A 461,373-nucleotide genomic window follows, 5' to 3' on the forward strand; every position below is an offset into this window, starting at 1 on the left:
GGCCTATCGTGCCTACGTTTACGTGGGGCTTATTCCGTTGAAAGGTCTCTTTTGCCATGATTAAGCTAGTTTGTTAAGTATTGTTTTAAAATGTCCTAAAATTTATGCCCTGAGCCGATAGTCGGAATTGAACCGACGACCCCTTCCTTACCATGGAAGTGCTCTACCCCTGAGCTATATCGGCGTGGTTGAGCGAGCGACCGGAATCGAACCGGCAACATTCACCTTGGAAGGGTGACGCTCTACCAATTGAGCTACGCTCGCTTACACGTGGGGGGAGCAGGATTCGAACCTGCGAAGTCTTACGACAACAGATTTACAGTCTGCCCCAGTTGGCCGCTTTGGTATCCCCCCAGGTCAATATGTCAAAATCGCTGTGAGCCAGTGACCGGATTCGAACCGATGACCGACGGTTTACAAAACCGTTGCTCTACCAACTGAGCTACACTGGCTTTTCGCGAAAGACTTAAAAATTAAGCATGATTGAATTGATTGTCAATACAGTTTGTCAAAAACTTTTAACTCTTGTCGTAGTCGCTTCTCTTCTTTTTATAGTAGAACTCAAAATAAACTTTAACAGAAACTACAACAACAATTAATAGTAAAATTATCTTGCCATAGTTGGATAAATAATCACCAATTATTTTCCAATTATCCCTGATAAACCACCCCATTCCTATTAGCAGAGCGTTCCAAAGCATGGAGCTCAATAAGGAATTAACTATCGTTCTTACCAAATGCAGGCGAGACATTCCCGCTGTAAGAGATATCACAGATCTGGTACCGGCTAAAAATCTATTCGCAAGAATGACTCCCTGTCCCCACCTACCCATCCACTTCTTCCCTCTTTTAAAATACTTATAATCGATAAACCTGAGCAGCAAATGATCTTCTCTGTTCTCCTCTATTTGAACTCCCCACTTATACCCAAGCCAATACATAGTCATAAAACCAAAAACAGATGCAATCACAGTAAAGCTCCAAAGAGGAACAATTGAAATTACACTTTCCGCCGCCAGATAACCGCCAAATGCTACGATCACGTCACCCGGCATGGGTGGTATCAAATTTTCGATATAGGCAATCCCAAACAGGATCAAATAAATGCCTGAAGGCGGAACCATACTGATCCACTCCACTACACTTTGTATGATCTGGTCTGCCATTCTTTATTAATCTCTAATTAACAAGATTACACATTGCGCAATCATTCCTTCTTCTCGACCAACAAAACCCATCTTTTCTGAAGTAGTCGCTTTCACTGAAATATCTTCAGGTGCCGAATCCAATATTTCAGAAATCCTATGCCTCATACTTTTTATGTATGGATTGAGTTTTGGCCTTTCCGTGATCACCGTTGCATCCAGGTTCCCAACGGAGTATCCTTTCCCTGAAACCATTTCATAACAATACCTCAGTAATTCACTGCTGTCTGCATTTTTGAATTCTGGGTCGTTATCAGGAAAATGAGATCCGATATCCCCCAAGGCCAAAGCTCCTAATAAAGCATCCGTGATTGCATGGAGTAGAACATCTGCATCTGAATGGCCATCAAGACCTTTCTCAAAGGGAATTTCGATCCCTCCCAGTATCAACTTCCTACCTGCTTCAAAACGATGAACATCATAACCATACCCGATCCGAATCTTATTCATGATGTTTCCTCTATTAGCTGTTCAGCTATTTTTAGATCGATGGGATACGTGATCTTAAAATTATTAACTCCCCCCTCAATCACTCTTACTTTTATTCCGGTATTCTCGACCAGAGAACTGTCATCTGTCCCGGCAAATCCTGCTTTGATCGCTTTTTCATAAGCCTTGATCAAGACTTCAGTCTTAAAGACCTGAGGAGTTTGGATCTGCCAAAGAACAGAGCGATCCAGCGTTGACTCAACAAAAAACTCTGTATTGACTTTTTTTATGGTATCACTGACGGGTATCCCAAGAATAGCAGCGCCGGTTTCATTCGCAGACTTAATGCACTTCATGATTTTTTCAGGTTTAACAAAAGGCCTAACAGCGTCATGAACTGCAATTAGTTCAGCCTTCTCATCTACGTGCTTTAGCGCATTGTATATCGAATACTGCCTTTCACTGCCTCCTTCAACCACTGAAACTTGCAAAGCGGATCGTGAGTAGCCTGATACCAGTTTATTTACCAAGGGTATATATTGAGCGGAGGCAACTACAATTATCTGTCTTAACCCTTGAATGTTTATGAATTTGTCAATCGTGCGTTGCAAGATTGCCCTTCCCTTTATCTCTATAAATGGTTTGGGAATATCCCTCCCCATACGCACACCCGACCCTGCTGCCGGTATTATTAGCGACAGCGTAGTCATTTACAGGATCAACATTGCGTCACCGAACGCAAACATCCGGTAATTTTCTTTTTTAGCCTCTTCATAAGCTTCCATCAGAAAGTCGTAACCAGCAAAAGCAGCTGCAAGCATCAATCGGGTAGATTCAGGCTGGTGAAAATTAATGATCAAACCTTCTGTAATCTTAAAGTTGTAAGGAGGATAAATGAATTTATCTGTCCACCCGGTTCCCGGCTTAGACATTCCGCTCGCCATTACACTCGTCTCAATAGTTCGTGTTGGACTAGAACCGATCGCAATTACACGATTTTTTTTCTTTTTGAGTGTTTCATTGATCTTGTCTGACGTTTCTTTAGAAATAAAGTAATTATCAGAATCCATTCGGTGCTTGGTCAGATCTTCAACCTCAACATTTCTGAAGATTCCCCATCCGATATGAAGCGTAGTCGGCAGAAATTCTACCCCTTTATTTTTGATCTTCTCTACCAATTCAGGAGTAAAATGCATTGCTGCAGCAGGAGCTGCGACAGCACCACGCTCTGTAGCAAATATAGTTTGATATCTTTCTTTGTCCGCCTCAACCGGCTCTCTTTCTATATAAGGAGGCAGTGGCATTTTGCCAAGCTCATCAAGCCTGTCATATAAGTCTTGATTTGGACCTTCGTATAAAAAACGAATAGTTCTTCCGCGCGATGTGGTATTATCCACCACCTCTGCCATCAGTTCCTCGTCTTCATCGCCAAAGTACAGTTTATTACCGATACGTATTTTACGCGCCGGCTCAACCAATACATCCCAAAGCATATTCTCAGGCATCAGCTCCCTAAGAAGAAACACTTCGATATCCGCTTCGGTCTTTTCTTTCTTTCCCTCCAACCTGGCCGGAAAGACCTTGGTGTTATTATACACCATTACATCACCTTCATTGATGTATTTATGGATTTCCGAAAATGTTGTGTGTTCAATTGTTTTTTCCTCTCTATTCAGAACCATCAGCCTTGCTGAATCTCTTTTCTCAAGGGGTTCTTCAGGAATATTAAAGTCGTCAGTCTCAAATTTAAAATCGGTGAGCTTCATCTAGATTTTTATCTGTTTTCGGTACTGTTGCAAAGTTGGATAAGATATGCTTTTTTTAGTGGGATTTCAATCTATCCGGTTTTATCGGGATGTTTATTATTAGAACCCAATTCGTTATACTTAAACAAGAAAAGATTTGCTCTAACGTTGATCAATAAAATTGTGAGCACTATGAAGAAATTATTTTTTGCGACTTTTATTATAGGAGTACTATTAAGCACCCAGTTGTCAGCCCAATTGCGTCAGGATCTTTCAATGTCTTATGAATATTCGGGACCTATCATTAACTCTAATGCACCCACTGTTCAGACATGGCTGAATGATTTTTTCCAAAACAAAGTATCCATGAGTCACTCGTACTCAATGAATTTTGGCTCAGTTGGGGGTAGCTATCAAAATGTGAATTCTTACACCAATACAGTTAATATTATGTTCTCAGATAACCTGACAGGGCGTGTGGATGTTTCATTTCTTCACTCTCCGTTTGGCGGATCTGACTTTGTGAATACCAATAATAATTTAAATGGAGAGATCCTTATCCGAAATGCTGAGCTGAATTATAAGATCAGCGATAACGCACACATAAGATTACAGTACCAACAATTACCACAAGGGTATGGCTACTATAATAGCGGATATGGAATGTTTAACAGAGGTTTTGGCATGCATGGCTATGACCGTTATAACCCTTGGTACTAGTACTGTTCTAATTAATGGCAGAAACAGACGACAAGCAATCATCCGGTACCAACGAACTTTATCTTAATGCTGCAATAGGATTCTTGAGTGTCCTGTTGCTGGTGTTGGCTATTTCACTGTTTACCCGGATCATTTACCCTAGAATATTTAACGAGAGGTCTGAAACACAGGCTAAACTCATCAGTAATATCATTCAAATTGAAGTTTTGAATGGATGTGGAGTCCCCGGCATTGCTAACGCCTACACCGGATTATTACGCTCAAATGGTTTCGATGTAGTTGAAACTGGAAATTTTGAGAGCTTTGATCTGCAAGAAACCATTGTGATCTCACGAAGTGGGGTAATGGATAATGCCTATCGGGTAGCAAATGCATTGGGCATTTCAGAAGAAAATGTAATAAGAGAGTCATCTCCGGATTTCTATTTGGATGTAAGTGTTGTTATAGGCCACGATTACGAAAAATTAAATACAGACTAATTCCATATGACAGATATCAAGCAACAAAGTAAACAACAATTTGAAAACGCCTACTCTGACGAGGTTCCTGATTCACAGGAAATGGTGGAGGTAATTACAGAAGCTTTACTAAGCCGGAAGGGTAAAGACATTACCCTGCTGGACGTTTCTGAACTGACCACTCTGACCGATTATTTTGTAGTATGCCACGGTACATCAGATGTTCAAATCAAAGCTTTGGCTGATGCCGTTGAAGAAGATATGCTTGAAAAGATAGGTGAAAAAGCCTGGAAGAAAGAAGGCCTTCAGGGGCGCTCATGGGTTATATTGGATTTTGTCAATATTGTGGTGCACATAATGAGTAAAGAGAAAAGAGATTTTTACGGCATTGAACGTATGTGGAACGATGCGAAGGTCACACATATTAAGAACGAAGATCAATAATTATATTTGAATAAGAAGAAACCAAAAATATTGATCACCGAACCCATTCCTGAAACAGTTATCAAACACTTACGGGAGTTTGGAGATGTTACAGTTGGTGAAAAAGGTTTATTTCAGTCTGAGGAAAACCTGTTAGAAGAGATAGAAAAATTTGACGCGTTGTTGTGCATGTTGTCAGTACCGGTTTCTGAAAGCGTGCTTAAAAAAGGCACGAACCTGAAGGTCGTTGCAAATTTTGCCGTGGGATATGATAATATTGATATTACGGCAGCTCATTCACTCGGAATAAAAGTTGCCAACACTCCTGATGTACTTACTGAGGCATGCGGTGACTATGCCATGGGCCTATTACTTGCGCTTTCCAGAAAGCTTAAAGAGGCTGAAAAATATCTCAGAAATGGAAATTTTGATGGGTGGGAACCTCTCGGCTTTTTGGGAATGGAACTTCGTGACAGAAACCTTGGGATTATCGGAATGGGAAGGATCGGCCAGGCTTTCGCTAATCGTGCAAAGGCGTTTGGGATGAATATTCTCTATCACAATCGCAGCCGGTTGGATCTCAACACAGAAAGTAGATTGGATGCCAAATATATTAAAGACCCCATAAAGCTGGCAGAACAAAGTGATGTATTAAGTCTAAACTGTCCACTTACAGAAAGCACTTTTCATCTGGTTGATACTGACTTTCTCAAGCATATGCCAGAACATGCCTTGCTCATCAATATTTCACGCGGGGCAGTGATCGATGAAGCCGCCTTAGCAGAGGCTCTGCATGACAATGTCATCGCCGGTGCTGCTCTCGATGTCTTTGAAAAAGAACCGGGAGTTCACCCAAGACTATTGTCAGCTCCCAACACTATGTTACTTCCTCATATTGCCAGCGCTACACATCGCACGCGTGAAGACATTGGAATGCTAGCTGCAGAGGCCATCATTTCTGTTTTAAATGGCAAAGATGATAATGAGATCCCAAACTTGATTACACCTTAATTTACGCTCATATTATTTTATGGGCATATCACGACTCACATATATTCCGGGGCGAAAAATAAAGATCCTCGCTTTTCTTCTGATCTTTACATCTATCGCATATGGCATATTCGAACTCCGGGTCCGTCCAGATAATTTTACCGAACTTGAAGCCAGTTTAACCAAGCACTCTGTCAGTGAAGCTGTAAACAACTTCAACTCATACCAGCGCACTTTTAGATCCGAAAATCAACAACTGACGCAGAAACTGGTCAATTCACTAGGTACTTCTGAATTTCCGTTATTTTTTACTGAACTGGAAAAAGACCGGCAATTTTGGGGTTTATCTGTATTCCGGGATACCTCACTAATTGCATGGACTGAGTTTGGTATAGAAAAGTTCCCTGCTTTGATAGGTAACCTGCAGAATTTCCCCCATATGCGTATTGGTAGAGATAACAATGTAACCTACCTGGAGTACATAAACAGGTTACCGATCGCGGAGCAGGATTCAATTGTCCGCTATTACCAGGTTAGCCGAAGTAAGATTCAGCAGTCGAACTTATTATCTATTGGAAACAGTACTGAGCTTGACCCATCAAAACTCTTTCAACCGGAAAACGACTATCCGGTGCGATTTAGTTTTTTTGAATCCCCTCCTGCAAATATCACCTTTAGCGAACCACTACATCTATCTGGCACAGATTCTGTTGGCTTAGCTTATACCCTACCCTCAGACGGCCAAACATTTATCTCATCCCAAAAACAGCTTCACTTTCTTTATCGGGTAGGATTCTGGGCGGTCATCATGCTTTTTACGACCCTATTGCTGATCGCCATTTCTGAAAATTTGCGCTTTTGGAGCTCATTCTTCTTGAAGTTGCTTGCCGTACTCATTGCATGGGTATTTTTTGTAAACATAGTAGTTAATACCGACTGGCTGGAATTACTTGGTTTGCAAACTGAGGTATCAAATGGAAACCTGCACCTCCTATTCACATATTGTCTGCACTCAATTTTTGTGCTTTTACTAACAGTAGTTACTTTTAAAGCACTTGCTATCGGCTCAATTGAAATTCAGCTCTCTTCCTCATTCATTCAAATAGCCACGGGCATTTTTTCAGGCCTTTTGAGTTCTCTTCTTTTGTTTTTTATCTACAACGAAGCTTATCAGACCATCCTGAATACTGCTATTCCTGTACTTGATCTTGAGGTGCTGCCCGAACTCCCTACCCTTGTTTTTTATATATCTACCGGAATTCTATCTATCTCCTCCATCATTATGATCGGGTTGATTGGTTGGTTTGTGGTCAGGTTAGATGATAAAAAAATGGTCTCAGTCTTGCTATCATTGGCAATAGGGTACGTTTCCGGAGCATATATCCTATTCTATTCCAACTTTTTCAGCTTACATATCAATGCACTCATCGTCATTTCCTGTTTTGTATTTGGAACAGTTCTCACATTTCTTTTCCAATCTTCTAAAGATCCCCTTCTATTATTAAAAACCTCTCAATTAAGGTTGTTTTTACTTATCAGTTTTATAGCAGTCGGAGTCAGCTACATTGCCATTTACCGGGGTTACTCTGAAAGACTACAGGGCGAAATGGAAACGGCTGCGGAACAATTTACTACTGAAGAAGCCACCGAAGCAGAACGAATTGCGCGCTCACTTTTGATAGATCTCCAACAACAACTGACCATACTTGATGCCGAAGACCTAAAATCAAACAGACCATTGGTCGATAACATATTCCGACAGACAACTGAAAGACTGATTCAAGATGATTGGGAAACATTTTCTATTTCTGCTCAACTCATAAATAGCACCGGTGAGATCATCAGTGATTATTCTTCGGACCTGAATTCACCGGCCTGGACCCGTGCTTTTAATATGTTTTCTCTCGTAATTCCTTTTGAAGCTGAACAAATTCGATTTGAGAACCTAAGGCCCATTATCAGGGAAACTCCACTTAATGAAGTGGCCTCTTTATATTCTTCCTTCCGAAGAGCCTGGATACCTATTTATGATATTGACAGCACAGAGACACGCATTGGATGGATCCTGTGCTCAGTCTATCGTGAGCGCCCTCAGTTTGAGAAACCATTGAGAGCTGTCATGGCCATGCAGAACAATGAACAATGGAGTTCATCAATCAGTGTCACAGAATATCTTAATGGCGTTAGCGCACGTAAGAATATTGTTGGACCTCCCCTCGATTTACCCGGTTATTTAAGCCTTCCTCAAGAACTCAGTGAAAAAGTACGACAGGAAAAAATAATTTACAGAGATCAGGTATTGGCAGGACAAACCATACAGGAATATTTCATAGCTACCACAGATGAACAGATCATAAGGGCTGCCACTAAAAAAGCTGGTTTCAATAACCACTTCTTTTCGATCCTTAGGTTCTATTTTGTGGTTTTAGTGGGGGGCGCATTAATCCTCGGCATTGCTTACTGGAAAAGTGATATGATATTCATTTCACCGAATAAACGATTCAGGGATCGCCTGATCGATCGGTTTATATTGGCCTCCCTGGCATGCTTACTGGCCCTTATCATTACAACCTACTATACAGTTAAGAATCAGAATCAAAATTCAGTCCAGAATGAGCTTCTGCAAAAGATCGACAACCTTACAGAGGCCATTACCAATAGCGATCTGGATGATAACAATTCAGATATTCCGTTATATTCTCTCGCTTCTACCCTTGATGCGGATGCTTCTCTATACAGAAATCACGTTGTTGATATTTCAACGACCGGTCAGATCTACAATCAACATTTACTACCCAATCTATTGCCTTGGGATGTCTATTATTCTATTTATAACAGAGGAAACAGTCAGGTCACACGTCGACTAACACTTGGTAATCAGGAATTACTGATTGGCTATCAACCATGGCTTGATGAAAACGGTGAAATAGCCGGCGTGGTCTCTATCCCAACATTTCTGGAAGCCCCTGTATTCAACGAACAACTGTTGACAACCACAAGTTATTTGATCGGGCTATTCGTTCTTATTTTCAGTTTCTTTATCCTTGGAGCATCATTGATCTCTACTCAATTAACATCTCCATTAGAAGCTCTTAGAAAAGGGCTTAAAAAGATCTCAGGCGGGGATCTTGAAACAACACTGCCGGTTAAAAGCCAAGACGAGATCGGATCCCTGATAAACGCCTATAATATAATGGTGTACCGTCTCAAGGATCTGCAATCAGATCTTGCAGAAGCAGAACGCGAAGCCGCATGGAAAGAAATGGCACAACAGGTGGCACATGAGATCAAGAATCCTCTAACACCAATGAAACTCAATCTTCAGCATCTGGAGCGACAGATCAGTCAGTCAGAAGGGGACCTTTCTGAACTTAAACCAAAGATCCGATCGCTTACAAAAAATATCATCGAACAAATTGAATCTCTTAACAAGATCGCCTCTGATTTTTCAAAATTCGCGAAACCAGTAGAACAGGAATTTAATCCCGTCGAAATAAACGAACTTGTTTCACAAATAGGTGATCTTTACGGAACCGAGAGAGATATGCACCTGCAAATACTACTTACCGAGCAAGAATTATGGGTTGATGGAGTTAAAGAGGAACTCCGAAGAGTGTTGATCAATCTGGTAAAAAATGCTCGTGAAGCGATGCCTAAGGGAGGAAGAATTCAGCTTAGCACCTTTTATGACCAAAAACAGGGCCTGGTCACTATTTCGGTTACGGATTCCGGCGAAGGAATTAGCGAGGAAAGCCGCGATAAGATCTTTGTTCCAAATTTTTCCACCAAATCCAGTGGAACCGGACTGGGTCTCGCCATAGCTAAAAAGATAATAACCGAACACGGCGGACAGATAACCTTCCAAAGTACCATAAGTGAAGGAAGTACCTTTTCCATCATATTACCAATTTTAAAATCCAATAAACGGTAATTACTATACTTTTTTGATCTCATTAGTGCGTACATTTGCAGCCTTCCGTTATGAGACACTCCAAAAAAGATATAAAGAAAGAAGGGCAAAAACTCCTTCAGATCGGCAGTCCTATTATCGCTACTCAGCTGATCAGCATGGGCCTTAACTTCACAGATACCGTTATGGCAGGGAATCTCTCTGCACTTGATCTTGCGGCTGTAGCCATCGGAAATGCGATTTTTATGCCTATTGCCATTTTTTGTATGGCTACGCTCATCGCTATTAACCCGGTGGTTTCGCAATTTTTAGGTGCCAGAAAATTTGAAGAGATCGGCAAAAGTGCGAGACAGTTGTTATGGTTGATCCTGTTACTTTCGATCCCTGCATTTTTTCTACTCAGGAATATTGAAATAATTATGCATTGGCTCAACGTCACACCTGAGATCATTCCTATTGCCGGCAGTTATTTGAAAGCTATTTCGTGGGGAACCTTACCATTATTGGTTTACTCAGGAATCAGGTATTTCAGTGAAGGTCTTTCAGTTACTAAACCCGCTATGTATATAGCTATTGGGGCCCTTCTCGTTAATATTGGAGCCAATTATGTACTAATGTACGGCAAACTTGGTTTTCCAGAACTTGGAGCTGTTGGTACAGGTTATGCAACTTCGATTGTCTGTTTATTTGAAGCTGTGGTCTTTGTTGCCTTTACGGCATCGTTTAAACCTTTTAAGCGGTTCAATATATTTGCACGTACCAAGGGACCGGAATGGAAATATATCCGTGAATTGATAAGGATCGGGATCCCCAACGGAGTAAGTTCTTCTATGGAAATACTGCTATTTGCTGCAGTCAGCTTGCTTATGGGTTCATTGAGTATAAAAGCCGCCGCAGCCCACCAGATCGCGATCAATGTAGCTTCAGCCATGTTCATGATTCCTTTAGGCCTGTCAATGGCAATATCTCAGCGCGTTGGTTTCTCCCTTGGGCAAGGGTCTGTAGAAAAAGCCCGATTCAGGGGCTTTGTTGGTATTGGCATATGCGCTGGCGTTATGACACTGACCGCTATCTTACTCTTTCTTGCCCCTGACCTGATCATCAGTATTTACACCAAAGATCCTGAAGTGGCAACGGTGGCCGTTTCCCTGCTTTTCATGGCAGCTGTCTTTCAGATCTCAGATGGTTTGCAGGTAGGTGGATTTGGAGCACTAAGGGGACTCAAAGACACCAGAATTCCTATGGTGGTGAATTTCATATCATACTGGCTGATCGGTTTCCCGGTCGGATATTATCTCGGGATCATTAGAAATATTGGCCCGGAAGGACTCTGGATCGGCTTAATAAGTGGTTTGACTGTTGCCGCCGTTCTTCACAATTACCGTTTCAACAAATTAACTAAAGGAAACCTCAGAGATCTGGGATCATTTTAGAGCCGCCCTATTGAATGAACTTGGCTTTGTAAAGGTTTTTTGAGTAAACTAATATAATTTTATTCTGATCAATGGCCATTTTCGTTCATGACATAGCAACCTCGGTGCCATCATTCTCTAGTGACCAACAGCACATACGGGAAGTAATGAAAAAGCATGTAGGCTCCAATCGAAAGACCCAGGCTATTATTCACCGGGTCTACTCTCAATCGGGAATAAAAAAAAGGCATTCAGTTGTTAAAGATTTTGTGCCTGGAGACCACGGAGAACTTTTTTTTAATGGATCTGTAAAGAATGAACCCGGCACCGCAGCCCGAAATGAGGTGTATGCCAGAGAGTCCAAAAAACTTTTTGTGGATGTGGCCCGAAAACTACTTGCGGATAACCAGCATATCTCTTCTAATGATATCACGCATGTCATCACAGTTTCCTGTACCGGTTTCTATGCACCCGGGCCTGATTACGAGATCGTCAAAATGCTGAAGTTGAAGCCTTCTACTCAGCGTTTTCATGTTGGGTTTATGGGTTGTTTTGGCGCATTCCCAGCTATGAAAATGGCCAAATCTTTTTGTGAGTCTGATCCAAATGCTAATGTATTGTTGGTCAGTGCTGAACTTTGCACGCTTCACTTTCAGATGAAAAATGATACAGACAGCCTAATCTCAGGCAGCGTTTTTGCAGATGGTGCAGCGGGTATGCTCATTTCTTCCACTGAACCCAAGAAAAGAGCATTCGAAATGCAGGGGTTTGCCTCTGCGCTCGCTACCGAAGGTGAACAGGATATGGCATGGACCGTTGGAGACACAGGCTTTGATATGGTCTTATCCAAATATGTTCCGGAAATCATAAAAAGTAATTTAAGTGCAGCACTCAGTCCTATTTACAAACAATATCCCGTTAATAAGGATGAGGTAGACATTTGGGCCATTCACCCCGGGGGGCGATCGATCTTAGACAAAATTCAGGAAAACCTTCAATTGAGTGAAAAACAGATAGAATCATCTCGCAAGATCTTAGCTGATTATGGAAATATGAGCAGTGCCACCGTACTATTTGTTTTAAAGGATATACTGGACAGTGAACTTAATAACAGTAATAAGATAATCTCCATGGCTTTTGGTCCCGGCCTGACTATTGAAAGCGGTTTCTTTACAGTTTACCATCCTGATCATTAAACTATGTTTCTAGCTAATAGAGAACCGGGGTTAGTCGAAGAAATGGATAAGGAGAATTGTAACATTCTCAAACTCCACCATACCTACCGGCAGTTTCATTATGTTAACAGGCTGGTCTCAAAATGGAGGATGCTTTATATAAACGAGATCAGACCAATTTTGGAATCCCAAGATGAGTCAAGCTTACTCGATATTGGTTTTGGCGGTGGAGATATTACAAGGAGTATTGAACGGTGGGCCCGCAAAGATGGCCATAGCATCAAAATAACTGCAGTAGATCCCGATGAGAGAGCTTTCACCTATTGCCAGGAAAATTACCCTAATTCTGAGACAGAATGGCTACAATGCACTTCAACTGATCTTCTTGCAGACGGTCTTACATACGATATAGTGATATCAAATCATGTCCTTCATCATTTACCTGATAAAGAGATCCTGAAGCTTCTGCAAGAAACTGAACAACTTTGCAGAAGAAAAGCCATTTTCAATGATATTGAGAGAAGTACTATTGGCTATTTTTTATTCAGTGTGTTTTCAAGACTTTTTTTTCGGAATTCTTTTATCACAAAAGATGGTCTAACTTCAATTCGACGAAGTTTTAAAAAACAAGAACTCAAAGAACTTATACCTCAGACCTGGAAAGTAAAAAGAGCTTTCCCATTCAGACTTTTTCTTACTCATGAAAAATGATCAGCCTGACATACCGGTCGTCATTATCGGTGGCGGACCTATTGGTTTGTTTCTTGCCATTTCCTTGATAAAAAAAGGTATTAAATGCCTGGTACTTGAAAAAAGAAAAGATCCTGTTCCTGATTCGAGATCATTAGGAATACACCCTGTATCTCTAGAACTTTTTGATAAGGTGAATATCACTGAGACATTCCTTGAAGAAGGGTTAAAGATCAGAAAAGGTTTTGCCCTAAGCTCAGATCAGGTATTAGGTGAGATCGTTTTTGATGATTGTCCTAAACCGCATAATTATATTTTAGCCTGCCCTCAGTTTACGACGGAAAAAATATTAAGAAATGAATTGAACAAACTGGATCAAAAAGCCCTTATTACGCAGGCTGAATTCATAGATCTCAAACAGCATGAAGATCATATCAAAATTAAATACAATGATCTGCAAGGAAATAACAAAACCATCACTACAGATTACCTGGTCGGGTGCGATGGGAAAAACAGCCTTGTTCGCCAGCGATCCTCTATTCATTATTCAGGAAAGCGCTACGATGATACTTATGTAATGGGTGATTTTGAGGACAACACAGATTTCGGTACCGATGCTGCAGTTTATTTGCTCCCCGAAGGTTTGATCGAGTCCTTTCCTCTCCCAAATGGAATGAGACGCTGGGTGGTTAAGACAAATGAATATATCGAAAAACCCGACACTCAGATCATCGTGAGCTTGGTAAAAAAGCGTATTGATCACGACTTAAAAGGCATAACCAGTGTTATGATCAGTAGTTTTGGTGTACAGCACTTCATCGCAGAAACTTTTGTAAAGAATCGCGTCATTCTTGCTGGTGATGCAGCTCATATAGTCAGCCCGGTTGGAGGCCAAGGCATGAACCTCGGTTGGCTGGATACCTGGAAGATTTCAGAAGCGCTTTCCGGCAGGAATATAGGTCTAGGTTTAAAGAAGTATTCAGACAAGCAGAGAAAGATAACACGGAAGGTTGCAAAACGAGCAGAATTAAACATGATGCTTGGTCGAAAAACAAGGATCCCGTTATGCAGAGATCTCATTATTAGAACACTGCTAAAGGAGCCGCTTAGTAAAAAAGTCGCTCAACTTTTTACCATGCGCGGACTTGATAAATGGTGGATCTGAAGCCTACCTTAGAAAGGAGATCATGGTTTTACTTCCCGCTCCTGTGGACGAGTGTTCGATCTTACCATCCAGTTTGTTTATCAAAGATTTAACTATGAACCGGCTGTTGGGGTTTCCGTTTTTCAATCCAGCAACTTCTTCATCCTCTGAACCTGTTGTTTCTATCGTTATCTTAACTTCAGCACTTTCAGATTCTTCAAGCTTAACATTAACCTCTGTCACTGTTTCATCTTCCATCAATCGAGATAACTCGTGCAGAAGCAGCTCATTTACACTGAGTCCACACAGAATCGATCGGTTAAGATCTAATATGGTTGGGATCAGGTTGGAATTTACAGCTATTCTCTTATCAAAATCATTGAAGGTATTCTCAGCATTTTTAATAATGTCCCTTATGTACTCGTCCAATTCAATATGATCTTCACCCTTTCCCTCTGATTGTGCGGAATGAGCCTTTGCCAGCGTTCGGATGCGACTATTTGTAAAGGTTAGCAGGTAACGCGCTTTTTCATCTTTAACATCATCTATATCAAACTCTATCAATCCACTGATGACAGACAAGCTATTCTTTAATCTGTGATGGAGCTCAGAGATATACTCTTTCTTTTGCCCCAACTGCTGCACCTGTGCTTCATATACTTTTGAACGCTCAATAGCTGAAGAGACCTGTAAGGCAAGTGAATCAAAGGTGTAAAGGTCACTTTCATCAAAAGAGAGATTGTCTACTTTGTTTATAGCTTCCAAAATCCCAAAGACTTTACCATTTGCATCCCAGAGTGGGACACAAATAATATTTCGTGTTTTAAAGGCCGGACTCAGTTCTTTCCAGAAGATCTCATTATGGTCCACATCGTTGGAGATGTATGGCTCATTATTATTCAGAACCCAACCGGCAATGCCCTTATTTTTGGGAATGGTAGCACCTTTAATTTCATCTTTGACAGGCCCTGTTGCCATGCTGACTTTAAGCATCTGCCGGTCTTTATCAAGCAGCATCAGTGAACTCGCTTCTGAGTTCAATGCAATTTTGACAGCTTCAAGACATTTCAATAGAACCTCGTTCAGATCCAATGTCCTGTTTAAACTTTCTATAACTTTTGAAAGAGCATCGTTACCCGCTGCCAATCGATCTTCTCTAATACCTTTTGTTTCCACGTTTCAACCTATTTAGTTCCCGATTCTAAATATTCTGAACCAATATATTGATTATTCTCTACAAAATTCGATGAGTACTTTATAATAAAAAAGGCACAGCCTTATAGAGACTGTGCCTTTAATAACTTCTTATGCAGATTAAGATCTAGCTCTCGCCTTTACTTTCCTTAAGATAATCCAGCAATACTGTGTGCAGAATTCCACCATTTCGGTAGTAATCTACTTCAACCGGGGTATCAATTCGGCAATCGGTCATAAACTCGATCACTTCTCCGTTTTCTTTTGTAGCTGTAACTTTGATCTCGTCTTGAGCCTGCACTGAATCATCAACATGTATGTCGAAGGTTTCTGATCCATCAAGGCCAAGATCATCAGCGGTTTCACCTTCTTTGAACTGCAATGGAAGAACTCCCATTTGTATCAGGTTTGAACGGTGAATTCGCTCGTAAGACGTTGCAATAACTGCTTCCACTCCTAATAAGGCTGTACCTTTGGCAGCCCAGTCACGGGATGAACCGGTTCCGTATTGCGTTCCGGCCAATGCAACAAGTGGCGTTCCTGATTCTTTGTATTTAAGAGAGGCATCATAAATAGTTGTGATCTCATCATCAGGGAAATATTTAGTGTAACCACCTTCTTTGCCCGGAGCCAACTGATTCTTAAACCTCACGTTTGCAAATGTACCCCGAGTCATTACACGGTCGTTACCGCGGCGTGAACCGTATGAGTTGAAATCAGCTTTCTCAACTCCATGCTCTTTAAGGTATTCACCAGCCGGAGAATCTTCTGCGATATTACCCGCAGGTGAGATGTGGTCTGTGGTGATAGAATCACCTACCTTTACAAGAGCTCTTGCTCCTTTAATAGGCTTGATAGGTTCAGGTTCTTCACTCATTCCCATAAAGAATGGAGGCTCCTGAATGTATGTTGAATCTTCGCTCCAATCGAACTGGTCGCCACCGGATACCGGTATTTCCTCCCAGGTTGGAGATTCAAAGATATCACCATACATCTTCTCGAAAAGCTCAGGGCGAATTGCAGCATCAAGATGCTCTGCAATTTCTGCCGTTGTTGGCCAAATGTCCTTCAGATATACATCGTTACCATCTTTATCTTGACCAAGTGGCTCCTCAGCAAGGTCAATATCAACGCTTCCGGCCAATGCATACGCAACAACCAGCGGTGGTGATGCCAGGTAGTTTGCTTTCACCCAAGGGTGAATTCGGCCTTCAAAGTTTCTATTACCGGAAAGAACACCGGCAGCGATAAGGTCGCCTTCTTTGATGGCACGCTCTACTTCTTCCGGTAATGGTCCTGAATTACCGATGCATGTCGTACATCCATAGCCAACCAGGTTGAATCCTAGCTTATCCATGTATTCAGTCAGACCGGCTTCTTTCAAATATTCTGTCACAACCCGTGAACCCGGTGCAAGAGAAGTTTTGACGTAGGCCGGAACTTTAAGCCCCTTTTCCACGGCTTTCTTCGCAACAATACCAGCTCCCAGCATTACGCTTGGGTTAGAAGTGTTGGTACATGAGGTGATTGCAGCAATAACCACATCACCGTGCTTCATTTCAATTTCCTGACCGTTTTTATAAATACCTTTGTTGGCCAGTTTTTCCTTAGCCAGGTTGAAACCCATGGTAGGATTATCGCTAGTTAGGGAGTTTTCAAAAGCTTTCTTCATATTGCTCAACTTGATGCGATCATGAGGAAGTTTTGGTCCTGCCAGTGATGTTTCAACGGTGCTCAGGTCCAACTCAAGCGTGGAAGAGAATTCAGGATCTGGAGTATCATCTGTTCTGAATAATCCCTGCTCCTTGGTATAAGCTTCCACGAGCTTAACGAGTTCTTCGGAACGACCGGTTCTTCTCATATAACGAAGTGCTTCTTCATCAACCGGGAAGAAACCCATGGTTGCCCCATATTCAGGAGACATATTCGCGATAGTTGCACGGTCTGGCAAACTCATATTACTGAGTCCGTCACCATAAAATTCTACAAACTTACCGACTACCCCATGCTGGCGAAGCATTTGAGTCACAGTCAGTGTTAGGTCGGTCGCGGTGATACCTTCTCGAAGTTTTCCGGTCAGTTTCATACCAACCACTTCAGGTACCAGCATTGAAATCGGTTGACCAAGCATGGCCGCTTCCGCTTCAATTCCGCCAACACCCCATCCGAGTATTCCAAGCCCGTTGATCATAGTTGTGTGCGAGTCAGTTCCAACCAAGGTATCAGGATAAGCTGTAGTTGTTCCGTCTTCTTCCTCTCTTGTAAACACCCCACGACCTAAATATTCAAGGTTTACCTGATGAACAATACCACGACCCGGAGGTACAACACGGAAATTATCAAAAGCCTCTTTGCCCCATTTAAGAAATTCGTACCGTTCACGGTTACGCTCCATTTCCTTTTCCACATTAAACTCAAGAGCATAATCCTGTCCGAACATATCTACCTGTACTGAGTGGTCAATAACCAGATCTACAGGAACCTGTGGGTTAATATCGGTGGCCTTACCACCCATGCGTTCCATGGCAGAGCGAAGTGCTGCCAGATCTACAACGGCAGGCACACCTGTGAAATCCTGTAATACTACCCTTGAAGGCTTGAAAGGAATCTCACCTTGAGGATCCTTTGCATTATAGTTAGCAATAGATTTTATGTCTTTCTCGGTTACCGTATATCCGTCAAATTCTCTTAGAACAGCCTCTAGTAATATCTTTATGGAAAAAGGAAGTTTGGCAACGTTATCATAACCCTGCTCTTTAAGTTTTTGCAGGCTGTACAAAAACGCCTTTCCTGAACCTGTTTCGAATTCAACTCTGGTATTTTTCAGTTTGTCGCTCATTTTATGATCTGTTTACATTTACTTTAATATGCAAGCTAAAGGTACAATTTTTTTTACGTATTGTCTTTAACTAGTCTCTATTTACAATATCAATTTACGTGATATATCAGCTAATCAATTTCTTTGGCAATTGACCTCATCTGCTTTTTCTCGTATACGGCTCTTTTAAATTATTCTGCTTTCTTATATTGAAATCATCAAGAATAAATTCTATCTTGTTCGACTTTCCAATAAGACAAAATAAACGAGTTTAATCGTGGACACATTAAGTTTTAAGACATATTCAGCGAAACCCAAAGACATTGAGAAAAAATGGGTTCTTTTTGACGCTGAAGACCAGCCCTTAGGGAGACTGAGTAGCGAGGTCGCAAAAATTTTGAGAGGTAAGAACAAGCCAACTTTTACTCCGCATATGGATACCGGCGACAATGTGATCGTCATCAATGCGGAAAAAGTAAAATTGACCGGCAAAAAAATGACGGATAAAACGTATTTCCGTCACACTTTTTACCCAGGCGGTGAGCGTTATACTACAGCAGCTGAAATGCTCGAGAAGGATCCAACTTCTCTGGTAACTACTGCTGTCAAGGGAATGCTTCCTAAAACAAAATTAGGAAATAAAATCGCTACCAACCTGAGAGTTTATGCAGGTCCGGTACATCCGCATACTGCACAAGAACCAGAAATCATCGAGCTTTAATCCATCCAGAATTAATTAAATGGCACAAGCGAATTACATAGGACGACGCAAGACCGCAACAGCCCGCTTATACATACAACCAGGCAAAGGCGACATCTTGGTCAACCACAAACCAATTGAAGAATATTTTCCAGTAAAAGCACGTCGCAATATCGCACTTATGCCTATCACTGTTACTGAAACAGATGGCAAATACGATATTAAGATCACAGTTCGTGGCGGCGGAAGCACCGGTCAGGCCGGAGCTATATCACACGCCCTTGCACGTGCTCTTGATGGAGAAAACGAAGAATTACACAGTATCCTTAAAGGACACGGACTTCTTACTCGTGATGACAGAATGGTAGAACGTAAAAAATACGGTCAGCCTAAAGCTCGTAAGAAATTCCAGTTCTCTAAAAGATAATTCCGATATTCGTTATCTGGAGATGGTTTTTTGGTCTACAAATAACCATCCACTCTTTAACCTATATCTACACTATAACTCAATCACACATATGTGGTGACTCGGCGTATGGTGTTCTGGGCCTAATTGACTCAGGATTTACGCTCGGGGAGGACCCACATAGAGGATTAACCTAAACACATATATTTATATTATGCCAAAAGCTGCATCTATACAAGACCTGCTTAAGTCAGGCGCACACTTCGGTCACCTTACCCGCCGATGGAATCCTAAAATGAAAGACTTCATCTTTATGGAGCGCAACGGGATTCACATCATCGACCTGAAAAAAACCCGTAATTACATGCAAGAAGCCCTCGATGAGGTTCAAAAACTTGCAAGGGCCGGTAAGACCATCCTATTTGTAGGAACCAAGAAGCAATCTACCGAGATCATTACAACTGAAGCGCTCAGATGTGGAATGCCACATATTACTCACCGCTGGATGGGTGGAATGCTTACTAACTTCAGTACCGTTCGCAAGAGTATTTCCCGTATGGAGGAAATTGAAAAGATGAAAACTGACGGTACTTTCGAAGAACTGACCAAAAAAGAAGGTTTGATGCTTCAAAGGGAACAGGACAAGTTGAATGATGCCCTGGGTGGTATCAAAAATATGGGTCGCCTGCCGGGTGCCATTTTTGTTGTAGATATTATAAAAGAGCACCTTGCCGTAAATGAAGCCATCAAGCTTCATATTCCAATTATTGCCATGGTTGATACTAACAGTGACCCTGACGTCCCTGATTACATCATACCTTGTAATGATGACTCTGCAAGAACTATTCAACTTGTAACTACTCAGATAGCTGATGCCATCATTGAAGGTAATGCTGAAAGAGAAGCACAACAGGAAGAAGATGTAATGGAAAAAGCAGCCGCTGACGCTAAAGATGAAAGTGACGATGTTGATGTGAAGGATGCTGCTAAAGGAACCAAATTACGTTCTCGCCGCAAATCCAAAGGCGATAATAAAAAAGAAAAAGCTGATAATGCAGACGCCAAGGCAGATGCAGACAGCAATGACGAAGAAGAATAATTTTAACTTATAAATACTATTCAAAAAATGAGTATTTCTGCTGCTGACGTAAAGAGACTTAGAGACATGACCGGGGCGGGCATGATGGATTGTAAAAAAGCCCTCGCCGAAGCAGATGGTGATTTCGACCAGGCGGTTGAATATCTGCGCAAAAAAGGACAGCAAGTTTCCGAAAAGAGAGCTGACCGCGAAGCTAATCAGGGCTTAATCCTTAGCCGTATCAGTGATGACCAAAAAAAAGCTGCACTTATTGAGATCAATTGTGAGACCGATTTTGTAGCAAGGAATGAAGAGTTTCAGGATGATGCTGAAACGTTCCTGAATGCTGCTTTCGAAAACAATATCGATGATGCTGAAGCTCTGCTTAATGTAGAGGTTGATGGATTGACCATCGAAAAGCATCTCGAAGAGATGGTTGGAAAGATCGGTGAGAAGATCGAGATCAACAATGTTGTTCTCATGACAACCGATGGTACTCTCATTTCCTATATCCACCCTGGTAATCAGTTAGGTGTTCTGGTTGAATTTGACGGTGACCTTACCGACGATGATATCGGTAAAGATGTTGCTATGCAGGTTGCGGCTATGAAACCTCTATCTGTTACCCGCGACGGTGTTGATTCTACTCTGGTTGAAAAAGAACTTGAGATCGCCAAAGATCAGTTATTGAATGAAGGTAAGCCTGAACACATTGCTGAGCAAGCTGCCAAAGGCAAACTGCGTCGCTTTTACGAAGAACGAGTATTGCTTGAACAAAAATTCGTAAAGGATAACAGCGTTTCTGTAAAAGAATACCTTGAACAGAACGATGCCCCTCTCGTTAAAGCTTTTCATCGACTTCAACTTGGCGAAAACGCTTAATTAATTTTTTTTACCTTAAGGCTGTCAGAAATGACAGCCTTTTTTTTGTCTGATAATTTTAAATTCGAGAATAACGTGGGAAATAAATACAACCGAGTACTTCTTAAGCTCAGTGGCGAAGCTCTTTTAGGTGAACAAGGCCATGGCATCGATGCTGATATCTTAAGTGCGTATGCCAAAGAAATACAGTCTATTCAGGAAGCCGGTGTTCAGGTTTCTGTTGTAATTGGAGGTGGAAATATCTTCCGGGGTGTTAAGGGAGCAACTCAGGGTATGGACCGTGTTCAAGGCGATTATATGGGAATGTTAGCAACCATGATCAATAGTATGGCTCTGCAGGACGCTTTGGAGCAGATCGGTGTACAGACACGTCTCATGAGTGCTATACGGATGGAGGCTATAGCTGAACCATATATCCGCCGGAGAGCCGTTCGCCATCTTGAGAAGGGGCGTGTGGTCATTTTTGGAGCCGGAACCGGTAATCCATACTTCACTACTGATACGGCAGGCTCACTGCGAGCCATTGAGATCGAGGCCGACGTGATCCTTAAAGGTACCCGAGTAGAGGGGATCTTTGATTCCGATCCTGAAAAAAATGGCGACGCCACCAAATTTGATCAAATAACCGGTGATGAAGTCCTCAAACGGCGCTTATCCGTAATGGACCTTACCGCATTTACTCTCTGCCGAGAAAACAAAACTCCTATTATCGTCTTCAACATGAATAAAAGCGGCAACCTGAAGAAGATCGTTGTTGACGGAGAAGACGTAGGTACCACAGTCCATTGGGACTAAAATTAGCCAAGCAGATAGCAATATATGATCTGAGACACCAGCTTAACCGTTCGGTCATCGATATCATAGGTTGGGTTGGTTTCCGTAACCTCTAGTATTCTCATATTCTCTTTCTGACGGGCCATATAAACCATATCAATGACTTCCCTTCCGGTTAACCCTATTGGTGATGATGCACTCACACCTGGTGCATCAGCAGCCTGAATCACATCCATATCCAGACCAAAAAAGAAGGATTTATCCCCAATATCTTCAATGACCTTTTTGAATGAAGTTGCCACCCCTTCCTTCAATATATCCGGCAGGAAAAAAGTATGTGTGCCCTGATTTTCCGCCTCTTTGAGATATTCTTTTGAGTTATTTTCTTTCCGGATACCAAATTCATAAAAATTTTCAGGCTTCAAATAGTTTCCTTCCACAAGCTTGCGGTAGGGGCTCCCACTAGTCATTTCACCCGCTATTCTCATATCAAGATGAGCGTCGACATTAACTACCGAAATTTCATTTACGGTATTTGAGAGAGCTCGCACATCTGCAAAAGAAATATCGTTTCCACCACCCAATACGATCACATTTTTACCATCATTCAAGAATATCTCGACAGACTTAGTGAGCGCATCATGAATCCTATTTAAAGCGTCAGAAGACTCCTTTTCATTCAAAATATCTTCTTCTGCCAAATTATTAAAAATGTCGGTTTTTATGTTTCCAGCATCATAGATTTTAATACCCGAATCTTCAGGCATCTGCAGTTTATACAAATGTTCCCTAATCTTATCAGGAGCCTCTGCTGCCCCAATCCTGCCGTTATTTCTTTGCACACCTTCATGCTGTGGGCAACCGATCAAAACATGATCAGCTCTGAAATAATCTTCATCTTTAAAGCCGATCTCGTTTATCAGCCAGTGGTCATACTCATCATGTGAGCGAATGCCTTTTAATTTTTCTATGACCGGTTGAAGATGTTCTTTTATGCTCTCAATTCCCATTCGACTTTTCCTTTTTTGATAACTGTATGTACGTGATTTTCCCCGAAAAAATATGCGAGGTTCTTAAAATTATCGGTATCCAATAATAATATGTCTGCTTGAAAACCTGGGCTGATACACCCCAATTTATTCTTCTCTAACGCTTTTGCTCCGTTTTGAGTTGCACAACAAAGTGCTTCTTCAACAGACATCCCCATCTTGGTACAAGCCATACTCATGAGCAACTGCATAGAAATGGTCATGGATGAACCGGGATTAAAATCTGTGGCTAATGCTACCAAAGCGCCGGCATCCAATAATTTACGTGCCGGGGAATACGGTATGTTCAGAAAATACGAAACGCCGGGAAGCACAGTAGCAATGGTTTCTGATGCTGCAAGTCTCTCTACATCTTCATCGCTCAACACTTCAAGATGATCCACTGAAACTGCCCCAAGCTGTACAGCCATTTCCACTCCACCAATATCATTAAACTGATTGGTGTGAAGCCTTGGTTTGAGTCCGTATTCAAAACCCTTTTCCAGCACATTTCTGGATTCATCAACGGTAAAATATCCCTTTTCACAAAACACATCACAGTAATCTGCCATTTCTGCGATCTCAGGAATCATATCTAGAATTTCTTTTAAGTATTCCTCTTTAGCGGAATTTTTAGGAACAGCGTGAGCTCCCAAGAAAGTTGCTGCAAGTTCAATAGGTTGTTCACATTTCAATTCATTCACTACCTCAAGCATCTTTCTTTCAGTTTCACGATCAAGACCATATCCGCTCTTGATCTCCATGGTAGTAATGCCTTGCTTCAATGCTTTCTGCAATCGAATGCGAGCCAGGTTTTTTAATTCCTCCTTGGAGGCTTTCCGCGTAGCTTCTACCGTTGAAACGATTCCACCACCCTGCTCTGCAATTTCTTCATAACTTATCCCTGCGGAACGCATGGCAAATTCATCGGCACGATTGCCACTAAATACGAGATGGCTATGCGAGTCAACAAATCCCGGAATCGCGGCTTTGCCTTCGGCATCCAAAATATCCGGGTGACCATCAACCTTTTCCAAAACATCAGAGAGTAAACCCACAGCTTTAATGACACCGTCAACAATGTACACTGCTGCACTCTTATGAACAGTAAGTTCCCTGAGTTCTTTACCCCTGTAAACACCAGGTTTAGGTGTGGCAATTTGTGATATGTTTTGAATGAGAAGGTTTGACATGATTCTTACATTTTATGTTACTTTCCTGTAGGGTCCTATTGCTATAAGTTTAAACATGCAATTATTTCATTTTAGAAACGGTAGGTTCAGCTGATGATCTTTCGCATAATCTATCGCAATACCATAACCTGCATCGGCGTGACGCATCACACCGGACGCCGGATCATTCCAAAGCACGCGTTCTAGTCGCCTATCGGCATCTTCAGTTCCATCACAAACTATCACTAATCCTGCATGTTGAGAGAAACCCATACCCACTCCACCTCCATGATGGAATGAAACCCAAGTAGCCCCGGAAGAAGTATTCAACAATGCATTCAGGATAGGCCAGTCTGATACTGCATCTGAACCATCCTTCATACCCTCGGTTTCGCGATTAGGACTTGCCACAGAACCGGAATCCAAATGATCGCGACCTATTACGACAGGGGCTTTCAGTTCACCGCTTCGTACCATTTTGTTGAAGGCCAGCCCAAGCCTGTGTCGCTGACCCAATCCTACCCAACAAATACGTGACGGTAATCCCTGAAAATTAATTTGTTCTTTAGCCATATCCAGCCAGTTGTGAAGATGCGGATCATCGGGAATAAGTTCTTTTACCTTTTCATCTGTTTTGTAGATATCCTCCGGATCACCTGATAGTGCCACCCAGCGAAAGGGACCTATTCCCTTACAAAAGAGCGGGCGAATGTACTCAGGCACAAAGCCAGGAATATTGAACGCATCCTTAACACCGTTATCAAAAGCTTCCTGACGGATATTATTTCCATAATCAAAAACCGGTAATCCTTTTTCCTGAAATTCCAGCATTGCTTTAACTTGTATAGCAATGGATTTGCGAGCATTATCCATCACTTCTTTGGGATGAGTTTTTTGTTTCTCCTCCCATTCCTCTACTGACATTCCAAGCGGCAGATAACCATTGAGGGGGTCATGCGCACTTGTTTGATCCGTAACTGCATCCGGCAGGATATTTCTTTCCAGTAATTTTGGATAGATATCTGCGGCGTTTCCATGCAGACCAACTGTTACGGGGGTTTTATTTTTAACCGATTTTTGAATGATATCCAGGGCTCCTCCCAACGAAGTTGCCTTTTTATCTAAGTAGCCTGTTCTCAAACGAAAATCGATGCGGGATTCACGGCATTCTACGGCCAACATACTTGCACCGGCCATTTTCGAGGCAAGAGGCTGAGCGCCACCCATTCCTCCCAGCCCCGCTGTAAGTACCCATTTCCCGGATAGATCTCCACCAAAATACTTCTTCGACATAGATACAAAGGTCTCGTAGGTCCCTTGAACAATACCCTGACTTCCAATGTAGATCCACGACCCTGCTGTCATTTGCCCGTACATCATCAAACCTTTTTTATCAAGCTCATTAAAATGATCCCAGTTTGCCCATTTGGGAACAAGGTTGGAATTGGCGATCAGTACACGGGGAGCATCTTTATGTGTTTTGAAGATCCCAACCGGTTTGCCTGATTGCACAAGTAGGGTCTCTTCATCATTCATGGATTTCAGTGACTCAAGAATACCGTCAAAACTCTCCCAGTTCCTGGCAGCTTTTCCTATGCCCCCGTACACAACGAGTTCTTCAGGATTCTCCGCTACATCAGGATCCAGGTTGTTTTGTATCATCCTGAACGGAGCTTCAGTAAGCCAGCTATTACAATTTAATTCTTTGCCTGTCGGTGCTTTGATCGTTCTTGACATACTTGGATTTTTTATTCCTGTAACTTTCTCTACTGCAGGAATATACACTAAGAGAAACGAAAGCTCATCCCAAAATTCATCCAAACTTTATCAATATAACTAGAGTATTTGGTGTGAACCGACTCGATGACCAGTTTTAGCTGACTTAAGTTTATCATTGGGAGAGCGTATCGGCCTTATGAAAAACAAAATAGAGAAGAAACTCAGTCCCGTAAATTTTAAGACCTGGATTAAATTATGAATGGAATAGGGTTGTATCGAAACTATATTATTCAATGCGCTAAGTAATTGTTTATTATTTTTATATCCTAATTATAAATGGCAAATAAATTAAAATATAGCCTTCCAGATCTCAGCAAACATCCAGCTGATAAGGATAAGTACGCCGGTCAGGATCAAAACCAAGAAAATAAGGAAACCCCACATTATTACAGAACTTTGTGATTCAGTTTGAGAGGGACTAGCCTCCAGTTTTTCCAATAACCGAGCATTGCGAATATTGGCCTTCCATGCAATATCAAACATATCTCCTAATACGGGAACGACCCCGATAATGAGATCGATAAATATATTCATGAACATTCTGAACAACACACCTGGTGTTGCGCCTATTTTGGTAGCGTAGTACATCAAGTAGATCGATAATATGGCACTAAACCAATCGCCTAATCCGGTAAAAAGGCCAATAATAGGATCTATGCCGAACTTAATACGGGTTCCCGGCAAAGTAAACTTACTGTCTAGCAGCTCGGCAAATTTTTTGGGATTAGAGTGATATTTTCCTGAACCTGTCATCATTTGTTTAATGATGTTTCCGAATTAAGTCCAACATAGTTTATGGGCATCTTATAGCCTCCTTTATTTCGTGTCAAAAGAGGATAGACTCTATTCTTGTTTCAGTCAGTATCTGGTTATGATCAAAAAGACAATTCAGCATTATGTGTGATTTACCGCGCCCATGCCACCAACGAAAAGCTCCAGGTTTAAGTTGTCAGTTCCTAGAAAAAAGCATTATTACACTTCTCTTTTGGCTGTAATCACCTAAGTTATTCAGCTATTTACTTTCATTGAATTCAGTAAATGACTGATCTTGGTAGGCTCCGGTTCCAACAAATCTTAGAATGGTTGAATATATATCCTCAGGCAGGAAGCCGGGTTGCCCTGCTATGATGTCCTCATTTGCTTCAAAAAATATAAAAGTGGGAGTACTATATGCTCCCAATTTTTGGGCAAAATCTCGATGACTGAGTTTAGTACCGGCAAAGGTTAAATATTCATCTTCTACATCAAGGTCTAACCAAACAGGATAAAAATATTCCGAAGTAAGCTCCTGAATACTTTCCTCTGCAAACACCTCATTTTCCATTTTCTTACAATAGCCGCACCATCTGGCGTTTACATACACAAGGATCTTTTTGTTATCCTCCTTTGCTTTTTCCTTTGCCTCATCGAAGGCTACCCAATCAAACATTTCCCGCGCGGACATATCCTCACTTTGTGAATTATCAGTTTGGGCTTGAGCAAATGAGCTAAATGCAGCAATTAAAAACACCGCTACAAATAAATTTTTAATATGAGCCATAATTATACTTTGTCGCTTTAATCTTTTAATACGGTTCTGTTAATCTAACGCTTGTTCAATGTCGGCTATTATATCATCGGAATGCTCCAATCCTACACTCAGTCGGATTAAGTTATCTGGTGAAGGTGAATCAGCACCTTCAGATGACTTCCTGTGCTCCCAGATACTTTCAATTCCACCGAGACTTGTTGCTGCAATGATCATCTTTGATCTTCCTACGATCTCTATGGCCTCTTTAGCACCACCATCAATTATAAAAGAGATCATCCCGCCAAAATCATCCATTTGAGACTTTGCAATTTCGTGACCTTTGTGTGTTTCAAGTCCCGGATAATAGACATCCTCTACATTGGAATGCTTACTCAAATAATCAGCTACTTTTCTGGCATTATCATTATGTGCTCTCATCCTATAAGGAAACGAGCGAATACTTCGGCTTAGCAACCATGCATCGCGAGGTGAAGGAACCGCGCCCTGAACGCGCTGGATCAATCTAATTTTTTCAAATAAAGACTCATCATCTGTGATAACGGCTCCACCCAAAATATCACTGTGGCCACCCAAATATTTCGTAGTTGAGTGAATTGATATATCAGCGCCTAACTCCAAAGGACGCATATTATACGGGGTCGGCCAGGTATTATCGACTGCTACAACCGCTCCTTTCGAACTTGCCAGCTTACTTACAGCTCTTACATCTGTAATCAGCAACCTTGGATTAGAAGGTGTTTCCAGCCATACTAACTGCGTATTTTCTTTGAGTGAATTCTTTACGGCATCAAGGTCTGTCATATCTACGAACTCAACATCCAATCCCCATTTTTCACCGAACTCCCACATCAATTTACGAGTACCGAAATAGACATCCTGGGCGATCATTACGTGAGCACCTGATTTCACAGTTTGAAACACTGAAGATATTGCAGCCATCCCTGATGCAAAAACAGCACAATGCTCGCCGCCTTCTAATTGGCCGATCACATTTTCCAGTTGATGCCTGTTTGGATTGGATAACCTTATATACTTATCATCGCCCTCATGATGACCACCATTGCGATGCTCATAAATAGTAGAAACTTCAATGCCGGGTACAACGGTATCATTCTCTTTTTCGTGAGCTTTCATGCTTCCATGAATGGCGATAGTTTCTATATTTTTCATATTCAGGCTAATCTAATTTTGATTCAGTTAAAAATAAACAAATTAGTACACATACACTTTCATTTGTTACAACAAGTGAAAGGTCAATTCTTCTATTGTACTCAAGGTAAATTCAATTATATTAGATGAATTAACTTAAATTAGTTAATAATACTTAAGCGTAGTTTGCAGCCTAACCTATCAGGACTCTGTGACTAAAATTTGGGAAAAATATAAATTAAGGGTACGAAGCAATATAATTGGCAATACTTCCAAAATGGATGGTATTGAATATTGGAGGAATAAGCTATTTGCATCTATTCTCATCTATCTATTCCCATTTGGATTATTGACACTTATCACTTCAGCAGTTGTGGTGTACTTTCTGGGAATAAAAGGACTTTCTATTTCATATGCTTTATTTGGGCTCGCTATATCCCTTATTACGCTATATTCCAGAATTAGTACCAATGTTAGAAAGTTTCTGTTTCTGACCCTACTTTATTCTGTTTCTTTCATACTGATCTTTTATATGGGCCATCATGGGGCCGGGCTCACTTACCTTTTTGGCATTACAGTATTTTCTCTGTTGATCCTTCCGACCTACGCCGGTGTTCTCACAATTTTCATTAATATTATCATATGTTTGCTGCAAGCCTTTTTTATCTACGAAGGCATGGTTGACTATCCTCTCAGAGAAAATTATCAGGTTGCTTCATGGTTATCTATTTCAGCCAATTCCATTTTGCTAAGTACTGTTGCAGTGATCTTCATGCCTATGCTTTTCAAAGGGCTTCAAGAGACTATCGAATCACAGTACAGGCTTAAACGAAATTTAGTCACACATAAAATTGAACTTGAAACATCTCTGAGTGAAAAGGAAACCCTTCTTGCTGAAATTCACCACAGAGTAAAGAACAACCTTGCTGTTGTATCAGGCATGCTTCAAATACAAGCTTTTAAGGAATCTGATGAAGAGTTTCAAAAGAAACTTATGGACAGTACCATGCGCATTAAATCTATGGCTAATATTCATGAACAGCTTTATCAGTCTCAAAGTTTTTCCAATATGGATTTTGATGTTGGTTTAAAAAACCTGGTACAGACTATTATTGCTACCATGAGTGACGGGAAATCGATTCAAACATCTTTTGATCTCGAACCCGTAAAACTCAATATCAATCAAGCTGTACCCTGCAGTTTGATAGTCAATGAAGTGATCACCAATTCTCTTAAACATGCTTTTAATGAACAAAAAAACGGACTCATTTCAGTTTATCTCGGAAAAAACGGAGAAGTACTTCATCTTGAGATTACAGACAACGGTACAGGCTTCAAGAAGAATATTGACTCACTGGAAAGTACTTCACTCGGTCTAGAGCTCATCAGTACACTTGCCCGGCAGCTTGATGCAGAATATCAGTATCGATCCCTGGAAAATAAACCCGGAGCCTATTTTAATACTGAATTCAAGATATCTGATTCATCCGGAAGCAGTGGGAGTTGATCAGACTATAGCTCTTCCCTTATGGCCTTGATCCGTTTCAGTACGGGGGGGTGCGAATAGTTTAGCCACACGTAAAACCAGTGAGGAGTTAGGTTAGACAAGTTGTCCTTTGATAATTTTTTCAGGGTTGAAATCATATTCTCCGGTTTACCTGTAGTATTTGCCGCAAAATAATCGGCCTCAAATTCATGTTGTCTGGACAGTATTTGCATAAAAACGGACAGTATCATATCAATTGGTGCGTACAGCATTCCAAAGAAAATCAGTCCTGCATATACCGACATTTCTTCCATATAAAAAGCTTCAAATAAACCTTCGGCATTCAAAAATATCGATAACAGATAGAACATCACTCCCGTTTGAAGGATACTTGTTGCCATTCCCTTGACGATATGCTTTTTCTTATAGTGGCCGATCTCATGAGCCAGTACAGCTACAAGTTCATCATTTGTGTGTTTTTCTATAAGCGTATCATACAGCGCTACCCGTTTATTCTTTCCAAACCCCGTAAAGAAAGCATTAGATTTACTGGAGCGCTTTGAACCATCTATGACAAACAAACCTTGTAACGGGAAGTCAACCTTTTCTGTATAGTTTTCTATAGCTGTTCTGAGTTCCCCTTCTTCAAGCGGGGAAAATTCATTGAATAGAGGCATGATCCATGTTGGTGCAATATACTGCATGATTAGTGTAAAGGCTGTTACAGCTCCCCAGGCATATAACCAAGCCAGATCTCCAGCGTACATAAAAAACCATAAAATTCCGGCAAGCAACGGAGTTCCGATCAGTAAACTTAATCCAAGGCCTTTTACCAGATCCAATACAAAGGTCTTTGGCGTGGTCTTGTTGAAACCAAATTTTTCTTCGATCACAAACGTAGAGTAAATACTAAACGGAAGATTAATGATCATTTTAGCAACGATCAAAATTCCAATATATAATAACCCGGTTACTAACTCTCCATAGCCCCAAGCCCTCACAACCTGGTCCAACCAGTTAAATCCACCTGAAAACCAAAAACCCAGTACCAGTAACAGGTCAAAACCTCCGGTGATGAATCCAAACTTGGTTCGTACTTTCGTGTACTCCTGAGATCTGGCATAGGTATCCTCATCATACACTCCCTCAAATTCATCCGGCAGTTCTTTGGAAAGTGATTTCAGGTTTAAATAGTTGGATGTAATATCCAAAATGAAATCAATGGCGATGGTAACAAGTATGATGATGGCGTAGATGTTCATGTATAGATCACTAAAAATTTGTGTTCGCGACAAAGGTACGAATAAAGCTGTGAAAATTGGCTTGGCTAAATTTATTAGGGCCATAAATAAAACAAATTAGTTTAATGTTAAACTAATTAAGTTAATTCGTATATTTGTAGTAGAAATTAAATCAAAATAAGATCATGAATCATCATAAAGGAATACATCACATAACCGTTTTGGCGGGTGAGGCACAGACAAACGTAGAATTTTACACAAATAAACTCGGCATGCGGTTAGTTAAGAAATCCGTCAATCAGGATGATCCCGGCACCTACCATCTTTTCTACGGAAATCAGGCGGCTGAACCGGGATCCAGTCTGACCTTTTTTCCCTGGCCTATGGCTCAAAAGGGTAAAGCCGGGGTTGGAGAGGTTGTCAATGTCGGGCTTCAGGTTCCCAAAGGTTCTGAGAATTACTGGAAAGACAGGTTGGATGAATATAATATTGCATTTGAAACCGTGGAAGTATTTGGTCGTGAAGCTCTCCGCTTTGATGATCCCGATGGATTAGAACTGGATATTGTATTTGAAGGTGAAGCGAAACCAAAAATAGAAAATATAGACTATATCGTTCCTGCTGAACACACCGTTCAGGGATTTTGGGGGGCACGCATGCTACTTACAGAAAAACAGCATACTGAAATGCTTCTTGGGGAGCTATTTGATTTTGAGAAAGTTACTGAAGAAGGCAACCAAACCCTGTATCAAACAGATGCTCCCATTGGCCGTAACATTATAATCGAAAAAGCGGATAACGCAGAAAACGGAAAAAATGGTCGCGGTATCGTGCATCATATTGCTTTCAGGGCAGAGAATCAGGACGAATTGGATGCACTACAACAAAAGGTTGGTAAAAAAGGACTGAATCCTACCCAGATCATCGATCGCCACTGGTTTAAATCCGTTTATTATCGCATACCGGCCGGAGTTCTTTTTGAGATGGCATCCGATGACCCCGGTTACACCGTAGATGAGGAATTTGAGCATCTCGGAGAAAAATTGATCTTGCCGCCATGGCTGGAATCCAAACGGGATAGAATTGAGCAGATGCTTCCGGATATTGAAGCCGCCTCAGCATCTTAATTATACCGTAGGGACGTATGGCGATACTCCTCTACGATTCATATAAATTGACAAAATCTAATTCTACATATTTATGAGTTTATTCCGAGTAGACAAAACCACTAATTTTGAAGGCCCCCATCAGTCAACACCTATATTGAAAGGCGGATCAGAATCGTCTGAAGCAGAAGTTGCTATGATCCTCATTCATGGTCGTGGAGCTACAGCCGACAGCATTCTTACCCTAGCTGATGAACTTGATATTGACAAAAAATTAACGCTTCGGGCCCCGCAGGCTTCTCAAAATACCTGGTATCCATACTCATTCATGGCACCGTCCGATAATAACGAACCCAATCTATCCTCTGCCCTGCAAAAGATCTTTGACATCATTCAGGAATTGAAAACAGATGGATTTTCAGAGGAAAACATTTACCTGACCGGATTTTCACAAGGAGCCTGTCTGATCTCTGAATTCGTAGCACGACATCCAAAAAAATATGGTGGACTCATCGCACTCAGTGGCGGTCTCATTGGAACTGGTGATTCGGTAAACCAACAGGATTATGAGGGTGATCTTGAAGGTACGCCCGTTTTCATGGGTTGCAGTGATGTTGATCCGCATATTCCAAAAGAACGGGTAGACGAATCTGAGTCAGTACTAAATATGCTGAATGCAAATGTCACCAAAAAGTTTTATCCGGGTATGGGACATACTGTAAACCAAGATGAGATAGACCACATAAATCAGATGATCAATAAATAATTATAGGTTTGAGCCAAGGCATTATCCAACAGTGTTTCAAGAATTCTGTTTAATAATCGATTCCGATTCGGTCCTTGAGCTTATTCTTGAGAGCCTCTTCGAGCTTTTTCTTCTTTTCCTCTAATTCTTTCTGCTTCTTCTCTACTTTATCAAGTTGTTCCTGAATCCTAGTCTGCATCTCATTATAACGATCCATGATCTCTGCTTCTTTTTCACTCTTGAAAGCAGCCAGTTCTTCTTTTTTACCGGCAACCTGTTGCTTAACTTCGGCTTCTATTTTGCGTTTTGCTTCAGCCACTTTTTCGCTTACGGTTTGTCTCAATGCATTCATAAACAAGTCATCCACATTGGAACGAAGCCGGACACGAAGAGGTCCGTCGACATTATCTATTAATGCAGAAATATCTATTTGATCAGTATTTCCAATAGCGCTTCTGATCAATGACTCTAACTGATTCTTAGGCTCTCCAACAGATGCAAAATCAAAGCTAATATCATTGGCAATGTAATCAATACGGCTATCTATTCTTTGGCCTGTCAGATTCAGCGCAACATTTACGTCCCCCTTTCCGGATTTCAATTCATAGGGCAAGAGGTCAGAACCGGATAATTTTGCATTCGCAAGTGTAAAGCCCGAATAATTGAACTCAAAACTCTCACGCGGTCTTTCTTCCAGATAATTGAATTCCCCGGTCAAGCTTAGGTTGACCTGATTTTCATCTACCCCCCCGATATTAAACTCGATAGGCTCGCCCGCTTTCTTCTGATCACTGCTGATATTTGTAACCTGCCCACTGATAGCAACGTCTGAAAGTGTTCTACCTGATAGTTCAACATTCTTAAACCAAAGACCCGGCAGATCGTATTTATCTGAGAATTGATAATTAACTCCTTCATATCGCGGAATCCTTTCTGTCCCATCATCGCCCATAAAACGGCTTCCATATTCCCTGGCAATAGCTACATATTCCAGATATACAGCATAGTCACCAAGCAAATTTTCACCAAATAAGGCCGTTCCAATATTTTGAACATCAAGATCAGGTAACTTAGCCATATTTACAGCGCGCTGATAATCATCCTGTATCCAGTTGTCGACTTGCGATATCTCATCCCTGCTTGTTCCGTAATCGTTCTCAAAATTCTGTTTGAGTGTTTGGGCACGATTCCTGAGTGAATCGACTTGGTTTTTCAGCTTCTTAACCTGTTCGATCATAGCAACTACTTTTTGGGGATCCTTAAACTCCTGAACCTTAATACTATCTACCCTCTTATTTATTTGGGCGATCTCTTGATTAATATTTGTGTTATTGAAGGTGCTATCCCATTTAGTATAGGTTTTCCTGATCCCATTTCTGAGTGAATCTATCTTATCATCCGTTCGGATATCAATGCGTGCCATCAGGCTGTCCACATTCAGGTCATCTCGTATATCAGTAAATTTCACCTCCGCATTCTTCCTGGCCTGACTGGTTACTTGATCCACAACTGAGTATATAAAGCCGGGCTCCTGATCCTTTTCTTCCTCAGGAATTTCAAAATATCCATCCGTTTCACGCTCGGTGGCTAGCTGAAATCCGGTTAACTTTACGTTATTAACAACTACTTTGTTCGCTAAAATAAGCGGCCAGAACTGCATACTGAATTCCGTCTCACCGGTTTCAAATGTATTTTCCATAGTGCTGTTCTTGTTAGCAACCTGAAGACGATCCCACTTCAGTTTCAAATTCAGTAAACTAAACTCAAAGCCATCGAATTCTACCTTAGCTTCATTAAGAACACTTGCTTCATATTCAATGTTACTTTCTATCCAGTCATCGGTTACGAAATATGCAGTCGCAAATCCTAACCCGATCAATACTAATACTGTAATTACGCCTCCCAATCTCATCCTATTATCCTCTCACCCGGTTTACAGTTTTATAAATTGAATACAGATTTGTTGACTTAAAAGCCTGAACAATCTTTAGCTTTTGAACCTTTGCATGGATCTTCTCACGATACTGTAATACTAAAATCCGGAATAAAGGAAATGCAGGAATCGATAATATCACAGCTGTAACAAAACTACCGATCACTACGGTATTATAGAACTTGGTTAGTGCCCACCATTCATTATTATACATGTTGGTGTAAGTTTCCTGCAGGCCCTCAAGCTCCAGCAGCCAGATTCCGAAATTATGAAATAATGGATCAGCCAAATAAGCCACTCCGCTGAATATCATAAACGATAGCAATGCCATACCGATATTGACCCGAAGCACCATTATTAAAACTACAATAAATAGATTATGAAATGACATGATCGGAGTCAGCCCGATTATCATCCCCAATATCATTCCGCCGGCAATTTGCGAGGGTGAGGCTTCGGAAGCCAAGGCTTTAAGAAGCTTTGCAAAATATTTCAAAATCAGGAACATAGTACCCTTAATGAGTTAGCTTTAACTTTTTACTAAAATAACCAAAATGCTTCAAACTTCTTATTTTCTGTTTGGTCAGTGACTTAAAATTGAAACTCTTGGGAAGATAACCGATTTGGTTATATTCAATTCACAATCGATAGTTTAAAACCTATGTTTCAATTACAAGAATATTTACTTTTAGGTGTATTGTTTATTTGTCTGGCAATACTTTCAGCATGTGAGTCCTCATCGACGGATGGTGCCCCTGATTCTTTTGCAGACAACCCCACTACCCAAGCTGAGGCTCCATATCCCTGTGAAGATGGTCAGGCTTTAAATTACGACTGTGGGAATGTTGATCTTTTTGCTCACCTAAACATTTATGAATTGAGTGGTATTCAAAATGGAGTATATCTTAATGACATCTGGGGCTGGACAGATCCCAAATCTGAAAAAGAGTATGCATTGGTTGGGCTGACAAACGGTGTTTCATTTGTGGATATCAGTGACCCGGATGAACCGGTTGTTGTGGCTCGGCTTCCGGAATCTGACCTAAGAAATAAATATAAATCCATTTTACCTGCCGAATATCCTGCATGTAATCTTGGAATTGGTGCTACGCAACGATCAAAAGCTTTGGGTCAAGGTTCATCATGGAGAGATATCAAGGTTTATGACGATCACGCCTTTGTTGTCAGTGATGCACAGCCACACGGAATGCAGGTACTGGATCTTACCAAGCTCAGAGATTATAGCGGTGAAGTTTTGAATCTGGAACACGATTTTCTTTACGAACGTCTTTCATCAGCCCATAATATTGTGATCAATGAAGAAACCGGATATGCCTATGCTACCGGTGTAACTCAAGCAGAAATTTGCGGTAGCAGGGATGAATCCGGCTTACATATGATCGATATTCGGGAACCGAAAAACCCCACCTTTGCCGGTTGTTACGTTGAACCTACCACCAGCTACGCCATTGCCCCGGGCTACGTTCACGATGCGCAATGCATCATCTACGACGGGCCGGATAATGAACACACCGGAAAGGAAATCTGCTTTAACTCAGCAGAAGGTAATGTGCTGATCGCAGATGTTACCGACAAGAATAATCCCAGGACCATCAGTATGAAAAGTCAGGCAAATATGCAGTATTCCCATCAGGGTTGGCTGACGGAGGACCAGGCTTATTTTTTGATGAACGACGAGCTTGATGAGCGTAACCTAATGAGAAACACTAAAACCTACATTTGGGATGTACGTGACCTGGATGACCCTCTCTTTATCGGCTATTATGAGCATCAGACCTTTTCTATTGATCATAACCTATATGTAAAGGGAGAGCATGTGTATCAGGCGAATTACAACGCCGGACTACAGATAATGAATATATCAAACATAGCCAATGGAGAACTGGAACGTACGGCTTATTTTGACACACAGCCTGGATCAGATGCCTCATTATTTGAGGGCACCTGGAGTAACTATCCGTATTTTAAAAGCGGCATGGTAGTGCTCAGTGATATTGAAAACGGTCTATTCATTGTAAGGCCCAGACTGTAGAAACCTTTCAAAGCTTAACCATATATTTAAATTTGTGGGCTCTAACATTTCCCAAACATTAAGAAGTGCTCCTGACAGCCTGATTTCTTTGAGGTACCACTATATTTGCTTACCTTTTGCACGATTTTAAAACGGTATCATAACACCGAATCAGTTAGTAAAAAAGCTAAACTTTATGGATCTATTTGACAAGCTAGAGAACCGCCCAAGCCCACTTGGACCATTCACTTCCGAAGGCTACGGATATTACACTTTTCCCAAACTTGAAGGGCCACTAGGTCCTGAAATGGAATTCAACGGTAAAGATATGGTCGTTTGGAGTATCAACGACTATCTAGGCATTGGTAGTAATGAAGATATCAAGAAAACGGATATTGAGGCTACCGAAAAATACAGCTTGAGTGCACCAATGGGTGCGCGGTTAATGACCGGAAACTCTACTGAGCACGAATTGCTTGAAGAAGAACTGGCAGCTTTTGTCCATAAAGAAAAAGCACAGCTATTGAACTTCGGTTATCAGGGAATCATGAGTGCTATCCATGCCCTAGTTGATCGTAACGACATTCTGATCTACGATGAATTAAGTCATGCCTGTATTGTAGACGGTAAACAGCTGTCTATGGCTGACAAGTTCGTATTTAAACATAACGATCTCGAAAGCTTCAAGAAGCAGCTTTTTCGTGCTAAAAAGAAAATGAAAGAAAACACGTCTATCCTTGTAGTCACTGAGGGAGTTTTCGGTATGACGGGTGATCTAGGTATACTAAAAGAGATCATCGAACTCAAAAAGGAAGTTCCATTTCGCTTATTGGTTGATGATGCACATGGCATTGGTACAATGGGTAAAGATGGATCCGGTACCGGGACACATCTTGGAATTCAGGATGAGATTGATGTTTATTTTGGTACTTTTGCAAAATCTTTTGCATTGATCGGTGCTTTCATCGCTTCCGAGCCAAGAGTGATCGAATTTTTGAAGGCGAATTCCAGAAGTCAGGTTTTTGCAAAATCTCTGCCATTACCGATTGTTGTTACCGCTCGTAAACGTTTGCAGATGATCAAAGACAATCCACAGTGGAGAGAAACACTTTGGAACAATACTTTAAAACTACGAGAAGGCCTGCGCGAGATCGGCTACACGGTACTTCCATCTGAAAGTCCGGTGACACCGGTTCTAACCAAGGGTAGTACTGATCTTTGTCAGGATATTATGCGGAAACTGCGTGAGGAACACGGCGTATTTGTAAGTGGTGTTGCCTACCCTGTTGTACCGAGAGGTACGGTGTTGATCCGCCTTATCCCAACCGCCGCTCATAATGATGCTCATATTGAACAAACCCTGAAAGCATTCGAAGCCATCAAAGACTACGTATTTGAAGCGGCTGAAAAACTAAGTGCTTAAAATTTAGAGCACATTCTGATCAGGTTTCTGTCAAAAGGATAAAAGAAAAAAATGAGCCCGTTCAGTGAAAACTGAACGGGCTTTTTGTTTAAGATCTCAATACCCTTACCTGCTCGAATGCAAAGGTTTTTACGTCCATCTCTGAGTCCAATGCAATCAACTCTCCTTTGTTATTTGCTCCCAAAAATTTGAACTTACCGGAAAGAATCTCATCATTAACTTTCAATTTCACCCAATCACCATAGCCTGAAAGTGACTTGTTTACTTTTTTAAGTAAATCCGGATCCTGTTGACTCCAAAGCCTGTATTTGTACTCAATATCCTGAACAAGATGAGCTAACAATTCCTCTCGATCCATCTTATGTTTAGACTCGATGCTGAGGGAAGTAGCATCTTTAGAGACTGAATTTGAGAACTCTTGTTGATTTACGTTCAGCCCAATACCTGCAATAACCCTATCCAATTTATTTCCAATAAAAACTGTTTCAGTAAGTATGCCACAGAGTTTTTTTCCATTCACCAAAACATCATTAGGCCATTTGATCTTTGGTTTAAGATCTGTGAGGTTTTCTATTGTGTCTTTAACAGCCAATGCACAGGTTAAAGTAAGCAAGTTAAGCCTATCTGGGTTAGATGGTTGAAACAGTAGGCTAAAGGTAAGATTCTGTCCCGGTTCTACGACCCACTTATGTTCATGCTGTCCCCTTCCTTTGGTTTGAAAATCGGTTATTACCAAATTACCGTGGAGTGAGCCTTCTCCTTTCAATTTTTTTGCAGAAGTATTTGTAGATGGAAGTTCCTCAAAAAAATAAAGGCTACGCCCCAACCAGGAGGTAGCCAATTTATTTTCAAATTTTTCTGTATCAAACACAATGACTTAGAAAGTTTGGTTCAGGTTTACTCAAACAAAGTAAAATAAAACCGGCAATCTTCCCTACATACTTCTGTATTAATCTCCGATCTTTACGACTGAATCTTCCGTGCCAAATTCATTTGGCACATACTCATCAGCCGTATCATCGTTTTCCCAGCGTTCTCCGTCTATCAGATACTTAAATCTGTATTCGGTTTGAGGTTTCAGGCGAAGCGTGGTTGTCCACTTACCATTCTTCTTTACAAGCTTCTCTGATTCAGTATCCCAGTCGTTAAAGCTGCCTGCAACAACTACCTTTTTTTCTGCCCAGTCTTCAGGTACAGATAAGGTTACTTTGCAAACGGTTCGTTTTGGGGTGAATTCTTTTGAAATCATAATACTAGATTTTCTTCAATGAGTGAGTGAGTGAGCACCTAAAATACCTATATTAATTAACTAGCACAATGATAATACATAAAATTAAACCGCCCCAAAGAGTATTTAAATAATATTATTAAATATATATTTAGATATTAGTAATTATTTAATAATTGGAAGCGATTCCTGCTATAAATATTACGCTTATTTTTCAGTGAACTGCTAATAAAATAAAACCTATAATACTCTTCATTTGTGGCAGTATTTCTGACAAGAATAAAAAATGGCAGGATATTTGATAGATAAGAACTAAACAGTTGAACGGCCTTGTTTATAAGGTTAACTTTCAGAGTTAAGCAATTAATTAGCAGATCATCAATCCCCTATTATGTTAGATAAAATCGGTAAAGTAATTACCAAGATATTTGGTTCTAAGAGCGAAAAGGATATTAAGAAAATTCAGCCCGTCTTAGAGCAAATCAAATCTTATGAAGATCAGGTAAAACAATTATCGGATGATGAGTTAAAAAGTAAAACTGATGAATTCAAGCAAAGGATCAAAGATGCTACATCCGACACCGTAGCAGAAATTCAGGAGATCAAATCGCAGCTTGATGATCTTGAGAACCTTTCCCCAAATGAACACAGGGAAATGGCGGAATATCTGGATGAGCTCGAGGCAAAAGAGCTGGATATTATTGAAGATGTATTGGAGGAGATACTACCCGAAGCATTTGCCGTATTAAAAGATACCTGCCGCCGGTTCGTTGGTAAATCCTGGAAAGTTGGCGGTAATGAAACCACCTGGGAAATGGTACCCTATGACGTTCAGCTTATCGGTGCTATTGTATTGCATCAGGGGCGAATTGCTGAAATGAAGACCGGTGAGGGTAAGACCCTTGTTGCTATTTTTCCTGCTTATTTAAATGCATTGGCCGGTAAAGGTGTGCACATTGTTACAGTAAACAACTACCTGGCTATGCGTGATGCTGAATGGAATGAACCGATATTTAACTTCCATGGACTCGAGGTTGATTGTATTGACAAATATCAGCCCAGCTCTGATCAGCGTAGAGAAGCTTACAAAGTCGACATTACCTATGGCACCAATAATGAATTCGGTTTTGATTACCTGCGTGACAACATGGTCGTTGAACAAGATCAGTTGGTTCAGCGTGAGCATCATTACACCATTATTGATGAGGTCGATTCCATCTTGATCGATGAAGCCAGAACACCACTGATTATTTCAGGTCCGGTCCCTCAGGGTAACCAGTCTGACAAATATGTTGAAATGAAACCACGTGTTGAATCACTGGTTCTGGCTCAGAAGAAACTGGTTGCCAACCTGGTAAAAGAGGGAAAGGAATTATTGGAACAGGGTGATGAGGAAAAAGCCGGGCTGGCTTTATTCCGGGCCGTCCGCGGATTTCCCAAGAATTCCCAACTTCGAAAAATGCAACAGGACCCAAAGATCCAGAAGCTTATCCAAAGAACAGAATCTTTTTATCTGCAGGATAATGCCAAGAACATGCCCGTAGTTGATGAGTACCTGTATTACGCAGTAGATCCGAAAATGAATTCTATTGAAATGACCGAGCAGGGTCGTGAATTCATTACTAAAAAAGGCGAGGATGAAGATTTCTTCATCATTCCCGATCTGGGAGAGGAAACGGCTGTTATCGAAAAAGAGATCGATAAGCTGAAAGAAGAAAAGCTTCAAGAGGTTAGAGATAACGATGAGTTCAGTGAAGAATATAAACAGAAGAAGATAGAAGAAGTTGAGCAGGAGATACGCCAGGAGCGTGAACGCCGGTTCAACGAGCTTCATCGCAAGTTTGCTGAGAAGGGCGATCGTATTCATACTGTCAATCAGCTGCTGAAAGCTTACACCAATTTTGAGCGTGAAGAGGAATACATTGTTCAGGATGGTAAGGTTCAGATCGTAGATGAACATACCGGACGTGTACTTTCCGGGCGTCGTTATTCAGATGGATTGCATCAGGCAATTGAAGCTAAAGAACAAGTTAAAGTTGAGGCTTCAACCCAGACCTATGCTACTATAACTCTTCAGAACTACTTCAGAATGTATCATAAGCTAGCCGGTATGACGGGTACAGCTGAAACTGAAGAAGGTGAATTTAACGAGATATACGAACTTGACGTAGTAGTGATCCCTACCAATAAGCCTATTGCCAGGGATGACAAGGAAGATCTTGTCTTTAAGACCAAACGAGAAAAATTCAACGCCTCAATTCAAAGGATCGAGGAATACCACAAAAAAGGTCAACCAGTATTGGTTGGTACCACAAGCGTAGATGTTTCTGAAACTATGAGCCGAATGCTTAAACGTGCCGGCATTCCCCATAACGTTCTAAATGCCAAACAGCATGCTCGTGAAAGTGAGATCGTGAAACAAGCCGGTGAGATCGGTGCCGTAACGGTTGCTACCAACATGGCCGGCCGTGGTACTGACATTAAACTGGCCAAAGGTGTGAAGGAATTGGGAGGGTTAGCCATTCTTGGTACAGAACGTCATGAATCACGCCGGATTGATCTTCAGTTACGTGGTCGTGCCGGTCGTCAGGGAGATCCGGGTGAAACGCAATTCTACGTATCTCTAGAAGATGACCTCATGGCAATGTTTATGTCAGACCGGGTTGCCAACGTCATGGATAAGCTCAGCTTTGAAGAGGGCGAGGTTATTACCCATCCATGGATCACCAAGTCCCTTGAGCGTGCCCAGTCCAAGGTAGAGCAAAATAACTTTAGCATCAGGAAGAGGCAGCTGGAATATGATGATGTTCTGAACAACCAGCGTAATGTGATCTACGCACGAAGAAAACATGCTCTTTCCGGTGATCAGTTGCGTACCGATATCCTTGATATGCTTGACGACCTGATCGAAAATATGGTGTATGATCACGTGGCTTCAGGCGATTACGATGGTCTGCATGAAAAAACACTTCGCCACCTGGCCGTTGATGTTGATTATGACCGAGAAGCATGGGCCAAGATGAATGAGGATGAACTTAAAGATCATGTTGTTCAGAAAGCCCTCGAAAATTACCGTAAAAAGGAGGAGCGTATTGCTAAACCTTTATATGAGGTAATGAAACGCATCAACGAGGCAAACCCTGATAATAGGCCTGACAAAGTTCAGGTAGTGTTCACAGATGGCATCCGCCGGATGCGTATTGTAGTTGATGTTGAAAACGCTCTCAAAAACGAAGGACGCGAAGTAGCTCGTTCACTTGAGAAAAGTGCTATTCTTTCCATTATCGATCAGAAATGGATGGAGCACCTTCGTGAATTGGATTCTGTAAAAGAAGGTATCGGGCTTCGTTCGTTTGCACAGAAAGACCCCCTGCTCGAATACAAGCGTGAGGCTTTTGATATGTTCAAGATGCTTTTGGATGAAATAAATAAAGAGGCTATTTCAGTTATCTGGAAATCTGTTCCTGAAGTTCAGGCTGAAGACAAAAGTCTACAACAGGCTCAAAAACAGAAATCCCGGTACGACACCTCTGCTATGGAAACACAACACTCCGATTCTACCGGCATGGGCCTCAAAGCTCCAGCGCAGCAATCAGGAGGAGGCCAGCAGCCACAGGGTGGTAATGCCAAACGACAGCCTGTTGAAGTTGAAGAAGAACCGGGCCGTAATGACTACGTGACTGTTCAAAACATCAACTCAAATGAAACCAAAAAAGTGAAGTGGAAATACGCCAAACGTATGGTGGATGAAGAAGGCTGGGTAGTTGTTGAAAAATAAAACAACTTCCCCCTTTAGGAACCACTGATCAGGCAATTTCCAGGTGCTATGTCCCTAAAGATTTTTTCACTATGTTTGGTGCAAATTAAATTCATGGATACGTGGAAATTTTAGGAATAGACATTGGAAGTTATGGTATAAAAGGCGCGATCGTCGATACTGAAAAAGGTGAGATCGTATCTAAAAAGAGAACGACTGATAAAATTGAGGATACCCGTCCTCACAAGCTGATCTCAAAACTGCATAAGGTAGTCAAGAAATTTGACTGGGATGGCCCAATTGGTTGCGCCTTCCCAGCTGCCACAAGTAAAGGTATTGTCCTATCTACCACGCGAATGGATCAGGGTTGGGTAGATGCTGATGCGGACCATCTTTTTTCCGAGATTACCGGTTGCAACGTAAGTGTTATTAACGATACTGATGCAACCGGCCTGGCTGAAATGAAATTCGGAGTAGGAAAAGGTCAGCGGGGTACTATAATCGTACTGACTGTTGGTACCGGAATTGGATCTTCAATTTTTGTGGATGGCATTCTTGTTCCAAACACTGAACTAGGTCAGATCGAAATCAAGGGGATCAGCATTGAGGAACGGGCTTCAAACAAAGTTAGAAAAGAAGAAGGTATCCGAAAGAAAACCTGGGGAAAACGTCTTCAATTGGTTCTGGAACATTACGAGCACCTGTTTCATCCCGATCTTTTTATTCTTGGCGGTCAACTTAGTAAGAAGGCAGACAAGACTTTTCCATACATCAAGATCAAGACGAAATTCAAAGGAGCAAGCCTGCTTAATAACGCCAGCATTGTCGGAGCAGCTTACTACGCCGCTTCAGTGCAGATCCAGAATAAAGAGTTTTACCGCTGATCACTGGTTTGAGTGGAGAGCGATCCTGTTCCCCTCACTATCGATGATAACTGCCATATAGCCGTTATCCTCGGTGATCAATCTTTTAGGTGTCGAGATCTTTCCACCTGCTTTCTCAACCTTATCTAAAACTTCGCCTAAATCTGGATTTGCATTCAAATAAAGCAACGACCCAAATTTCTCACTTGGCCTATATAATTTTTCTTTTTGGATCAAGGCGCCGCCAACCGTACCACTTTCTGCCGGAAAAAGTGCCATTTGTAATCCATCTCCTATATCCAGATCAAACATTTCAAAGCCAAAGATCGTCTCATAAAATAACTTTGCACGGTCAATATCAATTGCCGGTATTTCGAACCAGTTTATTGCATTTTTCATTAATCAGTTTTTTAGTGTAAAATTTTTTAAAGCATGTTTGAATCAGACGCGCAGTTTACCCAAGAGCAGGTTAAGCTCCTCAGCTTCATCTTCTAAGAGATTTTCAAACCTTTCATCGAGTTCCTCCATCCTATCCTCTATCTGAGCAAGTAACCGAAGCCCCTCGTACTTTATAAACACCTGAACCAATCTCCCATCTTCAGGGTCCTTTCTTTTTCTAACCAGGTCTTTCTCTATAAGTCTGTCCACTAAGCGGGAAGTGTCTGATTTTTTGTCAACCATCAGTTTCTGAATCTCTTTGGTAGACAGAGGCTCATTATTTGCGGCCTTTAAGACCTGAAGTATTGATAACTGCTGACGGGTCACATCAAATTCATTGAGGAAATCCCTGACCTGATTTCGAAGCCATACTTCAGTCTCCCTGATATTATCTCGCAAACTCTGCCAGACAGATAAATCCGTAGCCTGATGGGAATTCGTACTCATAACATACCTTATTTTCAGATGATATTATTTTCGCCAAATATAATGTACAAACATCAATGTTCAAACTGATATAGTAAAATGTCCTTTAAATTGACGACAAGGTGTAATAGACCTTTAGAGTTAGTCATTTTATGATCCTTCTCAGGCAGAGGAATATCTTTTAAGTGATTCTTTTGTTCAAAAAAAGTTTACCACTTTTCGATAAAAATAAATACCCTTTTCAGTTTATTCAGCCTACGCATTTTACACATCGGGTAGTATGTGGCATATATTCTAAGCGGCCAAAAGGAATTTCATCTCCGCACTTAGTACACATACCAAAATTATCATCCTTTGAGTTTTCAAGAGCTTTCTCCAGTTTATTTAACTGTTTTTCTTTATCTCTCAGTGCCGATTCGTTAATGGATTTATTATTTATAGCATCCATTCTTGAAATGCGCCCTATGGATGCATCCAAAGGTATAGGTTTTACAAGCTCTTTAAGTTCTATAATTTCCTCTTTTGTTTCCTCAATACGGGAAGCAATGATCTCAACCAACTTTTTCTTCTCTTTCTTATTCATGGCAAAAGGTAACGATGAGCTGATTTACTGCCAAATAGTTAATTATTAACAAAAAAACGGTCAACTAGCTGTCTTGCTGAAGAGTTGCTCAATTTGTCCCTCAAGTTTTTTAGCCTGGGCAGAGGTTTTATGAGGATTCCAATTATCATCAAACGATGACTTAAATAGTAACTCTTTCAGGTAAGCTGCTGTTCGGATAAACCGTATATAATAACCTGTATAGATAACCATTCCGGGAAGATAGGCCAGGTATTGGAGTTTTTGCTTCCAATCCCTCGATAATATCAATACTACCAAATATTGCAGAAACTTTGAGGTACTGTACAGCATCAACCCTGCAACAAGTACATAAAAGATCTCCTGGTTAAAGTTCACTATGATATCGATCATGTACACATACCAGAAAAAATTCAATATAAAATTGAAGAAGATATTGTCAGCAACTGTAAGGAAGTTTCTGATATTGAACGTATCAAATGCCTTAAACAAATTATTATGCTTTCTAAGTCTAAACCGGACCAAAGACCGACTCCACCTTGTACGCTGTTTGGCCAAGCTGATAAAGTCTTCGGGTACAGTCGTGTAGATGGTAGCTTTTGGCTCAAAATGAACTTTATAACCTAGCTTTCTGATCTTGATGGTTATATCGCCATCCAATCCGGGACCTATATCCCAACCGTAAACTTTATCTAAAGCCTCCTTCCTGAAAGCACCAAATGCCCCGGATACAATCCTCAAAATACCAAGAGAAGAGGTTACCATTCGACCTACCATGATAAAGATATTATACTCTATTTGCTGAAATGTGGTACACAGATTAACATCCGGATTGCGAACTTCCAGGTTACCACCCACTGCTCCGACCTTGGAATCCATATAAAAAGGGATCATGATCTCCTCAATAGCATCGTATTGCAGGCTACTATCTGCATCAAGATGTACGACGAATTCACCGGTTGCGTAACGAAATGCTGTGTTTGCTGCAGAGGCTTTTCCCCCGCGTTCAAAATGAGAAATGAATTTATCTATTCGCCCATGTTTTTCAAGATGCCTCCCGATAAGTGTTGATTGATCATCAGAGCCATCATCTACAATAATGATCTCAAAATTTCTATAAGTTTGTTCTTCGAGGGATTCTACCAATCGCTCAAAGTTTTCGCCTTCATTCTTTCCGGGCACAATGACTGAAATAAAAGGTTTGGCTGATAGAAATTCTTCACGTGCCTCCTGATAATCCCTCTCTGCAAAATTACCTTTCACCCAATACACAATAAGCATGGCAAAATCCATCAAAATGAACCGTGGAAATTCAAACAGAAAAAAGAACCAGAAGACTCGGAAAAATCCACTGAGTCCCTCCATACTCCAAAATGTAACAAAATCGACCATATTGGTTATTCCGGATCGTTAAATGAAGACATTAGTTGTCTTAGATGAAATTGCGGTTCTTTATCTTCTTCAATCAGCATCAGCGCTTCTTCAAAAGAGACTTCAAAACCATCAAAATTATCTTTTATTAGCTCTTTCAATCTGGCCTTGTATTTACTCACCAGGTTTTGGGATTCCTCCAGACCTTTTTCAGTAAACAGGAATAATGTTGTGATACGATCTTTAAAGATAACTGCATCTGAAGAGTGTAGCTCATTGTTTAAGAGCTCAAATAATTCGATGATCAGGTCTTTTTGTCCGTCCTCCCCAATTCCCTGATACAGATCTGTCAGGTTCGACATTTGCAGGGCTGCAACGGTGCTATCAAAATTAGCAACCCTCTTACGACCGATCTCATTTTTTAGCAATCTGATAAAATACTCATCATTGATGATGTCGCTCAATTCATCAAAGCCTTTCAGGTTTATGTTATATTTGCCTGTTGCAGCATCCCTGCCAAGTTTGGTCAGTTTATATCTTTTGATCTTTCTTTTTACCAACCTTTCTACCCGAGTATCCGATCCGCAATCATGACATTTTGCTTTAATGTGGGGGTCCTGAAATTCATGGTCACATTGATAACAGGTATACATCACTGAAGGTTTGTCATAATCAACCCCAATGTGCTTCAAGATGCGTTTACATTTCGGACACTCCATGATCTCTGAAGATTCAGATTTAACGAAATCTGAAACAGGACCTACATACGCACATGGGAAGTGATGCACCAGATCCTCGATCTGAAGATGCGAAGACTGACATTTCGGACACGATTCCCGAAAGTGAAGCAGGCTGTTATAACAGTTATTACAAGAATATATATAATCAACGAAATCACCGTTTACTAAACCTTCTTTTTCAGCAGACTCCAGGATATCCAGTGCTGTATGCTCATTTTCGTAATCCAGATTAATGGTCAAAAGAGGATATGTATACCCTAATTTTGCAGTTCGGCTGGGAATAGGAACTATATCTTTATTACGACTATAGGCAAGTTGAAGAGCTTTACGTAACAATATATTTTCAGTTGAGGTTGCCTGACCTTCACTTCTTAAACGTTCTATAGCCCGTGTAACGGATTTTCTGAAACGAATGGCTGAAAAAGGTTTAAGCAGATAATCGGTAATCCCGTACTCAAAGGCCTGGAGGGCATAATCCTCGTCACCGGTCATCAAGATGATCTGAAGATTTTCCTTGATCTCTATTTCGTCCAAAAATTCAAAACCGCTCATATCCGGCATATGAATATCTAAAAAAAGCATATCGATATCATAGCGGTTATACATCTCAATGGCTTCGGATCCGTTACTTGCCAACCCAACCGGATTAAGTCTGCGATCGGCTTTTTGTACCATATGATAAGCCACTTTCTGGAAAGCGGCATCGTCTTCAACTATCAAACAATTTATTTTCTTCATAGATCATTCTGCCTGTATATGCTATGCTCTTCTTAGATTCTTTTTTGAATGATGTCGGTTGTCTCAGCAATCGCATTCAAGTTATTCAGCCGTTCCAGTGTGCCATCTACCATTTCTGACAGGTCCTCGTTATGAGCTCCATAACTTTTATATAAAAAGAGTGGAGTCAGATACACTTGCTCTTCATCATGGGAGCGAATAGTCTTGATTAACTCCAGGGTAAATGTATGCCGGGTATACTCAATAATGAGTCCGGAATAATCTTTGATCAGTTCCAGCCGGACAGGCTCCTGATCACTGATCTTTAGAAATTTAAGATCGCCAACTTCAAAAACCCGTTTATCTTCTAATCCTTCGTTGTCTTCGTCTATAAAATAATCATCTATTGCCATCAGAATATTGCTTTTTTTACAGTTACACCCATTTTGTTGTATGATTTCCACCGATCGAGCTCAAGTGGATCCTCCGGTTTCAATTCAGCTACAATTTGAACACTGAACTCAAGCTCACTTTGACTGCCCGTTGGCCTGTCAATAAGGGCCTCCGCTGCATAGATATCTGTGATCACTCCTTTGCTTTTATCACCATTATCGAATGTGACGTTCATCTCGTCGCCAATGCTTAGGTATCTGCCACTCTTCTGCTGAAATATAGCTTTGATCCTTAACTGCGACTGCTCTGATAGTATGGAAAGGACACGTTCAGATTTTAATCCGATCTCCGACGGACTTTTTAAAACCGTAGTAACAATTCCGGGAACCGGTGCCGTGTAAATATGTTGCATACTTTCAGCACCTATCGAAATTTCTGACCCGTCATCACCATATGGGCTGGCTATCATAGTCTGCAATCTTCCTCTTCTGTTCTCAAGCTGATCAATTTGCTCATTAATCAGAGACAGATCTCCTTTTTCATTCATGATCTTGTCTTCAACTGACTTCATCTCGGAAACTGTGGAAACGCCCAACCTTACTTCACGTTTGATCTGAGATAATCTGCCAGCAAAATATTCCAGTTGCTGAAGAGACCTTTCAGCTTCAATATTTTTAATACGCAACTCACTTTGAACGTCTTCCAATTCTTTAGACGCATCAGTCAATCTCTTTCTCAGAGTCTCGAGACTATCCATGGATTGCTGCCATTCTATAAAAGTAAACCGAAACAGCGTATCAGATTTTTGGACGGTATCACCCGGTTCCACATAAAATTGTTGAAATCGTATATCACTTGGAGAAACCACTTGAAGTTCGTTCGTCACAACTCTGCCATCACCAATAACAAAGAAATTTCTATTGATAAGGTAATAACTGATAAATATCAAAATCACCGAAAGTAGTGTAAGGTAAATGACACGATCCCAGTTTGTTTTCTGTGTTGTTTCCTTTTCCCGGGTCCCCCTGATCGTCGATTTATTGCTATTGAATTGTCCGCTCTGCATTTTACTCTATCTAGTCTAATTATCTTTTAATTGCTTCCATGATTCATAATCATGTATAAAAAAGTCGCCGGCGCCAAAACCCTCTTTAATATCTTCCATAAGTTTCTCCATTGCAGAAACTGATTCAAAGTCGCCTGTTCTCAATGCAAGGGCTGTTCCAAGTGGCGCCTCCATAATTGCCTTACCATATCTTTGGCTGTAGTCCTTGAAGTCATTACTGCCATAGGTCATCAGTACAAGCTTATCGACCTGACTTTCCAGTTCGTTGTAAATTGATCTGTAATCGGCAGTTATAGAAATACTTAGTTTAAGCCCCTTCTGCCCGCTCCACTCACGCACCTGAGTGATCATATCCAAAAATGCCTGAAGATATTCCTCTGAATTTTCTTCCCAATCATCCAGAGTATGAGGTTCTACATCCAAATGAATACCCGTGGCCCCAATAGAATCTGCAACAACAATGTGCTCACTCAGTTTTTGATATCTGTCCTTAAAGATCAGATTCGGATCTCCAATCGTGAGATGGACTTCTAAGTTTTTTGATCCTGTCTTGATTATATCCTGAATTGGTCCCAATTCTTCTTTTCCCGGCCCTGCAGATACATATATCGTTTTAATGCCTTCATTCTCCAACACCCTCATCAAAGTTTCAGAAGATGTGTTTTGAAAAATATCAGACCACATGTAAAACCCATAGTCAGGACTACTCATGTAAAGAGAGTTATTTATTTCGAACGGCACCAGGTAAGTTGAAAGTGAATGATCAGGTATCAAAGATTGAATCTCAAAAAAACGTAAATATAATTCTTCTTTCACATCGAGGATTTGAATAGACAGGCTGTATAGTTCTGAGATAGCTGTAAGCAGCTCACTGGGACTATATAAATCAGAACCGATAGTCTTCTTGACCTGTTGCATTCTGATCTTATCCTGCTGCAACACTACATTTTGATGTACTTTGATATAGTTTTGAAGTGCTGCCTGATAAGCCCGATATCTTTCAAATAACCGGTTACTGATATCATTTTTTTCCTCTTCAAAGGCAAGTTTTTGGATTTTTATTTTTTGCTCATGAACACTTCTCTTAGCACTATTATTCAAGGGTATTGGAAGTGAAAGAGAAACACCTGCTGAAAAGAATTCCCTGCTACTGCTACTTTGAAAGTTACTCTGTGGGTTAGTACCTCCATATAGGTTATATCTCAGGTATGTTGATAATGATAATTCATTATAGAACTTATAATCCGTTCCTTGATTCAAAGAGGATAGCTCTTCATAAAACTTCAATCCCTCACTTCCCAACCTGTCCAGATCGATATTATAAACCGGATAGTCCTGAGATGTCAGGCCCGACTGTTCAGAATGGCCAATATATCTATTGACTCTTTTATAGTGTGAGATGGAGGATTCTGCTTTTACAAGTTTTGAGGTAATATCCAGCACCCTATCCAAGGTTACATAATTCTGTTCATAAAGAAAGGTTAAGGCATATTTTTGCTCTCCAAGAATATTGAGATATTTTTGGAGCTGATCTATTCTGAAACGATTAAAACCAGCTCTTAGCTGGTCAATTTTTGAATCAATAACATTCTGATGTGAAACTGCCAGAGCTCTTTTCTGTTCAATCTTGATCTCATTCTCAAGCTGGCCGATGGTACTCTTGTTATCGAAGAGACCGTTTTTTAATACATTCCACTCTACTCCAACCTGAGCTCTTCTTTGGTAAAAGATACCTTCAGCACCAAACACTCCCTGATCTAGATTTTGTAATAACCCCGCCTCCAGATCAACTCCATAATCCGAATACAGAACACCTTGCCTGCTTTTAAGCAAATCAATTTCAGCTTTTGACAGATCAGAATAGCTAAAAGACGAGTCATATAAAAAAGATGGAGTATCAGAAGATATTGAACTTTCAAATTCAGGGATCTCCATCAAATATAACATAGCCACAGAGTCGAGCCTTGCTGATAAACTATCAAGGTCTTCAATGTTCTGAGCTTTTACGGTATTACCCGCAATACCCGTCCCCAATACAAAAATAAATACTGCAAGCACTATTTTGCCCACAGTTTTTTCGTGTGAAACCAATTTTACCCTAACTATATTCACATTTACCTTAGCTGAAAAGCCTGATTATCATTTGTGACCCAGTAATTAATCAGTCTTTTAATAAAATGAATATATCTTTCTTAAGAATCAGATTTAATTAGATTTTTTTATGGCTTATCTGAAGCGTCATTATAAAGCAACAATGAGTTGCCATGTCTCACTTTTAACAATGTCACGCGTTGCATAAATAGCATCAAACATTTCATTAATATTAGTTCCGGGCATCACACTTTTAATGAGTTCGTTAGTAAAACCAAACTCGATATGGTTCATTTCTGTAAAATGATCTGCAGTGGCAAAATTATATGTATAATTCAGACCTCCGGGTTGCAACAAAGAGTATGTTCGCCAACTATGCATTTTACCCTCTTCGATCCTAGCTTCATGAATCGGCCGTGCCATGTCATTTTCCAGAGTCAAATACTCTGCTTCTTTACCTGGATTCACCATCATGTAATTCATGAGTACAAATTCACTTAGCTTTTTGTCTTTTCCATTATAAATTCCCGCCTCTGTTTTCCAAAGTTCCGAAAATTGATGGGTCATCAGTTTTTGAGTTCTCTTCAATAACCCTTTATGATTTTCCATAACCTGTTTTCCCAAGGCATCACTGACCTGAACCAATGTGTTTGGATCCTTATAGGTAGTAATGATCACATAGTTATACTCACCACCCTGGCCACCCGGATATATGACTCTGTAAAAATACCACCCTATCATTTTTTCAGAAGAGTGCTCCCGGGCATAAATTTCTTTCCACTCATCTTCGATCAACTTTTCGAATTCGGTATAATCTTCAGATTCAACCTTCAGATAATCGATGTTGAGATAAGTATTTTCTTCAGTTTGTGCAAATACAGTTATATTCAGGCACAGACATACCGTTATGATCAGTTTTACCGCATTCTTCATTTGTCCCTCCCAAAAAAATTGAATGTTTACAAATGTAAAAGTAACACATTCCGGCAGAAATACAAGTATTTCAGGTATTCATCCTGATATAATTCTGAAAAAGGCTTTATTTCACTTAATTATTCAACCCTTGCAAGCTTCTTCTTCTATCAGGGGTACGCTCTAGTTGTTTTTCATAGGCCTCATTCGCTTCAATAATTTTACCTACCTCAGATAAAACCTCACCCAACAATTCATAGGAAGGTTTTACTATCACCGGCGGGCCAAAATCGATGGGTAAATCAGCTTCAACTTCCGCTGTTTTTCTCAGCAGTGACAATCCTTCACTCAGCTTTCCCTCTTCCATCAATAGCAGTGCTTTGATCTGATCGGTTTGTATATTTCTCTCAACAGACCGCGGTGTTTGGGTCAAATTATCTAAAGCCTTTTTTGCCAGTGAGACTTTTCCTTGCTTTAAAGCAGCCAATGCGGAAGTATAGTAATAATTAACGGCTCCGCGAGTATTTGGATCAAATTTACCTGACCAAACTTCTGCGGCTTTCCAGTTTTCAGAATCTACAACATAATGACCTCTCATCACGGCAAAATGCCAAAGTTCGCTATTATTTGGTTTTCCCATAATACGTTCGTGGCATGCGTCTAACACCTCCTCAGCAGATTTTATATCTCCCTGCTGCAAATAACCATATTCCAGCCACCACGGATAGTGCCCACAAACAGTAGGTTGCTCATTCAATTCTTTCTGCCGATCAGTTTGAACGTCACGGGCTACGATATTTGCATCAATAACTCCATCCCACATGCCAAGGGCCAAAAAGATATGCGATGTCATATGCTGAGCATGAGCTGCTGAAGGAGCGATCTCTGAATACGCTTTGGCCATTGGCAAGCCAAGTGGAGCATGGACAGGGTCATCAAAAGAATGGATCAGGTAATGTGCAGCGCCGGGGTGTTCCGGATTTTCATTCCAAACATCAAACAATTCTGCTGCAGCTCGCATATAAATTGCATATTCACGTCCTTCATGAGCTGACCCTAGTATTGACAAACCATAAAAAGCCGTGATCTCATGATCATTAGGGTACTTTTCATGGAGACCTTTCATTGTTTCCATATAAAGTATGTCCCTTTCTTCTTTTGTGAGTCCCTTAGAATCAGCCGTATTTCCGTAAAGCACCTCAAGCGACATCAAAATATCTTTCTCCCTTTGAGTACATGCTTTAGATTGACGCTCTTTAACTGTTGCACCCAGTTCGTTTAGGACATCCATCGCTGCTTCTTTATCCTGTTGAAACCAAAGTGGGTGGTTATGGCTTTTCGCTTCCCCATAGTATGCCATGGCAAAATCAGGATCGATTTCTCTTGCTCGCTTAAAGGCCCTGGCCGCATCTGCATACTCAAAGTTATGAAGGAATTTCAGACCCTCCACAAAATCAGCCTGTGCAACAGCGGCCCCCGAATTCGAAAAATCGATCTTGCCCAGTAAGTTATCCTGAGCTTGCACTTCAATGACCGCAAAGGTCATTAAAATCGTCAAAAACAAAATTGATGGCAGATTTCTCATAATATTAAACCTAATTAAAATTATTCTCTTTATATCTATTTTTAGTCATAGTTGATTTAAAGATCGATCCTAATAACGCTGTACCTTGATAACTTCCATCATCTCTCCCTTGATCATTACGTGACTAAGGCTTCGCATATTAGTAATATCTTCAGATGGATCACTTTCCAGCAGGATCAAATCGGCCAGTTTATCACGCTCTAAAGTACCAAAATCATTTTGACGATTCATAGTCATCGCTCCATTTTTAGTAGCCATCACTATTAGGTCTTTAGGTGATATTCCTGCCTGCTGCATCATTTCCATCTCGTCGTATATGGATATGCCATGCAAGGTACCCGGATTACCCGCATCCGTTCCAACTACGATAGGCACGCCTGCTTCGTATAGTGTTTTCAGATTTTGCAACATGATATCTGTGGTCATATCTGTTTCAGGATCAAAATTCTGCAGGCGTTCTTTGAACTGATCACTCAATCTAGGGTGATCTTTGAATTGAGCTGCAGATGTGATCAGCTCCCGTGTTCTTTGGTCAACACAACCGTTGGGATCATTAATCGGAATAGGAGCGATATCTGCAGCCGCTCGGTAAGCCACAGTGTAACCGGCACCTACAATCAAGGTTGGATTATATATGGTTCCCTTTTCTTTCATCATTTCAACAAATTCGTCATCAATAAGTTGATCTGATACACTGTGAACAAGCAGCTTTGCTCCACTCTCCACAGCTGCTTTTGCCTGATCCAATGAGGTTGCATGCACGATCATCTGATTATCATGTTTTTCGATTTCATTAGCCGCGGCTTTCACACGATCCATATAATCCTCATCATCAGCACGCAGCATCCAGAATTTCACACCCGTACTGCCCAAAGCTGACATATACTGAACCATTTTCACTCCCGTTTCCTCAGAATCGAGTTGAACCAATACTCTGTCTGACGGCAGATCGAAGGGTGCCCCGGGAACGGGTGTCAATAGTGGTCCTGCTGCAGCAACATGTGGAGCCCTGGAATTCTCTTCGGCTTGCTCTTGCAATGCAACCGACCAACTCATTCCACCCACATCATACACACCGGTAATACCTGAACATAGATAGGTATCGTAGTAACGTTCCGGGTTTTGCTCTTGGTAAGCAGCTATTTCAGGGAATGGATAAGTGTCATTCAGATCCATGGCATCGGGGCGACTGTCAAAAAAACCGGTCTGGAAGAAATGCATATGGGCATCGATCAATCCCGGTGTTATAAATTTACCGGAGGCATCGATCACTTCGGTTCCCATTGGGATAGAACAATCACCCGCCTCTCCTATGCAATCGATCCTGTCATTTCGGATCAATACCTCACTGTTTTTGATCGGTTCACCCCCATTTCCGTCAAAAACAGTAGCTCCTTTTAAAACTGTATATTCAGTTTCATTTTGATTGGCTGAACAAGATATCAGAAGTGTTACAATTATAACAGAAAAGGAAAGGTTATGAGATAGCATTATGAAACAGATTTATTTAAGATATATATGAATAAAACTATTATCGCGTTCATATCAAACTTTGGAAGAAGACGTTATTAAAGAATTGGACTCGTATTCATACAATCTTCAGACTAATTGTTTAGATGATACTATGCTATGACTTTATTTATTTGAAAATTAAAAATACCCTTTAGGAGGTATAACTATGCAAATATCACATAAAAGATCCGCAATACTGACTATGATCCTTTCTTTGGGGCTCATGTTTTCAGTTATTGCACAAAACGGCCTTACGCCTGATGATATAGCCAAGATCAAGAATATAGGCTCTGTCTATATATCAGAGGATGGTAAAACTGCCGCCTATACATTGATGGTACCGGCCGATCCCATGAAAGAAAACAAACCTGCCAGTTCTCATCTTTATTTATTGGATATTGAATCTGAAGAAACACATCCATTTGTTACCGGTCGTAGCGTAAGCGGTGTTGCTTTCAGGCCAAATTACAACAGCATAACATTTCTGGATCGACAGGAAGGCGATGACACCCGTTCCATTTATGAGATCTCTTTGAACGGAGGTGAAGCCCAGAAACTCTATTCCTTTAAAACTAACATCTCAGGATACGAATGGGCCTCTGACGGCGAGCACATCATTTTCCGTGCGTCACAACCTAAGGAATCCTCAAAGTCTCCGCTCCCCTATTCTCCTGAGATCTACGAGGAAAACCTGACTGAAAGCTGGGCGTACATTCAAAATATTGCAATGCCAGGTCACATGCCGCACCGAATAGACATTAAGGGTCATGTTGCTTCAGCAACCTGGAGTCCGGATCAAACCAAGTTCGCTATTGCCGTCTCACCATCACCATTAGTGGATGATTTTTACATGGCTCAAAAAGTGTATGTAGTTGGTCACGAGACCCAAGAAATCATTTCTGAATTGGACCATGAAGGAAAATTAGGGGCAATAAAGTGGAGCCCAGATGGTAGCAAGATCGCAATGATCGCCGGGGCTAACATCAACGATCCTATCGACGGAAGACTAAAGATAGCTAATCCAGAAACCGGGAGAACTCGCATACTAAAAGAAAATTTTAAGGGTATGTTCGATCAGGTTGAATGGGCTGATAATAACACCCTGCATTACCTTGTAAGTAAAGGTGTATGGTCAGAATTTGGATCGATCAAAAGTAATGACAGTCAAATGGAAGTGATCATTCCAACAGGTGGGCCTATTTTGAAGGCATTTGCTTCCGCTTCAAACGGTACTCATGTTTTTGATGTAAGCACACCGGAACATCCGGATGAGCTTTATCTGATGAAGAAGGGAGAAAGTTCTCCAAAACGCATCACTAACATTAATCCATGGCTCACCGACAAGGAACTCGGTAAGCAGAAAGTTGTGAAATTTACCACCAAAGACGGCATGGAAATCGAAGGTTTACTTATCTATCCTTTAAATTATCAGGAAGGAAACCGATATCCTACCGTGACTGTGGTACATGGCGGACCTGAAGCACATTATGATAATGCATGGCTGACATCCTATTCCAGCACAGGGCAGCTGGGTGCAGCTGATGGATTTGCCGTGTTCTATCCAAACTATCGCGGAAGCACGGGCAGAGGCCTTGAATTTGCCATGAGCAGTCAGGGTGATCTTGCCGGGGCTGAGTTCGATGACATTGTGGTAGGTGTTGACTATCTGATCGAGCAAGGTATCACCGACAAGAATAAAGTAGGTGTAACCGGAGGCTCTTATGGTGGCTATGCCACAGCCTGGTTGAGCACTAAATACAGCGATCGTTTTGCAGCCGGCGTAATGTTTGTTGGTATAAGCAACAACCTATCAAAATGGGGAACCTCCGACATTCCTGAAGAACTTTATCATGTACATGCTCGAAAACGCATTTGGGATGATTATCAGGGATATCTTGAGCGTAGTCCTATCTATCATGTTGAAAACGCCGAAACTCCTCTGTTAATCATGCACGGTAAAGAGGATACACGGGTTGACCCGGGTCAATCTTATGAACTCTATCGGCACATCAAAACACGTACCGATACACCGGTTCGGTTGGTTTTATATCCCGGTGAAGGACACGGAAACCGAAACGCAACTGCACAATATGATTACAGCCTGCGCATGATGCGATGGTTTAATCAATACCTTAAAGGAGCCGATCAACAACGCCCGGATTCTGAACTTAAAATTGAAAACCTTTCTATTGATAACTGATATAAGATCAATGATCTGAATTAGCAAAGCCTGACCTCATTATAACGGGTCAGGCTTTTTTATGCTTAAGTTTTTTTCAGATGTGTGTAAATTTTACTTCAAATATTTACGAAATAATAGAATCCCATGACACAGGCGGCAATCACCTTTAATCCGGTAGCAGCCATAAAACCTGCAAAAGACCATAATGCTGATCTAAGTGCACGATCTGATTTTTGTCCGGCTATAAGTTCACCTACAAATGCCCCTGCCAGTGGACCTACCACAAATCCGATCGGTGGGAAGAACAGCCCGACAAGAAGCCCAATAACACTTCCGCTTATGCCATAGGGTGTTCCACCCGATCTTTTGGTTGCCCATGCCGGAAGTACGTTATCGAGCACAAAGCCGAAAACAATTACAACAATCAACCAACCGATCATGAAAGAAAGAGAAAAAGGACTGTGCAATAACTGAAGTATTAGTAAACCAACATAACTGAAAGGCAATCCCGGTGCCACCGGCAAAAAAGCACCAATTAATCCCACAAGGATAAAAACACTTCCTAATATGATCCAGAATAATTCCATGATCCTTACACGTTAGACTCATTATTATTGTTTCAAAGTAGGTGATTTAACTTTGAATTTCTTAATTGAGATCAATCCAAATACCGGCCCGGCCATTAGGATCAAAAATACCAAGGGCTCAAGATTTTCAACCCACATGATCGTCAAGACCTGAATACTGATAATAGTGATTGCAAAGCCTATACTATTAACCAGTGTCAATCCGGTAGCTACATAAGACCGGTCGGCCGATTTTGCTATCAGGGTTGAAAACTGTGGCGAATCTGAGACTACGCTTACTCCCCACACCACCAAGATCAGCAAAAAGAACCATGAAGGAAGGTCAAAAATAAACGGCGAGATCAAACAACAAATGCCAGATATCAGTAATGATACTGAAGCCACATGCTTACTCCCTTTTCTGAGTGAAATGTATCCGCCAATTATACAACTTACACTGCCGGCAGCTATGATCACAAAAGACCAGATCGGGATGTTTAGCTCCCCTGCCGACCCGGAGTTATAGTAGGCGAGCATCACGGGCACAAATGCCCAAAAAGTATACAACTCCCACATGTGACCAAAATACCCAAAAGCCGCCGACCGAAAATTTTTGTCTTTAAAAAGTTTGAACATAACCAAGGGTTTGAAATGCCCCTTGCTACCTCCGTAAGGTCCGTCTTTTACCGTCAGTAGCAGTAATAATCCGCCTGATGCACTTAATACTGAAGTGCTTATCATAACAAATCTCCAGGGAAGATCACCTCCGGAAAATTTCAAGAAATGAGGAAAGGCTGTTCCTAACACGAGGGCACCAACCAAGTAACCAAGGGCCTTCCCCAGGCCTTCTTTGTGCCAATCGGAAGCTATCTTCATTCCAACCGGATAGATCCCAGCCAAAAAGAATCCCGTCAGAAAACGTGCTGCTAACAAGGATGTATAACCTGATGCAAAGATCACAGTAAGATTGAACAAAGCTCCAAGTACAGAACAGGTAAAAAACACTTTGACCGGGGAGTATCTGTCTGCCACATTCAATGCAGCAAAAACAAGCGTTCCGATGATAAAACCGGCCTGAACTGCCATCGTAATATGACCTATGGCAGACAGATCCAAAGATAGTTCAAGTATCAGTTCCGGAATAACTGCATTTCCGGCAAACCATAACGAGGTCCCAGCAAATTGCGAAAAAACAATCATTGGTAAAATAAAGCGGGGATTATTCAGGCTCATCCGTCCGGTTATTTTAGATCCAGTCCACTCATCAGTGATTCATCACTTAACAGCTGTACAGCCTGATTGATCTCATCTCTAAAGAAATGATCTTCATCTGCATGCGCTATTTGTTCACGGATATAGGTATGGGCTTTTTCAATACCTTCACCCGGCTTCATTGGTTTCCTGAAATCCAATGCCTGTGCAGCTGTAAATAACTCAATTGCCAATACTTGCTTCACATTTTTATAAACGTTTAATAATTTTAGAGCTCCAATACTTCCCATACTCACGTGATCTTCCTGCCCCAGACTCGTTGGAATCGAATCTACAGACGCTGGGTGGCATAGTACTTTATTTTCTGATACCAATGCAGCCGCCGTATACTGCGGGATCATAAATCCGGAATTGATGCCAGTCTCCTCCATCAGTAATTCAGGAAGACCATCATGTCCCTCTAGCAGCAGATACGTTCTTCTTTCAGAAATACTTGCCAGTTCTGCTAGAGCAATGGCCGCAAAATCGAGTACCATCGCAAGGGGTTGCCCATGAAAGTTTCCACCTGATATGATATCTCCATTCTGAAAAACCAGCGGGTTATCCGTAACAGAATTAATTTCTGTTTCCACGATATTTACGCAATGATCAATAGAATCCCGACTGGCTCCATGAACCTGTGGTATACACCTGAGGGAGTAAGGGTCCTGAACCTTACCACAATTTCTATGTGACTCAAGGATCTCACTTTTTTCCAGCAGACGACGAATATTGGCAGCCACTGTTTGTTGCCCTTTATGAGGGCGGATATCATGAATGCGTTTATCAAATGGTTTGATACTGCCTTGCAAAGCTTCCAGACTCATCGCTCCCAACAGATCAGCAACTTTCAACAAATGAAGCGTCTTTTCTAAAACATACGCACCATATGAACTCATAAGTTGCGTACCATTGATCAGAGAAAGTCCGTCTTTAGCCTGAAGATCAATAGGTTTTATGTTATGCTTTTCAAGAATTTTATCAGCCGGTATCGGTTCGGTTCCTTTCTTATTCCAGAACGAACCGAATCCTAGTAATGGTAAGGACATATGTGCAAGCGGAGCCAAATCACCCGAGGCACCCACACTGCCTTTTTCAGGAACTACAGGGATTAAATCATGGTCAATGAAATAGATAAGACGCTCAAAGGTATCCATAGAAATACCGGAATAACCGATTCCCAGTGCATGGATCTTTAGCATCAGCATAAGCCTTGAGATCTCTTTTGGTATGAGGTCCCCGGTTCCAACTGAGTGAGAAAGGATCAGGTTTCTTTGCAGTTGCTTAAGTTGATCACCACTGATTCTTTTGTTTGCCAGAATTCCGAAACCGGTGTTTATCCCATAGAATGCCTCGTCCTTCTTTAAAGCCTCCTCTACTACCTTTCGCGAGCGCAAAATACTGCTTGTATCTTTTTTAAGACTATGGATCGACTTATGAAGATCGCTGTAAAGTGAACTAATTCTGATATTTACCATAAGATCTTTTTTTAAATTTCGCCTTTCAAGGTCGTCAGAACCTTCATGGAATTCAATCCCTTCTTGCAACCTACTGCCCGTTTAAGTATCATCGATGCATTCTTAACTTTCTAAATCATAACCAACACTTAGACATTATGGCAAACGGGAATCCCGCTACCGCAAATGACTTTTTCGGTCATCCGCGCGGACTTTCGACCTTATTTTTTACCGAATTATGGGAGCGATTCAGTTACTATGGAATGCGCGCTCTCCTTGTACTTTTTATGACAGCTGAAGCTCTCGGGGATAATCCCGGACTTGGTTTCAGTGTTGGTGAAGCTACAGCTATTTATGGTATTTACACCTTTTTTGTTTATGTGTTATCACTTCCCGGTGGCTGGGTTGCCGATAATATCTGGGGTCAGAAAAAAGCTGTTTTTGTAGGTGGTTGTATCATTGCTGCCGGCCACTTCAGCATGGCCATCCCCACCACAACTTTCTTTTTCATCGGTCTTGCCCTTATTGTAATAGGAACCGGCTTACTTAAGCCTAATGTAAGCTCCATGGTAGGAGACATTTATCCTGAAGGCGGGGCGCGGCGGGATGCGGGGTTCTCAATCTTCTATATGGGTATTAACCTGGGTGCAATTCTTGGGCCACTTCTTTGCGGTTTGCTTGGTGAGGGTTATAACTGGCATTACGGATTCTCTCTTGCCGGTTTTGGTATGGTACTTGGATTGATCTCCTATAAAGTTGGGGATAAATATCTGCAAGGAGCTGGAGAACTGGACGAAAACTTTACAAAAGAACAAGTTAACCGAAAGAGTAAGATCTTTTATACCGTTTCCTCCATATTTATCGCTGTTGTAGTTATCTTTGGATTTCTTCAAAGTTCAGGCGCAATTGATGTAGCACTTAGTGCCCTTGCTCAAAATCTTGGAATTGTAGCCGTAATTATCACCCTCATCTTTTTTGGATACATTATATTCTTTGGAGGCCATAATACTGAAGAGAAAAAACGACTTGGTGTTATTTTCTGGCTTTTCATTCTTGCAGCTCTTTTCTGGAGTGGTTTTGAACAAGCCGGGTCATCACTGAACCTCTTTGCATCTGATCTAACAGAAAGAGCCGTTGGCCCAAATACATTCCTGGGCGGTTACGGTGCCTTTCTCATAACTTTTATTCTAGCACTCCCTATTGGTTACTATGTGCTGAAAGCTTTTCGGCGAGATGACCTATGGGGAATGGCTAAATTCGCATTGATCGTTTCTGCTGTTGGATTACTTGGATTCCTGTATTGGGTTTTCACCCAAGTCGGCAATGGTTGGATCATTCCTGCAAGTACTCTTCAGCTGATCAACCCAACCTTTATTGTTATCTTTGCGCCGATCTTTGGGTTCATGTGGACATGGCTGGCTTCCCGAAATGCGAATCCTTCAATTCCTGTTAAATTTGGATTGGGTCTCTTTGGACTGGCTGCAGGATTTTTTGTGCTTTCATGGGGGGCAGCTAATGCTTCAGCAACAAGTCTTGTTTCGCCTGCATGGCTGATCGTGACTTACTTTCTGCATACAGCCGGCGAGTTATGCCTGTCTCCGGTAGGACTTTCCTCTATGACAAAGCTTGCACCGAAAAACAGGGTAAGTCAGATGATGGGTATTTGGTTCGTAGCTGCTGCTTTGGGTAACCTTATGGCGGGCCTTATGGCCGGCCAACTCGAGAGCCTTGCGCCTGCAGGACTCTTTCAAATGGTCGCCATTATTGTGGGTGGTGGCGGTGTTGTTGCTATACTCGCTGCACCCGGAGTTAAAAAACTAATGGGTGACATTGAGTAAACCCAACTAAAAGTGTGCCAGTAAAAGCTCCCTCTTCTAAAATGAGGGAGCTTTTATTTTATGCGGACGTCTTGGCTTTAATCCAGAAAGAACTCTTTAAGGCGCTCTACATTTACTTTTGAACCAATGTAGATCGGAGTGCATTCATGAATAGAATTCGGTTCAATTTCCATAATGCGTTTTTCGCCATCCGTCGATAACCCACCGGCTTGTTCAATAATAAAACTCAACGGATTGCATTCATACATCAATCTAAGTTTACCGTTGGGATACCTGCTGCTATCAGGATACATGAATATTCCCCCTTGTAGTAAAGTTCTATGAACATCCGCTGCCATACACCCGATGTAACGAGCTTTATAGGGTCGGTTAGTTTCCGGGTCGTAAGCCTGGCAATACTTCACGTACTTTTTTAAGGCTTCATCCCAATAAATATAACTACCCTCATCAGTACTGTAAATATTTCCTTCCTGTGGTATCTGAACTTCCTTTTCCGAAAGAATAAACTCACCAATACTTGGATCTAACGTGAAGAGCTGAACACCCATCCCTGTGGTATAAGCCATTATTGTACTAGAACCATAGAGAACATACCCTGCCGCGATCTGTTTTGTACCGGGTTGAAGGGCATCAGCCTCAGTTAAATGCTTTTTATTTTCCGGACGCATATAGATGGAGAATATACTACCTATGGTTGCACTGATATCTATATTAGATGAACCGTCAAGCGGATCCATATACACGATATATTTGCCTGATTCATCGCTTAAACGAACTACTCCTTCATTTTCTTCCGATATTACCATACACGTAATATTTGCTCTTCCCAGGGCTGATTGAAGCTGTTCATTAGCGAACAGATCCAGCTTTTTAACAGATTCTCCGTGGACATTGGAGGCGCCATCCAATCCAAGAATATTTGTGATGCCAGCTTTATTCACTTCCCGGGAAATGATCTTTGCAGCAAGTGCAATATCCCTTAAGAGCTGTGACAGATCCCCTTTAGCTCCGGGAAATTTATTTTGAGCATGAATAATGTATTCTTCAAGTGTTGTCAGTTTATTCATATTTGATCCTGAACCGGAGTCTTAGTTTGAGTTTATAGTAATTTAAAAATTGAGTTGCATACCTATAATCATTGCCTGGTAATTGTTTTGACTATCAGATGAAAAATCTTGAATCTCTCCCAGGAGGGTTAAATTATTGGTGACCTTATACCTTGTAAACATCATCAGTAACTTGTTTGTGATATCAGGTGAACCACCCAATACAGTAGTGACAGCATCTTGTGATCCTTCTCCATAACTAAGGCCTAAGGTCAGATCTTTTAAGGCATAAGTTGCCTCACCATACCATTGACTGGCTTCTACTTCTGCCTGATCTAATCCTGTTCCTGTCAAACTGATCCCGATCAATCCATCTGCTCCCACACCCTGAGTCTCAGAATAAGCACCGGTAAATCGCAAGCCGGCAGCAGTTAGCCTTGCACCCAGATCCCAGCCAGAAATGTCATAGTTATAATCTGCACTTACTACTTCAACATCCTGCACCATACCTCCTAACCAAAGATCTATCTTTCCTGAATTCAGGTCCAAGTTATAATTAGCCTGAGCTTCCAATCGGGGTGTCGCAGTCTGAATCTGCTGACTTGGCGCTCCACTTGGTTTTTCGGGATTGATCAAACCGGCTTTTAAACTAAAACCTCTAAGATCGGGGGTTGTATAGGTAACTCTAGGGTTGAAATTTGCATAGGTATACCCACTGCCTATTCTACCCAATGTTGCATTTGCACCATCAGGACCAACAAATCTTCCAACACCCATACCGCTTCCGGCATCAGCAATTGAACTACTGTTAAAGATTCCAAAACCTTTACCAATATTTATTATACCAAAATTTCCTGAGATCTGAATATCCGCAACACGTCCTTCAAACAAACCCTCGTTTTGAATGCTAGGTCCCTGAAGGTGATGGTTGATCTGAAATATCCCTTTTACGTTGAGCCCATTCATTTCCGGTGCTTCAACTGTAAAGGTGATATTTGCCGGGTTAAACCCTGACATGACTCTTGTTGCAAACTGATCTGAACCGTCAGAGTTAAAGTCCTGATGTTCTGAAGCAACTATGAATACAGGCAGTTGTCCCGTTACAGTTAATACCCAGTCATTCTCACTATCGTACTGAATAGCCTGTGCCTTCGATGTCTGAGTTGACAAAACTGTCAGACTTAATAGGCCAAAAGTGATTGCTAATGTTCTAAATAATTTTCCTGGTGAATTCATTTTTTATATCCTCTGTATGTAAAATTTAAGCTGCTTATCTATATCTATGGTCATCAAATCAGCATGAAAACCAGTGCTGCAAGTACAGCTCCTACAGTTGGTGCTGCGATAGGCACCCATGAGTACGACCAGTCATTATTTCCTTTATTAGGAATTGGGAGAACAGCATGAGCCAATCTTGGCCCAAGATCACGAGCAGGGTTTATGGCATACCCCGTAGGTCCACCCAAGGCAAGGCCGATACCAAATACTAATAATCCAACAGGCAGAGCTGCCAAAGCACCAAGACCAAATCCAACTTGCTCACCATCTATAGTTATTGATTCCAACATGTTCCCATTAGCATCAATAAAACCCGGAGCTGTCAAATAGAAGATGCCGAATATCAAAATAAAGGTGCCAATCGTTTCAGTCATAAAGTTTGCTCCATAATTACGGATCTCCGGTGCTGTAGAAAAAACGGCTAAAATAGTACCGGCGTCCTCCGTTGCATCGAAATGTTTTTTGTATGCCAGCCAAGTCAGGAAGCCACCAAAAAAACCACCGGCGACCTGAGCCAATATGTACGGAGCCACCATAGCCCAATCGAATAGTCCGGCAGTAGCCAGTCCAATAGTAACGGCAGGGTTTATGTGAGCCCCACTAAACTGCCCCATTGAAAACACAGCTATAAATACACCCATACCCCATCCCCAGGTAATAACGATCCATCCACTTCCATTTCCTTTTGTTTTACTTAGAATTACGTTTGCAACCACACCGCAACCAAATAGTAGTAGGATCGCGGTTCCAATAAATTCTGCTAAAATCGGACTCATTTTATTGTCTCCGTTTTTAAGTTTTTGATATTCATTACTTATAGTATAGTTAGTACTTCTCTACGTGCACTTGATTTTTTACTTACCGGTTTGACCATAGTGCGATTACGGTAAGCGTTTTATACTATTTTGATGTTTGTTTACCTGTCGTCTGCCCAGGTTATAGCAGCATTTACAGCTCGCTGCCATCCTTTAGTGATCTCTTTCACTTTGGCAGGATCCATTTTTTGCTCGAACTTTTTATCTACCTGCCACATCTTCCTGATCTCTTCGATATCGTCCCAGAATCCTACGGCAAGTCCGGCCAGATAAGCTGCTCCAAGGGCTGTTGTTTCCGTTATCACGGGTCGAATAACGGGCACATCCTCAACCAGATCACTTTGAAACTGCATCAAAGTGTTGTTTACGGTTGCACCACCATCTACGCGAAGCTCTTTCACATCAATTCCGGCATCTGCTCTCATGGCATTTAACAGATCGAGTACCTGATAGGCTATAGAATCCTGAGCCGCTCTTGCTAAATGTGCCCGGTTAGTTCCCCTTGTAATTCCGACCATGATCCCACGAGCATGCTGCTTCCAGTGAGGAGCACCAAGGCCTGCAAAAGCCGGCACCAGATAAACTCCATCAGAATCTTCAACTTTGTTGGCAAAGTATTCGATATCCTGTGATTCCTGTATGATGCTCATTTCATCCCGCAACCATTGTACTACGGCTCCACCTATAAAGACCGAGCCTTCCAACGCATACTGTGTTTTTCCATTGATCTTCCATGCTACAGTTGTCAGTAGGTTATTTTGAGATTTGATCGGTTCGTCTCCCACATTCATCAGCATAAAACAACCGGTTCCATAAGTATTTTTGACCATGCCCGGTTCTGTACACATTTGTCCAAACAAAGCAGCCTGCTGATCACCTGCAATTCCCGCGATCGGAACTTTGCTTGCGAATAGCGTGGTCTTTGTTCGCCCGTATTCTTCGCTTGACTGACGAACTTCAGGCATCATATTTTCAGGAATATCCATCAGATCCAGCAAGTCATTATCCCACTCCATAGTATTTATATTGAAGAGCATGGTTCGTGAAGCATTAGTTACATCCGTAATATGAAGTTCACCCTGAGTAAAATTCCAGATCAACCATGAGTCGATGGTTCCAAAAGCCAACTCACCCTTCTCTGCTTTCTCGCGGGCGCCCTCAACATTATCCAGGATCCATTTAACTTTCGTCCCTGAGAAATAAGAATCGATTACCAGCCCGGTTTTATCCTGTATCGTATCAGCATGCCCCGCTTCTTTCAAATTGTCACAGTAATCCGAAGTTCGTCTGTCCTGCCATACAATGGCATTATATATCGGCTTACCGGACTCACGATCCCAAACCACCGTAGTTTCGCGCTGATTGGTTATTCCTATACCTGAAAGCGCTTTTCCGTTAATACCAGCAGAAGCAACTGCCTCGGCTGCAACACCCGCCTGTGAAGACCAGATCTCCTGGGCATCGTGCTCTACCCAACCCGGCTTTGGATAAATTTGTCTGAATTCCTTTTGAGCTACCGACACGATCTCGCCTTTCTTATTGAAAAGCATAGCCCGAGAGCTTGTTGTACCCTGATCTAATGCTAGTATGAATTTTTCCATAGTGACTGTTGGTTCGTTTTAGTTTTTATTTACTAATTCCTTTGGTTTATACTCTTCCAACAAATACCTGTTGGCAAGGTTCGTAAACTCCTGGACCTGAGTCTTAACCCAGTCTTCATCGTAGCCCAATTCTCCGGCCATTAATTCAGCCACTTCAGGAGCCATATCAATTGCTACCCTGGCATCCAGGAACAACATTCGAATGCGGCGAGCCAGAAAATCCTCTACAGTACGGGCCATTTCATTTCTTGCTGCCCATATAACTTCAGCTTTAATATGTTCATAATCTGCGTGTAGTTTTTCGTTTAGAAATGGATACTCTTCCGTTATACCTTTTACCTCATTACGATCTGAACCATAAAAATATAATGGATCATCATAATCTGTGTTTGATTCGTATCCATGAATTTTCAAGTCTTCACTGGTCGATACCGTTTTACCAATTTTGGAAACAGATTCGGCTTTATCTACAGTATCTTCCCCCATTTTTCTGAAGGTCGTCCATTTACCACCGGTGATGGTTATCAGCCCGGAATCTGACACAATCAGTTTATGACTTCTTGAAATTTCCTTGGTTTTGGTATCTCCCTCTTTAGGTGCAGCGAGGGGACGTAAACCCGCAAATACACTTTTCACATCCTTTCGTGTTGGTTCTTTTTCCAGATATTTTTGTGCTGTCTTCAGAATAAACTCTATTTCCTCCTCCATTGCAACAGGTTCCAGACTGTGTTCATCGAGAGGTGTATCCGTTGTGCCCACAACCACTTTGTTGTGCCATGGTACAGCAAACAGTACCCGGCCATCATCAGTTTTTGGTATCATAATGGCATCCTCACCGGGAAGAAACTCCTTGTCCAGAACTAAGTGCACACCTTGACTCGGTCGCACCATTTCTTTATGCTCATCCTTATCCATTTTCATAATGTCATCTATAAAAACACCCGTGGCATTGATCACTGACTTAGCTTTTAAAGCATATGTTTTACCGGATTCCATATCTTTCATATTCGCCCCGGCTATTTTATTTGAATCTTTGATCAAGCCGGTCACCTCAGCATAATTAAGAGCAACACCTCCATTTTCAACTATGGTTTGAACCAGATTAATGGATAATCTGGAATCATCGAACTGACCATCGTGATAGATAACGCCACCTCGTAATCCCTCTTGTCTTATAGTCGGCAACCTGCGTACAGCTTCTTTCTTTGAAATAGGTTTTGATCGCCCCAAACTTAACTTACCGGATAACAGATCATACAGAGTCAGGCCAATGGTATAATAATATTTAGTCCACCACTTATACCCCGGGATGACAAACGTTTCATTCTGAACAAGATGCGGCGCATTCTTCTTTAAAAGTCCACGCTCTCGAAGTGCTTCTCTAACTAAAGCAACGTCACCCTGCGCCAGATACCTAACACCTCCATGTACTAGTTTGGTGCTGCGACTTGATGTACCTTTTGAAAAATCAGATTGCTCCAGCAATAAAGTTTCATATCCCCGGCTTACAGCATCTAAGGCAACTCCAAGGCCCGTAGCTCCACCCCCAATAATGATCAAGTCCCACTCTTTTGACAGGTTTTCATCTATTCTTTGAACTAATTTTTGGCGTTTCATAATAAATCTATACTTTCATTTTATTCTTTTATTAAAGTAAACAAAACATATCGAAACTCAAATAATTTTTTTCATGTAGCCTTACTGTTTAAATAATGCCTTTAAAAGCACTATTTTTAATCTAAATGTATTTGTTTAAATAATATTTAATTTTTTAATATTTCTTTTACTTTCGTTTAAAAGTCTATTTGTTCTAATAAAAGCACGATAGTATCTTTGAAATAAATCAAAATATATTATTATGACTGTAACGGAAAGGCACGAAATAATACTTAATGAACTGAAAGATAAAGGAAAGGTCAATGTTCAAGACTTGAGCAACACCCTGGATGTCTCAGAAGTAACCATCAGGAAAGACTTGCGGGTACTTGAGGAAAAAGGGCTCTTGTTTAGAACTCATGGAGGCGCAACTCAAACCAATCCATACACAAGCGACCGTCCGGTTTCTGAAAAGGAAAAGATCCAGGCCGGTGAAAAAAATGCCATTGCTAAAGAGGCCGTGAAACTAATCGGGGGTAATGATTCGATCATTCTCGCTTCGGGTACAACTATTTTAGCCGTCGCCAGACGTATTCAGACGGATCGCAGGTTGAATGTAATTACCTCTGCCCTTAATGTATCATTGGAATTGTCACAGCATGAAAATGTTGAAATTCTACAACTTGGCGGGCAACTTCGGCCCAGCTCAACATCTGTAGTTGGCTCCTATGCTGAACAGTTTCTGGAGGGAATTACATGTGGCATTTTATTTCTTGGCGTGGATGGCATAGACCTTGATCACGGCCTCACTACATCTAACCTTATGGAAGCCAGCTTAAATCAAAAATTCATAGAGGTTGCGCAATATACTGTAGTTGTTGCTGATCACACTAAATTTGGTAAACGTGGATTTAGCCGGATCTGTGGACTAGAGAAAATACAGCATATTATTACTGATAGTGGCACATCTTCTGATACAATAGAGAAACTGGATGAAGCCGGGATTCAGGTTACTGTTTCATCAATATAGAAAAGGGCAGCTACTAACTGCCCTTAAAATTATTATAAGTTTTTTAACTGATGGGTTAGAATCCTTTAGCGATTCCCGCACCTAAAAATGTGACCTCATTTTCAGTATCGTATCCAATATTAGCATCAAGCTGAATATCATTGCTCAAACCAAAGGTAAAACCGCCCTCAATCCAATGCTGCTCAAAATTACCATAATAATTCCCTGCATAACCGAAATATCCACCCACGTTATCTGAAATAGCAAAACCGGGCGTCACTGTAAATAACCAGCTGTCGTCAACATTGCCAACATTGAAGCTGTACCCAAGATTTGATGATAAACTTATGCTTTCATTTAAGGCATAGTCGGCAAGCAAACCTATAGATGGAACTGTTTCATCGCCGGTGAACTCATCTGAGCCTACAGGCAGACTAAACTCTGCCAACGCAGATACACTTGGTTTCCCATCACCTGACACCAGATTATACTTCAGTCCAATACCAATATCCTGAAAGCCTGAATAGGATGTAGAACCTCCCAATAATTCAGTATCTACAGATGTATAGGAATTCAATAAAGCCCTGAGTTCAAGTTTTTCGCTCAGGCCGTATCTCAGTACCAGCTGGCCTATATCGTATTGCTCATTAAATTCAGTTTTACTGAATTGAAATCCTGCTTCAAGCCCAAGCATACCTTCTGGGGTAATGAATGAACCGTTTCCAATGCCCGGTCGGTCAGGTGAGTAATTTTGTGCCTGCACCATTTGGACTCCAAACAAAAATAAAACTGTAACAGATAATATCTTTTTCATAAGGTTGTAGTAATTAGAATGATTGATAACTAAATGTGAATGTTCGCAACATCATTTCGCAATGATATTAACATATTTAGCCTTACGGATTTCATGGCAATCTGATTATCTTTATTCATGACTGAGATTACACAAAAAAAACCGATCGCCGCTATTGCAACTCCAATTGGTGAAGGGGGCATTGCCGTTATCCGCGTTTCAGGGCAAGGTGCCATATCTACCATTGATCGGGCTTTTAAAGGGAAAGACCTAACGAAACAGAACTCGCATACCGTTCATTTTGGCAAGATCATGAACAAAGATGACTTTCCGGTGGATGAAGTGCTTATTACATTATTTCATTCTCCCAGATCTTACACCGGTGAGGAAACCGTTGAAATATCTTGTCATGGCGGGGTTTTGGTCACACAATCTGTTCTTGAAACTATATTGACTCTGGGAGTCCGCTCTGCGGAACCGGGTGAATTCACCCAGCGAGCTTTTCTGAATGGCAAACTTGATCTCGATCAAGCCGAAGCGGTTGCAGACCTGATCCATGCCAAGAGCTCAAAAGCTGTTGATGCCGCCCATCAACAGCTTGAAGGCCGACTCGGTGCACATATTAAAAATTTCAGGCAGCAGATCATTGATGCCACCGCTATGGTTGAACTGGAGCTGGATTTTATTGAAGAAGACGTGGAATTTGCCAACAAAGAGCAACTGCAGAAACTGTTGGAAGAGCTTGATAATGAGATCACTGAACTTCTCGAAACTTATGAAACCGGCCGGTTAGTCAAAGATGGTGTTAAGACCGTACTCATCGGGCGACCCAATGCCGGGAAATCCACCTTGTTAAATACTTTGGTGGGCAGTGACCGCGCCATCGTAACGGAAATAGCCGGAACCACTCGAGACACCATCGATGCCGACTGGAGCTACGATGGGCTGTTATTCAAGCTGATCGATACAGCAGGTCTTCGTGAAACGGAAGATGTGATCGAAGCCGAAGGCGTTAAGCGATCTCAGAAAGCCTTTGAACAAGCCGACCTTGTGATCTATCTCAAAGATCTCTCCAATCCATTCATGGATATAGAGCGAAAAGAGATCGCTGATTTTCAATCAAGAGCTGAAGACACACCGTTCATACTGATCGGTACCAAAGCGGATATTGAAATACAGGAAGAATGGCGAACCGAGTTTGACCTAAAAATTTCAGCTTTGGAGGGAGAGAAGATCAAAGACCTGAAACAGTTACTTAAAGATCGCGCTTTGGAGAATAAGCATTATGACGCTTCCAGTTTGTTAGTCACTTCCACTCGCCATCGCGACGCCCTTCAAAAAACTAAAGAGCATGTTCAAAGTGCCTTGCGTGCACTTTCGCAAAATTTGACAGGAGATTTTCTATCGATCGACCTAAGAGCAGCTCTCAAAGAACTTGGGATCATCACCGGAGAGATCACTAATGAAGATGTTTTAGACTCAATCTTTTCCCGTTTTTGTATTGGCAAATAAAAAAGCCCGCAGGATTTAGACCATGCGAGCTCTCACTAACCATAACTCACTATCTTAATACGAAAGCTGAAGGGTTATTAGCTCACCTAGCAGTCTATCATTCGGTCATGAGACTAATTTTATGAGTCTAAACGGATCTTACCTTCTTAGTCTATCTCACCAAGATGACGATTTTTATTTTTTTAAAGTCACTGATCGACCCTCAATGAAGTTCTGCATTTGGCCTACATAAGACCCGCCTGTCAAACCTTTCACCCGCTACAATTTTTTCTTCAGAATTCTGAAGTTCTCCTTTCTAAATCGCTTATTCGTACCTAAGCGATTCAACCGGATCTACCTTTGCTGCTTTAATGGCGGGAAATATCCCGGCTAAAAGTCCGATGAGACCCAGAACTCCTACCGTTACAACAACTGCAAGCTGAGAGATCTCAGGATTACCCAGAAAATCAGCAGCTCCTCCTTCCAGATCCATAGACTGCACTCCGAAAACTATAGCTGATGAAATAGCGATACCAAGTCCCCCTCCTAAAAATGAAATGAACAGAGACTCAAAAATAAATTGAATAATAATATGAACCTTTCTGGCACCTACAGCGAGCTTTATTCCAATTTCCCGGGTTCGCTCCTTCACCACTACGAACATGATATTTGCCACACCCACCCCGGCGATCATCAATGTAAAGAAACCGACTGTAAACAAGAATATCTCCAACCCTGTAGCCACTTTCTGATTCATTTCCTCCATCTCAATGAAATCCCACATTGGCATGGCCTGTTCATCAGCCGGATCGAAGTTATACTTAGAAGCCATGATATTTGTGATCCCTGCCTTGATACTTTCCTGAAGGGCTGGATCCTGAGGACGGATCAACATAGATCCCACGTTTCTATTTCCGTACATATTCCTGAATGTGGTGTAAGGGATAATGGCGCGATCAGCATCGGGACCATTATTCATAGAGGTCTGCATTTTGGGTTTCATTACTCCAACCACGGTAAAAGGTGTGTTGTCTAGCATTACCTTCTGCCCAATCGGATTGTCATCACCGAAAAGACGTACGGCGATCTCATCTCCCAGGAAAAGCACCCTGCGCATCTCATCCACATCACGCTCATTGATGAACCGACCACCCGCTGCAGGATACATGGTTCTCATGATCTCAAAGTCGGGGTTTACTCCTTCCATGAATGTATTTGTGGTTACATTTTCTGTTTTCAGCTGTGCTCCCCAACGACCATACTGTGGACTCGAATACTGAATTCCCGGAACGGCATCCTGCAACAGATCAACATCCGCTTCGGTGAAAGAAATGCGACGACCAATTCCCAGTCCTTCATAATTCATGCTGGTTTGTCCACCATAAACAACGATAACCTGATTTCCGGCTCCAAGCATCCCTTCCATCAAGCTGGTTCCCAGCCCACGGCCAAATGCCAGCAAGAGAACTACAGATAGAGTTCCCCACGCAATAGCCGTCAGTGTCAGAAAAGAACGGAGTTTTTGCTTGCCCAGGTCAGAAAAGAATTCAGTGAATAAGGTGCGCCACATATCAGTTTACATTACAGGTTTAAATTATTGTCTCAGGCATTCAACTACATCCAGTCTTGATGCTCGCCAGGCCGGTAACAGTCCGGAGGCAAATCCCACAAATCCCAGTACAGCAAAAGCGATCAGTCCCACCTCGGGTGAGAAGTACGGGGTTCCCACAAATTCCTTGATCGGAATATCCTGCATGGCCTCAACCAAAAGCCACCCAATAAGATAGCCGGCTGAAGCTCCTATACCCACTATCATAAAAGTCTCCATAAAGAATTGAGTCATGATATGATGTCTTCTTGCCCCGGAAGCCCTTCGGATACCGATCTCTTTCATGCGCTCCTGTACTACCACAAACATGATGTTTGCCACACCGATGCCACCCACTGCCAGGGTAAAGAATCCTATCAGGCCCAGAAATCCATTAATACCTAAGAACATGATGTTGATGAATGACCAAAACTCATTGGTATCCCAGATCCCTATCGCGTCTTTGTCTGCCGGATCAAAGCGGTGTTTTCGCCCCATCACCATATAGACCTGATCCTGAATAGCAGGAGCAAGCGCCGGATCTGCCGGTGTGTATAATATGTTGTTTATGATCTCAGTGCCCATCATGACAGAAAAAGTGGATGCCGGAATAAATGATCGGTCTCTGTCCTGCTGTGAATAGGAAGAATTCTGGATCTTTTCCTGAAGTACGCCTATGACTGTAAAAGGAGTGTTGGATACCATCACCTGTTTCCCAACCGGATCCTCCTCGCCGAATAGATTTTCAGCCAGCCGATTTCCCAGAAAGATCACCCTGCGGCGGTCATCCATATCTCGTTGGTTCAGCCATCGGCCTCCTGGTACTTCAAACGTATTTCTCAATTCCTGATATACCGGATAGACGCCTCCGACTGAAGAAGTTCTGCGCTTATCACCATTAGAAATTTCAAGGCTTCTCATGTATTCCGGCGTTGCGACATCGATACCAACAATTTCGTCTTTAAGTAGTTTTGCATCCTGTTCACGATACCGGATAGGGCGGCCAATTCCGTAGCCTTCGTAAGGCTTGGTCGTTTGTCCACCAAACATGATCGCAATCTGGTCTCCCATACCCCGCATATTCAATACGGTCTGATCACGGAATCCCATTCCAAAAGCCAGCAACAGAATTAGCGTAGCGGTTCCCCACATGATACCGAAAATGGTAAGGAAGCTGCGCAAGCGCTGCTGGTTGAGGTTTTGGAATAGTTCTTTAAATAAAGCCGGGAGTAACATATTGATCTACATTAAATGATTTATCTTACAGTGAGGGTTTTAACCGGACGTTCCAATACTTTATCGCCCTCTCTTAAACCTTCGAGTACGGCTACGGTGATGGCGTCACTCATACCAATTTGGATCTCTTTTTCCTCACGGCTGCCCGGCTCTGAACCCGGCAGATCCACATAAGCTTTACCATCTCTCATCTCAACAACACGTTCCGGAATGGTCAGTGTATTTTCCAGTTTTTTGATTATGATATCGGCATTAGCAGAGTATCCGGCCCTCAAAACGGCTCCGTTTGAATTTGTTATTCTTATCTCAACCGGAAATACGGTTGCATTATCCTGCTCTTGTGCCTTCAAAGAAATATGTGATACCTCTCCACGAATGGTATCACTTGGCAAGGCACCGATCTTGATCTCAACAGGCATACCGATCTCTACTTTACCGATATCGATCTCATCTACCGTTCCTTTGAACAACAGGTTTTCCATTTCAGCAATGGTCATAAGAGGTGTACCTGCCTGATAGGATGTCAAAGGAACCACAGGTTCTCCCACGTCTACCAGTTCCTCAAGGATATACCCATCAATAGGTGCTCGAATAACGGATTCAATGAGAACATCGCCCATTTTGATACGGCCGGATTCGAGTAGCTGCAATCGCTCGTTTGCGATCTGCTTTCTCACCATAACATCACTGTGTCTTTCTTTTAATTGATCGTATTCCTGCTGAGCCACAAGCTTGCGCTCAAGCAACTGACTCATTCTATCTAACTCTTTTCGTAAATTCTCTTCCTCGATCTCGATTCGCTCCAGGCTTCTTTTCGCTTCTGCTAATTCAAGTGGAGTGGGGTCCGGACTCACTTCGATCAGCGGGTCCCCTTTTCGAACATAATCGCCGGCTTCAGCATATAGCTTACTTACAACCCCTGATAATTTTGACTTGACCGCTATCTCATTTTCAGGTTCAATAGTTCCAACTGCCAGAGCCTTTTCAACTATGGTCCCTATCTCTGCCGTTACATGTGGTTCTTCCTGAGAATTAGCCTCTTCCGCATTATTACTGTAGCTGTAGTAGAAGCCTCCGCCACCTAATACGATAACCACTAAGGTTACTACCCAGATCCATGTTTTTCTTTTTTGCTTTGCCATGATGATTTTAATGAAATTGAATTGGTTTTGACTGTCTCTACGATTCCATCTTTGTAATGTTTCTATATTTTTTCTAAACCTTCCTATGAATATTTCTCATCAGGATTGGAAACAGCTATTATTGTGCGCCGAACCGCATAAAAAATCCTTAAATATTTCATTGGCCTGAACTAACATTTTCAATATTATGAACTCATAAGCATGCCATGTTTGTTACCTTTCTAAATATCCATTAAATATTAATTTCTGATCTTGAGTGACTACAACACATTTATAAAAGAACTTGCAAAAGCACACAGAGATGTGTCTACCTGCCCTCCTCCCGAAATGGTGATCTCCTTTTTTGAGCACTTACTAAGCATGCTGTTTCCTGAGTTTACACATGAACGTAAGACCAATGAAAATTCTGTAAGGGAATCACTTGATGTCTGTAAATTGGAACTCCGAACTATTCTGGATCAAAATAAGGAGTGCGTTAAAAGTGGCCGAAGCGGACTAGAAGATGCTTTTTTCGACAAACTTCCCTTCATCCGCAAAGCGCTGATCGAAGATGTGGAAGCGATCTATGCCGGTGACCCTGCTGCTAAAAGCAAAGGCGAGATCATTCGAACCTATCCTGGATTCTATGCCATTGCTGCACACCGAATAGCCCATGAATTACTGCAGCTTGGTGTAAACCTCATACCAAGGATCATTTCAGAATTTGCACACCGGCAAACTGGTATTGATATTCACCCGGGGGCTGAGATCGGAGACCATTTTTGTATAGATCACGGTACCGGCGTGGTGATCGGTGAGACCACAAAGATCGGTTCAAACGTCAAGATCTATCAGGGTGTGACTCTTGGCGGGCTAAGCGTCAGAAAAGAGGACGCTAAAATAAAACGCCACCCAACCATTCAAGATAACGTAGTGATCTATTCCGGTGCCACGATCCTTGGGGGCGATACCGTGGTTGGTTCTGGCAGTATCATCGGTGGTAATGTGTGGCTGACCAAAAACGTGCCTGCTAATTCCAAGATCTATTACAAAGCCAAAATGTCGAATACCGAAGGTGAAACGGATACGATAACGTATAAGTAGATTATTTCAACCAGAATAATCGATCTCATAGACTTCCAAAGAATGCCTGCCATCTTCGCGAGCAACCTTAAATAGAACTTCATTATTTCTAATATCCATCAACCTATACTCATCATTACTTTGAGGAAGGGTAACTGTTGTTATAAATTTTCCCTCAATTGAATAAATATCAATTTCTTCTGCTTCCCCATAGACCTTACTGCGGTGAGCCCAAATAAAATTCTTATCATCTATTTCAATATTCTGAAAAACCGGTTTTTCATCATTAGAATTTGAAAGCATCGAAGCAGCCTGACTTGATATCCTTTTAGCATTTTCAATTCTTATTTCGTTTTCTTTTTGGGTACGCACAACAGGATCGAAAGGGTTTCCAAATTGTACCAGTTTGTTATCTTTTACATTAAATTTATACAAATGATAATCGGGTGATTTACCAACTGTAATTATTTCTCCTTCCTCTGAAATATCCCAAGTTCCCCAGCCAGAAATAAACTCATACATCTCATTATCTGAATTTTCATTAATTGAAAAATATAATTCAGCATCTTCAAGCCGGGTATCAATTTTGTGTATTCTGATTTTATCAAGCCCGGTTGAAGGATCAGGACTCATAGTCCAATAAAACAAGTCAGTTGCATTTCTTTGAAAACTCCGTGTATGAGCATAGAGCAATGCATTGTGGGGAGTGGAAAGTTCACTAATCAAATTATAAGTTTTATTCCATATAGCAATCTTCGCATTCCCAAGATCAGTAACAATAATATCTCCGGTATTATTTGATGCAATGGACATTGGCACCATTAACTCGCCGGGCCCTCTTCCTTCATTCCCTAATTTTTGGATAAATTTTCCATCATTATTATAGACAAAAATTGATTTTTCTGATGAAGGCAGCAGTATTACCCTACAGTCATTTGTAAAAACTGCGTCACGAATATTACCGAAAAAAATATCCCCCTCTTCACTTTCTTCAATTGAATAAGAATAGATCAACCTAATATTCGTGTCCTCTAACGGCGGCGTAAAAGACAAGAAAAATGATATTATAAAAAAGTAAATCATAGTCTTTCTGTTATCACAGTATTGCCTGATAATTGGCTTTATTAAACGCTATCAAATTACCTCTTCATAAAACACATGAGTAAAAGCGACTCTTTTTACATTCAAATTGGTTATCAGATTATAACAAAATATTTTAAGTGCCACTAAAGTACGAAAAGACAAACCATGAAAATCGAAGAACTCATCGGCAACACTCCCCTTATTGAATTGCAAAAAATCCCAACCAACAAGAATGTAACGATCTATTGTAAGCTTGAGGGACAAAATCCCGGCGGTAGTGTTAAAGACAGGGCGGCATTAGGGATGATCAACGGAGCGCTGGATCGTGGTGATATTAAACCCGGCGATACTTTGGTTGAAGCCACAAGTGGCAACACTGGTATAGCCCTGGCCATGATCGCTTCGATGAAAGGATTGAAGATCAAATTACTGATGCCGGAAAGTGCCACCGAAGAGCGGGTAAAATCCATGAAAGCTTTTGGAGCTGAAGTCATCCTCACACCTGCTGATAAAACAATTGAATATTCCCGGGAACTGGCACAAAAAATGGCTGACGATGAAGGTTTTTTTCAGTTGAATCAATTTGGCAATCCTGATAATTACAAAATGCACGAACGCACTACCGGGCCTGAAATATGGGAAGATACAGACGGTAATATCAGCCATTTCGTTTCTGCGATGGGCACCACCGGAACCATCATGGGTGTATCCCGTTTCCTGAAATCTCAAGATCCGGATGTGCAGATCGTAGGCACTCAACCGACCGAGGGTTCTTCCATTCCCGGCATCCGAAGATGGTCACCTGAGTACTTGCCTGAAATATTTGAGGCTGACCGAGTTGACAGGATTGTGGATGTGAGTCAGGATGAGGCCACTGAAATGGCACGACGTATGGCGAAAGAGGAAGGTATCTTTGCGGGAATGAGCAGTGGAGGAGCCTTGACAGCCGCCCTTAAAATTGCTGAGGAAATCGATGAGGGTATCATCGTTTGCATCACCTGCGATCGTGGTGACCGTTACCTGAGTTCACCTTTGTTTGGTACATAAAAAAAGCCTCATCAACTTAATGATGAGGCTCTAAATACTTTTTAGAAAGGTGTGTATTAGTTTCCGCCCTCTTCTGAAGTTCCGTCTTGGTCATCGCTTTGAGTCTGAGGAATAGCAGGCGAGGTTTCTGATGGTGACTCAATTGGAGCATTCATTCCCGGTGCCCCTTCCTGCAGAATACTTCGGTTGACCTCACCTCTGTCGATGGCGAAATTTGCCAATACGCACAAGGTCAAGAAGATACCTGCAAGTATGGAAGTTGCTTTTGAAAGCAGATCCGCAGTTCTTCGCGCACCGAGTCCGCCACCGCCTCCGATAGCTCCGGCTCCACCCATTCCGGAAATTCCTTGACCCTGCCCCGGTTGTAACAAAACAACCACGATCAGCAGAAAACAAATGACAGCAATGACACCAACAATTATATTATAAAGCATGTAATTAGATTCTTATCTTTTTTGGAGGGTGCAAAGATACCCATTTTTGCATACTATCCCAAGCATAGGAGTATCAAAATATACAATTAACGAATGAAAGAGTTCATAAACAGTATAAAAGAATTCATTGCTAATTCACCGAGCCTCACAATTCAGATAGCGGAGACTCTCGGAATCATCATTTTTTTATGGCTTATCCGGTTTTTCGTTGTCCGCATTCTACAAAAAAACGTAGAAGACAGGAAGACAGTTTATAAATGGAAAAAAAATACCAACTATCTTGTTTTCCTGATCGGTGCCATAATACTTGCACAAGTTTGGTTTTCAGCATTAGGACAACTGGGAACATTCCTTGGACTGCTTTCTGCCGGTATTGCTATTGCCCTGAAAGATCCTGTTACCGATCTGGCCGGTTGGCTTTTTCTGATCTGGCGAAAGCCATTTGACGTTGGAGACCGTATTCAGGTTGGCAACTCTAAAGGGGACGTTATTGATATCCGCGTCTTTAAATTCACAATTCTCGAGATCGGAAACTGGGTGGACGCAGACCAAAGTACAGGTCGTGTGATCCATATCCCTAATCACAAAATATTTACCGATGATATTGCTAACTACACCAGTGACTTTGAATGGGTGTGGAATGAAATGGGTGTATTGGTAACTTTTGAAAGTGACTGGAAAAAGGCCAAGACCATACTTCAGGAAATTTCAGATGACGTCTGCCAGGAATTTGTCAATCAAGCACATAAAGAGGTGAAAAAAGCCGAAAAATCCTACCTTATCCAGTACCGCTACCTTACTCCAATTGTGTACACAAGCGTTAAAGACAGTGGCATTAATCTTACCATTCGCTACCTATCCAACCCAAGAACCAGACGAGGTGTATCACAACTTCTTTGGGAGTCCATCCTGAACAGGTTTGAAGAACATGATGATATTGATTTCGCCTATCCAACCATACGTTACTACAATAACCCCACCGAAGGTAAAGCCGGCACAATTCCGGACGGTAATTAGAAACTATAGATATAGACTCACCACTTTCTAATTGTCTTCATCTGCTCCATCATAGTTACGGAGTTTGGGAATAGGCTGAATGAGTTCTTTAGAATTATTGGACGGGTCATTAACTAATTCTGGAACCCTGAATACTGTCATATGAGGAAGCAGGTCATCTGCATTGATACCTCTATCAACTAATGACTTTCCATTACCGCCTAACCATGCTTCATATTGATCACGTTTTAGGATCACCGGCATTCTATCGTCCAAAGGCTCAACTAATGCATTGGCCGGCATAGTTAGTATGGCAAAGGTTTCAACCGTTCTCCCGTTCTTATCCTCAAATGTTGAGCAGAGTCCTGCAAAACCGGTCACATCTTCAGAAATAACTCTCAAATAAAAGGGCAATGGATCTTCCACTGTTTCCTTCCACTTATAAAATCCGGATGCTGGAATTATACACGTTTGTGTTTTTAGTTTTCCAGCCCATTCTTGCGACCCTTTTATCTCCTCGACCGTAAGCTCCTCCCGTGCTTCATCAGTAAGTTTTTCTCTGTAACCCCACTCTAAAGTATCAATATATCTTTGTCCATCTTTTATAAGAATAACAGGCATAACGGATCCGGGAATTACATTATAATTTGGCTCGAAAATGACCTCCGATCTCGATCCTACTCCAAATGCTTCTTCAATTTCCTCTTTTTGTGCATCTAAGACATATCTTTCCATAAAGCTTAAACCCATTTTTTATATTGGCTTTCAGGTAATAAACGAAAAATCTCCCAAGTATTGCCCAACAATTTCCATTCTTCTCATATCCTGCTGATATTGCCTCTTTGTAATTTCTATATTTGCTGATATTTGAATTTCAAGCATTGTCTATGAAAAATATATTTTTTAGTGTTGAAGAGCAACGAATGCGCTCGCTGTTCAGGATCATTCTCTTTTTGTTTTTGTTTAGCTTTGGCGTGGCTCTTCCTTCGATTATTCCTTTCACAGCCTTACAGTACGTGAGTATTTCCCTCTTTACCCTTGTATTGTACTACGTCATGTTCAGATTCGTAGATCAGCGATCCTGGGTTCACTCCGGATTGGTTATTAGTAAAGCATGGCTTAAAGAGTTACTTGCTGGCATTGTGATCGCCGCCCTTGTGATGGGTGTCATTTTCCTATTCATCTGGCAAACCGACGGGTTAGAGATCAATGGTTTTGGGTGGGAAAGAAATGGTCAGAAATACTGGCTTATTCCAATTTCAGTTTTCTTTGTCCAAATGGCATCCGTTGGATTTTACGAAGAATTGTTGTCACGCGGATATCTCATTCCCAATATCAAAGAAGGCTTGTCGATCGGAAATATATCTCCATTCAAGGCAACTTTGATCAGTGTTTTTGTCAGCTCTGCCTTGTTTGGAATTGCTCACGCGGCCAACCCTGATGCTTCATATACAGCTGTCTTTAATATTCTTTTAGCCGGTATCATGCTTGCGATCCCTTACATCATCACGGGGAGATTAGCATTATCCATCGGTCTTCACTTTTCCTGGAATTTTTTTCAGGGAGGTGTCTATGGATTTAGGGTGAGCGGCATGGAGATCCGAAATTCAGTTATTCAGATTCAACAAAAAGGGCCGGATTGGTGGACAGGCGGTGCCTTTGGACCAGAGGCCGGACTAGCTGGCTTACTCGGCATCATAGCCATAATCCTTCTCACATTTGTCTATTTACGCCACTCAGGAGTCGACCTAAATCCCGTTAGGCTATTTAAAATTCATTACGCAGACTATAGAAATTCGGATAATAAATAACATAACCTGAGCTTCCACAACTTTTTTTGTATATTGAAAGATCTTCATCTTTTGAAGATAAGATCTTTGAAAATTGAACTATAACGCCAAAACGAAAGAGGTGTAAACATTGTCTTTTGAAGAATTTGGCTTAAGCCCCAACTTAATGAGCGGGCTGGCCGACCTACGAATTGAAAAACCTACACCTCTCCAGAATGAAGTTATTCCATCGGTATTGCAAGGCAACCATATGCTTGTACAAACTGAAACCGATGATGATGGAGTATTTTTGATACCTGCTTTGCAGAAATTGACTACCTATGGAGAGGTTAGTGGCACTAAAGTTTTAATATTAACACCATCTATTGAGCGAGCTAAAGCATTGGATGAAACGGTTTGGGCCATGGGTTACCATGCTCAGATCAGCAGTGCTTCACTTTCTATGAAAGGAAACCGAGAGGAACAAGAGCAAGCTATAAAAGATGGTGCCCCGGTTGTGATCGCAAATCCGGGACGTTTGATTGAAATACTGGAAAAAAACAAGCTCAAGCTATCCCACGTGGACCTTGTCGTCATTGATCAGGCTCATGGCATGGAAAACTATAACCTGGTGAAGCGGGTAAAGGATATCATGCAGTTAGTTGAGAATGATCCTCAGGTCCTGATTTTTTCTGAATCAAATAATAAAGCTACTCAAGATTTATCCTCAGCTTTACTTAAAGATCCTAATTTAATCGGATTTGATGGAGAAAAGGCATCAAAGGATTCAAGTGAGCAGAAAGGTGAGTCCAAATCCGATGCTCAACAGGAACAAACTGAAAGCGCGGAGGACAAGGATACCGGAGAAGACTTTATCCTGGATCAGGAAAAAGTAAACCGTAAACTTGAAGCGGCAAGCGTGAGTGTTGTTCTTAATCCTGAAGAAATTGATGAATCTTCAAATGGCGAAAGCTCAGATACAGAAGAGGAAGATCCCACTGTTCCAGAAGACCTGACTCAGGCTTACATTTATGTTCCTCCAAGAGCTAAGATATCGACATTACTTGCTCATCTTGAAAAAACACTCACCGATAAGATCGTTGTATTTGCTGCATCAAAACGAACAACTGATCGCCTTTTCAGGATCATCCGTAAAAAGGGTTGGGGAGTTGTAAGCATTAATGAAGGCTTGAAGCAAGAATATTATGATGAACGCTTCGGTAAGTTTGTATCCGGCGATATGAAGATCCTTCTGGTAGGCGGCTTATCAGCTACCGAGATAGAGCTGAATGAAGTGAAGCAGGTTATCAATTATGACGTTCCAAGTGAAGTAGAAGAGTATAAATACCGTGCTGAACTTGTCGGCAGTGGTAAAGCAGCTCGCATGGTCTCATTGGTATCCAAGATGGACAAAGAAGATATTGATGAGATCGTGAAAAAAGTAGGCTATGCCCCTACTGAGATCCCACTTCCTGAGGAAGTTAAAGAGAAGAAAGGGCGTTCTAAAAAGCAGTCAGGTTCAAATAAGGACAAAAAGAAAAAAAATAATAAACAGGAACGGAAACGAAGAAAACCAAAAAAAGAAAAGAAAACCAACAGCCTGCCAAGACCTTCCTATGAGGGTCTTTCCGGAGGAAAAGAAGGGAAAGGCAAACGACCTGAACCAAGTTCCGGAGAGGGAGCCTTTGGGTGGATCAAAAAGTTATTTAACTGATTTTTTTATTTTTCTTCACATTTTTAAAGAGGCGCATCATTTAGATGCGTCTTTTTTTATGCTCTTTAACACCAATTTTTTGGCATTACCTGCCTGATTTCCTACCATTCTTTTTCATTTTTATATTTAAAAATAACCTCTATGACTGATGATTTTGCCGGCACCAAAAAAAAATGGAAAGACCCTGATACACGCAGAAGAATTGGTATTGGCCTGATCTTGTCTTTAATTATTGCTGGAATATATGCAGGCGTCAATGAGGTATTTCCGGAACAAAACGGCCATTATGGTTTATGGTCTATTATGCCTCCGCTTGTTGCGATCGTTTTGGCGTTTTACACCCGTGAGGTTGTAAGTGCTTTATTTATTGGCATTTGTCTAGGCGGTGTCATATCTGGAAAGATCAATATCGTTCAGGAGTTTCTGATACCTTCAGTTGGAACCGAAAGTTTTGCCTTGATCATTATTGTTTATTTATGGGCATTAGGAGGATTGATCGGTATCTGGACACGAACCGGGGGAGCAGAACGATTTGCAGGCTGGGCAAGCAAAAAAATGGTCCGCGGACCAAAAACAGCTAAATTCTTCACCTGGTTAATGGGGTTAATATTTCATCAGGGAGGTACTATCAGCACAGTACTGACAGGTGCAACTGTAAGACCAGTCGCTGATAAGTATAAAGTCTCGCACGAGGAGCTTGCCTATATGGTTGACTCAACTGCCTCACCAGCAGCAACCATTATCCCATTTAACGTATGGCCTTTTTATGTAGGTAGTTTAGTGATTGGAACACTGCCATTTCTTGAAACTCCACAACAAAGCGTAGCTTTTTTTATATCCGCTCTTCCCTATAATTTTTATGCGATTTTCGCCATCCTACTGACTTTATTTTTCGCTTGGGACAAACTCCCTTTTGTTCCCGGAAAAAAAATGCGCGCAGCTATTAAAAGAGCCCGTTTAGGAAATGGCCTTGATCGTGAAGGAGCAAACCCTATGGCTGCTGATGAATTGACTCAAAGTAAAGTACCTATAGGCTATAACCCGGGACTTATCGATTTCTTTGGACCTATAGGTACACTCTTGGGAGTTGCGATTCTACCTTACTTAATTACAAGGTTTTTCATGGGAATGGGTGAAAACGCCATCCTTCCTATAGCTGAGGCATTTATATTGGCTGTATTGGCAGGATTTGGCATTGCACTGGCTAAAGGTATGCAGCTTCAAGAAGTAATTGATGGTTTTATAGATGGTTGTAAAGGCGTAACTATAGGCGCTGTAATATTAGCCTTGGCCGTTACTCTAAAAGAAGTAGCTGATGCTGTTGGCACGGCCCCATATGTGGTAGAACTAGTCGGCAATGTTATACCTGCCTTTTTACTTCCGGGCTTACTCATGATATTATGCATGCTTATAGCATTTTCAACCGGCACTTCCTGGGGCACATACGCCGTTGTTTTCCCTGTTGCCATACCCCTGGCCTGGGCAGTTGTACCTGACCCATTTTTTCTGACTCTATGCTTTTCAGCTGTAATAGGTGGGGCTGTTTTCGGTGATCAATGTTCACCAATTTCAGATACAACTATTCTATCTTCACTTTCAACAGGCTGTGATCTTATGGATCACGTTCAAACTCAGTTCCCGTTAGCCATTCTAGCAGGAACACTGGCGGTACTCTCTTATGCAGCAATGGTGTTAGTCTTTGTGTAGTAATGGTTTAAAATATTTCAAACTCAAGACTGTAATATCAATCCACAAGAATGAGCGCTTCCTGTGGCTCGATCAAATATCGGGCACCATCTTCAGTGATCACCGCCATTTCTTCAACTGAGATCGTTTTGAAAGTGCTGTCACTTAAAGCCCAGCTGTGGAATCCGTCAAAGGCAAATACCATACCCGGTTTCAGGATCTTTTGAGCTGCAGGACGAACAGATGGGGCTTGTGAACCCCCAAGGTTTGGCCCGGTATCATGGGCAACATAACCTACCGGGTGACCTGTACTCCACATAACATATTCCGAGTTATTTTTCTCCATTACTTCACGTTGTGCAGCGTCTACTTCCACACCTTTTACACCGGGCTTCATAGCATTAAAAGCTGCTCTGTTTCCTTCTTTTGCTGATTCCCAGTAGAACTGTATATCTTCAGGTGCCTGAGTTTCGCCCTCCTTCAATACATAGGCAAACCGCTGAATATCACTGACCCACCTATCATATAGTTTAATACCGAAATCAGTTTGAATGACATCACCCGGCATAATGACCTTGTCGGTGGAATGGGAGTGACCTCTATCCGGACCCGAATTTACATTTGGGTTCTGACTTGGATTCCAGGCATCCTTTACCCCAAATTGATCCATTCTTTTCTTTAAAAATGCAGCCACTTCTGCATCCGTAGTTTCTCCGGGAATGATCATCTCATAAGCCTCTATCTCCCACTCAGCTGTCAGCTCTGCAGCTTTCGTCATGATCTCGACTTCTTCATCAAGTTTAACAGATAACCATTCGTAGATAAGTTCTTCAGACGAAACAAGTCTTTTTGAAAGATTTGGGCCAAGTTTATCTTCAAGCTCTACTCTTTGCGTATAACTTAATCCATCAGCCTGCGCGTTATTTTCGGAGGAGTTAACAGCTATAGTATCAAAGTTTCTGCTCCGGATAAATGTTGCTGCCTCATCGACAGCTGATTTACTCCGCTCAACAGGCCTGACCTCGTCATGGATATTGAGTTCATCAAGTGCCGTTGCTTCTCCTACGGGAGAATAAACCAGGGAATGAAAACCACCTTCGTCTTTATAAAACAAAAATACTGCTGTCCCTCCTGCGTTTTCTCCGCCAATGTGGTCTGCGATGGGATCGTTATCATTTTCTCTGCAGATCACGAGCCATAGATCAACGCCTGCAGCATCCATAGCCTGAGGCAGTAATGTCGAAATTCGTTCTTTTCTTATTTCCGGCCAGGGAGATTCACGCATTTCAACAGTTTCAACATTTTCAGGGACACAGGCTGTCAAGATTAATAAGAATGATAGTAAGTATTTCAGCATAAGATCAAAGATTGATTGATTTTGTTGTTTGAAGCTACATTATCTGATCCACATCTGCCAACCTCAGGTTAACCTGAACTATAGAACTTCACTTATGTATTTACCGATTGGGAAGGGTTCTGGTGGAGCCGTTTTTTTTAGATAAAGCGGATGATGTGGATGCCCTGCCTTTGAAATTCGCCCCCTTTTAAAATAGGTGCAGTTATTGTCATTTAACACCCTATAGATGTCACTCAAACATCTTGATAAATACGGTCTTTTTTCAATCAGGGTGCCCCAAGCACACCAGATGTCTGCTGAAATTCCCTTTGTCAATTCTGCTATCACCTCAACATTCTTCTTGTGGATCTTCAATTGAAAATGCTTGTGCATTTTATCGGGATCGGTCGCTCTCTGTGGATATAAATTGAACATCAGCCACCCATCGTAACCATGATCTCTGGCAAACCTGGCAACTGATGCCACTGTGGGGTCAAGGTCGTTTGGCTTTGCCGTACTTGGATTGACCCCGAAACATACCAACGGGTTGTCACCTATCTGCCCCAGAGAATATCTAGTCAAAGGTTCGTCATGGTGATATATCCACTCTCTATTTTCAAACATATTAACTTGTTGATTAAAATTCAGCTTCAAAGATACATGCTTTTATTACACTCTTAAACCCGATCTGCTTGTCATCACTTATCCCATCTATTCTTGATTGATCGTTCTAAATTCACATTTTTTTCATACTTTTTTATATGGATAAATTACTACCCGAAAAAATCAGGGAACACCTTAACGATGTCCTTTCCAAACACTTTTCGGATGATGATCTTTTCATCATGGGTGTAAGCGGAGGGCCTGATTCAATGGCACTACTTTATCTGATGTATTTACTTCAACGCAAGGTCTTCGTAGTTCACGTTAACTACGGCAAACGAGATGAATCATCAGACAAGGATCAGGAGTTGGTTGAGCAAATGGCCTTTTCATGGGGCTTCGAAATCTGTTCCATTTCACTTGATCCTTCCGGGGCAGAAAACCAAAATTTTCAAAACTGGGCCCGTGGTCAACGCTATCAATTTTTTCGCGATTTTAAAGAAAACTACAATGGCGCAGCTATCATTACCGCTCATCACAAAGATGATCAGGTTGAAACTATTTTTCAAAAGATCATGCGCGGCAGTGCACCAACTTCCTGGCAAGGTATGGATATATGGGATGGAGAGATACTTAGACCTTTATTACCATTTGATAAAGGCCAGATCCTGAATTTTTGCGAATCTGAGGCCGTACCTTATCGTGTGGATGCAAGTAACGAAGAATCTGATTACGCACGGAACTTTATCAGAAATGAATTGTCAGTTAAAATGGATTCACTGTTCCCGGGTTGGCAACAAAATTTGCTTGATCTGAACACATTCGGGGCCACTTATTCATCAGCCATCGAAGAGGTCTTAAATAGCATTTCAGATAATCGAACCATCCGATTGAACGAACTGACTGAACTCGACTCTAAATTAAAAACAGCTGTTTTAAAGCGTTTCCTTGATGACCATGGCCTTGAAGGTCTATATTCTAAAAAACAACTGTATGCACTCTCGAATATAGCATCAGTGCAAACCGGAAAAAGTATTCAGATCGGAGAGTATAAACTGACTCGCGATCGTAACCTTCTGCGTCTTCATATCAAAAATGAACGTGATTCCATTGAGTCTCAATTCATTACACAGGATGAGGCGGATTCAGGTTTTGAAGCGTCATATTTTACCCTCCGTTTATCTGACCAAAAACCGAGTGCTCCAAACCTTCGAATGGATGCTTCCAAACTCAAATGGCCACTCATAATGAGAACATGGAAGCACGGTGACACCATAAAACCACTGGGTTTGCAGGGCACACAAAAAGTCTCTGACCACCTGACCAATCGCAAAATCCCTACTATTTCCCGTGAAAAAGCTTTGGTATTGTGCGGTTCAGGTGGTACTATTTACGCCATTATTTATCCTGATAATACCGATATTGGAGAACGAGGCGCGATCTCTGATACCGTTAAGTGCGACAATAACACCGAATCTTATTTGACCATTAATTTTTAGACACTATGAGTTCCAAGTTTTACCAACCTGATACCGTAAAGTGTAATGACGAAACGTTCAAGATCTACATCACAAAAGAGCAGATCGATGAACGAATAAATCAGCTGGGAAATAAGATGGATAAAGATTTTGCAGACAAAAAGCCGATCTTTATTGGCATTTTGAATGGGGCTTTCATCTTTTTAGCCGACCTTATGCGTCACGTCAGCATTCCTTGTGAAGTTGATTTCATGAAATTAAGTAGCTATGGTGATGAAAAAGTGTCTTCAGGTGAGGTAACAGAACTCAAACATATTGATGCAAAGATCGAAGGTCGTCATGTTATACTTGTTGAGGATATTGTGGATACCGGTTTATCCATGAATTATATGCTTAAGCGAATCAAAGAATATAAACCGGAATCTGTATCGGTATGCACTCTTTTGCATAAAAAAGAAGCCACAAAACATGATGTTCAATTAGATTATGTTGGCTTTGAGATTCCAAATGCTTTTGTTCTGGGTTATGGACTGGATTTCGCTCAGGAAGGTCGAAACCTATCCCAAATTTATGTGATAGATGATAATGAATGAGATGTTGTCAAGGCTAGAATCTTTTTTTAGATCACTGAGAACTTGCTCAAGAAACACCTCAGAAAAGGTTGCTATTAGTACCTAAAGCTCGCTATATTTGTTGCCCTTCTGAAAACGGAGAGATGGCTGAGTGGCTGAAAGCGCTCCCCTGCTAAGGGAGTATACCTCTAACGAGGTATCGAGGGTTCGAATCCCTCTCTCTCCGCATTTTTGATCTACTTCTGTTCCATCACAAAAATACCGTTCCATTCTACCGGTGGTGGAATTTCCCTCATCATTTCGCAACGTTCGATAAATACTCTTGATGGATTATTTTCGTGTATCTCCAATTCCAGTGATCTTCTAAAATGCGATTGCGCTGTTGTCCAGTCTCTGCTGTAATATGCTATAAGTGCTTCCTCAAATATTTGATTCCTCTTTAGCAACGAGCCGGAAACATACTGCTTCAAACCTGTCAGCTCATAAACCTTTACGGGTTGACTTCTTCCTTTGACCACGATCTTATCCAGTTTTCTGAAAACCAGTTCATCACTTGAAGATTCAGCCTCATTTTTCGTGGATTCTGTTACCATGATATCCACTCCATAGAACTGAGCAGCACTTTCACATCTTGCAGCCAGATTTACGTTATCTCCCATCATGGTATAGTTAAAGCGCTTTGAAGAACCCATATTCCCGGTTATTACAAGTCCCGTGTTTATCCCTATCCTTTGCCTCATGTTCACTATCAATTCAGGCCATCCGTCTCTTTCCCATTTTTCAGATAGTTTCATCAGTTCATACTGCATTAAACAAGCCGTTTTACATGCCTTGAATGCATGATCTTTGATCTCAACCGGAGCCCCAAAGAATGAAACTATGGCGTCACCAATATACTTATCAAGCGTGCCTCCCTGATCGTTGATGATCCCCGTCATAGCATCCAGATACTCGTTGATGAGTTTTACAAGCTGATGTGGTTTCAGCTGCTCCGAAAAAGTTGAAAATGAAACAATGTCACTGAAAAATGCCGTGATATATTCTTCATTCCCACCTAGTTTGGGTTCGTTCCCAGACTTGATCATCTGATCCACAAGTTCGGGAGAAACATAGGAAGAAAACATGCTTTTTATCCTTCGCTTTTCCTTTTGCTCCATATAGTATTCATAACTAACCATGCCACTTTGGGTCACAAATAAAGCAAGGAGAGGCCCCGTGACCATCATAATGACATTCAGTGAGACAAACGCCCAATAGGTAATACCAAAAAAAGCACCTGCAAGAAACAGGGCGATCAAAGAGCCCATAAATGCATTTATGTAGCGGTTCACAAATGCCAGAACCAAACAAAAGAAAACCATGATGAGCAGGGTATACCAATTATTGAAATGGGACAGATAATTGCTATCCAATATGGTTTGAACCGCATTGGCATGTATCTGATAACCAGGTCGCTCGTTGTTGCCTTCATTAGCATATGGCGTAGCGTAGAAATCTTTTAACAAAGGCATGGTCGCACCAATCAATACGACCTTATCCTTGAACGTACCACGATTCAGGTGACCGATCTCGGGGTCATCAAAACTATTTACCTGAGCACCAAGCTGAGATTCAAATACTGTGGTATAGGAAGAATCATCAATAATCTCTTCATAAGAAACCTCAGAGAAGGTCCCCTCCGGCCCGTAATAATTGATCAAAAAAGAATTAGCCCTGTTTTTGGGTATTTCATAAGAACCAAGGGTAAAATAAGGCGCTTCATTTTCCGTATTGATGTCATCTATTTCCTTATATGATATGCCCTTAAATATCCTGATAATCTCCACCCCAAGTCTGTAATAACTTTCACCCCGGTGTACATTACCGAAATTGTAAGTTCTAACAGCACCGTCCAGATCCGGAGAAACTCCCACCAAGCCGGGTTTGTTGGGATTTGCATTTAATAAAACCGCGTTTGGGAAAAGGGAAGAATTCAATTTAGACACTGTGGTTTGGTTTGTCTGAAACTCTCCTCCCAATATCACATTCCCATGCTTTTTTAGCGACTCTGCAAATAGAGAATCGTTAATTGGATCCGAGTTATCAAAAATGACATCAAAAGCAATTACCTTGGCTCCGGCCCGATTCAAATTGTCTACCAGTCTTGCATGTAAATTAGTTGGCCAGGGATATTTGAATTGGATTTCTTCATCCGCCTGCTGACTAATCGCCACCAAAACGATCGGAGAGTCTGAAACATCCAACTCTCCCCTCATCTCAAATAGCAGGTCATCGTGCCTAAGTTCGAGGTTCTGCACCGGCTTAAAGAAGATCAGTAAAACAGATACTACAAACGCGGCCAAGGCTATCGTAATAACCTGAATATGCTTTTTCTGTTTTTTATTGGTGGTATTCATGATTTAGAATCTAAAAAGATATCTGAGTTGTACGATCCGATCGTTAGCGCGACTACCACCACTCACATTAGTAAAATTAGCATCAAAAAGAAGGGCATGATATTGATCAAAGTCATAACGTGCTCCAAGTTGCAACACATAAGTTTGAAACTTATCAGAATCTGTGAAAGACCCAAATTCATAATAATCGTCTTTAGGATCCTCTGCTGTTCCATTTTCGTTTATTTCCAATATTTTGGAATTCACCTTGTTATTAGTAAATGCCAATCTGCCATTCAGTGATAGTCTATCTTCCAAGATCCTATAATTACCGCCGGCATATAAACCTGTTATCCAGATCTCATTTTGTCCGCTTCCCGAGGTGGTATAGTTATAGGTAAGGCCCAGCCTGCTTTCCAGTGGAAGCTCATAAAATCTTGAGTTAAGGTTCATTGAAAGCGAGGAGCTTTTTACATCTCCGAAAGCAAAAACATCATCAGAGGTTCTTAAAGAATTAAAATTCAATGATGCATCATTTCTTGCATCCATGAAATAAAATTGCTGAGTTACTCCTGAGGTAAAATTAAATGTTCTGTTCTGTCTGGGTGTTGGGGTAATGGTGGTCACTACAGAATCCTGACCATTTATCGTTTTAATTTCCTGCCTGATGTTCAATGCCGCAGAATTCAGCAGGTCTGATGACAAGAGGTAATTTTGACGATCAACTCCATTATTTCTGGTTCTGTATCGAAGGCCCATATTAATTCGGGGAAGCGAGCGATCAACCGGATACCAGCTGGCATTTGTTCTGTAGGTAATGGTCTTTGTAGTCGCCTCCCTGGTATTTGTCACATTATCTTTCAGATGTTCAAAGCCCAGTGTCAGATATAGCTGGTTAGAAAACAAATTGAGCCGATCGCTCGCCGTAAATCCCGCCACGTCCCTCCTAATTGTTGAATTTGCCAGCGAGTTAAAATTTGGACCGATCCATCGATACTGTAATCTGGCATTATTGCTCTGATTCCGATACGACAACTCATGATTTGTAGCAAAAATACTGCTCGGTAAAAACAGCTCACCGATCAGATCGCCATTTTCGTTTTCATTAAACCTAAGTGGCAATGCACTCATATTCTCATTCACAATGATAAGCCATGAGAGCCGGTCCAGAAAGTCAGCCGCATTATTGGTTATATCGAAACCAAGGTCATCAGCTCGCTCCCGCGTAAGCTGGCCACCATACACATTGTTATTAAGGGCACTTAAAGCAGCATCAGATTCTAAACGAAGAGTGTTATCCATAAAACCGATTTTCAGATCCGTTCCCAAAACCACATTCTCTTTAGGTTTAATGCTTCCGCCTTCTACGGCTAGTCTCGAAGGATCACTTTGGAGATTATCACGATCCTGTTGCGTCAGACTTGAATTCAGTTCCAATCCTGAATTGACGACATCCAGAAAATTCCTGGCATTAAGTATGGAAGTCGTATCATCATGAATCTTCATGGCATGTAACCCAATCTGCCAATTTCTGTCATCGCCTACACTAATTCTTCCTCCAACTAATTTTCGTTTAAAAGTTCCTCTCCCTTCATCCTGATACGTGAGCAGGTAGTTTTTACTTACAACATCACCGGTACTGTTCACTATGTCACGTACCGCGAGGCTGTCGTATTGATTAGTGATCTTCCTATCCAAATTTCCATACATAAATTGAATAGTAAGTTTATCGTCAAGTGTGTTAATGTTCGTATTTAAACCCTGAATTCTTCTCCCCCGGATAGAAAAATCACTCATTGTCGGATACACATGCCCAACCTCTAACATAAACCAGTCGCTGTACATCAGATCAATTCCATATCTGTTTTGAGGTTGCAATCTATCCGATTCTTGTGAGGTCAGATATCCATTTAAAGAATATTTCCACAGCCCATACTTTCCTGAAACTCTTGTTCTACCGGTGTAAGCATTATTGACATTACCGGATATGACCTGGTTTCTCCCCGTTAATTCGGCCGATATTTGTGGAATATTATTTTCCCCAAAGCCGGAAAATGACGCTGCACCGGGTTCAACCACAGTAAACTGCCACCGGGCAACTGAATATTCCTCTGCAGAAGTTTCATAGACAAGCTCAATGGTGTAAAAACCGGATCCTAATTCTTGGGGTTTGTAGGAGATATAATAATCGCTTAAGTCAGCATCTTCACTTATATCAATGTTGTTAAGGTAAAGCTTGAATTGTCCCGGCTCGATAGCATTTATATCATAAAATAAGGCAATGGCGATAAGTACGTCATCCTTTGTTACGCCGTTACCCGGCAGAGGCGAAAGAATAGTGTAATCGATGCCATCCATTTCAGGCTTATCACTTTGACCTCGTGATCCTTCAACGATCTCAACACGGACCGGATTCTCAGATGGCAGTGTAGCCGGAAAATATATCGACTCTCCCGAGAATAGCTCTACTTCCAGATAATACTCTACTATACTGGCATTCGGGTTATCCAGTGAGAAATCCGCTACCAGATCATTATCCCGAAAATTAACTTCCATTTGACTGTAACTGAAATCGCCTCCATACCGGTAGAAAAGACGGGCCTGCTGAATATCCGACTCCAGAAGTCCCGGTACTGAAAATTCAAGCTGAGTAATGCTGTTTCGTTCAATGGCCACCGGTGGCTGATGCTGAATGTTGTATTGAGCCAATACAGAGTCTGACCAAAAAAACAGCATCAATAACACTCCAATAGATTTGAACAGTACCCGCATCCTTTTTATGTGTTAATGATGAGTTTTGTAATGATCATAATCGGTTCCATTTAGTTTTGGCCCTCTTCGTACACATTGACCCTTATCTCTCTAAGCTGACCGTTTTGATCCCTGAACTTCAGGATAATTTCTTTCGGGATCAGATCTGTGGCCATTTCATCGTAGCCCGTATTCAAATTTCTAAGCTGAGCCTGACTCAACATACCCGAATCGATATTATTGCCGTCCTCATCTACCTGCGCATACATTTCTTCAAACAAGGAGATCGTTTGTCCGGAGTTCAATGCAGTAACATCAACTTGCCCCTCTTCAACCCAAACATATCCATCTGATTTAGAACCGAAATCTGTTCCTTTTACAGAGGCCAGCGTCCTGGAGGTGTATACTTCAAATTCGTTGGATCCCTGAGGCTGAACCTGTAAAAAGAGTTCCCCGCGCTGAAGGTTGATCATGGTGTTGCTCACTTTACTCGAAAGCTCAACGTCACCATTTATGATGAGTAAGGAATTGGGTTTTACCTTCGCAATACTTTTATCCATAAAATATACTAATGCAAATCCCTCGGAATCAGTAAATAAACTATCTCCGGAGTAAAGCCTTTCTCCAATATCTTCAGAGAGGTTCAATTCTTTATACTTATTTTTATCAAGATTTGTAACCGTAACATCCGGTTTGAACCGTCTGACAATTCCAATTTCTCGCTCAACCTGAAAAGCTTTGACGTCCATACAGGTTATTGCAAGAATGAGTACAATAGGTATGATTATTCGAATAATTTTCATTTCGGGGCTTTTATATCCCGGATCAATTTGACCCTAAGATCAGTTTCTTATCTCTTATTAATTGCAGGATATCTTCAAGCTTAACAGTTGCCGCCGGGCCTGTGAATTCCTGACCCTCATACTCAATTCCTGTTAATTCAAATCCCTCTGATTGCAGTTGACGGTAGGCATTCTCTCCGATCAGAGCGATCAGGGCATCTTCTGCTTCACTCGTAATTGGGGGCGCATTCACATTTTCGACTGAACCTCCAAGGGTGAAGCTCCATATCTCTGATGAAACGCGTTCTGTATCACCGCTGCGTTGCAAAGAGGTCTGAACCTGCCAATAGTAAGTTTTACCGGGCTGCAAAGGCTGGGCACCTGAGGATGGAAATTGATACGTACTTTGAGTCACCAATACATCCAGGTTTTCGTATTCAAGCAACGAACCACCCTCATTCATGGGCATTGTACTAAAGGCACTTTCAATCAATGACTCCGGACTATCCTGCCGATTCTGTTCTACCACCACCAACCGGTAACTGATATTATTTTCACCTTCCCAGCTGAATTGTGGATAAGGATTTGAGATCTCTGATCTGCTTCCAACTTGTCCGCCCGGTGATTTTAGATATATTTCACTCTCCTCAAATGTTCTTGCCGCTGAACCACCAAATTCTACAACGTCGCGGGCCAGATCTTCGCGACCAAAAGCATCAGAAACTTTAAATATCACGACCTCCACAGAATATATATCACGCGGAAGGGTAGTAGAACCGGATAACCTATCAAACAAATTTTCACCCTCAGGGGTCAATCCCCCGGAAAAATCTATTCTTTGATCGATTCCCGGAATCCTTTTCCTTGCAATATCATTGTTAGTAATATATAGGGATTGATAAGGTTCCAATGATATAGGAAGGTCAGATAATGATCGTAATTCAACTAGTGTTCCGGATCTGGTTCCTCTTATCTTAATTTCTAAAAACAAATCATTGATAGGCTCAGGATCAAGGTTTTCTATGAAACCGGTAATTAAAACAGGTCCACTCCCCTCGTTATCAATTCCCAGATCTGTAAAACTGACGAGCTGTGTGTTATCAAGTAAAGAGGTTGCTTCCAACTGCAGAGAAATATTCTGAGCAACAGATTTTCTTATGGGAACAATAGCCATTATGATCAGTAAGACAATTGAGACGTTACATTTACACGATCCCATATTCATTTTGACTCCCGTAATTGTTTGACGTCTACATTTTAAAGTAATAGAAATTCACAAACAAGTTTTGCAACTAATTACTAACTATAGCTCATGATTGGTAAAACGACTATTGTAAGCATAAAAAAAGCCTTCCCCAATATTGAGAAAGGCTTGGTGGAGCTACGGGGATTCGAACCCCGGACCTCTTCGCTGCCAGCGAAGCGCTCTAGCCAACTGAGCTATAGCCCCATAAACGAGGACGGCTAAAATAGATATTTTGAACATAAATAACACAATGAATTTATTTATTGTAAATTAAAGTAATACTACATTATAATTCAGTGTATTTTGGACTTGTAAGTCCTTAAAAAACTCTTTTTAATTCACTACTAAACCGCTATTTTAGCATCAAACATTTAAATTTAATTTTAAACCGTAATCCAAGAAGATGACAAATCTAAAATCTATCCTACACATTTCGTTTGTCGCCGTTGCATTTGTCTTTATGACAAGCTGTTCCGGAACAGATGAATTATTAGCACCATCTGAGCGTACGCTTGAATATCTTCAATCCTTAGATGAAGAAACTCTTAGAACATTAGACACTGATTCTGATGGCCTTAATGACTATATGGAATTATATGAGTATGAAACTGATCCACTGAATGCTGACACTGACGGTGATGGCCTTACTGATGGTGACGAAGTAAACTCTTATGATACTGACCCGCTAAACGCTGATACAGATGGCGACGGTCTTTCTGACGGTGATGAGGTAAACTCATATAACACAGATCCTAACAGCACTGATTCAGATAACGACGGTCTTTCTGACGGTGATGAAGTAAATGAGTACAACACTGATCCTAATAATTCTGATTCAGACAACGATGGTCTTAATGATTATGATGAAATCATGACTCACGACACGAATCCAAATAATGCGGATTCTGATGGTGACGGTTTCACTGACATGCAAGAAATTGACATGGGAACTAATCCAACTGACGGAACTGACCCAATGTATCTTGATTCTAACGCTCTCGATACTATTAACTTTGACTTTGACCGCTCCAATATCCGCAGCGATGCTGAAGCCATCCTCATGGAAAATGTTGAAGTGTTGAAAGATGCTCCTGCTTTCCGTGTACGTGTAGACGCATACACTGATCACGTAGGTGGCGATCAGTATAACTTACGCCTGAGTCTTCGCCGTGCAAGCTCTGTAGTAGATTTCTACACAGAAAATGGTATTTCTGAAAGCAGAATTGAATCACGCGGTTTGGGTAAAGCCCCGGTTGAGTGTCTTGATGAAACAGAAGAAATCGGTTGCGAAAGAAACCGACGTGCAGAGTCACACCCTATCAGTACTCTTAAGTACGAAAGAAATAACTAAGACCTTGTAGTTCAGACTACAACTTAGTAAACGATTTAAAGCCTGCAGTTTTTACTGCAGGCTTTTTTTATGTAAGAAATTTAGCTTTCCTTCCTTAAAAGAATCTTGCCACACTGATCCCTAAGAAGAAACCGGGATCATCTATTCGGTAAGCCAGGTCTGCTCTGAGAAGGTTAAAGATATTACTTAACGAGATGCCCGCCTCCATATGCCAGTCCTGCGTAAGAACCGGTGGAGATCCATATCTGTTATGAAATTCATTCACCTGACGATCCGTAACCCAGGTCTTACCCACCCCACCAAAAGCTATCACACTTAATCCGGTCTTTGGGGCACTGCGCCAACCAAGCATTTCGAGGGGCACACTCTTAAAATTATGCTCGGCATTCAAAGCCACATAGCTCGCACCTTCATAGGGAATATACCGCTTGGTCTTGAAGGCACCGAAAGGCGTAAAGACGCCCTGAGCCACATCCAGTACTTCGTTTTTTTGAACGGGAAGTTCTCCGATATAAGTACCGGCGTTCAGTCTCATTTCAAGCCGGTTAGGGAAGAACCGACGCTGATAAAATGTCTCAATACTTCGGTAGAGGTCTACCTTGAATTTTGTGTAATCCCAGCTGCTTCCCAGTAATTCTGCTGAATGCTCCACACTTAATTCAAAATCATTTGCCCCGATAGCACCAAAGGCTTTTTTATCACTCCCTTCATTCCACGTCAATTTAAATGCACTCAGCTGACCTTCATCCACATAGCTGTTTGGGCGCTGGATCTCACTTCGTCCAAGGATGTCATAATTCGTACTGTAATCGATACTTTCGTGATCTTCGTACTGATATGACAGGCGAATGGATCCCGGAAATTTCATCATCAGATAAGCTCCGCCAATAGAAAAGCTCTCATTGCGGTAGTAATCGAAGTAATCCGGATAACCGAACAGGGGTGTGAATGAGGTTAGTGTAGGGGTGAACATATCAGAATTATACCGGGTATCATTGAATACTTTATATTCAGAAGCCAGAACGAACCTTCGCGTATGTTTCAATGGCCACCAGCTCATTTTCACCCCATACGAAAAGGCTTCTTCGCCGGAACCGTATCCGGTACTGTACCCCCCGAAAACAGTTGAACCCAGCCTGTTATCAACATAACGCCGCTCGTGTTTTAAACCTGCATACAATGCCTCCACGCGATTGAAGCGAGCCTGTGGAGTTATATTCCTGGACAGTTTAGACAAAACAGAACTCTGTGAGCCACCGCTTTGTCCGCCCCCACCGGTACTGGCCGAAACAGTGGTTCCGTCTGACCCTGATTCTTCTTCCCAGTCTATGAACCGCGTGAAGAAACCGGTGGGCCTAAAGGCTTTCTCGAGCGTGGCGGTGCTGTCAATGGATTCATAAGCTACTTCTTCCTGTTCATCCAGCGGGATCACATCCACCTGGCGGAAGAATATGGAGTCTTCCATCGCCACTGAAGCGGAATCAACGCTAAGCATCTCATTTTTTTGGAACAGAGTGTCGGGCAATTCGATATTGACCTTATAGTCATTCAGTTTAGCAACCTGCCTGAAACCGATGGGCGGGAATCTTAGTCCTACCACCCCCACTTCCACCAGCCCGTCTATTCTCACGTCAACCGGCAGCCAGAAATCGCCCCCGAAGTTGCTGAATTGCTGCGAATAGGACAGGTCAAAATCCTGCACCGGTGGCGGAAAGACCACCACGGCATTCGGTTTGAGGTCCACTTCCAGAAGGGCATACTCTTCGCCCAGCACAAAGATGGTTCCCTCAAACAAAGGCTGGAATTGTCGCTTAGAGCCAACCGAAATCTCATACACCACCTGCCCGTCTATGGACTGCATATCTTCCAGGGTGAAATCGTAATAGGAAAGAGCTTCCGGATGGGTGACACCCACCACATTAAAACCAGCAATATCCAGATTGTCGTCGTAGAAGTTCGGCAGGTAACTGACCCCCGCAAAATTCGAGGCCTCATCCATATTGGCCGTCTGTCGCTTCGATTTCAGTATCTCCCTCGAACCCTTTTCCTTATCCCAGTATGCGATCGATACGCTTTCTGAAATGGAAATGATGGACGTGTCATTCTTTAATTGCTGCCGCGTATAGGCCTCAGCCTGATAGGTATTGAGATCCGCCCGCCAGATCTTCTTTCGCTCGATCACTTCCCGCATAATGGCAATGGCCGGATCCCCACCGCTGACCGTGATCTCCCCCATATCGGCAATGGATGGGCGGAGCAGAAAATCAACCGGCTCATCTGCATTGGTTACCACTACCTCCTGACTTTCAAACCCAATGAAACGCGCAATAAGGGTAACCGGAAGCTCGCTTACGATAAGGCTGAATTCCCCATCCTGATTTGAAATGGTTCCCTTATAGGTATCCTTGATCACGATATGAGCTGCCGGCAGGGGCTCTCCGGTCTCGGCATCGGCAATGCGACCTTCGATCCTGTGTTGTGCAATCAGCGACGCAAAACCAAAGAGAATTGCCGCAATAGTAATAATGAAAGCCTTGATCTTCATATCTACAGGTTTTTGGACAGATGAATATGCCCCTTCTACTATATAAGAGGTGAATAGTTACGCTAAGCTACGTATCTTTTTTATATTCGTTCAACCATTTGACCCGACCCTGTAGTTCAATTGGTTATAATACTTATTTATATAAATAAAGTATTAACAATTACTTACATAGCTTTATGTATGATTATGAATTCGATTATAAATCCGATTCAATCATCAATTCATCAGGGTCATGATTATAAATTTTGTTCTTCCAATTTCCACTTAAACTTTAAGAAAGTAATATATGAGTTCAAGAAAAACACGAAGAAGAAACAAAGAGATATTAGACCGACAACCTACTGTCACACTTAAAGAATTAATGGATAGAGGTGAGGTAACAGTGGATGATTTTGAAGAACTAAATTTAGTTGGTGGTTTGACGGGAAGAAGGAATAACCCCTGGTGGAAAAGAATGGATGAATTAAGTAAAAAACCTGAAAGATAGAAACTTATAACCCTATATCATCATATAGATTTAGTACTCAAGTCTTCTATTGAGTCCATTAAATACGTCTTTATGAGAATAGATAAATATACTAGTATCAGGTAGAATATTCTTTAATCTCTTGTACTCTTCTTCAATATTCTTGTTTTCATAATAGTAGGTGTAATGTATAGTTTCAAAATTACTTTTTATGACATCAATAATATGTTCATCATACTCATGTAAACTATATCCATAAATAAATAAATCAGAACTTGAGTCTTCTCTCAAACTTTCCAGTACAAAACTCAAATAAGGTGATTGACTTATTTTGTCTAATTTATATTCACTTCCTCCCTCTGATATAATATGTGGAAATTCTTTTGACTTAAATTTTCTTTGTAGGATTTTTTTTAGATAATCTTTTTTACTTCTACTTTTTACTTTATAAACCTGTTCTCCTGATTGATATATATGTAAACATCCGTGTAAATATAAGAGGGTTTTTCTCCCATCAACAATATGATTCCTATCGAAGTAAAGTTTTCCATCATAACTTTTATTAAACCCATCAGAATATTTTTCAAATCCAATAAGAGAAATCAGGTAGTAGACAGATAAATCGTAATTTGTAGTATATATACTTCCAAACATATCTAACTCATCTCTAACTCCTGTCTTATAATCCAAATGGGAAAGAGGTACTGAATAATCAAGAATAACATTACAGAACAACTCTTTTAGTTCATATTCGATTTCTATCAACTCTTTATTATCAAAACCCAATACTTTATTCAGACCCTTTTCACTATTTAATCCATGAAGTATTTCTTCAATGTTTTCTGTCTCAATCTCTTGAATATATTTTTCCAATTTAGAACTTGATTTCTTACTGATTTCACTCAATATAGTTCTGTAGTCAAACCTTTCATTTACTCCGATACTGAAACCATTACCTAAAAGTATTGGTGTTCCCTTTAGTCTTTTAGAATCATATTCTACAAATTCATTTCTCATCATATCTGGTTCTCTTTATTTGAGACTCCGTTCATCTTACCTGAATTCTTATCATGAATCTCAATTGATTCATCTTCAGATATCTCTTTTAATTCATTATATTTTAATGACATATTGGGTTATTTTGAATTAAAGTTGAATTCAGTATAACCCCATCAAACCCCGATTATCAATACCGATATTTTTTGATAATTTTCTGTAAAATTTTTGAGACGATTTAATACCACATATGAGTTGTGTAAATTACATTACCATCTTCATCAAACTCTTCTAATTTATATTTTTCACTGTCATAAGTTCTTTGTTTCCATAATGTTCCGTCAGGTTTATACTCAGTCCAAACATTAAAAAAATCTCCCTTCTTGAACTGTCCCTCTAACTTAACATTACCGTTCTCATAGTATCTTTTATAAAAACCATCATAAATATCATCAGTCAGATTAATTTCTATTTTAATATCACCGTTTGGGTAGAAGATACTCCATAAACCATTTTTACTACCATCATTAAAACTTCCTTTTAATTGAGGTGTTTCAGATAATGGAAAGTATTTTATTAATTCTCCGTCTTTAACCCCGTTCTTGTATTCTAATTCTAAACTTTTTTTACCAACAGATTTTACTACCCACCTACCATCTCTTTCTCCATTTTTATAAAAACCTGACACAGAACTTATATCATCTTCAAAAAGAAAAAAATTTCCATCTTCGAATAAGTTATGACTACTAAGTTTCTTGAAACTAACACTATAAAAAGTCCCAACACTTGTTGAGATTAAATCAAATAATTCACTTCCCTCACCCTCACTATTATACAGACTAATATCAACAACAAATCTTCCATTAAACGAACCCTCCCTAAAATCAACAGTTAATATCGTGTCTTGACTTGAAGTTAGTTCCACATATCTACTATCGTATAATCCATCAGAGAATCTTACATCAACATTCACAACACCGTTTTGATGGTACTTTTTGTAAGTCCCATCCCTTGTTCCTCCCTTGTACATTATCTCCGACTCAATACTACCGTCTCTATAAAAAGATTTCCAAACTCCTTCTTCCATACCATCAAGATAACTACCAACACTAAGTATTTGTCCATTATCATAATATGTTTTCCACTCACCTATCTTGAAACCATCCTCAAATTCCCCTTCCTTTTTTAATTGTGTATTCAAGTGAAACTCCTGGTAAAGACCATCTCTGAACCCATTTTCATACTCAACTTTTAAAGTCAAAACATTATTTGTGGAGTCTACTTCTGTTCCAGTAAAAGGAGTATTACTGTTTACTTGATAAGTAGTATCATTTCTTTCAACAAGTCTGTCAGACTTAACTACAAAATCTGAATCAGATGTATTGAAACATGAGTTTAGAATCAGACTGAAACAAATAACCGAAGTGAGGAATAAGAATTTTCTATAATACATCAGTATCAACTTAGTAAATGAATAATGACAATAACTTAGTTATGTTTGTTTAAAATAAAACATTGAACCATCTATTATGAAGAATAAGACTGACAATATTGAACCTTTTAAACATATTGTTGAGATTTTTGAAAAATTTGAAATTGATTTATCTAATTACCTCAGTCTTGTTGAAAAAGAAGATTGGACATTTATTATACAACTACATTCTTATTTAGAAGAATTTTGTAGAATCTCAATAGTTAACCTATTAAACAAATCGACCCGTATTATACTAACTGAAGAGTATACCGAGTTAGATTTTTCAAAATTTGTTAATACTTTAAGTATGGGAGACAAAAACATTGGGTACATATCTTTCCTTACAGATACTAATCTTCTACCATCAAGTTTTAAAAGGTTTCTAAAGGAATTAACTCAATTACGAAACAAGTTTGTTCACGACCATAACTATCTGAACTTTTCAATTAAAGATTATTATCAGGAATTAGATTCTAATCAAAAAAAGAATTTCCACTACTTGATTCAAATACAGAAAGTTGACCCTAAGTCAACTTTACTTGGAGATTCAAAAATCTATAAAGACAAAATTTTAAGTACCTCTTTTCAATTAATTTCAGAATTGAGTCATTTCATCGGATATGTAGATGATAGTTCAGATTTTATAAATGAGTCAATGTTTAAATTCGTAAATACAAATCATCCTGATGATAAAATCTAATCTTACTCTTTTAGACTATACTCCAATCAGTAAAATAGTCACCCCTCTCAGTTGTGTTTAAACTGGTGTTTTATTACTATAATAGGGTTAAAATTAGCCCACCCTTAAATAGTAAATAATATGAAAGTATTTTATTCAAGAGTTTCGACTCAGGAACAAAACGAGTCAAGACAGTTAAAAAACCTTGATTCCTTTGACTATGTATTCACGGATAAGTGTAGTGGTTCCATCCCTCTTTGGGAAAGACCTAAAGGGTCACAGATAAAAGAACTGATAGACCAAGAAAAACTATCACAATTAGAAGTACACTCTATCGACCGTCTGGGGAGGGACACAATTTCAGTTCTTAACGTTTGGAAAGAATTGACTGAAATGGGTATTCGGGTAGTATGTAGAAATCCTAACTTTCAGAACCTGAATGACCAGGGTGAAACTGACATGTTCTCTGAACTGATGATTTCAATCCTCTCCACCATGTCAGACTTTGAAAGAAAGATGATTAGAGAAAGACAACGAGAAGGAATTGAAAGACGGAAGTTAGAAGGTGGTTACAGGGGACGGAAAGTAGGTACAACAGAGAGTAGAGAGAGGTTTTTAAATAAACCTAAGACCAAAATGATTATCAAGGACTTGGATAACGGTTATACAACTCAGGAAATTTCTAAAAGATGTAGATGTAGTTATTCTACAATTGATAAGGTCAGGAAAACATTAAATGAAGAGTACTTTACAGAAGTGAATTAATTCTCACCTTTCTTTCAATACATAATCAGTCAGTACTGACGTATTAGAACGGTCTTGATTTCGAATACTTCAACCAAGTTTATTCATGATTAAAATTAAATCACCATTCAAATTTAATACTCTGAAGTACTTTCCCATCTCTTTTAAGATCTATACCCTCTCTTCTATAGTAAAGTTTACCCCCGAGAATTAAATCTTCATTAAATACAGATTTATTTATAGTATCTACCACTTCATTAGTTAAATGTAGATAATATTGAAAACCCCGAAATACAAAAAGACCACCTACAATGTTACCTCCTACTACTCGAGGTTGAAAAACGACAAAATTTTTAGTTTGTATATTGTGATTTGACTCGACCATATATATACCCATTGGATAGGTGAAAAATCCTTCGTACAAATAATCAATTAGTGTTTCTGATGGTTTACCATTAGTATCAGAATCAATACCGATTGGATATTCTTTCTGTGTACAAATGTTAATCAACAACTTCAACAACAGTTTTTCTAATAGATTCCCATCAAGTTTATATTCCTTATACGGGATTCTCTTTTTTTCAACTGTTCTAATTGATTTAGTTCTCTTATTGAATTTATCAATCGTTTCAACATAATCTTTACCAAAATTATCTAATGGTGAAAGACTTGAATTGTGGTGTTCACAGAGATTATTATTTACAAGACTTTTTCGTCCAACTGATTTTTCTTCTTTACACCAAAAGAACCCTTTTACAGTAATTTTTCCTGATGGTATAATTACATTTGGAATAACATGTTCTCCTGATATTTGTTTAACACAGTCACCTCTCGAAGAGAATAAACATTTTGGATTATTCATATAACACCAACCTTTTCATTTAACAATATCTGAATAGTATCCAAACTAATCTAAATTGGAGTCCATAAAACTAGTATATATATACCATTGTCTAAAATATCAGAATGTTTTCTATAAATTATGATGATCTATATTTTAATTTTTGTTAGAAACATTATGAAGAAATCGATTTTTAGTCATGAATTCGAATAACCCAATTTCCAATTGTGTTTACTTTGATATGAAATGTCCCCGTCTTATAAATATTATTTGTCCCTCTGTTTTCATCAGAATTTATGATTACCTCAACAAGGTCCCCGTTCTTATCAATCAAATAACCAGAGATTAATTGTCCATCATTTGTCCACGATATTCTCCAAGGACTTTTAACTGTAAATCTCTCCGTATTATTGATACCCGAACCACTAAAATAATAGTTGGACTCTTCACGACTTTGACTATAATTATCTAAGTTATTTTTCGAGTCCTCTACTATAAAGTCATCTGTAAATTTTGAATCTGTGAATACCTTATTAAAAGTATCGTAATATGTAACTGAATCTACCTCGATATAGGAACCATTTTCAAACCTATCCAAATAGTATTCTTGGTTCTTACTTTTGTTTAATCCAACTAGAACAAACCTAATTGGACCCTCATTCGAAATATATATTGGTAGGAAACTTGTACACTCTTTGTATTTTGTGAACTCATCAACTTGATTATATACAGTTTTAGTCAATCTGGAATAAATTGATTTCCTGGTCAAATAAAAATATTCTTCTTTAGATTCATCCAGTATACAGACCATATTAATTTTTTCAGGATAGAACAGTTTGTCGGTAGATTCTTCTGATAAAAGTAAACTAGTAGTTTCAACATAACTGTCATTATGTTCTTCGTAGGATATTGAATAGTATATCTCATCTTTGATTCTAATTTTACTCAAAAATAAACCCCCATCTGTTTCTTTAAGATAACTCACATATCCTTCTTTACCTTTCCATTTCTTATTACCATCTAAATAATCCCAAAGAGTAAACTCAGTCAATTTCTTTTGACCAACTATTGTTGGTTCGTGGTACACTTTTTCTACTTCTGTTGTATCAATATTACTAGTGTTTATACCATTTTTTCTTTCTTGAGAAAAAGATCCTTGGATTACCAAAAGTGTAAAAACAATAATTAGATGTATTCGTAATAACATATAATTCATACAAATGTAGATTAATTAAAGACAGGGAATTTTTATAATCATTAGTCTATGGTATCTAAAAAAGATTGAATGGTCTTCGGTTTTCTAATATGATTAAAATATCTCTGAACCGTATTCTCAAATTTCATTACAGACCAGAGAAATGAGAACAGAATTTTTTTATAAAGTATAATATCATCACCATCGAAATTTGTATCTGGATGAAATAATTTGAGATGTTTCCTAAGATTATTAAAATGACCTCTTAGTTTATCATCGTATTTTATATCTCTAACAATTTTACGATATCCATTCTTGTTAGTACTTGAATGAGATATTCTATTTCTAATTTTATTTAAATCCTTTCCACACTCCCAAATTTCAGTTGGAATAGTCTTTGAATTAATACATAACTCCAACATTATAGACAATGAGAGATTTTCATTCAATCCGGGAAGTATAACTTTCAAGAATTCATACACTACTATTTCAACAAAAATATTTTCCTTCAAGACTACGAATCTTAAATCTTCTCTTTTATCACTTTCTAGTTGTATCAAATCATGAATAAAGTGTTCAAATATATGTAACAACATGTCATTTTCACTCTGACTATCCATCACACTATTAAATATTACATTGTCTCTGGACTGAAATGTCGTTATCGGTTTATCCTTGTAAAACATATTTACTTATTATGAATCTATTTTTAGTCTTCTTTCTTTCAGAATATAAAATTACATGAGAAAAGTTTATCCATTTTTATAAATAATGTGATGAACTGTATTATTTCACCTTTGTTTTAAATATCCACTCATTTATTGTGTTTAAGTAAGGTTTAAAAGTGAGGGGGTTCCCCTCAAATCTTGTTAGATAATCCAACACCAACCAGATAGATTTTGTGAGTTGGGGAGATTACTTTTGTTTTGATTAATCCAGTACTCGGAAGACGTTTATAAACCCATTCTTATCAGACACAGATTTTACCACATCACTTATTACTGTAATGGGACCGACTCGTTTTCCTTCACTTGAATCCAACAACCATGAGGTCAAAACTTTTTCAGGTTTCGTAAGTGGGATTTCATCTCCACTCCAATCCATCTCACAATCGTCTCTGATATCTAATCCGTAAATCAAACTTTTGTAACTCTCTACATCCCAAAGTTGGATAAGTACATTCGATGTTCTTTTCTTTGGTTTTTTTGAAGAAACCACTTTAACAGTGTGTGGGTCATCGAAAATTGAAAGTCGGATTCTTTTATTACAAGACATTGAATCATAGGTCGTATCGAGAATTGGTTCCGTCACCAATTTCAGGTCAATATTGGAAGGTGTCATTGTTTTGAATGTCTGTTCCCATTCATGTTTAACCATTTCTTCAACCCGATTAAAATATTCTTTGATTTCGTCTTTACCTGTTATCATCATTGGTTTTGTATTCACTGTTAGTTACTTGTTTTATTGGTTAATTAATATTAGTTCTTGAAATATTGAGTCATCATTTGAGAGATCGAATCATCCATTCCATTGAAGTAGGTATTCAATTTTGTTTTGACAACTGGTAGTGATTGAACATCTTTTTTCAACGATTTTGGTAGTTCATACTCCCAAAACATGAATCTTAAACTTTTGAATCTTCTTCGGAAAATCCCCTTGTCTTCATAGTAGAAGTCGTTTTTACCAACACGGGTGATAATGACATCATATATCATGTTGTTATTTTTAAATTTCACAAAGAGTTGATTACCCTCTTTGTTCTTTTTAAGTACTTTTGGAGTACTGAATTTTATGGTTGTTATCATTGTCTTTGTTTTCATTATTTGTTCTTTTTTGAATTAGTAATTGAGTTAAATTTTGAGTGACTAATCATCCGAGTCACAACATTTTTATGATAAACTTTCAATTGTGGTGGGTTTATCTATTTTCTATGAAAAACCCACCAGAATCACATTAATCGGTAATTACAAGAAAGATCACCGATTCATTATTCTTAGTTAGTTGTTTCAGTTTCTTCTCGAAATCACGTTCCATTTTTCGTCGTTGTTGTCGTGTTATTATTTGTTTCATATTGAATACTCCATTTAGTGTTTATTGATTTGTTATTTGAAGTGACAAACCATCCCAGTCACAACACTTATATGATAAACCATCAATTATGGTAGGTTGGAACCTTTTGAAGTAATGACCTACAACCCCTCCACTCAAAAAGTTTGATTTCCTAACACTTAGGTTGTTTACCCATTTAGTAGTGTGGTACACATCAATTTTTCTATTCATGGTTATTTCTCAAAGTTGATAACAAGTGATTAGTGACTTATTTACAGAAACGATGACCATATTCAGTCGTTCTGAAATGATGAGTTCTGTATCAGAGGATCTGTACTTCTTTTTCAGAAATGGATAATGATCTAAGAATTCAGAAGTGTTATTCACTATTTCGAACTCCTTTAAATCCATCAGTAAAGTTTCAATTGAATACCCGAATCGTTCTTTAAGTCGTTTAACAAAGTGATCTTTTATCATTTTTCTCTTATTAGGGTTAATTGTCATCATCAACACCCATAAAGTATTCTATCAAATATGGTGGGTCGGAACTGTTTCGATTGGTGACCAACAAACTCAGAGAATAATCCTTATAGGGTCAGAAAGTCATTGTACTCTAAATGAAAGGTTTCAAATGTGGTGGGTCGATTAGTTGGAAAGGATGAGACTACTAATCAAATTCAGTGATTTATGAAGTGAACTATTGATTTGAAAATGATTGTCTGATGGGTTACACTTCTCAAAACAAAAAATCATTAGTCACAGACGAAAAAATGGGGAAAAAGAAAAAGGATTATATCAGTCGAGATGAGGAACTGTTTTTTGATTTCTTACCTGAAAAGGTTTATCGATCTTTATCAAAAGATGAATATCGAAACTACATGGAATACCGGAGATACCATCGAACTGTTTATAGATGTAAACAGAGGATAAAGGAATATGAAGACGAGATTAAAAAACTGGAAAAAAAGATTGAAAAAGAGAAGGAGAGATTAAAAGGAAATCAACAAGAGGATGGTTTCGAACTCAAAATGAAAAAGTATTATGAACAAATTTCACATGTAGATAAGAAATTTCAATTTAAACTAAGTTGGGACATAAGAGATAGGAGTTCAAAGACTCAAAAAATTAAATCTGGTCAACAACATCGACCAAGTTTTGAACGATTATCTTACACCTACGACGGGAAACCAATTGAAAAGAATATTAAATGGTATCTGAAGGTCAAAAGTGTAATCGATACATTCCGAAAAACCTTTTATTTACAGGATGAGGAATCATGTAGACAATTTTTAAGTGAAGTTTATAAGGAAGACTGGAGTGATGACCCTATTGATTTTGTAAAAGATGAAATGAAAGTCCTTATTACTCAATACACTCGTTATAAGGTCTGTGATTCAAATTGGGAAACGTTTAAATCTGAAACCCATAACTTAGATTCAATTCGAGATTGGATGTCCTTTTGTGAGGAAAACGGGATTGACCGATACGAATGGGGAAGAGACTAAATAATATTCTATCCCAAATCTGACCTCAAACTATCTTTCTTTTTCAAGAATTTAGGAAGTTCTATCTTTTTCTTTTTATCTGAATTTGAATCATCCTCTCTGTCATTCATTTCCTCCGGAATGGGGTTCTCCTTAAACCACTGTTCTTCAAACTCAGGAAACCTCATTCCATGTTGGTCAAAGAATTGATTCCACTCGTCAATAAGTTCAATGTCAGATAATGAGGAGTCCAATACTTTAACAACTGTTAAGGACATATAATCCTCACTAACTTTGAGTAACTGTTCCCTTTCTCGTTTCTTCAATTTCCCATTTGATTGGATATAGAAGTTCAATCCCTTCACTTTTCCTCTTTTACTTCCCTTCATATATTTCCGTTTGGATTTTTCTTTCTTTAACGGATTTGAGTTTGAAATATGAATGTGGTGATCGGGATTCTTCAATCTTTTTCTGACCAACTTCAACATCTTCATCCTATCCTCTACCTCAGAAAACAATCTCATTATTTCATCGGAAACTCGTAATTCATTTAATTCCTGATACGGAATAGAATAGAACTTGGAAATATCTTTAAGAAGTTTCTCAGTAGGTACTCGATCTCCTTTCTCTACTTTACTTAAATAGTCAATGGACACCCCACACTTTTCAGACACTTCTTTAAGTGTTTTTCCCCAATTATTTCTGATTTCCCGTAGGTGTTTTCCTATATGTTTCATAAATAAGGATATGAAATATATTCTACAAAATTAGTAGAATACTTTGGAAACATTTGTTGACAGTATTAATTATCGTTTCATTTCTAATATTAAAATCTTATAATATTCCTGTAAATAAAAAAATATAAAAGAGTTACCATCAAGAAATCTCCTTATTTAACTAAAATGTGAGGGATAATGTTTTATGGGGATTATCAAACAATGTTAGAAAACTAAATCTGATTGATGATTTAAGAAGTAGAAGAAATAACCAGTGGAGGAAAAAATATTCTAATACTCAAATAGATTTTCCGATACTTAGAATTCTATAGATAAATAGTTTCGGGATGTTTAAAATAGACCTAAGTCAAATTGAAAATATCTCAGACAATAATAAAAACACATTAAATAATAATTCGTTATGAAAACAATTCTTTCCACCACAATTGTATTTTTGTTGATCTCAGTTTTAACATCCTGTAACCAAAAAGAACAAACAAACTATTATTATTCTGAAGATATGAACAAGAATGGTGAAGTTTTTACTCTTTATGGAGAACCAATAAATGGAACCGTCGTATTTGAAGATGAGAGGTATGTACTATCCTCTGGAGACAATGAAGTGGTTGGTTTCACGATGGAGTTTGAGAAGGGAGAAATTGTTTCAATCACTGACTTTTATGAGGATAGTGATATTGACTCCATAACTGTAGAGGGAAGAAAAGTCGGTAAATATCGAAACCCAGAATTTACTATAAACTTTAATAACTCAGAATATAATCAATACTACAAATCGGGGGAACTTAAACAAGAAGGTAAAATAAATATTGAATTATACACCACTCGTGGTGTAATTGAGGATGTTGGTGAAGTTAAAGGATATACGAAAAGTGGGGAAACTGATTATATTTTCAATGTCTCTGATGAAAATGTTAAATACGAATATTTCATAGAAGACTCTCTTATCAGTTACCACAAAGAGGTCATGTATAATGTAGGTTTAGAGTTTTCTACAAGATTGGAGGCCTATTTGATCAAACCAGAATTTTTGAGAAACGATTTTGATTTCGGAACTATCTATCGTAATGAACGGTACGTTGATGAATACACACTTTCAAGACCTACAGGGGTCATCAAATTATCAGGTAGTCCAAATCCCAATGACAATGACCCATTGATATTAACAGGTTATCCAACCATGGAGTATAACACCCAAAACATGGATGACATTGAAAAAAGATTAAATCAAAGTATTACCACTCTTAAATTGACAATAAAACCAAATGATATAATCTGGGAAGAGTAGAAGATTTAATTAGTTATAATACTCTCTCCGTTGAGTAAAATTCAACATAACTTACAAAATGAAGTTTATATTCTACACTTTTATAATTCCTTTGATATGTACTTCTAGTTGTTCTTTATTATCTGATAACTCTGATGAAAACTATATTGACTACGGTGAAAATATAAGTATTGTTTTCGATGAGATGTAAGGGGTCTGTTCAAACCAAGTAAATACGGAAGAAATAACTTCAAATATAATCATACGATTACTGTATTAGATATCTCATTATTCAAAATCATTCAAATATGAATAAACAAACAATTATACTTACATCAATAGTTTTATTTACAATTTTTTCTTGTACAAAAAAACAAGAACCAGAACTAGAACCAGCGAGATTACAACTACATACAAATGGTGTAACAATAACTTGTTCAGAATCCAGTATAGGTAGTAAGGGAATGTTGGATGGAGTTGAATATGAAGTTGTAGATAGAGAACTACTTGATAAAAGGATTCAACAGGATTCTGATTTAACTAAGTTATGTGTGTCATTAGTTACAGACATGAATAATTTATTTAAAAATAAAATAAGATTTCAACAATTAATAGGAAATTGGGATGTCAGTAATGTGACTACTATGAATGGAATGTTCCAGGGGAGTTCTTTCAATAGACCAATTAATAACTGGGACGTGAGTAATGTTACAGACATGGGTAGTATATTCAGAAAAAGTATGTTCAACCAACCCCTTGGAAATTGGGACGTCAGTAATGTTACTAATATGAGTTGGATGTTTTATTTCAGTAGATTCAATCAACCTATTGAAGATTGGGATGTTAGTAATGTAACTACTATGAATCAGATGTTTTCCGATAGTGAATTCAATCATCCCATTAACAACTGGAATGTCAGTAAAGTAATTGATATGTCGGGTATGTTATATGACAATAATGTATTCAACCAACCTATTGGAGATTGGGATGTTAGTAGTGTTATTGATATGAGTCAAATGTTTGAACGTTCTTCATATAATATGAACATTGAGGACTGGGATGTCGGTAACGTGACAAATATGAATCAGATGTTTTCCGATAGTGAATTTAATCAACCTATTGGGGACTGGGATGTCAGTAATGTGACCACTATGAATCAAATGTTTTCCGATAGTGAATTTAATCAACCTATTGGGGACTGGGATGTCAGTAATGTGACCACTATGAAAGAGATGTTTTCTTATAGTGAATTCAACCAACCTATTGGAGATTGGGATGTTAGTAGTGTTATTGATATGAGTCAAATGTTTGAACGTTCTTCATATAATATGAACATTGGGGACTGGGATGTCAGTAATGTGACTACTATGAATCAGATGTTTTACGATAGTGAATTTAATCAACCCATCGGGGACTGGAATGTTAGTAGTGTTACTGATATGAGTCAGATGTTTTACGATAATAAGATATTTAATCAACCTATCGGTGATTGGAATGTTAGTAACGTTACTGATATGAGGGAAATGTTCAATAATAGTAAACCTATTATGGACATTAACATTGAATTCAACCAACCTATTGGGGATTGGGATGTTAGTAGTGTTACTGATATGAGTAAAATGTTTAGAAATAGTAAATTCAATCAACCTATTGGGGATTGGGATGTCAGTAATGTGAATAATATGGAAAGTATGTTTCTTTACACTGAATTCAATCAACCTATTGGAAATTGGGATGTCAGTAATGTGAATAATATGGATAAGATGTTTTCCAATAGTGAATTTAATCAACCCATTGGTAATTGGAATGTCGGTAATGTGACCACTATGAATCAGATGTTTTCCGATAGTGAATTTAATCAACCCATTGGTAATTGGAATGTCGGTAATGTGACCACTATGAATCAGATGTTTTCCGATAGTGAATTTAATCAACCCATTGGTAATTGGAATGTCGGTAATGTGACCACTATGAATCAGATGTTTTCCGATAGTGAATTTAATCAACCTATTGGGGACTGGGATGTCAGTAATGTGACTACTATGAAAGAGATGTTTTCTTATAGTGAATTTAATCAACCTATTGGAGATTGGGATGTCAGTAATGTGACCACTATGAAAGAGATGTTTTACGGTAATAAGGTATTCAATCAACCTATTGGGGATTGGGATGTCAGTAATGTGACTGATATGGAGAGAATGTTTAGAGAATCTATTTTCGACCAAGATATATCGGATTGGTGTACAACAGGTTTACATAGACAACCCAATACCTTTTCAAATAATCCAAGGGGAGGTGGAGTTACTTTAAAGGGGTACGTTCCATTAAGAAATGAATTTAAACCAACGTGGTTTACTTGTCCATCATAAAATTAAATTCTTAATCTTCTGTACAGTTGAAGTAGAAAACTAAACACTTTAGAAATATCCCCGATAGTAAGACTTTACCCCAAGTAGTCTTTTATCTTCTTGGAGGTAGGTTTTTCCATGAATTTTTTATCGGATTATGTAGAACCCTTGGTTCTCCCCAACTTTCCCACATTCTTGACTTACATCATTCTTCCATAATGAGTTTTCTCTCGTATTTTTTCAAGTTCTATTTCATAGAAATGTAGAAATCGGATTAAATTACTTATCAGATGTAGTAGAGAGATCATTTTCGTATTTTAAATAGTTGTCTGACACCACAAATCTATTCCAAGAATCACAACTATAATGATCATGAACAGACACAACCAATTAGTCCCGTATTCAACTCACCACCCTAACGGTTCTCTCCAAACGATGGGAAGTTTGTTAAAGGGTAAAAGACACGGAATTTGGAACCACTTTTATCCTAACGGATATTTTCAAAAACACGAACACTACAAGATGGGTAAATTAGATGGAACGGTTAGAAAGTATGATTTGGAATTTCGTGTTGTTTCTTCTGTTAAATACATAGATGGAGACCGAGTATAGGGTATTATTTCGGTTCCTGACTTTCATATTTCAACCCAGATTGACGATCACAGTCCTCTTGAGTAACTAACCACCTCTGACTTATTCAATCTCTTACATTGGAAAACTTATAGACGATATTTGTATCCATTGTCTTCCTTTTCAAACTCAATCCACATTCTTCGTTCTTTCTCCTGTTTTATGATGTCTGACAGATGTTGAAGAATTACTTTTCTGAGTGAGAATAAATTGTCAATCTCACGGATGTTTATTTTTTCAATATCATTGAGTTTTTTCTCTATGTGGGAATCAATTTTCCCCAACCATTTTTGAAGTTGTTCCTTTTCTTTATTCATTGTGATGAGTGAGTTTGGTAGAATCAAAGTTGAGTGAAAAATGGACTTTGATATCTGAATGTGTCCGATCCAGAGTTTAGGTTTTCAAAAGTTGTTAGTTACACGAAACCTAAACCCCTTTTATAAATTCTCTCAGTGTAATTATTCTCTATTTTGACCCTTTAGTCTGTGAATATTTCTTTTATGAGTATTCTTCTACGGTTTCATTGTTAAACACCTTATTCAGGTATTGTTTTATATCACTGGTTTTGAAGTAATTTTTATTTCTGAATTTAGTTGGGTTCAACCGTCCTTTTCTTACCCATCTATAGAGAGTATTCTCTGATATGTTGAGGGTTTTCATCAACTCTTTTACCGTCAGGTATTCCCTTTCTTCCAGTAATTCATTTTCAATTATTTCATTCATGATCTTCTTTATTTATTAGTTGTTTGATATGTGACACTCTTTGGTCTTTTGTTGAAAGACGATTCAGGTAACCCCGTTGAGGTTCAATCAGGTCATATTTCTCAAGAAACCTCTTTACAAATTCTTCGGGGTTTCTGTTACAGTAATCAATTACCTCTTGTCTGTTGTTTAACTCACTGTTTTTCATATATTTGATTTAATTATTTAAGGTATTTACTGGTCATTCTTTTCCTTTATAAAGAGATCGTAATCAATATCCTTATTTATAAACTTGGTGAGGTAAATACCTACTGATTGATTATCTAAGACCGGTTCGGTGTGAATGTTGTCTTTCACCCCAAGAGTCTTCCTTAAAAAGGTTTCTGTTTCAGGTTGGTAGTATGTATAAGTATGTGGGTGTGAAAATTATCGAAAACTCTTTGAAGAACTCCTCAAATCCACAAAGACAATAACACGAGTGATAAGTTCAGTAGAGGTACAACGACCTGATGAATCTCCGTTTCTGAAAAGAGTAAAACATGAAATAAAGAGGGTATTTCGTGGAGTATATCGGTCATTCAGGAAGACTCGAATATGGATTGATACCATTCATTCTTTACCGAAGAAAATGGTTCAGAACTAACTAATTCAAACTTTTTTCAACTTTTTTATTCGTTTTCTCTCTCAAGTACATACTTATAGATGTATCGGTGATACTAAACTTCATATCCCTCGAAAAACTGATGTGGGAATGTTGGAACAGGTAAAGAGATGTAATGACCTACATCAAGTGAGATTGAATAAACTTTAGTACTCGTTTTTTCTTTTTCTGTCTTTCTTCTGGGGACTTGTTTCCATCTTTTTCGTTTTTTCAACAGATACAAACTCAACTACTGTACTGTGTATCTATATATGAATACTTCAAAAGACCTTAATTTATTTGATACAGTAAAGATTATTTATCCTTTTCCATTTTAAGATTATACACTTCACTTATTCGGTTCTTAATTGAAAGTTTTTCACTGTTTGAAATACTTATCTCATTACTTGTATGGATATAATAATTTTCCATGGTTTGAACGGAATTTCTTGTTATCTGAGACAAATCAAATGGTGAGACACCTTTAGTATGTAGATTAAAGTTTATCATCATGTCTCTCAGGTCATGTGTTCTTTCTACATCTGTATGTTTCAACTCAAGTTCATCCAACACATATTTGTCAAAGTTCTTTCTTAAAGTTCCCATATCAAAAGGAAATAACCTGTCTTCATCAGAATACAAATACATAATTACATCTATAATATTTGTTTTATAGGTAGGTTTTTTGTGGTGTTCTTTAAGGAATATTTTCTCCTGTTTTAGTTGGTCTGATTTAGTCCAAGAAAACACATTATAGTCCACACCTACTCTCCCAAATTTTCTCTTCCAATAAATAACAAAGGTATATATGTGTTTATTCGGTGAAATGTATGAATACCCACTTTTCTTTTTCCCATGTATCCTCTCCATACTCTTTTTATTTGAGTAACAATAAACTAATTCACCTATTCTAAACCCATAAAGTATTTGAAGAAGTGAAGTAAAATAAACAGAGGTATATTTTTCAGGTCTAACTTCTGGGTTCTTGATATATTCCAACCAAACATTTCGAACTTTTTCAGATAGTTTTTCTACCCATTCTATGTAATTCTCTACAGTGTAGAAATCAGGGATTGACTTTTCTTTTCGTCTAACAGAAAATAGGTTCTTTCTAAAGTTTGGTGAAATGGGATGATATTTTATCACTCTATTCCCTCTACTTGGTTCTACTAATTCATCCAAAAACTGTTGAATATGTATAAGAATAACCCTTATAGAATTATCAGATAACCCCTTTTCACCATTACTTTTTTCGTAATCGTAGATGAGATAACTAACAAAGTCTTCAAAATAATTTCTAAAACTTTCCCTTTGAACTCCTCTTAATGAAATGGGTTTTTCAACCACATAGTCTCGGAGTTTTCTTACATGTGAAATGATATCCTGAGTTGTTTTTTTAGTCCGTTCTGTACCCCGTACATTCTCCTCACCTTCCTTTTCTAATCTTTCAATGTAATCATCAATAACATTGAGAAAAGTCTGGTTCCTTTTTGTTTTTGAGATTCCTTTGAGTTTATCCTTTAAGATCTTAACACTATTCTGAAACGAATTCTCCTCATCTCCTTTATCATTAACAGAACATAAATGAATCAGTCTGTTTGTACCCTTTGATTTGTTATAATACCAGTAGTGATATACTTTTCCACCCTGTGTGTTTTTTTGAATAGTGAAGGAACCATTTGGAATTGTACCGTCACTTTGAAGGTACTTTACAATGTCCTTAGAGTAACCGAAGTCTTTCTTTTTCATAATCTCAGATTTTCATTGATATAGTATAACAAAAATCCGTAATATGATTATGAAACGATTATGAAATTTATACTTAAGTTTAATAGATATTGTTTTTATTAAACTTATACATGACCCTGTAGTTCAATTGGATAGAATAGGGACCTCCTAAGTCCTAGATCTGGGTTCGATTCCCGGCGGGGTCACTTTTACTATTAGACCAACAGCTTTTCTATTTCATCTACTTCCAGTTCCTCAAAGTCATCAATCACTAAGTGACAATTACTTAACTCGTTATGGGTATGGGTGGTGGCAACACCCACTACTTTGGCGCCGGCATTTAGGCCGGATTGTACTCCGGAGATCGAATCCTCAAACACGATGCAGTTTTTCAGATCTGCACTGACAGCTTTTCCTGCTTTCAGGTAAGGCTCCGGGTCGGGTTTGCTTTTTGTAACGTGCGAGGAATTGAGAACCTGGTCAAAACAATCCGTGATATTCAATCCTTCTAAAATATGAACGGCATTATCAGCCGGAGCTGAAGTAGCCACCACCAATTTGATTTCGTATTCTTTTAAGGCATTCAAAAAATCGACAAACCCGGAAACCAGATGCTCTTGAGGATCAAAAGCATCCCTAAACATTTGCTCTTTTTCTTCAGCAAGTTCTACAATTCTATGCTCAGAAATTTCACCGAACACAGCCGGAATCCAATCCTGATTGGTTCGCCCGTATACTTTTTTGTAGTTCCTCGTCTGAAACTTCCAAGCCGTACTTTTGGCAAAATTCGTTTATTATTCTTTTATGGGTGGGATTACTGTGCACAATAACCCCGTCCATGTCAAAGATTGCCGCTTCGATCTTCTGCATTTTAATTGTTGAAATTAGTGAGTGAGCATTTTTAAATAAGGTTCCCAAAATAATATATCGCTTATCCTACAGAGTTAAGCTAACATATCCATTTCAGGAGTGTGCCACACCTTCGCTCTTTTCCAAGATATTAGATCACTCATGTGAAATTTGCAATTTATTCTCCTACTTCAAAACCTAACATCATTCCTGCATCTAAATGTTCACCAATATGACAATGCATCATCCACTTTCCAGGGTTGGACATCTCGATCAGCAGGTCTACGGTAGAACCCACCGGTATGATGGAGGTGTCTTTCCAGACCATGTTGGGATTTTCCACTCCGTCAATATTCAGTACCAGGTGGCGCTGCCCATGAATGTGGAAGGGGTGATTCATGGGGTGAAAGGTGTCCGGGTTGTTGAAGATCCTGAGTTTGATAATATCCCCTTTCTTGAAATCCCAGTAGATATCCATGTTCTTTTTGCCGGTGGCCGGGTCGTGCAGGATCCACTCCACCTGCTTCCCCGTTGAGAGCCAGTTCATCATGGGCATGGTATCATTCCATTCCAGGTGAGGCACATAGGCCGTATCCAGCTCCATGGACTGCATGATCGGGATCGGTAAATTCTGCACCGCAACCGTCAGTTCCAGTTCCTTATCTACCGGCTTATCAAAATAGCTTTCAAATTCAGCAATATCGGTTTTCACATCTTCATTCACCCGCAGGGTATTGAAGGCTTCCGTGTAGGACTCTTCCACTTCATTCTCAGACACTGTCACCATCCCCAAGGTATCCTGATGCGGATAGAATTCTCCCCGAAAATGATTGATGGCCTGTATTGAATTCAGGATCGGATAGGTGCCCGGCTCCTCATACAGAACCTCTACAATGTACCGCTCCGCCACCGCGATCGGGACGTTTTCCGTATAAACCTCTTCTTCAAATTTACTGATGTCGGAGCCAACCACCTTAACCTTGGCCCCTTCAAATACCATGTTGAATGTTCGCGTGTTCGCTACATTGGTGATATAAAAACGCAGCACTTCATTCTTGTCAACGCTTAGTTCGTAATCGGTTTTCCCGTTCACCAGCATCACGTTTCCGAACCGCCCCATCAGGGCGTGGCTCGGGCTCGACTTCCCCCAGGGGATCAGGCCCTGATCGTCGATCAGGATATCATCCAGGATCACCATTTCTTCGCGGTTCACAGGACTGTAATAATCCTCTTCGGGCGGTTCAACCAGCATATTCCCATACAGCCCCAAGTCCTGCTGAATATATTCCAGCACGTGGGGATGATACCAGTATACGCCGGCATCCCTGAAAAACAATTCGTAGGTAAAGGATTCACCGACCTGCACCGGATCCTGCGAAAACATGGTTCCGTCAAAACGATAATCGTGTCGCAACCCATGCCAGTGAACCGTGGTCGGAAGTTCGATCTGATTGTTGAATTCAACCACAACCGTACTGTTCTGAGGAGCTTTCAGCAGTGGCCCCGGGTACTGTCCGTTATAACCGTACATCACATAGTCTGTACCTTCCAGGTTGCGGCGGACAATGGAAGCCTGCAGGGCCACGGTATCCCCGTCGGCCAGTTCCAGTATCTCACGGGGCTTTGCGTAGGGTATATCTTCTTTATCCAGTCCCATGCCTGCAAGAAACGGCTCCACCGGCGGTAATTCATTATGCATTCCGGGTAACATGGGCATCTCCATGTTCATGGGAGGCATTCTCCATACCGTTTTGGAAGAATCCATGTTCATGCCCTGCCCGGCCATATTATGATGTTCGTGCTGGGCTATTGATGGAAGGGAAATTCCTGATGTGATCAGGAGAAACAAAAAGAACTTAGGGTACAGCTTTAACATTAATAATATCCGTATTTAGCGCAGGGTTCCTGGGCAAAGGGTCCGTGGCCGGCCATGGTATGCATGAGCCCGCTTCTGGATAATCCGCGAAAAGCAATAGATCCGGACCACATGGTTGTGTTAGGAGAGGGAGCTTCTTCTTCGTGGGTGATAACCACAATATATTTATTCCAATCGACCGTACCTGAAGTTTCAAGATCCTCATCAAGCGTTCCTATCAACCTGACCTTATCCAGAGACGGCGTGGTCACCCAGGCTACAAATACACCCTCTTTAGGTTTGTTGACTCTATTGATCTGGATATCCAAGCGGTGACGGTAGGATCCGTCTTTAGCAATGGAAATACCAAAAGGGTTGGGTGAAAACTTCATCACCGCTTTACCCTTGGCCTGTCCGGTTCCGGGTATATTCTTGGTGGTCACCAGGTCGATGGCATAGTATTCAGAATCGGTTTCCAAACAGTGAATAGGAGGATCTGATTCGGCCTTTAGTTCCATACTAAAAGCCGAGCAGATCAGAAATATCGATATTATCAGATGTCTTGCTCTTGTCATATCTAAAAATAGTCAGCTTGCGATAAAAAATTTAGTTTGCCTGAGGTCCTTCATCCCAGTTTTGCGCACTGGAGATATTCGGAAGCCCCCAGCCGCGGCCATTCCAACCCTGGAAATCTTCCAGTCGAAAGGCCCAGAATCCGGTTCCCATATCACTTACCACGATCAGGCCGTCTTCATTCCTTACATCCACGCCAAAGGCTCCATTACAAGTACTATCGCCACACATACCTGACTGATGTTTACCCAAAAAGGTGTCATAATAGGCTACCGTCTTTGGCTCATCCGGGCTGAACAGGTCTACCACCAAAAGTCCATCCTCATATCCTGATACAAACAGGTATGGCCATCTTACTTCGTGATTATGCACCAGGTTCTCGTAGTCAAAGTTCCATGAACTGATCGGCTCTCGAATATTTTGTACTTCGCCATCCAGGGCAGGTTTCAGGTCAAAGATACGCAGGGGAGCATGCATGTATTCCGTCTCACCAACAATGTAACGGCCATCCGGGGATGGAGTTACCGTGTGCCCCCAAACTACTCCACTGACTCCGGTTACGGATGCGACCAGATTCACTGAATCCATTTCGGTCACATCAAATACAAAATATCCGCCGGCTCCACCGCCATAAAAACGGTCCTGCTGGCTATCGGGATGGTAACCCACGTAAAAATCATGGTATCCCAGAGAAGCTCCGGCCATGCGGGCAGGTGTATCAGGATTAGGAACGGTTCCTGCAAGGATGTCTTCCTCACCTTCTACAAATTTACCCAGGTCATACACATAGGCATCATCCCCTGAAGTTGTGGCAAACAGCAGAGGGCGTCCGTCCGAATGTTTGTACATGAAAATATTATGGAATCCTCCGGGGTGCTCAGCATTGCGCACATAGCCAACTGTTTTAACCTTACTCACGTCCGGCAATCCGGTTACATCAACTACAACTGCGCCGGCATCGGGATTTGGTCCACCCTGGAAAAACTGCAGCGACTGCACCACATAGTATCGGTCGTTATGCTTAAAATACTTGGGATCCATACCGCCAAGCCCCACATGAAGCTCTTCGTTTGGCATCCTCCAGCGGTAGATCACTTCTGCTTTTTCGGGATCCGAAAGGTCTATGATATCAAATCCTTTTTCTGCCTGCATCCTGCCTACATAGGCATAGGGTCGGCTCATTTCCTGTTCAACCACAATATCTGTAACACTTAAAGGAGCGCCTAAGGGAACATGTGATAGGACCTCTAGGTTATCGCTTCGCTTTGGCAGCTCATCATTTTGCTGAGCCATCGCCGTGAATCCGCCCACGTTTAGAAAAAGAATAATCAGAAAAGTAAATGACTTGTACATATATCCGTTTTTAGCATTAATAAGAAAGCGCTAATTACGAAATACCTGACGAAAATGGAAATAGCTTCACAAATATTATCATCTTAATGGGGCGGAGGAACTTATCTAACCCTCTCTTTGCCTCTCAGAACTGCGCCAAGAATGGCTGTAAATAACGCAGCTCCTATAATTGACCAGACTACCGGGAATGGACTCCCGCTTACTTCAATGGTCCATAGTTCAGGAAGGCCTAACTCACTGGCAATCCATTTTCCTATAATAGCACCAATAAAACCAACGCCGGCAGAAATAAGACATCCTCCAAAACTGTGCCCGCTAATGCTTTGCCCGATCCCGCCACAAATGGCAGCGATCAGTAAAAGTAAAAGAAATCCAAAAAACGACATTTCGTTATCCTCTTTAGTTAGGTTAAGCCTTTTGTTCTAGTACTACGGCAGGCTCTAAAGGTTTCACGACTACATGATCGTCCACGTCAAATAAAAGCCTGTTATCTGTGTGAACAATATATTTATCTCCCTTAAACAAGACATGATAAGTGATATCATGCCCCCTGAACTCACGCCCCACAATGATCCCGCTTTCATTACCATTCGCATCGCAACGTTCTATAGTGAGGTGCTCAGGACGAATAGAACAAAGAATCAAGCCTTCAGCCTCTTTGTTGATCTTAACCGGGCCAAGCCTTGTCTCAACATTATCACTGCCATCAGCATGGGCCCGAAATAGATTGGTCCGCCCTAAGAACTGTGCTACAAATTGAGTTTTGGGATGATAGTATACTTCTTCAGGCGTTCCGATCTGCTCGATCTGCCCGTTATTCATCACTGCTATTCTGTCTGCGAATGATAATGCCTCTTCCTGATCGTGTGTAACAAGAATTGCACTCATACCGGATTTCTTAAGGATAGCGCGAACTTCCTTCCTGGTTGAATCTCTCAGCATGGCATCCAGCCCCGAAAAGGGCTCATCCATTAAAACCAACCGAGGTTTTGGAGCGATGGCACGGGCTAATGCCACCCTTTGTTGCTGTCCTCCGGATAGTTCATCCGGCATCCGGTGCTTATATTTTTCCATACCGGTTCGGCACAGGACTTCTTCCGCCAAAACAGGTCTCTTTTTCTTCTCTACTTCCCTCAAACCAAAAGCTACATTCTCAAGAGCATTCATGTGAGGGAAAAGGGCATAATCCTGAAACACGAATCCCACTTCTCTTTTTTGAGGAGTAGAGTGTACAGATGGACTTTCAACCAGCTCATCTTCAATAAATACCTCACCTTCATCACATTGCTCAAAGCCGGCGATAAGACGAAGAGTTGTAGTTTTTCCACATCCGCTTGGTCCCAACAGCGCAAAAATTTCATCTTTTCCAACGTCAAAGCCAACATTATTAACAACAGGCCCACTTTGGTCAAAAGCTTTCGTAAGTCCGGTGATGTGTAGAAGAGGTTTTTCCATATATGTACTGAACCAATAAACTTAGATTTAGATTCAGTCTACATAAGATAAGGACTATTCCAATACTTCTGAAAAATTGATGCGTGAATATTTGTGAAACAGATATGTATGATGTAAGTTTAAATTATTGAGGGTTTATCACGTATATCAAAAACAAACTAATACACTTACATATGAAAAATCTAAGCATCTACACATTAGTGTTCGCTTTTGCTTTAATCAGTATACAAGGTTGCGGGCCAAGCGAGGAAGAGAGACGTGCTGCTGAACAGGCTCGCCTTGATTCACTCCGGCAGGTAGAGCAACAACGTATTGAACAACTTATGCAAGCTCGTGAAGACAGCCTTGCCCGTGTTGCTGAGCAGCAAGCTATGGAAGAGGAAGAAGAAGAAGAAAAAAGTGGTAATTTTGCTGAAAACGGAAATTATGCCGTTCAGGTAGGAGCTTTCCGTTCTGAAACTCAAGCCAACTCATACAGAGATAAGCTAAGAGAGAGGAATTACCCAAACGTTTATACAGTGAAAGTTGGAGATGAAAAAACCGGAGATATTTGGTTCAGGTTACGGGTCGGCTTTTTTGCCAACGAAGCTGATGCTGAAGCTTTTGGCGCAAAGCTTGGACAAGAACTAAACACCGGCTATTGGGTTTCGAAGGTAGAAAGGCAGTCTAATTAGTAGTTGCTTCTCTCCCAAGCATTTGCTTAATTACAGATGCGCTCAAGTAGCGTCTCTCTTGATGAATAGTCAGGGCATTGCATATGATTAATGCAATGCCCTATTTTTTTGCATCTTTTTTTCAGCCTTTTCGTAATCCAATAGGTAAAAACTTTTCTAATTCTGTGGTTTACGTTATTATGCACCTTCAACATGATCTAAAAACTTCAATATCAGCGAAATGAAAAATTTCAGTATCGCTACACGGCAAAATCAAAACGTAAGTATACTGGATATCAGTGGCGAATTGGATGCACATACGGCCTCTCAATTGGAAAATGAGCTCAAATCCCTCATTGATAACGAAAATTATTCTATTGTAGTTAACTGCTCCGGATTAGATTACATAGCCAGCGCAGGTTTAGGCGTGTTTATGGCCTACATTGAAGACGTCAGAAGTTTAGGTGGTGATATTAAACTCACCGATATGAATGATCGTGTATATAATGTATTTGATCTGCTTGGATTCCCAACCTTATATGATATTCTGGACAGCGAACAAGAAGCCTTGGAAAGCTTCAATAATTAAATCAAAGCAGACGTGGCAGGAACCAGACAAATACATACTCTATCTGTTGAGGCTTCTACAGAGCATTTGGCAGAAGTGCGTGATTTTGTTGCATCACATGCTGAAAATATTGGGCTCAAACAAGAAACGATATCTGAGATCCGACTTGCTGTTGATGAAGCCTACACTAATATCATCAAACATGCCTACCAGAATAATGCCTCAGAAAGAGTAAATATTGAGATCGGTTCCGACAATGACCAGCTGTGGATCACCCTAATAGATAGTGGTAAAAGCTTTGACCCTGAATCTTACAGTGAACCTGACCTCATGAAACGTATTAAAGAAAAAAAACGGGGAGGCATGGGCGTGTATCTTATTAGAAAAGTAATGGATCAGGTTCAATATAACCGTAAAGGTGAAAACAACGAAATACGAATGGTCAAAAATATTTGACGCCTCGTGGAAAACAATAATAACTCTTTAGAAAACGAAGAACGACAAAGCAGATTTGCTTTACGGACCCTTCTTGAAACCAGTAAAATGCTGGTTGAATCGCAAGATCCTGATTTTGTACTAAACAATTTACTTCTGATCACCATGGGTAAATTATTGGTAACCAAAGGCATCATCTTGATCCAGAATGGGGGCGAAAGCAGTTATCGGGTTAGCAAGATAAAAGGACAAAATACATTACAAGAGGAAGACCTGATATCCCTGCCGGTTGACGAACACATCCTGAAAAAGTCTGTGATAAAAGGTGCAGATCACCCCAAACTGGTCGATAAACTGAACCTTTCTGAAGAAGCTATTCTTTTCAACCTCAGAACCACTAATCATCATCTCGGATTCCTTTGTCTGGGCAGCAAAGGCAACAAGCAAGCTCTTGCTTCTTCTGAGTTAGAATTCATTGAAAGCCTTACCATCATATCATCAGTTGCAATTGCAAACTCACGGATGTTTCAGGAACTGCGACTCATTAACAGAAAATTAGACCGTAAAGTCCACGACCTTCACACGCTGCTTGAGTTGAGCAAAGATTTTAATCTCATGGTGGATCAGGATGATATTGCCCGAACCTTCAAATTTGCCATGCTTGGGCAAATGCTCATTCGTACATTCTTCTTCGCACTGGAAATGGATGGAGAAAAATCACTTATTTCGAGCAGTGGTCTGAAAGTGAGACCTTCGCAGGAAGAATTAAAAAGACTGTATGAACTTGAAGACATCTTTTACTGTGAAAATGACCATGACTGCCCTTTTTTGGATAAGAACGACATTAAGCTTGTCATTGCTCTAAGGTTCCAGAATGAAAAGATCGGTGTAGTAGGAGTTGGAGCCCCGGCTAATAAGGATGAGTACGGCAAGGAAGAAGTAGATTTTTTACAGTCGCTGGGGAACCTTGCCCTTCTTGCTATTCAAAAAACCATGTTGCTTGAAGAGCGTATTGAAAACAAGCGCATGGAAGAGGAGCTAGAGTTGGCCAGAACCATCCAGCGAGGTCTTTTTCCTTCGCCTGTACCCCATATAGAGGGATTTGACCTTAAGGCCACAAATATTTCATCGCATCAGGTTGGGGGCGATTACTTTGATATTGTTGAAACACCTGACGGTGGACATATACTGGCAATCGCTGATGTAACCGGAAAGGGTGTACCTGCTTCACTTCTTATGGCCAACCTTCAGTCTATGTTACACGCACTGGCTCCAATCGACATCACTCTTTCGAAGGCCACCGACAGTATTAATAATATTATCCATCATAATACTCCCTCAGATAAGTTTATTACCTTTTTCTGGGGAAAGATATCAAAGTGCGGTACTCACTTTGAATATGTAAATGCCGGTCATAATAACCCCTTATTATATAGAGAAGGCGAGGAGCAACCGATTGAACTGGATAAAGGAGGAGTCATCTTAGGTGCGATGGAATCCCTAATGCCTTACGAGTCTGATACCATTGAACTGAAAAAAAACGATGTATTGGTACTTTACACAGATGGTGTTACTGAATCCATGAATCCTGAAAAAACTGAAGAGTATGGTGAGAGGCGGTTGGAAGCTTGTATCAAAAAGCATTTAAATAACGACTCACAATCCATCATGAATGCCGTGATCAGAGATATAAAAGCATTTTCAAATGATACTCAGTATGATGATATCACTATGTTGGTCATCAAGGTTGATTAAGGCTTTGTAGGCCAAAACCCCCTGTATTTACGGTTCTTTTTGTATCGTTATAGGCCAATATGGTCTGATAGGTACTATATCTATTCATGATCTCGTTAACATATCTGACTGTCTCAATTCCCCTGGTAAAACCGTAGCGGGCATTTTGGTAGTATTTACGCTGCATTAGTTTCAATAAAGACTCTGAGACGTGCTCCCATTGATTTGGATTTTTGTTTTGATCGATAGTGAGCCTGCGGGCATCTGCAACATGCCCCATGCCTGCGTTATACGTAGCAAGAGCAAAAGACCACTGATTTGTTGAGTCCATGTAAGAGTAATGCCTTAAGTGCTCAGAAAGTATCTTCGCTCCCTCTCTGATGTTAACCTCAGGTATGTACAAAGAGTCAGAAGAGATCTCAGAAAAACGTGGCAAGACCTGCATAATACCTACTGCGCCTGCCCAACTTACAGAGGATGGGTTGAACCGTGATTCCTGAGCTGCAATAGCCGTCATCATCACCCAATCCAGTTCAAATTCTTCAGCTACCTGTCGGATCATTTCATCATAAGGGGAGATCGTACCTGCCTGGCCACCTTGCTGATAATTAGGGCTAAAGTAATCGGCTATCTGATTTCCTGATTCAAAATATTTTTTGCGGAGAATATTCAGGAAAGCTGATCTTTTAGGAACGCCGTTTTCATCAAACCTGAAATGCTTATATAAAAATCGATTTAAATGATGCTCAAGATCAGGTGCATTCTGGCGGATTGCCCAGGCAATGGTATCACTTTCGGCAATAAGCGGGCCTTTTATAAGTCCATTCATATATCTTGAAGCCGCATCAAACATATTATTATCAGCTACAGTGGCGTCATATTTACCATCTGCCACCTGAAATAATACGGATTCAGTATCCATGTCATCCGGTATCACATTAATATTGATCGGGAAACCTTCATTTTTCAATTCCTGCAATCTTACATAATAAGAACTGTTTCTCCTGACACTGATGGCTACCCCCTCCAGCTCACTTATGCTTTCCGGGTAAAAGCCCAGGTCTTCAGAGACCACGACCAGTTGATCAACTAAATTATAAGGACGTGTGAAATTTACTACCTTTTTTCTTTCAGGTGTGATCGTATAATTAGCTGCAATAATATCACCTTCACCGCTATTCAAAAGATCATAAGGGCTTTCTTCAGGCCCTATGATCACAACCTCTAAGGCCAGGTCATTCTCTTTAGTAAATTCTTTAAGCAATTCGTACTCAAACCCAACCTGGATACCCTTATACAAGAAGTAAGAATTAGAACTGTAACTAGTGATCATTCTCAAAACCCCATTTTGCTTTATCTCAGCAAAATCTTTCTCAACGGGCTCATTGACCGTTACAGGTAATGAATGATCTATTTCACTATCAGTTTCAGTTTCACTACTACAACCTGCAAGCAATGCAACCCCTATTCCAGTGAGTAGAACATATTTTTGAACTCCCGCAATGTGATCATTATTAAAAAGCATATGTTGGCTTTGTTCTAATTTCTCTCAACCTAGCTTGAACGCATATTTTTAATGCTATTGTGCATTATACAGGTAATATTTCAAAATTCCTCAATTCTTAGTGAGGTCTAATATATACGAACTAAACAACGAAACATGACAAAAAAAGGTTCACGACATGTAATAAAACACTGCATGGCATAACTTTATTACAAGTTAACGTTTTAGAGCAGGAAGCAGTTGCACTAGAAACAAACTCTGGAGTTAAATGATCAGTTATCTAATGACCTCTGTATCTTTGGCTTTTTTCGCCAAGTCAGGGTTACCCCGATCAATATTATAGTGATTGCAAATACTGAAAGAATAGCAGGCAACTCAGCCAATATAAAAAACGCAAGGATGGTGGCGAAAATTGGCTCAGTCAGGATCAAAGTAGACAGTAAAGTAGGAGATACAAACTTGACAGCATAATTAAGTGAACCGTGACCCAGCAGCTGGGGGCCAACTGCAAGTGCAAGGCCTATCCAAATAACCCTTGCATCCACTTCGGTTGGAATACCTTCTACAATTAAAAATATCACCAAACATGTCCCGGCTGCATAACCGTAAACAGGAAAAACATAGCCCAGCCACGAACGGTTCTGTCTGATCTTTCTGCCGATCAAAAAATATACAGCAAATATAGCCGCAGCAAAAAAGGCCATGGCATTTCCCAATACAGGATTTGCAAAGGTCGTATCAGCATTATAATCAGAAACACCCAACAGAACAGAACCTCCGAAGGCAATAAAAACTCCTACCCAAACAGTAGGCGCAAAATTCATTTTATATAAAACACGCTCTGCAACGATCAGCATGATGGGGTGAATAGTTACCAATACTGAAGCTGATGCAACAGAGGTAAAATACAATGAGCTGGTCCAAAGCGTAAAGTGCAGTCCCAGCGCAACACCTGCCATTGCCATAAGCCTACTTTCATTTCCCGCAGCTTTCAAATCATATTTCTTGCTTTTCTTTTGATACCAATATGCCGGTACCAACATTAGAAAAGCACCAACCGTACGGATAGTTACCAACAGCAGTGCAGAATAGTCGGTAGCAAATTTTACCAAAACCGGTGCAACGCCAAAAGTGGTCAGCCCTATGCCAAGAAATGCATATACCTTAAGTTTAGAATATGGCTGATCCAAAGATACTCCTATCGAATTCTATTCATTGAGCGTACAAGTTCTTCATCCTTCCGTATGTTTCTAATCGCAAGTATTTGAAAGAGCAACCCAAGAAAGATCAAGCCGGAACCAAGAGCTTCATCCCACATGTAGGTTCCAAAACCTCCAAGAGAGAGCAGAACACCTACGCCAAAACCAAGGGCTATAACCTGTAAAAGTGCGGATATTTTTATCCATGAGATCTGTGAGGGTCTGTTATTGTACAGAAAAATACTGTAAATGTTCAAAATGATTGGTAAAACAAGAGCAATGGCCAACCCATAACCAATCCAGGTTTGGGGATCACTCATAGCCTTATCATATACGGGTGTAAAATAAACAATGAAATTTAGAATGGCTGCTAATGCCAGAAAAACTGTTTGAATTCGCTGTATCACTGAGTAAGTTTTTGTTTAATATTTTTCTTAAAGATAAAAGTTTTAGGCATTAAAAAAGCCAATCCGCTATGCTTCTTTGGAACAGATGTTAATAGATTCTAAAACAGACCCACTCATACTAAACAGTCAGGGTTTATATTTCGGTTTAAAGAGGTTTTCACCGTACCTTTTCATCTTTCAACATTAAAGCATTAGCAGTTTAATTTTGAACCGACCATATCTAATTGACCTAAGCCTCATCTTAGTAGCCATCATATGGGCACTGAATTTCAGTATTGTTAAAGTATCACTGAGTGAGATCGATCCTTACAGTTTTAACGTTCTCCGTTTCATATTTGCCACCTCATTACTCTCGTATTTCGCACGCAAAAAAGGATACTCCCTAAAAGTCAAAAGAGAGCACTTCTGGAAATTAGTTGGTATTGGTATAATAGGTAACCTGTTTTATCAGCTTTTTTTTATCATAGGCATCAATTATACATATGCTGCCAACGCAGCGGTTATGCTTGGCACCATACCCATCTGGGTTGCTCTGCTCTCTCAGTTTTTTACAGATGAAAAACTTACAATTTTTAAGGCGCTTGGGGTATTATTTGCCTTTGCTGGAGTTGCATTGATCATAGTTGGCGGACAAGATAATATTTCATTTGAATCCGAAACGTTTTTAGGGAATGTGATCACTCTGACAGCTGCTTTTTGCTGGGGTATTTACACTATCCTTTCCAGAAAATACTTAAGAGTTTACAGTGCACTACAGTACTCAGCCTTCATGTCTATGATAGGGTTAATTAGTTTAACTGTGATCGGGCTTCCTTTCCTGATTAAATTGAATTGGAGTGGAATCTCATTGATCGGCTTTGGAGGTATTCTTTACAGCGGTGCTTTGTCTATTGGAATTGCATACATTATTTGGAATAATGGAGTGAAAAAGATCGGAGCTGTACGTACTGCAGCATATCAGAATTTGGTGCCGGTATTGGGTTTAATATTTGGACTCGTACTATTAGGTGAAGAACTTACAGTTCTTCAATATATTGGAGCATCATCGGTTATTGCAGGTATCATTCTAGCTCGAAAGAAAACAAAAGCAGAGCAAGCTAAACTTTCATACAATTCATAAACATGGGTTAATTTTACCCGGTTTAGATTTACTGATAGATAGTGACAATATCCTCTTTATATGCATCTCAATATTCTAAATTCCACAACCTGAAATAACCTGCTCACTTATTTCAGACTCTGGTGCCCCCACTCAGTAAATACAAAATGGCCATTCTCACTGCCACGCCATTGGTTACCTGATCCAGGATCACGGCTCTGTCACTGTCAGCCACCTCACTTTCCATTTCCACGCCTCTGTTGATGGGCCCCGGGTGCATAATCTTGAAATTTGGATATTTATCCAGGTGATGATATTTAATTCCAAATCGTTCATGATATTCTCGAAGAGATGGAAATAGTTCTGTGGCACCTTCCTGCCTCTCAAGTTGTATTCTTAGTGCCATTGCAATATCACACCAGCCCAGAGTTTCTTCCAGATCGTAAGACACTTCAACACCCATATCCTCCACATAAATAGGCATCAATGTTTTTGGACCGCAAAGTACAACATCAGCTCCCAATTTTTTCAGACCGATGATATTTGAACGCACTACCCGGCTATGTGAAATATCTCCTATGATAGCGATCTTCTTACCCGTCAAATTCGGATGGATGGTCTGCATGGTGAACATATCCAGTAAAGCCTGAGTTGGATGTTCATGAGCACCATCTCCTGCATTCAGAATGGCGGCATCCACACATTGCGTTAAAAAGTGAGGTACCCCGGGGCTTTCGTGCCGAACAACAACCATGTCAATTTTCATCGAGCTTATATTCCGGATCGTATCCTTCAGTGATTCGCCTTTTTTGGTACTTGATGAACTGGTTGAAAAGTTAACGACGTCGGCTCCCATACGCTTTTGGGCCAACTCAAAAGAAAGCCGGGTACGCGTACTGTTTTCGTAAAACAGGTTCACAATGGTTTTATCTCTTAGAGTAGGAACTTTTGGAACCGGCCTGTCGAGTATCTCTCTGAAATATTTAGCCTGCTCCAATACAAACTTAATATCTTCTTTTGAGTAGTCTGTGAGTCCCAACAAATGTTTTTGATTGAACTGATATCCCTCGGGAGATTTACTCATCTACTTCCTCCTCCATTTCCACAAGGTAGACTGCATCCTCGCCATCAATTTCTTTTACTTTCACCCGAACTTCTTCATCCTCATAAGTTGGTAAATAGATTCCCATATAATCAGCAGCTATTGGCAGCTCACGGTGGCCTCTGTCGACCATACAACAGAATTTTATACTTCTTGGCCGGCCATAGGCCATGATCGCATCCATCGCAGAACGTACAGTTCGGCCTGTGTAAAGAACATCATCCACCAAAACTACATCACGATCAAACAGATCGAATGGGATCTCCGTTACCTGTACCTCTGGCATTTTAAGTTTTGAACGATAATCGTCCCGATAAAAGGTCACATCCAGTACTCCAAAATCTATTTCGGTGCTGAAGTTTTTTTTGATCTCGTCAACAATCCGTTTACCCATATGAACTCCACGGGTTTGCATGCCTATAACAGCAAGTTGGGAAAAATCATCATAAGGTTCCAGGAATTGATGGGCAAACCGCTGATAGGTGCGGTCTAATTCCTTTGGAGTCATGATCCGGGCTTCTTTCAAGCTAGATTACCTCTTTGTTTTGATGGGTTATAAAGTTAGTGTTTGTAAGAATTAATGCCAAAGGTAAAACCTTGTGGTAAAAATAATTTACGTATTACATACACTACTGTTTTGTGATATGTAAAGAATCATGCACTTCCTTTCTTTTAGCTCGTAATCTCGGTATTATTGCTTCTGAAAAATCGCTTTTAATACTTAAAATTGTATCCATGAAAATTCACGAGTATCAAGCCAAAGAAATTCTTGAGAAATACAATGTAGCTGTGCCTGCCGGTATTGCTACTACTACTGTTGAGGAGACCGTTGAAGCCGCTAAAAAATTGAAGGAGAAGGGATCTTCACTATTTGTAGTGAAAGCTCAGATCCATGCCGGTGGACGTGGCAAAGGCCGCACCAAAAAGAATAATGAAAAAGGTGTAATCCTTTGCAAATCCATCGATGAGGTAAAAGAAGCCGCAGAAAATCTCTTAGGTGATGTGCTCGTAACCGTTCAAACCGGAGAAGAAGGGCAGCTGGTACAGCGTCTGTATGTAACTGACGGAGTCGACATTGAGTCTGAATTCTATCTTGGTATTCTGCTTGACCGTGCGGTAAGCAAGAACGTGATCATGGCCTCAACAGAAGGTGGTGTTGAGATCGAAAAAGTTGCCGAAGAAACTCCTGAAAAAATCGTAAAAGAGTGGGTTGAACCGGGAATGGATCTTCAGCCAAATCAGGCTCGCCGAATCGCATTTGCACTGGGCCTTGAAGGAGAAGCTCTTAAAAACGGCATCAAGATCATACAAGCACTTTACAATGCATATGAGGAAACGGACTCAAATATGTTTGAGATCAATCCATTGATCACCACTCCTGATAACAAAGTGTATGCCCTGGATGCAAAAGTAACTTTTGACGACAACGCACTGTATCGTCATAAAGATCTTGCTGAACTCAAGGATGAATCAGAAGAAAATCCACTCGAGCTTGAAGCTCAAAAATATAACCTCAACTACATTAAGCTGGATGGTAACGTAGGTTGTATGGTGAATGGTGCTGGACTTGCAATGGCAACCATGGACATCATTAAACTATCCGGAGGTGAGCCTGCTAACTTCCTTGATGTTGGTGGTGGAGCAAATGTTGACACTGTGAAGAATGGATTCCGCATCATCCTCGAAGACAAGAATGTACAGGCAATTCTTATCAATATCTTTGGTGGTATTGTACGTTGCGACCGTGTTGCTAATGGGGTGATCGAAGCTGTTAAAGACCCGGAGATCGCTGAAAAAGTGAAAGACGTACCGATCATTGTACGCCTTCAGGGAACCAATGCTAAGGAAGCTAAAGAGATCATTGATAACAGTGACCTGAATGTTATCTCTGCTGTACTGCTTAAAGAAGCTGCTGAAGAAGTATCTAAAGTACTTGCTTAAGTAGCGTCTTAAAATTCTTACATAACACTAAAGCCCGCTCAAACTGAGCGGGCTTTTTTTTAAAGTGCATCATAAAAATTTGTTCAGACTTTGGGCCCCATTCTCTCGCGAACCTTTTCGTAAAAATTCTCATACTGCTTTACTACTTCTTGCTGATTAAAGGTGGCAGCATGTTTACGCGCATTTTTAGACATCCGTTCATGCAGATCAGGATCACTTAGGATATTAACCCCGTAATCAGCCATACACTTAACATCATCCAAGTCACAAAGATATCCTGTTTCACCGTGCACGTTAACCTCCGGCAGTCCACCAATATTTGAACTAATAACAGGCACGCTGCAGCTCATAGCTTCTAAAGCAGCTAATCCGAAGGTCTCAGAACCCGATGGTATCAAAAACAGATCAGCAATTGATAGCACCTCTTCAACCTTATCCAGTTTACCCAGAAAACGAACATGATCGCAGATACCCAGATCCCGACACTGTTGTTCAGCTTTTTGGCGATCCGGGCCATCACCTACCAATAATAACTTAGATTCAATTCCCGATTCCAGAATTCTGGCAAAAACGGTAACCACTTCCGGCACGCGTTTTACTTTTCGAAAATTGGATACGTGAACCACCACTTTTTCGTCGTTGGGACAAATAGCTTTTTTGAAATGACTTTTGTTTGATTTTTGAAATCTGTCCAGATCAATAAAGTTTGGGATCACTTCAATATCCTGCTCGATCTCGAAATGTTCATAGGTTTCCCGTTTCAGATATTCAGAAACAGCAGTTACACCATCACTTTTATCTATAGAAAATTCTACTACGTGTTTATAACTTGGATCCCGGCCAACCAAAGTAATATCAGTTCCGTGAAGCGTAGTGATAATTGGTACTGTCACCCCTCTTTCATGCATAATTTGTTTTGCAAGGTAAGCACTGGTTGCATGAGGCAGCGCATAATGAACATGTAAAAGGTCCAAGTCCTCATATTCGATCAGGTTTACCATTTGAGAGGCAAGTGCCAGAGCATAAGGCGGATAATCGAAAAGAGGGTAGGAATTGATAGAAACTTCATGATAGGTGATACCGGTTTCAAGCGTATCAAGTCGGGCAGGACGGGAATAGCTCATCATATGAATATTATGACCGTGTTTCGCCAGGTTTTTTGCCAGTTCTGTTGCAACCACCCCGCTTCCGCCGAAGGTAGGATAACATGCTATACCTATGTTCATATAATCTCTGCTGATATTTATGTTCAATTCAATTTAAAATACTTAAAGGTACTAATCTGATAAACATTCAAACACAAGGTTTATCAGATAGGTTTCCCTGCTTACCATCTGTACAGTACACGTAAAATTGTGCTATACATTTTCTTATCCACACTGTCTATTTGTATATTACATGCTTATAAAATGTAATTAATTTATCCTTCAAAATATGGCAGGACATTCGAAGTGGGCGAACATTCGCCACAAAAAAGCTAAAGAAGATGCTAAACGATCCAAGATCTTCACCAAACACATTAAGGAAATAACGGTTGCAGCCCGAGAAGGCGGTGGAGATCCCGATGGAAACCCGCGTTTATCCTTGGCCATCGAAAACGCAAAAGCTGATAATGTCCCAAAGGATAATATTGAACGTGCCATTAAGAGAGGAACCGGTGAGGATTCTGACGGTGCAGCTTATGAAGAAGCAACTTTTGAAGGATACGGCCCCGGAGGTATTGCCTATTTTATTGAAGTGACTACAGACAATAATAATAGAACCGTTAGCGACATCCGCCATATTTTTACAAAGCACGGGGGTAATATGGGAACCTCCGGTTCCGTTGGCTATATGTTCGAGCAAAAGGGAATGATTCAAGTGCCGGCAGATGGACTCGATGATGAAGATTTTATGTTGCAAGCCATTGATGCCGGAGCCATAGATGTAGATACCGAAGACGAAGTATTTATTGTATATACAAGCAGAGAACAATTATTTGATGTGAGGAACCGCCTTGAAGAATTAGGCTTTAAGATCGAATCTGCGACCCTGATCCGGGAAGCCGTTACTCAAACTAAGGTGGATGAAAGCACGGCAGAATCGAATCTGAAGATGATGGAAAAGTTTGAAGAAAATGATGACGTGAATAACGTATTCACAAACATGCTGATGGATGATGAAACCATCGCCATCGCTGAAAATCTTTGATATTTTGAAGCGAAACCTTATATACATTGCATTGCTATTGATTCTCTCGGCCTTCACAAACGATGAAGCCCGACAGGCAAATTCTGCCTTTGATAAGGGAAATTATGAGGAGGCAGAGGAACTGTACAAAGCCGCAATTGAGGTTTCACCGGATAATTATAAGCTGTACTTCAACCTCGGAAACGCACAGGCAAAACAAGGTAAGGTAGAAGAGGCCATTGAATCCTTCATGGAATTCCGTTCCCTTGCAGAAAGTCCTCAGGATAAATCAATGGCTGAGTATAATATCGGAACCCTATTGGCTGAAGATCAAAAGTGGAAACCGGCAGCCACTCACTTCAAGAATGCTCTAAAACTAAATTCTTCGGATCTTGATGCAAAACATAATTATGAAAGAGCTCTCGCTGAGATGCAAAACGAAGAAGATGAAGGTGGCGATGAACAAAATCAGGAAAAACAGCAACCACCTGAACCAAGTGAGTATGCCATCGCTATGAAAAAGCAGGCTGAAAAACTCGTTGCCGAACAACGCTATCAGGATGCATACAACCTCATGCAAAGGGCCCTTGAAGCAGACGATACAGTCAGGGCCTTCAATGACTTTATCGAACGCATCAGAAATGTATCAGAAATTAACTCAAACTGACCTATGAAACGTATACTACTGATATCATTACTGAGTTTATTGACCGTTCCGCTTTTGGCTCAAACTGCAGACCAATACTTCCATAACGGTGCTCAATTCTTTATCAACGCAGATCTTCAAACCTCCCTTAATTACGTTGAGGAAGGATTGATGAACTATCCAAACGACCGGAAGCTAAATGCCCTGTACGAAAAACTGAAAGAAGAGCAAGAAAAACAGCAGCAACAGCAGCAACAAGAACAGCAGAAAAATCAGCAGGAGCAAGAGCAGGATCAGCAACAAGATCAGCAGCAACAAGAGGATCAGGAACAACAGGAAAGTGAAGGGGAAGAGCAGGGCGAGCAACAGCCTCAAGAAATTAACCCGGAAGACCTTCAATCCCAACAGATAAGTAAGGAAGAGGCTGAAAAGATCCTGAGAGCTTTGGCTCAAAAGGAGAAAGAACTTTTAAAGGAATTCAAAAAGAAAAAATCTACAGGATCGGCCAAGCATGAAAAGGATTGGTAGACTGAAACATTTCTTTTTCTTACTGCTTTTATTTAGTGGATTTTCATGCCTCTCCTTAGCACAGGGGATTCAGGTTAATGCTGAACTCTCAGAAACAAATATCTTTAAGGGAGAGCAGGTCAAACTGGAAGTCAATATCAGCGGAAATGCCATGGGCTCAGTTCAACAGCCGCAACTTCCTGAGATCAATGGCCTGAGATGGTTGCAAGGCAGTACTTCACGCGGCACCCAATACACCATCATAAATGGAAAACCGTCTGTAACTTATACTTTTGGCTATGTGTTGATCGCGCAAACGCCCGGCAAGTACACTTTGCCTTCAATCACTATTACTGTTGAGAATGAAACTTACCAAACGAATCCAATCCCCTTTTCAGTTTTAGATCCGGCCTCACTTGAATCCGGTGATACAGAAAGAGCTCCCGATATTTACGTAAGGATTGAGCCTGATACCGATAACCCTGTAGTTGGCCAACAGGTTATTGCTGATATAGTTCTTTATTTTAAAAATGGTGTGGAAGTCTCTTCTTATCAACCCACCCCGGGATGGAAAGCAGAGGGATTTTGGAAAGAGGAACTTAACTATCCACAACGTGCACAAACCACATCAACCATTGTGAATAATGTCCGGTATCAGAAAGCAAGGCTTATCCAATACGCCCTTTTTCCTACCAAATCCGGTGAACTTACTCTCAGTCCTTTTGAAATTACCGTTTCCGTTCGTTCAAGACGCAGCTCCGCTGATCCATTTGGATTTGGGCTGAATCAAGAACGAATGACACTGCAATCTCCACCTGTAACCCTTGATGTTGAAAGTCTTCCTGAATTAAATAACGCAGAGTTCATTGGAGCAGTAGGGAGTTTCGATATAACACGCTCTATCTCAAATACAGATGCTCTTGTAGGTGAAAGTATTGAGATCAACACTCAGATCTCTGGTGAAGGGAATATTCCTTTGATCAATAAACCTAATTATGACCTTCCTGAGAATCTGGAGAAATATAATCCTGAAGAAACATCAAATATTGAACGCAATAATAGAGAAATAACAGGGAGCAGAAATTTCAGAGATATTGTGATACCCCGAAACGAAGGAGAGTATTCTATTCCGGCTAAACGGATAGCTTACTATGATCCCGATGGATCTGATTTTGTAATTGTGACCCTGCCTGAATTAACCTTCAGTGTGGAGCGTGACCCTGATGCCCCCCTGCTAACTGAAAAAGACCTTCGATTCAACGTAAAACCAATTACGGGATTGGCAAACTGGAAGAGCCCGGCAGTTAAGCCATTATATGAAAGAACATTAGTCTGGATCATGATCTTTCTACCCATTATGCTGACCATAGGAGCCTATATTTTCAAGAAATATAATGACCGGATGCAAACCGATTCAGCCTTTGCCCGATCCCGCAAGGCATCAGATAAAGCCCAAAAAACCCTTGAAGAAGCAGAAAGAACAACCGATATCAAAACCGGTTATCACCTTATTGAAAAGGCTCTCACACAATACATAACTGATAAACTAAACCTGCCACCGGCAGGCTTATCACATTCTAAACTCGTTGAAGCTGTAGATCAGTTTTCAGACAATACGCTGACTCAAGAGCTTCGCAAGATTCTGAATAAATGTGAAACTATAGCCTATGCACCCAACGCAACCAGAGAGACCTTAGCTTCTGATATTGAAAAAACACGTGAGATCATCAAAAAAGTAGGTAAGTTATCATGATGTTGAGAATTCTGCTTCTATTAATTCCTTTGGCAGTTTTCAGTCAGGATGCCGTTGCACAGCAAGGCGCTTTTGATAAGGCGAATAATCTCCTGGAAAATGGAAGCCCAATGAAAGCAATGAGTGCTTACAGAAGTATTAAAAGCAGCGGCGACGTTTCTGGAGCACTTTATTTGAACATGGGTATAACGGCCATGCAGCTTGATTCTCTGGGTCTTTCGAAATATTACTTTCTTAAAGCCACAGAATTTTCAACCACACGTAAAAAGGCAATTGAAGCACTGGATTATGTGAATTCTCAGTTCAGCCGGCAATCTGCCATCTTACCTAAACTGCCATGGGATCGTGCCATTGATTGGATCAACAATGAGTTGACCGCTTTTGGACTATTTTTGATCGGATTTCTATTCACTTTAGCCGGACTGACACTTTTATATCTTGGCTGGCTAAACAAGATCTCGCTCAGTAAAACTTTCTCAATTCAACTTACCCTGATCCTGATTGGATCTTCCCTGGCTTTGTTGGCTTTTTATGCCGATTACGTTAATCAGCGATATGATGGGGCTGTTTTGATCTCATCATCTCAACGAGTTTTAGAGACTCCCGATGAAGATAGCCCTTTGGTAAGTATTGCTTACGAAGGCTATGACCTGACTGTAGATCATTGGGAAAGTGAAAGTGTTGAAGGATGGACCTACGTGCGTTTAGGAAATGGACAGTATGGCTGGACCAAACCTGACGGTATTAAAGTATTATAGACTGACTTATCCTCAGTACTAATCCCGATTATTCTTTATTTTCGGGCAAATAACCTGCAAAAATCATTAATACGTATCAAGACCATGAGCAAAACTCAAGATTACATTGATCAGCACATCGATCGTTTTTTAACTGAATTATTCGAACTGTTGCGCATACCAAGCATAAGCACTGATTCTGATAAAAAAGGAGAGGTCGAAAAAGCAGCCCACTACCTTATCAATCAGCTGGAGGATCTTGAGCTAGATACGGTCAAAAAGTTCGAGACTGCCGGCAATCCTATAGTTTATGCTGAGTACTGCCCGCACGAAGATAAGCCTACAGTCCTCATCTATGGTCACTATGATGTTCAACCTTCCGACCCTGATGAATTATGGAACTCCCCAGCCTTTGAGCCTACTGTACGTGATGGAAACATCTATGCCCGCGGATCGAGTGACGACAAGGGTCAATCATACACTCACATCAAAGCCGTCGAGGCTTTCAGAAAGTCAGGTACTGAATTACCGGTCAATGTGAAGTTCATTCTGGAAGGTGAAGAAGAGATCGGTTCACCCAGCCTTATCCCATTCATTGAAGAACATAAAGACCTGCTTTCATGCGATATGGTTCTGATTTCAGATACGGCCATGTTTGCCGAAGACCAGCCCTCTATTACATATGGCTTGAGAGGCCTTGCATATATGGAGGTGGAAGTAGTTGGACCTAACCGTGACCTGCATTCCGGTGTGTATGGCGGTGCCGTTGAAAATCCTGTAAATGTTTTATGTGAAATCATAGCCAAGCTTAAAGACGAAAATGGTGTGATACAAATACCGGGCTTCTATGATAAGGTAATTGCCCTGACTAAAGCCGATCGCGATGCATACAAACAACTTCCTTTTGATGAAGAGGAATACAAGAAATCTCTGGATATTAAAGCTGTACACGGTGAGAAAGGATACAGCATATTGGAAAGAGCTTCTGCCCGTCCTACGCTGGATGTAAATGGAATCTGGGGCGGTTATACGAAAGAAGGTGCAAAAACGGTACTGCCATCTAAGGCAAATGCCAAGATCAGCATGAGACTGGTACCTGACCAAGATCCCAAAGATATCGCTGAGATTTTTACTAAACATATTCAATCTCTGGCACCGGATACAGTAACGGTTAAAGTATCTGAACACCATGGCGGTCAGCCATCAGTTACTGATCTCGACTTTTATGGGCTGAAAGCAGGTGCACAAGCTTTTGAAGACATATACAATAAAGAAGTACTTTTCTCCCGCGAAGGTGGTTCTATACCTATCGTATCTGATTTTAAGAGAGTTCTTGGCGTCGAGTCCATTTTGATGGGCTTCGGTCTGACAAGTGATGCTATTCACTCACCGAATGAGAAGTTTGCGATCAAAGATTTTCACAGAGGCATTAAAACCTCTGCAAGATTCCTTGAAATACTTCCCGAATACGCTGAATAAGAATTTGATCGGTTAGTTAGTTCTCATCGTTTATGACGATGGGACTATCGGCCTGGAAATCATAAAGGGTAAGGCGTCTTAAGTTGTAATAGCCCGTCCAGTAATTTCGGAGTGCCTGTATATAACTACGTCGGGCACTGTCTTTTTCATTCTGAGCTATGAACAGGTTCGTCACATCAATTTTACCGATGAGGTAACGGTTCTTGGCCACATCGTATCTTCTTTCTGCGATCTCATCCGACTGTTTTGCCAATTCTACCTGATTTTGAAGTTGTGAAAACTCCCTCACTGTACTTCTCACATTTAGATCGAACTGGAGCTTTTGATAAGTGATCGTATTTGCCGTTGCGGCCTGCTGATTCCTTGCTGCCTGAATTTCAGCGGTATTCTTTCCCCAATTAAATATAGGAACCTGAAATCCTACAGAGAAAAATTGCCTGTTTTGTGGGTCCTCATATAATCGATCAAAGTCCTCGGAAGTTTGATTCAATCCGTAACTGGCTTGTATGGTGGCTGAAAATCCCGCAGCCTTTTTAGCCTGATCATAAGCCTGATTAGCTTGAATTTCACTCAGTTGAAACTCAAGGGCCGTGCTGTTGTTTTTCTGAGCCAAGCCTAGAGCTTTATCCACATCAATATTCAATTCGGGTGCTTCTTCCGGAGCCAAAACTTCTATGTCTACACCATCGGGAATACCCAATAGAGCTTTAAAATTTTCTTCCGCGCGTTGAAAGTTCAGTGTAGCAGTGGTCAGCGAGGTTTCTGCATTACGCAACTGCAATTCACTTTGCAAGAGGTCATTTTCCGCGATACTACCCACCTGATAACGACCCTGTGATATGTTGTAGATCGAATCATTCACGGTGACATTAAAGTCAGCTACCTCCACATTGATCTTAGCCAGCAGAAAGTCAAAGAAACTCTGGGCAGTGGTGAATGCCAGATCTTCCATATCTTCCACATATTGCTTTTGAGCGATCTCATATCTTAATGGTTCCGTGCGGTTTCTCCATTTCAAGCTATTGAACTGAAATAATGGTTGGCGATAGGTGGCCACCAAGGGAGTGCTCTGCCACAGATACGTATTCTCTCCCTCAAAGATACCAAGCCGGGTTATTCCACTCGATAATGATAAATTACCTCCTGTAGGCATAATACTTTGTTGAATGCTAAGATCAACCGATGCCTCAGACTGCGTTCTGGATGAAAATATGAGCGATCCATTGTCCTGAATATTGGAAAAGATCGATTTATTATAGTTTGGTGCATCACCGCTTAAACTAAGACTTGGCAACAGATCTGCCCTGAATGAGCGGTACCTCCATTTGGATGAGATCAGTTCGAAATTTGCTGCTCTGGCAAGGGGACTCGAGTCTTTGGCGATCTCGATACTTTCTTCAAGTGTTAGAGTTCTCTGTGTCTGAGCCTGAAGACTTGTAGGCAATACAAGTGATCCGACTAAAGCAATAATAAGAAATAAGATTTTATTCATGGCGCAAAGCGTGTACAGGATCATGCATAGCAGCTCGTTTGGCGGGATAGTAACCAAATACCACTCCGATCAAAACGGCCACTCCAAATGATATGAATATTGAAATTGGCGTAACGATAGTTGCAATATCAGCGGTTGCCTCAATCACATAACTGAAAGCTAACCCCAGCACTATCCCCAGAAACCCTCCGGTTATACTGATGGTGAGAGCTTCGGTCAGAAACTGTAGTTCTATATCTTTTTTCTGTGCTCCGACAGCCATTCTCACCCCGATCTCCCGGAACCGTTCCACCACAGAAGCCAACATAATATTCATGATACCAATACCACCCACTATCAATGAAATCGAGGCAATAGTAGATAGAACAATATTGAAAATACGTTTGGTTTGTTGTTCCTGCTGCAGAAGCTGCTCCGGCACTATGATCTCGAAATCGACCACATTGTTATGCCTTCTCTTCAGCATTCTGGATAGGATCTCGGCAATAGTGCCGCTGAATTTTGTATCTGATACTTTTACGATGAGCCGGTCAAGTTGATTGTAGTTTCCATCGCCGGCATCGCCTGAAGAGCTGCTTCCGGATGAAAAGATCATCATTCCTCCGCCCATAACCACCGTTGAACTACCATTTTGTTGCAGATCATTGGAAGTCACCACTGCCCGGTTTCTGAAACGCAAAAGTACAGTTGTTACCGGAGCGTATATATCCAGGTTAAAATTTCGAATCCCCAGGTTTTCAATATTTTCAGTTGAAACTTCCTTTTTCTCAAGTACTCCCACTACTGTCAGCCACAAGTGACCAACTTTTATCTTCTCCCCAATTGGATCTTCACCCGCAAAAAATCGGGTTTTTACATCATAACCGATCACACAAACAGGATCTGCCTGGTTGATCTGTATCTCACTGAAGTTATTCCCTTCTACTATGTTGAAATTACTGATATCGAAATAATCTGTATTCACTCCAACAAGTTTACCGGTTCTCATTCGCGCTTCACGAATAAAGTTAGTTTCGTAGACGATCTCAGGACTTAACTTTTCTACTTCAGGAATAAGCTTTCTGATGCTTGTGAGATCTTCCATAGTTAATCCCGGTGAGAACTTTTGGCTTTGCTGCTGTTGCTCACCATCGCCCACTGTTCCTTGCCTCTGCTCAACAACAGGCTGAACGATCACATTGTTGGTTCCAAGTAACTGCATTTGAGTCAGAACTTCCTGCTGTGCACCATTACCAATTGCCAGCATTGCTATCACAGAAGACACGCCAAAAATAATACCAAGTGACGTCAGAAACGATCTTAGTTTATTTCGCTGAATAGCCTCAAGAGCAATGTCAAAGTTATAGAGTATTTTCTGGAACAAAACTAGTCCTTAATTTGATGTGATTGCTTCTTCCAGGTAGATCCTGTCAACACCTGCTGTATCATCAGGCACTGATAGATAGATCACATCATCCAGAGATAAGCCGCGATGAACAACCACCTCGTTCTCATTCATGAGACCCAGATGCACTTGTTGCATAACTGTTGAAAGACCCGCCTGCCTGAATACAAAACTTGTAGAATCCTCAACATGGATAGTTTCTAATGGCACAAACATGACATCATCAAGTTCGTCAACGATGATTCGATTACTTGTGGTCATTGCCGGCCTTAGTGTAGAATCCGATTTATTTATCTCTATCACGACCTCGTAGACCTTTGAATTTGAGCCTGACCTTTGTTCGCCAATATTGGCAACACTTGTTACATTTCCGGTCAATGTTTTATTCTGTATCGCGTCAAGACCAATAACCACATTTTGTCCTGAAGATACTTTCTGAACATCTACCTCATTGACATAAGTAACCGACTCCATTACTGAAAAATCAGGTAATTCTGCCACAGTAGGGTTCCAGGCACTTATTTCACTACCTTCAGACACTTTTGAATTATTGTTCATTCTTCGGTAAATAATCATACCGTTTGCCGGTGCGCGAACCGTAAACTCCTGCATCAAATCGCGGATCTTATCCACTTCATTTTGTTCCTCCTGCAGATCAGCTTCAACCTCACTCATTTGTGCTTCGGCCTGCTTTACCTTGGTCACATAATTCTTTTTTTCCTGCTCAAGCTGTCGGCGTGCTTTATCCAGATCAATTTCTGCCTGCCTTTGTACTGCTGGAGATTCATATTTTGACTGATCAAGAACAATTTGTCGTTCTTCAACTGCATACTCAAGGTTGATCAGATTATCACGAGCTTGAGAAAGAGTAAGTGTACTATCCAAAGAAACCTGAGTAACCTGAGATTGAGCCTGCTGCAATTCCAGCATAGCATCCTGAAGTCGTCCTGTTATTTCTGAGCGATCAAGCTCTGCAACAAAGTCACCTTTTTCGACAATGGTCCCTTCAGGTATTAATCTCTGTATGGTTAGATTGAATAATCGTACATCACGCCCACCTTGTGGACCCCGTATTTCTACTGAATTTTTTGCTCTTAATTCACCTGTGGTGGTTACATCAACAACAAATTCACCATTTTTTGGTGTAGCAGTTAACATAACCGAATCGTCTGTATCACCCCCAAGCATCATCCAGCTGATGAGTATGAGTGCAATTGCACTTATTGGTATCCAGTATTTTTTCTTCATGTGATGCATTCTGATTTAATAATCCGGAACCTAAAGGATTCCAATTCAAATAAATATACTATAAAATTAGTTTTAAAAACTCAGGTTATCTGAATCATGAATTAGATACCATGTTCCCATAAAACTTGCATCCGCAGTTATAAAAAATTGAAAAACAGAATATGAAGTGCTGTTCCTAAAAACAGATCTGCAACCAATATATTACGGATAATAAGAAAAGTCGTCCGTTATTCTACCAATGTATTGTCGACCATACCGGTTTCAAGGTCATAGGATGTGCCGTGAGTGGTATTCTCCAAAATTTCTTTAGGATCATTGTTTTCATCAACAATCACAACCTTTGGTTTATGCTCTTTAGCTTCTTCCGGAGTCATTTCTGCATAGCTAATCACAATGATACGATCTCCAACATGAGTCAATCGTGCTGCAGCGCCATTTAAGCAACAAACACGACTCCCCCTTTCACCGGGAATAGTATAGGTTTCAAGTCTGGCACCATTGGTAATATTCAATACCTGAACTTTTTCGTAGGGCAATAGATTAGCTGCATCCAACAGATCCTGATCTATTGTAATACTGCCTTCATACATAAGGTTAGCTTCAGTAACTGCCATCTGGTGCAGTTTAGATTTGAACATCGTGATTTTCATTATACTATATCAGAGATCTAAAATTATGTTGTCGATGAGTCGCGTTTTACCCAAATAAGCTGCGCCGGCCAATATGTATGTTTTGCCTTTTTCCAGTTTACCGACCGGCTTCATGGTTTCATAGGAAAACATATTAAGATAATCATTTTCGAAGCCTTTCGCTTTAAGTTCCTTCTGCTGTTTATTCAACATTGCTTTTGGCTCCAGCAATCCATTCCGGATCTTTTCCTCAACCCTTTTAAGTGCCGAATAAAGGTAGGGGGCAACTATTCGCTGTTCCCGGTTCAGATAAGCATTTCGGCTGCTTAATGCTAAACCATCTTCGGCTCTTTCAGTAGGAGCCGTAACAATCTTTACAGCATGATTAAATTCTTCGACCATCTGCCTGATGATCTGAACCTGCTGAATATCTTTTTGACCAAATACTGCAAAATCAGGTTCAACAATGTTAAAGAGCTTATTTACAACCAGAACAATACCCTCAAAAAAACCCGGCCTGCTGCCCCCGTCCATATATTCATTGAGTTCATGAACCTGTATGGAAAGGAATTTTTTACCTGAGCCATACATGATCTCATCATTAGGAGTGAAAACAATGGTCACATCTTCATTTTCGCAAGATCGAATATCATTTTCCAGCTGTCGTGGATAGTCTTCAAAATCTTCGTTAGGTCCAAACTGCTCAGGGTTTACATAAATGGAAACTACCACCTCATCTGCATGTGCTTTAGCGGATCGAATGAGTGAAAGGTGCCCTTTATGTAATGCGCCCATGGTTGGAACAAATGCAACGGTTTTACCTTCCTTTTTCAGGTGACGTACCTGTTTCCTGATTTCTTCGATGGTCTTACACTGTATCATACAATTAAAATGAGTGATATAAGCTATAATTGAGGGCGGTTAAAGTAAGAATTTATTTACTGAAGTAAAGATGCCGAGAGTGCGCACTCTCTGGCAACCAAAAAAAGCGCCCCTTTCAGAGCGCTTTTTAAAGAATCATATTGCGATTTACTTATCAGACTGAACGATTTCTATCGAAATTCTCCAGGATCTCTTTGATCCTGTTCAGGAAGGCACCACCATGGGCACCGTCAATAATTCGATGATCATAACTCATAGATAAAAACATCATCTGTCGGATCGCGATCACATCTCCGTCTTCAGTTTCCATCACAACCGGACGCTTTTCTATGGCACCGGTTCCAATTATAGCAACCTGAGGCTGGTTTATGATCGGTGTTCCCATCAGATTTCCGACACTTCCATAATTTGTCATGGTAACAGTACCTCCTACCAGATCATCGGGACTCAACTGTTTACTTCTTGCTTTATGAGCTACCTCATTCACTGAGTTGGCAAGCCCGACCAGATTCTTCTCCTGAGCTTTCTTGATAACAGGAACGATTAGGCCGCCTTCACCGCCTTCACCCAATGCAACGGCAAGACCGAAATTGATATCTTTTTTCACATGGATCTCATCACCAACAACAGAGCTGTTGATCAGAGGGTATTCCAGCATGGCTTTGATTATAGCTTCAACAAACAATGGTGTAAATGTCAGGCGCGTACCGGTTTTCTCCTGGAATTCAGCTTTATTAGCATTTCTCCACTTCACCATATCGGTCACGTCCACCTCTGCAAAAGTAGTGACGTGAGCAGAGGTCTGCTTAGACTTGACCATGTGTTCAGCGATCATCTTACGCATACGATCCATCTTGATGACCTCCACATCACCCGATGGTGAATGCTTAACATCAAGTTTACCTGCAGATATCGATTTACTGGAATCGGATGAAGACTTGGACTTAGATGTTGGTTTGCTTAACCCACCACCCGATGAGGCTTTCTGTTTCTGTGGTTCAGGGGCAGAGACCTTGCCTGCTTTCTTATCTTCTACATAGGAGAGAATATCCTGTTTGGAAACACGTCCATTTTGACCGGATCCCTCAATATTTTCAAGTTCTTCCTGACTGATTCCTTCTTCCTTAGCAATAGAACGAACCAATGGAGAATAAAACCTTCCGTCACTGCCCATTCTTTGTGGTTCTGAACCGCCGGAACTTCCGTTTTCAGATGTTTCTGCCGGCTCACTTTGTTTTTCAGCAGATGAAGTCTCTTCTTTTTGGTCTTTCTTTGGAGCAGAAGAACCTCCGGCTGAGGCAGCCGCACCTTCACCCGTCGCAATCACCGCAATTGTCTGGCCTACTTCGATAGTGTCATTTTCTTCAGCGAGGATCTCAACCAAAGTACCTGATGCAGGTGACGGTACCTCACTGTCAACTTTATCAGTAGATATTTCAAGGAGGGTTTCGTCTTCCTCAACTTCATCGCCCACCTCTTTATTCCACCCAATCACGGTAGCTTCAACAACAGACTCACCCATTTGGGGCATTTGAACTTCTATCCGTTCACCTTCATCATCACCTGTTGCCGCGGGAGTGGATTCTTGTTCACCAGGCTCATTACCCTCTTCGGTTTCTTCTTCCTGTGATTCAGACTCTTCCTCCTGAACTTCTGCTTCTCCTGAATCAGATTCAGCTTCATCAGATGAATTACCGGAAGACACATCGCCGGCAGCATCAGCATCCGTTTCAATAATGGCAATAGCATTCCCAACTTCAACAACATCACCTTCCTCAGCCAGGATCTCTACGAGCACTCCGGCTTCCGGTGATGGGACTTCGGTATCAACCTTATCAGTAGCAACCTCCAGCAGCGTCTCATCTACTTCTACAGTGTCACCAACCTGCTTGGTCCACTCGATTACGGTGCCTTCCATTACTGATTCGCCCATTTGGGGCATTACCACTTCTACCTTCGCCATAAAATTGTTTTGTTTTGCTGCCTGTAAGGCGGTTTGGGGGATTTTTAAACGGACCCTAAAGTTCAGGATTATTCCAATTAGTTCAAAATTAGTATCGTACTTTAAAAAAGCGGAAAAGCGCTTTTTTCAACCTTTTGCCTTTTTAAGCTTCAAAACATGCAGCATTACAAGATGAGACCGTATTTCTTAAAACAATGTTGTCTTAACCTTCTCCAAATTCGGCATTCTTGGGGGTTTGTCCTCACTTCTGATTTTATTAACTTCGTGTTTTAGTCAAACACTATTTAAAATAGCCCTGGCATTATGATACCGCAAGAATTACAAGAAATTATTGACGAAGCTGAAATGCATATGGAAGAAGCCACCGGCTTTTTCAAAAAAGAACTTTCTCATGTCCGGGCCGGAAAGGCCAGCCCAGCTCTGCTTGAAGGCATCAAGGTTGACTACTACGGCTCAAAAACACCCCTTCAGCAACTTGCTAGCGTTGGCGCACCTGAACCCAGATTACTGGTAGTTCAGCCATACGATCGTTCTGCAATGGAAGATATTGAAAAAGCGATCATGTCGGCCGGCCTTGGTTTGAACCCAAGTAATGACGGAGACCGTATCCTGATCCCTCTGCCTGTTTTAACAGAAGAGCGTCGCAAGGAGCTTGTAAAACACTCCAAGGACATCGCTGAGCAGGCCCGTATAAGTATTCGTAACTCACGCCGAAATGCTAATGATGCCGTAAAAAAAACGGTAGAAAGTGAGTCCCTTTCCGAAGATTCCAAATATGAGGCTGAAGACGAGATCCAAAAACTGACCGATAGCTATATCGCTAAGGTGGAAGAGATGCTCGAGAAAAAAGAAAAAGAAATTATGACGGTATAGGTGTTTCAGTACATAGGTGTTACAGTGTTAAGGTGCAATATACTTTACACCTTAACACTGTAACACAGTAACACTTAATGCACCGTAACACCATTCAATGTATATATCCGAATTAGAATTACAGGGTTTTAAGAGCTTTGCTCATAAGACCAAGGTTAAGTTTGACAGTGGTATCACTTCGATCGTGGGGCCGAACGGGTGTGGTAAATCTAATATCGTAGATGCCCTTCGGTGGGTTTTGGGTGAGCAAAGACCCTCTCTTCTTCGTTCTTCAGCAATGGCTAATGTGATCTTTAATGGAACAGCTAAGAAGAAAGCACTTGGAATGGCTGAGGTATCCCTCACTTTTGTAAATGACAAAGGCATTCTTCCCATAGAATACAGTGAGGTTACTATTTCAAGGAGACTGTACAGGTCCGGTGACAGTGAGTACCTGATCAACGGAACAAGCTGTCGCCTAAAGGATATTATGGAGCTATTTATGGATACCGGTATGGGATCGGATGCCTACTCCGTAATTGAGCTCAAAATGGTTGAGGAGATCCTGAATGATAAGAACAACGATCGCCGGCGTTTATTTGAAGAAGCGGCAGGAGTTACCAAATACAAAGATCAGCGCAAAAAGACACTTCGCAAACTCGAATCTACCCGTAAGGACCTTCAGCGCGTTGATGACCTTTTAGTTGAGCTGAGAAAGAAAGCCCGTTCGCTCGAAATACAAGCTGAAAAAGCTGAAAAAGCCAAGATCTATAAAGACGAACTTGAGCAGCTTGATAAAGCCCTGACGCTCCATGATTTCAACAAGATAAAGGAAGAGCTGGAGCCACTGAAGGAACGAATCGCCAATGCCGATAAAGAAAAACGTGAGATCGCCAAGGCGATCGAAGAGCTCGAGGCCAATGATGAAAAAGCCCGGGCCCAACTGATCGAAAAAGAACGACAGCAGGCTGAAGCTCAGCGCAGGGTGAGTCAGCTACACAACGCATTGCGCGAGGCTGATACCAATCTCCGGATCACCCGTGAAAAGATCGAGAATGAAAAGAAAGTTATCACCGAATATGCCAAAGACATTGAAAGCGGGAAGAACGATCTTCAGGAACTAAACGACCTTTTGGAATCAAGTCGAAATAAGCTTGAAAGCTTTGACGATGAAATGGAGAGGTCGAGCAAGGCTCTCGAAGATTCCAAGAAGAAATATGGCCAGATCCAGCAGCAATACAACCGTGAACGCAGTGACCTATACGAGATCGAAGTTCAACTGAGTGCCACCAACAACGAATTGAATCAGCTGCAAACCAAGCGCATAAAAATTGAGAGTCGCCTTGAAAACACTGAAGGTGATCTTCAACGCATTGATGACGAGATTACGGATCTGAATGACGAGATAGAGAATATGACCGGCGAGCAGGGTCTCATCGAAAAGAAACTGGATAAACTGGTTGGTGATCGTGACGAACTGGAAGTTGAGCTTGAAACTGCCCGCGAAAAACGAGAACAGTTTGCAGACAAACAAAATGAGATCAAGGATGAACTGAGAACCCTTCAGAGTAAAAAGGAGTCTTTGGGATCAGAGATCCGTCTCATGAACGACCTAGCCAGCTCCAATGAAGCTTTTCCGGGAAGCGTTAAATACCTGATCGAAAATCATCGATTCGATTTCAAGGATATGACAACCGTCTCTGAGGTCTTTGATACCGATCAAAAGCATGCCGTGGCTTTAGAAGCTGTTTTGGGAGATGTTCTAAACTTCGTGGTTGTAAAAACACTCGACGAAGCACAACGCGCGGCTAAGATCCTAAAAGAAAATAAAAAAGGGCGAGCTACTTTCATTCCCCTTGACCAACTGGCTGCAACCTATCCGGTTAAAGACGGCAGCCTGTTCGATGAAGTAAAAACCAAGCGGGAATATTCTGCCCTAAAGCAGTTATTACTTGGAAATGTGATGGTGTTCGATTCAGTGGAAGAAGCATACAAAGGTACACGATCTGAAAAGGATGTGATCGGTGTTACCTTTGAAGGCGAAGTGGTAACAAATAATAAATTCTTCCAAAGCGGCAGTAAAAAGAAAAACGCCGGTATCCGGGTTGGGCTCAAAGACAAGATCGAGAAGCTAGAGAAAGAAGAGGTAAAAACGTCCAAAGAGATCGTTAAACTGGAAGCCTATCTTCAGCAGATCGTTGAAAAGTATGAAAAACTTGATATTGGCAAGCTCAGCCAGATGCTCAAGGAAAAAGAACAGGAAGTTCGCCGGCTGGAACAACAGCAGCAAAGCCTGAGCTCGAAAGTATCAGTTTACCAAAAGAATATCGGTGAACTGGTCAACCGAAAGGATCATCTCAAAAGCAGTGAGGGATCGGCACAAGAGGAACTCAACTCGATTCAACCCAAGCAAAAGGAATTACAACAAAAAATGCTGGAGCTGGATGAAAAACAGCAGGAGAAAAAAGACCTTCTTGAAACGCTTGAGGATGAGAGATCAATTGCACAAAGTCGTTATAACGACACTCAGCTCAAGCATCAGGACCTGAAGAATAAGGTTGACAACCTTGAAAGGGATGTTCAACGGGCAGAGACCGGTATTCAGAATGTGAGGAAACGTATAGAGAACCGAACTCAACTGACCGAAGAAAGCAAAGCCCGTATTGATACGTTGACGGGTCGCACCAAAGAACTTCAGGAAACCATTACCACCAACAGTGAGTCCAAAAAAGAGGCTGATGCTGCTTTGGAAAAAGCAGAGGAAGCCGCTGCCAAACAGCGCGGCAAGATCAACGAGATCGAAAAAGAGCTGAAAGAAGTGCGCCGCCGTAAAGAGGTCAACATGGAGTTGGTTCACCATTTGGATATGGCCCGCGAAAAGATGGAAATGCAGTCACAGACGCTCTCTGATCATATCTGGGAAACCTACGGTATACTGATGAAACAGGTGACTCAGGAACTTCCGGAAGACAAAACGCCTGAAGCTGCAAAGGAACGTATCAGCTGGTTAAAGCAAAAAATTAACGGTATCGGTGAAGTTAATCCGCTGGCCATTGAAGAATATAAGGAAGAAAAAGAGCGACTCGATTTTTATGAGGAGCAGATCATGGATCTTGAGGAAGCCGAAGAACAGCTTCTTGAAACTATTGATGAGATCAACGAAACTGCCACCGAGCGTTTCAACGATACCTTTGAAAAAATTCGCGTCAACTTTCAGAAAGTATTCAAAACACTGTTCGAAGCCGATGACTACTGCGACCTAATTATTGAACAAGATGTCGAAGACCCACTGGAAGCACGCATTGAGATCAAGGCTCAGCCAAGAGGTAAACGTCCATCCGGTATTTCACAGCTTTCCGGTGGCGAAAAAACACTGACGGCCATTGCACTTCTATTTGCCATCTACCTTGTGAAACCATCTCCTTTCTGTGTATTGGATGAGGTAGATGCTCCGCTTGATGATGCCAACATCGAGCGCTTTGCCAAGATGATCAAGAATTTCAGTGAAGAGACTCAATTCATCATCATTACTCATAATAAACAGACCATGAGTAAAGCTGAGATGATGTATGGTGTTACCATGCCTGAAACCGGTATCTCCCGCCTGGTGGGAGTGAAGCTCGATGAAGTGGAAGACGTTTTATAGAATATTGAATATCGAACAGACGAATGATTAATAACGAAGGGTATTCCCCCAAGCTTTTTCTTCGAATCACAAGGAGTTTGTTACCTCCTCGCTCCTGACGCTCTGTGTCGGAGCGGCATAGTTTACATAACATTCTCTCATCTGTAATTATCTTCCCTGCCAAACGCCGCCGATCCCAAAATTTAGATATCAAATTAAATATATATTAGCCTGCTTTAATATAGTTTTATACTATATCAATATATTATTACTTGCTATTAGTTACACATTGTGAAATAGATTTGGTCAAGGCACCCATTCCGCCGTATATTGAAAGCAGTTACAAAAAAACAAGCCCACGGCACTCAATCGGCGGGCTATTTTTATACCCTTTTCTCAACGTCACTTATCTTTTCCAACTACTGACTCAATTGTTATTTTCTGGTAATATTTATTTCATTGTTGAACTTGTTTGAGACCGTTTTATATTGGCTGCACAAAATTTAATCAACCCGCTGCATTCAATGAAGCATCTATTTATTTTCTCTTTCTTACCGATCCTGTTACTCGCTGCTTGTGAGACAAAAAAAGAAGAAACCCGATTTGAGGGTTTACCCAATCACGCCCAAACCATTTCACTCACAGGTGATACTCTTTATACTAGCATTGACTCTCTGCCGGCAGCCTTATCAAGCAGAATAGATTCTCTGAGCGCATTAGCACTGCAGCAGAACCGACCGGTTGACAGTTATATTTGGGAGGCACGAAAAACGGCTTACACCGGTGATTACAGAACTGCTGTGGTTCAGCTTTCATCGGCAATTATTGAATTCCCTGAAGAGCCACGCCTTTACCGGCATCGTGGACACCGATATATCACCCTCAGAGAGTTTGATCTGGCTATAGAGGATTTCAAACGTGCTGCAGAATTATTTCAGGGAAATGAAGACATAGTGGAGCAAGATGGCCTCCCCAATACAGAAAACATTCCTTTAAGCTCTCTTCAGACAAACACCTGGTACCACCTGGGATTGGCTCACTACCTGAAAGGAGAATATAACCTTGCCAGTGAAGCATATAAGAAAGGATTACAGCTAACGACGAACAACGATATGAAAGTAGCTTTCCTCTACTGGCAATATATGGCATTACGGAAGGCAGGTCATGATGTTAAAGCCGGCAAAATCCTGGAACAGGTTTCTGAGGACATGACAATGATCGAAAATACAAGCTACTACGAACTGCTGATGGTCTTCAAAGGTGTGTTTACTGAAAATCAGATACTGGAAAGGGAAAATTCTGAACTTGATAATTCAACTCTTGGATACGGATTGGGCTTCTGGCACGATATCAATGGTCGTCATGAGCGAGCAAATGAGATCTGGCAGCAAGTCTATGATTCTGATAACTGGGCGGCTTTCGGATACATCGCCAGTGAAGCTGAGTTGGCTGAATAGTGCAACGGTGTTTAAGTGTTAATGTGTTACCGATGCTGAGCCTGTCATTTATTCTTTCAGCTTGTTTAAGCAGTGAATCTTCTGCATCTAAGTCACAGTTTGATTTTCCCGAGAGATGTGAAGAACCATAAACACCCCCAAGGTTACAAATATGAGAGAAGCTATGAATGCTCAACATGAATATCCGGCAGATCTACGAAGTAGCAGTATTGAAGGTAGAGTCACTCTTAAATTGCTTATCAGTGATACCGAAGCTGTTGAAACTTTATCCGTAGAACAGTCTCCACATCATGAGCTGACAAAAGCCACCCAAAATGGAGCGTATAATTTAGTTATTGAATCCGGAATATGTTCAGGTGCTCCTACAGAAATGACTATAGATTTTTCCCTGAACTATTTTATTGATGTCTCTTATTAATTCTTTTCAAAGAATATGGTGTTACAGTGCGAAGTTGTTACGGTGTTATAGGTTGATACCAACTATAATACCGTAACACTTAAATACTCTCGCACCTAAACACCATCAATTCCCTACAAAGAACAGAGCGTTTCCGAACAGTAATTTACCATTGTGCCAGAATCCACGGAAGAGGGGATTATCAACCATATAAACAACCTCACCTGCGCCCATATTTTGAACACCAAAGGTTAGGGTGTGTTCCAGCTCTTTTTGGGCATCAACTCCGGTAAAACCGCTACGATGGGCACCTGGTTTAGCCGCTCCCACATTCCATCCATTGTCAAGGTATTCGTAAGCATCAGTACCCCGTTTTAGGGATAGGTAGGTCTCATCGTATCCAAAGGCCAGTGGATGAGTAGTATCCATTGAGATCTCATAAATACTCCCCGGGTTGGAATCGGAAGCACGTTCACGCTCCGCATTACCATAAACCCTCAATTTATCCTTTGGATCTGTATCATCTTCCCCTTCACTATCCATTGTTTTACGCTTCAGGGCAAAGCCTTCCTTTCCGGCCAACACACTGTTGGCACCATCCATCGCAATCAGTGTTCCGCCATTCCTTACCCATTCCCGGATCATAGACAGGTTGGCATCATTTGTTACGCTACCGTACATCGTTGGCATTACGATCACTTGATAATCACTCCAGTCAACCGAACCAATATCATCGGTATTGATCATGGTAACCGGATAATCGATTTGTTGATCAAAGAAATTCCAGATGTGGCCTACCATATTACCACTCGTGCCTTCTCCTGAGATAAGTGCCACTTTAGGGGTTTCGATAAGACGTACTGAAGAGGAACCAAAGTCTTTACCGGAATCCACAAAACCCGTTTCAACCGGCGTTACAATTCGGTTCAATAAAGCTGCTTCGTCCTTAACTATCTCATCAAACCGATCTCCTAAATTCTCATTCCCATTTCTGGTAATGATCAGGGTACCCGGTTTGTAACTATTCCCATTCAGGATAAAGGCTTCTTCAGCATAACGGACTGTCACACCCTTCTTAAGGATCTGTGACAGATATTTCATGTCATCCAGGGAATTCCATTTGGCAAGATAGGCATATGGCTTTTCGATTGTTGGTGTCAGTTCCTCTTCGACCGTTGACTGAACAGGCTCTGTATCGATCCTGCCCGTCACGGCATAACCGTCAAGTCCGTAGGCATAATGAGCTTCCCATGCCGTAATATCATACGTTAGTGAATCGACCAGTTCAGGGTTTGGCTCAAACAATGCCCGAACCAGAGTACCTTTTGGCTGATAGGTACTGATCACGTAATCCCCTTCTTCCACAGAAACCCTCCCGGCTTCGCCGGTGGAGAAATCATATCCATTGGCATTGGATGATCTGGAGGCCATCCCCAACTCGATCTTTTGCTTCATCAGATACTGAAGTAACATAGATACTTTATCAGGGTTACTGCTTTTCTTAACCACAAAAGTTTTGTATTGGCCTGATCCATTCTCGATAGTGTTATCGAAGTAGGTTTTGAATTCATTGATCACGCGCTCATGATTCTGTGAAGTGATCTCTACGGTAGAAATACCACTGGTGTGATGATGTAGCAATCGGTCTTTCAGCGTTAAAATATCACCTTCAGGCTTATAAACACCCAATCCGGCAAAACCGCCACCGGCCTGCTCATAGGTCATGCCTATAGCCCCATTGAAAGTGGGCCATGTGTCTCCATAGCTAGGATAGAAAAGGTCAAATGACTCCTTAGTAAAGTATAACCAACCTTCTTTATCAAAATATTTGGTGTGATTCTTACCGATCATGGTCTGATACTCTCGCTGCCAGTCAGTGATAGCATTATGAAACGGCTCGGCAGCCGGTGCAAAATAATACGGAGAACGATAGCTTTGCTCATGGAAATCAACGTGTACATGAGGCATCCACTCATGATATGCTATAATTCGCTGGCGACTCTCTACCTGTGTCTGCCATGCCCAGTCACGGTTCAGGTCGAAGTGATAATGGTTTGTACGTCCACCCGGCCATGGCTCATGGTGTTCTCGGGCATCGTGATCCGGATTGAATTCCTCTCCAACCACGGTTCTGTACCAGTTCACATACCGGTCACGACCGTCAGGATTGATCATAGGATCCATGATCACCACTGTGTTATTAAGCCAGTCGGTTCTCTGCGTTACTAATTCATGAATGGACTTCATGGCTGCCTCACTGGAAGAGGTCTCATTCCCATGCACATTGTAACTCAACCAGACAATGGCCTTTTGATTGGCTGTGGGCTCACCCTCAACCAGTCCGGTCAGCTTCAGGTTATTTTGCCTGATCTCTTCAATATTATTCTGATTTTCCCGGGAGGTCACCACAACATAAACCAGCTCCCGTCCCTCGTTGGTCTTTCCATATTGAGTCAGGGTCACTAAAGGAGATTCATCAGCCATGTGCTGAAAATATCCCAGTACCTTATAGTGGGGAGTCCATTGATCTCCAAGCTCATATCCCAGATATTCAGCCGGGGATTGGATTTGAGCCCATCCCGGAATGTTCAGGAATAAGCCTAAGAGTAAAGTCAGTAATATGCTACGTTTCATTATTCTGCCGATTTATTTAATTCAGATTCGATTTCTTCAACCACATCATCAACAATGGAATTGGGGATAGGGATAGTAAGGTTGTAATGGGCAATTTTCCACCCATTTTCATTTTTTACCAAAACCCCGGTTCCCCGGCTCGGTCCAAGGTTAGGTGTATCCAGTTCTTCATCAAACCAAGCCACCTTCCCATTATCTGAGAAATAGATCTTTCGAAAGGTCGGAGTGAAAGTCCATGCCACCCCATCATCCTCAAAATACGGTTTTGACCAAGGCTTGAATTCGGCAACAGTCCACCGCTCGGTGGCATCTGTTCCCATAAAGATGGAAGAATCGTTTTCAAAATGGTTGAAATAACGTTCAAAATCACCATTCGCTGCAGCCTCATGCCAGTCATCAAGTAAGGCATCAACCTCATCCCGTGATGGTGGCAACTGAGTTTCTTTGGGTTGGCAAGCCACCAAAAACATAACTGGGATCAATAGAAGTAACAGCAAGGATCGCATAAATATTGGGTTGGATTCAGAGTTAGCCTATGGTAGCCAATACATAAGGATTGGGCAAGGAGTTTTTCTTGGAATTGCAGCCCCAATTTATGATCAATAGAAAAACTGGAATGGATATCTTTATACAAAACTATCTACTACAACAAGTAATTTATTTGCTTAAGCAGAGTTTCAGTCAGCCAAAACCTCCGCAAAATTAGAAGAGCATTAATAAAAGTTTCCCATTTCTCATTGGATTAAAACCTTAATCCTCTCATTTATGATCTGTATATACGCTTCCTTTTTATAGTCATTCAAAAAACTGATCTCTATCAATTTTTCCCACTCAGGTAGTGCTGTTCTTACTTCTTCTTCAATATTTGAAAGTACCTTTTTATTTAATCCCATTATCTCCATTCCTAAATATTCGAAGAACACAGACCCTGTAAAGTTAGTTTTCTTGTCTTTTAAAGGAAGTGCCATTTCTTCTGTAGGACTGAATAAGATGATCGAAGTATTCAGAAGATCATATGCAGGTGATAATTCAATCTTTTGGTCTCTATGAACAAGTGAAAAATTCTTAAGGTGCATATCCTCATTCCCGGTAAGCCAACTGAACAAAATTCTCTTGAATAGCTTCATTTTTTCAACCATGGGGAAACTGCAGTATTTATCTATCAGTAAGACTATTTTTTCTATAGAGTAATTATACTTGGTATCACGACTCATTCCGGCTACCTGTGCAAAATCTTCCACATGAATTTTTCCGGACCTTCCTTTTCGGTCAAATCGCTTTATCAAATATAAGAGTGATTCATCTTTCGCATACGTTAAACCATGCAACGGAACCTCTATCCCAGCTAATTTCGCCATCCGCATGGTCAGGTCTTCATTTTCAGGGACCTGGTCGTAATTTGGTAATGGCGGTTTCAGAATAAAGCTCCCGTGCCTATCAACAATTTTAAAGGTGCTATCCTTTATGCTTAACTGTGCACTTAGTTTTGGCTGAACCCCGGCTATAGACATTTTTGTCATGCGCTTTTGCGCTTCCCGAATTTGTTCCTTTTGATCGAAGGGTAAAGGATGCAATTTCTTCAGTGCAGGGTTTAATTTATTCAGCCCAGTTTTACTATAGATTCCCTCCGAAATGGATTCATATGTAATAGGACAGCGCTTCACTCCTGCACCTCCCTTACTGTCACTGCACCCACCATGTCTTCACCCACCGCCATTAATTGAGAAAATAGGTCATTACGATCTATTTTTTTGATTCTCAATAGGGCTTCCAGATTTGCGCCCTCTGGAAGTAATCCTTCAAAAAAGGGAGGAAATGCAACATACTTAAATTCGCTGCCTCTTACCGGCATTGTTACTGAAATGGGTGCATCTTCGTAGTCTGTATTGTAAATAAACCGATAGCTTTTATTCAGTTCCTCTTCAACCAGAAGTCCGGCTAGGTTTTTATCCATGAATACGTCAGCTTTTCGCATGGACTACCTCCTTTTTACAGGGTTCCATCATAGGGCTTTCTAATTCGATTGATATATTCAAAACCTTACATATTTTTTGTAGCGTCTCATATTGAACCGTTTCTTTTCCGTGTTCAATATCAAATACAGCCGTTTTACCTACTCCTGCCAGATCGGCCAATTGAACCTGAGTCAGGTTACTTTTTTTTCGATGACATTTTATGATCAAACCAATTTCTTCCATAATGCTTTTATTTACTGTTATAACAGTTTATTTAAATGTTATCTAGTAATTATTGCTAGTACTCTAAGAGAAATTACAAGTTTTACTGCTACAGCGGTAATAATAATTATTCTTACTAAGATCCGAATTTTGATAAATATATAAAAGCTATAATAACTGCTGTAGCCATATTTTACTCTTATCCAAGATACTTAAAACTTTCTGTAAAATGAACAAGCACATTTACGCTCTCACTTCATAAGAGAATACACCCCAGTTTAATTGAGCACAAAAGCTATTCTCAACTATGTAGAATGATCCAATTTTAAACCTGTAAAAACTCCCTACTTTTGTTTATGCTTCAATCGTACATCAATCAACCCAATTTCAGCTTTGATCATCAGCAGTAACAGCGCCAGTCAGATCATCCCCATCAAACGCATTGCCGCCATCGACATTGGCACCAACTCCTTTCATGCTATCATTGTCGATGTTTATTCAGATGGTAGCTTTCGCACGCTCGACAAGCTCAAAGAGATGGTTGAAATGGCCAAGGGCGGCATGGGAAAGCGACTTTCCGAGGGGGCCTTCAAACGTGGACTATCTGCCCTGAAGAATATCAAACGGCTGGCAGACAGTTATGAATGTGAAAAGATCCTGGCCTATGCCACCAGTGCCATCCGGGAAGCAGAGAACGGCGGCGAGTTCATCCAGAAAAGTATAGATGAGGTTGGTATTAAAATGCTGGCTATTCCCGGTCGTGTGGAAGCGGAACTCATAGGACTTGCAGTGCGTCATGGTATGAAGCTTACCGAAAAACCTGCCCTGGTAGCAGATGTGGGCGGTGGCAGTGTCGAATTCATCATCGGTAATGACAGTGAATTCTTTTACCTGGCCAGCAAAAAAATCGGGGTTTCCCGCATGACTGAGATCTTTAAACCCTCCGATCCTATCACTGAAGATGACATCCAAAAGCTTCAGGCACATTATGAGGAAGAACTCCGGGATGTGGCTCAGGCTTTTGCCCAGCACAGAACGGATACCATCATCGGTTCGTCCGGAACCATGGAGAACATCGCCCAGATGATAGCCGCCCGAAAGAACATCCCAACGGATGTTACCTTAAATGAACTTGAATTTTCAGCTGAGGAATTCAAGGAATTCTATGACTATTTCACCAAGCTGAACCGAAAGGAGCGCAAAAAAGTAACCGGCCTTGAAACCAAAAGGGTTGGATTCATCAATACCGGTGTGGTGCTGGTTGATTATCTGATACGAAAATTTGGGATCCGAAAGATCCGCATTTCTTCTCAGGCACTTCGTGAGGGGATAGTGATCCGATACCTGAAAAAAGAAATGATCGGATTGCCATGGACCGGAGAGATGTCGGATCCACGCCGGCGAAGCGTCTTTGAACTGCTTCGCAAAACAGACTGGCACGAAAATCACTCCCGCCACGTAGCCAACATGGCCCTGACCATCTTTGATGCCCTGGATGATGAATTAGAGCTGAATGAAACGGATCGTGAGCTGCTTGAATACGCGGCTTATTTGCATGATATCGGGTATTACATCTCTCATTCCAAACATCATAAACACGCCCTGTATATTATCCGACATGCAGATCTGAAGGGATTTAAAGAAGAGGAGATCGAGATCATAGCCAATGTGGCCCGTTATCACAGGCGTTCTACGCCAAAGAAACGACATGGTGAGTACTGGAAACTGAAGCCGGCCATTCGAAAGCGCATCAAAAAACTGTCCGGTATCTTGCGTATTGCGGATGGACTGGATCGCAGTCACTATCAGAACGTGAAGGACCTTCAGGTTTACTCCGGTGATAAGGAGATCAAGATCAATATCCGGACTGAGGGCGAACCCTATCTTGAGATCTGGGGAGCCGAACGAAAATCTGACCTATTTAAACAGATGACCGGCAAGAAGCTTAAGATTGAGCGGATTATTGAGGCCGGGATAGGCTGATAGATTATGTGGTGGTCGATTAGTTGGTTTTTGGATCCTTGGTGACCTTTTACCCACCCCTCAATCCCCGCCCGAGCGGTGAGGCTCTTTGGCTGGTTTTTATACTGAATATTAGATTGTAGCCATTGGTGAGATCCTCTTAGAAACTCTTAAAATAACCATAGCGTCTTCCTCTCCCGGGAGAGGAAACAAAGGTGAGGGTGAGGAGTTGCCAAGGTCCAGTAGTTATTCAGTACTTCCCAAACAAAAAAAGCTCCTACGCAGAGCGTCAGGAGCGAGATTAATGGAATTCATTCCTTACAAACTTTTTTGAGGCAGAGCCTCTTAACGGCATTGAACAGCGGAGCTACTCAATGAAATCTAACTACCACAGACTACTATCAACTCCCCTTGCTTAGACGCTATGCGTCGGAGCATGTAGTTATCAGAGTAAGATAAGGAGTCAGCGGCTCAGTGAGCCGCTGTACTTTATTTTAATCACCAAAAGAGCCGGCAGGACCGGGAAATACGACCGGGCTTTCGAAGCCGTCTTTGGAGACACTGGCTACACCAAAGTAGTAGTTGTCGATCACAACATTCTTCAATGTGTGCTCAGTTACATCTGCAGGTACAAGTACACTTTTCTCCCATTGGTTGGAATCGGTCAGTCGCCAATAGATCTTATAACCGGCCAATTGTGGATTCTCATCCGGATCAAGTGCTTTCCAGCTTAGAGTGGCACTTGGTCGAACCGCGCCGGAAATTTGTACTTCAGCCGGTGGGCTCGGAGCCCACGACATACCAGCCATAACCACGGCGTTCAAGCCTGTTAGTTTTGCAGCGTAATCAAATTCAACTTCGCTGAGAACATCTCCGTACTCTATACTATCTTCGGTTCTGATATCCTGATGCTGGCGCACATAATCTTCATTGGTTTCCATGATACGCACACCCGGAAAACCGGCATCATTGAATGGCCGGTGGTGCCCACCTCGGCCAAAACGATCCAAGCGATAGATCATCATCACATCAAGATTTCTGATATAAAGATCAGCCATTTTGTCGACATAGCGAGCCAGATTACGGGATGGTGAATCTACTTCTCCACCGGTAAAGCGGCGAATACGAGCTTCACGTTCGGTCTCAACAGCACGGGTTCCTTCTGAAAATACGCGGGCCGTAGTGTTATCAATCACTCCGTTTATACCCTGAATATTACCGATCATATCATTATTCAACACTCCTTTTATATCCCAGCCCTGCTCTTTAGCATATTCAGCCAGAATCTCTCCTCCAAACAATCCCTGCTCTTCACCGGAAAGTTGAGCATACATGATAGAACCTTGAAAATCATATTGACTTAACACACGAGCCGCTTCCAAGACACCCGCCACGCCAGAGGCATTATCGTTGGCTCCGGGAGAAATGGATTTAGCATCCATTACATCGCTTACACGGGAATCAATATCACCGCTCATTACCACAAATCGATTCGGATCAGCTGTACCCCGTTGAATAGCTACCACATTTACCACTTGCACCGGTTCAGGAATACGACTTCCTTCTTCCCCACCTACATAATCACTTACGTAAAATACCTCGAGGCATCCTCCACAATTCTCCGAAATACGTTCAAATTCAGCTTTTAGCCAGCGGCGGGCAGCGCCGATACCTTCTGTTTCAGACGTTGTATCTGACAGTGTATGACGGGTACCAAAACCAACAAGTTTGGTAATATCAGCTTCAATACGTTCTGCTGACGGAGCCGCTCCGATATCCCGCAAAACTTCTGTCTGCAAGGTCTGAGCCAAGACTCCACTCAATGCAAACAGAACGGTTGCCAGGCTTAAAATAATAGTTTTAAATATTTTCATAGGATCATTTATTATTCGAGTTGTTATGTAAATTTCTTTCTTTTTTCAGGTATTCCTGAATGTTTTTTTGAAACTGAACCTGAGCTTTCAGACCGGCTCGGTGACCGAACAAAGCTCCCAATCCGCAAGCCACGATCACCACAAACATGAACGTCATTTGTGCCTCTCCTAGACCTGCATCATAGATCTGAACCCAAACCAGTGGCGGGATAGCGACAAGCAGACCAAAGATATATGGAACCGGGCTTGCGCCCTGAAGTCTCCGCATAAAACGGCGGCCGGTAACAAACACAATGTTCATGTATACCAAGCCAAAGCCAAAGAGAAATAAGGTTCCTACATATGATGGATCCGTTATTTTGACTAAAAACTCAGATGATAACAATGTAAATGCTGCAGACAGCATAAAAACACCTGAAGCATAAAAAGCGAACCGTGGGATATTATCCAAAATTATATAGTGGGATTAAGATTTAAGAATTAAGTTCTCACGTTCAGTCGCGAACGAAAAATACAACAATCAACGCTTTTGAGATGGTTAAAAGGTGCAATAGAATTTATCAGGTATTTCTGTCACAATTATTGGGATAGCCAATCCTGAGGGTTTACAAACTGATTACCATCCCTGACCGCAAAGAAAAGTACTTCACCTAGTTCGGATTCCGCTGTGCCTGAATTTCCGATCTTATCACCGCGGTCAAGAACTGAGCCAACCTGTACATTGATACTTGAAAGATTCCCATAAGCCGTGTAATAGGAACCATGCTTTACAAAAACTACGTCTCCATATCCACGAAGTGGCAAGATCTCAAATACGTATCCAGGCGAAACAGTTAAAACGGGGGCAGCCGATTCAGTTACAATATCAAGACCCGGGTGTTCAGTATTCGTTCCATATAATGGATTCCGTACTCTGCCAAACTTCTTAGCCACGGTTTTACTGTTTACGGGCCATGGCAATAAACCTTTTGACTGCACAAATTCATTTTCATAGGTCAGTAGAATTTCATCACTCACAAAGTTTTCACGCACCACTGAGTTGGAATATTTTTCGACTTCGGCAGCCCTGCGATCGGCGTCTGCAATGTTCCTAGCTTGTTCCAGTCTACGTAACCGTTCATTTTCCTGACGTCTCAATTCTTCTTCCGCACCTATCAGATTGGTAAAGGTATTCTCTAAATTCTCTTTCTGTTCACGGGTCTTTCTGAGTTCGGCCAGCCAGCTGCTGCGTTCCTGTTTGATCTCTTCAACCGTTTGTTCCTGTTGCCGGCGCTGAACTCCCAATTCTTCTTTTTCTTGCCTTATCTCTTCTATCACCTGCCTGTTGCGTTCATAACTGTCCTGAAGATCAGCTTTCACCTGATCCAGTTCTTCCTTGGCATTACGGATTATTTCGGCCTGTTTAGTCTTTTGTTCATCAAATCTACGCAGGTAATTTGAGCGCACAACCATTTGATTGATCGATTCTGAAGTCAGTAACAACTCGAGGTTTCCGGCGCGCCCTTTTTTATAGGCATACATAATGATCTTCTGATAATTATCCATAAGCTGTTCGAGCTCTGCCTCCCGTACATCCAACTCATTTTCGGTAAGGTTTATCTCAGCCTCAATTTGTGATTGCTCATTCTGCAGGCTTTGTATCTTATCATCCTGAAGAGCAATAAGGTTGTTAAGTGATTGAAACTGTTCGTAGGACCGGTCAAATTTTTCTTCCGCCTGATTAACCCTATCCTGATAGTTCTTGATCCGTGCTTCCAGAACATTGATCTCTGCCCTGGTATTTTCCTGACGCTTCAAAAGCTCTTCCCGCCTTTCCTGATAGGTTTGTGCAAACAGATCACCTGTTGAAACCAAAAGAACAAGGAAACAACAAATGTATTTAACTGTACCGTACGATCTCATAGTCTTTGGATCTTTATGTTATCTGGTATATCTATTTCTAAGTTGATCCGGTCGGGATTTGTTTCCAGTGAGCGCACTAAAAAAACCACCCTGGAGTGTTCATCCGCACTGAATATCGTAATTTTTCTTGGCAATACATATCCATTCAATTCACTATAGCTTTCATAGAAAATCCTGGAATATGGTGAATTTTGCCTGATGGTTTGTTCTACACTTTGTACACGGCCATTATCGCCATCAATTATCACTCGTAATCCATTATTCATTAACAGCCTGAAAGAGGATTCGTTTTCCTGCAGTACGTTTACCTTTCCCGCATCTACCTTAAAATTGATAAGATCCAACATGTTGATAGATGTCAATTCATTCAGACTCGTCAACCTTCCATCATAAATGGATATCTTTTGAGCCTCTTTTTCGAGCCGATTATAGATGAGGATAGAGTCTTGCTCCACCAACATCTGCCCGCCTTCAATACCAATCCTGTTTTGGATGGTGAGCAGGCTACGGTTCTCATTGGTTGCAAAATCGATCGTCACCCTATCGCTGTTGCCCGGCTCGCTTATAATGGCACGCCCCTTTCCGGATAGAGTAACAAGTTCACCGGAATAATCAGGGATCATCGATACTATTTTATCAACTGGGACCTCACTTGGCCGGAAATTACCTTCCACGGTCAATTCAGAGGTACTGCTGCAGGCGCTGAACATAAATAGCATTCCCAATAATAAATAATGGGGTTGTTGCAAAGGAAGTCTCAAATCTATCCGTTTAATTTATCTTTTAAATGAATTCGTTCGGGGTCGTTTTCTAACGCCTGTTGCCACCACTTTCTTGCCTCCTCCATATTGCCCAGCTTTTCATACACGTCGCCAAGGTGTTCATAAACTTCAGCACTTGCGCCTCCAGTATCAATAGATGCTTTGATGTATCTCCGTGCCCGTTCGTAATCTTCCAGTTTAAAGTATACCCAACCCACTGTATCAAGATAAGCTGCATTGTCAGGTCCCACTTCAACAGCTTTTAATGCGAGCTCTTTAGCCTTTTCCAGATTCTCTCCCCTTACCGATAAATTATAGGCGTAATTGTTCATGGCATTGTCGTTCTCAGCATCATACCTTAGTGCCAGCTCATAGGCCTCATCTGACTGTTCATGCTTCCCAAGGTTTCCCCGAACGTCACCAAGTGTACTGTATATGATCGATTTAAAAGGCCTGCGTGCAGGAGCCCGTGCCGCATTTTCAAGCCACTCTTCAGCGCTTTCATTTTGATCTGAAAGCATATAAGCACTTCCCACAAAGAACTGTATAAAGGCATCTTCAGGAACCGATTCATGCGCCTGCCTACCGATTTCAATTACTCTTTCATATTCCTGTTGGCCCAAAAGTAACTGTAACCGTTGTCTCCAGGCGATCTCATCTTCAGGCAAAAGCTTATTGGCTTTTTCAAGCAGCTCAAGCGCACGTTCGGGTTGATCCATCTGGGCATAGAATTCTCCTGACAAACTAAAAGCAGGTCCATAATCCTGATCGGTACCGGTGAAAGCATCCAGCACCCCCTCTGTTTCAATGCGCAGCTGCACGTTTTGGGGATTTTGTTGGGCCCTTGAATACAGAAATCGGGCAATATTCATTTTCTGTTCGGGCTGAATTAGAGGATCAGATACAAAGTTTGAAAGCAGGGTTCCTGCACTGTCCCACTTTTGTTCATCCAGATACAGACTTGCCAAGTTAATAAGCGACTGCGGGTCGCGTGCATTTCGTTCCAATGCATTACTGAGAACCTCTTTAGCTTCATTTTCATTGCCGTAATTGGCATAATACTGACCGAGCATATTTAGCATTTCAAGATTGTCAGGATCGAGTTCACGGATCTCTTCGAGCTGGGCAATAGCGGAGTCAGGGGCCGCAAGTGCTTCATAATTTCTGAATTTCATTAGTAATACTGAGATATCACCACCCCTTAGTTTCAAAATGTCATCCAGGATCTGATTGGAGCGAACGAATTCGCCGTAATCTTTATAGGTATCTGCCAACATGAACAGGGCATCGAAGTCCTCCGGATACATATCAAGCAGTGTATTCAGTTCCCTGAGGGTAGCATCATTTTGACCGGCACTGCGATAGATCTGTGCCAGCTTAAGGCGATACCATTTATTTTGAGGATCACCGTCAACCGCCATTTTTCCATATAAAGCGGCACTGGGCAGATTATCAAGCCTGAAATAGACATCCGCCAGCGCATAATCGACACCTGTTGATTCACTCAGATAATTTTTTGCTTCCAATATGAGCTCTTCGGCTTTTTCGTATTCTTCATTTTCGAAAGCCTCCAAACCCTGTATATACATTGATTTTCCGCTGAGTTCATCTTCAGTCTGAATCTGAGCCAATGCCGAACTGCCTGTTGTTAATAGAACTCCAAAAAGTAAACCTATCAAATATTTCATAACAGTCATATTAACGTCAAGTATAACAGGAAAGTGCGATTTTTGCTTGTAATTTGACGGATTCCGGAGAAATGATTATTTGTACGGATAATTTATAAACGAAATTACTGCTAATGAATCAAGAACTCTACTTCATTGCACTCATTCCACCGGATTCCCTGAGGGAACAGATACAGCAAATTAAACTGGAGGTGGCTGAAAAGTTTCAAAGCTCTCACTCGCTTAATGCCCCGCCTCACATCACTCTGATCAGTCCCTTTCGTGTAAGTGATGAGCATACATCAAGACTCCATTCAATCCTGGAAGTGTATGCTCAGGGACACAGGCCATTTAAAATTCAACTAAAAGATTTTGCGACCTTTCCGCCAAGAGTGATCTTCATAGATGTGAAAATATCTGAAGCGCTACAGCAATTTCAGCAAAATCTTGAGAAAATGATCCGTGCTGAAGATGCTTTTGGTTATAACTATCAGAAGCGTCCCTATCATCCCCATATTACACTGGCCTTTAAGGACCTCTCAAAAGAAAACTTCTATAAAGCCTGGGATGAATTTAAAGACCGAAACATGGCAAAGACTTTTTTAGCTGATCACATTTATCTGCTAAAGCATAATGGTGAGCTCTGGGAGATTTTCAGGACTTATCCACTAAATAAGTTATGATAGAAACAGGCTTAATTTAAAACTAAACCGGAATGCGCCATAGTACTTTAATGTTAAAGGATCGAAATATAAATCCAATCAATCCTTAGAATGCAACAATGACGAAGTCACTTAAATTGTTTAAAGAAATAGAATTGGGTCCATTATCATTACGAAACCGCGTGGTTATGGCGCCCATGACGCGCAGCCGCGCCACTGCTGAACACGTCCCAACTGACATGATGGCAACGTATTATGAACAACGCTCGGGTGCCGGACTCATTATTACAGAAGGTGTTGCTCCCTCTCCCAATGGTGTCGGATACCCTAGAATTCCGGGAATTTATAATAACGAGCAACGTGATGCCTGGAAACCTATTACTGAAAAAATTCATAAAAACGCCGGCAAGATATTTATGCAGCTGATGCACACCGGACGTATATCTCACAAATTAAATATGCCTGATGGCGCAAAAATTATCGCACCCAGTCCTGTCCCATTCACAGACGAAAAGATGTACACCGATCAGGAAGGGCCACAGGATTATCCGGTTCCCGAGAAAATGACCGAAACTGAAATTCAGTCTACCATTCAGGAATTTGTGGATGCATCCAAACGCGCTATACAAGCAGGATTTGACGGGGTTGAAGTACACGGAGCAAACGGATACCTGATCGAGCAGTTCTTAGCTCCAAATACCAATACAAGAGACGACAAATACGGTGGCTCCATTGAAAACCGAAACCGTTTTGCCATTGAAGTTTCAAAGGCTGTCGCCGATGCCATAGGCAATGAAAAGACCGGGATCAGACTTTCTCCTTATGGTGTATTCAGTGGCATTGAGATTCACGACGAGATCGACAAGCAGTACACCGAACTTACCGACGCCCTTAACGATCTGGGACTGCTATACATCCATATTGTTGATCACTCTGCCATGGGAACACCTGAAGTACCGGCTTCCATTAAAGAAACCATAAAAGATCATTTCAAAGATGGTGCGATAATTCTTTCCGGTGGGTACAATAATGCTGAAGAAGCCAATGATGATCTTGAAAACGACAGAGGAGATCTTATAGCATTTGGCCGGCCTTTCATTTCAAATCCGGATTTAGTGTATCGATTGAAAAATGATATTTCTCTGGCCGAACCGGATCAAGACACCTTCTATACCCCGGGTGCAGAAGGTTATGTTGATTACCCGAAAGCAGATGAAAAGTAGCTTTTAAATAGTGCGTAATAATAGCCTGCTAACCCAAATTCGATAAATATATGACAAAGACTACAAGGGTCACATATAAAAAGGAATTAAAAATCTGTTCGCGAATTATCTGACATCTGCAGCAATGAATATTTTTGATCCAAAACAGGTTAAGAAGTCGGCTCAAAGTATCCTTCAATATTTTCACGCAGTTTCTGGGCCAGTTCCTTACGATCTGCTGACTGTTCGGTTCTTGACCCGAATTTGATCTTACAATAGATCTTATGGGTTTGGGAAAGTTTGACCAGATGCTCCAGGAAACCATGGCGGGCACCGAAAAAGCAGATACTGTCCCGTGCGGGTTTATCATCTTCTGATGTGGCATACGAGATAGACGCTGTGTGCACCGGAATTCTCTCATCAGCGGGAAATTGTAGCAGTGAGGCATGGAAAGGAAGGATCTGTTCACCACCTGAGGAGGTAGCCTCCGGGAAAAAGATCAATCCCTGATACTCATTCATGGATCTCGACAACTCCTCATTCACCCGCTTTACGTCCGTCTTACGCTTACGGTCCACAAATATCACCCCGACAGCATGAACCATATAACCTATGACCGGCCAGTATCTTACAGCTTTTTTAGCCACAAATGTACATCGGAGACTCAGATAGAGCGGAACGATATCCAGATAACTCAGGTGATTGGAAACAAGAAAAAAGGGAGGCTGTGGTGGTTTTCCTTCGATCTCAACTTCCATATTGAATATAAAAGCAACGCCATTAGCCCAGATCCGCATAAAATTATTTCGCCAGGGCTCATATCTCTTACCCAATACTTTAGGACCCAACAAACCAACCCAATAGATACCAAATGCGGATAGGGTAAAAACCGCCAGAACCAAAAGCCTGAAATATCCGCGGATCTTACTCATAATTGTTTCAACTGTTTGTTATCCGAAAAACATCTTTCGGGTTCTGTCAGATATATTTTCGATATCAAGAAATACCATCACATAAAACAGCTCAAGGTCTTTTTTATAAGCGGGCTTACTGATGATCTTACACCCAACACTTAGATAATTTTGAAGGAGTCCGGGTACCTCAAAATCTTTTTTACGCTCTACATCAAAATCAGATTCTTCCAAATCATAAGGTTTAGCGCCGCTTATCTGATATTTCGAATGAATGTAATTACGAGCTTTTAACTCCTTGTAAATGGCAATGCCTTCCTCAGCCGATTCAGCCGGAATACCCAAACTACCTAGCAAGTACCTCTGATCAAAAGCCTGTAAGTATCCGGCAAATCCTTTCCAAAGCAAAAAGAGCACGCGCCCGCTACGGTGCTCTTCCTCAATACAGGCCCGGCCGACCTCAAAACTCTTTTTCAAAACTTCGTCGGGTAACTCCTTTAGGTTGAACAAACTTTCTGAATAGAAGCCCTCACCGGCAGCCGCCTGTGCATAAGTCTGAAGACGGTAGGTACCAACTACCTTACCTGTTTCATTCTCCTTCACAATGAGATGGTGGCACTGCTCATCATAATTATCTTCATCTATGGTTTTTGACGAATCGAATTCTCTTTCAAGCTCTTTATAAAAGACCTCGTATCTGAGTTTTAAAGCCTGTTCAATCTCTGTGTCTGTAGATGCTATACTGACCGTATAACGGTGATTTGAAATATCAGGTAGGATCTTCTCTTTAGCTTTCAACTTTGTGCTTTAGTTTTATTTATCAATTTTTTCAATACTTAGCCAACAACTTTACGGATTTAAAACATTCCGTTGCAGAGGGATCGAAAGGAAGCGAATGATTTATTCTATCACATTGTAATACTGCATAAGTCCTTTAGATCCAACTCTGAAAATATCACTAAATCCCGCCTTCAATTCAATAAATATCTATGAAGCTGTTTTGTGGTCAAAACCTGTAATAATCTGTACATTAAGCCTCTTTGATTTTCATGAGAATCTTTAATTGTCGAACTATCTGAATTTGTCTTCACAAGCTGAGTCTGAATCAAAACCCCTCCTGCGCGATGTAAATCTATACATCATATTCGGGATAACCTTGACCGCAGTGATGGGCGTTTCATCCATTGCACCGGCTTTTCCTACTATTGCAGATTCTCTTGATGTTTCAACAGAACGCATCGGGCTTCTTATCACCTTTTTTACTATTCCGGGCATTATCATTACTCCGGTGCTCGGGTTACTGGCCGACAGGTTTGGACGGAAGGTGGTATTAGTGCCATCTCTCTTATTATTTGGAGCAGCAGGAACCGCTTGTGCGTATGCTACCTCATTCGATCAGATGCTTTTATTCAGAGCTTTACAGGGAATGGGCAGCGCTTCTCTTGGTGCATTGAACCTAACCTTGATCGGTGACCTTTATTCCGGAAATCAGCGGGCTACAGCCATGGGTTATAATGGTAGTGTACTCAGTATAGGCACGGCATTCTATCCAGCAGTGGGAGGTGCCTTGGCCATCCTTGGTTGGTACTATCCATTTTATCTTAGTCTTTTAGCCATTCCGGTTGGCATTTTTGTGCTGATTAAACTTGAAAAGACAGGTTCTAGCGGTGGACTCAATATGTCAGAGATCTTTTCGAACGTGGCTTCCTCACTGATATCCAAAAAGGTGGTGCCTCTGTTTGTCGGCATCTTTCTAACCTTCATCATGCTTTATGGAGGTTACATTACTTTTTTCACCATACTCTTAGATGAGCGCTTCGATCAAAATTCCTTTTGGATCGGCATCATTCTGTCCGGCTCTTCGTTTATGACCGCTTATGCATCCTCTCAATTGGGTAAACTTACCGAACGTTTTTCTGAGGTCAACCTGATCCGAACGGCCGCTTTACTATATCTGGCTATTTTTCTGATCATCCCCCATGTCACTAACATCTGGTGGTTCATCATTCCGGTTGTCATCTTTGGAGCCGCACAGGGTATAAATATACCAAGTATTCTAAACCTGCTAACCGGTTACGCTGACAAGGAATATCGTGCAGCCTTTCTTTCAGTTAATTGGGTGGTGATGCGTACAGGTCAGGCTCTTGGTCCTTATCTGCTTGGCTTGGTCTATGCCGGAATCAGCCTCAATGCTACTTTTTATGCTGCAGCTATTGCAGCCGGACTGTTCGTTATCTCTTCGTTCTTCTTCATGAAGAGAGACTGGTACATTGCGGCGGATGTAAAAAGGATCGAAGATCTGTAAAGCCAATGCCCCCTTTTAAGTTTTAGGCATCACTGCAAAAGAGTACACTAAACCCTAGCTTCGAACTCATTCTTCCCCACACTTGTTTTTACAGAAAATAAATCACATAAATTTAAAACATCGAACTATGAGTGAACAAATGAAAGCCGTCTTTATTGAGGATTACGGTGACCTAACCAATATAAAAACCGGTCAACTGGATAAACCTGAAGCCGGTGAAGGAGAAGTTTTAATCCGTGTAAAAGCAGCCGGAGTCAATCCTGTTGATGCTGCTGTAGTAAGGGGTATGCTTAAAGATGCTATTCCCGGTGATTTTCCACTCATTCCGGGTTGGGATGTAGCGGGTGTTGTTGAAGAAACCGGCCACTCGGTCAGCCGTTTTAGTACTGGAGATGAAGTTTATGCCTATGCAAGACGCCCCAAAATTCAACACGGAACTTTCGCAGAATATGTCAGCTTACCGGAATCTTACCTTGCCGAACGACCAACCAATATTTCTATGGACGAAGCCGGCGGAATCCCGTTAGTGGGATTAACAGCCTATCAGGCCATTTTTGATTTTGGTGATCTCAAAAGGGGGGAGACCCTATTAATTTTAGGTGCTTCAGGTGGAGTGGGCACTTTGGCTATTCAATTAGCAAAATCTGTTGGAGCAAATGTTATTGGAGTGGCGAGTGAAGCCAATCATGAATACATGAAAGAACTCGGGGCTGAAATCACAATTGATTACAAAAAAAATCACGTAGGTAAGGCAGTTGAAAAAGCCCAACCGGAAGGCGTTGATCTTATATTTCATTGTTCACGTGGAGATTCTTTTACAGAAGTCATGGAAAAGGATGTTTTAAAAGAAGGTGGGAAAGTTGTCTCTATAACCAAAAGTAAACCTGATATCAGCGATGATATTGAATTCAAATATGTATTTGTAGAACCGAATGCAGAACAACTTGAACATATTGCCGGACTTGCCGACAACGGTAAAATCAAAGTACCGGTCTCCAACACCTATTCACTGGAGGAAGCCGGTCAAGCATTGCAGGAAATTGAAAAACTGCATACCAGAGGAAAACTGGTTATTACTCCGTAGTAGACAAACTGTAAAGTTTCAGAGCCGATTTAATTTAGATTGGCTCTTTTTAATTTGGTTATCTGACAGTTTAACCTTTTAGATTTGTATACTCTTTTTTGAGGATCTTAGCTGAATTGAGAAGCTTGCTCTTTTCAATAGTAGTCAGCTCTGTTCCAATGATCGAGGCCACTCCATGTTGCGAAAGAAGACACGGTGTTGCCAAGCACACATCATCAATATCATATTCTCCCTCTAAGTGATAGGAGACGGTCAGCACCCTGCGCTGATCTTTTAAAATAGCTTCCACGATCTGCACTAAAGCAAGGCCTACACCAAAGTTGGTTGCCCCCTTATAATCGATCACGTGATAAGCTGAGTCTCTCACATCCTGCTCAATATCATGTTTTTTCTGAGGCCAGTCTTCTATTCCCAGCTGATCGCTGTATTCATCGAGTTGCACCCCGGAAATGTTGGCCATGGACCAGGCGGCAAACTCACTGTCGCCATGTTCACCCAATATATAGGCATGTATGCTTCCCACATATACATCAAAGAATTCACTGAGCAGATACTTGAAGCGTGAACTGTCGAGCACCGTACCGGATCCGATCACGCGATTTCGATCCCATCCTGATCGCTCAAGCGCGATCTTGGTGAGAATGTCCACGGGATTTGTAACCACAACTATCACAGCCTCAGAACCCTGCGCTGTGATCTGATCCACAATACCTTCGATGATGGATCCGTTCTTTTTCAGCAAGTCGAGCCTCGTTTCACCTTTCTTTTGTGCCGCCCCTGCCGTGATCACAATAACATCTGCATCCCGGTAATCTTGCTCTGAACCGACATATATCTCGCTGGTTGGATAAAATGGCAGTCCATGTGCCAGATCCAAAACCTGCCCTTTACAGAGCTCTTCATTTACATCGATAAGGCAGACCTCGTCAGCTGCACCATTTTGTGCCATGGCATAGGCAAAAGTGGCCCCAACAGCGCCGGCTCCAACAATAGCCACTTTTCTAGAACGCCAGGATGAAGGGTTTTTAGAATGAGGTGTTTGTGACTTTAAGGTATTATCCATAATGAGTTTTTTATACTATATGTGTGAGTGAGTGTATCATCGTAACCCGAAGTCTGCTCAATGCGTTTCAGATCCCTAAAAGGAAGCATTAAGATCGCCTTGAAACAGTATGTTTTGTAAAAGGCATCATCGGATCGTATAATCCAATTCATACTTAATAAAATTCAACCACTGATGAAACGCCTTCATACCCTATTTGCTCCATTCCTATTCACACTGCTTCTTATACCGTCAGAAACTATACTCGCACAGATCGACCGCGAATCCGGTAATCTGATCTCTACCCGTTCTGAGGTTATCGCTCAGCGCGGCATGGTGGCCACAAGTCAGCCTTTGGCTACACAGGTTGGCCTGGATATCCTCAGAAATGGAGGTAATGCCATTGATGCAGCTATTGGCGCCAACGCCGCCATGGGACTTATGGAGCCCACCGGTAACGGCATCGGTGGCGACCTGTTTGCCATTATCTGGCATGCCGAAAGTGGTCAACTTTATGCGCTGAATGCAAGTGGGCGCTCTCCACGCGGACTTTCATACGACCGCCTGATGCAGATCCTTAAAGAAAAAGGAGAAGACGATATTCCTGCTTACGACCTGCTTTCAGTTTCCGTACCCGGAGCCGTTGATGGATGGTTCGAAATGCATGATCGATTTGGATCGACTGACATGAATGCTATTTTATCTGAACCGATCTTTTATGCTGAAAATGGCTTCCCGGTCAGTGAGGCGATCTCAGCCTCATGGAGACGCAGTGTCCCCTTCCTGAAACAACAACCCGGTGCTTTTGAGGAAACCTTTACCATCGACGGCGAAGGACCTGAAAAAGGCGAGGTTTTTCGCAATCCCGATCTTGGCAACACCTTCCGTTTGCTTGCTGAACAAGGCCGGGATGCCTTTTACCGTGGAGAGATCGCCAGAAAGATCGATGCATGGATGAAAGAAAATAACGGGTACCTTCGATATGAGGATTTTGACAAACACCACTCAGAGTGGGTTAAACCACAAACCGTGAACTATCGGGGCTATGATGTGTATCAAGTGGGTGGAAACGTGCAGGGGACTGCTGTCCTTCAGATGCTCAACATTCTGGAAGGATTCGACCTGACCGAAACAGGATTTGGAACTGTAAAAACCCTTCATTTAATGATCGAAGCCAAAAAGCTGGCTTTTGAAGATCGCGCCAAACATTACGCCGACCCTGCTTTTCATGATGTTCCCTACGACAAATTGCTATCCAAAGAATATGCCGCTGAGCGACGTAAACTGATCGGTGATCGTGCCCGCCGTGATCTCACCACAGGGGTTGAGGTACTGGAAGATGGCGATACGATCTACCTTACAACGGCTGATGAGGAAGGCAATATGGTCTCACTCATTCAGAGTAATTTCCGTGGCATGGGAACAGGTTTTGTGGTTCCCGGAACCGGATTCAGCTTTCAGAACCGTGGTGAACTTTTTTCCCTCGATCCAAATCACCCCAATGTCTATGCTCCGGGCAAGCGACCGTTTCACACCATCATTCCCGGATTTTTGATGAAGAATGGCAAACCCATCATGGCATTTGGCAATATGGGGGGCGGTTATCAACCGATCGGACATGTCAGCATTCTAACGAACGTGATCGATTTTGGGATGAATATTCAGCAGGCTGGAGACGCCTTCCGATGGGAACACTCTGGGTCGACACAGCCTACTGACGAGCTCTCGGATAAATTGACCAATTCAGGTCAAGTGAGCATTGAATCCGGGGTGGATTTTAATGTGGTTCAGGCTCTTCGACAGATGGGGCATAACGTACAGATCGGAGACAGCTTCTTTGGCCGCTTCCAGGCTATCATGCGCGACCATGAAAATGGAGTGTATTTTGGGGCCTCGGAGTCGAGGGTGGATGGTCAAGCTGCGGGCTACTAGTTCTGTTTTAATTATTGAGTGGCAGGCTGGTGCACACAATCCTTCCTAACCAAGACGTTGGGAAGGCAATTAAATAATAACTTCTGAATAAGACATTCCGGACCTATCTTAAGATCAATGCTTACTCACCTGCCGCATTACATTATCAGCGGTGATGGCATAAAATGGTGTAATTGGGTACCCACTCTTTCGAAGCACCCGGGCCGTCCATTTGTTTGACGTTCTTGGAAAAAAATACAGTTCCTTTGCCTTAAAGAAGGCACTGTTCCTGTACAATCCAGGCTCGGCATATTCCAGCTTTCCCTCCCCGTCCCTTTGAAAACGCTCTGATATATAGGTGATCATCTCTTCCATACCATCTTCGCTAAGATGTAACTCTACAACATCAGTTCCTGAAAAATAGATTTCTACATCATCATCAAAGCCAACCACGTGAAGTACGCTTCCTGTTGGCCAAAAAGCCGCTCTGAGTAGCAATCCAATGCCCGTCCGTTTAGCCGGATAGTACTTGGCATCTCCCCAACCCATCATTAGGAACCTTGATCCCGGCATTTCTTTATGATGCGGTAGCTTTTTTCTTAAATATTCGCCCTCAAAAGCAATAGCAGTATGCCAGCCAAGATTCACCACATGCACCTGAACCGGACGTTGCTCTTTATTTTCGGGGTAGAGTTCGGAAACCGGACCCAAACAGCTCGTTACAAAAAAAGAAAGTAACAATATGAAAAGATAGTAGATACGGTTCATAAGATCTAAATATAGATGCTTAAACCTACTTGAGACCAAAAGAAGGCTATTTTTTCTTATTGGGAGATACTTTAGACGCACGCTCAAGATCTTCAACCCGGCGAATCAATTTATCCAATCTTTTATTTGTACCCATGATCAGGAATGGGACCAAGATCCACAGTATTCCAAGAACAAAAAGAAATACCATTAAAATTAACCCAAGTGTGCCTGCAAACACATTCATAGCTCTTTGTTTTATTATAAGTGATTTACCAAATGCAATAAAACACTTCTTTCATTAATCTGCAGGTAAATTAACAAATACTTCTATACTCGTCACGAAGCTCCGGCTACGTGATAGAGCCCGAAGCTTAACTATAAGTTTTTAGCACAAGGGAGTTGCTTTGGCCAGAACCTATTCTCATTCCTAATAGGCAAGATTCTAAAGCGGTACTCTAAGGAAAGGTGGCCTTACCCTGACACAAAGGGTTTGTGCTCAAAAACAAAAAGCCCTGCACTTCATGATAGATGTGCAGGGCTTGAAATGTTAACAAAAACAGAAAAGGTTATTCTTCCTCAGGTGGATTACCCAGTTCGATCTTTTTCTCAATATAACCGCCACGGGTCGATAGGATCTTAACAGTGCCCCTCGCGCCTTCAATGCCGTTCAGCTCAACCTCGAAATATACTTCCTGAGATTCTCCGGCATCCGTATATCCGGCCCGGATCGTCTTATCGTATAACTCAGGAGTGATGATCTTGAGTTTGGCATCTTCATGGCCCTTGGTAAGCTCAGAATCAAAGTCTAGCTGAACCCGATCTTCCCGGACAATTTTAACCAGCTGTGCCTGCTCTAAGGCGACCGGCAATTCTCCGGTGTTCGTCCAGCTAACGGATATTTTATAGGTATTCTCCTCAGTTTGCTCAATGTTTACATCATCAAGGGTAAGTTGTGGAAGTTCCTTTGCCATCATTAAATTGAATAAGGCTTGTTTTTCGGCCCATCGTTCAAGCTGCCATGGTGGCCCATTCTGGCTGAAGAATTTGGGGTGAAACCCACCGATCTCAACTTCACCAAGTTCAGGATGCTCAAATTTGGTCCATGCCTTAAAGCCTCGGCCTTCATTTTCACGAAGATCCCATTGCAAAGCATCATAATCGTCATAAATTCCATCTTTGTTATAATCTTCCATCGCACCGTTATTCCATAGCTCATCGCCATACCAGATGGAGCCAAAATAGAAATATCCAAAATCAGGCCCGTGGCCAAACAGTGGGCTTGGCCTTGAAGGATCTCCAGTTACTCTGTTGGTCGGATAGCGGGTCATATAGGTCTCGTAGACATCCCCGGCCCACGGGTATTCTGTGATCTCAAGACCAAGGCTGTCGTACTTTTCATAAAGGGCAAGATCCTGAGGGTACATTCGCTCTTCACTCTTTGAAGTGGATGGCGGACGTAAATGCATAGGAACACGCGTGTCCATTGAGTTTACGACGGATATATTCGGATGGGTCAGCATCCACATGACCACAGATTTTGATTCAGGCTCACTTAGCGGGTAATCTCCCGCTCCATATTGAGTATAACCCCGGCCGGTAAGTTCACGCCCCACATCCGGCCTCCAGTTTTCAGCATAGTTACGATGAAGGTCTAGTCCGCCAATGCCGTCTTCGTTGTAGTCTCCATCTACGTCATTATCAATGCCTTCAGAATAGACAAACCAATCACCTTTTCCTGCCAGCACTCGTTTCATCAGTCGACCTTCCGGGTCTCTGGGGTCAATGATATAATTAGCTTCATCCATTTCATCAGGATCGGCTTTTTTTCGCATGGAATAAATGATGCCGTCACCATCCAGATCTTCAGCAGAATCTTCATCCAGGAGACCATCTCTGTCATTATCATGTGGCCGAACAGAGCTTCGGTTTGCCTGAGCTGTATGAAGGTAAAGATTTGAGCCGTCCGGATTATTTTGCGGACGGAGATAAATGGCTTTGGTATCTATCAATTCAGTTATCTCAGGATCTTTTCCGTAATTTTCAAGCAGGTGTTCAGTAAGCCATAAAATAGATTCACTGCTGGTGATCTCGCCACTATGCCGCCCACCTTCAAAATAAGCAGCGGGTTTATCAGTGTGTTTTCCTGTTTCCTTATTGGTGATCGTCATCTGGAGAATGGCTCGTCCCTCAAAACTTTTAGCAACCTCGTATAAGTCTACTATATCAGGATATTGTTCAGCCCAACGCTGATACCATTCATACATTACATTCACCGTGTGGTACGTATTAAATGTCAGTTCCTCTCCTGCTTCATATTCAACTTCCGGAAACCGATGCTGTTCAAAAAAACTGATCCCATGCCGTTCACCGCCAACGGTGTACATGGTAGTATCCGATTCCGGCCAATTCGGTTTATTTAACGGAGTAAAATTTTGTGCAAAAGCCTGGCCGAACATAATAACGGCTAAAAGCAATGATAGCCCAATTCTTTTCATATCAAATAAGGTTAGTTAACGTTCAGTAATTACATGCAATGTAATGGATTAGATACAAAAATTTTGAACATTGTGATGGAGTGTAAGATCTGAGATGAACCTTCGCATAAAGATCAAACAGAGATCTTGATAAACATCCCGAAGCGGGACACGGATAACGGAATATTTTTTAACCTATGTATAGAACTTTTACTAATGACTATCGCGTTAATAGATTACAGGTGAGTTTGAACATACATTTATGTGTCCTTACTGCGGGGTTCAGATCAACATGATCTTGGAACAGTTCTACCCCGAACAGGAATACATTGAGGATTGTGAGGTTTGTTGCAATCCCATTAAAATTTATTACAAATTTCAAGGTGAACAACTGCTTCAATTTCAAGCAACAACTATAGGACAATAAATGTCAGTCATTAAGCACCACATGGATCTTAAAAACGCCTGGGAACTGGTTTTTGATCAACTAGAACAAGCTTCAAAAAAACCGGATCACGCTTTTCGTTACTTAACGATGGCTACCCTTAGTAAAGAGAAAGCGCCTGCACAACGGATGGTAGTACTGCGAGAATTCAGTAAAGATGACGTTCTTATCACTGTTTTTACTGATGCCCGGTCCAAAAAGGTTGAGGAGATCAAGAATAATGATTCTGTAAGTCTTCTCTTTTACGATCCTGAAGAAAAACTTCAGGTTAGCATTAAAGGAAAAGCTTCCCTTCTAACAGAGAACCATAAAAAAATGAAGTATTGGAATGAATCCGGTTCACATGGAGCTTATTCCTATACAGCCCATAGAAGTCCTGGAGAAGTAATCCAAGATCCCGCCGAAGCCTACGATTGGGATCTGGAAAGTGCCGAAAATTTTTGTGTGATAACCATCAAAGCTAAAAGCATGAAGTTTCTTCAATTGAATGGCCATCGTCATTTACGGGCTTTTCAACGTTTCTCGGATGGATCCCGGAAAAGAAACTGGATCGCTCCCTGAGCACATTCAAAAAAACAAAAAGCCTGATGGAATAACCATCAGGCTTTTAATAATGACATCTAAGGATTTCAGATTACTGCAGATGTGCCGGTGGTGATGTTGCTTCTACTGCTGAGAATGTTTCCAAAATTTTGTAGGTGTGTGCCGTGTCTTTTGGAACCAAATAGGAATCTCCCTCCTTCAACTCAATCACATCATCGTTAAGATGTAATTCTGCATGGCCTTTCAATACATAGCCGACTGTTTCGTAAGGACTGCTGTGTGTTTCTTTGTCAGCACCCGGCTTTTCATTTTTCCATATTCTCAATCCTACGTCTTCACCTGTTGCCAGGATTTCCTTCACGTCGTCACCTTCAGATAATTTCGCTTTATTTGAATTGCTCATAATTCGTCCACTAGTTTTGTTTTAAATATTCAAAGATATAACAGAAACGAGGGCGCGGGCATTTCATTAGGCCCTGCGCCTGCTATTGTATTTTTATTATTCATTGGAAACTTTTAAAGTACAGTCCGATACTTTCAAAATAACTTCAATACTGCATTTGGTATACTTAAATAAACCCCGTGATTCACCTTTAGAATCATATTCAGGATAAACCAAAGTATGCGCTCGTTTGTTTTCTTTTCATCATGACACACAAATTATCTTATAGAGCATATAAACAATCACCAGAAGGTGGCATGAGATTTGTTTGTGATATATAAAAATTGAAAAGGTGTAGTTTCTTTTTGCTAATTAATTATAGGGGGTCCCTACCCAAATAATTTTGCCAATTATATTATCCTCTAATTCCTCTAAAGGAATAAGCATGGGTTTGTATTTACTATTGATCGTGGAGAGCTGAATTTTATTATTGGGAGCTTTCTGAACCATTTTCATACGTATAACATCAGTAAACTTAATTAAATAAATACCATCTAAGTTTATATTTTTTTGCTCTCTATCGATAATAGTTATGCTTCCTGGTTTAATATCAGGATACATTGCATCGCATTGTACTTTTATAACAATTAAATTATCGAACGATTCGATATTTACAAATTTAAAAATGTCAAGGCATATCGTAATTTCTTCTTTACTCGAACGCCAATCAGAAATACTCAGGGATCCTTCACCGCTAATATTGTCTTCATACATCTTATAAAAAGGAAGCTTAATAGTACTGTCTGTAGAAGGAAAAGCAGCATTATTAAGAACCGGCCCGCTATCCTTGAGCAGCCAATTTGGGTTAACTCTTTTATCATAATTAATAATTTGAACCAGAAAATCCCACCCCGGAACTGATTTACCTGCGCGGTACCTATAATACGAGGCTAAACTACAGCCACATATTTTCGCCATTTCAGAAGGATCAAGATCTAAAACTTCCTCAAGGAGCTTGAGCTTATTAGAGATAGACTGTGTTAAATATTGTAATTCTAACATTCTCAAATTTGAGATTTAAGGCATCCTTTGTTTCTTAGCTTATCAACAAGCATCAATCTATAAAAAAATACACACAAAAAAGCCAATCAAAGAGGGAAGCGAATTTTATGAAACAAGTTATACAAAGTGAATTCGGAAAGCCGGATAGCTTTGAAAATATTGTTCGCCTCGCTTCTTACATCTGTGGCACATGGGCAGCGATGATTAACTGCCTTGATAATAAATACCAATGGACACTATTTAATGTCGGCTGGGAAAATACGCAGATCCCCAAAGCCGACACTATTTGTCAGCTTACCACAAAGGATGGTGAACTCCTATATATTCCGAATACGGAGAGCGATGAAAGAGTCCGGCACATTGAAGCCGTGCGAGAAGATCCAAATATTAAATTTTATGCTGGGGTGGGTTTTAAAGTTACAGAGGATTTGAAAGGAACCTTATGCGTGATCGATGATAAGGCCGGGGAACTAACCAATATGCAAAAAGAGGCACTAAGAACTCTTGCCTCTGAGGTAGAAGCACGGCTAGATTTAATTTCTCAAAAGCAACGGATTCAAAAGAAAAATGAGGAACTTGAGAAGAAAAGACGGTTTTTAAAGAACTCCCTCGATATCCTGATGATAGTGGATCCAGACTCTCTGGTTATCGAAGAAGTGCATACAGAAATAGACACAAAATTTGGCTACACCTCAAAAAATCTGGAAGGAAATCGGCTTACGCAATACCTTGGCTCATCAAATTCATCAGATTACGTTGATCGTCTTAAGCAATGGAAGAATGAAAATAATAAAGGCGTGTTTAATTTTGAGGTAAATTTTTTAGCAAAATCAGACGATAATATTTGCCTGATGCTAAATACCTCATTGACGGAAGACAAGCTCTACATCACAGGAAAAGACATTACGCGACGCAAAGCGACCGAAAATCTACTTTTGAAGGAGAAAAGCCTCAGTGATGGCATTATCGAGAACCTCCCCGGAATTTTTTGCCTTATCAATAAAGATGGGATAGTGGAAAGGCTGAATAAAAACTTGGAAGCTATCACGGAATACGGCCCGGAAGAAATAGATAACCAGCATTTTTTTAAATTCCTGCCACCGGATAAAGCCGAAAGTGCTTTACTGAAACTCAATGAAATTTTTGACAAACAGTCTGCCCAGGCTGAGTTAACAATTTTAACCAAAACCGGCAAACAAATTCCTTTTCTGTTTACCGGTTTTCGCCAGAATATTGAGGATGAACAATTTGCGGTGCTTATAGGCATAGATATATCAGAAGAGAAAAAAGCAATACGTGAAAATGAAGCTAAAGAAAAAAGCCTTCAAAAAGCCTATCAGCGTCTTAAAAATGCCCAACATGTAGCAAAAATAGGCAGTTGGGAATGGGACCTGCAACACGATGAACTCTACTGGTCGGATGAAACCTTTGAAATCCTTCAGTATGATAAAATAGAGCACACTGCCTCTCTTGAACTTCTGTTCGATCGCTTACCCTCACACGCAAAAGAACGAATGGAAATGGTTTTAGAAAGGGCATCAAGTGGTGCTGATTTTAAAGACTTTGAGCACGATGTGATCCTGCCGGGTGGTAAACGCATACACGTATATGAAAGGGGAGAGGTAATAACTAGCCAGGAAGGAAAAGTTTTAACCATAATCGGTTCTATACAAGATATAACGGAGCAAAAAAACATAGAATTAGAGCTTAAAAAGGCTCTTGAGGAAAGAGAAGTCATGATGATGGAAATTCATCACCGGGTAAAAAATAACTTAGCCGTGGTATCAGGATTATTACAGCTGGAATCCGGCTTTGAGGATGATATTACCGCTAATACGTCACTTTTAAAAAGCATGGGACGTATCAAATCAATGGCGGCTATTCATGAACACCTTTATAAATCGAAGAGTTTTTCTAGCATTTCTTTTGACACCTACATCAATGAGCTGATTGAGATTCTCCAAAACCTGTACCAAGATAAGTCGGATAACATACAAGTGCATATCCACTCCGATGCAATGGACCTTAATATCAATCAGGCTATACCCTGTGCATTAATTTTGAGTGAACTCATTTCGAATTCATACCAACATGCTTTTAATGATAAAAAGCATGGGCTGATCGATATAAATATGAGCTTACAGGGAGAGGATGTGCATATCATATATTTTGACGACGGTGTTGGAATTGATAAAAATATAGATCCTGAAAAAGCACCCACTCTCGGTTTTACTCTTGTGGAAATACTTAGTCAACAGTTACAAGCAGATTATAAAATTACCAGCGAGCAAGGCATGAAAGCACATTTGCAATTTAAAAGAGAACTAAATATAAGAGGCCCAAACGGAAATACGTTTGCCCAAACATGATCAGGGAGTTCGTATTACGGATTTTATATAGATACTTTCAATTCATTACTGAGATTTTTGCAGAGGTGAGAACTACAGAGGAGTATTCGGACATAGAATTGTAATAACCCACAAACTTGTTGGTCTCTTTTGCCTCATATGAGTCAAGATTTTGGGCCCACCGATAAGCAATAGGCTGATAATACAGTTCTGCATTGACCTGAAGTGGTCCGGTCACATCCTGTAACTTTACTCGATATCGAACGCGGTCACCGCCACCCGTGAAATCATTATCATTATCTGCAGAACCTTTAACGGCAATATCCTGCTCTGCTGTGACTTTATCGAAACCTTTAGGTAAAATTCGATTGTCCTTAATGTATCGAATTGCGGTAAGGAGTCCGGTCGTTACGCGATCCTGAGGATCCACAAGTATTGCTTCGTAGATCTGCACCTGATCTTCCTCGGTGATTTCACTGTAATGCTGTTCATACTGATTACCGGTGAGATCGTTATCATTTCCTGCAATTGAGCCATTAGGCATTACTTTACCCGATTCAAAAATAACATTATCATCCTCATCTGTCACTGAGAAATGGACCCACACGCGTCTGGACGGATAAGCAGTTGGAAGTTTATGCCCGGCAAGGTTTTCAATGTTCACATCAGCAATCAGTTCATTCCCAACTACTTCTGAATTGGTAATGGATATATAAGCTGATTTGGTTTGCAGGTGCTTGATGGTTCGATTGACAGCAGCGTCCATTTCTTGAGGCAAAGCCTGCACTCCCAATTCATCCCGATAGCGATTTAGCATTCTTTGCATGAAGAAATTACCGCCTCTGAAAGAGTGCTTTGAAACATCCTCACGAGGTTGCCCCCAAACAGAAGATATTGGCGTGTCTTCTTCTACTACCGGCATGTGGCAGGATTGGCAACTTTGATCATTGACAAAACTGCTATGTTTCCATTCAAGGTAGGGCACCTGCTCGGGGAGTTCGCCAATCACTTCTCCATCAGGTCCCAGAGTATGGGTATAAAGCGTATGGCAGGTTGCACAAAGCTCTGATTCTATAAGGTGTTTTGATTCCGCCTGCACGAAACCTGATGAAGAGTGCATTATATTTGATCGACCCTGATCTACGGAATATGGACCATAGATTTCACGCTGACCCATTGGTTTTTCGGTATCAATAAGAAACCCACCAACAAAGCTTTCACGCTCCCCAAAATTATCACTTTTAATCTGATGACATGTAGTACAGGATACTCCATCCATTGCCAGCTTGCTGTGTTCAGTTACGGTTTGGCTTCCCGGAAGATTGGCAAATACCTGCGTCATTTGCCCCTGAGTTTCCGCCTGATAATGAGCCATCGGCATATGGCAGGTAGAGCACTCATCTTCGATGGCAGTCTGAGATTCAGGATGGTCCATTACTTCTCTTCGAACGGCTGCATGCCAGTAGGGATCACGAGCTGAGTTGGCCATCATACTGGTACGCCAGTCAACACCAAAAGAGATATCCTCACCCGATGATGTAACTAAATTATTGTGACAGTTCATGCAATTATCTGCTGTCGAGAAAAGCATCTTTTCTGCCGTGTCAAGATCCATACCATGAATTTGAGGTACAGGATCCGGGTTTAAAGCCCGATAATTATTTATACCGATGCTTAAGGCAATCGTCAAAATTGGAAGTGAAATAATGATTATCAGGTTTTTAAACATCGCTTTCTCTCATTAATTAAACTATTTACTATACCAATTTGCATCTAATCTGCTCTACCACCCTTCAAAAAAACCACCATCAAACCAATCCCACAATATATAGACCATAAACTGAGAATCTCTGCCGGCATCATCTACCGGTATTCGGTAGCCAACATTAAGCATGATATGCTGGCGTTTGTTAAGAGTGACCTGCATCTGAGGCACAATATCCCAATGAACCTCAGTTCCGGATTCCAACTCTTTTGATCCAAGCATTTCCACCATGGGTGACCATGTTCGGCCCCAGGGGTTTGGGTTAAAGCTCTTACCTAGTGCGGCTCGCCAAAATGCTTCATCTTCTGCTTTATCCTTTAGCATCGGATATTCCAAACCTGTCTGAACGTGAATGAACCCGCCTGCCGGTAGTAATTGTCCGAAGGAAGCAAATGGCTCTAAAACCGTTGTACCCTTGCCAAAACCGGTAGCCGTATCGCCTGTCGGCAGTATCACTTCACCGGTTAAACTGAAAATTGTTCCGCTTTCATAATTGTGATAGACAACACGTTTCACGCCAACTGCCAGATCGCCCATATGTCCACCACTCCAATCACCACCCGGCATTTGGCTGTACCCAAACGGAAATACGATTTCTATCTGATTCCTAATACCAAAGCGTTGCTCATAAACAATTTCATTTGTCACTGCTCCTTCATTTTCCACATCAATAAAAGACGAAAACACAGCCTCATCTTCAGGGTACGCTTTTTCAGTGACCAAAGCTCTTGGCAGATTCAGTTCCCCCCGTGGCCAATTATCGTTCGTGCAAAATGTGCGGACGTAATTCATAACCCTTTGAAGTTCTTCGACGGAAAGAGCCTCACCAAATGCTGGCATCTCTGTGGAGAATCCTCTTGTGGGGCCGCCCTGATGTGCAACAGCAATCCAATCACCATCAGGTTCTCTACTCGCAAAATCACAATCCGTAAAATCAGCCGGAGGTGTTTGCAAACCAAGTTGCTTGACTGATCCTCCTTTTCCATCGGTTCCATGACAATTTGCACAAGCTTGCATATAAATTTCTTTACCTGAAAGCTTAGAATCTGTATAGGTTGTATCAATGGAATAAAACCCTTCGTCCGTAAGGCTGCTATATTTGTCAGAATCGTTAAGCGCTGTAAAAGCAAAAAACACAAACGTAGAAACAAGAATTACCAATACATTTTGTGGTTTCTTGTGAGGATAGCTTTTCTCCATGGCTTTTCTCTCTAATAATTAATCTGCTTTCATGCTTAAACGTAATACAATATCTGTTTAGATTAATTTTAAATATGCTTTCAGCGAAAATTGCCTCACACACAAAACAAATGAAATTCAAATTTTACATGAAGGTTATAATGCGCTCAAACAAAAGATCGGACGTGCCCTCCATGCTACCCAAGAGGAAAAGATCTAACTGGAGAGTAATGATAAGCTCAAACCGGTTGCACTTAAAAGCATACGTATGGATATGAGAGACCTAAGTGAATAATAACTCAGTTCAATTATTACACTACACCCTTTTTCGGTCTTTAAAAATTTAAGTTAAGCCATTAATTCACCTTGACCACCTGCTACATTCAGCATTTTTTATAGAAATAGAGGGGCGCCAAAGCAACTTCAAGGTCTAGATTTCTTTAAAAAACAAATATATCGATATCGAAATACTATATTATCCTGGTTTTAGATCAATAACGCCGGTGATCAAACGTGGCCAAAAAGTTGATAAATCATAACGTACTTACGAACGAGCAATTTGAGCGGATCACGAAGAAAATTAGATAATACACAATTCAGGTTTGTATCTAACCGGCTTTATGTCTTTTCTATCGAATTTATCCTAATTTTATTCATTCACCTGCTTCATAAGCTCTTCAATAGCCTTTTCGAGCTGCTGATCTCTGCCTGCTGAAATTATTTCCGGCTGATTTTTCACCTTGATATCCGGCTCGGTTTGGTTATTCTCCATCCATTCACCGGCTTTATTCTTTGCGCTGACCGGAACCACTCCCCAATAACCGCCATTGGGAAGTCCTTCCCAGCCTGCAAAGCTACAGGTTCCCGGCACAGGCATACCTACCGTGAGTCCCAGTTCCATATCCTTATATCCCTGAGCATAGCAATGTCCGTCTGAATAGTTCGATTCATTGAACATGGTCAGAGTCGGCTTTGTCCATCTGGAAGTAGGTTCTCCACCTACCGCTTTTCTGGCTGTAGCATAGGTTATGAACTCTTCCCCTGAAAAGAACATAACAAGATCGGCCACCAGGTCACCGCCGCCGTTAAAGCGGGTATCCACGATAATAGCCTCGGTATCGTAATATTTTCCCAACATATCTTTATAGATATCACGATAAGGCCCATCGCTCATGCCCGGGATATGCACATAACCTAGTTTCCCATTCGACATTTTTCTCACTTCTTCAGCATTGATCTTCACAAAGCGATCATAGAGCAGGTTCTGCTCTTCACGTAAACTGATAGGCTTGATCCTTACCTGTCTGGACTTCTTATCAGTTTCGTCGGTAATTTCCAACAAGGTAAACTGACCTGCCTTACGATTCAGATAAGTTGCTACATCCCGGTCCGGGCTGATCGTCTCTCCGTCAATACTCTGAATGATCATTCCTGATTCTACGTCAAGACCGGCTTTATCCAGAGGACCACCTTCGAGGACTTCCCCGATCTTGATACCGTTACCCTCATGTTCATAATCCATGAATATCCCTAAAGAAGCCGTAGCATCAGCATTATCAATACTGCTGCTGTAACCTGCACCAGCATGAGAAACATTCAACTCACCAAGCAACTCGGAAACCATTTCAGCGAATTCGTAAGCATTACCTATATAGGGAACATATTTTTGATATTCTTCGTACAGCATATCCCAGTCATTGCCATGGAAAGTGGGTTCATAAAAGACATTTTTTGTACGTATGTAGATATGATCCAGCATTTTTTGTCTTTCATCTCCCGCATCAAGATCCATTTCACCGGCAATCTCGATGCCTTTCGAAGCATTTCCTGAAAGATCAAGCTTGGAAATTCGACCCCGACTCAACAGATAGAGGTTTTCCATATCCTTATCCCAGGTAAGACTGCCTCCACCGGTATTCAGCTTAATAGCCATTTTCGTTTCCCTGGTCCTCAGGTCGGTTTCCCATAAATTATAATTATCCTCGAAACGGGCCAGGTAATAGAGTTTATCTCCTTCTTTGGATAATGTGGCATCCGACATAAAGCTGGAATGTATCGTCAGCTTTTTTGTCCAGTCTTTCATCCGGTCAAAATCGATGTTCATGTTCTTGACCTCTTCTTCCTCTTTTTTCTCCTCATCATCATTTTCGTCGTCACCACCTTCTGCCTTATTGACCTTTTCAATTTCCTGCATGAGTTTATAGTCTTCCTCACTCATGTTGAATTTATCCCAGGACTCCTGGTCAAAGAACATGGTATACACATCACTTTGGAAACTGCCACTGGTAGCATAACTTTTTAGTCCATCTTGATTGCTAAACCAGATCATTTGTTTACCATCGTTTATCCACTTTGGTGAATAATCGTAATAACCACTTTCAGTCAGGTTATAGCGGTCTTCTCCGTCCGCTGACAGAAGTAACACTTCACTGTTATTCAGCAATTTACTCCAGCCTACCAAAAGCCATTTGCTGTCCGGACTCCAGCGAAAATACTTGTCTCCGTCCCTCATATGGAACAATTCTTCCGGCGTCATAAGGTCGGTAGTGTTTCCGGATTTCAGATCTTTTACCTTCAGGGTTCTTCTGCCGGCTACATAGGCAATTTTACTTCCGTCGGGTGAAAATCTTGGCAGATAATTACCTTCTTCAGTTTCTATTAAGGCCGTTTCCTTTAACAAACTTGAAGCAAAAAAGAAGGGTTCTTCCTCACTTCTTACGATCTCGGTCTGGTAAATACTCCATTTCCCATCCCGCTCTGAAGCATACACTACTTTATCTCCCTTCGGGGTAAAAGTGACGTGCGCCTCAGTTTCAGGAGTGTCAGTGATCCGTTTGGTCATGCCACCGTCAACGGATGTCACAAAAACCTCACCGCGAGCGATAAAAGCGATCTCCTTTCCGTCAGGCGATACCGCCATTTCTTCTACTCCCCCGTTTATGGTAATGAATTTATCCTCATTGACCGTAGACTGAGTCCGGACTGTGACCGGTACTTTAACCGGTTCACTGCCTTCCTTCATTGTATAGAGTTCACCGTCATACCCGAAGGCAAGGGTACCATTACCCATGCTCAAAAAACGAACCGGATGAAGTTCAAAACCGGTAAGTTGTTCTACTACTCCATCTATTTTCAGATCTTTCTTAAATACATTAAAACTTCCTGTTCGCTCACTTAAAAAATACATGGCCTGTTCATCCTGGGTAAATACGGGCTGACGATCTTCTCCTTCAAAGGATGTTATCATGATATGCTCACCTGAGGCAGGGTCATATTTCCATATATCACGGGTTATTGATGACGTGTGATGTTTTCTCCACTCGTTCTCACCGCCTTTTTTATCATGATAGAGCATGATGCTTCCATCTGAGCTTAACTGCACGTATTCAGCAGGCACAGTAAAGATCTGATCAACCTGACCGCCTTTTACAGGAACGCTGTATAATTCAGGCTGGGAACCGGTTGGATATTGTCTGTGACTGGCAAGATCCTGACGTACGGCTCCGAACAATATAGCTGTATCATCACGGCTAAAGCTATAAGGTTTTTCGTCATTCGAATGAAAGGTCAACCGAGTAGCTTCACCGCCCTTTGCATCCATCACATAGATATCAAAGTTACCGTAACGATCGGAAGCAAAAGCCAGTCTGGATCCATCTTTGCTCCATACCGGCATATAATCATGAGCTTCGTGAAAAGTTAACTGTGTTGCATTTCCTCCTTCAGCCGCAACTGAATAGAGGTCTCCTTTATATGTAAACGCAATTGTGGTTCCATCCGGAGATATACTTGGATATCGTAACCACTGTGGATTTACCTGGGCAAAAACAGCGGTACTAAAGAGAGCTATAAAAAATACAGTTAGTGACCTTTTCATGATAAAGTGATGTAGTTATTGTGGTATAAGAACTAGGATTTCAACTAATTTACATCTTTTCCCTGTAAAGGATTGTTTAATTTAAGATATGATAATGTCGTCATTTACATGAATGCTGAAACCTAAAAATGTAGCTGAGTACCGCAAGCAACTGCTTGATACCAAAATGGAATCAGCAGACATTTTCGCTTGTTGAATAATTTAAGTACCAATCAAAACAAACTTAATTGCAGTTATGGACAAAAAAGTTACGTTTATCGGGTTAGGGATCATGGGAAGCCGTATGGCAAAGAATCTTCAAAAGAATAATGTGAACCTGACAATTTATAATCGAACCAGCTCTGCCATGGACCCTTTGATTGAAGCCGGAGCCAATGGCGCAAGATCTCTTGAAGATGCGGTTGAACAATCTGATATTGTATTCACCATGGTTTCAGACCCCGCTGCGATTGAACAAGTAGCTTTTGGAGAAAACGGGTTTCTATCCTCCATGAAGGAGCAAGCTCTGTGGGTTGATTGTACAACTGTAAACCCTTCTTTTTCTCTAAAAGAAGCGGATGAAGCTGAAAAATATAACCTACGATTCATGGACGCTCCCGTTGCAGGAAGCAAAGGTCCGGCAGAAAATGGAGAACTGACCTTCTTGATAGGTGGAGATCCATCTGACGTGAAAGAAACGCGACCACTGATCGAGCATATGGGCACAAAAGTCGTTCATGTCGGAGAAACGGGAAAAGGGACTGCCATGAAGATGCTTGTAAATTCTTTATTAGCCGTTGCAATGGTTTCTTTTTCTGAGACCGTTCTTTTGGGGAAGAAAATGGGACTTTCAAAAGATTTCTTATTGGATACCCTTCCTGATCTTCCTGTATCAGCCCCTTTTCTAAAGGCCAAAGCTAAAATGATCAAAAATGGTGATCAGGAAACACAATTCCCTCTTGAGCTGATGCATAAAGACTTGCACCTGGCTTCTCTTTCAGCATATGAACAAGATCACCCATTATTCCTCAACAATATTACCAAGGAATTGTTCGGACAAGCAAAAAGTGATGAACGGGGCCGGGAGGATTTCTCCGGCATCTTTGATTTCTTGGATAACAACTAGCTTTAACGTATTCAGCACACCAATTAATGCTCAAGTATACTGCCCACTATTCATAAACGATTGTCTGTTTTTTTATACTGAACGTTTAACTTTTCCAGCAGTCATTTCTCCATTCATAGATCATTACGGGACAGAGAGCCTGTTCATCAGCTGGCTCATGATTCTGGAATTGATAAGACTTTGATACAATTGCATAACTGAATCTGCATAGAATACTGATCGTGAAAAAAATGAGTGAAGACCCAACTATTTATTACGATCAGAAACGATACGTCCATCTATAATAATATAATCTTACTCTTTTCAGGTAATTCCTGATAAGAAAACAGCCTGCAAAATTGCAGACTGTTTGATCTTAGATTAACATTATTGATTACTGTGCAGTATAACCACCATCAATAACCAGTGCACTTCCAGTAACAAACTTTGATTCATCGGAAGCCAAGTAAAGAATTCCGTTGGCGATATCTTCCGGTTCCCCTACATGGCCAATCGGATGTGCCGCTGCAAGTTCTTCGCGAAATTCTTCGACTGTTACTCCTTCCTTTTCTTCAGCAACTCTTTCCACCAATGAAGTCCAAATAAAACCGGGATGTACTGAGTTTACGCGGATCTTATCCTTAGCATAAAATAACGCATCGTTTTTAGTCATTAAATGGACGGCTCCCTTGGATGCATGATAAGGCGGCAGATCAGCTGCGCCTACTAATCCATAGATAGACGATAAATTTATGATACTTCCGCTGCCAGCCTTTTTCATCGCCGGAATGGCATACTTGGTGCATAGAAAAACACCATTGACATTTACATCTATAACTTCTTGCCATTCCTCCATAGTGACTTCATGGGTTGGCTTATCCACACCTTCCACCCCGGCATTGTTAACCAGGCCATCAATAGAACCAAATTTATCTTCAATAGCTGCAAAGGTATTTTTAACCTCTTCTTCATTTGTAGTATCCATATGCCAATATTTTGCTGTACCGCCATTGTTTGTAATTTCCTCGACGGCTTCCTGACCTGCATCATCCTGAATATCCGTTATAGCAACTTTAGCGCCTTCAGAAGCTAAAACCTGCGATGTTTTCTTACCGATTCCTGACGCTGCTCCTGTGACAATTATAACTTTATTCTCTACTCGTTTCATAACAACTCCTCCATTTATTTTAGGCTAAATGATCAATAGACCATTAAACCTAAATAGGTTAACAATTATACCTTCACTATTTCTTATAACATATTCACTATTGCCTTAATTCGTTTAATAGGCTTGCATAAAGGCCTTTTTAAATAATCGATATAAAACTCCTGGGAAGACCATCTTATACTGTTTAAGTCGGTGATCTTCGATTACAACCCGCACTTTTATCCTTAGAAATCATAATTGGTACAAATTTGGCTGCCTAAAAATCAAACACACCCCTTAAAGCCGTTCTAGGCTATAAAACCAGGCCACTTAATATCGGTTTGTGAATTTTATTCACTCAGGCTTTTATTATACTAAAAAACCGCTTCAGCTCATTTGAAACGGTTTTTTATCTAACGTGTTTATCTCTTTTAATCTACTGTACTCAAAAAGATAGGATTGAATATCAGTTTATAGGTGCCGTGGGGTTGCCCTCTGAATTGTGGACGGAAACCATAAAGAACTACATTTCCTTCACCGTATTTCACATCCATCAAAGCTGCCTTTCCACTCAGGTATTCTTTTTCTCCCAGCGCCCAGCCGCTCATAAGCAAGTCATCTTCAGCATATCGCACTACAATATCGATCGGCAGAGCCGGGGCTTCTTTGATGTCTTCTGTTCCACCCTCTCCTTCACGGTCAATCCTAATAATTTCAAATGCCCGGCTTTGAGAGAATGAGGTTGCCACTTCAGACTGTACCCCATTGGCTATCGGTTTATCATTTGAAACATGCGCCCTGATAAGTGAACCGGGAATAAAGAATGTTGTACTTGAAAGATTGGCTACAACGTTTTTCACGGGCAAACCAAACTGATTGATCACAAAATCACTGGCAGAATCAAAAGCGAGTAAAGTCCCACCATTTTTCACGTATTTCTGAAGTCTCAATGCACCTTCCAGACCCATACCACCTGTATACTCTTCAGGCATTGTTCCCTCCAAATGTCCATTTAGAATTCTGCTGGGGCTTTGATCTGGAATAATGATTGAGTGATATTGTGAAAGATCCCTCTCCACTAAATCACTATCATGAAGTGTGTCGACATCAAATTCATATTTCTCCAATACCCATCGAGTCCAGCCTTCGTCCATATTTGCCACCCAGGATTTATAAAGCCCAACTTTTGGCCGTTTCACCTCATATAAATCCACATTGGGTTCGGATGAAATACCGGTGAATTCAAGCCCGTACATTCTTGCCATATTCTTAATGGCTTCTTCTGTATTATTCTGATTTTCAATAATGATGGATCCGGCTTCAAATTGATTGTCCCTGCTGCCGAATCCTGATTGAGCGCGATAAACTTTCTCACCAGCTCCCAAAAGCCTGTTCATGGCCTTCACCCCAGCATTTGGTTTGGGCGAAAGCACAAACCCGTAGCCTGCATTGCCATCAATTTCTCCTGCTTCCGGCTCCACAAAATCGTTAACAGCTCTCTCCCTAAATTCAAAAGATTCATTGATGCGATCCACTTCCACTCCCATCTGCATGGGTAATGTCCAACCGGCTAAATCGTAAGGAGGATCTGGCGGACCACCTGGATACTGAAGCCTGGTAGGATAATTTTGAGGCTCCATCATGTCCATCACAAATGGACGGTATGCTTGAGCTGCTTTTATCACAAAAGAACCTGCAGGATATTGTTTTTCACCGGCTGTGAACGATCTCTCTGCCTGGTGGATTTCAACGCCACCTTGTTTTAAAATATTTATCAATTCAATGGCCTCACCATTATCCCATTGGTCTTTCGGGATAATATATGCAAAAGGATCTCCTGACTCTCCTGCTTCAATAGCATCACGACCCATCTTATATATATTATGTAGAAACTGACTCTTGCGTTCTGCTGCCAAATCCAGCACCGCCATTGAGCCTGTTAACATATAATCAACCGCATCGCGGAAATGAGACGCTCCTCCTTTCCAGGGATCAGGATAGAAAATATCTGTACCGTCAGTAGGAATACCGCTGCCTATAGTTTCAGGCATAGTTTCAGGATCGTAAAATCGTGGTGTTGGCGTAGCATGAGCCGTTTCCGTTAGTAAGCCAATCTGATTATGGTAGTACGGAGTCGTGCGTCCTCCACCGTTCCAAAACATGGTATAGCTGTTATCAGATACTACACCTGGTTTGCCTTCAAGAGCAAATCTCTGTGCCATAGCAGCGCCCACCTGATTGACTCCCGTAGTTATACCCGGATGAATATTGGGGTTTACAGGGTCTGAAAATGGTGGTAAAAAGATGCGTGCCCAAGAAGGTGCTGTTTGATGATGGTTGTAAACAATTTGAGGATACCACTCATTGTATAGCATCTCATTCACATGATAGGTCTCAGGCATATTATTCATAAACCAATCACGGTTGTTGTCATGTCCTACATAATGATGATATAACCATGGCGGGCCGGTAGTCTCAAAAGGAGTACCCAGATTACTATTATACCAGCTTCCTACAATGTCCAAACCGTCAGGGTTCATGACTGGCATCAGTAAAGTAATGACATTTTCTCGGATATTTTGCATCTCGGGTGATTCTTCAGTAGCAATTCGGTATGCTAATTCAGAAGTCATTTGCCCGTGTGCAAGTTCAGTGGCATGCATTCCTCCATCAATCCAAACAATGGCCTTACCATCTTCTGCTATTTGAAGAGCCTCTTTGTTATCTATTCTGGCTCGGGAAAGTTTTTTACTGATTTCCCGGTATTTTTCCATGTTCTCAAGGTTTTCCCTGCTTGAGATAAACAACAGGAGCATTGGCCGTCCCAATACGGATTCACCGATGGTGATTTTCTTCACACGGTCACTGGCCTTATCTAATTGATCATAGTATTCCAGCATTTGGTCATAATCCGCCAATTTATAATCGGCGCCGACCTCAAACCCAAATACATCTGAAGGCTGAGGAATGTGCTGTGCGGTTATTTGAATAGAACACACCACCATAATTATAAAAACCAATGAAAACGGTTTGCCTACAATTGGTAAAATTTTATCTGACATTACTGACTCTTTTGAAATGTTTGAAAGTATATAAATTATAAGGGATATAGTTGATCAAGTAAAAGTTAATACCCTCTTACCTCGCCATCATGTCTCGGATCAGCTACACCAATCAACTTTCCATTTTCTTTAGATACAAGATATAATCTTGCATATCCTTGAGATAAGGATTGAATATCATAACCCATTTCTCTAACCTCATCAAGAATATTTAGATCAAACCCTTTCTCAATTTGCACCTCAGTGCTTTCCCTATCAGGAAATATCCTGGGCATTTTAATAGCATCAAGTGGATCCAGATTGTATTCAAGTATATAAATAATGTTTTGTAAAACAGCTGTTGGTATTCTGCCTCCACCGGGAGCCCCTATTACCAATCTTACCTCATCATTTTTATTTAGGATTATGGTAGGTGAAATAGTTGAAGATCGAATACGATAAGCATGATCCGATTCCCAATCTTCCTCAGTTTCATGATAAGAGAAATTATATCCAGAGTTATTTAACATAAACCCGTTTACCCAAGCACCGGATCCAAACACATGGCTTAATGTTGTAGAAAGAGAGACTGCATTTCCGCTTGCATCCACCACTGATATATGTGTGGTTTCACCTTGCCCTTCAGTTTCATCATAGTCCCTATCTAAATCATTTGATACCACATAGCCAAAGTCATTACTTTCTGTACTAATCATTGTTGAGTTACTGGCAAACTTAATGGTACTGCAGCCAGTCTCACTGTCATTCGCAAATATTTGAGGCGGATCTCCGTGAGTAACCTCTTCAGCCGCCATACCGGTTCCTACCAGTTTCTTTCTCTGGTCAGTGTACTCATCTGAGATCAGTCCCAGAATTGGTATTTCTTCCCAGTTAGGGTCACTTACATACTCAACCCTATCTGCAATACTTGTTCTCATAGCAGAGCTCAAGATATCGAAAGCTTTTGGCGAAACTGTAGGTAAACCTATCTCATTTAGCTCATAATCTTCTAGAATATTGAGTGCCTGAACAATATAAAGACCGGTTTGAGGTAATGGAGCAGACAATACTTTATAATCATGATAGCCACCGCATAAAGCAGGTTTATCCCATTGCGGTTCATACTCACTAAAATCAACCTCAGAGACTGGATTTCCATGAGCATTTAATAATGAAATTATATCCTTAACATTGTCACCTTCATAAAAAGCAGAGGATCCACTCTGAGAAATATTTTGCAGGGTTTGAGCTAATTCGGGTTGCTTTAAAATCTGTCCTACAGCCAACGGCTTATCATTAGGAAAAAATGTCTTTGATGCTCCCTCAAACCGTTTTAGCTTCTCTTCATTTTCAAGAATGAATTGGGCCAGTGTTAGATATATCGGGAAACCTTCCTTTGCATATTTTATAGCCGGAGCCATTACCTGTTCACGACTCATAGTTCCATGTTTTTCTAATGCCTGTAATAGACCATCTACGCTTCCCGGAATACCAACTGAAAGCAGATTGGATTCTTCCTCATCAATCTCATCATAATTAATGTCTTTATAGGTTTCAGCTCGTTTTGCTGTATAGAAATCTACATAATCGGTTTCTTTTTTTTGTTGATTCCAAATCAACATGCTGCCCCCGCCGCCAATACCGGACATATTTGGTTCTACGACATTAAGGGCAAAGGCTGTGGCTACTGCAGCGTCAACGGCATTACCGCCCTCTTTTAACATCTTCAAACCGGCTTCACTGGCTAATGGATGAGCTGAACTGACCATTGCGTTATCTGCAACCAACCTTTTTCCCCGATCGGCTTTTCCCGTCGGTGTAATTGCATCCGAATTGGTATTACAGGCCGTAATTAAAATTAAAGCAGCCAAGGACAGCCATAAATAGATTTTACTGGTAATAATATGATCTCGTCTTTTCATGAAATCGGGGATAGTGATTAGTTTTTTAAATAGAAAACCCCAAAAGAAGCATAACTAAACTACTTTGCCTGCTTGCCTTTTGGGGTTGTAATTTTACCGGATTAGAGATTTGGATTCATTTCCAATTCACTTTGACCTATTGGAACACATTTATCTCTTCCATCAAGAAAAGTATTGTTGGCTGCACCGGTTTCATCATTCCATCTTCTTAAGTCGAAAAATCTACGGCCTTCAAGCCACATATCTTTTCCGCGCTCATCTTGGAGATGTCCCCAGGCCTCTGCTATATCGTTTGCAGTTAAAGCACCCAAGCCATGGTAATTTCTTCCTTGGTTGATGTAGCCCATAGCTGTATTGAAATCTTGATTTTCTCTTAATTCCATCTCAGCTCTTATAAGTAGCATTTCCGTTCCCTTCGATAGAGCAATATTATCAGCATCACTCTCATATTTCAATTGGGTAATCCATGGCGTAGTACCGTTTGCGGCAGTTGCAGTATCATTACTAGCATCATAGATTACTTGTTGAGGTAACCTCGGGTCATTTAACCCTTCCCACTGTGTCCCAAAAACACTGTATTCTCCTCTATTGATTGTATTGGGAGGCCAGTCATTATTTTCTCTTCCACTATTTGTAGAATAAATAGCTTCAAATCTATATTCGACAGGTACATCTTCAGCATCAGCTGCTGCACCTACCCAATCTCCTAAAGCTGCCCGAGCGGAAGCCCGACCTGCAATAGCAGCATTTAACAGGTTTTGGTCATTCAAGTTTGTTGCAATTGTAATAGCATCCGTGAAGTAACTTTCAGCTCTTTCAAAATGAACCGTGTAATCCTCACGGGGACCACCATCGATAACAGCGAAGCAAACATTTTCCCCTAGCATTCTGTTTGAATACCCGGCGTAAAGATGTGCTTTGGCAACATACTCATTTGAATCAAATTCGTTACCAAGTGTCTCTCTAATTCTTTCAATACCATTTTCAGCAACCCATCTTGCCCGTTGAGCATCTTCCCACCACGGGTTTATATCTTCACTGTATATAGAACCGGTACTAAAAATTGTTGGTGCTGAAAAGGTACCACTATGTGTTAATTCATCTGCCCACACACTTCCCCATCTCGTTGTCGTACGATAGGCAAAGGATAAGTCGGCAGACATCCCAACTACTAAGCCGGGAACAGCACTTGGAGTGTTTAGTGCACTTTCGGCAATAGGACCCGGATTTTCGACATCGCAACTGTATATAAATATTAGAATTGTAAATATTGAAAGTAGCTTCTTCATAATCATTGGCTCTTTTGAATGTTTAATTTTCTTTTCAATTTTCATGATTAAAATGAAAAGTTTAGGGTTGCCAAGAATGACCTATAAGTAGGCATCGCGTAATAATCTCTTCTTGCCAAAAGATTACGGTAATCATCTAATTCAGGATCGGTTCCAGAATAGTCTGTGATAGTTAAGAGGTTACGGGCAGCTAAACGAATTGTAGCATTTTTAACCCCACCAACCATCCAGGTTTCAGGAAGATTATATGACACTGAAACATGTCTTAATTTGAAAAAGTCAGTTGACTCAATCCAGTGATCATATCTTGGTGAGACGCTTCCTGAGTTAAGCGCACATTTTGCTCTTTGGCTTGCAGTAAGGGTATTAACATCTTGGTTTTGCAAGTCATAACACGGCGGCCACACACCTCTTCTTACATTTTGATAGGCAGTAGCATTAACCATGTATCCACCATACTTGAATTCACCCAGTGCATCAATTACTACACCATCCAGTAATCTTAATGTGGTACCTAACGTAAATGATTTGTTAGGATAGGAAGGACCATAGTATTGATCTTCTGCATATTCTGGATCAGCAATCTCATCAGGATTCGTAATTTTCGCTCCAAATACAGAGGGTACAGGATAGCCTTCCTTGATTTCCGTTCTTGCAAAATATGCAACGGTAATTGATTCAGTATTTCCCAAATCAACAGCCTCATTTTTCTCCTTAGAGAATCCCGCATTGATATCCCAAGCAAGGTTTGAGTTGTTAACTACATTCAGGTTTAATTCCATTTCAACACCTGAGTTTTTGATTTCTCCAATGTTTTGAACCTGTGAGGAAATAAATCCTTGTGATGCAACAGCCGGTACGGGAATTAAAGCATCAGAAGTAGTTTGATTGTAATAAGTAAAATCAGTTGAAACCCTTCCGTCTAAGAAACTGGCCATGAATCCCGTTTCAAATTCAGTACTAGTCTCGGGACCTAAGTCAGGATTACCAATTTGATTTGGCGTAAACCCGGGTTGTCCATTTTCTCCGGCAATAGGTCGCCATGTTCTAACAGCATCAAAAGCTCCTGGAGCCTGTCCGGATTGACCTACAGCTGCCCTTAGTCGTAATGTATTCCACCAATCAGTTGGCCAGAAATCATAATCTGAAACGACATAAGACAAACTTACTTTAGGGTAAACTTGTAAGCCATAATCATCACCAAAGGCCGAGTGACCATCCACTCTAACACCCCCTGTTAAAAATAGTTGGTCATTTAGGTCAAACGCAGCTTGGGTAAATACACCACCAGTAGCAACAGTAATTCTAGTATCGCCGCTTATATTTGTCCTTGCTCCTGAAATAAGAGTCGGTTCCTGTGGTCCGGAAAAGCCTTCTGAAAATAGATCTGTAGTTTCAGTTTTTTCATTAAATAGTTGTCCACCCCAATTCAGTTTAAGTCCCACACTTTGACTTAATTGTTTATCCAGAGTACCAAGATATTCAAGAGATAGTACAGACTTATTCCAATCGGTTATACTTTGTTGTCCTTGTGGTGTTCTGGAATATCCAAAGTATTGGGTGGATTCCAGCTCAGAAGTATTGTAATCATAGCCAACAGTTAACCTATTACTCAGTCCCTCGCCTTTTGTTGACTCAAGTACCAAACTATTGATATAATGTTCTCTGAAGCTGTTATTATCACTTTCTAAAATTTCACCATTATTAACACATATCACACTTGGGTCATCACAACCTGAAGCTCCTGAAAAGTTTCCTCCAGGTCCACGTGTAACATTAAGTACAAAACCATCACCGTTGTTACCCGAAGGTATCCAATCGGTATTATTTCGATTATAAAAAGAATTGTATGTGATGGTAACGTCTTCCAGTGGAGTGAACCTGAAGTTTCCTCTAAAACCCACTCCTTGAGTTCCACCACCACCATTTATTACACCTTCTTCATCTTCAAACTGACCTGAGATATAGTAAGTGAAATTTTCAACACCACTTGAAACGTTCAGACCATATCTTTGAACCATACCATTCTGTAACCAAGAACCACTACTAGGACAACTTGCATCCTCAAATCGGGTCCCATCATAAGTCTGTAAATTTTCGCCTCTACATTCACCTACAAACAAACCTGCCGGATTATCATCTTCAGGACCAAAGTGCCCCATGTTGTTAATTCCAGTAGTCACTGAAGCATTCCAATCTGTTTTTCCTGATTGGCCTTGCCTTGTGGTAATTCTAATTACCCCTCCTGAGGCTTCTGTACCATATAACGTTGTGGCTGCAGCACCCTTCACTATATCAATACTAACTATATCATTGGGGTTAATATCATTAAGTGGAGATGCTGATTGACGTGAAGCCTGATGTGTTGGCGTGTCGTCACTACTTATTCGAATTCCATCCACATAAATGATTGGATTATTATTTTGAGATATACTGTTGTTACCCCTCAAGCGAATTGTTCCACCTGCACCGGGATTACCTGAATTTGCTAATACTGTAACGCCAGGCACACTACCAGTTAAAATATCTTGAGCATTATTCACTGAAGCAGATTCAAAATCACTAGAGTTTAAACGAGATAGACTTGTCCCAATTTCTCTTGCTCTTGTTTCGCCTGTAGCTGTAATCACTATATCATCCAGGCCAATAGCTTCTCTTCTAAGCTCAAAATTAATCTCAACTCTTTCATCTGAGCCAACTGTTACTTCTTGAATAACATTTCGATAACCAATAAAGCGTGCAATAAGATTATACGTGCCAGCCTCTAAACCTGTAATTTCGTACTCTCCATTTGTATCAACTGAGGCTCCTTTTGTCGTACCCTCAATAAAAACGTTTGCACCAACCAGTGGCTCACCATCACGAGCATCTATTACAGATCCGTGTATTGTGGCATTTTGGAGGTCATCTTCAAATTCGTTAGCCGTTAAATCCGCCGAAAAAAGACCAAGAAAAACAAACATGACAACACATGTTGTCCTTAATTTTGGTGTACTGAAATCTGATAACATTTTCAATATCCGTGGTTTCATATTATATGGTATTAAGTTTTGGTTTACACAATTATATGACCTGAGAAGTAAGTGATAATCTACGTTTGACAAATACTGTGCCAAGACACAAAGAGTCCGTTTAAAGGCATTTACATAGCAACCAATTAAAATGCACTGTGTCATTACATCTCATTTTGTAATGATTTATTACAGTATACTTTGGTTCTTGTATACAAATAGCTTTATATACTCTATTAAAATATATATCTACTTTTTGGCATCATTTCTGCAGATTTATTATTGGTTGTAGAATTTAATCACAGGTTATATGTCTCTTTCTTTTAACAAAAACCCCAGATTATTGCTGGTTGGCGCTTTCGTGATATTATTCATGATTGTTTTGAGCTTTTATTTATACCAAGGTGTGTTAAGATCTGCTGATGATATCATCGAAGACAATAAAAATATCACTCAAACTGCGGTTAGAAAATTAACTCAACAGACCACTAGCGATATTGAGCCTGTATGGAATACTTATTTAGCAGGAATAAATAAGATTACGAAACAGGAGGAGCGTATCGTTGATTCTCTTTTATCTGTTTCTGTACAGCAAATACTTTCCAATTTTCACAGATTAGAAGGAGGATTTTACTTCTACGAGTTAGATGAATTTATTGGCTACAGCTTTCCAACCATTGAAGATCCAAAGCCGGCTTTTGGCCCTCCTCCGCGATCTTATAACATAATAAGAGAGCAGGCAAGAAAAACAATTCAGGAAGACTCACTAATCACGCAATTACACCAGTTTGACCCCGCAATTTTTCCGCTGTCAACTCAACCTATTTATATAAATGGAGAATTAGTAGCTGCCGCATGGGCACGTACGCACATAGAACGCAAGTTATCTACCTCCCAAAGCATTCAGAGTGGTACATTTTTTCTTACGGTAGGGGCAATCCTGTTGGGCTTATTTATCACTGTTTTAATTGTATGGACGCTCCGAACCCGTATTAAAGATATCAAAGAGGGTTTATCAAAAATGAAATACGATTCCGATTATCGATTAAAAGAATACAGAGGAGCATTTGGAGTAATAAGTAAGGCAATTAATGAGATGACTGATACCCAGCAAAAAGAACAAGAAAGAGCAAAAGCACTTCAAGCTGAACTTTATCAAAAAGATAAAATGGCAACCCTTGGCAATCTAATTGCTGGTACAGCCCATGAAATAAACACTCCTATTTCAATTATTAAAACTAGGGTACAGATATGGGAGAGGGCGCTCAGAAAATCCAAAGATGATAACAAAAATAGTTCAATTATAACTTCCCAATCACTTAACATAATTCATAATGAGGTTGATCGAGTTTCTTCTCTAATAAAGAGGCTTCTATTCTTTTCTAAACCTTTAAAGAATCAAAAGACCTATATCAACATGCATGAGTTGTTATCACGCAACATAGAACGGTTATCTGAGGCCTTTCCTAAATACAATCTACAAATACACACAGATTTTGACACCAAGATTCCAAAAATATTTGTCGATGAAGAGGCTATTGATCATGTAGTCATAAATATTTTAAAAAATTCAATAGAGGCCTCACCTAAAGACTGCAAAATTATTATAACCACTAAATTATTAAAAGACAGGAATAAAATTGAAATCATTGTTAGGGATTTCGGAGTGGGTATTAGTAATGATATAAAACCCAGAATATTTGAACCGTTCTTTTCAAAAAAAGAACATGGAACTGGTTTAGGGCTTTCGATTTGTAATGAAATAGTAAATGCTCATGACGGACGCATTGAATTCATTAATCCAATTACAGAAGAAATTAATCAATCTTCTTGGGATCAAGCTAACACTATCGACATTTCACTCGGTGCAATAACAAAAATTACGCTGCCAATTAATTGAATTATAACTCGGACATGAAATCAGACTTAATATTAATTGCAGACGACGAACCCTCCATGAGATTGAATCTCGTTGAGTTACTCGAAACTGAAGGTTACTCAGTTATACTTGCATCGAATGGTGAAGAGGCTATTGAAAAAACCAGACAACATAGCCCTATGGTAGTTTTAATGGATATTAAAATGCCGCAAATGACTGGTATACAAGCTCTAAAATCCCTAAAGCAAATCGATAATAGAATACCTGTAATAGTATTTACAGCCTATGGAACTAACGAAAAACCAATTGAAGCCATTAAAGCAGGTGCTTTTGATTATTTGGACAAACCTTTTGATATAGATGAGTTTCTTAAAGTCATTGATTCGGCAATAAACCAGCATAAAAAAGTATTAAGATTAGAAAAAAATTCTAACGACGATGATAATAGCAGACTGGTTTCGGTAGAACAACATATAGTTGGTACCAGTAAAAAAATGCGCGATGTACTCAAATTAGTCGGTAAAATTGCTTCTAAAGATACTACCGTATTAATAGAAGGTGAGAGTGGATCAGGAAAAGAGGTCATTGCTGATGCAATCCACAGGCATTCGCATAAGGCAAACGGTCCGTTTATTAAAGTTAATTGCGGGGCACTTCCCGAATCGCTCCTTGAAAGTGAATTATTTGGTCATGAAGCGGGCGCTTTTACAGATGCAAATAAGCAAAGACGAGGTAGATTCGAATTAGCTGATGGGGGAACCATTTTTCTTGATGAGGTCAACACACTTGCTCCATCTACACAGGTCAAATTACTTAGAGTACTTCAGCATTTCACTTTTGAAAGAGTTGGCAGTGAAAAAACAATTAAAACGGATGCCAGAATTATTGCTGCAACCAATAAAGACCTCAAAAAAGAAGTCAAGAATGGTAACTTTCGGGAGGATCTTTATTATAGGCTGAACGTTTTCAATATATCTATCCCCCCGCTAAGAGAACGTATTCAAGACATTGATCCTTTAACAAAATATTTTCTCAGGAAGTATGCTCCAAATACCAACCTACTAATTTCCCCTGAGGCTCTAACATATTTAAAGTCATATCATTGGCCTGGAAATGTTCGTGAGCTCGAAAATATAATAGAGCGTGCAACAATTTTAATGAATGGAAAAGTACTCGAGAAGAAAGACCTCTCTATCTCTTTAAAGTCAGATTTATCCAACATTTATGACTCATTCACCGATGAGGGCAGTATACCAATGCAAAAAATTCTAGAGTCGGTGGAAAAAGATTTGATACAGAAAGGCTTACAACGAACAAATTGGAATAAAACCAAAGCCGCAAATTTATTGGGTATAAACAGAAGGTTGTTATATTCTAAAATAGATCAATATGACCTTAAAGAATAATAAAATCATAAAGTAGATTGCACATTGTCAAATGGATAAGAGGGAATTTTGCTACAAACGCCTCATGTAATGAGGTAACCACTGCATTTGCTTAAAATCAGTTTAACAACAATCGTAAGAGCAAATATCTAAGCCAGTCATAAAGAAATCCAAATGCGAATTTACTCTACTAGTTTTCCCGGGGTTATTGCCTTACCATTTTTTTTAAAAAGATAGCAAAGATTTTTAATACATAATGAAGTCATTAAATGGACATTTTTGAAAAGAAAAGATTAAAAGCTCTACAAAATTATAATATTCTTGATACAGAAGCTGAGAAAGCATTTGATAACCTCACCAAACTGGCGGCTCAGGTTTGCGGGACTTCTGTTGGTCAAATAAATTTTATAACTAATAACAGGCAATGGGCCAAGGCTACTACAGGCTGGGGGGCTACGGAATTGCCTCGAGAAGTCGGATTCTGTACACATGCTATACAAAATGCAGATCAATCCATGGTTGTTGAGGATACCCTTCTGGATGAACGATTTGTTGACAATCCTTTGGTTACAGGTGAGCCTCCCCTTCGATTTTATGCCGGTATCCCAATAAAAAGTGAAGATAATTATCCGTTGGGTGCCTTGTGTGTATGATTCTGACCCTAAAACCCTTACCGATCAGCAATTGGAATCACTTCAAATTTTAGCAAATGAAGTAGAAACTCATTTACGACTTCGGGTCAATCAAGACCAGCTAAAAGAACAGTTGCTTCAGGAAAATAAATTCAATCAAAAGGTTATCAATTCTCTTCCGGTCAACTTTTTTATGTACAATAAGAAGGGAGAGCTCATCCGCTGGAATGATAATATTAAAAGAACTACCGGTTATTCAGATAAGGAAATAAAGCAAATGCAACCCGAAGATTATTTTGAAAATGAAGACCGGGAAACGGTTGTAAATAATATTGAACACGTTTTTGAAGGGGGAGAAGCAATGTTTGAAGCAAACGTTATAGTTAAAGATGGGCCTCCCGCCCCTTTCATATTCAGCATATCCAGTTTTGAAATGGATAACGAGACATACATGATCGGAACCGGGCAAGATATATCGGAGCAGAAAGAGACGCAGTATAAATTGGCTCGCTCTTCAAAGGAAAAAGACGTTTTACTTGCAGAAATACATCACCGTGTAAAAAATAATTTGGCCGTTATATCAGGCATCATGCAGCTTGAGACGCTTCAGGACGGAGTTACAGACAGTGAAAAAGCGTTAATGAATACAATACTGCGCATCCGTACAATGGCTCGGGTTCACGAGGTCATGTACGAAAAAGAAGATCTAACCCATGTTGCTTTAGAGGAAGTGATCAATACCATCGTTGAAAATATTAAAACTACATACAGACGTACAGACAATATTACCTTATCCAGTAAGGTCAAAGACATTATTTTGAATGTTAATCAGGCCATTCCGTTAGGGCTGATAATCAATGAATTGCTTAAAAATGCCTGGAAGCATGCCTACCCAGACGGCGTGAAAGGGATAATAGACTTGGAACTGAATGAGTATGACGGGGATGTTGTACTGCGAATTGCCGACAAAGGGCAAGGATTGTCCGAAGATATTGGGCCTAATTTAAAAGGCTCTATAGGTCTTACATTTGTTGAAAATTTTGCTTCCCAGTTGAATGCTGAGCTTGATATTAATCGAGAATCAGGCACGGAATATAACATCCGATTTAAGAAGAGGGACGTAAAGGGATCTAGTAGTGCACTAAACATTCAGTATAACTAGGGACACTCAATCCAGCCAAAATTTTGCCGTTGTAACAGTGAGTATATCTTCAGGCAGTTGAAACAAGTTGTAACAATTAAAAAGAGACCAGGGATGTCGATGTTAAAGGAGATGAATGACCTCATATTACTAATAACTTAATGTCGGGGAAAGTAAGAATACTCTGGCATCATCAGATTAACTTCTGTTTTGGCGGCGTTGAGCAGGTATTGGTTTTCTAAACGGCACACTACATGGACAATATTGCATACAGTCGGTAAGAATGGACAGATTAGATACGCTAAGATATTCCCCTGGCTGAGCCTTTAGTAGTGCGGCGCAAATGCTAATATTTGCCATACTTTATATCAAGATCATTTTGTTATGTTAAGCAATCAAAATTTAAACCCGTTTAATGATGTCTGAAGAAGATCAGAAAAGTGAAATATCGATTACTCAAGTGATGGGTGGAATGAAAGAGACTCAAGAGACAGGTGAGTACCCTGATTATTATAATGTCAGATCAAGAAAATATAAGAAAACGTGGAGGGTCAATAGTCTTCCTGCTGAATTAAAGTATAAGGGTGAGGTTGTCTATACTATAAACCGTGATGAAATGGTGTTTGATGAAAAGGGAAAGCACAGGCAGGATATACTCGTAGGAATAGAAATGAGAGATTAAGAATGGATTAGCCTTAGTTACTCACTTATACTAACTGAGTTATGATCTTATTCTAGATACACGGTAATTACCCTTTTAACTGGTCCAGTTTTTGGGGAAGCCGACACAATGAGTATCTACTTTTAACTAAATCGGCGTAAATATTATGATCTAAATATATGCAATATGGAGTTTGATTCCGAAGTTATGCAAAATGGCGATCACTGAAATCACATCATTTTCAGCTTGAATTCTCATGGGCCATATTCTGTTATAATTCTTGAACTCAGATCAAGATCAAAAATAAATTCAGATATGGAGACTAAAGAAATTGCTCAATTGCTGGTAGAGAGAACAGAAATTAAAAGTGAGGAACGCGCAAAAGAGATCATCATAGCTTTCCTGAAAACACTTGGGGAGAGGGTCTCAAAGACAGAACAGGAAAATTTCGCAGATCAGCTTCCCACCGACTTAGCCGATCTGGTATTGGCAGATACCTCTACCGAACGATATACTTTGGATGCATTCTACAAGCGATTTGGGTCGCGATGCGATCTAAAAGTTGACGACTCCATAAAGTATACTCAGGAGTGCGGACAAATTGCAAAGGAATTTATTTCGGTAGGTAAGATCGCAGATATTCTCAAAGAACTTCCCAACGAGTATGAAGAGATCTTCGCTTGATCAAAGAAAACAACACCGGCTAGTTTTGCTACATACCTGATGTTTTACATCCATCAAATCATTGCTTTGTCAGAAATGTGAGTGCGAGTTCCCACCAATCGGCTTCGGAATCATAATTCATGGTATTATGACCGCTGTTAGGTTGGGAATATATCTTTTTTGGGCCCTGATAAGATTCAAATAATTCTTTTGTGAGACGCGGAGGTACAATGCGATCTTGTTCTCCATATAGGAATGCGACAGGCCCGGTGTAGCCTTCCAACATTTCAATATTCTCATAATTTTCCCTTAGCAAAAGTCTTATAGGCAGATACCAGTAATGCTCCCGGACCATATCAGCCATAGATGTAAAGGCGCTTACAAGAAGCATTCCATCTACCTTTTCCGGATACTTTTGCGACAGATAACAAGCCACTCCATTTCCAATCGATTCTCCAAAGACAAATATATTCTGATGGTCCAAGTCCACTAAATCACTAAAAGCCCTGGCCCCTGATTCTTTAATATTTTGTTCTGATGGGCTTCCGGGCCTAGAACCGTATCCCGGATATTCAAACAGGTAGAGTTGCCACGGGCTTCCTGTTTCCTGAGACAGTAAGCCATCAGCTATGTAATCGCGATGCAGTGCGTACCCTGCATTACCATGGAATACGAGCACGGCATTGGTTTCAGCATTCGGTTTAGGAGCAGGGGATTTCCAGCCCATCAGCTCTCCCTCAGAATTTCGCCATGGTTCTAAATTTTTAGACTGGGCGGATTTGATCAGTTTTTCTTCGCTATCCCGGGCCGGAAAATAAATTAGCTGTCGTTGAAAGAGACTTACTATAAGCACGATTACAACATAGGCTAACAATATATATCCTAAAATTTTAAGTGCGGTCCACATCATGCAAAAGAAAGATTGTCTAAAGGGTAATTTAAAAAGACTGGCGTCTTCATTGCTTATATGTTTAAACAAAGGCATCCATTCCCGTTAAACGCCCAATCGGTGTTCAGCGGGTTTAAACTCCGTTTCAATTAATATACTGGAATGATATCCACCGGCATCAAATTTAAGTGAATGAACCAAAGACAACAAAAATAATTAGTATATGGATCTCGAGATAGAAGCCCGTACAGTATTAGGTACCGGCGGCAGCAAAGGTATCAGATATGGAATTGCAGAAGCATTGGCCCAAGAGGTCATTTGTGCAGGGAATGAGGAAGAGCTTGAAGAAGCGGCCGCTCAACAGCGCAACCATGGTTCCAGTGTAATGGGGTGGTTGCTGATCTTATGAAATCCGGCGACATTTATAAGCTTGTAAAGGAGGCTGGGCAAAGGTACAAGACATCAGCAAAGAACAAGTAATTGCTGACTTCTTATCAAACCATTGTCCGCACATCGAGCTCAATCGACCCAGTACAATTAAAGAGGCTGGAGCGGTAGCCGCTTTCCTCGCGTCCCGAAAACCATCTTTTGTCAGCGGATCGAGCTACCGTATTAATGATGGGTTCGTAGCAGCAGTGTAACCTGAATTTTAGAAATGAGATGACTTATGAAAGAATGCAGTACCTATTTATTTGAAGATGACGGCTCTATTCCCAATAATCCCAATTTACCATTATTGGTTTATCTTGATGCTCTAGACCCGGGCCAGAGGGGAGCTGAAACTTGCAAACACTTGCTCGAAGACAATGGATGGCGAAATGCATGGGTTAACGGCATATATTCATACCATCACTATCACAGCACAACGCATGAGGTTTTGGCGGTTATCAGTGGATCGGCGAAGGTCAAAATGGGCGGCGATAAGGGAGAAGAAATCTCGATATCTGAGGGCGATGTCATTGTGATTCCCGCCGGTGTAGGACATTGCCGGCTTAGCAGTTCCGATGACTTTCAAGTGGTTGGCGCTTATCCCGGGGGACGAAGTTATGATCTGTGTACAGGCAAGAAGAGTGAACGCCCGCAGGTCTTGGAAAATATCAAAAATGTACCGCTCCCGGAACAGGATCCTGTCACAGGCGAGAAGGAACCTCTGTACAAATACTGGGAGAACTAAGCTATTGATGTAAGGATGAAGATCGCCGGGTATCATTTATTCTCAGTGCCGGCAACCCGGAATTCCGGGACTCCAAAATACTTGCAGGATATTCTCTCCCAAATGAATTTCATCCTGCTTTTATTAATTCGTTATGTACAGGGTAATGAATAATCCGCCTGTGGGTTTGTAAGACAGAAATTGATTGATAGTTCAAAAAAAGATACTCATATTATAATATAGTCTAAGTGTATATTAAGCTTTTGACATTGAGATAGAGGAATACATTAGTATGTAAGAGAGAACCTTTAAACTCTGTCCGGCGGTAGAAATAACCAATGTGAATGATCGTGAATCTGTCTGCAGGTGGGTTTAACTGCTTTTGGCTATGATAAAAACTCTTCTCATCTAGAGAAGAAATAAGTAAAAAGAGAGAATGAGAATATGAAAAATATTCAAGTCATGTTACCTACACTTCGTGACAGAGAGGGGTTAAAGTCCATTGATAATGATTACCAGATCCATTGGATGGAGGACAAAGATTTTAACTATCCTTATCCAGGCGCCGCATTTGACTTAGTAAAATATACAGAACAGTGTTCTCTGTATATAGAGGAAAATCATATTGACGGAATTGTCTATACCCACGATCTAGCTAATCTCGTGGCCGGTGTCCTCTGCGATCGTCACGATATTCCAGGCCCGTCTCTTGAATCCATGTTTTTAACCAATCATAAATATTATTCCCGCCGCAAAGAGCCTTCCTCTATCTGTTCGGATTACATTGATTTAGATACGGGAGAATGGGGCGAGCTTGAACCTTTCTATCCCTGCTACATCAAACCGCCCACATTAACAATGACTCTACATCAGTATAGAGTTGATTCTCAGGAGGAGATGGACAGCATAGTTAAAAAATTAAGAGTGGAGCTACCGCCCCTGCTGCAGCTTTATACCAGGTTTTTTGAAAGGTATGTTGACTTGGACAAGTATCCTTTGGCCACTAAAAATATCATGGTGGTAGAAGAATTAGTTGAGGATGCTGAGCAACACTGTATTGAAGGATGGTTCGACAGCCTGGGCAATCCCCATTTCTGGGCGGAATCTGATGAAATTTATTATCCGGGAGACAGAAATTCCATTGATGTTTATGCAACACCTTCTTTACTGCCGCCGGATGTTCTGGATAATATTAAAGAGTATGCCCTGCAGCGGGTTAAAAATCACAAGATCAATCGGGGATTTTGGAATGTGGAGATATGGCGCAAGGGTGACTGGATCACTGCGACAGAAGTTAATGGCCGCTCTGCTTCAGTGTGGGAAGATCTTTACAAGGGAACCTATAACATCTCTTTGTATAAGGCTATGGCCTATTTATCGTGTGGAGAAGATGAAAACTGCCTACAGGAATCATTTAAAAAAAATGACGGATCCAGGGTCGGCGGACAATTTCACGTCGTTACCTATGGAGAAGGTAAATCGGAGGAACTATTAAACCTGAGCCACGAAATAGAAGCCGCAGATATAGAGATTATGACTCCGGCAGGCTCAGAAATTGCTCAATCCAGAACCAGCGGAACATGGCTGGCCCGATTCAATTTATTTGGTGATTCATTCGCCGAGATCTATCAAAGAGCAGAAAAAATCAGGGAAAAGCTCCTGTTGCAGCCGGAAAAATCGCCCAACACCAACCATATAAAACAACCCCCTTCCTAACGGCCCTTGAAATAAGCGATAAAGGAATCAGGACTGAAGTCGGGCAAAAAAACACATCCGCTTCCGCAGGCAATTGTTTTTAATTCGATTTCCAGTTATAGAAGGTGGCCAGACTAATTCCGTGTTCGCGAGCCAAGTCGGCTACTTTGCGTCCCTGCTCATGCTGGGAAAGAATAGAGATGATTTGAGATTCGATAAATCGAGATTTTTTCATAGCTCAATGCATTATGCGTGATTTCCGAATTGGGGTATTGTTCCTCGAAGATTTTATGTATCTCTTTTTAGTAGTTCTTCCAATTTATAGTTTTTTGCAATATAACGACCCAGCGTTTATACGGCGCGGGGATTATGATTTCTTAGAAGTAGCGAAATTAATTCCTTACAAACAAGATTCCATCGCACCTCGCCTGCGTCCGATTCAAAACGCTTGGTGTGAATGCATTCGGTTCGGAGTTTGATAATATTTCTACAAAATATACCCCATCCTGAACCGGCAATTTGTTTAATATTAAATATTCAAAGGCTAGAGCTTTTTTCCATTACAAAATTTGCTACCCTTGATCATGAAAAAAAAGCGAAAAAAATTTAAAGGGTCTCCAAAAAGGTATCATCCCAATGGCATTACAATTTTGTATGAAGACTATGACATCATCGTCATCGAAAAAATACATGGCTTGTTAACGGTCCCTAATGACAAAGAGAGGGATAATACCGTTGAATATTTGCTTGGCAACTATGTCCGAAAAGGAAATCCTAAATCCAGAAAAAGAGTCTTTATTGTACATCGGTTAGACAAAGACACCTCAGGAATTTTAATCCTTGCTAAAAGCGAGCAGTCGAGAAAATACCTTCAGAATAATTGGAAGAAAGCGACCAAAATTTATTACACGGTTATAAATGGTCAACTTAGAAATAAGGAGGGGATACTAAGCTCCTACCTTGCTCAGAATTCGATTTACCGAGTATATTCCGTGGGAGAAGATTCAGAAGACGGTAAACTTTCGAAAACAGAATACAAGGTCCTAAAGGAATCAGATGATTACAGTTTGATAGAGGTTAACCTTTTAACCGGTCGTAAAAACCAGATTCGTGTCCATTTTGCAGAAACCGGGCACCCTGTTGTGGGCGATAAAATGTATGGGAGAAAAGAAAAGGGGATTAAGCGACTTTGTCTTCATGCCGCTAAACTTTCAATAAATCACCCGGTTACCAAAGAACGAATGACTTTCGAAACCAATATTCCTGAATATTTCACTTCTTTGATTAGTTAAGGAGTGATGACTTTAAGAACAATAACGACCCCGCGTTTAAACTGCGCGGCGATTACAATGAAGGTAGTTATTATGAAAGAATTTGTGTTTTAATGGCCTAGAGTGGCTCACTCCAACTGAAAACTTTACCACCCATAAAAGTTATAGAACCTCCATTCGTGTACCTCCAAATTGATATTGATCCATCTTCGATATGCTGTGGTGGCCCCAGCAATTCCTTAACTTTTTCTTGCGACATGCCTTCCCGTAGCTGCCAACATATGCTCTCCAGCAGGCGCTTTTTGATCTCCTGAATCCTGTAAGCTGTTTGCCGGTCATTGCGGTAGTTGAACAAAAGGCTGAGCAGGTTATTATCTATCTGCAAAGCTCCTTTCTTCAATAGATTGATATTCTCATGTAGAGTTAGAAGACTAAGACCGGGGACCCGCCATTGTACTGTGCAACAGTCATAGCACCACCCTATCTCCGGTCTGACTTTATACGTTAACCCGTCCAGGACATACCAGGTATGTGGGGCCTGTCTTTGTGGTGTAGCTGAGAATGAACACTTTGAGCACTCTATTAAGTAATCAGGTAAAGACATAGGAGCTATGATTTAATTACTAGATCCCCTCTAAGAATGGGTTTTATTTAATGTAAGGAGATAGAGTGCCAGGGGTTGTCATACTCTTGAAACTATTTTATAGAAGCTTTAAGTGAAGTGAGTTTCAGCTGCAAAAATGGGTCTTGGTGAATACCCAAGACCCTGTTTATTACTGTTTAATATTATCTACTCTATCGTTCTCAAGGAAGTCATACAAAGCCTGTGTCGGGTAGAGTATCTTTCGACCATGTTGAACGTAATCGATTTGATCGCTATCACGCATATTTTAGATAGTCCTGCCACTCCATCCTGTTAACTCCATAACGCCCTGTTTTATTAAATAAGGAGGTGTGGTTACTCTTGATATAGTTCGTTCTATATCTTTCATTGCTGCCATGATACCTTCATAAACAGCTTGGGTTATTACTTGGCTGATGTGCTCTTCTAAATTAATCATGGGTCTCCATTTTAGTTAAGGTGAAACGGAGTCTACAGGTAATTTACCCTTAGCTCAAAATGGAAGGATATGAACTTCAATTTATCTTGACACTTCATATTTCAGTACCCAAATCGTACCCAAATATCATATTTAGGGAATGAAAAGCCTATAATAAAAAAGCCCTGAGCCGCTATAAATATATGCGAGTCAAGGCTTTACTTGAGTGTGGGACCGGGCGGATTTGAACCGCCGACACACGGATTTTCAGTCCGTTGCTCTACCGACTGAGCTACAGTCCCTTAAACAAGGACGGCAAAGATAATGGGTTTACAAACCTTAAACAATATTTTCTTATCTGAATTCAAAATTCATTGAAGATCTTTATCAGGAACACTTGAGTCAATTTAAGATCGTTAACCGGCAACTTAAGGAATATGAATATCTTTTAACCTTAACTGTAGTGTTCGCCGTCCATTCCAATTGTTTTCTTCCAACACGTAAGCAATGTCAAAAGGATCGCCGGTTCGCACCGAAGGCAGATACTCATGCATATTAAACCCGATGGTATCAAAGGAGCCGGACTGCCCCTGCTTGATCTTCATTTTCAAGTGACCGTTTCCAACTATGGTCGGTTCACCCACAACGGTAACACCTTTACTTACAAATATCGGACGAATATTTCCGGGACCGAAGGGTTCAAACTGACTCAGCAATTTCCAGAATTTCATGTCTACTTCTGCAAGATCAAGATCGGCATCTATGGTCAATTCGGGTTCAAAGGAGTTATCAGACAAGTCGCTGAAGGCCAGTTCATTCATCCGTCTCCTGAACTCGGTAAGGTTGTTTTCAGATAGTGTCAGTCCTGCAGCAAACTCATGCCCGCCAAACTGCTCCAACAGATCATCACATTTCTTAATTGCGTTGTAAATATTGAAGCCTTTGATGCTTCGGGCTGAGCCCTTGATCTTGCCATCTACATTACTGAGCATAATGGCCGGCCGATGATATAGATCCACTAATCGCGAGGCGACAATACCGATGACACCGAGATGCCAGTCTTCAGCATAAAGTACGATCGTCGATATCTCCTCCATATTAAAATCCTGATCGATCTGCTTCATGGCTTCCTTCATAGTTTTGGAGTCCGTATCGCGGCGCCTCATGTTAATGGACTCCAGCTCATGAGCATGAGCCTTTGCTTCGGCCATTGTCTCTGAGATCATAAGTTTTACAGCCGTACTGGCATCTCCCATTCTTCCTGCAGCATTGATACGCGGCCCGATAGAGAACACGATCTTCGAGGTATTCACCTCCTCTTTTTTCACTTTGATAAGATCCAGCAAAGCCTGAATACCTACACGCGGCCTCTTGCGGATCATGCTCAACCCGGCTTTCATAAGTACGCGGTTCTCGTCTATAATGGGGACGATATCAGAAGCAATGGAAATAGCCACCAGATCCAGGAACTGATAAGAAACCGACTTTGGCAATCCCAGTTTCTTTATGGTTGCCTGAATAAGCTTGAACCCTACTCCCGCTCCTGATAAACCATCAAAAGGATACTCACAATCGGGTCGCTTGGGATCAAGAACGGCCACAGCATCAGGGATGCCATTTCCTACAGTATGATGATCACAAATAATCAGATCGATGCCCTTTTCTTTAGCTTCCTTGGCTTCCTCTATAGCTGTGATGCCACAATCAACAGAGACGATGAGTGAGGCATTGATCTCCTCTGCATACCTTATCCCATCCGGATTAATGCCGTAGCCCTCCTTGAAGCGATGAGGAATATAGTAATCAGCATCCACACCGAATTCCTTCAAAAAAGTATAGACACATGACGTAGCCGTAGTTCCATCTACATCGTAATCTCCATAAACGAGTACCTTTTCAGTTCGGCGAATGGCCAAGGCCAGCCGTTCTGCTCCGTTTTCCATATCCTTCATTAAAAAAGGATCGTGGAGGTTCTCTATCTTAGGTCTGAAAAAGTATTTTGCATCATCGTAAGTTTTTATGCCGCGTATAGCCAGTAAACGGGCTATTTTGGCCGGAATTCCAAGTTGCTCCCCTAATTCGGAGGCAGACTTTTCCTGTTCCGGCTGCGCGAACGTCCAGCGGAATGACATGATTATTTTTTGCTTTATTTTTATTCATAGAGGCTGATCGGCTGTCAGACCGGTACGCCAACGCCTTTCGCGTTTTCATTAATTATATAAAATACCATTTACACAGAGAAAATCAGCATCATTCTGAGCTTTATTTTCAAAACCACTCTGAATAGGCCTCTGTTTGCAATGAGAACTCTCACTTACATCTTTTAGTATGAAATGAGCCCTTTCAGATTGAGAATCACTAAATAAATGCGGACCTTTGGAAGCGTTTCCTTTGAATTGGAACGCTTAAATATCTTCAGTTTAACAACAGACCAAAAGACCTTGAATTACTCTAGCTCAAAATTTCCGATCTTTGACGAACTTTCCAATAACGAACACGAACAAGTCGTCATTTGTTCAGATCCGGATACCGGCCTGAGAGCCATTATTGCTATTCACAACACCACCTTAGGCCCTGCACTTGGCGGAACACGCATGTGGAATTATGAATCGGAAGAAGCTGCCTTGCGTGACGTTCTTCGTCTTTCCCGCGGAATGACTTACAAATCAGCCATTTCAGGACTCAATCTTGGCGGAGGTAAGGCTATCATCATCGGCGACGCTCGTACAGATAAAACAGAAGCCTTGTTTCGTGCTTTTGGTCGCTTTGTTGACGGCCTTGGCGGGCGCTACATCACCGCAGAAGATGTCGGGATGACCGAAAAGGAAATGGAATGGATCTATTCCGAGACTAAGTATGTGACCGGGATTCCCAAGGCTTTGGGCGGAAGTGGCAACCCTTCTCCTGTTACAGCTTACGGCGTATATATGGGTGCTAAAGCATGTGCCAAGAAGGCTTATGGAAATGACTCATTGGAAGGCAAGAAGATCGCTCTGCAGGGCGCCGGTAATGTGGCTTCATATTTTGCACGTCATGCATCCAAAGAAGGTGCTAAACTTTATATCAGTGATATCTATGAAGACAAAGCAAAAGCCTTGGCTGAAGAAGTCGGTGCTGAGCTTGTAGACCCCGATGATATTTATGGATTGGATGTGAATATCTTTACACCATGCGCTTTAGGCGGGATCATCAATGATGACACCATGAAGCAATTCAAATGTGATATCATTGCCGGTGGAGCCAATAATGTGCTGGAAGAAGAAGACAAACACGGACAAATGCTACTCGACAAAGGCATCATCTACGCACCTGATTACGTCATCAATGCCGGTGGCATCATCAACATTGCCAGTGAACTTGAAGGGTACAATGAAGATCGTGCCCTTCAGAATGCCGGTGATATTTATAACACCATTAGCGATATACTTGATTACTCTGAGGAACATAGTATACCGGCTCACAAAGCTTCCAATGCGTTGGCTGAAAAGCGTATTGAAACTGTGGGTAAGATCAAGAATAAGTATTCTTCCAATGCAGATATCTCAGGTCGACTCGGTAGCGTATACAAACGATTCATCGACTAATCATCCAATACAATATATTTAATACTTGAAAAGACACTTTATAAACCGAAGTGTCTTTTTTTATTGGGTGAAATTTAACTTCTGAAAAACCAATACTAAGTCAAACAGGAATAGACCATTCTTATGCGTTAGATAGAGTAATACATTCACTTTTTAATATAGATTCGCCTTAAATAGCGGTATTTTGCGCATTAACTAGACAAAAAATCTGAATACCGCATTCTTTGAGTTACCTTACCTTTGTTCTGAAAGAGAGAAAAGTCCTTAGCTTTGGACTTTCGTTTACCTTTTTTTCGAGTTTTGGTCAGACTTTTCTGATCTCACTATTCGTACCCTTTTTTCTGGCCGATTTTGATCTGTCCAACGCAGCCTTTGGTTCTATCTATTCTGCAGCAACGCTGGCAAGTGCTGCTATCCTTCCCTACCTAGGTAAATGGATAGACGTATTGCCCATTGGCAGATACAGTTTATATGTGGCTAGCGGATTATTGATAGCCGCTTTAACAATGGCATTTTCCTGGCATATCGGTTTTTTGTTCGCCGGTATTTTAATGCTTCGTTTGTCCGGACAGGGACTCAGCGGTCATACTGCCGAAACCGCCATGGCCCGATATTTTACATTACAGCGCGGGAAGGCACTGAGCATTTCCAGCCTGGGATATCCTATCGGCGAAGGCATCCTACCTGTAGGTATTGCCGCTCTCCTTGCTATCACCAGCTGGCGTACAACCTGGGGTATCATCGCAGCCATTATTGCCCTGATCTTTATCCCGTTCATCCTCTATGTGTTGAACAAATCTGATATTGAACAATCTAATCAAAGAGTTAAAAAGGCTGAAGATGACTCAAACGACTCTGGTTCCTACTTTCAGATTGTTAATGATCGCCAATTTTGGCTCATTATACCCGCTATACTGATTCCACCTTTCTGGGCAACCGCTTTGTTTCTGTATCAGGTTTCCATTGCTGAACAACTTGGATGGACTGCAGCTATCATTGCCTCTGCCTTCATCTTTTTTGCCGTAGCTCGAATTATAAGCTCTCTTGGCATTGGTCCTGTAATTGACAAACTGAGTGCTACAGTAATATTCCCTTTTTATATTATTCCAATGGGATTTGGCTTGGTAGTTGCCTTCTATCATCCAGGTATCTGGTCTGCTTTTTTATACATGGCTTTGATGGGAATGACACTTGGCTTTGGCAGCACAACAAAATCGGCCTTATATGCTGAACTGTATGGAGAAGAAATGATCGGAACCGTTCGCTCCCTGTTTGCCTCCATCATGGTGTTCAGCACGGCTCTGAGTCCTTTTTTAATGGGATGGATGCTGGATAATAACATAGCAATCGAAAGTATCTTACTAATAGCAACTACAACCGTTATTTTCGGAGTAATTCTGGCTTACATTGGTTTGAAGGATACTGAGCCTCAAATGTAGCCTTGACCCATAAAATGTAAACTGTTGCATAAATTTTATCAATAGGACCCTTTCCAATAAAATCTAATTTTCTGCGTATCTTTATTACTTATTAATCTTATAAAAAAAGATCCTGTTAGCACTCCTATGAATATTGAAGAATATAATTTCAAAGACCGTCTCATCAAGGGGATTACCACTGATGGTCACTTTAAAATTTCTGTTGTCAAAACCACTGAGGTCGTAAAAACCGCAAAAAGTAATCACTCACTTTCACTGCTTAATACCGTTGTGCTTGGTAAGGCCATGACTGCAACTATGCTGTTGGCCTCTGAATTGAAAGGTGAAGAACGTATTCAACTGCGAATGGATGGTGACGGCCCTATCGGATTCCTGGTAGCTGAAGCTAATCAGGTAGGAGAGATCCGTGGATACGTAGGCAATCCTGCAGCTGAGTTGGATTATACCAACCCTGAAGTCCAGATCGGAGATGGCATCGGACTCGGGATCCTGACCTTTTCCAAGGTCTTATATAATGAAGCTGAACCAAGAACCAGCAGTATAGAGATCGTAAATGGTGATATCACCAGTGATATAGCTCACTATCTGGCTCAATCCGAACAGATCCCATCCGCTTTACTGTTGGATGTCGGAATTGATGAGGAAGGTGAAGTAACCCATGCCGGAGGACTCATGATACAGCGCATGCCCGGGGCACCGGACGGTCAGATCGATATGTTGCAGGAACGTCTCGGATCATTCCCTGCCATTGACGAGCTTTTATCTGATGGACAGTATATCGATGAGATAATGGCTAAGGCTGTTTCACCACTGAAAGTAAAAGAGCTTAACCGACAACCTGTCGATTTCTTCTGCCGTTGCTCACGCAAGCGATTCAAGAACGCATTGTCTTTACTCAGCCTCGATGATCTTAAAGATATGGAAGGCGAGGGGCAGGAGGTAGTATGCCAGTATTGTAACACCAAGGAAACCATCAGTAAGGAAGAAGTAGAACAGATCGTATTGGAAGCGCAAGCCAAAATGAACTGATCCGTCCGCTTGTAAATGAAATCACCTAACTCCTTGTTGACTCTTGCATAACCAACCAAAAAGGAATGAGTAAGAACGTAATTATTATAGGCGGCGGATTTGCCGGTATTTCAACAGCACAAAAACTGGCATCCACTGATGTCGATATCACCATCATTGATAAGACCAATCATCACTTGTTTCAGCCTTTGCTTTACCAGGTTGCTGCGGCAGCTCTTTCCCCCGGGGATATAGCCATGCCGATCCGCGCAATATTCAGTAAACAAAAAAATGTAGAAGTTGTTCTTGGTAAAGTCACGGGTATCGACAATGAAAAAAGTACTGTTCACCTGGAAAATGGTACAACCCATTCCTTTGACTATCTTGTTTTAGCACCGGGAGCCCAATATAATTACTTTGGTAATGAAGACTGGAAGAAACACGCACCGGGATTAAAATCAATTTCTGATGCTTTAGATATCAGGGAACGCATCCTTTTTTCTCTTGAAAAAGCTGAACAGATCGATGATCCGGAGAAACGGAAACCATATCTGACCTATGTGATCATAGGTGGCGGCCCTACCGGTGTTGAGATGGCCGGCTCTATAGCTGAGATCGCCAAACGAAGTATGATGCAGGATTTCAGAAACATCAAACCGGATGAGACCAAGATCTATCTGATTGAAGCTATGGATGGGATCTTAAATGCATTTGAAGATCCACTTTCCAAAAAAGGGCAGAAAACCCTGGAGGATATGGGCGTTGAAGTCCTACTTGAAACGCCGGTAAAAGACATCAAGAAAAACGGAGTAGAGGTAGAAGGTCGCTTTATTGAAACTCCCAATATCGTATGGGGAGCCGGCGTTATAGCTTCTCCTTTGATCAAAGAACTTGAGGTAGAAACCGATCGAATTGGACGTGCTATCGTTAAACCGGACCTTTCGATCAAAGGACACTCTAATATTTTTGTTGCCGGCGATGCCGCCCACGTAAAGGATGAGAGCGGCGACCCCCTTCCGGGACTTGCCCCGGTTGCACTTCAACAGGGGAAATTTTTAGGTAACCTGATCAAGGATGATCTAAAGAATAAAGTCCGCAAGGAATTTGAGTACGTTGACAAAGGAACCATGGCAACGATTGGACGCGCCAAAGCTGTCGCTGATATCCGGGGCTTTAAGTTCAGCGGTTTCTTTGCCTGGCTGTTATGGGGATTGATCCACATCTTCTTCCTTATCGGTTTCCGCAACCGGTTCAGGGTATTTGCTGAATGGGTATGGCACTACCTAACCTTTAAGCGCGGTGTTAGGTTGATAGCTAAAAAAGACGAAGATTCTTGACCAAAAAAAGATCATTTTCTCATTTTACTTGTCTTAAATAGGTATTAGTTTCTCCCTGTTTCATAAATATATAAACTTACCCTATGGCAGATTTAAAGCGTGAACTTGGTTTTTGGGATGCCCTGACTATTGGTGCCGGAACTATGATCGGTGCAGGGATATTTTTATTAGCCGGTGTGGCTCTGGAAATGTCAGGCCCGGCCGCTATTTTTGCTTACCTCATTGCCGGTGTTGTTTGTATGATCACCGCTTCAAGCGCTGCTGAATTGGCTACCGGCATGCCTACTTCCGGAGGTGACTACTTTTTTGTTTCCCGCTCGTTAGGACCTGCAATGGGTGCCATATCAGGCGTTGGGATCTGGCTTAGTTTAACTTTTGCCATCGCTTTTTATCTTTTCGGGTTGGGTGAATACCTGTCTCAGTTCCTACCCATAACTGCATTTTGGGGTGCCGTAATAGGTGGCGTACTTCTAACTATTTTGAACGTTATCGGTGCCAAAGAGTCTGGCCGAACTCAAGTGGTGGTGGTTCTTATTCTCTTTGTCATATTAGGCACATTCAGCGTAATGGGAGTGTTTCATATTGATGCTTCCAATTACGACCCATTTATGCCATTTGGATTTGATTCCATATCAGCAACTACGGCTCTCGTTTTTGTATCCTTTCTTGGTTTTGTAAAGATCGCTGCCGTTGCTGAAGAGATCAAAAATCCATCAAAAAACCTGCCGCGAGCACTTATTGGTTCTGTAGCATTAGTTACTGTTCTTTATGTGATCATTGTTTTGGTGATCGGCGGCATGTTCAAACAATCTACCATTGCCGATGTACGAGACCCATTGACTACAGCAGCACGTACCATCCTTGGCAGCCCCGGAGCTGTAGCTGTGATCATCGCAGGACTGTTAGCAACCCTTTCTTCAGCAAATGCCAGTATCATGGCTTCGTCCAGGATCAATCTTGCTATGGCAAGAGATCGCATGGTTCCCAATTGGCTTGCGGAGATCCATATGAAATTACTTACTCCATACCGTGCCATCATTCTTACAGGGGTGCTTGCCCTCTTATTCTTACTGCTTGAAAGCCTTGAAGATCTTGCAAAAATTGCCAGTGTGCTTCAGCTTTACAGTTATGCTGCCCTAAATATCGGCTGCGTTGTGTTAAGAGTTTCCCATCCTGATTGGTATAAACCAACTTACAGAACACCCGGTACCCCGTGGTTACAAATTCTTGCTGCCATAGGTTGCCTCTCTATTATAATTTACTCAGGTACTTTTGCACAAATTGCCGTTGTAGTGCTCATTATTGGAAGCTTATTATGGTATTTGGCTTGGGGACGATCACGTGTAGAAATTGAACATGCACTACCGGAACTCAAAGAAAATTGGCAAGAACTCGGTTTCAGCATGTTTACAGCACCCGTTGAACTTCATGAATCTGAATTTGAAGAATGGACTCCTGCTATCCGTGCCCTGAACGTGAATGAAGGACGGAATGTGATAGCCGCTTTAGCCAATCCGGAACATGAGAAAGCTCTGCTTACCATTTCTCAACTCATTGCTACCGGCAAAGAGGAAGGCGGTCATGTTACCGGTTTGAATATGCTGAAAGTTCCGTTTCAAACTCCTGTTTCTACCGTAAACCGAATGCTTGAAGAACAAAAGCCGGTACGTGAGAGTATCGAAGAGATCAGCCAAAAATCACTGACTGAAACTGTAGATGAAAAAGATAGTGAAACGCTGGCCTCCACTACTTTTGAATCGGCTTCTGCAGCTGCTCATGATATCTTCAAAGGGTTGATATCGGAAACAGAAGAACGAAAAGCAGACATGCTGGTTATGGGTTGGCAAGGAGGCTTTAGCTTAGGCCGGATCTATAACACCCCGGTACAAAGGATCATCAAGGATTTAAAATCAGATCTGTCTGTTTTGAAAGATCGTGAGCTGGATGTGATAAAATCTGTGGCAGTTCCATGGGGCGGAGGATTACACGCACGGCTAGGGATGGAGATCGGGCTCCGAATTGCCAACGCTGTTGGAGCTAAATTAAGAGTTATTAGATTGGTTAAACCGGGTACCAACATTAAAAATGAGGAAGAAGAACTCCGTCAGCGCATAAAACCTTTGGCCGGTGACTTTGATATGCTGGATATTATAGTTAAAGAATCCACCGATATAACAGGAGGTATCCTTGATGAACTTGAAGAGCATGAGGATGATCTGCTTATCATAGGGGCTTCACATGAGTGGGGCATCCGAAACGTACTATTTGGCACCATCCCCGACATCATTGCTGATCGTGCCCCTTGCTCTGTGTTAATGGTTCGCAGGTATGTGACGGAAGACTGGAAGTTGAAGGCTGTTGAAGGAGTCAAGAGAGTTAAAGAACAGTTGGGAATGACTTCTTCTCCGGAAAATAATTAGATAAATTTTCAGATACCAACCTTAGGAATAATCTTCTTCTATCAGTGATTTCCATCTCAGAAGTTTATTCGGGTATAAGAGGAGAAAAAGAAGTACAGCTTTTAGAAGATCTTCTAGCAATTTTTGAGCTTATTCCAGTGAATAAATCTATAGCTGTTGAAGCAGGATTTCTCAGGAACAAATTCAGAGCAAGTTATGGAATTGAAACTCCAGATGCCTTGATCGCTACAACGGCAAACTACCTCAAAGTTCCGGTAGCCTCTCTCGACAAAAAGTATTTCTCTGTCTTGACCGATGATTTGGTTGTACCCTACTGATCTCACACAAATATTAGATCAGCGAAGATCTGTGTCATCCGTGCTCCATTCATAAAAATAAAAAATTTGGCGATCATTCTTATAAGCAAAATAAGATTCCCGCCTTCGCGGGAATGACATGCAGTAGGTTATAAGCTTATTTTACAAAGAAGTTTTTCCTCGTCACAACACCCCGCCATCCCCATAAAGACGGGGATCCTATTCTTTTTAGTGATCAAATAGCGAAGGAAGTCCCACACCCACAATTTTCAGTGGCATTCGGGTTGTCGAAGGTGAATCCGCGTGCATCAAGGCCATCCGGGTAATCGATGTGCATCCCTTCCAGGTACATCAGATGCTTTGGAGCAACAATGATCTCAACGCCATGACTTTCGAAGACCTTGTCTTCATCCGTGCGGTGATCAAGTCCCAGTTTGTAGCTTAACCCGGAACAACCACCACCATCTACAGCAACCCTAAGATATAAATTTGATTCGAGACCTTCCTCTTGCTTGATCTTCTCGATCTGCCGTGCAGCTCTTTCAGTCAAAACAACAGGTGCTCCTGTTAGTTCATCCTTTTGAAAGGGATCGATCCCGGAAGATGCAGTTCCGGTTTCTTCTTCCTCATCAACATCGATAAGGGAAGAGATCACATCATCTAAATTATCTTCTTGTATACTCATAGGACCTACACTGTTTAGAGTGAGTCAAAATTACGAAGTTCTGTGGGAAAAAGTATAATGCGTCACCCCATCCTTTTCAAACAGATCAAGAATCCCGGCACTCACCAAATTTACTAATATCTTGGCTGCTCGGTAGGTGGTAACACTTATCAGTAACGAAAACCTCTCAACGGTGATGTCTCCATATTCATTCAAAAAGCGAAACAATTGCTGTTCCCTTTCTCCATATTCAAAAGTAACACCCTCTGATGATGCATTTTGCTTCAGTACTTCCACGTACTCATCACTGGCAACCACACTTTCGTGATCTAACCTAACATAAACCTGCCGATATTTCTTACCTTTAACATATATTGGTTTTACAGTGGCTTCAGGCACTTTCACTAACAACACATCCCGTTCACCAATATCAACCAACTCGATCTTGATATCCACCTCAGGAATGCATTCCTCTACAGCGGCTTGATTTAACCAGAACTCCTCTTCATGGTAACTTTCAACGCCAATGATCTCACCATTATCTTCAACTCCGATCAAAATGGTTCCACCTTTTGTATTGGCTAACGCGGCAATCTCCCTTGCTATCTTTTCCGGTGAAGCCACACTATGCTTGAACTCCAGGAAACTGCTTTCACCTGTCTGCACAAGATTCTTTAGGTCACCCCGGGTAAGTTTCGAAACCTCCACAGAATTGGAGTACTGCATGTAAAATTCAAATTCGTCTTCCATAACTTATGGGTTGCGAGTTACAAGGTTCATGTTGCGGTTTTTTCCAACAATCCGAAACAGGTAACCCTTACATCACAATTTCGTCTTTCGGATCTCGAGTCATCAATTTGTATAACGCGTCTCTCGGATCCATATTTTCGAATAAAACACTGTGAACAGCCTGGGTTATGGGCATCTCGATATCGTTTTTCTCAGCCCAATCACGAACCGATTTCGTGGTCTTGACACCCTCAGCTACCATATTCATACTGTTTATGATATCATCCAGTTTTTCGCCCTGTCCGATCCTGTAACCGACCGATCTGTTTCTACTGTGAGAACTTGTACATGTTACTATCAGATCACCCATGCCGGTCAGGCCGGAAAATGTATCCGAGTGAGCACCTAACATTTGTCCCATTCGTTTCATTTCGTGGAGTCCGCGCGTTATAAGAGCGGCTTTGGCATTATCACCCAACTCGGCACCATCTACGATACCCGCAGCAATAGCCATTATATTCTTTACTGATCCTCCTATTTCCACCCCTATCACATCATTATTGACGTAAACCCTAAACATGGGGGTGAGAAAGGTCTCCTGAATGATCTTAGCGGTACGGGTTGAGTAAGCAGCGGCCACAACCGTAGTCGGTTTTAATTTACCTACTTCTTCAGCATGACTCGGCCCATACAGTACTCCGATATTGTCTTCAAAGGTTGTGCCTTCCATGACCTCTATCAACACCTGAGACATGGTATTGAAGGTATCATTTTCGATACCTTTGGCTACAGTGACTAAAATTTCATGTCCATTAAGGCAGGGTTTAATTTTTTCAGCTACCTCTCTCAGTGCGTGAGAAGGTGTAGCAAAAACCACCATATCCTGCGATCTTATACACTTGTCAATATCATTGTAGGCAATAATGGATTCCGGGAGTTCAATATCATTTAAATAGGAAGGATTAATATGATCTTCATTGATGCGGTTTGCGATTTCCGCCTCTCGGGCCCAGATCTGAACCTTATTTCCGGCCTGATCAAGAACCATAGCCAAAGCAGTTCCAAAACTCCCGGCTCCAATAACTGTTACATTCTTATTGCTCATACTTTTGCTTTCTTAAGGTCCTTTTCCTCAGATTCCTCTTCCTTCTCTTCCTTACTTCCGTAAATATTGACCCGATTTTCATTTCCGGCCAATAATCTCCGAATGTTGGCCTTATGCTTATAAATGATGCCCGCTGCAATTAAGATCGCAAAAATAATGATACTCCCGTCCACATTTATTCCCAAACCGAAGCGCATGACCAATAAACTGATCGGGTAGATAAAACTAGCCGTCATGGAAGCCAAAGATACATAGCGTGTTGTAAGTACAATTACTACAAAGATCACCGATGAGATGCCGATCGAGATCGGCTCAATGCCGTATAGCATACCGCAGGCAGTAGCAGCTCCCTTACCTCCTTTAAAATTGGCAAAGATCGGAAACATATGTCCCACCACTGCCATCAGACCACAAGTGATCTTCAAAAATGCATCGGCTTCCCATCCGGGAGGGGCAATAGGTCCGTTACCGATCTCAAAAGCATACATAGCTACCCAATAGGAGGCAACAAATCCCTTCATGAAATCAAGTACTAAAACACTTAAGCCTGATTTCCATCCTAAATTCCGAAAAGCGTTGGTCGTACCCAGATTACCGCTTCCAAATTTCCGGATATCCATTTTGTGGAAGATTTGCCCCACCCAAAGTGACGAAGGTATAGACCCCAGAACGTAACTGATAGCCAATACTATAAATAATGCAATCATGTGCCTTGTCTTTTTTGGAAATTAAGATTTTTGGGGCATTAAGTAGTAGTTAATACCTCTTCGGTTTAACTACTAACCAATCAGGGACAATTAACTAAACATGTCGCTCTGCGTGGTAGGATGAACGTACAAGCGGCCCACTTTCTACATGTTCAATACCAAGCTTCTCACCAATTTCTTTGTATTCGGCAAATTGATCGGGGTGGACCCAATCAAGAACAGGGTGATGCATTTTGGTTGGCTGCATGTACTGACCTATGGTTAACACATCAACTCCATGATCCACACAATCCTGCATCAGCTCGATCACTTCTTCCCGTTCTTCTCCCAAACCTACCATAATACCGGTCTTTGTTCTAATACCTGCATTTTTTGTTCGCTGAAGAAGTTCAAGTGAACGTTCGTAGCGGGCCTGAGGACGAACTCTGCGATATTTACTTGGAACGGTTTCAAGGTTGTGACTTAATACATCAGGTGGCGTATCAAAAACGACCTGCAAGGCAGCATCCCATTCCCCGCGAAAATCAGGGATCAAGGATTCAATGGTCACTCCGGGGATAGCCTTTCTGATTTCTTCGTGGCAGGCAGCAAAGATCGGAGCACCACCGTCTTTTCGCTCATCACGGTTTACGGATGTAAGCACCACGTGTTTCAATTTCATTTTGGCGGCAGCTTCAGCTACTCGTTTTGGCTCTTCCCAATCCAGGTCAGCAGGAGGCCTTCCCGTTTTGATGGCACAAAACGCACATGAACGGGTACAAACATCACCGAGTATCATAAAAGTGGCGGTTCCTGCCCCCCAGCATTCACCCATGTTCGGGCAGCGGGCCTCCGAACAAACTGTATTCAGGTTATTATCACGAAGGGTCTGTGAAACCTCTTTGAATTTTTCTCCGGATGGAAGTTTTACCCGTAACCAGTCCGGCCGGCGGTTTTCGGTCTTATTTTCTACTACCTGTAGTTCTTTTATCATGGTACTTCTTTAGTGATTTTTGCCAATCAATAAGATCGACTCAAGTGTTGTCATCCTGAGTGTTTAAAAGTATAAATAGGCCTCTCATGTACATCGCAAAATATCTCAAAGTGTAAACTGTTCAGAATCAGACCTTGATACCCTTCGCGTTAGACACAGATTTTATGTATTCTATTCAAGCGTTCAAAGTGACAACTTATTTTCTTTATCTTTTATCATATAAAGTTACGAAATTATCTGCTCCACTTCCTGTAATGAACCTTTGTTTGATATCGTTACTTCAAAGACCTCCTCAAAATGCCCAACGATATTCTCTTTAACCTCTTCGATATCAATTTCTTTCCCAAGAATTTTCTGTAAACTTGTTACGGCTTTATCATCTATACCACAGGGAACAATATTGTTAAAATATCTCAAGTCGGTGTTTACGTTGAGTGCAAAACCATGCATTGTCACCCACCGTGAACACCTGATGCCCATGGCACAGATCTTTTCGTTTTCTACCCATACTCCGGTTTGTCCATCAACTCTGTGAGCCGTAATACCGTAGCCATCGCAAACTCTGATCATGACCTCCTCAAGATATCGCAGATACCTGTGAACATCCGTAAAGTGGCGATCCAGGTCCAGGATAGGGTATCCCACTATTTGGCCGGGGCCATGATAGGTAATATCACCACCGCGATCGATCTTTAAAAACTCGGCCTCAAGCTTCTGAAGTTCCATCAGGGATCGAAGCATATTTTCTTCACTGCCGCTTTTGCCCAACGTATAAATATGGGGGTGCTCCACAAAAAACAGAAGATCATCCAGGCGTTTTCCTTTAAAGTCGCCTTTCTGCTCCGCTCGCTTTTCATCGATCAGTCGCTGCTGCACAGACTTCTGCAGTTCCCATATCGGCTGATATGCGGCATGGCCCAGATCGTACAGTTCGATTGTTTTTTGAGGCATTATATTTCAAAATGTCGCATGTCACCGTAGGGGCAATTCATGAATTGCCCCTACGGTGAGAAATATGTCAGGAAAATTTAAAAACAAACCAAAGACAAAAATGGCTCCCGAGGGAGCCAAATTCATTCAACGTTCGATGTTGGATATTCCTTGATCGAAGTTCTACTTCTTAGGCTTTGAGCCTAAATGAACACCTTCACCATATGCTTCGGCTACGGCTTCCATCACCGCTTCTGACATCGTTGGGTGTGGGTGAACAGCGTTGATGATCTCATGCCCGGTAGTCTCCAGATCACGTGCCACAACAGCTTCAGCGATCAATTCTGTAACACCGAATCCGATCATATGGCATCCTAACCATTCGCCATATTTATCATCAAAAACAACTTTCACGAAACCTTCTTCGTGACCCAGTCCGGTTGCCTTACCGGAAGCTGAGAACGGAAATTTCCCAACTTTGATGTCGTAGCCTTCTTCCTTGGCTTGTTCTTCTGTTAAACCAACGGAAGCCACTTGTGGCTCACAATAAGTACAGCCCGGGATATTATCATAGTTTACAGGCTGAGGGTTTTCATCGGCCAATAATTCAGCAAGTACAATACCTTCATGTGACGCTTTATGAGCAAGCCAGGGTGCACCGATTATATCACCGATGGCATAAATACCATCTATATTGGTTTTATAGGTTTTCTTATCAACAACGATGGCTCCTTTTTCAGTTTCAACGCCTGCTTTATCGAGGCCCAGCCCTTCAATGTTTCCTGTCACTCCAACGGCAGAAAGTACCACATCGGCTTCGATCTTCTCTTCACCTTTTTTGGTCTTAACCGTTACTTCAACGCCTTTACCTTTTTTCTTCACCTCTTCAACGGTGCTTTTAGTCATTACGTTGATGCCTTTTTTCTTGTAGATCTTGCCGAGTTCTTTTCCAATATCTTTGTCTTCAACCGGCACGAGGCTGTCTTGCAGCTCAACCAAAGTAACTTCAGTTCCAATGGTGTTATAGAAATAGGCAAACTCAACACCGATAGCGCCGGCTCCTACGATCACCATTTTCTTAGGCTGCTTTTCCAGCTGCATGGCTTTTTCGGAATCGATGACCATCTCGCCGTCGATCTTCAGGCTTGGGAGTTCACGCGGACGTGCCCCTGTAGCTACTATAAAATGTTTGGCTTTGATGCTTTCCTGTTCTTTGCCTTTGTCGTCGTTTACAGCCAGTTCGGACTTAGATTTAAAAACACCGGTTCCCATGAACACTTCTATCTTGTTCGCTTTCATCAGGAACTGAACACCTTTACTCATTTTATCGGCAACGCCACGGCTTCGTTTTACCATGCCGTCAAAATCTACTGAGTAATCCTTCACCTTAACTCCGTAATCAGAAGCATGTTCGATCGACTCATATACTTCTGCCGAACGCAACAGGGCTTTGGTTGGAATACAGCCGATATTCAAACAAACTCCGCCAAGATGTCTTTTTTCTACAATTGCGGTTTTAAAGCCAAGCTGAGAAGCGCGAATGGCGGCTACATATCCGCCGGGGCCTGACCCGATTACACATACATCAAATTCTTTTGCCATGGTACTTTTCGATAATAGTTTTGAAGTTCATCGCTGTGCAAAACTCAATTCACTGCAGCGTACTTTTAAAAGCCCTAAAAGGTAAGAGTTTTTAGGTTGAACTTCGAATATTGAACAAGGAATATTGATTTTTGAAATTTTGGCTATCTGAGACTTGATTCGCTCCGATGAAGTGAGTGCGGAGATCAATTTCGAGATCGTATATATTTTATCGAGGACCTGGTGACTTTTACCCACCCCTCAATGCCCGCCCGAGCGGGGAAGCTCTTTGGTTGGTTTCTGTGTTGAATTGGAGATGATAGCCATTGGCAATATTCTCTAAGCCCTCTCAAATATTACTACAACGTCTTCCTCTCCCGGGAGAGGAAACAAAGGTGAGGGTCATTTTATACCGGGCTTAGCAGCCTCCCTCAAAAATTCACAATCTTTAATTCTCTATTGACTACAGTTTTGTTATAATGTAATAAGCTTTAGAGAGAACCATATCTATCTCACACTATGACGAAATTGACTACAATTCTGCTTCTATTTTTTTCATTATTGATTTCCGGAAATGCTATTGCTAACCATTCGGATCCCGGCGACATGGAAAAGAATATTGAGGAGTTGGCAAGGTACTTTGAAGGGAAGGGTTACGATTTCAATGATATGCTGGAAGATCCAAGGTATGAACCGGTTGAGAATATCACCCTTAAATTTACCCGGGCTGCAGAACGGGTCATCGAGGACTTTAGCGAGTACCAAAAAGTGCTGAATTACGATCACAAAAAAACCCTTATTCGTGACTTCATGAAACAGTACGCTTCAGATCTGGACTCGGCTGAAAAGGAATACGGTATTCCTAAGAATGTGATAGCAGGAATATTAGGGATTGAGTCTGAGTTCGGTAAATACGGCGGAACTTATAATCCTTTCAATGTTTATGTATCGATGTATGCCGAAGGTCACCGTGCTGAATTTGCCAAAGCCCAACTGGAAGAACTGCTCATTTTTGTCAAAAAGAATGAACTTGATGTATTTGAACTGAGGTCAAGTTATGCGGGTGCTATGTCATATGCCCAATTCATCCCCTATTCCCTTAACCGCTGGTGGGTGGGTAAGGATCTCTATCACATGCCTAACAACATCAATTCAGTAGCCAAGTATCTTTCTCACTTTAAAGAGATCACAGGGACTGTTGAGGGGGCCATCTATCGCTATAATCCAAGTGACTTGTACACACAGGCCGTGTTGTCTCTGGCTAATGAGGTAGCTGAGGTTGTGGAAGAGGCGAAGTGATTTTTTAGCTTTCAGGCATCAGCTCTCAGTTATTTTTCAAAGCACTGTAAGCTGAAGCCTGACTGCTGATAGCTTCTTCTACTCCAAATACTTCGCCAGGGTCTCCATTAAATTACCGGCTGATAGAGCCATTCCGTACTCTACAATTTCGCCATCAGGATTCACCAGATAATAGGTGGGATAGGAGTTCACGAAATATAACTCCTGTATCTCGCTGTCCTCTTCGTAGATCTCGGGAATTTGCGGCCATTTAATATCTTCACGTTCTACGAAATCTTCGAATCTCTGCAGACTCGGTTCATTAGCGATCCCCACTATCTCAAAATTCTCTCCGCTATAAGTAGCATATGCTTCTTTTATAACCGGAAGAGCCTCAATGCATGGACCACACCACGTTCCCCAAAAATCGATCATTACATATTTCCCTCTTAAATCGGATAGGCTTATTTCTTCCCCGTTCAAAGTTTCGGCCGTGAAATTCGGAGCTTCCGTTCCGGGTCGCAGTGCCACTTTCGGGTCTACTTTTTCTTCCGATTGTACAATGGTTATCGAGCTTCCATCCGCTGCCATCTCAGAGATCTTCCAGCTTTCTCCGGCTATGTTATACGGTTCCGTAACAGGATAGGCTTCAAAACCATCTTCCATGATATCGAATTTTCCATCTTCATCAAGATCAATATAGAAATAGGTGTACGGCTCGATGCGATAAGGCGGAGCACTTTCTTTGATGAGGGCCACATCAAATGTCTGATCATTCACGGTCCAGGTGCCCATGCGCAAGTGATCAAAATAAAGCTGCAGGCTTTCTGAGGGCTTGGTATCCGAAAGATAGAGCAAGCTGGCCGGACCTTGATGGTTTACAATATCCTTCCCGTTAAAATATTCCATTTGTGCGATTACATTTGCCTCCATCACCTCAAACACATTATCCTGAAACTCAACGGTGTTTGGTTCAAAATAAACGGGATTTTCTTCATCAAACTGTCCCATTTCATCTTCCACATACACCATCATATCGCCATTTTCATCTTCTCCAACGGCGACCGTAAAGATCACATCCACCCATTCTTCAGTGACTGTTTCTTCATCGATCAGCATCATATTTCGTGCATAAACAGATGAATCAATAAATCCGGCTGCAAAACCCTGAACCACATACTGCTCAAGATCCAGAATGCCATGAATGACCTCACCCTCTTTCAAGCCGTCGGGCAGTTCTGTAGGCTCTCCCGGATACTCTGCCTCAAACACATAATTACCTTCCATATTGAGAGCTAAAATAGGCGGAAGCTGACCGGTATTCTCCGTAAGTGGAAGCTCGAGCTCAAAAGGAGGGCCTGCCTTATCCTCGGTACAGGAGAACAGCAAAAATAATGCGGGAAGTATAATGACTAGGTTTTTCATTAGATCAATAGTAGGTAAAGTTAGATCTATACAACAGGATTATAAGAAAATTTTGGAAGTTTGATTTTTTATTCTACATTTGTAGAAACAATTCTAACATTGTAGAATAACATGGATCTATCACAAACTGAAGAAGAACTGATGCAGCACCTGTGGAAGCTGGAAAAGGCTTTCATGAAAGACCTGCTGGATGAATACCCGAAGCCCAAACCGGCTCCCACTACTGTAGCCACACTCCTAAAACGCATGACTGAAAAAGGCTTTGTGGATTATGAACAAATGGGTCGTTCCCGCCAATATTATCCGTTGGTCAAAAAATCCGATTATTTCTCGAAGCATGTAAATGGTTTGATCAAGAAGTTTTTTGATAATTCAGCCTCGCAATTTGCTTCCTTTTTTACTTCTGAGACGGATTTATCGGAGGCAGAACTAAAGGAACTAAAAAACATAGTTGAAAAAGAGATAGAGAGGAAGCACCAATGATCATCTATTTAGTTAAATCCACTTTACTGCTTGGGCTACTCTTTGGGCTTTATAAGCTGTTGCTCGAAAATGAGAAGATGCATCGCTTCAACCGGTTCTTTTTACTGTTTGCCCTAGTTTTCGGGTTAACAGCTCCACTCATTTCTTTTGAAATTCAGCCTGAGCAATCCATCGCAGGTATCCAGATGCAACAAGTGGAACGAGTGGTGAATGCACCGGCCGAGGCAGTAAACCGATCGGTTCAACCCTTGATCACCCCGGAACAAGGCCTTTCGCTCGGTTCTGAGATCACTCCAAATACCGTTAGTGAATCCAAGTGGTCGATTGGTACCCTGGATGTATTACTTGCCCTATATGGAGCCATCACTCTTTTTCTTTTGATCCGTTTTGTGGCCGGACTGATTCAAATTCGCAATAAGGTCAGAGCCGGAACTCGTAAAGAGTTAGAACATGCCACCCTGGTATTACTTGAAGAACCGATCACTCCTCAATCATTTCTGGATTACATATTCATCGAAAAGCAACCGTTTGAGTCAGGTAAAATTGAACCTGAGATCCTGGATCACGAATTCACGCACGTTCGCCAGTTCCATTCATTTGATGTGTTATTGATCGAATTCCTGAAAGTCATATTCTGGTTCAACCCACTGATGTATCTGTACAAACATGCGATCCAGCTGAACCATGAATTTCTGGCGGATGAAGCAGTGGTCCGCAGCGGGTCATCCATAAGCGATTATCAGGAATTGCTCATCCGGGTCAGTTCCGGGAATAATTCCTTAAAGACCACCTGCAGTATAAATTACTCCCTAACCAAAAAGCGTCTCAAAATGATGGGTAAAAAGATCTCCAAGATAAAAGTTGGAGCTGTTTGGCTTTTTTTCCTTCCACTGTCTGTTGCCTTGATCATAGTTTTCTCCTCAAAAACAGACAGTCATCCCCAAACAATTAGTATGCAGGAGATATGGGACTCCTTGCCTCCCACTACCTATTACGATGTTGAGTTGGAATCCGAGGGGCCTACCGGTTTATATCACCCATTAGATGAACGTACCGGTATCTTTATCGGCCCGGATGGGGAGCCATTTACCGGAGAACGAAATACGTATAGTGTCGATACAGATTCAGTCACCTATACAGAAACCATCGTTGATGGAAAAGTAACACGGTCTGAGTTTCCCATGTATGACAGCACCGGAGCTTATCAATATAGATCGGTAAATACTTATTCCTTAGATGAAGACGGTAATAAAGTCACAACCAACTATACAGACAGACTCACCGACAGTCTTGTGCTAAGTGACATTTTATCGGAAAATGACTCTCTTTCAACATATGTGATCTATCATCCTAATGGACAGATTGCTCAGGAGTTTCAGATACGTCCAGAGTTTGGTTTACATGGTATTGCGACTGTCTATGACGAACGTGGAGTAATTATCGGGCAGAGACGCTATGATAAAGGCGAACTCATAGAGGAGATCAAAGAAATACAATGAAACAATTCACCAGTCATATTGATTTTTCCTTGACCAAAAAACGCCTCAAAATGATGGGTAAAAAGATCTCCAAGATAAAAGTTGGGGCTGTTTGGCTTTTTATGCTTCCATTGTCAGTAGCCTTAGTTATTATATTTTCAGCACAAACAGATGATTACCCTCAAACCATCAGTATGCAGGAAATATGGGATTCCATGCCTCCCACTACCTATCACGATGTTGAATTGGAATCCGATGGGCCCACCGGTTTATATCACCCATTGGATGAGCGCACCGGTGTACTGATCGGTCCAGACGGAAAGCCCTATACCGGAGAACGAAATACGTTTAGTGTCGATACAGATTCAGTAATCCTAAAGGAAACCGTTCTTGATGGAAAAGTTGTACAAACTGTACATAATCTACATGACACTACCGGTACTCCATATAAATGGGTTACGATCCCTTCTATAGATGAAGACGGGAATACAGTCTCTTCATATTATAGCGACCGGCTTACTGATAGCCTGGTTCTTGTTATGAAAAAAATTGATACAGACTCATTAATAACCACTAAAGCATGGCACCCTAATGGGCAGCTGGCCTGGGAATTTCAGATGAAGATTCCGGGCGGAGGAATGCATGGCTTGGCAACCGTGTATGATGAAAAAGGTGTTATTGTTGAACAGGAACGCTATGACGATGGGGAACTCGTAGAAACCATTATCAAAAAAAAACCTGCACAGTAAGTTCAGATTTATAGTTCATAAATAAGAAACCGTTATGATCGCTTATATCTTAAATTCAATCCTTTGTTTACTCGCATTATTTCTGTTCTACCGGGTACTGCTGGCCAATGAAAAATGTTACCGGTTCAACCGTTTTTATTTGCTGGCTGCATTGGTGCTTGGACTTTCATTGCCTTCCCTCGATTTCTTCATGGGATCTGACCAATTCATATTCAGGCCCGGTGAAGAGGTTGCCGGTTTAGAGGCTGAAAAATTAACGGCTATCAAAAAGGCACCCTCTGTTTTTGTTACAGGTCATCTTTTCCCTCAAAATGAGGTAATGACCGGTACCACAGCTCCCGTAGAGGAGTCCTCAGAAGCACCGGTTCAGTTTTTGATATTCTTAGGCTACAGCTGTGTTACCTTTTTACTACTGCTTAGATTTATCTACAGCATTTATTCCATATACAAAAGGGCAAAAGGAATGGAGTCTGTTGAGATCGGTACTACCCGTATCAGGCTGGCAGAAAGCTATGTTGCACCCCATTCTTTTATGGACACCATCTTTGTAAACAAAAAAGATTATAAAGAAGGACTGATCAGTGATGAGATCCTGAAACATGAAATGGCTCACATTGAGGACAAACATACCCTGGATATACTTTTTGTAGAGTTAGTTAAAGTTGTTTTCTGGTTTAATCCGGCCGTCTATCTGTTTAGCCGGGCGATAAAGATCAATCATGAATTTCTGGCTGATAACCGTGTACTAAGTGAAACCAAAGATGTTACAGCTTATCAGGATCAGCTCATTAAAGCTACCGAAGATCACAGCAAGGTAAACTTGGCGAGCAACTTGAATTTCTTTCTCACCAAAAAGAGGCTGCTCATGATGACCAAAAGCAGCTCTCTTATCTCTAGTTCAATCAAGATCGCGGCACTGACTCCGCTCATCCCCATATTGATTCTGCTTTTTAATAGCAGGGTGATCGACAGAGACCATATTCAGGGTATTTACGAAACACAGCTCATTCCGGATACCGTGGCTGTAGACAAGAACTACTCATTTGTACAATTTGAAACGGTGGAGGGTGAACTCTTTACCGGTTCAAACAAATTATTCGACCCTAAAACAGGGATCCTCAAAAAAGAAGCGATCTTTGAAAATGGAAGGTCAATCTCGATCAAAACCTATAATGGAATTGGACAGGTATCCTTCCGGTCTATATTTGAATATGAGGAGGGAATACCAGAACGACAACGGTATTATATGCTAGGTCAATTATTCTCTGAATATACCTATCCAACTCCGTCCAGAGACTATCAGGGCATGCAGCGATATTGGTATACTGAAGAAGGGGTGATGCAGTATGAGGCTCACTTTTTAATGGATCCGGATAACTTCCACGGACTGGTTACCGCTTTTGATACGCAGGGAGAGATCACAGAGCAGGAGCGCTACGAAAACGGACAGCTCATCGAAAAGATCAAGTAACGCATTATGAAACAATTTACCAGTCATATCGATTTTTCATTGACCAAAAAAAGATTCAAAATGATGCTTAAAGAGTTTTCAGCATTCAGGTCGGGTTCAAAAGCCCTACTTCTCTTACCTGTCCTTTTGATCTCTACGCTCATGTTCTGTACACAACAACCGGATTATCCTTTAGATATTACCGGAAACAATGACGAGCTTTATTCTACTGTTAAGCTATTCGTTAACCCGCCAAAATCTGATGAACTGAAGATCGAGAAACGAGGCATGGGCATCAGGTATGATTCTGAGGGAAATCCATTTACAGGAACACAGGAATTCAGGTATGTAAAGAACGACAGGTTATTTAGTGAAACTGTTTATGAAAAAGGGATCATGAAGAGCTCTGTTGGATATGATGAGAATGGCAAGGCATTGGATAGATTTGAATATGGATTCATTGGAGACCAATTCAAGATGGTCAAGCACATAAAACCGAATGGAAGGGTTGTCGAAGAATGGCAGGATATTACTTCAGGTAATTTGGGATATCACAAAACGTGGCATGAAAATGGGCAGTTAAAGTATGAAGCCTATTTTGAGAGTAATATTCAATATGAGGGCCTGATGACTCTGTATGATGAAAATGGCAAGATCATACAGCAGGAACGGTATGAAGATGGAGAGCTGATAGAGACGATCAAGTAATTGTGTGGACTGTTTTAAAATTCAGTGGTAAGAACCCGTAACACACCAAACACTAATACTAACTACCAAGCTATATACCTAGAATTCATTAAATTCTTTATTAAAATTGTTAACGCTATAACCTTTTATTTCAGTGGTTACGGTATTGTATGTAAAAATTTTATTAGCAACGATTTTAAAACCACTTATCTGGCCCAAATCTAATTTTGCAGAATATTGATATCTCCCTGTTTTTAAATTATATATATCAAATATATGGGGGCCAAACTTCTCATTCCCTTGTTGACTCCAAATAACAATATCGTTTCCAACAATAGAAAAATCTAAGTTTGTATCGGTTCCCTCAAATCCTATGGGGAAAAAACCAGGAACTCCATGATAAATATCACGGTCAAAAATTAGTTTGGGATTTGTAGCATTATCAATTGTGTAAATTGCCTTTTTTACATCTCCATTTTTCTTATAAAAAAATGATCTGAGAAAGATATCTTGGAATAAATATTGTTAAATCTTCTTGGATTTCAAAGTTTCCAATAAAGGGTTTGCCAAACACTTTTATCTGCTCATCTAAACTATCATCAGGATTTTTCACTAATTTGGAATAAACGCCTTTTAAATTCCCCTTAATGTCATAACGCTCAAAAATATAATCTATATCCACCCCGGTTACGCTGGCAATTATATTTGAATCAGAAGCAGAAACATGACCAGGAGAATTGTGTTTATATAACTTTTGCCACCTAAAACCACCCTCGTTATTAAGACTTACTAGTGATCTTTTCCCTATATCTATAACATAGATATTACCGTGTAAATCCATAGAAAAGTCAAATGGCTGGTCAAACTCCCCGGGACCGTTACCAAGACCGCCCCCGACATTTCTCCTGAAATTACCTTTAAAATCAAACTGCTTTATATAACCATCTGTGGCATCCAGAATATATACCGAACTATCATCGACGTTGATTTTTAATGGCTGAAATATTGAAGAATCAGACAGACCCTTAACTATAAAAATTTCTTTTAAATGAACGTCTTTCCATGTTCTTTCTGATGCCTCCTGTTTCTCTATCTCATAATTAAATGGAAAAACATAATCCTCATTATTCCATTTAACTACTATACCTTCCTCACTTTGATTACAGGAAGTAATCCAGAAAATCGATAAAAAAATATAAATACAGGATTTAAAAACCCGTTTCACCGATCAAATTTTTTCTATTGGGCGCTCACCAATCACATCAATCATCACGCACCAATACCAAGTTACTGTTCCATCTTCATTCGGCCACCATGCCAAATTACAGATACTGTTTCCAAGTGTCCCACAACCCACATTCAAGCAAGCTTGCACTCGATTACTACTTTGAGTTGTGGAAGGAGACATCAATACAAAAGTAAATGCCAGTAATATTGATATAAATATTTTTCTCATGACTTTCCCACCTTATTGTGTTGTCTATAACTAAACAAATAATGTTTTTTTATTCCTTTCTTCAACCAGTTCAACTACCTTTTTTTACTACCCGAAATTTCCATCCTATTTTCTGCCATATTGGTTGTTATAACCTAATACAGTCGTATCCCTGCAGTACATATGAACCTCACAAGGATATCACGCCCTTCATACCCACTTCGTACGATATGACATATTTCCTGCAAAATAACGCAAAATAAAAAAGCCTCTTCCGCTAAGAAGAGGCTTCACTTCAATATTCTACATTGAATATTCGCTATTCGATATTCAATCCACGTCTTTCGTCATGAAATACCATTTGGGATCTCCGTAATCGAAGTCCTGTTTTTCGTATAAACGTCGGGCAGGATTATCTTCCCGGACTTCCAAAGTAATTTTAGAACAACCCATTTCCTTAGCTTCCTTCTCGATGTTTTCAAGCATCATGGTGCCAATACCCATTCCCCGGGCATCGGGATGAACAGCTACATCATGGATCTTAAATACTTTACTGGCTGTGAAAGTGGAAAACCCTACAAAACAGGTTACGATACCCAAAGCCTTTTCGCCGGCATAGGCGATGTAGGTCATGGTAGTTGGCACTTTCTTCATCTCTGCGATCATATCAACGCGGATCTCTTCATCCAGTGGTTGATCCTGCCCCATGGGATCTCTCGCAAAGAGGTCTACTATCTTGACAATATCTGAGGCGTGTTTAGGATTATTTAAATCGGCTTTTAAAATTTTGACATCGGTTGCGACGTCTGCTTGTGCAATCACTCTTTCTTGAATTAAATTAGTCTTGATGTAATTAGACCCGTAAGTTAAGAATATTAGGCGAGGGCTTAAAGTATATAACCCTTTTCTAACTTTTCTTAGCATTATGTTAACATGAGCTAAATTATTTTGTTCCAAGACTTAACAAATAAGCACAAAACGTGTCGATACTTATAGAACATTCAGTGACAAGTAAGGAACAGCCAACATCGAAATAGCACTTCATTGTTGGCTGTTGAATTTTTGACGTTCTACATTCCGTCCGCCACGGCCTGCACTTCGTCAAGCACGCGTAGTAAATTGCCGCTCCAAAGCATTTCGATCTGTTCTTCTGTATATCCACGCTTAACAAGCTCGTGAGTAACATTGAAAGTCTCAGAGGCGTCCATCCAGTTGTAAACTCCGCCACCACCGTCAAAATCTGAGCTGATCCCGACATGCTCGATACCGATAAGTTCCACCATATAATCGATGTGGTCTGCAAAATCAGCTACACTTACAGGTGGAGTATTAACATTCACTTCAGATTCTATTCTTGGTTCGGCATTATCCTGAGCGGTGCGATACATTTCCATGTATTCATCACGTTCTTCATTGCTCATTTCACGGATATCACCCCAGCCAACTAATTCAAATCCAAGTTTATCGGCTTCTTCTTCCAGAATTGTGCGCGAAGCTTCCTGCCACGCCGCATGCTTATCACCATCCACATAGCCGCGAAAAGCTACAGTCTGAACCACTCCGCCAACTTCCTTCAGCTTCAGTAATTCCTCATCACTCAAGTTTCGACTGTGGTCGTATACTGCGCGGGCAGATGAATGCGATGCAATGACAGGAGCCTTGGTCAACTCCATGGTTTCCATATTTGCCTTTTTAGATGGGTGGGAAAGATCGATCATGATACCTACACGATTCATTTCCGCGATCGCTTCTTTTCCTAATTCACTAACGCCATTATGCATCCATTCACCATCACGCTCGCCGGTGTTGGAATCTACAAACTGACTGTGTCCGTTATGAGACAGTGACATATACCGGGCTCCACGATCATAAAATTCTTCAATACGGGAAAGATCTTCGCCGACCGGATAAGCATTTTCAACCCCGATCATGGCCACTTTCTTACCTTCAGCCACAATCCGACGCACGTCTTCTGAAGTGGTTGCCAGCTCAATTTGATCGGGGGCAATTTCTTCCGTCAAGCGATGAATGGCATCAAATTTACTGATCGCATTTTCATAAGCAGCAGCATAGCCTTCTTCAGTAAGCGTATCCTGACCGGTATAAACGATCAGCCAGGCTACATCCAGGCCTCCTTCTTCCATTTTCACCAGATCGACCTGGGTATCAAGTCGCTGTGTATAATTGGTTTCTTCTGTAAAGTTATCAACGTTGATATCCACGTGAGTATCAAGCGTAATAACACGCTCATGGATATCCATGGCTTTTTCAAAAATCTCTTTTTCACTTTCAGTGGGTGAGCAACCTGCAGCAAACAAGCCTCCCACAAGCATAAAGGTCAATAGTTTTTTCATAAGGATCATTTTCGGGTTATGTAATTATAGGTCCGAATCTATGTTAAAAATTTGAAAGTTGCGGAGTAAACGGGAACGTAAACGCCTTAGAGGCCATTAATTTAATACATATTAACAAAACTAATATCTTATGACACTAATGAATGTTTTAGCATATATCACGATAGGTTTGGTAATTGGGTGGCTTAGTCGTGTCATTGCCAAAGATAGAGGGGTTACAATGATCCCAAGCTTGGTGTTTGGAGTGATAGGTGCCTTGGCTGCTACAGCTATTGTTTACATGTTTGACCTTGCAGGTGCTGCAATCTATGCTGCTGTGGGAGCATTCGCACTTCTCTTTACCGTAAATACCTTCAGACAGGACGATCCCATCTTTAAAGAAACAGAAACTTTATAAAGTCAAAATTCGAGAGTATAACAGGAACAAATATCGGTTAGCAGGATAAGTATAATACATATCCTGAACCTAATATCTGTTTCTCCATGACCGTAAAAAACCGAAGGATTCACCTTTTTCTTCAAATTTTCTATTTACTCACAGCACTATACGAAGGACTGCAGGTAGCCCAAATAATAACGCAACCTGACTTGGCTGATAACCTATTTGCCTCACAAGATAACCAGCTTTTAATAATTATGTTACTCATTCATGTTTTAGCAACCATACTCAGTGTTTTTTCGGGCATAGCACTGTGGTCAAGAGTTGTGTGGGCATATGGTCTTTCTCTTTTTACATCAGGTATTTTGTTTGCTGTAAACCTTTTTAGTTTATCTTTTGCCATTCAAGAAAACTCTTTTCACATCATTCCGGTGGTTTTAATTCTTCTTGTACTGATGCAAAGCTTTCCTTTTTTGCTTCGACGTTCTTATAGGGGAGCGTAACCTAGATTGACTTTTCCCGTTAAATAAAATGTGGATAAAGTCACCCAAAAAGATATTGAATGGCTGCTAAACGGGCATAAGCCTGATGATCTAAAAACTAAAAGTAACAAAAGACCTTTGCAGCGGGTTATTTTCATGTCAGCATTGAGCCTCTGCCTGATACTTCTGCCTTTCTTTATATTGATCAAAACCTCTGTGTTCCTAAATAACAACCATCAGGTTAATGGATGGATAGCTCTGGGTATCGGTATCATTATTACGATACTGTTATTGCTGGCTTACTTATTGTTTGTTTTCAAAAAAATGCCCCATAAGGGTTTGGTTTTAAAATACGGATCGATCAGTATCTCTGTCGTTGTAATATCATTCTGCATCTATGGATTGATCTATCTGTCTTCCGTTAATACTAAAACCGAAACCGTCAGAAGTTACTACAGAAGTCTTCACCCAATACTCAGGGTAGCCGTAACCACCGTGTCTTTGGCCGACCGTGATTTTGTGATCACAGATATAAAACGAAGTCCTGATGATTATCTCGCCATGGGTTTATCACCCAGACAACACTCCAGGCATTACCCTCAAGAAAACGGTTATGTCTATGCTATTGATATAAGAACCATAGACAAAAGCGAGATCAGAAATCGACTCCTTGAATTCAGTTTTTACGCTTTGGGTTTCGATACTCGTCGCCACACCGGAACAGCGGATCACCTGCATATTTCACTGCCATTATCCTACTAAGTCATAAGGCTTTTAGCTTGTTTCTGTCTAATATAATTGCGACCATCATACACGCCTAAAATCAAGCATGGAGAATTTGGAATATGTCTAATTATAAATTTTATGAACAGGTAAATTTAAATTTTGATAAAGCAGCTCAGTATACCCGATTTGACAAGGGGATACTTGCACAGATCAAAATGTGCAACACGGTATACCACGTAGCTTTTCCTCTCCGTCGTGATGATGGAACTGTTGAGGTAATCGAAGGATGGCGGGTTGAACACAGTCATCACAAGACACCGACTAAAGGCGGAATCCGCTACAGTCACAAAGTGGATGAGGATGAAACCATGGCACTTGCCGCTCTGATGTCCTATAAATGTGCCATAGTAGACGTTCCTTTCGGAGGCGCAAAGGGTGGTGTTAAGATCAGTACTAGAGAATACTCTGAATCTGAACTTGAACGCATTACGCGCCGCTACACCTACGAGTTGATTAAAAAAGGATTTATAGGACCGGGAATTGATGTGCCTGCTCCCGATTACGGTACCGGAGCCAGAGAAATGGGATGGATCCTTGATACTTATCGACAGATGAAGGATGATCTGAACGCAGAAGCCTGCGTAACAGGTAAGCCCATTCAGCAAGGTGGTGTTCGTGGACGAACCGAGGCAACAGGCCGAGGCGTTTATTTCGGGATCCGGGAAGCCTGTAATAATAAGAAAGACATGAAAGATATTGGTCTGGAAACAGGGGTTGAAGGTAAGACCTTTGTGGTACAGGGTCTTGGTAATGTAGGGTATCATGCTGCAAAATACATGACCGAAGCCGGCGCCAAGCTGGTAGGTATCGCTGAAATTGAAGGTTCTATCTATGATGAGAATGGCATCGATCTTGAGAGACTGATGGCATATCGTATGGATAAAAATACTATTCTCGGTTTTGATGGCACAACCGAGTTAAAAAACCGGGACGATGCTTTTTACCTTGATTGTGATATTCTGATTCCTGCTGCCCTCGAAAGTCAGCTTACCGGTGACAATGCCGCAAAAGTTAAAGCCAAGATCATTGCTGAGGCTGCCAACGGTCCTACCACAGCTGATGGCCACGATATTATGAAGAAACGAGGTGCACTGATCATTCCCGATACGTACATGAATGCGGGTGGTGTGGTCGTTTCCTATTTCGAATGGCTAAAGAATATTCAGCACGTGCGCTATGGCAGAATGAGTAAGCGTTTTGATGAAACCAGCTACAAGAAGATACTTGGAGTGATCGAAAATATATCTGACCGTAAATTCACGGAAGTGGAACTGGAATCACTCGCGCACGGCGCCGATGAATACGATCTCGTTGACTCCGGACTGGAAGAGACCATGATCACATCATACCAGCAAATTGCTGAAGTTCGCAACGAACATAATCTGGATGATCTGAGAACCGCTGCCTACATCAGTGCCATTAACAAGATCGGCACCATGTATGAGCAGATGGGTATCTTCCCGTGATCTGACAGTTCGTTAGCTATTTTAATTTCTATTAAAACCCTAGGGGCGTATCGACATACGTCCCTACTTTGTTTATAATAGGCGCATGGAAGAATTCAACACAGTTACAATTGAAGGTAGCGGGTACGTGCTGGCCGCATTTATCGGATATCTTGTGATCCTTATCGGGATCGGAATCTATTCTGCACGGTTTTCATCCGAAGGAATATCTGAATTCTTCATCGGTGGACGAAAGATGAACCGACTAGTGGTGGCTCTTTCCGCCGTGGTTTCAGGCCGAAGCGCATGGTTGCTTCTTGGGGTGACCGGCATGGCTTATGCACAGGGCGCTTCTGCATTATGGGCGGCTGTTGGTTACATCGTGGTCGAGTGGTTCCTTTTCATGTACTACGCCAAACGGCTTCGAAAATTTTCGGAACGCTACGATTGTATTACCGTCCCCGATTTCTTTGCCGAACGCTTTGATGACAAAAATGGAAGTCTTCGTGCTATTTTGGTCATCATCTTCCTGATCTTTATGGTAGGATATGTATCCTCCCAGTTTGTTGCCGGCGGAAAAGCTTTCGCTTCCAGCTTTGGAATTACACAAACGAATGGGGTCATACTTTCAGCCATTATCATTCTTCTCTACACCGTATTAGGCGGTTTTATGGCTGTCAGCCTCACCGATACCATTCAGGCCTTTTTCATGATCATTGCTTTAGTTTTTTTACCCATCATCGCCATCTGGAATCTGGGCGGATGGAACATGATGGCCGAACAGCTCACCCTGCACGAGATAGGTTTTCTGGATCCCTTTGCCCTTGGTTTTGGTGCTTTCATTGGCTTTGTGGGCATCGGACTCGGTTCACCCGGTAATCCCCATATTCTTTCCCGGTATATGTCCATAGATGATGCCAAGCAGCTTAAATATGCTGCCTATGTTGGCACTTTCTGGAATGTGATGATGGCTGCAGGTGCCGTAATGATCGGGCTCGTCGGCCGGGCTTACTTCCCTGAGGTCTCCATGCTTCCGGGTGGTGATACTGAAAACTTGTATCCTTTGCTGGCTCAGACCCAGCTTCACCCAATATTATTTGGAATTGTGATCGCTTCTATATTTGCGGCCATTATGTCTACGGCCGATTCCCAATTATTAGTAGCTGCCTCAAGTGTAGTTCGTGATATCTATGACAAGCTTATCAAAAAAGACGAAGATCTTTCACAGAAAAAACTGGTGCTATACAGCCGTATTGTGGTAGTTATTTTAGTGATCATATCTTTGATATTCGGCTTGGTTGCCGAGAATATTGTCTTCTGGCTGGTGTTGTTTGCCTGGGCAGGCTTGGGAGCTTCTATTGGCCCAACATCCATCATGGCTCTATATTGGAAGAAAACCACCAAGGCCGGTGTTATTGCCGGGCTCCTAACCGGAACTTTAGTGACCATCATCTGGTATTTCGTACCCGTTTTGAAAGACAACATGTACGAACTCATTCCGGGTTTTTCCCTAGGCCTATTCGCCACCTGGATCGTGAGTAAATTCACCCAAACGCCTGAAAAGATCGAAGAACATTTTGAGGAAATGGTACGGGAGTAGAATCTTGATTTCCGAATGATCGATCTGTGAATTACCGTTGTCATTCTGAATGAAGTGGGGATCAATGTAGATTTATAAGGCTAAAGCGAAGGATATCAAAGTGTAAACTACCTATCAGAGCAAGCTTTGAGATCCCTCGTGTTAAGCATTTAACCCCTTGCAACCCGATACCCACTCGGGATGACACCTTCGTGTTTGTGTGGTGAATTGATTACTAAGACCGGAACTTGATATCCACCTTTTTATTGGTTCCCTGTTCCTTGGTTCGGATAGCCAGTTGCTGCTGCATGTTACCGGTTACTTCCATCAGAGCAGTTGCGGCCGGTGATTCGGAATCATCCAGAACGATCGGTTTACCTGAATCACCGCCTTCACGCAGGGTTTGCTGTATGGGCACTTCACCTAATACAGGCACGTTCATTTCCTCCGCCAGGTGCGACGCCCCGCCTTCACCGAAGATATAGTATTTTTTGTCCGGCATATCAGGTGGAGTGAAATAAGCCATATTTTCGACCATCCCAAGCACCGGAACATTAACCTTTTTAAACATGGCCACTCCTTTGCGTGCGTCATCAAGGGCCACAGTTTGTGGGGTAGATACGATCACAGCTCCCGTTAGCGGAACCGTCTGAACAATAGTAAGCTGAATATCTCCGGTTCCGGGAGGAAGATCCAATATCAAATAATCGAGTTCACCCCATTCTACATCGGTCATAAATTGTTTCACGGCACTAGTCACCATTGGTCCACGCCACACCATGGCCTGATCCACGTCTACCAAAAAACCCATTGACACCAATTTGATGCCATATTTTTCATGTGGCACCAATTTCTTTTGAGTGGTGATATTTGGCCGATCATGAATATTGAACATGGTCGGGATGCTTGGTCCATAGATATCAGTATCCATAAGTCCTACTTTTTCTCCGCGCTTGGCCAATGTCGCAGCAATATTCACGGCTACAGTAGATTTGCCCACCCCGCCTTTACCTGAAGCCACCGCAATGATATTCTTAACGCCTGGTAGTATCTGAGGCTGCTGCGCCTGTTGCTGCTTCTGCGGATCCGAGTCCTCCATCTTCCGCTTCAGCGATAAATTCACCGCTGTTTGAATATCCACGATAGCTTCCTTATCAATGAATTTGTGTATGGCTTCCTCACACTTTTCGCGAAGCTGTTCTTCCAGTGCCTCATCCTTTTCCGGAAACTCGAGGGTGAAAGAGATGTATTTGTCCTGGGCGATCACGTCCTGAACCATATCGAGTGAAATAAGATCGCGTTGTTCCTTGGGGTGCAAAACCTGACTGAGGGCTGATTTTACCTGTTCTCTATTTATTGACATAGACTATTTAAACCTGAATCTGATGAACGGTCATAATTTTATTTCGGGCGCTAAAGATAAGTATTATTAGCATGAGATATGAAAACGGAAAGGAAGCGAACTGGCGTTCCTTGTAAAGAATAAAACCCGTAGGGGCAATTCATGAATTGCCCCTACGGGTTTGGAATTGGTGACCACAAATGGTAGGACGTGGCGGATTTAACTGAATGACCGATAGATCGATCTGGGGACATATTGATGGATCGGCCAATCATTATCCCATTAAACAAACATTCCCAAGAAATAGCTATGTTATGCCGATTTTTGGTTTACAAACCCGTACCTTTGAGGTCAATGAATTTTCAGGGTTGCACAGATATATACAAAAATAACACCCTCTTAAACAATACAGTCTGATTTCAGTTATGCCAAAGCAAACACCATTTTACGACCTTCATAAAAAAGCCGGTGCCAAGCTGGTGGATTTTGCCGGATTTGAGATGCCGGTTCAGTATGCCGGAATTAAGTCCGAACACGCTGCCGTGCGTGAACGGGTCGGCATGTTTGATGTGTCGCATATGGGAGAATTTTACATCAGCGGACCTGAAGCGCTGGATCTGATCCAGAAAGTAACGGTGAATGATGCATCCAAACTGACGGAAGGTAAAGCTCAGTACACGTGTATGTGTTATGACGATGGTGGTATCGTGGATGACCTGATCGTTTACAAACTCTTTGATGATGCCGGCTACATGGCTGTGGTCAATGCTTCGAATATTGAAAAGGACCTTAACTGGATCCTGGATAATAATTCCTTTGACGCAGAAGTAAAGGATCAATCAGATGATACCTGCCTGCTTGCAGTACAAGGACCAAAGTCTATCGAGACCTTACAAAAACTGACACACCTTGATCTGAGTGAGATAGGTTTTTACTCTTTTAAAATGGGTAGCCTGGCTGGCATGGATAACGTAGTATTTTCGGCTACAGGTTACACCGGCGAAAAGGGATTTGAGCTGTATTTTGATAAAAATCAGGTGAATCCTGAAAAAGTCTGGAATTCCATCATGGAAGCAGGTGAGGAATTCGATATAGAACCATGCGGACTGGGAGCCCGAGATACCCTACGGCTTGAGATGGGTTATGCCCTCTACGGCAACGACATCACCAAAAACACTCACCCACTGGAGGCAAGACTTGGATGGATCACTAAATTTGACAAAGGAGACTTCATCGCGAAAGATGTGCTCTTGCAAAAGAAAGAAGAAGGGCTAAAACGACAGCTTGTGGGCTTCACAGTTGAGGGCAAACGTAATATTCCGCGTCAGGGTTACGAAATTCAAAATGCCGACGGTGAGACTATAGGTGAAGTTACAAGCGGAACAATGTCAATTACTTTGGGTACAGGTATTGGAATGGGCTATGTGGCTAAAGAGTATGCGGCTGAGGGAACAGATATTCAGATCGTCATTCGGAATAAAACAGCTAAAGCTACGGTTACCCGACCTCCATTTATCAAAAAATAAATCTTATAAACAGTTAGAGAGTAAATGCCGGACATAAATTATATCGACGTATTCTTTTCGCTTCAGGCTTTTCAGGAAGAAGAGCTAAGGGGTAAAAGTGCGGTGATCATAGATGTACTTCGTGCTTCATCATCCATCACCACAGCCATTCATAACGGGGCCAAAAAAGTGATCCCGGTGGCAGATATGAGTGATGCCATGAAGATAGCCACCACCATGGATAACAAAGACTACCTGCTTTGCGGAGAAAAGGACGGTTCCAAGATCGAAGGTTATCATCTGGGGAATTCCCCGGCCGAGTACACGCGTGATGCAGTCAGAAATAAGACGTTGATCTTTAACACTACTAACGGAACCAAGGCTATTAAAAAGGCCTCATTGGCGAATGAAGTATATGTCGGGACCTTTCTGAATCAGCAGAGCATTCTTAATGCTTTGAAAGAACATGATGATGAAGTGGTATTAATATGTTCAGGATGGCAGGGACGGCTTTCGATCGAAGACACCCTCTTTGCCGGATCACTTCTCCATTCCATCAGTGGAGGTCATCTGCCCGACTCAGCGAAAGACGGCGCAAAAGTAGCATTTGGTCTTTTCGAAAAATATGGGCATGATTTAGAGGGAGCTATCAGTAAAAGTGATCATGCAAAAAGATTAGCTGAACTTGTCCCAAATGGTGATATTACATTCTGTTGCAAAGTAAATGAATTTGATGTGCTCCCCGGGATGAGGGACGGAATTCTCAAAGATCTAAATGGCTAAAAGTAACTTAAATACATCTACAAGAACCCCGGGACTCGATTCTAACCGCAAGAAAGAGATCGTCGGCATTATTGTTATGTCGATCGCTGTTCTACTCGGGTTAAGTATCGTTTCCTACAATTCGGCAGACTATCAGTATGCCCGAAGTATTTCGTTCATCGATCTGTTCAATCCGGATGCTAATTCCCGACTGGTCAAGAACTGGCTGGGGCCTGTAGGAGCGTATATCTCCCACTACCTCGTTCACAGTTTATTCGGTTACACCAGCATCATTCTGGCGCTGATCACTGGTTATCATGGGTGGAATACTTTTCGTCGCCGGGATTTCAAAGATCTTGGCTGGCTCACGGTTCTGAGCATCTGGAGTATGGTCCTGCTATCAACTTTTATCGGATGGCTCACCACCAACGCCGATTTCCCGGATGATTCCATCTGGAGCGGTACTGCCGGTATTGCCATTGCACAGGTTTTGTATAATATCACAAGTATCGGTTCCATCATTATTCTATCGGTATTGGTCCTCATAACATTACTGATGTTCGTGGATCGCGACCTTCAAAAAACCATCGATAACGTGAAACTCTGGATCGAAAATATTCGGGAAAAGATGGAAGAGCGACGTGCAGCCCGACAGCTTCGCAAAGAAGAAAAAGCCAGGGAACGGGAAGAACGCCTTGCTGAAAAACGTGCAGCCAAAGAAGCCACAAAGGAGGAGGAAAAAGAAGAAGAGGAAGAACTGAAAAAGCAGCCCATTTCAGACACTGATGATGAAAATGAACCTGTAAAACCGGCTCCTTCCATAGACGAACTCGTTGAAAAATCTGAAGAACTAGAACAAAAGAAACGAGAGAAAGAACAGAACGAGGTCAAAACACTCGATACACGTCAGCGCGCCTCACTGGAGAAAGAAGAGGAACTTGACAGTGATGAGGATGATATTGAAGTTTCTGTTTACGTAGGTAAGGGCGATGAACAGGCTGATGAGAAAGACCTTGATAAACTCAACAAGAAAAAAGCCAAGGAAGTACCGGTCATCAAGTACAAGTTCCCCAAAGTGGATCTTTTGGATTCCCCACCTGATGAGGGTAATGAAGTTGATCTCGAAGAGATCAAGGAAAACAAACGCATCATTCTTGACAAGCTAAAGCGCCATAAAATTGAGATCGTCGGCATCAATGCGATCGTTGGCCCAACGGTCACCCTGTATGAGCTGGAACCGGCCCCGGATGTTAAGATCTCCAAGATCGAGAGTTATTCTAATGACCTTAAGATGGCTACCGCCTCAAAAGGACTTCGTATGCTCTCACCTATTCCCGGTAAATCAGCCGTGGGTATTGAGGTTCCTAACAGCACGCGGGAAACAGTGTACATCAAGCAGGTACTGAATACTAAGAAATTTGTAGAAACCGATTTCACCTTACCGGTGGCTTTCGGTAAAACGATCGAAAATGAGGTATTCATGATCGATCTCACCAAGATGCCTCACTTGCTCATAGCCGGTGCCACGGGTTCAGGTAAGTCGGTCGGTATCAATACCATCATAACCTGTCTGCTTTATAAATGTCACCCTGACGACCTGAAATTCGTCATGGTCGATCCCAAGAAGATCGAACTTTCACTTTATCGCAATATTCAGAATCACTTTTTGGCTATGCTGCCCGATTCTGATGAACCCATCATAACGGATACCACAAAAGCTCAGGAAACACTCGAAAGTCTTTGCAAAGAGATGGATGAACGCTACGACCTTCTCAAGATGGCGATGGTTCGCGACATCAAATCTTATAACGAAAAATACAAGACCGGCGAACTGGATGACGAACTTGGTCACCGCCACCTGCCATACATCGTGGTCATTATTGATGAGCTGGCTGACCTTATGATGACAGCCGGTAAACAAATTGAAGAACCCATTGCCCGACTGGCTCAGCTGGCACGTGCTATCGGAATCCACCTGGTTGTTGCCACACAGCGACCTTCAGTAAACGTGATCACCGGGACCATCAAAGCCAACTTTCCGGCTCGAATTGCCTATCAGGTAGCTTCCAAAGTGGATTCGCGGACTATTCTGGATCAGGGTGGAGCAGATCAGCTTATTGGAATGGGAGATATGCTCTTTAACAATGGAACCGGCATGATCCGTATTCAAAATGCCTTTGTATCCACGGAAGAAGTTGAGCGTATAAACAGCTTTATTGGTCAGCAGGCCGGATATAAACAACCATTTCACCTGCCCATAATTAAAGAAGATACTGTAGACATTCCTGATCCGTTAGATGACATAGACGAATACTTTGAAGCTGCGGCCAAACTGGTAGTATTACATCAGCAGGGATCGGTTTCATTGTTGCAGCGTAAACTCAAGATCGGCTATAACCGCGCCGGCAGAATCATAGATCAATTATTCAATGCAGGCATTGTTGGACCATATCAGGGCAGTACAGCCCGTGACGTACTTGTACAAGATGAAGATGAACTTCAGGAACTTCTGGATGAGCTCGATGAATATAACGGGTAAGCGGAGACAGTTGGCAGTGAGCAGTAAACAGTTAGCAGTGCCCATGAATTATCTATCATGCCTCGTTCCCAACCTCCGATTTGAAATGCATAAAGGTATCTCCGGTTCTAAAAGGGCTGGAAAGATAGTGACACTGGTTATTGTTTTAATCCTTATATCAGGTTCTAACCTGTTTGCCCAAACTCCTAACTTTGACCTGCTCAAGGAGCGGTTTGAGTCAGGTGAAGTATTCGCAGCGGATTTCGACCACACCTACACTGACTCCTATACCGGTGAATCCACTTCCAGTGAGGGAAAGATATGGATCGATCAGATACGTTATAAGCTTGTGGCGGACGGTCAGACCATCGTAGTTGATGGAGAGACTTCCCGTGTTTACGATGAAGACAGAAACAGGGTCATCATTGATAATTACTATGCAGAGGAAGATGATTTTGCCCCATCCCGTATGCTCAGTGGCATTGATTCCACCTACACCGTTTCTGAACGCAAACAGGGATCCCGTACACTTGTAACCCTTAATTCTACCGATGATTTTTCCGTCTTTACCGAAGTGGAGATACTATTGAATGCTGACCTGCGGCCTCTTCGGATCATCGCGATCGATATATCTGACAATGAGATCGTTACCAACTTCAGCAACGGTCGCTTTTATGCTCCCGAATCCAATCTCTTTCAGCTCGAATATCCTGAAGATGCGGAAGTTGTGGACATGAGATATTGATATGGTTATTCGTTATTCGTCGAAATTTTAACCGCTATGCTTCCATTAAGCTATAAATATTAACGAATAACCAATGAACGGCAAAAAACTCTTAAAAATTCTTGGCAGCATATTACTGGGAATCCTCTTTCTCTGGCTGGCTTTTCGGGAAGTTGAATTTTCAGATGTTTTGGAATCAGCCCGTGGAATGCGTCTTTGGTGGATCACACCTTTTACCATAGCCACCCTTTTTGCCCACTACGTCAGAGCATTGCGGTGGAAAATGCTTTTTACCAACAGAGAAAGAACACCCTCCAAGCTCACCCTCTACACCGGCGTGATGTTCGGCTATCTCGTTAACATACCCCTGCCGCGTGTTGGGGAAGTAGCCCGACCGGTTTACGTTGCCCAGCAGGTGGGTGAAAGCAACAGTAAGATCATAGGCACCATCGTACTTGAAAGGGTGGTCGATCTTCTGGGAATGCTGCTACTGATGCTGTTTGTAGTTGTCTTTTTGATCGCTGATCCTCAGGTCCTGTCACGATTATTCGGAATAGATATCACCGATCCGGCCACCCAAATAGAACTGACATTTACTCTCTTGAAATACGGGGGCATCGCTTTACTTGGGCTTGGAGTTATTTACTGGCTTTTCAAGCTCGCCGGCGAGAAAACGGAAGGCAAGATCTTTGAGATCGTGGTCAGAATTCAAAAGGTCATTAAGACCTTTGTTGATGGTTTGCTTGCTGTTCGCGAACTGAGAAACTGGCCTCTCTTCATCTTCTATTCAGCATTGATCTGGGCTCTGTACATTTTCATGACCTATGCAGGATTCTGGATGTTTGATATGCAGGCTGAATTTGGACTGGGCATCACAGAGGCGATCGTACTGACGGTAGTGAGTGCTGTAGGGCTCTCCATCCCAACACCGGGAGGCATCGGTTCCTATCACCTTTTTATCACCAAAAGTCTTTTCATTTTTTATGCCGTTCCTGAGGCTACCGGACTTGCCTATGCTACCATAGCGCATGCTGCAACTCTGGTTATTATCTTTATATCTTCTCCCACGCTATTAGCTATTGATAAGTTTTTTGGCATGAAGAGAGAAAGGCATGGAATATCGAATGTTGAATAATGAATATTCAATTTCGAAGTTTTAGATCTTGCTCCTGACGCTCTGTGTTGGAGCGAGAATTTTTTTGCACCGACCCCGACGGGATTGTACGTGACAGGAGATTTTTTCTAAGGCTGATGGGCAGGTTAATTGGTTTCGATGGCAACACTTTATACCAGAATAAGTATTTGGTCTATTTTGGCTGCATTTCCCAATTTTCGAAAAACGGTTTTAGCTTTCTCAGTCTTGGGGGCGAAAATTGTTTTCTCATTTCATCTCTGGCTTTACCAAGATGCTGCTCCTACGGACAGGACTTTGATCAGCTTTATCATGTTACTATGTGTTTATCATATTGCTCTGTACTGAGGTTTAGCTTCCTATGCAAGATCTGAGGGTTGAATTATACATAGTACTCGCTACTGACGCTCTGCGTCGGAGCGGATACAGAAGCACCGGTCGGGGGATGGCAGAACAAATATCTGAAAATTAGAACACGCTGCGGCCGAACCAGATGCACATGATGGTGGCGAGGGTCATAATGAACAGACTGGTCTTTCTTGGATAATCGGCTTCGCTTTTAATATAACCATAGAGGCCAAAGACAGCTGATACCAAGCTCATTCCAAATAATGAAATTGTAACTAAAAATGGGTCGCGTACCGGTTCAGGAATGTAGCTCATCAACAGCTGTACCTGCTCGAAGTAGCTTAGCTCCTCACTTCCGGAGATCCATATCCAAAGTCCGAGATATAGAGCCGGCAGGATCATCAGTAACAAACTGATTCGTATCAGATTTTTGATAGTTGGGTCGATCTCTGTTTTCTTCATCATTCAGATGGATTCAATTTAATATGATATTTGTATTCGGCCGGATCATCGCGCAAAAAGTTCAACTCAAACAGCTGTCCGGTTCTCCAGGGATCTACCATATCATCGTAGTTTGGTGAACCGGGATTACCTGACTGACCGCCCGGGTATACTCCCCAACCCTTAACTTCTGGTCCGAGTTCAACCACCATCCGCCAGGAAGGCCCATTTCCGCCTCGCGTTGCATTAACAGATTCGGCAGAGCCGCTACTGAAAAGGTCCTGCTGACCGAAGCCCGGAATTTGCGCCAGATGATCGATGTCATTGTCGATATCATAACCCCATAACCAAGTTTCAGTATCCTCACCGTAGTAATCAATTAACCGATTGATTGTCTCTTTGAATGACTTTGTAGCTAACTCTTCTACCGTTTCCTGTTCAGGTGTATTTATATTATCCACAAAACGAAGTTCAGGGTCTTTTTTGATCATTTCAACTATGATATCTCGGGAAGGGAACCGCAGTTCGGCATCTGTCTCATTATACTCATCATTAAAAATGGCTTTGAAGAAATTGTTGCGCCATAACTGATAGACAGTGGGTTGGATCTCTTCCGCTTCCATCATAAAGTCCCAGTCCGCCATTTCTTCAATTACTTCCAGTTCCAGATCTGATAATCCACTTGGATCGGTCCATTCAATCATCTGCGGAATGAAATTAGAAGCCGTATAGGCAAAATCATCCATCTGCAGTTCTTGCATATCCTGCGGGGTGATATCTTCCATTTCAGCCAATTGGTCATTAATGCGCCGGCCTCGCTCATAGGGTGCAAAGTCATCATCCAGATAGTACGGATAATCAGGGCCTACCGATTCCTGATTAGCTGAGCTCACAAATCCCCGCTCCGGATTTTTGATATGTGGATTTTGATCCGTTGGGATCCAACCTTGCCAATCATATGCGGGATCACTGCCATCACTCACTGTTCGCCCTTGAAACGCCCATTTCTTAGGTAGTTTACCGGAAATCCACATAGCTATATCTCCGGCCTTATCAGCAAATACAAAGTTCTGAGACGGCGCAACGTAATTCCCTACTGCCTCACGATAATCTTCATAATTCTGCATTTTATTGAAGCCGTAAAAGGTCTTCAGGTCATTGGAAGGCTCATGAGCGATCCAGCGCAGGGCATGATACACTGTTTCCCCTTCATTGGCTGTTTCAACTTCCATCACCGGTCCGTGGTGAGTATAGATAACTGTATCCATAACCGTTTCATCACCCCGAACCTTAACTTCTTCTATACGGTGTGAAGTTGATTTCCAATCACCATCATGGCGGTATTCCTGCATGGTCTCGTCTTTGAACTCCACCTCATACCAATCCATCACATCGGAGCCGACGTTGGTGGTTCCCCAAGCTGTTTGTTCATTAAACCCGATTATGATAGCAGGAGATCCCTGAAGCGTGACACCATAACTGTTATAACCCGGAGCCGTGAGCTGCATCTCATACCATATTGATGGAAGCGTCAGGCTCAGGTGGGGATCATTCGCCAGGATCGGATAGCCCGATGCTGTTTTATCTCCACTTACTGCCCAGTTATTACTCCCAATACCTTCAGGCACCGGAAACGGGTCTATCACTTTTGATACGGCAGGCACAAAAAGTGAATCGGGTCTTTGGGGAACTTCAGCCACAAAATCCCACTCACGGCTTGTGGGGATGATCGGATCGTTTAATTCGGGCTTTTGAGTAAAATAGGTTTCCACAAAATCCTCTCCGAAATACTGAAGGGTATTGCTGGTGCGAACGTCGTTATTTCTACCGGCCAGTGTTCGGGTCATATTTTTAAGCAGGTATGCGGTCTTGATCGGCTCCCACGTTTCCGGTTCAATATCTAAAACCTTGTATTCGATCGGATAGTCTTTTACTGACAGTTGATCGATGTAAGCATTCACTCCTTTGGCATACGCATGCACCACTTCCTTAACTTGTTGGTCAGCATCAATAGCCTCGATCGCTTTTTCAGCACCGTAAGTCATCCCAAGGCGACGTGTATTCAGGTCGCGGTCCAAAAGTTGTGGGCCAACGATCTCGGCAAGGCGACCGGCGGCATCATAGGTCTGCATCTCCATCTGAAACAAGCGATCACGAGCCACAATATATCCCTGAGCCATAAAAAGGTCATGTTCATTCCGGGCAAAGACGTGCGGCACGTTACGATCATCAAAGTACACGGTCACTTCATCCTGAAGGCCCTGCAGGTCCAGTTCAAAAGATTCATATTCCGAAGTTTCCGCATTAGCCCAGAAACCCGCATTCGGATCAAAAAACTTCCCCAACGGTGGAACAGCCCCAAATTTGATATTGAGGGAGATGATAAGGGCAAGGAGGATAATTCCGGAAATAGAGGCTTTTATAAGGTTCATTATGTGCTTTGTGCTTTGTACGTGGTGCTTTGTGCTTTGTGCTTAATGGAAATAAATGAAAAAAAATTGTAAGGAATATATTTGAAATCGCTCTTAGGAAGAAAAGGAATAATTATGGGAACTGTATATAGATTTGAAGAACTAGAATGTTGGCAAAGTGCCAGAGAACTTGTCGCTATGGTTTACAAGTATACTCGTAGTGGAGAAATATCGAGGGATTATGGATTTAAAGACCAAATAAGGAGGGCCTCCGTGTCAGTTATGAATAACATATCAGAGGGATTTACTCGCTATGGAAGAAAAGAAATGATCCGTTTCTTTAATATTGCTCAAAGTTCAGCTTCTGAAGTTATGAGTATGACGTATGCAATGGATGATCTTAATTATCAATCAACAGAAACGTGTGAATTGATTAGGGCCAAAGCATTTGAAGCCCGAAATAAGACATTGGCTTTTATGCGATATCAAATAGAAAAACCTTCTTAACTGAGCACATCGCACAATTTTACACTAGCACAAAGTACATTACCACAACAACATCTTCATGCAGAATACGGAGCCGCCGCTTTTCAGGAATTCGTAGGTACTGAACTCGTGAACTTTAAAACCCAGTTTTTTCAGCTTTTGATTAACATCCACACAACCCTGCTGTATAAATACGTTCTTTCCATCAGGACAGGTGGCATTGCAGGCAAATAACTTTTCAGCTTCATACTTTGATGCTTCGATCACATTGGAAAAAACAGATCGAATCAGTTCAAGTCCCTCATCCGTGAATGCTTTTGGATAGATAAGAGCCGTTTCAGTATTCAGGATGCAAAGGCAGGTATCAAGATGGTAGAATCGTTCATCAATGAGCTTTAGAGCAATGACCGGGGTATCAAAGGTCTCTGAGATCACGTCATACACTTCTTTGGAAGAGCGATATCCGTAACCACCCCAGATCAGTCGCTTTTTAAAATGCCATAGTGCATCACCCATACCTTCAAAATCAGTAAATCTTGTTTCATCCAGGCGAACGATCTCATAGCTGCTATCTTCATACACCTGTTGAATAAACGGCACCTCTCCCTTGCGTTTGTCGGAGTTCATTACGCTCATGATCACCTCTTTCTTACCCTCATCAGTAATGTTCGGTAAACTTTGATTTGCACAGAATACCATGTCAGGATAACCACGTACACCATCTTCCACGTGAACGTACAATCCGAGCTCCTCATAGGCAGAGCGAAGGTGTTCCCATTCATTCTGTGCGGCAAGTTTATCTACATCACCGATGTTACCTTCCATATGCGGGTTGATCACATACTCCACCGAGAAATAGGTCGGTTTTACCAATAAAACCTTTCCGGGGGCAGGCATATCCTGCAGGTCTGATAATTTAAAATCCAGTTGTTCGGCCGATGTAATAACCTTACTCATATTACCATAACTTTTTGGGTTCGAAGAGGACGGCAAATATTGAAAATATCGAACTGCGGAACAAGTTCAAGTTTTCAGAAATAACAGAATTCAGAACACAGTACTCTGAATTCAGAATATTCTGATCCCTGTGTTCTGAATTCTTTTGCACTGCCATTAACAATTATCCCGAAACAATCCTATTTTCGCTGAAAACCTATACATAAATTATGTCCCAAAAAAATCTCATTGTAGCCTTTGGAGGCGTTTCTCCCGAACATGAAGTTTCTGTGCTGACCGCCATTCAGGCTATCTCAGCTCTTGAAAGCAGTTCTTATCAGATCATTCCGCTATACATTACCAAATCAGGGCGATGGTTGACCGGCGAGCACCTGCTGGAACTGAGCAATTACAAAGACCTGCCGACTCTTGAAAGGAAGACTGAGGATTGCGCTTTTGTAAAGGATGAGAATGGCAAGACCTTCCTGAAAGAACAGAACGTATCTGGATTATTTTCAAAACCAAAGAACTTTCCGGTCTATGCTGTGCTCTGTGCTTTCCACGGAAGTGAAGGTGAGAACGGAGCCTTTCAGGGTGTTTGTGAAATGATGAATATTCCCTACACGGGAAGCAGCGTCTTGGGATCATCCCTTGGCATGGATAAGGTAAAAGCCAAACTTGTTGCGGCTGCAAATGGCATCCCGGTCACCAAATCCGTCAATTTTTACGAAAGTGACTGGGTAGAGGAACAAGACGGTATCATAAATGTAGTTGAAGATTTTGACTATCCGCTTATCGTAAAACCTGTTTCTCTTGGCAGCAGCATTGGGGTAGCTATTGCCAATGACCGTACCGAGCTGACCGAAGCCGTGGAAACTGCTTTTCGATACGATGCGCACCTGCTTATCGAAGAAGCCGTAAATCCCCTGATGGAGATCAATTGTTCCGTTATTGGCACTCCGGACGATTGCAAGCCAAGCGTATGCGAACGACCACTGGGCAAAACGGAAACCCTCAGCTTTGAGGACAAATACCAAAGCGGTGAAGGAGCCGAAAAAGGCATGGCATCGGCCGACCGTGAGATACCCGCCCAGATCTCTGACAAACTCACAACAAAGATTCAGGACATGTCCGTAAAAATCTTTTCTGTACTGGGTGCATCCGGGTTGGCCCGCCTCGATTTCCTCATTAACTCCAATACAGAAGAAGTATATTTCAATGAGATCAACACCATACCCGGGTCGTTCTCATTTTATTTGTGGGAGAAAACAGATCTTAACTTTACGCAGCTGATGGAAGAGTTGATTCAGATCGCGGTGAAGCAGCATCGTGAGAAAAACGGGCGGGTTCGCAGTTACGACACAAATTTACTGAGTGAAAAAGCCTTAAAAGGACTAAAGGGTCTCAAAGGCACAAAATAAACTTAGGATCGCCAATATGGAATGATTTAGCTCGTTCATATCTTCAATAAATTAAATACCGACAACACTATTCAATTATGAAAAAACTGATCCTGTTACTTCTTCCTGTCTTAGCGATCTCCTCTTGTGGAAAAGGTCCTGAGACTATTACGGTTCGAACAGGTAGTTCTGACCTCTTCGCTGCCAACGATTCTACTACCCAACAAACTATAGCTGATACAACTGAAGGGGATGATTTCATTCAACTCAAAGTCGGTGAAATTGCAGCAATTGAATCGCTGGATCCTCTTTTTGCGACTTCCAACAGTGAATTGAGGGTCATAAATTTGATCTACGACGGACTTGTTGGGATCGGAAATAACGGCAACCTCTATCCTCTTATGGCTAACCGCTGGAACGTGAATGAAGATTCCACTCAGTTTACCTTTCATCTAAAGACAACCCTCAAATTTCATGATTCCCCTGCTTTTGAAAACGGAACCGGTCGGCAGTTTACCGCAAATGATGTCAAGTTTGTTTTTGAACGTATGGCGAGGAATGATGTGCCTGCGTTTACTGGAAATCAATTCAGTGATATTCGTGGATTCGAAGTTCTTCAGAATGAATTAGAATATGTCAAAGATTCTTCAAAACGGGTTATTTCTGAAATTAATGGCATCCGGGTTCAAAATGATTCTACAGTTACTTTTGTCCTGAACAGGCCCTCCACTGATTTCCTGAACCGACTGGCGCACCCAATGGCGTCTATCTATGCCAGTGAAAGTGTGCCTTCCGGCCCCATACAGCAGGCAGCAGGAACAGGACGGTTTCGGTTCCTCCAAAAAGAAAATAACACACACCTGCTTACTGTAAACGAGGATCATTCTTCCAATCTGCCTGATATCAACCGGCTAGATATCATTTCCGGTATCAATGAGCGAAACTTGTATCAGGAATTTGCCGGTGAAAGAGTTGATGTGCTTGTGGAATTGGGAGCAGCAACTTTGCTTACTGTGGCGGACTCAACGGGGGAACTACTAAGTAGCTACTATAACAATTACGAATTACATCAGGTACCTGTAAGCTCCGATTATCCACTATATTATAATTCAAAATCGGGACAGGCCAACAAAGTGAACGAAGTATTAGACAATCTGAATCAAAACTCAGTATTGATCAGCAATTCCCTAGGCTCCCTTTCAATGACCAAAGCAGATACAACCGGGACACTGCAGAGCGATAACACAAGCATGGGTATTACGCATACAACTCATCCATTTTACCGGTTCATGCTTAATAACTTAGCCCCACAAGTAAACGAATCTGGTTATAGTTTTGCAATGAGTGCCTCCTATGCTTTTAATGATCAGATCACTTTTACCACAAAGCCTTATCCGGGTACTGAACAGGTATTGGTCTGGGATGCCCCGATCTATCTGTTATCACACAGTAACATTCAGGGAATTACAGTGAGGCATAATCCCTGGAATCTCGATCTTTCGTCTTTCAGTATGAATGGAGCCAATTGATGAAACTAGCCGTCGTCGCAAATCCGAGTAAATACGAAGTCAAAGAAGTACTCTTTAAAGCCGTGAATTGGGCTAAAAATCATGATATCACCCTGTTCATCAACAAAGAAATCTGTGATGAAATGGAGCTGAATGGGAGTGCAGCTATTCAAAAGACTGAAAGTGATCTTGATTCCATTCAGGCAAGTGACATTATTTTGGTGATGGGTGGAGATGGCACGATCCTCTATACGGCCCGTATCTCCAAAGACATTCAAAAACCTATTTTAGGGATTAACAGTGGTCGTCTTGGCTTTATGGCCAATACCCAAATAGAAGATCTGGAACCTGCCCTTGACCGACTGCTTGATAACGATTTCACTCTCGATAAGCGGGTATTTCTTAAAGCCACCACCCAACGCGGGGATGAATTCCACGCATTGAATGAGTTTCTATTTACACGCAAGGATTCTATTTCCATGGTAAATGTAACGGCTGAATATGATGGCAGCCTTATCAACACCTATTGGGCCGATGGATTACTTGTAGCCTCACCGACCGGTTCCACAGCATATAACCTCGCCTCCGGTGGACCGATTGTAGCGCCGGGAACCGAAGTCTTCGTAGTAACTCCCATCAATCCGCACACCCTTACCACCCGACCATTGGTATTGAACTCGACACGACCCCTCAAGATCAAGATCGAAAAGCAACAAAATGAGGTGCTTTTTTCTTATGACGGACAAGTTCATGAGATCGAAGATTTCCCCTTTGAGGTCGAGATATTGAAATCTGATCTGACCTTCGACCTTATTCATCTTCCCGGACAGGATTACTTTGAAACCCTTCGCAACAAACTAATGTGGGGAATGGATTCCCGGCGGAATAGGGAGTAGTTAGTTTTAAGTGTTTAGTGTTTAGTTTTGAATTGTTTCCTGACCGAGGACCGTCGACGGGAGACCGATAGTAGCTGTCTCATTGCGCCGCTATGCTGCGCAACATGTAATTGAAGGCTCTTCCTCAAATTTTGAAGCGGAATTAGCAGGCTATAGATACTTCATTTCGATATTGATTATTCGCTTGGTCATTATGCAATATTAAAATAGCCCCGCTCTGAAGAACGGGGCTATTTTTCGACTAAACTAATTGAAAATTGAGTGCTGGATACTTCTTTATTGAATGTTCAGCGCTGTCTGTTAAAACTTCCAGGTTAGCTGGAATAGGAAATTAGTGCCGGCTTGTGGGTAGTAATAGTTATAGTTCACCGGCTCACCCGCCTGTAGCCACCCAAAGGTGTAGCCGTTGGTCTCATATTCATGATCAAAGATATTATTCACCTGTAATGTCGCTGTGATACCTTCAAGCAATGAGATCTTATCAAGGGAATAACTTATTCTCAGATCATTCACAAAATAAGGATCGATTGAACGGCTTTCGGTCTGTGTATTATCAAGATACTGACGTGAGACATATTTACTGACAAGCTCTGCATTCAGTGCCCCGGTCTGATAGCCGATCACTCCATTAGTAATGAGTGAAGGTGAAAATGCGATATCGGTTTCTTCATAGGTCGTAGCCTGTTGACCCAAGTAATTGAAGTTCGCATCATACTGATCAGTGAACTGCGTGTATTCAACGATCTTGTTTCGGCTGAAAGTTGCATTGGCCGATACACTCAGGTGCTCAGAAACACTCAAACCACCCTGAAGTTCAAGCCCGATACGATAACTTTCCGGTACATTCTCCCTGACGATCTCACCCACATCATTGATCGCTCCCGTTGGCACAAGCTGGTCTCGATAGAACATGCCGTACACATTGGCACCAAGATAATGCCGCCTAAAATCACCTCTATAACCAAGCTCTACGTTATAGAGACGCTCCGAGTCAGGTCGGCTTTCAGGGGATGAGTCTACATACTCATCTCGCGTTGGTTCTTTATTACCAACCGCAAAAGAAGCATACAAACGCTGTTGATCCGGAAGTTGATAAACAAAGCCAAACTTGGGGTTAAAGAACATCAGATCATCGGTTTGCTGGAGAGTAACGAGGCTGTCTCGTACGGAACTCCCCGCACTGCGAACAAAGCCATTTCCAAGAAACTCATAGTTGACGCCTCTCACCTGTAGATCCAGGTAAGAATTCAGATTATCGGTAATTCCATACTGCAGTTTTCCATATAGATTGAAATCATTCTTAATGCCATCGTTATCGTAATACCGATCTTCGATCTCACTGTCGCCGGCATATCTAGCCCATATCACTTCTCCGAAATGAGCCCCGTCATAATAGTTATAGCCACCGCCAAGTGTTAAATTCCAGATATCATTCGGGGTGAATTTTGTAGAAAAGATGGTTCCGTAGAAATCATTATCCAGCCAACGGCGGCGAACAAGATCTGATTCAGAAGGAGTAGATGGCAGGATCGGTTCAATATCGTAATCGGTCAGGTCTTCATCAGCTTTGTACTCCTCGAAGTAGCCAAAGCCTTTGGTGTAGAATGCAGATACATTAGCATTCCAGTTTTCAGTCAGTTTATATGAGTAATGCAACTGGTAATAGTTCTGCTGATAGTTGTCGACCTGATCTTCGTAGGGTTCGCCGGCTTTTTCGGTACCAGCCTCATTGAAGGTGCGATCGTTCTCCAGTACGCTTTCCTCGATGCCATACCATGCCTGATAGGTGCGTTCCTTTCCGGAAAAGACATCAGCTCGAAGCAAGCTTCGTTCTCCATGTCTGGCAGCCGACAAGAAGTAGGAATCAAGATCAGAACTCGCACGATCTATGAAGCCATCCGAATCAATTTTTGATAGACGGCCTTCAAACTGCCATCCGTTCTCCATCAGTCCCGACCCAAGCTTGACGTTATATTTTTGGGTATTAAAAGAGCCGATTCCGGTATTGATCTCTCCAAACGGTTCCACCCTGGAGGAACTGGTTTGAAGATTAATGGTTCCGCCAAAAGCTGCGGCTCCATTGGTAGACGTTCCTACCCCGCGCTGTATCTGGATATTTTCTGTGGATGAAGACAGATCCGGTAAGTTTACCCAGAATACGCCGTGGGATTCCGCATCATTGACCGGGATTCCGTTGATGGTCACATTGATACGCGCCGGGTCAACCCCTCGAATACGAATGCCTGTGTAACCGATGCCGGCCCCCGCATCTGAAGTTGTAGTAACCGATGGAGTACTCTGAAGCAGATAGGGTACATCCTGCCCCAGATTTCGCCGTTCGATCTCCTCGCCTTCAACATTAGTGTAAGTAATGGGAGATGTTTCATCAGCACGAGTGGCGCTCACGAAAACATCGTCAGAGATATAGGTATCCGGCAACATATAGATCTCAAGATCTTTTTGATTACGCCGGACATCAACCTCCTGATCTTTGTAACCCAAATAAGTGATCAACAAACGGAGTTCACCGTTTTCCGAAAGACGGAATTCGAAAGAACCGTCCTCCTGAGATACCACCCCACGTGAAGTACCGACCTGACGTATGGCCGCTCCGGGCAAGGGTTGTTTGGATTGAGCATCAAGCACGGTTCCGGTAATTGTTTGTGCCTGAGTAGTTGTGTTAGTAGAAAAGAAAAGTGGTACTGTTAATAGCAAAGCCGTAAAAAACGACTTTATGGTAATAGAATTAAACATTGAATTCCTCCAATTAATGTAGTGTGATTAATGGAGGAGGTTAACTTGCGTTACTGTGCGGTAAACAGGTTTCCCTACGCCGGTATTATCCGGTTCAGGTTATCAGGGTGTGATCTCAGCCCGCTATGCAAGCACCCCCAACCTTGGTTGTGAGCATCAAAGATACGAGGCTTAAGAATGTTGAACAAGTAACATTCAACATTCAGTTTTGAAGGATCATAAAGTGGCTCGGTGAGCTTCCCTAATCAATAATTCGCAGATCGGTAGATCGCCGTTCGCCGATCACAGATCATTTTGCCCATTAAGCCTAAACAACCCCTAGCGCAAGCCTCTCGCTTGTGCGGTGTTTTATCTGCCATCCCAAGGTTTAACATATTTGCTTCATCGTTTTCCTCTTTCTTTTGTGCCGACAAAAGAAACAAAAGCTCCCGGCTGCGAAAAATGAGCTAAAGTCGACTCCGTTTCGCTAAAAGAAATCAATGCTCCTTCGCCGGGCTTGCCAATACCTTAGTGCCTTACGGTATGATTTCTTTCTTAACGCTTCATTCCGTCACCTTTTTAACGCTCTTTTTTCTAAGGCCGAAGGATATTGAACATTCAACATTGAATGGTGAAGTTTACTGTATCTTTTTAAACCAAACGAACGATCTTTGCGGGCAGACTATGAAGTGGAATGCAGGTTTGAGAGGTTAAACGACGAAGCAATCTCCCTGATGCGGGCAACCGGCCATGCCAAGGAGATCGCCGCGTCGGCAAACAGTGTAGCCAACGAATATAATTACGGACTCCTCGCGATGACCGTTCAAGGATTGAGATCTGAAGCCCTTCTGCCAGTTAATTTCGCAGATCTGTCTATCGACTTTCGCTGATCGATCCTGCTTTGCACATCAGTGCAAGGAGTACTTCCCCGGAACCAGTCTACGGTCCTAAGATCACTCAAAACTCTATTGAATGCTGTAGTCGGAATTACCGTTTGGAAAGCCAACCAATCCTATTGATGATGAGAAAACCTGACCTTATTTCGAAGACCATAAATTTTGCACTAGATATTTCTTCCTACAAAAAGAAATTAGATCCGGCCTGGTGGCAGGCACCTTCGTCACAAAGTGAGCCTCCTGCCTATTTCAAAGAACAATTTGAGTTGAACTATCGGCTGCAGGATGGCCATAAGATATGGGAAATATCCTCATTCAAAGCAACATCCGAAAAAGCCATCCTATTTATTCATGGCGGTGGATTCACTAAAAGCTTTATGAAATTTCACTGGAATTTGATCCGTGAGTTTGGCAAAAAATTGGATCAGGATATCATTGCACCGGATTATCCCCTGTTACCAAAAGGATCAGCTACCGAAGTCATGAGTTTCTTTATGAATCTCTATACGAACCTTTTAGAAAATTACGGAGCTGAAAATGTGACTATCGTAGGAGATTCGAATGGCGGTGGAATCGCACATTCCTTGTGTCAGCTGCTCATAAAGAACAATATCAAACAACCTTCTCAATTGGTACTCTTATCACCATGGCTCGATCTGAGCCTTTCCAATCCTCTCATAGAAGATACCGAGGACAACGATCCCTTATTGGATGTAGAAGCACTGAGAACTTTAGGGAAACAATATGCCGCCGATGTTGAACTCACTGATTTCAGGGCAAGTCCCATTTATGGCAATATTCGCCGAGTTGCCCCTACCACATTATTTGTAGGAACCCATGATATCATGCTGGCAGACTCTCGCAAATTAAGGTTAAAAGCTGAATCTGAGCCGGTGGTTTTTAACTATCTTGAGTTCAACGGGATGTTTCACGACTGGATGTTCTTCAATTTTCCGGATGCCAAAAAGGCTCAGGCTATGATCATCAGTCAGATCAAGTATCCACCTTCGGAGGCGGAGATGGCGTTGAATGCCGGAAGTGATTTCTGGAAATAAAACTTACAGGTTCCTTTTTTATCTAGTGAGGCTAACCTTTATAAATCGGTTTATAGCCTTCCTTATCGCAGTTTAATTACCAACTGTAACCACAGCCGTATCGCTCAATAAGCTTTGGTTTCCATCTTTACGAAAAACTCTGACCCGATATTCATATCGTCCTGCACGAACACGACGATCAGTGAATGTGGTGTTATCGCTTCGACCAACCTGTCGAAGTCCTTCCTCTCCGCTGCGGCGATAGATCACAAAGAAAACTTCATCAAGATCATCACCAGGATAGGCCCATCGAATTACAGTGCCCCTATCACCAGACTGTGCAGACAGATTTTCGGCAACACTGACCGATCGCCTGTTCACAGTTTTTACCTGAACCGGATTCGAAAAGTCCGACAGCAATCCGCTTTGATCTTCTGCCTGTAACCTGTAGAAATAGGTTGCCCCCGGTTCCAGCCCCCGGTCAGTATAGCGGGCAATTTCTGTTTTTTCCCTGAATGTTTGAATTGGCTGCCAATCGCTCGCCGGCCCGGACCTTCGGTACAAAGTAGCTGTTTGGAAGTCAATAACAGAGGGCAGAGCAATTTCGAAGTTCACGTCAGTGGAACCAATCTCCACGTTTTTAAATACCGGGCGCGGAGGGGGTACGATGTCTGGCCGCTCAAGGGCGATAACGTCACTCTCCTCTGATTCATTAAAATGAACATCGTAGGCTCGAATTTTGTAATACACATTCCGGGTAAGCGTATTTAGCATCACCGTATCGCGGACAATTGTTCTGCTGCCTGAAGTGATCAGCGAATCGCCAAACATCTCTTTCACCACTGAAAATTCATGCTCCGGATCGTTTGCCATAAATATCTTATATCCATCCACGGCATCCTCAGGATCCGGGCTGATTATGATCTCTACAGAGCCGTCATCTCCAATCGTTGCCTGTCCAATTTCAGGTTTCACAGGTGGATTAAAGCGAATATATGATACCGGCAAAACTGCTGACGTACTCACATTGCCGGCTGTATCCACTGCCTGAATTGCATAATAAGTATCCAGGTCACGATTAAAATCAAGGTCGATCCACTCGCGGAGATTGGGATCAGTCAGATCTGGGTGAAGACGTACAAATTCTTCACTGCTTCCATCACCACGGAGTACTGCAAAACCGGCAAGGTCGTTATCTACTGTGCCGGGCATCTCCCAAGTTACGCGAACTGTATCCTCACTTTCATGCTTTGGCTGAAGCAACAGCGGCTCCCGAGGTGGCGTCAGATCACGGGGAGTACCGGAAGCTTCTCCAAAAAGCACACGTTCGCCAAATACATTCTGCCCGTAAAATCGATAGTGGTAGTTTCGGTAGTTGTTTAACTCTTTATCAAAAAATGTCCCCCGTTGTGGCCCGTCAAACTGTTTGCCTCTCAGGTTTAGCTCGATGACCTCATTCAACGGCTCAAAAGGTCCGTTTTCACTGAAAGACCGCTGAACATACATTCCTACCGAGTTTTCAGGTTGCTGCCAGATAAATGACAATTCACCATCTCCTTCATTCACTAAGATAGGTACTTCATAATCTTCAGTTTGTTCTGTTGCAGTAATCTCTGTTACGACTGAGGTTACATTTAGACCACCCGAACTCACCAGGCGTGCACGGTACTCGTAGGTCTGTCCCGGCATAACATTTGTGTCACTAGCAGAAAGGCCCAGTACGCGAGCTGCAAGAGAATCCTCAAATGAACTCAGCATAAACGTCATCGTACGGAAGTCTTCGGCACTTTTTCGGTTTACGAGGTCCTCAATACGGTTTTGAAAATCGATTTCTCCGGGCAGATGATCTGTATCTGAATCTCTAAGTTCCGTTACCACCCGCAAGCGGTCAGCACGATCTCCCTCGCCGACCGTAGTTTGAATGAGCTGTTCGGTTTGAGATTCATCAAGTGGCTGTACAGTTTGAACGGTTTGAAAAGGCCCTGTTCCCGCAACGCGACGCTCTACGATAAATCCCGATTCCGTACCTCTTCGCATCACCTCATTGTTATCTGAAAACCATCGCATTTCAATGCCGTCTCCCTCCACATAGCGGGCAAAAAGGTGAATTTCAGCTTCATTTGTCTGTTGGGCATTAGCGGTATTCAGCCAGCCCATTCCGGTGAGCAGAACAATCAGTATCGATATCTTTTTATAATCCATAATTGTTTGATTCATAATATTCACTCCGGTTTAATAGGTTACCGCACCCGGGCTGGAGGGTTGTAATGGCCCCGGGTCACCGGTGTAGAAATTTTTAACTTCGGTTTGTGTAATAGGATTACCACTGTTATCTGTGGCCGTCACCCAATTACCGTTCACAAGCTCCATGAGCACAGCATCTACCGTAAATTTATACCAGGTGTCCGCGTCCAGATCGTTGACCGGCGGCGGTGATTCCGGCGGAAGATTTCCATAATTTGGTGGGTTGTTATTTGAACCCGTACCACCAACTAATTGCGCCGGTGCCTGTTGGTAGGGTGGTATAGTTCCACCACCACCCGCAGGATTTGGATTCCACGATTGAACCATTTGTTGCTGGGCGGGGGGATTATTACCACCATTCTGCGCACCTCCCAGACCCGGTGCTAAACCAACAGGAGCTGCCATGATGGGACCGGCTATAACATACTGATACTCACCTAGATTATTTATGGAACTATGAAGAGATTCAGCTTGATAGTTTCCACTGTTATCACTCTTCTCAAGCGTTACCGATTTCTCCAGTTTAAACGTTCTCATTTCGATCGTACCATTGGACTGAGTTTCAGGTACACTGAACTGTTCATCCGGAACGAGCCCATATTTCACACTAAGCGGAGACTCCAATGGAAAATTGTAATAGGCCTGCGGCACAACATAATTCACAAGAGCGCCGTCAAAATCGCCAGCAGCATCGCCGGGAGTTACATATACGTTTGACTGAACCGGGCCTCCGGAACAGTTGGTTCCATATTGGAACTGCTGATGAAAACTGACATCAAATACATTCAGAACGGTTGCGCTTCCGCTTACCGCACCTGATGCGTACACCGGTTTCGGAAATTTTCCGGTGATGTATCCGCCTGCTTTTAGCGTCGCAAGGTTTTGGAATTTATCAACCTCCCCGTTATTTCGGTGATAACCCTGAGCCCAGGCACTTACTGACGCATAAAATCCAAATCCGCCACCGGCACGCCAACCGTTAATACCCCACTCACTATAGCCGCTGCAGCTTGCATACTCAAGGAAGGAAAGGTGTAGCTCTGCGCCGGCTGCTGCCTCATACCCGATAGACCAGTCGCGCCAAACGCCTGAATAAACCTGCTTACTTCCCGAAGCCTCAAATTCAAAACCAAGTCCCATGGCAAATCCTGCCCCCAGCTCAGCCATGTTGTTATCGACCTGACCCTGCATGTGGGCGTTGTTCGGACTGTAACCAAAATGCTGCGCATAATTACTGGCAAATCGGTTAGTGAAACCATTCGGATTCGGAATTGAATTCCCCAGCATCAGGTACTCATACAGATTCACGCCGAGCACCTCCACATCATTCGTATTAGTGGGAACACCGGCTTTAAAACTCCACTCGTTTGCCATTCCATCTATGTTGAACGTTAGATTAAATGGTTCACTCGGAATGGTTTTTACCGGATCTGTATTAATATTTGCATTTGCAGCAAGCGTAAAATTCTTGGTGGGGAAAACATATTCCACCAATACGTTTCCAAACACTTTTCCCTTTCCATTGCGGCGATCAGGAATCGATGCACCGGTTCCAAAATCACCATTAAACCCAACGTATGTCATACCACCGCCATTGGTGCTGAATTCACCCATCAGCGTTACATCGGCATTAAAACCCTGCTCTTCAGGTGTAGTGGCAATAGTAGCTCCGGCGTTAAAGCCAAACATGTTGTTAAGCGGGGTGAAGCTCCGTTCACCGGTAGGGCTCACAGCTACTTCCATATTGTTGTAGGCTCCGCCACCAAATCCACGGAACGCCACTCCGGTCAGGAATGGAACACCGGGATCGGGAAAGTCGGCCTGAACATCCACCTGCCAATAGCGATAAAGCTGCCCGCCGTTCAGGTAGGACGTATTGCCAAACTGTGCATCTGCCTCAATATTGAGACCTGCCCCGGTAAATTCGGCCTGTACGCTACCGCCAACACGTTTACCATAAATAGGGTCATCGTAATCAAAATAGAGGAGCCCGTTAATATTTACTGCATTCAGGTTGGCGTTCACAATCACTGAATCAACTGTAAGTCCATCATACTGTGGAGCAAATTTCTTGAAATTTGGCGTATCGTCTTCAATAACAAATCCAACGCCCATCGTGGTCTGACCACCGAGGATTTGACTTAGATTAAAAACTGTGGTAAAGCCTATTTTTCCTTTCAGGAGCTCACCCGGTCCCGGGTTCAGCGGTATATATTGAATATTCTGAAACGACACTGGGAAGTTGTGCATAAATTTCTGAGGACTGGCCAGACTCCATGATCCCATCGCAAAATTCAATCCGGAATTACTCTGGTAGTCAAACCCAAGTCCAGCAAATTCAAGGCCCATATTCACGTTTGTGATCGGATCCAGATCTACGTTACCCCAATTGATATCACCGTTCAGAGCCATATCAAACGACTTCTCCCCATTTCCTACAGATGCCGTGATCACTGATGACGGCTCAAGCGTGAGAGTCCCTTTTAGCATATTCGCGTAAATCGGTCCGGACGGATCTACCGTCATCTCAAAGGTGCTGCCATTCGGGGTGCTAAAGCCGGTCACAAATAACCCGGTGTAATTCAGTGGGTTTTGCAGCGAATCGGGATGCGTTGCCGGTATAGCCACCTGCCCTGTAATATACGCTTCGGTAAACGTATTGGTCTCAATTTTGACATTTACCGTATCCACGCTGGCATTCAGATCAGCCACACTTGCGTTGGGATATTGGTATACATTGTTGGCAAAGGCCGTGAGGGTTGCTCCCTGGTGATCAATGATCATATCCTGCACACCAACCTCGGGCGGTCCGCCGGCATTCGTTTCTATTGATTCAGGCAGACCAATCGTAAAATTCTTGGCGTAAAACCCGCGCCAGAGTACTGTGGTATCCTGTCCCGCATAGTTCTCCGGAAACTCAATTCCGATCGGGTTCAGGTCATGAGACATATCGTAGTTAAGAGAATTGGCCTCAATGGTCATTCCCGCGCCATTTACAAATTCCGCCTTTTCGAGATCGCCGCTCAAAACATGATTATTCCAGTAATAACCGGTTCCACTCAGTGTTGCCGTTACTTTATCGGTACCATTGTCGGGAACTGGCAGCAGCCAGTCTCTCGTAAATTCACTCTGAATCTCAATGCCAAATAGAGAAAAACCATATTCATCCCATTCTATAAACGTGCCCACGTTATTCCCATCGGGCGATATAAAGGTAAAGTTGATATCGTTATTGGCATTGCCCACCGTCAGATCATCCACAATCTCCAACCGCCCTTGCTGAAAGCTGATACTGAGCGGGTGAAACTCGATGTCCTTGACCGAAAACCCCACAAGATCCGCATTATTCCAATCGGCAGGTGTTTCGTAAGCAATGGATGCGTTTAACTTTGATTTATCCGACTCGAAAACGATTTCCATGATCGAAAACCAGCTGTCCGGATCCAGCTCTACGCCGATCGGAGCTTCCAGAACGGTTGGTGTGATGGGGCTGCCGTTATACTCATAAAAAGGCTGTTGGAGCATATAATTATGTACGGCTGCTACCTCTGGGTGATTGTAGGCCACATAGTTTGTGGCCAGCGGCGATGCCCACGCTTTCGGATAGGCAGGCGCATTGGCATCAATAACTGATGTAACCTGACCCGACGTAAGATGATCGTTAGCCGGGTTCACCGTGATGTTGGTAAACTCTACAGAAACATACGACTGAAGCCAGTCGATGAATACCTCACCGGTGCCTGAAAAAGGCCCATTTCCATTGATCGTCAGGTTTTCTACTTCAAACTCTCCGTTTTCACCCACAAACAGCTGCTCGGGTTCTTCCTGATCCTCCTCCTCTTCTTCCTGTCCTTCTTCTCCACCTGCTTCACCCTCCGGCGGATCATTACCTTCTTCTTCTTGATCCCCATCCTGACCTGGCTCACCCTCTTCACCTGCCGGTGGGTCTTCTTCACCCGGAGGTTCCTGATTTCCAGTTTCTGTAAAAATTGGCTTTGTCGTCTTTGGCGCTTTAGAACCTCCAAAGCTGATCTTTACACCAACATTAGCAAAAAAGTTGGTTTTGGGCGCAGATACCGTCCGCTCAACTTCGGGAGCATTTTCAAACTGGAAAAACATTTCGAAGGGACTGTCTACAGACTGAACCCGCTCCAAATTGCGTTCTGTGTAGGTAAACTCACGATCATTCAACTCATGCTGAATTCCTGTCTTCAGGTTTAAACTAATGCGGTTACTTCGGAAAGGAGAAAACTCCAGCTGAATCTGCGGACGAATAGCTGCAGACCATTTACTGTATCCTTCATCGGGTTCAAAATTTGCAAGGGTAAGCGGTGTGTCATCAAAATTTCCATCCGGATCGTTAAACTCTACGCTTTGAACCGGTGGATTTTTATAGCTGAGCGCCAGATCAAGACCTGCACTGAGTTGAACAGGAAGCTGATTCCCGAACCGAAATCTTGGTCCGGCATTGATGTAAAATGCATTCCATTTGTCAGCCGCCCCTTCTACCACCGTATACTGTTCAAACCCGCTTCTATACTCATCAGCGTCGAAGGCCGGATCAAAAGAGAAAAATCCCGATTCCAGACCCACTCCCCATCTTCCGGGTTGAAAACGAAATCCAATTTCCGGCTGGAATGCCGTCTTTATATCCGGATTTCCAATCAGTCCGCCGCCCAGATTGAGGTCCAAACTGATAGGATATGGATTTTGTTGAGCCTGCAGCTGATTTGAGCTAAAGACGACAAAAATCAAAAAAGTTAAAGCAGAACAGAATCGTAGCACATAGTGGGTCAGTTTCACAGACTTTTCCATAGTCAATATCTTTGATTGGCAGGACCCCGTAGTCCCAACGTTTATTTAATAACAACTCATTTATACCGGCTACAATAAACTGTTTTCAAGTGAGAAATACATTAAATCCGTTTAGCAGACGGGTTTAGGGGGAGGGAATCTCTCTGAAATGCGCAACCAGACATGTCAGGGAGATCGCTGCGTCGGCAAACAGTGTAGCCAACGAATAAATTTCCGGACTCCTCGCGATGACGGTTCAAAGGCAAGCTTGCTTACCTCATATTCACCAGGGTTAAAACCCTTGCTTGTGTACCTGAAGGCTTTTTCCCCACGGCTTAACATTTTGCCTTTGTCGTCTTCCCCTTTCTTTTGTGCCGACACCGACAAGCGTGTACGGGACAGGCAAAAGAAACAAACACTCTCGGCTACGAAAAATGAGCTAAAGCTAGGTGAATATTGAACAAGGAACATTCAACATTGAATGAAGAAGTTTTTTGTATCTATCTAAGGCCAAACTAACGGTCTTTGCAAGGACAGGATATTAAACAGGTTTCTGTACGACCCTAAAGGGGTCACCTATGAATAGTCCCGGCCAATGAAATGCAGTAGCATTGAAGCAGCCCAGGGTTAGAAATATAAAAAACAAAGCTTCGCCCGTTAGGTGATTTAGTCTATACCGTTTAACGAAGCTTGGGCAACCAACATTTTAGTGGCTTTGGTGCCCACTTGCCCCAACCCTGCGATAACCAGGTAATATTTTGGCACCTTTCGTTGCTTGGGTTTTTGCTATTCCGGGGATGTATCCCAGGGTTGCACCCGCTTACGCGGTTTTACCCCGGGCCATTCATAGGTGACCCCTTCAGGGCCTTCATTTCAACCAACTTTGTCCTCGAATTATCTAACATCTACAGCGATGACCGTTCAGGAATTGAGATCTGAATCTCCTGACTCCAGTTAATTTCGTAGATCGGTCTATCGCAGATCAATCATGCATTACGCAACTGCACAACAAGTCCTTCACCTCAACGGTCAACCGTCATCGGTCTTCGGTCCTCCGTCTCCTGTCAAAACTCAAAAACTTGCACCTAATAGCCTATGTTCTTAGAATCAGGTAAATGAAACAGAACAGTGGAAATAACACTCAAGACCTGGAAAGTAAACTCACTCTCTTTGTGGATATTGACGGGGTCCTGAATACCGAAGATCACCTGAGAAGGCAAAAAAGACAAACGGGGCGGACCACTAGCCGCGACTGGTGCCCTATTGCCATGGCTCACCTGAAGCTGGTGGTGGAATATTATAACGGACAGATCGTGGTCACTTCCACCTGGCGCTATGATCATTCACTCAGGCAGTTAAAAGCCCTTTTTGAAGAAAATGGTGTGCCCGGTGACTTTGTGGTTGGCGTTACCCCTTCTCTGATCTATGAGTCATCCGGAAAGGTGAACCGCGGTGATGAGATACGGCAATGGATTGCCGAACATTTATATTCTGAGGAAATTCCAAGGTATGTCATCCTGGATGATATTGATGAGGGTCTCAGTCAGTTTGGAGAACGCTTTATACTTTGTGATCCGAAGGTTGGCTTTGCTGATAAGAAGAAGGTGAAGAGGATATCGAGGTTGGTGTAGGTTTGGTTGTTCGGGTTCTTCCCTTATCCCAAGGTTTAACATCTTACCTTTGCTGTTTCCTGATCAAGTTTGGCTGGCTTGCCTCATATTCATCAGGGTTAAAACCCATGCTTGTGTACTTGAAGGCTTTTTCCCCAGGGTTTTACTTTTTGCCTTTGTCGTCTTCCTCTTTCTTTTGTGCCGACCCCGACAAGTTTGTACGGGACAGGCAAAAGAAACAAAAGCTCTCGGCTACGAAAAATGAGCTAAAGTCGATTTAATAAATAAGGTGTCATCCTGAGCGAAGTGGGGTTTATACCAGGGTTGCCAAGCTTGTCGCGAAGAATATCAAATTCTGATATGTCTGGTAGGTCTGATTTTGAGATCACGCCGGCAGTCGGACACACTCCCTCGTGTTCACTATCCATGCCCCTCGCAACCTGACATGCACTCGGGATGACAACCTGTGGTGTTTAAAACGAGCTATCATTGCGAGGAGACTATGAGGTGGAATGCAGGTTTGTGAAGTCTAACGACGAAGCAATCTCCCTGATCCGGGCAACCAAACATGTCAGGGAGATCGCCGCGTCTGTCCAGCACTAACTTGTCGGGGTCGGCAAACAGTGTAGTCAACGAATATATTTCCAGACTCATCGCGATGACGGATCAAAGGTTAGAGGAACATTAAATAGTGAATTGAATAAGCCGATAATAGTACTGGACTTCACCTTCAAAACTCAACACTAAAAACTGATCACTGTTTACTGTTTACTGATCATTGCTAACTGTTCACTGAACACCCAGCCAATTGTTTCGCAGTTCTATCTGTTCCTGTGTGGCATCTTCCATTTCAACGAGTTGCAGCTTCATGGCTTTTGGTGTACCTACTTTTCCTGAAACCTCGATCTCTTCTCCATCACGGATAAGCACCATGCTTAGATCCGTATCAGGTGTCCATTGAAAACTTGGTGCCAGGATCATCTGTGCGTTTTGCAAGGTCAATTCTGTACCGTTTACCGACTTGATGATATCACCCGGTTCAACACCCAGTTCGGTCAGGGTGGTATTCAGCCCGATATCCATAAAGTAAAGCTGACCGGTTGATTGATTCACATTAATAAATGGAGTCTGCTGATCACGGAAGAAAACTGTGACAGGAGATTCCGCTTCCTCGAGACTTAACCCGACTTTATTGAAATAGACCTGATAGTCGATCGGAGTTGTACCCACTACATGTGTATCAAAGAATTCACCGATCTCGGGATAGGTCATTTGGGTGATCTCATCCAGGATCGTGTCATCGTCAAAAGGTCTGTCCTCTCCATATTTTTCAGACAGTTTACGCATCAGAGAGATCATCGTACGTTCGCCGTCACTCTTTTCACGCAGCATAATATCGAGGCACATGTTAATGAGGGCACCTTTCACATACACATTATAATAGTTTGAGGCATATGGCTCATCGATCACGTTCTCACTCATCTCGGTAAAGCTCATAGTATCATCAAGACCCGCTGCGGTCTGTATCTTGCCAACCATCTTATCATAAAACGCCTGCGGTTTTTGAAGTCCCTCATACACCTGAAAGTGGGAAGCAAAATATTCCGTCAGTCCCTCATACATCCAAAGGTGCTTTGAGAAAGTAGGGTCGTTGTAATCAAAATAATGAACATCCTCGGAGTGTACGTTCAGCGGCGTGATGATGTGGAAAAACTCATGAGCTACCACATCAACTAATCCACCGTTAAGCATCTGCTGATTGGCCATATCCGGGAACACCATCACGGTTGAGGTCTGATGCTCAAGGGCACCATATCCGGTGGCGTCGTTTTGCTGCGTTGAGAGGTAGAGAAAGATATCGTAGCGGTCGGTCGTTTCCAGATCACCTATGTAGCGACTTTGAGCCTGCATCATATCATACACCACGTCACGGTACTGAGCCGCTGTGTGATTGCCACTTGGCGAATAAACGCTGAGAACGATCTCGATCCCGCCTGCTTCAAAACGTTCCTGAGTGAGATCCCCATACATCATAGGATTGTCGGTAACATCAAAATAGCGGTCGGCCTGATAGGTGATGCTTACTTTTTCACCGGTTGTATCAGCTGAAAGCCGGGGCAGAGCCGAAGAATAATCCATCCCTAAAGGTGAGGTCACCGTTAGGTTATAGTTCTTATCATCGCGACCCTCAAAATAGCCCACAAATCCATGCAGGTTCAAGACAAAGACATCCTCAGAGATATTGGTCCCGGACGGGGAAAAAGGAGTCGGTTTATCGGTGCCTTCAATGTCGAAGGTATCATTCACGTAATACTCAAATCTATCCAGCTTTGTGGCTTCGGTGATAATCCAGGTGTTGGTATCGGTTTTGGCTACGGTCATCATTTCACCATCGTAGTTATAGGCTTTGAGATCTTCGACAAAGCTTCCAAAGTCGCTGATGTCATAGGTCCCCTGAACCACTCTTGGCAGCCGGAATAGGATGGTGTCCTGCGAAAACATCCCGGGATCCATTTGCACCAGCAAGCGGTCTTGGTTTACATTGGTCAGATCGATGGAGGTTTCAATGGCTTTTTCATCGAAACTCGATTCAGGAGCCTCACCAAGCATATCTCCGGTTTTAGGTGAACAGGCAGCAAAGGCCATGACAATGATCAGACTGAGGGCAAATAAACGTTTCATAAAAGGCTTTATAAAGTGTGTATTTATTATTTAAAGGAAGCATGATAACCCATGCTTATTATCTCGGGGCAGAAACTACGAAGAATTGGGGAAGTAGTTGCAGGCCAACCGGGTATTTGTCACTTGTTATAACTTCTAACTGATTCCGTTATTTTGTGCCTAATAAACATCTTTTATGTTTTCAACTTAAAAGTACAAGCCCTGACCGGGTATGACATGCCCGTCAGGCATAACCCGACAAGTCTGTGACTTGTATCTTATTGGGGAAATCTGACATGCATTGATTGTCATGGATTATACTCTTTATACCCTCATAACCTCCTCTTTCTCTTGTGCCGACAAAAGAAACAAAAGCCCCCGGCTGCGAAAAAGAGCTAAATCTGACTCCATTTCGCTATAAGAAATCAATGCTCCTTCACCGGGCTTGCCAGTTTCTTAGTGCCATGCGATATGATTTCTTTCTTAACGCTTCATTCCATCACCTTCTTAACGCTCTTTTTTCTAAGGCCGAGGGAACATTCAACATTGAATTATGAAGTTTACTTTAACTACCCAACTCCTAACCAGCAGTCATTGCGAGGAGACTATGAGGTGGAATGCAGGGTTTAGAAGTCAAACGACGAAGCAATCTCTCTGAAACGGGCAACTGGGCATGGTGGGGAGATCGCCGCGTCGGCAAACAAAATAGCCATCACATATCTTTCCAGACTCCTCGCGATGACGGGTCAAAGATTTAGATCAGGGTTCACTTTCGGTCCACCGTCCTCCGTGCCAGGTCAAGCTCCCAGCTCAAAACAATTATGTCGATAATTTCGACAGGTGTGTAATTCATGTCGGTAAATTCAGTATATTTCGACACGTTTTCACTAAATAATGAGTTTTCATGTCAGATTACGCCAATCAGCCTTATAACATACTTCCTTTGCTTCCGCCGAAAGCAGATATTGAGTCTCCGGCGATACTAAAAGCAGCTATTGCGGCAAATCGCGCACTGGCGGAATTGAAGGGGAAAGCACAAGGGCTTCCCAATCCCTCCATTTTGATCAACAGTATTGTGGCGCAGGAGGCAAAAGCGAGTTCTGAGATCGAAAATATCGTAACGACGAATGATAAGCTTTTCATGGCGCTTTCAGCGAACGATCAGCAGGCCGACCCACAGACCAAAGAAGTGCTGCGGTACAGGCAGGCTTTATGGCAGGGCATCTCGAAACTTGAAAAGAATGACCTTGATCCAAATTTCTTTGTGAATCTCATGCAAACCATCAAGGAATCAAAGGACGGGATAAGAGAGGATTCCGGAACGGTGATCGCCAACCCCAAAACCCGGAAGATCATCTATTGGCCACCTGAGGGAAAGGACCTAATCCTTGAACTACTTCAGAATCTGGCCGATTATATTCAGGCACAAGATAACACCGATCCGCTGATCAAGATGGCAGTGTTGCATTATCAGTTTGAGGCCATCCACCCCTTTGAGGATGGTAATGGACGTACCGGACGTATTTTGAATATTCTCTACCTCATGCGACAAAACCTGCTCCATCAGCCGGTGTTGTATCTAAGTGATCATATTATTGCACACAAATCGGACTATTACCGGTTGCTACGGGAGGTCACCGAGGATGGCGCCTGGGAATCCTGGATCTTGTTCATGATGGAGGCAGTCAGAGTAACATCCGAAAAGACAATGTCCCGAATCGATGCCATTCAGCAGCTACTGGAAGAGACCCTTGCGGAGGCTAAGTTGGTATTGCCAGACCGAGTGTACTCCAAAGAGCTGATCGAGTTATTGTTTGAGCAGCCTTATTGTAAAGTGAAGTTTTTGGTGGAACGCGACCTGGCCAAGCGACAAACAGCAGCAGATTATCTGAAGGAGCTGGAATCGGCCGGCTTTTTGAAAAGCAAGCAAGTGGGACGTGAAGTCTTATACCTGAATACCCGTCTCTACGACCTCCTTTCTTCCTGAAAACCGAAATATGTCGATGATATCGACATATTGTGGAGATGTGTCGACGCCATGGCAGGGAGATCGCCGCGTCGGCAAACAGTATAGCCAACAAATTTTTTCATACTCTCCTCGCTTTGACGGTTCTAAGGGTTAGATCCCACCTGTTCACTGTTTACTGATCACTACAAACTGCTAACTGAACAGTTTTTCCTTGAAAATGAACTTTCCGGTCCTATATTTAATGTAGTAGATGTTTAGAAACCAAAGCGACCTATTTGGGAGTGGATATTATGTACCGAGTCCTTTTCATACTGCTGTTCGGCGGTCTTTCCGTTTTGGGAAGTCCTGACCTACTGCATGCTCAGGGTATTGTTGCAGGGCGGCTGATCGACACGGAAACCAAACAGCCATTGCAGGGTGCGCATATCTTTTTATCCGGGACCAAGATCGGTTCGCAAACTGACCAAGCCGGCCGCTATATGATCCGGAATATTCCACCCGGGTTCTACCGTCTGGTGGTTTCGAGGATCGGGTATGGACGGAAGACCTACGGAATCAAGTTGGGACCCAAAGACCACAAACTCATAGACCTCAGCCTACAGTCCGTGGTCTATGAGATGAATGATATTGATATTCTCAATGATGACAAATGGCGAAAACACTATGAACAATTTGAGGACCTGTTTCTCGGATTTACTGAAGAGGCAGATTCCGTTGATATCCTCAACCCGGAAGTACTCCGTTTTGACTCCAATTTCTGGGGCCGTCTCACTGCCGAGACCTTGGCTCCACTGCAGATCATTAACAGGGCACTGGGTTATCAGATCACATACTATCTAGATGAATTCAAACACACCGGGCGGAGAACCTATTGGGACGGAGAACCCCTTTTTACAGAGATGACCACCTCAGATTCCCTTCAGCAAGCCCGTTGGGAAGAGAACCGGCGCAAGGCATTTTATGGATCGATGAGGCATTTCTGGATCTCGTTATTGCAGGGAAGGCTGGAAGAGGAAGGCTTCCTGCTTTATAACGTCAGAAAAGTCGGACATCCCGGCTTACCTGATACCCGTCGGAAGGTGGCTGTTGACCGCCTCATCCGTGAGGATGAAAGGCCCTATCTGCACCGGGTCCAATATTCCGGATTCCTGGAGATCATTTATACACGCGAGACCGAGGATCTCCGCTACCTGGAATGGGCTCAGGAGCTGGGACGCAGACCTATTGATTATCAGGTTTCTTGGCTTGAACTTAATGAGCGGGCTATCACAGTTGACACTGACGGTGAGGTCGCAGAGCCATACGGAGCCATTCAGCTTGGCTATTTTGGATTCCATCGGTTGGCTGGCCTGACTCCACGGGATTATCGGCCGGAGGGGTTTTGAGTTGAGTTCGGAGTGGGATTAGGCACAAGATTTTTAGGTTTTAGGTGCAAGATTCAAGGGGGGAAGAACATTCGAGACTCAACATCCAACATTCAATAATGAAATTTACTTTAACTACCCAACTCGCGATGACGGTGCAAGGCTGGCTGGCCTCATTATCACCAGGGTTAAACCCATGCTTGTGTACCTGAAGACTGATTAATTTGCAGCAACTTTGTCCTAAAAAAACGAGCCTAAACGCTTTCGTTTATTTATATCCGAGTCAATACTTCAAAAATCACTGATCAATCCACCTAACCCCTAACACCTTGTACTTTGCAACTTGAACCTCAGCCCTAATATGAAAGTATTTCCTCCAATTCCAGGTTTACATAATAATGACGTCCCTGAATGTGGCGTTTTTGCAACACTTTGATCTCCGCCAGTTTATTCAAATAATTTCGGGCCGTGTTCTCCGCATATATTCCGTTATCAACCAGGTGATTGACCTTGATGTACGGCTGTGAAAAAATTGCCTCAGCAAGCTGCTCCGGTCGGCGAATAGAGGTCTTATCCTTCATCACCTGCAATAGCGACTCCTTCGTGTCAATGATATCATTCACTTTTTGGTAAGTCAGTCTCGCCGTGGATTCCATCGCGCGCAATATATACAGCAGCCAGCTTTCCCAATCCCCGCGCTGGGAAACACCCGAGAGCGTTTCATAATACTCCTCCTTATGTTGAATAATGTACCTGCTGAGGTAAAGTATGGGTTGATCCAACAGGCCCACATATGTGAGTAAATGGATATTCATGATCCGGCCCACACGCCCGTTGCCATCGCGAAAGGGATGAATGACTTCAAACTGATAATGCGCAATGGCGAGCTTCAGTAAAGGTTCTGAAGGTGGCATGGATCCATCATTCAGAAACCGGATCAAATTATCCAGCTTAGCCTCCACGATACCCTCACCACGCGGAGGAGTGTAAACAGGTTTACCGGCATTAGGCCCGCTTCCACCCATACGAATATAGGTGCGTGCAAAAGGAGGACGTATCCCATCTCCCTCTTCTTTTATTTCCTGATATAACCGTATAAAATAATCCCGATCAAAAGCCCCGTTATCTTTCAGGTATTGGAATCCTTCCCATAGCGCTTCCCGATAACGGAGTACTTCTTTAGCCGGTCCGGTGGCCTCCAGTTCTGATCTTTCATCGCTGAATGCCTGATAGAGTTCATCATCGGTAGTAAAGATATTCTCGATGGCACTCGAATCTTTTGCCTCCTGCAAGGTGATGGTGTTAATAAGCACTCCCGGATTAGGAATAGCTGCGCTTCTGCCTGCCAACAGAGCCAATGCCTCTTTGGCTTTCCCGAGTTGCTCAAAAACCGAAAGTCTGCGATATAGCTTTTCGTGTATAGGTAGTTCCGGAAGATCATTCCACGGATCATTTCGGTCTGGGTTGACAGAATATAGAGGCTCTTCAGGCATTAAAATTTTGCTTTATTAATGTATGCAGGCATATCTAACCTCAATAATAAGCCTTTTTGACCTAACATACATTAAATAATCATATTTTTAATGTATATCATGGGTTTCAACCTCCCTAATGATTGTACTCACCCAAAACAATATCCTTCAAGTTTTCAACATGAAAGTGTAAGCCCTAACCGGGAATATCTTGCCCGTCAGGCATAACCCGACAAGTCTGTGACTTGTATCTTATTTGGGAAATCTGACATGCATTGATTGTCATGTATTATACTCTTTATACCCTCATGACCTCCTCTTTCTTTTGTGCCGACAAAAGAAACAAAAACTCCTGGCTGCGAAAAATGAGCTAAAGTCGATTTTATTGGGTGGTTTGGCAGCACTACGTTTCCTGTTCTGTGTTGTCATCCTGAGCGAAGTGGGGTTTATACCAGAGTTGCCAAGCTTGTCGCGAAGGATATCAAATTCTGATCTGGCTGATAGGTCTGATTTTGAGATCACGCCGGCAGTCGGACACACTCCCTCGTGTTCACTATCCATGCCCCGCGCAACCTGGCATGCACTCAAAATGACAACCTGGGGTGTTTAAAACAAACAGTCTTTGCAATGAGAGGGATCAAAGGCCGATACAGGAGAGGGATCTATGCATCACATAAACTGCGCTGATCTTATTTAAGTACATATCATAACATTTGATATAAAGTGAAAATTAATTCATAGCTTTTCGATAAATAAACGGAACCCTCTTTACTCTTCGTAATTATTTTTAATGATACTACTTGACAAACCCTACGTTTCCAATTTCTTAAAACATACGATACAGGAAAACGGCTACCCTGCCTTAGCTCTTTCACCGAAAGAGGCATTGAACCTAAACGAAAGTATAGATCTCATTGACAATGAAGAGGCGATCAGCATAGTTAAGGGGAACGGGTACCCGATGTTTTACACAAATTCGGAAAACTCCATTGATTGGATCGAAAAGAACCTGCACCAAACGAAACTCCCCGGCATCATTGATCTTTTCAAAGACAAGGTCCGTTTCCGTCGCTTTTTGAAGGAATTTTATCCGGATTACTTTTTTGAAGAAATCAGCATAGATGATCTCCTGACGGTTGATGCTTCCGGTTATCCCTTTCCTGTGGTATTAAAACCCAAGGTCGGATTCTTCAGTGTGGGCGTTCATAAGATCAATTCGGTTAAAGAGTGGAATGAAAAAGTCAGGAAGGTTGAGGCCGAAATAGAAAAAGTAAATACATTATATCCGGCTTCTGTTTTAAATGCCGGGTCTTTTATTGCTGAACAATACGTTGAAGGTGATGAATATGCCTTTGATGCGTATTTTAACAGCAATGGCGAACCGGTGATATTGAATATTTTCAAACATTTCTTTTCTAACGAGGATGATGTTGGCGATAGAGTGTATCTGTCCTCGGGTGAAATCATTAATGAAAAATTAAAACCCTTCACGGAATTCCTTGCACAGCTTGGGAGTTCTGCCGACTTAAAAAACTTCCCTCTTCACGCTGAAGTGAGAATTACAAAAGACGGAACACTCTTTCCCATTGAGATTAACCCAATGCGATTCGGCGGATGGTGTACTACGGCAGACTCTACTTATTTTTCATATGGGTTCAATCCCATTGAGTATTTTTTCAACCAGCAAAAACCGGATTGGAAAACCATTTTGAGCGGCAGGGAAAACAAACTTTACAGCATAATTTTATTAGACAATACAACCGGATATGAACCGGAAGACATCCGATCATTTGACTACGATAAGTTGCTTCAAAATTTTGAACACCCGCTAGAGCTAAGAAAAATGAATGTTGCGGTTTATCATATGTTCGGTTTTCTCTTTTGCGAAACAGAGAGATCTAATTTCAAGGAAATTGAAGATATCTTAAGATCAGATCTGACTGAATTTATAGAGGTAGAGTAAGAAGGTTTTTGGCTGGTCTTACTACCTTTAAACGAGTTGTCATCCTGAGCGAAGTGAGGCTTAATGTAGGGCTGGAAGGTATACCGCGAAGGACATCAAATTCTGACCTAGCTGGCAGGTCTGACTTTGAGATCACGCCGGCAGTCGGACACAGTCCCTCGTGTACACTATCCATGCCCCTCGCAACCTGGTATGCACTCGGGATGACAACCTCGGTTGATACTCATCCAAAACAACATCTTTTAAGTTTTCAACTTAAAAGTACAAGCCCTGACCGGGTATGACTTGCCCGTCAGGTATAACCAGACAAGTCTGTGACTTGTATCTTATTTGGGAAATCTGACATGCCTTAAACAGCAGTCATTGCGAGGAACGCAGATCATTTTACTTATTAAGCTTAAACAGCCCATAGCGCAAGCATCGCGGTTGTGCGGTGTTTTTACTGATTCCTAAGTTTTAACATTTTGCCCTCATCGCCTCCCTCTTTCTTTTGTGCCGACCCCGACAAGTTTGTACGGGACAGGCGCTCTTTTTTCTAAGGCCGAAGGATTTTTGAACATCCAACAAGGAACATCCAACATTCAAAAATGAAGTTTATTGGATCTATCTTACACCAGCGCGAGTTGTCATCCTGAGCGCAGTGGGGTTGTAATTAGGTTTTGAGGTATATCGCGAAGGATCTCAAATTCTGACCTGGCTGGCAGGTCTGATTTTGAGATCACGCCGGCAGTCGGACACAGTCCCTCGTGTTCACTATCCATGCCCCTCGCAACCTGGCAGACACTCGGGATGACACCCTGTGGTGTTTAAATCGAGCTGTTATTGCGAGGAGACTATGGGGTTGAATGCAGATTTGAGAAGTTAAGCGACGAAGCAATCTCCCTGAAGCGCGAAGGCAACCTCTGCCTCCCTCAAGGGAGGACTTTCCGGGCTTGGGATACACGGAGGGAATTTAAACGACCCCACTCAATACTAAGCCCTCACTCCTCTTCCTCTGTGAAGTGTTCTTCATACCAATCAAATACGGTTTCCCATTGATGGTAAAAGTCTTCTTCCGTACCTGCTAAACCCGCGCCATGACCTGCATCCATATAATTCACCCACTTCACTGCCTTACCGAGGCGGCGTAAGGCATAATACATTTCCCGCTGATTATCGGCGGGCACATTCCAGTCCCCTTCCCCACTCAGGATGAGCAAGGGCGTGGTTATGCGATCCGCAAAGAAGACGGCGCTGTGGGTGACATATTTATCCGGTGCTTCCCAGAATGTCTGACCGATCCGATCCTGCCCCACTTCGGCAGCTGAATAATTTCGTGTACCGATCTTGGGACTATCCCCCAAAAAGCTGATCATGTTCACCTTACCGGAGTTATTGATGGCTGCCGCAAAGCGATCCGTTTGCGTGATCAGTAGGTTGGCTCCGTACCCGCCATAACTGATGCCTTCCACCCCAAGCTTCGAGCCATCCACAAGACCTCTCTCCATCAGCTTATTGATGGCCGTGGTCACACCCTTCACCCATCCTTCACCGGGATAACCAAGCTCCAGGTCCACGGAAGGTCGGAGGACAAAATAATCACGGTTGGCCAATACATTAGCCAGTGCGTTGAATGAATTATCAAAGAAATTTTCATAGATATAAGCGATCAGCGGATACTGCTTTCCTTCCTCATAGTTGGCAGGATAATAAAGCACACCATAAAGGGTATCGCCGTCCACGTCCATATACTGAATGAGTTCGGTATCAGGGATCTTATATTCACTGAGCCAGTCATTGAAATCAGTCAGGCGGCGAAGATCGCTTAATTCGTAATTACTGACATACACCTCATAGGGCTGGTTCCCTTCAGCCCGTTCAAACGTGAGGACATCCGCATCCTCCGCAAAATTCCAGTCAGAATAAAGCTGATCATCTATCAATAAGGTTTCCATTTCCTGAGCTTCAATATCATATCGAACCATACCCCTTTGCCATTCATCTCGGGCAGAGGAGGTAAAATACAGATAGCGATCGTCATCCGACCAATGCATTAAGTTTAGCCTCGGTTCACTTTTCTCATCTTCCGGAAACTCTAAGACCAGTTCCATATCAGACCCGGCTGTGTCGATGCGGTGATATCCTTTATCGGAACGTAACAGCATCGAAGCTCCGTCTTGGCTCCATCGGTTGAAGCTGAATTCCAGGCTAGTAGTATCGGTGGTATCTGCCTTTTCAATAAAGTCATAACGATCGGCCGTGATCTCAGTTCCAGCCGTATCTGCGATGTGGCGGATAAAGACCTTTCCCTCATCCGTCCAGGCCCAGGTCGTTCCGGCTGGATCCCAATCCAGATCCAGCGATTTTTCCGTTCGTGGGATCAGAGTATCCCGCACTGCCGGATCATTCAGATTGATAGTAACCATCATCTCTTCGCTGGCATCATCGGATCGTGTATAATTCGTTTTCAGGGGAATTTCCTGTATCACAGCCACAAAAGACTCATCTTCCGGGATATTGAGTGAAGCCAACATGACTTCATCGGTGAGTTCCGTGACCTGCCGTGATCCGGTATTGACCAGAGCCAGTACCGACTGCTCATTTTGCATCCACACACGGTCCCAGGACAGAAAATCATTTTCAGAATCCTGAATCACCACCGGACCATCGTTAATGGCCGTATACATAGAATCGGCTTTGGCTCTCCACCCGTCGGCTCTTAATGACAACATCAATCCTGATCCATCCGGCATCCAGTTGAGGCGGGTATTGGAAGCGATCTCCAGATCGGTCTTGGGTTTGAACTCCCGCAGGCGATCCCGTTCGGCATCATACATATGCAGGGTTACCTGCTGTTCGTCCATCAGGATGATCGCCAGTGTTTTATTATCAGGCGACCAGGCCGAGGCTCGAATAACGGCAGCTCCGTCGGTGACTTCATTTTGCTCCCCATTCTCCGTATTCAATACATACAGGCGGGAGGTACGCTGCTGCACATAAGTTGGATCGGCAAACCTGAAATGATCGATACCCAGTCGGTCGCGCTGAGATGAGGAAGTGACGGCCACGAAACGCCCATCATCGGTGATGCCTGTGATATTGGTATTCTCCACCTTCAGCATTTCATCCGGAGTGAAGGGTTTAAGCTCCTGCGCGTAGGCCGGCTGATGGGTTTGTGATAGGATGCCTGCAAGCAGGATAACGAACATGATACGAGACATAATGAAGTAGCCTTGAAGTTATTAAATGGTTAAAGCGTAAGTACGTGCCTTCCGGCGAGGTTTGCAAGTGGGGTATTCCGGATTGTTGCATGATTTCTCAAAACTTCCCCTCAAAACCTGCCAGATCACAATCCTGAGTGGCCCGCATAATTCGTTAATACTGTCAGTATTTATTATTATAGATGCAGTAAAATCTTTGGTTCTAAAACGGATGCTTCCCTAAGCTCCCACAATTTGTAATAAAATCTCTTCTTTATGAAACGATTAATCTCTTCCCTGCTTACTGTCCTTTTTCTTTTAATGCTTGCTGAGGTGGGAATAGCCCAGAACAAGGTGCCCCTCACTTATGAAGATTTTGATCAGTGGAAGTCTATTTCCGGGCAGACTCTCACGCCCGATGGCCGGTTTCTGATCTATGCACTCAATCCACAAGAAGGTGACGGAGCGATCAAGGTGCAAAACCTTCGTAATAACAACGAGGTGTCTCACGTGCGGGGAGAACGTTTTGAAGTAAGCTATGACGGCCAAACCCTGGTCCATTTCATTACGGCTCCCTATGCCGATGTACGTCAGGTACTGATCAACGGTGAGAAGCCGGATGAGGAATTTGATGATACCCTGGCGGTCTATTCTATCTATGAACGTGACCTGGAAACATTTCCGGAGGTCGGATCTTTCAAACTCCCGGAGCGATCAGGAGCATGGCTGGCCTATTTATACGACCGTGATACAGAAGAAGAGGATGAAAATGGATCTGAAAGTGCCGAAGAGGAAGAGACTGCAGCTGAGGCTGATTCAGCTGAAACAGAACCGCCGGTCATTGAACATGAACTGGTACTTCGGAATCTTGAAACCGGAGAAGAGACCATGATCGAGTATGTTGAAGACTATTTCTTTTCCAGACATGGGGAGCGTTTGGTCTATGTAACGGCCGACGAAGATTCACTTCAGACTCCCGGGGTCCACATTCTTGAAACAGAAACCGGTACTACAAGAACCATCAGCAGTGGACTGCAGTCTTACACGTCTGTGGTGATGGATTCCACGGCCTCACGCATTGCCTTTTTAGCCAGGCCCGCCGATGAAAAGGAAGAAAACGGTGACGAAGAAGAAACTGAAGAAGAGAAAGAGGAAGCTGATGAAGATGCCGAACCTGAATTTTACACCCTCTACTTCTGGGAAAAAGGAATGGAAGAGGCAAAAGTACTCGTCGATGAATCTTCTGACTTGCTGAGTGAAGGATGGATGGTGAACGAATATGCTTCACCTGAATTTTCCCACAATGGGAACCGCCTCTTTTTTGGAATTGCACCGGAGCCGATGCGCAGAGATACCACGGTCGAGAAGATCGATATTGCCTCAGTGGATATCTGGAACTGGAAGGATGATCGATTACAGCCACAGCAGCTGTTGCAACTGGAGGACGACAAGAAGAAAACCTATAAAAGCGTCTATCACATCGAGGAAGAGTCCTTCATTCAGCTCGAAGATGATGAAATGAGAACCATCACGGTACCTGACCGGGGTGATGCAGACTATGCCATTGGAACCCACAACCTCCCCTATATGTATCTCATGCAGTGGGAAGGCTTTCCGATCTATAACGACGTGTATTGGGTGGATGTGAAAACCGGCGAGCGGAAACAGTTTGGAGAAAAGGTGAAAGCCTCGCTCTCGCTTTCCCCCGGAGGAACCTACGCGGCCTGGTATGATTATGAAGACCGAAACTGGTACACCAAGAACCTTGAAACGCAGGCCGTTGTAACTCTTACGGGCGATTTGGATGTCCCTTTTTACGATGAACTGCACGACAGCCCCTCCGATCCAAGTCCGTATGGCGTGGAAGGGTGGACCAAAAATGACAACCGGATTGTGATCCGGGACCGCTATGATCTATGGGTATTTGACCCGTCTGGAAAAGAAGACCCTTATATGCTCACTAACGGCCATGGCAGAGAGAATGAAATAACCTACCGCTCCTTTTCTGAAGACCCCGACAGCCGATGGTTTGCTTCTGATGAAGTGTGGCTGATGGCCACCTACGAATCCGACAAATCCTCGGCAGTGCATAGAGCTGATTTTGAGGGCGGCAGCACACCGAAGGAACTATGGAGAGGAGATTACAGACTATATACTCCTCAGAAAGCCAGGGAAGACAACCGCTGGATGGTCCGTATGAGTACATTCCAGGAGTATCCGGATATTCATATTACCGACAACCGTTTCAGGAAGTTTGAGCAAGTCACCAATGCGAACCCACAGCAGGAAAACTATCTCTGGGGGGATGTGGAACTATTCAACTACATGAGCCTGGACGGGGAACCGCTGGATGCGTTGCTATACACTCCCGAAAACTTCGATCCGGAAAAGAAATACCCTATGGTGGTTTATTTCTATGAGCGCACCTCGGACAGACTACATACCTACCGGGCACCGGCTCCGTCCGCCTCTACCATCACTCCCGCTTTCTATACCAGCCGCGGATATATCGTGGCCATGCCTGACATTACCTATAAAATTGGTAATCCGGGGCGTAGTGCGGAAGATGCTGTGATCGGGATGTCCCTCAACCTGATCGAACAGGGTTTTGTGGATGAGGATAATATTGGTCTTCAGGGACAGAGTTGGGGTGGGTATCAGATCGCCCATATCATTACCCGAACCAACATGTTCAAAGCCGCAATGGCCGGGGCACCCGTTGTGAATATGACCAGTGCATACGGCGGTATCCGATGGGGATCCGGGTTGAACCGACAGTTCCAGTATGAGAAAACCCAAAGCCGCATCGGCGGTACACTTTGGGAAAAACCCTTGTACTACATCGAAAACTCACCGCTGTTTTTTGCCGACCGGGTTGAAACACCGCTGCTGATGATGCACAATGATGCCGACGGAGCCGTACCCTGGTATCAGGGCATTGAATTTTTTACAGCCCTCAAGAGACTGAACCGGCCGGTATGGATGCTCACTTACAACGATGAGGCTCACAACCTGCGCAAGCGCGTGAACCGAAAAGACCTGCAGCGACGGATGCAGCAGTTCTTCGACCACTACCTGATGGACGCGCCCGCACCCGTTTGGATGAAGTACGGGATACCCGCCATCGAAAAAGGAATAAATCAGGGCTTTGAACTGGAGGAGTAGAATAATACCCAACGGGAGGTGAATCCGTAACCTTCCGGACAGGATTGCAGGCCATCACCCCTTGATCCCCGCTTGGGCGGGGATCAAGGGGTGGGCATAAGGTGCCAGTGCCTCGTAGTAAACTGCATCCAAACCAAATTAAAAAGGGTCATCCTATTCCGCTGGCTGGCGGAGAAGGATCTTGCCTATTCTCGCCTGACTGCCCTGATCACGACCTCTTCTGTCTTCTCCTTCGCAAGGAGAAGAACTCCTGTTACACTTGATAAGTATATCGTAAAGCATGGGCTTTGTTTAGTGCCGTATTTTTGAACCGGGATTTTCTGGATTGTCACAGGATCTTCAGGATTACCATGAATGCAAATATCCATACAAACAAAACCCGGTCATTGCGAGGCGGATAGATGTCTATTGCAAGGTTGGGTAGGTGAACAACGAAGCAATCTCCCTAAAGCGATTTACAGGCAGTCCCTCTTTCAAAGTTTTAGGCTATTATTAAAAATCTGGATTGAGTGCCTGTATTCAATTCCCCCTTTCTTTTGTACCGACAAAAGAAACAAAAACTCCCGGCTGCGAAAAATGAGCTGAGTCTGACTCCATTCCGCTAAAAGAAATCAAAGCTCCATTCATAGGCTTGCCCGCAAGTCTGATACCATGCGGTATGATTTCTTTCTTAACGCTTCATTGCGTCATTCTCTTTACACTCATTTTTCTAAGGCCGGGTTGGGAACATCCAACAAGGAACATTCAACATTGAATTTCGAAGTTTACTTTAACTACCCAGCTCCTAACGAGCGGTCATTGCGAGGCGGATAGATGTCTAATGCAAGGTTGGGTAGGTCAACAACGAAGCAATCTCCCTAAAGCGACCTCCCAAATAGATCAGACCAATAATTGGGGTAAGCTTAGGCAAGGCTACACCTCCTACTCCAAGTTGTCATCCTGAACGAAGTGGGGTTTAATGCAGGATCGGTAGCTTGCCGCGAAGGATCTCAAAGGCATACATGAATGCCAGAGCAAACTTTGAGATCCCTCGTGTTAGGTTTAAAGCCCCTTTGCTACTCAGTACGCACTCGGGATGACAACTTCATTAAAACAAATTTACAGGCAGTCCGGGGAGATTGCCACAGCCTGTGTTCACTTCGCTCACTGCAGCCTTCGCAAGGACCTGTCTTATATCACAACACTTCAAAACCTGCCTGTCGGCAGAGGCAGGTTCGCTATTCAAAAAGAAGCCCGAGATCCTTTGTCAGGAAGCCGGGCTTGTCGGATCATGGGTTACTATTTTAACATATCGACCTCATAGGAAAAGGTCTATGATTCGGCTTTCTCGAACTTCAGTGTTTGAAGCATCTCCTTGAACTTATCGCCGGGGCGGAACAGGATCCTGGCACCGCGGATGTTGGTCTTATTGACCTCTTCTTCCGTATCTGATGGATCGGAACTGATGCTGACCCTGAAGAACCCCAGGTCGGATATATTGACGGATAGTCCGTCTTTGAGCAAACTGGGGACCACATCCGCCAGTCCGTAAAGCACCGCGCGTATATCGGATCCGCTTACGGTACTGATCTTTTCGATCCGTTCAGTCAGTTCATCGATACCTGCCTGACCGGTTATTTTGTTAGACGCGTAAAACTTCTTCTCGCCTCCTCCCTCTACTCCGGGAGTGCCTTTTTGAATGATGTTATACTTGATAGACATCTCTCCTCCATTTTTGTTAGGGTTTAGGCGCCATCCATCTTAGTTATGACGTACTTGTTAACCCCGGGGCGTCGGCTATGTTGCGTATTTTCTGTGATCTAACATCAAGATGCGAGGCAGCAGAACAGAAACTCAAAAAACACGTGTCTTTTATGGCAAAAACACACGTGTTGGAAGAGAAAATCACACGTGTTTTTTGGATCGATCACGTGTGTTGGGTTGGAGAAAGACGGGTGGTTGTTTTAAAGCAGTAACTTTAACTAGAATTATTAATCTGAATCACTTGAGACTCTTGCCTTAATCAATTCAGCAAAAGTAACTGAAAATGGTAAAGCTGAACCTCTTCCTGGTTGGTAACCTGGCAATTCTCTGATATTAAAGCTACTGTCTTTTAATTCAGGAAGTTCTTGTTCTTCTATCTCGTAAACCAAATAATACTTTTCATCACTTTGACCTGGATATCCCTTATGCAATAAATCATTTTTAGAATAGATACGGGGACCGGGTTTTGCAACCTTAAAGAGTTTTTTAGATTCTAGCTCACCATCACTATGTAATAAAATAAATTTTGCCTCTGTCTCTCCTCGGCTTAACCTTAGTGAGCCTCTTCTTGAACCTGCCCTTGCGTTGTATAGTGCATTTGCTTTAATCCAATCTAAGTGTCTCTGATTTTTGTAGTAACCAACTAAAACATAAACTTCATCAGGGATAAGTTTTTTATTATCTATAAATTCCGGTACTATTTTCCTGAATTCATAGGGTTTTGACTCTCTATGGATCTCATTAATTCGGTTTGAAAGCTTTTCTCGCTGAGATGTCCGATTCAGGAAATGATGAATCACATCTTTTAGGAATAAACGAAGTTCTGAACTTCCATCATTTTCACGGTTCGGTTTCATGGTAAATGCTCCAAGTCCCGGTATGATTTCGTGAAATCCTTTCCAGTCATCTTTTACTTCATTGCCCGGATATAAAATGTAGGCACCAGCAGTTCGTCGGATGGCATCTTTGTAGGCATGCATCTTTAAGAGATCGGCTCTCTTAAATGTACCTTCATTTTGTTCTTTTTTCTCTTCATCCAAATCTTCTTCAGCTCTGCCAAAAATATTAGTCAAGTTTTCAACTTTATATTTTGCATCAAAATGAAGGTGAACGATAAGTTCCTGCTGTTCAGCATCTTTTTCTGACATACCTTCTGCCCAAATACTTAACGTATAATCCGGACGCATAGACCTTGTCCAGCTACCACCTAATGGATATTTATTATCTCCGCTGAATGTTTTGTTGAAAGAGAATTGTACATGTAATTTCCGGTTCCCGGTTTCATAAACCCCTTCCAAAGGCAGATACTTGCCTTGCTTTAATTTCAGGCCAAGATTGTCCTTGGTTTCTTCAATCATTCTGTCAGGAGTGAGGGCCTGAATATCAAACAAATCTTCAAGTAGGTCAGTAAGTTTGAAGAACAGCCAGTACTCATAAAGAGTGGCGACGTCTCGCTTTCCTCCTTCGTACACATCTTCACCGCCTTTCCAGGTTAATCGGGCGGCTAAATTTACCATCAGCCAGACCCGTAATATTTCTCGGTACCCCTCTTTTCTTTGCAGTACAGGACTGTTGAGTGGAAGAGTAGCCGGACGGCTGATTCTTTGGAAGATGGCGTGATTTAGTGATTCCTCCAATTCCTCTTCTAATAACTCAGCTTCTTTATGTAAGCGGGCGTTATCTTTAGAGTGGGTCTTAAAATCACTGCACAAGTTTTTAAAGGTCTCCAGCGCGTATTTTATGAACCGATTTTCAGGTGTGTCCACCGTGTCAACTTTTCCACTGATAATTACTTTTTCCGGAACCGAACTCATGTGCTTTCTTAATGCATGATGTTCAGGAAGAGAGGTTCTGTTTGACGATCCCGCTAGTTGCCTTACTACATTTCTATTCATTCTTCGCACCGAGCGTATATCCCGTGGTTCTGCAGTTTGTTTCCACTCCGTTACAGGATTTGTAATAACTCGATGCACTGCTAAGGCAAATTCTTCAGAATCCAAAACGGACTTTAAAAAGGCAAAACGCTGGTAGAGTGTTTGAGGATCTTTATCGTGGTCAATATCAAATGGTTGATTAGCGGGAGAGGTGTACTGCATCAGTAAATCGGTGCACTTTTCAGTGATGTCTTCCAGCATGAACCGATAATCGGTTCTGTAGTCTGTTTTTCGTGAAAGAACCTCAATCTCAAATGATCCGATTTCCTCATCTTCTTCCTTGATAACGAAAATAGGAAGGGTTCCCACATAGTTACCAGGTGCTATTCTACCCTGTGATTTGTTTAGCTTAGAAGCAGAAACCACTCCACCTTCCGTGCTTAGTGAATATGGTTTGTCAACTTCAAATTCATAATTATATCCTTCAATGATTTGTATGGAAGCTTCGAGATTTTCCGATGCTTCTGCTTCAGGAATTTGTTGAATGCTATTTTGGTATTCACCAACAATGTGAACCATGATAGATGAGCCTGAATCTGACTCTACTTGTATGCTAACCTCATTATTCATGGATTAAGCTTCTGCAAAACTGGTAAAGCCATTTTCTAAAAGGCCTTTGTGCATGCGCACTATTTTCTCTAATGAAATCGGATATTTCACATTGTTTTCCCAATCAATGGAATCAGATTTTTTAAGGAGTTCTTCTGCATCTCCTTCTTTGATACAAAGCTGTCCAAGCTTAAATAATACACTTTCGAGTTTACGCCGGGACCCATGAAGCTTCGGGAGCAGTTTCTGAGAAATGGCTGCATCCATTATCTGTTCAAAGCCCCAATCTTTTGCCATATGTTCAGCAAGGCTGGCAAACCGGTTTATTTCATATGCAGTCCGGTAACCAAATTCTGCTCCAACTTCCGACAGATTTTCAAAAAATTGTATCAATTCATTTGAAAGAGAACTTTTATCAGTAAACTCAGCAGTGGGATTGGTAGCAATCTTCACAAAATCTTTTGCCATGCTACTCCCCTTGCCTTCCAGTTCTGATAAATCAACATTAGCGGGGGTTCCCAAAAAGCTTTTCATTTCATCTCTGCTTACCCGGAACTCAATAACATTTGCACGATCCAATACTTTTGGACTGAACATATAAGTTGTTTCATCAATATTTACTGTGCCAATGATGAAAAAGTTTTTTGGAATGGTTAATGTAGGTGGCACCTGATATTCGTTTGCAGCCCAGCTCTCTTCACCGGAATGTAAATTGATATGTTCATTTGATTCTATCGCACTCAGAAAATCTGCAAAATAACGCTCCACATGACTTAGGTTCATTTCATCCAAAATTAGGAAATAGGGGCGGCTTGGATCTTTTTGTGCGTTCAAGATAAGTTGAAGTACGCCACTTTCTGGAAGCACATACTGTTCTTTTTCAAGAGCATTGGGATAACCAAGCAGGGGTTCGCGGTTGGTCCAATCGGCACCCACGGGCACTAAATTTAATTGTTTTTCTTCTTCAATAATCCACTTAGCAAAAGCCTGAGCTAGTTTTGTTTTACCAGAGCCTGAGAGGCCTGTTAGAATTAAGAAAGGCTTAGTTAGTAAAGCAGATACAAATCTTGAAGCAGTACTCTGGGTATAAATTAAATGAGAATTATTTAAGGTAGTTTTTAAAAGATCTAAGTTAAATAATGCTTGTTTGGGCTCTGGTCCGGGATCAGATATAATTTCTTTATAAAATTTGGTGAGATCATATAGGTCTTTATCAATTGGATAATCATTAATTGGTCTTCTTAAATCGTAAACTTTATAGATATATGATGATCCATATCTTTCTGGATTTCCAAGATCATTTTCTTGGAAATATTTCTTAATTGTTACTGCATTTTCTATGTCCCAATTTAAACTAGGTTCATTTTCTTCACTTACACCGTAAGCAAGAACTAGTAAATTTCTTTTTTTATAAAGTAAGTAGACTGGGTATATACCCTCATTTGTTGATTGAGAATCACCCAAAAAAGAAATCCAAGGAATTCTAGCAGCGTTACCTTTGCCAAAACTTACTCTTACATTAAGTCCATTATAGTTACTTCGATAGTGCGCATAGCTTAAGTCATCAGTTTGAGATTGTTCGAGAAATTTCTTTAGTGTATCTACAAATGGTTCGGGCTTGTTTTCTGTCGATTTATTAAATGTATCCATATAAATTTCTTCTCTGTATTTCTCATCAAAAACAGCTTTTTCAAAAGATGAGTTGTTAAATTTTAAGTATCCAGATTTAGTCGTCCTTTCTAACTCAGTACTGCATGCATCTTTTATTTTATCAAGAGATTCTTCAACATCTTTAGATAAATCGGTTTTATTCCAATATGCCTTAACAGGTCCTTCAAATTCAGAAACTTCTACCGTATTTGAGTTGATATCCTTAGAATTTGTTATAAATCCCCAGGCTTTATCATTAGTATTTTGCAAGGTTAAACAGTACCTCTGACCTACTGTAAAAATTACTCGTTCTTGGTCGCTTCGAATACTATATACAACCCGAGAATCACCTTGGCTCAAGTCCAAGCCATTTACAATTTTACTAATATATTCGAAGAATTTACTAGTGTTTTTAATACCTAATGAAGACAAGCAATTCTTTAAGATTAACTCGTCATTGGATAGGTCGTTTTTCGTTGTAACTTTGAACCCTAATTCTTTTAGAATAGAGAAGGCCTGATCTGTACTGTTATTAAAATCACTAAGTGTGAGTTTTTCACCCCCAGCCAATTTATTTGCCTCAGATAGAACTAATATTGGTGGATATTTTCTACCCTCATGAATCAAATCATAAGTAGTAGATTCTCTTCGTGGTGTTATCAGATCTGGGTTTTCTTTAATCTTAGTAATAGCATCTACTATTGTCTCCCGATTCAGTTCTTTTAACTCAGCCATTGATTTTTGAAGAAAAGTTTTCGTTTCAATACATCTCCCCAAAACTAAACTTTATTAAGGATAAAGCAAGGGGGCTCAAAACATTAGCAGGAAAGGAGAAGGGACATCAAACCAGTTCACCCGAAAAAGAAAGGCATAAAAATAGCCCGACCGGATCGCTTCCGTGGGCTTGTTTTTTGAGTAACTGCCTTTAATATACGGCGGGAAAGGTGCCTCGACCAAATCTAATTTGCTTTGGGTGGGTAATGTATGGGTAATAGAAATTTTAGGGTGTATTATGGTTGGTAAACTTTGGTGATGTATGATTGACGGAGGACGGGGGACGGAGGACCGGGGGTAATTTTGAGTGATGGGTTTTGAGTTTTGAGTGATTTTGGACGTAGGATCAACCGGCTTGTCAGAAAGAGTTTTAATTTTATCGGAAAAACCCGATTCTCCACTATTCGTAAAAAAGAACCAAATACAATACTATGTATGCTATCCGATTGATTCCGTTGTTATTCTTGATCATCCTTCAAACAGGCTGTACTAACTCTGCCGAAAAGCAGGGATATCATATCAACCTGGTATTGAATGGGGAAGCTCCGCAAGAAGTTTACCTGGGCTATCAGTTAAGTGATAAAACATACATTGCTGATACGGCCCGGAACCAACAAGGGGAATTTGAATTCAGCGGAAATGAAACGCTGGATCCCGGCCTGTATATGATGATCATTCCGCCGGAGAATTCCTTTGTTAATTTGATCGTGGATGAAAACGATCAGCATTTTGAGCTCACAGCGCATACGAATCACCTGTTGGATAGTCTCAGCTTTGAAGGAACACCAGCCAATACTGCGTTCAGGGATTACAATCAGATGATAGAAAACAAAAACATGGAGATGAGTGGACTGATGGCACTGGAGGAAGAAGCAGAGAACGTTGAGGCGGAGCGACTCCGTAACAGGCAGGATCAGATCAAAGATGAAGTATTCCAAACCAAGCAGCAACTGATACAGGAATACCCGGATCACTTTCTTAGTTCATTTATGGCTTCTACCCTACAGCCGGTCATACCGGAACCGGAGCCGGGAATGAGTGAGGCCGAAGCACGCGAGTTTCAGTTTCGGTACTATAAGGAGCATTATTTTGATCATTTTGACCTGAGTGAGCCGGGTCTGATCCGGACAGCAGGGTATCATCAAACTATCGATGGGTATCTGGACCGACTGGTGACTCCCCAGAAGGATTCCTTGCTGAAAGAGGTAAACATGCTTATCAATGCTGCTGCTGCTAATCCCAAAACAAAGCAGGCGATGACGGTCCATCTGCTCAATAAGTACGCGAGTGATGACAGCTATGAAGCTGAATCGGTTTATACCCATATTGCATTGACTTATTATGCGGATACAGCTTTTACCGACTGGGTGGATGAGGAGCAGCGTGTCCGGATATTGGAAAATGCCCGGCGGCTGGATAGTGCTTTGGTGATGTATGAATGACGGAGGACGGGAGACGGAGGACCGGGGGGTAGTTTTGAGTGATGAGTTTTGAGTTTTGAGTGGGTATCGGACCGAGGACCGCGGACGGAGGACCGGATGGGTGGGAGAATATCCAATATCGAACACGGAATATCGAATAATAAAGTGTGGGGAACAGCGAACATTCAATGTTTAACATCGAGCTTCCAAAGATCATTACATGATCATTCCGGATTCGTCCGACCACTGACATGAGGCTTGGGGTATGATCAGGTTTCGGTGTGGTCTGACGATTGGAGAGGCTCGCCAGACATTGCACGCCCCGTAAACCAGCCGTGGCTGTATTCATTCCTCAGACGAGCTGGGAGTCGTCGGACGAAGTACCGGATTCGTCCGACCACTGAAATGGGGATTGGGGTATGATCAGGCCCCGGCGTGGTCTGACGATTGGAGAGGCACACCAGGGGTTGCTTGCCTCGTAAACCGACCGTGGCCGTATTCATTCGTCAGACGAACTGGAAGTCGTCGGACGAAGACTCGGGCTCGTCCGACCACTGACATGAGGCTTGGAGCATGACCAGGCCCCGTCGTGGTCTGACGATTGGAGAGGCTAACCAGACATTGCACGCCCCGTAAACCGGCCGTGGCTGCATCCATTCGTCAGACGAACTGGGAGTCGTCGGACGAAGAAGCGGATTCGTCCGACCACTGAATTGGGGAATGGAGCATGATCAGGCCCCGGCGCGGTCTGACGATTGGACAGGCTTGACAGGGGTTGCTTGCCTCGTAAACCAGCCGTGGCTGTATCTATTCGTCAGACGAACTGGAAGTCGTCGGACGAAGACTCGGGCTCGTCCGACCACTGACATGGAGATTGGAGCATGATCAGGTCCCGGCGTGGTCTGACGATTGGAGAGGCTAACCAGACATCGCACGCTCCATAAACCTGCCGTGGCCGTATTCATTCGTCAGACGAGCTGGAAGTCGTCGGACGAAGACTCGGGCTCGTCCGACCACTGGCATGGGGATTGAGGTATGATCAGGTCCCGGCGTGGTCTGACGATTGGAGAGGCACATCAGTCCTTGCTTGCCCCGTAAACCGGCCGTGGCTGTATCTATTCATCAGACGAACTGGAAGTCGTCGGACGAAGTTCGGGGTTTACCGGAGGAGGTGGATAAATAGATTTTTAAAAATTGCCCTGATTTACTAAACTCAAGTCATGCAATTTCATCCGGGGCACACATATCACCTCTACAATCAGGGGAATAACCGGCAGAAACTGTTCTTTGAACAGGATAATTACAGATATTTTTTAGAGAAGGTTCGAAAAGAATTATTGCCCTACTGTGATATTTTAGCCTGGTGTTTAATGCCCAATCATTTTCATTTTCTGATAACTATTCATGAGGATTATGTTCATGAAAATGCAGCCCAGAATAATGGAAAGATGGTCAATCCATTAAATCGCAAAATTGGAACCCTGCAAAGCTCTTATACGAAGGCGATCAACAATCGATATGGAAGAAGCGGTTCATTATTTCGCCAAAAAACTAAAGCTAAATGTATATTAGATCAAGAACGTGGTAAGATGGATACTGCGGTCAACTGTTTCTTTTATATCCATCAAAATCCGCTTAAAGCGGGCTTAGTGACTAAAATGGAAGATTGGGCTTTTTCCTCCTTCAAAGATTATTCTGGATTGAGAAATGGTGATCTTTGTAACATTGATCTAGCTAAAGACCTCTTTAAACTCCCTGATGAACCGGGTGATTTTTACAAGCTTTCCTCCCAAACAATTCCTGATGAGGTGGTTAGCAGATTGTATTAAAGCCAACCCAGGCTGTATCCATTCGGCAGACGAACTGGAAGTCGTCGGACGAAGTCTCGGATTCGTCCGACCACTGAACTGGGGCTTGAGGTATAAGCAGGCCCCGGCGTGGTCTGACGATTGGGAAGGCTCGCCAAGCATTACACACCACATCAACCAGCCGTGGCTGTATCTATTCGGCAGACGAGCCGGAAGTCGTCGAACGAAGTCTCGGAGCTCGCCGGAGGAAGGCCCTGACCCTGAGTAAAGTATGTTAAACTCAAAACTCAGCACTCAAAACTCATAACTAAACCTCGTATCTTGAGGGTCGGATCAACTCCCGAGGCCAATGGGCCCGTTCACACGAAACCATCAAACCATCCCCGTTAACATGAAATTACGATCTCTCTTTTTTACGCTGTCAAGTGTTGTACTTCTAGCTTCCTGCACTGCTTCAGATAACACGAAGGGTTCTTCTGCGGATATTACCGCTGAGGATGTAGCGGAGCATATCACCTACCTGTCGAGCGATGCCATGAAGGGGCGTGAAACGGGATCGGCCGAAGAGGCTGCAGCAGCTAATTATATCGCGGACCTGTTCCGTGCATACGGACTCGATCCGGCGGGCGATGAAGAGACCTACATACAAACATTCACGGTTAATATGTCGGTGCTCGATAACCCCCATGCCTCGGATTCAGATTCCACAGCAGATAAGCGACTGGCTAAAAATGTGGCGGGGCTTTTACAGGGAACCGGTGATTCTGAGGAGCTGATCATCATCGGGGCGCATTACGATCACCTGGGGATGGGTGAGTTTGGATCGCTGAGCAGCGCGGATGAGCCGAGGATCCACAATGGCGCGGATGATAATGCCTCGGGCACAGCGGGCGTGCTGGAGCTGGCGGAGTATTTTTCTGAATATCGCCCCGAAACGGATATTCTATTTTTGGCTTTTTCGGGTGAGGAGATGGGGCTGCTCGGGTCTCAGTTTTACGTGGATAACCCAACGGTGGAGCTTGAGAATGCACTGGCTATGATCAACATGGATATGATCGGCCGCATGAAGGAGGATCGCCTGATGATCTTTGGCGTGGCCACAACGGATTCCTGGGAGTTGATATTGACAGAGGCCAACATTGATTCCCTGGCTCTGGATCTGGTGCCGGATGGAACGGGTGCGAGTGACCACACGAGTTTTTACTACAAGAACATGCCGGTGCTGCATTATTTCACGGATACTCACGCCGATTACCATCGCCCGTCTGATGACGCGGAGTGGATCAATGTGGAAGGTCAGGCTAAGCTTCTGAAACACGTAGTCCGCGTGGTCCAGGCTTTGGATACCCTCGATAAAGCGGACCTCGCATTTGTGGAGGCTCCGGGTGAGCAGCGGCAGGCTATGCGTATGGATGGCCCTACCCTCGGTGTGCTCCCTGATTATGGTTATGAGGGGAAAGGTTTCCGGATCACCGGCGTAAGTGGTGGCGGTCCTGCCCGGGCAGGCGGCCTGGAGGGTGGCGATGTCATCATCCGGATCGGCGAGATGGCTATCGGCGATATCTACGCTTACATGGGTGCCCTGAATGAGCTTGAATCTGGAACGACGATTCCTGTTACGGTTATCAGGGATGGTGAGGAGATGGTTTTTGAGCTTAGGTTGTAGGTAGTGGTGAGTGGTGAGTTTTGAGTTTTGAGTTTTGAGTTTTGAGTGGGTTAGGGGCAAGGTTTTAGGTTTTAGGTGCAAAGTTTTAGGTTTTGGGTACAAGGGGTAGGACATTCAAATTTGGGGTTGTTGTGATTAAGTCGCTAATGTATGGTCATTGCGAAGACTGCAGTGAACGGAGTGAACACAGTCTGTGGCAATCTCCTTTATGTACTTGGGAGTTTGCTATCGGGAGATTGCTTCGTTGATATACTTGATAAACCTGCATTCAACTGTTGAGCGCCTCACAAAGACCGGCTTTTTAGCCAACCGAGAAATCCTCTAAGCCGCTTAATCCACAAATCTAACTATTTTCGTGAGTGCAGTTAACAATCCAGATCTTGGCACCATTTACCCACCCCTCAATCCGCGCCCGAGCGGGGAAGCGGTTTGAATATCGAATATTGAACATTCAATAATGAATTTCGAAGTGATTTCTTCACTAACATGATATTTGCCATGAAAACCGGAGCTTTCCAGTACACAAGCGAAGGGTTTATAAATTATAGATTCTTCCATGGGACGTGCCTGATCAACCCTTCGCTGATACGGGCGACCAAATCTTAATCAACTCATTCGTCGGACGACTCTTTGCAGGATTGCAGTGCCTGGTCATGTTTCAGTCGTCGGACGGGGCTCGAATAATCCGTGGAATCCGCGATTCTAACTATTTTCGTGATTTTAGTTTACAATCCAGACTCTGGCACCATTAACCCTCCCCTCAATCCCCTCCCGAGAGGGGAAGCGGTTTGAATATCGAATATTGAACATTCAATAATGAATTTCGAAGTGATTTCTTCACTATCATGATATTTGCCATATAAACCGGTGCCTTCCAGTACACAAGCGAAGGGTTTACAAATTATACTCTCTTCCATGTGATGCACTTCATTAACCCTTCGCTGATTTGGGCGACCGAGTCATTATAGGCAAGATCCTTCAGGGGTTCCTTCAGGATGACTTGGTGGGTTTTATTGGTTTGAGGTGTTGCAGTCAGGAGATTTCTTCGTTATTAGACTTTATAAACCTTCGTTACACTAAATGCCGCCTCGCAAAAACCGGCTTTTAAGTCAACCGCGAAATCCTCTAATCCGCCTAATCCGCGATTCTAACTATTTTCGTGATTTTAGTTTACAATCCAGACTCTGGCACCATTTACCCACCCCTCAATCCGCGCCCGAGAGGGGAAGCGGTTTGAATATCGAATATTGAACATTCAATAATGAATTTCGATGTGATTTCTTCACTAACATGACATTTGCCATGAAAACCGGAGCTTTACAGTACACAAGCGAAGGGTTTACAAAATATTCATTCTGCCATGGGATGTGCTTGATCAACCCTTCGCTGATATGGGCGACCAAATCTTAATCCACCACCATCCATCACCCGGGCTAGGGCCCAAATGATGGATTATTGCCACATAATTCACCATGGAGTTCCCTTGCCCTTGACGGAGCGGCATAGCGCAAGCGACGTTAGGGAAAGGGACAGGGATAGGGTACTGCACGCATTGGCAACCAAACCCTATTCCCAAGCTTCATTCCCGCCAACAATTGGCAACGTCAACATCGTACCATCCAGATCTACGGTTAGTTCTGTGCCGGGTTGTGGGTGCAGAGTGTATTCCTGATCGCTGCTGAAGATCATGAGGCCGAGTTGTTGTCCCGGTGGGATGATCTGATCGTCGGGTTGCAGATCGAAGGTGATGGTATAGAACTTCCCGGGTTCAAGGGGTTCGCTTTCAGTCAGCGATTCATGATTCTGAGGATCGGCCCAGCCGCGGGTGATGATGTTATCAGTGATCTGAGCGCCGCGACCTTCTTCCCAAGGCAAGGCTACCAGCCACACCGAGAGATTTGCCGAGGGTTTACTGCTCGCCAGCTTCACCGTGATGGATGGTACACCGGAGATATGAAGGGAATCGGATAGCGGTTCACTTACATACATCAAACGGTGATTGGTCCACTCAGCTTTGGCCAGTGCGGTTCCGTCAAAAGACACATTATCCATGAAGGTCTCGGTGCCGGCATTGGTTGTAGTTTCAGTGGTAAGGGTTCCGCGCTCTGGGGCATTACCGGATAGATAAAATGTTACATCCTGCGCAGCCGGATGCGGGTAATCGGGGTATGAGGTTGGCTGATCACGTTCGTCATCTTCGCGGGTGATCCAGGCTCTTGGCAGATCTTCAACGCCGTTCTCCACGTCATACAGGTAACGGGTGAACCACATATTCATAAGCCAAAGCGGAGGCTGACCGCCATGCCCGCCCTGATGATAGTATACCATGGTTTCAACGCCTTTTTCCTTCAGGGCTTTATAGATACGGTAGCTGTGTTCAGGCATCACGTTCCAGTCGTTGAAGGCATGAGCCATCAGCACGGGAGCTTCAAGTGGGCCGAGGTCGTTAAGATAATCGCGGCCGGCCCAAAAGTCGTTGTAGTCACCCGATATACGATCGATACCACCGGCAATGATCGAATCACGGACCACGCGGTTGTTGCGAGTACGGTATTCCTCAGCCCCGCTGTGAATGAAATCATATAACACATCCACATCTTCCCCGAGATATCCGCCGGGAGAGCGAACGAGTCCATTGGAGCGGTAATAATGATAATAAGAGGTATTTGGAGCCACGGGGATGATGGCCTCGAGCCCTTCCACGCCGGTAGTGGCTGCAGCAAGCGGCAGGGTTCCATTATATGATGTTCCCGTCATCCCAACCTGACCTGTGGTCCAATAGGCTTCCACTTCTTCGTTACCATCGGGAGTCGTATATCCTTTTGCGCGGCCATTCAGCCATTCGATGACGGCTTTGGGAGCCAGCGATTCATTATCGCCGCCGACGGTTGGGGAGCCCTGTGAAAGTCCTGTTCCCGGAGAGCTGGAGTGAACCACGATAAATCCGCGTGGCACCCATGTTTTTATAAGGGAGTTGGAGATGATGGGGCGTTCTCCGCGTCGCTGCACATCAGGACCTGCCTTACGCGCCGGTGGTTCCTCACCGATCTCATGTTTCACATTCCAGAAAAAATCAAAGGGTGGCTGGGCAGTTCCGGCGTAGTACGGACTTGTTTCGTAGATCACCGGAAGCTTAAGATCACCGGATTCAGTTTGCTCGGGGCGCGTTACCGCCACATGCATACGATCGGGCTTGCCATTGCCATCTGAATCAAATTCTGTTTCAACCCACAGGTCGTGGCGGATCCAGTTTTCAGGATCTTCAAATTCGGGAATGACCTGTGCCTGCCCGTCTTCGATCACAGGAACCTGAATGTCTTGGGCTTGTGTTTGCGCGGATAATCCGGATACAGTGATGATAATTAAAGCGGTAAGCCAAAGGGTGATGTTCTGGAGTGATCTCATGATGGTATACAGTTTCGATTGGTTCATTTACCTCAGGAAAGTAACAGATAATGAGAAAATTGTTTGGGAAAGTTTTTTAAGACAAAGGACCGAGGACGGTGGACGGGGGCGACCGTGGGTTGGAATTAATTCTCTTTAGATGTCATCCTGAGCGAAGTGGTGATTGATGCAGGATTGGGAGGCTTGCCGCGAAGGATCTCAAGCTTTGATCTGGCAAGCAGTGCATACTTTGAGATCACGCCGGCAGTCGGACACAGTCCCTCGTGTTAGACTTACTCTCCCTTTGCTACCCGGTATGCACTCGGGATGACAACATCAAAGTAGACTGTTTTCCCCACCCGTTGTCATCCTGAGCGAAGTGGGGTTTACACAAGGGTTACCAGGTTTACCGCGAAGGATATCAAATTCTGCTCTGGCAGGCAGTGCTCGCTTTGAGATCACGCCGGCAGTCGGACACAGTCCCTTGTGTTCAATGGCCGTGCACTATACAACCTGGTACGCACTCAGGATGACAACGTTTAAATTTTTCTGTAAGGATTAGCCTTTGAACAGCTCTAACAAGTATGAAGAAAACCTACTACATATACTTGCTAAGCAATACTTCCAAAATGCTTTACACAGGCATGACCAATAATCTTATGCGTCGGGTTTACCAACACAAGCAAAAAGAGATAGATGGATTCACAAAAAAATATAACCTACATAAACTTGTGTATTATGAAATGACAGATGATGTAGGGTATGCAATAAAAAGAGAGAAACAGATCAAGGGTTGGAGTAGAAAAAAGAAGAACGCGTTGATAGAAAGTATGAATCCAAAGTGGGAAGATTTTGCCAAGGATTGGTTTTCCAGTCAAAACTGAAAGTTGTCATCCTGAGCGAAGTGGGGATTGATGCAGGATTGGCAGGCTTGCCGCGAAGGATCTCAAGCTTTGATCTGGCAAGCAGTGCATACTTTGAGATCACGCCGGCAGTCGGACACAGTCCCTCGTGTTAGACTTACTCTCCCTTTGCTACCCGGTATGCACTCGGGATGACAACATCAAAGTAGACTGTTTTCCCCACCCGTTGTCATCCTGAGCGAAGTGGGGTTTACACAAGGATTACCAGGTTTACCGCGAAGGATATCAAATTCTGCTCTGGAAGGCAGTTCTAACCTTGAGATCCCTCGTGTTCAATGTCCATGTCCTTTGCTACTCGGGATGACAAGCTTACCATGGATTTCATAAACAAAAAAATCCCGCACAAAACTGGTTTATGCGGGATCATAAAAATGCAAGTAGTGAGAACCTTAGTCCTCGCTTATTTAGTTTACTTTTTCATTAGTTCTCTGAAATCCTCCAAAGTACCGCGAACGGCTTTGGCTGATTCAGTTAAAAGATCTTGTTCTTTTTCGTTTAATTCAACCTCTATCACTTCTTTTATACCACCGGTTCCAAGTTTAACAGGAACGCCGATATAAAGATCATCAATTCCGTACTGTCCGTCGATGTGTGCACATACCGGGAAAATACGGTTTTGGTCGAGCAAAATAGCTTCTACCATCTGTGCAGCAGCAGCACCGGGTGCATACCATGCGGATGTTCCCATCAGTCCTACGATCTCGCCGCCACCTTTTTTGGCGCGTTGTACGATCTCGTCGAGGCGATCTTCATCGATGAAGTGCGTGATAGGCATACCGGCTAATGTAGTAAAGCGCGGCAGCGGCACCATCGTATCACCGTGACCACCCATAAGAAGAGCCTGAATATCTTTTGGAGACACATCGAGCTCACTTGCGATAAATGCACGGAAACGAGCGGTATCAAGAATACCGGCCATACCCATTACTTTATCGTAAGGAAGTCCGCTAGCCTCTTTGGCTACCTGAACCATCACATCCAATGGATTGGATACCACGATGATGATAGTGTCTGGCGAATGTTTCGCTAATTTTTCACTTACACCGCTCACAATATTAGCGTTGATCTCTAGCAGGTCATCACGACTCATACCGGGACGGCGCGGAACACCCGCCGTGATCACACATACATCGGACCCGGCTGTATCGGCATAATCAACTGAACCGGTGATGCGAGTGTCAAAAAGGTGGACGGGAGCTGATTCCCACTGATCCAATCCACGGCCTTTAGAAGGGTAGAATGTTTTATCGTCTTCTTTCTTTTCAATATCCAGGGCTACGATCTCTTTACAGATATCGCGCTGTGCAAGGACGTCGACTACGGTTGAGCCAACGTTACCTCCGGCTCCAACAACTGTTACTTTCATTGTGTTAGTGTTTTTGAGTTATCATTGATTGTTCTGAAATTCTTTCCCGAAACATGTAATAAAAATATGAATTTTAGATGTTCAAAGTTGTAATAACTCCTAAGGTAGTTTTGAGTGATCAGTTGTTTGACTGGGGAAGGAGTTGAACATTGAACAGCCAACATCGAACATTCAATTTTGAAGTTTTGGAGATGAAGCTATTCTGTGAATCATTGTTCATAGAGAGGCAAAAAAATCAGGGCTCATGTTATCTTAAATGCCAGTAATCATCATGGCGTCCTTCTCCTTGCGAACCTGTCCCGACAAGAGTGTCGGTGAGGAGAAGATAGATGAGGTGGAAAATTAGCTGCCGGGCATGAGTCACCCACGGACACCCTCAGCCAGACTTCGCATTCGCGCAGTCCGGCACCTCCCTCAAGGGAGGACTCGTTGAATATCGAATATCCAACAAGGCACATCGAATCTTGAAGTGAAGCCTGTGGATCTTGTTTTAATCCTGAAAATCCTGCTTCAAAAAGAGGTGGCTACCAAGATCCGGTCATTGCGAAGACTGCAGTGAGCGGTAGCGAACACAGTCTGTGGCAATCTCATTTATCTACCTGGAAACTTGCTATCGGGATTTTGCTTCGTTGCTAGACTTTATAAACCTGCATTCAACCAATAGCTGCCTCGCAAAGACTGGCGTTTCGTTATGTGGGGTCTGGTCTTGATCAAACCATTCGTCGGACGACTCTTTGCAGGATTACAGTGCCTAGCCATGTTTAAGTCGTCGGAGGGGACTCGAATAAGCCGCGTAATCCCATAATCTGACAAATCCGCGATTCTGATTTTTTCGATATTGCAGTTTATAATCCATGAACTGGTCAATAATTTGCAATTTGAGGCGGAGACTCAGTAGGGTATTGCGCAGCGGAGCTACGCAACGAGTGTTCGAGGGGACAGGATTGCCTGTCGGCATAGTCAGGGTTTGGTTTCAGAATGACTGTGTGTGTTAGGTTTATACTTTTGATATGGGCTTAAAAAAGTATGCTCTACAAATTCTTTTCTACGTGGTTGGCGATCTGCTCGGCGTGTATGCGGGAGTTTTCGATGAAGAGGCTGCTGGTGTCCATTCCGCCACAAACAACGCCGGCCACATATACCCCTTTACGCGTGGTTTCGAGGCTATCATTATCGTAAACCGGCATGCATTTTTCATCTTCTGTGAGCTCGATCTCCAGGCTTTCCATAAGGTCGTAGTTGGGATGATATCCGGTCATAGCCAGGACAAAATCATTTTCCAGTGTCACTTCGCCGTCAGGTGTTTCCAGAATCACTTCTTTTTCACGGATCTCCTTTACAGCGGAGTTGAAATAAGCAGGTATTTCTCCATTTTTAATACGGTTCTCAATATCCGGCTTCACCCAATACTTCACCGTTGGTTTGATGGTGTCATATTTCAGTAACATGCTTACTTCCGCTCCGCCTCGCCAGCACTCGAGGGCTGCATCCACGGCTGAGTTACCGCCACCAACCACCAAGACCTTTTGCCAGGCATAGGGATGAGGCTCATCATAGTAGTGCTTCACCTTGGGCAACTCTTCACCGGGCACATTCATCATGTTAGGCTTGCCGTAAAAGCCGGAAGCCACGATCACTTTATCAGCCTTATAGATGTCTTTGTCAGTTTTAACGGTGAAATTACCGTCTTCGCCTTCCATGCTTTCTACCGTTTCGTACAGATTCACAGGCAGCTCGTAGTGTTCTGACACCCGTCGGTAATACTCAAGTGCTTCAGCACGGGTAGGTTTTGAGCCATGCGATATAAAGGGGATATTCCCGATCTCAAGTTTATCGGAAGTAGAAAAGAAGGTCATGTTAGTAGGATAGTGAAATAAGGAATTCACCAAACAACCTTTCTCAATGATCTTAAATGGTATATTTTTTTCTTTTAGTGCAATGCCTGTGGCAAGTCCTATAGGACCCGCTCCAATTATGATGACCATTAATTTAGCTTGTTTTTATATTTGCGTGAGTGATCTTTAACAACAGTGGCAAGATACGAATCGTTTGAGTGTTTGGACAATGAAACCCGGAACTATTCATGCGTTTTTGTGATATGGTATGTCACCCGCATCATCAATTTTAACCCAACATATATCTCAAATGAATCTGTTTTTTAAAGGCCTCTGTATACTGAGCTTTTTGATTCTCAGTCCAAATTTACACGCCCAGCTCTTAAACGTTGAAAGCGTCCGCGCCAATGGTGATTCCACCGGCTGGTACGGAGAACTTGAGTTCGACCTTTCACTGAATCACTATAACGAGGATGTATTTGAGTTCACCAATGAATCGAATCTCTCTTACTTTTCCAACCGGCATGCCTACATGCTTCTGAATAAAATAAAATTCGTTAACCTTGATGGAAACTCACTGATCAGCAGCGGTTATCTTCACCTGAGGTCCACATTCCGGAGGATGGAACAACTTTCCCCCGAACTATTCATTCAGTATCAATACAACAACAACCTCGGGCTTAATAACCGCGCCCTGGCCGGAGCCGGTATCAAATACCGCTTTTATCGCTCTGATACATGGCAGGCGAGCATTTCTACTGCCCTGATGGGTGAATATGAGGAATGGCAACTGAATGAACAGGCTTCCATTAAAAACGAATTCCTGAAAAGCACGAGCAACATCTCATTACGTGGAAAGCTCAGTGAAACAGCTAAATTCAAGCTGGTGGGTTATTATCAGGCGCGACCTGATAGATTCTTTAAAGCGCGGTCTATATTCGAGTCTGAACTGGAAATGGACCTTAGCAAGCGCGTGGCTGTATCCATTGGTTTTACAGCTTCATATGATGCCGACCCTATCATCGACATACCTAATCTTACCTACGAATTAAGTAATGGTTTCGTGATACGCCTTTAACATTTGATACCAATAAAGCATTATCTTTCATGTTCTATTTTCAGTCTAAAAAATTCTAAAAATAGCCGATCTATTCGGCCATTGACCATGCTGTTTAAATTTAGAAATTCATTACTGGGTGTTCTTGTCTTGATCATATTTTGCGGATCAACCGTTGTACTTGCACAGAGTGAAAATGAAGCCGGTGAAGATACCCTCAAGATCGGACTTGCACTGAGCGGTGGCGGTGCCAAGGGCTTTGCACACATTGGGGTGTTGAAGGTGCTTGAAGAAGCCGGCATTCAAGTGGATGTTGTCACAGGTACAAGCATGGGCGCTGTAGTCGGCGGATTATACGCCATTGGGTATAGCATAGAAGAACTTGAGGATATCGCTTTAAATACTGACTGGAATGAGTTATTCAATGAAAGCAGGCCTCGAAAATACCAGTCCATTTTTCAGAATCAGTCAAATGAGCGGCTCATCTTTTCGGTTCCATACGGAGGTGGAAGCTTAAGCCTGCCGCGCGGTCTTGTTGAGGGACAGAAGATCTCACTTTTGCTGAATCAGTTAACCCTTCCATACCATCAGGTCACCAATTTCAGGGAGCTTCCAATTCCCTTTGCCTGTGTTGTCACAAACCTGGAAACCGGTGAGGGTATAATGATAGACAGCGGATTTCTTCCTGAAGCGATCCGTGCCAGTACGGCTATTCCAAGTGTTTTCAAACCCGTGGCTATGAACGACTCGCTTTATATTGATGGGGGTGTGATCCGGAATATCCCTGCAACCGATGCCCGGGAACTTGGTGCTGATATCGTGATCACTTCAGATGTGAGTGAACCCATCCTTCCGGCCGACAGCCTTAATTCGTTTATTGACGTCATGGTGCAATCAGTTGGTTTCAGCCGTGAGAAGTCAAATATCGTACAAAGAGAAAAGACGGATCTTCTCATAAGTCCCGATATTAAGAATTTCACCATCTTTGATTTCAACAAAGCAAGAGAGATCATTGCGGAGGGTGAAAAAGCGGCAAGAGCCGTTCTTCCTCAACTTAGAGAAATCCAAAAAAGGCACTCGGGGCATACTCACAGATCTTTTTCAAAAATTCCGGATAACATCTCTATCAGCAAGATAAATATAGTAGGAGCTGATGAATATCTGAGGAACAGCCTTAGAAGCTCACTTACTATTCAGGAAGGACAGATCATTCCCGTCAGTAAGATATCCGAACAAATGGAATTGATATATTCTTCAGGTCATATTGAAGATCTAAGCTACCGAATTTTGCCGGATCTGGATTCAGAAGGTTCCATTTTAAGTATTCAAATTTCGGCTGCTCAGCAAAACACCCTTGGCCTTGGCGCCAGGTACGACAGTCAATACAGGGCATCCTTGCTTTTCAGCAGCATGTTCAACAAGGTATTCTACGAGGCTGATGCTTTTGTAGGTGAACTCCGCCTTGGGGAACAACTTGAATTGAGTGGCAGTTATGCCCTGCCCTATACCCTTTATCCGGAGTCGGGATTGAACTTTAAACTGGATGGTTACCGCATCCCTATAGACATCTTTGATGGAAACTTGATCGCTTCTTCCGTAAACGTCGAGTCCCTTTCGTTTAACGTTAAGACATGGATCAGAGCCTTTCAAAACGCCTCGCTTTCAGCCGGGGCAAAAACGGAATTCTATAATATCGATCAGGCTGTAGGTGAAACTTTGTTGTTCAACAATGTGGACAGGATCTTATCAGCTCAGGGCTCGTTATATATAAACACGTTTAACCAAACCTACTTCCCTTCCTCAGGAAATCAACTGTTCATCCAAACCGAACTTTCAAATACTTACTGGGGCAGTGGAATTTCATTTATTCAGCACGTTCTTAACTGGGAATCGCGATTACCTTTGAATGATACATTCACTTTTATGACCCGTATTAGCGCCGGTGGAACCTTCAGCGATAAAAAAGAACTACCGCTGCATTATCAGTTTTACAGCGGAGGCGCTTTCCCTAATTACGTCAGATCTGATCACCAATATCCGCTGCTGGGTTATAAGGTGCATGAGCTCAGGGGTGATAACCTTAAGTCTTTAGAAGCAGGCCTGCAGTTTCAGTTCAGAGATAATGGGTACGCACAGCTCAAATGGAATGCCTCTGATGTTCAGGATACCTGGACGTGGGACATTCCTGTATCTGATTTCCAAAATGGGTTTGGACTATCAGCAGGCCTCGTCACCCTTATCGGTCCGGTAGAGCTGACGCTGATGACCAAAGATGCCAACGGGCCCTATTCTCTGAAAATAACTGTTGGGCATCATTTTTGATCAGCCTCAAACCAATTCAATATCATACGATACAGCCAACCTGATGGTGAACTCAAAAAACCAACGTGTCCACCTTCTTCCGTAAACAAGGTTTGAATGACCGGATTTTCCCTTATCGTTTTTTGAGGTGCAAATTCAATGGGGCAAAGAGTGTCTTCTCTGCTGTGAATTACCAGCAGGTCTGACTTGACCTCTCCGTAAAAGTGCCGGCTTGAGCACTTGAAGTAATAATCATCAGCACCGGAAAACCCATGTAAGGCCGCAGTAACCTGATCATCAAACTCGTAGATCGAACTACCACTATATATAGGCATACCCGGATATAACTCTCTTTTCATTTCCAGCTTATCTGCCAGGGTTATCAAAAATCGTTTTTCGTAGAACTTGTTTATCCCCTGCTGCATACGTAACGACCCTTCTTTCAGGTCATAGGGCGGCGAAACCGCTACGGCACGCTTTACCACACTTTCGCTGCCCTCTTCGCCCAGATATTTAACCAGCGCGTTAGCTCCCAGAGAGTATCCTACAGCATAGATCTCTTTTACAGGGAACTGACGCCTGATCCAGTTAAAAAGTGTACGATAATCATCCGTAGCTCCGGAATGATAGAACCGTGGCTGATCATTGAGCCGGCTCCCGCATCCCCTGAAATTCAATGCCACTGATGGAAACCCGGCCCTCTTCAGTTCACTCATCAAATTTGCGATATAATGCCGATCTGACGAGCCCTCAAGTCCATGAAATAAAGCTACAATGGGTTTGTCAGTCGGGAAATTGCATACGTCGATCTCTAAAAAGTCCTCATCGGGTGTATCGATCTCAATACGTTCGTGAGCCGGTTTTTGAACTTTTGTGAACTGAGATGCCACTATAGTATGAACATGGGTGTTCCATGCCCACCAAACCGGTTCAAAGGGTTCAAGCTCATTAGCTTTATGTGATCCTTTTCCGTTCATTAGCCCAAATCTATTGAGTTTTTCACTCTCATACCATTCTGCATTTTCACAGGTGCTTGTCTTCTGCTATATTCATCCAAAAATAATCCAACCAAATGGCAACATCACTAACTCCGATCCAGTACTTCCGTAGTTTCCTGGCCATCATCGTGTTCTTTTTTATGTTCGCCATTTCTACCCCCATGATAGCGGTATTGCTGATCCTGTCATTTGGGAAGGCCACTAACTTCGTGGTAGAGAATTTTGGTCCCTTTATTGCTTACCCCGTTCTTTGGACGCTGGGCATTAATTTTGAAGTCATCCAGCATGGTGAACCTGTCGACCGCCCGGTCATTTATACCATCAACCACAGTTCGACCCTGGACCTTGTTACCATGATCGCACTGGGATTGCCCCGCATTCGTTTTGTGGCAAAATGGGAGCTGCAGTATAACCCGCTATTCTTTATTGTAGGTCACCTTACCGGACAGGTTTTTATACAACGCAAGAAAAGTAAAAAGGCTGTGGCCAAACTTCAGAATACCTACGACCGAATAATACGTGACAACCTTTCTATCATGGTTGCCCCCGAAGGCTCTCGTAAACATCCCGGTATCATTGGTCCATTCAAGAAAGGAGCCTTTCACATGGCGATCGATCTTAACTATCCGATCGTGCCCATTTATTTTGATGGGAATCAGGAACTGAGCCTTGGCGGTTCACTGCTTTCAAAAAGCGGAAAGATAAAGGCGCACATTCACCCACCTGTGGATACTTCCAATTGGGAAAAGGAAACCATGGACGAACATATTGCTGAGCTCAGAGGTAAATATCTTAAATGGGCAAATGTTGATAAAAAGGAAACAGATTAGTTAGATTTGGAATGGTTTTCTTTCAACAAAAAGAATCCCGACTTCACGGGGATGACATTCAGATCTATCTAACAAAATACTTTTGAATTCACTTCCTATTTATCACGATAGAAATAGATCTTTTTGTTGTCAGCGTCTCTTCTGCTTTTCACTTTAAAATCGTTTTGCTTGCCAAACTGATACACTGCCGTACGCATTGAATTAATATTCTTTTCGTTGGAATAACTCACTTCAACGGCCTGACCGCCGGGCTTAAGCTTTTCAATAGCTTCCAGTAAAGGCTTGAATTTAGAGGTTCTCTTTTTTGATGATTTAATGTTTGTTCTCTTTACAAATTTAATATCCATAACTGTATTATTTTGTTAACCTATAATCTTAAATAATAATATAGTAATTATGATGAATTATTATATAAAGCACAGAATCAAATAATTATTCATACCGTTCCTTAATATATTTTTTAATTAAAAACTATCCCTCGTCTCTGACATGTGTAAAAATTCTTCAAATTAGGCTAAGCAATTTTGTCGACATCCATTTACATTTGGCTTGAAATTGTATTTCAAATAAAACAGGTGTTATGACAGGGATAGACATTGTTGTTTTCGTAGCCTATTGCGCTTTGATCATTGGGATTGGCTTATGGGTATCAAGAGATAAGAAAGGTCATCAAAAAAATGCAGAGGATTATTTCCTGGCCGGTAAATCACTCCCCTGGTGGGCCATTGGTGCCTCGCTGATAGCCGCAAACATCTCAGCCGAGCAGATCATCGGTATGTCAGGTTCCGGTTTTGCGGTTGGCCTTGCCATTGCATCTTACGAGTGGATGGCTGCCATCACCCTGATCATTGTAGGTAAGTACCTGCTTCCTATCTTTATTGAAAAGAAACTTTACACGATCCCTGAATTTATTGAGCACCGTTACAACACTACGCTCAAGACTATTCTGGCTATATTCTGGATCGCTCTATTCGTTTTCGTTAATCTGACCACAGTAATGTTCCTTGGTGCCAAAGCCCTGGATACAATCATGGGAACCGGTGACGGCAGCCTGGTGATCTATGCTCTTATTGGATTAGCTGCAATAGCTGCTGCCTACTCGTTGTACGGCGGCCTTTCAGCGGTAGCCTGGACCGATGTTCTGCAAGTTGGATTGCTTGTACTCGGTGGCTTTGTAACAACTTTCGCAGCATTATATAATCTCACTCCTGAGGGTGGCATCCTGAATGGCATGGCCCATCTTTATGATACTGCGGGTGATAAATTCAATATGATCCTCGAACGATCGAATCCCGAATTCGACAACCTGCCGGGTATCGCTGTGCTGATCGGTGGGCTCTGGGTTGCTAACCTTTATTATTGGGGCTTCAATCAGTATATCATTCAAAGAACCCTCGCTGCTAAATCCCTTAAGGAATCACAGAAAGGAATTATCTTTGCTGCCTTTTTGAAATTATTGATCCCACTGATCGTCGTGATCCCCGGTATCATTGTTTACGTGCTGTACACACAGCCTGAAGGTACCACACAAATTCCCGGGGTACTCAGCGTGTTCACAAATCCTGATGGCAGTATTGAATATGACAATGCCTACCCCTGGCTGATCAGTGTGTTCCTGTCACCGGGTTTTAAAGGACTTGTGGTGGCGGCCCTTGCTGCAGCCATTGTATCATCTTTGGCTTCTATGCTGAATTCCGTGGCTACTATCTTTACCATGGATATCTATCGGGCTTATATCAACAAGAATGCCTCAGATAAGCAGACCGTAAACATGGGCCGAATTACCGCTGCTGTAGCACTTATTACAGCTGTTCTGATCGCTCCGCTTCTGGAAGATGTGCCTCAGGTATTTCAGTTCATTCAGGAGTACACCGGTGTGGTAAGTCCGGGTATTCTGGCAGTATTTATCATGGGCCTTTTCTGGAAAAAGACCACCACCAAAGGCGCGATCTATGGGGTTCTGTCATCTATCGTTATCGCGCTACTGTTGAAGCTGCCTTCTCTTGAGCTTCCCTTCCTCACACAGATGTATTATACCATGATACTTACGGTTGTGATCATCGCCGGTGTTAGTTTAACTACCAACCCCGATGACGAAGATCCCAAAGCGATCCATACAACAGCTTCCATGTTCAAAACAGGACCTGCGTTCAATATTGGTGCGTATGTGATCCTGATCATAACCACCGCTCTTTACGCCATGTTCTGGTAAGGATCTAGAAAGAAAATGTATCAAACGGTCAGAGGCTAGGGGCTCCTCCGACCGTTTTTTATTTGGGGAAATGCTGTAGGATCTTATCTCAAAACAACGGAGATTACCTTCTTTTCTTATAATGAACATCAGGAAGTTCTCGCAGCCATTCAGCACTGTATTCTGCCGTGACATCCCGCTGGGAATTGGCCAGCATCTCATACCCGACCCTGAATTTCTTGATATTAGCAGAGCGCAGTAATGGCGGATAGAAGTGCATATGAAAATGCCACTCAGGATGATCCTTACCATCCGTTGGCGCGGGGTGGAATCCGGCTGAATATGGAAATGAGACCTTGAATACATTATCGTACTTGACGGTGATCTTCTTTAAAATATCGGCCAGTCCTTTTCGCTCCTCATCCGTCATATCCGTAAAACGGGCAAAAGGCCGCTTGCTAATCACCAAGGTCTCAAATGGCCAGAATGCCCAGAATGGCACAACCACAACAAAGTGGTCATTCTCTGCCACCAGGCGTTCTTTACGTTCCAGCTCAAGCTTCAGATAATCCGAAAGTACCGTGCTACCATGTTTCTCATAATGATCCTTGAATCGATTCAATTCCTTAGCAGGCTCTTCAGGGATGGTCTCTTGTGCCCATATCTGTCCGTGCGGATGGGGGTTACTGCTGCCCATCACCTCTCCACGGTTCTCAAAGATCTGTACATAGTTGATGAAATCTTTTTGGCCCAACTCTTTGTATTCACTCACCCATAGATCCACTACGTTCTCGATCTGAGGCAGCTCCATTTCAGCAAGAGTGAGATCATGTCTTGGTGAAAAGCAGATCACCTTACAAATCCCGCGTTCCCCTTTTGCAATCAGAAGATCACTGTCATTCACTTTTTCATTTGAAGTATCAGGGAGTAAGGCACTGAAATCATTCACAAACGAAAAGGTGGAGGTATATTCCGGATTTCTGCCATCACCCGCCCGGTCGTTGCCGGGACAAAGATAACAATCAGGATCATACTCAGGCTTTTTATCCTGACCCGTTTCCTCTTCCTGACCTTGCCATGGGCGTTTGGTTCGGTGTGGCGAAACCTGCACCCATTCACCGGTCAATAAATTCAGCCTTCGGTGCGGATGTTTTGTAAAATCTAACTTCATGGTTTGCTCCTGCTATACTATTCAATGATACGGGCACCACCATTGATCCTGGTGATATAGATCTCAGCTTCAATGCCAGTTCGTTCTTTGTACGCTTTCGAGATGTACTCCGTAAAAGGCTTCACCTGATCATTTTCTACCAGGTTTATCGTACAGCCGCCAAATCCACCGCCCATCATGCGGCACCCCAACAGACCGGGTTGATCTTTGGCGAGTTCAACCAGGATGTCAAGCTCTTCACAGCTTACCTCATAATCATTACTCAATCCTTCGTGCGATTCGAACATGCGCTGGCCGAATGAACTGAGGTCATCCTTACTCAGATCCTCACAAGCATTATGAACCCTTTTATTTTCTTCCAACACAAATTTACAGCGTTTGAATACAACCGGACCCAGCTCTCCCTGATGCTCCATCAGCAATTCCATACTCACATCACGAAGGTTCTGTATCTCCGGATCATATTTCTTTAAGATCTTAACTCCTTTTTCACACTGTGAACGCCTCACATTATATTCAGATTCAGCCAGATTATGACTTACTTTAGAATTACATAAAACGATCTTGTTGTCTTCCTGATGAAAAGGGTAAAGGTCATAATCCAGAGTCCTGCAATCCAGCTTCAATGCCTTCTCAGGCTCACCGTGCAGGTTGATGAACTGATCCATGATGCCACATTTCACTCCAACGTGTTTGTGTTCGGTAAGCTGCCCGATACGGGCCATTTTCTTACGGTCTATTTTAAGCTTGAATAACTTATTCAGGCCTACGGTCAATGCCCCTTCCAGAGCCGCAGAAGAAGACAGCCCGGCTCCGATCGGGATATTTCCACCAAAGACCACGTCAAAACCTTTCAGCTTGAATTTCTCTTTTTGAAGTTCAGCAACTACTCCTTTAATGTAATTGGCCCAATGCTTATCACTTTTATGCAGGTCGTTCAGGTCTAACACCACAGATTCATTCATATCAGCAGAAAACGCCCGGATCTTGCCAAGTTTGTTTGAAGCTATTCCCAAAACGATCACCTTATCGATGGCGGCCGGAAGCACAAACCCGTCATTGTAATCGGTGTGATCTCCAATCAGGTTTACCCTCCCTGGAGAGTTTATCAATATTGGTTCACTGTCATATTTCGACAGGAATTGTTCTTTTATTTTTATTTCTAACTCGGTCATTCAATCCTCAAATTACGGCCTTACCACTTATGATTTTCATTGTTATAGTCCACTTATGGCATCCGCCCGGCTCAATAACTTTGTTTTCTGCGTTCTCAATGGCGTCAGAAAGCTTATCAAAAGAAGCTGTTGCAGGTTCCAGGGCAACGGTGTAACTCCCTGTCTCCGCCTCTTCAGGCCAACCACCATAACACAGCCATATACCAAGATGAGGTGTCTTTTCTGCATCAAAATTAAACAGGATCGTTTCATCAGACCTTTTTCTGTACAGTCCAGCTCTTCCTTTTCCTACATTTTCAGCAAATAATTTCATAGCCTGATTACTAGCCTGAGGCTGGACGATCGAAAAGTCTGTTTTACCACCAAACAAATAAGGCCACTCCGTTTCCTTTTTTCTAACCTGACCTTCTTCATTGGATCTGTGGACGGAGACCCGGTTCACCTCTTCATGGATCAGCAACTCATCCTGATCATTTATTTCCAGTAGAGGGTGGGACGACCATATATAATCAAATTGGCGGTATGAATTATTTCTTACGCTATAGCTGATCTCAATTTCACTGCCTTTAAGTACGATCTCCTTCTCAAACTCATATAGAAGATTCACCCCCGTTGCTTTCAGTACAACACGATCGTCATGAAGTTCATATTCCCACTCTTGTGTCCAAAGTTCACCATGATCCGGCAAATGGATCACGCTTTCGTTAAACAGATAATTAGAAGGCGCAATCGTAGGGAAACATTCATCGAAGCCAAAGGCATAGGGAGGTTTAAAATCGAAACCCAAATTTGGCGGCTTTAGATCGCCTTCACTCTTTTCATATTGTTTTAGGAATTGGGTTCCTGTTCCCTTGTTCTCAAGCCTTGTCATTTTACCGCCCAATTCGGGAAGCAGAGTAATACGTAATTTCTCGTTTTCGAGAACTATTTCTTTCCACTCTTTTTTTGAACGCTTTGTGATCTCAGTCTCTTCCATGTATGATCGGGGGTAAAAATTCTCTTAGCTAAAGGTCATTGTCTCTTGTATTTATCAAACACATTTATGACCGGAAGAGCATTCCCGTCGTCATCAAAATAACCACGTGATCGCAACCCTCCGGTAACGGCCGGTTCCCACCAAAAGATACCCTTAATGCGTGAACTGTTTATGTTGATTAGCGTTTCATGAACCGTTTCCAAAAAATCCTTCTGTCCTTCGGGAGTTTCGGGCCAGGGAGCTAATGCTCCTTCCTCAATATACTCAGAGGGACGCCAGTTATAAGCCGTTTCCACAAGGATAATATCCTCATCGTAGTGTCTCATCAAAGAAAGCAGGTTCTCTCGTAACTCCAGTAAATTTCCATGCCACCACGGATAGTAGGAGAGACCGATGATATCGAATTCAATACCATACTTTTCAATGTTATCGTAGAACTCTCGGTTTCCTTTTGCATCGGCGCCATTATCATAATGGATCATAATTTGTGGACGCATTTCCTGTCCACGGCCGGCATCCACACCGTCAATTCCTGCTTGCAGCAATCCGGCAAAAGTATCCCAGTTTTCAGGAAGTTGCCCCGCCGGCCAGATCATGCCATTCCGGATCTCATTGCCGATCTGTACCATTTCCGGCATCACACCGGCTTCCCGAAAGGCCTCGATGGTACGTTTGGTATAATCGTATACTGAATCACGGAGTCCTTCGTACTCCAGTCCTTCCCATGCTTCCGGCATCCATTGTTTTTGCGGATCCGCCCAGCTGTCTGAATAGTGGTAATCCAGCAGGAATTTCATTCCTCGCTTTTGGGCTTCCTGAGCCAGTTCTATGGTATATTCAAGGTCATTTGGGAGGCGATCAGGAGAATGAAACAATCTCAATCTGATCCAGTCATATCCGTGATCGCTGAAGATATCCAGTCCCGGCTTCACTACGCCATTATCCTTGAACTCGGTCCCGTTTTCCTCTGCCATTTTAAGAAATGAAAGATCAGCTCCCACCGCATAATTCAGGTGAAATGAGGTAGAATCGGTTGGCTGTGCATAGGCCGTTTGACTAACGAGTATTACAATAAATAAACTTAAAAGTGATGTAAGTTTCATGGCGGATCTAGTTTATAGTTAATGTGATCGAACCGGCTTCCAATCCATTTGCAGTTGCTGTGATGGTTACATTGCCCGGATCCTTCCCTGCACGATAGAGTATCGCAGCAATGCCGGCTTCAGCAGTAATAGGATTATGCCCAATCAGCTCGCCCTCACCTTTCAATTCAAATGTGATCTCTTGATCAGCCTCCCAAATGGTCCTGCCGTTTTCATCTACAACGGATGCATACACAAAAACCACATCGTTATGTCCACTTTGGATCTGTTTTCCACTCAAATCTGCACTTAAAGAAAGAGATACTGGATCTTCCGGGGTAATGCGCTCATGCTCAGCCACCGGCTTTCCATCTATGTAGGCTACTGCTTTGAGGGTACCTGCCTCAAAATCCAGATAGCCGAAGGTAAATGGAGGATGATCCAATTCAGTTGAAACACGATCTGTATCGGGCTTTTGTCGGGCAATTTCTTCATCATTCAGGAACAAAGCTACTTCCTCAGCATTGCTGTACACCTTAACATCAGTGAAATCAGGATCAGACCAGTAATTGGCAATATACACCATCGGGCCATAGAATTCGGGGTCTATTTCCTCTAACTCAAGAGAGGCCTGGCTCGCATAAAAATAGTTAGTAAATTTCGGGATGCGGAAGATATCTCTGATTCCTGAAGATTCAATGTCCGGGGCATAACCGCGGTTGTAGTCAAACATCACCCAGTTGGCATCACCTAATGAAGGTCCTTTCAGGTTTGAGTTGTGCGCCTCCTGAAAATTAAGAGCCTGTTGTGCGAGCCTGCGCTGACCGTCCCCCCGAAGCTGACGTGAGGTTCGTTCATCTTCCTGCAGATCCTCAAAGGCATCCTGATTGAATCCGGCATTTTGGGCATAATATTCCCAATCACCGTATTCAGCTATAAACAGTGGTTTATCTTTGTCGTAATCGCTCCAATAGGCAGGTGGGCGGGCATGCTGCCGCGCCGGGATAAAGATATCATAAGCATGGTCCATCCAACCACTTGTATAATTATCTGCGAACGGCAACTCTGCTTTCACCGCAGCATGAGCCTGTTCCATAAATTCTTCCGGCATATCCGATTCGTTAAGAGAGGCTTCCCAGAAAATAATACTTGGGTGATTGCGATCTCTCCTAACCATTTTTCGAACATCATTCAGGGCACGTTCTGCAAACAATCCATCTTCATAGTATTGCCAACCCGGAATAGCATCCATAAATAATAAGCCCAATTCATCGGCTGCTTTCAGGAATGCGGGATCCGGTGGATAGTGTGCAATGCGGATAAAATTAAAACCTGCTTCCTTGATCTTGTACGCATCGCGATATTGAGCCTCATTAGAAAGGGCATAACCGATATACGGATAATCCTGATGACGATTCGTGCCTCTTAAATACAATCGCTCTCCATTCAATACAAATTGATTATCCTCATCGAAGCCAAATGTCCTGATACCGATGCGCTCTTGCTCACTGTCAACCAGTTTACCACCGTCATAGAGCTGTACCGTAAGAGTGTAGAGATATGGAGAGGCAGGGGACCAAAGATTTGGATCCTGAACCAATAATTTCTCAGTTTGAAGAGAGTTTGAACCGGATTCAACCTGCACCTCAGCTTCTGAGTACACCACTGTATTACCCCCGGCATCCTGCAGGATATATATAAGGCGAGCTTCAGTTGGCTCAGCTCTTAAATTTTCTACATCGGTTTGAACAGAAACTGTGGCCACTCCCTCTGAAACGTCTTCGAAAGATACCAATAATCCACCGGCAGCCACCCTGTCAACTTCAACAGCATCTGGTATTCTCAGCTGATCCTCCACTACAAGATATACATCCCGGTAGATGCCACCATAATAATTGAAATCCAGCATCTCAATGGCTTTACCGGGCGGAATGGTTGAATTATCCTCATTATTCAATTTAACCAACAGGGAATTTTCTTCCCCAATATTAACGTGATCAGAGATATCCACCACAAAAGGCAGATAACCGCCGGCATTGTATCCAACCTTTTTACCATTCAGATAGATATCAGCTTCATGCATAGCTCCCTCAAACTTCAGGGTGATGTGCTTACCCTTAAGCTCCGGATCAACTGTAAAGAATTTCCTATAGAAACTATCGCCCTGCCACTGCTGATCTTCAATAACCAACGGTTCAATGTTGGCTGTATGCGGCAACCGAACCGATTCCCATTCAAGCTGATCCGAACCGGGATCAAACAATTCATCTGTAATGGTCGTATCCATATCCTTAACGAACTCCCATTCTGTGTTGAAATCAAAATGAGTCTCCACGGTTTCAATTTCCGATGGCGCACATCCAGTGAAATTCACTGCCAGCAATAACAGCAAGGCACTAAGTAACGGATATCTGAAAAGATTCTTCATAATTATAATAGCTTATTTACTGAATTTGGTCATTTCCATAATTGTAACTCATATAAACGAATCCAGTATGAGTATTCTCTTCAAAATCAGAAAACGTGTTATTTTGATCCATCACTTCGGACCCTTTATACAATTATTGTTGGTTTCACTATTCTTATGTTAACGTTAACATATCTAATATACTATGCCTTAATGAAGAGTCAAAGTATTAACGACGGGTAGAGAAACAAACCGGGCCAGGGGTTCCAAGCCAGGTATCAAATGATCATAATATCCTGCCGATTGGTGGCTAGGTTTCAATGGCTTCCACAAGATGAACGGATCTTTAATTGCGTAAGAACTTCAATTGTCTCATTCGACTCATTTTCATTGTCAATGATACTCAATAGTTTTTTTGCAGCCTCTTTTCCCACCTCATATGCCGGCTGATGCACCGTTGTTAAGGGGACAGGGAGTAGTTTTGCTCTGATATCATCAGAAAAGCCAACGATGGCAATATCTTCCGGTATAATCAATCCTTTTTCTTTGATCGCTTCGATGGCACCAAAAGCTGCCGGGTCATTGATGGCAAACACCGCCCTTGGCCGGTTGCCTTCCGGGAGATCCAGTATCTTATTCATAGCCTCGTACCCGCCTTCTTCCTGAAGTCCGGATTCGACCACCCACTCGTCCAAAACCTCAAGCTTATTTTCTTCCATAGCCTCTTTAAATCCCTGAAGTCTCCTGCGCCCGATAGACAACCCTTGTGCTCCTTTTAAATGCGCGATCTTTGTGTAGCCGTGATCGATCAGGTGCTGGGTTATCTTTTTTGCTGCTGCCTTATCATCTACCCCCACACAGCTAAAGCCTAAATCAACGATACACCTGTCAAAGAACACAACAGGCATTCCGCTGGAACGGAGCTCTTCAAAGTAACTGAGGTCTTTGGTGTACTGTGAACAGGAGATCATGATACCATCAACCCGTTTTGAGCGAAGTGTTTCTATGGCGGCTTTTTCCCGCTCCGTATCCTCAGCCGAATGTGTAAGGATCAACTGATAATTCTTCTGATAGGTTACTTCTTCAATCCCGCGAATAACTTCCGGGAAAAAAGAGTGGGAGATCTCCGGAACTACAACACCTATCGTAAATGATTTATTGGAAACCAGGCTTTTTGCCAGATAATTGGGAGTATAACCCATGCTTCTAGCTTTCTCCAAAACTTTCTTACGGGTTTCTTCATCAACGTTCTTTTTGTTGTTGATGACCCGAGAAACAGTCATAGCAGATATCCCAAGTGCTTCTGCAATTTGTTTAAGCGTGACGTTAGAACTCAACCTGTAATTCCTAAGATATTCTTATCAAATATTCATTGAATGATAAACGATCTGTTTTTCAGACTCGCACAATTTAACTAAAATTTCAGGGTATATCTCTTTACCTCATCCGATAACCGGCTTGCATTAAAGGATTTGATATATACCGTTTCACCTCTTATTGCCTCTATCTTCTTCTTTCTGGAAAGTTCAAATGTAGCTAAAGGCTGCCCACTTGGAGCAATAATGAACCACCTATAGATATCCGGATCTGAAACAATGGAGGCGGCCCATAAACGGTCTTGATCGTCCATCAAAATATGGGAAAGTGCGGGCCATGTATCAGGAAGTGAAGCTCTTCGTATGGCTCTGCGGCGAAAAGTGTCTGTGTACATTTCAAGAACCTCAGAACGGATCAGATCATGTTTTTCAAAAGGGTAGTACCGTGATTCGATTTCCTCACTTTTACTATCCATAAGGATGATCAGAAAATGATCGGTGTCTATTTTTAAGATTCTGCCTTGTGTATCTGTTCTGATCAATACCTCAGGCTCATACGGGAGCATCATAATAAGCGGAGGGTCGACGGTACGGTCTACATGAAGATTTCGATTACTCACAGAAAACAACTGATTTGACAGGATCTGTCCGTTTTCATCTATCTTATAATATATCAACCGGCGGTCTTCCGTACTCCTAACCACCTGAAATCCAACCAGGTAATTTTCATCTGCAGTCACTTCAAGCATAACTGGTTTTGCGGATCTCAGTGAATCAATGCCAAACTGACTGATGGCATTATCAAGTTCTGTCACCGACCTTAGTTCCCGATCAGAAAGCTTGTACTTATAAACTCTATGTAACGAATTATCGAATGTGAAGAGGTGATCACCCTGCACCTTCATAAACACCGGATTCCTGTAATCCCCGGGGTCACTCCCAAGCCCGCCCAGGCTTTCAATATGATCGCCGGTTCTGTCAAAAACCTCGATCTTCTTGTTGTAGCTGTTAACCACAAAAACAAACCCCTGATCATCAGCAGCCACGGCCCCAATATCATTGACCGTGCCATAGGAACCGATGCTGAAAGACTTATTTAGGCTCAATTCAGCTTCTTTTATTTCAGATAGGTCAAACGTTCTTGCATCCTGAAAATCCGCAGTGTCTGCTTTTTTTGAGTTTCCACACGCTGCAAACAGAAAGAGGACTGAAAAAAGTATTAAAACAAAAACCAGTGAGCGATTCATCATATACAGTAAGCTAACTAATTTGTCCGAAAACTTGTTCTGTTTTTACCTAATAGCAGTGGAGCGGCTATAAACAAAAAAAGCTTCTCATCTTTGAGAAGCTTTCTGTGTGGGCGATGAGGGACTCGAACCCCCGACCCCCTCGGTGTAAACGAGGTGCTCTAAACCAACTGAGCTAATCGCCCGACTTGCTTGAAGGGCGACAAATATAAGAACATTTCAAACACAGACAAAGAAAAATAACACTACATCTTGATTTATTGGTTAACACTGTTAACTTATACAACTGTGTTTGTCCGGAATCAGACGATCAGACAAGTACATAAATTTAAGCATTCTGCTAAATCCTGAATTTTATGAGCAACACGAATAACAACACCTTTAATGCTGTCATTGTGGATGGTTGCCGCATTCCCTTTCAACGATCCGGTACAAATTATAATGATATGATGGCTTACGACCTCGGGCGAATGGCAATCAATGGATTAATGGCACGAAACCCGGTAGATCCAAAAGATATAGACAGGGTGATCATGGGCACGGTGATTCAGGAAGTAAAGACAAGTAACGTAGCCCGGGAAAGTGCCCTGGGAGCCGGAATACCTAATTCCGTGCCTGCATTCACTACAACCATGGCGTGTATCTCATCCAACCAGGCCATTGCCAGTGGAGTGGATCTCATACGAACCGGTCAGTCAAAAATCATTCTGGCAAGCGGAACAGAGACCATGTCTGACATTCCGGTTCGCTTCAGAAAGAAATTTCGCCAAAAAGTACTAGCCGCAAGGAAGTACAAAAAACCAACGGATTACCTGAAGTTTTTTAAGGGATTGAGATTCAAGGATCTTCTTCCGGAATTGCCGGCCATCGCTGAATTTTCCACCGGTGAGGTGATGGGTGAAAGCGCAGACCGGATGTCGGCCCGATTTGGGATTTCACGCCATGATCAGGATGAATACGCTATGCGATCCCATCACCTGGCTGCCAAAGCGACTGACGATGGATTGCTTGATGAGGAACTCATCCCGGCCAAACTGCCGCCTGAATTTGAGGTAGTAGAACATGATAACGGGTTTCGGGCAGACACGTCGATTGAAAAACTTTCAAAACTCCGCCCGGCCTTCATTAAACCACATGGTACCGTAACAGCAGGTAATTCTTCCTTTTTTACTGATGGGGCCTCAGCCTGCTACATCATGGAGGAGCAAACCGCACTTGACCTTGGTTTAAAACCAAAAGCCTACCTGCGTGAATACAATTTCGTATCTCAGGACCCCGGTGAGGAGCTTTTATTGGGGCCGGCTTATGCGATCCCAAAAGTTCTGGACGCTATGAAGCTCGAACTGAGTGATATGGATGTGATCGAATTGCACGAAGCTTTTGCCGGACAGGTTCTATCCGTTCTTGCCGCCCTGGATTCAGACTCATTCGCAAAAGAAAACCTGAGCCGCGATAAAAAAGTGGGCAAGATCGATATGGATAAACTCAATACGCTGGGCGGCTCACTTTCTTTAGGACACCCTTTTGGAGCTACTGGCGTACGACTTGTCACCACCGCTGCCAATCGTTTGCTCAGAGAAGATGGTAAATACGCCCTCGTTTCTGCATGTGCCGCAGGAGGACAAGGGCATGCTATTGTGTTGGAACGGTATTCGAATTAATTAAAAAATTTCCACCCAAAGGTAGAGACGCGATGCATCGCGTGTCTACCTTTGGGTTCATATTCAATCACACATACCATGAGCTACCTAAACATCACCCAAAAAGACAACGTCGCCATCATCACCCTTGATCTACCCGGGGAGAAGGTGAATAAACTCAATGAAACCTTGATGGATGAGTTCTCATCTTTTCTGGACACACTTGAATCTGATAACGAACTAATAGGAGCTGTTCTGATTTCCGGTAAAAAGGATAATTTTATCGCCGGGGCAGATATTGATATGTTTCAGACTCGTGATTCTGCAGAAGAAATTGAACAGCTCAGCAAGGATGGTCATAAGATCCTGAACCGAATATCTGATTTCAAAAAACCTATAGCAGTAGCCGTGCATGGCAGCTGCATGGGTGGAGGACTTGAGCTTTCACTTGCTTGCCAATACCGGGTTTGCTCTGACAGTTCAAAAACTGTTTTTTCACTCCCGGAAGTGAAACTTGGCTTGTTGCCCGGAACCGGTGGAACCCAAAGACTGCCACGACTCATAGGTATTCAAAAGGCTTTGACCTATATGCTGCAGGGGAAAAACATCTATACCCGTCAGGCCAGGAAAATGGGATTGATGGACGAAGTTACTCACAAAGATGCCATTGAAACAGCAGCCATCAAAGGCGTTCACAAGATCGCCAACGGAAAATTTACCAGAAAAGATAAACGGTCCTTTGTGGAGAGGCTACTTGAAGGAAACCCTATTGGCCGCAAGATAATATTCTCTCAAGCCCGCAAAAAGACAGCCGCCGAGACGAAAGGGAATTACCCGGCACCGCCTAAGATCATCGATGCTGTTGAATATGGCTATAAGCATGGCTTGAAAAAAGGACTGGAAAATGAAACCGTTCTGTTTGGCGAATTGGGAGCTACTCAGGAATCACGTAACCTTGTTAATTTATTTTTCGGCATGAATGCCTCCAAAAAAGTGCCTAATCCTGATCTGGTGAAGCCGGTAAGAAAGCTTGCTGTGCTTGGAGCAGGATTGATGGGGTCAGGGATAGCAGACGTAAGCATAAGCAAGGGTGACTATGAGGTTCTGTTGAAGGATCAGTCAGTTGATAAAGCAGCTGAAGGAGAGAAGTCGATCTGGGAATCCCTGAATGAAAAAGCTCAGAAGAAGATCATCTCAGAATTCGAGCGGGACAGGATCGCAAGTAAAGTTACCGGTGTTGATTCTTACGATGGGTTTGCTGGCGTAGACCTTGTTATTGAAGCCGTTTTTGAAGATCTGGAACTGAAACAAAATATCGTTCAACAGGTGGAATCAGCTACCGCAGACAATTGCATATTTGCATCCAATACATCTTCATTGCCTATTTCTGAAATTGCCGAAGGGGCAAATAGGCCGGAAAATATCATTGGAATGCACTATTTCTCACCGGTTCAGAAAATGCCACTGCTTGAAATCATTACCACTGAAAAAACAGCTGAATGGGTTACACAAACCGCTTTTAAAGTCGGTGTTGAACAAGGAAAGAATGTGATAGTGGTTAAAGATGGCCCCGGTTTCTACACTACCCGAATTCTTGCTCCGTATATGAATGAAGCCCTTAAGCTATTAGATGAGGGGGCCTCTATCGAATTCCTCGACAAGATCATGAAAGACTGGGGATTCCCGGTTGGACCCATGGCTCTCTTTGATGAAGTAGGCATTGATGTGGGAGCACATGTCGCTGAAACCATGTCAGAGATGTTTGCCGAGCGCGGTATTGATACCGCCAACAGAGCTCAGGAATTACTGGATGCCGGTTATAAAGGCCGAAAAAACAAACGGGGAATGTACAAATACTCATCAGGTAAGAAGAAGGAAGTCAACACAGAGATCTACGAACATTTTGGCGGAAAAAAGCGTGAAGACCCCGACAAAGAAACCGCCCAAATGCGTATGGCACTGACCATGATCAACGAAGCTGTATGGTGTCTGGAGGAAGGGATTCTGAAATCTGCTGAAGATGGAGACCTTGGAGCTATCTTGGGATTAGGCTTTCCGCCATTTCTCGGTGGCCCGTTCCGTTATATTGATCAAACCGGAATAGAGAAGGTTTTAGATAAACTGAAAAAATATGCCGAAAAATTTGGCCCAAGATTTAAACCAACCCCACTGATGGAAAAGATGGCCAAAAACGGCAAAAAGTTTCACCAATAAAAACCCCACAAACACTAAAGCTTGTCATCCACATTTATGGTTTCAATATTTATAACTCACTCTTAAAAAATTCTATAAACATATTAGCGCGTATATCTTTAAATTATGTGTAGTATAAATCTAAGTTTTCAGCTTTAAGGGGTTAATAGTTATGGTAAATGTAAAAGGTTTACTTATTGTATTGTTAGTGGCATTCACATTTAGTGCCTGTGACATCTTATCTAACAGTGACGGAAATAATTTTAAGGTCGATGTCAACAATAATATTGAGTCACTGAATGAAAGAATTCAGATCATCAATCAACCAATCGTTTTGGATTCATCGCGATCCAAAGCTTCTATTAACTCTTCCAGTATAGAACTAAGACTTGTCGCCAATGTTAATTCACCCGAATTAAACGGGGACACCCTGAGTGCAACAAGTATTGATATTCGCGCCAATAAGATCTACATCTCTTACCACCTTTATAAAGACGCCTATGGTGGAGCCGTAGATATCATTGATATTCCTAATCAGGATGAGCCGAATCCAACTTTTGTTTCGCAAATCACTATAGCTGATACCGACATAAATGACATCAACGTCGAAGAAAATAATAAACTTCTTTGGATCACAGGTGGGCGTGATGTATCAAGTTCCGCATATTCCACGGATGGTCATAATGGAGCAATTATCGGCGAATTTACCATCGACAACAATGAGATTTTAGGAAATAGTTATCGAGAAACGCCTTTGCCTAGTTACTCAGGTAATGATATAGTGGATGCTCCCGGCAATAATTATCTTTATGTAGCTACCGGTGCTACAGGAGGAGGATTCTACCAATTAAGTAAAAGCAAACCCGATTTTAACATACTTAATCGAAAGGACACAGACTTTGCAAAAAGTATTGTTAAAAGAGGCAGTGATATAGTTGGTTTGAATCTTACCGATGACCATAATGCTAATTTCATGGTTATGGATTCGGGTCTCGACAATGCAACAAATTACACCACACCATTTAAAGTACATCCGGTGGATGGAAAAAACGTACTTGAACACCCTGAAAATATCACTTACGTAGCCCTCGGTAATCAAGGAGTAAAAGGGTTTAAATTCAATTCAGAAAGCGATCCAGATTATGAGTTTAACCCAAAAGGCACCGATGCATCTAATGGTGTTACAGTCAGTGGTAAACATGTATTCATTGCTAATGGTACTGACGGTCTTTTTATTACTGATAAAGCTAAAAGTCCTAATAAAGAGCCTGTGAAAATTTATCAATGGAAAAGAGACAACGGTTCAGCTAACTTTGTTAAAACAAGAGGCAATTTAGTTGTGCTTGCAAATGGTAAAGATGGTGTTAACATTTTAAAAATAGTGCGAGAATAAAAGCGTTATTTATTTGCATGAAGGCTTCGAAGTTCATTCTTCGAAGCCTTTATTTTTATATATCAGTTTAGTTTCAACTCACTAATAAACAATTCTGCATAAATTTGATAGTGACCCTTAATTTATGTAGCCTTCAGGCCTTAGATATGGGGATTTAGCAACTCCTAAGTTCACATTGAATTGTATTTAGCGATTTCTTGTAATTATAAGAAGTCAGTAGGCACTACAAGATAATGCTGCTTTTTGAATAAGTAGTGTCATTTATTCCTGAAGCCAATTTTAACAATTTAAAAAATCAATAATGGCCATTCGAGGAGAAGAAGAACCTAAAGGTAAACGCACAGGTATTAAAAAATACTTTGATATACATAAACCGGTTTTCTGGCCGGCAATTATCTTAATTACAGCCATGATCGCTTCTACACTTTTACTTGGCGATCAGGCAGAAGAGCTTTTTAATAACATACAAAATGCGATCACAGACAATGGCGGCTGGTTCTTTGTAATCGTTGTGAATGTGTTTATCGTATTCTCATTATTTATTGCCTTTAGCCGGTTTGGAAATATCAAACTCGGAGGAGATAAAGCTGAAACCGACTTTAGCACCATGGCTTGGTTTGCCATGTTATTCAGTGCCGGGATGGGAATTGGTATCATGTTTTGGAGTGTGGCTGAACCTATCTTTCATTATCTCTCACCACCAATGGCTGAGGGTGGAACATCGGAAGCTGCTCAGCAAGCTATGAATCTTACCTATCTCCACTGGGGTTTTCATGCCTGGGCCATTTATGCGGTCGTAGGTCTCTCACTTGGTTTCTTTGCTTTCAACAGAGGATTACCGCTTTCCTTCCGCTCGGTCTTTTATCCGTTGATCGGTGACCGGATCAAAGGATGGATGGGAGACGTCATCGATACCCTTGCCGTTTTAGCTACTTTATTTGGACTTGCTACTTCACTTGGCTTAGGAGTATTGCAGGTGAGTGCCGGGCTCGAACACGTTTTTGGATTTCCTGATAATATCTACCTACAGGTAGGTATCATTATAGCCATTACCGGTGTTGCAACGGGTTCTGTGGTCTTAGGTATTGATAAAGGAGTACGCGTTTTAAGTGAGTTGAACATTCGAATTGCAGCCCTTTTTCTCGTATTCGTGATCTTCGTCGGGCCTACCATCTTCATTTTTGATTCTTTCATTCAAAATTTTGGTGGTTATGTAAGTTCCGTAGCTACTTTTAGTTTCTGGACGGAATCCTATTCCGGTACTAATTGGCAGTCATCATGGACCATCTTCTATTGGGCCTGGTGGATATCGTGGTCACCTTATGTAGGTATGTTTATTGCAAGAATATCAAAAGGGCGAACAGTCAAGGAGTTTGTGCTTGGCGTATTGATCGTACCAAGCATCATAACCTTCCTTTGGATGTCAGCTTTCGGGGGATCCGCGATCAACCTTGAGATGTCAGGCATTGGCACTATCGGTGATGCGGTTAACGAAAATGTAGCAACTGCTTTATTTGTATTTCTTGAGCAATTCCCTCTCGAAATGGTTACATCCATCATTGCCATAGTCCTGATCCTGAGTTTCTTCGTAACATCTTCAGACTCAGGCTCATTAGTAATTGATGGACTAACCAGTGGCGGTAAACTGGATGCCCCGGTAGGTCAACGAATTTTTTGGGCTCAGACAGAGGGATTAGTTGCAGCTATTTTATTGGTTGGCGGAGGATTAACTGCCTTGCAAACGGCCTCTATCAGTACGGGACTTCCATTTGCCCTTATCCTGCTCGTAATGTGTTACAGTTTACATCAGGGTCTGAAACGGGAATACCGCGAGAATCAGCAACGTATTAAGGATATAGATCGTGAATCCTACAAAGAGCTTGTTGAAGATGCCATCAAGAATCAACAAAAAGACAAAGAGGAATAAGGTGATTAATATGAAGAAATTAGACCATTGGTTCATTTGCTTAGATCTATCAAAGATGGACGATATCCTGGTTGGATATGCAAAATTTTTGACTTCAGTCATGAAGCCTAAAACGATCTCATTTCTACACGTTATAGAATCCGGTGCTGTTGCCGATGAAATGGTCGATCTTTTTCCCGATCTGAAAAACAAAGATGATTTTGAGGACGTGATCAGAGCAGAGCTAAACAAAAAAATAGATAAGGAATTTGATGATGGCGACGTTGAAACGCGACTGATCCTTAAAAAGGGTCGCCCTACAGATCAGATCATTGATATGATGAAGACCATGGATCCTGACCTGCTTATGATGGGCAAGAAGACCGGATATGTAGGTGAAGGTGTCATTGCCCGCCGGATCGTGAAGTATGTTCCGGCTACCATATTGTTTGTACCTGAAAACAGCCGTTACGCCATAGATACAATATTGGCACCTGTTGATTTCTCGGAACAGTCTGCCAATGCTGTATCATTTGCAAGAGACCTTGTCCAAAAAAATGAGGGAAAAGTCCGCGCTCAGCATATATTCAAGTACCCTTCACATTTCTTTCCCTATATGCCATCGGATGAGGAAAAGAAGAAGATCAAAAAACATGTAGAGGATCAAAAAGCTGACTTTATCGATGAATTTGATATTCCTGACAATGTAAACTTCACACTTACACTGCATAAAGAAGGGAGGATCGCCGATGAGGTCTATGATGAGGCTGTCCGTAATCAGGCAGACCTGATTATAGTTGGTGCCAAATCAACCAAAAAGATTACCAGTATTTTACGGGATGATTTCACCGATAAAATGACTTACTATTCTTTTGGGATACCATTACTTATTCTTAAGAATAAAGAACGACATCAGAAATTTTTGAAGTCACTTTTTGATTGAGGAGAGTAAATTATGAAGTGTGTTCTATTTTCTTTAATAACCTCAGAATAGACTGACGTTTAAAAATCGTCATTATCCTTAGAATATCGTATCTTCACACCGGAAAATTCAAACTTACAATAAATTCAATTTATGCAGTTTCTACCTTTATTTTTGATGGGTCAACCCGGTGATGAAAGTGCCGGTATACTTAACCTGGTATTCCTTGGTGCCATATTTCTCGTTTTCTATTTCTTTATCATCCGTCCGCAAAGCAAGCGACAAAAAGAGATCCAGAAAATGGTTGATGAAATGAAAAAGGGTGACAAAATTGTTACTTCATCTGGCATCATCGGTATTCTGGACAAGATCGAAGAAAATGAAGTTTTGGTTGATGTTGACAGCGGAACCAAGATCCGCATGCTTAAATCTGCCATTACCGATGTGAACCCTAATAAAAAGGATAAATAATCGAATGGCTCTTAACAAAAGAGCCTTTTTGTTGCTATCCCTTAGCCCTCTTTAAGTATTATATCATTCGCTATGAGTCAGGAGTTCACATTTAACACAATTCCAGAAGCTATTGAAGACATTAAAAATGGCAAGATCGTCATTGTTGTCGATGATGAGGACCGGGAGAATGAGGGTGATTTTCTCATGGCTGCCGAAATGGTGACCAACGATGCCATTAATTTAATGGTAACTCATGGTCGTGGATTAGTCTGTGCTCCCATAACTAAAGAAAAAGCGGATAAGCTTAAACTTCAGCACATGGTTCAGGAAGGAGCAGATCCTGATGAAGCTAACTTCACAATTTCCATTGACCACAAACGGCTCACAACCACCGGGATTTCTGCCGCTGACAGGGCAAATACCATTCGTGAACTGGCAAGCGATGATTCGAAACCGGTTGATTTCAGGCGTCCGGGTCATGTATTCCCTCTGCTTGCTGTAGAAGGCGGAGTACTTCGTCGCGCTGGACATACCGAGGCTGCCATTGACCTCGCTCGTCTTGCAGGAATGAAGCCCGTAGGGATCATTTGTGAGATCATGAAGGAAGACGGGGAGATGGCTCGCGTTCCTGAACTCATTAGAATGGCCAAAGAGTTTGAAATGAAGATCATTACCATCAAGGATCTCATTGCTTACCGTAATGAAAATGAGACCCTGGTTCATGAGGTAATGGATGTAAATCTACCTACTATGTATGGAGATTTCAGTCTTCGTGCTTTCAAAGAGAAGCTAACGGGCGATATTCACCTTGCCCTTACTAAAGGAACCTGGAGCAAGGAAGAACCGGTACTGACACGCGTTCACTCTTCTGACCTGATCGGTGATATTTTCGGCGCACGAAATAAAGACACCAGTGAACAGCTTCATCAGGCGATGCTGCAGGTAGAACGAGAGGGTCAAGGTGTGGTACTTTATATGAATCGTAATCAGCGCGGCTCTGTACTTGTCAACCAGCTTAAAACATTGAAAGCTCTTCAAAAAGGAAGGCTGGAAAGTAACGAAGAGGACATCTCTCCAAGAGGTGACGCGAGAGATTACGGAGTGGGAGCTCAAATACTTCGTTCATTGGGTATTCGCAAATTGCGCCTGATGACAAATAACCCGGTTAAGAGAATTGGTATCAACAGTTTCGGATTGGAGATCGTGGATCAGGTACCAATCAGTCCTGATTTTGATTTTTTATCTCATCAAAAGCATACCGAAGAGTAACTAGTATAGATCTGGAAAATTAACAGGCCTGAATAACCTATCTTTTTACTTATCTCCTGAAATTTCCTGACTTAAGTGTGCACCTTCCAAGCCTGTATCAGTTTCGAATCCTGATTCATCTCTTTCCCCGTCATTATTAATAAGAAATCGTTTATTGAAAAGTATCAGAAGGATTATTGAAGCTGATATAGCTATGTCTGCTACATTAAAGATATAAGGAAAGACCGTCCAGTCTCCTATCTGAAGTGAGAAATAGATAAAATCGACCACGTGCCCATCAAGCACTCCACCATAATCCATGATGATCGCCATAAACAAACGGTCGGCAATATTTCCAAACGCCCCCCCGATTATCAAACCCATACAGATCAGGTAACCTATACCGGCTTGCTCAATATTTTTTAAGATGTAAATAAGAATTCCTGTTACGGCAAGAATAGCCACAATGCTGACTACCGGTGTCGACAAAAAGTCGATACCCAAAGCCATCCCGGGATTCTTTGTAAAGTAGAATTGCAACCAGCCATCGATCAGTACTTTATTCTGAAGTTCCGGTGAGGTTCTGACCAGCCATTTTGTAAACTGATCGATCCCCAGCACGAGAATGGCCGGCACAATAAGGGCGGTTAATTTTTTTCGGTTCAAACCGGCTCGCTTATCTGCGTTTTAATTTAGCGTCGATGCTTAACTGAGTATGAGGAACCGCCTCAAGTCGTCCTTTTGAGATCTTCTTACCGGTTACCTTACACACTCCATAGGTTTTATTATCGATCCTGTTCAGGGCATCATCCAGATATTTGATGAATTTCTTAGTTCGATTGAAAAGCATATAGGTCTTTTCACGTTCCTGTGCATCCGTACCGGCGTCAGCCATGTGGTAAGAATAGGCGGATTCATCCGAAGCATTTTCCATGCTTTCGCGTAGTGTACGCTGCAAAGCATTCAATTCTTCTTCTGCATCTTCCATTTTCTTGATGATGATTTCGCGAAAATATTCCAGCTCTTCGTCGCTGTATGGAGATACTCTTTCGTCTTTCTTTGATTCGTTTGTAGCCATAGCCGCGTTATTATGAATTAATATTTCTTCGGATGGAGATGGTGCACTCTTCCCCTCCAATTTCCCAGGTTTTAGTAAAATCTGAGATGTCCAATTCTTTGATCTGAAGTTCTTCAGCTAATGTTTCCTTCTTAATATAATCACTCATGGAAACAACAGCCTCCTTAATCGTATCAGATCCTGTAAATCCAATAGCGATCCGGTCGGTCACCTCAAAGTTAGCTTCTTTACGCATGTTTTGTACGCGATTCACAAACTCCCTGGCAATACCTTCCTGAATAAGTTCTTCACTCAGAGCTGTATCAACAGCTACACTGAGTCCTTTTTCGGTTTCAACTGTCCAGCCTTCTAATCCCGTTCGGATGATCTCAAGCCCTTCAGAGTCAATTCGAATGGTCTCATCATCGATCTCAAGATCGATCCAGCCATTTTTCTCAAACTCAGTGATCTCTTCTGTGGTCAACTGATTTACCTTGGCTGCCACAGCTTTCATTTTAGGACCCAAGCGTTTACCCAACACAGGGTAATTCGGCTTAGCTGATTTTTCCACAATTCCGGAATCATCATCTACAAATTGAATGTCTTTCACATTCACCTCTTCCAGAATGATATCCCGTACTGATTCAATTGCCTGTCGCTCACTTTCATCTTTGATCGGCAATATAATACGACCAAGTGGCTGTCGCACGTTCATATCGATCTGATTCCGAACGCGTAATACAATATAGGAAATGAGCCTGGCCATCTCCATCTTATGCTCAAGAGCCTTGTTGATAGCTGTTTCTTCCACCGTTGGGAAGAACGACAGATGAACGGATTCCTCGTCATGTCCTGTCACTTCATTCAGTTTCTGATAGAGCCACTCACCAACAAAAGGTGCTACTGGGCTGATCAATTTACTGAGGTTCAATAAACATTCATAAAGAGTTTGATAGGCCGCTGTTTTATCAAGCGTATTGCCTTCTTTCCAAAAACGGCGCCGGTTTCTGCGAACGTACCAGTTACTTAGCTCTTCCACAAAACTCTCAAGTTCACGAGCTGCTTTAGTAGGTTCATAATCCTCAAGATGTTCCTCTACCAGCTTAACAGTCGTATTAAGTCGGGAAATGATCCATTTATCAATTTCAGGCCGGTCAGCATTGGGGATAGCTGTTCCTGAAAAAGTGAATCCATCTATGTTGGCGTACATCGCAAAGAACGAGTAGGTATTTACTATGGTGTTAAAAAATTTACGCTGAACTTCTTTCAATCCATCATGACTGAATTTGAGGTTTTCCCATGGCGACGAATTACTCATCATATACCAGCGCACGGTGTCAGCTCCGTACTCCTGAATAACCTCAAACGGGTCAACAGAATTACCTTTAGACTTACTCATCTTTTCGCCGTTCTCATCCAGAACCAATCCGTTTGAGACTACATTTTTATACGCCTCTTCATTGAACAACATGGTTCCCAGTGCATGCAGCGTGTAGAACCAACCACGGGTTTGATCTACTCCCTCAGCTATAAAGTCGGCAGGGTAATTAACTTGAAAATCGTGGTCGTTGTCAAAGGGATAATGCCATTGAGCAAACGGCATGGAACCGGAATCGAACCAGACGTCAAGCAGGTCCGGAATTCTGCGCATGGTACCACCATCCGGAGCTTCCCATGTAATATCATCGATATAAGGGCGATGCAGATCAATGTCAGCATCTTCATCTAAACCGGCTTTTTCTTTCAGTTTCGCGATGCTTCCGATACACTCAACATACTCAGGATCTTTATCACTGACCCAGATCGGAAGGGGTGTTCCCCAATATCTTTGGCGTGAAACGGCCCAGTCTACGTTATTTTCTAGCCAGGTTCCAAAACGACCGGTTCCTGTACTTTCAGGTTTCCAGTTGATCTTTTTGTTCAACTCAACCATGCGGTCTTTCAGCTTGGTGGTCTCAATGAACCAGGATTCTACAGGATATGACATTAACGGTGTCCCCTTTCTCCAGTCAAAAGGATAGTTGTGAACCATGGTTTCGTGCTTATACATCAATCCCTTGTCCTTAATAGCACGGGCAATATCCTTATCAGCCTCTTTAAACCACTCTCCTTCAAAATCAGGAGCCTGCTCCGTAAACTTACCGTCCCTGTCAATTGGATTGAACATCGGAATATTGGCTTTCTGGCAGGACTCGTAGTCATCGGCACCAAAAGCAGGAGCTGTATGAACCACACCTGTCCCGTCTTCCGTAGTTACATAATCGGCAGGTATCACCCTCCAGGCTTCATGCTTTTCATATTGTTTCGACGCGAAATCGAAAACCGGCTGATAGGTCTTACCAATTAAAGCGGTTCCTTTGAACTCATCTTTAATTATATAATCTTCTCCAAGAACCTCATCCACACAAGCTTTAGCCATGATGAATGTTTCATCAAAATGCCCAACCTTAACATAATCCAGGGAAGGATTAACGGCTAAGGCCATATTGGAAACGATGGTCCATGGAGTGGTTGTCCATGCCAGAAAATAGGTGTCCTCTGCCTCATCAGACTTAAACTTCACAAAAATAGACGGATCCTGAGTTTCTTTATAGCCCAGGCTTACCTCATGAGAAGACAGTACAGTCCCGCTTCCCGGTGAGTACCACTGAATCTTGTAACCTTTATATACCAGACCTTTCTTATATAGTTTGTTAAAAGCCCACCAAACGGATTCAATGTAATTATTCTCAAAGGTTACATACGGTTCATCCTGATCCACCCAGTACCCCATTCTGGATGTTAGGTCATCCCAAAGATCTTTGTACTTAAGTACACTCTTACGGCACTCAGCATTGTATTTATCGATGCCGAATTCTTCGACCTGAGCTCTTCCCTCAAGTCCCAATGCTTTTTCAACTTCGATCTCAACTGGCAGACCATGGGTATCCCATCCGGCTTTTCGTTCAACACGAAAACCTTTAAGCGTCTTATATCGGCAGAACATATCCTTTACAGTTCTTGCCATAACGTGGTGTATACCCGGTTTCCCGTTCGCGGTAGGCGGTCCTTCATAGAAAGTAAAGGGTATACCGTCCTCGCGTGTCTCAACACTTTTTTTAAAGATCCTGTGTTCCTTCCACCAATTCAGAATTTCGACTTCTGATTTAGGAAAGCTTAATTGTTTAACTTCTTTGAATTTTTTTGCCATAAAAAACTTAGTTCAGGCGAATCGTTTTTAAGCCTCAAATATACAAAATATGATTGAAAAGCTTGTATTTACTTCCGTGAAAAATATTCGGAACTCATCGTGTAGTAGATTCCCTTATTTAATATGACTGCTTATTTTATAACCCTTAACTTTTGAGCACTAATCATTCAATAACCTATTTTGATAAATAATGAAACCTATTACCAAAAAAGACCCTTTTAAACTTGTGTTCGTTTGTCTTGGCAATATATGTAGAAGTCCCACCGCAGAAGGTATTTTTCTGCACAAAGTAAAAGAAAAAGGGTTGGATAATTATTTTTACATCGACTCAGCTGGCACTGCGGCGTACCATGTCGGCGAGTCAGCTAACAGTAAAAGTCAGGCGACTGCTAACAAACGGGGGATTCACTTGCCTTCAAAGGCACGTAAATTTGAGTACGCTGATCTTGAAGAATTCGATCTAATTCTTGCTATGGATTCTGAAAACTACAAAAACATTCTCGACCTTGATACCAAAGACAAATACGGGCATAAGGTAAAAATGATGCGTGAATTTGATCCCAAAGCAGACATGAAAGATGTACCCGATCCTTATTATGGCGGTATTGATGGGTTTGAAAATGTTTTTGATGTGCTTGAAAGGAGTACAGAAGATTTACTAAATGAATTTATAGTATATATAGAAGACTGATCATGCTACCTGAATCCATATCTCATAAGATTAATGATCATTTTGATACTGATATCTCAGTTATCAAATCTGTGCATGGTGGAGATATCAATCAGGCTGCTCAGTTATTTTTACAAAATGGTGAAAACATTTTCATAAAATGGAATCAAAATGCCGATCCAACCATGTTCTCAAAGGAAGCTAAGGGCCTTAAACTTCTTTCCCAGGCTGGATCAGGCTTACGTATACCTGATACTCTCGCTTCCGGCGAAGATTTTTTGGTTTTGGAGTGGATTGAGAATGGAGCCAAAAACGAAACTTCCTCTTATAATTTTGGCCGCCAACTTGCTCTTATGCATAAGAGCAGTGCTGATTCTTTTGGCCTCGATCACGATAATTTTATTGGAAGACTTCCTCAATCCAATGCCAAACATTCCAATTGGTCTGACTTTTTTGCCATTGAGCGCATAGAACCTCAGATCCAAATGGCTATTGAAGAAGGCAAGATCGAGCGCTCACTCTTCAGAACGATCCAAAACCTGTACGGTAAGTTCGGTCATATTTTCCCTCAGGAAAAACCGGCTCTATTGCACGGTGACCTATGGAGTGGTAATTATATGTTCGACAGTAATGGCGATGCCTCTATTTTTGACCCTGCTGTTTATTACGGTCACCGAGAGATGGATATCAGCATGACGCGTCTTTTTGGAGGATTTTCTAATGATTTCTATGAGGGCTATAATGAGGAGTATCCTTTAGAAGAAGGGTTTGAGGGCAGAGTAAAACTATATAATCTTTATCCTATACTCGTTCATACTAACCTGTTTGGTGGCAGTTACACCCGTCAGGCAGAACAGATCATCCATCATTATGCCTGAACTACCATATAAAAGAATCATTTCTCTTGTTCCTAGCCTAACTGAACTGCTTATCGACATGGGTCTCGAAAAGCAACTCATAGGACGAACCCGGTTTTGCATTCACCCTGAAAATATTGTTCAAGCGATAGAGATCATTGGCGGGACCAAGAATCCCAATGTCGATAAAATAATCGGCCTAAAACCGGACCTTATCATATCAAATAAAGAAGAGAATAGAGAAGAAGATGTCCGAGCTTTGGAATCACAGGCGGAGATCATGGTTACTAATGTAAGCACGATCGAAGATTCTTTAGTTGAGATCAGTAGGATAGGCAGTAGAACAGGACGTTCTGAACTAGCCCGGAAGATCACGACCCAAATATCTTCGATACTGAATCATCGCCCCAAACCAAGACGCGTAAACACTGCTTACTTTATATGGAAAGATCCGTGGATGTCAGTTGGGCACGATACCTACATTAATGATGTAATGGATAAGTATGGACTGACCAATGTTTTCAGTGATCAAGCAAGATATCCCACTACAGATCTTCAGGAACTCTCCGCATTATCCCCTGAACTAATATTACTCAGCAGTGAACCTTATCCCTTCAAAGAAAAGCACATCAAAGAGATCAAAGAACATTGCCCGGATTCTATAATAGAACTAGTAAACGGGGAGTGGTTCAGCTGGTATGGTTCCAGAATGATCCCATCCCTTAAGGCCCTTAATAAGTGGAGAGCCAATCTCTAAGGTTCAGCCTAGACAGATTTAATTTCAGAGGCCTTCCCTATGATATTTAATTACTTAAACCAAGTTCCATATTGGATATTTTATATACGCGTTGCTTTTATTAAAAACTTCTAATATATTAATATTAGAAAATTTTAATACTAGTGGCTTACTTATGGGACCATTTAAAAAGGTAATGATCGTAGAGGATGATCCGCTGTTATCAGTAGTGGAACAGAAGATGGTTGAGCGTCTTGGATATGATGTTATCGGCAAAGCAGCAAGCGGAGAAGAGACCTTGGAAAAAATTCAGGAACTTAATCCTGAGATTTTACTTATAGATATACAATTGGCCGGTCAACTGGATGGCATTCAAACTGTTAAAATGATGCGGGAAAAATTCATGGATATTCCGGTTATATTTTTGTCCGGAGATCGTTCCCCTTCAGTTCTCAAAAATGCCAAGAGTACGAATTATGTAGATTTCCTTCTCAAGCCGGTTACAGTTCAGGAATTATCGGTCCCATTAAACAAAGCCTCAGAATTAGCGAACGTTGCACAAAGTGCAGCTTAAAAGAACTTCTTTTTAAATACCCATAACTCTCACAAATCAGTTTGATCGCTGGTTTGTGGCTATCCAAGCCCGCTGTTAGCTCAGCGGGCTTTTTTTAATCGTGAATCACGAGAACCCTTCCAACCTGTCCACCCTTAAGAATTCTTTCAATCTCTTGCTGCAGTCCTTTTAAGTGAACCGTTGTAATAAATCGGTTTGGCAGTTTGGAAACATCGACCCTGGAAATCTCATCCCAGATCTTCAACCGCATTGGCATTTTACAGATCGCAGAATCTATACCAAGTAAGCTGACACCGCGCAGTATAAAAGGATAGATATTTGTATTCAGTTCATGGCCTAGGATATTTCCACAACAGGCTACAGCTCCATCATGATTGGTTTGCCTGATCACAGCATCCAACATGGATCCACCCACGGTTTCAATAGCGCCACTCCATTTTCTACTCAGCATCAAACTATGGCTAACATTCGTCACCTGTTCTCTGTTTATGACTTCTTTGGCTCCTATTAATTTCAGAAAAGGCTCCTCATTCAACTTACCTGTAGCTGCTACTACTTCATACCCTAGTTCGGCAAGAAACAGAATAGACAATGACCCAACACCTCCTGTTGCCCCTGTAACCAAAACCTTTCCACTGTCGGGCTCTATCAACTCACGCTGAAGCCTTTTTACGCCATACATAGCTGTAAAACCGGCCGTGCCGTAAAACATTGCTGTTTCAAGCGTAAGACCTTCCGGCAGCTTAACCACCCAATCTGCCGGCACCGAAATATACTCCCCAAAACCACCTGAAGTATTAGATCCCAGATCCCGACCGGTAACAATTACTTTGTCACCTTCTTTAAAAGTACCTGATTTGTCTTCTTTCACAATACCGGAAGCATCAATTCCCGGAATATGCGGATAAGTTCTCGTTACCCCTTTATTGCCGCTGGCTGAAAGAGCATCTTTGTAGTTCAGTGAGGAATATTTGACTCTGATCAGTACATCATGCTTTGGCAAAAATGAAAACGGAACTTGCCTGACATCTGAGCTAAAATCCCCTTCTTCAGTTTCCTTTACATAAAATGCTTTGAATGTATCTGTACTCATTTCAGGATTCTTTTTATCCATTTAAGTTTTCCTTTATAGGGTGCATAACGAAACGGGATATCAAGCCATGTTGGTTTTCGCATAATGCTCTTAGTATGTGAAAATGTATCAAAACTAGACTTACCATGGTAAACACCCATTCCGCTATTCCCGACCCCTCCAAATGGAAGGTGTCGGTTACCAAGATAAGATACTACATCATTTACAGCACCTCCTCCAAAAGAGCACTCTTTAAGCACCAGCCTTTCGGTAGTGCTATTTTCAGTGAACAAATAAAGAGCTAATGGTTTTGGTTTGGAGTTCACTATGTGCATGGCATCGGCAATGCTGTCAAATACTATAACCGGCAAAATGGGACCAAAGATCTCTTCCTCCATAACCGCTGCATCCTTTTCGATATCAGTAACAATTGTTGGTTCAAGGTAACACTCTTCTTCTTTGTATCTGCCTCCGTAGTACACCTTAACATCCTCAAGATATGAGCGCAATCGCTGAAAATGATCTTGATTTATGATCCGTGCATAGTCCGGACTTAACTTCGGATTTACCCCATAAAATTCGCTAATTGACTTTTTGAGTTCTTTCAAGAGCTCATCTTTTACACTGCTGTGGACGAGAAGATAATCCGGAGCCACACAAGTTTGTCCCGCATTAATAAATTTACCCCATGCGATCCTTTTGCCAGCTGTTTTAATTTTAGCGGTACCATCTACAATACATGGACTTTTACCGCCAAGCTCCAATGTTACAGGTGTAAGATGCTTCGAAGCTGCTTCCATAACTATTTTACCAACCCGGGTACTTCCAGTAAAAAAAATATAATCAAAATCCTGGGCAAGCAGGTCCTGATTGACTTCAACTCCACCCTCAATAACTGCCACAAATTCTTCCTTATACCAGGCATCTGCAATATTTTTAAGAACAGCAGAAGTGTTAGGTGATAATTCTGATGGTTTGATAACAACCGTGTTTCCGGCAGCTATGGCCCCAACCATGGGTAACAATGCAAGCTGAATAGGGTAATTCCACGGGGCTATAATGAGTACAGCTCCATAGGGTTCCGCCACAGTAAAATTAGACGAAGGAAAGTTGATAAGCGTACCTCGCACCCTGTTTGGCTTAACCCATTTCCTTAATTTTTTTATAGCGTATGAGATCTCATCATGAAGAATGCCGATCTCAGTAGCATAAGCCTCTAACTCCGGCTTCTTGAAATCTTTATAAACAGCTGATATAAGCTCACCCTCGTGCTCTGTCAGTATCTTTTTTAATGTTTCCAGCTGATGGATCCTGAATGCAACCGGTTTGGTTGCTCCTGACCTGAAGTAAGTTCGTTGTTTCTCAAGTAGTCCTTTTGCACTCATAACTTATCAGATCCTCTTCCTTTAAATGTATCCATAGATTGATACACACCAAATATTTTTCCTGCAACAAAATTGTATGCCTTTGCCGGCAATATACCTTTAATAAAAGGAGTCAGCTTTACCATGAATGGCTCCCTGAGCCTGTCTTTATCTCTCTCAACAGCATTCAGTATCTTATCTGTGACCCTGTCTGGATCAAGTAAAGGGGTAAGGAATGGGGTTGTGACGCCTTCAAACATGCCCGTATTGATATAACTTGGCATCACCGTTAAGACTTTTATAGGATGTCCATTCTTCTCCATCTCCAGATTCAAAGATTCTGACCATCCTACTGCTGCCCACTTACTGCCTGCATAAACCGTCATACCCGGATTCGGAGTTAATCCGGCTGCGGATGCAATGTTTATAATATGTCCAAAATTATTCTCGATCATAGCCGACAAAAAAGCCCTTGCCATATACATTAATCCCAAACTGTTAACATCTATGGTTTTTTTGATGCTTTCCATGGAATGCTCGCTAAACTGCTTACCGGCCACGATTCCGGCATTATTAAACAATATATCCACTCGCCCATGTTCTTCCAGTGTTTTTTCAGCAGCTTTCAGAACGCCCTTATGATCACTAACATCTATCAGTTCAGTAGATACTGAGTATCCTTCTGATCCCAGCTCTTCTGAAACCTTATCAAGGCCTTCAGAATTAACGTCCCAAATTATTAATTTTTCAGCACCTCGGCGGAGAACCTTTTTTCCCATCAACAATCCTATTCCACTGGCACCACCGGTTATTAATACTATTTTATTTTCAAAAGAGGACATATAAAAATCTTATATTTAAAATTGGAAAATAAAGAATTTCTGAACGCGAATTTTTCGGATTAACAAGGTGTTCAGGGTAATTAAAAATCAGATAATAAGTCCAGTAATTATACAAATGAAAAATATATTAACACTATTCACCCTCGCTATTTTGGCAGTTTCTTGTCAACAGGCACCTAAACAAGTCTCCCTTGAATGGGAAGAAGTGGCATCTCTACCTATAGAGATATCAAATAACGCAGTTGCATCTGCATCCGTTGATGGTATTCCTTACATCTACACCTTTTCAGGACTAGAAGAAGGTAAGACATTCAGAGATGTCAGTGATTTTGCTGCTCGGTATAATGCCAATGAAAACATATGGGAAGAGATTCCCGGCGTACCAGACAAAATCGGAAGATTGGGAAGTACAGCTGAAACCGTAAATGGAAAAATATACATCTATGGCGGATATACTGTTGCTGAAGATGGCTCTGAAGTTTCTACCTCAGAGGTATTTAAATATGATCCGGTTGCAAATTCTTACGAAAGAGTAGCTGATATGCTACTGCCTGTCGAAGACGCCGTATCTCTTGTGTATCAGAATCGATATATATATCTCGTAAGTGGATGGAATTACACCAATAATGTGTCTAATGTTCAAGTATATGACACTGAAACTAATTCCTGGGAACATGCTACCCCATATCCCGGCCCACCGGTTTTTGGTCATGCAGGCGGTATTGTAGGCAACACCATGGTACTTTCTGACGGTGTTCGAGTTTTTGTTGATGAAGGCGAGCAGATCTTCAATATGTCTCCCGGAAGCATAAAGGGAGAGATCAGTGCCGAAGACCCAACATCCATTAATTGGACTCGTATCAATCAGCACCCCGGAAACGCTCGCTACAGAATGGCGGCCATTGGGGTTGAATCACCGGTGGAAATGATTATTTTTGTTGGAGGTTCCAGCAACCCATACAATTTCAACGGTATCGGATATAACCTGAGACCATCTGTTCCTGAAACAACAGCATTCGGCTTTCGGCTCGACACTCAGGAATGGGTAGAATTGGGAGTACAGCCAACTCCAACCATGGATCACCGTGGCATGGGTAAGGCTAACAATGAATATTATATCATTGGCGGCATGGTAGATGACCAAATAGTAACTGATAAGGTTCAAAAATTTTCTATAGAGATCTCTTCAGAAAATTGATCCAAAAATAATTTTAGTGCTCAAAGCGAAAGACTTAACCGCCTTTCGCTTTTTTTATTTTGTACATTATCTTTACTCAGATACCAAAAAACTCCAATTAAATTTTACGAGATGAAATCTGTTTCAATTATTGCCATACTGATCTCTATATTAGCTCTTGGATGTTCCAGCGCACCTGAACACAAAGCTGCAAATTCCATAAACAAAGATTCACTGCTTCGACACATCGAAACCCTGGCTAGCGATGATTTTAGGGGAAGGTCTACCGGAACCGCCGGTGAACAAATGACGGTAGACTATCTGGTTAACGAGTTCGAGAAAATGGGCGCTGCTCCGGGAGCTGAAAATGGGAGCTATGTGCAGGAGTTCCCTCTTTTGGGCCAAAAGACCTCCAATGTTGAAATGTCTGTTTCAACAAACGGACGAACTCCATTCAGTGTAGAATATTTTGATGAATTCATGGCCTGGCCTGCAAATCAGGCTGAGCAACTTGATGTTCAGGATGCCGAGCTTATTTATGTGGGTTATGGTATTCAGGCCCCCGAAGAGAATTGGGATGACTTTAAGGGAGTGGATGTAGAAGGCAAGATCATTGTCGTAAAAAACAACGATCCTGAGTTTGACCCTGATCTGTTTGAGGGGAAAACCAGGCTCTATTACGGACGATATAATTACAAGTATGAAAAAGCCAAAGAATTGGGAGCTTTGGGTGCCATAATCATTCACACCGATGAAACCGCAGGGTATGGATGGAATGTCGTTTCTAATAGCTGGAGCCGCGAACGTTTTTACTTAAAAGGAGAGGACAATACTTCTTCCTCACCAACTAAATTCAATGGCTGGATGACCTATCAGGCGTCTCAGCTTTTATTTGAGGAGGCAGGTTTAGACCTTAATGAATTGATGGACGCCGCTGACAGTCATGATTTTGAACCGGTTCCACTGAACGGAATACGCATGAATGTAAGTATGGATGCAGAATATCGTGAGATCAGGGGCAAAAACGTTATTGCAGAAATTAAAGGAAGTGATGAGGACCTGAACGATGAATACCTCGTATTAACAGCTCACCACGATCATCTTGGAATTACAGCCCCGATCGAAGCTGATTCTATCAACAACGGCGCATCAGACAACGCCGCCGGCGTGAGTGCCTTACTGGAAATGATGGAAGCTTATAAGTCTATCCAAACTGAGATCAAACGAAGCGTGCTGGCTGTAGTTGTAGGGGCTGAGGAAGTTGGTCTTTTGGGCTCTCAATATTGGGCTGAAAATCCTACCATTGAACCCGGTAATGTAACAGCCAACATAAACCTGGATGGTATGAACGTTTACGGGCAAACCAAAGACGTTGTAGTTGTGGGATACGGACGCTCTTCTCTCAGCGATCTGTTAGTGGAAGAAGCTCAGAAGCAAGGCCGAACTGTAAAACCTGATCAGCACCCCGATCGTGGATACTTTTACCGATCAGATCATTTTAATTTAGCCAAAGTGGGTATCCCCGCTATTTTCCCAAATCCCGGCAGAGAATTTATCGATAAGCCTGACAACTATCTTGCAACCGTCGACAGTCTTTCGGATGCCAACTATCACACTGTTAATGATGAGATCAATCAGTATTGGGACCTGGCAGGTGCCGAAGTTGATACCCGCTTGTTTTTCCTTACCGGTTTCAGGGCACTTAATGCTGAAGAGCTGCAAACATGGAAAGAAGGAGACGAATTTAAAGCAACGCGGTTACGCATGCTTGAACGAATTGAATGATACCTGACCTACCTTTTGCTTTTCCCTAAGGATGCTGAATTAAATTTAGCATCCTTTTTTTGCAAAAATATTTAAAGATCAAACCGCAATCATTGAACTTCATTGCGGCAGAATGAGTTATAATTATTGAATTAAACATTCAAATTGTATGGATATTGAAATTTGGTCGGATGTGGCTTGCCCGTTTTGTTACATTGGAAAAGTACATCTTGAAAAAGCACTTGAAAAAATACCAAAAGTCTCGGTCAACATCACTTGGAGAAGTTTTGAACTTGATCCTAATGCCCCTACAGAACCTGAGGCTGATATTTACGATACCCTTGCAACTAAATATGGTAAAGACCGCGATTGGGCCATAGATATGAACAAGAATATGACACAAATGGCTGAAAAGGTTGGTCTTGATTTCAATATGGATGCAGTTAAACCCACAAACACCTTCAACGCCCACAGGGTTATTCAATTTGCAGACAGCAAAGGGCTTCAGCATGAAATGAAAGAGCGCCTGCTTAAAGCATATTTCACTGAAGGTAAAAATGTGGGTGATGTAGCAACTCTTTCTGAGTTAGCTGAAGATATCGGTTTAGATAAAAATGAGGTCTTCAAAACCCTGAACGGGAAACAATTTACCGATGAAGTGGTTCAGGATATTGAACGCGCCCATAAGATCGGTGTACAGGGTGTCCCGTTCTTTTTGATCAACAATAAATATGGCCTTTCAGGCGCTCAGCCCGTGGAAGCATTTGTTGAGGCACTGACTAAGATCAAAAAGGAATCTTAAACGCCATTTACTAATTTTAAAGCTATAATTTTGGCTTTAATGACTTTTTGAAATAGATTTTAATTTAATCATAACAACCAACTGACATATTATGCGAAATTTAATTTTTGCGCTATTATTCACATCACTTTTTACGGCGTGCAGCTCTCAGAGTAACGATAGCTACTTTGTTACAACATTGGGTGACGATACTCTTGCAGTAGAACAGTTCATGAAAACAGACTCAGGTATGGTTGCCAATGTGATCCTGCGCAGTCCTGAAACCAGGTTCTCAAAATACTCCCTTATATTGGATGAGACCGGTGGCATCACTCTTATGCAGAGAACCGATTATCCGACTGCGGTAGGTTTTACGGGTGAAGGAGCTCTCACTCAAACTATCACCAGACAAGGCGACAGCCTGAATGTCGAATTCTATGGTGAAAATGAAGCGCGTGCTTACATGGCCCCATACGAACCGGGTGTATTACCATTCATAGATATGGTGCACTGGCCGTTTGAACTTGCTTTTAATTCTGCTGTTGCGACCGGGCAAGACACAGTGAACCAGCCTCTTTTAAGTGGTAATCGTATTTCAAATTTTATTATTGCTGATATTGAAGGTGATTCTATGACCATCAGGCATCCATTCCGTGGTGTTATGGGTGTGAATGTGACACCGGAAGGGAATATAAAACACCTTGATGCAGGACTGACTACACGAAAACTAAAAGTAAATCGAGTCAATTCTGTTGATATGAGCGCACTTTCAGACCGCTTCGCACAAAATCCAATGGGTGAACTTTCCGGAGCAATCAGTGCTGAATATTCCTTCAATAGTGCCAACTTTCGGGTTGATTATGGATCACCCCAAAAACGAGGACGTGATCTATTTGGCGGTATTGTACCCTACGGAGAACGATGGAGGACCGGGGCTAACAGGGCTACTCATTTCTATACTTCAAGTGACATTCAGATCGGTGATCTTGAAGTTCCGGCCGGTGAATACACCATATTTACTATTCCGGAAGAAGATGGTGGTACTATGATCATTAACAGTGAGACCGGCCAAAACGGCAATTCTTACGATGAAAGTCAGGATTTCGGTCGTGTACCAATGCAAGTTGAACAAACCGATGAAATGACAGAAGCTTTTACGATCACTGTTGAAGAAACTGATGAAGGCGGAAGATTGAACCTGATCTGGGGCAATACTGTTTACTTCGTCAATTTTACCGTCGATTAATTCAAATCGGCAAAGCAATTAAAGTTTACAACAAAAAAGGCGCTTAACGGCGCCTTTTTTATTTTCGGTTCATGAACCTATCAACCCTTGAGATGTGCTGTTCATCAACCCAGAGCTCAGAAAAGGGATCTATTTCAGCATCCAAAGCCTCATTTCGTTGAGGTGAATTTCTCAATGCGCCCTCTTTTAAAAAGCGAATAAACTTTCGATCGTTTTTGGTGAGCATCTCAGTCCATTCCTGCACTTCGTTTTCAACTGACTTTCCTGTCAGGATATGCTCGATCAAACCTTGAGATAAAACTGTTTCTGCATCAGTGATCACGGATTTTCCAAGCCACTCCAGTGCTTTAGTACGACCGACCTTTTCAACGAGCCTCGTAAGTCCTCCCCAACCGGGAACGAGATAAAACCGACCCTGCGTAAACCCAAATTTTGCATCGGGCACTGAGAGCCGAAAGTCGAAAGCCAGCATCAATTCTATGCCACCACCGTAGGCATCACCATTTATACAAGCTACTGTCCAGCATGGCAGTTGTTCTATCCTGAGCAGTAAACTTTGCATTCGCTTGGATTTTGCGACGGCTTCCTCTTTCGATTTAATGGTGTGAAACTTCTTCAAGTCTCCGCCGGACACAAAAGACTCCCTGCCTTCTCCACTTAATACAAAGACCCTTATATTATCATCTTCTTCCAGCTCTCCAACAAGAACTTCAAGCTCATGCATAACATCGAAATCGATGGCGTTTCTTGCATCCGGGCGATCTATCTTTGCCCACAATACGTGACCTGAAGTTCGTTTTACAGTCAATACTGTTCTTTTCAATGACCTATAGCTTAAATGGTTCTTTTGAATTTTTCTCCAGCCAATCCAGATATTCCTCGTTGCCTTCATCCTCAGTGATAGTAAATGATATTACGCAGGGCACTTCGTAGCTGTGCATTTCTTTGACACGACGTGTAACCTTTCTAATCCTGGAATAATGTGTTTTAATGATGAGTATGCATTCAGCGTCTTCCTGAATTTCACCATCCCATTTATAAATGGAGTTCATCCCATCCAATATATTGACACAGGCAGCCAGATTTTCATTAACAAGTGCGCGACCAATTTTACGGGCTTCTTTTTTATCGGATGTCGTAACGTAAAGCAGGCGAAGATTTCTATACATAATGATTTAAAATTCAGACATTCACTCCCCAATTTCCACTTCTTTTTTCTACATATCAATTGTAATACTAAGCAATTTATTTACAATAAGTTTGAATTCAGAAAATGAAAGTCTTATCTTTGCAAGCTCTGAATTTTGCGAGAGTGGCGGAATTGGTAGACGCGCTAGATTTAGGATCTAGTATCTTAACCGATGTGGGGGTTCGAGTCCCCCCTCTCGTACTTCCTTCCCAATTTTTAATTGAAATCCTGTTCATTTACTGAATAAAATAAACAAAGCGGAGATCACGTGGATATTTCTGTAGAAGAGCTCACATCTGTCGATAAAGAAGTAACCCTGAAAGCAAAAAGAGAAGACCTTCAGGAAGATTTCGACAAAGCTTATAAAAAATACAAAGACCAAATTCAGCTTCCGGGATTCCGTCCGGGTAAGGTCCCAATGGGCATGATAAAAAAGCGTTTTGGCAAAGAGATCGAACAAGAAGAGATCAGTAACATAGTTCAAAAGATCTTTGAAAAGGAAGTTGTACCTGAGTATGAGCCCATTGGTGAAACAGAAATGGTAGACTTCACCTGGGAAAATGACGAGCTTGAAGTAAAATTCAAGATCGGCTCCAAGCCTGAGATCGAAGTTAAAGACCTTTCAAAGATCAACGTTGACCGTATGGTCCATGATGTGACAGACGAAGAGGTTGAGGAAGAGATAGAGCGCACGCTTGAGCGTGAAGGTAATTGGGAGAATGTTGATGAGGAAGCTACAGACGAGTCCAAGCTGATCGTTGATGTTCAAACCCTTGACAAAGAAGGAAATCCTATTGAAGACGATGTAGATGAAGGACAAGAGATCGACCTGCGTCAGGATGGTGCAGAAGAATTCAGAAAAGAACTCTCCGGTAAAAAACCCGGTGATATTGTTGAGATGGAGCTTGGAGAGGGTGATGAAAAAGATCGATTCCGCGTAACCATCAAAAAAGTGCAAAAGCTGAACAAGGCTGAGCTTGATGATGAGCTTATCGAAAGCCAAAGTAACGGCGAAGCTGAAGATGAAGAGCAATTTAGAAGCTACATCAAAAGCCGCATGCAGGAATATTACGATCAGACCGCAGATGACCTTTTCAAGAATGATGTTGCTGATGCTCTTGTTGAAGCACACGACTTTGAAGTTCCGGAAACATTTGTGGCTCAAATTCAGGGGTCCTACGTTGATCAGCTTAAACAAAAGCAAGGCGGAGAACTACCTGAAAACTTTGACGCAGAGCAGTATAAAGCCGGAATGAGAGACCGCGCCGTTCGCGAAGCTAAGTGGTCATTCATTAGTCAAAAACTGCAAGAAACATTTGAAGATATCGAAATAAAACCCGAAGATATTGACGAGCATCTAGCTGTTGAAGCAGCACGTTATGGTGTACCGGCCGATCAGCTGAAACAATACTATGCACAGCAGCCTCAAATGCTTGAACAATTGCGAAGCAGTATTCGCGAAAACAAAGTATTCGATATCCTGCAGGACAAAGTGAAGATCAATGAAATGGGCAAAGACGAATACCGAGAGCAGCAGGAAAAGAAAGACAAAAAGAATAAATAACCTATATATCGGATCAATAAAATGATTACCAATCAACCTTTATTTGAAGAGCCTAATTTAGATTCTGTTCAGTCTATTCAAAACAACCTCGTCCCTATGGTCGTTGAGACCACAAGTCGCGGTGAAAGAGCTTACGACATCTACTCGAGATTACTCAAAGATCGTATCGTGATCTTGGGCACACCGGTAAATGATGCTGTTGCAAGCTCTATTACAGCTCAGCTTCTTTTTCTTGAAAGTGAAGATCCTGAAAAAGATATTCAGTTTTATATAAACAGCCCGGGCGGTGTTGTTTCAGCCGGATTGGCCATCTACGATACTATGCAGCATATTAAATGTGATGTTGCCACTACGTGTATGGGAATGGCTGCCAGCATGGGCGCCGTGCTTTTAACAGCCGGTACCACAGGTAAGCGCAGTATACTTCCACACGCCCGAGTGATGATCCATCAGCCTTTGGGTGGCACACAGGGTCAGGCGAGTGATATTGAAATTGAAGCCAGAGAGATCATCCGTGTTAAAAAAGAACTTAGCCAAATACTGGCAGACCACAGTGGTCAAACTGTTGAGCAGATCATGGAAGATTCTGACCGAAATAAATGGATGACTGCCCAGGAGTCCGTAGATTATGGCCTGGTTGATAACCTGATTGCCAAATCCGGCAAAAATTCTAAATAACCGGCATTTTCATTAAATTAAGCTTGTTATGAGCGATAAAGAGAAAAACAGCGATATTGTACACTGTTCATTTTGCAGTCGCTCCAGTCTGGAAGTGAACAGTATGGTAGCCGGTCCCGGAGTTTATATTTGTGACCGTTGCGTGGAAGATGCATCAAGCATTATTGAAAGTGATTTAGCTTCACTGGCTCGCAGAAGAGAGAAGAGCTATAAGCCGATGCTTAAACCAGTCGAGATCAAGACCAAACTCGACGATTACGTTATCGGACAGGAAATGGCCAAAAAAACCTTATCAGTAGCCGTTTATAATCACTACAAGAGAATTTCCGGTGAAAACTCTGAGATCGATGATACTCAGATCGAAAAATCCAACATTATGCTGTTGGGCCCAACAGGGAGCGGTAAAACTCTTCTTGCTCGTACCTTGGCAAGGATCATAGATGTTCCGATTACCATTGCTGATGCAACTGTACTAACGGAAGCCGGTTACGTGGGTGAAGATGTGGAAAGTATTTTAAGCAACCTGCTACAGGCAGCCGATTATGATGTAGAACGCGCTAAGCGAGGCATTGTATATATTGATGAGGTGGACAAAGTAGCTCGCAAGAGTGATAATCCATCAATCACTCGCGATGTAAGCGGAGAAGGTGTTCAGCAGGCGTTATTGAAGATATTAGAAGGAACAGTCGCTAACATACCACCGAAAGGCGGTCGTAAGCACCCCGAACAAAGTTTTATCCAGCTGGATACAGCAAATATTCTGTTTATTTGTGGCGGAGCCTTTTCCGGACTTGAAGATATCATTGCCAAGCGGCTATCAACCAGCGTAATGGGTTTCCATACCAACGAACAAGTAAAATTCGACAAAGACGATCCAAAAATATTCACGCATGTTGAGCCTGAAGATCTGCAGCATTACGGACTGATCCCTGAACTGATAGGTAGACTGCCTGTTATTGCAGGGCTACACGAACTTTCAGATGAAGCTATGCTGGACATCCTTACCACCCCAAAAAATGCTCTTGTAAAGCAATATACCAAGCTTTTTAAGATGGAAGATGTCGAGCTGGAGTTTGAGGAAGAAGCCTTGAAAGGAATTGTCAAGCGGGCAAAAAAACGAAAAACAGGCGCGCGTGGCCTAAGATCCATCATGGAAGCTTCTATGCTTGATATCATGTTCACATTACCTTCAATGAGTAATATCTCTAAATGTGTGATCACAAAAGAGACCATTGAAAAACAGGCTCCACCTGTTTACGAAAAACAAAAAGCTTCTGCTTAAAATAATTTTATGAAAAGCCTTCCTTTCAAACAATGGAGGGCTTTTTACTTTCATACCTTTTTATTTTTCAACAATAGGTGTATTCTTTACCTATGAAACTGTTCGTGCCCGCTAATAAGATTAAGCTTATCCTGGTTTTTTTGCTCATTACGCTGGGGATTGGATCTGTTATCTACAATCAATATCTGGTTACCAAGATTATTGAACAGGAACGCGCCAGCGTCGAACTGTGGACAAAAGCCATCGAGTTCACTAGCCAGCCGGTGAATGAACAACCGGGAGCCATGCTGCTTGAAGCAATATCCATGTTAAAACAAATCGATGATGTTCCAGACAGTCTAATTGCCTTGCTTGAAGAGGCAGAATCAGCGGGCAGCTCAACAGACTTTGTTCGTGAGGAGATCATCATTCAGGATCGTTTTAAGATCCCAACACTTGTTCTTGATGAAAGTGATTTCATCATGGCCTATAAAAATATTGATACTGTACGAGTTGAGAATGAAGCGTATAGAGATGAGCTCATCCGCGAATTCAAGAGCCTGAATGAGCCATTTAAATTTTCTATCGGTGATGAGTATCGCCAGCTTGATCAATTTGTGTATTATGGTGAAAGCCCGACTGTTCAGATGCTTCGTTACTTTCCCTACATACAGATCCTATTACTGGGACTTTTATTGGGTATAGGTTATACAACATACAGAAGTATTACCCGATCAGAACAATCAAATCTATGGGTAGGTATGGCCAAAGAAGCAGCCCATCAGCTTGGCACGCCTATTTCAAGTTTATACGGTTGGCTTCAGCTGCTAAAGGATGAATATCGCTATGAAGACACCGCTGTCAATATCGCCAATGAGATCGAAAAGGATGTGCAGCGTTTAAGGGGAGTTGCTGAGCGATTTGGGAAGATCGGCTCGGAGCCTGAACTTCAGAAAATGGAGATCCAACCCATTTTGGATCAGGTGGCCGCATATATGGAACGCAGACTGCCCCGACTTAGTAACTCTATAGAAGTTCGCAAAGACCTGAAAGCAAGAGCCTTGGTAAAAATAAACCCCGAATTATTCCAATGGGCTATTGAAAATCTGGTTAAAAATGCCATGGATTCAATGAAAGAAAAGGAGACCGGTGGATATATCTCTATCAGTTCTAAGGTTCAGGAAGGGGAGGTGATAATCGATATTGAGGATACCGGAAGAGGGATTGAAATAAAAAACGTTAAGAATATCTTCAAACCCGGTTTCAGCACAAAAAAAAGAGGATGGGGTTTAGGATTAAGTCTTACTAAGCGGATTATTGAAGAATACCACAAAGGCAGTATCTTTGTATTACGTTCAGAACTGGATGAGGGCACCACTATGCGTGTTACGATGGAGGTCAAGGAAGAAGAGTGAAAGTAACTAAATAACTGTTTAATCTCCGGTAAATCCGCGCTTCTTAGCGTACTCCAGCAATTCTGTTTTCAATAGGTTTCTTCCACGATGAAGCCGAGAGCGTATTGTACCAATAGGGACATCCAGCATGTTAGCGATCTCTTCATAAGTATAACCTTCCACATCACATAAAAGTACCACTGTCCTAAAATCTTCAGGCAAGCGAGTGAGTGCATTGGACAGATCATCATCCATCATTTCCCTGAACATCAGGCTTTCAAGATCAGAAGTTTCTGTTCGTTCGGCCCTTATAGATTCGTAATAAGGAGAAACTTCATCATAATCTACCTGAGAAGGTTTTTTTGATGTCTTACGATAGTTGTTGATAAAAGAATTCTTCAAGATCCGAAACATCCATGCCTTGGCATTGGTGCCTTTCTCGTAGCTGCTGAAAAACCGATATGCCTTTACAATAGTATCCTGCACGAGATCTTCTGCGTCATTTGGATCTGTGGTAAGTCGAAGTGCAAAATTATACAAAGCATCCATGTGAGGAATTATCTCCTCATCGAAGTCTTTCTGCTTCTGCTTTTCATCTCTTGTTAATTGAGACATTAAACCATCCCTAAGTTTTTTCTAAATATATCTCTGAATTGTATTTCTGCGCTAAGAATTTTGTAGACGAATATTACCCATACATTAGTTTAATATTAAATAGATTGTATTGATTGGCCCATTAGTAAATTCTTTTATGACAGAAATGCAATTACCATTATATCATAAATTGCATGTGTCCACGCAGCTACTCCGAACCCTCTCCAAACATAAATCCCATTTAGAATTAATCCAAATAAAAAGCGATATAAAAACGACCCCATGGTAAAAGCATCTCCCATAGAACCTATATAATGTACCGCAGAGAATAATAGCGCAGAAAGTACGACTGCCGCAGTGATAGCAGCCCATTTTTTACCAAATACTTTAGTGAAGATAAGTATAAAAACCGTAACCAGTATCACCCTAAAAAACAGCTCTTCATATAAACCCGCACCAAGTGACAAAGCTAGCTTTTGTGTGGTTGTAAGTGTGGTTATAGGATCACTGGCAACCATATTTAACATAAATGAAACAAGGGACTGACTTATGAAAGCCACCACAATTGCATAGAAGGTTGCTTCCAGAAGAAGCATTGGAAAATAGACAAACTTCAGGGTTTTGAGTCGTTCCTTCTCTTTGTAGAGTATGAATAACCCAACAATTGCAATTATCAAAAGTGAAAATGATATTGCGCTAACCCCAAGGGAAGTAAATAATGATTTTATCCAGACATCCACACTGATCCGAACGATGGCCTCACCGGATGGTTGAGAGATCAGGATCAAAATTTCATACAAAAAGAACAACGGCAGACTAACCAGAAAACTGTATAGCAGGTTATTGGTATTCTCAAAATATTGCTTAACCTGATTAGTCATTTACTTCAGTATATATTTTTACAGCAGGCTCATTCACTTCATTCAACTGAAGTGTTGTAAAAGCTTTTTCAGATAACTTCAGTCCTGATCCTGTGATACGGTCATTAACCCTTACATAGATACCGTGCCCTGTTTTGCTGTTTTCAACGAATATAATGCTACCAAGTGCCATATTGGAATGGGCTGCAGTCAAGCCATTTGGGTCATATAGCTCACCGTTGGTGGTAGTTTCCTGACGTCTTGAAGAATCATATTTAGCAACAGATACTTCACCCAGATCTTGTAGATCCGCTTTTTGAAGATACGGGTTATCGTAATTTCTGGACGGGGGCAGCAGAATTGTAACTTCCTGTCCGGCCACCAGGCGGTTTGGATCAACGTCGGGATTCAAATGCAGGAACTCTTCCTCAGTCATTTTAAAGCGCCGGTTAATGGCATTCACCGTATCCCCGCTCCTGATGCTGTATATTGAGAACACGCCCTGTGGCGTGGATTCCTCTGAGAATTCTGCTACTGAAGGCGGTGCTTCATTTTTCTTTTTAACAGCTAAAGTTTGACCAACCCGAATATTATCTCCTGTAATATTATTCAGCTCTCTTAGCTGACTTATGGTCATATTATGCTCTCGTGCGATACCATACAAAGTATCCCCACTTTTAACCGTGTAAAATACATTTTCAGACACAGAGGGCTGATTGATCAATGATTCAGAATCTTGATCAGTATTTCCTTCCGAATCCTCTTCACGAATGTAATAGACCAATGTCTGCCCAACTTCAATTTCGTTATTGGAAAGATCATTCCATTGTTGTAGCTCGGAAATAGTCACATTCAGCGATTTTGAGATTCCATACATAGTATCTCCTGATTTAACTTCATAGGTGGCTTTTTCCTGTGCCATTACGTTGCCTGCCGAAAAGAGCATAAGTATGGTTAGAAATACGGTAGAATAAATTTTAAAACACTTAAAAGTCATAGCCTCTTAATCCAATTCCAATTCAAGATCGAACTTTGCTGACTTAAGTTCCGCTTTGGAATGTTCGTCATTTTGTTGATCTGCAATTTCAATTCCTTTAGTATACGTTTTCAAGGCCTTTTCATTATCCTGAAGGTCAACATATAATTTACCTAAATGATAGTAAACACCCACATATTCAGGGTCGTTGTCAACAATATTTTGAAATAAGACTCTCGCCTTGCTCGATTCGCCTATCTTCAGCATTTCCAATGCTAATGTAAATTTATAGAAGGAATCATCCGGGTTTTCCTTTACAGCTTTCGCCAATGTTTGAATTCGGGCGCTCATGTTTTGTTAGCTTCAAAATTCTTTTCGATCTCAGAAATAGAATCGCTGCCGAACTTCTCCATAAAAGCATTAGCCAAAACAGGTGCTATCACACTTTCTACAACCACAACTGCCCTGGGCAACGCACATACATCAGACCGTTCATAACGGGTCTCTGTAGCTTTTTTAGAATGCATATCTACTGTTCCAAGCGGATTCAGCATAGTTGGGATCGGCTTCATTACACCTCTCATAATAATTGGCATGCCGGTTGTCATACCTCCTTCAAAGCCACCCATGCGATTTGTCTTTCTCGAAAATCGACTTTCACTTTCTTCAAAGGTGATTTCGTCATGCACTTCGTGCCCCGGCCGGGAACCTGATTCAAAACCCAGGCCAAATTCCACGCCCTTCATTGCCTGTGTTCCAAGTATAGCCTGGGCCAGTTGCCCGTCTAGTTTTTTATCCCAATGCACATAACTGCCCAAACCGGCCGGCAAACCTGTTACCACGATCTCGTAGATACCGCCAAGGGAAGAGCCTTCTTTTCTGCGAACTTTGATCTCTTCTCTCATCTGCGCCGAGAGCTCTTCATCCAGACAGCGGACATCAGATTCATCTGCTGTTTTATAAATGGACTCAGCACCGTTCGCCATCAAAGGATCAACCTTACTGCGAACTGTTTCCCAGCTATCATATCCGACAGAACCGACCCGAAGCACGTGCCCGCCAATTTCGATGCCAAAGTTCTTCAAAAACTGCCTGGCTATGGAACAACAGGCCACTCTCATTGCCGTTTCTCTTGCGCTGGAACGCTCAATGACCGGACGAATATCATCAAAATTGAATTTCTGGGCTCCAACCAGATCTGCATGACCGGGCCTTGGCAGAGTGATCTTTTCTATATCATTGGCTTCAACTGCTTTATTCATCACGACAGGCCAACCGGCATCATCCTTTTCGAATGCCCGATTCGGCATGGTCATAGCAATCGGGCCTCCCATTGTTTTACCAAACCTCAAGCCTGATGTAATGGTCGCAAAATCTTTTTCAAAGGCCATTCTGCCGCCACGTCCATATCCCTGCTGCCTGCGAACCAAATGGGTAGCGATCTCATCTTCAGTAATGGATAAACCCGCGGGCACTCCTTCCACAATACCTGTAAGTTCAGGTCCGTGAGATTCTCCCGCTGTTAAATATCTTATCATTAGTTTCTTCTATTCAATTAATTTTAAATTTCTTCTGCCCGTTCTGACAGTGATCTCTCATCCTGACAAACGGTTGTTCTGAAAACGTCAATTTTATCCTGATCCCCAAGTACGATCAAAGAATCTCCTTCATTCAGCACTGTATCGCCACCGGGATTGAAATCTATACTCCCGTTACCGGGTATTATTGCGATGATCAATACTGAGAATTTATTTCGCACATGGATATCCATTAGTGACTTACCAACCACATCCGACTTGTCACTGATCTGAACTTCCTCAAACGTATGATCCTGATGATCTCCGCTTGTCATTTTTTCGAGGAACTTATCCACATTTGGTCTTAGAATGACATTCGCCATGCGGTCTGCCCCAATTTCATATGGAGAGATAACTTTGTTAGCACCAGCCTTTAAAATTTTTCTTCGGTTCTTATTCTCGTTGGTACGTACTAAAATAAATATATCAGGCTTTAATTCTCTTGCTACCAAGGTGGTAAAGACATTATCCTGATCGCTCGAAAGAGAACAAATAAGAGCCTTTGCTTCTTGTATCCCGGCACTTAATAAAGACTCCTCATCTTGAGCGTTTCCTTCCACATATTCCAATTGGTCTTTTTTAATGCGATCAATACTGGATTCTCGGTTCTCAACGATCACAACCGGCAAGTCAGCTTTTTTCAAATCCTGTGCAATTCTGTGCCCAATTCTTCCATAGCCACAAATTATATAGTGATCTTTCATCTTCTTGATCCTTTTATTCATCATTCTTTCAAAAAATAATTCACTTTCAAATATCAATTGCGTTGTTTGTGAAGCAATATAGGAGATTACCCCAATGCCCAATACAAACACTACAATGGTAAGTATTCTTCCTTCTACGCTTAAATTACTAACTTCTCTAAAACCAATGGTTGTGATGGTGATAAAAGTCATGTAAAAGCCATCAAAAAAGGAAAGCCCTTCTATCACATGGTATCCAACAGATCCAAGAAAAAAAACGATTCCCAAGAAAACTGTAGCTAACACAATTCGTATGGTAGCTGCATTTTCAATGGAGTAATTTTGAAGTTTTTTTAATGAACTCATCGCAATTTAGTTTTCAAACTCAATCTTGTTAACCCGCCAAGATCGCTGTAAGAGTTTCGGCTGATATCAAAGGAAAGGTCGCCAATATTGATTCCTACACCAAATGATATTGATCCGCAATCTTTTTCACCAATTTTGAGTCTTGTAAAACATATGCTGGTTTCACCTAAAAAATTGATATAGCTTCCTGAAACAGCCATTCCTTTATCTAACGCCCCACATAAGCGGGCTTCAGATGCATAAGCGAGAAATCGCCGTACCGGTATGCTAAGTGCCCGCCCTCTAGCGCTGAAACACGTGCAGTTAGTGCAATCTCTAAAATCTATAAAAACTTGATGAATTAGACTGAGCTGACGTATTTCCAATGGCCAGAAAAATCACCAGTAAGGCTGTCAAAACTCGCACTTTTTAATTATTTAAAATCACAATTGGCAAAAATGTTTTGTAATATAATCAAATGCTTCGGCAATACGTCAAGATTATTGATTAAGAAATGATATCCGCATTTAGAGAATTACGTTTAGCAGCAGGCTTAAGAGAGTTTGGCAGGTATTGTAAGCTTTTATATCAAGCCCTGAGGTCATCCACCGAGTTCAGCACATACCGAAAGAACCTTTTCCAGGAATTTGTGAAGGTGGGATATGAGTCTATACCTATCATATTTTTAGTTGGCATCTTCACAGGTGCGGTTATGACTCTGCAAACGGCCTACCAACTTGATACAGATCTTTATCCAAGTACAATAATAGGTTCCATCGTAGTTCAATCCCTTATCATTGAACTTGCAGCTGTTATCAGTGCCCTGGTGCTTGCCGGCAAGGTTGGTGCACGAATGTCAACTGAGCTTGGCACAATGAGGGTGAGTGAGCAAATAGACGCCCTTGAAGCCATGGGATTCAATTCCGTCTCCTTTTTGGTGGTCCCACGTATAACTGCCGGTATATTGATGTTTCCGATCTTATATACAACTGCTGCTGTTTTTGGAATTATAGGAGGGATCACAGCCGGTGCAGTTGATGGTATTTTGCCTGCTGCAGAATTTATGGAGGGAGGCCGGGCTTTTTTCTTTGAATCAGATATTATTTTTGGACTCATCAAATCATTTGTCTTTGGATTTGTGATCACCTCAATTGCCTGTTACAAGGGCTATTATGCATTTGGTGGAGCCGAAGGTGTTGGTAACGCCACTACGCGTGCAACCGTTTTAAGTTGTATCTTTGTACTCTTGGCCGATTTTATTTTAGCAGCCCTATTGTTATAGATCATGATCGAAATTAAAAACCTAACAAAAAGCTTTGGCGACCTTTTGGTATGGAAAGACGTAAGTTTTACCATCCAGGATGGTGAAACTACCGCTATTATCGGACGGTCGGGTTGTGGGAAATCGGTGCTTATGAAACACCTGAACGCACTTCTTTATCCGGATGAAGGGCAAATCCTGATAGACGGCAAATCAGTTTTTGACCTCAGCTACACAGAATTGCGTAAAATAAGGCAACGCTTTGGAATTCTGTTTCAGGGCGGAGCTCTTTTTGACTCCATCAGTACTTTTGAAAATGTAGCCTTTCCTCTTAGATATTTTTCCGATCAAACGGAAGAAGAGATCACACAAAACGTCAACGAAGCATTGGAAATGGTAAACCTGAAGGGCTCCGGCGACAAATCTACCGCAGAGCTTTCCGGTGGAATGAGAAAACGAGTCGGCTTGGCACGTGCCATTATACTGAAACCGAATTATTTATTATATGATGAACCAACCTCAGGGCTGGATCCCAGAACTTCCAGTGAGATAAACGAATTAATTGTAGATCTTGCTGACTCTCTTGATATTACCTCCATTGTGATCACCCATGATATGCACAGCGTTTTATCCATTTCCGAAAAGGTGGCTTTTTTAGATGATCAAAAGCTAAGCTGGTTTGGCAAAACGGAAGACATGCAACACAGCGACAATAAAAATCTTATAGATTTCATTACCGCAAGCGAGTATCAAATCAACAAACAAACTGCATAGGAGACCATAACCTTGGCAAAAGTTTCCAACGAATTAAAGATCGGACTGACTACTATAGTTGCTATTATTGTAGGCTTTATTGGCTATAGCATCATGAAAGATCAGCCCGTATTTAAAACATCAAATACCATATATACAAAATTCAGTCAGGTACATGGATTAATTCCCGGCAACCCTGTTAACATAAAAGGGTTCAAAATTGGGTCTGTCAAAAATATGGACCTTTTGATATCTGATTCAACTTTGGTGACACTTAGCATCGAAGAGAAATACCAGATACCTATAGGATCCATTGCCGTACTTAAATCCAGTGGGGTACTTGGTGGGAAATATATTGAAATACAGAAATCAGATTCCCAACAGATGGTCCAGGACGGAGAAACCATTGATGGCGTGTACGAACAGGGCATTATGGACAGTTTTGCTGCAGAAGGAGAAAAGCTAAGCAATGATATTTCCGCTTCTATTCAGGGCGTCGAAGAACTCATAGGCGGATTGAATGAAACGCTGAACGATACCAATCGGCAAAATATTTCAGGAATACTCGGTAATCTCAGATCTACCACTTCCTCTCTTGATCAGGTCATTTCTCAACGGCAAAGTGACCTTGATGAAATGATCATCCATGCTAAAGAAACGCTGGGAAATGTTAACGAATTGAGCTCTGAGAACAAGGAAAAACTTACTTCCCTTATCACTAATCTCGAAAGCACCAGTAAAGAACTGGATACTTTGAGTAAAGGGTTGAATAAAACCAATACAACACTGGATGAGGTTTTAACTAAGATAAACAACGGAACGGGTACACTCGGAAAACTTGCCAACGACCCGTCGCTATACAATAACATTGATAGTCTATCTGTTAATCTTAACCAGCTTATCAAAAATATTAACGAAGATCCCGGTAAGTATCTCAAACACATGAGGCTGATCGAGGTATTTTAACCACCGTTTTATTTGAATTAGCTTTCAATTCCTGCGGTATTGGCTTATATTTCCAAGCTTACTACCAAAGGTACCGCAATGGCCTTTGTGGTAACCAAATCGCAAATTTATAAATGTTTTTTTAGAGGTAACCTTTTATGGGTGTAATGGAAAAAATGAGAAACAGCACCGGAATTATCCTGTGGGTGCTGATCGGATCTTTTGGTTTACTCTGGGTCTTGGCCGATGTAAACTTTTTTGATGCACTCCAAGCCGGCCCAAACTCGCTTGGCAGTGTAAATGGTGAAAAGATCACAAACGAAGAATATCAGAGTAGAATTCAGTACTATTCTAATGCTTACAGCCAACAGACCGGGAATTCTATGACTCCGGAAATGCGGGCTTTCTATGAAAATCAGGCCTGGGATGAACTTGTAAATTCCCGTTTGCTCGACCAAAAAATGGAAGAGCTTGGTATAACTGTTACTGATCAGGAAATTTTGGATATGGTATATGGGGATAACCCTGCACCTATCATTCGTCAGAATTTCACCCGTGAAGATGGCACCATCGATCGTGCAGCGATACAGCAAGTACTTTCTTCCAGCGAATATTCTCAACAAGCAGTTGCTCTTGAAGTTCAGCTTCGCAACCAGCGCAGACAACAAAAGCTGCAAAACTTTATTGCAGCCGGCTTGCAGGTAACTGATCAGGAAGTTGAAGACGAATACATCCGCAACAATACCATAGCAGAGGTTAACTACCTGCGTTTTCCATTCAGTGAAGTAGCAGAACAAGAACTGAACATCTCAGACTCTGAGCTCCGAAGTTATTACAATAACAACAAAGAACGGTTTTCAAGAGAAGAGAGCTATCGTTTTCGTTATGTGACTTTCAGCAAGCTCCCAACCGCAGAAGATACTGCTCAGATCATTGAAGATTTAAGAGAACTAAAAACCCCCTTTGCTGAATCTGAAAACGATTCACTTTTCCTATCCCGACAGGGTTCTTCCACTGACTACAACTCTTCTTTTGTCAGTGAAGACGATATCCGGGATGAATATCAGGCTGTGTTAGATCTTAACGTAGGTGAAGTGTCTGATGTGATCTTAACTGCAAACCAGGCTGCGATCCTTAAAAAAGAAGCTGAGCGTGGAAATGAGGTCAAATTTCAGATCATGAGTTATAACATTCAGGCTCTGCCGGCTACTATTGACGATGCTAACGAAAGAGCAGCCGATTTTGAGTTTTTTGCCTCAGAAGAAACTGATTTTGAGGAAGAAGCCCAATCAAGAGATCTGGAGATCAAAGAGGCTTTTGCTACTAAAGGCAATGACTTTATTTCAGGCTTGGGAACCAGTCAGCAGATCATGAATTTCCTTGACAGATCTGATGAAGGTGATATTTCTGATGTTTTGGAACTGAATTCAGATTTCGTAGTGCTTGAAGTTCTTGAAGTGACCCCTGAAGGCTACCGCCCATTCGAGGAAGTCAGAACTCAGGTTGAAAATCTTGTTAATATTGACAGACGTAAGGAATTAACAGAAGAACGAGTTCAGGGATTGCTTAACCAGTATCAAACACTTGAAGCTATAGCTGAGCAAACTGATCAGGAAATACAATCACAAAATAACCTGAGAGCCAACGCAACGGTCATTCAAGGTGCAGGGCGTGAACCAATGGTAATTGGAGCCGTACTCAGTCTTAATGAAGGCCAAACATCCGATGTAATAGTTGGGAACAGTGCTGCATTCATCGTTGAAGTTGTAAACAAAGAAGAAGCTGACCTGGCAAACTTAACTCCACAAACAAGAAATGAGATCCGTCAGAGACTTGAGCAACGAAAATTTGAGGAATTCAACTCTATTTGGTTGGAAGAATTGCGAGAGAGTGCTAAAATCGTAGATAACAGAGACCGCTTGCTACGATAATTCTTCAGAAGTTTTATTAAGAATTTGGGGTGAGAAGTTTCTTCTCACCCTTTTTTGTTTGCCTTATAGCCTAGAGTCTAGAGTCTAGAGTCTAAAATACCGTACATTCCAACATGTCCCAAACTAATCAGCATACAGACGATAAAAAATGGATGGCTGAAGCCCTTGAGCTTGCCAAAAAAGGCAAGGGCATGGTCGCCCCAAACCCATTGGTTGGATGCGTTATCATTTCAGCCGATGGAACAAAGATCGGTGAAGGGTATCACAGAAAATTCGGAGAGGCACATGCCGAGGTAAATGCCGTTAATTCTGTTAAAGACCGGAAAGATCTGAAGGGAGCTACCGTCTATGTTACTTTAGAGCCCTGCTCACACCACGGCAAAACGCCGCCTTGTGCAACCATGTTAGGTAATTTACCCATTCAACGAGTTGTTGTAGGTATGCGAGACCCTAACCCAAATGTTAATGGAAAGGGTATTCTTCATCTCAGGAATAAAGGTATTGAGGTTGAGGTGGGAGTTCTGAACGATAAAGCTGAAAAGCTCAATGAATTTTTCATCCATCATCAGACATTTGGCAGACCATTTATTACTTTAAAAATAGCTCAAACTGTTGATGGTTATCTGGCAGCAGCTGATGGTGAATCCCAATGGATAACAGGAAAACAATCCAGAAAAATGGTCCATAAATGGCGTTCAGAATATGATGGGGTCATGGTGGGACGAACCACTGCCATCACTGATAATCCAAGCCTTACCGTCAGGCATGTTTCCGGCCGGCAACCTAAGCGCATTGTGATCGACGGACCTTATGAGTTACCAAAAGAACTGAATCTTTTTTCTGATAAATTTGAAGAAAAGACCATTATAATCACCTGGAATAAGGAGGCCTCAGCTACAGATGCAGATCCCATGCTAAAACTGATGAAGCAAAATTATTTTCGGGGCCACATCCTTCAAGTTTCCAAAGTTGAGGGACATGCCGATCTGCGGCAGGCATTCAAAATGTTGGGTGAGAAAGGAATTACTTCTATTTTAGTAGAGGGAGGGCAGCAACTCTCATCAGCATTATTACGAGAAGGCTTAGTAGATAAGATCGAACTGTTTATTGCCCCTAAGTTATTGGGAGCCGGAACCCGGTCCCTTATCGGAATCGGGATCAATAAAATGAGAGATATTGTTGACCTTAAAGACGTCACCTGGAGCAAAGTGGGTGACGATATGTTATTAACCGGATATATTTAATCGAATACTATGTTTACAGGAATTATAGAAGAAGTCGGAAAAATTGAAAATATTAAATCTTTGAATGGCGGCGGGCAGGAAATGAAGATCTCTTGCTCTTTTGCAGACACCTGCCATGAGGACGAAAGCATTGCCATCAATGGTGCGTGCCACACGGTTGTGGCATTTGATGAAAATACCTTTACAGTTCAAAGCGTTGAGGAAACCTTGCGCAAAACCTCTCTCGGATCATTAAAAGACGGAGACCCTATAAATCTGGAACGATCTATGACTCTTGATCAAGGGATTGAGGGACACATGGTGCAAGGGCATGTAGATACCACCGGAACTATCACCAAGATCGAAAAGGAAGAGACCGGCTGGCTTTTAACGATAGAATACCCATCAGAATTTGAAAATATGATCGTGGGACGGGGAAGCATTACTTTGGAAGGGATAAGCCTGACCGTAGCCCGAGATTCCGGCAATACCTTTGTGGTTGCCATCATCCCTTATACATGGGATTACACGAATCTGAAAGGCAAGAAGATCGGCGACAAGGTGAATCTTGAATTTGATATCATTGGTAAATATGTGGTCAAATACCTTTCGAGCGTAGGCCGCGACTCCCTCTAAAAACCACCATATCTACGGCCTCTTGCACCGGAAGGACTTGAGCTTCTTTCCAGATTTTTAAGGACTGGCAGCTTCTGGAATAAACTCTGTATTTGGGAGCTGTTTACGCTCAACCTGAAGAAATAATATTTAAACTCTCCAAACGGATTGATCTGAAACGACAGATTCCAGCACTCAAGATCTCTGCTCAGCGCAAACTGAGACGGAGTAAATTCTTTACCAACAAAATCATATCCCACATCTGTATTGAAGCGCCATTTCGGGGTTAAATTAAACGAAATGCTGGATGCACGCAGTGTGGCTCTCTTGGTCGGTTCATCATTAAAACGATACGTCCAGCTATAACTGAAGTTCAGAGAAACGCTCCATGGTGAACTCAAAGGCGGAACCGGCTCATAACCAAACCTTGTATCTATGGGATGGAAGGTGGATTGATCGAAGGGATCATATCTGCGTCGGTACTCCGGTGTGTAAACCTGAACTCCGTCACCGCCTCTGAACGAAGTACTCGCATTTACTGAAAAAGAGCGGAGCTGGGCTAATTTTTTACTATCCTCTATAAAAAAACGGTCGAACTCTCTGCCGGTTGAATCAAACTGATAAAATGAGAAGTTAGCTGTAGCACTTAAATTCAAACCATCAATAGCACTGGAGCTTATTCGGGTCCTAAGATCGCTTAAATTCAAACTGTCGGCAGCAAAATTGTATGATGTATTCAATGATAGGTTGTCAATGAATCGGATATTATTTTCACTTACTTCCCCTGTGCTGTCGCGTTTTACCCGTTTGGTCTCAAATACATTTCGCATCGAGAAGTTCAATGACCTCGATTCTCCCCTCCCGGGACCACCAAAAATTGCATCTTCAAAGATGGAATATTGTTGTGTATTGCCAAGTGAATCGGTCTGAACCGTTTTATAATACCCCCATCGTTCCGCACTGAAATCAGGTCTGTAGCTAAAGCTTAAACTTGGCCGTACTGTATGTCTTAATCCCCGAAAACTTCCCAGCCTCATATTTGATATTCCATAAAAGGTCGTTCCAAAACTGAGGTTTGTACTGAATTCTCTTGAAGCAGCGAATCCGTATTTCTTATTGGTTTCAACACGATTGGAATCGGCATTAAATGTCTTTCGAACTGTGGATGGATACCAGTTTTCAGTATAATTTATTCCGGTTGAGATGTTAAGGAACTGGCTTGGTATGATCTGTCCAATTTGTAGTCCGGCCTGATGTTGTAAGCCTGCCTGAATATACCGGTCGTTACCTGTTGCAACTTCGTACTTATCCTTATCCGTTAATGCTTCAAAGAATGAGATCTCAGAGCTGTCTGCATCAATCGGATCAAAATTGAACTGTGACCTGAGGTTATTGCTATAACTTAAACTTATGGTTTCGTACCAATCCTGATTTCCCGTTCCTGTACTACTTTGAAACGGTGATATATTTTTCAGCCTGAAGTTGGCTGAGGGTCCGCTCAGTCGAGTTGAGGAATTCGTAAAGTTTTGAACAAGCTGTGCATTGGTACTGAAACTATACAGGTTTTCTGGATGCCTGTAGTTATAGGAAACTTTTGAATTCGAATTGACCTCAGCCCGATCATCGATATCGTATGAGTTCCGCCTGTTGAAATCGGCAGTTCTTAAATTTACGTTGGCTGATAAACTTGCATATGGCGATATGGTTTGGCTGTGCTGTACCGATACTGATCGCTGTATGGTTTCCGAAAAATCAGGGTCTGTTGGCTCCATACCGCGGTCATTGGAATATCCCAGTCTTATTGAGCCATTGTACAGATCAGTATTTCTATACTGCATCAAACCATTTAAATAAAAAGAACCGGAGGTGTAAATATCCCCGTCAACCTGCCCGGTCAGATAATCATTAAAATACTGAAACCATCCAACGTTCTGCAGGCCAAGTCCCCGGTTGTTCTGATCCTGAAAAGCATAGGTTGGAGTTAGGAGTCCTGACCGCTGTTTCTCAATATCTGTGGGTACATAACCAAATGGAAAGATAATTGGGTACGGAATATCCAGAATATACAGTTGAGCATTACTGAAGAAAAGTTCGTCTTCATCCACGAGCTTCATTTTTTTGGCTTTCAGATAATAGTACATGTATTCGGGGGGACAGGTAGAGTAGATCCCATCCTCAATAAAAACTTCACTCTCATTTACATTCTTTATTTTTGAACCAATCAGATGACCTTCTGAAACCTTCACTTGTGCAGCTTCAAACTTCCCTTTCTGTGTTTTATAGTTAAACAAAATTCGTGTACTTTTGATCTCATCCGATTCCCGGATCAGGACCGGCCTCGACAGGGTATCCTCAGGGGTTAAGGTGGTTGCTTCAACGGTGGTGTTATCAATATCCATATTGATCTCACCTGCCTTAAGTTCACCTGCCGAATGCTTCACACTGGCTGAACCAAATAGAAACGCCTTCTTTCCACCTTTGAAATTAATTACCAACGAGTCACTTGACTGAAATCTAACGGCATCGTCAGGAACATTACTTATTTCAGTTTGACCCGGAGGACCGTTTTTATTTCGCTGAAGAGTGGTATCCGGCCTGACAGCTACAGAATCGGTTTGTTGGGCTAAAACCGGAAGTTCCATCAACACAAAAAGACAAAAAATAACTAAGCCCTTGCCCGTATATGTGTTGATGGCTAAGGTCATATACAATTATGATTAAGAGAAAGAATCAAAAGCTAATCCTGCTGCTCCAAGTAAGGCACTGTCATTGCCAAGATCTTCGTAAGTGAGCTCAAACCCTTCTCTGAACGGCTCCATCATATGCTTGTTTACGATATCCTTTGCAGGTTCAAATAGAAAATCACCGGCTTTAGACACGCCTCCGCTTACAACAAACTTTCTGATATCCATCATATGCACGTAGTTAATGATCGCATATCCCAGTCGCTGACCGCTTTTAGCGAGAATTTCTATGGCTAGCTCATTGCCTTCCCTTGCTGCATTGGTAAGGTCAACGGGTTCAAGCTGACTAAAGTCTTTGAAGAACTTTTTATAAAGCGGGTTAGAAGGATTTTGTGAAATAAGATCCGATGCATACCGGCTCAAAAAGCGCTGTCCCAGGTAGGCTTCTACGGTTCCTCTTGTAACACTGTTTGAAAGTGGGCCATGGTAATCTATGATCACATGACCAAGTTCACCGGCCATACCCATAGTTCCCTTAAAGAGTTTGCGTTCATATATGATCCCACCACCGACCCCGGTTCCAAGGGTGATCATGATAAAACTGTCGTATTTATTACCAACACCAAAATGGAGGGAACCTAGCGCCGCAATATTTGCATCGTTCTCGATCTTGCAGGGGATACCCAATCTGTTTTCCATTTCCTGTGCAGCATTAACCGAACCCCATCCTGGCAGATTAGGCGGGTTATTGATTGTGGTCTGATCCTTAGAAACCATACCAGGCATTCCCATACCCATTCCGATGATCTCATTCTTTTTTATGAGGTCTTTGACAGTATCTGCTATTCTGTCAAGTAAATGATCTTTTCCAAGATTAGCCTGAGTGGGAGTTGTAACCTGGTCAATAATTCCATTTTCTTTATCAACGACAGCTGCTTTGATATTGGTTCCGCCGAGATCTACACCAATAGCTTTCATTTAGTATAATTTTAGAATCGAAATTTGTTTTGGTGAAGATAACAGGCAGGGTATCACGAACCAAACAGAAGCTCTATTTCTCTCGTTTAACTTTGTAGACCGTTTCACCAGATCTTCGCATCCCATATTCTTCACGAGCTATCTTCTCGAGCAAAGCAGGATCCTCATTCAATCTTTCGATCTTGACTTTGAGTTCCTCGGACCTGTCGTTAAGATCCTCTGTTCTTTCTTTTAATTCTTCTTTTTGAGAATAAAGATCCCAACGTGTTTTCAAGCTGTAGGTATCTATGAAAGTGAACCATGCCACTACAAATGTGGTAAGTAAAATTACCAGAAAAGACTTTTTCCACCTGAGCGGATTAAAAAATTGTAGGTTCATAAATAAGCCTGTAGATTATTCGCTGAGACCAAAATACGTTAATTTGCCTATTAAGTACAATTTGCTGTTTTGAACCTTATATTCTTTTGTAGAAAACAATAATAACATACAAACTGACCTTCGATAAGCTAGTAATAAAAAACCCCATCCGAGATCAATCGTATGGGGCTGGTCAAGAGAGAGTCTTAAAAAGTCTTCAAAAATAAAAAGTGAATCGGGAGGGGCTCGAACCCTCGACCCACGGCTTAAAAGGCCGTTGCTCTACCAACTGAGCTACCGATTCTTAATTCAGATTCCAAAGATAAGGCATTTATAAATTAGAGTACAAGGAAAAATTGAATTTTTCTCAATTTTCTTGCAGCCTTTTCAATATCTGAACAAGCTCAGTTTCAATTGGTAATTGTGGCCTTTCAACGATTCTTCCATATTCATTACCGTCTTTCAGAACCACAACGGTGGGAATATATTTGATATCAAACAATTTTAAAAATTCATTTGGGAATTTTTTTTGTTCATCCACACCAACATATGTGACTTCAATCTGATCATTATTCACAAGGTTCAGTGTTTTCACCAATCCCGGAGTGTACTTGGTTGATTCTCTGCACCAACTTCCAAAAAACACAACTATGGAATAATCTCCATTCAGACTGCTTAAATACTCAATATCCCTTGGATCCGGTTCATATCTGTCAACATACACTTTAAAGATCCTACTGTTCTCTATTATTTGATCTAATGTAACCTCACCTATCAGGTTATCTTGCACATCTTGACTCATGGCCTCTTCACTCCACAAGACTGAAAAGCCTATCAATAAGAAAATAAAAAAAGAGACTCTTGCAGAGTTCATAAGGATTTCTGTTTATTGGATAGTATCTTCTTTCAAATTAACAGCTTTGATTAAAAATTATGGCAACAATTTTTACTAAGATAATTGAACGGGAAATACCAAGTTATAAGATAGCCGAGGATGACCGTCATTACGCATTTTTAGATATAAATCCGTCAGCTAAAGGACACACACTCTGCATACCAAAAAAAGAGATCGATTATCTTTTTGATATGGATTCAGAAGATCTAGCTGAATTGACCAAATTCTCACAAAAGGTGGCCAAGGCTATCGATAAAACACTTCAACCAATGCGTACCGGAGTGATAGTTGAAGGAATGCTCGTTCCACATGCGCATATACATCTCATCCCAATATATAAGGAATCACAAGAATTTAGCTTGGGTAAAAAAGTTGAGTTAGGTGATACCGAAATGCTGAATCTGGCAAGAAGGATCAGTAAAAATGTTGAGCTATGAATATCCTGATCATCAACGGTCCAAATTTGAATTTACTGGGAACCCGCGATCCTGATGTTTACGGTAAAGACACTCTTCCGGACATTCAGACTGAACTTCAAAAACAGTATCCTGATCATACATTCAGCTTTTATCAAAGTAATGTTGAGGGTGAGCTCATCAACCGTATACAGGATGCGATGAAAAACGACACCGAAGCATTGATCATTAATCCGGGCGGTTACTCACACACATCAGTGGCTCTCCGTGACGCTCTAGATGCTGTTACATTCCCAAAAGTGGAGGTTCATCTGTCGAATATTCACGGCAGAGAAGAATTCCGTGATCGTTCTATAACTGGTGCTGTCATGAACGGCATCATTACCGGCTTTGGGAAACATAGCTACGCTCTTGGAGTTGAAGCGATCGAACGGCTGAACCTATCTTAGCCCTTTCATCAAATAAAACCTGCTGAATTGACGAAGTTAAAAGAACTATTTTCCGATACCATGATCTATGGCGTAAGCAGCGTGCTTGCTCGGTTCATCGGTTATCTTTTAGTTCCACTTCACACCGGTGTCTTTTCTGAGGATCAATACGGTATCGTCAGTCTGATCTTTGCTGCCATTGCCATGTTCAATGTGCTTTTCACTATGGGGATGGAGTCAGCTTACATTCGGTATGGCAAAGACCGTGAAGAAGCCAAAAGCATCTTTAAGACCCTTCAGTTATTTCTTTTAGTCTCATCCGGCCTGTTTGTACTTATTATCTGGAGCATGCAGCCACTTATCACACCCTTGATAGGATTAGAAAGCGGGGATCCTGTTTTCCGGATGATGCTGGGTATTCTTTTATTCGATACCATTGCCATTGTTCCATTTGCTGAACTGCGACTGGTTCGTAAGTCCATCTCATTCGCTGTTATCAAAACAGGCAATGTGATTGTGAATCTGGGATTAAACTTCTATCTGATCCTCGTACTTGATTATGGGATCGAAGCTGTCTTTATAAGTAACTTGGCTGCATCTCTACTTACAGCCGTTGCCACCTGGTTTTTCACTCTTCCAATGTGGGCGGGTAAATGGAATACCCAATTATTAAAAAGGGCCCTCCTTTTCGGATTGCCTTTTGTTCCTGCGGGTTTCGGTCATGTTATCAATGAACTGCTTGACCGCTTTTTTTTGAAATCCATGGAGCCCTCTACAGTTGAGCGCCTTTATGGTGCGGATCAAACTCCCGATGATATTGTGGGGATCTATAGCGCCTGTTACAAACTGGCTGTGTTCATGTTATTACTGGTTCAGATGTTCAGAATGGCCTGGCAGCCCTTTTTTATGCGCCAATCTGAGGAAGAATCAGCACCCAAGACCTTTTCTCAAACATTCGTTTTCTTCAATTCCGCTGCAGCCCTTATTTTTCTTTTCGTGGCTCTATTTGCTGAACAGATTGTTTCCATTCAGGTTCCTGTACTGGATTTCTACTTAGTTGATAAAAAATTCTGGGGTGGACTGACCATTGTGCCTATATTACTTTTGGCCTATTGGTTTCAGGGCTGGTATGTCAATTTCTCAGCCGGAATATTTATTAGCGAAACCACCAAACGACTGCCGCAGATCACTCTTATTGGGGCCGGTATCACGATTTTAGCTAATCTGATCCTCATCCCATATTTCGGAATGATGGGATCTGCCTCCGCAACTTTGCTGAGCTATTTTACCATGGCCATGGTTATCTACTACTACTCAAACAAGGTTTTTAAAGTACCCTATCAACTCCTCTATGGATTTGGGGTTATGATCTTATCAGTCGTCCTTTATTATTCCAAGCCTTACGTTCTGCAAATGGGATTTACCGATCTCATTTCATCCATCCTTCTAATGACTGCGGGCATATCTTCGGTAGCTGCACTTTCCTATATGGCCTTATTCAAAAGACAAAGAATTTAAGAGGTAACTCAATTGGGTTGTGAATGAAATTTAAGTTCTTGATTCTCTCCCTAAAATTTATGTTAATGGTTTGGTAGCGTTGAGTTTATATTGCTTCACTGTTTTTAATATTATTTTTAAAGCTGAATATGCAGGATTATTTTTATGAATACGAAAGAACGAGTCGGTATATATGTTGATGCTGTTAATGTGACGATGAACGGAGGATACGGTCTCCGCTACGATACTTTACGAATGTTTGCATGCCGAAACGGTGCTGTTGCCTCAAGGCTGAATGTTTATCTGTGCTACGACAATGAAAGACTGAAGGAAGACCGCGATTACCGGATCAAGACCCAGCGTTTTTGCGATGTGCTAAGAGATTATGAATATAAAGTGATCGAAAAACCGGTTCACACCTATACCAATCACGAAACTGGCGAAAAGATCACTAAGTCTTACATAGATATGGATATGGCTGTTGATATGCTGGTTCAGGCCGATCACCTTGATAAAATTGTCCTCTTAAGCAGCAGTGGAAGTTATATTAGCGTAGTGAATGCCCTGCAGAATAAAGGATGCCGGGTCGAATTGGTTGCTTTTGATAACGTATCCTCATCCCTTAAAAAAACGGTAGATTCTTCAGTTTCAGGCTATCTGATTCCTGGATTGCTTCCTGTTGACTCACCTTATAAATGGGGCGAAACCGGTTCAAGAGTGCGTGGCGTCTGTTACGACTTCACTCAGGATGAAGGCTATGGTTTTTTGCGTTTCTTGACACGAAAAGAGGATTGCTTATGGATCACCGATTCGCGTGACTCATGCTCGCCATACAAAACCGTGTTTGCTCATATATCAGAATTTGAGGATGATTTCGATACCTCATATCTGCCAAGCCGAGAACTCATCTTTGAATTTGACGTAACAGAAAATGATAAGGGGCTGATCTCAGAAAATATTGTTTTGATCAGTGCACCCTAGTTACCTGTTTATAAGTATTATTACTATTCAGAATTTATAGTAATTGGGAATGGTCTCTTTCCTTTACTACCTTTTGGAATATGAAGCACTTCCATCAATAAAGTATTACACAATCCTGCACAAAAAATACACATAAGTATAAGACTCGCTTCCGTCCCATTGATACCTTATTATCCTAAGTTTTAGGAAAAAAGATATAAAGTCATCATAGTGAGATATCCAGCGAACGTAGAGAGCAAATACCTTGCAATTTCCCTCCAAATAATCACAAGCGTAATCACGGAGATGGCTACATCGAAAGATGGCTTTGCTTAAATTATAAATATGGACTTCTCGCTATGACAGGCTAAATTTTTAATACATGGAATTCATAAAAAAATATTACGAAGTATTTTGGTCGGCCGTTTTTTTAATTGCGGCATTGACCCTTCAATACTGGATTCCCTTCCAGGGAAATGAGATTGTCTTTCTGTCGCTTTATCTTATTTCCTATCTGTTTGTCGGAGCACCAGTTTGGATAAAAGCCTTTAAATCTATCCAAAAAGGCACCATCTTCAGCGAATTTCTGCTCATGGGAATTGCCACAGTTGGTGCCTTTATTTTAGGTGAATATGCCGAAGGCGTAGCGGTAATGCTCTTCTATATGATCGGTGAATATGCCCAGGGAAATGCGGTTCGTAAAGCCCGCCATTCCATTGAATCACTCATCAATCAACAACCGGATATAGCTACAGTTGAACGAAACGGGACATTAGTAAAAATTCATCCTTCAGAAGTAGAACCGGGAGAGATCATTCAAGTAAAACCCGGGGCCAAAGTCCCGCTTGATGGTGAACTTCTCACAAAACGGGCTTCTTTCAATACTGCTGCCTTAACAGGAGAATCCAAGCCTATGACAAAAAATGCAGGTGAAGAAGTTTGGGCGGGATCAGTTAACGAGCTTGTTCCGGTACGCATAAAAGTGACTAAAGAATATGAAGATTCACGGCTTTCCGACATCCTGAATATGGTTCAGGAAGCTACACTACGAAAAGCCCCTACCCAGCGCTTTATGACACGCTTTGCGAAGGTTTACACCCCTATTGTCGTCTGGCTGGCCACAGCTCTCACATTTCTGCCCTGGCTGTTTGTTGAAGCCTATGTATTTCAAGACTGGTTTTATCGCGCACTGATCTTTCTTGTTGTTTCCTGTCCATGCGGCTTGGTAATTTCCATTCCGCTTGGATATTTCGGGGGAATTGGTGCGGCCTCTCAAAATGGGATTCTTCTAAAGGGCTCTGATTATCTGGACCAACTCCGAAAAATGAAAACTTTGTTTTTGGATAAAACCGGGACTATGACCGAGGGAGTCTTTGAGGTGCAAGAAATCTATCCTGCTAACGGACATGAAACTACAGATATATTGAAACTAGCCGCTTCTTTGGAGAAGCACTCTTCGCACCCCGTTGCAAAAGCTATACTGAGTTTCACCAACGGAAAGGATTTACCGGAAGCCAATGACATTCAGGAAATACCGGGAAGAGGTCTTAAAGGAACTATCAGCCAGAATAAGATCCTTGTAGGCAATCGAAAATTATTGGAGGAGAATGAAGTCTCCGTTTCCGAAATAGATAATGATAACCCATCTGCCATTGTATATGTAGCAGCAGACGGTATGCATATCGGAACCATTTTGATCTCCGACAAAATTAAAACGGATGCCGAACAAGCCCTGAAAGAACTTAAGAGCTTAGGCGTAAGCGAATTGATCATGCTTTCCGGGGATAATCAGCAAACCACAGATGCTATAGCCAAACAGCTTGGCATAAGTCAGGCTTTTGGAGGGTTGCTTCCGGACGGTAAATACGACAAAGTGAATAAGGCTTTGCGATCTGGTCATGTTGTTGGGTTTGTAGGAGACGGACTGAACGATGCCCCGGTGATCACCTTGGCAGATGTAGGAATTGCGATGGGCGGTATTGGCTCAGATGCAGCCATCGAAACAGCAGATGTGGTTATTCAAACCGATCAGCCCTCAAAAATTCCACAGGCTATCCACATCGCAAAATTTACGCATAAAGTGGTCTGGCAGAATATTGGCTTTGCCCTGGGTATTAAGATTCTGGTAATGGTTCTTGCCGCTGTTGGACTTGCCACTATGTGGGAGGCTATTTTCGCGGACGTTGGAGTTGCTCTTATTGCAATTGCCAATGCGATCAGAGTTCAGAAAAAATTCTCGAATGAGTCATTTACACTCGCATCATTCTTTGGAAGTGGAAAAACAAACTCTGTTGCCGATAACAAACCCGATAGCTGCTGTGAAGTGTGTTCCTGATTTAAAACTTCAAAGCCAGCGCCGAACCTTTTTCTTATATTCTGAAAATTCAACCCCAAATTTCTGTTCCATTATCTCTTCTTCCGGCTTGATCTGAAATTCATTCATATACCAAACAAAAATAGGCAGTACGACCAGGATAAACGGATTTCCCCAATACAAAACCGCACTAATCAAAGCGATCAGCAGTGCTAAATACATGGGATTCCGACTGTATGTGTAAACACCTGAAGTGACCAACTTGCTTGAATTTTCCGGTTTGTGAGGGTTTACCGTTGTCCGCTTTCGAATAAATTCGATCACAGCCAACAAACCTATTATGACTCCGACTGCAAAGCAACCAAAAGCCAGCAAAAGGTGTCCCTCAAATTTCAGAATTGAGCTGTGCAGGTTTTCTTTAATGAGCCACATCAATCCCATACAAATAATAAAAACCACACCCGGTGGGATCTTTAAATTTAGCATGAGATTAGGTGTTCAGGCGTTTCAGTGTTAACAAGTTACGGTGTTTTTTTCTTTAACACCGTAACACGTTAACACTATTGATTATTCATTTTGATAAAATCACATACACCAATCCGTATCATCTTTATCCAATTCTTAGATCTTATCTAGGGATTTTCTGTCCGGTACCTGAAGTTTTTGATATTCGCTCATACTCATTCCTGTGATCTGTTTGAACTGGCGCGATAGATGCTGAAGATTCTTATACCCCAGGCGATAGGCAACCTCACTGAAGCTAAGATTTCCGTATTCGACCAATTCCTTGGCCTTTTCGATCTTCAGCCGAATGAAATATTTTTCAATGGTCATTTCTTCCTTTCGGGAAAAGACACGAGAGATGGTCGCGTAACTTTTAGCCAGATTTCTTGCCAAATGATCGGAAAGTGACGTCTCATCTGTTTCCAGATCCCCGGACTCTACCCACTGGATAAGTGTGGTTTTAACTTTTTCAACTAATACTGACTCTTCATCCTTAATAAGCCCAAAGTTAAACCGCTCCAGCTCTTTTTCAATTTCATGCATAGTGGGTTTATCACCGGTGCGGGTGACTTCAGCTTTTCCCAGCTGAATGTGATCCACCTGTAACTCTAAAGCCTTCAATGCAGTCTCAATGACCATCACACAACGGTCACAGACCATGTTTTTGATATATAGAGTGATTTTTTCCATAAAACAATATAATCAGAAGTAGGAGGAACTACATGTATAGGTAATCTGCCTTACAGAGTTTGGAGAAAGTCTTACCTAATAAATATAATTGTTTCCAATTTACTGAAGCTTAACGAATTAGCCTCCGTTTATTTCATCTTTGTTAAAAGATTTATTGCGTTTTTTTAGTGGTAGAAATTATCAGTACGTTCAAAAATGGAAAATCTTCTCTTTAAACTAGCTCAACCCTGAATTTTAATTTCACACCAATGAAACAGCTTTCTCTCTTTGCACTAATATTTTGCTTGGGACTATATTCGCCCACAAATGCACAGGAAAAAATATCAAATTATCCTGTTGATGAAACCCTTTATGAAACTTTAACATATCGAAATATTGGCCCTTTTCGTGGAGGCCGATCAACTACGGTTACAGGTATTCCGGGAGATATTTATACCTATTACATGGGTACAACCGGAGGTGGTGTTTGGAAAACAACTGACGGTGGTACAACATGGCATGTTATCTCTGATGGTTATTTTAATACCACAGGAATTGGTGATGTTACAGTAGCCCCTTCAGACAACAATATCATATATGTTGGATCAGGTGAAGGTCCCGTTCGTGGGGTTAAAACATCTCACGGTGATGGTGTTTATAAATCAACCGATGCAGGTGAGACATGGACACATATTGGGCTAGAAGCTACTCGCCATATTAGCCGGGTTTTTATCCATCCAAAAAATCCCGATGTAGTATACGTAGCTGCGCAAGGTAATCCCTGGGGACCAAATGAAGAACGAGGTATTTACTTAACCAAAGATGGTGGTGAAAACTGGGAGAAGATTCTATATGTAAATGAAAACTCAGGCATAGCTGATCTAAGTGTAGATCCATCCAATCCGGACATTATGATGGCTACTTCCTGGGATTTTAATAGAAAGCCATGGTATGTTCAAAGTGGTGGGCCGGGCAGCAAAGTTTGGAAAACAACTGATGCCGGTAAAACCTGGAAAGAAATAACCAAAGGACTTCCGGAATTGAAAGGAAAAATGGGGGTTTCTATATCGCCTGCAAACCCAAAGATAGTTTATATGGCTATTGAAGCATTGGGTAAGGAAGGAGGAGTTTATCGCTCAGATGATGGCGGTGAAAGCTTTGTGCAGACATCAAATGGCCCAACAACTTATGCCCGAGCCTGGTACTACATGCATATTGTTGCGGATCCCTCAGATGAGGATGAACTATGGGTTTTAAACAGCTTCGCAATGAAGTCAATCGATGGTGGTAAAACATTTTCTGGGAGTATGTTTACTCATGTTGATCATCACGATATGTGGATCAATCCGGAAAACAGTGACAATATGATCAATGCCAATGACGGGGGTGGTGCCGTCACTTACAACGGTGGAGAAACATGGTCATCCATTAGAAATCAGCCCACCGGACAGTTTTATCGTGCTATAACCGATAATCAATATCCATACCGTGTTTATTCCGGGCAGCAAGATAATAGCTCTATCGTAATTGATAGCAAAACATCTGATGGTGGGATTGGTGAGATGCATTGGGATATTATCCGTGCCGGTGAATCCTCAACTGTTGGATTTGATGCTGACAATCCCCGATATATTTATTCTACATATTTTGCCAGTAACTTCATTGAGTGGGATAGCGAAATTGATAATGTTAGAATGGTTAGACCTTATCCTGAGAGAGTTAGCGGTGTACAACCTAAGAATTTAAAATATCGAGCCAACTGGAATGGACCGGTTCTCGTTTCTCCACACAATCCCTCTGTTATTTATTATGGTTCTCAGTATGTGATGAAATCATCTGATAGAGGAGTAACTTGGGATGTAATAAGCAAAGATCTCACTAGAAATAATAAAGACCATCAAGGTAAAGGCGGGGGACCAATTTCTAACGAGCAAATTACTGCCGAAAGTTATAACAACCTTTTCAATATCGAAGAATCTCCGATTAAGGAAGGAGTTATTTGGGTAGGTTCTGATGATGGTTTAGTACATGTTTCTAAAAATGCAGGCGAAACTTGGACAAATGTTACCCCAAAGGATTTACCGGAAGCCATTATTAATGTTGTTGAGCCATCTCCTCATGACCCCGCTACTGCGTACATCGCTGTTGCTGGTTATAAAATGAATGACTTTACTCCTTATATTTATAAAACCGATAATTATGGATCGTCATGGGAAAAAATAGTAACTGGCATTCCGAATAACACCTTTGCTCGTACAGTAAGAGAAGACCCTGATAAAAAAGGATTACTTTATGCCGGTACTGAAACCGGGGTTTTTGTTTCCTTTAACGATGGGAAAAACTGGCAACCTCTTCAGAATAATCTGCCGGAAGTCCCAATTACCGATCTTAGGGTTAAACGTAAAGATCTAGTGGTAGCCACTCAAGGTCGTGCATTATGGATCTTAGATGATCTGACTCCATTACATCAGATTTCTGATGAGGTAGCAAAAGCAGATTACTATCTATATAAGCCCCGAGATTTCAACGTTGGTATCTCCATTTCATATAGCGTAGATGTAGCTCCTGGCGAGAATGCTCCCTCTGACTTACAAATAGCATATGTGCTTAATAAAGAAGTTGGTAAAGATGTTCCGATGTCATTGGAAATAATAGATAGTAAAGGACAAGTTGTTCATTCCGAAGCTTCTAATGAGCCTCCAACATCATGTGATTCAATGAAAAGGCCACAATTGGAAAGAAGTTCAGGTGCTCATGTATATAGCTGGAATATGCGAGTTGGCATGTTCGACTGCATTAAAGAGGTTACAACTACCAGCCGTAACTTGAGTGCATATGATGCCGCACCCGGGGAGTATAAGGTGAGAATGAGTATCGGTGATTTCAGCCAAAGTCAAGATTTTGAGCTTAAAATTCACCCAAATATTCTTAGCAGTATTCCCAACGCTGCCGCCTCATTCGAAGAACGCGATAAACTTTCTGCTTCTTTATATGCGGCTGCAACCGAAATGTCTAAAGGTGTTCGTGACCTTCGTCAAGTACAACGCCAAATTGATTTTGCTTTAGATGTTTCAGACAACAAAGAAGTAAAAGATAAAGGGGCCGCTTTAAATGAAACTATTGAAGATTGGATTGCAGAAATCTTACAAAAAGAGATGCGTACAGGACAACACAATTACCAATTTGAAGCAAGATTGCTACTTAGATACAAAGATTTCTTAAATCAAATGAGTAAAAATATTCCTGTTACAGCTGGCTCAAGGGATGTTACCAGAGATTACTTAAAAGAGTGGTCTGATCTAAAAAAGGAACTTAATACTATAAAAAATCAATCGGTTAAGAATTATAGTAGTTTATTAGTAAGTAATGGTTTGCCTGAAATCTATTGGCCTAAATAAGCTTACAATTTCTTTAATATAATTATAAAGGATTGGATCTCTTGAGTTCCAATCCTTTTTTATTACAACAACTAAAGTGTTTTACCCGGCTCTTCCACGATCTTACCAGCAAATTCTTGAATTTTATTTTGAGTGGTTTTTAGGTATTTGCTATAGAAAATGATCAGCGCCCCGCCGGAATCGGAATTGGATACTTTTTTAGACTTATAAAATCCGCCGTTGATTCCTTCATTTGCAAAATCGCAATATTCAGAACCATAGTCATTGAATTTCCAGCCAAATGCTTTTTTAAAGAAATCCTTGGTTGCCTCAAGGTCCACAGAAGGGAATTCCACATAACCGATCTTTTCATGTTGTGATATAATACCTCCTTTGTTATCCTACAATGTAGTTAATCTGATATTAGAGAGCATTATGGTTAATTAAACTGCAATTTGTAAAGTGTACCGCCATGCAGTACATTATAGCCATCAGCTAATCAAAGATAAATTATGAGTGAAGAGAAAAAGGTCAAATCCATACATCCGGGAAAGATACTCTCGAGTGAGTACCTGGAACCAATGAATATCAGTCAGCGCGAATTTGCACGGCGAATTTCAGTTTCCCCCAATCGTGTGAATGAGATAATCCGGGGAAGGCGTTCTGTTACGGGGGACACGGCCATCAGATTTTCCATTGCCCTCGGCACCAGTGCAGAAATGTGGCTTGGATTACAAGCTCATTACGATCTTGATCAAGCCCGTAACGAAATGACGGATGAAATAAAGAACAGTATTGAAAAGATTTAGTGTGAGCCGGGACTGAAGCAGAGCCATAATACTTGGCTTGGTTTCTCAGCAGAGGAACCATAAATGGAGAGCGGTCATGCTATATCAAGCGTTAGCGGAGATCGTCTTATTTCTTGCCGCGCCCAAACCGAATCCAAGCTGTAAAGTCGCTATAACCAACATACTGTATAATGGAATATTCCAGCTGTTGGTAAGGTCATGAATAAAGCCAAACAAAACAGGACCAAAAGCAGCAACAAAGTAGCCGACGGATTGCGCCATTCCTGAAAGACCGGTAGTCAGTTCAGCAGACTCAGCTCGCAACACCATAAATAGCAGTGCCAGACTAAAATTGCCGCCCAGACCAAATCCTAATATTCCCGCCCAGGTAGATACCAAAAATGTATCTGATAACAAGATCCCAAGCACTCCAATGATCTCCATAGATGCGGTCACCAATACTATACTGCGCTGATCTTTGAACCGCCCGGCGATCGTAGGTATGACTAGTGATCCCAGAATACCGGTCCCTTGAGAAATTGACAGAACTATCCCGGCTTTGGTGGGTGTCATCCCCCTGTCTATCAGAATTTCAGGGAGCCAGGCCAGCACGGCATAGAAAATGAGTGATTGCAATCCCATAAAGAACGCTATTTGCCAGGCGATCGGAGAGGATCCGAGCTTCTTGATGGCCGCTCCAATATGAATGGGGTTCTTGGGCTTGGTTCTATTCCTAAGCTGGGGGATCCAAAGCAACAGTCCCGCAAAGGAAAGAATAGCCCAGCTCCCAAGTGAAAATTGCCAATTGGTGGCATGAGCAAGAGGCACACTCACACCGGCACCCAATGTGGCTCCGATTCCCATCACTCCCGAGTACAGGCTTGTCATAAATCCGGATCGTTGCGGAAAATCCCTTTTTACAATAGAGGGCATAAGCACGTTCATCACCGCGATGCCGATCCCTATGAACAGCGTACCCAGATATAAAGACGGAATAGTTGCGAAATATCGGCTGACTGTACCAACAGTTAGAATGAAGAGGGCAGCACCAAGAGTGAATTCTAACCCAAACCGCTGTGTGAAATACAGCGTAAAACCGGATAACAAAGCAAAACAAATTAAAGGCAGAGTCGTGATCAACCCAACCATACTGTATGAAAGCCCCAAAGCATTTTGGATAAACTCTGTGAGCGGGCCCACACTCGATAATGGCGAACGCATAGACAGTGCAATAAAGATGATACCGAGAATCAGTATGTAGCGCTTTTTTGTAATTGGGCTAATAGAAGGACCTCTTGCTTGTACGGATAGACCTATTGGGATGAAATATGGAGCCCGAATATATGGATCTTAGACCTATGATTTGGTCAGCTTTAAAATTAATAAGGGAAGGATAGGGGCATGTTAGAAGCTGGCAACGGTTCCTGGATCTATATTTATCAATGGTTCCTCTGTTTTTTTACGTGCAACCGGAGCTAAATGCACGAAATTAAAAGAAAAATTGCCCGACCCGGATCACAAAACCTAACGGTTCTGACAGAGTCGAGCAATAGATGTTATGTAACAGAAAAGTCTACTTATTAGTTAAGGGACCTGCCCATGTCACGTGCCACTTTTACCTCTATGATTTCCTCTGCAACATTCCCTGAGGCGTCTTCAGCTGTCATGGTAACCGTATAGATCCTTCCGGAGCTGTTACCACTGCGCTCGGCGCGGACGTATACCTCATAGCTGCCATCGGAAGCCTGAACGACTTGCCAGTCCTCGTTGGTGTTACCATCTCCAAGTCCGTTAAGGGGCTCATCACTTGTCACTGATACGGACAGAGATGGATCTTCGTCACTGTCATCAGTGGCTGAGATTCCTGAAAGCACCAGGTGCATCTTATGGTTTGGGGGCCAAAGATTGGTACTAACCGTCTCAAATGTAATTTCCGGCGGGATGGTATCACTGTTTTGTATCGGGTTCCAGATTACTGCATAATTTACACCGGCAACAAAGCTATGTCCAACTATTTGACCGCCTTCATTGATGTCATTAGCTAATGATCTGGAATAGGGACTACTATTTTTATCCAGTGTGCCCAAGTTTTTCATACCATTTACATCATCCCAAATAAATCCACGATGTCCGGAGCCACTTCGATTATATCCTATTACCTGCCCAGCATTGTTAATAGCATATGCCTGACTTTTTGTATTATCTAATCTGCTTAGATCTTTTACTCCTTCACTCATATCCAACAAAATTGCATGATTACGACCAGATTGCAACCCCGTGCCATACCCTGCTACCTGACCTCCATCATTCATTCCATAAGCATAAGCATGGTACCATTCCGAACCAATGTTAATTTCTCGCATACCTCTAACCTCATCCCATATAAATGGACGGTATCCAGAAGTATTCCTGCTAAATCCTACCACCTGCCCGGCTTCATTGATACCATTTGCAACACTCACGCCATAAATTTCATCTAGGGTTCCGAGGTCTCGCATACCGTTATTGTCGTCCCAAACAAAAGCATGCCTTTCACCCGTTTCAGTAACACTATAGCCCACAACCTGTCCCGCTTCATTTATGTCCGTTGCAACACTAGTACTCCCTCCCAAGGTCCCAAGTGCACGCATTCCCACCTCTTCATTCCATATAAAAGCACGATTATTAGGATAATTTATAATCTCTCCTACTACATGTCCTTTATCATTGATACCAATTGCACGACTTTCTTGGCCCTCCAATGTCCCTAGGGCACGCATTCCATTGTCTTCGTCCCATATAAACGCATGCCGCTCACCAGAGGAATTCAAGCTTATACCTACTACTTGTCCAGCATCATTTATCGCACTAGCTCTACTAAAATTACCTCCTAGCGAACCCAAATCCACAATTTCATATTCGGTTGCAGCAGTATTCATTTGATTGCTGCTCACCAAAGGACTTAGGTTTGTTTCCTTAAGCGTCTGGTCTGTACCCGATAGCCCTGATGGATCACAGCCGGTTAATAGAATGGCAGATCCAAGCAGCATTACTGCTAATAATTTGGTTATTGTGTTCATGATAGTCCCCGTTTTAGCTGTTATTGTCTTTTATTATAAGAATGATCTGCTATCCTATATAATATTTTCGAAAAGAGATATACCCCATTTTAAGTAGATAGGCAGACGATCAGGGCAAAATTCCTACCATCTATTGACTATCGTTTTCTTTTTTGCTAGTTAAAAACCATGTGAAATTAATTCACCCTATGGAAGCGTCAAGTTTTAAAAACATCCGTAAACTATGGACTGACTACTATCCGGAAAAAGAACCGGTACAAAATCTATCTGTAGAAGATCTGGTTTCATTGGAGGAGCAGGCTCTTATTCCATTTCCTTACTGCTATACTTTTTTTTGACTTTAAGACAGACACGATGCTTTTTGTAAGCAAGAGCTTTGATTCCATATATGGACTTTCACCTGAAGAGATCTATGAAGCTGCTCAATTGCCCTTCGAACATGTACATCCGGATGATAAGCCTGCTGTTATAAAATATGTGCAACGACAATGGAGTACCTTTACCGGCCCTGAAAAGAAAGATATCAGAAACCGCATCATATGCATTGAAAACCGAATTTGCTCCCGCAGTGGAATAACAAAACATATTCTTCACCAAAATGAGGTGGTAGGTTTTAACACCGACGGCAGGCCGCAGATCGTACTGAGTCGGTTCATTGATACCAATACCCTCCACCAAGCCAAAGATAACCGGTATGTGTCGTATTTCGTCTATAACCGTGAATCCAATGAGATCGAAGACCAGCACAAGACTCTTATCAGGGAACACCAAAGGGTAACCCTAACTGAAAGTGAACAAAGAATTCAAAATATGGTGCAGCAGGGGCTGACTTCCAAAGATATTGCAGAAAAGCTGGACATCAGTGTGCAAACCGTGCGTACGCACCGCAAAAATATTCGTACCAAACAGCGGGAGGGCGATCATGGCACATAGCGAAAACCTAGGTCAAGCCATACCTTCTGTATCTGAAGATTTTTTGAAGCAGATATCCCCAGTCGAGCACCAAAATATTGATGACCTGATCAGTAGGATAAATTCAGGATTGGGGCCTTTCTTCTACCTCTTTTATCATTATCACACTAAAGAAATCCTTCATATTTCTAAACAGTGTGAAGAATTTACGGGTTACCCATCATCAACCTGGTATGAACGCGGGCCTGCACTGTTTACAGATCATTTAGCACCCGAGACAAAACAGGAGATGAAGCGCCAATCAAACATTTGCTGGCAAAAGCTGAAAAATATTTCCGGTAAAACCAGAATCAGGAGTTCGATTACATTCATGTACACCGTTCAGCTTAAAAAACAATTCCGGCACTTCCTGGACCAGCATATTGTAGTAACTACCGGTGAGGAAGGTGATATTAAACTTTGCCTGGCCGTATTTACCGATATAACTCACCTCAAAGAGGTAACGGATCACAAGCATGTACTTTCATCCGTTTCTATTCCGGGATCGCAAAAGCACTTTGTGTATAATACTGTCACCAAACAGCTGATAAACTTGAACAAGCTTACAACAAGGGAGAAACAAGTACTGGCAGGTTATGGCTCGGGTAAGCATACCGAAAGAATTGCGGACGAACTTTCCATAAGTCCCTATACCGTACAAACCCACCGCTCAAAATTGCTTGGAAAAACAGGTTGTAATAATTTGGCTGAGCTCATTCACTTTGCTCGCATAAACTCTATACTTTAATAGTGAATATTCACTTACCAAATCCCATTAAACATTTATCTAATACTGACTTCCTTCTTGCGAGGTTTTGAAATCACTGCTCACTTGATTAATTTCTGTCCGTGAAAATTTCTGCCACATATCGTTTCATCGCTTCGCTACTCAGCTTGAGTATCCTGGTCGGAGTTTCGCTTCCATCAGGACTTCATGCCATGTCGGATGAGGTATGCAATGAAATGGACGGGATGCATCAGCCCATGAGTGAACATGCGGAAGACTGCCCGATGAATGGTGCGATTTCCGGTGACCACAAAAATGAGATGAAGCATCACGATCTGCATGACTTTGGCTTTGCCTGTGCCTGTTCCATTGAGGAGGCCCCTGTTAAGACTGAAGCCAAAGCCCAACTTAAAGTGAAAGTTCCGGCTTTGACCATTGTTGAAATACTGGCAGAAATTCACATTGATCAACCTGGAACCAGTGCTTTTCATATTCCGGTTTCAGATTCCTATTTCCCACCGCCTATCTACTTATCCAACGAGTCTTTTCTGATCTAGGGATTGCTCTGTCCTATTGAGTCGGTTGCTTTATCTCTGACTCTCCTACCCGAAAAGGGATATAAGTTCCTGCCAACTTCTACAGTTTAACTCGATTTCGATACTCTGAATTTGACCAGAACCTATCTCTCTTCGGAGAGAGACCAATTTTCAGCTTTGCTTGTTATCAGAGAGAGGACAGTAAGGTCAACCAAACTCATACCAACTACTTTGGAACCAGAGGTTCCTGCAGGCATTCCGAACGAGACGTTCGGAACGAGCTCTAAAAACCATTAACCAATTCCTAATAACCAATCACAAATGCTAAACAAAACCATCCGGTTTTTTCTGGAAAACAAACTAGTAGCTGTACTGCTTTTACTGGTCATGGTAGGCTGGGGACTTGCCGTTACACCATTCAATTGGAATCTGGATTTCCTTCCGCGGGATCGCGTGCCTGTGGATGCCATCCCTAATCTGGGTGAGAACCAGCAGATCGTGTATACTGATTGGGAAGGTCAGTCACCTCAGGATATTGAAGATCAGGTCACCTATCCACTTACAACCCAACTGCTGACCGTGCCCGGCATAAAGACCGTCAGAAGTAATTCGATGACGGGACTGTCAATTATCTATGTGATATTTGAAGAGGATGTGGATTACTACTGGAGTCGCACCCGTATCCTTGAGAAACTGAACTCACTGCCGGCCGGTACCTTACCTCAAGCGGCCAAACCCAGTCTTGGACCTGATGCCACCGGTCTTGGACAGATCTTTTGGTATACACTGGAAGGCAGGGATCAGAATGGTGATCCGGCTGGAGGCTGGGATCCTCAGGAGCTCCGATCCATTCAGGATTTTTATGTTAAATACGGCCTTTCCGGGGCACAGGGCGTGGCAGAGGTCGCCTCCATTGGAGGCTATGTGAAAGAGTACCAGGTCGATATAGACCCCAACAAATTAAAAACCTATGAGGTCACTCTTTCAGAAGTTATTAATGCGGTACGAAAAGCCAATGCAGAAACCGGTGCCCGAACCATTGAGATGAATAATGTCGAATACCTAATACGAGGTATCGGCTATGTCAAAGATCTGGGCGACCTTGAATCCGCTGTTGTCAAAGTCGTGGATAATACGCCCATTCGCATTCAGGATATTGCATTTGTAAGCATGGGCCCTGCTCCGCGGCGAGGCGCACTGGATAAAGCAGGTGCAGAAGCGGTAGGGGGCGTGGTCGTGGCGCGACAGGGAGCAAATCCTCAGCAGGTGATCGACAACGTAAAAGCACAGATCGAGGAGATCGCTTCCGGGCTACCTTCAAAAATGCTTGAAGACGGCACGGAATCCAAAGTAACCATTGTGCCATTCTATGATCGCTCCACGCTTATCTCGGAAACGCTAGGGACACTCGAAGAAGCCCTTATGCTACAGATCCTGATCACCATCATTGTCATCGTTATTATGGTGATGAACCTGCGGACTTCGGTTTTGATATCTGCTATGCTACCCATTGCTGTACTCATGACGTTTATAGCCATGAAGTACTTCGGAGTGGATGCCAACATTGTAGCGCTCTCGGGAATAGCCATTGCTATAGGGACTATCGTAGATATGGGTGTGATACTTTCTGAAAACATGCTCCGGCATATGGAGGAAATGGAAGAAGATGAGTCCCTTTTAGAGGTGATTTATAATGCCACAGTAGAAGTAGTAGGTGCCGTACTCACCGCAATAACCACTACGATCGTTAGTTTTTTACCCGTATTCACCATGATCGCGGCCGAAGGAAAACTCTTTAAACCACTTGCCTATACCAAGACCTTTGCGCTAATTGCTTCTATTATCATCACCATCACGTTAATTCCGCCATTTGCTCACTGGTTCTTTGGGCTGAAGATCAACAACAAGAAACTAAAACTGGGTTGGAATGGAGTATTGGTGATCGGCGGGTTTATCGCAATGTTCACTATTTCAGGCTGGGGCGGTTTTTTGATCCTGGGATTTGGATTGATAAATGGTGTCGGATTCTTTTTAAATGACAGTTATCGCAAGCGAATTCCCTTATTGAATAATACCCTCTCTGTAATGGTAGTAACCTGGCTGTTGACCAAGTACTGGTTGCCATTTGGTCCATCAGTTTCTTTTGCAGGAAACCTATTTTTCATTGTGATGGTCATCGCCTTGATCTTGGCCTCGTTCTGGCTCATTATAAAATATTACCAGCCTATCATCGGCTGGTGCCTGGATCATAGAAAAACCTTCCTCGCCGTTCCATCCGCTTTCGTGATCTTTGGTGTTATGACATGGCTGGGCTTTGCCACAACCTTCGGGTTTGTAGCAAAAAGCTTTAATGTGATCGGACTTGATGTACAGGAAACATCTGTATGGACTTCCGCCTCTGATGCCTTTCCGGGACTTGGGGAGGAATTCATGCCGGCCCTCGATGAAGGCGCATTCCTTCTAATGCCAACTACCATGCCACATGCCGGTGTAGAAGAGGCTGAAGACGTAATGCGTAAAATTGATCTGGCAGTAAACGCCATCCCGGAGGTCGAAACAGTGGTTGGTAAAATGGGTCGAACTGAATCTGCACTCGATCCTGCTCCAATTTCCATGTTCGAAAATGTCATTCTATACAAATCAGAATACAAAACCGATCAAAACGGGCGGCGGGTTCGCTTCAGGGTGAATAACAGCGGAGATTTTGTCAGGGATAAAAACGGTGAACTGATCGCAGATAGAGATGGTAAGTATTACCGGCAGTGGCGAGAACACATTCAATCTCCAGATGATATCTGGGATGAAATTGTTGATGCCGCCCGCATTCCCGGAACCACTTCAGCTCCAAAACTTCAGCCTATAGAAACACGTCTGGTGATGCTGCAATCCGGTATGCGAGCTCCCATGGGTGTAAAAGTGAAGGGTAATGATCTGCAGGAAATCGAAAACTTCGGGCTGAAACTGGAGGATGTGCTCCGTGGAGCAGAAGGCGTAAAAGCCTCTTCCGTTTTTGCTGAGCGTATCGTTGGCAAACCTTATCTGGAAGTACACTGGAATCGCGAACAGTTGGCGCGCTATGGTCTTTCGGTTCAGGAGGTTCAGCAATTTATGTCGATGGGTGTTGGTGGAATGGCGGTTTCAACATCAGTTGAAGGACGTGAACGCTATCCCATACGTGTGCGGTTTGCACGAGAGCTTCGAGATAATCCGGAAGCTTTAGGTGAACTTTTGGTTCCAACCAAAACGGATGCCCAGGTCCCTCTATCACAACTTGCTGAGATCAAATACCGGCAGGGCCCCCAAGCTATCAAAAGCGAAGACACCTTTCTGGTTGGTTATGTCATTTTCGATAAAATGGATGGTTACGCCGAAGTGGAAGTTGTGGAAAATGCCAGACAAAACATTCAGGATAATATCGATTCCGGTGATCTGACCATCCCCACCGGCATCAATTTTGAATTTGCCGGAAACTACGAGAATCAGGTTCGGGCTGAGAAGAGATTGAGCATTATTCTTCCAATAGCACTGCTCATCATATTTCTGATCATGTATTTCCAGTTCCGTTCAGTTAGCACTACCGCCATGATCTTCAGCAGCATTTTTGTAGCTTGGGCAGGCGGTTTCCTGCTCGTCTGGCTATACGGTCAGGGCTGGTTCCTGAACTTTGAATTGTTCGGGCAAAACCTGCGAGATCTTTTTCAAATGGGGACCGTAAATTTGAGTGTGGCCGTATGGGTTGGTTTCATTGCCTTATTCGGCATTGCGGCAGATGGGGGTGTGGTGATGGCCACTTATCTCGACCAATTGTTTGACCGCAAAAGACCCAAAACATCATCCGAACTGCGTGAAGTGGTAATTGATGCAAGCACCCGCCGTATTCGCCCAACCTTGATGACCACAGCTACCACCATTCTGGCTTTACTGCCCGTTCTAACCTCCACAGGCCGCGGTTCAGATATCATGGTGCCAATGGCCATTCCCAGTGTGGGTGGGATGTTCCTGCAAGTCATCACACTTCTGGTGATCCCGGTGCTTTATTACATGTGGAAAGAATTTGAAATGAAAAGGAGTTTGAAATGAGAGAAGAACATCGAACAAGGAACATCCAACATCCAACACTGAACGAGCAGGACGAAAAGTCCTTAACGAACTTTGGGAAACCCCTGTTGTTAATAACGCTACTGGTGTTAATCATGCTTTCTTTCAATGCCCAAGCACAAACCATTGCAGATTACCAACAAGAGGCGGCCGAAAACAATCCGGAACTGAAAGCCAAATACCAGCAATACTTATCGGCTTTGGAAGAAAGTCCCATTGTTGGAGCCTTGCCCGATCCGGAAGTTTCATTTTCCTATTTCGTCAAACCCATTGAAACCCGAGTAGGACCACAGCAAGGGCGCATCTCCATTTCTCAAATGCTGCCATGGTTCGGTTCACTTAAAGATCAACGATCTGCTTCTGAGTTACGGGCAAAAGCCAAGTTTGAATCTTTTCAGGAAGCGCGAAATCAAATATTTCTACAAGTAGAGCAGACGCTTTTGGAACTTTATGAAATACAGGAAAGCATTCGCATCGCTGAAGAAAACCAAGCGATCTTAAATTCATTGGTTGAGCTTAGTCTGGCTCGATATGAAACCGATCGTGCAACCCAGGTAGATGTACTCCGAGCCCAAATTGAAGAGGAAGACCTCAAAATTCAGATCGAGTTGTTGAAGGATAACAGAGATGTATTACTTCAGAAAATGAACGAGTTACTCAATCAAAATAATGAAGCTAAGATCACGCTGCCTGATTCATTGGAAGACTCAAAGATCAAATCACGTGAAGAACTCCTTGCTCAAATTTACCGGCAAAACCCAAATTTAAACCGCCTCCGATATCAAGAAGCCTCATCCGAAGACATGAAATCACTGACTCAAAAACAGAATAGGCCAAGTATCAAACTTGGAATCGATTACATATTTACCGGAGAGACCGATATGCCAAATGTGACCAACAGCGGTGAGGATGCGCTGATGGTTATGGCCGGTTTTAAGGTTCCCTTATTTGGAAAAAAGAACAGTGCCCGGGTGCAACAAGCCGATCGAAATATTCAGGATCTGCAGTATCAGATCTCATCCCGTGAAAATTCCCTGGAAACTGAACTGGATGCCTCGCTGCGGGATCATAGGGATGCTAACCGAAGATTTGATCTTTACAACGAAAAACAAATTCAGCGCATAACGCAGGCTATCAACATTATGATGGATGCCTATGCTTCAGATAGTTCTGAGTTCGAAGAGATACTTCGTATGCAGCGTAAACAACTGGAATACCAACTCAAACGCATTCAGGCAAAAACAGATCAGCATAAAGCAGCCGCTTTTGTTGACTACCTGATTGGGAAACACAACATAAATAATTAATCGTGAGATCCGAGTATTGAGTAGGAAAAATCTCAATACTAAATACTCATGACTCAACACTCAAATCACCATGAAAACGAAAAACATACTTATTTACACCGGACTTTTATTAGGTGGACTTCTTCTGGGTTATCTCTTTTTTGGAGGAACTTCAGAACCACAAACATTAGAAGAGCATATATCCGAAACCCATACTGATGAGGAGGGTAATATCGTTTACACCTGCAGTATGCATCCGCAGATCCGGGAGAGTGAACCGGGAAACTGCCCGATTTGTGGTATGGAGTTGATTCCGGCTGACGATCTAAACGATAATGACTCAGAATCACCGGGACCAAATGCTGTTCAATTCTCAAAAGCAGCACTGGCTCTGGCTGAGATCGAAACCTCCCTTGTGAGGACAGGGACTCCTGTAGTTCAAACGCGCTTACCGGGTAAAATAGCCGTTAATCAAAATTTGGTATCGAATGTAACGGCTCATTTTCCTGGTCGCGTTAGGGAATTGTACGTGGATTACACCGGTGATTACGTCCGCAAAGGACAAAAACTAGCCTCCATTTATTCTCCGGAGCTTATTACAGCACAGCGTGAACTGCTGGAAACAGCCCGGTTCAAAGAGCAAAATCCACGCCTGTATGAGTCGTCCAGGCGTAAATTATTATTATGGGAATTTCCTGAAGAAACCATTGATCAGATCGAACGTTCTGGACAAGTCATGGAAGAACTTGACTTCTTTTCGCCTGTCTCAGGTTATGTGTCACAAATAGATATCTCCCGAGAAGACCATATTCGTGAAGGTTCTATGCTTTACCGTATTGCAGATCTTTCCCGGGTATGGGTACAATTTGAGGCCTTCGAATCGTCTGTCAGTAATTTAAACACCGGAGATAAAGTTGAGTTTACAGTCAGCTCTGTACCCGGTCAGGTTTATAGCGGGCATGTCAGCTTCATACAGCCTTTTTTAGATGAAAACTCCCGCACGGTTGAGGTTCGTATCACCTCTGATAATCCACAAAACAAGATGAAACCCGGCATGTTTGCGGAGGGAGTGATCTCTTCCCGGACAGACCAACCACCACAACTGTTAATTCCCCGAAGTGCTGTACTGTGGACCGGGTCACGCTCTATTGTTTTCGTTGATGTCTCCACAGCCGAAATTCCTGCATTTGCAGCCAGAGAGGTGACTCTGGGTAATAGAGCCGGAAACGAGTATGTCATTGAATCAGGATTAAAACCCGGAGAGCGCGTGGTAACAAACGGCACGTTCAAAGTGGATGCTGCTGCTCAGCTCAGTGACAAGCTCAGTATGATGAACCCTGAACCCGGTTCAGGTGCCAACCTCGGTGCCCACGATCACGGTGACATGAATTCAGAAGAGGATGCGGAAATGGAGGGTGGCGATATGGAAACAAATGACGATCATTCCGGCCATGAGATGCAGAATGACCTTGAAGTCCTGATTCCAGAATATTTGAAACTTCAGGACGCCCTGGCCAGCGACAATTTTGAATTAGCTAAAGAACATATCACCATGTTTTCGATAGATAGCTTCAGTGACATTGAAGAAATGAGAGCTGAATTTAGATCTATTTCTGAAGCACTGATCAATCGGGTTGAAGAGGAAGGATATCAGGGAACGCTGTACAAGCAATACTGCCCGATGTATGATGGGGGAAGTTCCTGGATCAGTGACAAAGAAACAATTGAAAACCCATTTTATGGATCTCAAATGCACAACTGTGGAGAAACCGTTGAGCAGATGAATTGATCTATCAACCTAAAAGGAGGCATTATGAAATTAGTAAAGGCATACATACGACCCATGTTACTCGAAGAAGTTTATAAAAAACTTCGGGCTCAAGGCCATTGCTGTATCACCGTATTCAGGGGAGAAGGAGCAGGGCAGTATACTGATCCTGATCACGCGCATGGTTCTTTAGAGTTCCCCGCTATGCACTCTAAAGTTGTAAAATTAGAAATTGCTGCCGTAGACGAGGACGTTGAGTCCATTATTGATATCGTTCAACAGACCGCTTCAACAGATTCGCGGGGTGATGGAATTATATTTGTCATGCCTATTGAAGACATGATCAGGATCAGGGATGGCGAACAGGGCGCTCAAGTCATAGAGTAATATAATCTTACGTTAATCGATAAGCATGAATCGATATAATGTAAGATTAAACAGTTAATAAATGTTATTTTAAATACAGTCATAAAAATCAAAATAAATATAGAGTCATGAGAAAAATAAAAACTACGATACTGTTATTGTTAATCAGTTTAGGATTGTCAGTAACAGCAATAGCCCAACAACAAAATATGGAACAGAAAAAGCAACAGATGATGACCATGATGCAGGATTCATCCATGCAGTCCATGATGATGGATCACATGATGAATAATCCTAAAATGCGAGCTAAGATGATGCAGCGCATGATGGCTATGCAAACAGACAGTACCGGAATGATTCAAAACATGGAATCCATGATGAATAACCCGGAGAAGAAAGAACGCATGAAAAAACATCTGGATATGATGCGATCAATGATGGATGGTAATATGGATAATTCAAAGATGATGAATATGAAGAGCGATTCATCAATGATGAAAATGCATATGAAGTGCATGCAAATGATGCAGGGCGGTATGATGGATTCCGGCATGATGATGAAATCAGATTCCGCCAAAAGTAATGGAATGAAGCACCGAAACTAAAAAATTATAAGGAGGATGGACTATGAGAGCATCCTCCAAATTTCAACCCTTTTATCAGATAAATTATGCATGATTTTCAATTTTTCGGAGGAGGCTGGATGATGTTTTTCTGGTGGTTCTTAATTATTGCTTTGATCGTCATTATTGTAAAGGCGCTCTTCTATTCAAAACCCAATCGAGAAAAATATACCCCTCTCGAAATCCTTGAGCGAAGATACGCGAAAGGAGAAATTGATAAAGAGGAATACGAGAAGCGAAAAGAAGACCTGCTCTAACTTTCGTATTTATTCAAAAGATCACTTTTAAAATCACTCAATGAAAAGAAAACAATTTTTACGGAGCGTTGGTCTTGGTACAGGCGTTTTAGCTATGTCACCGTGGCTGACGTCTTGCCTCTCCGTTTCGGAAACAGAGCCACAAGGGGATTTCAAAAACAAACTGCCTCTTCCCGGTGAAATCAGTGAACGATCGTTTGATCTATCAGCAGCGCCGGCAGAAATACAACTTTCTGAGTCGATAAACTTATCCGGTTTTCAATTCAATAACACCGTTCCCGGTCCAACAATACGTCACACCAGAGGCAGTGAACTCAACATCCGATTTAATAATGATATTGGGCAGGAGAGTATTATTCACTGGCACGGGCTCATTGTACCTCCAGAAATGGATGGACATCCAAGAGATGTCATTTCAAGCGGTACTTATAATTATCATTTCAGACTCGATCAAAGAGCCGGCACATACTGGTACCATCCTCATCCTCACAGGATAACCGGAGAACAGGTATATAGGGGTTTAGCGGGGTTTTTCATCATCGAGGATGAAGAGGAAAAAGACCTTAATTTACCCGGGGGTGACTACGAAATTCCTCTCGTTATTCAGGATCGCAGGATTAGTGAAACAGGGCAGATCATTTATAATCCATCCAGACCCGAACGGATGATGACCGGTTTTTTGGGCGATACCATTTTAGTAAATGGAGCCCCATTTCCATATCACGAGGTAGAACCCGGTTTGTACCGCCTCAGAATATTAAATGGATCAAATGCCCGTATCTATAACTTAGCCTTTCAAAATGATCTGCCCTTTACTGTGATTGGTACTGATGGAGGACTTTTACCTGAAGCCATTGAAACAAGTGAACTGTTAATGGCACCCGGAGAAAGAGCAGATATACTGATAGATCTTTCTAATGTAGCTAACAGCACTACTCAATTAATTAGCAAGCCATTTGATGTACCATCAGGTGGCGGCATGATGGGAATGCAAAACATGATGGGTAGCGATGGTCCGGAACAGGGAGCCGCGTTTACACTGATGGAATTCAGGGTTGGTGATACGACCAATCAGGATGTATTTGACCTGCCTGATCGACTTGCCGAGGTAAGTTTCCCCAACGAATCGTCCGCAGATCGTACACGCCAGATACTATTATCAATGGAAATGATGAGTGGTCATACCATCAACGGCCGTCTGTTTGAAATGGAACGCGTTGATGAGCGTGTGGCGCAGGGAAGCACTGAGATCTGGGAATTTGTCAATAATTCAAATGTTCCTCACCCTATGCATGTGCACGCGGTTCAATTTAAAGTTCTTGACCGAAGCGGTACCAGAGGCTTGATACCTACCGAATCCGGATGGAAGGATACTGTGCTTGTTATGCCCGGAGAAACCGTGCGGACGATCATGAAGTTCGATGCCCAAAAAGGAATGTATGTTTTTCACTGTCATAATCTGGAACATGAAGACAATGGCATGATGGCTAACCTGGAGATCGTTTAAATTTGTTTAATTCTCATTATTTCTTAAAAATTAACCTTACTGCTCACACATTATGGAAACATTCATTCATGCTTTTGGGGAATCAGCTAAAACAGCCCTCGGTTTTTTCTGGAAAGCAGGTTGGGCTTTTGTTTTAGGCTATTTTGTATCAGGTATGATTCAGGCTTTTGTACCTAAAGGAAAGCTGACAAAGCATATGGGAAATGCAGACTTGAAAAGCATATCTCTTTCAACCTTTTTTGGCGCAGCCTCCTCGTCCTGCTCCTTTGCGGCCCTTGCTGCAGCACGAGCACTGATCAAAAAAGGAGCTCATTTTATAGCAGGAGTGGCTTTTATGTTTGCATCAACTAACTTGGTGATAGAGTTAGGTATACTTATTCTAATTTTTCTGGGATGGCAGTATTTAGCTGCAGAGATCATTGGAGGGCTTGTTTTGATCGCTATAAGCAGTGGCTTGATAAAGCTGACCTATCCTAAAAGCTGGATGGAAGCTGCACGAGAAAAAGTAGAATCTGAAGGAAGCGACATTGAAGAGGATTTTGACTGGAAAAAACGAATTAAAAGTAAAGAAGGGTGGCAGTTGGTTGGGCATAAATTTGTCAACGATTGGAAAATGGCCTGGGAAGATATTTTGATCGGATTTACGATAGCGGGTTTTGTAGCTGTTCTGGTTCCCGAATCGTTTTGGTCTGCTCTGTTTTTAGCTGATGCCCAACACCTTCCGGGTTGGCTGGTGGCAGTTGAAAATGCTCTTATTGCTCCTTTTGTAGCTGCTTCAACCTTTATCGGATCGATGGGGAATATTCCGCTGGCCACCGTCCTGAATGAAAATGGCGTGCTGTTTGCAGGAATTATGGGATTCATCTACTCCGATCTAATGGTACCGCCACTGGTTCACATCAACGCAAAATATTACGGATGGAGAGTAGCATTGTACATTGCCGGAGTGATGTACATCAGTATCGTTTTTACGGCTCTGATCCTGAATGGCCTTTTCTCAGTTTTGGGGATCGTTCCGGAAAGTGCTCGAGTGGTATCCGAAGTGACCCAGTTCAAGATGGATTATACCTTTTGGATGAATATCGTTTTCACATTCATTGCAGGTATTCTTATCTGGCTTAATAAAAGATTTCTACAAAACCATACGATGAAAATGATGGAAATGGAAGGTGGAGGCAAACTGAAAAAAGCAGCTGTCAGCTTTTTTATTTTGATCAACCTGGTGGGCTTATCATTGTTTGTTTATACCCAATTTTTGTAAACCTAAAGAAATAAATATGGAACTGCTGATAACGCCCGATTGGGCTCCAAACATTCATCCACTTCTTGTACATTTTCCCATTGCCCTGATAGTAGTGGCAGTATTGGCAAATTTTGCAACCTTTTTTATTCCCGAAAAATGGTGGGATGAAACCAAAAATACCATTCTGTATGTAACAGGTGCATTATTTACCGGTGTTACCTATTACAGTGGAACAGTAGCAGCTGACACTATCTTTTTACCAACTGAGGCTCAATCCGTGCTGAGCGAACACTCCGATTGGGCTGAGTATCTACTGTGGTTCTTTATTCTCTTTGCCATAATGAGAATTACCTTTCACCGGTTTGATCTTTTTGAAAAGAAAAGCTTTAAGATCATTGCTTTTATAACAGTTTTGCCCGGTTTATTTATGGTGTATGAGACAGCAGAGTATGGTGGGGAAATGGTGTATGGATATGGCGCCGGAACCGGGCAACTTCTGCAACAGGAAGAATCCGGATCATCTATACCCACCGACAGTATTTCAACCAGCTCCTCCTTTGTTACAAAAGAGAATGGGAGCTGGATCTGGACCGTTAGCCCAAATTCAGTCAGTGACCTCATTGCTAACTTTCATTGGGTGGAAGGTTCTGTTCAGGATTTAAAACCGGCAATCACTCGAACTGAACCGCCATTGCTTCGGCTAGAAGCCTCTGAAGAAGCAAATATTTTTGTATCCCATGAAACTTACCAGGATGTTCAGGTTGATTATTACCTCAATATGGATAATCTAAATGGAAAGATAGAACTCGTTCATCATTTGCAGGATGAAAATAATTACGATTTTGTATCTCTGAATTCTGAGGGAGTTATTCGTCAGGGTAGAATTAAAAACGGAAACTCAACTATATTTGAAGAAGGTGCATATGAGCCTGAAGGTCAACTATTCATTCGCATTGTCGGAGATGGAACTCATTTTCGGGCCTACGTGAACAGGGAAATGAAAGTACATGGCCATGGGGATGCTCCGGAAAGCGGTAGTGTGGGATTAAAGTTACAAGGCAGTGGCTCAGTCCTGTTATCAAAAATAGAAATGACTCAACTGTAACACTGAAATCCATATCTGCTAAATCAGACGTAAACCAACAAGAAGATCCAATTAAACGAGACCTAAAATGAGTCAACACGATCACAGTGACCATGAAAACGGCAACCATAATGATGAGCATGACCACGATGACCATGAAGGCCACTCCCATCATGAGCACCACAAAAAAATGGTGCAAGATTTCAAATGGCGCTTTTGGTGGATACTTGGGTTAACCATCCCTATTATGGCACTATCGCCTATGATACAGGATTTCCTAGGCGTAGACTGGAGATTTGCAGCGGATAAATGGATACTCGCCAGTCTTTCCACTGTCGTTTATTTCTTCGGTGGTTGGCCTTTTCTTACCGGTCTGGTTGATGAGCTTAAGGAAAAACAACCGGGCATGATGACTCTTATCGGTCTTGCGATATCCATTGCCTACTTGTACAGCACGGCAGTGGTTTTTGGCTTTGAAGGCGACCTGCTCTACTGGGAGCTTTCTACCCTTGTTGGTATCATGCTATTGGGTCACTGGATCGAAATGCGGTCTGTGATGAGTGCTTCCTCAGCTTTAGAGGAATTAGCTGAGTTGTTGCCCGGTCAAGCCCATCGTGTAAATGAAGACGGTACTACTGAAGAGGTTCCCGTAGATGAATTAAAACAGGGAGATCAAGTGCTCATCAAACCCGGTGAAAAAATACCTGCGGATGGCGTGGTCGTTGATGGTAAATCCAGCGTAAATGAAGCTATGCTTACCGGCGAGTCTAAGCCTGTTGATAAAGCTGATGGTGATGAAGTGATCGGAGGCTCGGTAAATGAGAAAGGTTCCATCACTGTAGAAATTTCAAAAACGGGTGATGATTCGTTTTTATCGCAGGTCATGAACCTGGTGGAAGAGGCTCAGCAAAGTAAATCTCGCACGCAGGACCTGGCAAATCGAGCTGCTTTCTGGTTAACCATTATTGCCATTGCCGCAGGACTTATCACCTTTGGTGCTTGGATTTTCTTTACAGGTCAGGATTTTGGCTTTGCTATGAATCGTACAGTTGCCGTTATGGTGATCACTTGTCCCCACGCGCTTGGGTTAGCCATTCCTCTTGTAGTATCTATGTCTACCAGTATAGCTGCTACCAATGGATTTTTGATCCGTGATAGAGCTGCATTTGAACAGGCCCGAAATTTAGATGCCGTTATTTTTGATAAAACCGGAACACTTACGGAAGGGATCTTCACCGTAACCGATATTCTTAATTTTGGAGATGATCGATCCGAACAGGAGATCCTGAAGTATGCAGCTTCACTTGAGAAAAACTCCGAACATCCACTAGCAAAAGGTATTTTGGAAAAAGCTGAGGATACCTGGGACCCGGATGAATTTAATTCCATCACCGGAAAAGGCATCGAAGGTAAAGTAAATGGTCACTCAGTGAAAGTGGTCAGCCCTGGGTACATCCGTGAAAATGAAATGTCGTTTCCAGAAGAGGATGTAGAAAAACTTTCATCCCAAGGAAAAACCGTGGTATTTGTGATCATTGAAGAAGAGCTGACAGGAGCCATTGCTTTGGGAGATGAAATTCGCAAACCTTCCAAAAACGCTATCAAAGCCCTCCATGATTTAGGCATCGAGTGCATCATGTTGACTGGAGACAATCAACAAACGGCCGATTATGTGGCCGGAGAGCTAGGTATCGATCAGGTGTTTGCGGAAGTTTTGCCGGATGAAAAAGCTGATAAGGTGAAAGAGGTCCAGGAACAGGGCAAACTTGTTGCAATGACCGGAGACGGTGTAAATGATGCTCCTGCTTTAGCCCAGGCCGATGTCGGCATTGCCATCGGGGCAGGCTCTGATGTGGCTGTTGAAACCGGAGATATTGTACTCGTAAAAAACAATCCCGAAGACGTAACGGCACTGATCAAACTATCCAAAGCTACTTACAAAAAAATGGTACAGAATTTATGGTGGGCTTCAGGATATAATATTGGTGCCATTCCATTGGCTGCCGGTGCCCTCTATGCATGGGGTGTTATTTTAAGCCCGGCGGTTGGAGCTATTTTAATGTCACTGAGTACGGTTATAGTAGCCATCAATGCACGTTTCTTGAAAATGGAGTAGGTGTATGAATAATATTAAGACTCGATCAACCATAACGTGCCCGGCTTGCGGTTTTCAAAGAAATGAAGTGATGCCTGTTAATTCTTGCCAATATTTTTGGCAATGTCCCGATTGCAATGATCTCATTAAACCAAAAAAAGCAGATTGCTGTGTTTACTGTTCTTACGGGGATGTGAATTGTCCACCGGTTCAACAAGACAGATCATGTTGTTAATTAACTAATCTTTATCGCTGAACCCCCTTTTGATATGAAGCTATATATCTTTAAACATAGAATTGATCGTTAGATAAAGAGAGAGCTCATCCAATCTTTATAGTTCTTTTGTATACTTTCCATTGAACACAAAACGGCAGGGTTTACCATGGAACCATTTGATGTCATAAAGGCTACGGGTGAAAGAGAGGCTTTTCAGTTATCCAAACTCAAACGCTCGTTAAGCAATGCAGGTGCTCAGCCAGAGATTATAAACTCAGTAATAAACGACCTGGAAAAGAGTGGCTTTTTTACAGATGGTATGTCCACCAAAAAAATTTATAAAGAAGCCTACAGCTTGCTAAGGCAGAAATCCACCCGTATTGCCGGACGATACAAGTTAAAAGAGGCTCTTCTCGACCTTGGACCTTCCGGCTATCCTTTTGAAATTCTGATTTCAGAACTCTTCAAAAAACTTGGATATGCAACTCAGGTTGGGTGTGTTGTAGAAGGAGAATGTGTTTCTCACGAAATAGATGTGATCTCCAAAAAAAATAATGAGCACCTGATCATGGAGTGCAAATTTCACAACCGGCAAAATCATCATTGTAATGTCACCATCCCGTTATATGTCAGGTCACGTTTTGTAGATGTAAAAACCGCATGGGTCAAACAGCATAAACTCAAAAATCAAACCTATTCAGGATGGGTAGTTACTAACACTCGGTTTACTGCAGATGCCACAAAATACTCCAATTGCATGGGACTGAAATTGCTAAGCTGGAGTTACCCAAAGAACAATGGATTAAAGGATCTGATCGGCAGGACAGGCCTTCACCCAGTAACATGTCTGTCAGACATCGATAAATCTGAAAAGCAACATCTACTGAAGAATGATATTGTACTTGCCAAACAGATTTGTGAAGACTTAAAGACCCTTACCCGGCTTGGGTTTCACAAACAGCGGGCAGAAAGCATACATAAGGAAGCAATTGAAATTTGTAACCATAGAGTGAACTGATCATGAGTACATCCATTAAGATCCATTTTTTAGGCGCTTCCGGTACCGTTACCGGTTCCAAATACCTTATTCAGACTCCCGACAAAAATCTTCTTATAGATTGCGGGATGTTCCAGGGAATAAAAAAACTGCGTGAACTGAATTGGCAGCAACTTCCTGCCAAAGCCTCTTCTATTGATCTCGTGTTGTTGACACATGGCCATCTTGATCACAGCGGTTTTCTCCCGAGATTGGTCAAAATGGGCTTTAAGGGCTCAATATTGGGAACTGCACCAACCCTTGATATCGCTGAGATCATATTGCGGGACAGCGCTAAGATTCAGGAAGAAGACGCTGAAAGAGCCAACAAAGACGGATTTACCAAGCACAACCCGGCCGAACCACTTTACAATATAAGTGATGCCGAAAAAGCCATTAACCGGTTCCAAAAGCAACAAGAAGCTGAGTGGATAGAGATCGACGACAACATTAAAGCTCGCTTTCAATACAACGGGCATATTATTGGGGCCACTTTTATTGAAATAGATCTTCACGGTAAGCGGTTTGTCTTTTCAGGGGATATTGGTCGCCCCGATGACGCCTTGCTCAGAGATCCAAAGAAACCTGAAAGTGCAGATATATTATTCATGGAATCAACCTATGGCGACCAGAAGCATATTGAAGAAGACACCTCGGGAAAACTTAAACAGCTTATTGATGAAACCACTCAAAATGGCGGCACCCTTATTATACCGAGTTTTGCCGTCGAACGAGCACAGCTGTTGATGTATCTGATCTGGCAACTTCATAAAAAGGAACTTATCCCCGCCTCACTTCCTGTCATACTAGACAGTCCCATGGGAGCCCGGGCGCTGACCACTTTTATCAAGTTTCCTGATTGGCATAAATTAACTGAAAAAGATTATGCTGACATGACTGACCGGATTCATATCGTTGAATCCTATAAAGAGACCTGGAAGATCATTGAAGATACAAGCCCAAAGGTCATTATTGCCGGAAGCGGCATGGTAACCGGCGGCAGGGTTCTCACTTATCTAAAGCAGTATCTGGACAGAGAAGAAACCACTGTACTATTAGCCGGTTTCCAAGCCGAAGGCACACGCGGGCGGCAGCTATTGGATGGTGCTGAAGAAATCAAATTCTATGGGAAGTATTATCAGGTTAAGGCCCGTGTCGATATTTTGGACGGACTCTCAGCTCATGCTGATCAAACAGAATTACTGGATTGGTTATCTGAAATCAAAAAAAAGCCTGAGCACGTTTTTTTGGTTCACGGCGAGCCTCAAAGCCTTGATATGATGCGCGTTAAGCTGAAAGACACCCATGGATGGGAAGCACACATACCCGAGCTGTACGAGATCGCTAACATACAGCTCTGATGGATTGTTAGCCTCTCTTTTGTTTCCAATCAATGACTTAATTATAATATTGGATAACATAAACCAATTTAAAGCTGCCATGAAAGAGACGATCTTAACTTATCATGATGATGAAATAAAAGTGACTTGGGACAAAGAACGCTGTATTCATGCTGCGGAATGCGTCCGGGGCTTACCCAAAGTATTTGATACAGATCGTAAACCATGGATCAAACCTGAAATGGCATCAACGGATGCTCTCACAAAAACCATTGAAAAATGCCCGTCCGGTGCCCTGCATTATGAGTTGAAAAAATCTGACCGATCGGAAAAGCCACCTGAACAAAACGTGATCACCATTGATGAAGATGGTCCTCTTTATATTTACGGAGAAGTAGTCATCAAAGATCTGAATGGCGAAATTATATTGGAAGACAAACGGGTAGCGATGTGCCGTTGCGGTAAATCCAAAAATAAGCCGCTTTGTGATAATTCACATATTGATGAAGGTTTTACAGCAGATACATCTTTTAACCCGGAAAGATTACGCACAGAACCTGTGAAAGGAAAGGGAGGAAAGTTATCAATCACCTTATATAAGGATGCACCATTTCTTGTTGAGGGCAACTACGATCTGATCGGCAGTGATACAGGACGTGAAACCTGCAGTAAGAAAATGAGCTTTTGTCGGTGCGGAGCTTCGCAAACCAAGCCATTTTGTGATGGAACTCATAAGAAAATTGGATTTGTTAGTGATTAATTGTTATTCCTTAATCATTAATAGGGTATTTATTAATTTACACAGGTTGTTTGTCCTGTTTCTCAAAACGAATTACCATTAACGAATTTACGAATACACGACATGTCTAATCCCAAGATCATAATAGCCATAGCGGCTTTTCTATTGGCTATTGCCGTTGCAGCCGGTGCTTTTGGCGCTCATGCCCTAAAAAATATTCTATCACCTGAACGACTTGAAACATGGCAGACTGCAGTCCAATATCATGCCTGGCATGCACTGGGGCTTTTTCTGATCGCCATGATCGGAGCCCAGCTTGATATTACCGTAACATGGCCGGCTTCACTGATATTTGCCGGTATTCTTATTTTCTCAGGCAGCCTATACACGCTTTGTCTTACCGGAATAGGATGGATGGGCGCTATCACACCGATCGGTGGTGTTGCATTTATTGCCGGGTGGATCTGGTTTGGCATCAAGATGTTGAAGTGAATTGTAAGTGACGAATAGGACTATATGATTATAACTAATACAAAACGACTCATACCTCTCACACTTTTTATCATTCTGACATTTAGTGCCCATACTTTTGCACAGAATGAGGTGATACGTGAAAGAAACTCATTGTATGGCATCAAAGAATTTGGAGTTTCTGTGAATATTGAGCGGCCACTTAGTTTAAATACAGTCCCCTTTAAATCCGATAGTGTCCGGCAATTGATCATCGATAGACTAAGTTCCCTTCCCATAAACATTATTGATGACAGCACACTGAAACAGTCTGATCAGCTGCCGCTGTTGCATCTTCACATCAATATTATGAATAACGTGGGAGGTGTGCACCCGTTTGCAGCTGAGCTAAAGTTTTATCAACCTGTAAAATTGCCTCTCAATAAAAACATTCAAACCATGGGTTCCACTTGGGCCGACAGCTTTATTGGTGTTGTCACCCCTGATCTCATGAACTTTATAGCAGCAAAATCTGCCGGGTTAGCTGAAAACTTCCGTTCAGACTATGAGATCGTGAATTAGCCCGTGCATATTTAAGCTTTCTACACACACTATACCCTACTACACGCAACTATGGAAGAAACTCCATTGGGCGATAATACGCTCGTTTTCAAAGTTTTAGGAAAGATCTATTCTCTCACTGATGCAGAAACTTTGGAACATCGCTAGTACTTCCGGATCAATCACTAATGATACAATCTACGATCACATTGACCACTACTGCCAACTTATAGTGGAGAAATTGTCCAGAGCCCATATGGCTTAAGAAACATTTAAGAACACTCTGAAACTTATTAGCGGCCCTATTTATTTGGTGCCATTCTCTCGTACATCTTTTTTAATCTACCCCAGAAGAAATCGAACTGACCGAAAAGTGCCCCATAGATCAGTATAAATATATTATACATGGGGAAGATAGTAACCGCCCATATCAGTGTTTTAAACCAAAATGGATCGTGTGACTCAATACCTAATAATGGGAACAAAAAACGTCTGGAATAAAGCGCACTGATGCCGGTCAGAGAAAACACGATCAATATTATAACTAACTGCCAGTTGCTCTGAATTCCCCAACGGGACTTCATTTTTTCAAAAAAATTCATGTAAAAATCTTTATTTCTCTGAAAGTATCCTTTTTCTAAACCTAAGTGAAGTCAATTGTTTATAAATCCTAAAAAGCATTTTACAAAAAACATTACTGTACAGTTGCAATTTCTGTGCCTTGCAGGTAGTTTCTGATGCTAGGAAGGTCATCTATAAATATTTATACATCACGAACATATAGGGTATGCAAGCATATGTAACTGAGGCTGTTGGCACATTTTTCCTTGTATTGGTTTTTGGGATAACCGGAGACCCGCTTGCCATTGGCTTAACCTTGATGGCTTTGGTTTATATAGGGTATCCAAATTCAGGAGCTCATTTTAACCCTGCAATTTCACTCGCGTTTTTTTTAAAAAAGAAACTCTCCTTATCTGAATTCATCGGTTACCTGTTTTGTCAGATCATTGGAGCCTTCTTTGCTTCCTATCTCATCTTTGAGTTTGCTAACAGTGTATTTTACCTGGAACCGCCTGTTGACACTGACTTATATGAACAGGTCTTTTCTGAGGTTTTCTTTACAGCCATTTTTGTTAGCGTGATGCTTTCACTTACATTATCCAATCTGCATAGAAAGAATCAGTTTATGGGTTTAATCGTTGGTCTTACATTTACCGGAATGCTTATGGCTGCGTCACCATTATCAGGAGGAGTGCTGAACCCTGCATTTTCTGCCGGTACCGCACTATTCGATCTTCTTAAAGGGGGCAACTCATACATCAACTCTGTGCTTTTTATAATGAGTCCACTAGCCGGTGGAGCCTTAGCAGCCTTTACATCCTCATATTTTAATTCAAGATGGGGAGATTAAAATAGAACCGGCTTCCTTCACCAATTTCGCTTTCAACTTTTATATCTGTTTGATGGGCATTCAAGATCCCTTTAACTACAGAAAGCCCCAATCCGGTTCCTCCCTTATCCCTTGATCGGGCTTTATCTGTACGATAGAAGCGATCGAATAGTCTATCGAGGTGCTCTCTGCCTATTCCAGTTCCAGTGTCTCTGACAGATACTTCAACAGTTTCACCCATTCTTTCAAAACTAATTTCCACCTTACCTGTCTGGGTATATTTTATTCCGTTGGACACCAGGTTATCCAAAACTTGTTCCATTTTGTCAGGATCTGCATCCACGATACATGAGAATGTATTGGTTGTATCTAACTCGAGACCCTTTTTATGAGCTATAGGTTGATAAGCATGCTCAACCTCCTTGACCAGATTGTTGAGATCAAACTCTTTTCTATCAATAAAACTCTCATCAAAATCGTATCGTTGAAGGGTTTTGATATCCTCGAACAGCCTGGCTACTCGCTTAATCTGCTTTTGGGCTGTTACCATATACTGTTTTTTCTTATCCGGAGAAAGATTTTCCAATTCCAGCATTTCAAGTGCGCCTGAAATAGTATGCAACGGATTTCTGACCTCATGAGTTATATCCGCAAAGAACTGACTCTGCTTCATATTAAGCCTTTTAAGCTTCTCATTATCAGCTCTGAGGGTCCTTGCCATATGATTTAGGGAATCAGCCAGTGTCCCGAATTCATCGTTTCTCTTTAAATTGATCTTACGATCCAGATTGCCTCTTGCAATATCAAGAGCCGCTGCATTCAAATGCAATATCGGGGCAGCAATATACCGTGCAAAAAGGAAGCTCACTACAATAACAGCTGCGATTGAAAAGAACATGCCGGCATAGATAATGTGGCGTATACTCGCAACAGCAACATAATACTGGCTTTTATCCTGACTGATCCTCAGGTACTGAGCTGAATTATCCGAATCCCCCAAATCTACGTATGCGATCAATTTTGGTGAACTCTCAGTGTTTTGAATGATAGGCTCTCCATCTCTTTTTTCCAGCTCAGCCAACATTTCATTATCAAGAGCTCTTGCCACATCATCAAAGGCTTCATCCGGATGGGTTAAAAAACGACGCCCTGATCGGTCATATACTGCAACTTCATAATTAGAGAGCTCTGCCAACTCAACGATCTTCGGTTCAAATTGATCATCTTCTCTAAAACTACCGGTAGCTAAGCCCATGGAAAGGGCGTCTTTCTCAAATTGGTCGATCCCCTCGTCCAATAAGTAGCTTCGAATAGTTAAGATGGAATATGTACTTATGGTAATGATACCAATGACGAGAAGAATTATGTAGGTCCATGCCAACTTAGAGCGAATTTTCATGCGTGGAGGTATTCCTTATTGAATCCGTATCCAACACCGCGATAAGTTTTGATCAGCTTACCTTCACCTCCCATCTTTAACCTGAGATTTTTGACGTGAACGTCCACCGTGCGATCAAAGACGAATTTCTCTTCATCAGAGATCTTTTCAAGTATCTGTTGCCGGCTGTATACCAGTTTTGGATTCTGAAAGATCATTTCGGCTATTGTATATTCAGTGTGCGTCAGATCGATGAGCTCTTCGTTTATATACATTTCCTTCGAGTCCAGATCTACATATACTTTGCCGTATTGGATCCAGTTGCTTTGTTCCGGCGAACGGCGGCGGAGCTGCGTTTCAACGTGTGCTTTAACGAGATTAAGGCTGGCCGGTTTTTTAATATAATCGTCGGCACCTAGTTCAAGACCCTCGATCTCATCCTTTTCTTCATCTCGTGCCGTCAGAAATAATACCGGAATATCGTAGATAACAGGATGCTGACGGATGTTACTGCATATCTCTTTGCCATCGTGATGTGGAACCATGATATCCAATATAGCCAGATGAATATCATTTGCGTTCTCCTCAATATATGTGAGCGCCTGCTTTCCGTCTTTGGCCCATAATACTTTATAATCATTCAGTTCCAGAAAATTAGCCAGCATTTCACCTGACTCTTCTTCATCTTCCATTAAAAGGATGGTGTGTTTGTTGCTCATAGGTCAAAACTTATATTAATGTAATCCTTTTTTTTGTATCAAGGTTTTTTTGAAAAAATTACCTTAATTCCTTATCACTGTTGTAATATAATTTTATTACTGAAAATCTGAATTTACGCATGAATTACCAAGGAAAAACCGTGTGGATTACAGGGGCTTCATCAGGTATAGGAGAAGCTTTTGCTCACAAATTTTATAAACAGGGTGCAAACCTCATCCTTTCTTCGCGCCGGGAAGATGCCCTGTATAAGGTTAAAAATGAACTTGGTGCGGACACTTCAAATGTTAAGGTATTACCTCTTGACCTGACAAGGTCTGAAACATTTACTGATAAAACCAAAGAAGCTATTAAGGCTTTCGGCCAGATCGATGTATTGGTCAATAACGGAGGTATTAGTCAACGCTCTACCGTTCTTGAAACTGATATGGATGTATACCGAAGGCTAATGGAGATCAATTATTTTGGAGCCATTGGCCTAACCAAAGAAGTACTGCCACATATGACAGAGAGAAAGACTGGTCATATTATTGTGACCAGCAGCGTAGCCGGAAAGATCGGCACCCGCTTTCGGTCTGGCTACTCAGGCAGTAAGCATGCCGTACAAGGCTTTTTCAACTCTATGAGACAAGAAATGTATGATCATAATGTGACAGTTACCTTGTTATGTCCCGGCTTTGTTAAAACTGATATAAGTAAGCACGCTCTCACAGCCGATGGCTCAAAATTTGGAAAAATGGGAGATGCTCATAAGAAAGCAATGACACCTGAACAGATGGTTGAAAAAGTGATGCCTAAGATAACTGCAAAGAAAGAGGAGATCTTTGTTACAGGATTCAAAGAAAGACTGGCGATCTGGGTACAGCGAGTTTCGCCAACCTTATTGAACAAGATACTTAAGAATCAGAAGGTGACCTAGGTTCGTTATTGATGTATTCGTTGATGTTTTTACGTAAATCTGTTATACGAATAATGATTAATAAAACTAACCTAATCTTCTACGTTTTGTGAGATAAGCCAATAAAGATTGATCGAACTGTGCCTGAGTATCCATTTCCTCAAAATCGATCTCAAACTCGCTGCACGCCATTCTGAATTTCTTTGTGTATTCTTCAACCTTCTGTTGATAATCCTTCCGAACCTGTGCCGGCAATACCTCTATTTCATCTCCGAGTTCCATATCTTCAAACACAAAGCGCCGGTCAGGGAAGTCCAGGTCGCGCTCACTTTTCTTCTCAAGAACATTAAACAGTAACACCTCGTGCTTTCTGTGCCGCAGGTGCTTCAAAGCTGAAATCAGCTCACTGTGTTCACTCACGTTTTCAAACAGATCCGTAATAATGACTACCAGACTTCGGTGATTTAACCTCTCTGCCACTTCATGAATCGCCTGTGCCGATGCCGTTACACGCCTTTCGCCATCTCCTTTTTCTTCCCTGATAAGCTCCCGTTCCAGCTCCGTATAAATTTGCCTGAGATGAGCATAGGTTGATTTTGCCGGAATAAAGGCATCGATCTTTGAATTGAATGGGATCAGCCCGCATGCATCGCGTTGGCGGTGCATCAGATACATCAGCGAAGCTGCATAATGGATACCATATCTCAGTTTACTCCATTCTGCAAAGTATTTAAAGTTCATAGATGTACTGGTATCGAGCATAATATATGATCGCAGATTTGTCTCCTCCTCATACTGCTTCACATAAAACCGTTCCTTTTTGGCATACACCTTCCAGTCTATATGCTTAAAGTCATCTCCGGGATTGTACGGCCTGTGCTCTGCAAACTCTACACTAAAACCATGGAACGGGCTTTTGTGCAAACCGGAGATAAATCCCTCCACGATCTTCTTTGCTCGTAGTTCAAGGGAGGAAAGTTTTGATAATATGCTTGGTTCAAGGATCATACTCTATGGTAACAGTATAAATTAATTTTTAAAAGCAGATACTATATTAGCTTTAATCTTCACAAACTTTTCGCAAAGAAGGCCTATACTACACGCACTCACAAACTCATTAAGCATTCGTATTCAGGTTACACACCATGAAATCTATCTCAAAAGATCATGTTTCCATACTGATCGGGATCGTTGGTTTTTTCATACCTTTTTTTCTGAGCATTCCGGGACTATCCGAAGCCGGTCACGTGGCACTAAGTATTTTCATCATTGCCGCTATTTTCTGGATGTTTGAACCGGTTCCTATCTACGCCACCTCCATATTAGTGATCCTTCTTCAAGTCTTTTTCTTGAGTAAACAGGGTTTGCTGTTTCCTGAAGTGACCGCTGAATATTCGCCCAATGCTTACACAGAGTTCATTGGTACTCTTGCCAACCCCATCATTATTTTATTTTTAGGCGGCTTTGTTCTGGCTGATGCAGCCGTTAAATATGATCTGGATAAAAATCTGACTCGTATATTGTTAAAACCCTTTGGTTCAAGGCCAAAATTCATCATTCTCGGATTGATGATCGTGACCGGTTTACTTTCCGCATTTATGAGTAATACAGCCACAACTGCTATGATGATGACCGTTATCCTGCCCATCATTGCCAAAACAGAAACATCCGATCCATTACGTATAGGAATTGCATTAAGTATTCCATTTGCAGCAAATATAGGAGGTATCGCCACACCGATCGGAACTCCCCCGAATGCAGTGGTTATAGGTGCTCTTTCAAATCAGGGCATCGACATAGCTTTTACTGAGTGGATGGTCTTGGCAGGGCCGCTGGTGCTTATTGTTCTATTTGTTACATGGTTAATCCTTCTCTGGATGTTCAAACCTGAAACTGAATCCATCCCAATGGATCTGAAAGGTAAGTTTCAAAAAAACTCTTCAGCTATTCTTGTCTATGTAGTGTTCGGAGCTACCGTTCTGCTTTGGGTGTCTGAAAGCCTGCATGGAATTGGAAGCAGCATCATCGCCTTGATTCCAGTGACAGTTCTCGCTCTTACCGGTATCCTTGATAAAGACGGTATTCGTCAGCTACCTTGGGAAGTTCTCTGGCTGGTTGCCGGCGGAATCTCTCTGGGAATTTCGATGGAGAGCACCGGACTCGCAGAATGGATCATCACCAACATTGAATGGAGCATCTTTTCACCGGTATTCATGATCATCATCTTCAGCCTTGTGGCTATTGTGATGTCAAACTTCTTGTCGAATACTGTTTCGGCAACCCTTTTGATACCTTTGGCTGTAAGCCTTGCTACTTCCGGTGTTGCAGGTGAAGGCTTCAGTCTTGTGTTGATCAGCTTGGTGATTGGGGTCAGTGCCAGCCTTGCTATGATGCTCCCAATATCAACCCCACCCAATGCTATTGCAATAAGTACCGGTACGCTTAGAACCAAACATATGACGCGCGCCGGTTTTGTGATTGGAATCTTTGGTCTTATAATGGTAACTCTCTATGCTTTATTCTACTGGCCGTTAATCTTAAATTAGAAAACCATGGATCACAAAATTTACATATTGATCGTTGAAGACGAGCTCGAAGTGATGGATGCCCTTGTCAAAGATCTTGAAAACTTCGAAACCTTTTTTCCAGTTGAGACAGCAAATGATACGACCGAAGCCAAAAAAGTGATCGATTATATCCTTGATCACGGACATCAGATCGGGTTGATCCTCTGCGATCATGTCTTACCCGGCAAGAATGGGGTTGATCTGCTCATCGAGCTTCAGAAAAATGAGGATACCGAAAAAAGCAAAAAAGTATTGGTCACCGGTCAGGCAGGACACGAAGATACCATTCTTGCCATCAACAAAGCTGATCTGGATCATTATGTAGCTAAACCATGGACTGAGGAAGAGTTACAGGAGGTTGTCAGAGACCAACTGACTGATTATGTGATCGAAAACGAAAAAAACCTGCTAGCGTTCATGCAGATCCTTGATGCCGAAAAACTTTCAGAGTCCATGCGAAAACACAAAATGACCGACCATTAGAATGAGTGACCATCCAGGCATATCATGGCTTAATGATACAGAAGCCATTCTTAATTTTATCCGCAGGCTGATCAAAGAACTTCCTGAATTGAAGGAACGACTTATGGATCTTAATGAAGGAGATCTGCTATTTTCTCAGGGTGATCCGCTTGAATACATGTACCTGATCCTTGAAGGCAATATCACTTTAACCCGTATACAACCTGATGAATCAGAAGTTAAACTCATAACCCTTGGCGCCGGCAGCTTTGCCGGACTGATCGCTTTCACTACTGGCGAACCCACTCTTACGAGTGGCCGGATATCACAAAAAGGTCAGGCCTTGAAAATGCGACCGCAACAGTTTGAGCAATATCTGAATGATCACCCACGGTTAAAACACCCGCTGCAGCAACTGATGCTGAATAATATGATTCAACGGTATAAAAGTAACCTCAGGCTTCAGACAAGAACCCACCTGCTCAGTAAAGAGCTCAATAAAGAACGTAATGATCTAAAGAAAGCCTATGCTCAGTTAGAAGAAACGCATCAAATGCTGGTTCATCAGGAAAAAATGGCTACACTCGGTGAATTAGTTTCAGGTTTTGCCCATGAGGTCAATAACCCGGCCTCTGCTTTGATGAGAGCAGCTGAAAATCTGGTTGATATCTACTCAAAATTTGAAAGCAGCCACTATTCGTATAAACTGTTTAGACTGGGGCTACAATCTGAACCGGTAGACAGTAATACCCAGCGCGATCGTATGTTGATGATCGAGAAACGCTATCCATGGATCCACGACCGATCATCAGTTAGAAAGTTGGCCCATATGTCTGATGAAGCCTTGAAATTAATTGATGATAACCGAAAAAAAGGTGAGATGGATACCCTTATCAATCATTATGAAGCAGGTAAGATGATCCACAATATCCGTATTGCAAGTAAACGGATCGCAAATCTCGTTAAGAGTCTGAAAAGCTACAGTCGTCAGGATCAAAACAAGGAGGAACTGGCAGATATTCGGGAAGGCATCCAAGACACCATCCTTGTTCTCAGCAACCGACTCAAGTTTATTGATCTTGAGCTCAAACTAAACGAAATACCCAAAACGTGCGCTAATATCGGAGACCTCAATCAGGTTTGGACCAATATCATTGTGAATGCCTGCGATGCCATGAATGATCAGGGTAAACTGCAGATTTCTACTGAAACAGATCAGGAAAATATCATTGTTAAGATTTCAGATTCCGGGCCCGGTATTCCTGAGCATATCATCCCTAAGATCTTTGAACCGAATTTCACGACTAAAAATCAGGGCGCGGAATTTGGTTTAGGACTAGGATTGGCTATTTCAAGTGAGATCATTGGGCAGGCCGGTGGGAAAATTGAAGTTAGCAACAAGACCGATAGGGGAGCGGAATTCTCTATCTCGATTCCTATTCGGGACGATTGTTAGTCTCGCTTACTTTTGTTCCAACTTTAACTATCCGGCCCCCCTCATGAATAAAAAACGAACAACGCCTTCACCGAGTGAAATTGATCATTTAGATTCTCTGCTCCAAGAGATCATCCAAGCAGAAGTATATCATCTGGGCTCCTATAACCATTCCGTAAAACGGTATGATAAACGAATAAATATGTATGGCGGCACCGGGATTGTATATCTTCTACAGATGTTTGAAGAAAGTGAGCTTGTCAATAATCGCATAGGTGCCTATATGATCTTACCAACAGCTGATGACAGTTGTGGCTTTCATACCCACGGCACCCGAAAAGAACAAGAGATCTACCTGATAGTTCATGGACAGGGTAAATACCTGGAAAAAGATGACTGGGAGAGCGAAGTTCGCACATACCCACTTAACAAAGGAAATTTGACAACTGTGCGGGGTGATGCCTTTCATGCTGTAAAAAACACCTCTGACGAGCCATTGATTATTTTTGTACTTACAACCAATGAGCCTGAGTAACCAATTTTCTGTTAGCCGTTTTTTTTCGCTGCCTCATTCGCCATGAAGTATAGCTGCATAATTCGGATCTGATCATACCCTATCTTCTTTTTCATTCGATCATATACCACTTTTAACATGTGTGATCCCTTCTCATCAAATATCTTGATGATCTCGTCCTGTTGGCGCAGAGAAAGACTGGTTGAATCTGTTATACCATCCAAACGCAGATCATTGCCTTCTTTTAAATAATCTTTCAGATGATTCAGAATAGTGACTTCCTTTACCCCATATTCTTCGGCTAGATGAGCGATCGATTGCCCCTCATTAAAAGCTTTACCGATCTGCTGATGCAGCTCTATCTTCTCGAGTTCCTCAACTTTTTCCTCTAGCTTATCCTTCTTCGACTCAATATCATGTTCAGATGTGTATTTTTTGATCACTCCAATAAAAGCAGATCCATACTTCTTCAATTTAACATCACCGACACCGTACAACGGTAACAAATGTTCCTTATCCTTTGGATAGTAGAAAGCCATTTCCATAAGAGTAGTATCCGGGAAGATGGTATAGGGCGGTATGCCTTTTTCATCTGCTAACTTCTTGCGTTCTTTTCTGAGGATCTCAAACAGATCTTCATCATACTCTGCCTCAACATCACTTGCTACGCGTGATGCCTCTTCAGTACTCATAGCTGTAGCGGTTCTGTCCAATGTTCCATACACGTTCTCATCACCTTTCAGAACAGAGTGACCTTTATCCTCAATGATCAACTCCGCATGGTCTCCTTTTGAGAGATAATCCTGCCGAATCAGCATTCTTGAAAGCTGCTCCCACTGATTTTTCGACCACTCTTTACCCGAGCCATGCGACTCCAGTTTATCGTGCTCAAGTTCCAGAACTTTTTTTGCTTTAGAACCTCTCAAAACATTTATAACCTGTGTTTTTCCAAAACTTTCATCCAACTCAGAAATACATTTCAACAGTTTTTGCGCCTGTAGTGTAAAGTCTTCCACATCCTCATCTTTTGAAAGACAATTATCACACATCCCACACTCATCCTTGGGATATTCTTCCCCAAAGTATTTCATAAGCGGTATTCGACGACATTTTTTGGTCTCTATGAATTTCACCAGGTCTTGCAGATGTTTTTCAGCAACTTCCTTTTCCCGTCCTTCTTTTTTATTGATGAAGTATTTGATCTTGTGGCGATCATTGTAGCTGAACAGCATTACACAATCGGAACGCAATCCATCACGTCCGGCCCGGCCTATTTGCTGGTAATACTGCTCAATATTTTGCGGCATATCGTAATGCATCACAAATCGAACATTCGGTTTATTGATCCCCATCCCAAAAGCGATGGTAGCCACAATGATCTGCACATCATCCCGAATAAATTGCCGCTGATTTATTGCCCTGTCACGGTCAGACAACCCCGCATGATAAGGCTTCACGGAATAGCCCTCATCATCCAACGCCTGGTAAAGCTCATCAACCTGCCTGCGTGAAATACAGTAGATAATACCGGACTGGTTTTTACGGGTATACAAGAAATCCAGCACCTGATTGGTGGCGTCCTCTTTATCCGCAATTTTCAAAAACAGGTTTGGACGATCAAAACTGGCAATAAATTCCTCAGATTCACCAAACTCCAATGTGTTCTTGATGTCTTCACGGACCCTTGGTGTAGCTGTCGCCGTCAAAGCCATACAAGTTGCTTCAGGAAATATCTCTTTTCTTACCCGGGCAAGCTCTCGATAATCCGGTCGAAAATCATGGCCCCACTCAGAAATACAGTGTGCCTCATCTACTGCAAATAGTTCTACTTTTATGTCCTTTAAAAGCTCTCTGGTTTTATCCATCAATAGGGTTTCAGGAGCAATGTAAAGCAATTTAGCTTTCCCATTCAGTACCTGTCGACGGTTGTATCCATAGGCTTCGGGAGATAGTGAACTATTTAGGTGAACCGCATTGATATCATATTCACGGAGCTGCTCTACCTGATCTTTCATCAGCGATATCAGGGGAGATACCACAACCGTAAGCCCATCAAATATGAGCGCCGGGATCTGATAACAGAGTGATTTACCACCACCGGTTGGCATGATTACTAGTGCGTCTTTTCTCTTGAGTGCCTGACTGATGACATCTTCCTGAAGGGGACGAAAGGTATCGTAACCAAATGTTTCTTTTAGGGTCTTCTTAGCTTCTTGGATCACAGATTTGTAGGGTTTTGGGATTTCACAGATTGATTTTTGTCTTTATTTATCTGTGAGTTCACTTTTAAATTCTTATAGTTTTTGAGTTGAGCTATACGCTTAAAGGTAAGGCTGTTTTCGCCAAAATTTAAAAGTAATGCTACTTCAAGTTTATAAGCTTTTAAATAGTTTAAAACCTGAGAGATTATGCTGATCATTTATTTCTCCAACTGCTTTTAATTCAACCAATATTTTCCCTTCTACGAGAAGATCAACTCTCCTGCTTCCGACTTTAGCACTCCGATAGAAAAGTGGCATGGAAATTTCACTTTCAAAGCTTAACCCCTGATTTGTTAATTCATGACGATGGTATACAATTTCCGAAAAACCATTGCCTAATTCAGAGTGAACTTGCATCGCAGAGCCAATGATCTTACCTGTCAGTTTTTTGTATTTGAAATCAGGAATTTGAGTATCCGCCATAATAAACTATTGAATTCTTGTTCATTAGTAAGAGTGGCCTCAACTCAATTCCTTACACACTTATCAAATTATTTTGGATTTTAAGATTGCACATGACAATCGTTGACTCAATAATAATCCCAAAATCCATCCATCCTATAAATCTGTGATCCTTATTTTGACAGATACAAGCTCTTGAACTCATATGGCTTCTTGAAGTGCTCATCATTAAAGTCCTTAGCAAAGTAGATACTTTCACCGGTTGATTTCATTTCCGGGCCGAGCTCTTTCTTCACTTCAGGAAATTTATCGAATGGGAACACCGGTTCTTTGATGGCCCAATTCACCAACTTTGACTCCAGGTCAAAATCCTTGAGCTTGGCACCAAGCATTACTTTTACACCGATGGCAGCTTCTGGTCTTTGTGTGGCTTTGGCCAGGAATGGAATGGTTCGGGTGGTTCGTGGATTGGCCTCCAACACATAAACTTTATCATCCTTTACGGCATACTGCACATTAAGGAACCCAAGAATTTCCATATTTTCTGCAATTTTCAGCTGATGATCTTCAATGGTTTTGATGACTTCATCACTTAGGGAGTAGGGTGGAAGTACTGCAGTTGAATCCCCGGAATGAACTCCGGCCGGCTCAATATGTTGCATGATTCCGGCTATGTGAAGCTGGTCACCATCGTATACTGAATCCACATCCACCTCAATGGCATGCTCCAGATATTTGTCGATCAGAAAGGCGTTTTCAGGATGAGTTTTGAGGATATTCGCTACATACTTTCGCAGCTCTTCTTCTTTAACCGCGATGCGCATACCCTGACCACCAAGTACATAACTTGGTCGTATCAGTACCGGATACCCAATTCGGTCCGCAATTTTAATAGCTTCTTCCACTTCATGTGCTGTTCCATATTCAGGAAAGGGAATATCCAGTTTTTTCAAAAATTTAGAGAACTCGCCACGATCCTCGGCAAAGTCTATCATCTCAAAATCAGTTCCGAATATATTAATTCCTTCTTCCACAAAACGTTTCCCGAGCTTCAGTGCCGTTTGACCACCAACCTGAAGGATCACACCTTCCGGTTGTTCGTGATCTATGATATCCAGCACGCGTTCCCAATATACCGGCTCAAAATAAAGCTTGTCGGCAAAATCGAAGTCGGTCGATACAGTTTCGGGATTACAATTCACCATAATGGCTTCATAGCCCATTTCCTTCGTGGCTAAAACAGCATGCGTACAAGAGTAATCAAACTCGATCCCCTGCCCAATTCGGTTAGGGCCACTGCCCAGGATCAATACTTTCTTCTTGTCTGTGACTTCACTTTCATTCTCGCCTTCATAAGCTGAGTAGTAGTATGGAGTTTGTGCCGGGAATTCAGCCGCACAGGTATCTACCATTTTAAATGATGGGGTGAGACCAAGTTCTTTACGTTGGTTACGTACTTTTTTGTCGTCTACTTTCTCACCGCTCTTGCTCAGCAAATATGCGATTTGTGAATCTGAAAATCCGGCTTGCTTTAGTTCAAAGAAATCCTCTTTTGAGATCTCTTTCAATGTCTGCCCTTCGGTTCTGTTTTCCAGTGAGACCATGTATCGGATCTGCTGCAGGTACCAGGGGTCTACTTTAGTAATGTCGGCTATTTCCTCTACGGACGCAGCCATTTTAAAAGCATTTCGGATCTGCATAGAGCGGTCCCAATAAGGCTTCAGTAGGCGTTCACGGACTGTCTTTCGATCGAATTCTTCATAACCGTCGGCTCCCAACCCATCGCGACCTACTTCCAGCGACTGCCATGCTTTGTTCAGTGCTTCAGGGAAATTTCGCCCTATCGACATCACCTCACCCACAGCTTTCATCTGGGTTGAAAGTTCTTCATCCACACCGGGAAACTTATCGAAATTGAAGCGCGGTATCTTACACACTACATAATCGATACTGGGCTCGAAACAAGCAGATGTTGTTCCGGTAATCTGATTATTCAACTCATCCAAGGTATAACCAACGGCTAGCTTTGTTGCCACCTTTGCGATCGGATAACCTGTTGCCTTAGAGGCCAGCGCAGAAGAGCGACTCACCCGTGGGTTTATCTCGATAGCTACTAATCGGTCTGAGCCGGGCTCCATGGCAAACTGCACATTACAGCCGCCAGCAAAGGTTCCTATACTGCGCATCATCTTGATGGCAGCGTCCCGCATGTTTTGAAGCTGTTTGTCGCTCAGTGTCTGGGTTGGAGCCACTGTAACTGAATCTCCAGTATGGACTCCCATTGGATCCATGTTTTCAATGGAGCAGATGATAATGACATTGTCATTAGCATCACGCAGAAGCTCAAGCTCGTATTCTTTCCACCCGAAAATGGACTCCTCGATCAGCACCTGATGGACTGGACTCATTTCCAGTCCGCGCAGTACTTTTCGTTCAAATTCATCCTCATTCCAGACAATACCGCCACCGGCTCCGCCCATGGTGAATGAGGGGCGGATCACGATCGGCAAACCACCCAATTCTTCCTTAATTTCTTTGGCATCAAGCAGTGACTGTGCCGTACGACTCTTACACTGTTCGATGCCGATCTCTTCCATTTTATCACGGAATAATTGGCGGTCCTCGGTCAGCTCCACTGCATCGATATCCACTCCAATGATCTTAATATCGTTTTCTTTCCAGAAATTCTCTTTTTCAAGATCACGGCAAAGATTTAGTCCCGTTTGGCCACCCATGGTTGGGAGTACAGCATCCGGGTTTTCCTTAGCTACAATTTCCCGGATGGAGTCAGTGGTCATAGGCAGCATATACACTGCATCGGCCATGATAGGATCCGTCATAATAGTAGCCGGATTCGAGTTGATGAGCACGATCTCATATCCTTCTTCCTGAAGAGAGCGGCACGCCTGTGAACCGGAGTAGTCAAATTCGCAAGCCTGACCAATTACAATAGGTCCTGAACCAATGATCAATATTTTTTGGATGTCGTCGCGTCTGGGCATGTGTTTAGTGAGTGGTTATTTGTTATTGGTGAAATGAGTTAGTTCAATGTTGGATGTTCCTTGTTCGATGTTCACTTCCGCATCATATCTATGAATTGATCGAACAAATAGGCAGAATCATGCGGTCCAGGGGATGCTTCGGGGTGATACTGAACCGAGAACCCCGGGAAGTTTTTGAATTTTAGTCCCTCAATCGTTCCGTCATTCAGATTTATGTGGGTAACTTCAGCGATCTTTTCGTCAAGCGAATCCTCATCAACGGCAAATCCGTGGTTTTGAGTTGAGATCTCTACGAGACCTGTCTCAAGATTTTTCACGGGCTGATTTGCTCCCCGATGACCTACATACATCTTGGTCGTTTTTAGTCCTTCGCTGAGCGCCATCAACTGATGACCGAGGCAGATCCCAAACATTGGCTTGCCTGATTCCTTGGCATAATTTACAGCTTCAAGTGCATATTCTGCTGTCGCAGTTGGATCACCTGGACCGTTACTAAAAAAATATCCGTCAGCTTCCCACGCTTTTATTTCTTCGAGTGGAGTCTTTGCCGGGAAGATACGAAGTGTACAGCCACGTTTATTCAAGTTGTTGATGATATTCTGCTTGATGCCGTAATCAAAAGCAGCTACACGGTAATCATCCGAACCATTTACAGTTTGAGCTTCGGTACGGCTGACTTTGGTTGCCAGTTCCAGACCTTCCATATCATCCCAGCCCTTGGCCATCTCGACAAGCTTGGCCTCATCCATTTCTGTACTTGAGATAACTGCATTCATCACCCCTTTTTCACGAACGTGACGTACCAGCTTCCGTGTATCAACTCCGGTAATGCCGGTGATCTCATTGTCCTCCAGATATTCCTGAAGACTGCGATCGGCCATAGTGTTGCTATATTCATGAGAAAACGCCCGGCATATGATACCGGCCACCATAACCTTTCGGGCTTCATCATCCCGGGGTTGGGTACCGTAGTTCCCAATATGCGGATAGGTCATCATCATCAGTTGACCGTAATAACTTGGATCAGTAAAAATCTCCTGATAGCCGGTCATACTGGTGTTAAAACATAGCTCTCCACCGGTTATGCCTTCATGGCCAACGGCCTTGCCATGGACAACGGTTCCGTCTGAGAGTGCAAGTATGGCTTTTTTTCTTTCGTTTAGTGACATGGTTTAGATATAGTTCTGGGTTGGTGAAATTGGTATTTGATGAGAATCTGGATTGCAAAACACAGGTTGGGCCTTGGCTACTTTGACCCACTTTTTAATCCCCACACAAGCGTGGAAATTTCCTAAATCATTGAAAAAATCAATTAAAGAGTCTTCCTCTCCCGGGATAGGAAACGAAGGTGAGGGTCGATGGGGCCAAGGTTTCTGCCTCAGAACACCAAAAAAAATGGTATATAAAAACGAGGAAAGAAATTTTAGCCCAAAAAAAATCCGACTACGGAAACCGTGTCGGATTTGAAAAATGATATGGGCAAATAAAAATGCCATCAATCGCGCGACCTCCATTTGTGGGCGTGCGCCGGTAGTGCTTCAAAGCTATGGATTGCTAAATCGTTAATTTTTGGTATGAGCTTTTTTGAAGTTTGCCTAAGATAAGGAGTGGAGGAATTGGATTCAATTTTTGATTACAGTATTTATGAATCTTTCCGAAAATTTCACTTTAAATGTTGGGTTTTGAACCACGGATTAATCGGATTTTTTGATGAACACGGATTTACATTCTTATCCGTGAAATCCCCTAATCCGCTTAATCCGCGATTCAACACATTTTATTATATTCTTTTCAAAATTCGGGATAATGGGGAGAAGAATGAAATCAGATTTAAAGTATCATGATCTCACAGAGAAGATAATTGGAGCTTCCTTTGCGGTTCACAATTTTTTAGGAAATGGATTTCAGGAAGTCATTTATCAGAGAGCATTAGCTTATGAATTTCAAAAGGCAGAGTTAACTTTTGAACGGGAAATTGACCAACAAATTTATTACCGAGACCTGGAATACCCTATCGGAACGCGTAGAGCAGATTTTGTAGTAGACGAAAAAATATTAGTTGAGATAAAAGCCGTTTCTGATCTGGAGGATGTTCACATGGCTCAAGCTCTTAATTATCTGAAAGCCTATAGATTGGAAGTAGGGCTGCTAATCAATTTTGGCTCAAAAAGTATGGAGTTTAAACGGTTAATTCTTTCGCAGGGGAGAATCACGGATTAATCGGATTTAAAGATGAACACGGATTTTCTAACTAATCCGTGAAATCCCCTAATCCGCTTAATCCGCGTTTCGAAACCTCATCCAAAATCCCTCGGAGTCTCTTTCACCAAAGAACCCGTCAGCGTTGCCAGGCCACTTACCAATCCGCCAAGTATTGCAGTAATAAGTACTACTAAAATTGGTGAACCCACCGAAAGTATTTCTGCAATTCGAGAGGAGAGAATTCCATCATTGGCTACATGTATGTAGAGCGCTTGCCCTCCCCAAAGCAGGAAAAGGGCTAAAAACCCCCAGGCAAATGAAGACAGCGCTTTTTTATTAAATATGTACCCAAAAATGAGCCCCGGAATGGCAATGCTCCACCAGGGCAAAAATAGGTTCAGTAGAAAAGCAGTAATAATGATCAGGGCTGTGAGCAGCATCAGGAGTTTATGTTGGTTGAAATGATGCCTGAGTGTAGCAATTATTTTGGAAAACTGTTACCTATCTCTACGATGTATACGTTTTTTGTACCGTAGCCATTTACGCTCTAATTATATAAACGAACTTTAAATACATACAGATAGCCTAATTGTATTCACGCAAAAAGTTCCTCATAAGTATAATATTTATTCTTTGGCCAATATATACCGAACTACATATTCAACTTGATCTTCATCGGTAAATACAGCCCAAACCTTGTCACCCTTTGCTTCTAGAAATACTGCTCCCATTGGCAAAGTAACATTTCCGTAAAAAGAACCGTCTGGGTTGAAAACATCAAATACAGGAGGCTCCCACACTTGTATTCTATCAGAGAATATTCCTCCATCTACCGGTTGCGATTTCGCGTATCTCCAAACCCATATTCTTCCCTGTAAATCCGCCAACAGTTCTTTAAATGGAGGTTTTTCTTCCGGGATGGTGGCCTCAATATTATATCCACTTGAAGTAAATCTATTTTTGAACTCTCCCCATAGTTTCTCTTCTTCAGAAGTCACTTCTAATGGAGAATATTCTCGTTGAATTGTTAACGGCTGTTCTTTTTTATGCAAAACAATTTCATATCGATCATTAACAGCGGTAATGATATATCCGCTTGGGCTAAAATTTTCCATCATACGTGTATTGAAAGGATATCCAGCCCCCGCATCAGTAAAAATTACAAAATGTTGAGGATAAGCCTCTTCATTCTTAGGCACATGTACTGTATCAACCAGCTCCCCGTCAGATGAAATTTTATACCAGGCCATGGGAGGGTCTGTGTTGTTTTGTGGATTATCAGGATCAAAAAACACGTTCTTCACGTAGAAATTACCGTCATGATCTACCTCAAAAACCTTGTAAGATGAAAGGAACCCTGATTGTACTAAAAAACTTTCAAAGAAATCTCCACTTGCTTTATACACGTTAATTCGTTGATTACCCAGATCCCAAATAGCCAACCTTCCATCCGGGAAAGATCCTATTCCTCCAATTCTTTCATATTCTCCGGGTCCCCGGCCATCTCTGCCTACATATTTTATAAATGAGCCCTTACTATCAAACATTCTAACAACAGGCTTCCCTGCAGGAGAGTCAGCCACAAAAATAGCTCCGTCAGCGCCTACTGCAAGGTCTGAAATTCGTGCAAATATATATTCAAATTCTCCATTCAAAGTTCCAATACGTAATTCTTCTTCTGCTTTATATGTGTTTTGGGCTTCGGATCGGACAGGAAAAAGCCACACAAAAATGCTTATAAGGAAAAAAATAGAGTATAAGGCCTACTCTGTTTAGTGCTTAGCATGACAAAATCATTTAATTACAAAACCCCGTTGTCTTTTATAAACTATTTATGTCAGAGTGTAGTAAAAATTTTGAAAACCTGTAACACCTTTTGGAATTCTTCTCGATTGCTCTGAAATTAGGGCAAATCTAAAAACCCCCTATCAGATGAAAAAAATCCATCTCCTACTGCTTATACTTTTTTTACTCCCTGGAACTCTTATAGCCCAAGATATTTATTATCCCGGCACCTGGGGAGATTGGGAGAATAAATCGCCTGAAGACCTCGGATTAAATGCCGATAAGATTCAGGAAGCCATACAATACGCACAGGAAAATGAGACGAGCAACCCCCGCAGCATGGAAGAGAATCACTATGGGACTTTTGGTCGCGAACCCTTTGGGGATGGCATCGGTCCTTTTAAAGATAGAGGACCACAAACCGGTATCATCATTAAAAACGGATACATTGTAGCAGAATGGGGTGAACCGTTTCGCGTAGATATGACGCACAGTGTTACTAAAAGTTTCCTCACTACAACCATTGGAATTGCCTACGATCGTGGATTGATCCGGGATGTAAATGAAAAGGTAGATCAGTATATGGCTCCCATCTATTTCATGGAATGGGATAACAATCAAAACAAAGCGGATACCTTCAAAGAACCCAAAGTATTTGAGCCGTTCAAAGGAGATCACAATTCCAAGATCACCTGGAATCACCTGCTCCGGCAGACTTCCGACTGGGAAGGCACCTTATGGGGAAAACCTGACTGGGCTGATCGCCCTTCCGGAGAACGCTCGGATTGGATGACCCGTGAACGACATGAACCCGGTACTGTATTTGAATACAACGATGTGCGCGTCAATCTTCTGGCTCTCGCTGCTATGAATGTATTACGCGAGCCGCTTCCCAAAGTACTTCGTGAAGAGGTGATGGATAAGATCGGAGCCTCCCCAACCTGGCGCTGGATGGGATATGAGAATTCATGGGTTATCATAGATGGACAACAAATACAGGCCGTAAGCGGTGGAGGTCACTGGGGCGGAGGTATGTTCATCAGTGCCCGGGACCAGGCCCGATTTGGTCTGCTCACCCTTAGAAACGGAAAGTGGAAAAAAGAACAAATTATTTCTGAAGAATGGAATAAAATGGCCCAAACACCCACCGAAGCCAACACTAATTACGGCTTTATGAATTGGTTTTTGAATGTTAATAAAGATCGTATACCCAGTGCCCCTAAATCCGCCTTTTTTCATCTTGGTTCTGGTGTTAACATGGTTTATGTAGATCAGGAGAATGACCTTGTTATTGTTGCCCGATGGATCGAAAGTGATGCTATGGATGGTGTAGTTAAAAGAGTTTTGGAGGCTCTTGAATAATCTATGAATAAAACCGCCATACTTATTGGCGCAACCGGATTAGTCGGTTCAGAGGTATTAGACCTTCTTTTAAAAGATGAACATTACGATACTGTCAAAATTTTTCACAGGAAAAGTACCGGTAAACATCATTCAAAACTGGATGAGTATGTCATCGATTTTAATAAGATAGATGAGTGGAAACACCTGATAACAGGCAACGAACTTTACTCTGCATTGGGAACAACTATCAAAAAAGCCGGGAGTGAGCAGCAGCAGTATACTGTCGATTATACCTATCAATATGAGGAAGCGAAAGCCGCTGCTGAAAATGGGGTTAAAAAATATTCGTTGGTTTCATCAGCCGGTGCTAATCACCGATCCCGGGTTTTCTATTCTCGCCTGAAGGGTGAGTTGGATGATGATGTGAAGGACCTCCCTTTTGAAGTAATCACCATTATGCGGCCTTCTATATTGGCCGGTGAACGCAATGAAAAGAGGCTCGGTGAATCTGTCGGACTTTTTTTAATGTCATTTCTAACCAAACTGCCCGGCTTACAGAAATACCGCCCTATTTCCGGTAAAACCGTGGCTCAGGGAATGATACATTCGCTACAAAAATGTCCACCGGGTTACCATATATTTGAATTTGACGAGATCTTTCACCTGTAAATCGTTAACACCTCTCCTATTGTTGCGGTAGATACACGATACATCACCTCTCTCACCCTTGGAATGCCATTTTCAATTTGCTTGCTGATTACTTACTATCTCTAAATTGCAATTTCATTCTCCCGCTATGAAAAAATCGTTACTGCTCGTCTTAATCTCTCTTATCTCAATAACTGCCAATGCTCAGGAACTGAAACAGATCATTGACCAAAAAGCTGATGAAATTGAGGAACAGGTCATAGAATGGCGCCGGCATTTCCATGAAAATCCGGAGCTCTCTAACCGTGAATTTGGGACTGCGGCCTACATTGCAGATTACTTGAATGAACTAGGGTTAAAAGTTGAAACCGAAATCGCCCATACCGGAGTGGTTGCAATTCTGAAAGGTGGCAAACCCGGCCCAGTGATCGGTTTACGTGCCGATATTGATGGCCTGCCTGTCACAGAACGTAATGAGCTCCCATTTAAATCCATAGCCACCGGAATGTATCAGGGAAAGGAAGTTGGAGTGATGCATGCCTGTGGCCACGACACGCACATCGCCATCCTGATGGGCGTGGCAAAGATCCTGACCGACATGAAAGATGAGATCAAAGGTACAGTTAAATTTATTTTTCAACCCGCTGAAGAAGGTGCGCCTTTGGGTGAAGAAGGTGGAGCTGAGTTAATGGTGAAGGAAGGTGTTCTCGAAAACCCGGATGTGGATGTAATCTTTGGTCTCCATATCAACGATGCCACACCGGTTGGAGTCATCACTTACCGCCCGGAAGGAATTATGGCTAGCGTCAATAGCTATACTATTCAGGTCAAGGGAAGGCAGGCCCACGGTTCTGCACCCTGGAATGGCGTTGATCCTATTGTGACTGCCGCTCAAATGATCAATAATATTCAAACCATTGTGAGTCGCAGCATGGAGTTAACCAAACAGGCGGCTGTAGTAACCGTTGGAGTTATTGAGGGCGGTGTACGTCATAACATCATTCCTGAATCCGTGAAAATGGAAGGCACCATCAGAGCTTTGGATGAAGACATGCGTCAACTCATATTCCAGCGACTGAAAACCATTGTCCAAAATACCGCTGAAAGTAATGGTGCGGAGGCAACCCTTACCATCCACGATGGGTACCCCATTACTTATAACGATCCCAAACTTACATCCATCATGGCACCTACACTTGAGGAAGTTGCCAATGGAAATGCAATTGTTATGGACGCCATCACCGGAGCTGAAGATTTTTCTTTTTTCCAGAATGAAATTCCCGGATTATACTTCTTTGTAGGAGCTAAAGTACCTGATCGTGAACCCGCCGGCCATCACACCCCTGACTTTATGCTGGATGAAAGGGGAATGAAACTTGGTGTACGGGCTATGAGTAATCTCGTGGTTGATTATATGAACAACGTCGCCGGAAACTAATTTTTAAATCTCCCAGATAAAATCATGAAAAGACTTATAATTCTCCCCATTTTACTCCTTTTTAGTCTTAACCTTTCAGCTCAGCAGCTTTCAGAAACCGAGCAAAAGATCCTTGACCGCATCGATGCCAATCACGCCGAAGCCCTGCAGTTACTGGAAACCAATGTGAACATCAACAGCGGAACCCTAAATTTTGATGGGGTCCGAAAAGTTGGGGAAAATTATATCCAAGCCTATAATGAACTCGGCTTTGAAACCCGGTGGATCCCTCAGGATGAGGTAAACCGGGCCGGTCATTTCTTTGCCGAGCAAAAGGGTAAATCAGGCAAAAAACTACTCCTCATTGGTCATCTTGACACCGTTTTTGAGCCAGACAGCCCATTTCAGAAATTCAAAATGCTGAATGATTCCGTGGCTACGGGCCCCGGAGTAAATGACATGAAAGCCGGTAATGTGATGATCCTCTATGCACTAAAAGCGTTAAAAGAAGCGGGTGCCATTCCTGATGCACAAATAATTGTAGCCTATACCGGAGATGAGGAAAAGGCCGGAAGTCCAACATCCATTAGCCGCAAAGACCTGGTTGATGCCGCCAAAAGAAGTGGTGTCGCTCTAGGCTTTGAAACGGCATCCGGATTCAGTTATGCTACGGTTGCACGACGTGCTTCCTATTCCTGGAAACTTGAAGTTGAAGGTCGGCAAGCCCACTCTTCGGGTATTTTTAGCGACGATACTGGAGCCGGATCGGTATATGAAGCTTCCAGGATTTTGAATCGTTTTTATGAAGAGCTTAGAGAAGATAACCTTACCTATAATGTGGGTGTTATACTGGGAGGAAATGAGGTTGATTATGACGAAGAACAGATCAAGGGAACCGTAAGTGGCAAAACGAATATTGTTCCAAAGACAACTATCGCTCATGGCGGGATACGGTTTTTAACCACTGAACAGGGCGACCGAGCCTTCGAGAAAATGAGAGACATTGTATCCGATCACCTGCCGCAAACCTCAGCTGAACTTACTATTTATGAAGGCTACCCACCCATGGAACCAACGGAAGGAAATATGGAATTGCTGGATGTTTTGGATCAACTGAGTCAGGATATGGGACTAGGTGAAGTTGAAGCTTATGATCCCGGAAGACGTGGAGCCGCAGATATTTCATTCGTGGCCGAATACATAGATGGATTGGATGGACTTGGAGCCATGGGAAGCGGTGCGCACGGACCAAATGAAACCATCAATCTAAAGACCTACAAAGAGCTTACTAAACGAGCTGCTTTATTGATCTACAGATTGACACAACAAGAATAACAGCTCGATCCAAATCCAAGATCTTAGCCTCTTTCCCAACCACCCGGTAGTGAATGCCTTGCGGGACCTCCCGGTCCCAATGATAAGATGATGGGCTGAAATTAACTCTTACAAACCTTGGCCACACCGACCACCCCTTAATCCCCGCCCAAGCCGGGAAACCCCTGATTAGGCAACATAAATTAATTTAACCTTCACTCCTCACATCGGCCTTAGAAAAAAGAGTGTTAAGAAGATGACGGAGTGGAGCGTTAAGAAATAAATCCCATTCACCACCTCGTCATCCCGGACAAGCTGTAGCAACAGCGAAAGCGCCGATCCGGAATCTCCCTAATTCGACCCCGTTCTTGCAGTCAGGAGATCCCTGGTCTGGGCTAGGGATGACTGAACTTTTATTGCATTGATTTATTTTAGTGGAATGAAGTCAGCTTTAGCTCTTTTTTCGCAGCCGGTAGTTTTTTCTTTTGCCTATCCCGTGCACACTTGTCGGGGTCGGCATAATGGAAAATAAAGATATAGTGTCAGTTTACTTTTATTAGGATCAACGTTGTGATCCGTGCCGACGCAGAGCGTCAGGTACAAGGGTTAATAGAAAACCTAAGTTTGGATAATAACACGACTTAGCCACACCGCCCCTTAATCCCGAGCCAAGCGGGAAACCTCAAACTTCACGATGTAAGCATTTACATAAGAAAAAGTCTTGAGTGATCTTTATTATTCCGCACTAAGAATTAATCAAAGATCGCTCATGAAAAGACTATTCTCACTCATTCTAGCACTTTTTCTATTTGTTCCTGCACTTCAGGCTCAATTACCTGAACAAATTCAATTGGTGGATCCTCCATTCTGGTGGGTCCAAATGCCTGTTAATGAACTGCAACTTCAACTTTACGGTGATGATCTGGGTTTATACCGGGCAACCACAGACTACCCCGGCGTAAATATCACCAAACAACTAGCCGTTGACTCGCCTAACTATCTATTTCTCTACTTTGATATTTCTGATGAGGCTGAAGCCGGAAATATGGAGATCGTACTCACTCACCACAACAAGGAAATTGTATTTGATTACGAACTGAAAACACGAGAATCCACAGAAGGCCGGAACAATGGCTTTGACCCTTCGGATGTGATCTATCTGATGATGCCGGATAGATTTGCCAATGGCGATCCTACCAACGATTCGATAGAAGGAATGCTCGAACCTGCCGACCGATCTGATCCTCAGCGCCGGCAAGGTGGTGATATTCAAGGGGTAATGGATCACCTGGATTACATTGAAGATCTGGGTATGACAGCCATTTGGTTCACCCCCATGTTCGAAAATGACATGAGCGTAGAATATGGAGCCTATCACGGATATGCAGCCACCGATCTTTACAAAGTGGACCGCCGGTATGGAACCAATGCTCTTTATAAGGAGCTCGTATCCAAAGTTCAGGATCGTGATATGAAGGTCATCATGGATATGATCCACAATCATATTGGTGACAAGCATTGGTGGATGAAGGATCTGCCGACCAACGACTGGGTGTTCGATTATGAAGAAGTCGGACAAACCAATTATCGAGGGGTGGTTGCTTCTGATCCTTATGCATCTGATTACGATTCTACGAAATTAACGGATGGATGGTTCGTGCCGGAAATGCCAGACCTGAATCAAGACAATGAATTACTGGCCGATTACCTCATTCAAAATACACTATGGTGGATCGAATATTCCGGAATTGACGGCATCCGTATGGATACCTATGTTTATCCAGACAAAGATTATATGGCCCGTTGGTCAAAAGAAGTTATGGCTGCCTACCCTGATTTTAACATTGTAGGTGAAGCGTGGGTTGAAAACGTCCCCGCTGAAGCTTATTGGCAATATGACAAAGCCGGCGTAGATGATGGCTACCAGTCACACCTTCCAAGCCTGACTGATTTCCAATTTGCCTTTGCGGTCCGCGATGCCTTTAATGAGGAATTTGGCTGGACGACCGGGCTCAGCCAGTTGTATTATGTGCTCTCCCAGGATTTCCTGTATTCTGATCCGATGGGCAACGTTATCTTTCTGGACAACCATGATATGAGCCGCTATTTCGAGCACATCGGCAAAGATGAAGATCATTTCAAAATGGCATATGCGTTTCTGATGACCACCCGTGGAATTCCACAGGTCTATTACGGTACCGAGCTAATGATGGCCCACGAAAATCGTGGCGGAGATGACGAAGTCTGGCGACAAACCATGCCGGGCGGCTGGCCTGATGATAATCGTAGTGTATTCACTGAGGCAGGACGGACCAATAAAGAAAATGAGATCGTCGATTACGTTACTAAGTTGACACAATGGCGAAAAGATGCGGTCGCAACTCATGAAGGTAAATTGGTGCATTTTATCCCCGAGAACAACACCTATGTTTACTTCCGTGTCCATGAAGAACAGACCATTATGGTAGCCATGAATGCGAATGAGGAAGCAGTGACCTTAGACCGAGATCGCTTTGCAGAGATTCTGGATAAATTTGAGATTGGGGTTGATGTGATTTCCGGAGATGAGATCGATGTATCGGATGATCTTGAGGTGGATGGGAAAACCGCCGTAGTTTGGGAGTTGAGATGATTCCTGAACCTGTTGGGATAACTGATGAATTGAGTCTCTGAACCTGTCCCGTTAGGACAACATGTTTGTAAAAAAAGAGAAAGTAAAGATAGGTGTGTGCAGTAGGTACACATCCAAGCTCTTTCAGGCAATACATATCGTACCTACGGCACGAGAGCTATTGGTTAGGGTGTTGCTTTTTACAAACATAACGTCCCCACGGGACGGCAAGTTCGTTAATCTCGTTCCCAACCTCCCGGTTGGTAACGCCTTGCGGGACCTCCCGGTCCCAATGAAAGGCAGAAGATGCTGTAAATAAATTTCTTAAGCCTTGGCCACATTGACCCACCCCTTAATCCCCGCCCAAGCGGGGAAGCTCTTGATTAGACATCACAAATAAAACTGGTAGTTTTATTAGGATCGACGCTTTTATTCGTGCCGTCGCAGAGCGTCAGGCACGAGGGTAAAGGAGAGGGTGGTTGTCACCAAAGCATCATTTATTTAATTACAGCGCCACATTTTTCACTCCTCACTATCTACTACAAACTTCACTGAAAAGGCCGTATCTTTAAGGCTTCAATCAAGCTGAACGAGACACTATGAGCACGGCCACTGCCGAAACTGAAATTACCAAAGAAGCGAAAAAGCGACGAACTTTCGCCATTATTTCCCACCCTGATGCGGGTAAAACAACCCTCACTGAGAAGCTATTGCTATATGGTGGAGCCCTACACGAGGCCGGATCTATCCGTGCCCGAAAAGCTACCCGTCACGCTGCTTCCGACTGGATGTCGATTGAGCAGGAACGCGGTATTTCTGTAACTTCATCAGTATTACGTTTTGAGCAGAACGGCATTAAGTACAACCTGCTGGATACCCCGGGTCACAAAGACTTTTCTGAAGATACCCTTCGGACCCTGGTTGCAGCTGATTCCGGCCTGATGGTTATTGACGTTGCCAAAGGTGTTGAGGAGCAGACCGAGAAATTATTTGAAGTATGTAAGCTTCGAGAAGTTCCCGTCATCACCTTTGTTAACAAGTGTGATCGCCCGGGTATGGATCCGCTGGAAGTGCTAAGTAATATAGAGAACAAGCTTGGTATTGAAGCCGTGCCTGCAAGCTGGCCCATGGGCTATGGCCGTAAATTTCAGGGTATATATGATGCTATAGCAAAAAAGGTACACATCTACCAAAAAACAGAACACGGGGCTAAAAAGGCCGTAACAGATGTTCTTAGTGTTGAGGAAGCTATTGATTCTTCTACTCTATCTGATACGGAGAAAGAAGCTTTTCGGGAAGAGGTCATGCTGATCGATGGAATGTATGAAGGAATGGATCGCGACGAATATGCTTCAGGAAAAGTAACTCCTGTATTTTTTGGTTCAGCTCTTCATAACTTTGGTCTGGATGTATTTTTGAATTATTTCCATCAGCTGGCTCCGCACCCACAACAGTATAAAACACCTGATGGTATAGCCCGAGATCTTAACGATGGTTTTTCCGGCTTCATTTTCAAGATGCAGGCCAACATGAATCCTGATCACCGCGACTGCGCGGCATTTATTCGTGTGGCATCCGGAAAGTTTGAACGTGGCCAACAGGTGACGATCGCATCCACAGGCAAGAAAATTAAAATGTCAACGCCACACACCTTGATGGGTGATGACCGACAGCTTATGGAGGAAGCATATCCCGGTGATATTGTCTCTATCTTCAATCCGGGCTCCTTCAGAATTGGCACCACCATCTATGAAAAAAATGAAGTAGACTTTGATGTGATACCACTTTTCACACCGGAGCATTTCCAGAAAGTAGCAACAAAAGACCCCTTTAAACGAAAACAGTTAAGGGAAGGATTGAAGCAGCTTTCTGAAGAAGGTGTAGTTCATGTATTTGAAGTACCCAATGGAGTAGGAAATGAGTTGTTACTTGGAACTGTAGGAGTGCTCCAATTTGAAGTTGTAGAACACAGAATGCTTACCGAATATGGAGTTGAGCTTATCAAAACTCCAGTAACCTATCACTGCGCAAGATGGCTGCCCAACGAGAGGAATGACATCATCAAAAAACTGGAAGCCAGCTATTCAACCCACGTCACCAAAGACATGGAAGAAAATCCTATCGTACTTTTTGATTCCATGTATGCTTTAAATCAAGGGGAAGAAAAAGTAGGTAAGGAAAACCTGTTCAAATTCAAGCAAGGATAATTCTCGCACAGAAATCCTGACCTGGAATAAAATATTTTATCGAAAGCCTCTCTTTTCTTGTTGAATTGAGAGGCTTTTCTCTATCTGTTCATAAAGGTATCAAAAAAACTTCTCGACTATCTCATCGAAAAAACGCTTCCAAATTAATTTCACTTAGATGCAACTAAGTTCCTGATTTTTAATTCAAATAATTTACTCTGGCTGTACTTAACCTTTGAGATGTTGCGTAATTTATCTTCGTATAAATAATTCAAAGATTCTGAATATCTCACCTAAATAAAAGCTCATCCCTTACCAGAATCTATCCCAACAATAAATTCACACCACCAGTACGACTAAAACTATATGAAAAAATATTTAGACCTTTTTGGTCTCAATGATAAGATTGATTATAAAATTGAAATTTTAGCTGGCATTACCGTTTCGCTGGCTCTGATTCCGGAAGCCGTTGCTTTTGCAATGATCGCCGGACTTTCTCCACTTACCGGATTGTATGCTGCCTTTATGGTTGGGTTGGTCACTTCAATTATTGGAGGACGCCCGGGCATGATATCAGGATCAACGGGAGCGGTAGCCGTTATTCTAATAGCTCTGGCTTTATCTCACGGACCCGAATATATTTTCGCTGCAGTTGTTTTGGCCGGATTAATTCAGATAACCGCCGGTTTGCTTAAGCTGGGTAAGCTAATGCGCCTTGTTCCACACCCTGTAATTTTTGGGTTTGTGAACGGTTTGGCCGTCATCATTTTCATGTCCCAACTGGATCAGTTTAAAACACCAACCGGACAATGGATGACCGGACAATCACTTTACATATTACTCGGATTAGTGATTTCTACTATGGCTATCATTTGGTTGATGCCTAAGATCAGTAAAAAGATCCCGGGATCATTGGTCGCTATTTTGACCATTTTTGCTGTTGTAGTAGTGTTTGGGATCGAGACTAAAACCGTTGGTGATATTGCCTCAATTCAAGGTGGATTTCCGCCATTCCATATCCCACAAATTCCATTTACCTGGGAAGCATTCATGGTTATTCTTCCCTACTCAGTGATCATGGCCGGGGTTGGACTGATCGAAAGTTTACTGACGCTTAACATCATTGATGAGATCACTGAAACTCGTGGAAATGGAAATCAGGAAGCAGTGGCACAGGGCACTGCCAATATCTTCTCCGGTTTCTTTTCAGGAATGGGTGGTTGCGCTATGATCGGCCAAAGTTTGATCAATGTGTCTTCAGGAGCCAGGACTCGAATTTCTGGTATTGTGGCCGCGGTGATGTTACTTGTTTTCATCATGTTTGGCTCAGGAATGATAGAACTGTTGCCAATGGCCGCACTGACCGGCCTGATGATCATGGTAGCTATAGGGACCTTTGAGTGGGCGAGTTTAAAAACCTTTAACCGAATGCCTATCTCTGATATCTTTGTCATGGTGATGGTGACCTTGGTAACAGCGGTATTGCATAACCTGGCACTTGCTGTCTTGGTTGGGGTGATCATTGCTGCATTGGTCTTTGCCTGGGATAACGCCAAGAGGATCCGTGCCCGAAAGCATATTGATGAGCAAGGAATAAAACATTACGAAATCTATGGCCCTCTTTTCTTTGGGTCTGTCTCGGTATTCAACTCAAAATTTGATGTACTGAACGACCCTGATGAGGTTATCATCGATTTTGAGGAAAGCAGAGTGGTAGATATGTCAGCCATTGAAGCTTTGAACAAGATCACCGAGCGCTACAGTAAGGTCGGGAAAACGGTTCACCTAAAGCATCTAAGTAAAGATTGCCGAAAAATGCTACATAACGCCAATGCCATCATTGATGTAAATGTAATGGAAGACCCAACCTACAAACTAGCTTTGGATAAGATCTAAAGTATAATATTAAGAGGCTCTTTAGTGAGCCTCTTTTACTACAGCTATTTACCACCGTTTGCCTGAATATCAGCGATACAATTGGCATCAAGTACCGGAATGGTTTCGTCGTTGAACAATTGTTCAATGAGGTCAGAACGCTGCATGGCATAGTACATCAGGCAGCTTTCATTATCACAATGGCTTCCGTTTTGCTCATCTTGATGATCTGTCTGCATATCTGTTCCTGATCCAGGTACATTTACAAGGCCTAATAGGTGACCAAATTCATGCCTGAATGATATCGCTTCTACCTGGTAACGCGTTAGTGAACCAAAACCGGTTGAGGCATCATCATAGGCGGGGCCAAAGAACGCATTAGAGGTATTGTAATAGGCTATACCAAGTACGTTTTGCTGAGTATAGTAACCATCTGTTATTAGCAGATAGGTTGCCAATATGCCTTCTTCTGAAAAGTTATTTCTCCGCTGACTTTCAATTTCTCGCACATCATTAGCTGAATAGGAATTTTGATCACCGGATGGAATCTGGGTTGGCGCAAGAATAGTTACAGATGTTTTATTCAATCTCTGTTCCAAAAAGGCTCTCAAACTATCAAGTGCTCTAGTATTCGGAGCGTATCCGGGCATATAATCGATCTCGACGATCAATTCTGAAAAGGATTCATCCGAAAGAAGGTCGTTGGCAGAAAGCCCCGGGTTCTGCTGATGATCATAACTAAATTCGCCACCACCACCTCCACTGCCTGGCGGATTATTTGTACATCCATAAGAGACTGTTAAAATGATTAACAGGGAGAGAATTCCGATAAATTTAGATGGGATCATGAAATTCATATTTATTGGATTATTTTTGTTACAGCTAATTTAAGCATCAATAAAACTCAATTGTTCCAAATTTAACTTCTGATCTGCTTTTATACTACAAAGTATATGTGTAATTTATGTTATGGAACTGAAATTTCCCATAAGAAAGATCATTCATGTAGATATGGATGCCTTCTACGCTTCTGTAGAACAGCGGGATAATCCCACTCTACGGGGAAAGCCTGTAGTTGTAGGTGGTTCACCCAGCGGGCGAGGAGTTGTGGCAACTTGCAGCTACGAGGCTCGAAAATATGGGGTTCATTCAGCCATGCCAGCCTCACAGGCAATCCGGCTTTGTCCTCATGCCATTTTCGTGAAAACACGATTCGAGGCCTATCGGGAAGTTTCGAGACAAATTCGGGAGATTTTTTTTGATTATACCGATCTGGTTGAGCCTCTTTCTATGGATGAAGCTTTTCTGGATGTCACCCAAAACCATAAAGATATCCCATCCGCCACGTTGATCGCAAAGTACATCAAGGATCGCATTTTTGAGGAAACCCAATTGACGGCTTCTGCTGGCGTGGCACATAATAAGTTTCTTGCTAAAGTTGCATCAGACATTAACAAACCAAACGGTCTCACACTCATAACCCCTGAAAAAGCTGAGGACTTTTTGGAGGAACTGGATATCAAAAAATTCTTTGGTGTCGGCAAGGCTACTCAAAAGAAAATGCATGCCGTTGGAATAAAAACCGGAGCAAACCTGAAACAATGGAGTGAGATCGATCTGGTTAAGGCCTTCGGTAAATCAGGTCGATTTTACTACAGAATTGTAAGGGGTATTGACCATCGGGAAGTAAAACCCCATCGTATAAGAAAGTCTTACGGTAAAGAACGAACTTTCTCGGAAGATATAGATAGCCTGGAATGGATCAATAATTTTCTCGATGAATTGACGCAGACCATAGCCGAAGGAATGAAAAAGATCAACGCAGCCGGCAAGACCATAACCCTGAAAGTCAGATATAAGGATTTTGAGACCATTACCCGAAGTTACTCCTTATCCCATTACACCAATAGGTATCAGGATATTATGGATGTAGTACGTAAACTAATGGCTGAAACCGAAGTTGGAAACCGCCCTGTAAGATTATTAGGAATCACATTGTCTAATCTAAATCTAAATGAGAATACAGTTTGGGAGCAGTTGGAACTTTCGTTTTAGTATTCAATCAGGAGTTAAAGTGCGAATGTTTTACGGGTTGCAGTGGCAAGCATAAATCACTGTAACACCCTAACATTTTAACACAGGCACACAATACCTACTATCATTTTACCGATATTATCGTGAATTTCCCCACAAACCATTCAACAATAAGAAATTTATAAAACATGAGTGACGGCTACGGATTATTAAAAGGGAAAAAAGGAATTATTTTCGGCGCTTTGGATGAGCGCAGTATTGCCTGGAGAATTGCTCTGGCATGTAAGCGTGAGGGAGCTGAGTTTGTATTATCTAATGCCCCCGTCGCTTTGCGATTGGGAGCTCTTGATGCCTTGGGCGAAGAAACCGGCGCCCCTATCATACCATGTGATGTAACAAAGGATGATGAGATCAAGGACCTGATGAGTCAGACCAAAGAACATCTGGGTGGAGTTGACTTTATTCTTCATGCCATTGGTATGTCCCCTAATGTGCGCAAGAAACAGGAATACGCCGACCTTAATTATAACTGGATGCAGCAGACTTTGGATATTTCTGCGATCTCGTTGCACCGCGTTTTACATCATGCAGAGCAAGCCGAAATCCTGAATGATGGTGGAAGCATCTTAGCCCTGTCATTTATTGGTGCACAACGCATATTCTCAAAATATTCAGATATGAATGATGCCAAGGCTTTACTCGAAAGTATTGCCCGGAACTATGGAAGCCGCCTTGCCCCAAGAGGAATTCGGGTGAACACTGTTTCTCAAGCTCCTACAAAAACCTCTGCCGGTACAGGTATAAAAGGCTTTGATGGCATGTATACCTTTGCCGATATGATCGCCCCGATGGGTAATCCTTCCGCAGATGAATGCGCAGATTATTGCGTGACCTTATTCTCTGACCTTACCCGAAAGGTAACAATGCAGAATCTATATCACGATGGTGGATTTGTGACTTCCGGTATCTCTGAAGAGATGATCAACGACTTGGCGAAACTCTATTCTGAAAATGATAACGGCAACGACGAATAATGTATGCCTGATATAATCCTCGGTATTGATCCCGGCTCCCGTAACACAGGCTATGCCCTGTTAACGGAAGAAAACGGAAAACTGATCGCCTTAAGGTGTGATGTGATCCGTATGGCTGATATCGATGATCATGCCGAGCGTTTACAGGTTATTTTTGATAAAGTCTCTGCCATCATTCGCTCTAACAAACCAACATCATGCGCAGTAGAAACACCGGTTTATGGAGTAGACCCCATGGCTATGCTGAAGTTGGGACGGGCACAGGCAGCTGCCATGCTGGCCATCACTAACAACGGGCTACCGGCTGTTGAGTATTTCCCAAAGGTGGTAAAGAAATCCATCACCGGAAATGGAAATGCCAGCAAAGAGCAGGTTGCTTTTATGCTGAACAAGATGGTGAAGCTTCCCGATGAAAAACTGTCCAATGATGCGACAGATGCACTTGCCGTAGCTTGGTGTCATATGATGAAAGGTCGCGGAATCCCGGGTTCATCAAATAAGAAAACGCACCAGAATAATAAGAAAGGAGATTGGGCGAGTTTTGTGGCAGATAATCCGGATCGGGTTAAGGGAATGTAGCTGGAGGCAGAGCCTCCATTAGGCATTCCGCAGCAGAGCTACGGAACGAGATACAATGAAATACCGTAGGGGCGAATCGCATTCGCCCTGATGTTTGAATCTAACAAAGGTGTATGCAATACACCGCTACAATAGAAATGAATAACACATGATCGCATTTTTAAAAGGTTACATCGAAGAAAAAAGAGAAGGACTTGTGATCCTTGATGTCTCCGGTGTAGGGTACCGGGTTGAAATTTCCTCAATTACCCAGGAGCAATTGGAAAGCGCCGGTTCAGAAGTAAAGTTGCTCATCTACCATCACATCACCGACAGCGATCAGCGTTTATTTGGTTTTTTCTCTTCGGATGAAAAAGCTCTTTTTGAAAAACTGATAACCGTAAAAGGCGTTGGGCCCAAATTAGGACTTACTATTTTATCCGGATTACCTGCTGATCAACTTATTGGAGCTATTACAAACAGCGAAGCCGCAACCCTTTCCAAAGTGCCGGGCATTGGCAAGAAAACGGCAGAGCGAATAATTGTAGAATTGAAGGACAAGCTTGCTGAATATGCGGCCTCTGCAGGAGTTACCCCTACTTCTTCATCCGAATCCAGCGTTACAGGTGAAGCCATTTCTGCCTTGGAATCACTAGGATTCAAGAAAAAAGAATCGGAGCAGGCAGTGATGAAAGCTCTCAAAGAAACCGATAGTGAAGATGCTTCGATAGTCATTAAAAAAGCCCTGGCGAGTTTGAATAAGTAGTCTTACATATCTAACTCTGTATCCAGATCTTTCTTCATCATCTTAATAAATAAATTCATCGAGCTTCTGATGGTGTAGTATTCTTTGGAGGCGTAAAAAACTATTCCTACCAGACCTAACCAACATCCGAGGCCAATAGTAAGATCAAACCAATTTGGTTCTTCACCATATTCAATTAGGCTAATTATTCCATACCAGGAACAAAGTAACAATGAAAATGATACGGACAGAAATATTTTCTTTGCTTTACCTAACTGCTCTTCAGCAAACTCAACATAACGCCCTTCATTGAGCAGTTTCTTGTCTTTATATAAAAAATATTAAGAAGTGTCTCCAAGTTGCTCTTCAAAAAAAGTTTCAATGATCTGTTTGGGTTCCATGGCTAAATGCTGAATTCACTTTTATAAACCAAACAAAAATAACGAAGAATTTTTCTACTAAAGCAATAGGTGAACTTTCGTTGAAACCTATTATTCTGTAGCCAATTCATGCTTTTCTGCAAGCAGGTTCTCTTTGAATGCCGATATCAAATCTTCAAGGATCATATACAGACATGGAACCAGAACTAAAATAATTGAGGTCGCAAACACAATTCCGAACCCTAGAGAAATTGCCATTGGGATCAGCTGAGTAGCTTGAATCGACGTTTCCAGGATTATGGGCGTTAATCCTCCAAAGGTGGTTAGGGTAGTAAGTATTATAGGACGGAAGCGTCGAAGTCCGGCCTCGTGGATGGCATCAAACACCGACTCACCTTTTTTACGCTTTTTATTGGCATAATCGATCATAATGAGGGAGTCATTTAGAACCACTCCGGAAAGTGCGATCACACCCATCAAACTTACGAGCGAAAGGTCGTAGCCCAGTAAAATATGTCCGATCACAGCACCCACAATCCCAAATGGAATAGCCCCCATTACAATAAGCGGCTGGGCATAACTGTTGAATGCGATAGCCAGTAATGCGTAAATAATGAGCAGTGCTAGAAAGAAATTACCCCAAAGAGCTTGGGTTGATTCCCGCATTTCAGCATCACTTCCCTCAAACGACCATGTTATTCCGGGGAAAGCTTCCTGTAAACGTGGCAATTCTTCGGTTTGAATGGAAGACAAGACCTGATTGATGGCAGCTGCCGGCTCCACATGCATGCTTACTCCCACAACCCGGCGTCCATCCCGGCGGTTGATGCTCGTAAAGGCTTCTCCGGTTTCAAGTTCTGCAATATCATATAGGGGGACTTCAACACCATCTTCGGTTCGAATTAGGTATTCCTCCAGATTGTAAAGCTCTTTGCGTTCTTCCTTGGGAAGTTTGACCCGAACCTCAACCTCATTGGTTCCACGAAGTTGCCTCATAGCTAACGCACCAAAAAACCCGTCCCTCACTTGCTGTCCCACTTCATCAGATGTAAGGCCAAGTTTACGTGCTTCCGGTAGAAGCTTGAAATCAAATTGCTGCTTTCCACGATTGTAATTATCACTTAAATCGGCCGTATTTTCATACCCCTCCATTCGCTGAAGGAAAACCTGACTTGCTTCTTCCAATACATCAATATCGGAGTGACTGAGATCAACACTTATATCAGGAAGATAACCACCAGGTCCGGCTTCTACATCAAATGTGATCTGGTCGATTCCTTCAATATCACCAATGCTATCACGCCATAATTCCATAAGCTCCCGTGTACTCATGGTACGTTCGGCGGGCGGTTTCATCACAATTTCCACGTCGATGAAACTTTGTCCTCGCACATTTGTCTTAATACCTTCTGCTTGCTTAAAAAGATCATTTTCCTCGAACATTCGATACGATGCCGCCGTGATCTCTTCCGCCACTGTTGCTGCCTGATCGTTCGTCGTACCCACGGGTAGGGATGCCCCCGCTTCGATTTCATCAGCAGGCTGCTCAGGCATCAGTACAATTCCCATATGATCACTATATCCAAATCCTCCCACAACCAATAGCAGCCCTACAGCCGAGCTAAGGGTTACATATCTGTTTCGGATACACAAGTCCAAAAATCTTCGATATTTTGTATTTATGAACCCATTGAATTTATCCGCAAAAGATCGCTGAAGGGATTCAAATTTCGCAATGAATTTTGAGGACTTTTTTTCTTTAATGTGAGCAAGGTGAGCCGGAAGTATGAACAACGCTTCAAAAAGGGAAAGCGCGAGCACTATGATAACCACAGCGGGTAAGGGCCACCAATATTTCCCTGTTGTACCGGGAATAAGCAACAATGGAACAAAAGCAATGATATTGGTGAGAATACTGAAAGTAACCGGTTTACTCATATCTTTTGCGCCGGCAATGGCAGCTTCAAGATTTCCCATGCCCTGCTGCCGATACTCAAAGATATTCTCACCCACTACGATCGCATCATCCACTACAATTCCCAAGACAACAAGGAAGCCGAACATCGAGATCATATTGATACTCAAATTCGCCAGTGGCATAAACAGTACAGCCCCTACAAATGAGATCGTCATACCCATCATCACCCAAAAGGCTAAACGGTACTCAAGAAATAATGCCAGAATCATTAGTACTATCAGAATGGCAAGAAGACCATTTTCCGTTAATAAAGATAAACGCTCGCGATAATCTTCGGCTGAGTTTCCATCTACGCGATATTGCACACCCGGAGGGAAACTTTCTGATGCCTGATCCATAACGCTGATCACTGTTTCCTCAATATCGAGTGGTGATTGTTCTCCAATTCTTGAAACCTGTATCTCAACTGAGGGTTTTCGATTAAATTGGGAATGAAAGCCTTCCTCGACAAAACCATCCCGGACCTCGGCTATATCTCCAAGCAGAACCGTTCCTCCCGAATCAGAAGAAATAACCTCGATCTCAGCAAATTCATCTGCCCATTGCTTGCGCTCTTTTATGCGAAGCAGGATCTCACCAGAACTTGTTTCCACAGCACCGGCAGGTACATCTTCACTTGAAACGTTGATCAGTTCCGCTACTTCCCCTAAAGTTAGATCATATTCCCTAAGCGTTTGCCTGGGTATCTCAACATGGGTTTCATAATCCGGAACATTACCCAATTCCACCTGAGTTATATTTTCCTGACTGAGCAATTGATCCCGAACCTGCTCTGCGAGCTTCCTGAGTGTCCATATATCAACATCCCCATAGAGACCCAGCTCCATTACTTCCCTCTGATTTGATTGTAGCCGCACTTCCGGCTGTTCAATATCATCGGGAAATGTGGTGATGCGATTGACGGCCTGATCAATATCCTGAAAAACCTGCATGCGATCGGAGCCTACAACCAGTTCTATTGAAACCGATCCGGAACCTTCTCCTGCCTCCGAAGTGATCTCCTCAATGCCCTGTACACCACGGATAGCCTCTTCAACAGGTCGCAAGATACCCTGTTCAACTTCTTCCGGAGATGAACCGGGATAGGCTACACTTACCTCTACAATATCCAATTCATATTCGGGGAAAACCTCTTTCTGAATGTTGAACATAGACCAGATCCCACCACCCAGCAGGATGATCATTAGTAAATTGGCCGCAATAGGGTTTCTGGCCATGAAGCTGATCGGGTCCGAAAAGAAACCTTGCTTATTTTCTTGCCTGTTCATTCACCTACTCCGCTATCATTAGACGCAGCTTCCTCTCCTTCAAGCCTAAGAGGAGCTCCCTGGGTTACATTGGCCAGGTTGGTAGTGACTATCTGATCTCCATCTTGCAGCCCGGAAGATATATAGGCAAATTCTGAATCTTGGAAATCGATCTCGATATCACGAATATCCAGTGAGTCGCCTTGCATTACCCAGGTCGTTTCATTATTTCGAATGTGGTCCCTATTTACTTTTACGACCTCATCAAGAGCTTTACCCTGAATGTTTACTTCAACAAATGAACCAATGATCAACCTTGGTAGATCCTCATTCCCTGGCTGTATAGCCATCGGATCTTGAATTTCTACCAGTACCTGCGCCATTCTGGTATTGTTTTCAAGCGAACCAAGCATTTTGAATAAAGTCCCTTCTCGATACTCATTTTCTGCCCAGGCTGTTCTGCTTCTGATTTGTACCGGTGACCCTCCTCCGTCCCCTTCAAAATCAAACCAACGCAGTTTACTTAATGGCACTGCCGCCTCGACCCAATACGTGTCGATCCCCACTAATTGACCCAAATCCTGTCCCGGTGATACTAACGAACCCGTGTTCACATATCGATCTAAGATATAAGCATTGAAAGGAGCACGAATAGTTGTACGATCAAGATTTAGTTGTACCTGATTAACTGTAGCTTGCGCTGACTCAACCTGGGCGCGAGTTGCTAAAAGCTGGGGCTGCCGTAATACCAGTGCGCGGTTAGCTTCGGATAAGGTATCATCCAATAGTTTATATTCCCTTTTTGCTGCTTCCTGTAAACCCATTTCACGCTGAAGAGCAGATTCAGCCTGCCGCAATTGACTTCTTGCCTGCATCAGCTCGTTCACATAATCTGTAGAATCGATCTGCATTAATATATCCCCTTTTTCCACAAAGTTGCCCGGCACAAAATTGGGTGAACGATATATGACTTCACCTTCTATTCGTACACCCAACATAATTTCTTGTGAAGCCTGCACCGTACCAGTGGCTGTGATAGTTGGGTTGAACCTACCTTTTTCAACAGTTTCCACTTGCACCAGCATCGCGCTTTCTTTTGCAAGCCCGGAACGCTCAGCTTTGGGCTCAGTAGAGAAGATCAATCCCAACACCGCAACCGATCCTATTAATATTGAAATAGAAATAATAAGTGTCTTTTTCCAACCCATGTAGATTTTAATTTACTTGATATGCACTTATTTAACTTGAGCCCTCTTTAAAGCGTTCAGGATATCGTGTAAAACCTTTTATTAAAGACCTTATCCCCTTTATTCCTCTATCGGCTGACGTAGCGTGTCTACAAATTCTTCTGAATTGTCAGGTGAAATTACTATCTGCTCGTTAGCATTAATCACTACAGTCCGTTTGGTATGAGTAGAGTAAGCCTTATAACTACCTAAAATTCTGTTACTAAATTCCCGAGGTACCCGAATAATCCCCCAATACCACCTCCTAAATGAACTTAACATAGTATTGGGCTTTTCTTCTACCTTATTTATTTCTGAGAAGGGGATATCTTTTGACCGTCCAAGGCACAAGATCTTTAATTTTCCATTTTGTATGTTGTAACCGTATACCCAAAAGTGGCACTTCCTAATACAGTACCCCATAAAAGAATACTGGGCCATAGGTTCGGAGTTGTATAGTCCAGGCCTCCAAAAACGATGATCACTACTGAAGTGATTACAATGAGTTTAAGATCCCATGGAGCTCTGAATTGTTTTCGTCTATTCATGATCTGATTATATTAAAAAGGTTTTGATACTGAGTTAGAGCCGTTGAAAATCAGTAAATAACAAATAGCACTGTTCACAGCATGCATATATACAACCTAAAAATAAAACAAAGACTACAATTGCCGTCTGTATCAGACTGACCATTTATTTTAGGATTTCTCATTTTAGTGAATTTATCTTTCCTTCACATCAGTAAGGGATATTCGTGCATATTTAAAATTTTTCCGCTAACAAAAAAGCGCTTCCAATGATCGACAATATCAAGATTGCCCAGCAAGCTCCTATGAAACATATGCGGCATTTTATGGCCCAGCTTCAATTGGATGAGGATAACTTTGAATTCTATGGTAAGTATACCGGTAAAATTCGCCTCAACGTGTTGGAGAAGTTCAAAGATCGTCCGGATGGCAAACTGATCCTTGTGACCGCTATCACACCAACTCCAACAGGGGAGGGAAAGACTCTGACCTCGATCGGGTTGAGTCAGGGTTTACAAAAGCTGGGAAAAAGTTCATTGGTAGCCTTACGGGAACCCTCGTTAGGGCCCGTTTTCGGGATCAAAGGGGGAGCCGCCGGTGGTGGTTATTCGCAAGTGATACCTATGGAACGCATAAATCTGCATTTTAACGGCGATATTCATGCAATCGGTACGGCCCATAATTTACTGACCGCCATGCTGGACAATCATATTTACAAAGGAAATGAACTGGATATCGATGTCACGAGCCCACTTTGGAATCGTGCCATGGATATGAATGACCGAGCCTTGCGGCAGATCGTGGTTGGTCTCGGTGGTCCAGTAAACGGAATACCAAGAGAATCCGCCTTTATGATCACGGCTGCTTCTGAGGTCATGGCCATACTGTCTTTAGCTACTTCAAGGAGCGACCTTAAAAAACGACTTGGAAATATTGTTGTTGGTTACAAACACTCGGGTGAGGCAGTGAAGGCAAAAGACCTAGGAGCCCACGAAGCCATGGCTATGGTTTTAAATGAAGCTATCATGCCTAATCTTGTTCAAACACTTGAACACGTTCCCGCTCTCATTCATGGTGGACCTTTTGCCAATATTGCTCACGGAACCAGTAGTATCATAGCCAATAAGATCGGTTTAAAGCTCGCTGATTATGTAGTGACTGAGGCCGGTTTTGGTGCCGACCTGGGAGCAGAGAAGTTCTTTGATATTGTAGCTCGCACATCAGATATCTGGCCATCAGCCGTAGTTCTTGTGGCCACCGTTAAAGCTCTTAAATATCACGGCGGTGTAACCGTGGAAGAAGCAAAGGAAAGTGGAAAACACATCAGGGAACTTCAAAAGGGACTTGAAAATCTGGCTGCCCACGTCCAAAACATGAATAAATTCAAAACCCCGGTTGTAGTAGGTATCAATAAATTTATTGGTGATACAAACGAAGAGGTTAAAATGATTAAGGACTTCTGCGCCAAGCTCGGTGTTCCATGTGAGGCTCACAATGGCTTTGAAAAGGGTGGAGATGGAGTCACTGATTTAGCCAATGCAGTGGTGAGACAAGCTGAGTTAAACAAAAAGCCTGATAAGATCATGCTCTACGATACTCAGGAATCCATTGAGGATAAAATTGAGACCATTGCAATAGAGATCTATAACGCAGATGGTGTTTATTTTGAAAAGAAAGCCCTCAAAAATCTGGCGCATTTCAAAAAACTTGGATATGCTAAACTCCCCATTTGCGTGGCCAAAACGCAATCCTCAATTTCTGATAATCCTGCTCTGAAAGGAGCTCCAAAAGATTTTACCCTTACCGTCACAGATGTTCAGCTTTCTGCCGGCGCGGGTTTTCTGGTGATCATTTGCGGAAACATGATGCTTATGCCCGGCCTGCCCAAAGAGCCGGCAGCCGTTAATATGACAGTTGACGATGATGGCGTTATATCCGGATTGTTCTAAAACAAAAGGCCCTGAACTTATTCGGGGCCTTTTAATGGGTCTCTGAATTGATCCATTCTTAAACATCATCCGAGATGTCGTTATATAAACTTCGCAAATAATTGTGCTATGCCTTGTCAATAGCCTCTCGCCAATCATTTGAAAGTTCTGCCGCTATATCACTGATCTCTCCGGATGCTTGTTCTTTTGCTACGCCAATGACTTGTTGAAAGGCTTCGTTAGCTTGTTCGTTATCAATTTTAAAATGATCCGATAATATGTCTATCGTCTCGCCTGCTGTTGTTGGGGACGGATTAGCCTGATGTCCGCGTAGGTTTTCATAACTTAGATAGTCAGGAAGTTGAGCCGTGAATTCTTTGGCTTCTTGCTCTGATAGTTTGCTTGTTAATACTCCAAGTACTCCTTTTACAACCTCTTCAGCCATCTCTTCATCTTTAACAAAATCAAGGGTCTCCAATGCTTGTTTGTAGTAATCTTGTGTTTGTTGAATAGCCATGAAATTCTGCAATTTTAAATTAAAATGTCTTACGTAATTTACTAATTAAACATTATTTAAAATCAGAACGTTTCTCATTCATGCTTCTTGACAGGAAGGGCAGTAGAACCCTGATCTTCCTCCTACAGTAATCTTTTCGATAGCTCCTTTGCAGTTGGGGCATTCAGCGCCTTCCTCTCTATCTTTTAGCAGAAAAGAATCCGGTAGTTCCCGGTTATGATCTAAAGCTTCGACCTTCTTCTTTATAACTTTTCGCACGTTATCAAATATTGTCTTCAACTCATTTTCCCTTAGGCTTTTTACCTTTTTTTTAGGGTGAATGCGGGATTGAAATAAGATCTCATCAGAACATTCATTACCTATACCGGCCATCAATTGCTGATCCATCAGGGATGATTTGATCATGCCACCCCGATCTTGCACTAGCGCATAGAAAGCTTCATAATCAAACTTTTCATCGGATACATCCGGGCCTAAATCTTTTGCCTTGATGAAAGCTTTTTTGTCCTTTATCAGGTCCAATTCTCCCAGCATTCTCATACAGTTAAAAGCGAGCTTATAGCCATTCTCAAAATGAACAAGGACCCTGGGAAAATCTGGTGTCTGTTCTTCATTTTTGAAATAGACCGGATTTCCAGTCATACCAAAGTGCATCACTAGATCGTGTGACCCTGTAGAATGAATAAACAAATATTTCCCATAATGAGATGTCTTTTCAAACATCTCACCTTTCAATTTTGCACTAAGTTCAGCTGTAGTGCAATTACTTAAGACATCTTCTTTTCTCACTTCAATATCTGAAATTGTCTGTTTTAAGCATGTCGAATCCACATAGTGTTTAAAATGAATGATTTCCGGTAATTCAGGCATATCGCGGGGTCTTAATTCTAAGTATGTACATTTATAACTCTTCTTAAAGTTCTGGCATTCAATAGTTTTAAACGAAACTCTTGCCTTTTTTTGTTTAGGCTACAAGAATGAATTCATAATCTATTTTTTATGCCTATACACAATAGTGACATTTCCGACATTCTTCGCAAAACAGCTGATCTTCTGGAAATAGAAGGAGCCGATGAATTCCGTGTTCGTTCGTATCGGCAAGCTGCCCGTTCTATTGATAACCTCACGATAAAACTGACTGAAAAGGTAGAAGAGGGGAAGGATCTAACCAGCTTCTCAGACATCGGTGAAAGTATTGCTGAAAAGATCGAAGAAATTGTAAAAACGGGTTCGTTGCAACAATTGGAAGAAATAAAAAAGCGTGTCCCTGAAGAATTAAGCGAGCTGTTGAATCTGGAAGGTATCGGCCCCGAACGTGCTAAAGAATTATATGAGGAACTAGACATCGATACAGTGGATGACCTCAAAGAGGCTGTTAAAAACGAAAAACTGCGCGAACTGGAAGGATTTGGAAAAAAATTGGAAGAAAAAACCCGAAAAAGTCTAGAGCGGCAGAGGGACCAGGAATCTCGATCCCTGCTAGCCCGAGCTGAAGAATATGCCGAGCCATTACTTGACTACCTACGAAAGTGTGAGGAGGCAGATGAAATAAAAATAGCCGGAAGCTACAGGCGCCATAAGGAAACTGTTGGAGATATTGACATTTTGGCCACCGGATCTGATGAAGATGCAATATCAAATCACTTTACAAATTTTGAGGATGTAAAAGATGTCATTAAAAAAGGAGAAAAGCGCACTTCAGTTCATCTGAATTCAGGCTTGCAAGTGGATCTAGCCGTCTTATCAAAGAAATCTTACGGAGCTGCCCTGCTCTATTTTACCGGATCTAAATCACACGGTATTCAACTCCGTGAACGGGCCCTGGATCAAGATCTCAAAGTAAACGAATATGGAGTCTTTAAGCAGAGTAGTGATAAGCCAATTGCCAGCAAAACTGAAAAAGAGGTGTACGAAGCTCTCGATCTGGAATGGATACCACCCGAATTGAGAGAAAACCGTGGAGAAATTGAAGCCGCGGAAAACGGATCGCTACCTGATCTAATAACGCTGGACGATGTGAAAGGAGATCTTCATATGCATACTAACTATACAGATGGTAATGCTTCTATTAAAGAAATGGCTGAAGCCGCCCATGAGTTAGGCCATCAATATATTGCCATCACCGATCACTCAGAGCGGGTAAATGTTGCCGGCGGTCTGAATGCGGATGAGTTAAAAAAACAGCTGGATGAAATTGAAAAAACAGACCAAGAAGTTGAGGGCATCAGGATTTTAAAAGGAGCCGAGGTGGACATTTTAGAAGATGGTTCCTTGGATCTTCACGATGATATATTAGAACAGCTGGACCTATGCATATGCTCGGTTCATTATCATTTAAATATGAAGAGTGAAAAGCAGACTGAGCGAATCTTGAAAGCCATGGATAATCCCTATTTCGATATTCTGGGCCACCCAACCGGTCGCCTGTTACAGGAACGCGAGGGAATGGAATTTGATATGGATGCTATCATGAATAAAGCACTTGATAAGGATATCATTTTTGAAATCAATGCAAGTCCCGAACGGCTTGACCTTGATGACCGTAATTGCAAAGCGGCTAAAGAGAGAGGCCTGAAAATGGCTATATCCACTGACTCACATAGCATTGGGGAGTTACATCATATCAAATACGGGGTTTACCAAGCAAGGCGAGGTTGGCTTGAAGCTGAAAATGTTATAAACACCCTTGATGCTGATGAATTACTGAATCATTTAGGCAAAGGTTAAAAATTAATCTTAATCAGATTATAAATCTCCGATTTTCCTATGAACGATACAAATAAAGATATTGAGCGAAAGCCGGATATTGATCCGGGTGAAATCTCTTCTGAAGATGAAGCGCGAAAAACCATTAACAGCCTGCGTAAAGCTATACGTTATCATGACTACCGTTATTATGTAAAGGACGACCCTATTATTTCAGATGCGGAGTATGATCAGCTAATGCAAACTCTCGAAAAGCTGGAGGAAGAATATCCCGGCTTGAGAACCGAGGACTCACCGACACAGAAGGTTGGAGGTGAACCAAATGAAGAATTAGGCCT

At 42.2% G+C, this 461,373-nt stretch carries 380 protein-coding genes, 11 tRNA genes, 4 pseudogenes and 1 riboswitch (1 of these 396 only partly in view); of the genes and pseudogenes, 192 read left to right on the forward strand and 203 right to left on the reverse strand.

Translation table 11 applies throughout. The features are described from left to right. Window positions 1-112: 112 nt before the first annotated feature. The 8 genes from ACKGJO_RS09940 to queA all read right to left on the reverse strand — a co-directional run bounded on the left by ACKGJO_RS09940 (window position 113) and on the right by queA (window position 3,400). Window positions 113-184 (reverse strand) — tRNA-Thr (locus ACKGJO_RS09940). 7 nt (window positions 185-191) lie between these two features. After that, window positions 192-264 (reverse strand) — tRNA-Gly (locus ACKGJO_RS09945). A gap of 7 nt (window positions 265-271) precedes the next feature. Continuing rightward, window positions 272-354 (reverse strand) — tRNA-Tyr (locus ACKGJO_RS09950). A 25-nt stretch (window positions 355-379) separates the two neighbouring features. Continuing rightward, a tRNA-Thr gene (locus ACKGJO_RS09955) sits at window positions 380-452 on the reverse strand. A gap of 66 nt (window positions 453-518) precedes the next feature. Next, window positions 519-1,166 carry a DedA family protein gene (locus ACKGJO_RS09960; RefSeq protein WP_411323290.1) on the reverse strand — a complete coding sequence of 216 codons (648 nt, stop codon included), beginning with the start codon at window positions 1,164-1,166 and terminating at the stop codon, window positions 519-521. Between the two features lie 6 nt (window positions 1,167-1,172). Further along, the gene (gene ispF, locus ACKGJO_RS09965; RefSeq protein WP_411323291.1) at window positions 1,173-1,655 is read right to left on the reverse strand and encodes a 2-C-methyl-D-erythritol 2,4-cyclodiphosphate synthase; all 483 of its coding nucleotides are present in this window, start codon (window positions 1,653-1,655) and stop codon (window positions 1,173-1,175) included. Further along, on the reverse strand, window positions 1,652-2,344 hold the full coding sequence (gene ispD, locus ACKGJO_RS09970; RefSeq protein WP_411323292.1) for a 2-C-methyl-D-erythritol 4-phosphate cytidylyltransferase: 693 nt from the start codon (window positions 2,342-2,344) through the stop codon (window positions 1,652-1,654). Before ispD ends, ispF begins: the two co-directional genes overlap by 4 nt. Next, window positions 2,345-3,400: a tRNA preQ1(34) S-adenosylmethionine ribosyltransferase-isomerase QueA gene (queA, locus tag ACKGJO_RS09975; protein ID WP_411323293.1), complete on the reverse strand. Its 1,056-nt coding sequence runs from the start codon at window positions 3,398-3,400 to the stop codon at window positions 2,345-2,347. 171 nt (window positions 3,401-3,571) lie between these two features. On the opposite strand from queA, the gene ACKGJO_RS09980 reads away from it, so the two are divergent. The 9 genes from ACKGJO_RS09980 (at window position 3,572) to ACKGJO_RS10020 (ending at window position 14,322) form a co-directional block, all read left to right on the forward strand. Then, window positions 3,572-4,099 carry a hypothetical protein gene (locus ACKGJO_RS09980; protein ID WP_411323294.1) on the forward strand — a complete coding sequence of 176 codons (528 nt, stop codon included), beginning with the start codon at window positions 3,572-3,574 and terminating at the stop codon, window positions 4,097-4,099. A gap of 14 nt (window positions 4,100-4,113) precedes the next feature. Further along, window positions 4,114-4,578, forward strand: coding sequence for a LytR C-terminal domain-containing protein (locus ACKGJO_RS09985; protein ID WP_411323295.1), 465 nt, complete (start codon window positions 4,114-4,116; stop codon window positions 4,576-4,578). Between the two features lie 6 nt (window positions 4,579-4,584). Then, on the forward strand, window positions 4,585-5,001 hold the full coding sequence (gene rsfS, locus ACKGJO_RS09990) for a ribosome silencing factor (protein WP_411323296.1): 417 nt from the start codon (window positions 4,585-4,587) through the stop codon (window positions 4,999-5,001). 6 nt (window positions 5,002-5,007) lie between these two features. After that, on the forward strand, window positions 5,008-5,991 hold the full coding sequence (locus ACKGJO_RS09995) for a 2-hydroxyacid dehydrogenase (RefSeq protein WP_411323297.1): 984 nt from the start codon (window positions 5,008-5,010) through the stop codon (window positions 5,989-5,991). Between the two features lie 19 nt (window positions 5,992-6,010). After that, a complete protein-coding gene (locus ACKGJO_RS10000; RefSeq protein WP_411323298.1) occupies window positions 6,011-9,901 on the forward strand; it encodes a sensor histidine kinase in 3,891 nt (1,296 codons plus the stop codon). Window positions 9,902-9,951: 50 nt separating this feature from the next. Beyond that, window positions 9,952-11,313 carry an MATE family efflux transporter gene (locus ACKGJO_RS10005; protein ID WP_411323299.1) on the forward strand — a complete coding sequence of 454 codons (1,362 nt, stop codon included), beginning with the start codon at window positions 9,952-9,954 and terminating at the stop codon, window positions 11,311-11,313. Window positions 11,314-11,384: 71 nt separating this feature from the next. After that, entirely contained in the window at window positions 11,385-12,488 is a 1,104-nt protein-coding gene (locus ACKGJO_RS10010; RefSeq protein WP_411323300.1) for a type III polyketide synthase, read from the forward strand. A gap of 3 nt (window positions 12,489-12,491) precedes the next feature. Beyond that, complete coding sequence (locus tag ACKGJO_RS10015) at window positions 12,492-13,178, forward strand: class I SAM-dependent methyltransferase (protein ID WP_411323301.1); 687 nt, start codon at window positions 12,492-12,494, stop codon at window positions 13,176-13,178. Then, the gene (locus ACKGJO_RS10020) at window positions 13,168-14,322 is read left to right on the forward strand and encodes an FAD-dependent oxidoreductase (RefSeq protein ID WP_411323302.1); all 1,155 of its coding nucleotides are present in this window, start codon (window positions 13,168-13,170) and stop codon (window positions 14,320-14,322) included. The genes ACKGJO_RS10015 and ACKGJO_RS10020 overlap by 11 nt, the downstream gene beginning before the upstream one ends. A gap of 3 nt (window positions 14,323-14,325) precedes the next feature. On the opposite strand, the gene ACKGJO_RS10025 is transcribed toward ACKGJO_RS10020, so the two are convergent. Beyond that, window positions 14,326-15,477: a GAF domain-containing protein gene (locus tag ACKGJO_RS10025; protein WP_411323303.1), complete on the reverse strand. Its 1,152-nt coding sequence runs from the start codon at window positions 15,475-15,477 to the stop codon at window positions 14,326-14,328. 145 nt (window positions 15,478-15,622) lie between these two features. Then, window positions 15,623-18,334 carry an aconitate hydratase AcnA gene (acnA, locus tag ACKGJO_RS10030; protein WP_411323304.1) on the reverse strand — a complete coding sequence of 904 codons (2,712 nt, stop codon included), beginning with the start codon at window positions 18,332-18,334 and terminating at the stop codon, window positions 15,623-15,625. A 256-nt stretch (window positions 18,335-18,590) separates the two neighbouring features. On the opposite strand from acnA, the gene rplM reads away from it, so the two are divergent. The 5 genes from rplM (at window position 18,591) to pyrH (ending at window position 22,174) form a co-directional block, all read left to right on the forward strand. Continuing rightward, a complete protein-coding gene (gene rplM / locus ACKGJO_RS10035) occupies window positions 18,591-19,034 on the forward strand; it encodes a 50S ribosomal protein L13 (RefSeq protein WP_411323305.1) in 444 nt (147 codons plus the stop codon). 19 nt (window positions 19,035-19,053) lie between these two features. Then, window positions 19,054-19,440: a 30S ribosomal protein S9 gene (rpsI, locus tag ACKGJO_RS10040; RefSeq protein ID WP_411323306.1), complete on the forward strand. Its 387-nt coding sequence runs from the start codon at window positions 19,054-19,056 to the stop codon at window positions 19,438-19,440. 193 nt (window positions 19,441-19,633) lie between these two features. After that, the gene (gene rpsB, locus ACKGJO_RS10045) at window positions 19,634-20,518 is read left to right on the forward strand and encodes a 30S ribosomal protein S2 (RefSeq protein ID WP_411323307.1); all 885 of its coding nucleotides are present in this window, start codon (window positions 19,634-19,636) and stop codon (window positions 20,516-20,518) included. 27 nt (window positions 20,519-20,545) lie between these two features. Next, entirely contained in the window at window positions 20,546-21,379 is an 834-nt protein-coding gene (gene tsf, locus ACKGJO_RS10050; RefSeq protein WP_411323308.1) for a translation elongation factor Ts, read from the forward strand. 30 nt (window positions 21,380-21,409) lie between these two features. Further along, window positions 21,410-22,174, forward strand: a complete 765-nt coding sequence (gene pyrH, locus ACKGJO_RS10055) for a UMP kinase (RefSeq protein ID WP_411323309.1) — start codon at window positions 21,410-21,412, stop codon at window positions 22,172-22,174. Between the two features lie 2 nt (window positions 22,175-22,176). On the opposite strand, the gene ACKGJO_RS10060 is transcribed toward pyrH, so the two are convergent. The 6 genes from ACKGJO_RS10060 to ACKGJO_RS10085 form a co-directional block, all read right to left on the reverse strand. Beyond that, window positions 22,177-23,163 (reverse strand): formimidoylglutamase, encoded by a 987-nt coding sequence (locus tag ACKGJO_RS10060; protein WP_411323310.1) that lies wholly within the window; start codon window positions 23,161-23,163, stop codon window positions 22,177-22,179. Beyond that, a complete protein-coding gene (gene hutI, locus ACKGJO_RS10065; RefSeq protein ID WP_411323311.1) occupies window positions 23,145-24,374 on the reverse strand; it encodes an imidazolonepropionase in 1,230 nt (409 codons plus the stop codon). Before hutI ends, ACKGJO_RS10060 begins: the two co-directional genes overlap by 19 nt. Before the next feature lie 66 nt (window positions 24,375-24,440). Then, window positions 24,441-26,090 carry a urocanate hydratase gene (gene hutU, locus ACKGJO_RS10070; RefSeq protein WP_411323312.1) on the reverse strand — a complete coding sequence of 550 codons (1,650 nt, stop codon included), beginning with the start codon at window positions 26,088-26,090 and terminating at the stop codon, window positions 24,441-24,443. 330 nt (window positions 26,091-26,420) lie between these two features. Beyond that, entirely contained in the window at window positions 26,421-26,888 is a 468-nt protein-coding gene (locus tag ACKGJO_RS10075; RefSeq protein ID WP_411323313.1) for a DUF4112 domain-containing protein, read from the reverse strand. A gap of 256 nt (window positions 26,889-27,144) precedes the next feature. After that, window positions 27,145-27,672 carry a thioredoxin family protein gene (locus tag ACKGJO_RS10080; protein WP_411323314.1) on the reverse strand — a complete coding sequence of 176 codons (528 nt, stop codon included), beginning with the start codon at window positions 27,670-27,672 and terminating at the stop codon, window positions 27,145-27,147. A gap of 39 nt (window positions 27,673-27,711) precedes the next feature. Continuing rightward, window positions 27,712-28,833 carry a trans-sulfuration enzyme family protein gene (locus tag ACKGJO_RS10085; protein ID WP_411323315.1) on the reverse strand — a complete coding sequence of 374 codons (1,122 nt, stop codon included), beginning with the start codon at window positions 28,831-28,833 and terminating at the stop codon, window positions 27,712-27,714. Between the two features lie 190 nt (window positions 28,834-29,023). On the opposite strand from ACKGJO_RS10085, the gene ACKGJO_RS10090 reads away from it, so the two are divergent. Then, the gene (locus ACKGJO_RS10090; RefSeq protein WP_411323316.1) at window positions 29,024-30,319 is read left to right on the forward strand and encodes a sensor histidine kinase; all 1,296 of its coding nucleotides are present in this window, start codon (window positions 29,024-29,026) and stop codon (window positions 30,317-30,319) included. Window positions 30,320-30,324: 5 nt separating this feature from the next. Here the strand turns inward: ACKGJO_RS10090 and ACKGJO_RS10095 are convergent, their stop codons facing one another. Then, entirely contained in the window at window positions 30,325-31,560 is a 1,236-nt protein-coding gene (locus ACKGJO_RS10095; protein WP_411323317.1) for a M48 family metallopeptidase, read from the reverse strand. Between the two features lie 164 nt (window positions 31,561-31,724). Between ACKGJO_RS10095 and ACKGJO_RS10100 the strand changes: the two genes are divergently transcribed. Together ACKGJO_RS10100 and ACKGJO_RS10105 are read left to right on the forward strand one after the other, a co-directional pair. Next, window positions 31,725-32,666 (forward strand): VOC family protein, encoded by a 942-nt coding sequence (locus ACKGJO_RS10100; protein WP_411323318.1) that lies wholly within the window; start codon window positions 31,725-31,727, stop codon window positions 32,664-32,666. 73 nt (window positions 32,667-32,739) lie between these two features. Beyond that, window positions 32,740-33,411: an alpha/beta hydrolase gene (locus tag ACKGJO_RS10105; RefSeq protein WP_411323319.1), complete on the forward strand. Its 672-nt coding sequence runs from the start codon at window positions 32,740-32,742 to the stop codon at window positions 33,409-33,411. Window positions 33,412-33,460: 49 nt separating this feature from the next. Here ACKGJO_RS10105 and ACKGJO_RS10110 read toward each other — a convergent pair whose 3' ends face one another. Both ACKGJO_RS10110 and ACKGJO_RS10115 read right to left on the reverse strand, forming a co-directional pair. After that, window positions 33,461-35,302, reverse strand: a complete 1,842-nt coding sequence (locus ACKGJO_RS10110; RefSeq protein WP_411323320.1) for a TIGR03545 family protein — start codon at window positions 35,300-35,302, stop codon at window positions 33,461-33,463. A 4-nt stretch (window positions 35,303-35,306) separates the two neighbouring features. Beyond that, the gene (locus tag ACKGJO_RS10115; protein ID WP_411323321.1) at window positions 35,307-35,831 is read right to left on the reverse strand and encodes a DUF2062 domain-containing protein; all 525 of its coding nucleotides are present in this window, start codon (window positions 35,829-35,831) and stop codon (window positions 35,307-35,309) included. A gap of 153 nt (window positions 35,832-35,984) precedes the next feature. Here ACKGJO_RS10115 and ACKGJO_RS10120 point away from each other — a divergent pair, with 153 nt between their 5' ends. Further along, the gene (locus ACKGJO_RS10120; RefSeq protein ID WP_411323322.1) at window positions 35,985-37,376 is read left to right on the forward strand and encodes a choice-of-anchor B family protein; all 1,392 of its coding nucleotides are present in this window, start codon (window positions 35,985-35,987) and stop codon (window positions 37,374-37,376) included. Between the two features lie 175 nt (window positions 37,377-37,551). Further along, window positions 37,552-38,778 carry an aminotransferase class I/II-fold pyridoxal phosphate-dependent enzyme gene (locus ACKGJO_RS10125; protein ID WP_411323323.1) on the forward strand — a complete coding sequence of 409 codons (1,227 nt, stop codon included), beginning with the start codon at window positions 37,552-37,554 and terminating at the stop codon, window positions 38,776-38,778. 88 nt (window positions 38,779-38,866) lie between these two features. Here ACKGJO_RS10125 and ACKGJO_RS10130 read toward each other — a convergent pair whose 3' ends face one another. Then, window positions 38,867-39,649, reverse strand: coding sequence for a biotin--[acetyl-CoA-carboxylase] ligase (locus tag ACKGJO_RS10130; protein ID WP_411323324.1), 783 nt, complete (start codon window positions 39,647-39,649; stop codon window positions 38,867-38,869). 78 nt (window positions 39,650-39,727) lie between these two features. After that, window positions 39,728-40,027 carry an isoamylase early set domain-containing protein gene (locus ACKGJO_RS10135; protein WP_411323325.1) on the reverse strand — a complete coding sequence of 100 codons (300 nt, stop codon included), beginning with the start codon at window positions 40,025-40,027 and terminating at the stop codon, window positions 39,728-39,730. A 382-nt stretch (window positions 40,028-40,409) separates the two neighbouring features. On the opposite strand from ACKGJO_RS10135, the gene secA reads away from it, so the two are divergent. Further along, a complete protein-coding gene (gene secA / locus ACKGJO_RS10140) occupies window positions 40,410-43,784 on the forward strand; it encodes a preprotein translocase subunit SecA (protein ID WP_411324082.1) in 3,375 nt (1,124 codons plus the stop codon). Between the two features lie 101 nt (window positions 43,785-43,885). Continuing rightward, window positions 43,886-44,647, forward strand: a complete 762-nt coding sequence (ppgK, locus tag ACKGJO_RS10145; protein WP_411323326.1) for a polyphosphate--glucose phosphotransferase — start codon at window positions 43,886-43,888, stop codon at window positions 44,645-44,647. Here the strand turns inward: ppgK and ACKGJO_RS10150 are convergent, their stop codons facing one another. The 11 genes from ACKGJO_RS10150 to ACKGJO_RS10200 all read right to left on the reverse strand — a co-directional run bounded on the left by ACKGJO_RS10150 (window position 44,648) and on the right by ACKGJO_RS10200 (window position 56,436). Continuing rightward, window positions 44,648-45,025 (reverse strand): VOC family protein, encoded by a 378-nt coding sequence (locus tag ACKGJO_RS10150; RefSeq protein ID WP_411323327.1) that lies wholly within the window; start codon window positions 45,023-45,025, stop codon window positions 44,648-44,650. Window positions 45,026-45,067: 42 nt separating this feature from the next. Further along, window positions 45,068-45,511 (reverse strand): MarR family winged helix-turn-helix transcriptional regulator, encoded by a 444-nt coding sequence (locus ACKGJO_RS10155; protein ID WP_411323328.1) that lies wholly within the window; start codon window positions 45,509-45,511, stop codon window positions 45,068-45,070. A 229-nt stretch (window positions 45,512-45,740) separates the two neighbouring features. After that, entirely contained in the window at window positions 45,741-46,073 is a 333-nt protein-coding gene (locus tag ACKGJO_RS10160; protein WP_411323329.1) for a TraR/DksA family transcriptional regulator, read from the reverse strand. A 60-nt stretch (window positions 46,074-46,133) separates the two neighbouring features. Continuing rightward, window positions 46,134-47,462 carry a glycosyltransferase family 2 protein gene (locus ACKGJO_RS10165; RefSeq protein ID WP_411323330.1) on the reverse strand — a complete coding sequence of 443 codons (1,329 nt, stop codon included), beginning with the start codon at window positions 47,460-47,462 and terminating at the stop codon, window positions 46,134-46,136. A gap of 5 nt (window positions 47,463-47,467) precedes the next feature. Continuing rightward, entirely contained in the window at window positions 47,468-48,919 is a 1,452-nt protein-coding gene (locus tag ACKGJO_RS10170; protein ID WP_411323331.1) for a TackOD1 domain-containing metal-binding protein, read from the reverse strand. 32 nt (window positions 48,920-48,951) lie between these two features. After that, the gene (locus tag ACKGJO_RS10175; protein ID WP_411323332.1) at window positions 48,952-49,311 is read right to left on the reverse strand and encodes a hypothetical protein; all 360 of its coding nucleotides are present in this window, start codon (window positions 49,309-49,311) and stop codon (window positions 48,952-48,954) included. Then, entirely contained in the window at window positions 49,311-50,357 is a 1,047-nt protein-coding gene (locus ACKGJO_RS10180; RefSeq protein ID WP_411323333.1) for an HlyD family secretion protein, read from the reverse strand. The genes ACKGJO_RS10175 and ACKGJO_RS10180 overlap by 1 nt, the downstream gene beginning before the upstream one ends. 15 nt (window positions 50,358-50,372) lie before the next feature. After that, window positions 50,373-52,427 carry a TolC family protein gene (locus ACKGJO_RS10185; protein ID WP_411323334.1) on the reverse strand — a complete coding sequence of 685 codons (2,055 nt, stop codon included), beginning with the start codon at window positions 52,425-52,427 and terminating at the stop codon, window positions 50,373-50,375. A gap of 171 nt (window positions 52,428-52,598) precedes the next feature. Beyond that, on the reverse strand, window positions 52,599-53,381 hold the full coding sequence (locus tag ACKGJO_RS10190; RefSeq protein WP_411323335.1) for a hypothetical protein: 783 nt from the start codon (window positions 53,379-53,381) through the stop codon (window positions 52,599-52,601). 115 nt (window positions 53,382-53,496) lie between these two features. Then, window positions 53,497-54,945: a tetratricopeptide repeat protein gene (locus ACKGJO_RS10195; RefSeq protein ID WP_411323336.1), complete on the reverse strand. Its 1,449-nt coding sequence runs from the start codon at window positions 54,943-54,945 to the stop codon at window positions 53,497-53,499. A 69-nt stretch (window positions 54,946-55,014) separates the two neighbouring features. Beyond that, a complete protein-coding gene (locus ACKGJO_RS10200; protein ID WP_411323337.1) occupies window positions 55,015-56,436 on the reverse strand; it encodes an amidohydrolase family protein in 1,422 nt (473 codons plus the stop codon). 187 nt (window positions 56,437-56,623) lie between these two features. Here ACKGJO_RS10200 and ACKGJO_RS10205 point away from each other — a divergent pair, with 187 nt between their 5' ends. Then, the gene (locus tag ACKGJO_RS10205; protein ID WP_411323338.1) at window positions 56,624-58,657 is read left to right on the forward strand and encodes a S9 family peptidase; all 2,034 of its coding nucleotides are present in this window, start codon (window positions 56,624-56,626) and stop codon (window positions 58,655-58,657) included. Window positions 58,658-58,755: 98 nt separating this feature from the next. On the opposite strand, the gene ACKGJO_RS10210 is transcribed toward ACKGJO_RS10205, so the two are convergent. Genes ACKGJO_RS10210 through hutH form a run of 3 tightly spaced genes read right to left on the reverse strand, consistent with a single transcriptional unit; the run spans window position 58,756 to window position 61,934 of the window. Continuing rightward, on the reverse strand, window positions 58,756-59,226 hold the full coding sequence (locus ACKGJO_RS10210; protein WP_411323339.1) for a DUF456 domain-containing protein: 471 nt from the start codon (window positions 59,224-59,226) through the stop codon (window positions 58,756-58,758). Between the two features lie 24 nt (window positions 59,227-59,250). After that, the gene (locus tag ACKGJO_RS10215; protein WP_411323340.1) at window positions 59,251-60,405 is read right to left on the reverse strand and encodes an MFS transporter; all 1,155 of its coding nucleotides are present in this window, start codon (window positions 60,403-60,405) and stop codon (window positions 59,251-59,253) included. Between the two features lie 41 nt (window positions 60,406-60,446). Next, on the reverse strand, window positions 60,447-61,934 hold the full coding sequence (hutH, locus tag ACKGJO_RS10220) for a histidine ammonia-lyase (protein ID WP_458860087.1): 1,488 nt from the start codon (window positions 61,932-61,934) through the stop codon (window positions 60,447-60,449). Between the two features lie 137 nt (window positions 61,935-62,071). Here hutH and ACKGJO_RS10225 point away from each other — a divergent pair, with 137 nt between their 5' ends. After that, window positions 62,072-63,751, forward strand: coding sequence for a peptide MFS transporter (locus ACKGJO_RS10225; RefSeq protein WP_411323342.1), 1,680 nt, complete (start codon window positions 62,072-62,074; stop codon window positions 63,749-63,751). 77 nt (window positions 63,752-63,828) lie between these two features. On the opposite strand, the gene fbp is transcribed toward ACKGJO_RS10225, so the two are convergent. The 5 genes from fbp to ACKGJO_RS10250 form a co-directional block, all read right to left on the reverse strand. Then, window positions 63,829-64,818 (reverse strand): class 1 fructose-bisphosphatase, encoded by a 990-nt coding sequence (gene fbp / locus ACKGJO_RS10230; RefSeq protein WP_411323343.1) that lies wholly within the window; start codon window positions 64,816-64,818, stop codon window positions 63,829-63,831. 42 nt (window positions 64,819-64,860) lie between these two features. Next, complete coding sequence (locus ACKGJO_RS10235; RefSeq protein WP_411323344.1) at window positions 64,861-66,033, reverse strand: porin; 1,173 nt, start codon at window positions 66,031-66,033, stop codon at window positions 64,861-64,863. A gap of 53 nt (window positions 66,034-66,086) precedes the next feature. Continuing rightward, window positions 66,087-66,851, reverse strand: a complete 765-nt coding sequence (locus tag ACKGJO_RS10240; RefSeq protein WP_411323345.1) for an MIP/aquaporin family protein — start codon at window positions 66,849-66,851, stop codon at window positions 66,087-66,089. 140 nt (window positions 66,852-66,991) lie between these two features. After that, complete coding sequence (gene glpK / locus ACKGJO_RS10245; RefSeq protein ID WP_411323346.1) at window positions 66,992-68,491, reverse strand: glycerol kinase GlpK; 1,500 nt, start codon at window positions 68,489-68,491, stop codon at window positions 66,992-66,994. Window positions 68,492-68,509: 18 nt separating this feature from the next. Then, complete coding sequence (locus ACKGJO_RS10250; RefSeq protein ID WP_411323347.1) at window positions 68,510-70,108, reverse strand: glycerol-3-phosphate dehydrogenase/oxidase; 1,599 nt, start codon at window positions 70,106-70,108, stop codon at window positions 68,510-68,512. A 241-nt stretch (window positions 70,109-70,349) separates the two neighbouring features. Between ACKGJO_RS10250 and ACKGJO_RS10255 the strand changes: the two genes are divergently transcribed. Then, window positions 70,350-71,117 carry a DeoR/GlpR family DNA-binding transcription regulator gene (locus ACKGJO_RS10255; RefSeq protein ID WP_411323348.1) on the forward strand — a complete coding sequence of 256 codons (768 nt, stop codon included), beginning with the start codon at window positions 70,350-70,352 and terminating at the stop codon, window positions 71,115-71,117. A 55-nt stretch (window positions 71,118-71,172) separates the two neighbouring features. Here the strand turns inward: ACKGJO_RS10255 and ACKGJO_RS10260 are convergent, their stop codons facing one another. After that, window positions 71,173-71,910, reverse strand: coding sequence for a transporter (locus ACKGJO_RS10260; protein WP_411323349.1), 738 nt, complete (start codon window positions 71,908-71,910; stop codon window positions 71,173-71,175). A 126-nt stretch (window positions 71,911-72,036) separates the two neighbouring features. Here ACKGJO_RS10260 and mnmE point away from each other — a divergent pair, with 126 nt between their 5' ends. Beyond that, a complete protein-coding gene (gene mnmE, locus ACKGJO_RS10265) occupies window positions 72,037-73,401 on the forward strand; it encodes a tRNA uridine-5-carboxymethylaminomethyl(34) synthesis GTPase MnmE (RefSeq protein WP_411324083.1) in 1,365 nt (454 codons plus the stop codon). A gap of 304 nt (window positions 73,402-73,705) precedes the next feature. On the opposite strand, the gene ACKGJO_RS10270 is transcribed toward mnmE, so the two are convergent. The 3 genes from ACKGJO_RS10270 to ACKGJO_RS10280 are packed head-to-tail and all read right to left on the reverse strand — an operon-like array spanning window position 73,706 to window position 77,346. Next, window positions 73,706-74,950, reverse strand: a complete 1,245-nt coding sequence (locus ACKGJO_RS10270; RefSeq protein WP_411323350.1) for an ABC transporter permease — start codon at window positions 74,948-74,950, stop codon at window positions 73,706-73,708. A 24-nt stretch (window positions 74,951-74,974) separates the two neighbouring features. Beyond that, a complete protein-coding gene (locus tag ACKGJO_RS10275) occupies window positions 74,975-76,204 on the reverse strand; it encodes an ABC transporter permease (protein WP_411323351.1) in 1,230 nt (409 codons plus the stop codon). A gap of 20 nt (window positions 76,205-76,224) precedes the next feature. Next, complete coding sequence (locus ACKGJO_RS10280; protein ID WP_411323352.1) at window positions 76,225-77,346, reverse strand: efflux RND transporter periplasmic adaptor subunit; 1,122 nt, start codon at window positions 77,344-77,346, stop codon at window positions 76,225-76,227. A 252-nt stretch (window positions 77,347-77,598) separates the two neighbouring features. Between ACKGJO_RS10280 and epsC the strand changes: the two genes are divergently transcribed. Continuing rightward, complete coding sequence (gene epsC, locus ACKGJO_RS10285) at window positions 77,599-78,429, forward strand: serine O-acetyltransferase EpsC (protein ID WP_411323353.1); 831 nt, start codon at window positions 77,599-77,601, stop codon at window positions 78,427-78,429. Window positions 78,430-78,435: 6 nt separating this feature from the next. On the opposite strand, the gene ACKGJO_RS10290 is transcribed toward epsC, so the two are convergent. Beyond that, window positions 78,436-79,491: a 6-bladed beta-propeller gene (locus ACKGJO_RS10290; RefSeq protein WP_411323354.1), complete on the reverse strand. Its 1,056-nt coding sequence runs from the start codon at window positions 79,489-79,491 to the stop codon at window positions 78,436-78,438. A gap of 165 nt (window positions 79,492-79,656) precedes the next feature. Here ACKGJO_RS10290 and cysM point away from each other — a divergent pair, with 165 nt between their 5' ends. Next, window positions 79,657-80,538 carry a cysteine synthase CysM gene (gene cysM / locus ACKGJO_RS10295; protein WP_411323355.1) on the forward strand — a complete coding sequence of 294 codons (882 nt, stop codon included), beginning with the start codon at window positions 79,657-79,659 and terminating at the stop codon, window positions 80,536-80,538. Between the two features lie 56 nt (window positions 80,539-80,594). On the opposite strand, the gene secG is transcribed toward cysM, so the two are convergent. Continuing rightward, the gene (gene secG, locus ACKGJO_RS10300) at window positions 80,595-80,972 is read right to left on the reverse strand and encodes a preprotein translocase subunit SecG (protein WP_411323356.1); all 378 of its coding nucleotides are present in this window, start codon (window positions 80,970-80,972) and stop codon (window positions 80,595-80,597) included. A gap of 93 nt (window positions 80,973-81,065) precedes the next feature. Here secG and ACKGJO_RS10305 point away from each other — a divergent pair, with 93 nt between their 5' ends. Continuing rightward, window positions 81,066-81,989, forward strand: coding sequence for a mechanosensitive ion channel family protein (locus ACKGJO_RS10305; protein ID WP_411323357.1), 924 nt, complete (start codon window positions 81,066-81,068; stop codon window positions 81,987-81,989). Between the two features lie 27 nt (window positions 81,990-82,016). Here the strand turns inward: ACKGJO_RS10305 and ACKGJO_RS10310 are convergent, their stop codons facing one another. After that, window positions 82,017-82,703, reverse strand: a complete 687-nt coding sequence (locus ACKGJO_RS10310) for an SOS response-associated peptidase (RefSeq protein WP_411323358.1) — start codon at window positions 82,701-82,703, stop codon at window positions 82,017-82,019. A gap of 152 nt (window positions 82,704-82,855) precedes the next feature. On the opposite strand from ACKGJO_RS10310, the gene ACKGJO_RS10315 reads away from it, so the two are divergent. From ACKGJO_RS10315 to ACKGJO_RS10325, 3 genes are all read left to right on the forward strand, one after another. Beyond that, window positions 82,856-83,779 carry a CPBP family intramembrane glutamic endopeptidase gene (locus tag ACKGJO_RS10315; protein ID WP_411323359.1) on the forward strand — a complete coding sequence of 308 codons (924 nt, stop codon included), beginning with the start codon at window positions 82,856-82,858 and terminating at the stop codon, window positions 83,777-83,779. A 145-nt stretch (window positions 83,780-83,924) separates the two neighbouring features. Continuing rightward, entirely contained in the window at window positions 83,925-85,451 is a 1,527-nt protein-coding gene (locus tag ACKGJO_RS10320) for a DEAD/DEAH box helicase (RefSeq protein ID WP_411323360.1), read from the forward strand. 141 nt (window positions 85,452-85,592) lie between these two features. Beyond that, on the forward strand, window positions 85,593-87,158 hold the full coding sequence (locus ACKGJO_RS10325) for a Na+/H+ antiporter NhaC family protein (protein ID WP_411323361.1): 1,566 nt from the start codon (window positions 85,593-85,595) through the stop codon (window positions 87,156-87,158). A 37-nt stretch (window positions 87,159-87,195) separates the two neighbouring features. Here ACKGJO_RS10325 and ACKGJO_RS10330 read toward each other — a convergent pair whose 3' ends face one another. Next, window positions 87,196-88,494: a M24 family metallopeptidase gene (locus ACKGJO_RS10330; protein WP_411323362.1), complete on the reverse strand. Its 1,299-nt coding sequence runs from the start codon at window positions 88,492-88,494 to the stop codon at window positions 87,196-87,198. 78 nt (window positions 88,495-88,572) lie between these two features. Continuing rightward, entirely contained in the window at window positions 88,573-89,097 is a 525-nt protein-coding gene (locus ACKGJO_RS10335) for a DUF1643 domain-containing protein (RefSeq protein WP_411323363.1), read from the reverse strand. 137 nt (window positions 89,098-89,234) lie between these two features. Between ACKGJO_RS10335 and tilS the strand changes: the two genes are divergently transcribed. The 3 genes from tilS (at window position 89,235) to ACKGJO_RS10350 (ending at window position 91,352) form a co-directional block, all read left to right on the forward strand. Further along, on the forward strand, window positions 89,235-90,575 hold the full coding sequence (tilS, locus tag ACKGJO_RS10340; protein WP_411323364.1) for a tRNA lysidine(34) synthetase TilS: 1,341 nt from the start codon (window positions 89,235-89,237) through the stop codon (window positions 90,573-90,575). A gap of 5 nt (window positions 90,576-90,580) precedes the next feature. Beyond that, window positions 90,581-91,147, forward strand: coding sequence for a hypoxanthine phosphoribosyltransferase (gene hpt, locus ACKGJO_RS10345; RefSeq protein ID WP_411323365.1), 567 nt, complete (start codon window positions 90,581-90,583; stop codon window positions 91,145-91,147). Between the two features lie 116 nt (window positions 91,148-91,263). Continuing rightward, a tRNA-Ser gene (locus ACKGJO_RS10350) sits at window positions 91,264-91,352 on the forward strand. Window positions 91,353-91,362: 10 nt separating this feature from the next. On the opposite strand, the gene ACKGJO_RS10355 is transcribed toward ACKGJO_RS10350, so the two are convergent. The 5 genes from ACKGJO_RS10355 to ACKGJO_RS10375 form a co-directional block, all read right to left on the reverse strand. Continuing rightward, window positions 91,363-93,522, reverse strand: coding sequence for a CHASE2 domain-containing protein (locus ACKGJO_RS10355; protein WP_411323366.1), 2,160 nt, complete (start codon window positions 93,520-93,522; stop codon window positions 91,363-91,365). A 3-nt stretch (window positions 93,523-93,525) separates the two neighbouring features. Further along, window positions 93,526-96,273, reverse strand: a complete 2,748-nt coding sequence (locus ACKGJO_RS10360; protein WP_411323367.1) for a hypothetical protein — start codon at window positions 96,271-96,273, stop codon at window positions 93,526-93,528. A 50-nt stretch (window positions 96,274-96,323) separates the two neighbouring features. Next, on the reverse strand, window positions 96,324-97,055 hold the full coding sequence (locus ACKGJO_RS10365) for a FecR domain-containing protein (RefSeq protein ID WP_411323368.1): 732 nt from the start codon (window positions 97,053-97,055) through the stop codon (window positions 96,324-96,326). Window positions 97,056-97,077: 22 nt separating this feature from the next. Next, entirely contained in the window at window positions 97,078-98,253 is a 1,176-nt protein-coding gene (locus ACKGJO_RS10370) for a hypothetical protein (protein ID WP_411323369.1), read from the reverse strand. Window positions 98,254-98,407: 154 nt separating this feature from the next. Then, window positions 98,408-98,484, reverse strand: a tRNA-Ala gene (locus ACKGJO_RS10375). 199 nt (window positions 98,485-98,683) lie between these two features. On the opposite strand from ACKGJO_RS10375, the gene ACKGJO_RS10380 reads away from it, so the two are divergent. Then, a complete protein-coding gene (locus tag ACKGJO_RS10380) occupies window positions 98,684-99,631 on the forward strand; it encodes an OmpA family protein (protein ID WP_411323370.1) in 948 nt (315 codons plus the stop codon). 94 nt (window positions 99,632-99,725) lie between these two features. On the opposite strand, the gene ACKGJO_RS10385 is transcribed toward ACKGJO_RS10380, so the two are convergent. Beyond that, complete coding sequence (locus ACKGJO_RS10385) at window positions 99,726-102,176, reverse strand: DUF5686 family protein (RefSeq protein ID WP_411323371.1); 2,451 nt, start codon at window positions 102,174-102,176, stop codon at window positions 99,726-99,728. 286 nt (window positions 102,177-102,462) lie between these two features. Here ACKGJO_RS10385 and ACKGJO_RS10390 point away from each other — a divergent pair, with 286 nt between their 5' ends. After that, entirely contained in the window at window positions 102,463-102,663 is a 201-nt protein-coding gene (locus tag ACKGJO_RS10390; RefSeq protein WP_411323372.1) for a hypothetical protein, read from the forward strand. 30 nt (window positions 102,664-102,693) lie between these two features. On the opposite strand, the gene ACKGJO_RS10395 is transcribed toward ACKGJO_RS10390, so the two are convergent. Both ACKGJO_RS10395 and ACKGJO_RS10400 read right to left on the reverse strand, forming a co-directional pair. Continuing rightward, on the reverse strand, window positions 102,694-103,662 hold the full coding sequence (locus ACKGJO_RS10395; protein WP_411323373.1) for a DUF4917 family protein: 969 nt from the start codon (window positions 103,660-103,662) through the stop codon (window positions 102,694-102,696). A gap of 214 nt (window positions 103,663-103,876) precedes the next feature. Continuing rightward, window positions 103,877-104,839, reverse strand: coding sequence for a toxin-antitoxin system YwqK family antitoxin (locus tag ACKGJO_RS10400; protein ID WP_411323374.1), 963 nt, complete (start codon window positions 104,837-104,839; stop codon window positions 103,877-103,879). A 328-nt stretch (window positions 104,840-105,167) separates the two neighbouring features. Here ACKGJO_RS10400 and ACKGJO_RS10405 point away from each other — a divergent pair, with 328 nt between their 5' ends. Both ACKGJO_RS10405 and ACKGJO_RS10410 read left to right on the forward strand, forming a co-directional pair. After that, a complete protein-coding gene (locus ACKGJO_RS10405) occupies window positions 105,168-105,812 on the forward strand; it encodes a hypothetical protein (protein ID WP_411323375.1) in 645 nt (214 codons plus the stop codon). 120 nt (window positions 105,813-105,932) lie between these two features. Continuing rightward, window positions 105,933-106,556 carry a recombinase family protein gene (locus ACKGJO_RS10410; RefSeq protein WP_411323376.1) on the forward strand — a complete coding sequence of 208 codons (624 nt, stop codon included), beginning with the start codon at window positions 105,933-105,935 and terminating at the stop codon, window positions 106,554-106,556. A gap of 100 nt (window positions 106,557-106,656) precedes the next feature. Here ACKGJO_RS10410 and ACKGJO_RS10415 read toward each other — a convergent pair whose 3' ends face one another. The 6 genes from ACKGJO_RS10415 to ACKGJO_RS10440 form a co-directional block, all read right to left on the reverse strand. Next, window positions 106,657-107,397 carry a hypothetical protein gene (locus ACKGJO_RS10415; RefSeq protein ID WP_411323377.1) on the reverse strand — a complete coding sequence of 247 codons (741 nt, stop codon included), beginning with the start codon at window positions 107,395-107,397 and terminating at the stop codon, window positions 106,657-106,659. A gap of 172 nt (window positions 107,398-107,569) precedes the next feature. Beyond that, a complete protein-coding gene (locus tag ACKGJO_RS10420) occupies window positions 107,570-108,544 on the reverse strand; it encodes a hypothetical protein (RefSeq protein ID WP_411323378.1) in 975 nt (324 codons plus the stop codon). Between the two features lie 89 nt (window positions 108,545-108,633). Then, window positions 108,634-109,257 (reverse strand): hypothetical protein, encoded by a 624-nt coding sequence (locus ACKGJO_RS10425; protein WP_411323379.1) that lies wholly within the window; start codon window positions 109,255-109,257, stop codon window positions 108,634-108,636. 244 nt (window positions 109,258-109,501) lie between these two features. Next, complete coding sequence (locus ACKGJO_RS10430; protein WP_411323380.1) at window positions 109,502-110,017, reverse strand: hypothetical protein; 516 nt, start codon at window positions 110,015-110,017, stop codon at window positions 109,502-109,504. Window positions 110,018-110,049: 32 nt separating this feature from the next. Next, complete coding sequence (locus ACKGJO_RS10435; protein ID WP_411323381.1) at window positions 110,050-110,391, reverse strand: hypothetical protein; 342 nt, start codon at window positions 110,389-110,391, stop codon at window positions 110,050-110,052. A gap of 469 nt (window positions 110,392-110,860) precedes the next feature. Continuing rightward, window positions 110,861-111,097: a hypothetical protein gene (locus ACKGJO_RS10440; protein WP_411323382.1), complete on the reverse strand. Its 237-nt coding sequence runs from the start codon at window positions 111,095-111,097 to the stop codon at window positions 110,861-110,863. A gap of 245 nt (window positions 111,098-111,342) precedes the next feature. Here ACKGJO_RS10440 and ACKGJO_RS10445 point away from each other — a divergent pair, with 245 nt between their 5' ends. After that, entirely contained in the window at window positions 111,343-112,125 is a 783-nt protein-coding gene (locus ACKGJO_RS10445) for a hypothetical protein (RefSeq protein ID WP_411323383.1), read from the forward strand. Between the two features lie 8 nt (window positions 112,126-112,133). Here ACKGJO_RS10445 and ACKGJO_RS10450 read toward each other — a convergent pair whose 3' ends face one another. Next, window positions 112,134-112,841, reverse strand: a complete 708-nt coding sequence (locus tag ACKGJO_RS10450; protein WP_411323384.1) for a helix-turn-helix domain-containing protein — start codon at window positions 112,839-112,841, stop codon at window positions 112,134-112,136. Between the two features lie 400 nt (window positions 112,842-113,241). On the opposite strand from ACKGJO_RS10450, the gene ACKGJO_RS10455 reads away from it, so the two are divergent. From ACKGJO_RS10455 to ACKGJO_RS10465, 3 genes are all read left to right on the forward strand, one after another. Then, window positions 113,242-114,126, forward strand: a complete 885-nt coding sequence (locus tag ACKGJO_RS10455) for a hypothetical protein (RefSeq protein ID WP_411323385.1) — start codon at window positions 113,242-113,244, stop codon at window positions 114,124-114,126. A gap of 443 nt (window positions 114,127-114,569) precedes the next feature. Then, entirely contained in the window at window positions 114,570-116,474 is a 1,905-nt protein-coding gene (locus ACKGJO_RS10460) for a BspA family leucine-rich repeat surface protein (RefSeq protein WP_411323386.1), read from the forward strand. Between the two features lie 351 nt (window positions 116,475-116,825). Further along, window positions 116,826-117,065 (forward strand): toxin-antitoxin system YwqK family antitoxin, encoded by a 240-nt coding sequence (locus tag ACKGJO_RS10465; protein WP_411323387.1) that lies wholly within the window; start codon window positions 116,826-116,828, stop codon window positions 117,063-117,065. Between the two features lie 107 nt (window positions 117,066-117,172). Here the strand turns inward: ACKGJO_RS10465 and ACKGJO_RS10470 are convergent, their stop codons facing one another. From ACKGJO_RS10470 to ACKGJO_RS10485, 4 genes are all read right to left on the reverse strand, one after another. Continuing rightward, window positions 117,173-117,400: a hypothetical protein gene (locus ACKGJO_RS10470; protein WP_411323388.1), complete on the reverse strand. Its 228-nt coding sequence runs from the start codon at window positions 117,398-117,400 to the stop codon at window positions 117,173-117,175. Between the two features lie 181 nt (window positions 117,401-117,581). Then, the gene (locus tag ACKGJO_RS10475; protein WP_411323389.1) at window positions 117,582-117,806 is read right to left on the reverse strand and encodes a helix-turn-helix domain-containing protein; all 225 of its coding nucleotides are present in this window, start codon (window positions 117,804-117,806) and stop codon (window positions 117,582-117,584) included. Continuing rightward, complete coding sequence (locus ACKGJO_RS10480) at window positions 117,799-117,993, reverse strand: hypothetical protein (protein WP_411323390.1); 195 nt, start codon at window positions 117,991-117,993, stop codon at window positions 117,799-117,801. The genes ACKGJO_RS10475 and ACKGJO_RS10480 overlap by 8 nt, the downstream gene beginning before the upstream one ends. Before the next feature lie 747 nt (window positions 117,994-118,740). Beyond that, window positions 118,741-120,174: a hypothetical protein gene (locus tag ACKGJO_RS10485; RefSeq protein WP_411323391.1), complete on the reverse strand. Its 1,434-nt coding sequence runs from the start codon at window positions 120,172-120,174 to the stop codon at window positions 118,741-118,743. Between the two features lie 112 nt (window positions 120,175-120,286). Here ACKGJO_RS10485 and ACKGJO_RS10490 point away from each other — a divergent pair. Then, window positions 120,287-120,359 (forward strand) — tRNA-Arg (locus tag ACKGJO_RS10490). 9 nt (window positions 120,360-120,368) lie between these two features. On the opposite strand, the gene ACKGJO_RS10495 is transcribed toward ACKGJO_RS10490, so the two are convergent. The 7 genes from ACKGJO_RS10495 to ACKGJO_RS10525 form a co-directional block, all read right to left on the reverse strand. Then, window positions 120,369-120,863, reverse strand: a complete 495-nt coding sequence (locus ACKGJO_RS10495; RefSeq protein WP_411324084.1) for an HAD family hydrolase — start codon at window positions 120,861-120,863, stop codon at window positions 120,369-120,371. After that, window positions 120,844-121,023, reverse strand: coding sequence for an HAD family hydrolase (locus tag ACKGJO_RS10500; protein WP_411323392.1), 180 nt, complete (start codon window positions 121,021-121,023; stop codon window positions 120,844-120,846). Before ACKGJO_RS10500 ends, ACKGJO_RS10495 begins: the two co-directional genes overlap by 20 nt. Window positions 121,024-121,180: 157 nt before the next feature. Beyond that, entirely contained in the window at window positions 121,181-122,878 is a 1,698-nt protein-coding gene (locus ACKGJO_RS10505) for a multicopper oxidase family protein (RefSeq protein WP_411323393.1), read from the reverse strand. Then, window positions 122,878-123,375: a hypothetical protein gene (locus ACKGJO_RS10510; protein ID WP_411323394.1), complete on the reverse strand. Its 498-nt coding sequence runs from the start codon at window positions 123,373-123,375 to the stop codon at window positions 122,878-122,880. Before ACKGJO_RS10510 ends, ACKGJO_RS10505 begins: the two co-directional genes overlap by 1 nt. Window positions 123,376-123,463: 88 nt before the next feature. Next, window positions 123,464-124,783, reverse strand: coding sequence for an LVIVD repeat-containing protein (locus ACKGJO_RS10515; RefSeq protein ID WP_411323395.1), 1,320 nt, complete (start codon window positions 124,781-124,783; stop codon window positions 123,464-123,466). Between the two features lie 101 nt (window positions 124,784-124,884). Continuing rightward, window positions 124,885-125,169 carry a hypothetical protein gene (locus tag ACKGJO_RS10520; RefSeq protein ID WP_411323396.1) on the reverse strand — a complete coding sequence of 95 codons (285 nt, stop codon included), beginning with the start codon at window positions 125,167-125,169 and terminating at the stop codon, window positions 124,885-124,887. A gap of 22 nt (window positions 125,170-125,191) precedes the next feature. Then, on the reverse strand, window positions 125,192-126,238 hold the full coding sequence (locus tag ACKGJO_RS10525; protein WP_411323397.1) for an ABC transporter ATP-binding protein: 1,047 nt from the start codon (window positions 126,236-126,238) through the stop codon (window positions 125,192-125,194). Between the two features lie 173 nt (window positions 126,239-126,411). Between ACKGJO_RS10525 and ACKGJO_RS10530 the strand changes: the two genes are divergently transcribed. The 4 genes from ACKGJO_RS10530 to ACKGJO_RS10545 all read left to right on the forward strand — a co-directional run bounded on the left by ACKGJO_RS10530 (window position 126,412) and on the right by ACKGJO_RS10545 (window position 129,649). Next, window positions 126,412-126,912, forward strand: coding sequence for an SPOR domain-containing protein (locus tag ACKGJO_RS10530; RefSeq protein ID WP_411323398.1), 501 nt, complete (start codon window positions 126,412-126,414; stop codon window positions 126,910-126,912). Window positions 126,913-127,132: 220 nt separating this feature from the next. Beyond that, window positions 127,133-127,480, forward strand: a complete 348-nt coding sequence (locus ACKGJO_RS10535; RefSeq protein WP_411323399.1) for an STAS domain-containing protein — start codon at window positions 127,133-127,135, stop codon at window positions 127,478-127,480. A 12-nt stretch (window positions 127,481-127,492) separates the two neighbouring features. After that, on the forward strand, window positions 127,493-127,915 hold the full coding sequence (locus ACKGJO_RS10540; protein ID WP_411323400.1) for an ATP-binding protein: 423 nt from the start codon (window positions 127,493-127,495) through the stop codon (window positions 127,913-127,915). A 6-nt stretch (window positions 127,916-127,921) separates the two neighbouring features. After that, window positions 127,922-129,649, forward strand: a complete 1,728-nt coding sequence (locus ACKGJO_RS10545) for a PP2C family protein-serine/threonine phosphatase (RefSeq protein ID WP_411323401.1) — start codon at window positions 127,922-127,924, stop codon at window positions 129,647-129,649. Here the strand turns inward: ACKGJO_RS10545 and ACKGJO_RS10550 are convergent. From ACKGJO_RS10550 to ACKGJO_RS10560, 3 genes are all read right to left on the reverse strand, one after another. Further along, entirely contained in the window at window positions 129,636-131,153 is a 1,518-nt protein-coding gene (locus ACKGJO_RS10550; protein WP_411323402.1) for an MltF family protein, read from the reverse strand. The genes ACKGJO_RS10545 and ACKGJO_RS10550 overlap by 14 nt on opposite strands. A 251-nt stretch (window positions 131,154-131,404) precedes the next feature. Beyond that, on the reverse strand, window positions 131,405-132,322 hold the full coding sequence (locus ACKGJO_RS10555) for a DMT family transporter (protein WP_411323403.1): 918 nt from the start codon (window positions 132,320-132,322) through the stop codon (window positions 131,405-131,407). Window positions 132,323-132,330: 8 nt separating this feature from the next. Then, entirely contained in the window at window positions 132,331-132,738 is a 408-nt protein-coding gene (locus tag ACKGJO_RS10560) for a DUF4293 domain-containing protein (protein WP_411323404.1), read from the reverse strand. Between the two features lie 205 nt (window positions 132,739-132,943). On the opposite strand from ACKGJO_RS10560, the gene ACKGJO_RS10565 reads away from it, so the two are divergent. Then, window positions 132,944-133,858 (forward strand): DMT family transporter, encoded by a 915-nt coding sequence (locus ACKGJO_RS10565; RefSeq protein WP_411323405.1) that lies wholly within the window; start codon window positions 132,944-132,946, stop codon window positions 133,856-133,858. Between the two features lie 112 nt (window positions 133,859-133,970). Here the strand turns inward: ACKGJO_RS10565 and ACKGJO_RS10570 are convergent, their stop codons facing one another. Next, on the reverse strand, window positions 133,971-134,921 hold the full coding sequence (locus ACKGJO_RS10570; protein ID WP_411323406.1) for an aspartate carbamoyltransferase catalytic subunit: 951 nt from the start codon (window positions 134,919-134,921) through the stop codon (window positions 133,971-133,973). After that, a complete protein-coding gene (gene pyrR / locus ACKGJO_RS10575) occupies window positions 134,914-135,465 on the reverse strand; it encodes a bifunctional pyr operon transcriptional regulator/uracil phosphoribosyltransferase PyrR (protein WP_411323407.1) in 552 nt (183 codons plus the stop codon). The genes ACKGJO_RS10570 and pyrR overlap by 8 nt, the downstream gene beginning before the upstream one ends. 209 nt (window positions 135,466-135,674) lie before the next feature. Here pyrR and sucC point away from each other — a divergent pair, with 209 nt between their 5' ends. After that, a complete protein-coding gene (sucC, locus tag ACKGJO_RS10580) occupies window positions 135,675-136,880 on the forward strand; it encodes an ADP-forming succinate--CoA ligase subunit beta (protein WP_411323408.1) in 1,206 nt (401 codons plus the stop codon). Between the two features lie 83 nt (window positions 136,881-136,963). Here sucC and bshA read toward each other — a convergent pair whose 3' ends face one another. Continuing rightward, entirely contained in the window at window positions 136,964-138,106 is a 1,143-nt protein-coding gene (gene bshA / locus ACKGJO_RS10585) for an N-acetyl-alpha-D-glucosaminyl L-malate synthase BshA (RefSeq protein ID WP_411323409.1), read from the reverse strand. A gap of 208 nt (window positions 138,107-138,314) precedes the next feature. Here bshA and ACKGJO_RS10590 point away from each other — a divergent pair, with 208 nt between their 5' ends. The 6 genes from ACKGJO_RS10590 to ACKGJO_RS10615 all read left to right on the forward strand — a co-directional run bounded on the left by ACKGJO_RS10590 (window position 138,315) and on the right by ACKGJO_RS10615 (window position 144,171). Next, a complete protein-coding gene (locus ACKGJO_RS10590; RefSeq protein ID WP_411323410.1) occupies window positions 138,315-139,070 on the forward strand; it encodes a YebC/PmpR family DNA-binding transcriptional regulator in 756 nt (251 codons plus the stop codon). Continuing rightward, window positions 139,036-139,716 carry a tetratricopeptide repeat protein gene (locus ACKGJO_RS10595; protein WP_411323411.1) on the forward strand — a complete coding sequence of 227 codons (681 nt, stop codon included), beginning with the start codon at window positions 139,036-139,038 and terminating at the stop codon, window positions 139,714-139,716. The genes ACKGJO_RS10590 and ACKGJO_RS10595 overlap by 35 nt, the downstream gene beginning before the upstream one ends. A 3-nt stretch (window positions 139,717-139,719) precedes the next feature. Then, on the forward strand, window positions 139,720-140,223 hold the full coding sequence (locus ACKGJO_RS10600) for a hypothetical protein (RefSeq protein WP_411323412.1): 504 nt from the start codon (window positions 139,720-139,722) through the stop codon (window positions 140,221-140,223). Next, complete coding sequence (locus tag ACKGJO_RS10605; RefSeq protein WP_411323413.1) at window positions 140,207-141,955, forward strand: BatD family protein; 1,749 nt, start codon at window positions 140,207-140,209, stop codon at window positions 141,953-141,955. Before ACKGJO_RS10600 ends, ACKGJO_RS10605 begins: the two co-directional genes overlap by 17 nt. After that, the gene (locus ACKGJO_RS10610; protein WP_411323414.1) at window positions 141,952-142,713 is read left to right on the forward strand and encodes a hypothetical protein; all 762 of its coding nucleotides are present in this window, start codon (window positions 141,952-141,954) and stop codon (window positions 142,711-142,713) included. The genes ACKGJO_RS10605 and ACKGJO_RS10610 overlap by 4 nt, the downstream gene beginning before the upstream one ends. 84 nt (window positions 142,714-142,797) lie before the next feature. Further along, the gene (locus tag ACKGJO_RS10615; RefSeq protein WP_411323415.1) at window positions 142,798-144,171 is read left to right on the forward strand and encodes a dipeptidase; all 1,374 of its coding nucleotides are present in this window, start codon (window positions 142,798-142,800) and stop codon (window positions 144,169-144,171) included. A gap of 16 nt (window positions 144,172-144,187) precedes the next feature. On the opposite strand, the gene ACKGJO_RS10620 is transcribed toward ACKGJO_RS10615, so the two are convergent. The 6 genes from ACKGJO_RS10620 to sucB form a co-directional block, all read right to left on the reverse strand. Further along, window positions 144,188-145,663: a TolC family protein gene (locus tag ACKGJO_RS10620; RefSeq protein ID WP_411323416.1), complete on the reverse strand. Its 1,476-nt coding sequence runs from the start codon at window positions 145,661-145,663 to the stop codon at window positions 144,188-144,190. Further along, on the reverse strand, window positions 145,656-147,026 hold the full coding sequence (locus tag ACKGJO_RS10625) for an ABC transporter permease (RefSeq protein WP_411323417.1): 1,371 nt from the start codon (window positions 147,024-147,026) through the stop codon (window positions 145,656-145,658). The genes ACKGJO_RS10620 and ACKGJO_RS10625 overlap by 8 nt, the downstream gene beginning before the upstream one ends. A gap of 9 nt (window positions 147,027-147,035) precedes the next feature. Beyond that, window positions 147,036-148,295, reverse strand: coding sequence for an efflux RND transporter periplasmic adaptor subunit (locus ACKGJO_RS10630; protein WP_411323418.1), 1,260 nt, complete (start codon window positions 148,293-148,295; stop codon window positions 147,036-147,038). A 227-nt stretch (window positions 148,296-148,522) separates the two neighbouring features. Further along, entirely contained in the window at window positions 148,523-148,945 is a 423-nt protein-coding gene (gene panD, locus ACKGJO_RS10635) for an aspartate 1-decarboxylase (RefSeq protein ID WP_411323419.1), read from the reverse strand. Window positions 148,946-148,954: 9 nt separating this feature from the next. Continuing rightward, on the reverse strand, window positions 148,955-149,806 hold the full coding sequence (gene panC / locus ACKGJO_RS10640) for a pantoate--beta-alanine ligase (RefSeq protein ID WP_411323420.1): 852 nt from the start codon (window positions 149,804-149,806) through the stop codon (window positions 148,955-148,957). 154 nt (window positions 149,807-149,960) lie between these two features. After that, window positions 149,961-151,769 carry a 2-oxoglutarate dehydrogenase, E2 component, dihydrolipoamide succinyltransferase gene (sucB, locus tag ACKGJO_RS10645; protein WP_411323421.1) on the reverse strand — a complete coding sequence of 603 codons (1,809 nt, stop codon included), beginning with the start codon at window positions 151,767-151,769 and terminating at the stop codon, window positions 149,961-149,963. Window positions 151,770-152,072: 303 nt separating this feature from the next. Here sucB and frr point away from each other — a divergent pair, with 303 nt between their 5' ends. From frr to ACKGJO_RS10665, 4 genes are all read left to right on the forward strand, one after another. Continuing rightward, the gene (gene frr, locus ACKGJO_RS10650; RefSeq protein ID WP_411323422.1) at window positions 152,073-152,642 is read left to right on the forward strand and encodes a ribosome recycling factor; all 570 of its coding nucleotides are present in this window, start codon (window positions 152,073-152,075) and stop codon (window positions 152,640-152,642) included. Window positions 152,643-152,739: 97 nt separating this feature from the next. After that, a complete protein-coding gene (gene smc / locus ACKGJO_RS10655) occupies window positions 152,740-156,267 on the forward strand; it encodes a chromosome segregation protein SMC (protein WP_411323423.1) in 3,528 nt (1,175 codons plus the stop codon). 503 nt (window positions 156,268-156,770) lie between these two features. Then, entirely contained in the window at window positions 156,771-157,703 is a 933-nt protein-coding gene (locus ACKGJO_RS10660; RefSeq protein WP_411323424.1) for a tetratricopeptide repeat protein, read from the forward strand. Between the two features lie 151 nt (window positions 157,704-157,854). Further along, window positions 157,855-158,121 (forward strand): energy transducer TonB, encoded by a 267-nt coding sequence (locus ACKGJO_RS10665; protein ID WP_411323425.1) that lies wholly within the window; start codon window positions 157,855-157,857, stop codon window positions 158,119-158,121. A 105-nt stretch (window positions 158,122-158,226) separates the two neighbouring features. On the opposite strand, the gene ACKGJO_RS10670 is transcribed toward ACKGJO_RS10665, so the two are convergent. From ACKGJO_RS10670 to ACKGJO_RS10690, 5 genes are all read right to left on the reverse strand, one after another. After that, entirely contained in the window at window positions 158,227-160,734 is a 2,508-nt protein-coding gene (locus ACKGJO_RS10670) for a M14 family metallopeptidase (RefSeq protein WP_411323426.1), read from the reverse strand. Continuing rightward, window positions 160,734-161,240 (reverse strand): nuclear transport factor 2 family protein, encoded by a 507-nt coding sequence (locus ACKGJO_RS10675; protein WP_411323427.1) that lies wholly within the window; start codon window positions 161,238-161,240, stop codon window positions 160,734-160,736. Before ACKGJO_RS10675 ends, ACKGJO_RS10670 begins: the two co-directional genes overlap by 1 nt. 228 nt (window positions 161,241-161,468) lie before the next feature. Continuing rightward, entirely contained in the window at window positions 161,469-162,308 is an 840-nt protein-coding gene (locus ACKGJO_RS10680) for a HipA domain-containing protein (RefSeq protein WP_411323428.1), read from the reverse strand. A gap of 86 nt (window positions 162,309-162,394) precedes the next feature. Next, entirely contained in the window at window positions 162,395-162,709 is a 315-nt protein-coding gene (locus ACKGJO_RS10685) for a HipA N-terminal domain-containing protein (protein ID WP_411323429.1), read from the reverse strand. Continuing rightward, complete coding sequence (locus ACKGJO_RS10690; protein ID WP_411323430.1) at window positions 162,696-162,932, reverse strand: helix-turn-helix domain-containing protein; 237 nt, start codon at window positions 162,930-162,932, stop codon at window positions 162,696-162,698. The genes ACKGJO_RS10685 and ACKGJO_RS10690 overlap by 14 nt, the downstream gene beginning before the upstream one ends. A gap of 372 nt (window positions 162,933-163,304) precedes the next feature. On the opposite strand from ACKGJO_RS10690, the gene ACKGJO_RS10695 reads away from it, so the two are divergent. Next, window positions 163,305-164,894 carry a Ppx/GppA phosphatase family protein gene (locus ACKGJO_RS10695; RefSeq protein WP_411323431.1) on the forward strand — a complete coding sequence of 530 codons (1,590 nt, stop codon included), beginning with the start codon at window positions 163,305-163,307 and terminating at the stop codon, window positions 164,892-164,894. Between the two features lie 473 nt (window positions 164,895-165,367). Here ACKGJO_RS10695 and ACKGJO_RS10700 read toward each other — a convergent pair whose 3' ends face one another. The 5 genes from ACKGJO_RS10700 to ACKGJO_RS10720 all read right to left on the reverse strand — a co-directional run bounded on the left by ACKGJO_RS10700 (window position 165,368) and on the right by ACKGJO_RS10720 (window position 171,098). Beyond that, the gene (locus ACKGJO_RS10700; RefSeq protein WP_411323432.1) at window positions 165,368-166,747 is read right to left on the reverse strand and encodes a M28 family metallopeptidase; all 1,380 of its coding nucleotides are present in this window, start codon (window positions 166,745-166,747) and stop codon (window positions 165,368-165,370) included. Window positions 166,748-166,751: 4 nt separating this feature from the next. Further along, window positions 166,752-167,198: a hypothetical protein gene (locus tag ACKGJO_RS10705; protein WP_411323433.1), complete on the reverse strand. Its 447-nt coding sequence runs from the start codon at window positions 167,196-167,198 to the stop codon at window positions 166,752-166,754. A 128-nt stretch (window positions 167,199-167,326) separates the two neighbouring features. Beyond that, entirely contained in the window at window positions 167,327-168,649 is a 1,323-nt protein-coding gene (locus ACKGJO_RS10710; RefSeq protein WP_411323434.1) for a murein hydrolase activator EnvC family protein, read from the reverse strand. Continuing rightward, the gene (locus tag ACKGJO_RS10715) at window positions 168,646-169,410 is read right to left on the reverse strand and encodes a DUF4292 domain-containing protein (RefSeq protein ID WP_411323435.1); all 765 of its coding nucleotides are present in this window, start codon (window positions 169,408-169,410) and stop codon (window positions 168,646-168,648) included. The genes ACKGJO_RS10710 and ACKGJO_RS10715 overlap by 4 nt, the downstream gene beginning before the upstream one ends. Before the next feature lie 2 nt (window positions 169,411-169,412). Further along, entirely contained in the window at window positions 169,413-171,098 is a 1,686-nt protein-coding gene (locus ACKGJO_RS10720; protein WP_411323436.1) for a tetratricopeptide repeat protein, read from the reverse strand. Between the two features lie 113 nt (window positions 171,099-171,211). On the opposite strand from ACKGJO_RS10720, the gene thpR reads away from it, so the two are divergent. Further along, a complete protein-coding gene (gene thpR, locus ACKGJO_RS10725) occupies window positions 171,212-171,760 on the forward strand; it encodes an RNA 2',3'-cyclic phosphodiesterase (protein ID WP_411323437.1) in 549 nt (182 codons plus the stop codon). Between the two features lie 98 nt (window positions 171,761-171,858). Continuing rightward, window positions 171,859-172,962 (forward strand): alkene reductase, encoded by a 1,104-nt coding sequence (locus ACKGJO_RS10730; protein WP_411323438.1) that lies wholly within the window; start codon window positions 171,859-171,861, stop codon window positions 172,960-172,962. Window positions 172,963-173,111: 149 nt separating this feature from the next. On the opposite strand, the gene ACKGJO_RS10735 is transcribed toward ACKGJO_RS10730, so the two are convergent. Both ACKGJO_RS10735 and ACKGJO_RS10740 read right to left on the reverse strand, forming a co-directional pair. Next, window positions 173,112-173,873 carry a lysophospholipid acyltransferase family protein gene (locus ACKGJO_RS10735; RefSeq protein ID WP_411323439.1) on the reverse strand — a complete coding sequence of 254 codons (762 nt, stop codon included), beginning with the start codon at window positions 173,871-173,873 and terminating at the stop codon, window positions 173,112-173,114. A gap of 18 nt (window positions 173,874-173,891) precedes the next feature. Further along, complete coding sequence (locus ACKGJO_RS10740; RefSeq protein ID WP_411323440.1) at window positions 173,892-174,650, reverse strand: GNAT family N-acetyltransferase; 759 nt, start codon at window positions 174,648-174,650, stop codon at window positions 173,892-173,894. Window positions 174,651-174,933: 283 nt separating this feature from the next. Between ACKGJO_RS10740 and ACKGJO_RS10745 the strand changes: the two genes are divergently transcribed. Together ACKGJO_RS10745 and ACKGJO_RS10750 are read left to right on the forward strand one after the other, a co-directional pair. After that, window positions 174,934-176,157, forward strand: a complete 1,224-nt coding sequence (locus ACKGJO_RS10745) for an MFS transporter (protein ID WP_411323441.1) — start codon at window positions 174,934-174,936, stop codon at window positions 176,155-176,157. Window positions 176,158-176,284: 127 nt separating this feature from the next. Continuing rightward, window positions 176,285-177,241, forward strand: coding sequence for an NADP-dependent oxidoreductase (locus ACKGJO_RS10750; RefSeq protein WP_411323442.1), 957 nt, complete (start codon window positions 176,285-176,287; stop codon window positions 177,239-177,241). 70 nt (window positions 177,242-177,311) lie between these two features. On the opposite strand, the gene ACKGJO_RS10755 is transcribed toward ACKGJO_RS10750, so the two are convergent. Further along, on the reverse strand, window positions 177,312-178,304 hold the full coding sequence (locus ACKGJO_RS10755) for an L-lactate dehydrogenase (RefSeq protein WP_411323443.1): 993 nt from the start codon (window positions 178,302-178,304) through the stop codon (window positions 177,312-177,314). A 174-nt stretch (window positions 178,305-178,478) separates the two neighbouring features. Between ACKGJO_RS10755 and ggt (ACKGJO_RS10760) the strand changes: the two genes are divergently transcribed. Further along, window positions 178,479-180,215: a gamma-glutamyltransferase gene (gene ggt / locus ACKGJO_RS10760; protein ID WP_411323444.1), complete on the forward strand. Its 1,737-nt coding sequence runs from the start codon at window positions 178,479-178,481 to the stop codon at window positions 180,213-180,215. Between the two features lie 114 nt (window positions 180,216-180,329). On the opposite strand, the gene ACKGJO_RS10765 is transcribed toward ggt (ACKGJO_RS10760), so the two are convergent. From ACKGJO_RS10765 to ACKGJO_RS10775, 3 genes are all read right to left on the reverse strand, one after another. Further along, window positions 180,330-180,905 (reverse strand): DUF2459 domain-containing protein, encoded by a 576-nt coding sequence (locus ACKGJO_RS10765; RefSeq protein WP_411323445.1) that lies wholly within the window; start codon window positions 180,903-180,905, stop codon window positions 180,330-180,332. A 103-nt stretch (window positions 180,906-181,008) separates the two neighbouring features. Then, on the reverse strand, window positions 181,009-181,188 hold the full coding sequence (locus tag ACKGJO_RS10770) for a hypothetical protein (RefSeq protein WP_411323446.1): 180 nt from the start codon (window positions 181,186-181,188) through the stop codon (window positions 181,009-181,011). Window positions 181,189-181,510: 322 nt separating this feature from the next. Further along, window positions 181,511-183,439 (reverse strand): M14 family metallopeptidase, encoded by a 1,929-nt coding sequence (locus ACKGJO_RS10775; RefSeq protein ID WP_411323447.1) that lies wholly within the window; start codon window positions 183,437-183,439, stop codon window positions 181,511-181,513. Between the two features lie 241 nt (window positions 183,440-183,680). Here ACKGJO_RS10775 and ACKGJO_RS10780 point away from each other — a divergent pair, with 241 nt between their 5' ends. Together ACKGJO_RS10780 and ACKGJO_RS10785 are read left to right on the forward strand one after the other, a co-directional pair. Then, on the forward strand, window positions 183,681-183,845 hold the full coding sequence (locus ACKGJO_RS10780) for a CPXCG motif-containing cysteine-rich protein (RefSeq protein ID WP_411323448.1): 165 nt from the start codon (window positions 183,681-183,683) through the stop codon (window positions 183,843-183,845). 21 nt (window positions 183,846-183,866) lie between these two features. Further along, complete coding sequence (locus ACKGJO_RS10785; RefSeq protein WP_411323449.1) at window positions 183,867-184,424, forward strand: pyridoxamine 5'-phosphate oxidase family protein; 558 nt, start codon at window positions 183,867-183,869, stop codon at window positions 184,422-184,424. Between the two features lie 73 nt (window positions 184,425-184,497). On the opposite strand, the gene ACKGJO_RS10790 is transcribed toward ACKGJO_RS10785, so the two are convergent. Next, window positions 184,498-184,809 (reverse strand): cupin domain-containing protein, encoded by a 312-nt coding sequence (locus tag ACKGJO_RS10790; RefSeq protein WP_411323450.1) that lies wholly within the window; start codon window positions 184,807-184,809, stop codon window positions 184,498-184,500. 351 nt (window positions 184,810-185,160) lie between these two features. Next, window positions 185,161-185,850: an XRE family transcriptional regulator gene (locus ACKGJO_RS10795; RefSeq protein ID WP_411323451.1), complete on the reverse strand. Its 690-nt coding sequence runs from the start codon at window positions 185,848-185,850 to the stop codon at window positions 185,161-185,163. Window positions 185,851-185,957: 107 nt separating this feature from the next. Here ACKGJO_RS10795 and ACKGJO_RS10800 point away from each other — a divergent pair, with 107 nt between their 5' ends. Next, window positions 185,958-188,219: a histidine kinase dimerization/phosphoacceptor domain -containing protein gene (locus ACKGJO_RS10800; protein ID WP_411323452.1), complete on the forward strand. Its 2,262-nt coding sequence runs from the start codon at window positions 185,958-185,960 to the stop codon at window positions 188,217-188,219. A 37-nt stretch (window positions 188,220-188,256) separates the two neighbouring features. Here the strand turns inward: ACKGJO_RS10800 and ACKGJO_RS10805 are convergent, their stop codons facing one another. The 3 genes from ACKGJO_RS10805 to ACKGJO_RS10815 form a co-directional block, all read right to left on the reverse strand. Next, complete coding sequence (locus ACKGJO_RS10805) at window positions 188,257-189,927, reverse strand: hypothetical protein (RefSeq protein WP_411323453.1); 1,671 nt, start codon at window positions 189,925-189,927, stop codon at window positions 188,257-188,259. A gap of 54 nt (window positions 189,928-189,981) precedes the next feature. Continuing rightward, window positions 189,982-191,163, reverse strand: coding sequence for a c-type cytochrome (locus ACKGJO_RS10810; RefSeq protein WP_411323454.1), 1,182 nt, complete (start codon window positions 191,161-191,163; stop codon window positions 189,982-189,984). 628 nt (window positions 191,164-191,791) lie between these two features. After that, window positions 191,792-195,019, reverse strand: coding sequence for a S41 family peptidase (locus ACKGJO_RS10815; RefSeq protein WP_411323455.1), 3,228 nt, complete (start codon window positions 195,017-195,019; stop codon window positions 191,792-191,794). A gap of 235 nt (window positions 195,020-195,254) precedes the next feature. On the opposite strand from ACKGJO_RS10815, the gene ACKGJO_RS10820 reads away from it, so the two are divergent. Next, window positions 195,255-196,124 carry an NAD(P)-dependent oxidoreductase gene (locus ACKGJO_RS10820; protein ID WP_411323456.1) on the forward strand — a complete coding sequence of 290 codons (870 nt, stop codon included), beginning with the start codon at window positions 195,255-195,257 and terminating at the stop codon, window positions 196,122-196,124. Between the two features lie 373 nt (window positions 196,125-196,497). Here ACKGJO_RS10820 and ACKGJO_RS10825 read toward each other — a convergent pair whose 3' ends face one another. From ACKGJO_RS10825 to ACKGJO_RS10845, 5 genes are all read right to left on the reverse strand, one after another. Then, complete coding sequence (locus tag ACKGJO_RS10825; protein WP_411323457.1) at window positions 196,498-197,271, reverse strand: SDR family NAD(P)-dependent oxidoreductase; 774 nt, start codon at window positions 197,269-197,271, stop codon at window positions 196,498-196,500. 410 nt (window positions 197,272-197,681) lie between these two features. Further along, a complete protein-coding gene (locus ACKGJO_RS10830; RefSeq protein WP_411323458.1) occupies window positions 197,682-200,312 on the reverse strand; it encodes a M14 family metallopeptidase in 2,631 nt (876 codons plus the stop codon). 65 nt (window positions 200,313-200,377) lie between these two features. Beyond that, window positions 200,378-202,213 carry a gamma-glutamyltransferase gene (ggt, locus tag ACKGJO_RS10835; protein WP_411323459.1) on the reverse strand — a complete coding sequence of 612 codons (1,836 nt, stop codon included), beginning with the start codon at window positions 202,211-202,213 and terminating at the stop codon, window positions 200,378-200,380. A gap of 101 nt (window positions 202,214-202,314) precedes the next feature. Then, the gene (locus ACKGJO_RS10840) at window positions 202,315-203,502 is read right to left on the reverse strand and encodes a RagB/SusD family nutrient uptake outer membrane protein (protein WP_411323460.1); all 1,188 of its coding nucleotides are present in this window, start codon (window positions 203,500-203,502) and stop codon (window positions 202,315-202,317) included. A 47-nt stretch (window positions 203,503-203,549) separates the two neighbouring features. Further along, window positions 203,550-206,465: a SusC/RagA family TonB-linked outer membrane protein gene (locus ACKGJO_RS10845; protein ID WP_411323461.1), complete on the reverse strand. Its 2,916-nt coding sequence runs from the start codon at window positions 206,463-206,465 to the stop codon at window positions 203,550-203,552. A 358-nt stretch (window positions 206,466-206,823) separates the two neighbouring features. Here ACKGJO_RS10845 and ACKGJO_RS10850 point away from each other — a divergent pair, with 358 nt between their 5' ends. From ACKGJO_RS10850 to ACKGJO_RS10875, 6 genes are all read left to right on the forward strand, one after another. Further along, window positions 206,824-208,413 carry an ATP-binding protein gene (locus ACKGJO_RS10850; protein WP_411323462.1) on the forward strand — a complete coding sequence of 530 codons (1,590 nt, stop codon included), beginning with the start codon at window positions 206,824-206,826 and terminating at the stop codon, window positions 208,411-208,413. Between the two features lie 14 nt (window positions 208,414-208,427). Next, window positions 208,428-209,798 carry a sigma-54-dependent transcriptional regulator gene (locus ACKGJO_RS10855; RefSeq protein WP_411323463.1) on the forward strand — a complete coding sequence of 457 codons (1,371 nt, stop codon included), beginning with the start codon at window positions 208,428-208,430 and terminating at the stop codon, window positions 209,796-209,798. A 248-nt stretch (window positions 209,799-210,046) separates the two neighbouring features. Further along, the gene (locus tag ACKGJO_RS10860) at window positions 210,047-210,430 is read left to right on the forward strand and encodes a GAF domain-containing protein (RefSeq protein ID WP_411323464.1); all 384 of its coding nucleotides are present in this window, start codon (window positions 210,047-210,049) and stop codon (window positions 210,428-210,430) included. Further along, on the forward strand, window positions 210,393-211,571 hold the full coding sequence (locus ACKGJO_RS10865; RefSeq protein ID WP_411323465.1) for a PAS domain-containing sensor histidine kinase: 1,179 nt from the start codon (window positions 210,393-210,395) through the stop codon (window positions 211,569-211,571). Before ACKGJO_RS10860 ends, ACKGJO_RS10865 begins: the two co-directional genes overlap by 38 nt. A 394-nt stretch (window positions 211,572-211,965) precedes the next feature. After that, window positions 211,966-212,232: a hypothetical protein gene (locus tag ACKGJO_RS10870; RefSeq protein ID WP_411323466.1), complete on the forward strand. Its 267-nt coding sequence runs from the start codon at window positions 211,966-211,968 to the stop codon at window positions 212,230-212,232. A 294-nt stretch (window positions 212,233-212,526) separates the two neighbouring features. Next, the gene (locus ACKGJO_RS10875; RefSeq protein ID WP_411323467.1) at window positions 212,527-212,895 is read left to right on the forward strand and encodes a DUF2267 domain-containing protein; all 369 of its coding nucleotides are present in this window, start codon (window positions 212,527-212,529) and stop codon (window positions 212,893-212,895) included. Window positions 212,896-212,953: 58 nt separating this feature from the next. On the opposite strand, the gene ACKGJO_RS10880 is transcribed toward ACKGJO_RS10875, so the two are convergent. Beyond that, a complete protein-coding gene (locus ACKGJO_RS10880) occupies window positions 212,954-213,784 on the reverse strand; it encodes an alpha/beta fold hydrolase (protein WP_411323468.1) in 831 nt (276 codons plus the stop codon). A gap of 202 nt (window positions 213,785-213,986) precedes the next feature. Here ACKGJO_RS10880 and ACKGJO_RS10885 point away from each other — a divergent pair, with 202 nt between their 5' ends. The 3 genes from ACKGJO_RS10885 to ACKGJO_RS10895 all read left to right on the forward strand — a co-directional run bounded on the left by ACKGJO_RS10885 (window position 213,987) and on the right by ACKGJO_RS10895 (window position 216,632). Then, window positions 213,987-214,172: a hypothetical protein gene (locus ACKGJO_RS10885; protein ID WP_411323469.1), complete on the forward strand. Its 186-nt coding sequence runs from the start codon at window positions 213,987-213,989 to the stop codon at window positions 214,170-214,172. A 258-nt stretch (window positions 214,173-214,430) separates the two neighbouring features. Beyond that, complete coding sequence (locus ACKGJO_RS10890; RefSeq protein ID WP_411323470.1) at window positions 214,431-214,937, forward strand: cupin domain-containing protein; 507 nt, start codon at window positions 214,431-214,433, stop codon at window positions 214,935-214,937. Window positions 214,938-215,360: 423 nt separating this feature from the next. After that, the gene (locus ACKGJO_RS10895; protein ID WP_411323471.1) at window positions 215,361-216,632 is read left to right on the forward strand and encodes an ATP-grasp domain-containing protein; all 1,272 of its coding nucleotides are present in this window, start codon (window positions 215,361-215,363) and stop codon (window positions 216,630-216,632) included. Window positions 216,633-216,717: 85 nt separating this feature from the next. Here ACKGJO_RS10895 and ACKGJO_RS10900 read toward each other — a convergent pair. Next, window positions 216,718-216,846 (reverse strand): annotated as a pseudogene (locus tag ACKGJO_RS10900) (transposase); the annotation flags it as partial. A gap of 349 nt (window positions 216,847-217,195) precedes the next feature. Here ACKGJO_RS10900 and ACKGJO_RS10905 point away from each other — a divergent pair. Further along, window positions 217,196-217,903, forward strand: a complete 708-nt coding sequence (locus ACKGJO_RS10905; RefSeq protein WP_411323472.1) for an RluA family pseudouridine synthase — start codon at window positions 217,196-217,198, stop codon at window positions 217,901-217,903. A 97-nt stretch (window positions 217,904-218,000) separates the two neighbouring features. Here the strand turns inward: ACKGJO_RS10905 and ACKGJO_RS10910 are convergent, their stop codons facing one another. The 4 genes from ACKGJO_RS10910 to recJ all read right to left on the reverse strand — a co-directional run bounded on the left by ACKGJO_RS10910 (window position 218,001) and on the right by recJ (window position 221,054). Further along, window positions 218,001-218,282 (reverse strand): hypothetical protein, encoded by a 282-nt coding sequence (locus ACKGJO_RS10910; protein ID WP_411323473.1) that lies wholly within the window; start codon window positions 218,280-218,282, stop codon window positions 218,001-218,003. Window positions 218,283-218,772: 490 nt separating this feature from the next. Continuing rightward, window positions 218,773-218,943: a hypothetical protein gene (locus ACKGJO_RS10915; RefSeq protein ID WP_411323474.1), complete on the reverse strand. Its 171-nt coding sequence runs from the start codon at window positions 218,941-218,943 to the stop codon at window positions 218,773-218,775. 208 nt (window positions 218,944-219,151) lie between these two features. Beyond that, a tRNA-Phe gene (locus ACKGJO_RS10920) sits at window positions 219,152-219,224 on the reverse strand. 126 nt (window positions 219,225-219,350) lie between these two features. Beyond that, the gene (recJ, locus tag ACKGJO_RS10925; protein ID WP_411323475.1) at window positions 219,351-221,054 is read right to left on the reverse strand and encodes a single-stranded-DNA-specific exonuclease RecJ; all 1,704 of its coding nucleotides are present in this window, start codon (window positions 221,052-221,054) and stop codon (window positions 219,351-219,353) included. A gap of 309 nt (window positions 221,055-221,363) precedes the next feature. Between recJ and ACKGJO_RS10930 the strand changes: the two genes are divergently transcribed. The 6 genes and pseudogenes from ACKGJO_RS10930 to ACKGJO_RS10955 form a co-directional block, all read left to right on the forward strand. Further along, window positions 221,364-222,506: a Glu/Leu/Phe/Val family dehydrogenase gene (locus ACKGJO_RS10930; protein ID WP_411323476.1), complete on the forward strand. Its 1,143-nt coding sequence runs from the start codon at window positions 221,364-221,366 to the stop codon at window positions 222,504-222,506. A gap of 224 nt (window positions 222,507-222,730) precedes the next feature. Continuing rightward, complete coding sequence (locus ACKGJO_RS10935; RefSeq protein ID WP_411323477.1) at window positions 222,731-223,945, forward strand: MFS transporter; 1,215 nt, start codon at window positions 222,731-222,733, stop codon at window positions 223,943-223,945. Window positions 223,946-224,071: 126 nt separating this feature from the next. Next, a complete protein-coding gene (gene hslO / locus ACKGJO_RS10940; protein ID WP_411323478.1) occupies window positions 224,072-224,974 on the forward strand; it encodes an Hsp33 family molecular chaperone HslO in 903 nt (300 codons plus the stop codon). 65 nt (window positions 224,975-225,039) lie between these two features. Next, a complete protein-coding gene (locus ACKGJO_RS10945; RefSeq protein WP_411323479.1) occupies window positions 225,040-226,290 on the forward strand; it encodes an NAD(P)/FAD-dependent oxidoreductase in 1,251 nt (416 codons plus the stop codon). Between the two features lie 83 nt (window positions 226,291-226,373). Continuing rightward, the gene (locus ACKGJO_RS10950) at window positions 226,374-228,710 is read left to right on the forward strand and encodes an amino acid permease (protein ID WP_411323480.1); all 2,337 of its coding nucleotides are present in this window, start codon (window positions 226,374-226,376) and stop codon (window positions 228,708-228,710) included. Between the two features lie 38 nt (window positions 228,711-228,748). After that, window positions 228,749-229,027: pseudogene (locus ACKGJO_RS10955) on the forward strand (PIN domain-containing protein); the annotation flags it as partial. A gap of 214 nt (window positions 229,028-229,241) precedes the next feature. Here ACKGJO_RS10955 and ACKGJO_RS10960 read toward each other — a convergent pair. The 7 genes from ACKGJO_RS10960 to lpdA all read right to left on the reverse strand — a co-directional run bounded on the left by ACKGJO_RS10960 (window position 229,242) and on the right by lpdA (window position 235,716). Next, the gene (locus tag ACKGJO_RS10960) at window positions 229,242-229,691 is read right to left on the reverse strand and encodes a HesB/IscA family protein (RefSeq protein ID WP_411323481.1); all 450 of its coding nucleotides are present in this window, start codon (window positions 229,689-229,691) and stop codon (window positions 229,242-229,244) included. Between the two features lie 30 nt (window positions 229,692-229,721). Continuing rightward, on the reverse strand, window positions 229,722-230,420 hold the full coding sequence (locus tag ACKGJO_RS10965; RefSeq protein ID WP_411323482.1) for an AlbA family DNA-binding domain-containing protein: 699 nt from the start codon (window positions 230,418-230,420) through the stop codon (window positions 229,722-229,724). A gap of 67 nt (window positions 230,421-230,487) precedes the next feature. Next, the gene (locus tag ACKGJO_RS10970) at window positions 230,488-231,504 is read right to left on the reverse strand and encodes an NAD(P)H-dependent glycerol-3-phosphate dehydrogenase (protein WP_411323483.1); all 1,017 of its coding nucleotides are present in this window, start codon (window positions 231,502-231,504) and stop codon (window positions 230,488-230,490) included. Next, window positions 231,501-232,211, reverse strand: a complete 711-nt coding sequence (plsY, locus tag ACKGJO_RS10975; protein ID WP_411323484.1) for a glycerol-3-phosphate 1-O-acyltransferase PlsY — start codon at window positions 232,209-232,211, stop codon at window positions 231,501-231,503. The genes ACKGJO_RS10970 and plsY overlap by 4 nt, the downstream gene beginning before the upstream one ends. Window positions 232,212-232,305: 94 nt before the next feature. Further along, entirely contained in the window at window positions 232,306-233,184 is an 879-nt protein-coding gene (lipA, locus tag ACKGJO_RS10980; protein WP_411323485.1) for a lipoyl synthase, read from the reverse strand. A gap of 225 nt (window positions 233,185-233,409) precedes the next feature. Then, window positions 233,410-234,135: a lipoyl(octanoyl) transferase LipB gene (gene lipB, locus ACKGJO_RS10985; RefSeq protein WP_411323486.1), complete on the reverse strand. Its 726-nt coding sequence runs from the start codon at window positions 234,133-234,135 to the stop codon at window positions 233,410-233,412. Between the two features lie 162 nt (window positions 234,136-234,297). Then, complete coding sequence (gene lpdA, locus ACKGJO_RS10990) at window positions 234,298-235,716, reverse strand: dihydrolipoyl dehydrogenase (protein WP_411323487.1); 1,419 nt, start codon at window positions 235,714-235,716, stop codon at window positions 234,298-234,300. 498 nt (window positions 235,717-236,214) lie between these two features. Here lpdA and ACKGJO_RS10995 point away from each other — a divergent pair, with 498 nt between their 5' ends. Next, complete coding sequence (locus tag ACKGJO_RS10995) at window positions 236,215-236,994, forward strand: lytic murein transglycosylase (RefSeq protein ID WP_411323488.1); 780 nt, start codon at window positions 236,215-236,217, stop codon at window positions 236,992-236,994. 78 nt (window positions 236,995-237,072) lie between these two features. Here the strand turns inward: ACKGJO_RS10995 and ACKGJO_RS11000 are convergent, their stop codons facing one another. After that, the gene (locus ACKGJO_RS11000) at window positions 237,073-238,398 is read right to left on the reverse strand and encodes a TlpA family protein disulfide reductase (RefSeq protein ID WP_411323489.1); all 1,326 of its coding nucleotides are present in this window, start codon (window positions 238,396-238,398) and stop codon (window positions 237,073-237,075) included. Window positions 238,399-238,509: 111 nt separating this feature from the next. Between ACKGJO_RS11000 and ACKGJO_RS11005 the strand changes: the two genes are divergently transcribed. From ACKGJO_RS11005 to ACKGJO_RS11025, 5 genes are read left to right on the forward strand one after another with little or no spacing between them, the layout of a single operon-like run. Continuing rightward, complete coding sequence (locus tag ACKGJO_RS11005) at window positions 238,510-238,881, forward strand: BlaI/MecI/CopY family transcriptional regulator (protein WP_411323490.1); 372 nt, start codon at window positions 238,510-238,512, stop codon at window positions 238,879-238,881. Continuing rightward, entirely contained in the window at window positions 238,878-240,380 is a 1,503-nt protein-coding gene (locus ACKGJO_RS11010; RefSeq protein ID WP_411323491.1) for a M56 family metallopeptidase, read from the forward strand. The genes ACKGJO_RS11005 and ACKGJO_RS11010 overlap by 4 nt, the downstream gene beginning before the upstream one ends. Then, window positions 240,377-241,108, forward strand: a complete 732-nt coding sequence (locus tag ACKGJO_RS11015; protein WP_411323492.1) for a toxin-antitoxin system YwqK family antitoxin — start codon at window positions 240,377-240,379, stop codon at window positions 241,106-241,108. The genes ACKGJO_RS11010 and ACKGJO_RS11015 overlap by 4 nt, the downstream gene beginning before the upstream one ends. Window positions 241,109-241,142: 34 nt before the next feature. After that, window positions 241,143-242,579, forward strand: coding sequence for a M56 family metallopeptidase (locus tag ACKGJO_RS11020; protein ID WP_411323493.1), 1,437 nt, complete (start codon window positions 241,143-241,145; stop codon window positions 242,577-242,579). Window positions 242,580-242,585: 6 nt separating this feature from the next. Next, window positions 242,586-243,266 carry a toxin-antitoxin system YwqK family antitoxin gene (locus tag ACKGJO_RS11025; RefSeq protein ID WP_411323494.1) on the forward strand — a complete coding sequence of 227 codons (681 nt, stop codon included), beginning with the start codon at window positions 242,586-242,588 and terminating at the stop codon, window positions 243,264-243,266. A gap of 460 nt (window positions 243,267-243,726) precedes the next feature. Here ACKGJO_RS11025 and ACKGJO_RS11030 read toward each other — a convergent pair whose 3' ends face one another. From ACKGJO_RS11030 to ACKGJO_RS11045, 4 genes are all read right to left on the reverse strand, one after another. Further along, on the reverse strand, window positions 243,727-244,470 hold the full coding sequence (locus tag ACKGJO_RS11030; protein WP_411323495.1) for a 6-bladed beta-propeller: 744 nt from the start codon (window positions 244,468-244,470) through the stop codon (window positions 243,727-243,729). A gap of 3 nt (window positions 244,471-244,473) precedes the next feature. After that, entirely contained in the window at window positions 244,474-244,701 is a 228-nt protein-coding gene (locus ACKGJO_RS11035) for a hypothetical protein (RefSeq protein WP_411323496.1), read from the reverse strand. Between the two features lie 309 nt (window positions 244,702-245,010). Further along, on the reverse strand, window positions 245,011-245,502 hold the full coding sequence (locus ACKGJO_RS11040) for a GNAT family N-acetyltransferase (protein WP_411323497.1): 492 nt from the start codon (window positions 245,500-245,502) through the stop codon (window positions 245,011-245,013). 248 nt (window positions 245,503-245,750) lie between these two features. After that, on the reverse strand, window positions 245,751-247,034 hold the full coding sequence (locus ACKGJO_RS11045; RefSeq protein ID WP_411323498.1) for a dipeptidase: 1,284 nt from the start codon (window positions 247,032-247,034) through the stop codon (window positions 245,751-245,753). Window positions 247,035-247,173: 139 nt separating this feature from the next. On the opposite strand from ACKGJO_RS11045, the gene ACKGJO_RS11050 reads away from it, so the two are divergent. After that, window positions 247,174-247,431 (forward strand): GlsB/YeaQ/YmgE family stress response membrane protein, encoded by a 258-nt coding sequence (locus ACKGJO_RS11050; RefSeq protein ID WP_411323499.1) that lies wholly within the window; start codon window positions 247,174-247,176, stop codon window positions 247,429-247,431. A 250-nt stretch (window positions 247,432-247,681) separates the two neighbouring features. Here the strand turns inward: ACKGJO_RS11050 and ACKGJO_RS11055 are convergent, their stop codons facing one another. Further along, window positions 247,682-247,816: a hypothetical protein gene (locus ACKGJO_RS11055; protein ID WP_411323500.1), complete on the reverse strand. Its 135-nt coding sequence runs from the start codon at window positions 247,814-247,816 to the stop codon at window positions 247,682-247,684. A gap of 130 nt (window positions 247,817-247,946) precedes the next feature. Here ACKGJO_RS11055 and ACKGJO_RS11060 point away from each other — a divergent pair, with 130 nt between their 5' ends. From ACKGJO_RS11060 to ACKGJO_RS11070, 3 genes are all read left to right on the forward strand, one after another. Continuing rightward, complete coding sequence (locus ACKGJO_RS11060; protein ID WP_411323501.1) at window positions 247,947-248,657, forward strand: hypothetical protein; 711 nt, start codon at window positions 247,947-247,949, stop codon at window positions 248,655-248,657. An 83-nt stretch (window positions 248,658-248,740) separates the two neighbouring features. Next, the gene (locus tag ACKGJO_RS11065; protein WP_411323502.1) at window positions 248,741-250,147 is read left to right on the forward strand and encodes a Glu/Leu/Phe/Val family dehydrogenase; all 1,407 of its coding nucleotides are present in this window, start codon (window positions 248,741-248,743) and stop codon (window positions 250,145-250,147) included. 85 nt (window positions 250,148-250,232) lie between these two features. Next, window positions 250,233-251,726 (forward strand): sodium/proline symporter, encoded by a 1,494-nt coding sequence (locus ACKGJO_RS11070; RefSeq protein ID WP_411323503.1) that lies wholly within the window; start codon window positions 250,233-250,235, stop codon window positions 251,724-251,726. A 214-nt stretch (window positions 251,727-251,940) separates the two neighbouring features. Here ACKGJO_RS11070 and ACKGJO_RS11075 read toward each other — a convergent pair whose 3' ends face one another. Continuing rightward, window positions 251,941-253,068 carry an Mrp/NBP35 family ATP-binding protein gene (locus ACKGJO_RS11075; RefSeq protein ID WP_411323504.1) on the reverse strand — a complete coding sequence of 376 codons (1,128 nt, stop codon included), beginning with the start codon at window positions 253,066-253,068 and terminating at the stop codon, window positions 251,941-251,943. A gap of 404 nt (window positions 253,069-253,472) precedes the next feature. Here ACKGJO_RS11075 and gcvT point away from each other — a divergent pair, with 404 nt between their 5' ends. The 5 genes from gcvT (at window position 253,473) to ACKGJO_RS11100 (ending at window position 259,691) form a co-directional block, all read left to right on the forward strand. Then, on the forward strand, window positions 253,473-254,573 hold the full coding sequence (gene gcvT, locus ACKGJO_RS11080) for a glycine cleavage system aminomethyltransferase GcvT (RefSeq protein WP_411323505.1): 1,101 nt from the start codon (window positions 253,473-253,475) through the stop codon (window positions 254,571-254,573). A 24-nt stretch (window positions 254,574-254,597) separates the two neighbouring features. Continuing rightward, a complete protein-coding gene (locus ACKGJO_RS11085) occupies window positions 254,598-255,335 on the forward strand; it encodes a 2-phosphosulfolactate phosphatase (RefSeq protein ID WP_411323506.1) in 738 nt (245 codons plus the stop codon). Then, complete coding sequence (locus ACKGJO_RS11090) at window positions 255,328-257,853, forward strand: DNA translocase FtsK (RefSeq protein ID WP_411323507.1); 2,526 nt, start codon at window positions 255,328-255,330, stop codon at window positions 257,851-257,853. Before ACKGJO_RS11085 ends, ACKGJO_RS11090 begins: the two co-directional genes overlap by 8 nt. A 43-nt stretch (window positions 257,854-257,896) precedes the next feature. Continuing rightward, window positions 257,897-258,577: a LolA family protein gene (locus ACKGJO_RS11095; protein ID WP_411323508.1), complete on the forward strand. Its 681-nt coding sequence runs from the start codon at window positions 257,897-257,899 to the stop codon at window positions 258,575-258,577. 73 nt (window positions 258,578-258,650) lie between these two features. Beyond that, window positions 258,651-259,691, forward strand: coding sequence for a lysylphosphatidylglycerol synthase transmembrane domain-containing protein (locus ACKGJO_RS11100; RefSeq protein WP_411323509.1), 1,041 nt, complete (start codon window positions 258,651-258,653; stop codon window positions 259,689-259,691). A gap of 465 nt (window positions 259,692-260,156) precedes the next feature. Here the strand turns inward: ACKGJO_RS11100 and ACKGJO_RS11105 are convergent, their stop codons facing one another. Then, window positions 260,157-260,501: a hypothetical protein gene (locus tag ACKGJO_RS11105; protein ID WP_411323510.1), complete on the reverse strand. Its 345-nt coding sequence runs from the start codon at window positions 260,499-260,501 to the stop codon at window positions 260,157-260,159. After that, entirely contained in the window at window positions 260,498-262,909 is a 2,412-nt protein-coding gene (locus ACKGJO_RS11110; protein ID WP_411323511.1) for a penicillin acylase family protein, read from the reverse strand. Before ACKGJO_RS11110 ends, ACKGJO_RS11105 begins: the two co-directional genes overlap by 4 nt. 114 nt (window positions 262,910-263,023) lie before the next feature. On the opposite strand from ACKGJO_RS11110, the gene ACKGJO_RS11115 reads away from it, so the two are divergent. Then, window positions 263,024-263,395: a four helix bundle protein gene (locus ACKGJO_RS11115; protein ID WP_411323512.1), complete on the forward strand. Its 372-nt coding sequence runs from the start codon at window positions 263,024-263,026 to the stop codon at window positions 263,393-263,395. Window positions 263,396-263,434: 39 nt separating this feature from the next. Here the strand turns inward: ACKGJO_RS11115 and ACKGJO_RS11120 are convergent, their stop codons facing one another. Then, window positions 263,435-264,331 carry a dimethylarginine dimethylaminohydrolase family protein gene (locus ACKGJO_RS11120; RefSeq protein ID WP_411323513.1) on the reverse strand — a complete coding sequence of 299 codons (897 nt, stop codon included), beginning with the start codon at window positions 264,329-264,331 and terminating at the stop codon, window positions 263,435-263,437. A gap of 209 nt (window positions 264,332-264,540) precedes the next feature. Between ACKGJO_RS11120 and ACKGJO_RS11125 the strand changes: the two genes are divergently transcribed. From ACKGJO_RS11125 to ACKGJO_RS11135, 3 genes are all read left to right on the forward strand, one after another. Further along, on the forward strand, window positions 264,541-265,731 hold the full coding sequence (locus ACKGJO_RS11125) for a D-alanine--D-alanine ligase family protein (protein WP_411323514.1): 1,191 nt from the start codon (window positions 264,541-264,543) through the stop codon (window positions 265,729-265,731). A 77-nt stretch (window positions 265,732-265,808) separates the two neighbouring features. Beyond that, complete coding sequence (locus tag ACKGJO_RS11130; RefSeq protein WP_411323515.1) at window positions 265,809-267,239, forward strand: ABC transporter substrate-binding protein; 1,431 nt, start codon at window positions 265,809-265,811, stop codon at window positions 267,237-267,239. Further along, window positions 267,239-268,114, forward strand: coding sequence for an NAD(+)/NADH kinase (locus tag ACKGJO_RS11135; protein WP_411323516.1), 876 nt, complete (start codon window positions 267,239-267,241; stop codon window positions 268,112-268,114). The genes ACKGJO_RS11130 and ACKGJO_RS11135 overlap by 1 nt, the downstream gene beginning before the upstream one ends. 300 nt (window positions 268,115-268,414) lie before the next feature. Here the strand turns inward: ACKGJO_RS11135 and ACKGJO_RS11140 are convergent, their stop codons facing one another. Continuing rightward, a complete protein-coding gene (locus tag ACKGJO_RS11140) occupies window positions 268,415-270,868 on the reverse strand; it encodes a TonB-dependent receptor (protein ID WP_411323517.1) in 2,454 nt (817 codons plus the stop codon). A 54-nt stretch (window positions 270,869-270,922) separates the two neighbouring features. Beyond that, a riboswitch (TPP riboswitch) is annotated at window positions 270,923-271,017 on the reverse strand. Window positions 271,018-271,865: 848 nt separating this feature from the next. On the opposite strand from ACKGJO_RS11140, the gene ACKGJO_RS11145 reads away from it, so the two are divergent. Continuing rightward, window positions 271,866-272,798, forward strand: a complete 933-nt coding sequence (locus tag ACKGJO_RS11145) for an alpha/beta hydrolase fold domain-containing protein (protein ID WP_411323518.1) — start codon at window positions 271,866-271,868, stop codon at window positions 272,796-272,798. A 72-nt stretch (window positions 272,799-272,870) separates the two neighbouring features. Here the strand turns inward: ACKGJO_RS11145 and ACKGJO_RS11150 are convergent, their stop codons facing one another. Together ACKGJO_RS11150 and ACKGJO_RS11155 are read right to left on the reverse strand one after the other, a co-directional pair. After that, the gene (locus ACKGJO_RS11150) at window positions 272,871-274,979 is read right to left on the reverse strand and encodes a fibronectin type III domain-containing protein (RefSeq protein ID WP_411323519.1); all 2,109 of its coding nucleotides are present in this window, start codon (window positions 274,977-274,979) and stop codon (window positions 272,871-272,873) included. Window positions 274,980-275,009: 30 nt separating this feature from the next. Beyond that, complete coding sequence (locus tag ACKGJO_RS11155) at window positions 275,010-279,836, reverse strand: hypothetical protein (protein WP_411323520.1); 4,827 nt, start codon at window positions 279,834-279,836, stop codon at window positions 275,010-275,012. Between the two features lie 1,094 nt (window positions 279,837-280,930). Between ACKGJO_RS11155 and ACKGJO_RS11160 the strand changes: the two genes are divergently transcribed. Continuing rightward, window positions 280,931-281,446 (forward strand): HAD domain-containing protein, encoded by a 516-nt coding sequence (locus tag ACKGJO_RS11160; protein WP_411323521.1) that lies wholly within the window; start codon window positions 280,931-280,933, stop codon window positions 281,444-281,446. 768 nt (window positions 281,447-282,214) lie between these two features. On the opposite strand, the gene ACKGJO_RS11165 is transcribed toward ACKGJO_RS11160, so the two are convergent. Beyond that, window positions 282,215-284,107 (reverse strand): M61 family metallopeptidase, encoded by a 1,893-nt coding sequence (locus ACKGJO_RS11165; RefSeq protein WP_411323522.1) that lies wholly within the window; start codon window positions 284,105-284,107, stop codon window positions 282,215-282,217. A gap of 883 nt (window positions 284,108-284,990) precedes the next feature. On the opposite strand from ACKGJO_RS11165, the gene ACKGJO_RS11170 reads away from it, so the two are divergent. Continuing rightward, complete coding sequence (locus ACKGJO_RS11170; RefSeq protein ID WP_411323523.1) at window positions 284,991-286,073, forward strand: Fic family protein; 1,083 nt, start codon at window positions 284,991-284,993, stop codon at window positions 286,071-286,073. A gap of 272 nt (window positions 286,074-286,345) precedes the next feature. Beyond that, entirely contained in the window at window positions 286,346-287,440 is a 1,095-nt protein-coding gene (locus ACKGJO_RS11175) for a carboxypeptidase-like regulatory domain-containing protein (RefSeq protein ID WP_411323524.1), read from the forward strand. A gap of 335 nt (window positions 287,441-287,775) precedes the next feature. Here ACKGJO_RS11175 and ACKGJO_RS11180 read toward each other — a convergent pair whose 3' ends face one another. Further along, window positions 287,776-288,912 carry a Fic family protein gene (locus ACKGJO_RS11180; protein ID WP_411323525.1) on the reverse strand — a complete coding sequence of 379 codons (1,137 nt, stop codon included), beginning with the start codon at window positions 288,910-288,912 and terminating at the stop codon, window positions 287,776-287,778. A 769-nt stretch (window positions 288,913-289,681) separates the two neighbouring features. On the opposite strand from ACKGJO_RS11180, the gene ACKGJO_RS11185 reads away from it, so the two are divergent. Continuing rightward, window positions 289,682-290,854 carry an ATP-grasp domain-containing protein gene (locus tag ACKGJO_RS11185; protein ID WP_411323526.1) on the forward strand — a complete coding sequence of 391 codons (1,173 nt, stop codon included), beginning with the start codon at window positions 289,682-289,684 and terminating at the stop codon, window positions 290,852-290,854. A gap of 626 nt (window positions 290,855-291,480) precedes the next feature. Here the strand turns inward: ACKGJO_RS11185 and ACKGJO_RS11190 are convergent. Next, a complete protein-coding gene (locus ACKGJO_RS11190) occupies window positions 291,481-291,615 on the reverse strand; it encodes a hypothetical protein (RefSeq protein WP_411323527.1) in 135 nt (44 codons plus the stop codon). 219 nt (window positions 291,616-291,834) lie between these two features. Beyond that, window positions 291,835-294,054 (reverse strand): S9 family peptidase, encoded by a 2,220-nt coding sequence (locus tag ACKGJO_RS11195; protein ID WP_411323528.1) that lies wholly within the window; start codon window positions 294,052-294,054, stop codon window positions 291,835-291,837. Between the two features lie 255 nt (window positions 294,055-294,309). Here ACKGJO_RS11195 and ACKGJO_RS11200 point away from each other — a divergent pair, with 255 nt between their 5' ends. Beyond that, window positions 294,310-297,198: a S9 family peptidase gene (locus tag ACKGJO_RS11200; RefSeq protein ID WP_411323529.1), complete on the forward strand. Its 2,889-nt coding sequence runs from the start codon at window positions 294,310-294,312 to the stop codon at window positions 297,196-297,198. 1,311 nt (window positions 297,199-298,509) lie between these two features. Here the strand turns inward: ACKGJO_RS11200 and ACKGJO_RS11205 are convergent. The 3 genes from ACKGJO_RS11205 to ACKGJO_RS11215 all read right to left on the reverse strand — a co-directional run bounded on the left by ACKGJO_RS11205 (window position 298,510) and on the right by ACKGJO_RS11215 (window position 303,809). Then, window positions 298,510-298,899 carry an HU family DNA-binding protein gene (locus ACKGJO_RS11205; RefSeq protein WP_411323530.1) on the reverse strand — a complete coding sequence of 130 codons (390 nt, stop codon included), beginning with the start codon at window positions 298,897-298,899 and terminating at the stop codon, window positions 298,510-298,512. 269 nt (window positions 298,900-299,168) lie between these two features. Next, window positions 299,169-301,445 carry a DUF2357 domain-containing protein gene (locus tag ACKGJO_RS11210; protein ID WP_411323531.1) on the reverse strand — a complete coding sequence of 759 codons (2,277 nt, stop codon included), beginning with the start codon at window positions 301,443-301,445 and terminating at the stop codon, window positions 299,169-299,171. A 3-nt stretch (window positions 301,446-301,448) separates the two neighbouring features. After that, window positions 301,449-303,809 carry an McrB family protein gene (locus tag ACKGJO_RS11215; RefSeq protein ID WP_411323532.1) on the reverse strand — a complete coding sequence of 787 codons (2,361 nt, stop codon included), beginning with the start codon at window positions 303,807-303,809 and terminating at the stop codon, window positions 301,449-301,451. 470 nt (window positions 303,810-304,279) lie between these two features. On the opposite strand from ACKGJO_RS11215, the gene ACKGJO_RS11220 reads away from it, so the two are divergent. The 3 genes from ACKGJO_RS11220 (at window position 304,280) to ACKGJO_RS11230 (ending at window position 308,743) form a co-directional block, all read left to right on the forward strand. Continuing rightward, the gene (locus ACKGJO_RS11220; RefSeq protein ID WP_411323533.1) at window positions 304,280-305,290 is read left to right on the forward strand and encodes a DUF5106 domain-containing protein; all 1,011 of its coding nucleotides are present in this window, start codon (window positions 304,280-304,282) and stop codon (window positions 305,288-305,290) included. A 1,199-nt stretch (window positions 305,291-306,489) separates the two neighbouring features. Further along, window positions 306,490-307,098, forward strand: coding sequence for a transposase (locus ACKGJO_RS11225; RefSeq protein ID WP_411323534.1), 609 nt, complete (start codon window positions 306,490-306,492; stop codon window positions 307,096-307,098). A gap of 370 nt (window positions 307,099-307,468) precedes the next feature. Then, entirely contained in the window at window positions 307,469-308,743 is a 1,275-nt protein-coding gene (locus ACKGJO_RS11230; protein WP_411323535.1) for a M28 family peptidase, read from the forward strand. A 1,566-nt stretch (window positions 308,744-310,309) separates the two neighbouring features. On the opposite strand, the gene ACKGJO_RS11235 is transcribed toward ACKGJO_RS11230, so the two are convergent. Next, complete coding sequence (locus ACKGJO_RS11235) at window positions 310,310-312,148, reverse strand: Xaa-Pro dipeptidyl-peptidase (protein ID WP_411323536.1); 1,839 nt, start codon at window positions 312,146-312,148, stop codon at window positions 310,310-310,312. A gap of 563 nt (window positions 312,149-312,711) precedes the next feature. Here ACKGJO_RS11235 and ACKGJO_RS11240 point away from each other — a divergent pair. Next, window positions 312,712-313,011 carry a GIY-YIG nuclease family protein gene (locus tag ACKGJO_RS11240; RefSeq protein WP_411323537.1) on the forward strand — a complete coding sequence of 100 codons (300 nt, stop codon included), beginning with the start codon at window positions 312,712-312,714 and terminating at the stop codon, window positions 313,009-313,011. Window positions 313,012-313,459: 448 nt separating this feature from the next. On the opposite strand, the gene mdh is transcribed toward ACKGJO_RS11240, so the two are convergent. Together mdh and ACKGJO_RS11250 are read right to left on the reverse strand one after the other, a co-directional pair. After that, on the reverse strand, window positions 313,460-314,416 hold the full coding sequence (gene mdh, locus ACKGJO_RS11245; protein WP_411323538.1) for a malate dehydrogenase: 957 nt from the start codon (window positions 314,414-314,416) through the stop codon (window positions 313,460-313,462). Window positions 314,417-315,447: 1,031 nt separating this feature from the next. Beyond that, window positions 315,448-316,401 carry a YpdA family putative bacillithiol disulfide reductase gene (locus ACKGJO_RS11250; protein WP_411323539.1) on the reverse strand — a complete coding sequence of 318 codons (954 nt, stop codon included), beginning with the start codon at window positions 316,399-316,401 and terminating at the stop codon, window positions 315,448-315,450. A gap of 199 nt (window positions 316,402-316,600) precedes the next feature. Here ACKGJO_RS11250 and ACKGJO_RS11255 point away from each other — a divergent pair, with 199 nt between their 5' ends. Then, window positions 316,601-317,329 (forward strand): DUF481 domain-containing protein, encoded by a 729-nt coding sequence (locus ACKGJO_RS11255; RefSeq protein ID WP_411323540.1) that lies wholly within the window; start codon window positions 316,601-316,603, stop codon window positions 317,327-317,329. Between the two features lie 87 nt (window positions 317,330-317,416). Next, window positions 317,417-319,630 (forward strand): patatin-like phospholipase family protein, encoded by a 2,214-nt coding sequence (locus ACKGJO_RS11260; RefSeq protein ID WP_411323541.1) that lies wholly within the window; start codon window positions 317,417-317,419, stop codon window positions 319,628-319,630. On the opposite strand, the gene ACKGJO_RS11265 is transcribed toward ACKGJO_RS11260, so the two are convergent. Then, the gene (locus ACKGJO_RS11265; RefSeq protein WP_411323542.1) at window positions 319,621-320,586 is read right to left on the reverse strand and encodes a YheT family hydrolase; all 966 of its coding nucleotides are present in this window, start codon (window positions 320,584-320,586) and stop codon (window positions 319,621-319,623) included. The genes ACKGJO_RS11260 and ACKGJO_RS11265 overlap by 10 nt on opposite strands. Window positions 320,587-320,681: 95 nt before the next feature. Between ACKGJO_RS11265 and ACKGJO_RS11270 the strand changes: the two genes are divergently transcribed. Next, window positions 320,682-321,437, forward strand: a complete 756-nt coding sequence (locus ACKGJO_RS11270; protein ID WP_411323543.1) for a lysophospholipid acyltransferase family protein — start codon at window positions 320,682-320,684, stop codon at window positions 321,435-321,437. Window positions 321,438-321,532: 95 nt separating this feature from the next. On the opposite strand, the gene ACKGJO_RS11275 is transcribed toward ACKGJO_RS11270, so the two are convergent. Then, window positions 321,533-321,784, reverse strand: a complete 252-nt coding sequence (locus ACKGJO_RS11275; protein WP_411323544.1) for a hypothetical protein — start codon at window positions 321,782-321,784, stop codon at window positions 321,533-321,535. A gap of 233 nt (window positions 321,785-322,017) precedes the next feature. Here ACKGJO_RS11275 and ACKGJO_RS11280 point away from each other — a divergent pair, with 233 nt between their 5' ends. After that, window positions 322,018-323,649 (forward strand): sodium/sugar symporter, encoded by a 1,632-nt coding sequence (locus tag ACKGJO_RS11280; protein WP_411323545.1) that lies wholly within the window; start codon window positions 322,018-322,020, stop codon window positions 323,647-323,649. Between the two features lie 103 nt (window positions 323,650-323,752). Here ACKGJO_RS11280 and ACKGJO_RS11285 read toward each other — a convergent pair whose 3' ends face one another. The 9 genes and pseudogenes from ACKGJO_RS11285 to ACKGJO_RS11325 all read right to left on the reverse strand — a co-directional run bounded on the left by ACKGJO_RS11285 (window position 323,753) and on the right by ACKGJO_RS11325 (window position 333,187). Beyond that, window positions 323,753-324,799 carry a UDP-glucose--hexose-1-phosphate uridylyltransferase gene (locus ACKGJO_RS11285; RefSeq protein ID WP_411323546.1) on the reverse strand — a complete coding sequence of 349 codons (1,047 nt, stop codon included), beginning with the start codon at window positions 324,797-324,799 and terminating at the stop codon, window positions 323,753-323,755. A 17-nt stretch (window positions 324,800-324,816) separates the two neighbouring features. Then, window positions 324,817-325,974, reverse strand: a complete 1,158-nt coding sequence (locus ACKGJO_RS11290) for a galactokinase (RefSeq protein WP_411323547.1) — start codon at window positions 325,972-325,974, stop codon at window positions 324,817-324,819. A gap of 7 nt (window positions 325,975-325,981) precedes the next feature. After that, window positions 325,982-326,959: pseudogene (locus ACKGJO_RS11295) on the reverse strand (DUF5107 domain-containing protein); the annotation flags it as partial. A 26-nt stretch (window positions 326,960-326,985) separates the two neighbouring features. Then, a complete protein-coding gene (locus ACKGJO_RS11300; protein ID WP_411323548.1) occupies window positions 326,986-328,053 on the reverse strand; it encodes a glycoside hydrolase family 53 protein in 1,068 nt (355 codons plus the stop codon). A 7-nt stretch (window positions 328,054-328,060) separates the two neighbouring features. Then, window positions 328,061-330,460 carry a glycoside hydrolase family 2 protein gene (locus ACKGJO_RS11305; RefSeq protein WP_411323549.1) on the reverse strand — a complete coding sequence of 800 codons (2,400 nt, stop codon included), beginning with the start codon at window positions 330,458-330,460 and terminating at the stop codon, window positions 328,061-328,063. Between the two features lie 296 nt (window positions 330,461-330,756). Next, window positions 330,757-331,641, reverse strand: coding sequence for a LacI family DNA-binding transcriptional regulator (locus tag ACKGJO_RS11310; RefSeq protein WP_411324085.1), 885 nt, complete (start codon window positions 331,639-331,641; stop codon window positions 330,757-330,759). Further along, window positions 331,636-331,779, reverse strand: a pseudogene (locus tag ACKGJO_RS11315) (LacI family DNA-binding transcriptional regulator); the annotation flags it as partial. The pseudogene ACKGJO_RS11315 and the gene ACKGJO_RS11310, both read right to left, overlap by 6 nt. 74 nt (window positions 331,780-331,853) lie before the next feature. Further along, window positions 331,854-333,005, reverse strand: coding sequence for a 6-bladed beta-propeller (locus ACKGJO_RS11320; RefSeq protein WP_411323550.1), 1,152 nt, complete (start codon window positions 333,003-333,005; stop codon window positions 331,854-331,856). A gap of 107 nt (window positions 333,006-333,112) precedes the next feature. Continuing rightward, window positions 333,113-333,187 (reverse strand) — tRNA-Val (locus ACKGJO_RS11325). Window positions 333,188-333,358: 171 nt separating this feature from the next. On the opposite strand from ACKGJO_RS11325, the gene ACKGJO_RS11330 reads away from it, so the two are divergent. From ACKGJO_RS11330 to ribB, 7 genes are all read left to right on the forward strand, one after another. Further along, a complete protein-coding gene (locus ACKGJO_RS11330; RefSeq protein ID WP_411323551.1) occupies window positions 333,359-334,663 on the forward strand; it encodes an acetyl-CoA C-acyltransferase in 1,305 nt (434 codons plus the stop codon). A gap of 78 nt (window positions 334,664-334,741) precedes the next feature. Further along, window positions 334,742-336,856, forward strand: a complete 2,115-nt coding sequence (gene fadJ, locus ACKGJO_RS11335) for a fatty acid oxidation complex subunit alpha FadJ (protein ID WP_411323552.1) — start codon at window positions 334,742-334,744, stop codon at window positions 336,854-336,856. Window positions 336,857-337,007: 151 nt separating this feature from the next. After that, window positions 337,008-338,228 (forward strand): LVIVD repeat-containing protein, encoded by a 1,221-nt coding sequence (locus ACKGJO_RS11340; RefSeq protein ID WP_411323553.1) that lies wholly within the window; start codon window positions 337,008-337,010, stop codon window positions 338,226-338,228. A 301-nt stretch (window positions 338,229-338,529) separates the two neighbouring features. Then, complete coding sequence (locus ACKGJO_RS11345) at window positions 338,530-340,155, forward strand: BCCT family transporter (protein ID WP_411323554.1); 1,626 nt, start codon at window positions 338,530-338,532, stop codon at window positions 340,153-340,155. Window positions 340,156-340,165: 10 nt separating this feature from the next. Next, the gene (locus tag ACKGJO_RS11350; protein WP_411323555.1) at window positions 340,166-341,077 is read left to right on the forward strand and encodes a universal stress protein; all 912 of its coding nucleotides are present in this window, start codon (window positions 340,166-340,168) and stop codon (window positions 341,075-341,077) included. A gap of 132 nt (window positions 341,078-341,209) precedes the next feature. Further along, window positions 341,210-341,527: a preprotein translocase subunit YajC gene (gene yajC / locus ACKGJO_RS11355; protein ID WP_411323556.1), complete on the forward strand. Its 318-nt coding sequence runs from the start codon at window positions 341,210-341,212 to the stop codon at window positions 341,525-341,527. A 72-nt stretch (window positions 341,528-341,599) separates the two neighbouring features. Then, window positions 341,600-342,778, forward strand: a complete 1,179-nt coding sequence (gene ribB, locus ACKGJO_RS11360; protein ID WP_411323557.1) for a 3,4-dihydroxy-2-butanone-4-phosphate synthase — start codon at window positions 341,600-341,602, stop codon at window positions 342,776-342,778. A 45-nt stretch (window positions 342,779-342,823) separates the two neighbouring features. Here ribB and ACKGJO_RS11365 read toward each other — a convergent pair whose 3' ends face one another. Genes ACKGJO_RS11365 through ileS form a run of 3 tightly spaced genes read right to left on the reverse strand, consistent with a single transcriptional unit; the run spans window position 342,824 to window position 347,004 of the window. Then, window positions 342,824-343,423 (reverse strand): signal peptidase II, encoded by a 600-nt coding sequence (locus ACKGJO_RS11365; RefSeq protein WP_411323558.1) that lies wholly within the window; start codon window positions 343,421-343,423, stop codon window positions 342,824-342,826. 10 nt (window positions 343,424-343,433) lie between these two features. Beyond that, window positions 343,434-343,835 (reverse strand): TraR/DksA family transcriptional regulator, encoded by a 402-nt coding sequence (locus tag ACKGJO_RS11370; protein WP_411323559.1) that lies wholly within the window; start codon window positions 343,833-343,835, stop codon window positions 343,434-343,436. A 10-nt stretch (window positions 343,836-343,845) separates the two neighbouring features. Then, on the reverse strand, window positions 343,846-347,004 hold the full coding sequence (ileS, locus tag ACKGJO_RS11375) for an isoleucine--tRNA ligase (protein ID WP_411323560.1): 3,159 nt from the start codon (window positions 347,002-347,004) through the stop codon (window positions 343,846-343,848). A 190-nt stretch (window positions 347,005-347,194) separates the two neighbouring features. Here ileS and ACKGJO_RS11380 point away from each other — a divergent pair, with 190 nt between their 5' ends. The 4 genes from ACKGJO_RS11380 to ACKGJO_RS11395 all read left to right on the forward strand — a co-directional run bounded on the left by ACKGJO_RS11380 (window position 347,195) and on the right by ACKGJO_RS11395 (window position 349,841). Further along, on the forward strand, window positions 347,195-347,695 hold the full coding sequence (locus ACKGJO_RS11380) for a low molecular weight protein-tyrosine-phosphatase (RefSeq protein WP_411323561.1): 501 nt from the start codon (window positions 347,195-347,197) through the stop codon (window positions 347,693-347,695). A gap of 2 nt (window positions 347,696-347,697) precedes the next feature. Then, window positions 347,698-348,552 (forward strand): fructosamine kinase family protein, encoded by an 855-nt coding sequence (locus ACKGJO_RS11385; RefSeq protein ID WP_411323562.1) that lies wholly within the window; start codon window positions 347,698-347,700, stop codon window positions 348,550-348,552. Continuing rightward, a complete protein-coding gene (locus tag ACKGJO_RS11390; protein WP_411323563.1) occupies window positions 348,545-349,288 on the forward strand; it encodes a helical backbone metal receptor in 744 nt (247 codons plus the stop codon). Before ACKGJO_RS11385 ends, ACKGJO_RS11390 begins: the two co-directional genes overlap by 8 nt. Window positions 349,289-349,442: 154 nt before the next feature. Continuing rightward, complete coding sequence (locus ACKGJO_RS11395) at window positions 349,443-349,841, forward strand: response regulator (protein ID WP_411323564.1); 399 nt, start codon at window positions 349,443-349,445, stop codon at window positions 349,839-349,841. Window positions 349,842-349,935: 94 nt separating this feature from the next. Here the strand turns inward: ACKGJO_RS11395 and ACKGJO_RS11400 are convergent, their stop codons facing one another. Genes ACKGJO_RS11400 through ACKGJO_RS11410 form a run of 3 tightly spaced genes read right to left on the reverse strand, consistent with a single transcriptional unit; the run spans window position 349,936 to window position 353,119 of the window. Beyond that, the gene (locus tag ACKGJO_RS11400) at window positions 349,936-350,955 is read right to left on the reverse strand and encodes a YhdH/YhfP family quinone oxidoreductase (protein WP_411323565.1); all 1,020 of its coding nucleotides are present in this window, start codon (window positions 350,953-350,955) and stop codon (window positions 349,936-349,938) included. Continuing rightward, window positions 350,931-352,298, reverse strand: coding sequence for an aldehyde dehydrogenase (locus ACKGJO_RS11405; protein ID WP_411323566.1), 1,368 nt, complete (start codon window positions 352,296-352,298; stop codon window positions 350,931-350,933). Before ACKGJO_RS11405 ends, ACKGJO_RS11400 begins: the two co-directional genes overlap by 25 nt. After that, on the reverse strand, window positions 352,295-353,119 hold the full coding sequence (locus tag ACKGJO_RS11410) for an SDR family oxidoreductase (RefSeq protein ID WP_411323567.1): 825 nt from the start codon (window positions 353,117-353,119) through the stop codon (window positions 352,295-352,297). The genes ACKGJO_RS11405 and ACKGJO_RS11410 overlap by 4 nt, the downstream gene beginning before the upstream one ends. Before the next feature lie 115 nt (window positions 353,120-353,234). On the opposite strand from ACKGJO_RS11410, the gene ACKGJO_RS11415 reads away from it, so the two are divergent. From ACKGJO_RS11415 to ACKGJO_RS11430, 4 genes are all read left to right on the forward strand, one after another. Next, window positions 353,235-354,317 (forward strand): Kelch repeat-containing protein, encoded by a 1,083-nt coding sequence (locus tag ACKGJO_RS11415; protein ID WP_411323568.1) that lies wholly within the window; start codon window positions 353,235-353,237, stop codon window positions 354,315-354,317. Between the two features lie 111 nt (window positions 354,318-354,428). Then, window positions 354,429-356,081: a M28 family peptidase gene (locus ACKGJO_RS11420; RefSeq protein WP_411323569.1), complete on the forward strand. Its 1,653-nt coding sequence runs from the start codon at window positions 354,429-354,431 to the stop codon at window positions 356,079-356,081. A gap of 148 nt (window positions 356,082-356,229) precedes the next feature. Next, window positions 356,230-356,862, forward strand: coding sequence for a DsbA family oxidoreductase (locus ACKGJO_RS11425; RefSeq protein WP_411323570.1), 633 nt, complete (start codon window positions 356,230-356,232; stop codon window positions 356,860-356,862). Window positions 356,863-356,953: 91 nt separating this feature from the next. Then, window positions 356,954-358,087, forward strand: a complete 1,134-nt coding sequence (locus tag ACKGJO_RS11430) for a DUF2911 domain-containing protein (protein ID WP_411323571.1) — start codon at window positions 356,954-356,956, stop codon at window positions 358,085-358,087. Between the two features lie 58 nt (window positions 358,088-358,145). On the opposite strand, the gene ACKGJO_RS11435 is transcribed toward ACKGJO_RS11430, so the two are convergent. Then, on the reverse strand, window positions 358,146-358,910 hold the full coding sequence (locus tag ACKGJO_RS11435) for an enoyl-CoA hydratase/isomerase family protein (RefSeq protein WP_411323572.1): 765 nt from the start codon (window positions 358,908-358,910) through the stop codon (window positions 358,146-358,148). Between the two features lie 4 nt (window positions 358,911-358,914). After that, entirely contained in the window at window positions 358,915-359,256 is a 342-nt protein-coding gene (gene cutA / locus ACKGJO_RS11440; RefSeq protein ID WP_411323573.1) for a divalent-cation tolerance protein CutA, read from the reverse strand. Window positions 359,257-359,393: 137 nt separating this feature from the next. Here cutA and ACKGJO_RS11445 point away from each other — a divergent pair. The 5 genes from ACKGJO_RS11445 (at window position 359,394) to ACKGJO_RS11465 (ending at window position 364,194) form a co-directional block, all read left to right on the forward strand. Further along, window positions 359,394-359,477: transfer RNA gene (locus ACKGJO_RS11445), tRNA-Leu, on the forward strand. 67 nt (window positions 359,478-359,544) lie between these two features. Further along, window positions 359,545-360,840, forward strand: a complete 1,296-nt coding sequence (tig, locus tag ACKGJO_RS11450; RefSeq protein WP_411323574.1) for a trigger factor — start codon at window positions 359,545-359,547, stop codon at window positions 360,838-360,840. A 21-nt stretch (window positions 360,841-360,861) separates the two neighbouring features. Continuing rightward, the gene (gene clpP / locus ACKGJO_RS11455) at window positions 360,862-361,518 is read left to right on the forward strand and encodes an ATP-dependent Clp endopeptidase proteolytic subunit ClpP (RefSeq protein WP_411323575.1); all 657 of its coding nucleotides are present in this window, start codon (window positions 360,862-360,864) and stop codon (window positions 361,516-361,518) included. Window positions 361,519-361,546: 28 nt separating this feature from the next. Next, window positions 361,547-362,800, forward strand: a complete 1,254-nt coding sequence (clpX, locus tag ACKGJO_RS11460) for an ATP-dependent Clp protease ATP-binding subunit ClpX (RefSeq protein ID WP_411323576.1) — start codon at window positions 361,547-361,549, stop codon at window positions 362,798-362,800. Between the two features lie 140 nt (window positions 362,801-362,940). Continuing rightward, the gene (locus tag ACKGJO_RS11465; RefSeq protein ID WP_411323577.1) at window positions 362,941-364,194 is read left to right on the forward strand and encodes a sensor histidine kinase; all 1,254 of its coding nucleotides are present in this window, start codon (window positions 362,941-362,943) and stop codon (window positions 364,192-364,194) included. 18 nt (window positions 364,195-364,212) lie between these two features. On the opposite strand, the gene ACKGJO_RS11470 is transcribed toward ACKGJO_RS11465, so the two are convergent. The 7 genes from ACKGJO_RS11470 to ACKGJO_RS11500 form a co-directional block, all read right to left on the reverse strand. Beyond that, window positions 364,213-364,788: a sigma-70 family RNA polymerase sigma factor gene (locus ACKGJO_RS11470; protein WP_411323578.1), complete on the reverse strand. Its 576-nt coding sequence runs from the start codon at window positions 364,786-364,788 to the stop codon at window positions 364,213-364,215. Window positions 364,789-364,922: 134 nt separating this feature from the next. Further along, on the reverse strand, window positions 364,923-365,648 hold the full coding sequence (locus tag ACKGJO_RS11475; protein WP_411323579.1) for a CPBP family intramembrane glutamic endopeptidase: 726 nt from the start codon (window positions 365,646-365,648) through the stop codon (window positions 364,923-364,925). Next, entirely contained in the window at window positions 365,641-366,573 is a 933-nt protein-coding gene (locus ACKGJO_RS11480) for a LysM peptidoglycan-binding domain-containing protein (protein ID WP_411323580.1), read from the reverse strand. Before ACKGJO_RS11480 ends, ACKGJO_RS11475 begins: the two co-directional genes overlap by 8 nt. Before the next feature lie 57 nt (window positions 366,574-366,630). Then, the gene (locus ACKGJO_RS11485) at window positions 366,631-366,954 is read right to left on the reverse strand and encodes a tetratricopeptide repeat protein (RefSeq protein ID WP_411323581.1); all 324 of its coding nucleotides are present in this window, start codon (window positions 366,952-366,954) and stop codon (window positions 366,631-366,633) included. Next, complete coding sequence (gene aroC, locus ACKGJO_RS11490) at window positions 366,951-368,138, reverse strand: chorismate synthase (RefSeq protein WP_411324086.1); 1,188 nt, start codon at window positions 368,136-368,138, stop codon at window positions 366,951-366,953. Before aroC ends, ACKGJO_RS11485 begins: the two co-directional genes overlap by 4 nt. A 26-nt stretch (window positions 368,139-368,164) precedes the next feature. After that, window positions 368,165-369,229, reverse strand: coding sequence for a potassium channel family protein (locus tag ACKGJO_RS11495; protein WP_411323582.1), 1,065 nt, complete (start codon window positions 369,227-369,229; stop codon window positions 368,165-368,167). Beyond that, on the reverse strand, window positions 369,226-369,429 hold the full coding sequence (locus ACKGJO_RS11500) for a hypothetical protein (RefSeq protein ID WP_411323583.1): 204 nt from the start codon (window positions 369,427-369,429) through the stop codon (window positions 369,226-369,228). The genes ACKGJO_RS11495 and ACKGJO_RS11500 overlap by 4 nt, the downstream gene beginning before the upstream one ends. Window positions 369,430-369,722: 293 nt before the next feature. Between ACKGJO_RS11500 and ACKGJO_RS11505 the strand changes: the two genes are divergently transcribed. The 6 genes from ACKGJO_RS11505 (at window position 369,723) to ACKGJO_RS11530 (ending at window position 375,957) form a co-directional block, all read left to right on the forward strand. Next, a complete protein-coding gene (locus ACKGJO_RS11505) occupies window positions 369,723-370,490 on the forward strand; it encodes an MlaE family ABC transporter permease (protein WP_411323584.1) in 768 nt (255 codons plus the stop codon). 3 nt (window positions 370,491-370,493) lie between these two features. Beyond that, on the forward strand, window positions 370,494-371,243 hold the full coding sequence (locus ACKGJO_RS11510) for an ABC transporter ATP-binding protein (protein ID WP_411323585.1): 750 nt from the start codon (window positions 370,494-370,496) through the stop codon (window positions 371,241-371,243). 12 nt (window positions 371,244-371,255) lie between these two features. Beyond that, window positions 371,256-372,188, forward strand: coding sequence for an MlaD family protein (locus tag ACKGJO_RS11515; protein WP_411323586.1), 933 nt, complete (start codon window positions 371,256-371,258; stop codon window positions 372,186-372,188). Window positions 372,189-372,343: 155 nt separating this feature from the next. After that, on the forward strand, window positions 372,344-374,098 hold the full coding sequence (locus ACKGJO_RS11520; RefSeq protein ID WP_411323587.1) for a SurA N-terminal domain-containing protein: 1,755 nt from the start codon (window positions 372,344-372,346) through the stop codon (window positions 374,096-374,098). 113 nt (window positions 374,099-374,211) lie between these two features. Further along, window positions 374,212-375,342: a bifunctional diaminohydroxyphosphoribosylaminopyrimidine deaminase/5-amino-6-(5-phosphoribosylamino)uracil reductase RibD gene (gene ribD / locus ACKGJO_RS11525; protein WP_411323588.1), complete on the forward strand. Its 1,131-nt coding sequence runs from the start codon at window positions 374,212-374,214 to the stop codon at window positions 375,340-375,342. A gap of 9 nt (window positions 375,343-375,351) precedes the next feature. Next, window positions 375,352-375,957, forward strand: a complete 606-nt coding sequence (locus ACKGJO_RS11530) for a riboflavin synthase (protein ID WP_411323589.1) — start codon at window positions 375,352-375,354, stop codon at window positions 375,955-375,957. Here ACKGJO_RS11530 and ACKGJO_RS11535 read toward each other — a convergent pair. From ACKGJO_RS11535 to ACKGJO_RS11555, 5 genes are all read right to left on the reverse strand, one after another. Continuing rightward, window positions 375,954-378,641, reverse strand: coding sequence for a putative LPS assembly protein LptD (locus tag ACKGJO_RS11535; RefSeq protein ID WP_411323590.1), 2,688 nt, complete (start codon window positions 378,639-378,641; stop codon window positions 375,954-375,956). The two genes, ACKGJO_RS11530 and ACKGJO_RS11535, sit on opposite strands and share 4 nt — an antisense overlap. A gap of 12 nt (window positions 378,642-378,653) precedes the next feature. Continuing rightward, window positions 378,654-379,598 (reverse strand): ROK family protein, encoded by a 945-nt coding sequence (locus tag ACKGJO_RS11540; RefSeq protein ID WP_411323591.1) that lies wholly within the window; start codon window positions 379,596-379,598, stop codon window positions 378,654-378,656. Between the two features lie 73 nt (window positions 379,599-379,671). Then, on the reverse strand, window positions 379,672-379,977 hold the full coding sequence (locus ACKGJO_RS11545; RefSeq protein ID WP_411323592.1) for an FtsB family cell division protein: 306 nt from the start codon (window positions 379,975-379,977) through the stop codon (window positions 379,672-379,674). A gap of 210 nt (window positions 379,978-380,187) precedes the next feature. After that, window positions 380,188-380,260, reverse strand: a tRNA-Lys gene (locus ACKGJO_RS11550). A gap of 63 nt (window positions 380,261-380,323) precedes the next feature. After that, window positions 380,324-380,830 (reverse strand): thioredoxin family protein, encoded by a 507-nt coding sequence (locus tag ACKGJO_RS11555; RefSeq protein WP_411323593.1) that lies wholly within the window; start codon window positions 380,828-380,830, stop codon window positions 380,324-380,326. A 59-nt stretch (window positions 380,831-380,889) separates the two neighbouring features. Here ACKGJO_RS11555 and ACKGJO_RS11560 point away from each other — a divergent pair, with 59 nt between their 5' ends. The 5 genes from ACKGJO_RS11560 (at window position 380,890) to ACKGJO_RS11580 (ending at window position 386,487) form a co-directional block, all read left to right on the forward strand. Then, a complete protein-coding gene (locus tag ACKGJO_RS11560) occupies window positions 380,890-381,288 on the forward strand; it encodes an HIT family protein (protein WP_411323594.1) in 399 nt (132 codons plus the stop codon). Next, window positions 381,285-381,716 (forward strand): type II 3-dehydroquinate dehydratase, encoded by a 432-nt coding sequence (aroQ, locus tag ACKGJO_RS11565; protein WP_411323595.1) that lies wholly within the window; start codon window positions 381,285-381,287, stop codon window positions 381,714-381,716. The genes ACKGJO_RS11560 and aroQ overlap by 4 nt, the downstream gene beginning before the upstream one ends. Before the next feature lie 27 nt (window positions 381,717-381,743). After that, entirely contained in the window at window positions 381,744-383,213 is a 1,470-nt protein-coding gene (locus ACKGJO_RS11570) for a lipopolysaccharide biosynthesis protein (RefSeq protein ID WP_411323596.1), read from the forward strand. A 144-nt stretch (window positions 383,214-383,357) separates the two neighbouring features. Beyond that, window positions 383,358-384,173 (forward strand): NYN domain-containing protein, encoded by an 816-nt coding sequence (locus ACKGJO_RS11575; protein ID WP_411323597.1) that lies wholly within the window; start codon window positions 383,358-383,360, stop codon window positions 384,171-384,173. A 361-nt stretch (window positions 384,174-384,534) separates the two neighbouring features. Further along, window positions 384,535-386,487 (forward strand): heavy metal translocating P-type ATPase, encoded by a 1,953-nt coding sequence (locus tag ACKGJO_RS11580; protein WP_411323598.1) that lies wholly within the window; start codon window positions 384,535-384,537, stop codon window positions 386,485-386,487. Between the two features lie 9 nt (window positions 386,488-386,496). On the opposite strand, the gene ACKGJO_RS11585 is transcribed toward ACKGJO_RS11580, so the two are convergent. Then, the gene (locus tag ACKGJO_RS11585) at window positions 386,497-386,952 is read right to left on the reverse strand and encodes a methyltransferase family protein (protein WP_411323599.1); all 456 of its coding nucleotides are present in this window, start codon (window positions 386,950-386,952) and stop codon (window positions 386,497-386,499) included. Between the two features lie 135 nt (window positions 386,953-387,087). Beyond that, on the reverse strand, window positions 387,088-387,660 hold the full coding sequence (locus ACKGJO_RS11590; protein WP_411323600.1) for an AraC family transcriptional regulator: 573 nt from the start codon (window positions 387,658-387,660) through the stop codon (window positions 387,088-387,090). A gap of 284 nt (window positions 387,661-387,944) precedes the next feature. On the opposite strand from ACKGJO_RS11590, the gene ACKGJO_RS11595 reads away from it, so the two are divergent. Next, window positions 387,945-391,037, forward strand: a complete 3,093-nt coding sequence (locus ACKGJO_RS11595; RefSeq protein WP_411323601.1) for a WD40/YVTN/BNR-like repeat-containing protein — start codon at window positions 387,945-387,947, stop codon at window positions 391,035-391,037. 71 nt (window positions 391,038-391,108) lie between these two features. On the opposite strand, the gene ACKGJO_RS11600 is transcribed toward ACKGJO_RS11595, so the two are convergent. Further along, window positions 391,109-391,372 (reverse strand): VOC family protein, encoded by a 264-nt coding sequence (locus ACKGJO_RS11600; protein ID WP_411323602.1) that lies wholly within the window; start codon window positions 391,370-391,372, stop codon window positions 391,109-391,111. A 156-nt stretch (window positions 391,373-391,528) separates the two neighbouring features. Here ACKGJO_RS11600 and ACKGJO_RS11605 point away from each other — a divergent pair, with 156 nt between their 5' ends. Continuing rightward, complete coding sequence (locus ACKGJO_RS11605) at window positions 391,529-391,825, forward strand: HigA family addiction module antitoxin (RefSeq protein WP_411323603.1); 297 nt, start codon at window positions 391,529-391,531, stop codon at window positions 391,823-391,825. A gap of 84 nt (window positions 391,826-391,909) precedes the next feature. On the opposite strand, the gene ACKGJO_RS11610 is transcribed toward ACKGJO_RS11605, so the two are convergent. Further along, the gene (locus tag ACKGJO_RS11610; RefSeq protein ID WP_411323604.1) at window positions 391,910-393,025 is read right to left on the reverse strand and encodes a CynX/NimT family MFS transporter; all 1,116 of its coding nucleotides are present in this window, start codon (window positions 393,023-393,025) and stop codon (window positions 391,910-391,912) included. Between the two features lie 359 nt (window positions 393,026-393,384). After that, a complete protein-coding gene (locus tag ACKGJO_RS11615; RefSeq protein WP_411323605.1) occupies window positions 393,385-394,863 on the reverse strand; it encodes a hypothetical protein in 1,479 nt (492 codons plus the stop codon). 188 nt (window positions 394,864-395,051) lie between these two features. Between ACKGJO_RS11615 and ACKGJO_RS11620 the strand changes: the two genes are divergently transcribed. The 20 genes from ACKGJO_RS11620 (at window position 395,052) to ACKGJO_RS11715 (ending at window position 415,768) form a co-directional block, all read left to right on the forward strand. Next, window positions 395,052-395,201 carry a hypothetical protein gene (locus tag ACKGJO_RS11620; RefSeq protein ID WP_411323606.1) on the forward strand — a complete coding sequence of 50 codons (150 nt, stop codon included), beginning with the start codon at window positions 395,052-395,054 and terminating at the stop codon, window positions 395,199-395,201. Window positions 395,202-395,217: 16 nt separating this feature from the next. Further along, on the forward strand, window positions 395,218-395,796 hold the full coding sequence (locus ACKGJO_RS11625; protein WP_411323607.1) for a LuxR C-terminal-related transcriptional regulator: 579 nt from the start codon (window positions 395,218-395,220) through the stop codon (window positions 395,794-395,796). Continuing rightward, complete coding sequence (locus ACKGJO_RS11630; protein WP_411323608.1) at window positions 395,786-396,562, forward strand: helix-turn-helix transcriptional regulator; 777 nt, start codon at window positions 395,786-395,788, stop codon at window positions 396,560-396,562. Before ACKGJO_RS11625 ends, ACKGJO_RS11630 begins: the two co-directional genes overlap by 11 nt. 146 nt (window positions 396,563-396,708) lie before the next feature. Next, on the forward strand, window positions 396,709-397,098 hold the full coding sequence (locus tag ACKGJO_RS11635; protein WP_411323609.1) for a hypothetical protein: 390 nt from the start codon (window positions 396,709-396,711) through the stop codon (window positions 397,096-397,098). A 300-nt stretch (window positions 397,099-397,398) separates the two neighbouring features. Then, window positions 397,399-401,157, forward strand: a complete 3,759-nt coding sequence (locus ACKGJO_RS11640) for an efflux RND transporter permease subunit (protein ID WP_411323610.1) — start codon at window positions 397,399-397,401, stop codon at window positions 401,155-401,157. Next, window positions 401,154-402,482 (forward strand): TolC family protein, encoded by a 1,329-nt coding sequence (locus ACKGJO_RS11645; protein WP_411323611.1) that lies wholly within the window; start codon window positions 401,154-401,156, stop codon window positions 402,480-402,482. The genes ACKGJO_RS11640 and ACKGJO_RS11645 overlap by 4 nt, the downstream gene beginning before the upstream one ends. Window positions 402,483-402,552: 70 nt before the next feature. After that, complete coding sequence (locus ACKGJO_RS11650; RefSeq protein WP_411323612.1) at window positions 402,553-404,250, forward strand: efflux RND transporter periplasmic adaptor subunit; 1,698 nt, start codon at window positions 402,553-402,555, stop codon at window positions 404,248-404,250. Window positions 404,251-404,274: 24 nt separating this feature from the next. Next, on the forward strand, window positions 404,275-404,616 hold the full coding sequence (locus ACKGJO_RS11655; protein ID WP_411323613.1) for a P-II family nitrogen regulator: 342 nt from the start codon (window positions 404,275-404,277) through the stop codon (window positions 404,614-404,616). 107 nt (window positions 404,617-404,723) lie between these two features. Continuing rightward, window positions 404,724-405,200, forward strand: coding sequence for a hypothetical protein (locus ACKGJO_RS11660; RefSeq protein WP_411323614.1), 477 nt, complete (start codon window positions 404,724-404,726; stop codon window positions 405,198-405,200). Window positions 405,201-405,265: 65 nt separating this feature from the next. Further along, a complete protein-coding gene (locus tag ACKGJO_RS11665) occupies window positions 405,266-405,475 on the forward strand; it encodes an SHOCT domain-containing protein (protein WP_411323615.1) in 210 nt (69 codons plus the stop codon). 40 nt (window positions 405,476-405,515) lie between these two features. Further along, window positions 405,516-406,982 (forward strand): multicopper oxidase family protein, encoded by a 1,467-nt coding sequence (locus ACKGJO_RS11670; RefSeq protein WP_411323616.1) that lies wholly within the window; start codon window positions 405,516-405,518, stop codon window positions 406,980-406,982. Window positions 406,983-407,034: 52 nt separating this feature from the next. Next, on the forward strand, window positions 407,035-408,243 hold the full coding sequence (locus ACKGJO_RS11675) for a permease (RefSeq protein ID WP_411323617.1): 1,209 nt from the start codon (window positions 407,035-407,037) through the stop codon (window positions 408,241-408,243). A 16-nt stretch (window positions 408,244-408,259) separates the two neighbouring features. Then, the gene (locus tag ACKGJO_RS11680) at window positions 408,260-409,330 is read left to right on the forward strand and encodes a DUF2231 domain-containing protein (RefSeq protein ID WP_411323618.1); all 1,071 of its coding nucleotides are present in this window, start codon (window positions 408,260-408,262) and stop codon (window positions 409,328-409,330) included. Window positions 409,331-409,397: 67 nt separating this feature from the next. Continuing rightward, entirely contained in the window at window positions 409,398-411,425 is a 2,028-nt protein-coding gene (locus ACKGJO_RS11685) for a copper-translocating P-type ATPase (protein WP_411323619.1), read from the forward strand. A 4-nt stretch (window positions 411,426-411,429) separates the two neighbouring features. Further along, the gene (locus tag ACKGJO_RS11690; protein WP_411323620.1) at window positions 411,430-411,639 is read left to right on the forward strand and encodes a GDCCVxC domain-containing (seleno)protein; all 210 of its coding nucleotides are present in this window, start codon (window positions 411,430-411,432) and stop codon (window positions 411,637-411,639) included. Window positions 411,640-411,787: 148 nt separating this feature from the next. Next, entirely contained in the window at window positions 411,788-412,639 is an 852-nt protein-coding gene (locus ACKGJO_RS11695) for an ATPase (protein WP_411323621.1), read from the forward strand. 2 nt (window positions 412,640-412,641) lie between these two features. Beyond that, entirely contained in the window at window positions 412,642-414,018 is a 1,377-nt protein-coding gene (locus ACKGJO_RS11700) for an MBL fold metallo-hydrolase RNA specificity domain-containing protein (RefSeq protein ID WP_411323622.1), read from the forward strand. Between the two features lie 79 nt (window positions 414,019-414,097). Then, window positions 414,098-414,757: a CDGSH iron-sulfur domain-containing protein gene (locus tag ACKGJO_RS11705; protein WP_411323623.1), complete on the forward strand. Its 660-nt coding sequence runs from the start codon at window positions 414,098-414,100 to the stop codon at window positions 414,755-414,757. A gap of 102 nt (window positions 414,758-414,859) precedes the next feature. Further along, window positions 414,860-415,228, forward strand: coding sequence for a DUF423 domain-containing protein (locus ACKGJO_RS11710; RefSeq protein WP_411323624.1), 369 nt, complete (start codon window positions 414,860-414,862; stop codon window positions 415,226-415,228). A 24-nt stretch (window positions 415,229-415,252) separates the two neighbouring features. Further along, window positions 415,253-415,768 carry a hypothetical protein gene (locus ACKGJO_RS11715; protein WP_411323625.1) on the forward strand — a complete coding sequence of 172 codons (516 nt, stop codon included), beginning with the start codon at window positions 415,253-415,255 and terminating at the stop codon, window positions 415,766-415,768. 281 nt (window positions 415,769-416,049) lie between these two features. Here ACKGJO_RS11715 and ACKGJO_RS11720 read toward each other — a convergent pair whose 3' ends face one another. Next, window positions 416,050-416,349, reverse strand: coding sequence for a DUF6787 family protein (locus ACKGJO_RS11720; RefSeq protein ID WP_411323626.1), 300 nt, complete (start codon window positions 416,347-416,349; stop codon window positions 416,050-416,052). 185 nt (window positions 416,350-416,534) lie between these two features. Between ACKGJO_RS11720 and ACKGJO_RS11725 the strand changes: the two genes are divergently transcribed. Continuing rightward, a complete protein-coding gene (locus tag ACKGJO_RS11725; protein WP_411323627.1) occupies window positions 416,535-417,158 on the forward strand; it encodes an MIP/aquaporin family protein in 624 nt (207 codons plus the stop codon). Here ACKGJO_RS11725 and ACKGJO_RS11730 read toward each other — a convergent pair. Both ACKGJO_RS11730 and ACKGJO_RS11735 read right to left on the reverse strand, forming a co-directional pair. Beyond that, window positions 417,136-418,536 (reverse strand): sensor histidine kinase, encoded by a 1,401-nt coding sequence (locus tag ACKGJO_RS11730; protein WP_411323628.1) that lies wholly within the window; start codon window positions 418,534-418,536, stop codon window positions 417,136-417,138. The two genes, ACKGJO_RS11725 and ACKGJO_RS11730, sit on opposite strands and share 23 nt — an antisense overlap. Beyond that, window positions 418,533-419,234, reverse strand: a complete 702-nt coding sequence (locus ACKGJO_RS11735; protein ID WP_411323629.1) for a response regulator transcription factor — start codon at window positions 419,232-419,234, stop codon at window positions 418,533-418,535. Before ACKGJO_RS11735 ends, ACKGJO_RS11730 begins: the two co-directional genes overlap by 4 nt. Window positions 419,235-419,353: 119 nt before the next feature. On the opposite strand from ACKGJO_RS11735, the gene ACKGJO_RS11740 reads away from it, so the two are divergent. Continuing rightward, entirely contained in the window at window positions 419,354-420,151 is a 798-nt protein-coding gene (locus ACKGJO_RS11740; RefSeq protein ID WP_411323630.1) for an SDR family oxidoreductase, read from the forward strand. 66 nt (window positions 420,152-420,217) lie between these two features. Here the strand turns inward: ACKGJO_RS11740 and ACKGJO_RS11745 are convergent, their stop codons facing one another. After that, on the reverse strand, window positions 420,218-421,138 hold the full coding sequence (locus ACKGJO_RS11745; RefSeq protein WP_411323631.1) for a DUF58 domain-containing protein: 921 nt from the start codon (window positions 421,136-421,138) through the stop codon (window positions 420,218-420,220). A gap of 137 nt (window positions 421,139-421,275) precedes the next feature. On the opposite strand from ACKGJO_RS11745, the gene ACKGJO_RS11750 reads away from it, so the two are divergent. Genes ACKGJO_RS11750 through ACKGJO_RS11765 form a run of 4 tightly spaced genes read left to right on the forward strand, consistent with a single transcriptional unit; the run spans window position 421,276 to window position 425,129 of the window. After that, window positions 421,276-422,676 (forward strand): SLC13 family permease, encoded by a 1,401-nt coding sequence (locus ACKGJO_RS11750; protein ID WP_411323632.1) that lies wholly within the window; start codon window positions 421,276-421,278, stop codon window positions 422,674-422,676. A gap of 6 nt (window positions 422,677-422,682) precedes the next feature. Next, window positions 422,683-423,180, forward strand: a complete 498-nt coding sequence (locus ACKGJO_RS11755; protein ID WP_411323633.1) for a response regulator — start codon at window positions 422,683-422,685, stop codon at window positions 423,178-423,180. 1 nt (window position 423,181) lies between these two features. Continuing rightward, a complete protein-coding gene (locus ACKGJO_RS11760; RefSeq protein ID WP_411323634.1) occupies window positions 423,182-424,615 on the forward strand; it encodes an ATP-binding protein in 1,434 nt (477 codons plus the stop codon). A 43-nt stretch (window positions 424,616-424,658) separates the two neighbouring features. Next, a complete protein-coding gene (locus ACKGJO_RS11765) occupies window positions 424,659-425,129 on the forward strand; it encodes a cupin domain-containing protein (protein WP_411323635.1) in 471 nt (156 codons plus the stop codon). Between the two features lie 11 nt (window positions 425,130-425,140). Here the strand turns inward: ACKGJO_RS11765 and recQ are convergent, their stop codons facing one another. The 5 genes from recQ to carA all read right to left on the reverse strand — a co-directional run bounded on the left by recQ (window position 425,141) and on the right by carA (window position 431,942). Continuing rightward, window positions 425,141-427,330, reverse strand: coding sequence for a DNA helicase RecQ (recQ, locus tag ACKGJO_RS11770; RefSeq protein WP_411323636.1), 2,190 nt, complete (start codon window positions 427,328-427,330; stop codon window positions 425,141-425,143). After that, window positions 427,327-427,527: a GxxExxY protein gene (locus ACKGJO_RS11775; protein WP_411323637.1), complete on the reverse strand. Its 201-nt coding sequence runs from the start codon at window positions 427,525-427,527 to the stop codon at window positions 427,327-427,329. Before ACKGJO_RS11775 ends, recQ begins: the two co-directional genes overlap by 4 nt. Next, on the reverse strand, window positions 427,481-427,792 hold the full coding sequence (locus ACKGJO_RS11780; RefSeq protein WP_411323638.1) for a GxxExxY protein: 312 nt from the start codon (window positions 427,790-427,792) through the stop codon (window positions 427,481-427,483). Before ACKGJO_RS11780 ends, ACKGJO_RS11775 begins: the two co-directional genes overlap by 47 nt. Before the next feature lie 152 nt (window positions 427,793-427,944). Beyond that, window positions 427,945-430,773: a carbamoyl-phosphate synthase large subunit gene (carB, locus tag ACKGJO_RS11785; protein ID WP_411323639.1), complete on the reverse strand. Its 2,829-nt coding sequence runs from the start codon at window positions 430,771-430,773 to the stop codon at window positions 427,945-427,947. A 71-nt stretch (window positions 430,774-430,844) separates the two neighbouring features. After that, window positions 430,845-431,942, reverse strand: a complete 1,098-nt coding sequence (carA, locus tag ACKGJO_RS11790) for a glutamine-hydrolyzing carbamoyl-phosphate synthase small subunit (protein ID WP_411323640.1) — start codon at window positions 431,940-431,942, stop codon at window positions 430,845-430,847. Window positions 431,943-432,591: 649 nt separating this feature from the next. Here carA and ACKGJO_RS11795 point away from each other — a divergent pair. Continuing rightward, the gene (locus ACKGJO_RS11795) at window positions 432,592-432,993 is read left to right on the forward strand and encodes a GxxExxY protein (RefSeq protein WP_411323641.1); all 402 of its coding nucleotides are present in this window, start codon (window positions 432,592-432,594) and stop codon (window positions 432,991-432,993) included. A gap of 77 nt (window positions 432,994-433,070) precedes the next feature. Here ACKGJO_RS11795 and ACKGJO_RS11800 read toward each other — a convergent pair whose 3' ends face one another. Both ACKGJO_RS11800 and ACKGJO_RS11805 read right to left on the reverse strand, forming a co-directional pair. Next, window positions 433,071-433,415 carry a hypothetical protein gene (locus ACKGJO_RS11800; RefSeq protein WP_411323642.1) on the reverse strand — a complete coding sequence of 115 codons (345 nt, stop codon included), beginning with the start codon at window positions 433,413-433,415 and terminating at the stop codon, window positions 433,071-433,073. A gap of 186 nt (window positions 433,416-433,601) precedes the next feature. Further along, the gene (locus tag ACKGJO_RS11805) at window positions 433,602-434,702 is read right to left on the reverse strand and encodes a 6-bladed beta-propeller (RefSeq protein WP_411323643.1); all 1,101 of its coding nucleotides are present in this window, start codon (window positions 434,700-434,702) and stop codon (window positions 433,602-433,604) included. A gap of 205 nt (window positions 434,703-434,907) precedes the next feature. On the opposite strand from ACKGJO_RS11805, the gene ACKGJO_RS11810 reads away from it, so the two are divergent. The 7 genes from ACKGJO_RS11810 (at window position 434,908) to ACKGJO_RS11840 (ending at window position 446,176) form a co-directional block, all read left to right on the forward strand. Beyond that, window positions 434,908-436,122, forward strand: a complete 1,215-nt coding sequence (locus tag ACKGJO_RS11810) for a serine hydrolase domain-containing protein (protein ID WP_411323644.1) — start codon at window positions 434,908-434,910, stop codon at window positions 436,120-436,122. Window positions 436,123-436,125: 3 nt separating this feature from the next. Next, window positions 436,126-436,773, forward strand: coding sequence for an NAD(P)H-binding protein (locus tag ACKGJO_RS11815; RefSeq protein WP_411323645.1), 648 nt, complete (start codon window positions 436,126-436,128; stop codon window positions 436,771-436,773). Between the two features lie 127 nt (window positions 436,774-436,900). Beyond that, complete coding sequence (locus ACKGJO_RS11820; RefSeq protein WP_411323646.1) at window positions 436,901-438,190, forward strand: amidohydrolase; 1,290 nt, start codon at window positions 436,901-436,903, stop codon at window positions 438,188-438,190. 24 nt (window positions 438,191-438,214) lie between these two features. After that, a complete protein-coding gene (locus ACKGJO_RS11825) occupies window positions 438,215-439,504 on the forward strand; it encodes a M20/M25/M40 family metallo-hydrolase (RefSeq protein ID WP_411323647.1) in 1,290 nt (429 codons plus the stop codon). A 748-nt stretch (window positions 439,505-440,252) separates the two neighbouring features. Beyond that, on the forward strand, window positions 440,253-442,115 hold the full coding sequence (locus ACKGJO_RS11830) for a glycoside hydrolase family 13 protein (protein ID WP_411323648.1): 1,863 nt from the start codon (window positions 440,253-440,255) through the stop codon (window positions 442,113-442,115). 578 nt (window positions 442,116-442,693) lie between these two features. Further along, window positions 442,694-444,301, forward strand: a complete 1,608-nt coding sequence (locus tag ACKGJO_RS11835; RefSeq protein ID WP_411323649.1) for a peptide chain release factor 3 — start codon at window positions 442,694-442,696, stop codon at window positions 444,299-444,301. A gap of 345 nt (window positions 444,302-444,646) precedes the next feature. Next, entirely contained in the window at window positions 444,647-446,176 is a 1,530-nt protein-coding gene (locus ACKGJO_RS11840) for a SulP family inorganic anion transporter (protein ID WP_411323650.1), read from the forward strand. 44 nt (window positions 446,177-446,220) lie between these two features. Here ACKGJO_RS11840 and ACKGJO_RS11845 read toward each other — a convergent pair whose 3' ends face one another. Continuing rightward, a complete protein-coding gene (locus ACKGJO_RS11845) occupies window positions 446,221-447,003 on the reverse strand; it encodes a hypothetical protein (protein ID WP_411323651.1) in 783 nt (260 codons plus the stop codon). 121 nt (window positions 447,004-447,124) lie between these two features. Between ACKGJO_RS11845 and dinB the strand changes: the two genes are divergently transcribed. From dinB to ruvA, 4 genes are all read left to right on the forward strand, one after another. Further along, entirely contained in the window at window positions 447,125-448,210 is a 1,086-nt protein-coding gene (gene dinB, locus ACKGJO_RS11850; protein WP_411323652.1) for a DNA polymerase IV, read from the forward strand. A 167-nt stretch (window positions 448,211-448,377) separates the two neighbouring features. After that, the gene (locus ACKGJO_RS11855) at window positions 448,378-449,223 is read left to right on the forward strand and encodes an enoyl-ACP reductase FabI (protein ID WP_411323653.1); all 846 of its coding nucleotides are present in this window, start codon (window positions 448,378-448,380) and stop codon (window positions 449,221-449,223) included. 3 nt (window positions 449,224-449,226) lie between these two features. Next, on the forward strand, window positions 449,227-449,802 hold the full coding sequence (gene ruvC / locus ACKGJO_RS11860) for a crossover junction endodeoxyribonuclease RuvC (protein WP_411323654.1): 576 nt from the start codon (window positions 449,227-449,229) through the stop codon (window positions 449,800-449,802). Window positions 449,803-449,950: 148 nt separating this feature from the next. Further along, window positions 449,951-450,547, forward strand: coding sequence for a Holliday junction branch migration protein RuvA (ruvA, locus tag ACKGJO_RS11865; RefSeq protein ID WP_411323655.1), 597 nt, complete (start codon window positions 449,951-449,953; stop codon window positions 450,545-450,547). 470 nt (window positions 450,548-451,017) lie between these two features. Here the strand turns inward: ruvA and ACKGJO_RS11870 are convergent, their stop codons facing one another. The 4 genes from ACKGJO_RS11870 to ACKGJO_RS11885 all read right to left on the reverse strand — a co-directional run bounded on the left by ACKGJO_RS11870 (window position 451,018) and on the right by ACKGJO_RS11885 (window position 455,905). Then, window positions 451,018-454,152, reverse strand: a complete 3,135-nt coding sequence (locus ACKGJO_RS11870; protein WP_411323656.1) for an efflux RND transporter permease subunit — start codon at window positions 454,150-454,152, stop codon at window positions 451,018-451,020. Beyond that, window positions 454,149-455,339 (reverse strand): efflux RND transporter periplasmic adaptor subunit, encoded by a 1,191-nt coding sequence (locus ACKGJO_RS11875; RefSeq protein WP_411323657.1) that lies wholly within the window; start codon window positions 455,337-455,339, stop codon window positions 454,149-454,151. Before ACKGJO_RS11875 ends, ACKGJO_RS11870 begins: the two co-directional genes overlap by 4 nt. A 99-nt stretch (window positions 455,340-455,438) precedes the next feature. Continuing rightward, window positions 455,439-455,798: a PH domain-containing protein gene (locus ACKGJO_RS11880; RefSeq protein WP_411323658.1), complete on the reverse strand. Its 360-nt coding sequence runs from the start codon at window positions 455,796-455,798 to the stop codon at window positions 455,439-455,441. Then, complete coding sequence (locus ACKGJO_RS11885) at window positions 455,714-455,905, reverse strand: hypothetical protein (protein WP_411324092.1); 192 nt, start codon at window positions 455,903-455,905, stop codon at window positions 455,714-455,716. The genes ACKGJO_RS11880 and ACKGJO_RS11885 overlap by 85 nt, the downstream gene beginning before the upstream one ends. Before the next feature lie 248 nt (window positions 455,906-456,153). Here ACKGJO_RS11885 and ACKGJO_RS11890 point away from each other — a divergent pair, with 248 nt between their 5' ends. Then, window positions 456,154-457,833: a formate--tetrahydrofolate ligase gene (locus ACKGJO_RS11890; protein ID WP_411323659.1), complete on the forward strand. Its 1,680-nt coding sequence runs from the start codon at window positions 456,154-456,156 to the stop codon at window positions 457,831-457,833. A 106-nt stretch (window positions 457,834-457,939) separates the two neighbouring features. On the opposite strand, the gene ACKGJO_RS11895 is transcribed toward ACKGJO_RS11890, so the two are convergent. Next, window positions 457,940-458,329, reverse strand: a complete 390-nt coding sequence (locus ACKGJO_RS11895; RefSeq protein WP_411323660.1) for a DUF2267 domain-containing protein — start codon at window positions 458,327-458,329, stop codon at window positions 457,940-457,942. A 78-nt stretch (window positions 458,330-458,407) separates the two neighbouring features. Then, window positions 458,408-459,199, reverse strand: a complete 792-nt coding sequence (locus tag ACKGJO_RS11900; protein ID WP_411323661.1) for an Fpg/Nei family DNA glycosylase — start codon at window positions 459,197-459,199, stop codon at window positions 458,408-458,410. A gap of 129 nt (window positions 459,200-459,328) precedes the next feature. Here ACKGJO_RS11900 and polX point away from each other — a divergent pair, with 129 nt between their 5' ends. Together polX and ligA are read left to right on the forward strand one after the other, a co-directional pair. Beyond that, window positions 459,329-461,056 (forward strand): DNA polymerase/3'-5' exonuclease PolX, encoded by a 1,728-nt coding sequence (gene polX, locus ACKGJO_RS11905; RefSeq protein ID WP_411323662.1) that lies wholly within the window; start codon window positions 459,329-459,331, stop codon window positions 461,054-461,056. A 39-nt stretch (window positions 461,057-461,095) separates the two neighbouring features. Next, window positions 461,096-461,373, forward strand: the 5' end (the start) of a protein-coding gene (gene ligA, locus ACKGJO_RS11910) for an NAD-dependent DNA ligase LigA (protein WP_411323663.1). 1,792 nt of this gene lie beyond the right edge of the window; the window shows 278 of its 2,070 coding nt (coding positions 1-278); the start codon lies at window positions 461,096-461,098; the stop codon falls past the right edge of the window.

It is taken from the genome of Gracilimonas qinghaiensis (assembly GCF_046602855.1).
Taxonomy (GTDB): Bacteria; Bacteroidota; Rhodothermia; order Balneolales; family Balneolaceae; genus Gracilimonas.

Bases quoted from the DNA above. Each gene is read 5' to 3' on its own strand.
- ACKGJO_RS10445 (WP_411323383.1), top strand. From the start codon at position 111,343: ATGGGTTACACTTCTCAAAACAAAAAATCATTAGTCACAGACGAAAAA.
- ACKGJO_RS10200 (WP_411323337.1), bottom strand. From the start codon at position 56,436: ATGCTATCTCATAACCTTTCCTTTTCTGTTATAATTGTAACACTTCTG.
- ACKGJO_RS10275 (WP_411323351.1), bottom strand. From the start codon at position 76,204: ATGTTACTCCCGGCTTTATTTAAAGAACTATTCCAAAACCTCAACCAG.
- ACKGJO_RS11230 (WP_411323535.1), top strand. From the start codon at position 307,469: ATGAAATTACGATCTCTCTTTTTTACGCTGTCAAGTGTTGTACTTCTA.
- ACKGJO_RS10775 (WP_411323447.1), bottom strand. From the start codon at position 183,439: ATGAAAAGAATTGGGCTATCATTGCTTTTAGCCGTTATTATGTTCGGC.
- ACKGJO_RS10320 (WP_411323360.1), top strand. From the start codon at position 83,925: ATGAGCGGGCTGGCCGACCTACGAATTGAAAAACCTACACCTCTCCAG.
- ACKGJO_RS11215 (WP_411323532.1), bottom strand. From the start codon at position 303,809: ATGGCTGAGTTAAAAGAACTGAATCGGGAGACAATAGTAGATGCTATT.
- ACKGJO_RS10455 (WP_411323385.1), top strand. From the start codon at position 113,242: ATGAAAACAATTCTTTCCACCACAATTGTATTTTTGTTGATCTCAGTT.
- ACKGJO_RS11545 (WP_411323592.1), bottom strand. From the start codon at position 379,977: ATGAACCTACAATTTTTTAATCCGCTCAGGTGGAAAAAGTCTTTTCTG.
- ACKGJO_RS10470 (WP_411323388.1), bottom strand. From the start codon at position 117,400: ATGAATAAAGAAAAGGAACAACTTCAAAAATGGTTGGGGAAAATTGAT.
- ACKGJO_RS10825 (WP_411323457.1), bottom strand. From the start codon at position 197,271: ATGAAACGAGTAGAGAATAAAGTTATAATTGTCACAGGAGCAGCGTCA.
- ACKGJO_RS11010 (WP_411323491.1), top strand. From the start codon at position 238,878: ATGATCATCTATTTAGTTAAATCCACTTTACTGCTTGGGCTACTCTTT.
- ACKGJO_RS10970 (WP_411323483.1), bottom strand. From the start codon at position 231,504: ATGAGCAATAAGAATGTAACAGTTATTGGAGCCGGGAGTTTTGGAACT.
- ACKGJO_RS11650 (WP_411323612.1), top strand. From the start codon at position 402,553: ATGAAAACGAAAAACATACTTATTTACACCGGACTTTTATTAGGTGGA.
- ACKGJO_RS10860 (WP_411323464.1), top strand. From the start codon at position 210,047: ATGGACATTTTTGAAAAGAAAAGATTAAAAGCTCTACAAAATTATAAT.
- ACKGJO_RS10895 (WP_411323471.1), top strand. From the start codon at position 215,361: ATGAAAAATATTCAAGTCATGTTACCTACACTTCGTGACAGAGAGGGG.
- ACKGJO_RS10105 (WP_411323319.1), top strand. From the start codon at position 32,740: ATGAGTTTATTCCGAGTAGACAAAACCACTAATTTTGAAGGCCCCCAT.
- ACKGJO_RS11085 (WP_411323506.1), top strand. From the start codon at position 254,598: ATGCCGGACATAAATTATATCGACGTATTCTTTTCGCTTCAGGCTTTT.
- ACKGJO_RS10965 (WP_411323482.1), bottom strand. From the start codon at position 230,420: ATGGAAGACGAATTTGAATTTTACATGCAGTACTCCAATTCTGTGGAG.
- plsY (WP_411323484.1), bottom strand. From the start codon at position 232,211: ATGATTGCATTATTTATAGTATTGGCTATCAGTTACGTTCTGGGGTCT.
- lpdA (WP_411323487.1), bottom strand. From the start codon at position 235,716: ATGGCAAAAGAATTTGATGTATGTGTAATCGGGTCAGGCCCCGGCGGA.
- bshA (WP_411323409.1), bottom strand. From the start codon at position 138,106: ATGAACATAGGTATAGCATGTTATCCTACCTTCGGCGGAAGCGGGGTG.
- ACKGJO_RS10610 (WP_411323414.1), top strand. From the start codon at position 141,952: ATGATGTTGAGAATTCTGCTTCTATTAATTCCTTTGGCAGTTTTCAGT.
- lipA (WP_411323485.1), bottom strand. From the start codon at position 233,184: ATGATAAAAGAACTACAGGTAGTAGAAAATAAGACCGAAAACCGCCGG.
- ACKGJO_RS10250 (WP_411323347.1), bottom strand. From the start codon at position 70,108: ATGAAACGCCAAAAATTAGTTCAAAGAATAGATGAAAACCTGTCAAAA.
- ACKGJO_RS10595 (WP_411323411.1), top strand. From the start codon at position 139,036: ATGATGAAACCATCGCCATCGCTGAAAATCTTTGATATTTTGAAGCGA.
- ACKGJO_RS10310 (WP_411323358.1), bottom strand. From the start codon at position 82,703: ATGGAAAGATATGTCTTAGATGCACAAAAAGAGGAAATTGAAGAAGCA.
- ACKGJO_RS11530 (WP_411323589.1), top strand. From the start codon at position 375,352: ATGTTTACAGGAATTATAGAAGAAGTCGGAAAAATTGAAAATATTAAA.
- ACKGJO_RS10480 (WP_411323390.1), bottom strand. From the start codon at position 117,993: ATGAAAAACAGTGAGTTAAACAACAGACAAGAGGTAATTGATTACTGT.
- ACKGJO_RS11670 (WP_411323616.1), top strand. From the start codon at position 405,516: ATGAAAAGAAAACAATTTTTACGGAGCGTTGGTCTTGGTACAGGCGTT.
- ACKGJO_RS11870 (WP_411323656.1), bottom strand. From the start codon at position 454,152: ATGAACAGGCAAGAAAATAAGCAAGGTTTCTTTTCGGACCCGATCAGC.
- ACKGJO_RS10755 (WP_411323443.1), bottom strand. From the start codon at position 178,304: ATGGATAATACCTTAAAGTCACAAACACCTCATTCTAAAAACCCTTCA.
- fadJ (WP_411323552.1), top strand. From the start codon at position 334,742: ATGAGCTACCTAAACATCACCCAAAAAGACAACGTCGCCATCATCACC.
- ACKGJO_RS10875 (WP_411323467.1), top strand. From the start codon at position 212,527: ATGGAGACTAAAGAAATTGCTCAATTGCTGGTAGAGAGAACAGAAATT.
- ACKGJO_RS11835 (WP_411323649.1), top strand. From the start codon at position 442,694: ATGAGCACGGCCACTGCCGAAACTGAAATTACCAAAGAAGCGAAAAAG.
- ACKGJO_RS10415 (WP_411323377.1), bottom strand. From the start codon at position 107,397: ATGAATAATCCAAAATGTTTATTCTCTTCGAGAGGTGACTGTGTTAAA.
- ACKGJO_RS11625 (WP_411323607.1), top strand. From the start codon at position 395,218: ATGCTTTTTGTAAGCAAGAGCTTTGATTCCATATATGGACTTTCACCT.
- ribB (WP_411323557.1), top strand. From the start codon at position 341,600: ATGAGTCAGGAGTTCACATTTAACACAATTCCAGAAGCTATTGAAGAC.
- ACKGJO_RS11270 (WP_411323543.1), top strand. From the start codon at position 320,682: ATGGCAACATCACTAACTCCGATCCAGTACTTCCGTAGTTTCCTGGCC.
- ACKGJO_RS11340 (WP_411323553.1), top strand. From the start codon at position 337,008: ATGGTAAATGTAAAAGGTTTACTTATTGTATTGTTAGTGGCATTCACA.
- dinB (WP_411323652.1), top strand. From the start codon at position 447,125: ATGGAACTGAAATTTCCCATAAGAAAGATCATTCATGTAGATATGGAT.
- ACKGJO_RS10810 (WP_411323454.1), bottom strand. From the start codon at position 191,163: ATGGAGAAAAGCTATCCTCACAAGAAACCACAAAATGTATTGGTAATT.
- ACKGJO_RS11090 (WP_411323507.1), top strand. From the start codon at position 255,328: ATGGCTAAAAGTAACTTAAATACATCTACAAGAACCCCGGGACTCGAT.
- ACKGJO_RS10165 (WP_411323330.1), bottom strand. From the start codon at position 47,462: ATGGTCGATTTTGTTACATTTTGGAGTATGGAGGGACTCAGTGGATTT.
- ACKGJO_RS11685 (WP_411323619.1), top strand. From the start codon at position 409,398: ATGAGTCAACACGATCACAGTGACCATGAAAACGGCAACCATAATGAT.
- ACKGJO_RS10670 (WP_411323426.1), bottom strand. From the start codon at position 160,734: ATGAAACGTAGCATATTACTGACTTTACTCTTAGGCTTATTCCTGAAC.
- rsfS (WP_411323296.1), top strand. From the start codon at position 4,585: ATGACAGATATCAAGCAACAAAGTAAACAACAATTTGAAAACGCCTAC.
- ACKGJO_RS10750 (WP_411323442.1), top strand. From the start codon at position 176,285: ATGAGTGAACAAATGAAAGCCGTCTTTATTGAGGATTACGGTGACCTA.
- ACKGJO_RS10630 (WP_411323418.1), bottom strand. From the start codon at position 148,295: ATGAAGAAAAAATACTGGATACCAATAAGTGCAATTGCACTCATACTC.
- ggt (WP_411323459.1), bottom strand. From the start codon at position 202,213: ATGAAAAGACGAGATCATATTATTACCAGTAAAATCTATTTATGGCTG.
- ACKGJO_RS10475 (WP_411323389.1), bottom strand. From the start codon at position 117,806: ATGAATGAAATAATTGAAAATGAATTACTGGAAGAAAGGGAATACCTG.
- ACKGJO_RS10950 (WP_411323480.1), top strand. From the start codon at position 226,374: ATGGCAGATTTAAAGCGTGAACTTGGTTTTTGGGATGCCCTGACTATT.
- ACKGJO_RS11185 (WP_411323526.1), top strand. From the start codon at position 289,682: ATGATACTACTTGACAAACCCTACGTTTCCAATTTCTTAAAACATACG.
- ACKGJO_RS11585 (WP_411323599.1), bottom strand. From the start codon at position 386,952: ATGCTAAATTTAAAGATCCCACCGGGTGTGGTTTTTATTATTTGTATG.
- sucB (WP_411323421.1), bottom strand. From the start codon at position 151,769: ATGGCGAAGGTAGAAGTGGTAATGCCCCAAATGGGCGAATCAGTAATG.
- ACKGJO_RS11065 (WP_411323502.1), top strand. From the start codon at position 248,741: ATGTCTAATTATAAATTTTATGAACAGGTAAATTTAAATTTTGATAAA.
- ACKGJO_RS11700 (WP_411323622.1), top strand. From the start codon at position 412,642: ATGAGTACATCCATTAAGATCCATTTTTTAGGCGCTTCCGGTACCGTT.
- ACKGJO_RS10095 (WP_411323317.1), bottom strand. From the start codon at position 31,560: ATGAACATCTACGCCATCATCATACTTGTTACCATCGCCATTGATTTC.
- ACKGJO_RS11195 (WP_411323528.1), bottom strand. From the start codon at position 294,054: ATGTCTCGTATCATGTTCGTTATCCTGCTTGCAGGCATCCTATCACAA.
- ACKGJO_RS10170 (WP_411323331.1), bottom strand. From the start codon at position 48,919: ATGAAGAAAATAAATTGTTTGATAGTTGAAGACGATGCCGCTTTCCAG.
- ACKGJO_RS09985 (WP_411323295.1), top strand. From the start codon at position 4,114: ATGGCAGAAACAGACGACAAGCAATCATCCGGTACCAACGAACTTTAT.
- ACKGJO_RS10395 (WP_411323373.1), bottom strand. From the start codon at position 103,662: ATGATGAGAAATGAATTTGTAGAATATGATTCTAAAAGACTAAAGGGA.
- ruvA (WP_411323655.1), top strand. From the start codon at position 449,951: ATGATCGCATTTTTAAAAGGTTACATCGAAGAAAAAAGAGAAGGACTT.
- ACKGJO_RS11235 (WP_411323536.1), bottom strand. From the start codon at position 312,148: ATGAGATCACTCCAGAACATCACCCTTTGGCTTACCGCTTTAATTATC.
- ACKGJO_RS11815 (WP_411323645.1), top strand. From the start codon at position 436,126: ATGAATAAAACCGCCATACTTATTGGCGCAACCGGATTAGTCGGTTCA.
- ACKGJO_RS10365 (WP_411323368.1), bottom strand. From the start codon at position 97,055: ATGAAAATTATTCGAATAATCATACCTATTGTACTCATTCTTGCAATA.
- ACKGJO_RS10685 (WP_411323429.1), bottom strand. From the start codon at position 162,709: ATGCGAAAAGCTGACGTATTCATGGATAAAAACCTAGCCGGACTTCTG.
- ACKGJO_RS11730 (WP_411323628.1), bottom strand. From the start codon at position 418,536: ATGAAAATTCGCTCTAAGTTGGCATGGACCTACATAATTCTTCTCGTC.
- ACKGJO_RS11415 (WP_411323568.1), top strand. From the start codon at position 353,235: ATGAAAAATATATTAACACTATTCACCCTCGCTATTTTGGCAGTTTCT.
- ACKGJO_RS11095 (WP_411323508.1), top strand. From the start codon at position 257,897: ATGAATTATCTATCATGCCTCGTTCCCAACCTCCGATTTGAAATGCAT.
- ACKGJO_RS11480 (WP_411323580.1), bottom strand. From the start codon at position 366,573: ATGCTCTTTTCGGCAGGCAACGTAATGGCACAGGAAAAAGCCACCTAT.
- ACKGJO_RS11810 (WP_411323644.1), top strand. From the start codon at position 434,908: ATGAAAAAAATCCATCTCCTACTGCTTATACTTTTTTTACTCCCTGGA.
- ACKGJO_RS11630 (WP_411323608.1), top strand. From the start codon at position 395,786: ATGGCACATAGCGAAAACCTAGGTCAAGCCATACCTTCTGTATCTGAA.
- panD (WP_411323419.1), bottom strand. From the start codon at position 148,945: ATGAAAATCACGATGTTCAAATCTAAACTGCACCAGATGGCAGTTACT.
- ACKGJO_RS10780 (WP_411323448.1), top strand. From the start codon at position 183,681: ATGTGTCCTTACTGCGGGGTTCAGATCAACATGATCTTGGAACAGTTC.
- ACKGJO_RS10880 (WP_411323468.1), bottom strand. From the start codon at position 213,784: ATGATGTGGACCGCACTTAAAATTTTAGGATATATATTGTTAGCCTAT.
- ACKGJO_RS11760 (WP_411323634.1), top strand. From the start codon at position 423,182: ATGAGTGACCATCCAGGCATATCATGGCTTAATGATACAGAAGCCATT.
- ACKGJO_RS11390 (WP_411323563.1), top strand. From the start codon at position 348,545: ATGCCTGAACTACCATATAAAAGAATCATTTCTCTTGTTCCTAGCCTA.
- carB (WP_411323639.1), bottom strand. From the start codon at position 430,773: ATGCCCAGACGCGACGACATCCAAAAAATATTGATCATTGGTTCAGGA.
- ACKGJO_RS11105 (WP_411323510.1), bottom strand. From the start codon at position 260,501: ATGATGAAGAAAACAGAGATCGACCCAACTATCAAAAATCTGATACGA.
- ACKGJO_RS10620 (WP_411323416.1), bottom strand. From the start codon at position 145,663: ATGAATAAAATCTTATTTCTTATTATTGCTTTAGTCGGATCACTTGTA.
- clpP (WP_411323575.1), top strand. From the start codon at position 360,862: ATGATTACCAATCAACCTTTATTTGAAGAGCCTAATTTAGATTCTGTT.
- ACKGJO_RS10155 (WP_411323328.1), bottom strand. From the start codon at position 45,511: ATGAGTACGAATTCCCATCAGGCTACGGATTTATCTGTCTGGCAGAGT.
- ACKGJO_RS11505 (WP_411323584.1), top strand. From the start codon at position 369,723: ATGATATCCGCATTTAGAGAATTACGTTTAGCAGCAGGCTTAAGAGAG.
- ACKGJO_RS11885 (WP_411324092.1), bottom strand. From the start codon at position 455,905: ATGAATAGACGAAAACAATTCAGAGCTCCATGGGATCTTAAACTCATT.
- clpX (WP_411323576.1), top strand. From the start codon at position 361,547: ATGAGCGATAAAGAGAAAAACAGCGATATTGTACACTGTTCATTTTGC.
- ACKGJO_RS10535 (WP_411323399.1), top strand. From the start codon at position 127,133: ATGAAAAATTTCAGTATCGCTACACGGCAAAATCAAAACGTAAGTATA.
- ACKGJO_RS11535 (WP_411323590.1), bottom strand. From the start codon at position 378,641: ATGACCTTAGCCATCAACACATATACGGGCAAGGGCTTAGTTATTTTT.
- ACKGJO_RS10405 (WP_411323375.1), top strand. From the start codon at position 105,168: ATGAAGAATAAGACTGACAATATTGAACCTTTTAAACATATTGTTGAG.
- ACKGJO_RS10845 (WP_411323461.1), bottom strand. From the start codon at position 206,465: ATGTTTGTTTTTCTTGGTCTTTTTTCGGCGGATTTAACGGCTAACGAA.
- ACKGJO_RS11430 (WP_411323571.1), top strand. From the start codon at position 356,954: ATGCGAAATTTAATTTTTGCGCTATTATTCACATCACTTTTTACGGCG.
- ACKGJO_RS10380 (WP_411323370.1), top strand. From the start codon at position 98,684: ATGACAAATCTAAAATCTATCCTACACATTTCGTTTGTCGCCGTTGCA.
- ACKGJO_RS11075 (WP_411323504.1), bottom strand. From the start codon at position 253,068: ATGTCAATAAATAGAGAACAGGTAAAATCAGCCCTCAGTCAGGTTTTG.
- ACKGJO_RS11655 (WP_411323613.1), top strand. From the start codon at position 404,275: ATGAAATTAGTAAAGGCATACATACGACCCATGTTACTCGAAGAAGTT.
- ACKGJO_RS11280 (WP_411323545.1), top strand. From the start codon at position 322,018: ATGACAGGGATAGACATTGTTGTTTTCGTAGCCTATTGCGCTTTGATC.
- ACKGJO_RS11470 (WP_411323578.1), bottom strand. From the start codon at position 364,788: ATGTCTCAATTAACAAGAGATGAAAAGCAGAAGCAGAAAGACTTCGAT.
- ACKGJO_RS11745 (WP_411323631.1), bottom strand. From the start codon at position 421,138: ATGATCCTTGAACCAAGCATATTATCAAAACTTTCCTCCCTTGAACTA.
- ACKGJO_RS11405 (WP_411323566.1), bottom strand. From the start codon at position 352,298: ATGAGTGCAAAAGGACTACTTGAGAAACAACGAACTTACTTCAGGTCA.
- cysM (WP_411323355.1), top strand. From the start codon at position 79,657: ATGAAAATCGAAGAACTCATCGGCAACACTCCCCTTATTGAATTGCAA.
- ACKGJO_RS11395 (WP_411323564.1), top strand. From the start codon at position 349,443: ATGGGACCATTTAAAAAGGTAATGATCGTAGAGGATGATCCGCTGTTA.
- queA (WP_411323293.1), bottom strand. From the start codon at position 3,400: ATGAAGCTCACCGATTTTAAATTTGAGACTGACGACTTTAATATTCCT.
- ACKGJO_RS10500 (WP_411323392.1), bottom strand. From the start codon at position 121,023: ATGCAGAAGATCGAAGCGGCAATCTTTGACATGGACGGGGTTATTGTG.
- ACKGJO_RS10665 (WP_411323425.1), top strand. From the start codon at position 157,855: ATGAGAGAAGCTATGAATGCTCAACATGAATATCCGGCAGATCTACGA.
- ACKGJO_RS11500 (WP_411323583.1), bottom strand. From the start codon at position 369,429: ATGGCTGTTTCAGGAAGCTATATCAATTTTTTAGGTGAAACCAGCATA.
- ispD (WP_411323292.1), bottom strand. From the start codon at position 2,344: ATGACTACGCTGTCGCTAATAATACCGGCAGCAGGGTCGGGTGTGCGT.
- ACKGJO_RS11580 (WP_411323598.1), top strand. From the start codon at position 384,535: ATGGAATTCATAAAAAAATATTACGAAGTATTTTGGTCGGCCGTTTTT.
- ACKGJO_RS11310 (WP_411324085.1), bottom strand. From the start codon at position 331,641: ATGGGTTATACTCCCAATTATCTGGCAAAAAGCCTGGTTTCCAATAAA.
- rpsI (WP_411323306.1), top strand. From the start codon at position 19,054: ATGGCACAAGCGAATTACATAGGACGACGCAAGACCGCAACAGCCCGC.
- gcvT (WP_411323505.1), top strand. From the start codon at position 253,473: ATGCCAAAGCAAACACCATTTTACGACCTTCATAAAAAAGCCGGTGCC.
- ACKGJO_RS11045 (WP_411323498.1), bottom strand. From the start codon at position 247,034: ATGAAAAAACTATTGACCTTTATGCTTGTGGGAGGCTTGTTTGCTGCA.
- ACKGJO_RS11370 (WP_411323559.1), bottom strand. From the start codon at position 343,835: ATGGCTACAAACGAATCAAAGAAAGACGAAAGAGTATCTCCATACAGC.
- ACKGJO_RS10660 (WP_411323424.1), top strand. From the start codon at position 156,771: ATGAAGCATCTATTTATTTTCTCTTTCTTACCGATCCTGTTACTCGCT.
- ACKGJO_RS11590 (WP_411323600.1), bottom strand. From the start codon at position 387,660: ATGGAAAAAATCACTCTATATATCAAAAACATGGTCTGTGACCGTTGT.
- acnA (WP_411323304.1), bottom strand. From the start codon at position 18,334: ATGAGCGACAAACTGAAAAATACCAGAGTTGAATTCGAAACAGGTTCA.
- ACKGJO_RS11680 (WP_411323618.1), top strand. From the start codon at position 408,260: ATGGAACTGCTGATAACGCCCGATTGGGCTCCAAACATTCATCCACTT.
- ACKGJO_RS10850 (WP_411323462.1), top strand. From the start codon at position 206,824: ATGTCTCTTTCTTTTAACAAAAACCCCAGATTATTGCTGGTTGGCGCT.
- pyrH (WP_411323309.1), top strand. From the start codon at position 21,410: ATGACAGCCTTTTTTTTGTCTGATAATTTTAAATTCGAGAATAACGTG.
- ACKGJO_RS11150 (WP_411323519.1), bottom strand. From the start codon at position 274,979: ATGGATTATAAAAAGATATCGATACTGATTGTTCTGCTCACCGGAATG.
- ACKGJO_RS11675 (WP_411323617.1), top strand. From the start codon at position 407,035: ATGGAAACATTCATTCATGCTTTTGGGGAATCAGCTAAAACAGCCCTC.
- ACKGJO_RS11000 (WP_411323489.1), bottom strand. From the start codon at position 238,398: ATGAAAAACCTAGTCATTATACTTCCCGCATTATTTTTGCTGTTCTCC.
- ACKGJO_RS10510 (WP_411323394.1), bottom strand. From the start codon at position 123,375: ATGGAACTAAAGGCCGAATCAGATCCTCCTATTCACTGTTTGGAAACC.
- ACKGJO_RS10315 (WP_411323359.1), top strand. From the start codon at position 82,856: ATGAAAAATATATTTTTTAGTGTTGAAGAGCAACGAATGCGCTCGCTG.
- ACKGJO_RS10100 (WP_411323318.1), top strand. From the start codon at position 31,725: ATGAATCATCATAAAGGAATACATCACATAACCGTTTTGGCGGGTGAG.
- ACKGJO_RS10855 (WP_411323463.1), top strand. From the start codon at position 208,428: ATGAAATCAGACTTAATATTAATTGCAGACGACGAACCCTCCATGAGA.
- ACKGJO_RS10085 (WP_411323315.1), bottom strand. From the start codon at position 28,833: ATGAAAAATATAGAAACTATCGCCATTCATGGAAGCATGAAAGCTCAC.
- ACKGJO_RS11800 (WP_411323642.1), bottom strand. From the start codon at position 433,415: ATGCTGCTCACAGCCCTGATCATTATTACTGCTTTTCTACTGAACCTA.
- ACKGJO_RS11265 (WP_411323542.1), bottom strand. From the start codon at position 320,586: ATGAACGGAAAAGGATCACATAAAGCTAATGAGCTTGAACCCTTTGAA.
- ACKGJO_RS11345 (WP_411323554.1), top strand. From the start codon at position 338,530: ATGGCCATTCGAGGAGAAGAAGAACCTAAAGGTAAACGCACAGGTATT.
- ACKGJO_RS10435 (WP_411323381.1), bottom strand. From the start codon at position 110,391: ATGAAAACAAAGACAATGATAACAACCATAAAATTCAGTACTCCAAAA.
- ACKGJO_RS11190 (WP_411323527.1), bottom strand. From the start codon at position 291,615: ATGGATAGTGAACACGAGGGACTGTGTCCGACTGCCGGCGTGATCTCA.
- ACKGJO_RS11130 (WP_411323515.1), top strand. From the start codon at position 265,809: ATGAAAAAACTGATCCTGTTACTTCTTCCTGTCTTAGCGATCTCCTCT.
- ACKGJO_RS11510 (WP_411323585.1), top strand. From the start codon at position 370,494: ATGATCGAAATTAAAAACCTAACAAAAAGCTTTGGCGACCTTTTGGTA.
- ACKGJO_RS11825 (WP_411323647.1), top strand. From the start codon at position 438,215: ATGAAAAGACTTATAATTCTCCCCATTTTACTCCTTTTTAGTCTTAAC.
- rpsB (WP_411323307.1), top strand. From the start codon at position 19,634: ATGCCAAAAGCTGCATCTATACAAGACCTGCTTAAGTCAGGCGCACAC.
- ACKGJO_RS11145 (WP_411323518.1), top strand. From the start codon at position 271,866: ATGATGAGAAAACCTGACCTTATTTCGAAGACCATAAATTTTGCACTA.
- hutI (WP_411323311.1), bottom strand. From the start codon at position 24,374: ATGTCAAACCTTCTCATTCAAAACATATCACAAATTGCCACACCTAAA.
- ACKGJO_RS11385 (WP_411323562.1), top strand. From the start codon at position 347,698: ATGCTACCTGAATCCATATCTCATAAGATTAATGATCATTTTGATACT.
- ACKGJO_RS10530 (WP_411323398.1), top strand. From the start codon at position 126,412: ATGAAAAATCTAAGCATCTACACATTAGTGTTCGCTTTTGCTTTAATC.
- ACKGJO_RS10010 (WP_411323300.1), top strand. From the start codon at position 11,385: ATGGCCATTTTCGTTCATGACATAGCAACCTCGGTGCCATCATTCTCT.
- ACKGJO_RS10770 (WP_411323446.1), bottom strand. From the start codon at position 181,188: ATGAATGTGTTTGCAGGCACACTTGGGTTAATTTTAATGGTATTTCTT.
- ACKGJO_RS11115 (WP_411323512.1), top strand. From the start codon at position 263,024: ATGGGAACTGTATATAGATTTGAAGAACTAGAATGTTGGCAAAGTGCC.
- ACKGJO_RS11485 (WP_411323581.1), bottom strand. From the start codon at position 366,954: ATGAGCGCCCGAATTCAAACATTGGCGAAAGCTGTAAAGGAAAACCCG.
- smc (WP_411323423.1), top strand. From the start codon at position 152,740: ATGTATATATCCGAATTAGAATTACAGGGTTTTAAGAGCTTTGCTCAT.
- ACKGJO_RS11035 (WP_411323496.1), bottom strand. From the start codon at position 244,701: ATGAGAAAAATATTTATATCAATATTACTGGCATTTACTTTTGTATTG.
- ACKGJO_RS10570 (WP_411323406.1), bottom strand. From the start codon at position 134,921: ATGAGTAAATCTCCCGAGGGATATCAGTTCAATCAAAAACATTTGTTG.
- ACKGJO_RS10255 (WP_411323348.1), top strand. From the start codon at position 70,350: ATGACTGTAACGGAAAGGCACGAAATAATACTTAATGAACTGAAAGAT.
- ACKGJO_RS11890 (WP_411323659.1), top strand. From the start codon at position 456,154: ATGATCGACAATATCAAGATTGCCCAGCAAGCTCCTATGAAACATATG.
- ACKGJO_RS10205 (WP_411323338.1), top strand. From the start codon at position 56,624: ATGCAAATATCACATAAAAGATCCGCAATACTGACTATGATCCTTTCT.
- ACKGJO_RS10075 (WP_411323313.1), bottom strand. From the start codon at position 26,888: ATGATGACAGGTTCAGGAAAATATCACTCTAATCCCAAAAAATTTGCC.
- ACKGJO_RS11875 (WP_411323657.1), bottom strand. From the start codon at position 455,339: ATGGGTTGGAAAAAGACACTTATTATTTCTATTTCAATATTAATAGGA.
- ACKGJO_RS10805 (WP_411323453.1), bottom strand. From the start codon at position 189,927: ATGTTTAAAAACCTGATAATCATTATTTCACTTCCAATTTTGACGATT.
- ACKGJO_RS11160 (WP_411323521.1), top strand. From the start codon at position 280,931: ATGAAACAGAACAGTGGAAATAACACTCAAGACCTGGAAAGTAAACTC.
- ACKGJO_RS11610 (WP_411323604.1), bottom strand. From the start codon at position 393,025: ATGCGTTCGCCATTATCGAGTGTGGGCCCGCTCACAGAGTTTATCCAA.
- polX (WP_411323662.1), top strand. From the start codon at position 459,329: ATGCCTATACACAATAGTGACATTTCCGACATTCTTCGCAAAACAGCT.
- ACKGJO_RS10465 (WP_411323387.1), top strand. From the start codon at position 116,826: ATGAACAGACACAACCAATTAGTCCCGTATTCAACTCACCACCCTAAC.
- ACKGJO_RS11710 (WP_411323624.1), top strand. From the start codon at position 414,860: ATGTCTAATCCCAAGATCATAATAGCCATAGCGGCTTTTCTATTGGCT.
- ACKGJO_RS11425 (WP_411323570.1), top strand. From the start codon at position 356,230: ATGGATATTGAAATTTGGTCGGATGTGGCTTGCCCGTTTTGTTACATT.
- ACKGJO_RS10240 (WP_411323345.1), bottom strand. From the start codon at position 66,851: ATGAGTCCGATTTTAGCAGAATTTATTGGAACCGCGATCCTACTACTA.
- ACKGJO_RS11240 (WP_411323537.1), top strand. From the start codon at position 312,712: ATGAAGAAAACCTACTACATATACTTGCTAAGCAATACTTCCAAAATG.
- ACKGJO_RS11170 (WP_411323523.1), top strand. From the start codon at position 284,991: ATGTCAGATTACGCCAATCAGCCTTATAACATACTTCCTTTGCTTCCG.
- ACKGJO_RS10135 (WP_411323325.1), bottom strand. From the start codon at position 40,027: ATGATTTCAAAAGAATTCACCCCAAAACGAACCGTTTGCAAAGTAACC.
- ACKGJO_RS11735 (WP_411323629.1), bottom strand. From the start codon at position 419,234: ATGAGCAACAAACACACCATCCTTTTAATGGAAGATGAAGAAGAGTCA.
- ribD (WP_411323588.1), top strand. From the start codon at position 374,212: ATGTCCCAAACTAATCAGCATACAGACGATAAAAAATGGATGGCTGAA.
- ACKGJO_RS11620 (WP_411323606.1), top strand. From the start codon at position 395,052: ATGGAAGCGTCAAGTTTTAAAAACATCCGTAAACTATGGACTGACTAC.
- ACKGJO_RS10735 (WP_411323439.1), bottom strand. From the start codon at position 173,873: ATGAGTAAGATCCGCGGATATTTCAGGCTTTTGGTTCTGGCGGTTTTT.
- ACKGJO_RS11110 (WP_411323511.1), bottom strand. From the start codon at position 262,909: ATGAACCTTATAAAAGCCTCTATTTCCGGAATTATCCTCCTTGCCCTT.
- ACKGJO_RS11100 (WP_411323509.1), top strand. From the start codon at position 258,651: ATGAACGGCAAAAAACTCTTAAAAATTCTTGGCAGCATATTACTGGGA.
- ACKGJO_RS11205 (WP_411323530.1), bottom strand. From the start codon at position 298,899: ATGTCTATCAAGTATAACATCATTCAAAAAGGCACTCCCGGAGTAGAG.
- ACKGJO_RS11420 (WP_411323569.1), top strand. From the start codon at position 354,429: ATGAAATCTGTTTCAATTATTGCCATACTGATCTCTATATTAGCTCTT.
- ACKGJO_RS10115 (WP_411323321.1), bottom strand. From the start codon at position 35,831: ATGTTCCTGATTTTGAAATATTTTGCAAAGCTTCTTAAAGCCTTGGCT.
- ACKGJO_RS10000 (WP_411323298.1), top strand. From the start codon at position 6,011: ATGGGCATATCACGACTCACATATATTCCGGGGCGAAAAATAAAGATC.
- ACKGJO_RS10390 (WP_411323372.1), top strand. From the start codon at position 102,463: ATGAGTTCAAGAAAAACACGAAGAAGAAACAAAGAGATATTAGACCGA.
- ruvC (WP_411323654.1), top strand. From the start codon at position 449,227: ATGCCTGATATAATCCTCGGTATTGATCCCGGCTCCCGTAACACAGGC.
- ACKGJO_RS11780 (WP_411323638.1), bottom strand. From the start codon at position 427,792: ATGGCGGATACTCAAATTCCTGATTTCAAATACAAAAAACTGACAGGT.
- ACKGJO_RS10605 (WP_411323413.1), top strand. From the start codon at position 140,207: ATGAAAAGGATTGGTAGACTGAAACATTTCTTTTTCTTACTGCTTTTA.
- ACKGJO_RS10360 (WP_411323367.1), bottom strand. From the start codon at position 96,273: ATGCGGGTACTGTTCAAATCTATTGGAGTGTTATTGATGCTGTTTTTT.
- ACKGJO_RS10800 (WP_411323452.1), top strand. From the start codon at position 185,958: ATGAAACAAGTTATACAAAGTGAATTCGGAAAGCCGGATAGCTTTGAA.
- ACKGJO_RS11520 (WP_411323587.1), top strand. From the start codon at position 372,344: ATGAGAAACAGCACCGGAATTATCCTGTGGGTGCTGATCGGATCTTTT.
- ACKGJO_RS10785 (WP_411323449.1), top strand. From the start codon at position 183,867: ATGGATCTTAAAAACGCCTGGGAACTGGTTTTTGATCAACTAGAACAA.
- ACKGJO_RS10080 (WP_411323314.1), bottom strand. From the start codon at position 27,672: ATGGCTCATATTAAAAATTTATTTGTAGCGGTGTTTTTAATTGCTGCA.
- ACKGJO_RS11845 (WP_411323651.1), bottom strand. From the start codon at position 447,003: ATGATCCCATCTAAATTTATCGGAATTCTCTCCCTGTTAATCATTTTA.
- ACKGJO_RS10795 (WP_411323451.1), bottom strand. From the start codon at position 185,850: ATGTTAGAATTACAATATTTAACACAGTCTATCTCTAATAAGCTCAAG.
- ACKGJO_RS11705 (WP_411323623.1), top strand. From the start codon at position 414,098: ATGAAAGAGACGATCTTAACTTATCATGATGATGAAATAAAAGTGACT.
- frr (WP_411323422.1), top strand. From the start codon at position 152,073: ATGATACCGCAAGAATTACAAGAAATTATTGACGAAGCTGAAATGCAT.
- ACKGJO_RS10675 (WP_411323427.1), bottom strand. From the start codon at position 161,240: ATGCGATCCTTGCTGTTACTTCTATTGATCCCAGTTATGTTTTTGGTG.
- ACKGJO_RS10890 (WP_411323470.1), top strand. From the start codon at position 214,431: ATGAAAGAATGCAGTACCTATTTATTTGAAGATGACGGCTCTATTCCC.
- ACKGJO_RS11050 (WP_411323499.1), top strand. From the start codon at position 247,174: ATGAATGTTTTAGCATATATCACGATAGGTTTGGTAATTGGGTGGCTT.
- ACKGJO_RS11740 (WP_411323630.1), top strand. From the start codon at position 419,354: ATGAATTACCAAGGAAAAACCGTGTGGATTACAGGGGCTTCATCAGGT.
- hutU (WP_411323312.1), bottom strand. From the start codon at position 26,090: ATGTCAAGAACGATCAAAGCACCGACAGGCAAAGAATTAAATTGTAAT.
- ACKGJO_RS11020 (WP_411323493.1), top strand. From the start codon at position 241,143: ATGATCGCTTATATCTTAAATTCAATCCTTTGTTTACTCGCATTATTT.
- ACKGJO_RS10995 (WP_411323488.1), top strand. From the start codon at position 236,215: ATGACGAAATTGACTACAATTCTGCTTCTATTTTTTTCATTATTGATT.
- ACKGJO_RS10915 (WP_411323474.1), bottom strand. From the start codon at position 218,943: ATGATTAATTTAGAAGAGCACATCAGCCAAGTAATAACCCAAGCTGTT.
- ACKGJO_RS10450 (WP_411323384.1), bottom strand. From the start codon at position 112,841: ATGAAACATATAGGAAAACACCTACGGGAAATCAGAAATAATTGGGGA.
- ACKGJO_RS11820 (WP_411323646.1), top strand. From the start codon at position 436,901: ATGAAAAAATCGTTACTGCTCGTCTTAATCTCTCTTATCTCAATAACT.
- ACKGJO_RS11605 (WP_411323603.1), top strand. From the start codon at position 391,529: ATGAGTGAAGAGAAAAAGGTCAAATCCATACATCCGGGAAAGATACTC.
- ACKGJO_RS11155 (WP_411323520.1), bottom strand. From the start codon at position 279,836: ATGGAAAAGTCTGTGAAACTGACCCACTATGTGCTACGATTCTGTTCT.
- ACKGJO_RS11855 (WP_411323653.1), top strand. From the start codon at position 448,378: ATGAGTGACGGCTACGGATTATTAAAAGGGAAAAAAGGAATTATTTTC.
- ACKGJO_RS10550 (WP_411323402.1), bottom strand. From the start codon at position 131,153: ATGCTTTTTAATAATGATCACATTGCGGGAGTTCAAAAATATGTTCTA.
- ACKGJO_RS11140 (WP_411323517.1), bottom strand. From the start codon at position 270,868: ATGTTTAATTCTATTACCATAAAGTCGTTTTTTACGGCTTTGCTATTA.
- ACKGJO_RS11895 (WP_411323660.1), bottom strand. From the start codon at position 458,329: ATGGCTATTCAACAAACACAAGATTACTACAAACAAGCATTGGAGACC.
- ACKGJO_RS11210 (WP_411323531.1), bottom strand. From the start codon at position 301,445: ATGAATAATGAGGTTAGCATACAAGTAGAGTCAGATTCAGGCTCATCT.
- ACKGJO_RS10410 (WP_411323376.1), top strand. From the start codon at position 105,933: ATGAAAGTATTTTATTCAAGAGTTTCGACTCAGGAACAAAACGAGTCA.
- ACKGJO_RS11495 (WP_411323582.1), bottom strand. From the start codon at position 369,229: ATGAGTTCATTAAAAAAACTTCAAAATTACTCCATTGAAAATGCAGCT.
- ACKGJO_RS10005 (WP_411323299.1), top strand. From the start codon at position 9,952: ATGAGACACTCCAAAAAAGATATAAAGAAAGAAGGGCAAAAACTCCTT.
- ACKGJO_RS11660 (WP_411323614.1), top strand. From the start codon at position 404,724: ATGAGAAAAATAAAAACTACGATACTGTTATTGTTAATCAGTTTAGGA.
- ACKGJO_RS11555 (WP_411323593.1), bottom strand. From the start codon at position 380,830: ATGAACTCTGCAAGAGTCTCTTTTTTTATTTTCTTATTGATAGGCTTT.
- ACKGJO_RS10195 (WP_411323336.1), bottom strand. From the start codon at position 54,945: ATGAGAAATCTGCCATCAATTTTGTTTTTGACGATTTTAATGACCTTT.
- ACKGJO_RS11410 (WP_411323567.1), bottom strand. From the start codon at position 353,119: ATGTCCTCTTTTGAAAATAAAATAGTATTAATAACCGGTGGTGCCAGT.
- ACKGJO_RS10190 (WP_411323335.1), bottom strand. From the start codon at position 53,381: ATGAAGAATGCGGTAAAACTGATCATAACGGTATGTCTGTGCCTGAAT.
- ACKGJO_RS11575 (WP_411323597.1), top strand. From the start codon at position 383,358: ATGAATACGAAAGAACGAGTCGGTATATATGTTGATGCTGTTAATGTG.
- ACKGJO_RS10600 (WP_411323412.1), top strand. From the start codon at position 139,720: ATGAAACGTATACTACTGATATCATTACTGAGTTTATTGACCGTTCCG.
- glpK (WP_411323346.1), bottom strand. From the start codon at position 68,491: ATGGAAAAATTCATACTAGCATTAGATCAGGGTACAACAAGCTCTCGG.
- ACKGJO_RS10815 (WP_411323455.1), bottom strand. From the start codon at position 195,019: ATGAAAAGGTCACTAACTGTATTTTTTATAGCTCTCTTTAGTACCGCT.
- recJ (WP_411323475.1), bottom strand. From the start codon at position 221,054: ATGTCATTCCGCTGGACGTTCGCGCAGCCGGAACAGGAAAAGTCTGCC.
- ACKGJO_RS10720 (WP_411323436.1), bottom strand. From the start codon at position 171,098: ATGAAATATTTGATAGGTTTACTTTTTGGAGTTCTATTAACAACAGGC.
- ACKGJO_RS10175 (WP_411323332.1), bottom strand. From the start codon at position 49,311: ATGGCAATAGATGATTATTTTATAGACGAAGACAACGAAGGATTAGAA.
- ACKGJO_RS11165 (WP_411323522.1), bottom strand. From the start codon at position 284,107: ATGAAACGTTTATTTGCCCTCAGTCTGATCATTGTCATGGCCTTTGCT.
- ACKGJO_RS10060 (WP_411323310.1), bottom strand. From the start codon at position 23,163: ATGGGAATTGAGAGCATAAAAGAACATCTTCAACCGGTCATAGAAAAA.
- ACKGJO_RS10260 (WP_411323349.1), bottom strand. From the start codon at position 71,910: ATGAAAAAGATATTATCTGTTACAGTTTTATTTTTGTTTGGAGTCCAA.
- ACKGJO_RS11175 (WP_411323524.1), top strand. From the start codon at position 286,346: ATGTACCGAGTCCTTTTCATACTGCTGTTCGGCGGTCTTTCCGTTTTG.
- ACKGJO_RS11285 (WP_411323546.1), bottom strand. From the start codon at position 324,799: ATGAAGTTAGATTTTACAAAACATCCGCACCGAAGGCTGAATTTATTG.
- ACKGJO_RS11055 (WP_411323500.1), bottom strand. From the start codon at position 247,816: ATGGCAAAAGATAAACTAAAAAGGTTTACAGCAAACAAAATACCTGAT.
- ACKGJO_RS10710 (WP_411323434.1), bottom strand. From the start codon at position 168,649: ATGAGATCGTACGGTACAGTTAAATACATTTGTTGTTTCCTTGTTCTT.
- ACKGJO_RS10325 (WP_411323361.1), top strand. From the start codon at position 85,593: ATGACTGATGATTTTGCCGGCACCAAAAAAAAATGGAAAGACCCTGAT.
- ACKGJO_RS11690 (WP_411323620.1), top strand. From the start codon at position 411,430: ATGAATAATATTAAGACTCGATCAACCATAACGTGCCCGGCTTGCGGT.
- ACKGJO_RS11755 (WP_411323633.1), top strand. From the start codon at position 422,683: ATGGATCACAAAATTTACATATTGATCGTTGAAGACGAGCTCGAAGTG.
- ACKGJO_RS11665 (WP_411323615.1), top strand. From the start codon at position 405,266: ATGCATGATTTTCAATTTTTCGGAGGAGGCTGGATGATGTTTTTCTGG.
- ACKGJO_RS10160 (WP_411323329.1), bottom strand. From the start codon at position 46,073: ATGAATAAGAAAGAGAAGAAAAAGTTGGTTGAGATCATTGCTTCCCGT.
- ACKGJO_RS11350 (WP_411323555.1), top strand. From the start codon at position 340,166: ATGAAGAAATTAGACCATTGGTTCATTTGCTTAGATCTATCAAAGATG.
- ileS (WP_411323560.1), bottom strand. From the start codon at position 347,004: ATGGCAAAAAAATTCAAAGAAGTTAAACAATTAAGCTTTCCTAAATCA.
- ACKGJO_RS11120 (WP_411323513.1), bottom strand. From the start codon at position 264,331: ATGAGTAAGGTTATTACATCGGCCGAACAACTGGATTTTAAATTATCA.
- ACKGJO_RS10180 (WP_411323333.1), bottom strand. From the start codon at position 50,357: ATGCAGAGCGGACAATTCAATAGCAATAAATCGACGATCAGGGGGACC.
- ACKGJO_RS11250 (WP_411323539.1), bottom strand. From the start codon at position 316,401: ATGGTCATCATAATTGGAGCGGGTCCTATAGGACTTGCCACAGGCATT.
- ACKGJO_RS10270 (WP_411323350.1), bottom strand. From the start codon at position 74,950: ATGTGGCGCACCTTATTCACTGAATTCTTTTCTGACCTGGGCAAGCAA.
- ACKGJO_RS11330 (WP_411323551.1), top strand. From the start codon at position 333,359: ATGAGCAACACGAATAACAACACCTTTAATGCTGTCATTGTGGATGGT.
- ACKGJO_RS10905 (WP_411323472.1), top strand. From the start codon at position 217,196: ATGAAAAAAAAGCGAAAAAAATTTAAAGGGTCTCCAAAAAGGTATCAT.
- ACKGJO_RS10700 (WP_411323432.1), bottom strand. From the start codon at position 166,747: ATGAAAATATTTAAAACTATTATTTTAAGCCTGGCAACCGTTCTGTTT.
- ACKGJO_RS11275 (WP_411323544.1), bottom strand. From the start codon at position 321,784: ATGGATATTAAATTTGTAAAGAGAACAAACATTAAATCATCAAAAAAG.
- ACKGJO_RS10125 (WP_411323323.1), top strand. From the start codon at position 37,552: ATGGATCTATTTGACAAGCTAGAGAACCGCCCAAGCCCACTTGGACCA.
- ACKGJO_RS10290 (WP_411323354.1), bottom strand. From the start codon at position 79,491: ATGATTTACTTTTTTATAATATCATTTTTCTTGTCTTTTACGCCGCCG.
- ACKGJO_RS10730 (WP_411323438.1), top strand. From the start codon at position 171,859: ATGACGAAGTCACTTAAATTGTTTAAAGAAATAGAATTGGGTCCATTA.
- ACKGJO_RS10355 (WP_411323366.1), bottom strand. From the start codon at position 93,522: ATGAATACCACCAATAAAAAACAGAAAAAGCATATTCAGGTTATTACG.
- ACKGJO_RS10305 (WP_411323357.1), top strand. From the start codon at position 81,066: ATGAAAGAGTTCATAAACAGTATAAAAGAATTCATTGCTAATTCACCG.
- ACKGJO_RS11880 (WP_411323658.1), bottom strand. From the start codon at position 455,798: ATGGCCCAGTATTCTTTTATGGGGTACTGTATTAGGAAGTGCCACTTT.
- ACKGJO_RS11070 (WP_411323503.1), top strand. From the start codon at position 250,233: ATGGAAGAATTCAACACAGTTACAATTGAAGGTAGCGGGTACGTGCTG.
- fbp (WP_411323343.1), bottom strand. From the start codon at position 64,818: ATGAATAAACTGACAACACTTGAAGAATACATTATTCATGCTCAAAAT.
- ACKGJO_RS10945 (WP_411323479.1), top strand. From the start codon at position 225,040: ATGAGTAAGAACGTAATTATTATAGGCGGCGGATTTGCCGGTATTTCA.
- ACKGJO_RS11765 (WP_411323635.1), top strand. From the start codon at position 424,659: ATGAATAAAAAACGAACAACGCCTTCACCGAGTGAAATTGATCATTTA.
- ACKGJO_RS11795 (WP_411323641.1), top strand. From the start codon at position 432,592: ATGAAATCAGATTTAAAGTATCATGATCTCACAGAGAAGATAATTGGA.
- ACKGJO_RS10330 (WP_411323362.1), bottom strand. From the start codon at position 88,494: ATGCTGAAATACTTACTATCATTCTTATTAATCTTGACAGCCTGTGTC.
- ACKGJO_RS11260 (WP_411323541.1), top strand. From the start codon at position 317,417: ATGCTGTTTAAATTTAGAAATTCATTACTGGGTGTTCTTGTCTTGATC.
- cutA (WP_411323573.1), bottom strand. From the start codon at position 359,256: ATGTATAGAAATCTTCGCCTGCTTTACGTTACGACATCCGATAAAAAA.
- ACKGJO_RS10485 (WP_411323391.1), bottom strand. From the start codon at position 120,174: ATGAAAAAGAAAGACTTCGGTTACTCTAAGGACATTGTAAAGTACCTT.
- ACKGJO_RS10520 (WP_411323396.1), bottom strand. From the start codon at position 125,169: ATGTCGTTTTTTGGATTTCTTTTACTTTTACTGATCGCTGCCATTTGT.
- ACKGJO_RS11005 (WP_411323490.1), top strand. From the start codon at position 238,510: ATGGATCTATCACAAACTGAAGAAGAACTGATGCAGCACCTGTGGAAG.
- ACKGJO_RS11025 (WP_411323494.1), top strand. From the start codon at position 242,586: ATGAAACAATTTACCAGTCATATCGATTTTTCATTGACCAAAAAAAGA.
- ACKGJO_RS10335 (WP_411323363.1), bottom strand. From the start codon at position 89,097: ATGTTTGAAAATAGAGAGTGGATATATCACCATGACGAACCTTTGACT.
- ACKGJO_RS10215 (WP_411323340.1), bottom strand. From the start codon at position 60,405: ATGATTGTTTTTTCGCAATTTGCTGGGACCTCGTTATGGTTTGCCGGA.
- ACKGJO_RS11475 (WP_411323579.1), bottom strand. From the start codon at position 365,648: ATGACTAATCAGGTTAAGCAATATTTTGAGAATACCAATAACCTGCTA.
- ACKGJO_RS10590 (WP_411323410.1), top strand. From the start codon at position 138,315: ATGGCAGGACATTCGAAGTGGGCGAACATTCGCCACAAAAAAGCTAAA.
- ACKGJO_RS10225 (WP_411323342.1), top strand. From the start codon at position 62,072: ATGGCAAACGGGAATCCCGCTACCGCAAATGACTTTTTCGGTCATCCG.
- ACKGJO_RS11715 (WP_411323625.1), top strand. From the start codon at position 415,253: ATGATTATAACTAATACAAAACGACTCATACCTCTCACACTTTTTATC.
- sucC (WP_411323408.1), top strand. From the start codon at position 135,675: ATGAAAATTCACGAGTATCAAGCCAAAGAAATTCTTGAGAAATACAAT.
- ACKGJO_RS11750 (WP_411323632.1), top strand. From the start codon at position 421,276: ATGAAATCTATCTCAAAAGATCATGTTTCCATACTGATCGGGATCGTT.
- ACKGJO_RS11305 (WP_411323549.1), bottom strand. From the start codon at position 330,460: ATGAAGAATCTTTTCAGATATCCGTTACTTAGTGCCTTGCTGTTATTG.
- ACKGJO_RS10790 (WP_411323450.1), bottom strand. From the start codon at position 184,809: ATGAGCAATTCAAATAAAGCGAAATTATCTGAAGGTGACGACGTGAAG.
- ACKGJO_RS11720 (WP_411323626.1), bottom strand. From the start codon at position 416,349: ATGAATTTTTTTGAAAAAATGAAGTCCCGTTGGGGAATTCAGAGCAAC.
- ACKGJO_RS11540 (WP_411323591.1), bottom strand. From the start codon at position 379,598: ATGAAAGCTATTGGTGTAGATCTCGGCGGAACCAATATCAAAGCAGCT.
- ACKGJO_RS10120 (WP_411323322.1), top strand. From the start codon at position 35,985: ATGTTTCAATTACAAGAATATTTACTTTTAGGTGTATTGTTTATTTGT.
- ACKGJO_RS10385 (WP_411323371.1), bottom strand. From the start codon at position 102,176: ATGAAGATCAAGGCTTTCATTATTACTATTGCGGCAATTCTCTTTGGT.
- ACKGJO_RS11220 (WP_411323533.1), top strand. From the start codon at position 304,280: ATGTATGCTATCCGATTGATTCCGTTGTTATTCTTGATCATCCTTCAA.
- ACKGJO_RS10110 (WP_411323320.1), bottom strand. From the start codon at position 35,302: ATGAGATTGGGAGGCGTAATTACAGTATTAGTATTGATCGGGTTAGGA.
- ACKGJO_RS11645 (WP_411323611.1), top strand. From the start codon at position 401,154: ATGAGAGAAGAACATCGAACAAGGAACATCCAACATCCAACACTGAAC.
- panC (WP_411323420.1), bottom strand. From the start codon at position 149,806: ATGATACAGTGTAAGACCATCGAAGAAATCAGGAAACAGGTACGTCAC.
- lipB (WP_411323486.1), bottom strand. From the start codon at position 234,135: ATGCCTCAAAAAACAATCGAACTGTACGATCTGGGCCATGCCGCATAT.
- ACKGJO_RS10370 (WP_411323369.1), bottom strand. From the start codon at position 98,253: ATGGGATCGTGTAAATGTAACGTCTCAATTGTCTTACTGATCATAATG.
- ACKGJO_RS11225 (WP_411323534.1), top strand. From the start codon at position 306,490: ATGCAATTTCATCCGGGGCACACATATCACCTCTACAATCAGGGGAAT.
- tsf (WP_411323308.1), top strand. From the start codon at position 20,546: ATGAGTATTTCTGCTGCTGACGTAAAGAGACTTAGAGACATGACCGGG.
- ACKGJO_RS11200 (WP_411323529.1), top strand. From the start codon at position 294,310: ATGAAACGATTAATCTCTTCCCTGCTTACTGTCCTTTTTCTTTTAATG.
- ACKGJO_RS11900 (WP_411323661.1), bottom strand. From the start codon at position 459,199: ATGCCTGAATTACCGGAAATCATTCATTTTAAACACTATGTGGATTCG.
- ACKGJO_RS10820 (WP_411323456.1), top strand. From the start codon at position 195,255: ATGGACAAAAAAGTTACGTTTATCGGGTTAGGGATCATGGGAAGCCGT.
- ACKGJO_RS11830 (WP_411323648.1), top strand. From the start codon at position 440,253: ATGAAAAGACTATTCTCACTCATTCTAGCACTTTTTCTATTTGTTCCT.
- ACKGJO_RS10525 (WP_411323397.1), bottom strand. From the start codon at position 126,238: ATGGAAAAACCTCTTCTACACATCACCGGACTTACGAAAGCTTTTGAC.
- carA (WP_411323640.1), bottom strand. From the start codon at position 431,942: ATGTCACTAAACGAAAGAAAAAAAGCCATACTTGCACTCTCAGACGGA.
- ACKGJO_RS10830 (WP_411323458.1), bottom strand. From the start codon at position 200,312: ATGTCAGATAAAATTTTACCAATTGTAGGCAAACCGTTTTCATTGGTT.
- ACKGJO_RS11180 (WP_411323525.1), bottom strand. From the start codon at position 288,912: ATGCCTGAAGAGCCTCTATATTCTGTCAACCCAGACCGAAATGATCCG.
- ACKGJO_RS10210 (WP_411323339.1), bottom strand. From the start codon at position 59,226: ATGGAATTATTCTGGATCATATTAGGAAGTGTTTTTATCCTTGTGGGA.
- ACKGJO_RS11725 (WP_411323627.1), top strand. From the start codon at position 416,535: ATGCAAGCATATGTAACTGAGGCTGTTGGCACATTTTTCCTTGTATTG.
- ACKGJO_RS10440 (WP_411323382.1), bottom strand. From the start codon at position 111,097: ATGATAAAAGATCACTTTGTTAAACGACTTAAAGAACGATTCGGGTAT.
- hslO (WP_411323478.1), top strand. From the start codon at position 224,072: ATGAATATTGAAGAATATAATTTCAAAGACCGTCTCATCAAGGGGATT.
- hpt (WP_411323365.1), top strand. From the start codon at position 90,581: ATGAGTTCCAAGTTTTACCAACCTGATACCGTAAAGTGTAATGACGAA.
- ACKGJO_RS10885 (WP_411323469.1), top strand. From the start codon at position 213,987: ATGGATCTCGAGATAGAAGCCCGTACAGTATTAGGTACCGGCGGCAGC.
- ACKGJO_RS11695 (WP_411323621.1), top strand. From the start codon at position 411,788: ATGGAACCATTTGATGTCATAAAGGCTACGGGTGAAAGAGAGGCTTTT.
- ACKGJO_RS10690 (WP_411323430.1), bottom strand. From the start codon at position 162,932: ATGGAAGAAATTGGTTTGATCATAAAATGTCATCGAAAAAAAAGTAAC.
- ACKGJO_RS11300 (WP_411323548.1), bottom strand. From the start codon at position 328,053: ATGAAACTTACATCACTTTTAAGTTTATTTATTGTAATACTCGTTAGT.
- ACKGJO_RS10960 (WP_411323481.1), bottom strand. From the start codon at position 229,691: ATGAGTATACAAGAAGATAATTTAGATGATGTGATCTCTTCCCTTATC.
- ACKGJO_RS11125 (WP_411323514.1), top strand. From the start codon at position 264,541: ATGTCCCAAAAAAATCTCATTGTAGCCTTTGGAGGCGTTTCTCCCGAA.
- ACKGJO_RS10020 (WP_411323302.1), top strand. From the start codon at position 13,168: ATGAAAAATGATCAGCCTGACATACCGGTCGTCATTATCGGTGGCGGA.
- ACKGJO_RS11380 (WP_411323561.1), top strand. From the start codon at position 347,195: ATGAAACCTATTACCAAAAAAGACCCTTTTAAACTTGTGTTCGTTTGT.
- ACKGJO_RS11290 (WP_411323547.1), bottom strand. From the start codon at position 325,974: ATGACCGAGTTAGAAATAAAAATAAAAGAACAATTCCTGTCGAAATAT.
- ACKGJO_RS10015 (WP_411323301.1), top strand. From the start codon at position 12,492: ATGTTTCTAGCTAATAGAGAACCGGGGTTAGTCGAAGAAATGGATAAG.
- aroQ (WP_411323595.1), top strand. From the start codon at position 381,285: ATGAATATCCTGATCATCAACGGTCCAAATTTGAATTTACTGGGAACC.
- secG (WP_411323356.1), bottom strand. From the start codon at position 80,972: ATGCTTTATAATATAATTGTTGGTGTCATTGCTGTCATTTGTTTTCTG.
- ACKGJO_RS09960 (WP_411323290.1), bottom strand. From the start codon at position 1,166: ATGGCAGACCAGATCATACAAAGTGTAGTGGAGTGGATCAGTATGGTT.
- ACKGJO_RS10840 (WP_411323460.1), bottom strand. From the start codon at position 203,502: ATGAAGAAGCTACTTTCAATATTTACAATTCTAATATTTATATACAGT.
- ACKGJO_RS11560 (WP_411323594.1), top strand. From the start codon at position 380,890: ATGGCAACAATTTTTACTAAGATAATTGAACGGGAAATACCAAGTTAT.
- ACKGJO_RS10425 (WP_411323379.1), bottom strand. From the start codon at position 109,257: ATGTTTTACAAGGATAAACCGATAACGACATTTCAGTCCAGAGACAAT.
- ACKGJO_RS11320 (WP_411323550.1), bottom strand. From the start codon at position 333,005: ATGATGAATCGCTCACTGGTTTTTGTTTTAATACTTTTTTCAGTCCTC.
- ggt (WP_411323444.1), top strand. From the start codon at position 178,479: ATGAAACGCCTTCATACCCTATTTGCTCCATTCCTATTCACACTGCTT.
- ACKGJO_RS10150 (WP_411323327.1), bottom strand. From the start codon at position 45,025: ATGAAAAATGCAATAAACTGGTTCGAAATACCGGCAATTGATATTGAC.
- ispF (WP_411323291.1), bottom strand. From the start codon at position 1,655: ATGAATAAGATTCGGATCGGGTATGGTTATGATGTTCATCGTTTTGAA.
- hutH (WP_458860087.1), bottom strand. From the start codon at position 61,934: ATGGTAAATATCAGAATTAGTTCACTTTACAGCGATCTTCATAAGTCG.
- ACKGJO_RS11135 (WP_411323516.1), top strand. From the start codon at position 267,239: ATGAAACTAGCCGTCGTCGCAAATCCGAGTAAATACGAAGTCAAAGAA.
- ACKGJO_RS11400 (WP_411323565.1), bottom strand. From the start codon at position 350,955: ATGGATAAAAAGAATCCTGAAATGAGTACAGATACATTCAAAGCATTT.
- ACKGJO_RS10515 (WP_411323395.1), bottom strand. From the start codon at position 124,783: ATGTACAAGTCATTTACTTTTCTGATTATTCTTTTTCTAAACGTGGGC.
- ACKGJO_RS10615 (WP_411323415.1), top strand. From the start codon at position 142,798: ATGAGCAAAACTCAAGATTACATTGATCAGCACATCGATCGTTTTTTA.
- ACKGJO_RS10280 (WP_411323352.1), bottom strand. From the start codon at position 77,346: ATGGCAAAGCAAAAAAGAAAAACATGGATCTGGGTAGTAACCTTAGTG.
- ACKGJO_RS10235 (WP_411323344.1), bottom strand. From the start codon at position 66,033: ATGAATTCACCAGGAAAATTATTTAGAACATTAGCAATCACTTTTGGC.
- ACKGJO_RS11840 (WP_411323650.1), top strand. From the start codon at position 444,647: ATGAAAAAATATTTAGACCTTTTTGGTCTCAATGATAAGATTGATTAT.
- ACKGJO_RS10870 (WP_411323466.1), top strand. From the start codon at position 211,966: ATGATGTCTGAAGAAGATCAGAAAAGTGAAATATCGATTACTCAAGTG.
- yajC (WP_411323556.1), top strand. From the start codon at position 341,210: ATGCAGTTTCTACCTTTATTTTTGATGGGTCAACCCGGTGATGAAAGT.
- ACKGJO_RS11615 (WP_411323605.1), bottom strand. From the start codon at position 394,863: ATGAACACAATAACCAAATTATTAGCAGTAATGCTGCTTGGATCTGCC.
- ACKGJO_RS11015 (WP_411323492.1), top strand. From the start codon at position 240,377: ATGAAACAATTCACCAGTCATATTGATTTTTCCTTGACCAAAAAACGC.
- mdh (WP_411323538.1), bottom strand. From the start codon at position 314,416: ATGAAAGTAACAGTTGTTGGAGCCGGAGGTAACGTTGGCTCAACCGTA.
- tilS (WP_411323364.1), top strand. From the start codon at position 89,235: ATGGATAAATTACTACCCGAAAAAATCAGGGAACACCTTAACGATGTC.
- ACKGJO_RS11640 (WP_411323610.1), top strand. From the start codon at position 397,399: ATGCTAAACAAAACCATCCGGTTTTTTCTGGAAAACAAACTAGTAGCT.
- ACKGJO_RS11775 (WP_411323637.1), bottom strand. From the start codon at position 427,527: ATGATCAGCATAATCTCTCAGGTTTTAAACTATTTAAAAGCTTATAAA.
- ACKGJO_RS10505 (WP_411323393.1), bottom strand. From the start codon at position 122,878: ATGTTAAAGCTGTACCCTAAGTTCTTTTTGTTTCTCCTGATCACATCA.
- ACKGJO_RS10460 (WP_411323386.1), top strand. From the start codon at position 114,570: ATGTTGGATGGAGTTGAATATGAAGTTGTAGATAGAGAACTACTTGAT.
- ACKGJO_RS09980 (WP_411323294.1), top strand. From the start codon at position 3,572: ATGAAGAAATTATTTTTTGCGACTTTTATTATAGGAGTACTATTAAGC.
- thpR (WP_411323437.1), top strand. From the start codon at position 171,212: ATGAATCAAGAACTCTACTTCATTGCACTCATTCCACCGGATTCCCTG.